This window comes from Pseudomonas sp. Tul2A7, assembly GCF_054790505.1.
In genome coordinates this window covers 2768371-3120000 of record NZ_CP186499.1, presented here as the reverse complement: position 1 = coordinate 3120000, position 351630 = coordinate 2768371, and the positions used below count along the sequence as shown (strand labels likewise).

Genomic DNA, 351630 nt, shown 5'->3' with positions numbered 1-351630 from the left:
ACAATCCGAGAAAGCCCAACGCCCCCACTATTATGTAAGGGCGCTTGCGCAACTCGACCGCCAGCTGCGACCAATCGAAACCCAGAATAAACGCCATATAGCTGCACAGATGCAAAACCACATAGGCAAAACACCAAAGCCCCAACTGCCGGCGAACAGCAATCCACCCTGCCCAACCGGTTACTTTCTGCATAGGCGTCATGCTCAGGGTAATCAGCAACAACACCAACGTGCCCAGCCCCAAGCGATCGACCAACACCTTGCCGGGATCAGGCCCGAGTAAATCCTCAAGCGCTTGATACAACCACAGCATCGGCCAGATAGCCGCCGCAATGAATACGCCTATACGCCATAACGGAAATCGCATCAGTAGTTCTTCCGCAGATCGAGCCCTGTGTATAAAGAAGCGACTTCATCCGAGTAGCCGTTGAACATCTGCGTATCCCGCACATTTGGCTTGAACAGACTGTTTGGCAAGCGCCGCTCCCGCGCCTGGGTCCAGCGTGGGTGATCAACCGTCGGGTTCACATTCGCATAGAAGCCGTATTCATCTGCCGCGATACTCTGCCAGGTCGTCTTCGGCTGCTCGCTGACCAGGCTGATACGGACGATGGATTTAACGCTTTTGAAACCATACTTCCACGGCACCACCAAGCGTAGAGGCGCGCCGTTCTGATTCGGCAGCTCACGGCCATACATGCCCACCGCCAAAATCGCTAACGGATTCATCGCCTCATCCAGTCGCAAGCCTTCTACATAAGGCCAGTCGATCAAGGCAAAACCGGAGCGTTGACCGGGCATACTCTTGGGATCTTGCAGGGTCTCAAAGCGGATATATTTGGCATTGGATGTCGGTTCGACCTGCTTGAGCAGCGCCGAGATAGGAAAGCCGATCCACGGAATGACCATCGACCACGCCTCGACACAGCGCAAGCGATAGATGCGCTCCTCCAACTGGTACGGTTTCATGAAGTCTTCCAGCGCATAGCGCCCTGGCTTACCCACCTCCCCGTCTACCACCACACTCCACGGTTCGGTTTTCAGCGAGCCAGCATTCGCCGCCGGGTCACCCTTGTCGGTTCCGAACTCATAGAAGTTGTTGTAATGGGTGGCATCTTTATAAGGCGTGATCGCCTCATCCTTAACGTTGACCGCCCCCCATTGAGTAGAGGACAGCTTCTCGCTAAACCAGGCAGGTGCTTTGCCCGGTTCGACATCGGCATACCGCGCCGCATCGTCGGCATTGGCCCAGCGCGGCAGGCTGCTGACGGCGATACCGGCAGCAGTGGCCCCCAACAATTGGCGGCGAGAGAGATAAATGGCTTCAGGTGTGACATCCGACTCATGGCAGTCGGATGCTTTGGGGACTTTGATCAACATGGCAACTCCGCAGCTTTGGAGGACTGATGCACCCATAGACTGCGGAGTATGCGGGAAATTACATCACTCGGCTTTTTTGTGCCGACGAAGATGCAACAGGTACTGCACCGGGCCGGAAGCCGCGTAAGCGAGGAACACCAACAGCAGAATGCGCGGTGGATCGCTGAACACCACGGCGAACACCAGCACCACAGCAAGGATCGCCACGAACGGAACGCGACCCTTCAGGTCCAGCTCCTTAAAGCTGTTGTACTTGATATTACTGACCATCAGCATGCCGGCCGCCGCGACCATCAGCGCGACCAGGAACGACATCTTCGAACCCTGAATGCCGTAATCGCTGAACGCCCAGACAATCCCCGCAACCACACCGGCCGCTGCCGGGCTGGCCAGACCGATGAAATAGCGTTTGTCAGCCGTACCCACCTGAGTATTGAAGCGCGCCAGACGCAACGCCGCGCCCGCTACATAGATGAAGGCGACCATCCATCCAACCTTGCCCATGTCACCCAGCGCCCAACCAAAGGCAAGCAACGCCGGCGCAACACCGAACGCGACCATGTCCGACAGCGAGTCATACTCGGCACCGAAGGCACTTTGCGTATTGGTCATGCGCGCCACGCGACCGTCGAGGCCGTCGAGCACCATGGCGACGAATATCGCGATCGCGGCGAACGCGAAATACTTGCTCGCATTCGCCGAGTCGCCAGCGCTTAGAGCAGCCTGCGCGCTCATCGAGTTGATGATGGAATAAAACCCTGCGAACAGGTTCGCAGTGGTGAACAGATTCGGCAGCAGATAGATACCACGATGCCGGACTTTACGACCTTCTGCGTCGTGCCCTTCTTCGATGTGTTCATCGATGGGCAGCAGGCTTTCGGCGTCAGAAGCCTTGTTCGGCTCTTCGGGACGTTCGCTCATGGACATTACCTTGCAACGGTTTGAAGAAAATTCGACAGATGCTTGAGGACGACAGTTCGGCCACAAACGCTGCAGCTTTATACCAGAACCACCGCCTCAAACGAAAAAACGCGGCCGAGGCCGCGTTTTTCGTACAAGGAACGACGACTTAGTTTTTGGCTTTGTCGACGATCTTGTTGGCACCGATCCACGGCATCATGGAGCGCAGTTGCTCGCCGATGACTTCGATACCGTGAGCGGCGTTGTTACGACGCTTGGCGGTCATCGAAGGGTAGCCGGTTGCGCCTTCGCTGATGAACATTTTGGCGTATTCGCCGTCCTGAATACGTTTCAGGGCGTTGCGCATGGCCTGACGGGATTCGGCGTTGATCACTTCCGGGCCAGTCACATACTCGCCGTACTCAGCGTTGTTGGAGATCGAGTAGTTCATGTTGGCGATACCGCCTTCGTACATGAGGTCAACGATCAGTTTCAGTTCGTGCAGGCACTCGAAGTAGGCCATTTCCGGCGCGTAGCCAGCTTCAACCAGGGTTTCGAAACCGGCTTTTACCAGTTCAACGGTACCGCCGCACAGTACGGCTTGTTCGCCGAACAGGTCGGTTTCGGTCTCGTCCTTGAAGGTGGTTTCGATGATGCCGGTACGACCGCCACCCACGCCAGCAGCGTAGGACAGTGCAACGTTTTTGGCGTTGCCCGAGGCGTCCTGGTAGATCGCGATCAGGTCAGGAATACCGCCGCCTTTCACGAACTCGGAACGTACGGTGTGACCCGGAGCTTTCGGCGCGATCATGATCACGTCGAGGTCGGCACGCGGAACAACCTGGTTGTAGTGGATCGCGAAGCCGTGGGAGAAGGCCAGGGTGGCGCCTTTCTTGATGTTCGGCTCGATTTCGTTTTTGTACAGGGAAGACTGGAACTCGTCCGGGGTCAGGATCATGACCAGGTCGGCAGCCGCAACAGCGGAAGCAACGTCGGTCACTTTCAGGCCGTGAGCTTCAGCTTTGGCAACGGTGGCCGAACCTTTACGCAGACCAACGGTAACGTCGACACCGGAATCTTTCAGGTTGCACGCTTGGGCGTGGCCCTGGGAACCGTAACCGATGATGGCAACTTTCTTGCCCTGGATGATCGACAGGTCGCAGTCTTTATCGTAGAAAACTTTCATGAATTTCCCCTTTATATCCAGGCCTTTCAGGCCATTCGCTAATTTGGTTTAGATGCTGAGTACTTTGTCGCCGCGGGCAATGCCGGTCACGCCGCTACGGACGGTTTCCAGAATCGATGCGGTGCCGATGGACTGAATGAAGCTGTCGAGCTTGTCGCTGGTACCGGTCAGTTGAACGGTATACACGCTGGCACTGACATCGACGATCTGTCCACGGTAAATATCGGTGGTGCGTTTGATCTCGGCGCGCTGGGCGCCAGTGGCCTTGACCTTGACCAGCATCAGTTCGCGCTCGATGTGAGCGCTTTCCGACAGGTCCACCAGCTTGACCACTTCGATCAGCTTGTTCAGGTTTTTGGTGATCTGCTCGATGACTTCATCGTGACCAACGGTGGTCAGCGTCAGACGCGACAAAGTCGGGTCTTCGGTCGGGGCCACGGTCAGGCTTTCGATGTTGTAGTTGCGCTGCGAGAACAGGCCGACTACGCGAGACAAAGCGCCGGGTTCGTTTTCCAGAAGCAAGGAAATAATGTGCCGCATGATTAAGTACGCTCCGTCTTGCTCAGCCACATATCGCGCATCGAGCCGTCTTTGATCTGCATCGGATAGACGTGCTCGCTGGTGTCGACCGAAATATCGATCACGACCAGGCGATCCTTCATGGCGAACGCTTCTGCCATCTTCGACTTCAAATCCTTCGATTCGGTGATGCGTACGCCAACGTGGCCGTAGGCTTCAGCCAATTTGACGAAGTCAGGCAGCGATTCCATGTAGGAGTGCGAGTGACGGCTGCCGTAGCTCATGTCCTGCCACTGACGAACCATCCCCAGAACACCGTTGTTCAGGATGACGATTTTCACTGGCAAGCCATACTGCAGGCAGGTCGACAGTTCCTGGATGTTCATCTGGATACTGCCTTCACCAGTGACGCAGGCAACATCGTCATCCGGGAAGCTCAACTTGATGCCCATGGCCGCCGGGAAACCGAAGCCCATGGTGCCCAGACCGCCGGAGTTGATCCAGCGATTCGGTTTGTTGAACGTGTAGTACTGCGCAGCGAACATCTGATGCTGGCCCACGTCGGAAGTGATGAAGGCATCGCCCTTGGTCACTTCGCAGAGGGTTTCGATCACGGTCTGCGGCTTGATCATGCTGCCGTCGCCCTTTTCGTAAGGGAACAGGCCGCGATCACCGCGCCACTCATCAACCTGCTTCCACCAACTGGCCACGGACTCCTTGTTCGGGGTCTCGCCGATTTCCTTGAGGATCGCGACCATTTCGGTCAGGACGCTCTCGACCGGACCAACGATTGGCACGTCGGCCTTGATGGTCTTGGAAATCGAAGCCGGGTCGATGTCGATGTGGATGATCTTGGCGTTCGGGCAGAACTTCGCCGCGCCGTTGATCACGCGATCGTCGAAACGCGCGCCGACCGCGAGGATCACGTCAGCATGGTGCATCGCCAGGTTGGCGGTGTAGCTGCCGTGCATGCCGAGCATGCCGATGAACTGACGATCAGTCCCCGGGAAACCGCCCAGGCCCATCAACGTGTTGGTCACAGGCAAGTTGAGCATTTTCGCAAGTTCAGTCAGCGGTGCGGAACCGTTGCCGAGGATGACGCCGCCACCGGAGTACATGACCGGACGCTTGGCTGCCAGGAGCATTTCTGCTGCCTTGCGGATTTGCCCGGAGTGACCGCGAACGGCCGGGCTGTAGGAACGCAGCTTGGCTTTCTTCGGGAAGATGTATTCGAACTTCTCGGCCGGGTTGGTCATGTCTTTCGGGATATCGACCACGACCGGGCCCGGACGACCGGATTGCGCCAGGTAGAAGGCCTTCTTCATGACTTCCGGGATTTCCGAAGCGTGCTTGATCATGAAGCTGTGCTTCACGATCGGCCGGGAGATACCGATCATGTCGGTTTCCTGGAACGCGTCGGTACCGACCATGGTGCTTGGCACCTGACCGGAAATGATCACCATTGGAATCGAGTCCATATAGGCGGTCGCGATGCCGGTGATGGCGTTTGTGGCGCCAGGACCGGACGTCACCAATACCACACCGGCTTTACCGGTGGCACGGGCATAACCGTCAGCCATATGGGTTGCCGCTTGTTCGTGACGAACCAGGATGTGAGTCACTTCCGGTTCTTTGAACAGGGCATCGTAAACATGCAGGAGAGCACCACCCGGGTACCCGTAGATATATTTGACGCCTTCGTCACGCAAAAAGCGGACGAGCATCTCACCGCCAGATAAAAGCTCCACGTTGTTCACCTCTAAAACGCCAGAATACCGTCCACAAAAAGGGGCGGGTCTTAATAGGTTTACTTCTCGGCAGAGCATGAGCGACGGTGGTCGCCGACTACGTCAGCACTGACTGAGCAAGTATTGGGATCGTCCCAAGTGTTGCGGGCCTTTCCCACCCAGCGCGAGGTAACGCGTTGCGGGTGTAACAGGTCGGCGCGGATGTGCGCCTCATGATCTACCGAGTGGGTCTGCTTCTGGCAGTCCCTCTACAGCGGACTTTGGATTCTTCTGTTTCGCCCTCTCCAAGTCAAGTCGTCTGTGTGGTTAATTGTGGGTAAGCACATGAGAACGCAAGAAAAAACCTGAAAACCGCTACTCTGTTAGTGTCAATTGCGCATTTTTGCCAAGGAATCAGCATGCGAACGCTCCTCCTCACTCTGCTGATCGGCCTCAGCCCATGGTGCATGGCCGCTCAAATCTACAAATGGGTCGATGCCCAAGGTGTCACGCACTTCGATGCGCAGCCGCCACCGGGCCAGCCGTCGACAACCTTGCAGACGCCGTCCTCGCCCCCGGCGAAACCTGCGGTAATGCCGGGCAGTGGCGCGCTCGGTGATCAGAAGGCTATCGACGACAAGGTGAAGAAGCAGGTTGCGGATCAACAGGCGCAGCTCAAACAGTTTTGCGAACAGGCACGGACGAACCTGGCGCAGTTGCAGAACAATCCGCGATTGAGGGAAGAGGTCGAGGGACAGTTGCGAAGGCTGGATGATGCGCAGCGGCAGGAGCGCATCGTCGAGGCTCAGAAACAGATAGCCGAGAATTGCCAATAGGCATCTGCAGGACTGTAGGAGCTGTCGAGTGAAACGAGGCTGCGCTCTTTTGACTTTAAAGATCAAAAGATCGCAGCCTTCGGCAGCTCCTACACAGAATCGGTACTAGCGCGAGGCAGTGATCAGCAGATCAAACTCTTTGAGCAGCACCTGAAGCTGACGATCCTTGCCGCCCACGTTGCGCTGGGCAAAGACCATTTCAGCCATTTCCTGAATACCCGAGGCATTCGGCAACGGCAGATCCTGTTCGAGGATCATTTTCATGCGTGGCAGGAAGATCCATTGCAGCCATTGCTCGAAGTCGAGCGTATCGACTGAAAACGGCTCGACACTGCTCAGGGCTTCGGCCGACGGCTGCACCTCATCCCACCAGCCTTGGGTGCGCAGTTCACGCTCGATCAGCAACAACTGATCGGCGATCTTCGGGAAACGAGCATCCATCACAGCGAAACCTTGGCCTTCTGCCGGGCCTGAGCGGCGCCGGCGGAATCGCCTTGTTTCTCACGGGACTGGGCAATAATTTCCCACAAGCTGGCCTGCAGATCCGGACGACCGTTGGCCATGGTCAGTGCACGACGGGCGAACTGCTCGGCTTGCGGCGCATCGCCTTGAGCCATGCGCACCTGCGCCAGGCGATAAAGCACTTGCGGCTCACGCGGCGCCACACGCTGGGCGCGCTCCAGACTCGACGATGCGCCGTTGAGGTCGCCACCGGCCTGCTGCTGTTGAGCCGTCGTCAGCAAGGCAAGCACCGGACCGTCCAGTTGCTCATCCGCCGACAAGCCACCGCTGCTGCTGGCCGAAGGAATTCCGCTCGGTGTCGAAGGCATGTTGTAAGTGCCCGAATTAATCGGCGCCGATTCAACTGCTGAAGGGTTGTACGGCCCCGGCGTGATGCCACCGGACGCCGGACCCGGCACGATTGGCGAGGAGCTGATCGGCGCAGAAGTCGTCGCGCCGCCACCCGGTACCATCACCACCACGCCAGTATCACCTTGCGGGATCGCCTGAGTCTGGCCCTGCGCAGGACGCTTGACCGTCGTTTGACGGAAACCGCCATTGGCCGAAATACGCTCGCTGTTGGACACCGCAGTACCGGAATCAACCACCGGGATCGAACCACGCTGTACGGTAGAGCAGCCGCTGAGCAAAGCCACGGCGGTCACTGCTGGAATCAACCACTTGTTCACTTGAAATCCTCTTTGCTTAATTCATCCAGCCCTTGACCCAATCCATCACCGACTCGCCGGAAGCAGGCGTTTCGCTTGCACAGGCAGCGCCGGGTGGCGGTTCGCTGCCGCGAATATACGGCATCTGCACCGCCCCTGGGCAGTTGGCATCGGAGCCTTGCCCGGTACGCGAATCGACCCACGCCTGCACGACGTTATCCGGCTGCGGCATGTCCAGCGGCAGCGGATCGGCCTTGCGCATGAAACTGGTCCAGACCTGCAACGCACCGGTGGCACCGGTGAACGGCGTCTTGCCGTTGTCATCGCGACCCAGCCAGACCACCGCCAGCAAATCCTGACTGAAACCGGCGAACCAGCTGTCACGGGAATCGTTACTGGTACCGGTCTTGCCCGCCAGCGTCAGAGTCTTGGGCAGCACGTTATAAACCGAGCTGCCGGTACCTTCACGCATCACGCGCTGCATGGCGTTCTGGATCAGATAGATGGACGCCGGATCGAAACGCTGTTCGATCTGGAAAGGATAACGCTTGAGCGGTTCGCCCTCAGCGGTCAGCACGCTGCGAATGCCACGCATCGGCGTGTTGAAACCACCGTTGGCCAGCGTCTGGTACATGGTCGCTACTTCAATCGGCGTCATCCCACCGGCACCGAGCAGCATCGACGGGAATGCAGGGAATTCACGCGTCACCCCCAGACGACCCAAGGTCTTGAGCACATTCGGCACACCGACTTCCAGACCCAGTCGCGAGGTCGACAGGTTGTAGGAATGCGCCAGACCTTGATAGAGGAACACGGTACCGTGGGAGCGGCGATCATAATTCTGCGGTTTCCACACCTGACCGTTCGCGCCTTTGACCGACAACGGATCGTCGGACAGCCAACTGGTCAGTGTGTACTGGCTCGGCTTTTCCAGCGCAGTCAAATAAACCGCAGGCTTGATCAACGAACCGATCGGCCGCACCGCATCCAGCGCACGGTTGAAACCGGCATAACTGGCCTGACGGCTGCCGATCATGGCCTGGACTTCGCCGGTTTCCGGATTGGTCACGACCATCGCCGCTTCCACATCATCGGAGCCTTTGCGCCCGGACAGACGTTTAAAGGTGTCGTTGACCGAGGCCTCGGCCTTCATCTGCAGAATCGGATCGAAACTGGTGAAGATGCGCAAGCCTTCTTCGGTCAAGTCTTCGTCGCGGTAGTCTTCACGCAACTGGCGTTTGACCAGATCGATAAAGCCCGGGAACGAGCTGTCGGCCAGTTTGCCGCGCGTGGTCACACCCAATGGCATTTTCTTCGCTGCTTCGACCTGTTCGGCCGTCGCCACGCCTTGCTGCTCAAGCACGTCGAGCACCAGATTACGCCGCTCCAGCGCACGCTCCGGGTTGCGACGCGGGTTGTAGTAGGACGGGCCTTTGACCATACCGACCAGCATCGCCACCTGGTGCAGTTTCAGCTCGGACAACGGCTGACCGAAGAAGAACTGACTGGCCAGACCAAAACCGTGGACCGCACGCTGACCGTCCTGTCCGACAAAGACTTCGTTGAGGTAGGCCTCAAGGATTTCCTTCTTGTCGTAATGCAGTTCCAGCAACATCGCCATCATCGCTTCGGTGAGCTTGCGGGTCAGGCTGCGTTCATTGGTCAGGTAGAAGTTTTTCACCAACTGCTGGGTCAGCGTACTGCCGCCCTGCGTCATCTTGCCGCCCGAGGTGTTGACCCAGACAGCGCGGGCAATCGACTTCGGCGACACGCCCCAGTGGCTATAAAAGTCGCGGTCTTCAACAGCGATCAGGGTTTCGAGCAGATACGGCGGCACCTGATCGAGCTTGATCAGAATGCGGTCTTCGAGATTTTTCGGATAAATGCCGCCAATCATCAGCGGTTCAAGACGCACCACAGACAATTTCGAACCGTTGGTCGCCGACAGCTCGGCCACATAATCGCCGGAGAAACGCACGCGCACCGGCTGCGGTTTCTCCAGGCCTTCATAGAACTGGAAGCCGCGGGTATTCAGATCGACCGTATTGCCGCTGACGGCTGCGGCGCCGGGGCCATTGCTCACGGCTTCGCGGCGATAGCCAAGGGCGTCGAGTTCGGTGAGGAAATCGTCCTTGCTGAGCTTTTGTCCGACGAACAGCTCGAGCGGCCGCGCGTAAACCTTGGCCGGGATGGTCCAGCGCTTGCCGGAGAACTTCTCCTGCACCACGGCATCGAGGTAAACGGCGAAGCCGGCCAGCACCACAAGGCCGACCAGACTGAGTTTAATGGCCCAGCTCAACCATGGGCTAAGGCCCTTGGAGGGTGGTTTTTTCTTGGTACGGGGAGATCGAGTTCGAGTCATGGCGGCGGATTATACGCACTTTATTCATACTCAACAGGAGCGCTCCGAGGTTTGCGTCAGGCTGGCGAGCGGCCATAATGGCGACCTCGAATTTCCCCCAGTCTCTGAAGGATCGCCCGTGAGCCAGTCACTGATCGCTGCCCTGCAAAACCCGGCCCTCTACCCGCACCCCGTTGAAGGGTTCCAGGTCATCGAAACCCATATCTCGTGGGTGATCCTCACCGGTCCCTTCGCTTATAAAGTGAAAAAACCGGTCAACTTCGGCTTTCTCGACTTCACCGGTCTCGACTCGCGCGCACATTTCTGCGCTGAAGAGCTGCGTCTGAACCAGCGTCTGACCGACGATTTGTACCTGGAAGTGTTGCCAGTGACCGGTAGCGTCGAAGCACCGCAACTGGGCGGCGACGGCCCGGCCATTGAATATGTGCTGAAAATGCGCCAGTTTCCGCAGACCGGTTTGCTCAGCACCCTGCAAGCCAACGGCGAGCTGACCACCCAGCACATCGACGAGATGGCGCAGCAGATCGCTCACTTTCACCTCACCGCGCCAAAAGTCCCTGCCGAACACGATGCCGGCACCCCGGACAGTGTGATGGCGCCGGTCTCGCAAAACTTCGAGCAGATCCTGCCGTTCCTCAGCGACAAAAACGATCTGCTGCAACTCGAGGCACTGAAAGCCTGGGCCGAAAGCAGCTTCGAGCGTCTCAAGCCACTGTTCGCGCAACGCAAGACCGAGGGTTTCACCCGTGAATGCCACGGTGATATCCACTTGGGCAACGCCACGGTCATCGACGGCAAAGTGGTGATCTTCGACTGCATCGAGTTCAACGAACCGTTCCGCTTCACCGACGTCTGGGCCGATACCGGTTTCCTCGCGATGGACCTGGAAGACCGTGGCCTGAAATCCCTGGCCCGCCGCTTCATCAGCCAATACCTGGAACTGACCGGCGACTATCAGGGCCTGGAAGTGCTGAACTTCTATAAAGCCTACCGCGCACTGGTGCGCGCCAAGGTTGCGCTGTTCAGCATGCCGGCGGACGCGACGCCGGTGCAGCGCGCCACCACCCTGCGCCAGTACCGCAACTACGCCAACCTGGCCGAAAGCTACAGCACCATTCCATCGCGCTTCATGGCGATCACCCATGGTGTTTCCGCTGTCGGCAAGAGCCACGTGGCCATGCGCCTGGTCGAAGCGCTGGGCGCGATTCGTCTGCGTTCGGACGTAGAACGCAAGCGTCTGTTCGGTGAGCAGACTGTTGCCAATGATGTGCAGGCCGGCATTTACAGCGCCGACGCCAGCGCCGCCACTTATGCGCGTCTGCATGAGATCGCGGAAGTAATCCTGCATGCCGGGTTCCCGGTGGTGATCGATGCCACTTATCTCAAGCGTGAACAGCGCGACAACGCGGCGAAGATCGCCGAAGCCACCGGCACGCCGTTCCTGATCCTCGACTGCAACGCGCCGCAAGCGGTGATCGAGAGCTGGTTGGCGATCCGTCAGGCCGACCAGAAGGATCCGTCCGACGCCACCCTGGCCGTGATCGAAGCGCAGCAGGCCAATCGCGAAGCGCTGACGCCGGAAGAAATCCTGCGCAGCAAACGCGTACAGACCAATGAGTCCGGCACCCTGGACACCGTGGTCGCGCAGATCCGTCAGCGCTTGCCGGGCCTGTAAGAAACTATTTCGGCCGTGAAGCCCTCGCTTGCTTCACGGCCGCCAAATAGTGGCACTATACTGGCGTCATAAAACCAACGGTGATATGACATGAGCCAGCCGAAACTTCTCGACACCCCGCTATATGCCTTGCTGCACAAAGACGACATCACAGGCTTCAACAAGGAGCGTCCACAGGACGGCCCGATCGATATGGTCGGTGGCGATTTTCGTGGCCTCGATCTGCGTGAACTGAATGCCGATGGCGTGGATTTCCGGGACGCGTATTTCCGTTCTGCCGATTTGCGCGGCATCGATTTCCGTAACGCATCGCTGGAAGGTGCAAGCCTGGCTCACGCGCAAATTTCCGGGGCGTACTTCCCACCGGAGCTGAGTGCCGACGAGATTCTGATGTCGATGAATTTCGGTACGCGGTTGCGTTATCGCACTCGCTGATATAACCATCTCGCGCCTGCCCCTGTAGGAGTGAGCCTGCTCGCGATAGCGGTTTAACATTCAACACATGTGTGCCTGGCAGTCCGCTATCGCGAGCAGGCTCACTCCTACATTGATATGTGTGTTTCCCCTCCTTTCTGCGTTCGCAGCCCCTTTCTTAGAAGCGTTTGCGTTGAATCCGACCAAACAACCACGCTTTTCCTACTGATGGCTACACTCCTGAGAAGCTCGCCCACGCACCATTCGGCCGTCGCAAGGAGGCTTGATGAATGATGAACTGCAACACCTGAAAAATCTTGGCAAGACGTCGGCGCAGTGGCTGCATGCCGTGGGCATCCACAGCGCCTCGGACTTGCGTCGCCTGGGCGCGGTGGACGCCTACCGGGCCGTGCGTACCCGCGGGTTTCGCGCATCGAAGGTGTTGTTGTATGCGATCGAAGGCGCGCTGATGGATGTGCACTGGAACGACATCCCCGCCGAACGCAAGGACGCCCTGAACAAACAGCTTGAAGCCATCTCCTCGCGCCACAAGAATTGAACGGGCATAGACCGTTATGTATTTACTGGGGGAACAATCGGCTCACGTCGATGCCTTGATCAACCGTTTGCAGAGCTTGCCCGCGCTGTGGCTGCGCGATCTGTTGCCTTGCGGGCCGGTTCTGCAACTTGAAGCGACGGACGATCTGATGACGCAGTTACCCGCCGATCAGTTGTTTCTGCTCAATGACGGTGTGATCAATGGCTGCATCGGAACCCGGCCACTGTTTTATTGGCAGGAGGGCGATGTGATCGGCCTTCAGCAGGGAGACGACTGGGCGGATTGCCGCTTATGCAGTGAGGGCACGTTACGTTTGACGCCCTATCGACGTCCGGAAGTCTTCCAGCATTTATTTGCTGACTCTCGTCGGGCAGAACAGTTTCTCGAGTATCTGCTGGGGCAAATGGCGATCCTTGCCCATGCTGTCGCGGAACTGAAGCCGCGAGAGTTTCGCAGTACCAACGGTTTTAAACGGGTTGAGGCGGGGGAAACACTGATCAACCAGGGTGACGCTGCTGACCATGTGTTTGTGATCATCGATGGGCATGCCGAGGCGTTTGTGGACGGACTTAAGGTGGGAGACGTGGCCAAGGACGAGATTTTCGGGGCCATGGCCGTGTTTACCGGCGAGCTGCGCAATGCCACGGTCATTGCCCGGGAGCCAAGTACGGTGATGCTGATTCCCGGTGAGCAATTCTTGAGCATGACCCGCACCAATCCAAAGATTGCACACAGCCTGATCGAGAGCATGGCGCGACGAATCGGCCAACTGAACAAGCAAGTCACCCAATTGAGCGCAAACAAAAGCTAAGGCCAAGCCCTTTGTTTTCGGGCCATTGCGGCCATTTCCAAGTCTAATTCAAAGAAATGAGAAAACAGTTGTTGACGCCGTAATGAGAATCGCTATGATTATCACAACTGGTCGCGAGATCAGTCGATATTCTGAAAAGCCCTTGGTTCGGACTCTCAGATTATCTCCTCATCAGGCTAATCACGGTTATTTGACCCGGTTTTTACCGGGTCTTTTTTTGCCTGTGGAAAAGTCATTTGCCCAACTGTTTGCGCATCTGCTCGCAGTAATCCTGTTTTGGCGTGACGGACGTGTACCAAACGTAATCGGCCATTGTTGCGGTCACTTCGGCGCCCTGCTCTGCCAGCATCAGCACTGTCGGTGACTCAGTGGCGCCCAAATCCACAACATGCAGCGGCACGCCAACATCCTTGCGCGCATGCCACGCACCGGCCAGCAACAGAGCAGGTTTCGGTGCAGCTAACAAGCGTTCGGCCATCCGCCGATCACGCTGTTGCTGAACGGCGAGCATCGCCGGCATCTGTGATTCAGGCAGCAGGCCACAATGGGAGTCGCTGATCTGTTCTAGCAAAACAGCTTTCACGGATGCTGTATTGCTGCGCTCCCCGTTAAGCACGGGCGGATCGCGATAGAAGGTGCGGATTTCAGCGCTATCCAGATTCGCCGCCAGCAGTGGATACGGCTGAGTCAGCGCGAAGCGGACAATGGGTCCATAAAGATTCCACTCCCAGCCGTCCTCCCAGGCCAATGCGGCAGGGAAGTCCGCGGGCGGCGTTGCGGCCTGGCGCACTTGATCAACGCGAGGCTGCTGATCCGGCGTGAGCATTTCCAGTAGCAGACTGCCCTGCGGCCGCTGTTCACCGAGCGAGCGCAACAGCCACAACTGCGCGGCGTGATGATCGGCGTTGTCATGCTGTTCACCGATAATCAGCCGTTCAGACTCGACAAGACGCGTCAGCAACTGCTGTGCCGTCAGCACCTGACCGCTGCGCATGTCGCGAATCTCGCCACTGATCGGCGGTGGCGCCGCAACATGCTGACACCCCGCAAGTAACACCACCGCCAACAGCCACGACCCACGCATGACACCACCTCAATGATCCAGTCAGCGGGCGATGATCAACGGATGCCCGCGCTCCGGGTGCGGCTGCACCAGCACTTCGAGACCGAACACAGCCTGGAGCGTGTCCGGACGCAAAACCTGCTGCGGTGTATCCAACACCACCGGCCGCCCGCCTTCCAGCAGCAGAATGCGATCACAATAACGCGCCGCCAGATTCAGATCATGCAGGATCACCAACACCGCCGCGCCACGATCGGCAAACTCGCGCACAGCCTGCAGCGTGGTGTGTTGATGCAGCGGATCAAGCATCGACGTCGGTTCATCCAGCAGCAACGTTTGCCCGGCCTGTCCCGGCCAGAGTTGCGCCAACACCCGCGCCAGGTGCACGCGCTGACGCTCGCCACCGGACAGCGCCAGATAACTGCGCCCGCTCAAGTGTCCGGCATCCGCCGCCGCCAAAGCCGCCGCGATGATTTCGTCGTCACGCACCCGACCGCTTTGATAAGGCAAGCGGCCCATGCCGACCACTTCTTCAACGCGAAAGGCGAAATCCAGGGTCGACACTTGTGGCAACACCGCCAATCGTTGCGCACGCTGCGGGCCAGTCCATTGACTCAATGCCTGCCCGTCGAGCGAAACCTCGCCCGCACTCGCCGCCAACTCACCGCACAAGGCGCCCAGCAAGGTACTTTTGCCAGCGCCGTTCGGCCCAAGCACAGCGAGCACTTCACCCGGTTCAAGTTGCAGCGTTACATCGCTGAGCACTGCCTTGCGCCCACGCTGGATGTGCAAATTTTGCGCACGCAACATCAGGCGCGTCCTCGCAGCAGCAGATAAAGGAAGAACGGCGCACCGATAAACGCGGTAACAATACCGATCGGCAACTCCGCCGGCGCCAGTGCCAACCGCGCGACCAGATCAGCCAGTAATAACAGACTCGCCCCGGCCAGCACCGATGCCGGCAGCAGCACTTTGTGATCCGGCCCCGCCAGCAACCGCACCAGATGCGGCACCACCAGCCCGACAAAACCGATCATGCCCGCGGCTGCCACCGCTGCGCCAACACCCAGCGCCGTGCAGAACACCAGTTCACGCTTGAGCCGCTCGACATCAATGCCCAAATGCCCAGCCTCGGATTCCCCGAGCAGCAAGGCATTCAGCGCTTTGGCGCGACGTGGCAACCACAACGCCACGCCGGCGCTGATGATCAGCAATGGCCACAGCCGCGAGTAACTGGCGCCGTTGAGACTGCCGAGGTTCCAGAACGTCAGCGTGCGCAGGGTCGCGTCATCCGCCAGATAAGTGAACAGGCCGACCGCCGAACCGGCCAGTGCGGTCAGGGCAATACCAGCAAGCAACATGGTCGCCACATTGGTCTGACCGTTACGGCGACCGAGGCGATAAACCAGCGCCGTCACCCCGAGGCCGCCGAGAAACGCGCAGAGTGACAGCAGATACGGCCCGAACCACTCCGGCAAGCCACCAAAAAACGAGCCACCGACAATCGCAATCGCCGCACCCAGCGCTGCACCGCTGGAAACCCCCACCAGTCCTGGATCCGCCAGCGGATTACGGAACAAACCCTGCATCGCCACACCGGACAGCGCCAGCACACCGCCAACCGCCAACCCGAGCAAGGTTCGCGGCAGACGAATCTGCCCGAGGATCAGCTCAGCCTGCTCCAGACCGTCCGGCGCCAGCGGCACGCCGAGCATGCGCAACGCTGCGCGCAACGTATCGAACAGCGGCAGGCTCACCGGCCCCAGCGCCAGTGACAGCCAGATCGCCAACAGACATAGAAGCGTCAGGCCAATGAACAAACCACGGGGTTTTACCAATGTGGTCATTGGCCGCTCTTGGCCGGGTAGAAACCGTCGGAGAGGGTTTTCAGCGCTGCCGGCAAGCGTGGCCCAAGACCACCAACCAACAGGGTCGGGTCCAGTTCCAGCACTCGGCCGGCCTTGGCCGCGCGACTTGAATTGAGAATCGGGTTTTCCTTGAACAGCGCCGCTTTCGCCGCGTCTCCGGTCAATGCACGGTCGGCGAATACCAACACTTCAGGATCGAGGCTGGCGAGGGATTCCACGGAAAACGGTTTGTAACCGGTATGCGTCGCCAGGTTATGCCCGCCCGCCTGTTGCAGCAGCCAGTCGGCAGCGGTGTCCTTGCCGGCGATCAATGGTTTGCCACCGGCATGCCCGAGCAACAACAGAACGCCCGGCGCTTTTTGTTTGGACTGCGCATCTGCAACCCGCACGTTCTGCGCATCGAGTTGCTGTTGATAACTTTGCAGTAGCTGCTTTGCCCGGGCTTCTGTGCCGAGCAACTGGCCCAGATGGGTGACGTTTTTCTCCAGTGTCGGCAGATCCGGCTGAGCCGAGAACAACTCCACCTGAACCTTGGCGGCCTTGACCTGTGACAGCACCGGCGGCGGGCCCATTTCTTCGGTACCGATAAGAATGTCCGGGCGCAGACTGAGAATGCCCTCAGCGGAAAGGCTGCGCTGATAACCAATGCTCGGCAGCGCCTTCAACGACTCCGGATGCTGGCTGGTGGTATCAACGCCGACCAGCTTCGACTCGCCGCCCAACGCACTGACCCATTCCGACAGCGCACCGCCGGCGCTGACCCAACGTTGCGGCAAATCGGCCGCTGCAGACTGATAGCTGACGAACAGTCCGGCACACAGCACAACAACGCGAGTACTCAGGCGCATACACAGCTTCCTTGAAAGACGTTTTTCCCGGGCATCCGGATGACAGGCCAAGTATCCTCGCCCCTGCCAGCCGCCCTGCGGACGAAGGCCGCCATTTGATAATTGTTTGCATTTAAACGTCAAGCTCGGACATATCCGGACACGAGCGGACATTAGAGGATAGCCATGAAGTTTCTCTGCACGGGCACTGAACTCGCCGAAGCGGCCAGCCGTGGCTTTGAAGTCAACGGGAACAAGCTGTTCGCCGTGCGCCGCAATGGGCAAGCGTACGTTTATCTCAATCGCTGCCCGCACCGGGGCGTTGGTCTTGAATGGCATCCCGACCAATTTCTCGACCCAAGCAACAGCCTGATCCAGTGCGCCACCCACGGCGCACTGTTTCTGATCGAGGACGGTGAATGCGTCGCCGGGCCTTGCGCCGGGCAATCACTCAGCGCCATTGCGTGCCGGGAAGACGCGCAAGGCTTGTGGATCGATGTTTAACCGTTGAGCAGCACGTCGAGACGCCGGTCGATGACCATCTCTTCATGGTTCAAGCGAACGCCGTAAGCCAGCACTTCAACACCACACGCCACCGCTTCACGCAGCGCCTCGGCGTAGGCCGAGTCGATCTCCTCGGCCGGTCTCACCGCTTCAATTCCGCTCAGATTGACGCAATACAACTGCACCGCCCGGATCCCGTCCCGCGCCAGATGTGCCAACTCCCGCAGATGCTTGGCACCACGCTGAGTCACGGCATCGGGAAACGCTGCCACCGCTGTGCCGTCGAAGCCCAGGGTGACGCTTTTCACTTCCACATACGCCGGGCCGCTTGGGTATTCGAGGCGAAAATCGATGCGGCTTTTTTCCTGCCCGTAGGCCACTTCGCGCTTCAACGCGGTAAAGCCGTTCAACTCAGTGATAACGCCAGCCTGCAACGCCTCCTCAACCAAACCGTTGGCCCGGGCGGTATTCACGCAAAACAAGCGGCCCTGCGGGGTTTCACCGATTTCCCAAGTGCCCGGTAATTTGCGTTTCGGGTCATTGGAGCGGCTGAACCAGACCTGTCCGCCCTCGACCTGGCAATTGAGCATCGAACCGGTGTTCGGGCAGTGAATGGTCAGCAACTCGCCGCCAACGGTTTCGATATCGGCGAGAAAACGCTTGTAACGACGGATCAGTCGCGCCTCTTCCAGAGGGGGATAAAAGCGCATCAGCCTTGCCAACTCTTCAAGCCACGGGCGATTCGCTCCACCGCTTCCTGTAAGCGAGGGAGGTTTTGCGTGTAGGCAAAACGCACATGGTGACTGGCCTGATAACGACCGAAGTCCAGACCCGGCGTGAAGGCAACGTGCTCGGTTTCGAGGAAATGTCGGCAGAACGCGAAGGCATCGCCGCCGAACTGGCTGATATCAGCGTACAAATAGAACGCGCCCTCAGGCTCCACGGCGATGTTGAAACCCAATTCGCGTAACGCCGGCAAAAGGAAATCACGACGACGGCCAAATTCGGCACGGCGCTCTTCAAGAATCAAGAGGGTGTCCGGCTCGAAGCAGGCCAACGCCGCGTACTGCGCCATGCTTGGCGCGCTGATGTAGAGGTTCTGCGCCAGCTTCTCCAACTCGCTGACCGCCGCATCCGGTGCCACCAGCCAACCCAGGCGCCACCCGGTCATGCCGAAATACTTGGAGAAACTGTTCAACACAAAAGCGTTGTCATCGACTTCCAGAACGCTGGCGGCATCGGTGCCGTAGGTCAGACCGTGATAGATCTCATCCACCACCAGATGCCCATGTTTCGCCTTGATGGCTGTGGATAACCCGGCCAGCTCATCGCGAGTCAGGATCGTGCCGGTCGGGTTGGCTGGCGAAGCGACCAGTGCGCCGACGCTGTCGTGATCCCAATGCCGCTCGACCAGATCAGGAGTCAGTTGATAACGCACGTCCGGACCCACCGGCACCAGCTGCGCCGCGCCTTCCACCAAACGCAGGAAGTGCCGGTTGCACGGGTAACCCGGATCCGCCAACAACCAGTGTTTACCCGGATCGACCAGCAACGCACTGGCCAGCAACAGCGCACCGGAACCGCCCGGCGTGATCAAAATCCGTCGCGGATCAATGTTCAAGCCATAACGCGATTGATAAAACCCGGAAATTGCCTCGCGCAGTTCCGCAATCCCACGGGCAGCGGTGTAACGGGTCTTGCCCGCCGTCAGCGCCGCCTGCCCGGCACGAATGATCGGTTCAGCGGTAGTGAAGTCTGGCTCGCCGATCTCCAGATGGATCACGTCGTGGCCTTCAGCCTGCAATTCATTGGCCCGCGCCAGCAGCGCCATCACATGGAACGGTTCGATCGCACGACTGCGCGCACTGTAGGGCTGAGCCATTGGTTTTCCTTCGGCAGGGAAAAAGAGACGATTCTACCTATCTGCCGGAACGAGCGAGAACCCGCAGCGGTCACAGCCTCAAGAACGCTGGACTGTAACGATATGAGCGTACGCTCCAGGATTGACTAAAATCAGTGATTGAACAGGTCTTCAACACCACCAGACACGGCTTGCCAAACATTTGCAAGCGCCACCCGCCGGGGCCTCGACATCCGGGAGTAGCGCAGGCCGATTTGATCTGGTAAGTTCGCCCGCTTGCAGCCGCAGGGCCGGCAGGTGTCGGTGATGGAGCAATCCTGCGCAATGGATTACAAGAGTAGAGGCGGTCCATTTCATGCCCACCCAAGCAAAGCAACAGCAGCAAACGACGATCAGCGGTTTCGAACCTTACGTTCCGAAAGCCGGTGAAGAGTACATGGGCGCTCCGATGCGCGCGCACTTCACCAAGATCCTGAACAAGTGGAAACAGGACTTGATGCAGGAAGTCGACCGTACTGTTGATCATATGAAGGACGAAGCGGCCAACTTCCCTGACCCGGCCGATCGTGCCAGTCAGGAAGAAGAATTCGCCCTCGAGCTGCGCGCCCGCGACCGCGAGCGCAAGTTGATCAAGAAGATCGACAAGACGCTGGAGCTGATTCAGGACGAAGAATACGGCTGGTGCGAGTCCTGCGGCATCGAGATCGGCGTCAAGCGCCTCGAAGCCCGTCCTACTGCGGATCTGTGCATCGACTGCAAGACCCTGGCGGAAATCAAGGAAAAGCAGGTCGGCAAGTAATTCCGACCTGAACGAAAAACGGAGCGTGTGAACGCTCCGTTTTTGTTTCTGACGTTTGCCTTTTGCCTTTTGTAGGAGTGAGCCTGCTCGCGATAGCGGTGGGTCAGTCAATATCGGTGTTGAATGTCACACCGTTATCGCGAGCAGGCTCACTCCTACAAGTTGACCTGCATATAGCCTGAAAAGTAGTTTCGTTTCCATGACTGCCAACACACCCCCCGCCTACATCGGTCGCTTCGCCCCAACCCCGAGTGGCCACCTGCACTTCGGTTCGCTGGTCGCTGCCCTCGCCTCCTACCTCGACGCCCGTTCGGTCGGCGGTCGCTGGCTGGTGCGCATGGAAGATCTCGACCCGCCCCGCGAAGAGCCTGGCGCACAAGCGGCGATCCTCAAGGCGCTGGAAAGTTACGGCTTCGAATGGGACGGCGACATGGTGCGGCAGAGCGATCGGCACGCTGCTTACGCCGAAGTGCTCGACAGCCTGTTCAATCACGGTCTGGCCTATGCCTGCACTTGCTCGCGCAAACAACTGGAGCCGTATAACGGGATTTATCCTGGCCTGTGCCGCAATGCCGGCCACGATCAACAGGACGCGGCGATCCGCCTGCGCGTACCCGAACTGGAATATCACTTCATCGACCGCGTACAGGGCGAATACCGCCAGCATCTGGGTCGCGACGTCGGTGACTTCGTGATCCGTCGCCGCGACGGTCTCTACGCCTACCAATTGGCCGTGGTGCTCGACGATGCCTGGCAAGGCATCACCGACATCGTCCGCGGTGCCGACCTGCTCGACTCGACGCCACGTCAGTTGTACCTGCAAGAACTGCTCGGCCTGCGCCAACCGCGTTACCTGCACCTGCCGCTGATTACCCAACCGGATGGCAACAAGCTCGGCAAGTCCTACCGTTCGCCGCCTCTTGAAGCGGATCAAGCCACGCCATTGTTACTGCGAGCCCTGCGCGCCTTGGGGCAAAACCCCGGCGCCGAACTGGCCCACGCTTCGCCGCAAGAATTACTCAGGTGGGGCAGCGCGCACTGGGATGCCACACAGATCCCGCGCACACTGACTCTGCCCGAGGCGCAACTGCTGTGACGGCACTTGCAGTCGCGCGCCCATCCGTTACCATCGCCGCACGTTTTCGGGCACGCGCATAAAAAAGAGAGGCCGGGATGTACATCTATCGCTTGGTCCTGCTTTTAGTCGTGGGGATCTACCTGTTTTCCCCCGCCATCATGGATTGGTGGATCGACGCTACGGGCGCCTGGTATCGCCCCTATCTGCTCTGGCTGATCCTGATTGTCGTAACCTTCATCCTGCAGAGCCAAAAAGATGCCGATGAGCTTTAGCCTGACCCAGATGATCCTGGTCAGCGCCGCGTACCTGGCGGTGCTGTTCGGCGTTGCCTGGATCAGCGAACGGGGCATGATCCCGCGCGCGATCATTCGCCACCCGCTGACCTACACACTGTCGCTGGGTGTTTACGCCAGTGCCTGGGCGTTTTACGGCACGGTGGGTCTGGCCTATCAGTATGGCTACGGCTTTCTTTCCAGTTATCTCGGCGTGTCTGGCGCGTTTCTGCTGGCGCCGGTGTTGCTGTATCCGATTCTGAAAATCACCCGCACCTACCAACTGTCATCCCTGGCAGACTTGTTTGCGTTCCGCTTTCGCAGCACCTGGGCCGGCGCGCTGACCACGATTTTCATGCTGATCGGTGTGCTGCCGTTGCTGGCGCTGCAGATTCAAGCGGTGGCCGACTCCATCGGCATCCTCACCGGCGAACCGATTCAGAGCCGCGTGGCGCTGGCGTTCTGCGCACTGATCATCCTGTTTACGATCTTCTTTGGTTCCCGCCATATCGCCACCCGCGAAAAACATGAAGGGCTGGTGTTCGCGATTGCCTTTGAGTCGGTGATCAAACTCATTGCCCTTGGCGGCGTCGGCCTGTATGCGCTGTACGGCGTGTTCGACGGCCCGCAACAGCTGGAACTGTGGCTGCTGCAAAACCAGACCGCCCTCGCGGCGTTGCATACGCCCTTGCAGGAAGGCCCGTGGCGCACGCTGCTGCTGGTGTTCTTCGCCTCGGCGATCGTGATGCCGCACATGTATCACATGACCTTTACTGAAAACCTCAACCCCCGTTCATTGGTGAGTGCGAGCTGGGGCCTGCCGTTGTTTCTGCTGTTGATGAGCCTGGCGGTACCGTTGATCCTGTGGGCAGGCCTGAAGCTCGGCGCCACCACCGACCCGGAATATTTCACCCTGGGCATCGGCATTGCAGCCAACAGCAAACCGCTGGCATTGCTTGCCTACGTCGGAGGACTGTCGGCGGCCAGCGGTCTGATCATCGTCACCACGCTCGCCCTTTCGGGCATGGCGTTGAACCACTTGGTGCTGCCGCTTTATCAACCACCGGCTGAAGGCAACATCTATCGCTGGTTGAAATGGACCCGCCGGGCGCTGATCGTCGCGATCATCATGGCCGGGTTTTGCTTCTATCTGATGCTCGGTGCCGGACAGGATCTGGCCAACCTCGGCATTGTTGCCTTTGTCGCGACGCTGCAATTCCTGCCGGGTGTGCTCTCGGTGCTGTACTGGCCGACCGCTAACCGGCGCGGCTTTATTGCCGGTTTGCTGGCGGGAATCCTGGTCTGGGTGGTGACCATGCTGCTGCCGTTGGTCGGCAATCTGCAGGGTTTCTACATCCCGTTGCTGAACATGATTTATGTGCTCGACGACACCAGTTGGCACATGGCGGCCATCGCCTCGCTGGCGGCCAACGTCTTGATGTTCACCCTGATCTCGCTGTTCACCAATGCCAGCCCCGAAGAAGCCAGTGCCGCTGAAGCCTGTGCTGTGGATAACGTGCGTCGTCCGCAACGCCGCGAATTGCACGCCGCCTCGCCGCAGGAATTCGCCACGCAACTGGCGAAACCGTTGGGTGCCAAGGCTGCGCAGAAGGAAGTCGAGCAAGCGCTGCGTGACCTCTATCTGCCATTCGACGAACGCCGCCCGTATGCCCTGCGCCGTTTGCGCGATCGCATCGAAGCCAACCTCTCCGGTCTGATGGGGCCGAGCGTGGCGCAGGACATGGTCGAAACCTTCCTGCCCTACAAGGCCGGCGGCGAAAACTACGTCACCGAAGACATCCACTTCATCGAAAGCCGCCTCGAGGATTACCACTCGCGCCTCACAGGTCTGGCTGCCGAACTCGATGCCCTGCGCCGTTACCACCGCCAGACCTTGCAGGAACTGCCGATGGGCGTCTGCTCGCTGGCCAAGGATCAAGAGATCCTGATGTGGAACAAGGCCATGGAAGAACTCACCGGGATCGCCGCGCAGCGTGTGGTCGGTTCGCGCCTGAGTACCATCGGCGAGCCGTGGAAAGGTCTGCTGCAAGGTTTCATCGATCTGCCGGACGAGCATTTGCACAAACAGCATCTGGCCCTCGACGGCCAGACGCGCTGGCTGAACCTGCACAAAGCGGCGATCGATGAGCCGTTGGCACCGGGTAACAGTGGCTTGGTTCTGCTGGTCGAAGATCTGACCGAAACGCAGATGCTCGAAGACAAACTGGTGCACTCCGAACGTCTGGCGAGCATTGGTCGCCTTGCCGCCGGTGTAGCCCACGAAATCGGCAACCCGATCACCGGCATCGCTTGTCTTGCGCAGAACCTGCGCGAAGAACGCGAAGACGACGGCGAACTGACGGAAATCAGCGGGCAGATTCTCGAACAGACCAAACGCGTCTCGCGCATCGTCCAGTCGCTGATGAGCTTCGCCCACGCCGGCAGCCATCAGCACAGTGACGAGCCCGTCTGTCTGGCTGAAGTCGCGCAGGATGCAATTGGCCTGCTGGCCCTGAACCGACGCAATTTCGAAGTGCAGTTCTACAACCTGTGCGATCCCGATCACTGGGTCGAAGGCGACCCGCAGCGGCTTGCCCAAGTCTTGATCAATCTGCTCTCCAACGCCCGCGACGCCTCGCCGCCGCACAGTGCGGTACGGGTCAAGAGCGAAGCCGGCGAACACACGGTCGATCTGATCGTCGAAGACGAAGGCAGCGGTATTCCGAAGAACATCATGGATAGATTGTTCGAACCCTTCTTCACCACCAAGGATCCTGGCGAAGGCACCGGTCTGGGCCTTGCACTGGTCTATTCCATCGTTGAAGAGCATTATGGACAAATCACCATCGACAGCCCGGCTGATGTACAAAGCCAACGCGGCACCCGTATCCGGGTGACCTTACCGCGTCATGTCGAAGCGACGTCCGCTGTGAACTGAGACCGTCGAGAGTATCGAATCAATGCCGCACATTTTGATCGTCGAAGACGAAACAATTATCCGCTCCGCCTTGCGCCGCCTGCTGGAACGCAACCAGTACCAGGTCAGCGAAGCCGGTTCAGTGCAGGAAGCACAAGAACGCTTCACCATTCCTACGTTCGATCTGATCGTCAGCGATCTGCGTTTGCCGGGCGCTCCGGGCACCGAGCTGATCAAGCTCGGCCAGGGCACGCCGGTGCTGATCATGACCAGTTACGCCAGCCTGCGCTCGGCGGTCGACTCGATGAAGATGGGCGCGGTGGACTACATCGCCAAGCCTTTCGACCACGATGAAATGCTTCAGGCTGTCGCGCGGATCCTGCGTGATCGCCAATCGGCACCGGCGGCCGGCGAAGCGGTTGCCAGCAAACCGACCAATGGCAGCGGCAAATCTGCCGTCGACAACAGCAATGGCGAGATTGGCATCATCGGTTCCTGCCCACCGATGCAGGATCTGTACAGCAAGATCCGCAAAGTCGCGCCAACCGATTCCAATGTGTTGATCCAGGGCGAGTCTGGCACCGGTAAAGAACTGGTGGCCCGCGCCCTGCACAACCTGTCGAAACGCGCCAAGGCGCCGATGATCTCGGTGAACTGCGCAGCCATTCCGGAAAGCCTGATCGAGTCCGAACTGTTCGGCCACGAGAAAGGCGCGTTCACTGGCGCCAGCGCCGGGCGTGCCGGTCTGGTTGAAGCGGCGGACGGCGGCACGTTGTTCCTCGACGAAATCGGCGAATTGCCGCTGGAAGCTCAGGCGCGCCTGCTGCGTGTGTTGCAGGAAGGTGAAATTCGCCGTGTTGGTTCCGTGCAGTCACAGAAAGTTGATGTGCGCCTGATCGCGGCCACTCACCGGGACCTGAAGAGCCTGGCGAAAATCGGCCAGTTCCGTGAAGACCTTTATTACCGCCTGCACGTGATCGCCCTGAAACTGCCGGCCCTGCGCGAGCGCGGTGCCGACGTCAACGAAATCGCCACGGCTTTCCTCGCTCGCCAGAGCGCACGCATCAACCGTACCGACCTGAAATTTGCCGCGGATGCCGAACAGGCGATCCGGCATTACTCCTGGCCGGGTAACGTGCGAGAGCTGGAGAACGCAGTCGAGCGCGCGGTGATTCTGAGCGAAAGCCCGGAAATCTCTGCCGACCTGCTGGGCATCGACATTGAACTCAGCGATCTGGAAGACGACGAGTTCATCGGTCTGCCGCCACAAACGCCGGGTAACGCCAGCAACAGCAGCCATGAGCCAACCGAAGACCTGTCGCTGGAAGATTACTTCCAGCACTTCGTCCTCGAGCATCAGGACCACATGACTGAGACCGAACTGGCGCGCAAATTGGGCGTCAGCCGTAAATGTCTGTGGGAACGCCGTCAGCGTCTGGGCATCCCACGGCGCAAGACCGGGGTCGCCAGCGAGAGCTGAACGTTACCTGTCGAGTGTGCAGGTAACGCTTGAAGAGGTGAAAAAACTGTTACCTCAGTCGATTCACGTAACAGAAGCCGGGGTTATCGGTAACGAAACCCCGGCTTTTTTTCGCCCCGACAAAACGGCTATATCGACCTAACCCCTTGTTTTATTGGGTTTCGCAAAAGTTGGCACGGCCCCTGCTACATGTTTGGTACAAGAACAATAACAAGCAATGCACAAGACAATAAAAATAAGACGAATCGACTCACGCACAATAAAAACAAGACGGCGAGAGGCGCAGCTAACTGATTCTTTTGGAGAGGCGTTGTATTTGGGGCTTGCCCCACGACCAGGCCGAGAACAACAAAAACTGTCCTAAGACAGAGCCTGTACTGGTTGGATCGAGAGATCACTGCAATTCAGCGACCAAAGCAATCCGTTTGCTCTTGGCTCCCGATTGGGAGGGTCACGAAGGAAACACTTCGTGGCGAGGGCACTCAACAAAAACAAAAAGCCCGAATCAATAATAAAAAGAGCACGCAACTACTTCTTGGGGAGCTTCGGCTCCCCTTGTAGTTTCTCCCCGCTACAAAATCCCCCGTTTTTATCGCGCGCGATGCCTGTAGCCTGCGGCTTGCAGCTCAAATCGGCCGTGTCCTACACCATCCCTCGACTAAATGCTAGAATCTGCGCCCATCATGCGGTCATTCTTTGGTATGGCCGAACATTCCTTCAAACAGTGCATCCCATGCTGAAGAAGTTGTTCCAGTCATTCCGAACTCCCGTGCGTCGTACGCAACACATCCGCAGCACCCCTGAAGTGCTCAACAGCGGCCAACACTCGCTGCAGAAAACGCAGTTCAGCCGCTATGCGGTGAATATCGTCGAACGCCTGCAAGGTGCCGGTTACCAGGCTTATCTGGTCGGCGGTTGCGTGCGTGACATGCTGTTGGGCATCACGCCCAAGGATTTCGACGTCGCCACCAGCGCCACGCCCGAGCAAGTCCGTGCCGAATTCCGCAATGCGCGGATCATCGGTCGCCGCTTCAAACTGGTGCACATTCATTTCGGTCGCGAAATCATTGAAGTCGCGACCTTCCGCGCCAATCACCCGATCAACGAAGACGACGAAGACAGCAACCAGTCTTCGCGTAACGAGAGCGGGCGGATTCTGCGCGATAACGTTTACGGCACCCTGGAAGAAGACGCGCAACGCCGCGACTTCACCATCAACGCCCTGTATTACGATCCGGTCAGCGAGCGCATCCTCGATTACGCCAACGGTGTACACGACATTCGCAATCACCTGATCCGCCTGATCGGCGATCCGAAGCAGCGTTATCAGGAAGACCCGGTGCGCATGCTGCGCGCCGTGCGTTTCGCCGCCAAGCTCAACTTCGGCATCGAGAAGCACACCGTGCAGCCGATCCGCGAACTGGCGCCGATGCTGCGCGAGATCCCGTCGGCACGCCTGTTCGAAGAAGTGCTGAAACTGTTCCTCTCGGGCCACGGCGCGATCACTTTCGAAATGCTGGTCGACCTGCAACTGTTCGCCCCGCTGTTCCCGGCCAGTGCCGACGCGCTGGAACACAACCCGGAATACACCCACACGCTGATCAGCGAAGCGCTGACCAACACCGACCTGCGCATCAAGCAGAACAAACCGGTAACCCCGGCGTTCCTGTTTGCCGCGCTGCTGTGGCCTGCCCTGCCGGCTCGCGTGCTGCGCCTGCAAGAGCGCGGCATGCCGCCGATCCCGGCAATGCAGGAAGGCGCCCACGAACTGATCGCCGAACAGTGCCAGCGCATCGCGATTCCGAAACGTTTCACCATGCCGATCCGCGAGATCTGGGACATGCAGGAGCGTCTGCCACGCCGCAGCGGCAAACGTGCCGACCTGTTGCTGGATAATCCGCGATTCCGTGCCGGTTACGACTTCCTGTTACTGCGTGAAAGCGCTGGCGAGGAAACGGATGGCCTGGGCGAATGGTGGACAGACTATCAGGACGCCAACGACAGTGAACGTCGCGACATGATCCGCGACCTCAGCGGTAAAGGTGATGACGCCAGCGGTGCTCCGCGCAAACGTCGCCGCAGCAGCGGTTCCAAGCGAAAACGCGCCGGCGCACCGAGCGCTTCGACAGGCGAGTAAAGGCATGGAACGCATCTACATCGGCATGGGCAGCAACCTCGCTGACCCGGCCGAACAATTGCGCAGCGCCGTCGAGGCGCTGGGGCAATTGCCGCAGACCACACTCGCCGGCGTTTCTGCTTTCTATCAAAGCGACTCGTTGCTGCCGGGCCAACCGCGTTACACCAACGCGGTCGCGGCGCTCGACAGCTCGCTCGCCCCACTGGAACTGCTCGATGCATTGCAAGCCATCGAGAATGACCAAGGTCGCGAACGCCTCGAACGCTGGGGCCCACGTACGCTGGATCTGGATATTCTGCTGTTCGGTGATCGCCTGATCGACGAGCCGCGCCTGAAAGTCCCGCATTACCAGATTCAGGAACGCGCGTTCGTGCTCTATCCCCTCGCCGAACTGGCCCCGCAAGATTTGCACCTTGCCGACGGCCGCAGCCTGTCCGATCTGCTCGCCGCCTGCCCGTTCGTCGGCTTGGAACGCCTCCCGACAGATTGATTGCAATCCCCAGTGGGAGCGAGCCTGCTCGCGAAAGCGATGTTTCCTTCAACACTGCGTTGACTGATTCGCCGCCTTCGCGAGCAGGCTCGCTCCCACATTGGTTTATTGCGTACGCTGGATTTTGTCGGACAAAAACCCTTCGAATCAGCCCCGCCGCGCCGCTGAATCGCATCAGTAACGCCGGTAACACTCCCCTCGTAACAACGCGGTAACACACGCAATTGACTTCCTGTTGGCTCATCACGACTATAGGCGTCCCGCTGCCGCCAACACGGCACATACGGGCGCAATCCAGGCCTTATAAGCACGACAAAAGAGCGTGCGCCTGAGTAGATGAAGAATCACGCGCGTTACTCGCAGTAGTTTCCAGAGCGCCTGAACGAGGATTTTTTACATGCCAGCCATCACCCTGACCACGCTCCAGAGCCTCAAGCAGAAAGGTGAAAAGATCACCATGCTGACCTGCTATGACGCGACCTTCGCTCACGCCTGTAATGAGGCCGGTGTCGAAGTGCTGCTGGTGGGCGACTCCCTCGGCATGGTCCTGCAAGGTCACGACAGCACGTTGCCGGTGACCACCGCAGAAATGGCCTACCACACCGCTTGCGTCAAACGCGGCAACAGCGATGCCCTGATCCTCGCCGACCTGCCGTTCATGGCCAATGCCACCCTTGAACAAACCATGACTAACAGCGCCATGCTGATGCAGGCCGGTGCGCACATGGTCAAGGTCGAAGGTCAGCTGTGGCTCGCCGAGTCGATCCGTCTGCTCGCCGAACGCGGTGTACCGGTGTGCGCGCACATGGGCCTGACCCCGCAAGCGGTGAACATTCTCGGCGGCTATAAAGTGCAGGGGCGCAACGAGAACCAGGCGCGGCAGATGCGTGCTGATGCGATCTCGCTGGAACAGGCCGGTGCGGCGATGCTGCTGCTCGAATGCGTGCCGAGCGAACTGGCCGCCGAAATCAGCCAGGCGGTGAAGATCCCGGTGATCGGCATCGGCGCCGGTAACGCCACCGACGGTCAGGTATTGGTGCTGCACGACATGCTCGGCCTGTCGATCACTGGCCGCGTGCCGAAGTTCGTGAAGAACTTCATGCAGGGTCAGGACAGCATCCAATCCGCGCTGAAGGCTTACGTCAACGAAGTCAAAGCCACCACGTTCCCTGGCATCGAACACGGATTTTCTGCATGAACACCGTCAAAACCGTACGCGAACTGCGCGCCGCCGTAGCCCGCGCCCGCAGCGAAGGCAAGCGCATCGGCTTCGTGCCGACCATGGGCAACCTCCACAGCGGTCACGTCGCACTGATCACCAAAGCCACACAGCGGGTCGATTTCGTGGTCGCGAGCATTTTCGTCAACCCGCTGCAATTCGGCGCCGGTGAAGACCTCGACAAATACCCGCGCACCCTCGCGGCCGATCAGGAAAAACTCCTTGAAGCCGGTTGCTCCCTGCTGTTCGCGCCGACTGTCGAGGAAATGTACCCCGACGGCATGGCCGGGCAGACTCGGGTCAGCGTGCCGCAATTGTCCGAAGGCCTGTGCGGCGCCAGCCGTCCGGGGCACTTTGAAGGCGTGGCGACCGTGGTCAGCAAGCTGTTCAACATGGTCCAGCCGGATCTGGCGATTTTCGGCCAGAAGGATTATCAGCAACTGGCCGTGATCCGTGCCCTGGTGCATGACCTGAACATGCCGATCCAGATCATCGGCGAGCCGACCGTACGCGCCGCCGATGGCCTGGCGTTATCGTCGCGCAACGGTTTCCTCAGCGAAGAACAACGCGCGGTGGCTCCGGTCGTTTATCGCTCGCTGAGCAACATTGCCGAGTCGATCAAGCAGGGTGAACGCGACTTCCCGGCGCTGATCAGTGCCCAGTTGCAGCAGCTGGAAGCAGCGGGGCTACGTCCGGACTATCTGGAAATCCGCCATGCGCTGACCCTGCGTCCGGCGACGGCTGAAGACCGTGATCTGGTGATTCTGGTGGCGGCGTTCCTCGGCACTACGCGGTTGATCGACAACCTGCACCTGAATCTCGACACCCCGGCTTAAAAACACCGCATCGCCCCCTGTAGGAGTGAGCCTGCTCGCGATGGCGGGGTGTCAGTCAGCATTAGTGTTGAATGACACACCGCCATCGCGAGCAGGCTCACTCCTACAGTGTTTTTCAGCGTCATGAAGATTGCATTCCAGCTGTATTGCCGCCTTAAAAGCCTTCGGGCACACTGCCCGCCGTTCGATTCCAACCCGGGAAAACACTCATGCACGCGATCATGCTCAAGGCCAAACTGCACCGCGCCGAAGTCACTCATGCGGTGCTCGATTACGAAGGTTCGTGCGCCATCGATGGCGAGTGGCTGGACTTGTCCGGCATCCGTGAATACGAGCAGATCCAGATTTACAACGTCGACAACGGCGAGCGTTTCACCACCTACGCGATTCGTGGTGAAGAAGGCTCGCGGATGATCTCCGTCAACGGCGCCGCTGCGCACAAGGCCAAGGTCGGCGACCGCGTGATCATTTGTGCCTACGCCCATTACAGCGAAGCCGAGCTGGTCAATTTCAAGCCGCGCATGCTCTACATGGCGCCCGGCAACGAGCTGAGCCACACCAGCAACGCCATCCCGGTTCAGCTCGCCTGATCGCGAAATCGCCCCGCTCCCCCTCCGTTTGTCGGCCAGTTCCCGGTCTGGATGTTAAAAAAGTACAGGGATCTGGTCAGACAAAGTCAAGACAGAACGCAGCGCGAGGTTTACTGTATTCGCCCTGTGTCCAGAAATCGTGTCGACGCAGATGATCCCATGCCCAAACAGGGCGTGCCGGGTCTGTTCAGTGTTCAAAAGGCCGTTCAAGTAAAAAGGAAAACCGCAGCGATGGCGTATTACCTCACTCCTCAAGACGTTACCGCTCTGCCCGCCTGGCAAGCGTTGAAAGATCACCGCCAAGCCATGCAGGATTTCAGCATGCGCGAAGCCTTCAACGCCGATCCGCAGCGCTTCAACCAGTTCACCCTCAGTAGCTGCGGACTGTTTCTCGATTATTCGAAGAATTTGATCAACGCCCAGACCCGCAACCTGCTGGTCGGTCTGGCCAATGAAGTCGATCTCAAGGGCGCCATCAAAGCGCTGTTTGAAGGCGAAATCGTCAACACCTCCGAAGGTCGCCCGGCGTTGCATACCGCGCTGCGCCGTCCGGTGGGCGACAAGCTGTCGGTCAATGGCGTCAATGTGATGCCGGAAGTCCACAAGGTCCTGAACCAGATCACCGACCTGGTTGGCCGCATTCACGACGGTCTGTGGCGTGGCTACACCGAGAAGCCGATCACCGACGTGGTCAACATCGGCATCGGTGGCTCGTTCCTCGGCCCTGAGCTGGTCTCCGAAGCCCTGCTGTCGTACGCGCAGAAAGGCGTGCGTTGCCATTATCTGGCGAACATCGACGGCAGCGAATTCCACGAGCTGACGCAGAAACTGCGCGCCGAGACCACGCTGTTCATCGTTTCGTCGAAGTCGTTCAACACCCTCGAAACCCTGAAGAATGCCCAGGCTGCTCGTGCCTGGTACCTGGCGCAGGGCGGTTCGGAAGCCGAGCTGTATCGTCACTTCATCGCCGTATCGAGCAACAACGCAGCGGCCGTGGCGTTTGGTATCCGCGAAGAAAACATCTTCCCGATGTGGGACTGGGTCGGCGGTCGTTATTCGCTGTGGTCGGCCATCGGTTTGCCGATTGCTTTGGCCATCGGCATGTCCAACTTCAAGGAGCTGCTGTCCGGTGCCTACACCATGGATCAGCATTTCCAGACTGCGCCGTTCGAACAGAACATGCCGGTGCTGCTGGCCCTGCTCGGTGTGTGGTACGGCAACTTCTGGGGCGCGCAAAGCCACGCGATCCTGCCGTACGACCACTACCTGCGCAACATCACCAAGCACTTGCAACAACTGGACATGGAATCCAACGGCAAGAGCGTGCGCCAGGACGGCACGCCGGTGTCGACCGATACCGGTCCGGTGATCTGGGGCGGCGTCGGCTGCAACGGTCAGCACGCTTACCACCAGTTGCTGCATCAAGGTTCGCAGTTGATCCCGGCCGATTTCATCGTGCCGATCGTCAGCTTCAACCCGGTTTCCGACCACCATCAGTGGCTGTACGCCAACTGCCTGTCGCAGAGCCAGGCGCTGATGCTCGGCAAGACCTTGCCGGAAGCCGAGCAGGAACTGCGCGACAAGGGCATGAGCGAAGAAGAAGTGCACAAACTGGCGCCGCACAAGGTGATCCCGGGCAACCGTCCGAGCAACACCATTGTGGTTGAACGCATCAGCCCGCGTCGTCTTGGCGCGCTGGTGGCAATGTATGAACATAAAGTGTTCGTACAAAGCGTGGTCTGGGGCATCAACGCCTTTGACCAATGGGGCGTGGAGCTGGGCAAGGAACTGGGCAAAGGCGTTTACAACCGTCTGGTCGGCAGCGATGAAACCACCGCTGACGATCCTTCCACTCAGGGCCTGATCAACTACTTCCGCGGTCGTCACCGCGGTTGATCAGTCGCTTGATAGAGAGCCCCTGAAGTTCAGGGGCTTTTTTTTTGTCTGGCGTTTGGCGTGGATTTCGCGGTGACAGCCAAATCGCTTCCCCCTCACCCCAGCCCTCTCCCCCAAGGGGTAGAGGGGGAAAGGGAGCCGATTTTCACGCTTTTCAATACTTGAGTTCGACTCCGGAATTTCAAGACGATGTATCAAGCCCAAACACCTCGGTCAGTCCCCTCTCCCTTTGGGAGAGGGTTAGGGTGAGGGGCGGCCTTGATCCCTTGCCCCCATCGGCGCATCTTTATTCCTGTCGCACCACAAGAATAAGGAACCGTCATGTTCGATATCAGCACGTTCCCCAAAGCCGATGCCGTCCGCCGGGCTGCGCAATTGAGTCAGGATGACTACCGGCGCCTGTACCGCGAATCCATTGAACACCCCACAACCTTCTGGGCCGAACAGGCCACGCGCTTCCTCGACTGGAGCACGCCGTGGCAGACCGTTCAGCGCTATGACCTGAAAACCGGTGAAGCTGCCTGGTTTGCCGGGGGCAGACTGAACGTCAGTTACAACTGCATCGACCGCCACCTGGCAAAACGCGGCGAGCAGACCGCCCTGCTCTGGGAAGGCGACGACCCGGCCGAATCGGCACAAATCACTTACAAAAAACTCCATCACCACGTCTGCCGCTTGGCCAACGTGCTGAAAAGCCGTGGCGTGAAGAAAGGCGACCGGGTGTGCATCTACATGCCGATGATCCCCGAAGCCGCGTACGCCATGCTCGCCTGTTCGCGGATCGGTGCGATCCATTCGGTGGTGTTCGGCGGTTTCTCCCCTGATTCCCTGCGTGACCGCATTCTCGATGCCGATTGCCGCACGGTGATCACGGCGGATGAAGGCGTGCGCGGCGGCAAGTTCGTTCCGCTGAAACAGAATGTCGACAAAGCCCTGCAAAGTTGCCCGGACGTCAGCACCGTCGTGGTGGTCGAACGCAGCCAAGGCAACGTCGATTGGGTCGAGGGTCGTGATCTCTGGTATCACCAGGCCGTGCGCGATGTCAGCGACGATTGCCCACCGGAACCGATGGACGCCGAAGATCCGCTGTTCATCCTCTACACCTCCGGCAGCACCGGCAAACCCAAAGGCGTGCTGCACACCACCGGCGGTTACCTGCTGCAAGCGGCGATGACCTTCAAATACGTTCTCGACTACCGTGACGGCGAGGTGTTCTGGTGCACCGCCGACGTCGGCTGGGTCACCGGCCACAGCTACATCGTCTACGGCCCATTGGCCAATGGCGCAACCACGCTGATGTTCGAAGGCGTGCCGAGCTACCCGAGCAGTTCACGCTTCTGGCAGGTGATTGATAAACACAAGGTCAACATCTTCTACACAGCACCGACCGCCCTGCGCGCGTTGATGCGCGAAGGTGCCGAACCGTTGAAGGAAACCTCGCGCGCCAGCCTCAGATTACTCGGCAGCGTCGGTGAGCCGATCAACCCGGAAGCGTGGGAATGGTATTTCAACGTCGTAGGAGAACAGCGCTGCCCTATCGTCGACACCTGGTGGCAGACCGAAACCGGCGGCATCATGCTCAGCCCGCTGGTCAGCGCACAGCGGATCAAACCGGGCTGCGCCACCCAGCCGATGTTCGGCGTGCAACCGGTGTTGCTTGATGAGCAAGGCAAGGAAATCAAAGGCGCCGGCAGCGGCGTGCTGGCGATCAAATCGAGCTGGCCGGCACAGATCCGCAGCGTCTACGGCGACCCGCAACGCATGGTCGACACCTATTTCAAACCCTACCCCGGTTACTACTTCACCGGCGACGGCGCGCGCCGCGACGAGGATGGCGACTACTGGATCACCGGGCGCATCGACGACGTGATCAACGTCTCCGGTCACCGCATCGGCACGGCTGAAGTGGAAAGCGCGCTGGTGCTGCACGACAGCATCGCCGAAGCCGCCGTGGTCGGTTACCCCCACGACGTCAAAGGTCAGGGCATCTACGCCTTCGTCACGCCCATGAACGGCACCGAACCGAATGATGAACTGAAGAAAGAACTGCTCGCCCATGTCAGCAAGGAAATCGGCAGCTTCGCCAAACCGGACTTGATCCAGTGGGCGCCGGCCTTGCCGAAAACCCGTTCAGGCAAGATCATGCGGCGCATCCTGCGCAAGATCGCCTGCAACGAACTCGACAGCCTCGGCGACACCTCGACCCTGGCTGACCCGAGCGTGGTGCAAGGCCTGATCGACAAGCGCCTCAATCAGTAACACCCCGGGCGCGGTCAACCGGCCGCGCCCGCCCTTTCGCACTGAGTGGTCATGGAATTCATCCGCAGTCGTATTGAAAACCAGCTCATGAGCCTGACCGGGCTGTCCCTCGGCCAACTCGATCTGGAAAACCCCAAGGGCGACCCCGGCCTGTTCGGCCCCGACTCGATCAGTTGGCAGGTGCACGGCGACTTCAGCAGCATGTTGATCGGCGGCATCAGCGCGTTGTTGCTGCAAGCCTTGCATCCGCTGGCATTGGCCGGGGTTTGGGATCATTCGAATTTTCGTGAAGACATGCTCGGACGCTTGCGGCGCACCAGTCAGTTTGTTTCCGGCACCACATTCGGCTCGCGAAAGGACGCCGACTGGCTGATCGAGAAAGTGCGCATCATTCACCTGCAAGTGGTCGGTACCGCGCCGGATGGCCGCCCTTACGCGGCCAGCGATGCGGATTTGCTGACGTGGGTGCATGTGGCGGAAGTGAGTAACTTTCTCGCGGCGCATTTGCGTTATCGCAACCCGCAGTTGTCGGGGGCGGATCAGGATTGTTATTACGCGGAAATCGCCGTGATTGCCGAACGCCTCGGTGCGCGGAATGTGCCGAAATCGCGGCAAGCGGTAGCCGATTATCTGCAACGCATGCGCCCGCAGTTGCTGTGCGACGAGCGCAGCCGAGAAGTGTTGCGCCTATTGCTGGCCGCACCGGCGCCCAGTGTTCTGGCCCGGCCGTTTGGCGATCTGATGATGAAGGCCGGTATTGATCTGCTGCCGGACTGGGCCAGCGATATGCTCGATGTCCGCCAGAGTTCGCTGCAACGCCAGTTGATTCGCGCCAGCGTCAGACGCAGCGCACCGATGCTGCGCTGGGCGATGCGCAATGGTTCGGTGCAACGGGCCAAACGCCGGATGGGTTTGCTGACCTAAAAGCTTCGCGAGCAGGCTCGCTCCCACAGGAGATTTGATTTGCAGCACATATCCCATGTGGGAGCGAGCCTGCTCGCGAAGGCAGCACCTCGGTTACCCGCCAAACTGCTAAACTCCCGCGCCCCCATTCTCACCAGCAAGGCGCCCGCATGTCTTCCTTGAATCAGGCGCTGCGCGCCGCCCTCGATCAACGCCAGGATTTGCTGGCCGAGCTGCACCGCCAGGGCACCGATTGCTATCGGCTGTTCCACGGCAGCCAGGAAGGCGCCGGCGGTCTGACTATCGACCGTTATGGCCCGCAACTGCTGGTGCAAAGCTTCCACCAGACGCTGGAGCGGGACGACCTGCTGCAACTGCACGCCATGGTTAATCAGAGCCTGGGGCTGGAAACCTTGCTGGTCTACAACGACCGCTCCCGTGGCAACTCGCGCATTGACCGCGAAGACAGCGTCTATAAGGCTGACGAGGCGGCGCTGGCCGATCTGGTTGGCCACGAATGGGGTCTGAACTACCGTGTGCGCGGGCGTCATGCCGGGCAGGATCCGCTGCTGTTCCTCGACCTGCGCAACACCCGTGGCTGGGTCAAGGATCACGCCAAGGGCAAATCCGTGCTCAACCTGTTTGCCTACACCTGCGGCGTCGGCCTCAGTGCGGCCGCCGGTGGCGCGCGTGAGGTGTGTAACTTGGATTTCGCTGAAGGCAATCTGGCGGTCGGCCGTGAAAACGGTCTGCTCAACCCGCAATTGCCGCAGATGCAGTTCATCCAGTCCGATTACTTTCCGGCAATCCGGCAACTCGCCGGTCTGCCGATCAGTCAGCGCCGTGGACAGAAACTGCCGAGCTACCAGCGCCTCGATCAGCGCCAATATGATCTGGTCCTGCTCGACCCGCCCGCGTGGGCCAAGAGCGCATTCGGCACCGTCGACCTGCTGCGCGACTATCAGAGCCTGCTCAAACCGGCCCTGCTGACCACCGCCGACAACGGCGTGCTGATCTGCTGCAACAACCTGGCGAAAGTCAGCATGGACGACTGGCGCGAGCAGGTGCTGCGCTGCGCCGAGAAGGCCGGGCGACCGGTGCGTGAGTGGAGCGTGATGACCCCGGGCGCCGACTTTCCGTCCATGGACCAGCAACCGCCGCTGAAAACCCTGATCCTGCAGCTCTGAGCTGCCCGCGCAGCTGACAACTGTCCAATGTGGGAGCGAGCCTGCTCGCGAAAGCGATGTATCAGCCAACAGATAGAGTGGCTGATAGAACGCCTTCGCGAGCAGGCTCGCTCCCACATGGAAAGCGTTCCTACAGAAGAATCTGAACAATCCTGCTCCATGCGAGGTACTTCGGAACCAGAATCGCGTGCCATACTCCAAGGCACTCCGATTCAGACAGATGAAGCCGCACATGCCCAAAGGATTGATTCGCGCGATTGGCGCCTTGTTGACTGCTCTGGCCCTCTACAGCCTGCTGGGGTTTCTGATTTTGCCGGGCATCGCCCTGCGTGTGGCCAATCAACAACTGGCCAATTACGCAACGGTGCCTGCGCATATCCAGCGTATCGAGCTCAATCCGTTCAGCCTTGAAGTCACCCTGTGGGGACTGGTCATCGGCGAGCCGGGCAAGGAACAGGTCGGCTTCGATCGCCTGTACGCCGACCTGCAAATCGACAGCCTGTGGACCAAAGCCCTGCATCTGGCCAACATCGAGCTGGACAAGCCGAAAACCGAAATCCTTTTCGCCAAAGACGGCAAACTCAACCTGCTCGGCCTGTTCAATGTGCCGGCCAGCGAGCCGACACCAGCCGACCCGGACGCCAAACCGTTCCCGCTGCGCATCGACAACATCAAACTGGCCGGCGGCGTCGTGCACTTTGAAGACGTGCGTCCGAGCGAGCCCATCGAATTTCTCTACGACGACCTCAGCTTCGAACTGAAAAACCTCAGCACCCTGCCCGAAGACAGTGCCGACATGACCCTGGTCGCCATCGGCCCGGCCGGTGGGCGGATCGACTGGAGTGGCAATTTCAGCCTGATCCCGTTCACTTCCGAAGGCACCCTGAAAGTCACCGACGGCAAGATGAAAGCGTTCTGGCCCTACGTGCGTGATTCGGTGCCGCTGGTGCTGGAAGACGGTGTAATCAGCCTCAGCAGCGAATACAAACTCAATCTGTCGAAAGAAACCGAGCTGCAACTGAACAACGTTGCGGTGAGCATCGCGCCGTTCGCCATCAAGGCTCCGGATGGGCGACCACTGGCGAAACTCGAACGCCTGGACGTCAGCGAAACCTCGGTGGATCTGGCCAAACAACAAGTCGTGGTCGGCAAGATCCGCAGCAACAAACTGGAAACCTGGGCCGCCCTCGAAGCCGACGGGCAACTGGACTGGCAGAAACTGTTCGCCAGCCAACCGTCGAAACCCGCCGCCAAAGCCGCTGCGGAACCTGCCAGCACGCCAGCCGCTGCTGATTCGCCGAAGCCAGAATCCACTGCGCCGAGCAAACCATGGCAAGTGCTGCTCAAAGACGTGCAATTGCGTAACTACACCGTGCATGTGGCCGACCGTTCGGCAACCCCTGCGGTGGCACTGGATATCACCCCGCTAAACGTCGACCTGCAAGACTTCGACAGCCTCAACGGTTCGCCCTTCAAGCTCAAACTCGACAGCGGCGTGGGCAAGCAAGGCAAGATCATGGCAGACGGCACGGTCAATCTCGCCCCGGTCAACGCCCAGCTCAACGTGAAAACCCAGGACATCGACCTGCGGGTTGCGCAGTCCTACATCAACCCGTTCATTCGTCTGGAACTGCGCAGCGGCATGCTCGGCAGTGATCTGAAGGTCAATCTCAAGAGCACCGAACCACTGGCACTCAGCGTCACCGGTCGCGCACAGATCGATCAACTGCACACCCTCGACACCTTGAAAACCCGCGACTTCCTCAAATGGCAGCAAGTGGTGGTCGAAGGCCTGAACTATCAGCACGGCGACAGTCTGTCGATCGACAAGGTCAACCTGTTCCAGCCTTATGTGCGGTTCATGATCAACGACGATCGCACCACCAACATCGACGACCTGCTGATCCCGCAACCGGCCGACAGCGGCGCAAAAACCACGGCAGCCAAACCGGCCAGCAACGAGAAACCGTTGGGTATTCACATCGGTGGCATCGCGATCAATGACGGCTCGGCCAACTTCGCCGACTTCAGCCTGACGCCCAACTTCGCCACCGCCGTGCAGCAACTCAACGGCCAGATCGGCACCATCGACAGCCGTCAGGCGAAACCGGCCAGCGTCGACATCAAAGGCAAGGTCGATCGCTACGCACCGGTGACCATCAAGGGCGCGGTCAATCCCTTCGACCCGATGGCCAGCCTCGACATCGCCACCAGTTTCAAACGCGTCGAGCTGACGACACTGACGCCCTACTCCGGCAAATTCGCCGGTTACCGTATCCGCAAGGGCAGGCTCAACCTCGACCTGCATTACCTGATCACCAAGGGCCAGCTCAAAGCCGAAAACAAAGTGGTGGTCGAGCAATTGCAGCTCGGCGAAAAAGTCGACAGCCCGGATGCCGTGAGCCTGCCGCTGAAACTGGCGATTGCCCTGCTCAAGGACGTCGACGGCAAGATCTCCATCGAGTTGCCGGTGACCGGCGACTTGAACAACCCGCAATTCAGCGTGATGCCGATTGTCTGGCAGACCCTGCGCAACCTGATCGTCAAAACCGCCGCCGCGCCATTCAAGATGATTGGCGGCCTGATCAGTGGTGGCAGCTCGCAAGACCTTGGCACCGTGTCGTTTGCTCCGGGTTCCAGCGAGTTGAGCAAGGATGCCGAAGCGGCGCTGATCAAACTGTCTCAGGCGCTGAAGGAGCGTCCGGCACTGCGTCTGGAGATCGAAGGCACTGCCGCCAAAAGCAGTGACGGCCCGTTGCTCGCCGAGCAGCGTCTGGAACGTGAATACCAGTACAACTACTACAAGATGCTCCAGCGTCGTGGCGATAAAGTCCCGGCTCAGGCGTCGCTGCTGCAAGTGCCCGACAGCGAGAAAGGTCCACTGCTCGAGGGCATTTACCGCACCCGTCTGAAAACCCAGCCTCCGGCGGAATGGAAGGATCTGGGCAAGGAAGAACGCACAGCGAAGATGCGCGAAGGCGTGATCCAGTTCTGGAGTGGCAGCGATGTGCTGTTGCGTCAGTTGGGTCAGGACCGGGCCAGCAGCATCAAGGATTATCTGGTCGATAAAGGCCAACTGGCAGACGACCGTGTGTACTTCATCGACGCCAATCTCGGTGAAGCCGAGAGCGATGGCCGCGTGGTGACGCAAATGCACCTGGATGCCGAATGATGAAACTGCAGTGGCTGGCATTGATCGCAATGACGTTCGCAGCCAATCACGCCTCGGCGTCCGATACGCTGCGCTGCGGCAGTCAGTTGATCAGCCTTGGCGACCGTTCCAGCGAAGTCCTGCAAAAGTGCGGTGAGCCGGTCAGCCGTGATCTGCTCGGCTACAAGCGCAGCGCCAATCGTCGCGAAGAGTTTCAGGTCGAGGAATGGACTTACGGTCCGAGCAACGGCATGTACCAATACCTGCGCTTTGAAGGCAATCGCCTGCGGCAGATCAACAGCAAACGCGGTAACTGACTCAACACCAACCCCCTTGTAGGAGTGAGCCTGCTCGCGATGGCGTTAGGTCAGTCGACACATCAATCGACTGATACACCGCTATCGCGAGCAGGCTCACTCCTACAGTTGTTTTGTTGCGTCTCTGAAATAGAACAGGCCCCGACACAAGTGGCGGGGCCTGTAATGGTCACATCCGTGTGACCGTTCGCATGAACTCTAAAGTTGCGGCAGACGTATTGCTCGGCCCGTCTGTCGCGTCTTCTCCCGGTCCAGGCGAGAAGTCATGCCTTACTCGGCTTTCAGGCCGTCAGCGGAGACCGCTTTGACGCCTTTGATTTTCTTGGCGATCGCTACAGCAACGTCTTTCTGCGATTCAGTTACAGCAGTAGTCGACGACAGCGATACAACGCCTTTGTTGGTTTCTACTTTGATGTCAGTACCAGGAATGCCTTTTTCGGTAACCAGGTCAGCTTTGACTTTGGTGGTGATCCAAGTATCGGAAGTATCTTGTTTCATCTCGGTGACTTCACCGGCAGCCAGAGTCATTGGAGCCTGGGTAGCCTGAGTGGATTGTGCGAATGCACCGGAAGCCATGGTCAGGGTCAGCGCGGTAGCAGCAGCGGCAGTGATAGCGAACTTCTTCATACGAGTAACTCCTGTTTTTCTGGAAAGTCTGCTGGTTGTCTTGTCAGCAGGGTTACCAAGGTAGTTGCGAACGCTGTGCCAACTTTTGAAAATCAATATTTTCTTTATAAATCAACAACTTATGAATTACCGAAATTTTCGAAATCATGCAATTTGCATGACCTTCGAATTATCGACATGCAAGTTACGGTTTTTTGGAAAGTTCCTAAGACGCTGAAATTATTGAAGCTTTTGTGAACGGCTGCGCAATGAAAAATGCCCCGCACTGCGGGGCATTCTGTTCAGCACACATTCAACTTATGTACCGCTGGCGGTGCAGCCTTTTGGCGAATAGTCCGGCGCCACAGTGGTGCCGCAAGTCCAGACGCCAGCACCGGTGCCCGATGAACGGGTCAAGGTGATGGTTTTGTCCAGAACAGGGCCAGGAGCGTTCTTGATTGTGCAGACAATGGTGCCGGCCCCGGTCGAAGCGGTGCCCGATGCGGTCACGGCGCAATTTGACGTTGTGACGGTGGCACTACCGGCCACCAGTGTCAGCGTCGGATCGGTACCTTGGTTGATGGTGTCTTCGAACGGCACTTTCATCGCACTGATCTCCGCCAGCCCCGCCGTTACCTTCGACCGCGCCTGATACTTGGAATACTGCGGCAAGGCGATGGTCGCCAGAATCCCGATGATCGCCACCACGATCAGCAGTTCGATCAGAGTAAAACCTTGTTGTTTTTTCATAGACACGCTCCATGCATGAGTCGAAATCTCATGATCTGCAAGGGAAGCAGCATAGGCCATGCCAACGCCTCCAAGCCCCGCCCGTTGGGCGCGAACCCTCTACAACGCCATTTCCTACAGCCCGTAACCGCACTATCTGACACTTTTTGTCACCTGCACCCGCCGTGTTTGGCGCTGTCACTTGACTAGGCTATAAGTCATGAACTGCAAGCGTGCGGAATCCCCATGAATGACATCGCTCTGAGCGGTCTGGCCAAGCAACTGGTACAGGCCGAGTTGCTGACAGAAAAAAGTGCCCATCAAGCCTGGCAACAGGCTCAGCGCAATCGCCTGTCGCTGGTCAGCTATCTGGTGCAGAACAAACTGGTCAAGAGCTGGCAGGTAGCCGAGATCGCCAGCGAGCATTTCGGCATGGCGTTCGTTGATCTAAATTGCCTCGACAAGGAAACCCAGCCCAAAGGCCTGGTCAGCGAAAAACTGGTGCGTCAGCATCACGCTCTGCCTCTGTGGCGGCGAGGTAACAAGCTATTCGTAGGCATTTCCGACCCGAGCAATCATCAAGCAATCAACGACATCCAGTTCAGTACGGGGCTGAGCACCGAAGCCATTCTGGTCGAGGACGACAAGCTCACCGATGCCATCGAAAAATTTTTCGACACCCACACCAGTGGCCTGGAAGACATGGCCGATGTCGATCTCGACGGCCTCGATGTCGAATCCATCGACGACAGCAAGCAAGACACGATTGGCGGACTCGACGCCGACGATGCGCCGGTGGTGCGTTTTGTTCACAAGATGTTGCTCGATGCGATCAAAAGCGGTTCTTCCGATTTGCACTTCGAGCCCTACGAGAAGAACTACCGGGTACGAGTGCGCACCGACGGCATGCTGCGCGAGGTGGCCAAACCGCCGATTCAACTGGCCGGGCGGATCGCCGCACGTTTGAAAGTCATGGCCAGTCTCGATATTTCGGAGCGGCGCAAGCCGCAGGACGGGCGGATCAAGATGCGCCTGTCGAAGAGCAAGTCGATCGATTTCCGGGTCAACACCCTGCCGACGCTGTGGGGGGAAAAAGTGGTGATCCGGATCCTCGATCCGTCCAGCGCACAGATCGGCATCGACGCGCTTGGTTACGAACCCGCGCAGAAAGAACTGTACATGGCCGCGCTCAAGCAGCCCCAAGGCATGATTCTGGTCACTGGCCCCACCGGCTCGGGGAAAACCGTGTCGCTGTACACCGGCCTGAATATCCTCAATACCGTCGACATCAATATCTCCACCGCCGAGGACCCGGTGGAGATCAATATGGAAGGCATCAACCAGGTCAACGTCAACCCCAAACAGGGCCTCGATTTTGCCCAAGCGCTGCGCTCGTTTCTGCGCCAGGACCCGGACGTGATCATGGTTGGCGAGATCCGCGATCTGGAAACCGCCGAGATCGCGATCAAGGCTGCGCAGACCGGCCACCTGGTGCTCTCGACCCTGCACACCAACAGCGCTGCGGAAACCCTGACCCGTCTGCACAACATGGGCATCCCCGGCTTCAACATCGCCACCTCGGTCAGCCTGATCATCGCTCAGCGCCTGGCGCGAAAACTGTGCAGCCACTGCAAGAGGCCCATCGAGATCCCACGCGAAACCTTGATCAAGGAAGGTTTCCCCGAGGAACGCATCGGCCATTTCACGATCTACGAGCCGGTCGGTTGCGATCACTGCAACGGCGGTTACAAGGGACGCGTGGGGATTTATGAAGTGGTGAAAAACACACCGGAGTTGCAACGCTTGATCATGGCCGAAGGCAACTCGCTGGAAATCGACATCCAAATGCGCCGCGACGGCTTCGACGATCTGCGCACATCTGGGTTGCACAAGGCCATGCAAGGCATCACCAGCCTTGAAGAAATCAATCGGGTCACCAAGGACTGAACATGGCGGTCAAGGCAGCGAAAATCAGTATCTACGCCTGGGAAGGTACGGACAGGAAAGGCAGCAAAGTCACCGGTGAGCTGAGCGGACAAAACCCGGCGCTGATCAAGGCACAACTGCGTAAACAGGGGATCAATCCCGGCAAGGTGCGCAAAAAATCCGCGTCGTTGTTGAGTTTCGGCAAACGCATCAAGGCCCAGGACATCGCGCTGTTCACCCGGCAGATGGCGACCATGATGAAGGCCGGTGTACCGCTGCTGCAGTCGTTCGACATCATCGGCGAAGGCTTTGAAAACCCGGCCATGCGCAAGCTGGTCGACGAGGTAAAACAGGAAGTCGCCGCCGGTAACAGCTTTGCCAACGCCCTGCGCAAAAAGCCGCAGTACTTCGACGAGTTGTATTGCAACCTTGTCGATGCTGGTGAGCAGTCCGGCGCCCTTGATACCTTGCTGGAACGTGTTGCGACGTATAAGGAAAAGAGCGAGGCCCTCAAGGCCAAAATCAAGAAAGCCATGACCTATCCCGCCGCCGTGGTGCTGGTGGCGGCAGTGGTGACCGGGATCCTGCTGGTAAAAGTGGTGCCGCAGTTTCAGTCGGTGTTCTCGGGTTTCGGCGCCGAATTACCGGCCTTCACCCTGATGGTGATCAGCCTTTCGGAGTTCATGCAGCAATGGTGGTGGGCGATTCTCGGCGCGCTGGTCGCGGCGATTTTCGGCACCCGCCATGCGTTGAAAACCTCTCAGGCGTTACGTGATCGCAAGGACACCTGGCTGTTGAAGCTGCCATTGGTGGGCACGCTGATGTACAAGTCAGCGGTCGCCCGTTTCGCCCGAACCCTTTCCACTACATTTGCTGCTGGTGTGCCATTGGTGGAAGCGCTCGACTCGGTGGCCGGCGCCACCGGCAACGTGGTGTTCAAGCGCGCCGTGCTGCGGATTCGTCAGGATGTCTCCACCGGCATGCAGCTTAACTTTTCGATGCGCAGCACCGGAGTCTTTCCCAACATGGCCGTGCAGATGACCGCTATCGGCGAGGAATCGGGTGCGCTGGATGAAATGCTCGACAAGGTTGCAGGCTTTTACGAGGAAGAAGTGGATAACATGGTCGACAACCTCACCAGCCTTATGGAGCCATTCATCATGGTGGTGCTGGGGGTGATCGTCGGCGGTCTGGTCGTAGCCATGTACCTGCCGATTTTCCAACTCGGCTCAGCGATCTGACATGCCTATCGACGAACTGTTTGCCCTGTATCCGCTGGCCTTTGTCTTCACCGCCCTGCTGCTCGGTCTGGTGGTCGGCAGCTTTCTCAACGTGCTGATCTGGCGTCTGCCGAAAATGCTCGAACGTGACTGGCGCCAGCAGGCCCACGACGTGCTCGGTTTGCCCGGCGAGACGCCTCAGCCCACCTACAATTTGATGCTGCCGCACTCCGAATGCCCACATTGCGCCCATCGGATCCGCCCGTGGGAAAACATTCCCCTGCTCAGTTATCTGTGGCTGCGCGGGCGCTGTTCGGCGTGCGCAGCGCCGATCAGCAAACGTTATCCGCTGACCGAACTGGCCTGTGGGTTGCTCTCGGCCTTCATCGCCTGGCACTTCGGTTTCGGTTGGCCGGCGTGCCTGCTGATCGTCCTCACCTGGGGTTTGCTGGCGATGAGTCTGATCGACACCGAACATCAACTGCTGCCCGATGTGCTGGTGCTGCCGCTGCTGTGGCTGGGGTTGATCGTCAACAGCTTCGGCCTGTTCGTGCCGTTGCACGATGCGCTGTGGGGCGCAGTGGCCGGTTACATGGCGTTGTGGTCGGTGTTCTGGCTGTTCAAACTGCTGACCGGCAAGGACGGCATCGGTCACGGGGATTTCAAGTTGCTGGCGCTGCTCGGCGCGTGGGGCGGCTGGCAGATTCTACCGCTGACCATCCTTCTGTCATCGCTGGTGGGCGCCATTATCGGGGTGGTTTTACTGCGCTTGCGCAATGAGAAAACATCCACGCCGATCCCCTTCGGCCCCTGGCTGGCAATTGCCGGCTGGATTGCCTTGCTCTGGGGTGGTCAAATAACCGACTTCTATTGGCAGTTTGTCGGTTTGAAATGAATACCCCTGTGGAAAAACCCTGGATTCTCGGCCTCACCGGCGGCATCGGCAGCGGCAAAAGCGCGGCGGCCCAGCACTTCATTGATCTGGGTATCCACGTGGTGGATGCCGATCACGCGGCGCGCTGGGTGGTTGAGCCGGGCCGTCCCGCCCTGGCAAAGATTGCCGAGCACTTCGGCCCCGGCGTATTGCAGGCCGATGGCACACTGGACCGCGCCGCCCTGCGCAAACTGATCTTCGAAGTACCGGAGCAACGCCGCTGGCTCGAAGCCCTGCTGCATCCGTTGATCGCCGAGGAAATCGCTCATCATCTGGCGCTGGCAAAATCGCCTTACGCGATTCTGGTTTCGCCGCTGTTGATCGAATCCGGGCAATACGCGATGACCCAGCGCATCCTGGTGATCGACGCCCCGCAACAATTGCAGATCGAACGCACCTTGCAGCGTGACCAGACCAGCGAACAGCAGGTTCAAGCGATCCTCAAGGCTCAGTCGAGCCGCGAAGACCGTGTGAGCCGTGCCGACGACGTGGTGGTCAATGACCGCGACCTCGCCTGGTTGCACAGCGAAGTCGAGCGTCTGCATCACTTTTACCTGACTTTATCCGGAGGCCAAGCATGAGCCAGATCCCCACCGTTGAATGCCCGACCTGCGGCGCCCCCGTGGAATTCACCCCCGAAAACAAGTTTCGGCCGTTCTGTTCCGATCGCTGCAAACTGATCGACCTCGGCGCCTGGGCGTCGGAAGAACACAAGATTCCGGTCGCTCCGGATGCCGAGGACGAACTGTTTTCCGGCGATTTCGATCCGCGCCACTGATCCCGATCAGGGCCGCATAAAGCCGTAGTCCTGATCGTCGTCGAGGTTTTCCGCGAGAAAGCGCAACTCGTCGGCCAGGTCTTCGGCGTTGCGCACAGCCTTGCTCTGCTGCACCACCGCACTGAGCAAGGCACGCAAACTCAACCCCGGGTCAAAGCCCACCTCCTGCGCCATGTCCAGACTCTGCCGGGTCTCCTGTCTTGCCCACTCGTAAACGCTCATGCCGCTGCTCCTGAAGGGATTTGCGCGAGCATGAAATTTCCCGCGCGTGGCGGGTTTGATGTGGATCAAGACTTCGGGTCGTCGTCCTTCCACGGCGCCGAGAGGTAGCGCGTGCGGTTGAAGGTTTCCAGCCATTCCGGGCTGAATACCACCAGCGCACTGATGATCATGCCGTTGATGAACGCTTCGGGGAAAATGATCAGCCACACGTAACCGATAAAGTCTTCCAGCCATTCCGGCATGGCGAATAGGCCGTCGTACCACAGCAGCGTCAGACTGAGGATCAGGCACAACAAGGCCGACAACGCGGCGGCAAAGAATCCGGAACAGAAAATGTACACAAACGGATTGCGCGGTTGAGCACGCTCGACGAGGATTGCCACGCACTCGGTGACCAGCACCGGCAGCAAAATGAACAAAGCACCATTGACCCCCATCGCCGCGAGATCCTGACGCCCGAGCAGCACCAGGCCGATTTGCGCCACCAGCCCGCCGACGATCGCCAGCGGCCAGTCCAGCAACAGCGTTACCGCCGTCATGCCGAGGAAGTGATACGACACGCCCGTGTCGAAATCCCTGCGCATCAACCACAACAGAAACAACGCAAACACGGTGCCGAACAGCAGATGCTGACGCCGGCTGTCGCTGAACAACTCGACCCACGGCGCCCGTACGATCGCCCAGAGCAGCACCGGCAGATAAATCAGCCAGCCCAGCAGCAGACTTTCATTTGCCAGCACCTCGACGCCGATCATGGGCGCGCCTTCTCCAGTGCCTCGCGCAGTTCGCTCGCGTTGGCGTACTCACGTTGCGAGAGCAATCGACCGTCCTTCAATTGCAACCACAACACCTGGCCTTCTGCGCCGGGATAGCGCGACGCGACCCGGCCTTCTCGATCAAGCATGACCCGGTAGTGGTAGTCGCGCATGGCCGGTACGGCAAACATTCTGGCAATCAGCGCTGGCATGCGCTGGATATCGGCAACGAATACCGCGTGGCGCGCCTCCAGATAGCCCTTGGGCTGATCCTTCAACGCTTCTTTGATCAGCTTGGCGCCGTCCATATCGCGCGCCACCAGCAACGTGGTGGTGCTGTTGTCGAGGGTGAAGGGCTGCTCGTACTGGTCGAGCAACGTCCAGGGAGCCAGACGCTCGCCGGGTTCGAGTGCATGGGCAAACAGCGGAAGAACAGCAAACAGCAGCAGCCAGCGAAATTTCACGATGAGTCCTCACGGTTTGGCGTAAATAGTCGATTGCCATGAGTCTACACCGCCCTTCTCCACTGCCCACTGATGCACTTTGCCGCGTAACGCTTTCTGCTTGTCGCATTTGAACGCTAAGCTTGGGCCTATGGATGACTCAGATTATTTACGCCTGCTGACCATCGCGGCCGAGCAAGCCAACGCCTTTCTGTCCAATGCCCGCAAATGGGAGCGTGAGCGTTGGGTCTGCCAACGCCTGCTGCAAGGCTTGAATATTCCCTACCGCGCCGACGAATTCGCGCCGGCCGGCGAACCGCCGGATGTGCTGTTTCGCGACGCCAATTTCGAGGTGTTCTTCGTGCTCGACGAGGGGCGCCGACTCAACGACGAATGGCGCGATGAACTGCAGCGACGACGCAGCGCCTTCTCTCTCAGCCAACTGGTGCGCCGTGAGGCCAAGCCCAAGCGCATTCCGGCCAATGAATTCCTGCTGCGACTGGCACCGACCTTGCGCAAGAAGGCGCACAACTACAAGGAACGCGGTATGGATCTGGGCGAATTGGATATCATCGCCTTCGCCAGTCTTAAACGTGAGGTGCTGGATCTGAACAGCCATTTCCCCCCGCCCACTGAATATCTGCGCCAAGGCTGGCGCTCGCTGTCCCTCGTCGGCCCGACCTTCGCCCGTGTGCTGTTCGCTCACCCGGACGCACCGGACTTCCTGCGTAGCAACCTCGGTCGCAGCATTGTTTTTGATGTGGGAATCAGCCTGTGACGCCGCTGCAGCAATTGATTGCCGATGTGCCACAGACTGGGTGTGTGCGCTGGATCGGCGTGCGTCCGGAATCCCGTGGGCCGATGATCGAACTCGATGCCGTGGAAGCTCGACTTGAAGCTGGACTGACCGGCGATCACGCCCGCCCCGGTGTGCGCAACGCACGGCAGGTGACCCTGATCCAGTGGGAACACCTCGCGGTAATCAGCGCATTGATGGGCCGACCGCACGATCAACCAGTCAGGCCTGAAGATCTGCGGCGCAATCTCGTTATCAGCGGTATCAATTTGTTTAGCCTCAAGGGTCGGCGCTTTCGCATCGGTCAGGCAATATTCGAAACCACGGGCTGGTGTCAGCCCTGCGCACGGCTGCAGAACAACCTCGGCCCGGGCACCTTTCAAGCGGTGCGCGGGCATGGCGGAATTACCGCGCGGGTGTTACAAAGCGGGATCATTCGCCTCGAAGACCGTGTAAGCGTCGAGCCGGTTCCGGACAGCGGCTATGCTGCGTTCAACCCCGGATAAAAACCGCTGTAGCTTCTGCCCATTCAGCAACGTCTACCTGACGAGGCAAATATGACCAGCCGCCTGAACCCCGAAGACCAGAAACATGTCGAAGAGTACCTGCAACTGTCCCAACACCGAGTCGAGCGCCGGCCTTTCCGGCCGTGGATGCTCCTCGTGCTGGTGCTGGCAGTGACCATTGGTCTGGGCCTGTTGAGCCGATTTATCAGTTACCTGACGCTATGAGCAGCCTCGCGCTCGCTTGGGTAACCGCACCGATTTCCTTTAAAAACCTTGCGAGTTATCCCCATGTCCCATCGTATTGTTATTGTCGGCGGCGGCGCCGGCGGTCTGGAGTTGGCTACCCGTCTGGGTAAGACTCTGGGCAAGCGCGGCACGGCCAGTGTGATGCTGGTCGACGCCAACCTGACGCACATCTGGAAACCGCTGTTGCACGAAGTGGCTGCCGGATCGCTGAACTCCTCCGAAGACGAACTCAACTATGTTGCCCAGGCAAAATGGAACCACTTCGAGTTCCAGCTAGGGCGCATGAGCGGGCTCGATCGTGCGCAGAAGAAAATTCAACTGGCGGCGACCTACGACGAAAACGGCGTAGAACTGGTGCCTGCACGTGAAGTGCAATACGACTCGCTGGTAATCAGCGTCGGCAGCACCACCAACGATTTTGGCACTCAGGGCGCGGCGCAGCACTGCCTGTTCCTCGACACCCGCAAGCAAGCCGAGCGCTTCCATCAGCAATTGCTGAATCACTATCTGCGTGCACATGCCGGGCAAACCGATGTGGTCGAGCAGATCAGCGTGGCCATCGTCGGTGCCGGTGCGACCGGTGTCGAGCTTGCGGCAGAGCTGCATAACGCTGCGCATGAGTTGGCCGCTTATGGTCTGGACCGGATCAAACCGGAAAACATGCACATCACCCTGATCGAAGCCGGGCCACGGGTGTTGCCTGCCCTGCCGGAGCGCATCAGCGGGCCGGTGCACAAGACCCTGGAAAAACTCGGGGTCAATGTGATGACCAACGCTTCGGTCAGCGAAGTGACCGCCGACAGCCTGATCACCGCCGACGGCAACGAGATCAAGGCCAGCCTGAAAGTCTGGGCGGCGGGCATTCGCGCACCGGGTTTCCTCAAGGACATCGACGGCCTGGAAACCAACCGCATCAATCAGCTGCAAGTGTTGCCGACCCTGCAAACCACCCGTGACGAGAACATCTTCGCCTTTGGCGATTGCGCCGCGTGCCCGCAACCGGGCACCGATCGCAACGTGCCGCCCCGGGCGCAAGCCGCGCACCAACAGGCCTCGCTGCTGGCCAAGTCGCTGAAATTGCGCATCGAAGGCAAGGCCCTGCCGGAGTACAAGTACACCGACTACGGCTCGCTGATCTCGCTGTCGCGTTTTTCGGCTGTGGGTAACTTGATGGGCAACCTGACCGGCAGCGTGATGCTCGAAGGCTGGCTGGCGCGGATGTTTTACGTGTCGCTGTATCGCATGCACCAGATGGCGCTGTATGGGCCGTTCCGCACGGCGATGCTGATGCTGGGCAGCAAGATCGGCCGTGGCACTGAACCGCGTCTGAAACTGCACTAAAAAACCTTGTAGGAGTGAGCCTGCTCGCGATAGCGGTGTGTCAAACGACAACGATGCTGTCTGATACACCGCTATCGCGAGCAGGCTCACTCCTACATTTGATTTGTGATTCTGTCTCGTAATGTATCTGCGTCCGTAATATCTAACCTTCGCTTACAAACTCCCCGCCTGGCGACACAGTCGCGATACACCGCCACCGCCTAATGGCCACACCCGAGCAACACCTGCTCAGGCTTGCGTCTTTAACGTGTGGTTGCGTTTTGCAGCCCAGGAGAATCCAAATGTCCCGTACTTCGACCCTCGGTAAAAAATCCATTGGCCTGATCGGCGCCGCACTGGCTGGCGGTCTGATGTTGTCCGGTTCGGTGTTTGCCGCTCAACCACTGGCGCAGGGGTACATGGTCGCCTCGGCGGAAACCTCGGTGAAAGCGCCGGAAGGCAAATGCGGTGAAGGCAAATGTGGCGATGCTTCGATGGCCAAGACTGACAGCGATGGTGACGGCAAGGTCTCCCGCGCTGAATTCCTCAAAGTCGCGCCAAAGTCCGACTTCGACAAGATCGACACCAACCATGATGGTTTCATCGACGAGCAGGAGGCCTACAACAACGTGAAGGCCAACTTTGAAGCCAATGGCAAGAAGATGCCGAAAGGCCTGTTCGAACACCTGAAAGACCAAGACGGCGCCTGATCAGCGGAAAAAACCAAGCCGCGCTTCTCCTGAGAGAAACGCGGCTTTTTCATGTCTGCCGTTTTACAACTGGAAGCGCCGCACCATGCCCTGCAAGGCGTTGGCCAGTTGCGACAACTCATGGCTGGAGGCACTGGTCTGGTTAGCGCCAGCGGCAGAACGTACTGACAAATCACGGATATTCACCAGGTTGCGATCAACTTCCCGCGCGACTTGCGCTTGTTCTTCCGCAGCGCTGGCAATGACCAGATTGCGCTCATGGATCTCATGCACCGACGCGGTAATGGTTTGCAGCGCCTCACCGGCACGCTCAGCCAACGCCAGCGTGGTCGTCGCCCGCGCCGTGCTGGCCTGCATCGAATCCAGCGCCAGGCTCGAACCGCTGCGCATGCCCTGGACCATCTGCTCGATCTCCTGCGTCGATTGCTGCGTGCGATAAGCCAGCGCCCGCACTTCATCAGCGACTACGGCAAAGCCTCGGCCGCTCTCACCGGCCCGCGCCGCTTCAATCGCCGCGTTGAGCGCCAGCAGGTTGGTCTGCTCGGCAATCGCCCGAATCACGTCCAGCACTTTGCCGATGTCCTGCGACTGGTTGGCCAGTGATTGCACCAACTCACCGGTCTGTTGCACATCGCTGGCCAGAGCATTGATGGCCGTGGCGGTCTCACTGACCCGCACCTGGCCCAGATGCGCCGACTCGCTGGATTGACGGGTCGCGTCAGACGTCGACACCGCATTGCGTGCGACCTCTTCCACTGCGGCCGTCATCTGATTAACAGCCGTCGCAGCCTGTTCGATTTCGTTGTTCTGTTGTTGCAAACCCTGTGTGCTGTCGAGTGTCACTGCATTGAGTTCATCAGCAGCGGTCGCCAGTTGCGTGGCCGAACCGCTGATGCCTTTCAGCGTCTCACGCAGGTTCTGCTGCATGGTCGCCAGAGCCTTGAGCAAGCGACTGACTTCATCGTTGCCATGGGTTTCGATTGGCCGGGTCAGATCGCCCTGCGCGACACTTTCTGCGGCGCTCACGGCACTGCTCAGCGGACGAACGATACTGCGCGTGAGCATCATCGCCAGTGCCACCGTGGCCAGCGCGGCCAAAGCAATGAACAAGCTGACGATCGTGCGCGAGTTTTCGTAGTGAGCAGCGGACTTCTGACTTTCAGCCGCGACCTGTTTGGCAAACAGGTCCGCCAGGTCGTTGAGTTGCTTTCCGGAGCCATCGACGACGGTTTTCATGTCGACCAGCAACAATTTGGTCAGCTCATCACGCTTGCCTTGCTCGGCGAGGGCGAAGGATTGGGCGATGCCACTGCGATACGCGGCGAAGGTCTTTTTGAACTGGTCGTATAGCTGCTGGCCTTCCGGGGTGTTGACCAGTTTGTCGTAAGCGGCGATTTTCTCGCTCAGTTCCTTGTCGCGGGTGTCCATCTGGCTGCGGTAGGTGGCGATATTGTTCGTGTCCTGATCCAGCGCCATGCGCAACGAGATGGTGCGGATACGCAGCATGATCTCGCGAATCTCGTCGCCGCCACGAATGCTCGGCAGCCACTGATTTTCCACCGCGACTTCACTGTCGCGAATGCTCGACATCTGCCCCAGCGCAAAAACGCCGAGCAAGGCCACCAACACCGCGATCAGGGCGAACCCCAGAGCCGCCCGGGGAGCAATATTCAACTGACGAAGCAACATGACGAACGCCCTTATTCTTGTATTGGCCAGATTCAAGGGGCGAAGCCATGGCAGTCCCCTCGTGTTAGCGGGCTATCGGCAGGTTGTATGATGACTTGAAGGGGAAATGAGTTTTTGTCGGACAAAAAAAATCCCCGTATCTTTCGATACGAGGATTTTTAATATGGTCGGGGTAAGGGGATTCGAACTCCTGACATCCTGCTCCCAAAGCAGGCGCGCTACCGGACTGCGCTATACCCCGGTAAAAAAAAGGCGACCTTTCAAAGATCGCCTTCTTCGATCAGCGCTTTTGGCCTCTGATCTTAAGATTCGATCCCAGCGTTAACTGGTTTCAAAAATGGTGGGTCGTGTGGGATTCGAACCTACGACCAATTGGTTAAAAGCCAACTGCTCTACCAACTGAGCTAACGACCCAAAAATGGTCGGGGTAAGGGGATTCGAACTCCTGACATCCTGCTCCCAAAGCAGGCGCGCTACCGGACTGCGCTATACCCCGGTTTGAAATTGGCTCCGTGACCAGGACTCGAACCTGGGACCCAATGATTAACAGTCATTTGCTCTACCGACTGAGCTATCACGGAACTACATATTTCAATTTACAACGGTGAAACTTACTGCATCTAGTCACTCGTTCGCATCGCTGCGTTCGTGTGTCTGAGGCGCGCTATTCTACAACCTAGAACACCTCTGTCAACCCCCTAAATTGCTTTCAAGTTAATGATTTGCAACTTATTTCAGATTTCAACTCAGTGAGCTGAGACCGTCTTGGCGACTGACTGCGGGGCGCACTTTACAAGCCTTTTCCTTTGAGTTCAACAGCCTAACGAAAAAAAAGGCCCCACAATGTGGGGCCCTCCTTTTTTCATTGGCGTTTGGACTCAGTTGAAAACGATTTCGTCGTTCTCGACCTTGCCGGTCGCCGTTTCGCCTGGCATGAAGTGACCCGAGAGGATTAGCTGTGCCAACGGGTTTTCGATCCAGCGCTGAATCGCCCGTTTCAAAGGACGTGCGCCATACACCGGGTCGTAACCCACCGCGATCAGCTTGTCCATCGCTTCCGGGCTGAGCTCCAGCTTCAGCTCGCGCTCGGCCAGACGGCTGCGCAGACGGCCCAACTGGATCTCGGTAATGCCCGCGATCTGATCCCGCGCCAAAGGCTCGAAGATCACCACCTCGTCGACCCGGTTGATGAACTCCGGACGGAAGTGCGACGTCAGCGCATCCATGACTGCAGCACGCTGAGCCTCGCGATCACCGACCAGCTCCTGAATCTGCACAGAGCCGAGGTTCGAGGTCATGACGATCACGGTATTGCGGAAGTCCACCGTGCGGCCATGGCTGTCGGTCAGGCGACCATCCTCAAGCACTTGCAGCAAGATGTTGAACACATCCGGGTGCGCCTTCTCGACTTCGTCCAGCAGGATCACCGAATAAGGCTTGCGACGCACGGCCTCGGTCAGGTAACCGCCTTCTTCGTAACCGACGTATCCCGGTGGCGCACCGATCAAGCGAGCCACGGAATGTTTCTCCATGAACTCGGACATGTCGATCCGCACCATCGCCTCTTCCGTATCAAAGAGGAATTCAGCCAGCGCCTTGCACAGCTCGGTTTTACCGACACCGGTCGGGCCGAGGAACATGAACGAGCCGCTCGGACGATTCGGATCGGACAACCCGGCACGTGAACGTCGTACCGCATTGGCCACGGCGACCACGGCTTCTTCCTGACCAATCACCCGTTTGTGCAACAGGCTTTCCATTTTCATCAGCTTGTCGCGCTCGCCTTCGAGCATTTTCGACACCGGAATGCCGGTCCACTTCGACACAACTTCGGCAATCTCTTCCTCAGTCACCTTGCTGCGCAGCAACTGGTTCTCGCTCTTGCCGTGCTGATCGACCATTTGCAGGCTGCGTTCCAGATCAGGGATTACCCCATACTGCAATTCAGCCATACGGTTGAGGTCGCCTTTACGGCGTGCCGCTTCCAGTTCCTGGCGCGACTGCTCGATCTTCTGCTGAATCTGCGCAGAACCCTGCACCTCGGCTTTTTCCGAGTTCCAGATTTCTTCCAGATCGGAATACTCGCGTTCCAGTCGGACGATTTCTTCCTGGAGTTTCTCCAGACGTTTCATCGCCGCTTCGTCGCTTTCCTTCTTCAGCGCCTGAGATTCTACCTTCAACTGAATCAGGCGACGCTCCAGACGATCGAGCACTTCCGGCTTGGAGTCGATTTCCATGCGGATGCGGCTAGCCGCCTCGTCGATCAGGTCGATGGCCTTGTCCGGCAGCTGCCGGTCAGTGATGTAGCGATGGCTGAGCTTGGCCGCGGCGATGATCGCGCCGTCGGTGATCGCCACCTTGTGGTGAACCTCGTAACGCTCCTTGAGGCCGCGCAGGATGGCGATGGTGTCTTCTTCGCTCGGCTCATCCACCAGCACTTTCTGGAAGCGTCGCTCGAGCGCCGCGTCCTTCTCTATATATTGGCGGTACTCGTTCAGCGTGGTCGCGCCGACGCAATGCAACTCGCCGCGCGCCAGTGCTGGCTTGAGCATGTTGCCGGCGTCCATCGAGCCTTCGCCTTTACCGGCGCCGACCATGGTGTGCAGTTCGTCGATGAACAGAATGATCTGCCCTTCCTGCTTCGACAGTTCGTTGAGCAGCGATTTCAGGCGTTCTTCGAACTCACCGCGATACTTGGCACCGGCAATCAGCGCGCCCATGTCCAGCGAGAGCAAACGCTTGCCTTTAAGGCCGTCTGGCACTTCGCCGTTGATGATGCGTTGGGCCAGACCTTCGGCAATCGCGGTTTTACCCACGCCAGGTTCGCCGATCAGCACCGGGTTGTTCTTGGTGCGGCGTTGCAGAACCTGAATGGTGCGACGGATTTCGTCGTCACGACCGATCACCGGATCAAGCTTGCCGTCTTCGGCGCGCTTGGTCAGGTCGACGGTGTATTTATCCAACGCCTGCCGCGACTCCTCGTGATTGGCGTCGTTTACCGCTTCGCCGCCACGCAGGTTGTTGATCGCGTTTTCCAGGGCTTTCTTGCTCACGCCCTGACCGAGCAGCAACTTGCCGAGCTTGCTGTTCTCGTCCATCGCCGCAAGTAGCACCAATTCGCTGGAAATGAACTGGTCGCCCTTCTGCTGGGCCAGACGGTCAGCCTGATTGAGCAGGCGCGCCAGATCCTGCGACATGTTGACGTCACCGGTCGGGTTCTGGATTTTCGGTAATTGATCGAGCTCTTTGGTCAGCTCTTTGCGCAAGCTGTTGACGTCGAAGCCCACCTGCATCAGCAGAGGTTTGATAGAACCACCCTGCTGTTCAAGCATGGCTTGCATCAAGTGCGCCGGCTCAATCGCCGGATGATCGTGGCCGACAGCCAACGACTGGGCGTCGGACAAGGCCAACTGTAATTTGCTGGTTAAACGGTCTATTCGCATAAGTCACCTTCCTTTTGAGCAGGCCGGACCTAAAAACCATCCTGAATAAAGAAACCTGCCAGATACCACTGTAGATGCGGTCGATTCTGGGAGATTCAAGCGTCAGAGGGTTGATTCAGGTCAGGCAAGTCTAGCGGGTGAGCCAGATAAGGGAGGCAAAGCGACCGGTGCGTGACGCACGGCGATAAGAGAAGAAGCGTGGATCGGTCACGGTGCAGAAACCGCCGCCATAAACATCGGTAACACCACGTTCAGCCAGACGCAGGCGCGCCAGCTTATAAATGTCAGCCATGAACTTGCCGGCGTTGTCGCTCGGCACGAAGGCTTCTGCCGCTGCGGGCAATTGATTGATGAAGACTTCCCGCACTTCCGGGCCGACTTCAAAGGCTTGCGGGCCAATGGCCGGACCGAGCCAGACCAGCACCTCTCCCGCCGGAACATCGAGACTGTCGAGCGTCGCTTCCAGCACGCCCGCCGCCAGACCACGCCAACCGGCATGGGCCGCTGCCACACGCGTGCCGGCACGATCGCAGAACAATGCCGGCAGACAATCCGCCGTCATCGCCGTGCAGGCAATTCCGGGGGTTGTCGTCCAACTGGCATCTGCAGTCGCGACAATGCCCGGATCAGCATGAGCCACGGCAATCCCGTGCACTTGCTGCAACCAGGCAGGCTGTATAGAGAAGTGTTCAGTCAGGCGCCGACGGTTTTCGGCAACGGCCTCTGGACGATCATCGACATGATCGCCCAGATTGAGGCTATCGAACGGCGCCTCGCTGACGCCACCCTCGCGACTGGTGACGCAGGCTTTGACGCTGGCCGGCGCAGGCCAGTCCGGCGTCAGCCAGTTCATCCGACGAATGCCTCGCGATCCTGCTTGAGCAGGGTCAGCAGCCAGACGAAATCTTCCGGCAGCGGCGATTCCCAGCTCATGCGTTCACCGGTCGTCGGATGATCCAGCTCAAGGAAGCGCGCGTGCAGGGCCTGGCGCGGGAAGTGCTTGAGCGATTCAACCATCGTCGGGTTCGCGGCTGGCGGAATGCGGAAACGGCCGCCATACGCCGGATCGCCGACCAACGGGAAGTTGATGTGCGACATGTGTACGCGAATCTGGTGAGTACGACCGGTTTCCAGCTTCACCCGTACGTGGGTGTGCGAGCGGAAGCGCTCCAGCACGCGGTAGTGGCTGACGGCAGGCTTGCCGCCTTCCATCACCGCCATGCGCTGACGCTGCTGGCCGTGACGACCGATCGGGGCGTTGATCTTGCCCCCGGCGGTCACGACACCGATCACGATGCACTCATAGATGCGGCTGACACTGCGACTCTGCAACTGAGTAACCAGTTTGGTCTGCGCCTGAATGGTCTTGGCCACCACCATCAGACCGGTGGTGTCCTTGTCCAGACGATGCACGATGCCGGCACGCGGGACATTGATGATGTCCGGCACGTGGTGCAGCAAGGCGTTAAGCAAGGTGCCATCGGCGTGACCGGCAGCCGGGTGCACCACCAGGCCCGCAGGCTTGTTGATCACCAGAATGTCGTCGTCTTCATAGACGATGTCGAGCTCGATGTCCTGGGCGATCCATTCGCCCTGGGCTTCCTGCTCGGCAGTCAACTCAAGGATGGCACCGCCATGCACGATGTCGCGAGGGCGGATGACCGCCCCGTCCACAGTCAGGCGACCCTCTTTGATCCAGGCGGAAAGGCGCGAGCGAGAGTGCTCAGCGAAGAGTTGGGCAGCGACTTGATCGAGGCGTTGGCCGCCCAATTCGGACGGCACCTCTGCGCGAAGTTCAATTTTATCGGACATGCTCTGACTGTGCGTCGGCACAGCTTTTGGTTTCGGCTGCGCGCTTGTGGTTAAATACGGCGTCTTTTGCCCCGAGGCTTTTCAACGGGGCGCTCATCATAACAGGACGGCCCCGCCCAAGACAGCGGCCGTCATAGGGACGCAAGCCGCCATGCAAGTGAAACACCTGCTGCTGATCGCCATCCTCGCATTGACCGCTGCTTGCTCATCGAAGGAAGTCGTAGACGAAAACCTCAGCGAAGCCGAGCTGTATCAGCAGGCTCAGACTGACCTGGGCAACAACAGCTACACCAGCGCCACAGCCAAGCTGAAGGCTCTGGAGTCGCGTTATCCGTTCGGTCGCTACGCCGATCAGGCACAGCTGGAGCTGATCTACGCCAACTATAAGAACGCCGAGCCGGAAGCTGCAAAATCCGCTGCCGAGCGTTTCATTCGTTTGCATCCGCAGCACCCCAACGTGGATTACGCGTACTACCTGAAAGGTCTGACTTCTTTCGACCAGGACGTCGGCCTGCTGGCGCGCTTCCTGCCGCTGGACATGACCAAGCGTGACCCGGGCGCCGCGCGCGACTCGTACAACGAGTTCGCCCAGCTGACCAGCCGCTACCCGAACAGCCGCTACGCGCCGGACGCCAAGCAGCGCATGATCTACCTGCGCAATCTGCTGGCGGCCTACGAAATCCACGTGGCCGACTACTACCTGACCCGTCAGGCTTATGTAGCCGCTGCCAACCGTGGCCGTTATGTAGTGGAAAACTTCCAGGAAACCCCATCGGTCGGCGACGGCCTGGCGGTGATGACTGAGGCTTACCAGCGTCTGCACCTGGACGAACTGGCCAACACCAGCCTGGAAACCCTGAAGCTCAACTACCCGAACCACCCGAGCCTGCAGGACGGTCAGTTCGTGCCACGGGTTGCCGAAGCCGACAACCGCTCGTTCCTGAGCAAGGCGACTCTGGGTCTGATCGAGTCGCGTCCACCGCTGCCGCCGGGCGAAACCCGCGCCAACCAGGACGTGCAGAAGCAGTTCCAGGACGCGAAAGACGCGATCCCGAACGAGCTCAAGCCTAAAGACGAAAACGGCGACGTGATCGAAGAGCCAGAGCCTGAGTCGAGCAACACCGACCGCTCGTGGTTCAGCTACATGACTTTCGGCGTGTTCGACTGATCACACTGACGGTACAGAAAAGGGAGATCTGCGGATCTCCCTTTTTCATGCCCGCGCTTTATTAGGCTGTGCGCTTGTCAGGTCCTTGGCTAAACTGCCGGATCATCAGTCAAAAAGCCGCTCATCATGCTTCGTTTATTGTTCTGGATCGTCGTGATTTTCGCCGCGATATGGTTGTGGCGTAAATTCAAGGCGCCTGCCGCGTCCAATCAATCCAATCGCGCCCCTCGCGAACAGGACGCGCCACCGATGGTGCGCTGCGCCCATTGCGGCGTGCATCTACCGCGCGACCGCGCGCTAAGCGTGCAACAACAGTGGTATTGCAGCCAGGCTCACCTTGAGCAAGGCCCGGGTGCCAGTGATCGCTGAGGCCACCAGCGCCGACAGCAAACAGGCGCAGCGCCTGCTGCGCCTTTATCATCTTTACCGTTTAAGCGTCGGCATCACCCTGGTGCTGCTGATCTCCAGCAACATGGACAACCGCCTGCTGACGTCAGCCAACGACGAATTGCTGCGCGGTGGCAGCTGGCTGTATCTGATCCTCAACATTCTGTTGGTGGTGTTCCTTGAGAACACCCGACGGCCAGCGCAACTGTTCAGTCTGGCCCTCGTTGATGTCCTGCTTTTATGCGCTTTGTTCTTTGCGGCGGGCGGCGTCGGCAGCGCGCTGGGCAATTTGCTGATTGTCTCGGTGGCGATCAGCAACACCCTGCTACGGCGGCGCATCGGGCTGTTGATCGCCGCCATCGGTGCGCTGGGCATCGTCGGTTCGAGTTTCCTGCTGAGTTTCAACCATCCGCTGAATGCCAATGAATACCTGCAAGCCGGCACCCTCGGTGCGCTGTGTTTTGCCGCGTCGTTGCTGGTGCAGGGGTTGATCCGCCGCCTCGAAGTCAGCGAAACCCTTGCCGAGCAGCGTGCCAGTGAAGTGGTCGGCCTCGAAGCCCTCAACGCGCTGATCCTGCAACGCATGCGCACCGGTATTCTGGTGCTCGATGAGGAGCGGCGGGTGCAATTGGCCAACCACAGCGCGCAATCCCTGCTCGCGCAATCTCATCTTCAGGGGCATCTGATCGATGACTATTCGACGGCGCTGGTCGATCGCCTGCAACTGTGGATGAACAACCCGACCTTGCGCCCGCAGAGCCTGAAAATCCCCGGCAATGGCCTGGAGCTGCAACCGAGTTTCATTGCCCTTGAACAGAGCCCCAACCAGCAAACCCTGGTGTTTCTCGAAGACCTGGCGCAAATCGCCCAGCAAGCGCAGCAACTGAAACTTGCCGCACTCGGCCGCTTGACCGCCGGCATCGCCCACGAGATCCGCAATCCGCTCGGTGCCATCAGTCACGCCGCGCAGCTATTGGCTGAATCCGAGGAACTCGATAGCGCCGATCGGCGTCTGACGCAGATTATTCAAGATCACTCCCAGCGCATGAACCGAGTCATCGAAAACGTCCTGCAACTGTCCCGCCGCCAGCAGAGCGCGCCACAACGGCTGGATCTCAAGCCGTGGCTGGAAAACTTCGTCGCCGAAAGCCGTGAACAAGCCAGCGAGCGCCAGCAGATTCATCTGCGGATCAATTCAGGGGACTTCACCACGCTGATGGACCCCAATCAGCTCACGCAGATTCTCGACAATCTGTTACGCAATGGCTGGCGCCACAGCGCCATGCTGCATGATCAAGCCGAAGTCTGGCTGGCCCTGTTTAGTGATCCCGACAGCCAATTGGCGGTCCTCGAAGTGCAGGACAACGGCCCCGGCGTACCACCCGATGAACAGACACATCTGTTCGAACCGTTCTTCACCACCAGCAGCCAGGGCACCGGCCTTGGGCTTTATCTGTCCCGTGAGCTGTGCGAAAGCAACCAAGCGCGCCTAGACTTTCAATCACGCCAAGGCGGCGGCTGCTTTCGCATCACCTTTGCTCACGGACGGAAACAAAGTTGAATACGAGCCCACGGCAAAAAATCCTCATCGTCGACGACGAACCGGATATCCGCGAACTCCTGGAAATCACCCTGGGACGGATGAAACTCGACACCTACAGCGCGCGCAATCTGGCTGAAGCGCAGGCACTGCTGAACCGCGAGAGCTTCGACCTGTGCCTGACAGACATGCGCTTGCCCGACGGTACGGGGCTGGAGCTGGTGCAGAATATTCAGCAACGTTATCCACAACTGCCGGTGGCGATGATTACGGCCTATGGCAGCCTGGAAACGGCAATCAACGCCTTGAAAGCCGGTGCCTTCGACTTCCTCACCAAACCGGTGGACCTTACCCGCTTGCGCGAACTGGTCGGCACGGCCCTGCGCATGCCTGCGGCGGGAGGCAGCTTTACCTCCATAGATCGACGCTTGCTCGGCGATTCACCGCCGATGCGCAATCTGCGCAAGCAAATCGACAAACTCGCTCGCAGTCAGGCGCCGGTGTACATCAGTGGCGAATCGGGCAGTGGCAAGGAACTGGTTGCGCGCCTGATTCATGAACAGGGGCCACGCGCCGGCCAGCCGTTCGTGCCGGTGAACTGTGGAGCAATCCCCTCGGAACTGATGGAAAGCGAGTTTTTCGGCCATCGCAAAGGCAGTTTCACTGGCGCGGTCGAAGACAAGCCCGGGTTGTTTCAGGCCGCCAATGGCGGCACGTTGTTTCTTGATGAAGTGGCGGACTTGCCGTTGTCGATGCAAGTAAAACTGCTGCGGGCGATTCAGGAAAAAGCCGTGCGCAGTGTCGGCGGTCAGCAGGAAAGCGTGGTCGATGTGCGGATTCTTTGCGCCACCCACAAGGATCTCGATGCCGAAGTCGCGGCCGAGCGTTTTCGTCAGGACCTGTATTACCGCTTGAACGTGATCGAATTGCGCGTGCCGCCCTTGCGCGAGCGCCGTGATGACATTGAAGTGCTTGCGGCCAACATGCTCAAGCGCCTGGCCAAGGATACCGGCCAACCGGCAGCACGCTTGCATCCGCAGGCGTTGGAAGCGCTGAAGAATTACCGGTTTCCGGGGAATGTGCGGGAGTTGGAGAACGTTCTCGAACGGGCGCACACCTTGTGTGAAAACCGCACGATCGAGGCGCAGGATTTGCGTCTGAGTGAAGGAAACTGCGCAGCGGATGGCGGGATTGCCGATCTGACCCAGATCGACAATCTGGAAGATTATCTGGAGAACGTCGAGCGGAAGCTGATCTTGCAGGCGCTGGAAGAAACACGCTGGAATCGTACGGCGGCGGCGCAGCGGTTGAGTCTTTCGTTTCGGTCAATGCGCTATCGGCTGAAGAAACTCGGTCTGGATTGAGGGCCCCTTCGCGAGCAGGCTCGCTCCAACATTGGATTTTGTGATCGACAAAGATCAACTGTGGGAGCGAGCCCGCTCGCGAAAGCGGTCTGCCAGGCTACAGAGAAATATCAGACTAAATGCGGCCTTCCGGCGCATACGGCGTCGGATCAATAATCGGCGCCCTTCCCAGCATCACATCAGCAAACAACTGACACGACGCCGGCGCCAGCACCAGCCCATTGCGGTAGTGCCCGCAGTTCAACCACAACCCGGCAACCCCCGGCACCCGGCCAATGTAGGGAATCCCCTCCGGCGAGCCCGGACGCAACCCCGCCCAGTGCCCGACTACCTCGGCATCCGCCAGCGCCGGTAACAACTCCACCGCCGAAGCCTTGAGACTTTCCAGTGCAACGTCGGTCGGGGTCTTGTCGTAGCCTTCGTGCTCCAGCGTGCTGCCGATCAGGATATGCCCGTCGCGACGCGGAATCGCGTAACGGCCCTTGGCCAATACCATGCTAGGCAGGAAATCCGCCGCACACTTGTAGAGAATCATCTGGCCTTTGACTGGCTCGACCGGCAGCGCCAGGTCCAGCGTCTTGAGCAGATCACCGCTCCACGCCCCAGCAGTCAGCACGACCTGATCACCGTTGATCACACCCTTCGACGTCTCGACGCCAACAACCTGCTCACCCTCGCGGACAAACCCGCTGACTTCGCATTGTTCGTGAATGGTCACGTTCGGCAGTGCCTGCAACGCCGCTTTCAGTGACTTGACCAAGCGCGGATTGCGCACGTTGGCGACATCCGCCATGTAGATCGCCCGGGAGAAACCACCACCGAGCACTGGCACCGCATCATGCGCCGCCGAGATATCCACAGCCCGCAACGGGCGATTTTCCCGCTTGGCCCAGGCCAGCGCTTCGGCTTCATCGTCCAGATCCAGCCAGTACAGGCCGGTGGTGTGCACTTCAGGATCAACGCCAGTGTCGGCAAACAAACGCTCGCCGAGCTGTGGATAAAAATCCTGCGACCAATGCGCCAGCGCGGTAACCGCCGGGCTATAGCGCCACGGATACAGCGGCGAAACGATACCGCCGCCCGCCCAGGACGATTCCTGGCCGAGGCTCGAACGATCGAGCAGCACCACACTACGCACTTCGGAGGCGAGGTTGTAGGCGTTCAACAGGCCAATCACCCCGCCACCGACAATCACCACTTGCTGTTGCCTGGTCATGTTTGATCCAACCGTAAAAAAGACAGTGGGCGCAAAAGGCACCCGAAAGAAAGCGCCTCAGCGGCCCCAGCAATCCTTGGTGGTCAGCCCGGTGGTCGCGTTGTTCATGCTGCGAACACCGGTGTTGCTCAGGGTGAAATCCCCGCACTTGTCGGTGGCCATGGAGGTACCCGTTTTGCGGGTAGCGGTCAGCAGGAAGGTCTGGTCAGCGATGGTCGGGGTTAGGGTGTAGAAATCATTGCCCGTGCTGAGTCCGGAGATACCGGTGTAGACATTGTTCTTGGTGTAGAAGCGTTCGAGGCTCTGCGCCTGCTCCGAGAGCAGCGACACCACTTCGGCGCGGCGGCCCTTTTTCAGGTACTCGGTATAGCTCGGTGCGGCGATGGTGATGACGATCCCGATGATCGCAATCACGATCATGATTTCGATCAGGGTGAAGCCTCGGTTGAATCTGCGCATGCCTCAAACTCTCACTTACTGTATTTGTCGCCACATGATACGACGGCTGCCACCGCCGCCCTTTTCCACCAGGGTGGTGATGTTACCGCTGGAATCGTTAACAATTTTGCGTGTTGCGCCGTTGACGATGGCGTTCAGGGTCGGAATGCCACCGGTAAATATCACACCACTGGAAATCGTGTCGCTGCTGTCAACCACTCCATCCCCGTTGGTATCGAACACCGCATAGTTGAGCATCTTACCGCTGAACGCATCGAGTTCGGCCACTTTGCCGGTTCCGAAACTGGAACAGGGATCGGTGGTATCGACGCTGGCGGTGGTGAAGACGATTCGCCCAAGCACCAGACTGGCCTGATTGATCACGCGCTCACCGATCAGCGCGTTGTTATACACCAAGGGCAGGTACCAGCCCTTCTCTCCCGGATAGGTCGTGTCGTTCTGGGTAGTTGTCACAAACTGCCCGGTATTGCCGGAGAACACGCCAGTCACCGCCTGCGCCTGCAAACTGCCAACAGTGATGTTTCCGGAGCCGCCATCGGCATCCCACACCGAATAGAACGCCTGCAAATCCTTGTTGGTTTTGTCAGCCGTCTCGTTGAATTTACCGGTACCGACGAAAATCTGTTTGCCGCCAAGCGCGTTGTCCGCCAGTAGCGGTTGCGCGGTGATCGGTTGAGTCGCCCCGCCCGCCGTGGTGAATAACGGCTTGCCGGAAAACGCTAAACCCCAACTGTCCGTCGAGGTCGCGCTCAAGTCGAACTTCCATAAGCGCCCTTTCAAATCACCGCCATAAGCGGCCTGCACGACGTTCTGTGAGTTGACCTTGAGTTTCACCGAGGACAAACCATTAGTGGTTTCGGTACTGTCGATGACGATTTTCTTGATCAGCGACCCATCACGTACGTCCAGCACATACAACGCCGCCACGCCGGAGTTGCTGCCGTAGCCATTGGCAATGAAAGCAGCCCAGCGACCATCGGCCAAGCGTGCCACTTCCGGGCGTGCGTAGGCGTAACCCAGATCATTGAAAGCGTTGGCGGTGCTTGCAGTCGCCGGCGCACTGACTTCCCACAATGCGCGCAAAACGTTACCCGCCGAAGCGTCAAACAGTTGCAGCGCGTAGAACGTCTTGCCTCCGGCACCGGTTCCGCCGATGGCCAGGGTTTTCCATGCGCTATTGAGCTGGGCGTCATACACCCCGACCTGGCCGTCGACCAGAAACTTGTGGCTGACGCCGTTGAAGTAGTTCGGATCGGCAATCAGCCGCAGCGACGGTAATACGCTGGAAGGCATATAAGCGTAACGACGGCTGCCGTTGCCCGAGTTGATGACGTTGACGAAACCGTCGTTGGCGTTCACCACCAGACTGGCATTCATGTTTGCCGCTTTGGTGGTCAGGTAAGCGGTGTACGTGGTGTCGCCCGACAGATCGGAGGCTGTCTTGTCCGTCGGTGAGGCCAGCACCAACGGCGAGTTGATGATGTCGCCGAGCAACACGCTACGCACTTTGAGCCCGGTCTTGTTGGTGCCTTTGCTCCACTCCACCAGATCACTACCGGTAATACCGGTGGGCAGGCCATGGCTGAGTGTCGTCTGCTGGGGCGCGGAAAAATTACCATAGGCCAGCGCAACCGCGGCGTTGCTTGTAGTGTTCCACGACTGATAGGTCGGTGCGATCGCACTCGGTACGATAGTGGTGTCAGTGGTCCAGAGCACCGCAGAGGTATTCACCGCTCCGGATGCATTGAAGCCGAAGGACTTGATCGTGCCGCGCCAGTCCTTGGGGTCGTAACTGGTCTGAAAGTAACTGGAGCCGCTCGCCAGTGTGGTGCCGCTGGTGACACCACTACCGCCGGAACCGGCCTTTGAAGTGATATCACTCAACGCCGACGACAACGCGGCGTTGAGCCCGGTGCTGTCAGTCGCCTGGTAATACCTGCCCTGCCCGTAACTGGCCGCGTCCGACAGCATGTCGTTGTCGGCGGTGAAGCCCACGGTATAGGTGTTCATATTCTGCTTGGGAAAATCCACCGCGTTCCAACTCTTGCCCGCCGCGTCGGTACCGGTCGAGCGCATGTCGATATCGAAGGCGAACTTGGCGATATCATCCAGATACAACGTATCCCCTTCTTTGTCGCCATAGAGGTTGTTGCCGTCATTGCTGACACCGTCCCAGTTCGGTAACCGGCTGCCGCCCAATGGGTCGTTGCTCGGAAAGGTACGGTCGAAGGTCGGCAAGCCATCGGTTATCACCACGCCATAATTTTTCTGGCAGCGGTACTGGATCGGACTGGTATAGGTCGCGGGCGCGCTGTTGTAGTACGGCGCCATGCCGCGCATATAGCGGGTGATTTCATAGTAGGTTTCTGCCAACGGCGTGTTGGCCACGGCACTCAAACCATTGATCGATGAGATCAGCGCGTTGTAGTTGGTGTCTGCCTGCGCCTGCGTGACGCTCCCGGACACCGGCGCCAAGTCGCTGATCGAGCGGGCGATATAACCGCCATTACCAGAGTCGTTGTTGGTGACCGGGTTGAAAGTCGACAGGCCAATACGCAAAGTGCGATTGCTGGTGACCAGCGCCGTCGACACGTTACGCGCGACGTTGATTCGGTAGTCGTTGGGAATCGCCCCAGTGGTGAAATCGCGTGTGCCATTGTTGATGGCCAGACTGACGACGTAGGAAATGTAGTCGCCTGTATATCGCGTGTTGCCGCCACCCACAGGGTCTGGCAGTTTCAGACACAGTGGCGCGACACTGTTGTTGTAAAACGCGTACGCGCCACCCGAACACCCGGAGGTCGGAAGGCTTGATAAAAACACAGGATCGCCAGTGATCGTTGGCGCGTTCAGAGGGGTGCATAACCCGAGAAACGCATTGCACTGCCGCGCCGGTGTGCGATCAACCGTCGGATCGAATCCGGACGCATAAATGATGCTGTTCATACTCCCCGAATCGTCGATCAGCAGCATGACGTTGGGGGGCACCGCCGCCGCACTCAACAGCGGTGAATCGGAAGGCGTGAACGCATAGGCCGGCGCAGCGAGGTAAACACTCAACAGCATGCCGATCACCAGCGATGTGCAGCGCTCAATACTTCGCATAAACACTCTCCACCACGCTACGCGAAGTACCGGCGATGCCGACCGCTGTAACCCGATACAACGTCGCCGAGGTATTGCTCGGTACGTTCACCGCCGTGAGCGTGGTGCCGATATTCTGCACACCATAGAAACCATTGCCGGCGGCGATCCAGGTCACCCCGGAGGTCGAGTTGAACCCCGCCGCGCTGACCACTGATGACTCCGCTGGCGGCGCGCATTGCGTGAGACCGCTGCACACGGCCAGCGAATAACTGTCCAGTTGCACCGCACTTTCGCCAATCCGCAACGCCGCCTCGGCAGTCTGGAACGATTGATTGCGCAGACTCACGCTGCCGGCCATTTTTTCCTGCAGGTTGGCGCTCTGCATCGACGACAAACCAATCAGGGTCAACAACAGCAGGAAGACCAGACTGACCAGCAACACCATGCCGTGCTGAGTCTGACGGGTGTGAAGAGAAATCCTCATCAGCGCGCCCTCACTGCAAGCGGTTGCGCAAAGCGGCAACCACGTTGAAGGTTTGACTGCGCACCCGATTGTTCGGATCGTTGAGGGTCAGGCTCAGGCGCACACTGCGGATGCGCGCCGGATCACTGGGGTTGGCGCTATAAGTCGAAGCGGCCACATCTGTCGCGGAACTGGCCAGACCGAACATCACAGTGAACGCACTGACGTTGTTCACCAGCACCTGCTGCGTCGGTGTGCCGCTGCCGGTGCCCATGAGAATCTGATTGTTGCTGAAACTGTAGATCAGACGCCGGATCGGAAACGCGATCTGTCCACTCGCCGCAGATCGCAAGCCGGTATACGCCGTTGCACTGTTACGGCAGTCGGAGAGCACCGTCCAGGTCGGCGTGCCCCCGCCGCTGCCGATATCGGCGGTGACCAGCGTCAGTTTCAGGTTGGCATTGTCCCAACTGATCGGCATGACCTGCGCAGCGTTGAAGTCGCCCGCGGAGCTCGAATCGAGGATGGTGCCCAGACAACCGAACATCCCGACCATGCGAATTTCCTGAATCATCTTGCTCAATACGAACCGCGCGTCTTCCTGCATCGCGGCGGCGCTGTTCTGGCTGACATAAGTATTTTTCGCCGCGATGAAAATCTGCACCACGCCCAGCACCACAATCAGCCCCAGTGCCAGGGCGACGAGCATCTCGATCAGACCAAAACCACGCTGACCACGCCTCATGGTGTAGCCACCGGATCGACGGCGGCGCGGCTGGTCAGGACAAAACTGCGTTGAGCACTGGCGCTGTTGGCGGCTCGCGCATCGCTCCAGTTGATGGTAATCGTGTAAACCCGCTGATTGAGGGTGATGCTGCCTGTCGCGGTCGGGCCGCCGAAGTTGACGATGTTGGTGGTGAAATCGTAGAGATCCTGGTCGCGCGCAACGCTGAGATTGGCCGAAGTCGGCGGCGTGACGGTGTAGTCGGCGCCAGAGTTGGCGCGGATGCGGTCCATCATGTCGTAGGCGATGAAACTGGCCTGGCTGGTCATCCGCGAGCTGTCGGTGTACTTCAGCGCATTCAGTTGCACCGCTGCCGCGCCCAGCAGCCCGACCGTCAGAATCAGCAACGCGACCAGTACTTCGATCAGCGTCATGCCCTGCTGTACATATTGACTCCCTGCCCTCATCCGCAACTTCCACCCAATTGAATTCGTCCGTTCAAACACACGTTCAGCGTCCTGCTTTGCGTTCCCAACGTGTAACTGATGGTCACCGCCGTCGACGGCGCTGCCAGACCACCGAGGTTGTTGAAATCCAGTGCGGTCACTCCTGAGGGTAGCGTCAGAGTGGCGCCGCTGCTCATCGCGGGAACAACCCGCAACACATTGGCCGGATTGCCAGTACTGTCGTAGACCGATAACTCACCGGTCCAGACGCTGCCGCCAGCGGTTGGACGCAGGCGCAGGGTGGTGCCACGGTCGATCGCTTCGAGCCTGGCGAAATTGATCGCTCGCTGCAGGTCGCCTATCTCGGTATCGGCCTTGCTGCCCTGTATCGAACGAGTGAACGCCGGCACCGCCAGGGTGATCAGGATCACGGAGATCGCGATCGCGACCAACAACTCGATCAGCGTGAAACCTTTTGTACGAAGATCCATCAATGCCCTCCGTTGCCGTCGGCTATACCTGCTTCTACAAGCTAGAACATTCAACCGGCCCGCGTCGGTTGATTTGCCCTGCCCGGCGCACGGAGCGCGCCGTTCATCACATTCCACGGAGGGAGTTTTCATGCCGCAACAGGGTTTCAGCCTGATCGAACTGCTTATGGGACTGGCAATTGGCGCAATTGTTCTGCTGCTGGTCAGTCCGGCATTTGCCACGCTCAGGGAATCGAACCAACGTGATCAAGCCGCGCAGTCGCTGCTCGACGGTATTCGCAACGCGCGAACACTGGCCATCACGCGCAATCAGAGCGTGGTGATTCATGGCATCAACGGCGACTGGAGTCAGGGCTGGCGGATCATTCTGGATATCAGCGGCCAGGGGCCGAAGGACAGCAGCAATCCGCTGCTGCAAGAAAGTGTGAGTGACACGCAGGTGCCGATTGTCGGTAATTGGTCGGTGAGTCGTTACGTACGTTTCAGCAGTCTGGGGCAACCGCTGATGCCCGGGCGGGCGTTTCAGGCAGGGACATTACATGTCTGCTCGGCTCGCGAGCCGGTCAGCCAGCGTCAGATAGTGCTGGCGGCGACCGGACGCGTGCGCCTGAGCAGCGAAGAAGCTGAGCAGGCGCTGTGTCAAAAAGCCAAACGTATCAGATCGAACGCACGCGCAGCTCTTTAGGCATCGAGAACGTGATGTTCTCTTCGCGCCCGGCCAATTCATCGGCACCGGTCGCGCCCCAGGCCTGCAATTGCTGAATCACGCCACGCACAAGCACTTCCGGCGCGGACGCCCCGGCGGTGATGCCGATTCGCTCGACACCATCGAACCAGCTCTTTTGCAGGTCTTCGGCACCGTCGATCAGGTAGGCCGGTGTGGCCATGCGCTCGGCGAGCTCACGCAGACGGTTGGAGTTGGAGCTGTTCGGGCTGCCAACCACCAGCACCACGTCGCATTCGTCGGCCAGTTGCTTGACCGCGTCCTGACGGTTTTGCGTGGCGTAGCAGATATCGTCCTTGCGCGGACCACCGATGGCCGGGAAGCGCGTGCGCAAGGCATCGATGACGCGACTGGTGTCGTCCATCGACAGCGTCGTCTGAGTAACGAAAGCCAGTTTTTCCGGATTGTGCACCTGCAACTCGGCAACGTCTTTCTCGTCTTCGACGAGGTAAATCGCGCCGCCATTGCTGCCGTCGTACTGACCCATGGTGCCTTCGACTTCCGGGTGACCGGCGTGACCGATCAGGATGCACTCGCGACCGTCGCGGCTGTATTTCGCCACTTCGATGTGCACCTTCGTCACCAGTGGGCAAGTGGCGTCGAACACTTTCAGGCCACGGCCGGCGGCTTCGGTACGCACGGCTTGGGAAACACCGTGGGCACTGAAGATCACGATGACGTCGTCCGGCACCTGATCCAGCTCTTCGACGAAGATCGCTCCGCGGCTGCGCAGGTCTTCAACGACGAACTTGTTGTGCACCACTTCATGGCGCACATAGATCGGCGGCCCGAAGACTTCCAGGGCGCGGTTGACGATTTCGATCGCCCGGTCCACGCCGGCGCAGAAGCCACGGGGGTTGGCGAGTTTGATTTGCATGCTGTGCCTCGTGTCTTGCGCGCGAAAACAATGAAAAACCACTGTAGGAGTGAGCCTGCTCGCGATCGCGGAGTGTCAGTCAACATAAATGCTGAATGTCAGGCACTCATCGCGAGCAGGCTCGCTCCCACATTTTTACAGCGCTTTGACGGAAATGATTTCCACGTCAAAGGTCAGCGTCTTGCCCGACAGCGGGTGGTTGAAGTCGATGGTCACTTGCGTGTCGTCGAACTCTTTCACCACACCCGGCAGCTCAGTATTGGCCGCATCGTTGAAGATCACCAGCAAACCCGGCGACAACTCCATGTCGACGAACTGCGAACGCGGGATGATCTGCACGTTCTGCGGGTTCGGCTGGCCGAAAGCGTTTTCCGGCTCGACGGTCAGCGTGCGCTTGTCGCCGGCCTTGAAGCCGAACAGCGCCGCTTCGAAACCCGGCAGCAAATTGCCGTCGCCAACCTTGAAGGTCGCCGGGGCTTTGTCGAACGTACTGTCGACGGTGTCGCCGTTCTCCAGGCGCAATGCAAAGTGCAAAGTGACTTCCGTGTTCTGGCCGATGCGTTGCTCAGCCAATACCTGTTCAGTCATGAACGGCTTCTCCGGTTTTTTTACTTTTGAACATATCCAGTGCCAGCATCACCGCGCCAACGGTAATAGCGCTGTCGGCGAAGTTGAACGCCGGGAAGTACCAGCGGTTCTGCCAGTGCACCAGAATGAAGTCGATTACATGGCCCAGGGCAATGCGGTCATACAGATTGCCCAGTGCACCGCCCAGCACTAGTGCCAGAGCGACAGCCAGCCAGGTGTCATTGCGGCCCAGGCGCTTGAGCCAGACCACCAGCACCGCACTGACCACAATCGCGATCAGGGCAAACAGCCAACGCTGCCAGCCGGAGCTGTCCGCAAGGAAGCTGAACGCAGCGCCGGTGTTGTACGCCAGGGTCCAACTGAAGTAATCGGGAATGATCACGATCTGCTGGAACATTTCGAGCTTGCCTTCGAAGTAGAACTTGCTGGCCTGGTCAATGACCAGAACCAGCAAACTCAACCAGAGCCAGCTCAACCGTCCGAAACGGCCAACGGCATTAGGCATAGTGACGAACCTCGCCAGCGCCGCTGATGTTGTCGACGCAACGACCGCAGATTTCCGGATGCTCCGGGTTCACGCCGACGTCTTCGCGGCAGTGCCAGCAACGGGCGCACTTCGGGAAGGCCGATTTGACAATCTTCAGCTTCAGGCCGCTGACTTCAGTCACTACCGCGTCGGCCGGAGCCTGAACGAACGGCGCAACGCTGGCAGTCGAAGTGATCAGGACAAAGCGCAGTTCGTTGCTCAGCTTGGCCAGATCGGCGCTCAGCGCGTCTTCGGCGTACAGCGTCACTTCGGCTTGCAGGTTGCCACCGACGGCTTTCGCCGCACGCTGGATTTCCATCTCTTTGTTGACCGCTACTTTGACCGCCATTACGCGCTCCCAGTAGTCGCGACCCAGTTCAACGTCGGCCGGCAGTTCGGTCAGACCTTCGTACCAGGTGTTGAGCATCACCGACTCGTTACGCTCACCCGGCAGGTATTCCCACAACTCGTCAGCAGTGAAGGCGAGGATCGGTGCGATCCAGCGCACCAGCGCTTCGGAGATGTGGAACAGCGCGGTTTGCGCCGAACGGCGGGCCTTGCTGTTGGCGCCAGTGGTGTACTGACGATCCTTGATGATGTCGAGGTAGAAACCACCCAGCTCCTGCACGCAGAAGTTGTGGATCTTCGAGTAGACGTTCCAGAAACGGTATTCGCCGTAGTGCTCTTGCAGCTCGCGTTGCAGCAGCAAGGTGCGGTCGACCGCCCAACGATCCAGTGCAAGCATTTCTTCGGCCGGCAGGATGTCGGTGGCCGGATTGAAACCGCTCAGGTTCGAAAGCAGGAAACGCGCGGTGTTACGGATACGACGATAGGCGTCCGCACTGCGTTGCAGAATCTGATCGGAAACGGCCATTTCACCCGAGTAGTCGGTCGAAGCGACCCACAGACGCATGATGTCGGCGCCCAGGGTGTCGTTGACCTTCTGCGGCGCGATCACGTTGCCCAGAGACTTGGACATCTTGCGCCCGGCTTCGTCGACGGTAAAACCGTGAGTCAGCAGTTCGCGGTACGGCGCGTGGTTGTCGATGGCGCAACCGGTCAGCAACGACGAGTGGAACCAGCCACGGTGTTGGTCGGAACCTTCCAGGTACAAGTCGGCACGCGGGCCGCTCTCGTGACCCATCGGGTGCGAACCGCGCAGGACGTGCCAGTGCGTGGTACCCGAGTCGAACCAGACGTCGAGGGTATCGCTGATCTTGTCGTACAGCGGCGCTTCGTCGCCGAGCAGTTCGGCAGCGTCCATCTTGAACCAGGCTTCGATGCCTTCGACTTCAACGCGCTTGGCGACTTCTTCCATCAGCTCGACGGTGCGAGGGTGCAGCTCGCCGCTTTCCTTGTTGAGGAAGAACGGGATCGGCACGCCCCAGTTGCGCTGACGCGAGATGCACCAGTCTGGACGGTTGGCGATCATCGAGTGCAGGCGCGCCTGGCCCCAGGCCGGAACGAACTTGGTGTCTTCGATGGCTTTGAGCGAGCGCACACGCAGGGTGTCGCCGCTGGTTGGCTCTTTGTCCATGCCGATGAACCACTGCGCGGTGGCGCGGTAGATCAGCGGGGTCTTGTGGCGCCAGCAGTGCATGTAGCTGTGTTCGATGACGGTGGTGTGCAACAGCGCACCGACTTCGGTCAGCTTGTCGACGATGGCCGGATTGGCCTTCCAGATGAACTGGCCGCCGAAGAATTCCAGCGACGGCACGTACACGCCGTTGCTCTGCACCGGGTTGAGGATGTCGTCGTTGACCATGCCGTACTTCTTGCAGGTCACGAAGTCGTCCACGCCGTAGGCCGGGGCGGAGTGAACCACGCCGGTACCAGCGCCCAGTTCGACGTAGTCAGCCAGGTACACCGGCGACAGACGGTCATAGAACGGGTGACGGAAGTTGATCAGTTCCAGTTGTTTACCGGTGCTGGTCGCAATGACCGAGCCTTCAACGCCATAGCGCGCCAGGCAGGCTTCGACCAGCTCTTCAGCCAGCACCAGCAGCTTGTCGCCGACATCAACCAGTGCGTAGTTGAATTCCGGGTGAACGTTCAGCGCCTGGTTGGCCGGGATGGTCCACGGGGTGGTGGTCCAGATCACGATCGACGCTGGTTTGCCCAGCGACGGCAGACCGAACGCAGCAGCCAGTTTAGCTTCATCAGCGATCGGGAAGGCGACGTCGATGGTCGAGGACTTTTTGGTCTCGTACTCGACTTCCGCTTCAGCCAGGGCCGAACCGCAGTCGAAGCACCAGTTCACAGGCTTGAGGCCCTTGAACACGAAACCGCCCTTGACGATTTCAGCGAGGGCGCGGATTTCACCGGCCTCGTTCTTGAAATCCATGGTTTTGTACGGGTTGGCCCAATCGCCCAGCACGCCGAGACGGATGAATTCGGACTTCTGCCCTTCGATCTGCTCGGTGGCGTAGGCACGGCAAAGTTCGCGGGTCTTGTCCGCGCCCAGATTTTTGCCGTGGGTCACTTCAACCTTGTGCTCGATCGGCAGGCCGTGGCAGTCCCAACCCGGAACGTACGGCGCGTCGAAGCCCGACAGGGTCTTCGAGCGGATGATCATGTCCTTGAGAATCTTGTTCAGTGCGTGACCGATGTGGATCGTGCCGTTGGCATACGGAGGACCGTCGTGCAGAACGAACTTCGGACGATCCTTGCCAATCTCGCGCAACTTTCCGTACAGGCCAATACTGTCCCAGCGCTGCAGGATCTGCGGTTCGCGCTGTGGCAGGCCGGCCTTCATTGGGAAGGCGGTGTCCGGAAGGTTTAGCGTGGCTTTATAGTCGGTCATTTAAGGCTCTTCATTAGCGATGGGCGCTAGGTGCGGCTAGTGCACGGGCGGTGGCGACATCCGCATTGATCGCCGTTTTCAATGCCTCCAGAGAGGCGAAGCGCTGCTCTTCACGCAGCTTTTGGTGGAAAACCACCGTCAAACGCCGGTCATACAGATCGCCGGCAAAATCTAGAAGATGGACTTCAAGGTGGGCCTTGCCATCACCTTGTACCGTGGGCCGTACGCCGATATTGGCGACGCCGGGCCAGGTCTTGCCGTCGATATCGACATCCACCAGGTACACCCCGGTGAACGGCACGCGACGACGCTTGAGTTGAATGTTGGCAGTGGGCGTACCCAGTTGCCGGGCCAGTTTCTGCCCGTGCAGCACGCGACCGGCAATCCGGTACGGGCGACCGAGCAAACGTTCGGCCAAGGCAAAATCGGCAGCGGCCAACGCGTTGCGCACCTGCGTGCTGCTGACGCGAATGCCGTCCAGCTCGACGGTTTGCGCCGCTTCGACGGTAAAACCGTGCATCTGCCCGGCCTGCAGCAGGAAATCGAAATCGCCGAGGCGGTCGCAACCGAAACGGAAATCGTCACCGACTTCCAAATGCTGCACGCCAAGACCATCGACCAGGATGGTATCGACGAACTCACTGGCGCTGAGTTTGCTCAGACGCTGGTTGAAGGCCAGGCACAACACCCGGTCGACGCCTTCGGCAGCCAGCAATTGCAGCTTGTCGCGCAAGCGGGCCAGACGTGCCGGCGCGGTCTCGGGGGCAAAGAATTCCCGTGGCTGCGGCTCGAAAATCACCACGCAGCTGGGTACGCCCAACTCGAGCGCACGCTCACGCAGTCGGGCCAGGATAGCCTGGTGACCACGGTGAACACCGTCAAAGTTGCCAATAGTGGCGACGCAGCCCCGATGCTGGGGGCGCAAGTTGTGGAGGCCTCGAACCAGCTGCATAACGCGCTTCTTGCTCATAAAGTGGTCGATTATAACCACACCCGACGGCCGACGACAGGCAACACCGTAACGCAAAGTGAACGAGCCGACAAAACTGCCGGCCCGCGCCTGTTTATAAGGGGTAAAACCTTAGCTCAAGGCCTTGCGATTGAAATCGCGCAGACGGAAACCGAGCAGCAGCAACATACCGAAATACGCCACTACGCCGGCAGCCACCAAAGCGCCAAGACGCAGGAAGCGCTCAAGCATGTGACCTTGATCCCACGCCGGCATGAAATGCATGCCAAGCAGCAACACTGCCGACATCACCGCCACCGCGATAACCAGTTTGAAACCGAACTTGGCCCAACCCGGCTGCGGCTGATACATCTGCTGTTTGCGCAATTGATAGAACAGCAATCCGGCGTTGAGACAGGCACCGGCACTGATCGCCAGGGCCAGCCCCGCGTGCGCCAACGGGCCAATCAGCACCAGGTTGAACAGTTGAGTGACGATCAGGGTGAAAATTGCGATTTTCACCGGGGTACGGATGTTCTGTTGCGCATAAAAGCCCGGCGCCAACACTTTGATCACGATAATCCCGAGCAAACCGACAGAGTAAGCAATCAATGCGCGCTGAGTCATTTCGGCGTCGAAGCCACTGAACTGACCGTACTGGAATAACGAAACAGTCAGCGGCTCGGCGAGAATCCCCAGCGCCAGCGCACACGGCAGCACCAGTACAAAGCACAGACGCAGGCCCCAATCGAGAATCCGCGAATACTCATGACGATCTTTGCTCGCGTAAGTTTTCGCCAGCGTCGGCAGCAGAATCGTGCCCAATGCCACGCCGAGCACACCGGATGGCAACTCCATCAGGCGGTCGGCGTAATACATCCACGACACCGAGCCTGCGACCAGAAACGAGGCGAAGATGGTGTTGATGATCAGCGAAATCTGGCTGACCGAGACACCGAGAATCGCCGGCAGCATCTGCTTCATCACGCGCCAGACACCGCTATCGCGCAGGTTCAGGCGCGGCAGCACCAGCATGCCGATCTTTTTCAGGTGCGGCAGTTGATAGAGCAACTGCGCCAGGCCGCCGACCAATACCGCCCAGCCCAGCGCCATCACCGGTGGATCGAAGTACGGTGTGAGGAACAGCGAAAACACGATCATGCTGACGTTGAGCAGAGTCGGCACGAAGGCCGGCACCGAGAAACGGTTCCAGGTATTGAGAATCGCGCCCGCCAGTGAGGACAGGGAGATCAGCAATATATAGGGGAAGGTCACCCGCAACAGATCGGAGGTGAGCTGGAATTTTTCCGGCGTATCGGTAAAGCCCGGAGCCGTTGCCCAGATCACCCAGGGTGCGGCGATCATGCCCAACGCCGTCACTACCGCCAACACCAGCGTCAGCAGACCCGACACATAGGCAATAAAGGTTCGGGTCGCCTCTTCACCCTGCTGACTTTTGTATTCGGCAAGAATCGGTACGAAAGCTTGAGAGAAAGCTCCTTCGGCGAAGATCCTGCGCAGCAGATTGGGCAATTTGAAGGCGATAAAGAAGGCGTCCGTCGCCATCCCGGCGCCGAATGTACGAGCAATCAGCGTGTCACGAACAAAGCCCAGAATCCGGGAAAGCATCGTGATAGAGCTGACGGCGGCCAACGATTTGAGCAGATTCATTGAGGGAATTTGTGCCTGTCGATAAACAGCAGGCGAACAAAGCGCCTACTTGTGCGATACTCCGCGCCGCAGCAGCACAGAGCCAAAGCTCGCGAGTTTACAGGTCAAGCGCCGGAAATAAATATCCCGCCTCTTTATACCTACCACTTAGCGGAACGTTTCAAGTGCCCTTGACAAGACTTCTCTTCATCGGCATGATTCGCGGCCTATTTTGTTTGCTATTTCCTAAAAAGTCTTTCGAGGAGCTCGACGGTGGCCAACTCACCTTCCGCCAAAAAACGTGCAAAACAGGCTGAGAAGCGTCGCAGCCACAACGCCAGCCTGCGTTCCATGGTTCGCACCTACATCAAGAATGTAGTTAAAGCCATCGACGCAAAAGACGCTGAAAAAGCTCAAGCTGCATACGTTCTGGCTGTGCCAGTTATCGACCGTATGGCCGATAAAGGCATCATCCACAAGAACAAGGCTGCTCGTCATAAGAGCCGCCTGAATGGCCACGTCAAAGCGCTGAAAGAAGCTGCTTAATCGACGTAGTCATTAAAAAAACCGACCTTAGGGTCGGTTTTTTTATGCCTGAAATTTGGTGAATCCAGCGCAAAAAAATGTAGGAGTGAGCCTGCTCGCGATGGAGTTGTATCAGTCGATGCATATATTGACTGATACAACGCCATCGCGAGCAGGCTCACTCCTACAGTTGGATTTGCGGTGTTATTGCTGGACGGGCACCCACGGCAGGATCGGGATGGCGGTCACGGCATTCTGCGGACTGCCTTCGATCAAGCGATCGCTGTAGACCAGGTACACCAGCGTATTACGCTTCTTGTCGAGGAAACGCACCACCTGCATGGTCTTGAACACCAGCGAAGTGCGCTCCTTGAACACCTCGTCGCCATCCTTCAGATCACCCTTGAACTTGATCGGACCCACCTGACGACAGGCGATCGACGCTTCGGCGCGATCTTCAGCCAGACCCAAACCGCCTTTTACGCCGCCAGTCTTGGCGCGCGACAGGTAGCAAGTCACACCCTCGACTTTCGGATCATCGAAAGCCTCGACCACAATACGGTCGTTAGGGCCGACAAACTTGAACACCGTCGACACTTGACCGATTTCCTCGGCCGAGGCGAGCAATGGCAGCGCCATCAGCAAGCCCAACAATCCTTTTGCTAAACGCATCGAGTTTTCCTTAGACCAGAATCAGGTTGTCACGGTGAACCAGTTCAGGTTCCGCCATGTATCCGAGCAAACCGACAATCGCATCCGACGACTGACCGATGATCTTTTGTGCTTCCAGCGCGCTGTAGTTGGCCAGCCCCCGGGCAATCTCACGACCGTCAGGCGCCACGCAGACGACCATCTCGCCGCGACGGAAACTGCCCTGCACCAACTTCACACCTACCGGCAGCAGGCTTTTGTTGCCCTTGGACAACGCCGACACCGCCCCCTCGTCCAGCACCAGCGTGCCGCGAGTCTGCAGATGCCCGGCCAGCCATTGCTTGCGCGCCGCGAGCATGCCGCGCTCAGGCGACAGCAACGTACCGATACGCTCACCCGCCTTCAGGCGATCCAGCACGCGCTCAAGACGCCCACCAACGATAATAGTGTGCGCACCGGAACGCGCAGCCAGTCGCGCCGCTCGCAACTTGGTCTGCATACCGCCACGCCCCAGCGCCCCACCCGTGCCGCCCGCCACCGCATCGAGACTCGGATCATCGGCGCGCGCTTCGTAAATCAGCTGCGCGTCGGGATTGTTGCGCGGATCAGCGTCGAACATGCCATCGCGATCAGTGAGGATCACCAGCAGATCGGCCTCGACCAGGTTAGCCACCAGCGCCGCCAACGTGTCGTTGTCGCCGAAACGGATTTCGTCGGTGACCACGGTGTCGTTTTCGTTGATGACCGGGATGACTTTCAGCTCGACCAGTGCGCGCAGTGTGCTGCGGGCATTCAGGTAGCGCTTGCGGTCGGACAGGTCGTCGTGAGTCAGGAGAATCTGTGCAGTGTGCCGACCATGCTCGGCGAAGCTCGACTCCCACGCCTGCACCAGACCCATCTGACCAATTGCCGCAGCCGCCTGGAGCTCGTGCATCGCACTGGGTCGTGCGGTCCAGCCCAAACGACTCATGCCGGCCGCCACCGCCCCGGAGGACACCAGCACCAACTCGACGCCAGCCTCATGCAAGGCCACCATCTGCTCGACCCAGACACTCATTGCCGCGCGATCCAGCCCCTTGCCATCAGCTGTCAGCAAAGCGCTGCCGATCTTCACGACCCAACGCTGCGCACCTGTCACCTTGCTCCGCATCATCTTCAACCTTAGCTTGAGGGCAACGCGACCCAGCGCCGCCCATGACGTTATTTGTGACTTGCGATTTCCAGATACTAAAACGCCGCTCGATTGAGCGGCGCTTAAGTTTACTGCAACGAATCAGTCACGCACGTAAATGATTTCCGGACCGTCTTCGTCATCCACATCTTCTTCGTCCCAATCATCGTCGCCGATGTCATGGACCGACTTCACGCCGCTGCGACGCAGGGCACGCTTGTCATCCAGCGCCTGCAGTTGCGCACGAGCTTCGTCTTCGATGCGCTGATCGAGATCGGCCAACTCTTCCTTGTAAGCCGGGTCATTGGCCAGGCGATCGGCGCGGTCTTCCATGTAACGCATGATGTCGTGGCACAGACGCTCGGTACCGATCTTGGCGATCGCCGAGATCACATAGACCGGACCCGTCCACTCGAGGCGATCAACGATTTCCTTGACGCGCTCATCGTGCTCTTCTTCAAGGATCTGGTCGCACTTGTTCAGCACCAGCCAGCGATCACGCTCAGCCAGGGACGGGCTGAACTTGATCAGCTCGTTGACGATCACTTCAGCGGCATCCGGTGCACTGCTGTCATCCAGCGGCGCCATGTCGACGAGGTGCAGCAGCAAACGCGTGCGCGCCAAGTGCTTGAGGAAGCGAATGCCCAGGCCAGCACCGTCGGAAGCACCTTCGATCAGACCCGGAATGTCAGCAATGACGAAGCTCTTCCAGCGATCGACGCTGACCACACCGAGGTTCGGCACCAGCGTGGTGAACGGGTAATCGGCAACTTTCGGCTTGGCGGCCGATACCGAACGGATAAAAGTACTTTTACCGGCATTCGGCAAGCCCAGCAGACCGACGTCAGCCAGTACTTTCATTTCCAGTTTCAGATCACGCTGCTCACCCGGCTTACCCGGAGTGGTCTGACGCGGCGCACGGTTGGTACTGGATTTGAAACGGGTGTTGCCCAGACCGTGCCAGCCGCCCTGTACTACCATCAGCTTCTGGCCAGCCTTGGTCAGGTCGCCGATGACTTCCTGGGTAGCGGAGTCGATCACCGTGGTGCCAACCGGCACGCGCAGGATCAGGTCTTCGCCTTTTTTACCGGTGCAGTCGGTGCTGCCGCCGTTGGAGCCACGCTCGGCATCGAAGTGCCGGGTGTAACGGTAGTCGACCAGGGTGTTGAGGTTTTCGTCAGCCATCATGTAGATGGAACCGCCGTCACCGCCATCACCGCCGTTCGGGCCACCGTTTTCGATGAATTTTTCCCGACGGAAACTCATGGCGCCATTGCCGCCGTCACCAGCCTTTACGCGAATCGATACTTCATCAACAAACTTCATAACCAACGCCTCTCGCCATACGGACGAGCCGAAAAACAATCAAGACATAAGACTCTTGCAAAAATGAGCGCAGCGACCCCAAAACACGACATGTATCGCACGCCGACAGCCCATACAAACAGTTTTGCAAGAGACTCACCCCACAAACGAAAAAGCCCCGTCGCGAGACAGGGCTTTTCCAGCGATCGCGCAATTAAGCTGCGACAACGCTCACGTAACGGCGGTTGAACGCGCCTTTTACTTCAAACTTGATCACGCCTTCGATTTTCGCGAAGAGGGTGTGATCCTTACCCATGCCAACGCCGTAGCCAGCGTGGAATTGGGTGCCGCGCTGACGCACGATGATGTTGCCCGGAATGATTTTCTGGCCGCCATACATCTTAACGCCAAGGCGTTTGGCTTCTGAGTCGCGACCGTTACGGGTACTACCACCAGCTTTTTTGTGTGCCATGAGTCAATTCTCCTAGTGAGGAATTAGGCTGAAATTAAGCCTGAATACCGGTGATTTTGATCTCGGTGTACCACTGGCGGTGGCCCATACGCTTCATGTGGTGCTTACGACGACGGAACTTGATGATGCGGACTTTATCGTGACGACCTTGGGAGATCACTTCAGCCACAACGGTAGCGCCAGCAACAACTGGAGCGCCGATATTCACGTCGTCGCCATTGGCAACCAACAGAACGCGATCAAAGGTAACGGATTCGCCGGTGGCGATTTCCAGTTTTTCGATCTTCAGGTATTCACCTGGGGCGACTTTGTACTGCTTGCCGCCAGTAACGATTACTGCATAAGACATGGTATTTCTCCGATAATCCTGCTCACCCAGCTCTTTATAAGAAGAGGTATTGGCTGGCATGGCTGCATTAGGCTGGAAGGCCTGTTGCAATTGCGTAAGGCAGGTGCTGCCCAGGAAGTTCAGGGTGCGCGATTGTACGCAAGCTGCGAGAGTCACGCAAGAGGCCGTCCATCGCGCCTTGACAGGTCCGGATGGGGGTCCTAGCATGCCGCGCAACCCTTCTGGAGCGACTCTCGCTGATGCAACCCCAAGCTTTCTACCGCGCGGTGGCGGACGATTTTAGCGCCGTCGACGGCATCATCAAGAAGCAGCTGACTTCCCGAGTACCGCTGGTATCGAAAATCGGCGATTACATCACCTCGGCCGGCGGCAAACGTCTGCGTCCTTTATTAGTGTTGCTGTGTGGCAAGGCCCTGGGTCGCGAAGGCGACGACATGCGTCTGCTGGCCGCCACCATCGAATTCCTGCACACCGCCACCCTGCTGCATGACGACGTGGTCGACATGTCCGGCATGCGCCGTGGCCGCTCGACCGCCAACGCCATGTGGGGCAACGCCCCGAGCGTGCTGGTCGGCGACTTCCTGTACTCGCGTTCGTTCGAAATGATGGTCGAACTGGGCTCCATGCCAGTGATGAAGATCCTCTCCCAGGCCACGCGCATCATCGCCGAAGGCGAAGTGCTGCAACTGTCCAAAGTGCGCGACGCCAGCACCACCGAAGAAACCTACATGGAAGTCATCCGCGGCAAGACCGCGATGCTCTTTGAAGCTTCGACCCACAGCGCGGCTGCATTGGCCGGCGCTACCGCCGAGCAGAGCGAAGCCCTGCGTACTTTCGGCGATCACCTGGGTGTGGCGTTCCAACTGGTCGACGATCTGCTCGACTACAAGGGCGACGCCGAGACCCTGGGCAAGAACGTCGGTGACGATCTGGCTGAAGGCAAACCGACCCTGCCGCTGATCTACACCATGCGCGAAGGCACGCCGGAACAGGCTGCCCTGGTGCGTCAGGCGATCCAGAAAGGCGGGATCGAAGACCTGGAAAGCATCCGCATTGCTGTGGAAGCTTCCGGTTCGCTGGAGTACACCGCACAACTGGCCCGTGATTACGTGGCCCGTGCGATCAAGTGCCTTGAGGCGCTGCCGGCCAGTGAATACCGCGATGCGCTGGTGGAACTGAGCGAGTTTGCGGTCGCCCGTACGCACTGATTCTGCCAGCCTCAGCAAAAGCCGCAGCCTTCCTTCGAAGCCTGCGGCTTTTTGTTGCCTGCCCTCTTGCGATTAAAACCCTATACAATGTGCGACTTTTAGCGATCCACATCCCAAGGAGCCTTAGTGAGCACGTTGCCACCCTGCCCGAAATGCAATTCCGAATACACCTACGAAGACGGTACCCAACTGGTGTGCCCGGAGTGCGCCCACGAGTGGTCCGCCAGCGGCGAAGCCGAAGTGGCGTCCGATGATGCAGTGAAGAAAGATTCGGTCGGCAACGTCCTGCAGGACGGCGACACCATCACCGTGATCAAGGATCTGAAGGTCAAGGGCACCTCGCTGGTGGTCAAGGTCGGCACCAAGGTCAAGAACATCCGTCTGTGCGACGGCGACCACGACATCGACTGCAAGATCGACGGTATCGGCCCAATGAAACTCAAATCCGAGTTCGTCAGAAAGGTCTGATTCCGCTGTCATCCATCCCGCGCCGGGCGTGGGATGGAGCTTCGCCCTCCCCGCTCCACCCAGCAAAACCGCGCAATAGCCAAACGCCAGCCGTTTTGACCTTACGCAATCTTTACCCGGAAAATTTCACAATCCGCCAATAGACGCTTGCTATTTGATGAATAAGAATTATTCTCATTGAAACCCTTCAAGGAGATGAGAACCATGACTTATTTGATCGACGCCTGGCTGGACCGCCCACATCCTTACCTCAGAATTCTCCATCGGGAAACCGGCGAGGTCTGTGCGGTACTTGAAGAAGAAGCCCTGCATGAGCTGCAGGATCAAGGGGATCTGGACGTCAGCAGCCTGAATTCCAGCGAACCATTGGTGCTCAAGGAACTGGTGCGCAATCTGTTCCTGTTCTGCTATGCCCGGGCCTTGCGCCCGACCAGTGAACTGCATCACAAGATAGAACTATGAGCATCACCCAAAAAACTGTGGGAGCCAGCCTGCTGGCGATGGTATCAACGCGGTCCTGAAGGAAAACCCGGTCGATCCATCGCCAGCAGGCTGGCTCCCACATTAGCCCGCCATCAAGGCAGGCCCGGTCTTACAGAACGTCCAGCAGCTCGACGTCGAATACCAGAACGCTGTGCGGCGGGATGCTGCCAACGCCTTGAGCGCCGTAAGCCAGTTCGCTCGGCACGTACAGACGCCATTTGCTGCCGGCATTCATCAGTTGCAGGGCTTCGGTCCAGCCGGCAATCACGCCGCCAACCGGGAATTCTGCAGGCTGGCCACGCTCGTAGGAGCTGTCAAACACGGTGCCGTCGATCAGGGTGCCATGGTAGTGAGTACGCACGTCGTCTTCACGGGTCGGCTTGGCGCCTTCGCCCTGAGTCAGCACTTCGAATTGCAGGCCGGAAGCCAGGGTGGTGATGCCGTCACGCTTGGCGTTTTCAGCCAGGAAGGCCAGGCCTTCGCCAGCAGCGGCTTCAGCTTTGGCAGCGGCTTCGGCTTGCATGATCTCGCGGATCACCTTGAAGCTGGCGGACATTTCTTCCTGGCCAACACGGCTTTCCTTACCGGCGAACGCGTCGGTCAGGCCTGCCAGGATCGCGTCCAGGCTAACGCCCGGTGGCGGGTTGTCGCGCAACTGGTCACCCAGCTGACGGCCGATGCCGTAGCTGACGCGGGTTTCGTCGGTGGACAGATTTACTTCGGACATGACACTGCTCCGCTGTGCGGACGGCCACAAGACTTGCCGTGCGTGCACAGCGCGTCCCGGCGCGCCCGGAACCAAAAGGGCGAGCAGACTAGCACAGATGTTCCGGCGATGGCGCGCAACGCCTACAGGGCAGAACGCCAGGCAAGCGGCACCTTCAGGCTTTCCTCGCCACTGGCACCCAGGCCACACATTTCATCGTGCACCGAGGTGTGTACAAGGTTGAAGGGCAACACCGGAAAGGCATGCAGCAAATCCCGCGCATGCTCAACCGAACGTAGCGTCAGCATATTGCCTTTGAGATCACTCAACGGATATGCCGCCCCGTGCATCCGCGCTTCGAGCAGATAAATCCCGCCTTCCATGGAGATAAGGTTCAACTCATCAACCTTCCTGGCGATGGCAAACGCATTCAACTCTTGCAGGTTCATGAACGCACCTCACAACGTGGCGAGTCAGGACCTCTACAGGGATAAGCCTGCGCACACCAAAGCACAAGCCACAAACGACACCGCCCGTCTGTTTCGCAACAGACGGGCGGTGTTTTTGCAGCGATCAACGCTTGATCAGTGCTTGGTGACCTTGTCCAGGTAACCCATGGCGAACGCCGAAACGACGAAGGTCATGTGGATGATCACGTACCACATCAAGTGCTCGGGATCGACGTTCTTGGCGTCCATGAAGATGCGCAGCAAGTGGATCGAAGAAATTGCCACGATCGAAGCGGCGACTTTCATCTTCAACGACGAAGAGTCCATGGTGCCGAGCCAACTGAGCTTTTCCTTGCCTTCATCGATGTTCAGTTCAGAGACGAAGTTCTCGTAGCCGGAAATCATCACCATCACCAACAGGCCACCGACCAGTGCCATGTCGATCAGCGACAGCAGCACCAGAATCAATTCCGATTCAGCCATTGAGAAGACGTTGGGCAGGATGTGGAAAACTTCCTGGAAAAATTTCAGTGCCAGCGCCAGCAGTCCGAGGGACAGCCCGATATAGATCGGCGCCAGCAGCCAGCGCGAGGCGTACATTGCATTTTCGATAAAGCGTTCCATTGAATCTCACACAGGGGGCTGGAAATGGCGGCGAGTATAACAGCCCGCTATGACAGCCAGAAACCGCCGAAAAATCCGCCACCTGCGTGTGTGGGTGATTTTTTTTCTGCTAGTGTCCAAACCATTGACAGCCCAGTGACTGTAGACAGGACGCGTGGAAATGGATGTGCGATTACCAATAACGACCGCCCTAATATGCCTTGCTGTGTTGCTCAGCGGCTGCTCGCCCGGCGACGAGAAGCACGTCGCCAGCCTTGAAGAAAAGACCGCAACGTTCGAACAGGCGCTGGACGCCATCACCGATTCGAAACTCAAGGACGCCATCACCGAACTCGGCGGCTCACTGCTGCTGCTCGAACGCGCGCAACTCAAACTCAGCGACAATCCACCGCGCACCGAATACGGTGAAGACGCCCTTGCCGTGCTCAAGCACTACCCTGCCCCGCAGACCCTGGTCGACACCTTTATCAATGGCCTGTTCGTGCTGCACAAGGACGCCAGCTCCGATTACCTCACCGATCTGCAACCCGTGTTCCCGTTCAACCTGAACATTCCCGGCGGCTTCCTGTTCCCCCATGGCGTGGAATGGCAGTCGGTAACGTTGAGCAACAAACGCGTGATCGCCTATCAGCCGGAATGGTCGGAAACCGATCCGGGCATTCAGCTCAGCCCCTCCAGCTCCAACGTCACCAACCCCGATGACCTGACCGTGACTTACCCGTTCATCGACGGACTGGATGTGGACAAGAAGTCCCTGCCGCAACCGGTCAGCCTGCAAGGCCAGATCGAAGTCATCGCGCCGCGCCGCTTGTACAGCTTCGACCTGACGCAAAAGGACGTCGGCCAGACCCGCAGTAATGACAATCTCAGCGTCAAATTGCTGAAACTTGAAAGCAACTACGCCGAAGTCGAATTCAGCAACACCTTGCCACTGGCTGCGGAAGTAGCAGAAGCCCAGCTCAATCCGCTGATCGTCCAGGCCCGCGATAAAACTGGGCAGTATCTGGTACGCGCCGGTTCGATCAACGAAAGTCCGGAGCAAGTGGCCTTCTACCAGAAACAACTGGCGTACCTGCAACAGCAAAAGAGCTGGAGCGATACGCTGGAAAAGCAGCTCACGCAAGAGCAGCAGGCATTCGAGGAGAAACATCCACGTCGCTACAACAAGGTCTATTTCAACGGCCCGATCGATACCCTGGAAGTCAGCGTGCTGGATTTTTCCTCGGCAACCGTGACCCGCAAATCGCTGGACCTGCCGATTCGCACGTTCAATCAGCACACCACGGAGAAAACCATTCAGCCGCTGGATCCGTCGGTGACGGTTTACGACGATCTGGCAGTGAATTGGCTCAAGGGTGCGAGCCTGACCGAAGAACAACTGAAGGCCGGCATTCGCATCCATCAATCCGTGGAAGAACCGAGCGCCGCGCGCATCGAGTTCTCCCATCGCCGCACGTTCAACGATGAATTGCTGGGCGATGACTTCAGTCCGGGCGTCAGTCCGGTCACGTTCTTTACCGAAAAGCGCGGTGGCAAGCTCGATGAACCGATCGAACTGCCGCCCGAGGCGTACCAGGTCGATCCGCTGCGCGCGACGATCACTTACGACCTGAACCTGTTCCCGGAAACCCCGGCGATTGCCGTCGGCTCAATGCCGCTGTTTCTCGCCACAGTTGCCAAACAGGCATACGACGCCAAATCCTTGCCCAAAGGCCTGGAGATCAAGAACAACCAATTGGTGGTGGATCTGAAACTGTTCCCGCCCAACGAATGGCGATTCTTCGTCAAAGACGACAGTGGCAACTACCTCAAGCAGATCCTCTCGGTCAGCCACGATGCGAGCGCAGAAGGCCCGGCGTTGTTTGGCGTGCATTACTTTTATGGCCGCCCGACCCACGTGGAAACCTATCAGCGAACTGACCTTGCCACCGTGCAATACGGCTTTGAGGTCAAACTCGACAAGGCGCAGGTGCCTGAGACTGCGCCTTGAAGAGCCAGATCAAAAGATCGCAGCCCGCGACAGCCCCTACAGGCGTAGATCCTAATTCAGGCTGCGGCCACGGCCACCGTTGATCTGCCGCAACTGGGCTTGCAGGTGCAGGCTCCAGATCTGCGGATCGTCGGCCAGTTCGTAGCCATGCAAGGTCAGGCTTTCAACGATCGTGTCGAGTATCGATTCGGCGGCGACCGGCCCATGAAACGGGCCTTGGGCCTTGATGGCGGAAGGTTGCTCGCCGGCCATACCGGCCGCGAAAAGCAGCGTCCACATGCCGTTATCGCCGGCCAACGGCTTGATGGCGCATTCGATTCGGGTCACCAGACCCAGGCACTGACGGGTGAGACAGAGGTTGCGCGACATGGCGGCGACCCTCGGTGAAGCCGGTATTCAGCCCCCACGGGAGGACTGGCTCGATCCAGTGATACTGTCGATATCCTTGAGCTGAGAATAGAAGAAAAGTCCGCTGCGCAAGCAAGATAGAACCAGAAGGCGCCGAATGGTCATTGTGTGAATATTGACGTCAGAGTTGTGGCGAATTTTCGATGAATTCACACCAAACAAATGTGGGAGCGAGCCTGCTCGCGAATGCGGAGTGTCAGGCAACTTATTCGTCGTCTGATACAGCGCTTTCGCGAGCAGGCTCGCTCCCACAGTTTTTGACCGCGTTTAGGCTCAGGCCGGTTTTGCTTCCGCCAATGCTTCTTGTGCCAACTCCTTCTCGGCCTCTTTAAGGTCTTCTTCGCTGATCATCTCGGCGATGTCGCGCAAGCGCTCCACCACCCGTGCGTTGATGCTGCCTTCAGGGAATTCGCCATCGGCATTCGGCTCACCGGCCGGTTCGCCCACCAGCAGGCTCAATGCCTCGTCGGCCTGACGCACCGCGTACACGTGGAACTGCCCGGCACGCACCGCCGCCAGTACTTTCTCATCGAGCATCAGCGTGGCGACGTTGGCCTGCGGAATGATCGCGCCCTGCTCGCCGGTCAAGCCGCGTGCTTCGCAGAGGCGGAAGAAGCCTTCGATCTTCTCGTTGACTCCGCCCACCGCCTGCACTTCACCGAACTGGTTGATCGAACCGGTGATCGCGAAGCACTGCTTGAGCGGGGTTTTCGACAGCGCCGAAATCAGCGTGCACGCCTCGCCCAACGACGCACTGTCGCCATCAACGTAACCGTAGGATTGCTCCAGTGCGATGCTCGCGGAAATCGCCAGCGGGAATTCCTGAGCGTAACGGCTGCCCAGATACCCGGTGAGGATCATCACGCCTTTGGAGTGGATCGGCTGCCCAAGGTTGACCTCACGCTCGATGTCGACGATGCCGCTGCCACCCGGATAAACCGTGGCGGAAATACGCGCCGGCACACCAAACGCCGAGTCGCCGACTTCGAGCACGGTCAGACCGTTGCACTTGCCGACTGCAGCACCATCGGTGTCGATCAGGATGATCCCGGCGAGCATGTCGTCGAGAATCCGCGCCGACACACGCCCGGTGCGCGTGGCTTTGGCTTTCAGCGCACGTTCTATATGCCCGGCATCGGTCATCTCATCGCCGGCCAGATGACGAATGAAATCCGCCTCGCTGACCAGTTGGAACAGATCGCCGATTCGCGCCGACAAACGCCCCTGATGCTCGGCCAGCCGTGCGCTGTAAGTCGCCAGACGCGCCACCGCATCGGCGGTCAGCGGTGCCATGCCTTCTTCCGAAGTCCGGGTTTTCAACAGTTGGGCGAATTGCTCCAGGCTCTCGTCGACCATCGGGATGTCTTCGTCGAAATCAACGAGAACGCGAAACATCTCCTGGAAGTCCGGATCGAGGTCTTGCAGCGTGTAGTACAGCGATCGCGCACCGATGATGATGACTTTGACCTGCAACGGAATGTGCTGCGGGTTGAGGGTCACGGTGGCGAAACGGCCCATCTCGCCCAGCGGTGATTCCATTTTCAGTTTGCGCGATTGCAGGGCGCGTTTCAGCGCATCCCACACGAACGGCTCGCTGAGCATTTTTTCCGCTTCAAGAATCAGGAAACCGCCGTTGGCGCGGTGCAAGGCACCCGGACGCAACTGGCGATAGGTGGTGTAAAGCGCGCCCTGATCGGTGGTGTATTCGATGCGGCCGAAGAGGTTTTCGTAAGTCGGGTGCGGCTCGAACACCACCGGCGCACCGCCACTCACAGGATGGCCGACCACTAGACTCGGCGCGTATTGCTCTTCCAGCAGCTTGCGTGCAACGGCGTCGGTCTTGCTGTCGTCGACCAGTTGCTCGACCACGGTTTTCAGCAGGTAAACCTGCATCGCTTGCAGGTAACCGCAGACCGCAGCGTTCTCGGCGTACTTCTCCGACAACGGCGACAACAATGGCTGCAAGGCCAAGGTGATGGTTTCTTCGTTGAGCGCACGCAGTTGATTGTTCGACTCACGTTTCCATTGCGGCAGGCTGGCGAGTTCTTCGTTCAAGCGCTCTTCGAGGCCGGAAATGTCATCGTGGAATCGCTCACGATCGGCTTCCGGCAACTGAGCGAATTCCGCTTCATCCAGCGCTTTACCGTCGAGCATCGGCGTGAAGGCAATGTTGCTGGCGTCGCGATACAGGGCGACGTCTTTTTCCAGGGCCAGACGCTCGATGATGTCGAGGGCCTTGTCGTAGCGCTGGTTGAAGGCGCGGTCGATGGCGCTTTTCTTTTGCTGGTAGGACGGGTGCTCGAAGACTGCCGGAAATGTCGCCAGCAGGTTGTCGATCAAACCGTTGATGTCGCCGATAAAGGCGCTGGCCGTGCCCGAAGGCAATTCCAGTGCGCGGGGTTCGCGCGGCTCATCGAAGTTGTTGACGTAGACCCAGTCCGCCGGGGTCTGCAGGCGTTTGCCTTCGGCTTTCAGGTAGCGTTTGACGAACGAGAAACGACCAGTGCCGGGCTCGCCCATGACGAAAACGTTGTAACCGGGGCGTGGCATCGCCACACCGAACTGCAAGGCTTCGACCGCGCGTTCCTGGCCGAGCACACCGCGAAAGGGCTCCAGATCATTGGTGGTAGTGAAGCTGAACTGTTCAGCGGAAAACGGACGGGTCAGCGCTTCGGGCGCGAGACGCAAGCTGGCAGCAACAGGATCAGGCATCGGGCTTCCTTAACAATCAGGCGGGGCAGATAGCGGCATTCTGGCGCTGCCCGTGCCCCACTGGCAAGGCGCGCCACACGACAAAGCATAGACAACTGCCTGCCCCTGCCCCGGCACCCGTGAAATCGGGGTTATCGCCAAATCTTTTGTAAAAACTCACGGAACCCCAGGAACGTGCCTAAACTCCAAACTGCGCGGCTGGAACTAATACTGGCCCACTGGCACCGTCAGGCGCCAGAACCCTGTCCATTGGTATGCACACAAAGAGAAAAAAGCTATGAAACGGATTCTTCTCGGTACTCTCTTCACCGCTGTATCCATCAACGCAATGGCGCAAGCTCCAGGCGGCCCGGATTGCGGTTGGGGCAACATGCTGTTCGAAGGTCAGCGTGGCACCCCGGCTCACTTCCTCGCTTCCACCACCAACGGCACGTCCGGTAACGCCACCTTCGGGATGACGTCCGGCACCAACGGCTGCTCGACCAACGCTTCGCTGACCTACGGCGGCAAATCCTGGTTTGCCATGAATGGCATGATGAACGAGCTGTCCGAAGACATGGCTAAAGGCAACGGCGAAGCGCTGACGACTTATGCCGTGGTACTGGGCGTGGCGCCGGAAGACCGTGCGCACTTCGCAGCTGTGACTCACGAGCACTTCCAGCAGATCTTCAGCAAGGCTGACGTGACCGCTGAAGACGTGCATACCAACACCCTGGCCGTACTGAAATCGGATCCTCGTCTGGCCAAGTACGCAACTCAGGCTTAAGCTCGACCTCGCCCGCTTCCTTCGGGAAGCGGGTTTTATTTTTTCGGCCCGTCCCTCCTTGGGTCTTTATTTCTTTCCTGTTCAAGTTGCCGACTATGCTCAAACGCCTTGCCTGGCTGGCGCTCTGTGTCTGCGCCCCGCTGTCCGCCGCGCCAACCATCGACCCTCAACGTTTGCAGCAACTGGCCAACGACCGCTTCTGGATTTCCCTCGGCCATTACGAAACCGCCAAGCTTGGCGGCTGGCGCAGCTATGTCAGCGACAAGAAGTTCTTTCTGGCGCCCGATGGCAATGAACATCCCGATCATGAACTGGCAGCCACCGTGCAAGCGCTGTACGCCCCGGCCAGTCTTGGCGAGCAACATGCGCAATGTGTTTATCCGGCGCGCACCCGCTGGCTGAAAGCGCAACTCAATCTCAGCGATCTGCCGACACCGGCATGCGCCGAGTACAAGAAATGGTTCAAGGACGTCTCGCCGCACAGCGCGGTGATGATCTTCCCGGCGGCCTATCTGAATAGCCCGTCATCGATGTTCGGCCACACCCTGCTGCGTATCGATCAGGCCGACGTGCAGGCCGACAAAACGTCGCTGCTCAGTTACGCGATCAACTTCGGCGCCTACATCGAAGGTTCGGACAACAGCATTCTTTACGCCTGGAAAGGCTTGATGGGCGGTTATCCCGGCCTGTTCGCGCTGGTGCCGTATCAGGAAAAACTCTCCGAATACCGCAGCCTGGAAAACCGCGACCTGTGGGAATACCGACTCAATCTGACCCAGGAAGAAACCGCGCGTATGGTCGAGCATGTGTGGGAGTTGAAGCAGATTCAGTTCGACTATTTCTTCTTCGATGAAAACTGCTCGTACCGTTTGCTGGAGTTGCTGCAAGTCGCCCGGCCGAGTCTGCGCCTGACCGAACAATTTCCGCTGACCGCCATTCCCACCGACACCGTCAAAGCGGTGAAAGAAGCCGGGCTGGTGGAAAGCATCGAATATCGTCCGTCCCGTGAACGCGAATTGCTTAGCCGCGCCGAGCCATTGAACAGTGACGAACAGCAATGGGTGCTGAACGTCAGCGCCGATCAGCAGCGGTTGCAGGATCCGGCGTTCAAAGCCCTGCCACGCGCCCGTCAGGCGCTGATCATCGACGCGGCGTATCGCCTCGAGCGCTACCGCGCCAACGGTCAGGAGCGTGATCCGCAACGGGCGCAGCGCAGTTTCGAACTGCTGCGGGCGATCAACAAGAACCCCGCGCCTGAGCTGGACATCCCGCAACCGGGCTTACCGGAAGACGGCCATGAATCACGCACCTGGCAGGCCGGCCTCGGCACTCGCGGAGATCGTGCGTTCGGCGAGTATGGCTTGCGCATGGCCTATCACGATCTCAACGACAACGCCGAAAGCTTCCCGCTCGGCGCGCAAATCGAGATCCTGCAGATGAAGTTGCGTCAGTACGAAGGCAATCACTGGCAGTTCCAGCAACTGGATCTGGCGACGATTCGCTCACTGACACCGCGCAATGAGCTGCTGCAGCCGCTGTCGTGGCAGGTCACCGGTGGTCTTGAGCGCGTACCGGGCAAGCATGATGACGAAACGCTGGTCAGCCATGTGAATGGTGGTGGTGGCGGCACGTGGGCGCTGGGCGATGATGTGCTGGGTTTTGCCCTCGGCACCGTGCGCGTTGAGCACAACAATGATTTCGCCGAGTTCGTGTCCCCGGCGGGTGGTTTCAATACCGGCGTGTTGTGGAAAAATCCGCTGGGCAACCTGAGCCTGGAAGCCAAGGGCGATTACTTCTTCAATGGCGAAGTGCGCCGCAGCCTGAGTTTGAATCAGCAGTGGGAGTTGTCGCGCAACCTCGGTTTGCGCTTGAGTGCGCAGCGTGAGTTCAGCCACCTTGCGACCCCGGAAACAGAGGTCATGCTCGAAGTGAAGTGGTATCACTACTGAGCTGAAGCCCGACAAATTCCCCCTGTGGGAGCGAGCCTGCTCGCGAAAGCGGTGGGTCAGTCAGCATCTTTGTTGAATGACCGATTGCATTCGCGAGCAGGCTCGCTCCCACATTGGTCTTGTGGTGTTAATGGATTTTTCACGGGGCTTCGACAGCCGTGTCATGAATCCCCTTCTAGACTTTCCCCATAAGCCGGACAACCGGCGCGGGAGAGTGCGATGTGGCGGTGTGCGGGTTTGCTGGGTGTTGTGTTGTTGCTGGGCGGTTGCCAGACCACCCATGAAGACTTGATCGCCAAGGGTTATCCACCGGCCTTCGCCGACGGCTTCGATGACGGTTGCATCAGCGGTCGTCAGGCGGCCGGTTCGATCAGCGGCGAGTTTCGCAAGAACGTGCCGCGCTACCTCAAAGACAAGCAATACGCCGAAGGCTGGACCGACGGCTTCCGCCAGTGTCAGGCAATGCTGGAAAACAAGGATCGCGAGCAGTACCGCAACGAACACTGGGACGAACGCGAGCGCGCCTGGCAGCAGCAGAAAGATCAGGACGCCGGGCGGGCCTATCGCTCGCAATAGGTCGCTCCCAGACATCCAGTGAAACCAAATGCCTGCGAGCATGGCCCAAACCTCATACGAGGAGGACACCATGAGTCGCGCATTCGTCAACGAAGACAACGCCGCCGCGCAGGCCGATCAGCCGGTCGAACGGCAGGTCAGCGAGCAGCCCAATTACGTCACCGCGCAAGGGCTGGCGCAGTTGCAGGAAAAAGTCGCCGAACTGCAAACCCTGCATGCCGAACAATCAGCCAGAGGTGAGCAGGCCGACAAACAACGGCTGGCGGATCTGCAACGGGATTTGCGTTATTTCAATCAGCGCCTGAGCAGCGCACAAGTGGCGGTTGCCGCTACGTCCAGGGACAAAGTACAGATCGGCAGTTGGGTGACCTACGCCGATGAGCACGACACCGAACGCCGCGTGCAACTGGTCGGCGAGGATCAGGCCGATGCCAGCAAAGGCCTGATCAATTGGGGTTCACCGCTGGGCCGGGCGCTGCTTGGCGCCCGACTCAACGACGAGGTGCTGTGGCAGCGCCCCGCCGGCGATCAAGTGATCGAAGTGATCCGCATCGAACCGGCTTAAACCACGCCTTGCGCCAACATCGCGTCGGCGACTTTGACGAAGCCGGCGATGTTCGCGCCTTTGACGTAGTTGATCCGCCCGTTCTCTTCGCCGTAATGCACGCACGCGTGGTGGATCGACTGCATGATCGCGTGCAGCTTGCTGTCGACCTCGCCCGCCGTCCACAGCAGACGCATGGCGTTCTGCGACATCTCCAGACCACTCACCGCCACGCCGCCGGCGTTGGATGCTTTGCCCGGGGCGAAGAGAATGCCGGCCTCGATAAAGATATCCACAGCCTCCAGTGTGGTCGGCATGTTCGCGCCTTCGGCCACGCACACGCAGCCATTGCGCAGCAGCGTGCGTGCAGCCTCAGCGTCGAGTTCGTTTTGCGTGGCGCACGGCAGCGCGATGTCGCATGGCAGCGACCACGGCAGTTGACCGGCGCGGAATTCCAGACCGAACGCTGCCGCCAGTTCACTGATGCGTCCGCGCTTGACGTTCTTCAACTCCAGCAGCGCCGACCACTGCTCTTCGCTCAGGCCAGCCTCGCAATACAGCGTGCCTTCGGAGTCGGACAGCGAAATCACCTTGCCGCCCAGATCCATGACCTTGCGCGCCGCGTATTGCGCCACGTTGCCGGAACCGGAGATCGCCACGCGTTTGCCTTCGACGGTCTGCTCGCGGCGCTTGAGCATTTCTTCAGCGAAATACACGCAGCCAAAACCGGTGGCTTCCGGACGAATCAGGCTGCCGCCGTAGGTCATGCCCTTGCCAGTGAGGACGCTGGTGAACTGGTTGCTCAAACGCTTGTACTGGCCGAACAGGAAGCCGATCTCACGCGCACCGACGCCGATATCACCGGCCGGTACGTCTACGTCGGCGCCGATGTGACGATACAACTCGCTCATGAACGCCTGGCAGAAACGCATGACCTCGGCGTCGCTCTTGCCCTTCGGATCAAAGTCGGAACCGCCCTTGCCGCCGCCCATGGGCAACGAGGTCAGGGAGTTCTTGAAGGTCTGTTCGAAGGCGAGGAATTTCAGCACGCCCAGGTTCACCGAAGGATGGAAGCGCAAGCCACCCTTGTACGGGCCGATGGCGCTGTTCATCTGGATGCGGAAACCGCGATTGACCTGGACTTTGCCCTGGTCGTCGACCCACGACACGCGGAACACCACGGCGCGCTCCGGTTCGCAGATGCGCTCCAGAATTCCCGAGGTCAGGTAGTGCGGATTGGCTTCGAGAAAAGGCCACAGACTGCGCAGGACTTCTTCGACGGCCTGGTGGAATTCGGGTTGATCCGGGTCGCGTTTTTTCAGACGAGCGAGGAAGGATTCGACGGATTCGATCATGGGAAAAGTCTCGGCAAATTTATTGTCGTTGGAGGAGATTGGGCCGGACTGTAACAAACGAAATGCGCACAGGAACAGAGCAAAATGTCGCAGTTATGAAATTAAATGGTGCACAGGATATAAATCCGAAGGTTTTTTGAGCTTGTTTTGCACCTGAATGGGGAGTCTGGGTTCAAGAAATGCACCACCAGTTATACAGCTATCGCGAGCAGGCTCACTCCTACAGGGGAACGCATTTCAAAGGTGGGAGCGAGCCTGCTCGCGAAGGGGTCATATCGGCACTCCCGAAAAACCGGGCAAAAAAAAACGGAGCCCGAAGGCTCCGCTTTTTCATGCAACCAACCCGAATCAGGCCAGTTTCTTGTGACGTACCCGGTGTGGCTGGGCAGCCGCTTCGCCGAGACGCTTCTTGCGATCGGCTTCGTACTCGGTGTAGTTGCCTTCGAAGAAAATCGCTTGCGAGTCGTCTTCGTACGCCAGGATGTGTGTCGCCACACGGTCAAGGAACCACCGATCGTGAGAGATCACAATGGCGGCGCCCGGGAAGTCCAGCAGGGCTTCTTCCAGGGAACGCAGGGTTTCAACGTCGAGGTCGTTGGACGGTTCGTCGAGCAGCAGGACGTTGCCGCCCTCCTTCAGGGTCAGCGCCAGGTGCAGACGACCGCGCTCACCACCGGACAGATCCTTGACGAACTTCTGCTGATCGCCGCCCTTGAAGTTGAAGCGACCGACGTAAGTACGCGATGGAATCTCGTAGTTGCCGATGCGGATCTGATCGGAGCCGTCGGAGATTTGCTGGAACACAGTCTTGCTGCCATCCAGGTCGTCGCGGCTCTGATCGACGCAGGCCAGTTGCACGGTTTCGCCGACTTCGATGCTGCCCGAATCCGGTGTTTCCTTGCCCATCAGCATGCGGAACAGGGTCGATTTACCAGCACCGTTACCGCCGATCACGCCAACAATGGCGCCCTTCGGCATCGCGAACGACAGGTTGTCGATCAGCACGCGATCGCCGTAGCCCTTGGTGACGTTCTTGAATTCGATGACCTTGTCGCCCAGGCGCGGACCGGCCGGGATGTAGATCTCGTTGGTTTCGCTGCGCTTCTGGAATTCCTGCGATTGCATTTCTTCGAAGCGTTGCAGACGTGCCTTGGATTTCGACTGGCGGGCTTTCGCGCCTTTGCGCACCCACTCCAGTTCTTCTTTCATGGCTTTTTCATGCGCCGACTGCTGCTTGGATTCCGCAGCCAGACGATCGGACTTGGCTTCGAGCCAACCCGAGTAGTTGCCTTCGTACGGAATGCCCGCGCCGCGGTCGAGTTCGAGAATCCAGCCAGCGACGTTGTCGAGGAAGTAACGGTCGTGCGTAATCGCTACCACGGTGCCCGGGAAGTCGTGCAGGAAGTGCTCCAGCCACGCCACCGAATCGGCGTCCAAGTGGTTGGTCGGTTCGTCGAGCAGCAGCATGTCCGGTGCGGACAGCAGCAGACGGCACAGGGCCACACGACGTTTTTCACCACCGGACAGGTGTTCTACTTTCGCATCCCACGCCGGCAGACGCAGCGCATCGGCGGCGACTTCCAGTTGGCGCTCAAGGTTGTGACCATCGCTGGCCTGCAGGATCGCTTCGAGCTTGGCCTGTTCGGCGGCGAGCTTGTCGAAGTCGGCATCCGGATCGGCGTAAGCGGCGTAAACCTCGTCCAGACGCGCTTGCGCATCCTTGATCACGCTGACCGCTTCCTCAACCACTTCACGCACGGTCTTGGTCGGATCAAGTTGTGGCTCTTGTGGCAGATAACCGATGTTCAGGTCCGGCATCGGACGGGCTTCGCCCTCGAACTCGGTGTCGACGCCGGCCATGATTTTCAGCAGCGTGGACTTACCCGAACCGTTGAGGCCGAGTACGCCGATCTTGGCGCCGGGGAAGAAGGACAGCGAAATGTTTTTGAGAATTTCCCGCTTCGGCGGAACAACTTTGCCCAGCCGATGCATGGTGAAGACGTATTGAGCCATGGAGAACCTTGGGTCAGTGACAGATGAATGATTGCAGCGCAGGCGAAGCCCGGCCAGACCATGCGCGTCGTTCACTTGATGGTTATCAATGCGTGCGCGCTGAAAAAGTCTGAGTCTAGGAGCTGGAACGCTCCCGCGTAACCGGCAAAGCTACCTGAATGATGAAAGGCAGTCCAGCCGCGCGGGGCTGGCACTTCGCCACGACTCAAGGCATGCTAGCCGCCCTTTGGGCGTCCGGCTTATAGTGCACGTCGCGCCAGTCCAGCCAAACCGCAGGATTCCAGCTTGTCCAATGTCACTCCGCCAGCCTCTGTGAGCAGCACCCCACCGGCGCCCGGCTCGTCCCTGCGCGGTACATTAAAGGGTGCGCTGGCGACACTCGTGCTTTTGTTGCTCGCGTTGCTGTTTTGGCAACTGCTCGACCAATTGCGCGAAACCCAGAAAAACCAGCGTCAGTACACAATCGATTACACCGCCGACCTCGCTTCACAGGTCAGCCTGAACATGGCGCTGAACGCGCAAATCGCCCTCAATCTGCTACCGATCGTCGAACAACCGCAATCACCCGACGAACAGCAGGCGCTGCTGCGCAAGCTCCAGCAATCGCTGCCCGATCTGCGTAGCCTGGCGTTGCTCACCCCTTCCGGCAAAATCATCAGCGACAGTGCCGACAACAGCCACGACGCCGATTACCTGAGCGAACTGGTGCGCCGCAGCCGTGCACAGGCGCATTACTTCAGCAACGCCGACGACGGTTCGGTGGTGCATCTGTTACTACATCAGGCCAGCGGCAGCACGCGCGGTTATTGGGCGTTACGCCTGACCCCGACGTTCTTCGACTCGCTGACCAAACAGGGCGAAACCGGTATCCGCCCGTTGTGGCTGGTGGAAAACCGCATCAACCATCAGATCATCAGCCGCGACGAAGCGCAGCCTTCGGCCAGGCCCGGCGTGCTGAGCCCGGACGACCTGGCCAACACCGTGCTGACCGTGCCACTGAGCAGCAGCGACTGGCAGTTGCGTGGCCTGTTCGACCGCCAGCGTGTGCTGGAAGAATTGCTCCCGGCGTTTATCGGCAAATGCCTGTTGGGTCTGGCGTTCTCGATGCTGCCGGTGATTGCGCTGTTGAACATGCGCCGCCGCCAGCGCCAGTTGCACGAAGGTCGTCGACGCTATCAGGACATTTTCGAAGGCACCGGCGTGGCCCTCTGCGTGCTTGATCTGTCCGGTTTGAAGCAGGTCTTCGACAAGGCGCAGATCCAGACCAGCGACCAGCTCAAGGCCTGGCTCGACCAACCGCAGCAACGCCAGCAACTGCTGCAGGAACTGCGCGTCACCGAGGTCAACCAGGTCGCGTTGCAACTGCTCAACGTCAACTCTTGCGAGCACGCCTGGCAATTGCTGATCGACGGCCATCCGCACCGCCAGTGCGCGATTGGCAATCAAGTCCTCGATGCCGTGCTGCAGCAACAAAAGCAGCTGGAACTGGAAATCAAACTGCCGGACATCAATGGCCGCGATCAACACCTGTGGATGGTGTTGCGCCTGCCGACCGAGCAGCACGACTACAAAGCGGTGATCCTCAGCATCAACGACATCACCAGTCGCAAGCTGATCGAACTGTCGCTGCTCGAACGCGAAGGCTTCTGGTCGGACGTAGTGCGCACCGTGCCGGATCATCTGTATGTGCAGGACGTGATCAGCCAGCGGATGATTTTCAGCAACCACCACCTCGGCCAGACCCTCGGCTACAACCGCACAGAACTGCACCAGATGGGCGAGTATTTCTGGGAGATCCTGCTGCACCCGGAAGACGCCGACTACTACCATCGTTCGCGGCAGATGCAGCGTCACGCCGGTTACAGTCAGTTGTTGCAATGCCAGTTGCGCTTCCGCCATCGCGACGGCAAGTGGCGGCGTTTCGACATTCGCGAACAGGCCCTGGCCCGCGACAAACACGATCAGGTCACGCGGATCATCGGCGTGGCCAAGGACATCACCGAACAGATCGAAGCCAGTGAATCGCTGCGTGACAGCGAGCAGCGCTATCGCATGCTCGCCGAAAGCATCAGCGACGTGATTTTCTCCACCGACAGCAAGCTCTCGCTGAACTACGTCAGCCCGTCGGTGCAAGCCGTGCTGGGTTACGACGCCGAGTGGATTTTCCAGAACGGCTGGCAATCGACCATCGCCAACCCGCAGCAACTGAGCGGCATCTACACGCTGATGGATCGGGTCAGCAAGGCGCTGGACAAACCCGAGCAACTGGCGGTGTTGCGCAATCAGGTGCAGACGCAAATGTTCCTGTTCGACTGCCTGCGCGCCGATGGCCGCAAGATCCCGATCGAGCTGCGTCTGGTGCTGGTATGGGACGAACATGGCGCGTTCGAAGGCGTGCTCGGCGTCGGTCGCGACATCAGTCAGCAGCGCCGCGCCGAAAAAGACCTGCGCATGGCCGCCACGGTTTTCGAGCACTCGACCTCGGCGATCCTGATCACCGACCCGGCCGGCTATATCGTCCAGGCCAACGAAGCCTTCAGCCGCGTCAGCGGTTACGCCGTGAGCGAAGTGCTCGACCAGTTGCCGAACATGCTCACCGTCGATGAGCAGCAGGACGCGCATCTGCGCTACGTGCTCAAACAATTGCATCAGCACAGCACCTGGGAAGGCGAAGTCTGGCTCAAGCGCCGTAACGGCGAGCATTACCCGGCGTGGGTCGGCATCACCGCGGTGCTCGACGACGAAGGCGATCTGGCCAGTTACGTGTGCTTCTTCAGCGACATCAGCGAGCGCAAGGCCAGCGAGCAGCGGATTCATCGCCTTGCCTACTACGACGCCCTGACCCATCTGCCGAACCGCACGCTGTTCCAGGATCGCCTGCACACCGCACTGCAATCGGCCGAGCGGCAGAAGTCGTGGGTGGTGCTGATGTTCCTCGACCTCGACCGTTTCAAACCGATCAACGACTCCCTCGGCCACGCCGCCGGCGACCGTATGTTGAAAGACATGGCCACGCGCCTGCTGGCCTGCGTCGACGATGACGACACCGTGGCGCGCATGGGCGGCGACGAATTCACGCTGCTGCTGCAACATCGCTCCAGCCGCGAAATGGCGCTGAACCGGGCGATTCATGTCGCCGAACAGATCCTCGGCAGCCTGGTCCGACCGTTCGTGCTTGAAGGCCGCGAGTTCTTCGTCACTGCCAGTATCGGCATCGCCCTCAGTCCACAGGACGGCAACGAACTCAGCCAGTTGATGAAGAACGCCGACACCGCGATGTACCACGCCAAGGAGCGCGGCAAGAACAACTTCCAGTTCTATCAGGCCGACATGAACGCCAGTGCGCTGGAACGTCTGGAACTGGAAAGCGATTTGCGCCATGCCTTGGAGCAAAACGAATTCGTCCTGTATTACCAACCGCAATTCAGCGGCGACGGCAAACGCCTGACCGGCGCTGAAGCGCTGCTGCGCTGGCGTCATCCACGCCGTGGACTGGTGCCGCCGGGGGATTTCATTCCGGTGCTGGAAGAGCTTGGTCTGGTGGTGGACGTTGGCGACTGGGTGATCAGCGAGGCGTGCCGCCAGTTGAAGACCTGGCACCAGAATCGCGTGCGCGTGCCGAAGGTCTCAGTGAACATTTCCGCGCGGCAGTTCTCCGACGGCCAGCTCGGCACGCGGATCGCGACGATCCTGCGCGAAACCGGCCTGCCGCCGGCGTGCCTGGAGCTGGAACTGACCGAAAGTATCCTGATGCGCGAAGTCAGCGAAGCGATGCAGATTCTCGCCGGGCTGAAAAACCTCGGTCTGAGCATCGCGGTAGACGACTTCGGCACCGGTTACTCATCGCTCAACTACCTCAAGCAATTCCCGATCGATGTACTGAAAATCGACCGCACGTTTGTCGATGGTTTGCCGTCGGGTGAGCAGGACGCGCAGATCGCCCGGGCGATCATCGCCATGGCGCACAGCCTGAATCTGGCGGTGATCGCCGAGGGTGTGGAAACCCATGAGCAGCTGGACTTCTTGCGCGAACATGGCTGCGATGAGGTTCAGGGCTATCTGTTCGGGCGGCCGATGCCGGCGGGGCGATTTGAGGCGCAGTTCAGTAATGATGCGCTGTTCATGTTCGACTGAAGTCCTGCGGCGCGGCATTCGCGAGCAGGCTCGCTCCCACAAGGGATTGATGCCGGTCAGAAAATCGCAAGAGCACCCGGTTACTGTGGGAGCGAGCCTGCTCGCGAAGAGGCCTTCAAAAGCACCGCACATCTGTCATGAACGCCACTTGTCTGCGACATGATGTCGTTTCATATGCCATCCAAAACCCATTGGGTTAGAATGCCCCCCTTTTCTGCCCCCGATCCTTGAGGACCGCCATGTTCAGCCGTGATTTGACTATTGCCAAGTACGACGCCGACCTTTTTGCCGCCATGGAGCAAGAAGCTCAGCGCCAGGAAGAACACATTGAGCTGATCGCTTCGGAAAACTACACCAGCCCAGCGGTGATGGAAGCTCAAGGCTCGGTCCTGACCAACAAGTACGCTGAAGGTTACCCAGGCAAGCGTTACTACGGTGGTTGCGAGTACGTCGACATCGTTGAGCAACTGGCCATCTACCGCGCCAAAGAGCTGTTCGGCGCCGATTACGCCAACGTTCAGCCGCACGCCGGTTCGCAAGCCAACGCCGCCGTTTACCTGGCCCTGCTGCAAGGTGGCGACACCATTCTGGGCATGAGCCTGGCCCACGGTGGTCACCTGACCCACGGCGCCAGCGTTTCCTCCTCCGGCAAGCTGTACAACGCCGTGCAGTACGGCATCGATGCCAACGGCTTGATCGACTACGACGAAGTCGAGCGTCTGGCGGTTGAGCACAAGCCGAAAATGATCGTCGCCGGTTTCTCTGCCTACTCGCAGATTCTTGACTTCCCGCGTTTCCGCGCCATCGCCGACAAAGTCGGTGCTTACCTGTTCGTCGACATGGCTCACGTGGCCGGTCTGGTTGCCGCTGGTGTCTACCCGAACCCGGTGCCTTTCGCTGACGTCGTGACCACCACCACGCACAAGACCCTGCGCGGTCCACGTGGCGGCCTGATCCTGGCGCGCGCCAACGCCGACATCGAGAAGAAGCTGAACTCTGCGGTATTCCCGGGTGCCCAGGGTGGCCCGCTGGAGCACGTGATCGCCGCTAAAGCGATCTGCTTCAAGGAAGCGCTGCAGCCTGAGTTCAAGGCCTACCAGGAACAAGTGGTGCTGAACGCCCAGGCCATGGCCGAAGTGTTCATCGAGCGCGGTTTCGACGTGGTTTCGGGCGGTACCAAGAACCACCTGTTCCTGCTGTCGCTGATCAAGCAGGACATCTCCGGTAAAGACGCCGACGCCGCTCTGGGCAAAGCGTTCATCACCGTGAACAAGAACTCCGTGCCAAACGATCCACGCTCGCCGTTCGTCACTTCCGGCCTGCGCTTCGGTACTCCGGCTGTGACCACTCGCGGCTTCAAGCAAGCCGAGTGCAAAGAGCTGGCCGGCTGGATCTGCGACATCCTGGCTGACCTGAACAACGAAGCGGTGATTGACGCCGTTCGTGAGAAAGTCAAAGCCATCTGCAAGAAACTGCCGGTATACGGCGCTTAATTGCGACGTTAAGTCCGCAGCATGAAAAACCGGCCAAGTGATTGGCCGGTTTTTTTTCGCCTGTGATTCCCCTGTAGGAGCTGCCGAAGGCTGCGATCTTTTGATCTGGATCTTAAAAACAAGATCAAAAGATCGCAGCCTTCGGCAGCTCCTACACGTGGCCATGGCCACTGGTCAGACCGGTCATGCCAATTTTGCTGTTTTCACTTGTCATCCCGAAAAAACCGAGCGTAGACTGCACCCGCACTGGACATACCGGTAAGACCACAATAATTAAGTCCTGAATCTGATGCGTTCAAGCGCACGGCAGCCAGGACACCGACCAGGATTCCTCCCATGCTCAGATGGTGCTCGCGTTCAATCTTCCTCCAAGTGGTTCTCGGACTGGTGCTCGGCATCGTCTGCGGGCTGACCCTTCCTGAATACTCGGCCCAGCTCAAACCGCTCGGCGACGGCTTCATCAAACTGATCAAGATGCTCATCGGCCTGATCGTGTTCTGCGTGGTGGTCAGCGGCATCAGCGGCGCGGGCGATCTGAAGAAGGTCGGGCGCATCGGCCTCAAGTCGGTGATCTACTTCGAAGTGTTGACCACCATCGCGCTGGTGATCGGTCTGGTGTTCGCCTTCAGCACCGGCATCGGCAGCGGCGCGAATATTCATTTAGAGCAGCTGTCGACCGCCGACATGGGCGATCTCGCCGAACGCGGCCAGCACATGCACACCACCACGCAGTTCCTCATGGACCTGATCCCGACTTCGGTGATCGGCGCCTTTGCCGACAACAACATCCTGCAGGTGCTGCTGTTCTCGGTACTGTTCGGCAGCGCGTTGAATCTGGTGGGTGAGGCGGCTTCCGGGATCTCGCGACTGATCAACGAACTGAGCCATGTGATCTTCCGCATCATGGGCATGATCGTGCGTCTGGCACCGATCGGCGTGTTCGGCGCCATCGCTTTCACCACCAGCAAATATGGCCTGGATTCCCTGCAGCATCTGGGCAGTCTGGTCGGTTTGTTCTACCTGACCTGCATCGCTTTCGTCAGCGTGATTCTCGGTCTGGTGATGCGTGCCTCCGGCCTGCGCATGTGGCCACTGCTCAAGTACCTGCGCGAAGAACTGCTGATCGTCATGGGCACCGCCTCGTCCGACGCCGTGTTGCCACAGATCATGCGCAAACTCGAACACCTCGGCATCGGCAGCTCGACCGTAGGGCTGGTGATTCCCACCGGCTACTCGTTCAACCTCGACGGTTTCTCGATCTACCTGACCCTGGCCATCGTCTTCATCGCCAATGCCACCGGCACGCCGCTGGCGATGACTGATTTGCTGACGATTCTGCTGGTGTCGCTGATTACCTCGAAAGGCGCCCACGGTATTCCCGGGTCGGCACTGGTGATTCTGGCGGCCACACTGACAGCGATTCCGGCAATCCCGGTGGTCGGTCTGGTGCTGGTGCTGGCGGTGGACTGGTTCATGGGCATCGGCCGGGCACTCACCAATCTGATCGGCAACTGCGTCGCTACTGTCGCCATTGCCCGTTGGGAAAAAGACATCGACGTACAACGCGCCAACAAAGTACTCAGCGGTCAGCAGGGCTACACCTTTCAGCCGCGTAAAACAGCAACTCCGGCGCACCAGCAGGAGTTCTGATTTCAACCCTATCGGCGCTGCCGCAAGTGGCGATCTTTTGATCCCGGTTTGCGGCGCCCCTTTAGGCACATGGAGCAAGACAAGTGATTACCACATCAACCGTCGTCAACTCAGTCGTAGAAAAACTGCGCGCCGCATTGGCCCGTGGCCAGTGGCGCTCCGGCGAGATGCTGCCGGGCCAGCGTGAACTGGCCGAGCAACTGGGCATCAGCCGCCCGAGCCTGCGTGAAGCGGTGATCGTTCTGGAAACCCTCGGCCTCGTCCGTTCGATGCCGGGCAAAGGCGTGGTCGTGCTCGACGCGCAAATCGGCGACAGCCAGAGCCACGACAGTGCGGTGGCCGGCGCCAGCCTCGAAGACGTGCTGCAACTGCGTTACACCCTCGAGCCGTTTATCGTCGGCCTGGTCGCGCAGTCGATCAGCAGCAAGGAAGTCGGCCAGTTGCGCCTGACTTTGATGGACATGCGCGAAGCCCTTGAAGCCGGCGACAGTGAGGCCGGGGTCAACGCCTACATCGCCTTCCACGAAGAGCTGTTCACCCTGACCTCGAATCCGATTTTCCAGAGCGTGGTGCAGCAGACCAGCAATGCCCTCAAGCAAAGCGCCGAGGTGTTGCGCAATTCGCCGGAGCATCTGGCCGAGCGGCTGGAAGAAAACGAGGCCGTGGTGCGCGCGATCCGCAGCAAGAACAGCGCACAGGCCAGCGCCGAAATGCGTCGGCACATTTTGCGCGAAGGCCAGCGGATGGGGATTGAGTTGAATATTCCGGAAGACAACCTGAGTCGCTGATTTCTATTGGAGACAGGCTATGAACAGTTTCGCTTCACCCTCGCACGCCCAGCCGACCACCGTGCCCCTGCCCTTTTCCCGGCTGCGGGCGCCGGTGGAGGATCTTTATCCGCGACTGTTGGATGCGATTCTCGAACAGCGCATCAATCCAGAAAGCCGCTTCACCGAAGACAGCTTGAAAGAGATGTTCTGCGCCAGCCGCGCCGATGTGCGCCGGGTGCTGACGCAGTTGTCGCTTGAGCAGGTCATTGTGCTGCGCGCCAATCATCGGCCGCGTGTCGCTGCATCTGATCGGGAGCAGACGCGGCAGGCTCTGCATGCGCGGCGACTGGCCGAAAACACGTTGGTGCGTCTGGCCTGCCAACGTCCGCAGGCGGAAGGGTTGAAACGCTTGCGTGGGCTGATCGAACGCGAACGTCAGGCGGTCGAGCAGGATCGGCGGGGTGCGGCGATTCGTTTATCCGGGGAGTTTCATCTGACGTTGGCACAGATGGCGGGGAATGCACCGTTGGCGCATTTTCTCGGCACTCTGGTGCCGTTGACGTCACTGGCGATTGCGCGAAGTGAGGGTCAAACGCACAGCTGTTGCGCATGGCAGGAGCATTTGGCGCTGGTTGAAGCGGTGGAAAATCGGGATGCTTACAAGGCCGGGATGCTGATGAATCAGCATCTGGATCATCTTGAGCAGACGCTGTTGGGTTCAGACCTTGAGCATTGTGCTGTCGGTTAGATCGCCTTCGCGAGCAGGCTCGCTCCCACAGTGAATTGCATTCTTCCTGACACAACGCGGTCCACTGTGGGAGCGAGCCTGCTCGCGAAGAGGCCATCACTGACAACCAAGATCCATCAGGCAGAAGCCACTCTGGCAAACCCCGCCCGAATCTTCTCTTCCGGCAACTCATCAGCAATAAACACAATCACACTCTCCCGCGCCTCACCCTCGGCCCACTCCGTGTCCCAGTCGAAACCATAAAGCTTCAACACGCCCTGAAACACCAAGCGCCGATCCTCACCGGCAATGTTCAGCACACCCTTGTACCGCAGCAATTGCTTGCCGTGTTCTTCCAGCAGTTCATTCATGAACTCGCTGAGCTGATCGATATCCAGCGGCTGATCGGTGCGCAGCACCAGACTGGAAATACGATCAATCGACGGTGCCTTGCTGACCGGGCGCAAGCTCAATCCGCCGCCAAGATCGGCGTTGAGGTTGAAGCCGCGCACATCCAGCAGCTCTGCCAGATCAATGTTGCCGTGCTCAACCACGCGGATCGGCGCGCGACGGTTGATCCGCGTCAGACGTTCGCTCAGCGCGGTGAACGTGGCTTCGTCGACCAGATCGGTCTTGCTCACCAGCAAGCGGTCAGCGAAACCGATCTGTGCCTGGGCGATGGTCTGGCTCAGATGTACTTCAGCGTGAGCGGCATCGACCAGGGTGATGATGCCGTCGAGCAGGTAACGCTCGCGCAGTTCTTCGTCGATGAAGAAGGTCTGTGCCACCGGAGCAGGGTCGGCCAGACCCGTGCACTCGATGACCAGACGATCAAAGGCGATTTCGCCGCTGTCGAGACGCTCAAGCAGCAAGTACAGCGCCTTGGTCAGGTCGGTGTGAATGGTGCAGCAGACGCAGCCGTTGGCCAGGGTCATGACTTGCACCGGCTCATCACCCAGCAACTGAGTGTCGATGCCGGCGTCGCTGAATTCGTTTTCGATCACGGCGATTTTCAGGCCGTGCTCGGCCTTCAGAATATGCCGCAGCAAAGTGGTCTTGCCGGCGCCGAGGAAACCGCTGAGTACCGTTACAGGTATGGGAGAAGACAAAACTGATCCCCTTCACAAAATGAATGAACAACACAAAAACAACTGTGGGAGCGAGCCTGCTCGCGAAGGGGTCGTGTCAGTCGACATCATTGCTCGATGACACACCGCTTTCGCGAGCAGGCTCGCTCCCACAGGGGATTACCTCAACCTCGTGCTGTCATCTCAACAGCACTTCGGCCCACCCTTGCCACCGTAACGGGCTTCCTGACGTTCGCGGAAGAACATCTCGTAGCTCATCACCGGTTTGTCCGGGTGCTTGGTTTGCATATGCTCGACGTAGGTGTCGTAGTCGGGCATGCCGACCATCAGGCGCGCGGCCTGACCGAGGTATTTACCGAGGCGACTCAGGTCATTGAACATGCTGCAATCCTCTGGTTACGCATCCGGCAGAGCCTGGAATGGCGATTCTTTATCCGTACGCTCTTTTTTGCCCCAGGCGGCGATGCCGACCTTGAGCGCATAGAACAGGATACTGAAGACCACGAACAGGAACAGCGCGGTAAGCGTTGCGTTGGTGTAAGCGTTGAAGATCACGTGCTGCATCTGCTCGACGCTTTTTGCCGGGGCCAGCACCTGACCATTGGCCAGCGCATCGCTGTACTTCTTGGCCAGCGACAGGAAGCCGATCGCCGGGTTGGCATCGAACAGTTTGATGAAACCGGCAGTCGTGGTGCAGATCAACAGCCAAGTGGCTGGCAGCAGGGTGACCCAGATGTAGCGCTGGCGCTTCATCTTGATCAGGACCACGGTGCCGAGCATCAGCGCGATACCGGCCAGCATCTGGTTAGAGATACCGAACAGTGGCCACAGGGTGTTGATGCCGCCCAGCGGATCGATCACGCCCTGGTACAGCAACCAGCCCCACATCGCCACACAACCGGCGGTGGCGATCAGGTTGGCGGTCCACGATTCGGTGCGTTTCAGCGCCGGAACGAAGGAGCCGAGCAGGTCCTGCAGCATGAAGCGCCCGGCACGGGTGCCAGCGTCCACAGCCGTCAGAATGAACAGCGCTTCGAACAGGATCGCGAAGTGGTACCAGAACGCCATGGTGTTTTCACCCGGCAGGACACTGTGCAGGATCTGCGCGATACCGACCGCCAGGGTCGGCGCACCACCGGCACGGGCCAGGATGGTGGTTTCACCAATGTCATGCGCCACGGCTTGCAGCGCTTCCGGCGTGATCGCGAAGCCCCAACTGCTGACCACTTGCGCTACCGATGCGACATCACTGCCGACCACGGCAGCCGGGCTGTTCATGGCGAAGTACACGCCTGGCTCGATCACCGACGCGGCAACCATGGCCATGATCGCCACGAACGACTCCATCAGCATGCCGCCGTAACCGATGTAACGGGCGTTGGTTTCGTTATCCAGCAGCTTCGGCGTGGTGCCCGAAGAAATCAGTGCGTGGAAACCCGATACCGCACCGCAGGCGATGGTGATGAACAGGAACGGGAACAGGCCGCCCTTCCACACCGGGCCAGTGCCGTCGACGAATTGGGTCAGCGCCGGCATTTTCAGCTCAGGCATGGTGATCAGAATACCGATCGCCAGGGCGACGATGGTGCCGATCTTGAGGAACGTCGACAGGTAGTCACGCGGTGCCAGAATCAGCCACACCGGCAGCGATGCAGCGACGAAACCGTAACCGACCAGCATCCAGGTAATCTGCACGCCGGTGAAGGTGAACGCCTTGGCCCACACCGGATCAGCAGCAATCTGCCCGCCGAGCCAGATCGAACCGAGCAGCAGCAATACGCCGACCACGGAGATCTCGCCGATGCGGCCCGGGCGGATGTAGCGCATGTAAATGCCCATGAACATCGCGATCGGGATGGTTGCCATCACGGTGAAGATGCCCCACGGGCTCTCGGCCAACGCTTTAACCACGATCAGCGCCAGCACCGCGAGGATGATGATCATGATCAGAAAGCAGCCGAACAGGGCGATGGTGCCGGGCACGCGGCCCATTTCTTCACGCACCATGTCGCCCAGGGAACGGCCGTTGCGCCGGGTCGACATGAACAGCACCATGAAGTCCTGCACCGCGCCCGCCAGCACCACACCGGCAATCAGCCAGAGCGTGCCGGGCAAGTAGCCCATCTGCGCGGCCAATACCGGGCCGACCAGAGGCCCCGCGCCAGCGATGGCAGCGAAGTGGTGACCGAAAAGAATGTGTTTGTTGGTCGGCACATAGTCCAGACCGTCGTTGTTGAGCACGGCGGGGGTGGCCCGACGTGGATCAAGTTGCATCACGTTGTTGGCGATGAACAGACTGTAGTAACGGTACGCAACCAGATAAATGGCCACAGCGGCGACCACAATCCACAAGGCGTTGATCGCCTCGCCGCGGCGCAATGCCACTACGCCCAGGGCGCACGCTCCTACGATTGCCAGCACTAGCCAGGGTAAGTGGCGTAGCAGGCTATTATTATTTTTCATTTTATTATTCCAGCCAGGGTGGACAAGAAAGACAGCCACCCCGAGTTTAGCGCTTACGGCGCCAAAGGCCATACCCCGACGTTGGTCTAGACGCTTTAGCGATTGGCTGGCGCCCGCATTCGCGGTCTATAGTCAGCGAACCTTCATGAGGATTGCGCCATGAGCGAGCACCCCACCAATCGACGTCGTTTCAAACGTATTGCGTTCGATGCCAGTACCGAGCTGAGTCAGGGCGAGTACATCTGGCCGGTCAAGCTGATCGACCTGTCGCTCAAAGGATTGCTGATCGAAAGGCCGGAGCCTTGGCTTGGGGATAGGGAGCAGGATTTTTTCGTCGATATTCATCTGAGCGATGACGTGGATATCGAGATGGATGTGCAACTGGCCCATGAAGAAAAAGGCCAGCTGGGTTTTGTCTGCCGACATATCAGCCTGGAATCGATCCAGCGCTTGCGGCGCTTGATCGAGCTGAACCTGGCTGACGAGGCCGAACTGGAGCGCGAGTTGGGCGCCCTGATCGAAATCTAGAATCCACCACAGATCCAATGTAGGAGTGAGCCTGCTCGCGATAGCGATTTGTCATTCAACATTTGCGTTGACTGGTTCACCGCTATCGCGAGCAGGCTCACTCCTACAGGGGTCGGTGGTTTATTCGAAAAGCGCGTCAAGGGCCTGTTCGAGGCGGGTCACGGCAATGATCTGCAAGCCCGGAGGCGATTCCTTCGGTGCATTGCCCTTCGGCACGATCGCCCGTTTGAAGCCATGCTTGGCCGCTTCCTTCAAACGCTCCTGCCCGCTCGGCACCGGGCGCACTTCGCCGGACAGACCCACTTCACCAAACACCAGCAGATCATGCGGCAACGGCCGATTGCGCAGGCTCGACATCACCGCCGCCATCAGCGCCAGATCCGATGCCGTCTCCAGCACCTTCACCCCACCGACCACATTAAGAAACACATCCTGGTCGTGCGTCGGAATCCCGCCATGGCGATGCAAAACCGCCAGCAACATCGCCAAACGGTTCTGATCCAGCCCCAACGTCACCCGGCGCGGATTGGCCAGATGACTGTCATCGACCAGCGCCTGCACTTCCACCAGCATCGGCCGCGTGCCTTCCCACGTCGCCATGACCACACTGCCCGGGACTTCTTCCTGCGCGCGAGTGAGAAAAATCGCCGACGGGTTGGAGACTTCTTTCAAACCCTTGTCAGTCATGCCAAACACGCCGAGTTCGTTAACGGCGCCGAAACGGTTTTTCACCGCACGCAGCAAACGCAAACGCCCATCGGACTCGCCTTCGAAATACAGCACGGTGTCGACCATGTGCTCGAGAACGCGAGGCCCCGCCAGCGCGCCTTCCTTGGTGACATGGCCGACGAGGAAAATCGCCGTACCACTTTGCTTGGCGTAACGCACCAGCAACGCCGCACTCTCGCGCACTTGCGATACGCCGCCAGGTGCCGATTGCAGCTGTTCGGTGAAGATCGTCTGGATCGAGTCGATCACCATCACCTTGGGCTTTTCCTGACGGGCCGTGGCAATGATGGTTTCGATGCAGGTTTCGGTCATCACCCGCAGTTGATCCTGGGGCAAGCCGAGGCGCCGGGCGCGCATGGCCACTTGCTGCTGGGATTCTTCGCCAGTGACATAAAGGGCCGGCATGCTCTTGGCGAGATTGCACAGGGTCTGCAACAGGATCGTCGATTTGCCGATGCCAGGATCACCGCCGATCAACACCACCGAACCATCGACCAGACCGCCGCCCAAAACCCGATCCAGTTCACCGGACGCGGTGGAGAAACGCGGAATCTCTTCGATGCTGACTTCGGCCAGCGTCTTGATCTGCGCCTGCTGCCCGGCCCAACCGGTGCGGCCGGTCGGCGCGGTGGCACCACCGCTCTCGATCATGGTTTCAGTCAGGGTGTTCCAGGCGCCGCACTCGCCGCACTGGCCCGCCCACTTGGGAAAGGTTGCGCCGCACTCAGTGCAGCCGTACATGCGCTTGGCCTTGGCCATCTGGATCCCCCGGCAAAAACCGCGATGATAACGCAGCCACCGCTCAGCGCGGCGCGGCGGTGCGGATTTCGCCGTTGGCCAGACGCGCGGCGCTATTGCCCAACGGGTCTTCGGCATTGAGGTCGGCGCCCTTGGCCTTGAGCCCATCGAGCAATTCCAGGCGCTTGAACAATCCGGCGTACATGGCCGCCGTCTGCCCGGCGCCGTTACGCTGATCGGGGCTGCAATCGGTGGCCATCAAACGGCGGGCGATCTGTATTTCACCTTTGAAAATCGCCCCCATCAGCGCGGTGTTGCCACGTTGATCTTGCGCACAGGCATCGGCGCCGGCCGCGAGTAACCGCTCCACCGCCGGCGCTTGACCGTGATAAGCCGCGAGAATCAGCGCGGTGTAGCCTTTGCTGTCGCGGGTATCGAGGGAATAGCCGGACTCGATGAAGGTGTCGAGCATCGGCACGTCACCGCGCCGGGCGGCATCGAAATAGTAATCCTGCAGCTGTGCCTTGATCGCCTCAGGGCTTTGCCCGGCCTGCGCTGTAAAGGACAGACAGGCGAGTAACAGTAAGAGATAGGGACGCATAAACACTCTCCTTGGGCAGAACGGGGCCTGAATCAGGCCCCGCGCTGCACGGCGTCGAGATCAGTCGGCCAGTTTGGCCGCCAACGTCTTGACCCGGCTCAGGTCACCCTTGGCCACTTTGGTCACACCGGTCCCGTATTCCGGGTCGGCCTTATAAAGGAAGGACAGGATGATGTGCTTGCTCTCCTCATCGGTGGTCGCCAGCGAGCCGCCGAAGCTGTCGATCAGGTCCTTGCGCTCCTGCTGGCTGAACGAGCGATACAGATCACCGGCCTGCTTGAAGTTCTGCTCACGCTGGATCTTCGCCTGCTGCGTGCTGCCCGACAGCGCCGACTGGCTATAACGCGCACCTGGCGTCTCGTCTCGGGGTTGCAGTCGGCTCGGCTGATAGTTCACGCCGCTGTTGCTGGCGCCGAAGTTCATCGCGCCATCCTGATTGCCATTATTCACGGCAACTTTTGGCGCATTGATCGGCAATTGCAGCGCATTGGCACCCAGGCGATACATTTGCGTATCGGCATAAGAGAACACTCGACCTTGCAATAAACGGTCTTCGGAAGGCTCAATACCCGGAACAATATTCGCTGGCGCCATGGCCACTTGTTCGGTTTCCTGGAAGACATTAGCCGGATTACGGTTCAACACCATTTGTCCAACTTTCCGTTCTGGAATACCCGGCCAGATCTTCGTTGCGTCCAATGGATCAAAATCAAACTTGGACAAATCTTGTGGCTTCAGCACTTGAATGTACAAGTCCCATTTCGGGAAGTTACCTTTATTAATGTTGCTCACCAGATCATTGGTCATATGACTGTAATCTTGACCCTGAACGTTAGCGACTTGCTTTGGCGTCAGATTATTTATGCCCTGCAAGCTCTTCCAGTGAAACTTTACATAGTTAACTTCGCCCTTGGCGTTGATCAACTTGTAGGCATGTACGCCGTTACCGTCCATTTCTCGATAACTGGCGGGAGTTCCCGAATTCGAATACAACTCGGTCAGCGTGCGAGTGGCCTCCGGTACATGGGAGAAGAAGTCGAAGCGACGCGAATCGTCATCGAGGTTAGTCCGTGGATCGGGTTTGAAGGCGTGCACCATGTCGGGAAACTTGATCGCGTCACGGATGAAAAAGGTCGGAAAATTGTTACCGACGAGGTCCCAGTTGCCATCGGCCGTGTAGAACTTGGTGGCGAAACCCCGTGGGTCACGCAGGGTTTCCGGCGAGTGATTGCCGTGCACCACCGCAGAGAAGCGCACAAATACCGGCGTGCTCTGGCCGGCGGCGAACACCTTGGCCTTGCTCAGGTCGCTAAGATCGTTGGTCACGGTGAAGGTGCCATGGGCGCCGGTACCGCGAGCGTGAACCACGCGCTCGGGAATGCGTTCACGGTCAAAACGCTGCAACTTCTGAATCAGTTGCACATCCTGCAGCAGCACCGGGCCGTTGACGCCGGCAGTCTGCGAGTTCTGATTGTCGCCCACTGCGGCACCGTTATCGCGAGTCAGCGGCGCGGCGTTAACGGAGAAGGTCAGCAAGCTGGCGGTGAGTACACCGAAGGTACGGCGACGGGGAAAAGCCCCCAGTCCAAGTGCGGAGTTCATATCAGGATCCTCTGGTTGTTTTGGGGCGCATCCAGATGCGCCAAGCCAAGGCTAGAGGCCTGCGACGTCGAACATAAATAGAAAGAACGTAACGCCATGATTGATAAAATTGGCTTTCTGATCAGCGAGTTACCGGATATAACGCGCGCGATTGATGGCACTTTGCAAACTAATCGTCGATTAATGTGTCGATAAAAACGGGCATTGTAAGAAGGTGTTTCGCGCAGGACGCGTTTTGCTGATTTACACTGCGTACACCAAACTCATCTGTAACAAGGAAATAACCTATGGGCGTGATAAGTGAGTTCAAGGCCTTCGCGGTCAAAGGCAATGTGGTCGACATGGCCGTCGGTATCATCATCGGTGCGGCCTTCGGCAAGATCGTTTCATCGTTTGTCGGCGACGTGATCATGCCGCCAATCGGCCTGCTGATCGGCGGGGTGGACTTCAGTGACCTGGCCATTACGCTAAAGGCCGCAGTGGGAGACAGCCCGGCGGTGGTATTGGCTTACGGCAAGTTCCTGCAGACTGTGCTCGACTTCATCATCGTTGCCTTCGCCATTTTCATGGGTGTCAAAGCCATCAACCGTCTGAAACGCGAAGAAGCCGTGGCCCCTAGCCTGCCACCGGTTCCGACCAAGGAAGAGGAATTGCTGGGCGAGATCCGCGATTTGCTCAAGGCACAAAATACACAGCCCTGAACCTTCGGCACAAAACACAACGGCGCCTGCGAGGCGCCGTTTGTTTACCAGTAGTTTTCCACCGCCACCTGGCCAGGTCGACGGGTCAGGCTGAGGCTCATGTGCCGTTTTTTCAGCAAGGCGCGAGTGTCGTCAATCATCTGTGGATTGCCACACAGCATGACTCGGGAGTGTTCGGCCGAAAGCTCCACGCCTGCGGCGCGCTCAAGCTCGCCGTTTTCGATCAGCGTGGTAATCCGCCCAGCCAGCGCGCCAGGATGTGACTCTCGCGTGACGGTCGGGATGAATTGCAGTTTGTGGATGTGCTCCGCCAGATAATCGCGCTGTGCCAGACCCGCAATCAATGACTGGTACGCCAGTTCGCGCGCCTCCCGGACGCTATACACCAGAATGATCCGTGCGAATCTTTCCCAGACTTCAAAGTCCTGCAGAATCGACAGGAACGGGGCCACTCCCGTACCGGTGGACAACAGCCACAAATCCCGGCCATCGACGAAACGATCCAGGGTCAGATAGCCAAACGCCTGCCGATCCACCAGCAGCGTATCTCCGACTTCAAGTCGACTCAGTTCACTGGTGAATTCGCCACCGGGCACCACAATGGAAAAGAATTCCAGGTGCTCATCGAACGGTGAGGACACCATGGAGTAGGCACGCCAAACTGTACTGCCATCAGCCTTGACCACACCGAGGCGGGCGAACTGACCGGCCCGAAAACGAAATCCCGGGTCACGGGTGGTTCGCAAGGTGAACAGGCTGGGCGTCAAGGGTTTCACGTCAAGCAAGGTCTGGCAGGTGAAATTCTCTACGCTGGCTGTCATGGGACACTCCATTCAACGATTGCCACCAGTTTCGCGCAAAGCCGCGCTCTTAAACACCACTGATTCGTAATGATATTGCGCGCATTCAACTACCTCTCAAGAATTGTACAAGTCTTGTCAAACGTCACTTGCCAATAAAAACTGTCAAAGATGACAAGTCACATATAACACCACGTACTTAAGAACACGTTATGCAGTTGCCCTCTCCCTTTAAGAGCAAAAAAATCAAAACGCAAAGTAGGAAACGTCCTACACTCGTTTGCGTGCTAATCCCGTTGGATCCAAAAGCACCCCAGACATTGCACGGAGCACTTTTAATGGAAACGTGGAAGGAGTCACAGTTAAAACAACTGACTTTCGCCAAAGGTATTGATACTGCCTACCCGATACTGCTGAGATTTGCCGAAAACCTGGGATTTAATTTCTTCGCAATATCAGTCACTTCACCACAGCAAGTAACAAAGACGAACGCTCTGCAAATCAATAACTACCCCACCCAATGGAATGACCAATATGAGCAATTGCACTACTCTGAAGTTGACCCGGTAATAGCACACTGCAATCACTCAATGATGCCGGTGATCTGGAATGAAGCGCTGTTTTCCAACGCTCCGCAACTTTGGCAGGGCTTGCAAGAACAAGGTCTGCAACATGGCTGGTCACAATCTTTCCATCATGAAGCAAGCGGCTTTTGCAGCATTCTCAGCCTGGCGCGCAAGCATTGCCCGATCAGCCCACTCGAGTTGTATGAGCATTTCGGCTACATCTTTTATGCGGCCAGTCATTTGAGCGAATTATTCGCCCGCACGCTCCCCATGGCAGCCAAGACCCGACAGCCGCATCTCTCCCCCCGAGAGCTGGAGATTCTGCAGTTATCCGCCGGGGGCAAGACCGCTTACGAAATCTCGAAGATTCTTAGCCTGAGCGAACGCACCGTGAACTACCACGTACAAAACGTGATCGAGAAGCTCAACGTCTGCAACAAGATTTCTGCCGTCATTGCGGCAGCCAGAGCTGGCATCATCTAGATGCGAGGCCTTGTAAAGGATTAAAACTTGCGGGTATTCCCGACGAAAAAAACGTAACATTTACGCCCTTCCTGAGTGATGGCGCAGTCTTCCTCGCGTTGCAGTGCACTCGGTCGGGTTCCGCCGCAAGCTCCCGCTGGCTGCGGGACACCCCTCGATTACCCTGAGTCCCCGCCCCATGCCTTTGCTCGATACACCCTTCGCCCAACTCGACCTGATCCGCCAGCCCGAACAGCAGAACGAGCCGTTGCAAGCGTTCGATGCCGCCGATGAATACCTGCTCAACCATCTGGCAGCGCAGCAGCCGACAGCCGACACGCGGGTATTGGTGCTCAACGACAGTTTCGGTGCGCTGGCGGCGAGCCTGCTGGGCAAGGTTGCCGTCACCAGCAGCGGCGATTCGTTTCTGGGCTTTCAGGGACTGGAAAAGAACCTGCTGCGCAACGGCCAGGCATTTGATGCGATTCGCGGTGTCCCGGCCAGTGAGCCATTGGTCGGACCGTTCGACCGGGTACTGATCCGCGTACCGAAAACCCTCGCGCTGCTGGAAGAACAACTGATCCGCTTGCAAGGGCAGCTCGCGCCCGGCGCCGAAGTGATCGCAGCGGCCATGGTCAAACACCTGCCACGCGCTGCCGGTGATCTGCTTGAACGCTACATCGGTCCGGTACAAGCCTCTCTGGCGATGAAAAAGGCTCGGCTGTTGATCGCCACACCTGAAGCAAAAGCTCCGGCTGTCTCGCCCTACCCTTCGCGGTATCGCCTCGACGAGCCGTCGATCGAATTGCTTAACCACGCCAACGTGTTCTGCCGCGAAGGCCTGGACATCGGCACACGCGCCTTCCTCCCGCATCTGCCGAAAAACCTGGGCAGTGCCCGAGTCGCCGATCTGGGCTGTGGCAATGGCGTGCTGGCGATCGCGAGCGCTCTGCAAAACCCTGATGCGCAGTACACGCTGGTCGACGAATCGTTCATGGCCGTGCAATCGGCTGCCGAGAACTGGCGCGCAGCGCTGGGTGAACGCGAGGTGATCGTGCGTGCAGGCGACGGTCTGGCCGGACAGGAAGCACAATCGCTGGACGTGGTGCTGTGCAATCCGCCGTTCCATCAGCAGCAAGTGGTCGGTGACTTTCTGGCTTGGCGCATGTTCCAGCAGGCGCGCGAAGCGCTGGTGGTGGGTGGCGCGCTGTACATCGTCGGCAACCGTCATTTGGGTTACCACAGCAAACTGGCGCGGCTGTTCCGCGGCGTCGAGCAAGTGGCCGCCACGCCGAAATTCGTGATCCTCAAGGCCCGCAAGTAACCTTCAGACAAAAAAAACCCTCCGTGAGGAGGGTTGCAAAGCCGTACCCGAAGGCGCCGGGACGGGGATGATTCAGTGCGTGGTCAAGCCTGCCGCGTTCATGAACATACGCATCAGGCTGGCGGCGATAAACAGCACGCCGACGCTACCGACCCAGATCAGGGCCAACCAGCCGAGCCGCTGCCACAGCGGTTTTTTTTCGGCCTCTTCAATGTCGTGCAGGGAATGTTTGCCGGGCATTGTTTCGATCCTCATCAGTCAGATCGATGGCGCCCTTGCCGACGCCATCGCGAGCAGGCTCGCTGCCACTGGGTTTCGCTTAGTGATAACCGTCTTCATGGGTGACCTTGCCGCGGAACACGTAGTAGCTCCAGAAGGTGTAACCCAGGATGAACGGAATGATGAACAGCGTGCCCACCAGCATGAAGCCCTGACTTTGCGGCGGTGCGGCGGCGTCCCAGATCGAGATCGACGGCGGCACGATGTTCGGCCACAGGCTGATGCCCAGACCACTGTAGCCTAGGAAGATCAGCACTAGAGTCAGCAGGAACGGCATATAGTTGGCGTTGCGCGCCACGGCGCGGATCAGACCGTACATCGTCACCAGCACCAGAATCGGTACCGGCATGAACCAGAACAGGTTCGGCATGCTGAACCAGCGGGTGGCAATATCCGGATGAGCCAGCGGTGTCCAGATACTGACAATACCGATCACGGCCAGCAGTACGAAAGCCAATGGCCGTGCCAGGTCATGCATCTGTTCCTGGAGTTTGCCTTCGGTTTTCATGATCAGCCAGGTGCAGCCGAGCAAGGCATAGGCCACCACCAGCGCAGCGCCGCAGAACATTGTGAACGGCGTCAGCCAGTCCAGTGAACCGCCAGCGAACTGCCGATTGACCACCGGCAAGCCATCGATGAACGCACCCAGCGCCACGCCCTGGAAGAATGTCGCCGCCACCGAGCCGCCGATGAACGCCTTGTCCCACAGATGACGCTTGTCGTCCTTGGCCTTGAAGCGGAACTCGAAGGCCACACCACGGAAGATCAAACCGATCAACATAAAGATCAGCGGCAGATACAGCGCTGACAACACCACCGAATAGGCCAGCGGGAACGCGCCAAACAACGCCGCGCCGCCCAGTACCAACCAGGTTTCGTTGCCGTCCCAGACCGGGGCGACGGTGTTCATCATCACATCACGGTCAACTTTGCCGGGGATGAACGGGAAGAGAATCCCGATCCCCAGATCGAAGCCGTCCATGACCACGTACATCATGATGCCGAAGATGATGATCACGGCCCAGATCAGCGGAAGATCAATACCCATGAGTCAAATCTCCTTGGTCACGCGAATGTCGTCGTCGCCGTGATCGGCATCGGCCGAGTCGTCGGCAGCGGACAACGGACGGGCCGGTGTGCGTTTCTTGCCTGGACCACCGTCCGGCGTTTCCGCGCCCTCGCTGATCTTCGGCCCCTTGCGCACCAGGCGCATCATGTAGCCGAGACCTGCGCCGAACAGGGCGAAATACACCACCACAAACATGATCAGGGTGATGCTCATCTGCATGAAGCTGTGGTTGGAAGACGCATCCGCCGTGCGCATCAGCCCGTAGACCACCCACGGCTGACGACCGATTTCCGTAGTGAACCAACCGGCGAGAATCGCAATCAGACCGGACGGCCCCATCCACAACGCCAGATACAGGAACGGCCGTGAGGTGTAGAGCGTGTCGCGTTTGCGCAGCCACAGGCTCCACAATCCGGTGAAGATCATCAGGAAACCAAGGCCAACCATGATCCGGAACGACCAGAACACGATGGTCGAATTCGGCCGGTCTTCCGGCGGAAACTCCTTGAGCGCCGGCACCTGTTTGTCCAGCGAGTGGGTCAGGATCAGGCTGCCGAGGTAAGGGATCTCCACGGCGAACTTGGTTTTCTCTTCTTTCATGTCCGGCCAGCCGAACAGGATCAGCGGCGTCGCTTCATCACCGTGGTTTTCCCAGTGACCTTCGATCGCAGCGATTTTTGCCGGTTGGTGCCTGAGCGTATTCAGACCATGGAAGTCGCCGATGACCGCCTGGATCGGCGCGACAATCAGCGCCATCCACATCGCCATCGACAGCATGGTGCGGATCGCCGGATTGTCCTTGCCGCGCAGCAAGTGCCAGGCCGCCGAGGAGCCGACGAAGAACGCCGTGGCGACGAACGCCGCCGTCGCCATGTGCATCAGGCGATACGGGAACGAGGGGTTGAAGATGATCGCCAGCCAGTCGGTGGGGATGACTTGCCCGTTAACAATCTCGAAGCCCTGTGGGGTTTGCATCCAGCTGTTGGAAGCGAGAATCCAGAAGGTCGAAATCAGCGTACCGATCGCCACCATGACCGTGGAAAAGAAGTGCAGCCCGCGCCCGACCTTGTTCCAGCCAAACAGCATCACCCCAAGGAAACCGGCCTCGAGGAAGAATGCCGTGAGCACTTCATAGGTCAGCAACGGCCCGGTGACGGCGCCGGCGAAGTCCGAGAAGCGGCTCCAGTTGGTGCCGAACTGGTAGGCCATGACCAACCCCGAGACCACGCCCATACCGAAGTTGACGGCGAAGATCTTCGACCAGAAATGGTAGAGGTCACGGTAGGTGTCGTTACGGGTTTTCAGCCACAGGCCTTCGAGTACCGCGAGGTAACTCGCCAGGCCAATGGTGATAGCCGGGAACAGGATGTGGAACGAGATGGTGAACGCGAACTGAATTCGGGCGAGATCTAGTGCCTCTAAACCGAACATATGGCTTCCTCTGTCAGGTAATACCGGCTGCGGACCCGGAGGCCTGCACCCACTGCCCCCACGGATATGGAGTGCGGCGAATTCTGATTCGTTCTTTTTAAACAACCATCGCAACGCAGGGAGTCTGGCCAACTGGCCACCGGATCAATTCCTTTTGGGTCTTGATCTGGATCAAGCAACGTTGAAAGAGTAGTCCCATTTTTGCCGATGAACTGCGTGGTCGTTTGCCGCGTGACAAGTTGCCTCATTGCAGCCGCGATGCTCTGCCAGACATTTCCTGCGCCAAGCTTGCGGAAATCGATGTCTGGCTAACTAATTTTTTTGTCATAGCCACTTCCTGTTACAGACTGGTGATAACCTCGGCATTCCCCTCGAGCCAGACCTGCCTTCAGATGCCCAGCCAAGAGCCCCTGCTGTTACGTCATCACCGCCCGTTTCTCGCTTTCTGGTTCGCGCGGATCTTTACCGCCAGCGGATTTCAGATGCTCACCGTGGCCATCGGCTGGAACCTCTACCAACTGACCGGCAACGTCCTCGATCTGGGTCTGGTCGGGCTGGTCGAATTCGCCCCGCGCGTGCTGTTCATGCTGCACACCGGGCACGTCGCCGATCGCTATGACCGGCGTAGAGTCGCCGCAATCTGTCAGTCGTTGCAGGCTCTGATCGCGCTGGCATTGGCCATCGGCAGCGCCACCGATCACGTGACCCGCGAGATGATCTTCATCCTCGCCTTCCTGCTCGGCGCGGCGCGCTCGTTCGAGATGCCGACCACCCAGGCACTGCTGCCGAGCATCGTGCCCAGCGCGCTATTCCCTCGGGCAGTGGCAGCTGCCCAATCGGCGCAGCAGTCGGCAACGATCGTCGCCCCGGCGCTGGGCGGTTTGCTATATGCGTTCGGCAGCGTCTGGGTTTATGGCCCGACGGTGCTGCTCTATGTGATCGCCTGCACCCTGATGCTCAACCTGCCCGCGCGGCAAACGCCGTTGAACAAAGGCAAAGCCACGCTGGATTCATTGCTGGCGGGGATTCGCTTCATTCGCAGCCGCCCGGACATTCTCGGAGCGATTTCGCTGGATCTGTTTGCGGTGTTGCTTGGTGGCGCCACGGCGCTGCTGCCGGTATTTGCCAAAGACATTCTGCTGACCGGGCCGTGGGGCCTCGGCCTGCTGCGTTCGGCGCCGGCAGTCGGCGCACTGGGCATGTCGCTGTTCCTCGCGCGGTTTGCCGTGGAGCGCAATGTCGGCCGGGTGATGTTCACCGCGGTCGGGGTGTTTGGCGTCGCGACCATTGCCTTCGGCCTGTCGACCTCGTTCTGGTTCTCCCTGGCGGTGCTGGTGGTACTCGGCGCGGCGGACATGATCAGCATGGTCATCCGCGCGTCTTTCGTGCAGTTGGAAACCCCGGACGAAATGCGCGGCCGGGTCAGCGCGGTGAACGGGCTGTTTATCGGTGCCTCGAACCAGTTGGGCGAATTCGAATCCGGTGTCACCGCCCACTGGTTCGGCACCGTGCCGGCGGTGGTGATGGGCGGGATCGGCACGCTGGTGGTGACGGGGACGTGGATCAAGTTGTTTCCGACATTGGCTAACCGCGATCGCATGCATGTGCCGGTGGAAGAAGTGAGGGTCTGACAACCTCCAAAGCACAAGAAAACTGAAAATGTGCGGTACATAGTTACCGCACCGAGTGTAATGTATCGCCTTACACTCGAGCTCATGATCAAATCCTTTCAGCACAAAGGCCTTCGCGGCTTCTATGAAACAGGTTCGACTCGCGGGATTCGTGCCGACCACGCAAAACGGCTGTCGCGCATGCTGCAGTTCATGGATCGCGCTACGATTCCCGCAGACTTGGATCTTCCGGGCTGGCGCCTGCATCCATTGAAAGGTGAGCTGACGGAGTACTGGTCGCTGAGCGTTTCGGGCAACTGGCGAGTGATCTTTCGTTTTGTCGGTTCGGACATCGAACTGGTCGACTATCTGGACTACCAAGAGGCAGATTCATGCCCATGCACAACCCGCCACACCCCGGTGAAACACTGCTGATGGATGTTTTGCCCGAGCTTGGCATCATCGTGACCGAATTGGCCCGACACTTGGGCTTCGCACGCCCGCATCTTTCACGTGTATTACACGGACATGCGCCAATCAGCCCGGATCTGGCTGTGCGTCTTGAGCGTGCCGGCATTGGCAAGGCGCGTGTGTGGCTAGGCGTACAAACCGACTACGATCTGTGGCAAGCGGAGCATCGGGAGCAACCGGTTATCGAACTGATCGCTGTCCACGCCTGACACCTCCGCGATTACAACTCCCCCGCCACTTTCCCCCGCAAGGTCTTGCCGCCGAGTTGCTCGACCAGCGTCAAGGCAAACTCCAGCGCAGCGCTGGAGCCTTGCGCGGTGATGCAATTACCGTCGACCAGCACCGATTGATCAACAAACGTACAGCCCGAGAGTTGATGACTGGCGCTGGGCAAACAGGTCATGCGTCGTTGACGCAGCACGCCGAAGGTTTGCAGGGCGACGGCCGGGGATTCGGCGATGGCGGCAAACAGGCGTCCGGCGCTGGATTGATCCTTGAGCAACTGTTGCAGAGGTTGGTGCGCGGCCAGGTGTTGTGAACCGACAGCGCCGCCGGGCAGGACGATCAGGTCAAAGGTTTGCGCCAGCACATCGACCAGCATGCCGTCGGCGGTCAGGCGTGTGCCACGCGCGCAGGTCAGCATGCGTCGGCCTTCAATACTGGCCGCCACCACTTCGATACCGGCGCGGCGCAGCACGTCGATCAGAGTCACGCTTTGCAGATCATCGATGCCCTCGGCGAGGGTAATCAGGGCTCTAAAGGTCATGGGCGTTATCCGCTGGGTGATACTTGAAGCGTAGTCAGCTTCACCCGGATCGCGCTGCAACAGCCGTTACTTGATGTAAAGCTGGGTCGACATCGTGTTGCGTGGCGCGTTGATCGAGGTGTTGCTGAAGGTGAAGGTGCCTTCCTGCTTGCCCGCCAGATCGAAGGTATAAAGAGAACCGACGGTTTTGTTGCCGGGAGTGCATTCGGTCAGGTTGCCGTTATCAAAGGCACACACCGGGGCACGTGTGCCGTTCACTTCAAAACCGTCCAGTGCGACCTGAGGCTGGCTCTTGCCATAGCCGACTTCGAGCACGTAAACCTTGATGTTCGGTCCGCTGTGATTGCATTGAGTCTGCGTCTGCCCATCGCCGATGTCTTCAAGACCACAGGCTGGCGATTGCACCTTGATCACTTTCACTTGCGTCAACGGTGGCGCCGATGCCGCCCAGGCTGTCGACATCCCGGCCATCAGTACGGCAATCAAACCCAAAACCTTCATCCAGCACTTGCTCATGCGCTTCCCGCCCCGAAAAAATCAGCGCGCAGTATGGCGCAGTTGGCATCAACGCAAAACTTCGCCGACGATCGACACCGACAACCGCCATATTCCTCACGCTGCTGGTATGATGCGCGGCTTTTTCCGGCCCACCACAATTTTCCAGGCGCTTGCGACGGTCTGTGCTTTGCTGTTGAGGTCGATACATTCACGGCGCCACGCGCGCCACGGGGAGCAGACATGCTGGAAAGGCTGTTTCAACTCAAGGCACACAACACCAACGTGCGCACCGAGATTCTTGCGGGCATCACGACGTTCCTGGCCATGGCCTACATTCTGTTCGTCAACCCGAGCATTCTCGGCGAGACCGGCATGGACAAGGGCGCGGTGTTCGTCGCCACCTGTCTGGCAGCCGCCATCGGCTCGACGGTGATGGGCCTGATCGCCAACTACCCGATCGCCCTCGCACCGGGCATGGGTCTGAACGCCTTCTTCACCTACACCGTGGTCCTGCACATGGGCCACACGTGGCAAGTGGCGCTGGGCGCGGTGTTCATTTCGGCGGTGCTGTTTTTCCTGCTGTCGATCTTCCGTATCCGTGAATGGATCATCAACAGTATCCCGCTGCCGCTGCGCTCGGCGATTGCTGCCGGTATCGGCCTGTTCCTCGCGCTGATCGCCCTGCACAACGCCGGCATCGTCGTCAGCAATCCGGCGACCATGGTCGGCCTCGGTGACCTGAAACAACCTGCGCCGATTCTTGCCACCCTCGGTTTCGCCCTGATCGTCGCCCTCGAAGCGCTGAAAGTGCGCGGTGCGGTGCTGATCGGCATTCTGGCCGTGACTATCGTGTCCATCGCCATGGGCTTCACCCCATTCGGCGGCGTCACCTCGATGCCACCATCGCTGGCCCCGACCTTCCTGCAACTGGACATCAAAGGCGCACTGGACATCGGTCTGGTCAGCGTGATCTTCGCCTTCCTGTTCGTCGACCTGTTCGACAACTCCGGCACCCTGATCGGCGTCGCCAAGCGCGCCGGCCTGATGGGCAAGGACGGTCACATGCCGAAAATGGGTCGCGCGCTGATCGCCGACAGCAGCGCGGCCATGGCCGGTTCGTTGCTGGGCACTTCGACCACCACCAGTTACATCGAATCGGCTGCCGGCGTCAGTGCTGGCGGGCGTACCGGTCTGACGGCCATTGTCGTGGCGATTCTGTTCCTGCTGGCGTTGTTCTTCTCGCCACTGGCGGCCAGCGTTCCGGCCTTCGCCACCGCGCCAGCACTGCTGTTTGTCGCCGTGTTGATGACTTCAGGCCTGGCGGAAATAGACTGGGACGACATCACCGTCGCCGCACCGGTTGTGGTCACCACGTTGGCCATGCCATTCACTTACTCGATCGCCAACGGCATCGCGTTCGGCTTCATCTCCTGGACCGCGATCAAGCTGCTGTCGGGCCGTGCACGTGAGCTGAACCCGGCGCTGGTGATTCTGTCGATTCTGTTCGTGATCAAGTTGGGTTGGTTCAACGCATGACTTTCGATTCCCAGGCTTACGCCGAGCAACTTCAAGCCAAGGTCACGCGCTTGCGTGATCTGCTGGCGCCGTTCGATGCCCCCGAGCCGACCGTGTTCGACTCGCCATTGCAGAACTTCCGTCTGCGCGCCGAATTCCGCCTGTGGCGCGAAGGCGGCGAGCGGCATTACGCGATGTTCTCCCAGGACGACAAACGCACGCCGATCCTCATCGAAGAATTCCCGATTGCCAGCCTGCGCATCAATCAGTTGATGCCGCAGTTGAAGGCGGCGTGGCAGGCCAGTTCGGCGCTGAGCCACAAGCTGTTTCAGGTGGAGTTTCTGACCACCCTGTCCGGCGATGCGATGATCACCCTTTGCTATCACCGTCCGCTGGACGAACACTGGCACGCGGCAGCCACCAAGCTATCGGCGGATCTCGGCGTCAGCATCATCGGTCGCTCGAAAGGTAAACGCGAAGTGCTTGGCCTCGATTACGTGGTCGAGAAACTTGAAGTCGGCGGTCGCACTTTCAGCTATCGCCAGCCGGAAGGCGCGTTCACTCAGCCTAACGGCACGGTGAACCGGAAGATGCTCAACTGGGCGTACGAGGCATTGGGCGATCGCACGGACGATCTGCTGGAGCTGTACTGCGGCAACGGCAACTTCACCCTGCCGCTCGCCACGCGCGTGCGCAAAGTCCTGGCCACCGAAATCAGCAAGACCTCGGTCAACGCTGCATTGAGCAACCTCAGCGAAAACGCTGTGGACAACGTCACTCTGGTGCGTTTGTCCGCCGAAGAACTGACCGAAGCGCTCAACGAAGTGCGCCCTTTCCGTCGCCTGCAAGGCATCGACCTGAAGAGCTACGAGTTCGGCAGCGTCTTCGTCGACCCGCCGCGCGCCGGCATGGACCCGGACACCTGCGAGCTGACCCGCCGCTTCGACAATATCCTGTACATCTCCTGCAACCCGGAAACCCTGGCGGCGAACATCGCCCAGTTGCACGACACGCACCGTATTACCAAATGCGCGTTGTTCGACCAGTTCCCGTGGACGCATCACATGGAATCGGGTGTGTTGCTGACCCGGCGTTGATTACGGGACAGCAGATACGAAAAAGCCGTCGTGATTGACGGCTTTTTTGTGGGCGCTCATTTGTTTGTGCGATCACCGAACATAAAACACCAAGGCCATTTTTGTTCAATTGACCCATGTAACCATCTAGTACATTTTATCTCCACAGGCTGAAATCCTCGGCCAAAGCCAAAAACAATAAGTGGAGTTACCCCTCATGCCCCCTATCGTTCTGGTGCTCAACGGCCCGAACCTGAACCTGCTCGGCACTCGCGAGCCGGCGACTTACGGCCACGAAACCCTGGCGGACATCTCGGCGTTGTGCGGTCGCGCCGGCGAAGAACTCGGCCTGGCCGTGGAGTTTCGCCAGACCAACCACGAAGGCGAACTGCTCGACTGGATTCACGCGGCCCGTGGCCGTTGCGCCGGGATCGTGATCAATCCGGCGGCTTGGACACATACCTCCGTAGCAATTCGCGATGCACTGGTTGCCAGTGAATTGCCGGTGATCGAAGTGCACCTGTCCAACGTGCACGCCCGCGAGCCGTTTCGTCATCACTCGTTCGTCTCGGCGATTGCCACGGCGGTAATGGCCGGGTTTGGCAGTCATGGCTATCGCCTGGCACTGGAACATTTCAGCCAGCGGCTGAAGGGGTAAACCGCATGTCTCGCTCTAATGTAATACTCGCCGGGCTGATCGGCGCCGGCATTCAGGCTTCGCGCACGCCGGCACTGCATGAGCACGAAGGTGATGCCCAGGGTCTGCGTTATCTGTATCGACTGATCGATCTCGATCAACTGAAAATGGACAGCACCGCCCTCTCCGACCTGCTGCTGGCGGCCGAGCGGATGAACTACACCGGGCTGAACATCACCTTCCCGTGCAAGCAGGCAATCATCCCGCTGCTCGATGAGTTGTCGCCGGAAGCCAAAGGCATCGGCGCGGTGAATACCGTGGTGCTGAAGGACGGCAAACGTGTCGGTCACAACACTGACTGCCTTGGATTCGCCGAGGGTTTTCGTCGGGGTCTGAAAGACGCCGCCCGCGAGCGCGTAGTCCAGATGGGCGCCGGTGGCGCCGGTGCGGCAGTGGCCCACGCATTATTGAGCGAAGGCGTACAGCAACTGACTATTTTCGATGTCGACAGTGAGCGCGCCGAGAGCCTGGCGAATAATCTCAATCAACATTTTGGCGTTGGTCGTGCGGTGGCCGGCCGGGATCTGCCGAGTACGCTGAATCAGGCCGACGGCTTGGTCAATACCACGCCGATGGGCATGGCCAAACTGCCGGGCATGCCGGTGCCGGTCGAGCTGCTGCGCAAGGAATTGTGGGTGGCCGAGATTGTGTATTTCCCGCTGGAAACCGAACTGCTGCGCAATGCCCGCGCGCTGGGTTGCCGGACGCTGGACGGCGGCAATATGGCGGTGTTTCAGGCGGTGAAGGCGTTTGAATTGTTCAGCGGCGTGGTGCCGGATGCGCAGCGGATGCTCGCGCATTTTCAAAGCATGAATAGTTAACACTGTAGGAGTGAGCCTGCTCGCGATGGCGTCCTGTCAGCCAACACATTAGTTGCCTGACACACCGCCATCGCGAGCAGGCTCACTCCTACAGGGGTTCTGTGTCAGGCTTGCAGATAACGCAACACCGACTCGCAAATCATCTCGCGATGACGTTGCTTGACGCTTTCATCCGGCAGATCGATCTGAAAAATCTCGCCAAATGTGTGCCGGTTCGACACGCGATAGAAGCAGAACGAACTGATCAGCAAATGCACATCCAGCGCGTCCAGCCCAGTGCGGAATACACCCTCTTCAGCGCCGCGACGCAGAATCTCACCGAGCGAATCGAGGATGGTGTTGTTCATCGCCTTGATTGCATCGGAACGCTTTACGTATTCAGCGTTGTGGATATTTTCAATGCTGACGATGCGCACGAAATCGACGTTGCGGTCGTGGTGATCGAAGGTGAACTCGACCAATCGGCGAATCGCTTCCACTGGCGCCAGCTCGGCCAGGTGCAAACGGTTTTCGGTGCTGCGGATATCACCGTAAAGCTTCTCCAGCACCTCGACGTACAACTGCTCCTTACTGCCGAAGTAGTAATAGATCATGCGTTTGGAGGTGTGGATACGCTCGGCAATTGCGTCGACGCGAGCGCCGGACAAGCCTTGCTGGACGAACTCGACGATCGCCTCCTGCAGGATGTTCTCGCGGGTCTTTTCCGGGTTGTTCTTGCGACTCTTGCGCGGCTCTACAGCGGAAACTTCAGAAGCTGCGGAAAGTTCTGTATTCATCGTCATTGCGGGCTCACGGCCATCACTGCACAGGCGGCGATTATGGGCCGCACAGCACAGTGAAGGAAGCTGCGGGACCTGTGTTTAATCCCGCGTTTACGAATTTCCTACAACTTCGCCTGGCGCACTGCACCACTGCGTGATTTGGCCATGGCCGCCAGACGCACCGCGACGTTAGCCGCGCCGTAACCGGCATAGCCGTTTTTGCGCTGAATGATCTCGAAGAAGAAACGCCCTTCGAACGGCTCGGTGTAGACGTGGAACAGCTCGCCACCCTGCGCATCACGGTCGTACAAGACGTTGTAATACGCCAGTTCGCTGAGGAATTCGTCGTCGAAATCGAAGCGCGCAGCAAGGTCGTCGTAATAGTTCAGCGGGATATCCAGCAATGGCACGCCGGCTTCTTTGGCGCGGCTGACTTCGGCGAAGATGTCGTCACAATCGAAGGCGATGTGGTGCACACCGGAGCCGCGATAACTCGACAGCGCGTGGGAGATGGCGGTGTTGCGGTTCTCGGAGATGTTCAGCGGCAAACGGATCGAACTGTCGCGGCTACGCAAGGCGCGGCTCTTCACCAGACCATACGGATCAGGCAGCACCACTTCATCGTCCGCCTCGAAATCCAGCAGACTCTTATAGAACAGCACCCAACTGTCGAGGCTGTCGGCCGGCAACGCCATGGCCATGTGATCGATACGCTTGAGACCGCCACGGGCCGGCGCGTCGGCCAGCAAATTGAAATCGGTGCCGTAGACATCAGCCTGTTCATCCACCAGATAAATCAGGCTGCCGTCCGGCGCGCGCACTGCCGCCAGTTCCAGTTCATTGGGGCCGACCAGTCCGCGATAGGGCTGACCTTTGTAGGCGACGGCGCGTGCCAGTGCACTGGCGCTGTCCTTGACCCGCACAGCGGTGGCGCACAGCGACGGGCCGTGAGCCTCGAAAAAGCTGTGAGCAAACGAATACGGTTCAGAGTTGAGGATCAGATTGATGTCGCCCTGACGCAGCAGACTCACGCTCTTGGAGCGGTGCTGCCCGGCCTTGACGAAACCGAGGCGTTCCAGCCAGTTCGACAGCTTGGCGCCGAGGCTTTCATCGACGGCAAACTCAAGAAACTCGATGCCGTTGTACTCGCTGGCCTTCGGCGTTTCGAAGAGAATTTCGCGGTTGGCCACAGGTTTGGTTTCCTGCTCAAGACGCTGACGGGTCTTCTCTTCCAGATACAGCAGCGAGCGCAAACCGTCGGCGGCATTGGCCCGTGGCGGTGCGGCGCGGAAGCCGTCGTTGAAGATTTCCAGCGACAGCGGTCCGGTGTAACCGCTTTGAATGATCGGCGCGAGGAACCCCGGCAAATCGAATTCGCCCTGCCCCGGGAAACAGCGGAAGTGCCGGCTCCACTCCAACACGTCCATCTGCAGGATCGGTGCATCAGCCATTTGTACGAAGAAGATCTTCTCGCCCGGAATGTCGGCGATAGCGCTAGGATCGCCCTTCAACGACAAGGTGTGAAAGCTGTCGAGCAAGACGCCGAGGCTCGGGTGATCGGCTTGGCGCACGATGTCCCAGACCTGTTGATAAGTGTTGACGTGACGGCCCCAGGCGAGCGCTTCGTAACCAATGCGCAAGCCGCGCGCGCCAGCGTGCTCGGCCAACAGGCGCAGATCATCGACTAGAATTTGCTGATCGCCGACGCTGTCGGCCGAGGCGTTACTGCAGACCAATACCAGGTCGGTACCCAGTTCCTGCATCAGGTCGAACTTGCGCTCGGCCCGCTCGAGATTGCGCGCGAGGCGATCGCGGCGGCAGCCTTCGAAATCGCGGAACGGCTGAAACAGGGTGATGGCGATGCCGAGATCGGCGCACATCTGTTTAATTTCCCGCGGACTGCCGTCGTAGTACAGGAGGTCGTTTTCGAAAATCTCCACCCCGTCGAACCCGGCGGCGGCAATGGCTTCGAGTTTTTCCGGCAGGGTGCCGCTCAAGGAAACGGTGGCAATGGAACGCTGCATGTTTCAACTCCCGGACTGCGCCGCTTTATCTTTACTGTAGGAGCCGCCGAAGGCTGCGATCGTTTGATCTTTATTCGTGAAAACAGAACCAAAAGATCGCAGCCTGCGGCAGCTCCTACATGGGATGGTTTTTATAGTAGGGAAATTATTGGCTGCATCGATCGCGGCAGCAATTTAAAGTGTACTACCCGGTTAGTTTTGCGTGCGATTATCGAACACAATGGCGGTTTGGCGAATTGACGATTTTTCGTCCACTGCCCAACATCGACTGCACATTGAGTCCGGATCTGAACCGCCGGTCGCAGCGTGCAAGTAAAAAGCACACCAAATAACAAATCCAAAAACGGGTGGAACACATGATTCCTTCACAGACTTCCCGCATGGCTCCGGCCATGAGCACTGCCACGGGTGGCATCGGCGACAAGATCCGCGGCGCCATGGCTGTCGGCAAGACCCGTTGGGGCATGCTGGCGCTGGTGTTTTTCGCCACTACCCTGAACTACATCGACCGCGCCGCCCTCGGCGTCATGCAGCCAATCCTCGCCAAGGAAATGAGCTGGACGGCGATGGATTACGCCAACATCAACTTCTGGTTTCAGGTCGGCTACGCGATCGGTTTCGTCCTGCAAGGACGCTTGATCGACCGGGTCGGCGTCAAACGCGTGTTCTTCTGCGCCGTGCTGCTGTGGAGCCTGGCCACTGGTGCCCACGGTCTGGCGACGTCGGCCGTTGGCTTTATGGTCTGCCGATTTATTCTCGGTCTGACTGAAGCGGCGAACTACCCGGCCTGCGTGAAAACCACACGCCTGTGGTTCCCGGCCGGCGAACGTGCAGTCGCCACCGGCATCTTCAACGCCGGCACCAACGTCGGCGCGATGTTCACGCCGATGCTGCTGCCGCTGGTCCTGCATGTCTGGGGCTGGCAAGCGGCGTTCCTGTGCATGGCGGCACTGGGCGGTATCTGGTTGCTGTTCTGGGGCTTGAAATACTTCAACCCGGAAGATCATCCGAGCGTTAAACAATCCGAACTGGACTACATCCAGCAAGAAGTCGAACCGGAACAGGCCCGCGTACCGTTCTCGAAAATCCTGCGCATGCGCGGTACCTGGGCCTTCGCCCTCGCCTACTCGCTGACCGCGCCGGTGTTCTGGTTCTACCTGTACTGGCTGCCGCCGTTCCTCAATCAGCAATACAACCTGGGCATCAACGTCACCCAGATGGGTATTCCGCTGATCATCATCTACGTCACGGCCGACTTCGGCAGCGTCGGTGGCGGCATTCTGTCTTCGTTCCTGATCGGTCGCGGGATGAACTCGATCAAGGCGCGGCTACTGTCGATGTTCCTGTTTGCCTGCTGCATCATCGGCGTGGTCATGGCGGCTGGCTCTGCCAATCTGTGGGTGGCGGTGGCTGCGATTTCTCTGGCGATCGGCGCGCACCAGGCGTGGACGGCGAACATCTGGAGCCTGGTGATGGACTACACGCCCAAGCACATGATGAGCACGGTGTTCGGTTTCGGCGGCATGTGCGCAGCGATTGGCGGGATGTTCATGACCCAGATCGTCGGCCACATCCTCACCGTGACCAACAACAACTACACCGTGTTGTTCACGCTGATTCCGGCGATGTATTTCATTGCGCTGACGTGGATGTACTTCATGGCACCGCGCAAGATTCCTACCGTTACCGAATAATCTGCCTACACAACGCGACCTGTAGGAGTGAGCCTGCTCGCGATAGCGGTGTATCAGTCGATGAAGATGGTGACTGATAAAAAGCCATCGCGAGCAGGCTCACTCCTACAAGGGAAGATCGGTTTCTTCAACGACGGCTCTGCTGCCACGCCGCCGCCAGCCCGCTGCAACAGATCACCGCAATGCCGATCACCGTCAACAAACTCGGCGTGTGATTGAACAGCAGCCAACCCAACAACCCCGCAAACACGATCTGGCAATAACCGAACGGCGCCAGCAGTGCCGGCGCGGCATGGCGGAACGCCTGGGTCAGAAACAAATGCGCGGTCATCCCGCAACTGCCCAGCGCCAGCATCAACCCGGCATGGGTCAAGGTCGGCACCTGCCAGAAGAACGGCACCAGCGCACTCATCACCAGCGTGTTGCACAGCCCGGCGAAGAAGTTGCTGGTAGTCGGGCTGTCGACTTCGGCGAGCTTGCGGGTCAGCAACTGATAGAAGCAGAAAAACAGCGCCGAGCAGAACGGCAGCAACACCGCCGGGGTGAACAACTCCCCGCCTGGGTGAACGATGATCAGCACGCCGATAAAGCCGCAGATCACCGCGATCCACTGACCTCGGGTCACTCGTTCCTTGAGCAGCGGCACCGACAATGCGGTCACCAACACTGGCGCAAGAAAGTTGACCGCCGTGGCTTCCGCCAATGGGATATACAGCAGCGCCGTGGTGAAAAACAGGCTGGTACCGAGTAGACAAAGTGCCCGCGTCAGCTGCCATAACGGCTTCTTCGTGCGCAAAACGCGCAACCCGGATTGCGGCAGAAAAATCCCCGCCATCAGCAGTGTGTGCACCAGATAGCGCGCCCACACCACCATCACGATCGGATAGAAACCGGACAGGTATTTCGACAGCGCGTCGTGACTGGAGAACAGGAAAGTTGCCACGACAATCAGCAAGATCCCCTTGAAGGGTTGGTTGACACCGGAGAGCGGGGTGCTGACGGTCATTGGGTTTCCTTGTGTTGCCAAAAAGATCAAAACCTTCGCAGGAAAGTCGCGCCGCCACAGGAACAACACGGTCCCTGTGGCAGCGGGCTTGCCCGCGATAGGTGCGCAGCACCGCTTAAAGCCGCGCCAATAATTCCCGGGTTCTATCGATCGCCATCTGCGCTCGCTGCAATCCGCTCACGCCCTGCTCCAGCAGTTTTACCGTGGGAATTTCCAGACTCAGTGGAATATTAGTCGGCAGCGCTCGCAGCAACCCGAGCAGATCGCAATCACCCTCGCCGGGAAACCGCCGGTCGTTGCGCGCCTGACGCAAGATCTCGGCCATGTCTGACGGCCTCGGCCCCGCGACATCACATAATTGCGCATAACGCAGGCGCGACGCCGGCACTTCAGCCAGATCCTCCAGGCGTGACGCCGAACGATCAAAGTGGAACGCATCCACCAGCACCGCAGCGTTCTCCCGATCAGCGTTCTCGACAATTCGCAGTGCTTGTTCGAGGTTGCGCGCATCGGTCCAGGGCATGAACTCCAGATGCGGATGCAACCCATAATGCGCCGCCAGATCGCAAAGGGCCGCGAAGTGATCGGTAAGCCGCTGCTCGTCAGGATCGTTACCGGCGACGAGTAATTCCGTGGCGCCGAATTCCGCGCCGACCGTAAGAAGTTTCTCAAAATCGGCGACGACGGTTTGTGGCTTCAGACGCAGGATTTCCACGTCGAGCACACGGATGCCGGTATCGCGCAGGCGCTGCAACGTCTGACGCCGCAAATCACCGTCGGCGACCAACGGAAAGTGATATTCCTCAGGAGTCGCTGGCTCCAGACGTAGGCCGACATGGCTGTAACCGGCATGCGCAGCCACTTCGACCATTTGCGGTGGCGACAACTCCAGCACGGTGAGGCTGGCCAGGGACAGGATTCGTTCACTCATGTTCAAGCCTCGATCAGTGCAGGGGTGCAGGCTCGACCGGTGGCGGCGGCCTCGCGTATGGCTTCGACCAGCGCAAGGGTGCGGGCGGCATCGGCCGCACTCACCAGCGGTTCGACTTCACGCCGTGCCACGCGTACGAAATGCTGTAACTGCAAGCGCAAAGCGTCGTCACCGCTGTAGGACTCTTCGACCATCAACAAGGGTTCATGCCAACCGGCGTCGACCTGATCGGCGGCGTAATGCCAGCGCTTGAGCTGCGGGATGCTCAAGGCGCCAGCAGTCCCCGCCAGCAGATAGCACGGCTGATCGGCCTGACGCGGATACACCGGGTTTTCGCCGGAATCCAGCTCCCAACTCCACGGCGCGGCGACCGCGTCGGAACCGCTCAATGTGCCCAGTGTGCCGCCCTCGAATTGCAGCAACACCGCCGCGCTGTCTTCATTGGCAAAACCGCGCACTGAGTTGTCGGTGATCGCTTGTACCGAGCGCACTTCGCCGCACAGATGCCGTAGCAGGTCGAGGTCGTGAATCAGATTGGTCAGCAACATCCCGGCGCCCGGTTCGCGGCGCCATGGGATTTCGAAATAGCTGTCGGGTTTGCGCAACTGGAACAGTGCGGTCACCGTGGTCAGACGCCCGAGCGCCCCGCTCTGCACCAGTTCATGGGCGCGTACGATCAGCGGATTGTGACGCCGATGATGGCCGACCAGCACCGGCACGCCGCTGCTTTTGACCGCCGCGACTAGCTCGCGCGCTTCATCCAGGTGCACCCCGACTGGCTTCTCCAAAAGCACCGGCACACCCGCCGCCAGACAATCGAGCGCGGTGCTGACGTGTTGATTATTCGGATTGGCGACGATGACCGCGTCTGGCCGGATGAGCTCAAGCATCTGACGATGATCGGCGAAATGCCTGACACCCCATTCAGCCGCCAAGGCTGCGGCTTGCGGTCCGGGATCAGCCACGGCGCACAGCGCTGCTTCGTTGAGGGTTTGCAGATGCCGATAATGCTGCTGGCCCATGTTACCGGCGCCGATCAGGGCGATTCGAAGGGGCGAATTCAAGGTGCGGTCCTTTTGTGATTGTTGTTGGAATATCACTCCAGCAACAATTTAGAACCGAGTTCCACAATCAAACACCCATCCATCCCAAAAACGTGCGAACACCGCACAACTTCGTAAACAACAAAAATCCCCTGTAGGAGTGAGCCTGCTCGCGATAGCGGTGTGTCAGCCAACATTGATCCCAGCTGATACACCGCTATCGCGAGCAGGCTCACTCCTACAAGGGAACTGCGTGAATTCGGATTAGATAAACAATTCGGAAGCCAGACTCGCCGCCGACATTTCTTCGGCAAACTTCAGTAACAACGGCGCCAGCTCATGCAACCGCGCCCCCGGCATCCGCGCACTGGGCCCGGCGATACTCAGTACACCAATCACCCGACCATCCGTTGGATGCCTCACCACTGCCGCAATCGCCGAAGTCCCCACTGCCGAACTTTCTTCAACGCAGGCATAACCCTGCTCACGAGCCAGACGCAGCCGTTCCAGCAATTCGATATTTGAACGCGGCGCATTCGGCCCGATCCCCACCGGCACCTCCGCCGCCTGCCGCTCGACCAGTGACAACGCCTCGGCATCACTCATGCACGCCAGCCACGCATGCCCGGAGGCGGTGTAGAACAGCGGCGCATCACGGCCCATGTCCGGGTCATAACGCAGACCGGTACGCGCGCCCTGTGCCTTGGCGATCCAGGTCTGGCGCTCGCCATCGATCACGCCCAAACGCACCAGTTCGCCGGTTTCCTGAGCCAGTCGATCAAGCACCGGCTGGACGATATCGGCACCGCTGCTCGACAAATACTGAAAGCCCATCGCGACCAGTTTGGTCGACAAGTGATAACGCAAGGTTTCCGCATTCTGTCGTACGTAGCCCAAGCGGATCAGCTCGGCGAGCAAGCGGTGCGTCGCGCTTTTGGGGATATCCAATTGCTCGGCCAACGTCTGCATCGGCAGCCCGCGCGGATCACTGGTGAGGCTTTCCAGCACACTGAAAACCCGTTCGATTTGACTGCCAGCCATGGGAACATCCAAAGGAAATTTTGCCGATTCTAGAAGAGATCAGCGGCAAAGCAAAATCTGGAACCGGTTGTTCGATAACCGCCCGCTTTGTTGAATCAACGCTTGTCGAGCCGCTCCAGCACTGGTTATTTTCTGGAATCAAATTCCAAAAATAATTTATCGCTGGAGTGTTGTTTGATGCCTGCCGAACTCCCTGATATCGACTGCGACGTGTTGGTCGTCGGATCCGGCGCTGCCGGATTGTCGGCCGCCGTGACTGCCGCGTGGCATGGCTTGAAAGTCATCGTCGTCGAAAAGGATCCGGTGTTCGGTGGCGCCACGGCCTGGTCCGGGGGCTGGGCGTGGGTGCCGTGCAATCCGCTAGCGCGTCGAGCCGGGATCGTCGAAGACATCGAACAACCGCGCACCTATTTGCGCCATGAACTGGGCGAGCACTTCGACCCGGCGATGATCGACGCTTTCCTTGAAGCGGGGCCGCGCATGGTCGCGTTTTTCGAGCAGCACACCGCGCTGCAATTTGCCGATGGCAATACCATTGCCGACATTCATGGCGATACGCCGGGGGCCGGCACTGGCGGCCGTTCGGTCATCGCTGCGCCCTATGACGGACGCAAAGTCGGACGCCTGCTCAAGCGTCTTCGTACCACCATGCGCGAAACGTCCTTCATGGGCATGCCGATCATGGCCGGGGCGGATCTGTCGGCGTTCCTCAATCTGACGCGCTCGTTCAAGGCGGCATGGCACGTAACCCGACGTTTCACTCGGCACCTGTTCGACCTCGCCGTGCATGGCCGGGCGATGCAACTGGTCAACGGCGTCGCGCTGGTGGCAAGACTGGCGAAGTCCGCCGAAGACCTTGGCGTTCTGCTCTGGGAATCAGCGCCTGCGACGGAACTGCTGCGTGATGGCTCGCGCGTCTGCGGCGCGGTGGTCAACACCCGCAAGGGCCTGATCCGCATTCACGCACGCAAAGCCGTGGTGCTCGCCGCCGGAGGTTTCGCCAATGACATCGAGCGACGCAAAGCCTTATTCCCACGGACACCGACCGGCCACGAACATTGGGCGCTGCCACCGCTGGCCGTCAACGGCGATGGCTTGCGCCTGGGCGAAAGCGTCGGAGCACGGGTCAATACCGATGTGGCTTCACCCGTGGCGTGGGCACCGGTGTCGCAAGTGCCACATTCCGACGGTAGCACCGGCCATTTCCCACACATCATCGAGCGCGGCAAACCCGGGATCATCGGCGTGCTGCGCAACGGCCAGCGTTTCGTCAACGAAGCCAACGGTTATTACGACTACGTCAGCGCCATGGTCGCTGCTGCGCCGGAAGGTGAAGAAGTCGCCTCATGGCTGATCTGCACGCGCGCCTTTCAACGGCGTTATGGACTGGGCATATCGCGGCCATTTCCGCTGCCAGTGTCAGATTTTATCCGCAGCGGCTATCTGAAAACCGGCAACACCGTTGAAGAATTAGCCACTGCATGCGGCATTGACCCGGGCGGTTTGCGCCAGACCCTCGACGACTACAACCGCCACGCACGCCATGGCGAAGACCCGCAGTTCGGGCGCGGCTCAACTCCCTACAACCGTAAACAGGGTGATCCGGCGAACCTTCCCAACCCCTGCGTTGCCCCAATAGACACCGGCCCGTTCTACGCCGTAAAAGTCCAGCCGGGCTGCTTCGGTACGTTTGCCGGCCTCAAGGTCAACCCACACGCGCAAGTGCTGGATGCCAACGAACAACCCATCGCCGGCCTCTACGCAGCGGGTGGCGACATGGCCAGCATCATGGGTGGGCACTACCCGGCGGGCGGCATCAACCTCGGCCCGGCCCTGACTTTCGGTTACATCGCCGCCCGGCATATTGCCGGCATGACTGCTTTCGAACAGGAGATCGACCATGCAGCACATCGTTAACGCCCAAGGTTTGAACATGCCGAAACTCGGCCTCGGCACCTGGCCGATGCTCGGCGACGAATGCACCCGCGCCGTGGAGCAAGCGCTGGAATTGGGATATCGACACATTGACACGGCAGCGGCCTACAACAACGAAGACGCGGTCGGACAAGCGCTGGCGAATACGCCGACACCGCGCGAACAGATTCATGTCACCAGCAAAGTCTGGTGGGATCAGCTGCAACCCGACGCGATGCGCCACTCCATGGACCGCAGCCTTACCGCTTTGCGCAGCGACTACATCGATCTGTTCATGATCCACTGGCCAAGCACCGACTGGGATTTGCCAAGCACCCTCGCCACGCTGGCCTCGTTCAAGGAGCAGGGCCTGGCGCGCAACATCGGCGTGGCGAATTTTCCACTACCGTTGTTACGCAAAGTCATCGAGGAATATGGGATTGGTCTGTCAGCGATTCAGGTCGAGTACCACGTCCTGCTCGGCCAGAACGCCCTGCTCGACTACGCCCGTCAACACGACATGGCACTGACGGCCTACACCCCACTGGCGCGCAACAAGGTCTCGGACATCCCGCAGATTCAACAGATCGCCAACAAGCACGGTGTGTTGCCGACCCAGATAGCGTTGAAATGGTTGCTCGATCAGCCGAATGTTGCGGCCATTCCCAAGGCCAGCAGCCGAGCCAATCAACTGGCCAACCTCGCATCTCTGCAGGTCGAACTCGACGATGAAGACCGCGCATTGATCGCCGCGCTGTCGAAGCGCGAACGTCAGGTCAGTCCGGATTTCGCCCCGGAGTGGGATGCGTTTGATCGCTGATTGATAATCCAGCGATAGAAATCCTGCGTGCGATTGAATTTGCCGCGCGCCAGACCGTCAATAACAGGCCCGACCTCGTCAGCACGAAGCCGGGCCTGTTTGCGTGTGGCCAATAGACGGACGACCGGACTGGCGCCACACTCACACAGCAGCAACACTCATCACCACCCGATACACACAGAGGATTCCCACATGCTATGGAAAAAAGGCCGACGCAGTGACAACGTCGTCGATGCCCGTGGTGATGATGCCGGCGGTGGCGGCGGCATGCGCTTCGGTGGCGGCAAAGGCCTGAGCCTCGGGGCCATCCTGCTGATCGTCGGTATCGGCTGGATCACCGGGCAGGACCCAATGCAGATCCTCGGTCAACTCGCCGGGCAATCCACACAACAATCGGCACCGACCTCGCAAACCCGCCAGGCACCGCCGGCCAACGATGAACAGGCCGAATTCGTCCGCTCGATCCTTGGTGACACCGAAGACACCTGGGGCACGATTTTCCAGCAGGCCGGCCGGCAATATAAAGATCCAACCCTGGTGTTATTCAGCAATCGGGTCAATTCCGCCTGCGGTCTGGCGACCTCGGCAACCGGCCCGTTCTATTGCCCGGCGGACCAGAAGGTCTATTTGGACATGGCGTTCTTCCAGGAAATGTCGCAACGCTTCAAGGCTGCCGGCGAATTCGCCCAAGCCTACGTGATCGCTCACGAAGTCGGACACCATGTGCAGACGCTTCTTGGCGTCTCGGCGAAAATTCAGACAGCCCGCCAGCAAGGTCGGCAGATGGAAGGCGATGGCGGCTTGCTGGTGCGTCAGGAATTGCAGGCCGACTGCCTCGCTGGCGTCTGGGCCTACAGCGCACAGAAGCGCTTGAATTGGCTGGAACCGGGCGACATCGAAGAAGCCTTGAACGCGGCCAACGCCATCGGTGATGATCGCTTGCAACAACAAGGTCAGGGCCGTGTGGTGCCGGACTCGTTTACCCACGGTACGTCGGCGCAAAGGGTGCGCTGGTTCAAAACCGGATTCGCGCAGGGCCAGGTCGGCCAGTGCGACACCTTCGCGGCGAAAAACCTGTAAATGCATAAATGGCTTTTGGCGTTACTGATGGTTGGCAGCACTGCGCACGCCGCCGGTGTCGATGCGATCAGCCCCGGTCGTTTGCAACTCAAAGCCGGGGAAATGGCGGTGGGCATTGGCCCCGCGCCGGAGAAAATCGAGCGTGTGCTGATCGTCATTCATGGCCGGTTGCGCAACGCCGAAACCTACCGAAAAAGCGCCGAAAATGCGGCCGAGCTTGCGGGACAAACCGCGCACACCCTGGTGATCGCCCCGCAGTTTCTCAATGAAAGCGATGTCGCCCTGTACTCGTTACCCGCAACCGTCCTGCGCTGGCGGGGCAACGAGTGGATGGGCGGCGAGTTATCCACAGGGCCGAATCCGTTGAGTTCCTATGCCGCACTCGATGAAATCATCGGACGGATCAGCGACCGCAAACAGTTTCCGGACGTGAAGCAGATTGTGATCTTCGGCCACTCCGGCGGCGGCCAGGTGGTGCAGCGCTATGCCCTGCTGGCCAAGGATCAGCCGGCGCTGAAAGCCAACGGCATCCGCTTGCGTTATGTGGTGGCGAATCCGTCGTCGTATGCCTATTTCAATGAACAACGGCCGGTGGCGTTCGATCACGCCAAGTGCGCGGGTTTCAACCGCTGGAAGTACGGTCTGTCAGACATGCCGGTCTATGCCGGTGGGCAAACGCCGTTGCAACTCGAGAGCAGTTACATCAAACGCGAGGTGATTTATCTGCTCGGGCAGCAGGACGTCGATCCCAAGCATCCGGCGCTGGACAAGGGTTGTGAAGCCGAGGCGCAAGGTGCGTATCGCCTGGAGCGAGGCAAGTTGTACTTCGGGTATTTGCTGCGTAGGCATCCGGAAGGGGTGAATCAGCGATTGGTTGAAGTGCCCGGGGTTGGGCATAACGGTGATGGGATGCTGACGTCGCCGGAGGGGCAGAAGGCGTTGTTCGAATAGCTTTGTGCTGAATGATCTGACGCCATCGCGAGCAGGCTCACTCCTACAGGGGAACGCATTCCAATTGTAGGAGTGAGCCTGCTCGCGATGAGGCCAGCTCAGGCACCCAAGATTTCAGGCCAGCAGCATCCGCCGCAACTCGACACAATCCTTCGCATGCCAATCGGTCAACTCCGGCCACGGGTTATCCGGCAAATTCACCAATACCGTGCGCGCCCCCGCCGCACGCCCGCAATCCAGATCAAAGCGGTAATCACCGACCATGACCATCGCGCTGGCCGGCACGTCCCAAGCGTCTGCCAGTTTCAGCAACCCACCCGGGTGCGGTTTCGGTGGCGCTTCATCGCGACCCAAAACATCCTCCACCGCAAAACAGTCAGCCAAACCAATCGCTTCCAGCGTCACGTGCGCCAGTTCCCGCGCATTGCGGGTCAGAATGCCGAGGCGATAACCACGCGCATGCAGATCACGCACCAGTTCCACCGCGCCGGTGGCCGGGGTCGAACCCAGTGCCAGATCCCTTTCGTGTTCCAGCAGCCAAGCGTGTTTCGCAGCCGCCTCATCCGCCGGCAATGCCGCAAGATGGGTGAGGATGTCGTCCTCCGGCGGAATTGCCAGCGCCACGCGAATCGCCGCGAAATCATGCACGGCGACGGTCAGCGTGCCGTCCATGTCGAACACCCAGTGCTTCACCTCTTTCAGGCTCATGCCCAATCCTTGCGATGGCGGATCAGGCCTTCCTGCGTCACCGACGCGACCAGTTGGCCGGCGCGGTTGTACACGCTGCCACGGGAGAAACCACGGGAATTACCGGCCCACGGACTGTCCATCGCGTAGAGCAACCAGTCATCGGCACGCAGATCGTTGTGGAACCACAGCGCGTGATCGAGGCTGGCGACCTGCATGTCTTTCTGCCAGACCGATTTGCCGTGAGGCAGCATCGAAGTGGTCAGCAGGCCGAAGTCCGAGGCGTAGGCCAACAGGTATTTGTGCAGCGCCGGGATGTCGGCCAGTGCGCCATCGGCACGGAACCACACGTATTTCACCGGATCCGCCGGTTGCGGGTTGTACGGGTCTTTTTCGGTGACCGGGCGCACTTCGATCGGTTTCGGGCACAGCAGTTTTTCACGCATGTGCTCGGGAATCAGTTGCGCGCGTTGCTGGAACAGCTCCAGCTCCGACGGCAAGTTTTCCGGGCCGACCACCACCGGCATCTGGCTCTGGTGCTCGAAGCCTGCCTCGTCGTATTGAAACGAAGCGCTGCAGGTGAAAATCGGATGGCCCTTCTGGATCGCCGTGACCCGACGCGTGCTGAAGCTGCCGCCATCGCGCACGCGATCAACCGAGTAGACCACCGGCAACTTGGCATCGCCCGGACGCAGGAAATAACCGTGCATCGAATGCACATGGCGCGCCTCTTCAACGGTCTGACTGGCCGCCGACAGCGACTGACCGAGCACCTGACCACCGAACAACTGACGGAAACCCAGATCCTGGCTACGGCCACGGAACAGGTTTTCTTCGATCGGTTCCAGGGTCAGCAGGTCGACCAGATCTTCCAACACTTGGCTCATTCAGACTCTCCTCACACAAAGCTATGCCGCGCAGTCTTGGCTGCGGCGGCCGATTCAGATTCTGGCGCGGGCCAATGATATGGCGGCCATTGTAAACGTCCGTGTCGGCTTATCCATGCAAGGTTTGCAGCCATTGTTCCCGAGTGATGCGGTACAGCACATGCCGGCGTAACGGATGATCGACGGCCAGTTTCGGGTGATCGAAATCATCGTCCGGGGCGTGATGCATGCCGATCGCCTGCATGACTTTCTCCGAAGGCAGATTGGATTGCGCGGTGAAGGAGACAATTTCCTTCAGCGCCAACCGATCAAAGCCACAGCGCAGAGCGGTCCACGCTGCTTCGCTGGCATAGCCCAGGCCCCAATGTTCCTTGGCCAGGCGCCAGCCGATTTCCACCGCGGGGGTGAACGGCGCATCGAAACCGACCACGCCGAGTCCGGTGAAACCGATGAATTCACCGCTGTCCTTGCGCTCCAGCGCCCACAAGCCGAAACCGTGCTCGGCAAAATGCCCGCGCACGCGGCCGATCATCGACGCGCTCTCCAGGCGGCTCAACGGTGCCGGAAAATAGCGCATCACCTGAGGATCGGCGCACATCGCGGCAAATGCCGGCAAATCCTCGTCCTGCCACTGACGCATCAGCAAGCGCGCGCTTTCAAGTTCCAGTATCGGCTCCATCGTGCCCCTCCGTTTCCATGCCGCAAGTCTACATCGCTGGTAGGATCCTTCACTCTTTCCTACGTTCCTACATGAAACCGCCATGCCATTGCCGCTGATCTACCACGAAGACTACAGCCCCGAGTTTCCGGCGGATCACCGCTTCCCGATGGACAAGTTTCGCCTGCTGCGCGATCACCTGGTCGACAGCGGTCTGACCCGCGATGCCGACCTGCTCCGCCCGGAGATCTGCCCTAACGACATCCTCGCCCTGGCCCATGACCGTGCGTATATCGAACGCTACATGAGCGGCGAGTTGTCCCGCGAAGACGAGCGGCGTCTCGGCCTGCCATGGAACGAAGCCTTGGCGCGGCGTACGGTACGCGCGGTCGGCGGTTCGATTCTGGCGGCGGAAAAAGCCCTGGAACATGGCTTGGCCTGCCACTTGGCCGGCGGCACTCATCACGCGCATTACGATTACCCGGCCGGTTTTTGCATCTTCAATGACCTGGCGATCATCAGCCATTACTTGCTGCAGAGCGGCCGGGTCAATCGCGTGCTGATCTTCGATTGCGACGTGCATCAGGGCGACGGCACCGCGCGAATCCTGCATGACACGCCGGAGGCGATTACCGTTTCCCTGCACTGCGAGAAGAATTTTCCTGCACGCAAAGCCGAAAGTGACTGGGATATTCCGCTGCCCAAAGGCATGGGCGATGCTGATTACCTGAAAGTGGTCGATGACACGCTCAACTATCTGCTGCCGCTGTATCAACCGGATCTGGTGCTGTATGACGCCGGCGTTGATGTACACAAGGACGATGCCCTCGGTTATCTACAGCTCACCGACGAGGGCGTCGCCGCCCGCGATGAAAGCGTGATGCGCCATTGCCTGGGCCGCGACATTCCGGTGGTCGGTGTGATTGGCGGCGGTTACAGCAAGGATCGCCATGCCCTCGCCCGCCGCCACGGCATCCTGCATCACAGCGCGCAACGGGTCTGGCAGTCACACGGTTGTCATTGAGTTGTGCTGCGTTACCCACAATGGCTGTGGAACTGCCTGTGGATAACCTGAGTGAAAGGGACTACAGGCCATACCGATCATGACCTGCAGCGCACTGATCATTTTTCAACCAGCATTTCAAGCCAACCCGAATCCCTTGTAGGAGTGAGCCTGCTCGCGATAGCGTCAGCACCTTCAACATTAACTTGGCTGATACACCGCTATCGCGAGCAGGCTCACTCCTACAAAAGATCTCGGCTGTTAGAATGCGCGCCTTATCCCGCCATACCGCAGCGCACGCCATGACCCAGAACTCCGCCTCCTCCCCCGCTCACGTCGCCATCATCGGCGGTGGCCCCGCCGGCCTGATGGCCGCCGAAGTGCTGAGCCAGGCCGGAATCCGCGTCGATCTGTACGACGGCATGCCCTCGGTGGGCCGCAAGTTCCTGCTCGCCGGTGTCGGCGGCATGAACATCACCCACTCCGAAGCCTACCCGGCGTTCCTCTCGCGCTATGCCGAGCGCGCACCGCAGATCGCGCCATTGCTGCGCGGCTTCGACGCCGATGCGTTGTGCCAATGGATTCATGATCTTGGAATCGAGACCTTTGTCGGCAGCTCCGGCCGCGTATTCCCCACCGACATGAAAGCCGCCCCCCTGCTGCGCGCCTGGCTCAAACGCCTGCGCGACAGCGGCGTAGTTATCCACACCCGCCATCGCTGGCTCGGTTGGGACGAACACGGTGCGCTGCGCATCGACAGCCCGGAAGGTGAAATCACCGTCAAGCCCGACGCCACCCTGCTCGCCCTCGGCGGCGGCAGTTGGGCGCGCCTCGGTTCCGACGGTGCGTGGATGTTGCCGCTGGAGCAACGCGGTGTAGGACTGGCGCCGTTGCAGCCGAGTAATTGCGGCTTCGAAGTGCAGGCCTGGAGTGAATTGATGGTCAGCAAATTCGCCGGCGCGCCGCTGAAAAATATCGCCATCGGTTTGAACGACGATATTCCGCGCTTGGGTGAATGCGTGATCACCGCGACCGGGATTGAAGGCAGTTTGATCTACGCGCTGTCGGCGCCGATTCGTGAGGCGATCAATCAGCATGGCGCGGCGGTTATTCACATTGATCTGTTGCCCGGCCGGCCTGTGGATAAATTGCAGGCGGCGTTGAGCAAGCCACGCGGTTCGCGGTCGATGGCCAAGCATCTGCACAGTCAGGTCGGGATTGATGGAGTGAAAGCAGCGTTGTTGCGTGAGTTGACTGATGCGGCGACGTTTGCTGATCCGGCGCTGTTGGCGCGAGCGATCAAAGCGTTGCCGCTGACGTTGGTGAAAACGCGGCCATTGGACGAGGCGATCAGCAGTGCCGGGGGCGTGACGTTCGAGGCGATGGATGAGCGCTTGATGCTCAAGGCGTTGCCGGGGGTGTTCTGCGCAGGCGAGATGCTCGATTGGGAAGCACCGACGGGCGGGTATTTGCTGACGGGATGTTTCGCCAGCGGCAGGGCGGCGGGGTTGGGGGTCGTGCAGTGGCTCAAGTCCGAGGCGTCTGCCTGAACCCTCACCCCTGCCCTCTCCCAGAGGGAGAGGGGGCCGACCAAGGTGTCTGACGTCCAACATCGACCTGAAACACCGAGTCGATTATGTATTCAACCCTGCAAGATCAGGTCGGCGTATCTCGAATATCCAACTCGGTCAATCCCCTCTCCCTCGGGGAGAGGGTTAGGGTGAGGGGCTTTTGACCTTAAGGCTTGCGCTTGCGCGGCCCAGTATTGAACACCGGCACTTTACGCACAGGTTTGATCGAAGGCTCCGGCGCCTGCGTCTCGCCACTATCAACCCACTTGCCCAGATTGCGCTTGCCACCACCGCCCGACGCTTTCGGCTTCTTCGGTTTCTTCGGCTTCTTGATCACCTGACCGCTGGCATCGGTATCCGGCACGCGGTGCTCAGGCTCAAAATCCGGCTCGTTCTGACGCTTCAAAGTCTGCCGCGTCAGCATCTCGATCGCCGACAACATGTTCACTTCATCCGCGCAGACCAGCGATATCGCCTCACCGGTTGCACCAGCACGGCCCGTACGGCCAATACGGTGAATGTAATCCTCAGCCACGATCGGCAGATCGAAGTTGATCACCAGCGGCAGATCTTCGATGTCCAGACCTCGCGCAGCAACGTCGGTGGCCACGAGAATCTGCACTTCACTGAGCTTGAAACGATCCAGCGCGCGCTGACGGGTGGCCTGCGGTTTGTCGCCGTGGATACCGTCGGCATTCACACCCAGGCCCTGAAGTTTTTCCACCAGCGCATCGACACCGTTGCGGGTCTTGGCGAACACCAGCACCTGCTTCCACTTGTTCTTGCGCATCAAATGCACGAACAGTTCGGCCTTGCGCTTCTTGTCTACTGTGACGATCCACTGCTTAACGGTGTTGGCCGCGACGTTACGCGGGCTGACTTCAATGCTCAGCGGATCGTTGAGCATCTGCCCGGCCAGCAGGCGGATGTCATCGGAGAAGGTCGCGGAGAACAGCAGGGTCTGGCGCTTTTTCGGCAGCATGCGGTAAATGTTCGCCAGTTCTTCGGAGAAGCCCAGGTCGAGCATACGATCGGCTTCATCCAGCACTAGAGTCTGCAACTGATCGAGCTTCAGCGCGTTCTGGCGGAACAGGTCGATCAGGCGACCTGGCGTGGCGACCAGCACATCGACGCCGCCGCGCAGCTTCATCATCTGCGGATTGATGCTGACACCGCCATAAACCGCATAAGTGCGCAGCGGCAGGTTTTCGGCGTACTGGCGCACAGACTCATGAACCTGCTCGGCCAGCTCGCGGGTAGGCACCAGAATCAGCGCACGCGCCGAGTTGGCAGCGACTTTCGGCCCTTCCATGGCCAACAACTGCAGCAGTGGCAAGGCGAAACCGGCGGTTTTGCCGGTGCCGGTCTGGGCCGCTGCCATCAAGTCACGACCGGCCAGCACGGCCGGAATGGCTTGCGCCTGAACCGGCGTCGGGGTCTGGTAGCCGAGCGTCTCGAGGGAGCGCAGCAAGGGTTCGATCAGGCCAAGGGTGGCGAAAGTCATGGGAGTACCGTAGAAAAAAATGACGCGGGCATGCAATGCCGCGCAGTTTACCCTAATTCGTACGCTGTTCTTCGCGAACGGCTGTCGGCGCTACGATCGGCGGCTGTGCCGGACGGCGCCACTGCGGCAGTCCGATCAACACCACGGCGCTGATGATCACCAGCATCGCCAGCGCTTCCTCGATCCCGATGGTCTCGCCAACAAATACAATCCCCAGCAACACCGCGACCGCCGGGTTGACGTAGGCATAACTGGTCGCCGCCGCTGGACGCACGTGCTTGAGCAAATACATATAAGAGTTGAAGGCGATGATCGAGCCGAAAAAGATCAGGTACGCCAGCGCCAGCCAGCCCTCAACCGGAGGAATCGCTTGCAAATGCTCGCCACTGACGGCGCTGCCGATCAGCAGCACCACACCGCCGACCAACATCTCCACCGCACTGGCCATCGCGCCCTGCGGCAACGGCAAATGCCTGCTCCACACCGAACCGAACGCCCAGGTCGCCGCCGCGAAAATCAACAGCGCCGCGCCCATCGGACTTGATTGCAGGTTGGAGCCCATATTGAGCATGGCGATGCCGATAATCCCCAGCGCCACCCCGGCCCACTCCAGACGGGTATTACGCGCGCCCCAGAAATAACCGCACAGCAAAGTGAACAACGGCACCGTCGCCACCGCCAATGCCGCAACGCCCGAAGCCACGCCAGTGTGTTCAGCCACACTCACCGCGCCGTTACCGAAACTGAGCAGCAAAATCCCGATGATCCCCGCCGCTTTCCATTGCGCCCAGGTCGGTGCCGGCGCCCCGCGCCAGCGCAGGAAGGCGTACATCAACGTACCCGCGATCACAAAGCGCACACCGCCAAGCATCAGCGGTGGCCAGTATTCGACGCCGATGCGGATCACCAGATAGGTCGACCCCCAAATCACGTACAGCGCAAAAAACGCGGCGATCAGCGGCAAGGAAAAACGGCGATCAGCGGCAAGGAAAAACGGCGCAAGGCAGGCATGGGCAACTCGAAAGTCTGGCTCAGGGGATGGATTATTCTAGAAAGGCTGACGAGCAAAAATAAGTTACAAAACCTGTTTATAGCGCCGGTACACTTTGGAAATCACGGAGATCGCTGGAATAAACCACGATTTCGAAAGTCTGGCATTTTCAGGAGTCCGGCCTTGGACAAATACGACCGCATGCTGCTCAGCGCCCTGCTCGAAAATGGCCGCGCGTCCTACGCCGACCTCGCGCGCAAAGTGAACCTCTCCGCCCCGGCCGTCGCCGAGCGCGTAGCCAAGCTAGAGGCATCCGGGGTAATTACCGGGTATGAGGCGAAAATCGACCTGTCGAAAATCGGCCTGCCGATCCAGTGCATGATCGAATTGCGCCTGCACCAGAACGGCAGCCAGAAGGTCTACGACGAACTGGTGAAAATCCCGCAACTGACCGAGTGTTTTCGAGTGACAGGCGATCCGTGCGTGATGATGAAGGCCGCAGTGGGATCGATGACGGAGCTGGAGGAGTTGATCAATCGGGTCGCGAAGTTTGGTTTCAGCAAGACCTCGATTGTGCTGTCGAGCGCCATCGAAAAGCGTGTGCCGCTTGGCCACATCGAAAGCAACGGCAAATAGTTCGGATCACCACAAATCCAATGTAGGAGTGAGCCTGCTCGCGATAGCGGAGTATCAGTCGATACAAAGGCTGACTGACACACCGTCATCGCGAGCAGGCTCACTCCTACAGGGGTTGTGTGCCGGATTCGGGATCAGCGGTAACGCAGCAAGTGCTCGCTGACTTTCGCAGCAGGGACTTTCTGCAGTTTGCACAGCAGGTCATGCGATAGCTCGCTGACGCCGTGCTTGTGCCGCAACTCATCAGCCAGATGCGCCATCAGATTCGCCGCCATCTCGGCATCGGCCATCGCCCTGTGCGCCTGGCCGGTATGCGGCAAACACGCGAAAGTGGTGAGCGTGCCCAGCTTGTGATTCGGCGCGGCGGGCATCAGTCGGCGAGCCAAGAGTAGAGAGCAGGCAAAGTTCTGCAACCGCGTGCGCTTGATCCGCCCCAGTTCAAAGTCCCAGAACTTCTGGTCGAACGAGGCGTTGTGCGCCACCAGCGGTGTGCAGCCGACAAACTCGTTGACCTCGTTCATCACCTGTTCAGCCGGCGGCGCGGTACGCAGCATGGCGTTGCTGATGCCGGTCAGTTGTTCGATGAACGCGGGGACGCGCACGCCGGCGTTCATCAGGCTCTGGTAACGCTCGACGATGCGGCCGTTTTCCAGCATGACCACGGCGATTTCCGTGGCGCGGCAGCTGCTGTTCGGCGACAGGCCGGTGGTTTCAAAGTCGATGACTGCAATGCGTTCCAAACCGGGTTCAACTCCGTACAAATCAATTCTTCAGCTTAATTTTTTAACAGCAGCGCGCCTTCGATCGGCACGTAACGGCTGGCGGCGCGGATCAGCGAGTTGGCGGTCAGGCCGGGCACACCGTAGGCGACGGCTTGAACGCCGTGCTTGCTGATGATGCGTTCGAGCAGCATGTCGAAATCGCCATCACCGGAGGCCAGGACAATTTCGTCGACGTGGTCGGCGGCGTCCATGATGTCGAGGGTGATGCCCACGTCCCAGTCGCCCTTGGCCGAGCCGTCGCTGCGCTGGATGTAGGGTTTGAGTTTCACGGTGAAACCGAGGTTGCGCAGGATCTGCTGGAACTGCTGCTGCTTGCTGTCGCCACGGTCGATCGCGTAGGCGTAGGCCTCGACGATCTGCCCGTCCTTGCTGATGTCGGCCCACAATGCGGCGTAGTTGAAGTGACAACCATAAGCCTGACGCACGGTGTAGTAGAGGTTCTGCACGTCGGCGAACACTGCGATTTTTTTCACCGGAGTTCCTGTGGGCGCGCAAGCGCACGAAGCGGGATCAGGCGCAGGGCCCGAAAAAGGCGCTCAGTATGCCAGTCCGAAGGAGGGTTCCGCGAATAATCGGCCCGGAGCCCTCAGGGGCTCCGGACGAATGGTGAATCAGACGAAGGAATCGTCGTCATCGAAGAACGAGGAGTTGTCGTTGCCGTAGTCGGTGTCGGTGAAGCCGCCCTGGTCGTTGCCAGAGAAGCCATTGTCCGCCACACGCTGATCATCGCCCCAGCCGCTGCTGCTCTGGTCGGCAACCTGCGCCGGCTCTTCCTTGATCACTTCAACGATTTCTTCCGGCTGCTGGTTGTGATGGAACAGGCTGCTGATGCCCTGCGCCAGCATCACGCCACCGGCCACACCGGCCGCAGTTTTCAAGGCGCCGCCAAGGAAGCTGCTGCCCGCCGCCGGAGCCGCTTGCTGAGCGTAATTAGATGGTGGTGCACCGAAGTTCTGTTGTGGCGCGGGTGCGCCGAAACTCTGCTGCGGGGCCGGTTCACGCCAGCCGCCCGTGGACGCCGGGGCCGCACTCTGGGTCGGCGCCGGACGCGGGCTGCCACCAAAAATGCTCGACAGGAAACCGCCACCACCGCTCGGCGCGGGTGCGGCACTCTGGGTCTTGGCCGATTGCAGTTCGGCCTGCAACTGCTGGACTTGCCGGGTCAGTTGCTTGTTCTGCTCATCGAGGCTCTTGAGCGCAGCCTCTTGCACCAGAATCGCCTGGGTCATGAAATAACCTGCCGCTGGCTGGCGGGTCAGGTGTTCCTTGATCCGCGCCTCAGCCTGGGCGTCGCGCGGGGCTGCCTCCGTTTCGGCCTGTTGCAGCCGGGAAAACAGTCCATCGATCAGGGTTTGCTCTTCGCTGTTCATGGCGACCTCGTAGATTGCCGGGGATAACATTGCCCTCGTCCACGTTTGCCGAGGTGCTCTCATGTAATGGAGACGGTGACAAAACGTTTCAATGACCTTTACCGAATGTTTACGTTTGTGTCGCGCCAGCCATCATCGGTTAAAGTGAGCCACTGTTTTCGACCTGCGATACCGACTGATGAATGCCCTCGAAGTACTGCGTGACTCTCTGTATTTTTTCAAACGCCATTTGGGCAGCATCGTGCGGTTGTGCCTGCCGTTGGTGATTTTCGAAGCGTTCCTGCAACAAGTTGTCGATCACGCCAGCGGACCGGAAAACATCTCGGCGATCAGTATCGTCGTCGGTCTGCTGGTGTATCCGCTGTACACCGCGGCGCTGATCCTGTTCCTCGATGCGCGCAGCCGTGGCGAGGCGCCGCGCAACCGTGATCTGCTGGCGATGGCTGCCACTCTGTGGCCACGCTTCGCCCTGCTCACGGCGCTGAACACCTTGCTGATTCTGTTGGGCCTGTCGCTGTATTTCCTGCCGGGCCTGATGTTGATGGTGATGCTCGCGTTCGGCGAATACCTGCTGGTGCTGCGCGGCATGGGCCCCTTGCAGGCGATGAAGGAAAGCCTGCGCCTGACACGTGGGCATTTCTGGCGGATTCTGCTGTGCATTCTCTGTGTGATGACGCCACTGTGGTTGCTCAAAGGTGCGACGTTGGCGGTGTACCCCGAACCGCAAAACCCGGTGATCGCGATACTGATCGACAGCGCTCACAGCTTCCTGCAACTGTTCACCAGCGTAGTGTTGTTCCGCCTGTTCATGCTGATCAGCGAATTGCCTGACAAACGTGACAGAGCGGTCTGACAGCTCTGCGCTTGGGCTTCGAGACGGCCGTCAGGTATGCTCGGGGGCACTTTCTGTAACGCTATAAGCCGAGCCATGACCCGTCTACTGCGCTACACCCTGTTGCTTGTTGTGCTGGCCGTCGTGTTGATCGGCGCGCTGATGTTCAGCCTGACCTGGCGCCCCGATGCCCGCGAAACCCTGCCGGTCAGTTGCACGGGAAAGCCACCGACGCTGGTGCCGGGGCAGGCGCTGAAGGTCATGACCTGGAACGTGCAGTACCTGGCCGGCAAACGTTACGTGTTCTGGAATGATCTGGCCCAGGGCAACGATGAAGCGCCGACCCTGGAAGACATGGCCTTCAGCCTCGATGAAGTGACGCGGGTGATCCGCGACGAGCAGCCAGATGTGGTGCTGTTACAGGAACTCGATGACGGCGCCAAGGCAAGTGACTACCAGGACCAGCTGAAGTTACTGCAGGAACGCGTTGCCGACCTGTATCCGTGCAGCGCCAGCGCGTTTGACTGGAAGGCCGAGTTCGTCCCCGATGCTCATGTTTTCGGCAGTGTCGGGCGACAACTGGCGACCCTGAGCCGCTACCGCATCGAACACGCCGAGCGCCTGCAATTGCCGGTCGCCTCAGCCAACTTCATCAGCCGCCAGTTCCAGCCAAAAGATGCGCTGCTCGCGACCAAACTGCCCCTGAGCGATGGCGGGCAACTGACCGTTTTCAATACCCATCTGGAGCGTGCCAGGCAACCCGACGACACCTTGCAGGCGCAAGTGAGCGCCGTGGCCAAAGTGCTCGACAAGTACGAAAGTCAGGGCCTGCCGTGGTTGATCGGTGGCGATTTCAATCTGCTGCCGCTGGGTCAATATCGTCGCTTGCCTGCCGAGCAACGCACGCCATACTCCGCCGACAGCGAACTGCACCTGCTGTGGGACAAGTACCCGATGATCCCGACCAACAACGAAGCTGGCGGCATCGACCGTTCCCGATGGCTGACCCACTACCCTAACGACCCAGGCCTGAACGGCCCGGATCGCACGGTCGACTATCTGTTCTACAGCCCGAAGATCAAACGGGTCGAGGCGGTGGTGCGGCAGGACGATACCTTGCGCATCTCTGATCATTTACCGGTGATCGCCCGCTTCCTGCTCCCCGCCGCCCCATAATCGAGATAATCCCGTGTAGGAGCAGCCTTCGGCAGCTCCTACGGGAGCACGTTTCAGTGGGCTTTCTCCTGATTGCGTGCAAAACAACCGACAGCAAAAGCCGACGACTGAATGCATCTCCCACCCTCAGGATGTCTGGGCAGACCTCTGCTCGATTTCAATGCCGATAAGCGGACGCTTCATGGCCATCGACACCCACGCGCCGACGGCTGCGATGACGCAGGCGGCAAATCCCAGCAGGAAGGACAGAAAGCTGAGTTCTTGCGCGACGGCCAGAAGTCCGAGCACCGCAGCGGTGGCTTCGGCGGCCCCCCACACACAGGTCTGCACCGCCATCGCGACAGAGCTGCGCCCGCGCCATATCTTCACGGCTTGGGCCTGATACAACGGGCCACAAATCATCTCGCCAATCACGATGAACACCACGACCAGAAACAGAACCGCCTGAGCTTGCGAGGAAATGGTCAACAGCAGGCAACCCGCGCCGATCAACAGGTTTGAGACAATCACCCGCGACAAACGCGACACCCGCTGAAAAAGCGCAGTTACGTAAACCTGGCTGAAAATGATGATGCCGCTGGCGACCAGAAACAGGATGCCCACCAGCTCACTGGAAAAGCGTTCGGTCGCGTAGGTAGGAAACACGTAATAAAACTGCGCATAACCCATCATCGTCAAAAAGTTGATGGCCATGAAGGCAACAACCTTGGGCGAAGCCTCGGGCAGTCCGGCCAAGGAGGCATTACCCGCTGGCTGCAATCCCACTGACCGGGCCACATGAGGAATCAGCGTGGTGGACGCGGTTGCCATCACGCCTAACAGTAATGGCAAGGCAACAAACCAGTAACCCGCGCCGGCCAGAATCAACGACGCAACAAAGGGCGCAACGCCAGCGCCAGCGTTGGCAGCGACATTTTCGTAGGACAGAACACGTTCATGCTCGGCCTCACCAAAGTACTGAACGATGTAGGAAATCTGGGAAATCGTAGCAATCGAATTCGCGACTCCGAACACTACCACCAGTGCGATCCACAGCAGTGTGTGGGTGATCCCCAGCGCTGCCGTCAGCAACATGCAGCACGCGGCGACCGCCACACAGAACAACGCAAGGGCAATTTCCCGCCGTCGGTCAACCTTGTCCAGCATCCCTTGAAAGGCCAATGCGCCAATGCGGTTTGAAACAATGGCGAAGCCGACGACGACGCCGGCAGCACTGGTGCTCAAGCCCACGGTCGAGTTTAGCCAGATGGCCATGAACGGGTAAAAACAGCTCCAGGCTGCAGACGAAAGAAACCGCACGAAATAGATCATTGGAATACCGGGCTTCTAGGGCCGCGATCAGTCAGAACGCGCACTTGAGCGATCTCGTCCACGACCACGTCGGCGTAGCCGGTCAGCATGCCGATCCATGCGTAGTCGGACGTACCGATCGGTACGATCAGGCTGCCGACATTGGCGATTGGCGTATGAATGGACGCCAGCGGCGGTATCTCCCAGTCTTGCACGACGGCCTCATGGTCCAGGCAATACCAGTAACTCAAGGTCTGTCGACACTGTTCGACAGGTGAGTAGTGAAGCGTGCCTTCCAGCAACCCCAACGGCAGCAACGCAACCTGTTGCAGCACGGTCGCCGGCGCCAGGTCGTAGGCCAAGGCAATTTGCTCGACGATACTTGCGCCGCCCAGACGTCCCATGTTGGCGTCGATCAGATAAGCCGTGGCTGGGGTGGCGATAAATTCGCAATGAAAGAAACCGTTATCGAATTCCGAGCGCTTGATCAGGTCGCGCACGGCCGTCTCCATTTTCGAACGAACGGAGGAAGCGATTACCCCATTGGCTGGAAACCGGTTGGCAACTTCAGTGAAACCGACACGATCACGTTTGGACACGCCCAGGAACGTCACCTGCCCGTTCTGTGCAAACCCTTCCATGCTGACGAGATCGCCCACGCAATGCGCCTGAACAATCCAGGTGATGTTTTCAGGATGATCGATTCCACTCTGCAGAATCGCTGACCTGATCACTTCGGCCGGATCGGTATCCGCCGCGATAGTCAGCAGCATCGTGGCCACCGCACCTGAACCAACCGAGGGTTTCAGCACCACGTCGTTGCCCACACCCGGCGTCAACCAAGGAATGTCGAGGGTTGCATCGGCCAGCGAAACGCAGGACTCGGCCGGAACATGTTCAGGTACCAAACGCCCGACGAATTCCTTGGACGACAATTTGGCAAATACCGCTGGCGGCGCATTGAAACCAAACTCTTCGGCAATCGCCGATACCACGGGAAACAGTTCATCAAAGAAGGTTGTAATGCTGTGAATCCGACCTGCCAATTCTGCATGAGTCTTCAAGTAGGAAGACAAGGCGTCTGCATCACTGAATCCTGGAATGCAGGTGACGCCCTCGAATACAGCTTTGGCCGTGCCGTGAAAACCCGATGGGTCAACGGACAGAATCGGCTCGAAACCCACGCTGCGGATCGCATCGCAAACGTACTTGATGGAAACCTTGTTGATTCCAACGATCAAAATATGGCGCATCTTTCATGTCCGTCCGTAAAAATGAAAAAAAGATGCTTATTGAGCATCGACAGTGCGTGGGTGATACATCTTGCCGGGGTTGAGGATGTTCGCTGGGTCCAGTGCCGCTTTGATCGCCCGCATGCAGTCGAGCGCCGCGCCGTGCTGGGCCGACATCCATTTCACTTTGCCCTCGCCGACGCCATGCTCACCGCTCACGGTTCCGCCGAACGACAATGCCCGACTCGACAAACGACTGAGGAAGGCTTGAATCGACACGCTTTCGTCTTCACCTTCCTGAAGCATGATCAACAGGTGAAAGTTGCCGTCGCCGACGTGGCCGATCAACGGCGCATCCAGCCCGGAAGCGGCGATGTCTGCCACGGTAGCGCTGATGCAGGCACTCAGGGATGACAGCGGGACACAGACATCCGTGGCCAGCCCCTTGCGCCCTTTGTAATACGCATGAAATGCCCACCAGGCGTCATGCCGGGCCTTCCACAGGGCCGTGCGCTCTTCGAGCCGATGGGAAATTTTCAGTTGGCCGCCAAACTCATGCGCGCAGTCGATAAAGCCTTCAACGCTACTGGCGACGGTTGAGGTGTCACCGTGGAACTCAAGAAACAGATGGGGATTTTCCGGCAAATTCAACGAAGGAGAGTAAGCGTTGCAGGCGCGAACGGCAGTGACATCCAACAGTTCGATGCGTGCGACCGAGAGGCCTTGGCCGAGTGCACTGGCCACCGTTTGCACCGCATCATCGACGGAGGCAAACGAGCAGACGCCAGCGACAATCGCTTCCGGCACCGGATGCAATCTGACGTCCAGCTCGCTGAACAGTCCAAGGGTTCCTTCCGAACCCACGGCAATCGCCAGCAGATCCAGGCCCATGGCGGATTTGGGCGCTCTTGAGCCGATTTGCGCCACCGTTCCGTCAGCCATTACCCAGCGTGCCGCTTTGACATTGGCAGCCATCGTCCCATAGCGCACGGAGTTGGTCCCTGAGGCGCGTGTCGCAGCCATTCCGCCCATCGAAGCATTGGCACCAGGATCGACTGAAAAAAACAGCCCCGTTTCGCGCAAGTGACTGTTCAATTGTTCGCGGGTGACACCCGGCTGAACCGTGGCGGTCATATCGGTCGTATTGATGCCGACAATTGCGTTCATCTCGGAACAGTCGATACAGACGCCGCCCTGCGGCGCGTTGATTTGCCCCTCGAGGGATGAGCGCGCTCCCGCGGCAATGACTGCCACGCCGTATTCGTGGCAGAGCGACACAACCTCAACGATTTCCTGCTCGTTTCGAACCGTGACGACGGCATCGGGCGGGCTCAACTGGACGCCGGGAGGCGCCTGGCAGAATTGTTGCCGGATGCTGTGTTCAAGCCGTACGCGCTCGCCAAACAACTGACACAGTTTTTCGATTACCTGCGTATTCATTACTCTCGTCCCTGTTTTAACTGATCACTGTCCGATTTGTTTTTATCGGTCGCATTGCTGCACCATCCCGCGCACTCCTTTGAGCAGTCGACTGACGCAGTTCATCCCACAGGGAGGACGGTGAATACCGTCCTCTCCATAATTACTCTTTATCTTCTTTCGCTGTTCGGGCAGCACGCCCGTCGTATTCGGGACGGCCCGAAACAATCAGGCCGAAGAAGTAAGGCTGAGCACCTGAATCCTCAAGTTGAGTACCTGATTTGTTATGCACTTCAATCAAGGAAAACAGATCGACGAGACGATCCTGAATCTGCTCTATTTCCGCGTCTTTCAGGGTCACCATCGAGCTGTATTTGAAAGAACCTGAAACATCAAAGTATTCACTTTTTTCAGGTTTGAGCAGTGATCGTTCCACCTCATGGCGCAGGAACATATCCTTCAACTTCAATGCGTCAACAGACCTTGGCATCCTCAGCGTGGGCGCATGACGGACAAACGGCTCTTGGGGGGCGTCGCGCTCCTTGGAGACAAGATTCAGAAAAGCTTCGGTCCGTTGATCATAAGCAAGGCCAAGTTGCTGGCAAACCAGCTGCATTTCCGCAACGCCAGCGCTGTCCACCATATAGAGGTAGGTCATCAATGGCAGCAGTTCGAAGTTCTCTTCGAATGCCTTGATCACCTCTTCGGTAATAATGAACTCCCGCTCGTAGCGGCTCAGGCTCAATGCCCGACGCAATATCTTCGAATCATGCTCTCTGAGTTCGATTCTCGAAGAAAGATCGGTGACCTCGACACCCTTGCCAAATAACATTTCATGCACATCGCCCGGCAACAGATCTCTGAAGTAGTGCCAGTAATAATCAAAGCTGGCTTTACTGTCGACATCGATACCCAAGTGATCATGCAACTCTACGGCGGCATCGATGCTCAGGTATTTTCTTCCTGCCTCTACGTCGCGGTAGTAATTAGCCGAGAAAGGAATATTGACATCTTCGAGAAACGTCGAAATCTTCAGATGCCCGGCATCGATCCGCAGCTGCATCAAAAACGCACCAAACGCTCGTTTATTCTCCAAGCGCTTGAGCCTCTGCCGACAGCGTGATAATCACCCGGGTCGTGTTTTTCTTGATTTTCATACTGGAAGTTACCAAGCCTATTTCCTGCGTATTACGCACATGAACTCCCCCACAGGGAATTGACCAGTTTTCGCATTGCCACCAACGAAATCCATGTCCCTTGCTCGTATCCGCTTCCGTACGAATCTCATGACTTGCAGAGCAAAACGCGTTCAGGGCAGCGGTTGCCTGCCTCAAACTGTTTTCATCGAACTCTTCGATAAACTCGTATTGATTTTCCCCCCCGGCGTCACTCAACGGCGAACGTACAGGGTGTGGAATCGAGCGCCCCAGCGTTTCTTCAAGCATGCAGTGGATCAAATGCATGGCTGAATGAATCCGCATCTGATGATATCGCAATGACCAATCAAGGGATGCAGTCGCCTTCTGGCCAACTGCATGGGCGCTCAACAAGGCAAACGCTTCATCGTTGATATTCAGGTAATGCCGGATCTGATCGTCGCGCTTCTTCGTCGCGACGATTTCGAGTTCCGGCAAAGCGAAGCCTGCCTCCGTGACCGGAATGCTCAACACTCCTCGATCCCCGAGCTGACCGCCTCCTTGCGGGTAAAAGACCGTCTGGCCAAGGAGCGCAAAAGGCAGGCCCATGTCGTCGCGCTCAAGCAGATCGACTCTACAATCCAGCTGCTTCAGATACGGGTTTTCGTGAAACAAAGGCAGTGTTTCGCTCATTCTTACCTCGAGTCAGGTCTCTTTCATGGGTGTTGCAAACTGATGCGAAGCGCTTGGGATTTCCAAGCCGCCCCAATTCTGTCGAGAACTGTCGGTGTGCAGCTGTTTTCGAAGCACATCACACAATCCAGTCATTTGCATGTCGCTGCCAATCGAGATCCTGAGGCAGTGACCAAGGCCATAATCGGTCAACGGCGCAGTCAGGAAACCTTCACTTGCCAGGCAGGCATGCAACGCCTGGCACTCCTGCGTGTTTTCGAACTCGACAAATACAAAGTTGACGTACTGGCTTCTAGCCGCAATGCCACAGGCATTGAACAGACGGACGATCTTTTGCCCCCACGCGACGCAATGTGCCGCCGTTTTTTCCAGATGCTCGGTGTCCCACAGCGCGTACTCTCCAGCGCGGGCGGAAAACGCGCTGACGTTGTAGGGCGCACGACGCGCTTGCAGCACTGCAATCAGATCAGCACTGGCATAGGCCCATCCCAGCCGTAAACCCGCGAGCCCATAGGCCTTGGAAAACGTTCGCAGGCATATAGCGTTGTTGCGAATATTGACGACCTGCACACCTGGCGAGTTTTCCCGGTCCGGGGCGAACTCTGCATACGCTTCGTCGATGATGACCGTCGTACTTTCCGGGATGGTGGCAACCAGCCTCAGCAGCTCAGCCGGCGGCAGATAGTCCCCCAGCGGATTGGATGGGTTCACCAGCACCACGACGTCCGGTTTTTTTTGCAGGGCCGTACTCAGCGCAGTTTCGTAACCTTCACCCGCAACCGGAACCATCTCACTGTAGTCAGCGCCCAGTAGTTCGGCCCTGATTTTGTACATTTTGAAACTGTGCTGCTGAGCCACGAGGCGGCTGCCAGGTTTCAACAGACTGCGCAGTGCAATATCGATCAGTTCGTCAGACCCCGCCCCTGGCATCACTCGCGCAGGATCAACATTCCATCGCTCACCGATGGCCGTGCGAAGCGACTTGTACGTCACCTCCGGGTACTCGCTCAGAAGCGCAGGCATCGATGTGCACAGATGCAGCGCCAGTGCCGATGCACCCAGCGGATTTTCGTTGGCATGCAAGCGAGCATCAGGCATCTCGGCGGGCACCGTAGCCTGCCCGGCCGAGACAGGGTTATCACTCGGCGAACTCATCGGCCATGCCCCCCGAGAACCTGCGCTACGAGACTTTCCAGATACCCGGTCAGAGCGATATCACGATCGAGATAAGGGATCAGCTCGCGCACCTGTGCATGCCACGCACGTCCGCGCGGACTCAGCTTGGCGCTACCGCGAATGTCTGCTGCCTGAGCTGCACAAATCAGTTCGAAGGCGATGACATAGCGCGTGTTCTGCAGCACTTCAGCCACACGACGCGCGGCAATAAGGCCGAAGGAAACCACGTCCTGAAAGTCAGCCGTGGTGGTCAGCGTCTGGATCGAAACCGGTGTGGCCAGCGAACGGTTTTCTGCAGTCAGGGAAGCCGACATGAATTGGCCGCCCATGAGGCCAAAACGCAGACCGCCATTTTCTGCACAGAGGAAAGACGGCAGACCGTTGCTGTTGGCTTTCGTCAGGAAACGATCTATTCGACGGTCGGCAAGGTTACACATCGTGATCATCGAAATCGTCAGATAATCCATGGCCGAAGCGATGTACTGCCCATGGAAATGCCCATTGTGGAACACCTCGCCATTCTCCGGCGTGACCAGCGGATTATCGTTGGACGAGTTCAGTTCATTGGCCACTATCCGCTCGACGAACTCGATGGTTTCCAGTACCGGCCCCAGAATCTGCGGCGTGCAGCGAATCGAGTAGGCATCCTCGATGGGCATGGCTTCCTGGCGAACTGCGTCGGTGCGCAATGCACTCAGCTGCGATGAGAGCTCAATGTCATCGATCGCCAGTTCCGAACCTTGCAGATCGTCCCAGATGGTCTCGGCGATTTTCTGCTGGCCCAGATGCGGTTTCAACTTGTGGACGTCAGGGTGAAATGGACGTACTCGGGCCTGCAGTGACTCGAAAGAGAACGCCGAGATCGAGATGTATTGCTCAAGAAGCTGACGCGCCTCGACCACGTTCATCGCCGCGACAGCGACCATGCAGGACGTGCCATTGATCAGCGCCAGTCCTTCCTTGTAGCTCAAGTGCAACGGTTTCAGCTGCAATTGTTCAAGCGCCTGCGCCGCCGGAACGCGCACGCCATGAAGGTAAGCGTAGCCGTCACCGGTCAACATCCGCGCAACAGCCGCCAACGGTCCCAGATCACCGCTGGTGCCCAGGGAACCTTTGCTGGGAATCTCAGGAATCAGCCCGGCGTTGTAAATGGCAATGTATCGATCAAAGTTCTCCAGCGAGATCGCCGAGTTACCACGGGACAAAGAAACAATTCGCGCGAACATCGTGGCGCGGGCGACGCTGTCGGGGAAGCGCTCACCAACGTTCGTCGATACACCTTGAATAAGGTTGGATTGCAGCTCATGGGCTTTCTCGAGCGGCACAAGGTGATCCACGAACCCGCCCATGCCGGTGTTGACGCCGTAAATGACCGCCCCTTGCGCAACCAGATTTTCCAGCGCCTCTCTCGAGGCCTGGACGCGCTGTCGCGTGGCTTGCGAAGCGACCACGGTTTTCCCCGGTTGGGCAAACGCGATCAGGTCCTTGAGGCATACGTCGACTCCGGGAGTCAGCACAAACGTGCTATCGGAGGCGAAATTCCTTTCCTGAATTGTCATTTTTTCATCCTTGAACGGCGTATGACTGGTCACCGGCCCAATTGCCGATGATCACGTTGATGGTTCGGTTACCCGAGAATGCACGTCGTCCGTGCGCATACTGCAAATTATCGAGCAGAAGGATGTCGCCCTCGCCCAAATCGATATCCTGTTCCAGCCCGCGCACGGCGTGGAAAAGCGCCAAGGTCAGATCTTCCGGGAGCGGTTCACCGTCACCGAAGCACATGGCCTCCAGCAGTAGCGGGTTTTCGCGTTGCGCCGTCATCAATTCACGGGCGTCCTGCTCCCGACCGTCGATAAGCGCCCACTCGATCATGGCTGCCGCCCCCCAGAAATGCGCTTGATTGCTCCAGATATTTGCGCTGGTCAGGGGATGTGCACGCATCGGGGAAATACAGTCCTGCCAGAGGATCAGGTCCGCGCCATTCCACTCGAAGTCCCATCCCCGGGCGCGGCAATGCATCTCGGCTTCAACCTGACGGTGGGTCGAGAAAGTTTCCTGCCAACTCTTTTTCACGCCGGGCTTGAGACCGACCCGGTCTTCACTGGGTAACGTTCTACGTAATTTCAGGCCGCGCTCCGTCAGTCGTTGCAACATTGCCGGATCCACCAGACGTTCGAGTTTGCGCATGTCACCGATGACAGACTCGCCGCCCTTTCCAGCAGGCTCAACGCATACGAATGCGATGATCTCGGGAGGGCTTTTTACGTAGGCCATTTCCTGGTGAAGGATGACGGACCAGTCTGGCGGTGTGCGGGTCGCTTCCATCACCTTGCCCTGAATAGTCGAGCGCGGTGAGCTTCCACCTACGTAATCACGGGTTTCAAAGCCAAGTGCAGCAATGGCTGCCTCAAACACGCCGGGATCCCTGCACTGCCTGGCGGAGCGAATGAGCACCGCGCCGTCATCGAGCAACCGCGCACGAATGTCATCCGCGGCCTGCGAAAAAAAGTGCTTCGGATCAGCGTGTCCGCTGGTGACGAAATCAAATGGTGCTGTTGAATTGCTGCCCTTCACCTTCTCACTCCTTACGTCCCTGTAATCGTCGGCATGTCCTTCTGCGGTGCATTTGATATCACTCCCTATTTACAAATTCAACAGATAGAAATATGTTTCTTCCAATAGATTTAATTCGCTCTTGCCCGCAACCACACTGGTTCAAGGCCGCGAAAAAAAGCCAACCGATTGATATTCATGAGAAATAATTTCAAGGACGAGATGCACGAATGATCACGGAAAAAGAAGTCCTTCAGCGCGCACAGCGGCTTCATCACTGCGGCGCATTCAACCGCGAAAGCCTCCCGGCAAGTTTTCTCAGCAAAATTCAGGCGAGCCCATTCCAATGAGCGGACCCGAAGCGCGCTCAGGCGTACTGAAACGCGGCCTGAAAAATCGACATATCCAATTGATCGCGCTGGGTGGCGCTGTGGGAACCGGGCTGTTTCTGGGTTCGGCGGGCGCACTCAAGTCTGCTGGTCCGTCAATGATCCTCGGTTACGCGATTTGCGGTTTCGTCGCTTTCCTGATCATGCGGCAGTTGGGCGAAATGATCGTTGAAGAACCCGTCGCAGGCTCGTTCAGCCACTTCGCCCATAAGTATTGGGGCGGATTCGCCGGATTTCTGTCGGGATGGAATTGCTGGATGCTGTACACCCTGGTGGGCATGTCCGAACTGACTGCCGTCGGCAAATATGTGCATTACTGGTGGCCCGATATTCCGACCTGGGTGTCGGCCGCAGTCTTTTTTGTACTGATCAATGCCCTCAACCTGATCAACGTGAAAATATTCGGTGAGGCCGAATTCTGGTTCGCCATCATCAAGGTCCTGGCAGTGATCGGCATGATCGCCATGGGCAGCTATCTGCTGGTCAGCGGCCACGGTGGCCCGCAAGCGAAGGTCAGCAACCTGTGGGAACACGGCGGATTTTTCCCACATGGACTCGGCGGACTGGCGATGTCCATGGCGGTCATCATGCTGTCCTTCGGTGGTCTGGAAATGCTCGGTTTCACCGCGGCCGAAGCCGATAAACCGCAGACCGTGATTCCCAAAGCGATCAACCAGGTGATTTATCGCATTCTGATTTTCTACGTCGGCGTACTTGTCGTGCTGCTGTCGCTGATGCCGTGGGACAGTCTGGTCATCTCACTCAATGCAGCTGGAGACACCTACAGCGCCAGTCCTTTCGTTATGGTGTCGTCGATGCTCGACAGCGCCACCGCGGCGCACATTCTCAATTTTGTAGTGCTGACCGCTGCGCTGTCGGTCTATAACAGCGGTACTTATTGCAACAGCCGCCTATTACTGTGCCTGGCCGAGCAAGGTGATGCTCCGCAAAGCCTGACCAGGATCGACCGGCGTGGCGTCCCCGTACGCTCGATTCTTGCGTCTGCCGCTGTGACCCTGTTTGCCGTGCTGATGAACTACGTAATCCCGCAATATGCGCTGGAGCTGCTGCTGTCACTGGTGGTTGCGACGCTGGTGATCAATTGGGTGATGATCAGCCTTTCCCACTTCAAGTTTCGCCAACATCTGAACAGGGCCGGGCGCAAGCCATTATTCAAAGCACTCTGGTACCCCTACGGTAACTATGTGTGCCTTGCATTCCTGGCCTTCATCCTCGGCGTCATGCTGCTCGACCCCGTCATTCGCATCGCGGTGTACGCGATTCCCCTGTGGATCGGATTGATGTGGTTTTGTCATGGCATCAAGCATCGACGCACTGCTGCGCAGGGCCTCTACGGGGAAACCTGAACCACTGAGCGCCCCCACCGATCAAGTCGCGCCGGTAGCTCTACTTGCGCGGCTTGATCCGCGCAGTCGCCTCGGCCACCAACGGATCATCCGGCCAATAATGCTTCGGATAGCGCCCCTTCAAATCCTTCTTCACCTCGGCATAGGTGCTGCGCCAGAAGTTGGCCAGATCCTGCGTCACCTGCACCGGCCGCCGCGCAGGCGATAGCAGATGCAATTTGACCACCTGCCGCCCGCCGGCAATTCGCGGCGTATCCGCCAGCCCGAACAATTCCTGCAAACGCACTGCAAGAATCGGTGGAAACTCGCTGTAGTCCAAACGAATCGATGAGCCCGACGGCACGCTCAAATGATGCGGCGCCAGCTCATCGAGCCTCTGCGGCAACGGCCACGGCAGCAGGTTACGCACGATGCTCGACAGATCCAGGTTGGCAAAATGGCTGAGCCGCGAGACCTTGCCCAGATAAGGCATCAGCCAGTCTTCAAGGGTGTCCAGCAACGTCGCGTCACTGACATCCGGCCACTGATTGTCATCCTGATGGTTCAACTCCAACTGCCGCAACAACGCCACCCGCGCCTGCCACTGACGCAGTTCCGGCGTCCATGGCAGCAGCTCCAGACCTTTGCGCCGCACCAGATTGACCAGCGCCTGACTGCGCGCATTTTCATCGAGACCGGTCAGTGGCTCGCGGCTGAGAATCAGCTCGCCGACCTTGCGCTGACGCTCGGCGCGCAGCACGCCTTCGCGCTCGTCCCAGTCAAGTTGATCGACGTTGCGCACCTGTTCGGCCAACACCGAATCGAACAGCGCCGGGTCGAAATCCGCCGCCAGATAAATCCGTTCTTCGCGCTGGCCCTGACAGCTGCCGAGATCGGCGATGACGATCCACGGTTCTTTCATCAGGCTGTCAGCTTCGGCGAACAGCGCCGCACGACCGTTGGCCAGCCGATATTCGGCACCGCCAGCACGCCGCTGTTGCGCGACGCGATCCGGATAGGCCAGCGCCAGCAAGGCACCGAGCCAGCGCGGATGATCGGGATCGCTTACCGGCTCACTCGCTTTGCCGCGCAGGTAACCGCGATATTGCCGCGCCAATTGCTTAGCGCGCTGCACCCCGCCCTGCGCACCACGGGCGGCACGTTCCTCGCCGGACAGCAGCACCAGCCGACTGTGCAGATCGGCCCCGGCGCCACGCAAGATATCCCGCTCGCCGAGCAACGCGGCGACGTCGCAGGCCATGTCGGCCAAACCCAACGCCTGTCCGCGCAACAGCAAATGGCCGATGCGCGGATGCGCCGGCAATTCAGCCATGGCCTGACCATGAGTGGTCAGCGCCTCACCTTCCAGCGCACCCAGCCGTTGCAGCAAATCCTGCGCCTGGGCATAAGCAGCCGCTGGCGGAACATCGAGCCAGACCAGTTCGCCCGGCGTCACACCCCAGCGTCCCAGTTGCAGCGCGAGGCTGGCGAGATCCGCCGAAAGAATTTCCGCACTGCCATAAGCAGCGAGTTGTTCGTGCTGATCCTGCGACCACAAGCGATAACAAACACCCGGCTCCAGTCGCCCGGCGCGGCCCGCACGCTGGGTGGCGCTGGCCTTGGAAATCCGCTGGGTATCGAGGCGCGTCATCCCGCTGCCGGGATCGAAACGCGGCACCCGCGCCAGCCCGGCATCAATGACTACGCGCACGCCGTTGATGGTCAGACTGGTCTCGGCGATGTTGGTCGCCAGCACCACTTTACGCTGCCCAGCCGGGGCCGGATCGATCGCCGCGCGTTGCGCATTGAGGTCGAGTTCACCGTGCAAAGGGCAGAGCAACACATCGCCGCGCTCTCCAATGGCGTCTGCCAATTGTTGATGCACACGACGGATTTCCGCCTGCCCCGGCAGAAACACCAACAGGCTGCCGCTTTCATCGTGCAGCGCTTCGAGCACGGTTTGCGTGACACGTTGGTCGATGTATTCACCGGGCTGAAACGGCCGGCCCCAGCGCATCGTCACCGGGTACATGCGGCCTTCGCTGCGCAGGATCGGCGCATCATCCAGCAACCCGGCCAGACGTTCACCTTCGAGCGTGGCCGACATCAACAAAATCTTCAGCGGCTGTTCAGCTCGGAACAGCTCGCGACCGTTCAAACTGAGCGCCAGCGCCAGATCGGCGTCGAGGCTGCGTTCGTGAAATTCGTCGAAGATCAGCAAGCCCACGCCTTCCAGCGCCGGGTCATCCTGCAAGCGACGAGTGAGAATGCCTTCGGTGACCACTTCGATGCGTGTATTGGGGCCGACCTTGCTGTCGAGGCGAATGCGATAACCGACGGTTTCACCGACCTTCTCGCCCAGCTCGCTGGCCAGACGTTCCGCCGCCGCACGCGCGGCGAGACGGCGCGGTTCAAGCATCAGAATGGTCTGCCCGGCCAGCCACGCTTCATTGAGCAAAGCCAAGGGCACGCGGGTGGTTTTACCGGCGCCGGGCGGTGCTTCGAGCACGGCTTCGTGGCGCGTCGCCAAGGCTTCACGCAGGGCGGGTAAAACTTCATCGATTGGCAAAGAAATCATGCTGGCTCCCCAGGGCGTGCCCACAGTAAATTGCGAGTCGCGTTAAAGCTGTGAGCGTGCCAGGCAAGGCGCGGGACGCAGGTAAGGGTCGTTTCCTTGCCAAGTCCCGCAACGCAGCATGGCGCGCTCACAGCTTTAGCCCGGAGGGCCGAACCCCGATAGGATTCGTTGGCCTTCACGCGGTGTCGATCTGGAGAAAACAACTTCAATCCTCAACGTATTTCGGTAGGGGTGAGACGAGGCCGCAATTTACTGTGGGCACGCCCTGCCAGCGGCGAGTATAACGGCGAACTGCAAGGCGTTCGTCAGGGTCTTAACTTCACACGACTACGCTTCGTTCTTAGATGAATCAGGAGATTTCCCCATGCGCTTACCTTTTCGCCTGATCGGCGGTGTACTGGTCGCCACCCTGCTCACGCAAATCACCGCGTGCGGTTCGATTTTCTACCCGGACCGACGCGGTCAGATCGACGGCAAGATCGACCCAGCCATTGCCGTACTCGACGCCGTGGGCCTGCTGTTCTACATCATTCCCGGGCTGATCGCGTTTGCCGTCGACTTCGCCACCGGTGCGATCTATTTCGAACCGGGCCACACCGCGCAGATCGACCCGGCCAAGCTCAAGCAAGCCATCGGCCCGGACGGTCAGGTCGATAATCACAAGTTGCAGGCTATTCTCGAAAGCGAGTTGGGCCGAGACTTTCCTCTCGACGATCCGCGCCTGATTCAACACAAGGGCAGCACTCAACAATTGGCGATGTTCGGCCTGCAACCCGCCGCTTAAAAAGGAAGTTAAATGACCTCCAGCCCCGAACACGCCCGCCTGCTAAGGCTGGCGACCCGCGCCTCGGTGGCGGTCGCGTGCACGCTGATCGTCGCCAAAGCCATCGCCTGGTGGCTGAGCGGTTCGGTGAGCATGCTTGCCGGCCTCACTGACTCGGCGCTGGATGGCGTCACTTCGCTGCTCAATCTGCTGGCGGTGCATTACGCGCTGCGCCCGGCCGATGACGATCACCGTTATGGTCACGGCAAGGCGGAATCGCTGGCGGGCATGGCGCAGGCGCTGTTCATTGGCGGCAGTGCGGTGTTGATTGCGTTTCAGGCCTACGAACGCATCCAGCACCCGGAACCGCTTGGCGCGCCGTGGATCAGCATTGGCGTGATCATTTTCTCATTGCTGCTGACGGTGGCCTTGCTGGTGCTGCAGCATCGAGTGATCAAGCAGACCGGCTCCAACGCCGTGCGTGCCGACTCACTGCATTACCGATCCGATCTGTTACTCAACGGCAGTATTCTGGTGGCGCTGATGTTGGCCGGGTTCGGCTGGCATCAACTGGATGCCTGGTTCGGACTTGGCATTGCCGCCTACATTCTGTGGAGTGCGATCCAGATCGCCCGGGAAAGTTTTTCGGTGCTGATGGATGAAGAACTACCGACGGATGTCAGTCAACACATGCTCGAACTGGCCTGCAGTGTGCCGGGGGTGTTGGGCGCGCATGACTTGCGCACGCGAATCTCCGGCAACCACTGGTTCGTGCAGTTGCACCTGGAATTACCGGGGGAATTGACCTTGTCAGTGGCGCACGGCATCAGCGACCAAGCCGCCGATGCCATTCACAAAGCCTACCCGCGAGCCGAAGTGCTGGTGCACGCCGATCCGCAGGAAGTGGTCAAGTCAGAGCGGGCGCAAACCCGGCTTCAGTAACTGACCTGATAACCGCGACTGCTCAGGCAATTGCCCTGAGCCTGACGGTAGGCCTGAACCACCTCGGGCGCTGGCTGATAGGTCGCGGTGCGCGGATCGAAACCGCTTTGCTGCACGGCGTACTGATAGCACTGGTAACCGTCTTGCTGCACCTGCTCCGGCGACTGGCCGTTGGCCGGGTATGCCTCGACGTCATAACCTTGGGATTGCGGTTGCGGTTGCTGCTGCACCGGCGGTTCGACCACGATGTAATCCTGCGTCGCTTCCTGATAGGCATAGTAGGAACCAGCGGCAAGGAACAGCAGCGAACCACCGATCCACACTTCACGGGCGTAATCCGGCAAATACTGGATGCGGATCCCGCGCGGCGGTTGCACAACGATGTAGCGCGGGCCTTGCGGGCGATACCAGTAACCGCCGGAAAAGAAGTAATCCTGCCCGCGATACGGCACGCGGTAATCGCGATCCGGGAAGCGGTCGATCACATGTCCCGGCCGATATTGCGGGCCTGGACCCCAACCGTTGCCGTGACCGTCAGGACGACCCGGCCAGCGATTGTCGTTGGGCCGATTGTTGGTCTGCCAATGCTGGTTGTTGTAGCCGTTCTGCGGACGCTCATCGCGGTAGTAACCCTGACGCGGCTCTTGAGTCTGGCGCACGGCGTCGGGCCGTGGCTGGATCGGCAGGCTGTTGGCCGGCAGTTGCGGCGGCGGTGGTGGCTGGCGCACCGGATTGGGGTTGTAGGCCGGGCGATTCTGGTCGCGGTTCTGCCACTGGCCATTGTTGTTGCCGTTGTGTTCGAACTGGCGGCTGTTGTCGCCACGAATGATCTCGTTGTTCTGCGGACGCGGTTGATTCTGTTGCGGCTGATTCTGCGATGGATTGTTCTGCGGGCGCGGCTGATTGTTGCCGCCACGGCCCTGATTGTTGCCCTGATGATCCTGGCCGTGGCCTCCGCCATCCGGGCCGCGATTCTGTGGCTCATCGGCAAGCGCTTGCACACTGACACTCACACACAGCAAACCAACACCAGCCAGACGCCAGATGCGCGAATTCATGCTTTTTCTCACTGCGGGGCCTGCAAATGTAAGAGGACTTGTCACTAAGACCGGGAATACACACACCGGGTTCTGCAACAGGTTATCAGTCGCGCAACTTATTTATTGAGCGCCCGACATGAAATCGCAGGCAAGAAAAAAGGGAGACCCGTCGGCCTCCCTTCTAGAGAACTTCGTCCTGGCTCGACGCTTTTGACGTCGGCTCACCTCACGCCGTCTTCTGGACAGTGTGCAGCTCGGGGGCCGGCACAACCCCGGTGGGGGTGGCGGCCGCGGCAGGCCGGATAGGGCGGGCCGCGTGGACTGTGTTACCGAGCAGTGATTCTGGTGATAAGAATAGGCCTGGGGCGGCGACAGAGGATTGCGAAGATTGCTGAAATAAACACCACTTGCGCAATTTTTAACCCTGGATAGATAATCTGCCGCAATAGTTACAACCAAGGACAGATTGATGAGCAAACTCGACCGTTACGACCTGAGTATTTTGGCGGAATTGCAGCGCGACGCCCGCATCTCCAACCAGGAATTGGCCGAGCGCATCGGTCTGTCGCCCTCCCCTTGCTCGCGCCGGGTCAAGCAACTCGAAGACGACGGGTATATTTCGCGTCAGGTGGCGTTGCTTGATCGCAAGATGCTTGGGTTGAGCCTGACGGCGTATGTGTTGATCGGCATGGACCGGCATACACCGGAGCGTTTCGAGAATTTCGAAGCGGCGATTCGGACGTTGCCGCAGGTGCTGGAGTGCAGTCTGGTGACGGGCGTGGATGCGGATTACCAGTTGAAAGTGGTGGTGCCGGATATGGATCACTATCAGAAGCTGTTGCTGGGGCACCTTACCCGGATTGAAGGGGTGACCAGCGTGCGGTCGAGTTTTGTGCTGAATCAGGTGTTGAACAGCACCGAACTGCCGCTGACTCATTTGCGTAGCTGATCAAGGGCACCCTCACCCCAGCCCTCTCCCAGAGGGAGAGGGGGCCGACCGTGAGATGCTGAAAAAGTACGCCGACCTGAGCGTTCTGCTGTGAATCCATAATCGACTCGATTTTTCAGGTCGATGTATGACGCCAGACACCTCGGTCAGTCCCCTCTCCCTCCGGGAGAGGGTTAGGGTGAGGGCAACAGTTCCGGATCAGACCCAGATCAATGCCACCCCACACACCTTGGCGTATACTCGCCGCGCCCTTTTAGCCCCATGCGCGCCGGAGAAACCCAATGGATCCAGCATTATTAGAAGAGTGGATGATGACCGGTCTGGTCAGCATCCTGATCATTTTCATGGGTTTCATCGTCTGGGATCTGGCGAAGAAGTCCAAGGCCGGGCGCTTTGGCTCGTTCATTCTGTTCTTCGTGCTGGGCCTGGGCGTGGCCGCGTTCATCATCAAGAGTGTGGTGATCGGCCTGATCGAATCCGGCGCTTTATAAGCGCGCCGGCACTTCTTTCCACTGGCCCTGATCGAGCCCTTCGATCGTCCAGTCACCAATCCTGACCCGCACCAGCCGCAACGTCGGTAACCCGACCGCCGCCGTCATGCGTCGCACCTGACGGTTGCGCCCTTCGCGGATCACCAGTTCCAGCCATGACGTCGGTATGGTCGCGCGAAAGCGTACCGGCGGATTGCGCGGCCACAGCTCAGGCTCATCCAGTTGCCGCGCCTCGGCAGGCAAAGTCATGCCGTCATTCAGCTCAACGCCGTCACGCAAGCGCTGCAACTGCTCGGCCGTCGGCACGCCTTCGACCTGCACCCAATAGGTCTTCGCCAGTTTGTGTTTCGGGTCGGCGATGCGCGCCTGCAACTGCCCGTCGTTGGTCAGCAGCAACAAACCTTCGCTGTCACGATCGAGGCGTCCGGCCGGATAAATGCCGGGCACATCAATGTAATCCTTGAGCGTCGCCCGCCCTTCGCCGTCGCTGAATTGCGTCAGCACATCGAAGGGTTTGTTGAACAGGATCAGTTTCGGCTCGGCCGGTGGTGCCTTGGCAACACGGCGCGGGGAAGCAGACTGAGGCTTCGCGCCAGGACGGCGGGAAGGTGGACGTGGAGGACGGGACATGGCGAAAAGAACATCTAACGGTCAGGGCTGCCAATGCTAGTAGCCTGACCGTTAAATGACCATCAACAAATCAGCGGAACGGCGGTTCGTCGAAGCTGCGCAGCTTGCGCGAGTGCAAAGAGTTGAGTTCCGTGCGCAGCAGGTCCACCGCTTCAATGCCGATCTTCAAGTGCTGGCTGACCGCGCGTTCATAGAAAGCGTTGGCCGAACCCGGCAGCTTGATTTCACTGTGCAGCGGTTTGTCCGAAACGCAGAGCAACGTGCCGTAAGGCACCCGCAGGCGATAACCCTGGGCGGCAATCGTGCCGCTTTCCATGTCCACCGCGACAGCACGGGACAGGTTGATCAACGGCCGTTCCTGCGCCCAACGCAACTCCCAGTTACGGTCGTCGTAGGTCAGCACGGTGCCGGTGCGCAGGCGTTTTTTCAGGTCATCGCCCTTCTCGCCGGTGACATTCGCCGCTGCTTGTTGCAGCGCCATTTGCACTTCGGCCAGCGCCGGGATCGGAATGTTCGGCGGCACTACGCGGTCGAGAATGCCGTCGCGACGCATATAAGCGTGAGCCAGCACATAGTCGCCGATGGTCTGCGACTGCCGCAGGCCACCGCAGTGACCGATCATCAGCCAGCAATGCGGACGTAGCACCGCCAAGTGGTCGGTGATGTTCTTGGCATTGGACGGGCCGACGCCGATATTCACCAAGGTCACGCCGTGGCCATCGCTGGCGATCAGGTGATAGGCCGGCATCTGGTAACGGTGCCAGACCACACCGGCAGCAATCGCCGACGCCTCGCCGTGATCCATGCCTTTCTCGATGATCACGTTACCCGGCAACACCATGCGCACGAAACGCGGGTCGCTGCGCAGTTGCTCCAGACCATGGACGATGAATTGGTCGACGTAGCGGTGATAGTTGGTCAGCAGAATCCACGGCTGCACATGGCGCCAGTCGCTGCCGGTGTAATGCACCAGACGCCGCAGCGAGAAGTCCACACGCGCGGCGTCGAACAGCGCCAGCGGCAGCGGATCGGTGTTTTCCCAGTCGTAGAGACCGTCGGCAATGCCATCGGTGGCCGCGGACAGGTCGGTACTCGGAAACACCCGCGCCAGCACGGCAGCGGTGACGCCGGAACCGGCCAGTTCATCGCCCTGCTCGACCACGTACGGATACGGAATGTTCTGCTGGCTGACGCCGACTTCCACGGTCACGGTGAAGTCGTGCATCAACGGCACAAGTTGTTCGAGCAGGTATTTGCGAAACGCCGCCGGATGGGTAACGGTGACGCTGTACGTGCCCGGCAGTTGCACCTTGGCGTAAGCGCGAGTGGTCTGCGGGACTTCGCCCTGGCAGTGATAGGTCAGACGCAGTTCGGGATAACGAAACAGAGCACGCTGCGCAGCGTCGGGTTCGACGCGATCCTTGAGGTAACGCTTGAGCGCCGAGTTCAGCGCAGTGGTGGCCCGCTCATGTAGCTCGGCCAGACGGTCCACGGCTTGTTCGGCGGTTTGAACGACAATAAACGCTTCGGTCACGATCAGCTTCCTGTGTTCTGACTTGCAGGGGTTCATCTTGCCTGCATCGTGGCGTCACGGGAACAGTGGCATGTTGGCAACCGCACAATATGTCAGGCATACCCGATCCCTGTAGGAGTGAGCCTGCTCGCGATAGCGGTCTACCTGTCGACATTTGCATTGACTGATACACCGCTATCGCGAGCAGGCTCACTCCTACAAGGGATTTGTGGTGGGTCAGAGAATCTGTGGCGTTGAGCGGGCGACGATGGCTTCGATGTCGAGACCGCGTGGCAAAGCGCCGTAGACGCGGCCGCCAGCGCTCAGGCGGCTGGCAATGAAGGCGTCGCTGACGGCTGAGTTTCCGGCCTCCAACAGGAGCCTGGCCTGCAAACCGAGGGCGATGTCCTCAGTCAGTTGCCGCGCCCGATACTGAATGTCGCCGGTATCCTTGAACTGCGCCTGCAATTGCTGAATATGCGCGGCCAGTCGCTTGTCGCCATGGCCATCGCCCAACTCGCTGAACAACACATCCAGCACACCCGGCTCTTTCGACAAGGCTCGCAGCACGTCGAGGCACTGCACGTTCCCCGAACCTTCCCACGTCGAGTTCACCGGTGCCTCGCGGTACAGGCGCGGCAGAATACTGTCCTCGACATACCCGGCGCCGCCCATGCATTCCGCTGCTTCGTTGATCATCCCCGGCGCGCGTTTGCAGATCCAGTACTTGCCCACCGCCGTCACCAGTCGCGCGAATTGCGCTTCGTGGCGATCATCCAGATGATCCAGCGCCTTGCCCATGCGCAAACTCAGGGCGAGCGCGGCTTCGCTTTCCAGGGCCAGATCGGCCAGCACGTTTTGCATCAATGGCTGTTCGCTGAGCAGTTTGCCGCCGACCTTGCGATGCGCGCAGTGATGGCTGGCCTGGGTCAGCGCCTGACGCATCAGTGAACTGGAACCGACCATGCAATCGAATCGGGTCATCGCCACCATCTCGATGATGGTCGGCACGCCGCGCCCTTCCTCACCGACCATCCACGCCAGCGCGCCACGAAACTCGACTTCACTGGAGGCGTTGGACTGGTTGCCGAGTTTGTTTTTCAGGCGCTGGATATAGAACTGATTGCGCGTGTCGTCCGGGCGATGGCGTGGCAGCAGGAAGCAGCTCAAACCCTTGTCGGTCTGCGCCAGCGTCAGGAAGGCATCGCACATCGGCGCCGAGCAGAACCACTTGTGCCCGACCAGTTCATAGGCCTGCCCCGGACCACTGGCGCCGACCGGGTAAGCCTTGGTGGTGTTGGCGCGCACGTCGGTGCCGCCCTGTTTCTCGGTCATGGCCATGCCGATGGTCACGCCGGCCTTGTGCGCCATGCCGACGTTGCGCGGATCGTATTCGGTGGCGAGGACTTTCGGCAGCCATTGCTCAGCGATGTTCGGCTGCAAGCGCAGGGCCGGCACGCTGGCGAAGGTCATGGTCAACGGGCAACCGCTGCCCGCTTCGGCCTGGCTGTGCAGATAAGTCATCGAGGCGCGGGCGACATGGGCGCCGTCCTGTGGATGTGCCCACGGCAATGACGTCAGTCCGTGTTCGATCGCCGTGCGCATCAGCTCGTGATAAGCCGGGTGAAACTCCACCAGATCGATGCGATGGCCGTAGCGATCGTGGCTGGCGAACACCGGTTTGTTCTGGTTGGCAAGGAAGCCGGCTTCCATCAACGGCCCACCGGCGAGCGCACCGTAGGCATCGATCCGCGACTCGGCCCAACCGGCGCCGAATCTGCGCGACCATTCCTGTAACGGCAGGTCGATGCGGTACAGGTTGGTGCCGTCCAGCGACGGTGGCTGGTTGGTGACTTGGTGGGTTTCGGCGAACTGATGCAGGTTCATGACGGGGCTCCTTGAATCAACCGGAGCGGTCAGTTAAGCACCGCCCCCAAGCCGATCAAAGTGTCATAAACGCCGAATTGGCGGCGCTTTTACCCTATCAACAGCACAACAGCCGACGCTCCAGTGCGGATTGCAATTCCTCGAATTTCACCGGTTTGTTCAGGTAATCGACCGCTGCTCCCGTGGCGCAAAACTCTCGGTCGGCGGTCAATGCGAGCATGAACACCGGCAGATTGGCGCAGCCCGGCAACGCATGAATCTGGCAGCACAACGATGCACCATCGTGAGCGGGCAGTTGGCAATCGATCAGCACCGCATCGAAGGCCTCACGCTGTAAACAATCCAATGCCGTCGCGCCATTATCGGCAGTGCGCACGCGGAAACCGAGCTTGAGCAACATGCCGCGCATCACCAATTGGTTGACGCTGTTGTCGTCCACCAGCAACACCGTGCAGTCCTGCGGTGCACGCAAGCAATCGCGCGAAGGCAGCGGGTTTGACGCAGGCTCAACCACCGGTAGTTCAAACTCGACGTCCAATTGGAAGCGACTGCCACGCCCGGGCTCCGAGCGATGTGTGAGCTTGCCACCAAGCAACTCGACCAACTGTCGGCAAATCGCCAGACCAACGCCCAGGCCGCCGTATTCGCGGGTCATCGAACCGTCGAGCTGGAAGAAGCGCTGATACATCGTCGCCTCGCCCAGGTCGGTAAAACCGATGCCGGTGTCGATCACCGCAAACGACAACGCCAGACGATTGCCCGTCGACGGTTTGCCGGTTACCCGCAATGCCAGCCCACCCACGCGGGTGAACTTGATCGCGTTATCCAGAAGACACTCCAGACATTGCGCGAGCTTGGCGCTGTCGCCGTGCAGGCGATCCGGCAGGGTTGGCAGCACATCGACCTTGAAGTCCAGCGACTTGCTCGCTGCATTGCCGTCGAACTGCACGCGCAACGCTTCAACTACTGCGCGCAGACTGAAGCTGCCCGGCGAGGCCTTGAGTTTTCCGGCCTGCAACTCGGTGAGGGTGAGAATGCCGTTGACCATGCGCATCATGTCGCGGGCAGATCCTGCGGCGGTTTGCTGATATTGCTCCAGCTCCGGATCCAGCTCGACGGTCTGCATCAGCTCCAGCGAACCGATCACACCGTTCATTGGCGTGCGCAGTTCGTGGGTCAAGGTCGCCAAAAACTCATCTTTGAGCTTGTTGCTGTGCGCCAGTTGCTGGTTGAGCACTTCGAGTTTCTGCCCGGCGTCGTACAGCGTCTGCGCCTGTTGCTCGCGCATCGCGTTGATGCGGTCCGCCAGTGCCAGCGACAGCAGCGCCACCTCGATCGCCGAGCCGATCTGGCTGGCATACATCGTCAGGAACACGTTCGGCAGCAAGCCGAGCACCATCAGCGTGTTAACGATGCCGCCGAGCAGGAACGCCGACCAGGCGATGATGAAATAACGCGCCACGCGCAAGCCGCGCCACCAGGCCAGAATCCCGGCGGCGAAAATCACCACAGTGAAGGTCAGCGCCAGTATCGTCGCCAAGCGCAGCGACAACGCGTAACTGGTCATCAGCGACAAACCAACCACCAGCGCGCCGAACGCGATCAGTGCAATCAGCAAGCGATCAAGCCAGCGGCTATGGTTTTTGGTCTGCAGGAAACTGCGGGCGAACTGACTGCCGAACAGCCCCGCACAGCCGATGAAAAATGGCGTGGCTGCGTTGGCCCACCAAGGATTATCCGGCCAGAAGTACTCGACGGCAGCGCCATTCACCGACAACTGATAAAGGCCGAACGAGGCGATATAGAAGATGTAGTAGAGATAGCTGGTGTCGCGCACGCTGAGGTAGATGAACAGGTTGTAAACCACCATCCCCAGCAGCACACCGTAAATGATGCCCAGCACATACAGGCGCACCGGTTGGTCTTCGAGATACGCGGTGCTCGACCACAACGTCACCGGTGCCTGGATCGAGCCTTCGCTCGCCAGTCGCAAGTACACGGTTTGCTGTTGGTCCGGTTTGAATGAAAGGCCGAACAAATAATTGTTCTGGCGGATCTCGCGGCTGGCGAACGGCAAGGCATCACCGGTTTGCCGGACGAGGCGGTAGTCGCCATTGGCATCGGGCATGTACAGGTCGAGATGATCGAGCGGTGGATACGCCAGTTCCAGCAGCCAGGTACGCTGGGCAGCGGGATTGCTCGGACGGTAATGCAGGTCGATCTTCAGCCAGTACGCCGAGCGTGAATAACCGGCATTTAGCGTGGCTTTATCGTGAAGTTTGAAATTGCCGGCGGCAGCCTGCGCGCGAACATCGGCAATGCTCGCCTGACCACTCGGGTCTTCGAACACTTGCAGCGACCGGCCCAGAGGAAGGCTCTGGGTGAATTCGTCGAATTCGACGGCGCTCGCCATAAGGGGCAAGCAGAACAGCAACATCAGCAAATAGCGCATTGAAGCCCCAGCGTGGCTCGTCCGGTTGTGTCAGGAAGCCCCCCATTCCCTTTGAGTAGACGTAAAACCGGTATTACCTGTTATTGGTTTGGATCCAGACTAGCATAGCCGTTGATGGCCATTGAGCACCATCGAAACTTTTCCTACAAAGGCTCTAGAACGGGCGTTCCAGAGCAAAGCATCGAGATAGAGCTGTTGGGTTGGTCAGGTTGTGACAGTACGGTCGGATTCTCTTGCCAGGTTATCGGCCAGGCACAAAGGCACTGAACCCGAAAATCAGCTTTGGTGGTAAGCTCGCGCACCATGAATATCTACAGCTCCCGCCCCGTTGTCCTCTGTCTCTCCGGCCACGACCCAAGTGGTGGCGCCGGCTTGCAGGCAGATATCGAAGCCCTGCTCGCGCAGGGTTGCCATGCGGCTCCGGCCGTCACCGCCCTGACCGTGCAAGACACCGTCAACGTCACTGACTTCCGCGTCCTCGACCGTGAGTGGGTGTTGGCCCAGGCCAATGCCGTGCTCAACGACTCCGAAGTCGCTGCGGTCAAACTGGGCATGCTCGGTTCGCTGGAAATGGTCGACACCGTTGTCGAACTGCTTTCCGCGCACCCGCACTTGCCGGTGGTCTGCGACCCGGTGCTGCGCGCCGGTGGCGGCGGTCGCTTGGGCAAGGACGAGGTCGGCTATGCGATGCGCGAGCGTCTGCTGCCGCTGTCGATCATTGCCACCCCGAACCTTCCTGAAGCGCGCATCCTCGCCGAACTGCCCGAAGGCACCGCGGACGAGTGCGCTGAAAAACTCCTGCCGTTCGTCAAAAACCTGCTGATCACTGGCGGCCACGGCGACGAAACTGAAATCCACAACCGCGTGTACAGCCGCGAAGGTCTGCGTGAAACCTTTATCTGCCAGCGTCTGCCGGGCAGCTATCACGGTTCCGGCTGTACCTTGGCCAGCGCCCTCGCCGGCCGACTGGCACAAGGCGAACACCTGGCCAGCGCCGTACGCAGTGCTCTGGATTACACCTGGCGCACCCTGCGCGATGCCGAACAGCTGGGCAAAGGCCAGTTCGTCCCGCGTCGCCTGCCGCTGGATTTCTGCTCGTAACGTCGTGAGGTCTGCCCGATGAAACTACGTGGCCTGTATGCCATTACCGACAGCCAATTGCTGGCGGGCAAGTTTCTGTCTTATGTGGAGGCGGCGCTGGAAGGCGGCGTCACCCTGCTGCAATACCGCGACAAGAGCAGCGACGAGGCCCGCCGTCTGCGTGAGGCCGAAGCGCTGCGTGATCTGTGCGAGCGCTACAAGACGCAGTTGATCATCAACGATGATGCCGAACTGGCCGCGCGCCTCAACGTCGGCGTGCACCTCGGCCAGACCGACGGCCCACTGTCGCCGACCCGCGCCCTGCTCGGTTCAAAAGCGATCATCGGTTCGACCTGCCACGCGCAAATCGCGCTGGCCGAACAAGCCGCCAAAGAAGGCGCGAGCTACGTCGCCTTCGGCCGCTTCTTCAATTCCAATACCAAACCCGGCGCGCCGACCTGCAGCCTCGACCTGCTGGACGAAGCCAAGCGCACGTTGCACCTGCCAATCTGCGCGATTGGCGGCATCACCCTCGACAACGCCGCGCCGCTGGTGGCCCATGGCGTCGACCTGCTGGCCGTGGTTCACGGTCTGTTTGGTGCCGAGAGCACCGCCGAAGTGACCCGCCGCGCCCGCGCGTTCAATGAATTACTGAAAGTCTGATTTGAGAGCCCGATCATGTCTCGTTCCGAAACCCTGTTTGCCAATGCCCAGAAACACATCCCCGGTGGCGTGAACTCGCCCGTTCGTGCGTTCAAGAGCGTTGGCGGCACGCCGTTGTTCTTCAAGCACGCTGAAGGCGCTTACGTTACCGACGAAGACGATAAGCGTTATGTCGATTACGTCGGCTCGTGGGGCCCGATGATCCTCGGCCACAGCCACCCGGACGTTCTGGACGCGGTGCGCAATCAGTTGCAACACGGTTTGTCGTACGGCGCGCCGACCGCGATGGAAACCGAGATGGCCGATCTGGTCTGCTCGCTGGTGCCGTCGATGGACATGGTGCGCATGGTCAGCTCCGGCACCGAAGCAACCATGAGCGCGATCCGTCTGGCCCGTGGTTACACCGGCCGCGACAGCATCATCAAGTTCGAAGGCTGCTACCACGGTCACTCCGATAGCCTGCTGGTCAAGGCCGGTTCCGGCGCCCTGACCCAAGGCGTACCGAGCTCGGCCGGCGTGCCGGCGGCATTCGCCAAACACACCCTGACCCTGCCGTTCAACGACATTGATGCTGTGGAAAAGATGCTCGCTGAAGTTGGCGAGGAAGTGGCCTGCATCATTGTTGAGCCAGTGGCCGGCAACATGAACTGCGTGCCGCCAGCGCCAGGTTTCCTCGAAGGCTTGCGTTCGCTGTGCGACAAGCATGGCGTGGTACTGATTTTCGACGAAGTGATGACCGGTTTCCGCGTTGCCCTCGGCGGTGCTCAGGCGTACTACGGGGTCAATCCTGACCTGACCACATTCGGCAAGATCATCGGTGGCGGCATGCCGGTGGGCTGCTTCGGCGGCAAGCGTGAAATCATGGAGCGCATCGCGCCGTTGGGTCCGGTGTATCAGGCCGGCACGTTGTCGGGTAACCCGCTGGCCATGGCCGCTGGTTTGACCACGCTGCGTTTGATCAGCCGTCCAGGCTTCCACGCTGAGCTGACCGACTACACCACGCGTTTGCTCGACGGTCTGCAACAACGCGCCGATGCCGCGGGTATTCCATTCGTGACCACTCAGGCCGGCGGCATGTTCGGTCTGTACTTCAGCGGCGCCGACGACATCGTCACCTTTGAAGACGTGATGGCCAGCGACGCGGCCCTGTTCGGGCGCTTCTTCCACCTGATGCTGGAAGGTGGCGTGTACCTGGCACCGAGCGCGTTCGAAGCCGGTTTTACCTCGATCGCTCATGGTGAAGCCGAGTTGCAACTGACGCTGGACGCTGCCGAGCGTGCCTTCGCTGCACTGAAATAATTGTCGTACCGCTGACGTTGGCTATCGCCAGCGTCAGCATTCACCTACATCCGCGCTGTTTTTCCGATGCCCCTGCTAAAAATCTCCCCTAAAGTGGGCGATATATTCCCCACGCAGCAGAAAAACGAGTAAAGACTTTGTAAGGTTGGCCCTGCTTATTTCATAATGCGCGCTTATTGGATCCCTCGATGGGTCCGCGTGCCCTTCAGAGGTAAGTCGATTCCCATGAACCGCACCGGCCGCACCCTTGCCTTGGGCTGCCTGTTGCTCCTTCAGCCCCTGCTCGCGCATGCACAAGCAGGCGGCAACTCGTTGTTGATCCCGGCGATGGGTCGTTGCACCCTCAATACTCAGCCGCAAGACGTCACGCAGGCACTGGCCGCCTGCCAGAAAGCGGCGGACGAAGGGGATGCGCAAGCGCAATACGAGTTGGGTGAGTTCTACTACGACGGCAAGAATGCGCCGCGCGACCTCAATCAAGCCCTGAGCTATTTCGAAAAAGCCTCGTTGCAAGGCCACGCTCAGGCGCAATTCAAACTTGGCACCATGTTCTTCCACGGTGAAGGCGTGCAGGCCAACAACATTCAGGCGTATATCGTGCTGAAGATGGCCGCGGTCAACGGCGCTGAAGATGCGCTGGATACGGCTGACGAAGTTTCCGAAAAAATGTCCCGCGAAGACCTCGAAACCGCCACCCAGGTGCTCGGGCAAATTTTCCGTAAATATCTGATGGAACTGCAGAGTGCCGATGGGCGTACGCCGTTCTCGCCCCTTCCCTGACCGCCGATAGTTCCCACGCTCTGTGTGGGAACGATCAAAAATCCAGATCCGGTTTTACTTTTCAGGCATCGGCATCGGAAACGGCATCACATTGCCGACCGCGCCCCGGGCTTCGCTGATTTTCGGGGTGCCCAGACGCTCCACCTCGTCGATACGCACAATCGAATGCATCGGCACAAAGCTGCGCACCACGCCTTCGAACTGCGCCTTGAGCTTTTCTTCGCTCGGGTCGACGACCACTTGCGTGCGCTCGCCAAAGACGAACTCTTCCACTTCCAGAAAGCCCCACAGATCACTTTGATAGATCTGCTTGGCGTACATTTCGAACACCTGGCCCTGGTTGAGGAAAATCACCTTATAGATTGGAGCTTCGCGTTTGGTCATGGCGGGGGGATAACATCGGGGATAAAAATGAGGGCGCAAACTATAGCATAGCCACCGGACGCGCAGCGGTAGGAACCTGAGGGCTTGTTCCCTATAATGCGCGGTTCTTTGAATCACGTGATGACCCTAATCCATGGCCAAGAAGCTTTACATCGAAACCCACGGTTGCCAGATGAACGAGTACGACAGCTCGCGCATGGTCGATCTGCTGGGTGAACATCAGGCCCTGGAAGTCACCGCCCGTGCGGAAGACGCCGACGTGATTCTGCTCAACACCTGCTCGATCCGTGAGCGCGCCCAGGATCGCGTGTATTCGCAGCTCGGCCGCTGGCGCGAACTGAAACTGGCCAACCCGGAGATGGTAATCGCCGTTGGCGGTTGCGTGGCCAGCCAGGAAGGCGCGGCGATTCGCGATCGCGCGCCGTACGTCGACGTCGTTTTCGGCCCGCAAACCCTGCACCGCCTGCCGGAGATGATCGACGCCGCGCGCATCACCAAGCTGCCGCAAGTCGACGTGTCGTTCCCGGAAATCGAAAAATTCGACCATTTGCCCGAGCCGCGCATCGATGGCCCGAGCGCCTATGTGTCGGTGATGGAAGGCTGCAGCAAGTACTGCACGTTCTGCGTGGTGCCTTACACCCGTGGCGAAGAAGTCAGCCGGCCATTCGACGACGTGATCGCCGAAGTCATTCACCTCGCCGAAAACGGCGTGCGTGAAGTGACCTTGCTGGGGCAGAACGTCAATGGCTATCGCGGTACGACCCATGACGGTCGACTCGCCGATCTCGCCGAGCTGATCCGCGTTGTCGCCGCGATCGATGGCATCGACCGTATCCGCTACACCACGTCGCATCCACTGGAATTCTCCGACAGCCTGATCCAGGCCCACGCCGACGTGCCGGAGCTGGTCAAGCACCTGCATTTGCCGGTGCAATCGGGTTCCGACCGGATTCTGGCGGCAATGAAGCGCAACCACACGGCGCTTGAGTACAAATCCAAGCTGCGCAAACTGCGTGCGGCGGTACCGGGGATCTGCATCAGTTCGGACTTCATCGTCGGTTTCCCGGGTGAAACCGAGAAAGACTTCGAACAGACCATGAAGCTGATTGCCGACGTCGGTTTCGACTTCTCTTATTCCTTCGTCTATAGCCAGCGCCCGGGCACCCCGGCTGCCGATCTGGCCGACGACACCCCGGAAGAGTTGAAGAAGGAACGCCTGAACGCGCTGCAACATCGCCTGAACCAGCAAGGCTTCGAGATCAGCCGACAAATGGTCGGTTCGGTCCAGCGCATTCTGGTGACGGATTATTCGAAGAAAGACCCGGGCGAACTGCAAGGGCGCACCGAGAATAATCGTATCGTCAACTTCCGCTGCGACAATCCAACCCTGATCGGCCAGTTCGCCGACGTGCACATCGATGCGGCGCAACCGCACTCGCTGCGTGGTTCGCTGATCCAATAATCAACACAGGGCACTGTGGGAGCGAGCCTGCTCGCGAAGGCGGCGACACATTCAACAACAATGTGTCTGACACACCGCTTTCGCGAGCAGGCTCGCTCCCACAGGAACAGCGATGATTTAAGAGCTTTCGCACCCACGCCTCTGGCGTTATCCTTGATTTCATCTTAATTGCCCCAGGGCGGCTAAATACGACCTTGAACGCACCCATAGAACCACATCGTTTTATCCTCGAGCCCTTTGAGGCTCGCCGCTTCGCCAATCTGTGCGGGCAATTCGACGAGCATTTACGCTTGATCGAACAGCGCCTGACGATCGAGATCCGCAACCGCGGAAACCAGTTCGAGCTGATCGGCGACCCCAAACACACCACGTCTGCGGAAAATCTGATTCGTCGCCTGTACCGGGAAACCAAAGGTTCAGAGCTGTCGCCAGATACGGTGCACCTGTTCCTGCAGGAATCGGCCGTCGTCGAACTGGATAACCACGCCCCCGCCGAAGCCTCCGTCGCCCTGCGCACCAAGAAAGGCATGATTCGCCCGCGCGGCTTGAATCAGCTGCGCTACGTGAAGGAAATCCTCGGCAACGACATCAACTTCGGCATCGGCCCGGCCGGTACCGGCAAGACCTATCTGGCCGTCGCTTGCGCTGTCGATGCCCTGGAGCGTGAGCAGATCCGGCGCATCCTGCTGGTGCGTCCGGCGGTTGAAGCGGGTGAAAAACTCGGCTTCCTGCCCGGCGACCTGTCGCAGAAGATCGACCCGTACCTGCGCCCGCTCTACGACGCGCTCTACGAGATGCTCGGTTTTGAATACGTGGCCAAGCTGATCGAACGTCAGGTGATCGAAGTTGCGCCACTGGCCTACATGCGCGGTCGCACGCTGAACAACAGCTTCATCATTCTCGACGAAAGCCAGAACACCACCGTCGAACAGATGAAGATGTTCCTCACGCGGATCGGTTTCGGCTCTACAGCAGTCATCACCGGTGACATCACCCAGGTCGACCTGCCGCGCGGTACCAAGTCCGGCCTGCATCATGTGATCGAAGTGCTCAAAGACGTACCGGGTATCAGCTTCACCCACTTCCAGCCTAAAGACGTCGTGCGCCATCCTTTGGTCCAGCGGATCGTCGAAGCCTACGAGCGCTTCGAAAACCGTGACGAAGTACCCAAGGACACCTCGCGAAATGCTTGAGCTAGACCTGCAAATCGCGACTGAAGCGAGCGCGCCGAGTGAAGCCGATTTCCGCCTGTGGTGCGAACTGGCCCTGCGCCAGCGCACCGCCGACTCGGAAATGACCATTCGTCTGGTCGACGAGGAAGAAGGCCGCGAACTTAATCACACCTGGCGCCACAAGGATTACGCGACCAACGTCCTGTCGTTCCCGGCCGAAGTACCCGACGAGTTTCTCGACATCCCATTGCTCGGTGATCTGGTGATCTGCGTGGCGGTGGTTGAGCGCGAAGCTGCCGAACAAGGCAAGGAACTAAAGGCCCACTGGGCACATCTGGTCATTCACGGCTGCTTGCATCTGCTCGGTTACGACCATATAGATGACGAAGAAGCCGAGGAAATGGAAGCACTGGAACGCGAGTTGCTTGCTGAACTGGGCTATCCCGATCCGTACGCGGACGACGAACCCGAAACATCCCCTATCGTTACAACAAAGGATTCAGAGTAATCGCTATGAGCGAAGATCGATCGAGCAACGGGCAGAAGTCATGGCTGGGTAAACTGACCCAGGCTTTTGCCCACGAGCCGAAGAACCGTCAGGAGCTCCTCGAGCTGCTGCGTGATGCACATCAGAACAAACTGCTGGACAGCGAAGCGCTGGCCATCGTCGAAGGCGCCATTCAGGTGGCTGACCTGCAAGTACGCGACATCATGGTGCCGCGCTCGCAGATGATCAGCATCAAGGCGACCCAGACACCCCGTGAGTTCCTCCCGGCCGTGGTCGACTCGGCCCACTCGCGCTATCCGGTCATCGGCGAAAGCCATGACGACGTGATGGGCGTGCTGCTGGCCAAGGATCTGCTGCCGCTGATCCTCAAGGAGAACGGCGACAGCTTCAACATCAAGGATCTGCTGCGCCCGGCCACCTTCGTGCCGGAGTCCAAGCGCCTGAATGTGTTGCTGCGTGAATTCCGCGCCAACCACAACCACATGGCCATCGTCATCGACGAATACGGTGGTGTGGCGGGTCTGGTAACGATTGAAGACGTGCTGGAACAGATCGTCGGCGACATCGAAGACGAGCACGACGTCGAAGAAGACAGCTACATCAAGCCGCTGCCCAGTGGCGACTTCCTGATCAAGGCGCTGACGCCGATCGAGAACTTCAACGAGTTCTTCGACAGCGAATTCTCCGACGATGAGTTCGACACCGTCGGCGGCTTGGTGATGAGCGCGTTCGGCCACTTGCCAAAACGCAACGAAATCACTGAAATCGGCGCCTATCGTTTCCGCATCCTGAACGCCGACAGCCGTCGGATTCATTTGCTGCGACTCACGCCAATCGCCCGGTAAAAAATCTAAGGACTGAAATGCGCTGGACAACCCGCCCCGGCTGGCCCGGTAACCTGCTGGCCGTGGCGGCCGGTGCAATCACCACCTTCGCTCTGGCACCGTTCAACATCTGGCCGCTGGCTTTGCTGGCGGTCGGCCTGTTCTATGCCGGTTTGCGTGAACTGAACCCGCGTCAGGCGCTGGGCCGTGGCTGGTGTTTCGGTTTCGGCCTGTTCGGCGCCGGCACAAGCTGGATCTATTACAGCATTCACCACTTCGGTGGCGCTTCGGTGCTGCTGGCCGGGTTCCTGATGCTGCTGTTTACCGCCGCGATTGCCTGGTTCTTCGCCCTGCCGGCCTGGATTTGGGCGCGCTGGTTGCGCCGCAATGAAGCGCCGCTGGCCGATGCTTTGGCGTTTGCCGCGCTGTGGGTCGCTCAGGAAATGTTTCGCGGCTGGTTTCTCACCGGTTTCCCGTGGCTGTACTCAGGTTACAGCCAACTCGATGGCCCGCTGGCCGGGCTCGCGCCGGTCGGCGGCATGTGGCTGGTGTCGTTCACTCTGGCGCTGACCGCGGCGCTGGTCTACAACGCTCCACGGTTGCTGCAGACCGGGCGCAAAGGTTTTGCGGTGGCGGGTTTGGTACTGCTGATCGGGCCATGGGCAGCGGGCATTGCGCTCAAGGGCCATGCCTGGACCAGTCCGTCGGGCGCGCCACTGAGCGTTGCTGCAATTCAGGGCAACGTCGCGCAGAGCATGAAATGGGATCCGGCCGAACTCAACGCGCAACTGGCCCTGTACCGCGATCTGAGTTTTCGCTCAAAACCAGTGGATCTGCTGATCTGGCCGGAAACCGCCGTGCCGGTATTGAAAGAGTCCGTCGAGGGCTACCTGAGCATGATGGGCAGCTTCGCCGCCGAGCGTAAATCAGCGCTGATCACCGGCGTGCCGATTCGCGAAATGGTCCGTCATGAAAGACGCTTCTTCAACGGTATCACCGTGGTGGGCGAAGGCGACGGTACTTACCTCAAGCAAAAACTGGTGCCATTCGGTGAATACGTACCACTGCAGGACATCCTGCGTGGTTTGATCGCATTCTTCGACCTGCCGATGTCCGACTTTGCCCGCGGCCCAGCCGATCAGGCGCTGTTGCAGGCCAAGGGTTATCAGGTTGCGCCGTTCATCTGCTATGAAGTGGTGTACCCGGACTTCGCCGCAGGCCTGTCGGCACGCAGCGATCTGTTGCTGACGATCAGCAACGACACCTGGTTCGGCACCTCGATCGGCCCGCTGCAACATTTGCAAATGGCGCAGATGCGTGCGCTGGAAGCGGGCCGCTGGATGATACGCGCGACCAACAACGGTGTGACCGGGTTGATCAACCCGTTCGGGCAGATCACCGAGCAGATTCCGCAGTTCGAACAGGGCATTCTGTATGGCGAAGTGGTGCCAATGCATAACCTGACGCCGTACCTGCAATACCGCTCGTGGCCGCTGATGATTGTTTGCGTGCTGCTGTTTGGCTGGGCACTGATGGCCAGCCGGATGTCGAAAACCCTTTAAAGCAAAAGATCGCAGCCTGCGGCAGCTCCTACAGGGAAAACGCAAATCCCAATGTAGGAGCTGCCGCAGGCTGCGATCTTTTGATCTTCAGCGGTAAAACAACGAATACCCCACCTGCCCCACCGCCTCATTCAGCAACTGCCCGCTCTGCCAGATCGACTTGAACTCCGGCAACCAGCCACCAAACGGCCGCGCATTATCAGTGCCCAGAAAGCCTACAGGCGCCGGCACCACTTCAAACCCTGCCTGCTGAAAACTCCACACCGAGCGCGGCATGTGCCAGGCCTGAGTGACGACAACCACGCGCTTGATCCCCTGCGGCAACAAGATATCAGCCGTGAACCTAGCGTTTTCCCACGTCGTACGGCTTTCACCTTCCTGCCAACGCACTGTCACGCCAAAATCGTCGCGCAATGAGTCCGCCATCAACTTCGCCTCAGTCGGCGGCGTACCGTAATGCAGGCCTCCCGTGGTCAGAATCGGCAAGCCGGAAGCTTTGGCCAGCCGCGCCGCATATCGCTGACGCTCAAGACCCACGCCGGTCGGTTGATCCTCGCCCCAGGCCAGATCGCCACGTTCACGCCCGGAACCCAGCACCACAATGGCATCAGCCCGTTGCGCGAGCGTTGCCCACTCTTCCCGGGCCAGCGCAGGCTCACGCTCCAGCGCCTTGGCACCCCATTGCACCACCACCGGCAAGCTCATCAGCCAGAATCCGCCAAAGCCAATGGCAAAACACAACCCGGCCAATCGCGGCCGCGAACGGCGCAGCCACCACGCGACCAGCAACAGCAGCAAAAGAATGCCGGGCGGCAAAAGAAGTTGTTTGATGAAATAACGAATGGGCATCGGGCATCTCCAAAGATGCCCGAAGCCTAAGAGTGTTAATAATGCGTTACAACCGATAGGTGGGATCCTGTTGAAAAAGATCCGGTTCTTGACCTGCCATGCGCTTACTTGGCCTGCAAAGCCCGTACCTTGACGGTATCTCTGCCGGGCGCCTTGTCCTTGAGCCAGATGACCTTGGCCGAATGTGCTGCATCGAGCTGCTTCACTGCCTGCGACAAGCATCCATGCGTTTCACGTTCACTACGATCCAGATAGGCCTTGACCAGTTTGAACTCGGCGGGGCTCAAGCCACGCAATTCCAGTTCCAGGGGGCGCTCGTCGCGCAGCCGGTCAGCGGTTTTGGCAGCATCCAGGGCCATGCCCAGACGGTTCATCAACCGCTCGTACAACTCAGGTTTCGTGACGTTTTTCTGCCGTTGCTCCACCATCCCTCACCTCATTGAAGATAAGACTCACTCCCCAGTTAGAGCTTAGCTTCGCTGCACAAACCGGCTGCACGCCGCGACCAACGGCCCTCGTCATGGATTCGCCGTACCAAACAGCTGTAATCAGGGTTTCCCTAGGCCAAGCGCGGTCATGTATGCTACGGCGCTTCCTGTAATTCCACTTCCAGCTCGTCCGGGCCATCCCGAATGCCGCGTTGAAGAGGATTAGGCCACCCCTATCCAGTACAAAAGTAGCCATGCACGAACAATATCAGCCCCGTGAAATCGAAGCCGCCGCCCAGTCGTTCTGGGACGAGCAAAAGTCCTTTGAAGTCAGTGAACAGCCAGGCAAGGAGACTTACTACTGCCTGTCGATGTTCCCTTACCCCAGCGGCAAGCTACACATGGGGCACGTGCGCAACTACACCATCGGCGACGTGATCTCCCGTTATCAGCGCATGCAAGGCAAGAATGTTCTGCAACCGATGGGGTGGGACGCTTTCGGCATGCCGGCAGAAAACGCCGCGATGAAGAACAACGTCGCGCCGGCCAAGTGGACCTACGAAAACATCGCCTACATGAAAACCCAGCTGCGCAGCCTGGGTCTGGCGGTCGACTGGTCGCGCGAAGTCACCACCTGCAAGCCTGATTACTACCGCTGGGAACAATGGCTGTTCACTCGCCTGTTCGAAAAAGGTGTGATCTACCGCAAAAACGGCACCGTGAACTGGGACCCGATCGACCAGACCGTTCTGGCCAACGAACAGGTGATCGACGGTCGCGGCTGGCGTTCCGGCGCGCTGATCGAAAAGCGCGAAATCCCGATGTACTATTTCAAGATCACCGCTTATGCGGATGAGCTGCTGGAGAGCCTCGACGAGCTGACCGGCTGGCCTGAACAGGTCAAGACCATGCAGCGCAACTGGATCGGCAAATCCCGCGGCATGGAAGTACAGTTCCCGTACAACGTCGACTCGATCGGCGAAGCCGGCACTCTGAAAGTCTTCACCACCCGTCCGGACACCCTGATGGGCGCGACCTATGTCGCCGTGGCTGCCGAGCACCCACTGGCCACCCTCGCCGCAAAAAACAATACCGAGCTGCAAGCGTTCATCGCTGAATGCAAGGGCGGCAGCGTCGCCGAAGCCGACGTTGCTACCCAAGAGAAAAAAGGCCTGCCGACCGGCCTGTTCGTCGAGCACCCGCTGACCGGTGAAAAACTGCCGGTGTGGGTCGCCAACTATGTGCTGATGCACTACGGCGATGGCGCTGTGATGGCGGTACCGGCGCACGACGAGCGCGATTTCGAATTCGCCCACAAGTACAACCTGCCGGTCAAATCGGTGGTGCGTACCAGCTCCGGCGATACCAATCCGGCCCCGTGGCAAGACGCCTACGGCGAGCACGGCACGCTGATCAACTCCGGCGAGTTCGACGGTCTCGACTTCGCGGGCGCGTTCGACGCCATGGAAGTCGCCCTGATCAAGAAAGAACTGGGCGCCTCGCGCACCCAGTTCCGCCTGCGCGACTGGGGCATCAGCCGTCAGCGCTACTGGGGCTGCCCGATCCCGATCATCCATTGCGATACTTGCGGTGACGTGCCGGTGCCGGAAGATCAATTGCCTGTCGTCCTGCCGGAAGACGTGGTGCCGGACGGCGCCGGTTCGCCGCTGGCGCGCATGCCTGAGTTTTACGAGTGCGCTTGCCCGAAATGCGGCCAGCCTGCCAAGCGTGAAACCGACACCATGGACACTTTCGTCGAGTCGTCGTGGTATTACGCCCGTTACGCCTCGCCGCACTTTGAAGGTGGCCTGGTCGAGAAATCCGCGGCTGACCACTGGCTGCCGGTCGATCAGTACATCGGCGGTATCGAACACGCGATTCTTCACCTGCTCTATGCGCGCTTCTTCCACAAGCTGATGCGCGACGAAGGCCTGGTGAGCTCCAACGAGCCATTCAAGAACCTGCTGACCCAAGGCATGGTAATCGCCGAGACTTACTACCGTCGCGAAGCCAATGGTGCTTACACCTGGTTCAACCCGGCGGACGTAGAACTTGAGCGTGACAGCAAAGCCAAGGTCATCAGCGCCAAGCTGAAATCCGACGGCCTGCCGGTGGAAATCGGTGGCACCGAGAAGATGGCCAAGTCGAAGAACAATGGCGTTGACCCACAGTCGATGATCGATCAGTTCGGCGCCGATACTTGCCGCCTGTTCATGATGTTTGCCTCACCGCCAGACATGAGCGCCGAATGGTCGGACTCCGGCGTTGAAGGCTCGCACCGTTTCCTCAAGCGCGTCTGGCGTCTGGCGCAAGCCCATGTTAGCCAGGGTCTGCCGGGGAAACTCGACATCGCCAGCCTGAACGACGAGCAGAAAGCCGTTCGCCGTTCGATCCACGTGGCCATCAAGCAAGCCAGCCACGACGTCGGCCAGAACCACAAATTCAACACCGCCATCGCTCAGGTGATGACGCTGATGAACGTGCTGGAAAAGGCCGCACAAGGCACCGAACAGGATCGCGCACTGGTTCACGAAGGCCTGGAAGCCGTGACCTTGCTGCTCGCGCCAATCACGCCGCACATCAGCCACGAGCTGTGGAATCAACTGGGTCACAGCGATCCGGTGATCGACGCTGGCTGGCCTGTGGTCGACGAATCCGCGCTTGTACAAGACAGCCTGACCCTGGTCATCCAGGTCAACGGCAAACTGCGCGGGCAGATCGAGATGCCGGCGACCGCAACACGTGAAGAAGTCGAAGCGGCTGCTCGCATCAACGAGAACGTGCTGCGCTTTGTCGACGGCCTGACTATTCGTAAAGTGATCGTTGTGCCGGGGAAACTGGTCAACATCGTTGCCAGCTAATTGGATCGGGCGTCAGGTTCGCCTGGCGCCAAGTAAAACCTTTCGGGCCGTACAGTCGGCCCACGTGGTTTCAAGGGGAGCAACACAATGATCAAACGCAATCTGCTGGTGATGGGCCTCGCCGTCCTTCTGAGCGCCTGTGGTTTCCAGCTGCGCGGTACTGGCACCACCGAACTGGCGATCAAGGAGCTCGACGTGAGCGCTCGTAACGCCTACGGCGAGACGGTCACTCAACTGCGTCGGGTGCTTGAGTCCAGCGGCGTCAAGGTTTACAGCGGTGCACCGTACAAGCTGTTCCTGGCTGACGAGCAGGAAAACCAGCGCATCCTCAGCTACGCCGGTGCAGGTCGTACGGGCGAGTATCAGGTCACTACCGTCCTGAGCTACGACATCCGTGGCGACAAAAACCTTTCGCTGCTGAGCGACAAGCTTGAAGTGCAGAAAGTGTTTATCCACGACGGTAACAACCTCGTCGGCTCCGACCAGGAAGCCAACGACGCCCGTCGCGATATCCGTCGCGAGCTGGTTCAGCGCATGATGCTGCGCCTGCAACAGCTGACCCCAGGTCAACTGGAGCAACTGCAGCAAGCTGCCAACAACCGCGCCAAGGCTGAAGCTGACGCGCTCGAAGCGGCGCAAAAGGCTGAAGCGGAAACACCGCGCCAGTCGCCGCTCGAAATCCCGCAGCAGTAAGACGTTCGGGGCGCTCACGCGCCCCGTTCGACCTTTCTTATGAAGCTCGCTCCCGCCCAACTCGGCAAACATCTGCAAGGCGCCCTTGCGCCGGTCTACATCATCAGTGGCGATGACCCGCTGCTGTGCCAGGAAGCCGCCGACGCCATCCGCAGTGCTGCGCGTCAGCAAGGTTTCGACGAGCGCCAGGTGTTCGCTGCCGATGCCAGTTTCGATTGGGGTACGTTGTTGCAGGCCGGCGCCAGCATGTCGCTGTTCGCACAAAAACGCCTTTTGGAACTGCGCCTGCCTTCGGGCAAACCGGGTGACAAAGGTGCCGCGGCGCTTATCGAATACTGCTCGCGTCCCGCTGAAGACACGGTGCTGCTGGTCAGCCTGCCCAAGCTCGATGGCAGTGCGCAGAAGACCAAGTGGGGCAAGGCCCTGGTTGAAGGCCAGCAGACCCAGTTCATACAGATCTGGCCGGTCGATGCCAATCAACTGCCGAGCTGGATTCGTCAGCGTCTGTCGCAGGCCGGGTTATCGGCCAGCCAGGACGCCGTCGAATTGATTGCCGCACGCGTCGAGGGCAACCTGCTCGCCGCCGCGCAGGAAATCGAAAAGCTCAAGCTGATGGCCGAAAGTGGGCAGATCACCGTCGAAACCGTGCAGGCCGCCGTCGCGGACAGTGCGCGATTCGACGTGTTTGGCCTGACCGATGCCGTGCTCAACGGCGAACCGGCTCACGCCTTGCGCATGCTCGAAGGGCTGCGCGGCGAAGGTGTCGAACCGCCAGTGATTCTCTGGGCACTGGCGCGAGAGCTGCGGTTGCTGGCCAACATCTCGCTGCAATACAGCCAGGGTACACCGCTGGACAAGTGCTTCAGCCAAGCCAAACCGCCGGTCTGGGACAAGCGCAAGCCGCTGATGAGCAAAGCCCTGCAACGCTACTCGGCGCAACGCTGGGCGCAGTTGTTGCTCGAAGCACAGCGGATCGATGCGCAGATCAAAGGCCAAGCCGCCGGTTCGCCGTGGATGAGCCTGAGCCGCTTGGCGTTGTTGATGTCCGGCCAGCGTCTGACACTCCCCGCCGAATAACCTGTTCTACCGCATAACGGCCATTCGCGAGCAGGCTCGCTCCCACATTGAAATGCATTCCAAATGTGGGAGCGAGCCTGCTCGCGAAAGCGTCAGAACATTCCTACACAACAGGCACTGGACAGATGCCCAACATCGGCAGATTATTTCCCCCGCAAAACCCACTCACTCGAGAGAACCCTCATGAGCAAAAAGCCATCGAAACATGGCCCGAACAAGGCCAAATCCATCGTCGCCCAGCCCCTGTTCCGCAGTCGCCAGGAACGACCAACCAAGGGTAAAGGCAGCTACCGCCGCGAAGCCTTCCAGTCTGACAGCTGGGAGGCTTCTTACTTTCTGGTTGCTTGAAGCGCAGTACCCCCAGGTCATGTTAAGGTCTGCACCTGATTCGTATCCCCTGGACCTGTGCATGCCCTTTAGTCTTTCCCATCGTTGGCCTGTCCGCCAATTGATCGCTGCCTCCAGTTTCATTCTGCTTGTCGCTTGTGCGGAAAAACCGACCGCCGCCGATGCGCAACCCCTTCAAGCCGCCCCTGTTGCCACGGCCCCAGCGATCATCCCGCCGGTAGTGCCGTCCGCCGACCCTCTCGATCTTCAGCCGACTCAGACCTTTGCCGAATGGCAGGCAGGTTTCCGCAAGGACGCGCTGGCCGCCGGGATTCGTCCAGAGCTGTTTGATCGCGCCTTTGCCAATGTCAGTTTCGACGCCAGCGTGATTCGTGCCGACCGCAGTCAGCCGGAATTCTCCCGCCCGGTGTGGGAATACCTCGACGGCGCGCTGTCGCCGCTGCGCGTGCGCAAGGGCCAGGCGCTGATCAGCCAGTACGCCGATATTCTACAAAGCATCGAGCAGCGTTATGGCGTCGACCGTCAGGCGCTGGTGTCGGTGTGGGGCATGGAAAGCAACTTTGGCCAGTTCCAGGGCAGCAAGTCGGTGATCAACTCGCTGGCTACCCTCGCTTACGAAGGGCGCCGTCCGGGCTTTGCTCATGCGCAATTGATCGCTGCTTTGCAGATCCTGCAGCAGGGCGATATCACGCCGGAGAAAATGCTTGGCTCGTGGGCCGGCGCCATGGGCCAGACCCAATTCATTCCGACCACCTACAACACTCACGCCGTGGACTTCGACGGTGACGGTCGCCGCGATATCTGGGGCAGCCCTGCCGATGCACTGGCCTCGACCGCGCATTACCTGCAAAGCTCCGGCTGGCAACGTGGTCAACCGTGGGGTTTTGAAGTGCAATTGCCGAGCAGTTTCAATTACACGCTGGCTGATGGTGCTATTCGCAAAAGCGTTGCCGAATGGCGTCAACTGGGTGTGATGCTGCCGAACGGCACTCAGGTCCCGGCAGGTTCAGAACAACTGTCCGCCGCCCTGCTGCTGCCCGCCGGCTATCGCGGGCCGGCGTTCCTGATCCTCGACAACTTCCGGGCGATCCTCAAGTACAACAACTCTTCGTCGTATGCCTTGGCGGTGAGCTTGCTGTCCGAGCGTTTCAGTGGCGGTGGCTTGATCAACGGCAGCTGGCCGAAAGATGACCTGCCGCTGAGCCGTACCGAGCGTATGGAATTGCAAACCCTGCTGAGCGCGCGCAATTACGATGCCGGCACAGCGGACGGGATCATCGGCGCCAATACGCGCAAAGCGATTCGCAGTGCCCAGCAGTCGCTTGGCTGGCCGGCGGACGGGTATCCGACGCACAAGCTGCTGGAAAGCCTGCGCAACCAATAAAGTAAAAATCAAAAGATCGCAGCCTTCGGCAGCTCCTACAGGGCAAATATCAATCCCCTGTAGGAGCTGCTGAAGGCTGCGATCTTTTTGCTTCACCCACAAACTATCGGGTGACGACATCCTGCTCCAGCATCAACTCCTGCTTCCCGGCATCCAGCCGCACCAGCGCCCCCATTGGCAACGTCAGGTTCGGATCGCAGTGCCCGCTACGCCACCCCGACAAAACCGGAATCCGCAACGGCTCGAAAGTTTGCTTGAGCAAGCGGTTCAGTGCCGCGACATCCACACCTGCTATGTCCCCGACCAGCACGCCACGCAGTTTGGCTAATTTGCCGGCCAAGCGCATCTGCGTCAGCAATCGGTCGATGCGATACAGCGGCTCGTTGATGTCTTCGATGAGCAGAATCACCCCTGCGACATCAATCTCGTAAGGCGTGCCCAGCGTTGCGGCGATCATCGCCAGATTACCGCCGAGCAAGCGCCCATGGGCGATACCAGGCTCGACAGTGGTCAATGGATAAGCCACCGGATGGCTAAACACACTCCCTGCCTTCAATTGCCCGCGCAGCATGGCGAAGAACGAGGTGACCGTCGGCGGCTCCTTGTCACCCAGCAGGTCAGCATTGAGCAGCGGCCCGTGAAAGGTCACGAACCCGGCATAACGACTGATGGCCAGGTGCAGTGCGGTGATATCGCTGTAGCCGACGAAAGGCTTGGCGTGGCGGCTCAGCAAATCGTAGTCGATGCGGTCGAGCAAGCGCGGCGTACCGTAGCCGCCGCGCAGGCAAATGATGGCATCAACCTCGGGATCAGCGAACGCTGCGTGCAGATCGCGCAGGCGCACATCGTCACTGCCGGCCAGATAGCCGTCCTTCTCGTAGACGCCGGGAAACACTTTCAAGCCATAGCCGCGGGCGCGCATCCATTGCAGCGCCTTATCTGTGTCCAGAGCACCGGGGCCGGCAGGTGCAATGACGCCGATCAGTCCTTCTGAGGGCAACGCGGGCACGGCTCTGTGCGGACAAAGTGTGTGGGTCGGTCGAACGGTCATCCTTGGATCTCCCTGTGAGTCATGCACACACAGTAGTCAGGAACGGCGGCAAACAGAAGAGGGTCGGCCACGCCGCAGGTTGCAGGAAAAATCAGCATCGAATGTAAGACGGGCAAAAAAATGCCCGCCGGGTGTTAAAACCTCGGCGGGCATTTTTTCATTCAGCGCCGGATCAGGAACCCAGCAGCTCAGCCTTGACCAGCTTCGCTTGCTCATCGGCGTGATACGAAGAACGCACCAGCGGGCCCGACGCGACGTTCTTGAAGCCCATCTTGTAACCTTCCTCGGCGAACCAGGCGAAGGTGTCCGGGTGCACAAAACGCTGCACCGGCAAGTGACTGCGCGACGGTTGCAGATACTGGCCAAGGGTCAGCATGTCGATGTCATGTTCGCGCATGCGCTTCATCACTTCGATGACCTCTTCATCGGTCTCACCCAGACCCAGCATCAGGCCGGATTTGGTCGGAATGTGCGGCATCATCTGCTTAAAGCGTTGCAACAGAGTCAGCGACCACTGGTAATCCGAACCCGGACGCGCAGCCTTGTACAGGCGCGGCACGGTTTCCAGGTTGTGGTTGAACACATCCGGCGGCTCGGCGGCGGTGATTTCCAGCGCGACGTCCATGCGGCCACGGTAGTCCGGAACAAGAGTCTCGAGCTGCACGTTCGGCGACAGTTTGCGGATTTCGCGGATGCAATCGGCAAAATGCTGGGCACCGCCGTCACGCAGGTCGTCGCGGTCAACCGAAGTGATCACCACGTACTTGAGCTTGAGGTCGGCGATGGCGATGGCCAGGCTTTCCGGCTCGTTGACGTCCAGTGGCTTCGGACGACCGTGGCCAACGTCGCAGAACGGGCAGCGACGGGTGCAGATGTCACCCATGATCATGAAGGTCGCGGTGCCGCCGGAGAAGCACTCGCCCAGGTTCGGGCAGGAGGCTTCTTCGCAAACGCTGTGCAGCTTGTGTTTGCGCAGCAGGCTCTTGATGCGGTCGACTTCCGGCGAAACCGGGATGCGCACGCGAATCCAGTCAGGTTTCTTCGGCAGTTCGGTGGTCGGAATGATCTTTACCGGGATGCGTGCAACCTTCTCGGCGCCGCGCAGCTTGACGCCGGCTTCTACCTTGGGACGCGGGGCCGGGCGCTCGGTCACGTCGAGCGTCGGGATCATGGTTTGCACTGCATCAGTAGTCATATCAGTCGATTCCGCCCGTCAGGGTCGTCTGCTCAGCATAGTCGAGGTGTTTGACGAGCTGCGCGCGCAGCCGGGCACTTACCTCGGCAAATTCAATCGATCCTGCGTGGTCGCTCAGCTGGGTCATCGCCAGCCCGGCATAGCCGCAGGGATTAATCCGTCGAAACGGTTCCAGGTTCATATCCACGTTCAGGGCCAGGCCATGAAAGGAACAACCGTGGCGAATCCGCAAACCCAGAGAAGCGATTTTCGCTCCATTGACGTACACACCGGGAGCGTCTGGCTTGGCCGCCGCGGTCACGCCGTAGCTGGCCAGCAGTTCGATCAGGCAAAGCTCCATGCGGCTGACCAGATCACGTACGCCGAAACCCAGCTTGCGCACATCCAGTAACAGGTAAGCCACCAATTGGCCGGGGCCATGATAAGTCACCTGGCCGCCACGATCGACCTGCACCACCGGGATGTCTCCCGGCAGCAGCAAGTGTTCGGCCTTGCCAGCCTGGCCCTGAGTGAACACCGGCGGGTGTTCGACGAGCCAGATTTCGTCGGCGGCATTGCTGCCGCGTTCATTGGTGAAACGTTGCATGGCATGCCAGACCGGCTCGTAAGCCAACTGGCCAAGTTCGCGAAAGCCCAGCGTGCCCGGCATCACAACACCATGTGTACGAAACCGGTCGCCCGCAGTTCGCTGTTGATGTTGTACAGCTGATCCTGATCGGTCGCGACGATGTGCAACTGAATCGTGGTGTATTTGCCGTTGCTGCTCGAACGTTCGTCGACACGCTCATCGTTGATCTCCGCGAATTTCTTCACGATCTCGATGATCTTGTCTTTGTGACCTACACCCGTATCGCTGATTACCTTAATCGGATAATCAGTCTGGGGAAATTCGATCTTTGGCGCCTTTACTTCGGTATCGGTCATGGCGTAACGGCCTCTTGAGCGCAAGCCGTGATAACGCGCATGGCCCCGCACCGGATCGGGGCGGGGCCATGCAGGTCAACACAAATCAGTTGAACAAGCCGTAGAAGAATAGACGGATGCTATCCCACATGCGGCGGAAGATACCACCCTCCTCGACGCCATCCAGAGCGATCAGGTCAGCGCTGTGCACGACCTTGTCTTCCAGTTTGACTTCGACTTTACCGATCACGTCGCCCTTGGCGATTGGCGCGGTCAGTTGCGGGTTCATGGTCATGCTGGCAGCGAGCTTTTTCAGCTGGCCTTTTGGCAGGGTCATGGTCAGGTCTTCAGCCAGGCCGGCCTTGACTTGATTGGTGGTGCCTTTCCACACCGGGGCCTGAGCCAGTTCGGTGCCCTTCTGATAGAAGGTCTGGGTTTCGAAGAAGCGGAAACCGTAGGTCAGCAGCTTCTGGGTTTCAGCGGCGCGAGCCACTTCGCTGTTGGTGCCGAACACCACGGCGATCAGGCGCTGGCCATCACGTACAGCCGAGGACACCATGCAGTAGCCGGCTTCATCGGTGTGACCGGTTTTCAGACCGTCAACGGTCTTGTCACGCCACAGCAGCAGGTTGCGGTTAGGTTGCTTGATGCCGTTCCAGAAGAACTCTTTCTGCGAGTAGATCGCGTAGTGAGCCGGGTCTTCGTGGATGATCGCACGCGCCAGGATCGCCATGTCGTGAGCCGACGAGTAGTGCTCAGGATTTGGCAGACCGGTCGGGTTCATGAAGTGGGTATTGGTCATGCCCAGATCGGTGACGGTCTTGTTCATCAGATCGGCGAACGCATCTTCGCTGCCGGCGATGTGCTCGGACAGCGCCACGCTGGCGTCGTTGCCGGACTGGATGATGATGCCGTGCAGCAGGTCGCTGACAGTCACCTGCGAGCCGACTTTGATGAACATCCGCGAACCGCCGGTACGCCAAGCGTTCTCGCTGACGGTCACCGGATCGTTTTCACCGATCTGGCCACGACGGATTTCCAAGGTCGCGATGTACGCGGTCATCAGCTTGGTCAGGCTGGCCGGTGGCAAACGCTGGTCACCGTTGTTTTCTACCAGCACGTTGCCGCTGGCGGCATCCATGAGTACGTAGGCTTTAGCGGCCAGTTGCGGTGGCGACGGCATCATCTCGGCCGCGAAGGCGGCTGGCGAGAGGAGCAGCGGGACTAGCAGACACAGGCGTTTGGCAAAGGTGGTGATGTTCATCCGTCTCTCGAAATCGCTAATGGAAACTGCCCTTGCGGACAAAATTTAATCAGATGACTTTCTAACGAGCCATCGCGTGTTCAGTTGCTCACTCCAGTCACCCTTGCCGGGCTTTTGTTCTTCGACGAGCCAACAACCTGGTTCACCCCCCGATACCGCAAGTGAACCGTCAATCAAGTTCTACGTATTACTCGGTGACCACGCTTGGCGAACCAAGATTGGCCAGGCGCACGCTGTTCTGCACCTGGGCGATTTCACCCGGCGAGCCGATCGGCCCCAGGCGTACCCGATGCAGAGTCTGCTGATTGCGCACGATCGAGCTGATGAACACCGGAGCGCTCACCATCCCGCTGAGCTTCGACCTCAGCAGTTCTGCAGCGTCCGGGTTGGCGAACGCGCCCACCTGCAGATACTGGCCAGACGCTGTTGCAGAAGCGTTTTTTTTTGCGCTCATCGGCACCGGGACGGTGTCAGAGGCGTGTTGTTGCGGTGGCGGCGTCCATTGTTCGACGGTGCCGGCCGATGCCGTGATCACCGGAGCGCTGTTCTGCGCGACTTGCGGCTCGTTGAGCATCAGCGGTGCCGGACGGCCCTTGGCAGCCCAATACTGCTGCGGATCGATGCCTTCAACCTTGACCCGCGCGGTGCCGGTTTCGGCGTAACCGAGTTTTTTCGCCGCCGCGTAGGACAAATCGATAATGCGGTCAGAGTAGAACGGCCCACGGTCATTGACCCGCAGGATCACCGTCCGGTTGTTGTCCAGGTTGGTCACCCGAACGTAACTTGGCAGTGGCAAGGTTTTGTGCGCGGCACTCATGCCGTACAGGTCGTAGACCTCGCCATTGGCGGTGTTCTGACCATGAAACTTGGTGCCGTACCAGGACGCCGTACCCGAAGCGACGTAGGTCTTGGACTCTTGCAACGGGAAGTAGGTCTTGCCCAGCACGGTATACGGGTTGGCCTTGTAGGGCCCGGTGTGCAGGGTCGGGGTGGCATCGGGGATGCGCGACACGTCGACGTCCCACCACGGCGCGCCATCTTTGTGTGCGCGGTTGATGTCCAGGCCCGGCTGCGCACGCACAGCGGTCGAAGAGGTTTTCTGTGTCGGCGCACGGCTGGTCGTACAACTGGCGACCAACACCGCCAACGCAGCGAAAGCCACCAGCTTCAGGGGTTTATTGTTAGGCAATGCCCGCATTACTTGACGCCCCGTGCTTGTACCAGCTGTTCAGACAGTTGATGTACGGCCATGGCGTACATCACGCTGCGGTTATAACGCGTGATCGCGTAAAAATTCTTCAGGCCCATCCAGTATTCGGGGCCATTGTCGCCTTCGAGGCGAAATGCAGTAACCGGCATATCATCGCGCAGCGCATCATGACTTGACCAGCCCAGCGCTCGCAACTCTGCGACGGTCTTTGTCGGCTCGATGCCGGTGGTCAGGCCTTCATCGACCTGCTCGCCACGCACATCGGCGCGGCTGACCACAGGTTCGCCGGCCACCCAGCCGTGACGCTTGAAGTAACTGGCGACGCTGCCGATCGCATCATCCGGGTTGTTCCAGATATTGATGTGGCCGTCACCGTCGAAATCCACCGCGTAAGCGCGGAAGCTGCTCGGCATGAACTGCGGCAAGCCCATGGCCCCGGCGTACGAGCCTTTCAGGGTCAGTGGGTCGACCTGTTCTTCACGCGCCAGCAGCAGGAACTCACGCAGTTCCTTGCGGAAAAATTCGGCACGGGGAGGATAGTCGAAACCGAGCGTGGACAATGCATCGATCACCCGGAAATTACCGGTATTACGTCCGAAAAAGGTTTCAACGCCGATAATCGACACGATGACTTGTGCCGGTACCCCGTATTCCTGCTCGGCACGGGCCAGGGTCGCCTCGTGTTGACGCCAGAAGTCCACACCACGAGCAATACGCGCGTCAGTGATGAACATCGGGCGATATTCTTTCCACTGCTTGACCCGTTCGGCGGGCTTGGAAATGGCGTCAAGAATCGACTGCTTGCGCTCTGCCTCGCGGAACACCCCCATCAGTTGTTCACCGGCGAAACCATAGTCGCGGGTCATTTCACCGACGAACTCGGCCACCTGCGGCGAGCCTTCGTATTCGCCGGCCAGCGCTTCCTGCACACTGCCCAGGAGGCCCATCAGGCCAACCAGCGGCGCGCATCGAGTCGCCCAGCCACGCATTACTTGCATTGAACTCTTCACCTTATTCAAACCTGCGCGATCCACTTGCGATGGGTATGGATCGACATCAAAACCCCAAACGCTGACAGCAGTGTCACCAGCGAAGTTCCTCCGTAGCTAATGAACGGCAACGGCACCCCTACGACCGGCAACAGGCCACTGACCATACCGATGTTGACGAAAACGTAAACAAAAAACGTCATGGTCAACGCCCCGGCGAGCAATTTGCCGAACAGCGTTTGTGCCTGCGCGGTAATCACCAGCCCTCGGCCGATCAACAGCAGGTAGATCAGCAACAGCGCGCAAATGCCCACCAGCCCGAACTCTTCGCCGAGTACGGCAATGATGAAGTCGGTGTGGCTTTCCGGCAGAAAGTCCAGGTGCGACTGAGTACCGAGCAGCCAGCCCTTGCCAAAAACACCGCCGGAACCGATCGCGGCTTTCGACTGAATGATGTTCCAGCCGGTGCCCAGCGGGTCACTTTCCGGGTCGAGGAAGGTCAGGATCCGCTGCTTCTGGTAGTCGTGCATGATGAAAAACCACATCGCCACCGACACCGGAATTGCGGCGGCCAGCACGCTGAGAATCCAGCGCCAGCGCAGCCCGCCCATGAACAAGACGAATGCGCCGCCCGCCAGGATCAGCAGCGAAGTGCCCAGATCGGGCTGGCGCACAATCAGCGCGAACGGCACGCCGATCAGCATCAGGCTGATGCCGACATGCTTGAGTTGTGGCGGTAACGTGCGCTTGGACAGGTACCAGGCGATGGTCGCCGGCATCAGAATCTTCATGAATTCCGAAGGCTGGAAGCGAATCACCCCTGGGATATTGATCCAGCGTGTCGCGCCCATGGCGTTGTGACCCATGATGTCCACCACCAGCAGCAACACCACGCCAATCACATAGCCGAGCGGCACCCAACGCGCCATGAAACGCGGCTCGAACTGGGCGATGATGATCATCGACACCAGACCGATACCGAATGAAGTAGCCTGTTTGGCCAGCAGATCCCAGCTTTTGCCACTGGCCGAATACAGCACGAACAGGCTGCCGGCGGCGAGGATCAGCAGCAGAATCAACAACGGGCCATCGATATGCAGTCTTTGCAGCAACGTCGCGCGGCGACGCATCACATCCTCACTGGAGAGCATGCGATCAAAGTTATTCATCACGGGCCGTAGCCTCCGCACTGATTGGGCTGGCGTATTCGGCCTTCAAACGTCCGTCCTGGTCGAGCAGCCAGGCATCCATGACCTGGCGCACCACCGGCGCCGCAACGCCGGAGCCGGACTCACCGTTCTCGACCATCACCGATACAACGATTTTCGGGTCATCGGCCGGGGCGAAACCGACGAACAAGGCATGGTCGCGGTGACGTTCCTGAACCTTGGAGCGGTCGTACTTCTCACCCTGCTTGATCGCCACGACCTGCGCGGTACCCGACTTGCCGGCAATGCGGTATTGCGCGCCGATGGCCGCTTTGCGCGCAGTACCACGCGCGCCGTGCATCACCTGCTGCATACCGTGGTTGACCTTGGTCCAGTCCGACGGATCACGCAGGACAATGTCCGGCATCGGATTCTCGTCAACCGGCTTCACCCCTTCGAGGGACTTGGCCAGGTGCGGACGATTCCAGATGCCTTTGTTGGCCACCAGCGCCGTCGCCTGGGCCAATTGCAGCGGCGTCGATTGCATATAGCCCTGGCCGATCCCGAGGATCAGGGTTTCGCCCGGGAACCACGCCTGTTTGCGCGTCGCCCGCTTCCACTCGCGCGATGGCATCAGGCCGGGGGATTCTTCGAACATGTCCAGCGAGACCTTCTGGCCGATGCCGAACTTGTTCATATAAGCCGACAACCGATCAATGCCGAGCTTGTGCGCCAGGTCGTAGAAGTAGGTGTCGTTGGAACGCATGATCGCGGTATCGAGATCGACGAAGCCGTCACCGGTGCGGTTCCAGTTACGGTATTTGTGATCGTAGTTGGGCAGCATGTAGTAGCCCGGGTCGAACACCCGGCTCGACGCCGTCACCACACCGGAATCAAGACCGGCAATCGCCACCGCCGGTTTGATCGTCGAACCCGGCGGATACAGACCGCGCAATACACGGTTGAACAACGGCCGGTCGATCGAATCACGCAACTCGGCATACGCCTTGAAGCTGATCCCGGTGACGAACAGGTTCGGATCGAAGCTCGGCTGACTGACCATCGCCAGCACTTCGCCGGTCTTCGGATCCAGCGCCACGACCGCGCCGCGACGTCCGCCCAATGCTGCCTCGGCGGCTTCCTGCAATTTGATGTCCAGGCTCAGCACAATGTCCTTGCCGGGAATCGGATCGGTGCGCTTGAGCACCCGCAACACACGGCCACGGGCGTTGGTCTCGACTTCTTCGTAACCGACCTGACCGTGCAATTCCGGCTCGTAGAAACGCTCGATGCCGGTTTTACCGATGTGGTGGGTGCCGCTGTAGTTGACCGGGTCGAGGCTCTTCAACTCTTTCTCGTTGATCCGCCCCATGTAGCCCACCGAGTGCGCAAAATGCGCGCCCTGCGGGTAGTGACGAACCAGTTGTGCAACCACCTCCACGCCGGGCAGGCGGAACTGGTTCACGGCGATGCGGGCGATCTGCTCTTCGCTCAGCTCGAACAGAATCGGCACCGGCTCGAACGGCCGGCGCCCTTGGCGCATGCGTTTTTCGAAAATCACCCGGTCCTCGGGCGTCAGCTCCAGCACTTCGACGATGACGTCAAGCACTTGCTGCCAGTCGCCGGAGCGCTCGCGGGTCATGCTCAGGCTGAAGCTTGGACGGTTGTCCGCTACCACCACACCGTTGCGGTCGAAAATCAACCCACGGGTCGGTGGAATCGGCTGCACGTGGACGCGGTTGTTTTCCGACAGTGTCGAGTGATACTCGTACTGGATCACCTGCAAGTAATACAGCCGCGCGATCAACACGCCGATCAACAGCATGATCGCAATGGCCCCGAACACGACGCGGCTACGCACCAGGCGTGCGTCCTTTTCGTGGTCCTTGATGCGGATCGGCTGAGACATGAGGGCTGGATTACTTGTGGTAAGGGTGACCGGACAGCACGGTCCAGGCACGATACAACTGTTCGCCGATCAGGATCCGCACCAGCGGGTGCGGCAACGTCAGCGGCGACAACGACCAGCGCTGATCGGCACGGGCGCAGACTTCCGGCGCCAGCCCTTCGGGGCCACCAACCATGAAATTGACCGTGCGCGAATCCAGCCGCCAACGGTCAAGTTCGACCGCAAGCTGCTCGGTGCTCCAGGGTTTGCCGTGGACTTCCAGCGTGACGATCTGCTCGTTCGGCCCGACCTTGGCCAGCATGGCTTCGCCTTCCTGGCGGATGAATCGGGCCACGTCGGCATTCTTGCCACGGGTATTGAGCGGTATTTCCACCAGTTCCAGCGCCAGCTCGGACGGAAGACGCTTGGCATATTCATGCCAGCCTTCTTCCACCCACTTGGGCATGCGTGAACCGACGGCGATCAGGCGCAGTCGCACAGCAATCCCTTACAGCTGGTCTTTGTTGAGCTTGGTGAAATGCTCGTGGGTGTTTTCCGGGCTGTGGTGCTTGGCGTCGGCCGCACGGCTTTGCTCGGCACCGGCCCACAGGCGCTCCAGATCGTAGAACTGACGCGCCGAGGCAGTCATCATGTGCACGATTACCAGGTCCAGGTCGAGCAGCACCCAGTCACTGTCGCCCTTGCCTTCTTCGCCCAGCGGCTTGGCGCCCTGCTTTTTGACTTCTTCGCGAACCTTGTCGAGCATCGCGTTGATCTGGCGGTTGGAGGTACCGGTGGCGATGATCATGTAGTCAGTGATGCTCTGCTTGTCGCGAACATCAATGATCTGGATGTCTTGCGCCTTGACGTCTTCCAGAGCGGCTACGGCAAGCTTGACCAGTTCGTCGCCCTTCAGCGGCTCATTGGTGTTGACCGGTTCTGGCAGCGGGGCGCTCTTGAATGTGCCTTTGCGCTTTACTTTGGTTTGGTCTTTGTCAGTCATATAAAACTCGTTTTGCTCGTATATTCGGCGGCTTGGCGACACGTGGATTCGTATCAGTGAAGCACGCCTTGTTCAGTTCGACGCACGGTACAGACCGTGCGCATCGATGTAGGCCAGGACCGCGTCGGGCACCAGGAAACGTACCGACTTACCGCTGGCCAGCAGTTGACGGATCTGGGTGGCGGAAACCGCGAGCGGTGTCTGCCAGACGAATGCAATCTGTCCGCTCGGCCCTTTCAGGGCCAGCGGGTCGCTCACCGAACGCGCTGCCAGCAGGTTGCGCAAGGCATCCGGCGGTTCGCTGTCGGCGTCCGGGCGCTGTAGCACCAGGATGTGGCAATGCTGGAGCAACTCTTCCCAGCGGTGCCAAGTGGGCAGGCCGCAAAATGCGTCCCAGCCCAAAAGCAGAAAAACCTGGGTCTCGGCGGGCATTTCAGCGCGCATCGACTCCAGGGTATCAATGGTCCAGGACGGCTTGTCCCGCTGCAATTCGCGGGCGTCCACCACCAGCGGCGGCATGCCGGCCACCGCACACTCGACCATCGCCAAGCGATCCTGCGCCGACACCTGCGGCGTACCGCGATGTGGCGGCCGCGCGTTCGGCATCAGGCGCAACTCGTCGAGCGCCAGCGCTTCGGCGACTTCCAGCCCACCGCGCAAATGGCCGATGTGTACCGGGTCGAACGTGCCGCCCAGTACGCCGATACGACGGGGGCGGGGCTCGCTGCCGGTTTGCGGCGCTGTCAGGTCGAGGTCGGTCAAGTCAGACCGGCGCCTGGCCGCGCAACTGGCCATCACCGACCACGACATACTTCTCGCACGTCAGTCCTTCGAGACCTACCGGGCCACGGGCGTGCAGCTTATCAGTAGAAATGCCGATCTCGGCACCCAAACCGTATTCAAATCCATCGGCGAAGCACGTCGGCGTGTTGATCATCACCGACGCCGAGTCGACTTCCGCCACAAACCGGCGGGTGTCGGCGAGGTTTTCGCTGACGATCGAGTCGGTGTGATGGGAGCCGTAATGGTTGATGTGTTCAATGGCCTGATCCAGACCGTCGACCACGCGGATCGACAGGATCGGCGCCAGATACTCGGTGTTCCAGTCGTCTTCGCTGGCGGCAACGGCGTCGATGATCGCCCGGGTGCGCTCGCAGCCACGCAGTTCGACGCCTTTTTCGCGGAACTGCGCCGCCATCGACGGCAGGAAATCCTTCGCAACAGTTTCGTCAACCAGCAAGGTCTCCATCGCACCGCAGATGCCGTAACGATAAGTCTTGGCATTGAAGGCGATGCGCTGGGCTTTGAGAAGATCGGCGTGGGCGCTGACGTAAACGTGGCAGATGCCGTCCAGATGCTTGATCACCGGCACCCGGGCATCGCGGCTGATGCGTTCGATCAGGCCACGGCCACCGCGCGGCACGATCACATCGACGTACTCAGGCATGGTAATCATCGCGCCAACGGCGGCACGGTCGGTGGTCTCAACCACTTGCACCACGGCAGCGGGCAGTTCGGCTTCGGCCAGCCCGCGCTGAATGCACGCGGCAATCGCCCGGTTGGAGTGAATCGCTTCGGAGCCACCGCGCAGGATGGTCGCGTTGCCGGACTTCAGGCACAGGCTGGCGGCATCGATGGTCACGTTGGGCCGGGATTCGTAGATGATCCCGATCACGCCCAGCGGCACGCGCATTTTGCCGACCTGAATCCCCGACGGACGGAAGCTCATGTCGCGGATCGCACCGACCGGGTCCGGCAGTGCCGCGACCTGACGCAAACCGACGATCATGCCGTCGATGCGCGCCGGGGTCAGCTCCAGACGCTCCAGCAGGGCCGGCTCCAGACCATTGGCGCGACCGGCGGCCAGGTCCTGTTCATTGGCTGCGGCAAGCTCGACGCGCGCAGCGTCCAGGGCATTGGCAGCGGCCTGCAAGGCGCGGTTTTTCTGCGCGGTGCTGGCACGGCCGATGACCCGGGAAGCTGCGCGGGCGGCGCGACCCAATCGGGTCATGTAGTCAAGAACGGACTCAGTCATGGTCTGCTGGGGTCTTGGCAAAGAGGAAAGCGGCAGATTATAGCTGTCGCGTCACGGGACTAACAGCGGTGACGGGCGGATGGTCGAAATGAACGTTGATTCGCCGGTGTTCAGGCTCAATTAAGCCGTGCGTTGTTATCATCTCGACCTCTTCAGCCTGGATAAACATTGCCCGCCATGTCCAACCTGACCGTTCGCAACCGCGCCGAACGCCTGCCGCTGGGGCTCCCGGACACGTTTTTCGACCGTGACGCGCAAGTGCTGGCCCGCGATCTGCTCGGCAAAGTCATCCGCCATCGGATCGGCGACCTGTGGCTCAGTGCGCGAATCATTGAAACCGAAGCGTATTACTGCGCAGAAAAAGGCAGTCACGCCTCCCTCGGCTACACAGAAAAACGTAAGGCTTTGTTTCTGGATGGCGGACACATCTATATGTATTACGCCCGCGGGGGTGACTCCCTGAACTTCAGCGCACAGGGGCCGGGCAATGCGGTACTGATCAAATCCGCCTATCCGTGGGTCGATGAAATCAGCGGCCCGGCGAGCCTGGCGCAGATGCTGCTGAACAACCCGGATGCTCAGGGCCGTCCGCGCCCGTCGCAGAAGCTCTGCGCCGGTCAGACCTTGCTGTGCAAAGCACTGGGTTTGAAAGTTCCGATGTGGGACGCCAAACGTTTCGATCACCAATTACTTCTGGTAGAAGACACCGGGCCTGCGCCGTCGCACATCATTCAAACCACACGCCTGGGCATTCCCCATGGCCGTGACGAGCACTTGATGTACCGCTTCGTCGACTCAGCTTATGCGCAATGGTGCACGCGGAACCCGCTTCGACGCGGCCAGGTCGAAGGCCGGGATTATTTCTTGCTGTAACCCCCAATGCAGGAGTTGCCGAAGGCTGCTCCTACACAGGGCTAATCAATGATTGGAGTTTTTCTGTATGGGCCCATGGCTCGATAGCGTGACCGGTTGGCTGGCGGCCAATCCACAGTGGCTGGCCGCGGCGGTATTCATTGTTGCCTTTGTCGAATGCCTGGCGATTGCGGGGCTGATCGTGCCTGGCACGGTGCTGTTGTTTGCCGTGGCCGCACTGGCTGGCAGCGGCGCGCTGTCGTTGAGTGAAACCCTGTTGCTGGGCTTCCTCGGCGGCATCCTTGGCGATTTGATCTCGTACTTTCTCGGTCGACATTTCCACCAGAACATCCGACGACTGCCGGGACTGCGCCATCACCCGGAATGGATGGCCGGCGCCGAAACCTATTTCCAGCGCTACGGGATCGCCAGCCTGTTGGTAGGACGCTTTATCGGCCCACTGCGCCCGATGCTGCCAATGGTCGCCGGGATGTGCGACATGCCCTTCCCGCGCTTCGCCGCCGTCAGCTTGTTGGCCGCCGCAGGCTGGAGCCTGGCCTATCTGTTGCCCGGTTGGGCCACCGGCGCGGCGTTTCGCTTGCCATTGCCGGAGGGTTTCTGGCTTGAGGCCGGGATCGTCGCTGCCAGCATCGCGGTCATGGTCGGCCTCAGCGCGAACAGCAGCCTGCGCCGTCACCGCCGGGCGACGCTGTGGATCAGCAGCATGAGCCTGTTGATTCTGCTCGGTCTGTTCATCGGCTATCCGTATTTGACAGCCCTCGACCAAGGCGTGATGACGCTGGTGCAGGAACATCGCCAACCGCTGCTGGATGAAATCGCCGTCACCTTTACCCTGATCGGCGAGTTCCGCAACATGCTGATGTTCAGCGTTCTGCTGACAGGTCTGCTGTTGCTGTGCCGCCAGTGGCGTCAGGCCATTTTTGCCGCAAGTACCCTGCTGTGCACGGCGCTGGCCAACACGGTGACCAAGCTGTTTTTCGCAAGGGTTCGTCCGGAAATACTAGCCGACCCGATTACCAGCTTCAGCATGCCCAGTGGCCATGCCTCGGGTTCGTTCGCACTATTCCTGACCCTGGGCGTCCTCGCTGGCCGCGGTCAACCACCCCGCATGCGCTTGACCTGGCTGCTGGTTGGCTGCATTCCGGCCCTGGCGATTGCCCTTTCACGGGTTTACCTGGGTGCGCACTGGCCGACCGATGTCCTCGCCGGCGCGATGCTGGCGGCATGTGTCTGCGCTGCAAGCCTGTGGCTGAACCAGCGCCAGGGCCCCCTCAATGCAATGCCTTTCAAAGTCTGGTGGCTGATTCTGCCGGCACTGGTGGCACTGTTCAGTTTCTTCGCGTTTCGCCACCTGCCCCACACACTATTGCGTTACGCGTACTGATTAAACCTGTTTGTCCCTTTCCCCTATCCGCCACTCTTTGAGGATTATTCCGACAAGAGTGGCGCGATCTCCCTACGCCCCCTTAATACCTTCCCGGTAAGTATTCCTCGCTTAATAACTCCAGCTACCTACATCACCCCGCCCTATAAAATTCAAGTTACATATTTAACCGCAGCATCGTAACAACGCGCCCACTGCCCGACAAAAAATCAATTACATTGAAACCGCCAGAACTTCAAAACCAAAAAATCAAATAACCACTGACAAACTTTCATATGCAACACACAAACATCACACGCACTCAATCAGCAACTTAAATACCCATGAACCCAATCAACTCCGAGTAATCCATGAGTCCAAAAACACCGCGCAAACCACCCACTGTATCGTCGCACCCCATCGAATCCATTACGCCGCCTGCGCGCCAGCCGGACTTCGCTTCTACACGTGCACACTGGCCTTTCGATTCCCGTCTTTCAACACACGCCACTCGCCCCCAGACGCCTGATCCGGCCATCGAATACCTCCCGCCAGCCACGTTGCACATCAGCGAAATGCCGACACGGAGCATTGACGGCCACGCGAACGAACACCCTGTGGACAAATACTGGCTTCACGCCCCTTTCCTGCGGGGAATGCAATCCGCCAACGATGAGGGCTGGCGTTTCATCGTCGGCCGCCGGTTTGTCGATGTCGAACACGACGGAGGCCTGCGCACCGCGCATGTCGATCTGGACGAAAAACTCAAAGTCTATCGGCTGAAACTGCTCAAAGACCGTCATGCACTTGGCCCGATCATCTACAAAAATGAAGGGCGGCCAACCTGGCGCCTGACCTCCGACGACATTGCCACCAACCGTGTCCGCCAGACCGCACAAACGGCAGGCGAGCCTGCTCCCAAGCGTCGCTCTGCATTCACGGACGAACAGATCGATCAGCCCTCTGCTGCCAAACAACCGCGCACGATGGAGGCGCCGACATTCATCGACCCGAACCGCTACAGGCCATCGGATCGTTCTCCGGATGCTCAGGGCTATTACGAACTTGAACCGAGACCGGGCTCAACGCGAACCGACTCACTGTTTGCATTCCGCGATCGATACGCCCGATGGATCCAGGTCGCCCCGCCCGTCAACGGGTTTGGCGCCCCCGCCACGCATTTGCAGCAATGGACCGATCATCAGATATGGCAGGCGTACGCCGTGGAAGGCCAGGACATCGCGCGATTCCGGATCGAGGCCCAGGCTTCGGGCGGCCCGCCACGCTGGGCCGAGCCACGAGACATGCCGAACGCGGTCGAGGCATTGCTGGGAAGCTCACTGCGCTGGCTGCATCCGTCCATGACCGCGACAGAACGCGAGACATTCCTGCAGTCATACAACTTGCTGCCAAGCCAGTTGACCCGCTTGCAGCAGCACCTCAAAAGCGAGCTGAAGTTGCCGGCGTGGGCAACGGCGCATAAACGTCTGACGCAAGACATCGGCAACCCGCATCGCCTCGACCAGCTGAGTCGGGATGCTATCAGCGAACTGCATTTGAAACGCCACCCGCGCCATGACTGGTACGACCCGGAACGCCTCTTGACCGTTGAGCTGCGCGAAGCGCTGTTGGCCAAACTGGGTTACCTGCGCAACCAGCACAACTGCCTTTATCGAACCGACGTGCCGGCGCTGTTTCGCGGGGATGAACGCACACCGTTCGAATTGGCGAATGACGACACTATGCTGTCCCGCTACGCACACAGTCCCGGAGCCTCCACGCATAAACCGATGAGCGCCACGTTCAGCCTCAAGGAAGGGCAGATGTATGCCAGCGCACCGGACCCGGAATACCTGCGATTCAACAGCCAGACCAACAAGTATCCCGGCAGAGCCGCAGACGATGCGTCCCCTGACAGCGATGCCGGTAACAGCAGCGACAGCAGCGCCTCTTCCGACTGGTCGGATGCCGCAAGCCCGGTCGCGATGGACCGTGAACGCAACTACGAACGGACCCGGGAGCGCCAGACACAAATGTTTATCTATGTACTGGACACCCGAGGCCTGGAAGTGGTCCCCCATGAAGTGAACTATCTGTTCAACTCGTCTGCCCTCGACGCTCCGACCACCCGGTTTCCCTCGGATGATCACGAAGGCCTGATTTCCGTGACCAAAAAAGGTCTGGACGCCAAGCGCGTCTGGTTGCTGGATTCAACCCTGAGCAAAGCGGCGAACGTTTACGACCTCCAGGAACAGGCCGGCGCAAACGCCGAACGCATCGAAGCGGCAACCCACGCAGGGCGTGCCAACCAAGATGAATACGATCGACTGATCGATGCCGCGCAAGCGGCGGGCAAACCGATACTCAAACTTTCCGGCAATAAAGACGAGTTCGGCGATGACATCACCTGGCCTGAATAAATGCACTTGAGCGCCGGTACTCGCAACAACTTCGCCTGATTAAAATCAGTTAAACGCTTTATTCAAACCGGTACGGAAACCGGGGCGGCACAACGCTTGTCATTAAAAGGATCAACTCGTGGCAAAACTTATAGAACCGGCAATCGAAATACCTCTTGGCCCCACTCTGCAGGTCACAGCAATAAGTCGTTCGGCCAATACTCATGCGCCTGCAGCCAACAATACTGAAGCCACTTCCACACTTTCAAACATAACAACAGACACACTCATTGAAGGCGATGGCGTAAAACACACACTCAAATCCCTCGATAAACATTTCGGCCCCCTGCGCATCGGTGAAGTCTGGGTGAGCCGTGTGGAACTCAAGGCCCTGGGCGCCACGGTCAACGGCCAGGTAATCAGTGCGGCGAACGCCAGCATAAAAACACCGGACCAGGCCTTTCTGAATGCACTCAACTTCAACTCGGCAACGGTCGAGACACGCGTCAGACACGCGGACATCGCCGACAGCGGGGTCGTGGCCACCCTCTTCTTTGAAATTGCCTGCAAACGTTCCAGCGACGCCTCGGCGCTGTTCGTCAGCGGCAGACCGCTGCCCGCCGGCAGCGGAATGGATCGCCTGAACCAACTGAGCCACGCTGCACAAACCCTGGACATTCATCGCGTCGACTCGTTTGAAAATGCACCGGGCTGGGTCAGCAAATCCAAAAGCTACCTGATGAGTGGTGCCGGTGTCGGCTTGCAGGCATTCGGGATTTACAGCGGCTACATGGCGATGATGGATGCCATCAAAAAAGGCGACACCCTGGAAGCCGTCTACCAGGGGAGTTCGATTGCTGCCGAATTCGGTTCTCTGATCATCGAACGCGGCCTGACCAAAACCGGCGAAGCGATGCTCAGAAACGGTTCGAGGGCGTTTGGGCGATTCCCGCTGACGTCGGCCGGCAAATACCTGAGTCGGGGTGCCGGCCTCTTTGCCAGCGCAATCACCCTGCCATTCGACATCAAGGATGCCGTGTCCTCGTTCAATGCGGCCGCGGCGACCAGCGGCAAGGAGGCACAGGATCACTACGTCGCCGGCGCTCTGAGTGTCGCCAGTGCGGGCATCAGCCTGGCCCTGGGCGCAGCGGCGCTGGCCGGTTTTGGCAGTGTCGCCGGCCCGTTGGGCCTGGCCGCAGCGGCCATCCTCATTCTCGGGTCGATGATTTACCAGGCCGCGCGAGTGGTCGACGATATTGATGATTACATCGAACTGAGCGCCCATGAACGCTTGCGCTCCGGCTGGTTCGCCTTCACCGGGCAGGAGCTGGATCAAGAAGTGCTGGACCGCTTCAAAATCTCCAAGGCATTCAGTGATTACACCCGGCAACGGGAGGTCTCGACCAAAGCCTTGCTGGAAGGTGCCTACAAGAACTTTGCCGAATATGTGGTCAACGGCAGCTTCAGTGTCGAACTGCAACCCTTGAAAATCTGGCGTCACCAATGGAATGAGCGCGCCGGAGAGCAAGCGTTCAAGCTCGACAGCGAAACAGTCATCATCGGCGGCGACGACATCATTGATGCCCGCAACGGCATACCGCCAAACCTCGCGGGTAGCGTCAAAGGCACGCCCGGCGATGACAAAGGCGTGTTCTGGCGCCTCGATGACGGCAACGACCAGGTCGTCGGGGTCAAGGACAAACCTAACTTCTTCAGCTATCGGGAGGGCACGAAGACCCTGACCGGGGGCAGCAAGGCCGATGAGTTTTACTTCGAAACCACCGACAAGTTGCTCAATCAGCAAGCAGCGCCATCCGGTATCAGCACGCTCGATGGCGGCGAAGGTTCCGACACCCTGGCCTTTGAAGGCCGCCGCCCCGTCACTGATACTCGCCACCTCGGTTACAACATCAATCTGCAGACCGGCAAGGTCGCCCTGCGCAGCCATGACCAGACCACGACTGCGATCGAGATCGCACACGTGCGCGCGATCGAAAACATCTCGACATTGCGCAATGGTGTCAGTCTGGTCACCGGGAGCAGCGAGGCCAATCGCATTTCGGCCAATGGCAATGATCACATCGCGGCCGGTGACGGTGACGATACCATTGCCATCCGCGGTGCCGATTGCCGTGTTGACGGAGGTCTCGGCCTGGATCGCTACTACATCGCGAACACCTCAGCCAGAACCACGATCATTGAAGACGGTGAGCAGTCGAGTGTCATCGAACTGGGCTGGCCCATCGAATGGATCCAGCGTTGGCAGATCGTCGGCACTTCACTGCTCGTCAGTTCATTGCGTGGCCGGGACGGTGAGGACCCCGAGCATGTCCTGACTATCGAAAACATCTACCAATGGGTCGACGGTCAACGTCACCTGAAAAATGGCCAATTGCTGTTCAAGACCCAGGACGGCTATGAACTGCTGCCTGCCCTGCCATCGCTGATGCAGGGGGCGCCGGCGCAGGATGTTGAAGTGGTCGTCAGCGTCATCGGCAAATCCGCTGCCACCGAGATCATCAATGGCGGCACGGTCACGCTCACGGAGCAGGGATCGAAGCGGCATTTTGTGGCACGCACCGAGCGCAGGGTCGAATTCGTTGCCGGGCCCGGCCTGCGCAAAACCTCCAGAGTCATCTATCTGGATTACAAGGATGCCGAGATGGTCGATGTGGTCGTCAATTACCATGTCGAGAAGCGCGCGGGCGTATCGCTCAACTCCCACCTGTACTACAGCAACATCAATATCTCGCTGTTGCTTCCAGAGAAAATAGTGACGCTCAAGGGCGTCGTCCAGACATCGACGTACGCCAATGGCTACAGCGGCCAAAACAGCCTGAAGGTCACGACTGCTCATCTGGCACAGGACATTGCCGTGGTAATGCAGGACGGCGTCTCTTACCGGCTGCAATTGCCTGACCTGCCCTATCTGTCGGACGCCATGGAACCGGGCAGCAAGATTCGCAAGGCCGCTGGCTGCCTGAAGCCAAGACATGGTGAATATCTGTTTTCCCGGCCAACGATTGCCCGCACCATCGCGCTGCCGGCCACACCCAACCGGGTCGATATAGAGGCCGCATCCCACAACGGCATCTATGTTCTCCAAGGCGCAAGTTCGTCCTACGACATCTACCTGACCAGCAACATGATCATTCGCCTGATGACTCCGGGAGCCCAAGCAAGAACGAGCAATGCCTCGACCTGGAATCTGTTCACCGCGCGGATGACCGAGGCGATCAGCCGCGATGACATCAAACTGGACGCCGAGCGCCTGTGGGTGGGGAGCGCCCTGATCGAGTTGCCGACCATAGAAGATGACATGCCGGTCGAGTCGGTGAGCGTAGTGACCCGCTCCGGCAACATCTATGAGGTCGCCTTGCTGTTTGAAGTGCTGCAACTTTACCTGATCAACGCACAGAGCTATTCGAGCGTCGATAGCCTGCTGGCCGACATTCGCCTGCACCGGCAACGCAATGAGCTGGCCGCCAGAATCATTGTCCAGCACCTTGGCGTGACGACGAAACTGGACGGCACGCTGTATTACAACTCGACAAAAGACTACTGGGGAATCGACAGCGACCCGGCCTTGCGGATCAAACCCGAAGACCTGGTCATAGCGCCGGCCAGCGCCTCTTGACCCTGACCGAAGCTGCTTGATGCCAAGCGCCCGATGTGATGTTCCTCGTCACATCGGAGCCTGACCATTATTGGGCCCGACAACGAGCGCCAGTGAATCTTGCCGAAGAAAGCCCGAACACTGCGGGCAGGTGGCAGGGGCCCATCGAAGTGTCACTATGCGAACAATTCGCCCTGCAACTCATCGAGCAACGCCTGGATTGCATCGAGTCGCTGTTGCGGATCATCGAGTTGTAGCAGGTCGATTTTGTCTTCTTCAGCGAAAGGCAACAGATAGGCCAATTGATTGGCCAAAGACTGCTGCCCCAGCGCTTCGATGCCCATGTTCAGCGCCTCGACCATCGGATGCTCCGCCAATGCCTTGAGCAGCGCCATCAGGTCGGCGTCTTCGTCCTGCAACGGTTGCTCGGGCTCCTCGTCCAGCCACTCGACATCGGCGATGATCAATTGATCACGCTGCACCTCGGTGCGTAACACGTTGAAACGTCGAGCGCCCTGCACCCGAATCCCCAGCAGACCATTGTCCTGCTGCTGGAAATCGGTGATGCGCGCCTCACATCCGACCAAGGCAAAACCTTCAGGGGCAGCGCCGACTTCATGGCCCTCAAGGATGCACACGACGCCAAAGCCGCCGCCCTGTTTCATGCAGCGGCCGATCATGTCCAGATAGCGCGCCTCGAATATCTGCAAATCGAGATTGCAACCGGGAAACAGCACCGTGTTCAGCGGGAAAAGCGGCAGACTCATAGACATTTCCTTACACCACCATCGACACCGCCAACGGCAGGAACACCGCCGTGGCCACGCCCATCAGACTCATCGCCAGCGCCGCAAAGGCACCGCACTCATCACTTTCCTGCATGGCCACTGCCGTGCCGACCGCGTGGGCGGTCATCCCAAGCGCCATGCCGCGCGCTTCCGGGCTGTGCACACCGAGGCGGTTCAACAGCGTCGGACCAAAAATCGCGCCAATCACCCCGGTGATCAATACGAACACAGCGGCCAGTGCCGCAACACCACCGATCTGCTCGGCGACCAGCATGGCAATCGGCGAGGTCACCGACTTCGGCGCCATGGTCATCAGGATCATGTGCTCGGCACCGAACCACCAGCCCAGCGCCACGCCCATGCCCGTGGCCACGACACCGCCTATCACCAGCGTAGTAAAAATCGGCCAGAACAATTGCCGAATACGCCGCAGGTTGAGATACAGCGGCACGGCCAGCGCCACCGTCGCCGGGCCGAGCAGAATGCTGAGAATTTCGGTGCTCTTGCGGTACTCGGCATAGGTCAGGCCGCAGCCGACCAGCACGCCGATCACCAACAGCATGGAGACCAGCACCGGTTGCAGAAAGATCCAGCGGGTCTTCTCGAACGCTGCCAGTACCAGTTGATAAGCGCCGAGGGTGATGCCGATACCGAACAGCGGATGATGAATCACCGAAGCCCAGGCGCCCTGCCAGTCGAAAAGCATCAGGATTCCTCCGACGCAGGCGCGTGTCGTTTGACCAAGCGCTGCATCAGCACCCCGGCGAAAGCCATCGACAGGATCAGCGACAGCACCAGCGCGCCGACAATCGCCCAGAAATCCGCGGCAATGTCGCTCGCATAAACCATCACGCCCACCGCCGGCGGCACCAACAACAACGGCAGATAACGCAGCAGGCTGCCGGCCGCGAGATTCAGCGGTTCGCCGACTTCACCGCGAATGATCAGAAAGACCAGCAACAGCAGCAGACCGATGATCGGCCCCGGCAGTACCGGCAACAGCAAATGATTGAGCGCCGTACCGAGCAATTGGAACAGCACCAGCATGGTCAGGCCACGTAGCAACATCCGACATCTCCGTCTTACTTTCCACTGTGCAAGTCGCCCGCATTATAAGCACGCCTGCGCTATGGACCGGCATTCGCCAAAAGCATGGTCGGTTGACCGGAGCAAATCGCCATGATGATCTACAGTGGTTCGCAGGGAGGTCAAATCCCCCCACCTGAAAAACTATAAAACCGATGAACCCAAGGAGAGTCTCAATGCCCTATGTTCCAGTTGCAGAGCTCAAAGATTATGTCGGCAAGGAACTCGGACGTTCCGAATGGCTCACCATCGATCAGGAACGCATCAACCTGTTCGCCGAAGCCACCGGGGATTATCAGTTCATTCACGTCGACCCGGTCAAAGCCGCGCAAACACCTTTCGGCAGCACCATTGCCCACGGTTTCCTGTCGTTGTCGCTGATCCCCAAACTGATGGAAGACATCCTGATCCTGCCGCAAGGCGTGAAGATGGTGGTCAATTATGGTCTGGACAGCGTGCGTTTCATTCAGCCAGTGAAGGTCAATTCCAAGGTTCGGCTGAAGGTCGATCTGGGTGAAGTCACCGAGAAAAAACCCGGGCAGTGGCTGCTCAAAGCCACCGCGACACTGGAGATAGAAGGCTCGGACAAACCGGCCTATATCGCCGAGCCACTGTCGCTCTGCTTCGTCTGATCGTTCCGGATGCGAAGCAGCGCACGCTGTTTCGCGTCAACACTGGTTTTACCGGCTGCATTAGGTCACATAGCTGCGGCATACTCGGTCGCCTAATTGCCCGGATCCCGCTATGCGCTCAATTGCACGTCTTGCACACCTTGCCTTGACCCTGATGCTCACCGCTTGCGGCGACGGCGAATCGCTGTTGCCGCCGGATGCGCGCCTGCCCGACGGCGGTCGCTATCGCGGTGAACTGGTCGATGGCTTGCTGCAAGGTCAGGGCCGCGTCGACTACCCCAACGGCAGTTGGTATGCCGGGCAGTTCGACAAAGGTCAGTGGCATGGGCAGGGCGAATGGCATGGCAGCAACGGCGAGGTCTATCGCGGACAGTTTCAGCAAGGCCTGTTCGACGGCCAAGGCAGCCTGACCACCAACGCCAGCAGTTACACCGGCGGCTTCAAACAGGGACGTCGCGAAGGCGAAGGCACCCTGAAAGAAAACGCCATGACCTACCGTGGCGAATTCAAGGCCGACCAATATTCCGGGCTCGGTCGTCTGGAAATGGACGACGGCAGCTCCTATCAAGGCCAGTTCGCCCACGGCAAACCCAACGGCGAAGGCCAGCGTGGCGACGCCAGCGGCAACTCGTTCACCGGGCATTTCGTCAACGGGCAGCTGGAAGGCAACGGCACCTTCAACAGCGCTGACGGCGATATCTACGTCGGCGGTTTCAAGAACAATCAATTGCACGGCAAAGGTCGCTACGAAAACGCTGACGGCGACGTCTGGCTCGGCCAGTTCAAGGAAGGCGCACTGACCGGCAAGGGCGAACTGATCGGCGCCGACGGCAGCCACTACATTGGCACGTTCAGTGACTGGCGCTTCAGCGGTCAAGGCCGCTTGAACCTGCCTGATGGCAGCTTCTATATCGGCGGCTTTGACAACGACAGTTACGCCGGACGCGGCACCCTGGTGCTGACCGATGGCAGCGTGATGAGCGGCACCTGGATCAACGGCCAGCGTGTGCGCGACGCCGACGGCAAGTTGCTGCCCGATACGCTCGAGCTCGGTTTGCTGGCTCAGGGCCGGTTGCTCGATGACGCATTGGCCGCCATCCCAGCGTCGACTCCAGCGGTCGAGCTGTACACCCTGACCCTCGGTGGCGACGGCAAGCAAAGCGTGTTCCTGCGCGAATCCGACTATGTCGCCAACATGCTCAACACGCGCTTCGGCGCCTATGGCCAGGTCCGTCTGGTCAACCACCGCGACCACCTCGGCGACCGGCCGATGGCCACCCGCGAGAACCTGCGCCGCGCCGCACAAACCCTCGCCGAACGCAGCGGCCCGGAAGACCTGCTGTTCATCTACCTGACCAGCCACGGTACCGCCGAGCATGAACTGGTGCTCGACCAGCCACGCATGGAGCTGGCCGACCTGCCCGCCGATGAACTCGCTGCCGTGCTGGCACCGCTGAAAAATCGCGACAAGATCATCGTGATTTCGTCGTGCTACTCCGGCGGTTTCATCCCGGCGCTGAAAGACGAACGCACGCTGATCATGACCGCCTCGCGCGCGGATCGGGTGTCCTTCGGCTGCTCGGAAGAAGCCAACTTCACCTATTTCGGCGACGCACTGTTCGCCCAAGCGCTGAACCAGACCGACGATCTGGAGCAAGCCTTCAAACTGGCCAAGGCCACCGTCGCCGAGCGTGAACTGGCGGACAATTTCGAAGCCTCGGAGCCGCAGATCTGGGCGCCGAAAACCGTGTTGTCGCACTGGCAACTGTTGCGCAAACAGCAAGCAAGAAAAGCTTTGCAAAGTGCTGCATTGAACGACGGAGCGATAAAGAGCAACTAAGCTGAACAGTATCAAGGGAGAGACACTATGTACTTGACGCCTCAGCACGTATTGCTTGCCGGAGCCACCGGTTTGACCGGTGAACATCTACTCGACCGTTTGCTCAACGAGCCAACGATTTCTCGCGTGCTCGCCCCTTCCCGTCGCCCCTTGGCCGAACATCCGCACCTGGAAAACCCCGTCGGCGACCCGCAGGTATTTCTGCCGCAGCTCAGTGGTCGTGTCGATATCGCCTATTGCTGCCTCGGTACCACGATCAAGCAGGCCGGCTCGGAAGCGGCGTTTCGCGCGGTGGATCTGGACATGGTCGTGGCGTTCGCCAAACGTGCGCGGGAGATGGGCGCGCGACATCTGATTGTCATCAGCGCGATTGGCGCCGATCCGAAATCGTCGGTTTTCTACAATCGGGTCAAAGGCGAAATGGAGCAGGCACTGCGTGCGCAGGACTGGCCGCAACTGACCATTTGCCGGCCTTCATTGTTGTTGGGTGAACGGACTGAACCGCGTCTGGCCGAGCAGCTCGCCGGACCGTTGTCGAAGCTGATTCCGGGTAAATACCGAGGCATCGAAGCTTGCCATTTGGCGCGGGCGATGTGGCGGTTGGCGCTGGAAGAGCAGGACGGGGTACGGGTGATCGAGTCGGATGATTTACGCAAGCTCGGCAAATAATCTTCCGCCGCATGATCGTTCCCACGCTCTGCGTGGGAACGATCTGTCTAACTACAATCCGCCCGTTGCCTGAAAACTCACGCCTATCACCGTGAGCAGTGACAACGGCAACAACAGCGTATCAAGCAAGGCACTCGCCGGCAGATCCACCCCCGGATAACTCGGCGCCTCAGCCCCGAACCGATCCATCGCGCAACACCCGCCATTCAATGCATACAAATCCAGCCGCGTCCCGGAGTACACCACCGGCGCACCCGGCTTGGCCGCACCCAGCGTGCGCGCTGTCGCACACCCGGTCAGCAACAACACCAGCCCAATCGCCAGCAGCTTATTCATCGCTGCTCAGATGGTGCTCACCCCAACGCGGCAACATGTCCTGGGGAATACCCAGCAAATTGAGAATCCGCGCCACGACGAAATCGATCAGGTCATCGATGGTCTGCGGCTGATGATAGAAACCCGGCGAGGCCGGCAGAATCGTCACGCCCATGTTCGACAGTTTGAGCATGTGCTCCAGATGAATGCTCGAATACGGCGCTTCACGCGGCACTAGAATCAACTGACGCCGCTCTTTCAATGTCACATCGGCGGCGCGTTCGATCAGGTTGTTGCAGGCGCCCGTGGCAATTGCCGATAGCGTGCCGGTGGAGCACGGCACCACGACCATCGCCGCCGGAGCGCCAGACCCCGAGGCCACCGGCGACATCCAGTCTTCCTTGCCGTACACGCGGATCTGCCCGGCGGCAGCCCCGGTGTATTCGGTCAGGAAGGCCTGCATCATCTGTGGCTTGGGCGGCAACGTCACATCGGTCTCGGTGGCCATCACCAGTTGTGCGGCCTTGGAGATCAGGAAGTGCACTTCGCGATCTTCACGCACCAGGCAATCAAGCAAGCGCAAGCCGTACTGAGCGCCGGAGGCACCGGTCATCGCCAGCGTGATGCGTTCGGGGCCATTGTTCATACCAGCGCCTCGGCGAGTTTGCCGTGCAGGCCGCCGAAGCCGCCGTTGCTCATGATCACCACGTGCGTGCCGGGCTGGGCCTGGCTCTTCACGCGTTCAATGATGCCCTCCAGCGAATCGCTGACAATCGACGGCACCGTGCACAACGCGGCGGTGCCGGCGAGGTCCCAGCCGAGGTTGGCCGGGGCGTACCAGATCACCTGATCGGCATCGACCACACTGTCCGGCAAACCGTCACGGTGCGCGCCAAGTTTCATCGAGTTGGAGCGCGGTTCGATGATGGCGATCAGCGGTGCGTCGCCGATGCGTTTGCGCAAACCGTCAAGGGTGGTGGCGATGGCAGTCGGGTGGTGGGCGAAGTCGTCGTAAATGGTAATGCCGCGGACTTCAGCGACTTTCTCCATGCGGCGTTTGACGTTCTTGAACGCGCTCAACCCGGCGATGCCCATCGACGGCACTACGCCAACATGGCGCGCAGCCGCCAAGGCAGCCAAAGCGTTGGCGACGTTGTGCTGACCGGTCAGCTCCCACTCGACGGTGCCTTGCGACACGCCTTCGAACATCACCTCAAACGCCGAACCGTCTTCGCTCAACAGTTTGACCTGCCACTGACCGCCGGCACCGGTGGTCTGCACTGGGGTCCAGCAGCCCATTTCGATCACCCGCTGCAACGCAGGCTCAGTAGTCGGATGGATGACCAAGCCTTCACTCGGGATGGTCCGCACCAAGTGATGGAATTGCCGCTCGATCGCCGGCAGATCCGGGAAGATGTCGGCGTGATCGAACTCAAGGTTATTGAGGATCGCGGTGCGCGGACGGTAGTGAACGAATTTCGAGCGCTTGTCGAAGAAGGCGCTGTCGTATTCGTCAGCCTCGATCACGAAGAACGGTGTACCGCCCAGACGCGCCGATACCGAGAAGTTCTGCGGCACACCACCGATCAGGAAACCCGGGCTCATGCCGGCATGTTCCAGTACCCAGGCGAGCATGCTGCTGGTGGTGGTTTTGCCGTGCGTGCCAGCCACCGCCAAGACCCAGCGACCTTGCAGCACATGGTCAGCCAGCCACTGCGGGCCGGACACGTACGGCAGGCCTTTGTTCAGCACATATTCCACCGCCGGGTTGCCGCGCGACATGGCGTTGCCGATCACCACCAGATCCGGTGCCGGATCGAGCTGCGCCGGGTCATAGCCCTGCGTCAGTTGAATGCCTTGGGCTTCCAGCTGTGTGCTCATCGGTGGATAGACGTTGGCGTCGGAGCCGGTCACGTGATGGCCCAGCTCTTTGGCCAACACCGCCATCGAGCCCATGAAAGTCCCGCAGATACCCAGAATATGAATGTGCATAGTCGACCTCGTAAACATGGCCGCAGGTTAGCGTAGGGAGGGGGAAATCGCACTCTTTAGGTGAGGGGCGGGACTGGTTGGGCTTGGCATTTGGACTCGCCTGTAGATTGCGGCCCCTCACCCCAGCCCTCTCCCGAGGGAGAGGGAGCCGATCTGTGCTGCTTTCTAATCCTGGGTTCGACTCGATAACTCAGGTCGGCGTAAGTCGCCAAAACACTTCGATCAGAAGCTGATCTCGGTTGCTTTCAAGTCCTGAGTTCGGCTCGATATTTCAGGTCGGCGCAGATCAGTAGAGCGACCCGGTCAGTCCCCTCTCCCCTTGGGAGAGGGCTAGGGTGAGGGCCTTCTAACTGACTCGCCGCTCAATCCCATGCTTACGCAGCTTTCTATAAAGGGTATTGCGGCTGACCCCAAGCTGCTCAGCCGTATGCGTCATATGCCACCGCGTCTGCTCCAAAGTTTTAAGCAGTGCAATTCGCTCGGCATCATCCAGTGGATGCTCCGAGCACTCGGCTCGCGGAAGGACTGGACGCCCCTGCCGAATCATCACCGGCAAATCCTCCACCCCGATCCGCCCGTCATCACACAACGCCGCCAGCGTGCGCAGGACATTGCGCAACTGCCGCACATTGCCCGGCCAATTGAACGCCAGCAAAGCCTGACGCGCCGGCTCGTCGATCAGGATCGCTTCACCGCCCGCCTCTTCGGCCAGCAGAAAATCCAGCAACTGCGATTTATCACTGCGTGCGCGCAACGCTGGCAACGCCACTTCCAGACCGTTGAGCCGGTAATACAAATCCTCGCGGAAGCTGCCATCGGCGACCCGCTCCAGCAGATTGCGGTGGGTGGCACTGATGATCCGCACGTTGACCGATTCCGGCTCGCCGCCAATCGGCACCACCTGCCGATCTTCCAGCACCCGCAACAGACGAGTCTGCAAGGCCAGCGGCATATCGCCGATTTCATCGAGGAACAACGTGCCGCCATCGGCCTGCTGCAACTTGCCGCGCATGCCGTCCTTGCGTGCGCCGGTGAAGCTGCCGCCGCGATAGCCGAACAGTTCGCTCTCAATCAGGCTTTCCGGAATCGCCGCGCAGTTGAGTGCAACGAAGGCTTTGGCGGAGCGTTGACTGGCCTGATGCACAGCCTTGGCGAAGGCCTCCTTGCCCGAGCCCGTTTCGCCATTGATCAACAACGGCACGTCCCGCTCGAATACGCGCAAGGCTTTGCGGAAGTCGGCCTGCAACGCCTCATCCCCGAGGCAGATGCCCGACAGGCGCGGTGCTTCAGCCACGACTGGCGCCGATACCATCGGTAAAGGCTTGCGCGATTCACCGCGCAGCACGGCAAACAAATGCCGGCCGTCACGGGTGCGCAGCGGCCAACTGGCACTGGCATTCGCACTGGCGCGGCCAAGCAATTCATCCAGCGAACAATCGAAAAACGCTTCCACCGGTTTACCCAGCAAGCCGCCACGAATATGCCCGAGCAAATTCAGCGCACTCTGGTTGACCGCACTGATCCGCCCTTCGCCGTCAAACGCCAGCAAGCCTTCGCTGAACAGCCCGACCGATTCGGCCTGCAGATGAAAGCGCAGCAACCATTGGTTATCGAAACAGCGCAGGAAGTAGCAACTCTCGATCATCTTCGCCGACAGATTGACCAGCGCCATGGTGTGGAACTGGCTTTGCCGCGAGACATCGTGGCGCGCCGAAGACACGTCGAGCACCGCGAGCAGTTCGCCGTGCGGGTCGAACACCGGGCTCGCCGAGCAGGTCAGGCCGGTGTGGCGACCGCGAAAGTGTTCGTCCTGATGAATCGTCAGCGCCTGGCGCTCGACCAGGCAGGTGCCGATGCCGTTGGTGCCTTCGCAGGCTTCGCTCCAGTCGGCACCGAGCCACAGGCCGGCGCGTTCGAAGATCTTGCGTTCGGCCGGCGCGGTGACGCAGTTGAGGATCACCCCGCGCGCGTCGGTCAGCAATACCGCGTGGCCGGCGCCGGAGAGTTGTTGATGCAGGCTGCTCATTTCATTGCCAGCGATCTGCAGGACTTGCTGTAGTCGTTCGCGGCTTTCGAGAACGCGCCCATGTTCGAGCACGGTCGGCGCCATGCTCAGCGCCGGGTCGAGGTGATAGTCCTCAAGACAGCGCAGCCACGAACGGGCAATCGACGGATCGGCACCGGGCCCGTGCAGGTGCGGTTTGCCCTGAGTAGCGGTGAGAACCTGCTGCGCATGGCGGCTCAAATGGTTGTCGTGCATTTCTTATTGTTCTCCCCGAGGCTCGACGGCCCAATGCTGAGGTGACGCCCAGCATCCTCCAGCCACCGACGCATTGCAATGCTGGCAAGACTGCCCGGTCATCAGCTGTGCCGAAAGCGGTACAAACTGTCACCCCACCTGTACCGAAACCGTCACAGACGCCATCCGCTCGTCCGACACAAACCACCCAAGCCCTTGATTTACCTGCCCTGCAAGGCAGTGGCCCGACCTTTGCTCTACGCTTATAGCAAGCGCACTTGCGCGTTTCTCAAATAAGTACAAAGCCAAGGAGAACATCATCATGCGTTACGCTCACCCCGGTACTGAAGGCGCCAAAGTCTCGTTCAAAGCCAAGTACGGTAACTACATCGGCGGCGAGTTCGTCGCGCCTGTCAAAGGTCAGTACTTCACCAACACCTCGCCAGTGAATGGCCAGCCGATTGCCGAATTCCCCCGCTCCACTGCCGAAGACATCGACAAGGCACTGGACGCCGCCCACGCTGCTGCCGACGCGTGGGGCGCGACCTCCGTACAGGCGCGCTCGCTGACCCTGCTGAAAATCGCCGATCGCATCGAAGCGAACCTCGAACTGCTGGCGATCACCGAAACCTGGGACAACGGCAAAGCCATCCGCGAAACCCTCAACGCCGACATCCCGCTGGCCGCCGACCATTTTCGCTACTTCGCCGGTTGCCTGCGCGCTCAGGAAGGCAGCGCTGCCGAAATCGACGGCAACACCGTGGCCTATCACATCCATGAACCGCTGGGCGTGGTCGGCCAGATCATCCCGTGGAACTTCCCGATCCTGATGGCCGCGTGGAAACTCGCACCGGCACTCGCCGCCGGTAACTGCGTGGTGCTCAAGCCTGCCGAGCAAACCCCGCTGGGCATTACCGTGTTGCTGGAACTGATCGGCGACCTGCTGCCACCGGGCGTGCTGAACATTGTCCAGGGTTATGGCAAGGAAGCCGGCGAAGCGCTGGCGACCAGCAAACGCATCGCCAAAATCGCTTTCACCGGCTCGACCCCGGTTGGCTCGCACATCATGAAATGCGCCGCCGAAAACATCATTCCGTCCACCGTGGAACTGGGTGGCAAATCGCCGAACATCTTCTTCGAAGACATCATGCAGGCCGAGCCGACCTTCATTGAGAAAGCCGCTGAAGGTCTGGTCCTGGCGTTCTTCAACCAGGGTGAAGTCTGCACCTGCCCTTCCCGCGCATTGGTGCAGGAATCGATCTACGACGAGTTCATGGCCGTCGTGATGAAGAAAGTCCTGCAAATCAAACGCGGCGATCCACTGGACACCGACACCATGGTCGGCGCCCAGGCGTCCGAGCAACAATTCGACAAAATCCTTTCGTACCTGGAAATCGCCAAGGGCGAAGGCGCCGAGCTGCTGACCGGCGGCAAGGTGGAAAAACTCGAGGGCAACCTGTCGACCGGTTATTACATCCAGCCGACCCTGCTCAAGGGCACCAACAAGATGCGCGTGTTCCAGGAAGAAATCTTCGGGCCGGTGGTGAGCATCACCACGTTCAAGGACGAAGCCGAAGCCTTGGCGATCGCCAACGACACCGAGTTCGGCCTCGGCGCCGGTCTGTGGACTCGCGACATCAACCGCGCCTATCGCATGGGCCGCGCGATCAAGGCCGGTCGCGTGTGGACCAACTGCTACCACCTGTACCCGGCGCATGCCGCGTTTGGCGGGTACAAGAAGTCCGGCGTTGGCCGTGAGACGCACAAGATGATGCTCGATCACTACCAGCAGACGAAAAACCTGCTGGTGAGCTACGACATCAATCCGTTGGGCTTCTTCTAAGCGGATGGGGGGCGAGGCAGTCATTTCTGCATCGCCCCTCAGATAGCTTTCGCGAGCAGGCTCGCTCCCATAGGGAACTGCGTGCACCTGCAATGTTCGACTCGACACAACTCCAATGTGGGAGCGAGCCTGCTCGCGAAAGCGGCGTGCCCTTCAACCCCAAGGTTCCTGACGGAACGATCGGGCCAATACAACAATAAGAAAGGTAAACCCTATGCCTAGCGAATCCCCGGCTGGCGCTCCGGCGACCGGCGCCTCCGTCGACTTTGAAAAAGTCGGATCGGATTACTTTCAACAACGCGAACTGAAAAAAGGTGCCGCCGGCTGGGTGCTGCTGGTGGGTCTGGGCGTTGCCTACGTGATTTCCGGTGACTATGCCGGCTGGAACTTCGGCCTCGCTCAGGGTGGCTGGGGCGGCATGTTCCTGGCGACGCTGCTGATGGCCACTATGTACCTGTGCATGTGCTTTTCTCTGGCCGAGTTGTCTTCGATGATCCCCACCGCCGGCGGTGGCTACGGTTTTGCCCGCAGTGCATTCGGGCCGTGGGGCGGGTTTCTCACCGGCACCGCGATTCTCATCGAATACGCCATTGCCCCTGCGGCTATCGCGGTGTTCATCGGTGCCTACTGCGAATCGCTGTTCGGCATCGGCGGCTGGATGATCTATCTGGCCTTCTACATCATTTTCATTGCCATCCACATTTTCGGGGTCGGCGAAGCGCTCAAGCTGATGTTTGTCATCACCGCCGTCGCCGCGCTGGCGCTGGGGGTGTTTCTGGTGGCGATGGTGCCGCACTTCGACGTCGCCAACCTGCTCGACATTCCGGTCACTGCCGCGGCGGGTGCCAGTCCGTTTCTGCCATTCGGCTATGTCGGCGTCTGGGCGGCGATTCCCTATGCGATCTGGTTCTTCCTTGCCGTCGAAGGCGTGCCGCTGGCCGCCGAGGAAACCAAGAACCCCAAGCGTGACCTGCCACGCGGCTTGATCGGCGCCATGTTGGTGCTGCTCATGTTTGCCCTGCTGATTCTGATCGTCGGTCCCGGCGGTGCGGGTGCCAACTCGCTGCTGACCTCCGGTAACCCGTTGGTCGAAGCGTTGAGCAAAGCCTATGGCGGCTCGACCTGGATGGGCAGTTTCGTCAACCTCGTGGGGCTGGCCGGACTGATCGCGAGTTTCTTCTCGATCATCTACGCGTACTCGCGGCAGATTTTCGCGCTGTCACGGGCCGGCTACCTGCCACGCAAACTGTCCGAAACCAATAAAAGCAAGGCACCGGTCCTGGCGCTGGTGATTCCCGGCATCATCGGTTTCGGCCTGTCGCTGACCGGCCAGGGCGACCTGCTGATTCTGGTGGCGGTGTTCGGCGCAACCATTTCCTACGTGCTGATGATGGCCGCGCACATCACCTTGCGGATTCGCCGCCCCAAAATGGACCGGCCGTACCGCACACCGGGCGGCATCTTCACCTCCGGCGTGGCCTTGGTGCTGGCGTGCATCGCCGTGGTCGCAGGCTTCCTGGTCGATCCACGGGTGGTAATCGGTGCCGCCGTCATCTATGGAGTGTTAATTGCTTACTTTGCGTTCTACAGTCGACATCACTTGGTAGCAGGCACGCCGGAAGAGGAATTCGCGGCGATCCAGAAGGCTGAGCAAGCCTTGCACTGAGTGCCGACAATCCCGGCGCAGGCTCGGTCTGCGCCGTCACGGAGAATTGTGTATGGCCAGTTTCGCTCACACGGTCGGCGCCCAGACCTATCGCTTCGACAGCCTCAAGGACGTCATGGCCAAGGCCAGCCCGGCGCGCTCCGGGGACTTTCTCGCCGGCGTCGCCGCGCTCAACGACGGCGAGCGGGTGGCTGCGCAAATGGCGCTGGCTGATATTCCGCTCACGCATTTCCTGCAGGAAGCGCTGATTCCTTACGAGTCCGATGAAGTCACCCGGCTGATCATCGACACCCACGACAAGCAAGCCTTCGCCGTGGTCAGCCACCTCACCGTCGGTGGTTTCCGCGACTGGCTGCTCAGCGACGCCGCCGATGAAACCAGCCTGCGCAACCTCGCCCCCGGCCTGACCCCGGAAATGGTCGCCGCCGTGTCGAAGATCATGCGCGTGCAGGATCTGGTGCTGGTGGCGCAAAAGATTCGCGTGGTAACCAAGTTTCGCGGCACCCTCGGCCTGCGCGGGCGTCTCTCCACGCGCCTGCAACCCAATCACCCGACCGACGAGCCTTCCGGCATCGCCGCGAGCATTCTCGACGGTCTGCTCTACGGCAACGGCGACGCGATGATCGGCATCAACCCGGCCACCGACAGCATCGCCTCGATCTGCGCGATGCTGGAAATGCTCGACGCGATCATCCAGCGCTACGACATCCCGACCCAGGCCTGCGTGCTGACCCACGTCACTACCTCCATCGAGGCGATCAATCGCGGCGTGCCGCTGGACCTGGTGTTCCAGTCGATTGCCGGCACCGAAGCGGCCAACGCCAGTTTCGGTATCAATCTGAACGTGTTGCAGGAAGGCTACGACGCCGGCCTGAGCCTGAACCGCGGCACTCTCGGGCAGAACCTGATGTATTTCGAAACGGGTCAGGGCAGCGCGCTGTCGGCCAATGCCCATCACGGTGTCGACCAACAGACGTGCGAGACGCGGGCCTACGCCGTGGCGCGACATTTCAAGCCGTTTCTGGTGAACACCGTCGTAGGATTTATCGGCCCGGAATACCTCTACAACGGCAAACAGATCATCCGCGCCGGCCTCGAAGACCATTTCTGCGGCAAGTTGCTCGGCGTGCCGATGGGTTGCGATATCTGCTACACCAACCACGCCGAGGCCGATCAGGACGACATGGACACCCTGCTGACCCTCTTGGGTGTGGCCGGGATCAACTTCATCATGGGCATCCCCGGCTCCGACGACATCATGCTCAATTACCAGACCACCTCGTTTCATGACGCGCTCTACGCCCGCCAGACTCTGGGGCTGAAACCGGCGCCGGAGTTCGAGCAATGGCTGGCCAACATGGGCATCTTCACCCAAGCGGACGGCAAGGTTCGCTTTGGCAACAACTTGCCGCCGGCCTTCCGCCAGGCATTGGCGCAACTGGGATGAGTCACATGGAAAAACCGCCTGTGGACCCGCAGAACCCGTGGCTGGAACTGCGCCGCCTGACCCCGGCGCGCATCGCTCTCGGCCGCACCGGCACCAGCCTGCCGACCAGCGCGCAACTGGATTTCCAGTTTGCCCACGCGCAAGCGCGCGATGCCGTGCACTTGCCGTTCGATCACGCCGGGCTCAGCGCGCAACTCGGTGAGCGCGGGCGCGAAAGCCTGCTGCTGCACAGTGCCGCCGTAGATCGAAACAGCTATCTGCAACGCCCGGATCTGGGCCGCAAGCTGAGCGATGAATCGGCGCAGGCCTTGCGTGATTACGCGGCGGCGCATCCCGGCGGTGTCGATCTGGCGATTGTCGTGGCCGATGGCCTTTCGGCGTTGGCGGTGCATCGGCATACGTTGCCGTTTCTCAATCGGCTGGAAGAGCAAATGAGCGCTGACGGCTGGTCGATGGCGCCCGTGCTTCTGGTGGAACAGGGACGCGTTGCCGTCGGTGATGAAATCGGCCAGTTGCTCGGCGCAAAAATGCTGGTAATGCTGATCGGCGAGCGCCCGGGCCTCAGTTCGCCGGACAGCCTCGGTTTATATTTCACCTACAATCCAAAAGTCGGACTGACCGATGCCTATCGCAATTGCATCTCCAATGTGCGGCTCGAAGGCTTGAGCTACGGCATGGCGGCGCACCGCTTGCTTTATCTGATGCGCGAAGCCTGTCGGCGGCAGTTGTCAGGGGTCAACCTGAAGGACGAAGCACAGGTTCAGACGCTGGAATCGGACGCCGGTGTAGATATGAAAGGCAATTTCCTACTCGATCCGCCCACAACCTGAACCGTTTCCGCATTGCGTTTCTGCGCCGGTTTCAGGCAGGATCGATGCACGGCCGCCAGGGTTTCCCATCGCCGTCAGAGCAGTTGAAGACAGCCACTTGAAGACGAGACCTATCATGCGGATTATTCAAGCGACCCTCGAACATCTGGATTTGCTGACCCCATTGTTCGTCAAATATCGCGAGTTCTACGGTTCCCTGCCTTACCCGGATTCCTCCCGCGCGTTCCTCGAAAAACGCCTGCGCCGCAAGGAATCGGTGATCTATCTGGCCCTGGCCGATGATGACGACAAGAAGCTGATGGGCTTTTGTCAGCTCTATCCGAGCTTCTCCTCGTTGTCGCTCAAACGCGTGTGGATCCTCAACGACATCTATGTCGCTGAAGACGCCCGCCGCCAACTGGTCGCCGACAACCTGATCCGTACCGCGAAGAAAATGGCCAAGGAAACCCAGGCCGTGCGCATGCGCGTTTCCACCAGCAGCAATAACGAAGTGGCGCAGAAAACCTACGAATCCATCGGGTTCAAGGAAGACACCGAGTTCAAGAACTACGTGCTGCCGATCAGCGAAGAGCTCTGACTGCAAGTGCAAGGTGTGATGAGGGAGTCCGCTCCCTCAGGCCCCCGAATGCTTCCTGACAATTGTTCACACCTCGACATCCCTCGCTACAAAACCAACGCGCGTTTCATCCTTCAGACCGTATAATCCCGTTCTTTCCGGCTTGTAAGAAAAACTACACCCCGCTGTAGGCTTACACGAAGTCATCCGCACAGGCCTGCCGAGTCGGGCCGCCATACAGGTGCCTCCATGGATTTCAACCCGCTCGACCTTATCCTGCATCTCGACGTTTACCTCGATTTGCTGGTGAACAACTATGGGCCATGGATCTACGCCATCCTGTTTCTGGTGATTTTCTGTGAAACCGGCCTGGTCGTGATGCCTTTCCTGCCGGGTGATTCACTGTTGTTCATCGCCGGTGCAGTTGCCGCTGGCGGCGGCATGGATCCGGTGCTGTTGGGCGGACTGCTGATGCTCGCGGCCATCCTGGGCGACAGCACCAACTACGTGATCGGACGAACGGCCGGAGAAAAACTGTTCAGCAACCCGAACTCGAAAATCTTCCGTCGCGATTACCTGCAAAAAACCCAGGATTTCTATGACAAACACGGCGGCAAGACCGTAACGCTGGCGCGCTTCCTGCCGATCATCCGTACCTTCGCGCCGTTCGTCGCCGGTGTGGCGAAGATGCCATACCCGCGCTTCTTCGGTTTCAGCGTGCTGGGCACCATCCTCTGGGTCGGCGGTCTGGTCACGCTGGGCTACTTCTTCGGCAACGTACCGTTCATCAAGAAAAACCTGTCGTTGCTGGTGGTGGCAATCATTCTGTTGTCGCTGGTGCCGATGATACTCGGCGTGGTTCGCAGCCGTTTCGGCGGCACCAAAGCCCAATCGCATTAAGCCGATGTGGTCGCTGAGCGCCTGGCGTCGCCGGCGCATTCTGGCGAAGCACCCGATTGCCGACGACATGTGGCAACGGGTGCGCCATCACCTGAGCTTCCTTGACGGTATCAGTGCAGCCGAAGACCAGTGGCTGCGCGAAGCCTGCGTGCTGTTCCTCGACGACAAACACTTGAGCGCCCTGCCCGGCGTCGAACTGCATCAGGAACAACGCCTGTTGCTCGCCGCCCAGGCGCAATTGCCGCTGATGCACCTCGGCGATCTGAATTGGTATCAGGGTTTCCACGAGATCGTGCTCTACCCCGATGACTTTCTCAGCCCGCAACGTCATCGCGACGCCAGCGGTGTCGAGCATGAGTGGGACGGCGAACACAGCGGCGAAGCCTGGCAGCAGGGGCCGATCATCCTCGCCTGGCCCGGCGTGATGGCCAGTGGTGGCTGGGAAGGCTATAACCTGGTGATCCACGAACTGGCGCATAAACTCGACATGCTTAACGGCGACGCCAACGGCCTGCCGCCGCTGCACACCGACATGCGCGTCAGCGACTGGGCCGAGGTGATGCAACACGCCTACGACGACCTCAACCGCCAGCTCGACCATGACCCGGACGCCGAAACCGCCATCGATCCCTACGCCGCCGAGAACCCGGCGGAGTTCTTTGCGGTCACCAGCGAGTATTTCTTCAGCGCCCCGGATCTGCTGCATGAGGCTTATCCACAGGTGTATGCGCAGTTACAGCTTTTCTACCGTCAGGATCCGTTGAGCCGGTTGCGGCAACTTCAGGCCTCAGACCCGGTCTATCAGGCGCACGACTAAGGTCTGCACGACTTTCGGTACATGGCGTCGACGGCAGAATATGCCTATAATCGCCGCCACTTTTTGGTCAATCCGGCCAAGTGTTTTTGGTCAACTACGGGGGCAACGCCCAATGAGCTACAGCAAGATTCCGGCTGGCAAAGACCTGCCGAACGACATCTACGTCGCGATCGAGATCCCGGCCAACCACGCGCCGATCAAATACGAAATCGACAAAGACAGCGATTGCCTGTTCGTTGACCGTTTCATGGCCACCCCAATGTTCTACCCGGCCAACTACGGTTACATCCCGAACACCCTGGCTGACGACGGTGATCCCCTCGACGTGCTGGTTGTGACCCCTTACCCGGTTGCTCCAGGCTCGGTGATCCGCGCGCGTCCAGTCGGCATCCTGAACATGACCGACGACGGCGGCGGCGATGCCAAAGTCATCGCAGTGCCACACGACAAGCTGTCCCAGCTGTACGTCGATGTGAAGGAATACACCGACCTGCCGCCACTGCTGATCCAGCAGATCGAGCACTTCTTCGCGAACTACAAAGATCTCGAAAAAGGCAAATGGGTCAAGATCGAAGGCTGGGCCGGTGCTGACGCCGCCCGCGAAGCGATCACCAAGTCGGTTGCCGCCTACAAAGGCTAAGCACCTGCGCTACGCGTGATGCTTGAAGAAAACCCCGGTTGATCCGGGGTTTTTTGTGCTCGGGGAAAAGCCGCCTTAAACATAGTGTTTATGACGGACTACAGAAAAGTTTTATCTTGTGTAATTTCCCACAAGAACGTCTTACATCCCGTCGCAAAATTCAGTCCGTTTTTGAACGCCCGGTTTATTCAAACCGCTCTGGCACGGCCGTAGACTCCGTGTTTATGAGAAAGAACACTAGCGGTCCAAGATTCAAGGCACTCCTGGAAGCAGCGAACATCTCCACGACGGGTTTCGCAAAGTTCTGGGGCACGGAAGCCCAAAATGTCCACAACTGGTACACCCGGGGCGTCCCGGCGTATCGCATGGAAGAAGTCTCACGCCTGCTGTCCGTCAACAGCGAATGGCTGAAAACCGGCGAAGGCATAAAAGAAGCGCCGAGCCTGAATCAGCCTGCCAGCAATGGCGACAGCTTTGATGCCCACGACCCCCAAGGCGCCTATCGATTCATCCATCCCAACGACATCGAACTGGTCTTCTTCAAAGAAACACCACTGAGCAACGGCTCCGACAAAACCCACGTCATTCAGGATCAGGATCTGTCCATCCGGCTGCTGCGCGCGCCCCTTGATCAACTGGAAATCCGCCCCGCCGATGCTATCTGTGCACACATGATCGGCAACAGCATGGCCGAACGCATCGAAGACGGCTCCATCGTCGCCATCGATCGCGGCCTGACTCAAGTGGTGGACGGCGAGATCTATGCCATCGAACACGACGGCATGCTGCGCATCAAATACCTGCACCGTATGCCTGGCAACGGCCTGCGCCTGCGCAGCCACAACAGCGCCGAATACCCGGACGAAGTCTTCCGCCCGGCGCAGATCGAGGAGCAACGCATACATATATTGGGCTGGGTATTCTGGTGGTCGACAGTGAGCAAGCGGCGGCCGGTGGTGCCGTTTCTTTGATCTTACGGCCTGCAAAGCTCCCTGTAGGAGTGAGCCTGCTCGCGATGAGGCCCTGATAATCGGTACAAATCCCGGATTTCTGACGCACAAGTCGCTCTAAACCGCACTCCAGACTGGGAATCCACAGCAAAACTCAGTATCCTGCGCCCCACATTTGCGCATCGACCCGCCCTGCGGCCCAGACAGCGCCCGACGCGGCAGACCAACGTCTGACCAAGTCCCACAGCCGGACGCAGATCCGGATGTACGTTTTGAAGGCTGGCAAGGCTTACCAAAAATAGGCCAAGCCAGTCCCCGAGAAGCCGGCCACAAGCCGGCTTTTTAATGCCTGAAAGAAACCTAACCTACCGTCAGAAACGTCAATTCGCGCTTGTCGAATATGAAAGCCTCTTGCTACCGTAACGACAAACGTCATTACAGGTACCCCATCATGGCCTCCATCAATATTCGCATCGACGATGAGCTGAAACAGCGCTCCTTCGCCGAGCTCGAAAAGCTCGGCATAACTCCGTCAGAGCTTCTGCGCCAAACACTTCAATACGTCGCCGAGCGGGGCAAGCTGCCGTTCAAAGCGGCATTAATCAGCGAGGAAGATGAAGCCCTCATCGCCGTAGTCACCGAACGTCTCGCCGCTCCTCAGCGAGTCAAGGTAAGTCTGGATGACCTATAAACCTTGAATTTGATCGTCGGGCGTTAAAGGAGTGGAACAAACTGGGCGATACGGTTCGCCAACAGTTCAAGAAGAAGCTAGTTGAGATAATGAAAAACCCTCGAATAGAAGCCAATCGACTTCGCGAGCTGCCGGACTGCTACAAAGTGAAGTTGAAAAGCGCTGGCTTTCGATTGATCTATCAGGTGCTTGATCAGGAGATCGTGGTGTTCGTAGTCGCTATCGGGAAGAGAGAGCGAGAGGCTGCTTACGAGGTTGCGCAAGACCGACTGTCACCCCAAAGTTGAATCAACTCAATGATTGAGACTCTCTGAAATAGGTCAGCAACCCGCTGACCTGTTCTTTTGTTCAGAACACGTTGCCCCTCACGGATAACTGAACGCCTTAACCAACGTCAACTCCCCCGCCGTCCGCATCGGGATCAGAAAAGTCTCCATCTTCTCGCTCGGCGTGCCCTCTTCAGTAATCACCGTCACCTGCGCGGTGGTCAGTGCCTGTACCGCTTCATCGCCGCCCTCGTCATCCCCGCGATAGCCACCGCCGTAGTAATTCACATACACCAGATACTGGCCCTTGATCGGCGCCGGCATGGCGAAGATTTCCGGGCCATAGCCGGTGGTGACGTCGACGTCGAGGGCGGCGCCGTTGGCGGCGCTGCGGTTGCCGTACCAGATGTGCGCGCCGTCGGGGGTGACGAGGTGCAGGTCGAGGTCGGTGCCGTCGCTGTCCCATGCCAGCAGTACGCGCAGCTTGGCCGGGGTGGCGCCGCCGCTGGTGTTGAGGAATTGCGTGCGGTGGCGTTGCTGCCCGTCGGGGCTGCGTACTTCGACGCTGTTGCTGCCATTGGGGAAGGAGAAGGGGCGATCGAAGCGGCCGCTGTCATCGATTTTCAGCGGCATGCTCACGCCGTTGACGATCAGGCGGCCGGGTTGGTTGTCCTTCCGCGCTGCATTGATTTCGCCGCTGATGCGGGCGGTGTTGGCCTGGCCGACCGGGGTGTTGACCGACGAAGCCGGGTAGTTGACGGTCTGGCGGAAGCTTTCGCCCTCGCCTTCGGGAGCGCCACTGCGCCAGCCGCCGACCGGGGTGTCGAGTTTGACGCTGTCAGCGGCCATCGCCGGCGAGAGCGCACTCAAGGTGCAGAGCAGCAGCAAGACCTGGGGATAACGGAGTGTCATGGTCTATTCCAGCAAAAGATGACGGGCGAGCCCTTCGATGTAGGTTTCATCCTGGCCGTTGGGGTGTGCTTCAAAAGCCAGGTGCAGATATTCGTGGGTCAGGTCGAGGCGATCCTGCAGGGTCAGCACGCCGCGCACGTAGATGCGTTGGCGTTCGCGGTCGACGAAGGGCCTGCCGAAGGCCAGTTTGCACACAGCGAATGTGCTGACTTCGTTGTAGCCGGTTTCGCTTTCCAGCTTCGGACGCCAGCCGCGTCGCTGTTTTTGCAGCCAGTCTTGTGCGGCGGGCAGCGCTTCGCAGGAAGCGACCGGATTGTCCCAACGGCTAAGGCTGGCGCGCGGATAGGCGTGCAGCAGAATCGCGTCGTAACGCTGACCGGCATTGGCTTGCGCGACGGCTTGTTGCCAGGCGAGTTTGTCCGGGCCGGGTTGATCGGAGTGATAGGTGACGGTGCTGCCGGCCAACACCAGATCCGCCGTCCACGCCGCGATGTTGCGTGACTCGGCCGAGGCTGGACGTGGGGCGACGCGTTGGCGATTGCTGCTGTCGTCGATGTTCAGGCAATCGCCGTTGCGCGTGGCGTTTTGCAGCAGATAGGTGCGGATCGCCACGGCCAGCGCTTTGGCCGCCTCGGCGGGTTCTGGTTTGGCTTCGCGCTCCAGCACGCGGGCGACGTACTCTTCGCGATCAAGCCTTGCGACGAGTTTATCGTTGAGCAGAAACAGTTCGCCGTCACTGTGGATATCCAGCGCGTTGCCGTTGGCGAACTCGACGCGATGGTCGCCCTGCAACGGGCCGGAAGTGACCACCCGCTCGCCAGTCAAAACCCGGGTTACCGGATAGCGCGAGAACAACCCGACTTCAACACAACGCCCCGCGTCTGCCGGCCATGCCGCTGGCAACACCGTCGCCAGTGCCTGACCGTAATGCCGCAAAACCATCTGACTGGTGCCGCGTCCACCTGCCCATACCGGCGCACCATCGGCCGTCCAACCGGCAAACCCACCCTGTCGCGATTGCGGGTCCTGATCGCCGAGCCAGCTCCAGGTTTTCACCCGCAAGCGCCCGCCCAGTTCACCAACGACATTGCCGTCCGCCGCGTTCAGCACCACGTCGAGTAGCACTCGACGCGCCTGATCCTGCGCCGGTAGCGAGGCCAGAACCTTCAGCAACTCAACCACGGAAACCCGTTGAGCCGGTTGCACTAACGGCAAATCCAGCAACCACGACGGTGCCTGTCGCGCCTGCCAATACATCCGCCAATCGGCAGCAGAAATGCCCAACCGTGCTGGCTCAAAATACAACCCGCAAGATTTCACCAACGCCTGATCACGCTCGATCCTGCCGCCCGCCGAGCAGCAATAAACCTCTTCCTTCGACTGTCCGCGACATTCATACGCAGGCTCACGCGCGCCGGTATCCACCAGCCACGCGTAAACAAACAGCTTCCACAGACTCCCCAGCGGCGCATCCAGCGACAACGGCAACGGTTCACGGGCGATCAGTTGTGTCTGACTCAACGACAACAACTCGCCCTTGTACGCCACGCGCAGCGGCTCGTCCTGCGCCGTTGCCAGCACAGGGATCACACACATCAGCAGCCACAGCAGCGGCCGGCTCATGTCAGTTGACCGTGACCTGACCGAGAGCAGCTTTCGCTTCCTGGGCCTGATGCTGCGGCGCGTAGACCTGCTTGAAACGCACCGACGGCAAGTTGAACTGGCCCTTCTGCGAGAAACGCACCAGATGACGCAGGCGCAATTCGCCGCTCAACGCATCGACCGGCACGGCGTAGGCCAACTGGCCCGGTTCGAAACGCGCCTTCTCCAGCGCGGTCGGTTCGGTGCCGTCCTTGCCCTGCAACTTGATGCCCCACGTGGTGCGTTCGACATCGGCACCCGGTGGCAGCGGCACCTCGAGCATGCCGTAGCGCAGTGGTTTCGGCGCTTTGCTGGTGAGGATCACTTCGTCCAGATACAGGCTGTCGCTGGACAGCGGCTTGGTACCCACCGGCTCCAGCTTGAAGGTGAAGGCTTCATCGCCCGGCACCAGTCGCGACAGGCGACGGGTGATGGTCACGGCCATCGGATCGACTGGCGGTTGCTGGGTCTGGAAGCTCAACGCCGCACGCAGCGGACGCTCTTGCGTGCCCGACACGGTCAGCACGCTCGGCACTGGCGCCGCGCCTTGCCACGTCCAGTACATCTCGCCGCTGGCACCGTAGTTTTTCTTCCAGCCTTCACCCGGCGTCAAGGCGATGGTCGGCGAAGCCTGGGCGATGCTGCGTTGCAACCAGGTCAGTGCCAGCGCACGTTCGAGGGTCGATTGCTGCGGCAACAGCCGTTGCAGCAACGCTTGCGCACGTGCCTGATCGAACGGTTGCAGCGACAGGTTCAACGCTTCGGAAAATGGCTGCGAGCTGACCGACAGACGCTGTTGTGCAGCGCCCACCTGACGATTGAACGCGTCAGGGAGAGCAACCTTCGACTGCATGGCCAACGAAGCGGTCAAGACCCGCGCTGCCGCCAGACCGAGCGCCGAATCCGGATCACTCATCACCAGACTGTCTTCACCATCGTCCATCAGGGTTTCGGCGTTGCCTTCACCGGCCTTGGCCAGATCCTCCATCAGACCGCTGAGCAAGGTGTTCACCGGCAAATGCATCTGCTTGGCAAACGACAGAATCAGCGCCCGTTGCAGCAATGGCGTGTTCGGCGCTTGCTTGGCGTACACCTCCAGCACTCGCTGCCAGTGCTCCGGCGGCAAGGTCAGTTCCAGCACCTGGCTGGCGTTAAAGTCAGCGTAATAGGCGTAGGCAGTAAGGAACGCATCCGGCTCACCGTCGTAACCCCACCAGGTGAAACTCGCCGATGGCCCGGCCATTTGCACCAGACGCAGACGGCTGTTCTGCATGATCAGACGCAAGCGATCACGGATCTGCGGATTCGACGCGAGCGACGGATAAGCAATGCTCAGCGGCAGCAAACGACTGGCGGTCTGCTCGACACCACCGTACGGATAACTCAGCAGATCATCGAGGGCAGAACGGAACAGCGCTTGCGGACTGTCATCCAGACGCAGGCGAATATCCGTGGCATCCGCCGGCAGACTCAGCGCAGTGTCGCCGCTGGCGACATCCAGACTTTGCGTCTGCGTCACTTGCCAGCCATCACCGGTCGCACTCAGGCGCACGGCGAGCGAGTCGGCGGTTTTGCCATCCAGCACCAACTCCGCCGTCCACTCGCCGGAAGCCAGGGCGAACGCTGGCAGCGGCAGATAATTGATGCCGTTGTTCAGAGTCACCGGCAGGCGTTGTTCGGCGCCCGCGTAGTGCGTGACGAGTTCAGCCTTGACCGGTTTCTCGGCCTGACTGAACGCGAACACACCGAGTTGCGGCTGATCGCCCTTGCGGAATTTGCTCGGCCCGCTCCACTTCAGGTACAGCGGTTTTTCCGAACGGACGAACTGCTTTTTCTGCCCGACCTGACCGTCATCGGCGATGGCGCGGGCGGTAATGCGCCAGCGGGTCAGCGAGTCCGGCATCTTGAAAGTGAAGCGGGTTTTGCCGTCGGCACCGGTCAACAACTCCGGTTGCCACGCAGCGGTGTCGACGTCTTCACGACGCGGACGCTCCAGCACTTTTACCCCGCGCTCGCTGCGGTTGGCCTTGCCCGGCGCGCCGGGGCTACCCGGCAACGCGACGTCGTAACTGATGAACGACAGGCTGGCGCTGGTGCGCACGTTGTTGCGACGCGGGTGATAGAAGAACTGGTCGATGGTCGGCGCAACTTCTGGTTGCAGCGCGTAGACCATTTCGTCGACGACGCTGACGGTCAGATGCGCCGGTACTGCTTTGCCGGCGAACTGCGTGGTCAGGTCAACCGTGACCGTGTCGCCCGGCAGATACACCGCTTTGTCGGTGCTGATCGCCACGTCGATTTGCGGCGCGATCACTTTGATCCCGGCGTTCTGGAAGCTGTACTGACCGCCCTTGGTGTAGAGCACGGAGAAGGTCAGGTTTGGCGCAAAGTTGTCCTTCACCGGGATACGCGCGCGGTATTGGGTATCGCTGAGTTTTTCCAGTTTCAGCCAGTCGCCGCCCTTGGCCAGCAGCGCAGTGGCTTCGACCTTGTCGCGTTCCAGCGAAAGCAATGCATCGCTGACCGGTTCCGGGAACGTGATCAGTGCCAGCGCTTCATCACCGGCCTTGTACTCAGGCTTGTCGAGGACGATTTCCACGGTGCCCGGCACTGCTTTGACACCGTCGCCAGTGACCGAATGCCCAGTGGCACCGAGCACGCGGCCGTGTTGATCTTTCAAGATCAGGTTGTAGGTGCCCGGACGTTCGAAAGCGAGACTGAAGCCCTTGTCCGTCGCCGCGAGTTTGCCTTCACTGGTGCTCTGGTCTTCCAGACGCACCCAGCCATACGTGCTCGGCGTCACCGCTTTGCTTTGTTCGCTGCCGCCCTCGTTGGCGTAGCTGAACGCAACCTTGTCGCCGACCGCGCTGAAGCGTTGCGGTGCGCTCAAGCGGAAACTCGCCGCGCCACGATCGATGAAGATTTCCTTGGTGGTCTTGACTCGATACGCCGCGCCATCGCTGGCAAACACGGTGAGCATGTAGCGGCTCGGTTTGTCGGCGGCTGGCAGGTCAAGGGTCGCGTTGCCCTTGCCGTCGGTGGTCAGTTCGGTACTGGTCAGCTCCACCGGGAATTGCCCGAGGTATTGCAGCTCGTTATCGACCATCGACAGTTGCTGGGCACGCAGGCTCAGGGTCAGTTTGGCGTTGGCCACCGGTTTGCCGTCCGGGTAGAGCAGCACCAGACTGCCCTTCACCGGTTCGCCGGTGCGGTAGTCCTGCTTGGCCAGGTTCAGCGAGATCTCGAAGTGCGGCTTGATGTATTCGGCCACACGGAAGGCGCTGCTGTAAGCCTGATCCTTGTAGTTGAAGCGAATCTCGTAACCACCGGCCACGGCGTTGTCCGGCAACTGGAAACGACCCTGAGTACCGGCCTTCGAATCGAGTTTCAAATCGAGATGCTGCAACTCGGTACCGGTGGCATCGAGCACGCTGACCGTGACATCTGCAGCGCCCGGCAACACCGAGTCCCGCGCATTCTTGAACTCGCGGCCGACGATCTTCAGCGAGACCCAATCACCCGGGCGATACAGCGGCCGATCGGTGAAGGCATAGAGTTTGGTGTCGTAGATTTCGCTGTCGTAATAGAAGTTTTCCGAGACGAATACACCGCCCTCTTCGTCCTCGCCGATGACAAACGAACGCTCAGGGCTAACGTGTTTCAGACGCAGCAAACCATCGGCATCAGTGGCGCCACTGCTCATCACGCCGAGGCCATCCGTCCACAGCACGTTTACCTTCGGTACCGAACTGCCTTCGTGTTTGCGCGCGGCCCAGACCAGCAATTCGTCGCCGGCAATCTTGCTCACTGCGACGGTGTTGGAAACGAAAACCATGGTGGTCGCGCGGTATTTACCGATCAGCGCTTCGACCAAGTACAGACCCGGTTTCAAATTGCCCAACGGGATATAAACGTTGCCCGGCGCGACGCTGACGAAATCGCTCGAAGAGCCCGCGAGATTGACCCCGGCCGGCGGCTGAATCGGCTTGGCCTGCCACAACGGATAACGGAACTGGCTGACCACCGGCAGACCCGGAATCAGCGCGAATTGCGGCTGCGCGTCGTACGGAGTAGGCGCGGCGATGGCGTTGCCCATCTTCAGTTCCGGCACTTCCTCGGTGACCTGTTTGCGCGACTCATAAGAGAACGCGCGTTGCATCACTCGACGGGATTTTCGATACCAGTTGTCCCACAGGTACGCGAGGGTGTTGGACAAGCCTTCGCCCTTGAACTGGCCGTCGCTGACCACGCGATGCAGGTTCTTCTGGCGCTTGAGGAAGTCCAGCGGCTTGTCGATGCGGTACACGCGAATGTCGGCGCCGCCGTACGGTTCCATGCGGAAGCGACGGTAATCACGGCCCGGCGCTTCGAGGCGCACCATCGCCTGCTCGTCCGCCGCAAAACTGCTGTCGGCCAGCAGGAAGAAGCTTTCACCGGACACCGGCGTGTAGCCGCTCGGCTCGACCGAATCTTCGGCGCTGACGGTAGCCACTGGCAGCAACAGCGCCAGCAGCAAAGGAATTCGGGAGCAGAGTCGCAACATGCGGGCACCGGTCATTGGGAGAGAAAGTTCAGTCGATAGACGCCGATGAAGTTGGGGTTGGCTGCGTCGGGTATCCATCGGGTGTCCTTCCATGTCATGAGTTGCTGCAGGCTTGCCGAACGCATGCCGTTGTCAGTCGGGGTGGTAGTGCCGGTGTGATAGGCGATGTAGCGGCCCATCCAGATCATCAGGTGCTGGTCGTCGCCCTGATCGAAAAACATCAAGTCACCGGGCCGCGCCTGCGACACGTCGCGGCTGACCAGATGGCTGTTGAACTGAATCAGTTTGATCGCGTTGACATACGGTCCGACCTTGCCGCCGCCCTGCTGCCACTGCTGGGCAAACTTGCGTTGCTCATCGCTGAGCGACAGTTCCGGCGGCAGATAACGATTGGACAGGCCATTGCTGCGCAGCCATTTGTCGTCGTGGACTTTCAGCGCTTCGTTGGCGGCGAAGCGCACCAGCCCGGCACAGTCCTGTTGATACCAGCGCGGGCTCGGGCCTTGGCTGAGTTGCTCTTGGGCAATGCGCACGAACCAGGCGCGAAACACCTGGGACTGCGCCGGATCGAGTACGGGTGCTTCAACGGCACGGGCGCCCGCACTGAGCAACAGCGCGAGCAGACCGAGGCTGCGGATCAGTGTCGTCACAGCGCTTTCCATTCCAGCGGCAACCATTGCCAGTGGCCGTCCGGCTCGCTGCCTTCCGGCAGCGTCAGGGCATATTTGCCATAGCCGCCAAGGGTGCGCAGTTTCGGGATCAGATAGGTTTGCGCGGCGTTGTAAAACACCGGCTCCATGTCCTGCGGCAGGCTGTCGAGGGTTTCCTGCTGCATCAGTTGCGCCATCGAATCCGGGCCGAAGTAGATCGGCATCAGCACATCTTTGGGCAGCACATCGGCCATCGGCGGGAAGCGTTTGTCGAGGGTGCCGAGGGCCTTGTCGACCAATTTGTCGTCGAGGGAAAACAGCAGCGTCGAGCCGTGACGGGCGAGGCTGACTTTCATGAACGCCTTGCCGCTGATTGCGTCCGGGTTCTCGGCAGTCTTCGCCGCATACGGGCCGAAGTTGGAGCTGACCTGACGCTGCCAGACATGGTTCTGGCCCTCTTGTTTCTCGACCACGGGGAAGACGTTTTCTTCGACGTTGGCTTCGAATGCGCCGACCATCGAACCGAACAGTTTGCCGAGGTCGCCATCGAGTTTACTGCTGTCTTCATCTTTCAGACTGGCCACCAGCAACGGCGTGTACAACCGCGAATCGGCGTACCAGCACAGGCCCGCCGCGCCGGCCACGTGTTCGGTGAGGGTTTGCGCCACGGCGTCTTCGGCGCCGAGTTTTACCAGCAGTGGTTTTTGCGGTTCGGCGGCGACCGGCAAGGTTACGCAGGCACTGGCGCCGAGCGGCATGGCTTGCCAGACCGGTTTGAAATCGAAGTCGGGCTGGTTTTCCAGCTTGTTCATGGCCAGGTAGCTGTGCCAGCCCTTGTCGTCCATGTCGAAACGCAGCCCGGCGAAGTTCGGGATGAAACGCTGATACCCCATGGCCAGGACACTGGAGTTCACCGACAGGCGCTGTTTGGTTTCCGGAGTTTTCGCCGGCAGGCCGAAGGCTTCAGGGAACAGTTTTTCGCCATTGAGCAGCGCCGCCAGCGCTTGTGGCGAGACGTGACCGGACTCTTCAGACACGCCGCTTTCCGGGTCGTAGTACTTGGCCGGATTGGACAGCACCACCAGCTTGTCCCCGTGGGAGGCAAACAACAGGGCTTTGCTGGCGTTATAAGTCAGTTGGTACAGCGGCACGCTATCGCCGCCGACCTTGAGTTCGCCCATCTGGCTGAGCTGAGTGTCATCCAGCGCGACTTTCGCCAGCGGCTCGAGCAGCTTCGCCAGCCCGCCGCGATCCATCACCAACAGGAAATCCTTCAAGCGACCATCCGCGCCACGCCACAGCGCGACATCGGCCGGTTGATCGAAAAGCTGTTCGATCAAGCTGTCCTGCAACTTCAGATCATGCTCGTAGATGATCCGGCGCAGACTGCCGATCAAGCCGAGGCGATCAGCATGAGTCTCGTAATAGAAGACGAAATCCTCGGTGAGCGTGGCCTTGAGGAACGGCACCGTCAGCAGGTCCTTGGGCAACTGGCTCAGCGAACGGGTCTCCAGCAACGCATCCGGGCGGCTGAGGCCAAGCTTGTCACCGGCCAACTCCGCTGGCGGCGCCTTGGGCTTGAGCAGCAGCCAGCCAAAACCACCCGCCACACCGGCCACCAGGCACAACCCGGCCAGCAACAAGGGCCAGCGCCGCGAAGGTTTGGCCACGGGCGTGTCGGCGGCCGGAGTAACAGTGTTATCGCTCATCTTCTCGCTCATTTCCCAAAGTTCAGGATTTCATCCGTGGCGGAATGCTTACTTAATAGTTGAAAGTCTTGACCAGCAGCAGATCACCGATCGCCCGCAGGGGCACGATGAAGGTCTCGCGTTTTTCATCGACGGTGTTTTCGTTGAGCACCAGCGTGATTTGCGAGGTGATCACCTCGCTCTGGTTGCTGGTCTCCTCGAAGTTATAGCCGCCGTTGCCGAAGTTGCCCCAATAGTTGACGTAAACCAGATAGGTGCCGTGCAGCGGCGCGGTCATGGTGAACATCTCCGGGCCGGGGCCATCGACACCATCCGGATCGAGACCGCCGCCATTGCTCAGCGCCGGACGCGCCCAGAACGCATGCTGACCGTCGGGCGTGACAATGTGCAGATCGAGCTCGGCTTTCGGATCGTCCCAGCCCAAGACAAGACGAATACGCGCCGGCGTGCGCAAGTTATTTGCTTCATAAAATTGCACGCGCTTGAGCGACTGGCCTTCGGCGCTGATCACTTCGACACTGTTGGAGCCGGCGCCGAACGCGTACGGCCGGGCAAAACGGCCCTGGTCGTCGGTGTACAGATTCAGTGGATTGCCATTCACCGCGAGGCTGTGCGGCGGGCGCATGTGGCCGATGGCTTTGAGCTGGCCCTGGATCATCGTGCGATTGCGCTGAATGCCGCGATCGATCGGCGGCGTCGGGTAGGCGACTTGCGGGTTTTCGCTGCGGTCGAGCAAGCCGTGATAGCGCCAGCCACCGACCGGCTCCGACAACTCGGCCGTCGGCGCCGCCAGCAGCGCTGGCGCGCAGGCCAGGCCGATCAGCAGCCAAAGAAATGAACGCATGTAATGCCTCCTGCCATGCCTGAACGAAACCTTGCACCCGATCCTCGGTACTTCACAGCGGTGAAAACTGCGTTTCGTCTGAAAGACCCGTGACTATGGGGTCGTAGAAGGCGCGAAGATTAGCCATTTGGCGGTTTTTTAACAATCGGATACATGTGCTTTTGCTGTAGGAATCACGCCAATCCGGTGGACGGTGAGCCGAATAGCCGTCATATTCGGCTCATAAAATGAGCCGAATAGCTTTTCTATTCGGCTCACGGACTCAAGGCAGGCAACGAATGGCAAATCACTGGATCTGGCAGCAGCCCGATTGGCCCGACTTCAACTGGCAGGCAGAACGCCTGACGCCGTTGTTGCGCGAGTGTGTACAGGCACAAGGTCAGTTGATGGGGATGGCCGGTTCAGTAGGTAACTCTTTGGGGGCTCAGACCGAGCTGGACGCGCTTTTGCAGAATATCGTGACGTCTTCGGCCATCGAAGGTGAGCAACTGAATGTTGGCTCCGTACGGTCGTCCTTGGCGCGACGGTTGGGCCTGGAGTTGATCGACGGCGATAACGTCAGCCAACGCAGTGAGGGTCTGGCGCAGCTTATGCTTGATGCCACCCGTCGATTTGCCGAACCGTTGACGCTGGAACGCTTGCTGGAATGGCACCAATGGCTGTTTCCCGATCAAGAGGCTGACCTTACTGCGCGCTCAATGCATGTGGGTGCGCTGCGGGGAGACGAGCCAATGCAGGTGGTATCGGGTCGCATTGATCGTCCAACGGTTCATTTCGAGGCGCCACCTCGCCAAGGTCTTGAGCAGCAGCTCGACCAATTTCTCCAATGGTTCGAGGCCAGCCAGCATCAGACAGCACTGGACCCGATGCTTCGTGCGGGCATCGCCCATTTCTGGTTCGTCACCTTGCATCCGTTCGACGATGGCAACGGCCGTCTGACCCGCACCATCACTGATCTGGCGCTGGCACAGGGCGAAGCGCAAGCCATCCGTTTCTACGCCATGTCGGCGAGCATTCTGGATGATCGGTCCGGCTACTATCGGATTCTGGAATCGAGTCAAAAAGCCACACTGGACATCACTGAATGGCTCACATGGTTCCTGCAAACCTTGCTACGCAGTCTGCAACAAGCCATCACCCGCATTGAAAGCGTGCTGGGCAAGACGCGTTTCTGGCAGGCACACCGCGAGTCCGAACTTTCGGCGGAGCAGGTCAAAGTGCTCAATCGTCTGCTCGACGGCGGCGAGCGGGGCTTTGAGCACGGCATCAGTGCCGGGCAATATCAAGCGGTGGCGAAAGTGTCGAAGGCCACAGCAACCCGACACCTTGCGGAGTTGCTGGAGAAAGGTTGCCTGCAACGCTTGCCGGGAGGTGGCCGTAGCACGCGCTACCAGATCAATTATCCGGACAGAGCAGCACGTTAAACCCAACCGCCACAGAGTCATGTTTGCCCTTGAGAGCCGCCCCGCTCATTTGCCCATAACCCCCCTATCTGCTAGTGTCGCGCCGGTTTAACGTCAACCGGAAATCGCCGCCATGGCCCGCAAAAAAGCTGCACTGGATTTCGAACAGTCCCTCGCCGACCTGCAAACATTGGTCGAGCGTCTGGAGAACGGTGAATTGTCGCTGGAAGACTCGCTGACCGCTTTCGAGCAGGGCATCGGTCTGACCCGTGACTGCCAGGCAGCGCTGGCGCAGGCCGAGCAGAAGGTGCAAGTGCTGCTGGAGCGCGATGGCGAACTCGCCGAGGAACCCTTCGACGCGGAACAGCCAGAATGATCGCGGCGTACACGGCGACCAGTCAGACCCGGGTTAACGCAGCGCTGGAAACCCTGTTCAACGCACCGTTGCCGGAGCTGGCGCGGCTTTACGAAGCCATGCGCTACAGCGTGATGAACGGCGGCAAACGCGTACGCCCACTGCTGGCCTACGCCGCGTGCGAAGCGCTCGGTGGCAAGGCTGAACAGGCCAACGGCGCGGCTTGCGCAGTCGAGCTGATCCACGCTTATTCGCTGGTTCACGATGATTTGCCGGCGATGGACGACGACGATCTGCGTCGCGGCCAGCCGACCACTCACAAGAAATTCGATGAAGCCTGCGCGATTCTCGCCGGTGATGGCTTGCAAAGTCTGGCTTTCAGTGCCCTGCTCGACCCGCGTCTGAGCGACTGCAGCAGCGACATCCGCCTGCAAATGGTCACCGCGCTGGCTAACGCCGCCGGCCCGGCAGGCATGGTCGGCGGTCAAGCCATCGACCTCGGCTCGGTCGGCCTCAAACTCGATCAGAAAGCCCTCGAACAGATGCACCGGCACAAGACCGGCGCGCTGATCGAAGTCAGCGTCAAACTCGGTGCTCTGGCCAGCGGCCGTGCCGAGCCGGATGAACTCCGCGCCCTGCAGACTTATGCACAGGCCATCGGCCTGGCCTTTCAGGTGCAGGACGACATTCTCGACGTCGAAAGCGATACCGAAACCCTCGGTAAACGCCAAGGCGCCGACATCGCCCGCGACAAACCGACCTACCCGGCGCTGCTCGGTCTCGACGCTGCCAAGGCTTATGCGCTGGAACTGCGCGATCAGGCATTGCACGCCCTGCGACCGTTTGACGCGGCCGCCGAGCCGTTGCGCGAGCTGGCCCGGTATATCGTCGAGCGGCGCAACTGACGGCGTATCCGCCAAAAAAGACCAACGCGTGGGCAGGGGGCGATGCATCAGGTAAACTGCCGCATCTTTTATACCTATAACGATTCGCCTGATGCCCACGACGTTTCATGAGATTCCCCGCAAGCGCCCGACCACGCCCCTGCTCGACCGCGCGAATACGCCGGACGGCCTGCGCCGGTTAGGCGAAGCCGAGCTGGAAACCCTGGCCGATGAGTTGCGCCTGGAATTGCTCTACACGGTCGGTCAGACCGGTGGGCATTTCGGTGCCGGCCTGGGCGTGATCGAGCTGACCATCGCGTTGCATTACGTCTTCGACACGCCGGACGACCGTCTGCTGTGGGACGTCGGGCATCAGGCGTATCCGCACAAGATCCTCACCGGTCGCCGCGAGCGCATGGGCACCCTGCGCCAGAAGGACGGCATCGCCGCTTTCCCGCGTCGCTCCGAGAGCGAGTACGACACCTTTGGCGTCGGCCACTCCAGCACCTCGATCAGCGCAGCGCTGGGCATGGCCATTGCCGCCCGCCTGCAAGACAGTGATCGCAAGGCGATTGCGGTGATCGGCGACGGCGCGCTGACCGCCGGTATGGCCTTCGAGGCGCTGAACCATGCGCCGGAAGTGAACGCCAACATGCTGGTGATCCTCAACGACAACGACATGTCGATCTCGCGCAATGTCGGCGGTCTGTCGAATTATCTGGCGAAGATCCTCTCCAGCCGCACCTACGCGAGCATGCGTGAGGGCAGCAAGAAAGTCCTGTCGCGTCTGCCCGGTGCCTGGGAAATCGCCCGTCGTACCGAAGAATACGCCAAAGGCATGCTGGTCCCCGGCACCCTGTTCGAAGAGCTGGGCTGGAACTACATCGGCCCGATCGACGGCCACGACCTGCCAACCCTGATCGCCACGCTGCGCAACATGCGTGATCTGAAAGGCCCGCAGTTCCTGCACATCGTCACCAAGAAAGGCAAAGGCTTCGCCCCGGCGGAAGTCGACCCGATCGGTTACCACGCCATCACCAAACTCGAACCACTGGACGCTCCGGCCGCCGCGCCGAAAAAGGCCAGCGGGCCGAAATACTCGGCGGTGTTCGGCGAGTGGCTGTGCGACATGGCGGCAGCTGATCCACGTCTGGTCGGAATTACCCCGGCGATGAAGGAAGGCTCGGATCTGGTGGCGTTCAGCGAACGCTTCCCGCTGCGCTACTTCGACGTGGCGATTGCCGAGCAACACGCAGTGACGTTCGCTGCCGGTATGGCCTGCGAAGGCGCGAAACCGGTGGTGGCAATCTATTCGACGTTCCTGCAGCGTGGTTACGACCAACTGGTGCATGACGTCGCGGTGCAGAACCTCGATGTGCTGTTCGCCATCGACCGTGCAGGTTTAGTTGGCGAAGACGGACCGACCCACGCTGGCAGCTTCGATCTGTCGTACCTGCGTTGCATCCCGGGCATGGTCATCATGACCCCGAGCGATGAAAACGAGCTGCGCAAAATGCTCACCACCGGCCACCTCTACAACGGCCCGGCGGCGGTGCGTTACCCGCGCGGCAATGGGCCGAATGCGACCATCGAGAAAGACCTCGAGCCGATCGAAATCGGCAAGGGCATCGTCCGTCGTCAGGGCAGCAAAGTCGCCGTGCTGGTATTTGGTGTGCAACTGACCGAAGCGCTGAAAGTTGCCGAGAAGCTGGATGCCACAGTGGTCGACATGCGTTTCGTCAAACCGCTCGACGAAGAGCTGGTGCGCGAGATTGCCGACAGCCACGAACTGCTGGTGACCATCGAAGAGAACGCGATCATGGGCGGCGCCGGTGGCGCGGTCAGCGAGTTCCTCGCGCGGGAGAACATCCTCAAATCGATGCTGCATCTGGGCTTGCCGGATGTCTACGTCGAGCACGCCAAGCCTGCGCAAATGCTCGCCGAGTGCGGACTGGATGAGGCCGGGATCGAAGCGTCGATTCGTGAGCGTCTGGCCTTACTCGACAAGTAAACGCAATACCCTTGTGGGAGCGAGCCTGCTCGCGAATGCGGACTGTCAGTCAAATCAGGGCTGACTGATACACCGCATTCGCGAGCAGGCTCGCTCCCACATTTGATTTGTGTACACCTGAAACACCAGTGGACTGTCCATGAAACTCTCGCACCTCGCCCTGCCCTTCTTCCTGCTGCCGACCACCAGCACTCTCGCCGACACCTTCGAGCGTGATCAGGCACTGAAACTGCCGGACACGCTGATCTCAGCCAACCGTCAGGTCGAAGCCCGCAACGACAGCAGCGCCGCCAACACGGTATTTACCCGTGAAGACATCGACCGCCTGCAACCGAGCGATGTGCCGGACCTGCTGCGGCGCGTTCCCGGTATGCAAGTGGCGCAGGCCGGCGGGCGCGGCAGTCTGCCGGGGATCTACATTCGCGGCACGCAGTCAGCGCAGAGTCTGGTGCTGGTCGATGGCCAGCGCATCGGCAGTTCGACCTCTGGTGACAGCAACCTGCAGCACCTGAACATCGAGCAGATCGAACGGGTGGAAGTGCTGCGCGGTTCGCGTTCGGTGATTTACGGCAGCGATGCGATTGGCGGGGTGATTCAGATCTTCACCCGGCGCGGCACTGAGCAGGGTTTGCAGCCACGCCTGCACGTCGGCTTCGGCAGCAACCAGACCTGGGAGCGCAGCCTCGGCCTGTCTGGTGGCGATTACAAGACTCGCTTCAATCTCGGCGCCAGTCTCGATGAAACCGCCGGGATTGACCGTACCCATGAGTCGTACCCGAGCGATGGCGATCACGATGCCTACCGCAACAAGTCGGTCAGTCTGAGCGTCAGCCATGCGCTGACCGATGACATCGAAGTCGGCGCCAACCTGCTGGATAACCACGGGAAAAGTGAATTCGACAGCCCGTTTGGCCGTTATGACTACGTCACGGATACGTCCTACCAGCAGCAGCCCTACAGTGATTTCAATGTCAGCAGCGTCAGCAGCTACGTCGATGCCCGGGTCAACGACATCTGGAAAACCCGCGTCGAATTCGGCCATACCGAGAACCGCGAGAAGACCCTCGACAAGCTCAGCGACGAGCGCACGGTGTTCAACACCTACCGCGATTCGGTGAACTGGCAAAACGACTTGACCCTGAATACGCGCAACAGCCTGATCCTCGGCGGCGACTGGTACGAAGACCGGGTCAACAGCAGCACCGCGTTCGATGAAGACAGTCGCTGGAATCGCGCCGCATTCATCCAGCATCGTTATCAGGCTGACAGCTTCTCCACGGAGCTGGGGCTGCGCCATGACGATAACCAGCAATTCGGTAGCCAGAACACTTGGAGCGGCACGTTCACTTTGCCGCTGAACCCGGACAACGATCTGTTGCTGAGCTACAGCGAAGGCTTCCGCGCGCCGACCTTCAACGACCTGTACTACCCGGACTTCAGCAACCCGGATCTGAAACCGGAAACCTCGAAAAGCTATGAGCTGCAATGGCGCAGCCAGTTGAGCGACAGCAGCCGCCTGGAAGCGTCGATTTATCGCACCGACCTGCAAGACGCGATCATCTTCGGCAGCAATTCACGCCCGGAGAACGTCGCTTCGGCGCGGATCAACGGCTTTGAAGCGGCGTTGAAGCAGGAACTGTTCGGCTGGCAGAGCAACCTTGGCGTGGCGATCATTGATCCGCGCGACCGTGATAGCGGGCACACTTTGGCGCGACGTGCTCGGCGCACGTTGAGCTGGGATCTGGATCGACAGTTTGACCAGGTTAGCCTCGGTGCCAGTTGGCAGGCGGTCAGCAGCAGTTATGACGATAAGGACAATACGCAGGCGCTGGGCGGCTATGCGCTGTTCGGCTTGCGCAGCAGTTGGGCACTGAATCGCGAGATCAAGCTGGATCTGAAGGTGGATAACCTTTTCGACAAGGGTTACAGCCGCGCGAATTACAGCTATGACGGCAGCCAGTATGGCTATCGCGAGGAAGGTCGGGTGTGGATGTTCGGCGTCACCTGGACGCCAGAGCTTTGATCTGAGCTTTGCAGTGCTTTGGCTGCCCTCTTCGCGAGCAGGCTCGCTCCCACAGTAGATTGAGCACAACCACACATTTTGTGCTCGCCAGAGAACCAATGTGGGAGCGAGCCTGCTCGCGAAGAAGTCACACCGGTTTCAGCGGTCAGGCGCGATTAATTGACAGAGCTTGGCGGTGGCGCTGATCATCTGGCCGCTTGGGCGTTCGAGTCCTTTGTCGGTGACCAGCAGTAATTGCTGCTGTTTTACAGCCGCCACTTGCGGCCAGGCCTTCCACGCATCAAGTTGCGCCTGATCACCCGCCAGAATCACCTCAGGATCGCGCTGCAACACCGCCTCAATACTCACCTGCGGCGCCGGCAGACTCAAATCAGCGAACAAATTACTCGCCCCGCACACCTCCAGCGCATCACTGATGATTTGCCCGCCACCGACGGTGTACAGCGGCTTGTCCCACACCTGATAAAACACCCGCAACGGCACGTCACGGCGATAACGCTGGCGCAGCTCCGCGAGTTGTTGGCGCAACGCCGCCGCCCGTTTCACCCCACGCTCAGGTCGCCCCAATTGCGCGGCAATGGCTTCAATCTGGGTGGTGAGTTGTTCTAAAGAATGCGGTTCGGCGACGAAGGTCGGGATGCCCAAGCGCTTGAGCTGATCACGCTGCGCAGGGCCGACACTGCCGGGCCACAGCAACAATAAATCAGGCTGGAGGCTCAGCAATTGTTCCATGTCGAGTTGGCCATAGCGGCCGACAGAGGGGGCGTTGGCAATTTCAGCAGGACGCTCCCCGGCATCCAGCACACCGACCAACAGATCAGCCGAACCCAACTCAACGACAATTTCAGAAAGCGACGGGGCCAGGCTGACCACGCGCAGTTGCGCCAGCACAGGGCCATTGACGGCCAGCAGCAGAAGCGCCAGCCACAAACGGCGCATCAGCCGAGTTGACGCGGGATACGGTAGAGGTAGAACAGCACCGCTGTGGACAGCGCCAGCAGCATCAACGGTACAGCTTCGAGACCGACGAAAACCGCCAGTGCACCAATCCACGCCGGCAAGGCTGCCGCGAGAAAAGCCGCACGACGACGCGCAGCGAGGGCAATCCACGCGGCCGGTTCATCGGGGGTATCAAGAGCTTTTTGTGTGGCGATCAGCGCATGTTTATAACGGCCAAAAAACTTCAGGCTGACAAACATCGATGCCACGCCGGCAATAAAGAACGGCATCGCCAGTACTGGCAGAATCCCTTCGCCCTGACCAAACAGCGCGTTGAGCACGAACAACGGCACCAGCGCCAGCGCGAGGTATTTCCACCAATCGACCGACAATCGGCGCCGCACCTGACCGCGGGTCACGCCCGGTCGACCTCGCCCTGATGCTCGTTGCCCATCATGTGGTCAAGCTTGCTCGCCTTGGTTGCCAGGTAGAGTTTGTTGTGCGGATTGTGGCCGGTGTGCAACGGCACGCGCTCGGCGACGGTGATGCCCATGTCGGTCAAGGCTTTGACCTTGCGCGGGTTATTGGTCATCAGACGCAGGGACTTCACGCCCAGATGCTCGAGCATCGGCAGGCACATGGCGTAGTCGCGCTGGTCGGCGGCAAAGCCCAGACGCTCGTTGGCTTCCACGGTGTCAGCGCCGCCGTCCTGCAGTTCGTAAGCGCGGATCTTGTTCAGCAGACCAATGCCGCGACCTTCCTGACGCAGGTAGAGCAACACGCCACGGCCTTCACGGGCGATGGCTTTCAGTGCGCCTTCCAGTTGCGAGCCGCAGTCGCAGCGCTGGCTGAACAAGGCGTCGCCGGTCAGGCATTCGGAGTGCAAACGGCCGAGAACCGGGGCACCGTCGGCAATTTCACCCAGGCTCAGCACGACATGCTCGCGGCCGGTGGCTTCATCGAGAAAACCGTGCATGGTGAATTGCGCAAAAGGCGTTGGCAGCTTGGAAGCGGCGACAAAGACGACAGGCACCGGTGTGCTCCTGATCTAAAGAGTCTGAAAATTCGCAGGCCGGCATTGTAACAGCAGGTTCCTGCAGACGCTTAGGCTGAATTATCGGGCATAACGATCAAAAAGTTTGATAACAACTGAGTTGCCTCGATCCCCTGTGGGAGCGAGCCTGCTCGCGAAGGCGTCGTGTCCATCGCCCCAATGCTGGCTGAACCACCGCTTTCGCGAGCAGGCTCGCTCCCACAGGGGTAAGTGATCAGTTCGAGTTGAACGGATACGGCTGCTTCCACTTCTCGAAGATCGGTTTCAACTCGCCGCTCTTTACCAACTGCTCCATGCGCTGGTCATACAGCGCCATCAGCGCTCGCGCCTGTGGCGTGTCGGCAAACCCGAGAAACAACGGCAGCTCGATCAGATGTGAATAGCGATACAGCGCCGGATCTGCTGCGGTTTTGACCACGGCCTCGATCTCGGTCAGCGCATCGATGTAGTAATCCGCCCGCCCCTGCTTGAGCATCGACAAAATGCCGGTACGCCGTTGGATCTGATTGTAACGCTTGATATTCGGCAGGTAGTTTTCGTAGCGATAACCACGCACCCAAGCCAACCGATACTTGCCCAGCGTCGCCTCGGTGGGCGATGGATTGCTCGCCAGCCCCAATGCATAGATGTGGTCGGAATCGAAGTTCCAGTGCGGATACAAGACCTGCTCGGCCTCGTCGCGGTAGGAGCCAACCAGCGCGTCGACTTCCTTTAACTGCACCAGCCCGACCGAACGGGTGTAAGGCACGCTGCGGATATCGAGCTTGACCCCGACCGGTTCGAACACCTTGCGCAACACGTCCCAACCGAGGCCATGGCCATCGGCGGCGGTGTAGTCTTCCCAGTCTTCGCTGGCCAGATGGATGACCGTCGGCGTCAGCGCAGCTTCCTGCGCACCGGCCACGGTACTCAGCAAAGCCAAAACCATTAACGCCAACCAGCGTCGAGCCATCCCTAGTCCCTCACTTGACCCTGATATCCCTTGGAATCAGACGAAAACCCATACCAGACCCTGCATCGCCAGCCAGGCGAACACACCGGCCAGTACGTCGTCGAGCATGATCCCTACACCACCGTGGACATGCCGGTCGATCCAGCGAATCGGCCATGGCTTGAGAATGTCGAAGAAGCGGAACACCAGAAAACCCGCGAGCAGCCAGTACCAGCCCTCCGGCACCAGCCACAGGGTGATCCACATACCGACCATTTCGTCCCAGACGATGCCTTCGTGGTCGTGTACCCGCAGATCGTCGGCGACTTTGCCGCACAGCCAGAAGCCGAACAGCATGGTGATCCCGAGCATCAGCCAGTAACCCCAGTCGGGCAGCATCTGCCACAACGGAATAAAGGGTAGCGCAACTAACGAACCCCACGTGCCCGGGGCTTTCGGCAGGGTGCCGGAGCCAAAGCCGAACGCGAGGAAATGCCAGGGATTGCGCCAGACCGACGGCGGAACGAATTCGGCCGGAACCTGTTTCGGGTGATCTGTCACGGTGTCTCCTGAAAATGTTGATAGCCCCGGATTTGCGGGGTGATGTCGTGCCCTTCGCGATCCAGCAGAATCACGCCCTGACCTTCTGCCACACGACCGATCACATGGATCGACCAGCCGTTGGCCAGCAGCGGCGGCAGCTCGACGGACGGCAGGGTGAACGCCAGCACGTAATCATCGCCACCGCTCAGCGCTGCACGCTCGGCGCCACGCTGACCGAGAAACGCCACTAATGCATCCGACAGCGGTACGCGCTCGCGTTCAATCTCAAGCTGCACCTTCGATGCCAGGGCGATGTGGCCACAGTCGGCGAGCAGGCCATCGGAGATATCCAGCGCCGCCGTGGCTTTGCCACGCAGGGCCTGGCCGAGGGCAAGTTGCGGTTGTGGCGACCAGTAATGATCGAGCAGCGGTTGGGCGACCTCTGGCTCGGCGTCACGTTGCCCCAGCACCAGCGGCAAGGCACCGGCAGCATTGCCCAGTTCACCACCGACACAGAGCAAGTCGCCCGGTTGCGCGCCACTGCGAGTCAATGCCTGACCCGTAGGCACACGACCAAACACAGTCACCGTCAGACTCAACGGCCCACGCGTGGTATCGCCGCCGACCAGCGCAACGCCGCAGCTCTGCGCCATGCGGTTCAAACCGTGGGCATAGGCTTGCAGCCAATCGGCGGTCACCGTCGGTACAGTCAGGGCAAGGGTAAAGGCAACGGGCGTGGCGCCCATGGCGGCCAGATCGCTGACCGCGACGGCCAGCGAGCGCTGACCGAGCAGAAACGGATCGCAGGGGTCGGCAAAATGCACACCGGCCACCAGCGTATCGGTGGAGATCGCCAACTGTTCCCCGGGGGGAACAGCGAGCAAGGCGCAGTCGTCGCCGATCCCCAGAGCAACGCCTTCGCCGCCCTGCGCACAGGGCGCGGCGGCGAAGAAATTGCGGATCAGCTCAAACTCGCCCATTGAAGTATCAAGCGCGTTTCAGCGCTTGAACGCCTTCACTTCAGCTTCACGCAGGCGCGGGGCCAGCTTGTCGAGCACGCCGTTGACGAACTTGTGGCCGTCGGTCGAACCGAAGACTTTCGCCAGCTCGATACCTTCGTTGATCACCACGCGGTACGGCACGTCGACGCGCTTGAGCAGTTCCCAGGTCGACAGGCGCAGAACGGCCAGTTCAACCGGGTCCAGCTCTTCGATCGCCAGATCCAGGCAAGGCGTCAGGGCGGTGTCGATTTCGGTCTTGAACTGCGGAACCCCGTGGAGGATTTCGCGGAAGTAAGCACCGTCGACATCGGTGAAATCGTTATCAACGCGAAACTGCGCTTCGATCTCGTTCAGCGATTGCTTGGCCATGTGCCACTGGTACAGCGCTTGAGTCGCGAGCTGACGGGCTTCGCGACGCTTGACGCTTTTCGAGGGCTTGCCGGCATCCGCAGGTTTTGGATCGCGCGGGTTGAAACGATCGCTTTCGTCGCTAATCACTTGGCCTCCAACTGTGCCAGCAGGCTGACCATTTCCAGAGCGGACAGGGCAGCTTCGGCACCTTTGTTACCGGCCTTGGTGCCGGAACGTTCGATGGCTTGCTCGATGGAATCAACGGTCAGGACGCCGAAAGCAACCGGAACGCCGAACTCCATGGAGACCTGGGCCAGACCCTTGGTGCACTCGCCTGCCACGTATTCGAAGTGCGGAGTACCGCCACGAATGACCGCGCCGAGGGCGATGATGGCTGCGAATTCACCTTTCTGGGCGACTTTCTGCGCAACCAGCGGGATTTCGAAGGCGCCAGGTGCGCGGATGATGGTGATGTCGCTTTCGCTCACGCCGTGGCGAACCAGGGCATCAACTGCACCGCTGACCAGGCTTTCAACCACGAAGCTGTTGAAACGGCCCACTACCAAAGCGTAGCGGCCTTTAGGGGCGATGAAGGTACCTTCGATGGTCTTCAGGGTCATTCGTCAGTTCTCTTAAAGAGCCGGGACGCGTCTGCTACGCGTCCCTCAGTGATTTATTTGCCGCGAATCGGAGTCCGTAAACAACCGGTCATTATTCGGAGGGCACGTATTCTACAACTTCCAGATCGAAACCGGATATCGCATTAAATTTCATTGGCGCAGACATCAAGCGCATTTTGCGTACGCCGAGGTCACGCAGGATCTGCGAACCGGCACCGACAATGCTGTAGGTGGTCGGTTTTTTCGGCGTGGCCTGATCACCGGTTTCGCGGATGTGCGCCAGCAGCACGTCGCCATCGAGCGGGTGACCGAGCAACAGCACCACACCGCTGCCCGCCTCGGCAACCGCCGCCATGGCGGCGCGCAGGCTCCAGCGGCCCGGTTGCTTGACCATCAGCAGGTCGCGCAGCGGGTCCATGTTGTGCACGCGAACCAGGGTTGGTTCTTCGGCGCAAACAGTGCCCAACGTGAGGGCCATGTGCACGTCGCCTTCCACCGAATCACGATAGGTCACAAGGTTGAATTGGCCCAGTTCGCTGTCCAGTGGCTGCTCGGCAATCCGCTGAACGGTACGTTCGTGGATCATCCGGTAGTGAATCAGGTCGGCGATGGTGCCGATCTTGATGTTGTGTTCAGCGGCGAACGCTTCCAGTTCAGCGCGACGGGACATGGTGCCGTCGTCGTTCATCACTTCGCAGATCACGCCACTTGGCTCGAAACCGGCCATGCGCGCGAGGTCGCAAGCGGCTTCGGTGTGGCCAGCACGAGCGAGGGTGCCGCCGGCCTGCGCCATCAGCGGGAAGATGTGGCCCGGGCTGACGATGTCCTCAGCCTTGGCGTCTTTAGCGGCCGCCGCTTGCACGGTGCGCGCACGGTCAGCGGCAGAAATGCCGGTGGTCACGCCTTCGGCGGCTTCGATCGAGACGGTGAACTTGGTGCCGAAACCGGACCCGTTGCGCGGCGCCATCAGTGGCAGCTTCAACAGTTCGCAGCGCTCGCGGCTCATCGGCATGCAGATCAGGCCGCGGGCGTGCTTGGCCATGAAGTTGATGTGTTCGGCCTGGCAGCATTCGGCGGCCATGATCAGGTCGCCTTCGTTCTCGCGGTCTTCGTCATCCATGAGGATGACCATCTTGCCTTGGCGGATGTCTTCAACCAGTTCTTCGATGCTATTGAGCGCCACAAGGCACCCCCTTCAGTCAGGATTTGAGGTAGCCGTTGGCGGCTAGAAAGCTTTCAGTAATACCGCCAGCACTTGGCTCTGCAGCCTTGTCACCGAGGAGCAGACGCTCCAGATAACGCGCCAGCAAATCGACCTCCAGATTCACCCGGCGACCTGGCTTGTAGGACGCCATGATGGTTTCGCTCAGGGTGTGCGGAATGATCGTCAGCATGAATTCGGCGCCATCGACGGCGTTCACGGTCAGGCTGGTGCCGTCGACGGTGATCGAGCCTTTATGGGCGATGTACTTGGCCAGTTCTTTCGGCGCGCGGATACGAAATTCCACGGCGCGGGCATTGTCACTGCGCGAGACGATTTCGCCGACGCCGTCGACGTGACCGCTGACCAGATGGCCGCCGAGACGGGTGGTCGGGGTCAGGGCTTTTTCCAGATTGACCGGGCTGCCGCTTTTCAGGTCGTTCATGGCGGTGCAGTCGAGGGTTTCGCGGCTGACGTCGGCGGCGAAGCCGTCGCCCGGCAGCTCAACGGCAGTCAGGCAGACGCCGTTGACCGCGATGCTGTCGCCGAGTTTGACGTCGCTCAGGTCGAGCTTGCCGGTGGCGACGTGGACCCGCACATCACCGCCCTTTGGGGTCAGTGCGCGGATACTGCCGATGGATTCGATGATGCCGGTAAACATGGGGTTCTCCTTGAGAACTAAGCCAGCGTAATAACGATGGCCGGGAATTATACGCTCGGCGAAAGGACAGGGATGGCAGTGACTCGCCAGTCATCGCCCACCGCGCGAATTTCGGTGATTTTCAGCTCGGGAGCGTCCTTCATATAAGCCAGCGGCCAGTCCAGCAGCGGACGCGCCGTGGAACCGAGGAACTTGCCGGCGATGAAGATCACGAACTCGTCGACCAGACCAAGCTGAGCAAAAGCGCCGGCCAGACGCGGGCCGGCTTCAACCAGCACCTCATTGACGCCACGGTTGGCCAGTTCAATCAGCAACTGATGCAGATCGACCTGACCGTCATCACCCGGCACGATCAGGCACTCGGGGCCGTGAGCGTATTGCTCTTCGATCGCGACACAGGTGGCGACCAACGCCGGGCCGGCCTTGAAGAACGGCGCATCCAGCGGCACCCGCAGGCGGCCATCGATCAGCACGCGCAGCGGCGGGCGACTCATGGCCAGCGCGGTTTGCTCACTGTCCAGACCGAGTTCGTCAGCACGAACAGTCAAGCGCGCCCCGTCGGCCAGAACGGTGTCGGCGCCGGTCAGCACTACGGCGGCCTGAGCGCGCAAACGCTGAACCGCCGAACGCGCAGCGGGGCCGGTGATCCATTGGCTCTCGCCGCTTTCCATCGCTGTGCGACCATCGAGGCTCATCGCCAACTTGACCCGCACGAACGGCAAGCCGTGTTCCATGCGTTTCAGAAAACCTTGGTTGAGCTTGCGCGCTTCGGCTTCGAGTACACCGCTTTCGGTGGCGATGCCGGCATCGGCCAGGCGCTGCAAACCACGTCCGGCGACCTGCGGATTGGGATCACGCATCGCTGCCACCACTCGAGCGACACCGGCATTCACCAGCGCATCGGCGCACGGCGGCGTACGGCCATGATGGCTGCACGGTTCGAGGGTCACATAAGCAGTGGCGCCCCGGGCCAGTTCACCGGCGGCGCGCAGGGCATGGACTTCGGCGTGCGGTTCGCCGGCACGTTCATGCCAGCCTTCGCCGACAATCTGCCCGTCACGCACCACCACGCAGCCAACCCGAGGATTGGGATGGGTGGTGTAGTGACCTTTGCGCGCCAGTTCCAGCGCACGCGCCATGAAGTGGGCGTCGAGGATGGCCTGCTCGGCGGCGGTCATTGTTTCACCGGTTCGCGGGCGAGGCGGTCGATCTCTTCGCGGAATTCGTTGAGGTCCTGGAAGCGCTTGTACACCGAGGCGAAACGGATGTAGGCGACTTCATCAAGCTTTTGCAACTCGGCCATCACCAGTTCGCCGACCACGAGGGATTTGACCTCGCGCTCGCCGGTGGCGCGCAGCTTGTGCTTGATGTGAACCAGAGAGGATTCGAGGCGCTCGACGCTCACCGGACGCTTCTCCAGCGCGCGTTGCATGCCGGCGCGGAGTTTTTCTTCGTCGAACGGTTGGCGGCTGCCGTCGGTTTTGATCAGGCGCGGCAACACCAGTTCGGCCGTCTCGAACGTCGTGAAACGCTCGCCGCAGGCCAGGCATTCACGCCGGCGGCGCACCTGTTCGCCCTCGGCGACCAGACGCGAGTCGATGACCTTGGTGTCGTTGGCACCGCAGAAGGGACAGTGCATGGTGGCTGGCAACAAAAAAAGGGAGGGCCATGGTAGCGCATCCCGGTGGCAAGACAAGCCATAGGCTTTGCGGTATACAGAACGGCATGATCGTTTGATCCATGGATTTCATTTTGCCGGAGCATCCAATGCCGTTACGTCCGCTCGTTTTGCTCAGTCTTTTCAGCCTGCTGGTGGCCTGTGGCAGCGATGCACCCAAGCCCCAGCCGCCAACGCCAGGCCCGGCGCCGCAGCAAGCGCAGAAAAAAGCCAAAGAGGCTGCCGACCTTGGGCCGCTGCCGGCCTATCAACGGGAATTGAGCGGTACCCTGCAAGGCGTGCCGGCCGGTGCCGAAGTCGAACTGGCGTTGCTGGTGATCGACGTGAAGGATCGGCCGCAACAATTGCTCGCCAGTTCCAGCCTGATCGGCAACAACCAGATCCTGCCGTTCCGCCTGCGCTTCAACCCGGACGCCTTCCCCGTCGGTGCGCGGGTTGAGTTGCGCGGTCGCGCCAGTCAGTCCGGCCAGTTGATCCTGCATCTGCCGTCGCAGACCATCAGCCAGCCGACCACCCAGGCGCTGGGTCAGTTGCAATTTGTCAAAGCACCATGACGGCACCGCTCGACCTGCAACGGGCGTTGGGTGAATTGCTCGGCGACGCCAGACTCAAGATCTGTGCGTTGCCGGACACTGATTTACAGCTATGGCTGATCGATGGCGACAACATGGATCGCCAATTCAGCCAGGAAGAAATTCAGCGAATTCTGCACGAGCCACCGTATTGGGGTTTCTGCTGGGCCAGCGGTCTGGCGGTGGCGCGGTACCTGGCCGAGTGCCCGGAGTGGGTGCGCGGAAAACGCGTGCTGGATTTCGGCGCGGGTTCCGGGATTGCCGGGATTGCGGCGGTGAAAGCCGGGGCGCTTGAAGTCGTGGCGTGCGATCTCGATCCGCTGGCGATTTCCGCGTGCCGGGCGAATGCCACGCTGAATGGCGTAGAGATGAATTACTCGACGGATTTCTTTGCCGAGGCGGATCGGTTTGATCTGATTTTGGTGGCGGATGTGTTGTATGACCGGGCCAATCTGCCGTTGCTCGATGCGTTTTTAAGCCGTGGGCGTGAGGCGCTGGTGGCGGATTCGCGGGTTCGGGATTTTCGGCATCCGTTGTATCAGCGCATCGAGATGCTTGAAGCGATGACCTTGCCGGATCTGGCTGAGCCGGAAGAATTCAGACATGTCAGCCTGTACCACGCGCGGCGCTAGCTAAAAGCTTCGTCGGAACGCCGCCCGGAGCAGGCTCGCTCCCACAGGGGAATGCATTCCAGGGTGGGAGCGAGCCTGCTCGCGAAGGCGTCCGCCCACAACACACCTCTCAAAAGCTGACCGCTTCCGGCCACACCCCAGCAAGCCGTATAGTTGCCCCATCCACGCTTTGACGAGATCCCCCATGAGTCAGCAAACGCCATACATCTTCGACGCCACGACGGCCGATTTCGACCAGTCGGTGATCGAGGCTTCCTTCAACAAACCGGTGCTGGTGGATTTCTGGGCCGAATGGTGTGCGCCGTGCAAAGCGCTGATGCCGATGCTGCAAGGCATTGCCGAGAGCTATCAGGGCGAATTGCTGCTGGCCAAGGTCAACTGCGACATCGAGCAGGACATCGTCGCCCGCTTCGGCATTCGCAGCCTGCCGACCGTGGTGCTGTTCAAGGACGGTCAGCCGGTCGACGGCTTTGCCGGTGCACAACCGGAATCCGCCGTGCGCGCCCTGCTTGAGCCGCATGTGCAAATGCCGCCACCGGCCGCCGCCGATCCGTTCGAACAGGCTCAGGCGTTGTTCGATGACGGCCGTTACGCCGATGCCGAGGCAGCGCTGGTGGTGATGCTCAACGAAGACAATACCAACGCCAAGGCCCTGATTCTTTATGCACGCTGCCTGACCGAGCGCGGCGAACTGGATGAAGCGCAAACCGTGCTCGACGCGGTCAAAAGCGACGAACACAAAGCCGCGCTGGCCGGGGCCAAGGCGCAGATCAAATTCCTTGGCCTGGCGCGTGACCTACCGGATGCCGCTGACCTGAAAGCGCGTCTGGCGAAAAATCCGCAGGACGATGAAGCGGTGTATCAACTGGCGATTCAGCAACTGGCGCGCCAGCAATACGAAGCGGCGCTGGATGCACTACTGAAGCTGTTCATCCGCAACCGCAGCTACAGCGAAGGCCTGCCGCACAAGACCTTGCTGCAGGTGTTCGAGCTGCTGGGCAACGATCATCCGCTGGTGACGGTGTACCGCCGCAAGATGTTTGCGGCGCTGTACTAAGCCCTCATTCGATCCAGCTGTAGAGCGGCGTATCCCCGCCGCTCACCACTTTCACGTCCGAACTGTGGCGCAGGCGCACCAACAAGCGTTTGCCCGCCCCCGCGCTGCCGGTCAGGCCTTCCAGTTGATCAAGCAGATCCGGCCCACTGAGCTGCCCCGCCTTGCGCAACAGATCCTTGGCCACCTGCCATAACGCATCGTCCTGATTCAGCGGTTTCGCCACCGGGGCTGATGCGACTGGCTCAGATTGAGCGACCGGCGCCTGCCCATTCAGCGCTGAACCGAGCTTCGCCCAATCGCCGTCATCCAGTTCCACCGTCAAATCCACCGGCACATCGCCGACGGTTCCGCGTATCCGCAACATTGAGTTCGCTCCCGCACATTTCTGACCTGCATGCTCCCACGGGACTTGTGCAACGCCAAGCGCACGGGCAAACTCTGCGCACTTTCGTTATAAGATTACATAACAAACTCTTCACTTTACTTCCCGGAGACCGCCATGCGTCGTCTGCTGCTCGCTTTGCCGTTTGCCCTGTTGCCGCTGGCCATCGCCCATGCTGCCGATGAGCATGACCACGATCACGACCATGAACACGGCAGCCTCGGCGCGCATGAGCATGGCGTGGGTCGCCTGAACGCGGCGCTGGATGGCCAGACCCTGGAGCTGGAGCTGGAAAGCCCGGCGATGAACCTCGTCGGTTTCGAACACGTCGCCACCAGCGATGCCGACAAGGCCAAGGTCGCCGCTGCCCGAGCGCAACTGGAAAAACCCTTGGCCCTGTTCAGCCTGCCCGCTGCTGCCGGGTGCAAAGTGCTCAGCCAGGAACTGGAAAGCCCGTTGTTCGGCGACAAGCCGGATGCCGATGACCATGACGCCGATGAAGCGGACAAGGACGGTCACGAGCATCACCATGACCACAGCGAAATCCACGCGCATTATCAATTCAGCTGCGCCACTCCGGGCGCGCTGAAGACTCTGGATCTGGCGAACGTCTTCAATACCTTCCCGGCGACGCAGAAAATTCAGGTACAACTGATCAGCGCCAGCGGCCAGCAAGGTACCGAAGTGACGGCCAAGGCTGCAGCCCTGAAATTCTGAAATCTGTGAAGATCCCTTGTAGGAGTGAGCCTGCTCGCGATAGCAGACTGTCAGTTGATTCAGTGCTGACTGGTACACCGCTATCGCGAGCAGGCTCACTCCTACAAAGGGGCCACTCAACTCCATATCCGGTTTCAAATGACCCAAGCACTCATCGAACTGTCCGACCTGGGCTTCAACTGGCCCGGCCACCCGCCATTGCTGGACATCCCGGCGTTTCGTCTGGAAGCCGGCGAAACCCTGTTCCTCAAAGGCCCCAGCGGCAGCGGCAAGACCACCCTGCTCGGCCTGCTCGGCGGCGTGCAGAAACCCGGTCGCGGCAGCATTCGCCTGCTCGGCCAGGAACTCACCGAACTCTCTGCCGGCGCTCGCGATACGTTTCGCGTCGATCACACCGGCTACATCTTCCAGCAGTTCAACTTGCTGCCGTTTCTCTCGGTCCGCGAGAACGTTGAGCTGCCGTGCCACTTTTCCAAATTGCGCGCACAGCGGGCGAAACAGCGCCACGGCAGTGTCGTTCAAGCCGCCGCCACCCTCCTCGCCCACTTGGGCTTGAAGGACGAAAGCATCCTCAGCCGTCGCGCCGATTCGCTGTCGATCGGCCAACAACAGCGCGTCGCTGCAGCCCGTGCCTTGATCGGTCAGCCTGAGCTGGTGATCGCCGACGAACCGACTTCGGCCCTCGACTACGACGCTCGGGAAAACTTCATTCGCCTGCTGTTCGCCGAATGCCGCGAAGCCGGATCGAGTCTGCTGTTCGTCAGCCACGACCAGAGCCTGGCGCCGCTGTTCGACCGTCATCTGTCCCTGGCCGAACTCAATCGCGCCGCCACGTCTGTCGAGGTCTGAGATGTATCTGTTTCGTCTGGCCATGGCCAGCCTGGCCAACCGCCGCTTTACCGCCCTGCTCACTGCCTTCGCCATTGCCCTGTCGGTGTGCCTGCTGCTCGCCGTCGAGCGGGTACGCACCGAAGCCAAAGCCAGTTTCGCCAGCACCATCAGCGGCACCGACCTGATCGTCGGCGCCCGCTCCGGCTCGGTAAACCTGTTGCTGTACTCGGTGTTCCGCATCGGCAACGCCACCAATAACATCCGTTGGGACAGCTTCGAACACTTCGCCAGCAACCCGAAAGTGAAGTGGGCAATCCCGATGTCCCTCGGCGACTCCCATCGCGGCTATCGCGTAATGGGTACCACTGAAGCCTATTTCGAGCATTACCAGTACGGTCGCCAACAACACCTGGCACTGGCCGATGGTCGCGCGTTTGCAACCGATCCGTTTGAAGTGGTGCTGGGTGCCGAGGTCGCGGATGCGCTGCATTACAAGCTCGGTGACAAACTGGTGCTGGCCCACGGCGTGGCCGCGATCAGTCTGGTCAAGCACGACGACAAGCCGTTCACCGTGGTCGGCATTCTCAAGCGCACCGGCACGCCGGTCGATCGCACGTTGCACATCAGCCTCGGCGGCATGGAGGCGATTCATATCGACTGGCACAACGGCGTGCCGGCGCGAGGTAACGGCCGGATCACGGCGGATCAGGCGCGCAACATGGATCTGACGCCGCAAGCAATCACCGCGTTTATGCTCGGTCTCAACAGCAAGATTTCCACCTTTGCATTGCAACGCGAGATCAATGAGTTTCGTGGTGAGCCGATGTTGGCGATCCTCCCGGGCGTGGCCTTGCAAGAGTTGTGGAGCCTGATGAGCACTGCTGAAAAAGCGCTGTTCGTAGTCTCGCTGTTCGTGGTGCTGACCGGGTTGATCGGTATGCTCACGGCGATTCTCACCAGCCTTAACGAGCGGCGCCGCGAGATGGCGATTCTGCGTTCGGTCGGCGCGCGACCGTGGCATATCGCGAGCCTGTTGGTGCTCGAAGCTTTTGCACTGGCGCTGACAGGCGTCATCGCAGGGTTAGCGTTGCTGTACATCGGCATCGCCGCCGCGCAGGGTTATGTGCAGGCCAATTACGGTTTGTATCTGCCGCTGGCGTGGCCGAGCGAGTATGAATGGACGCTGCTCGGTGGCATTCTGGCCGCCGCGCTGCTGATGGGCAGCGTGCCGGCCTGGCGCGCTTATCGCCAATCGTTGGCCGATGGCCTGTCGATCCGTTTATGAGGATGTTCACCATGCCCCGCGCCTTACTTGCGCTGCTATTGCTGGTCGCCCTGCCCGTGTGGGCAGCGGCGCCGAAAGACCTGACGTGGTCGGAAATGATTCCGCCGGACGCCGCGCCGGAGGTGCCGAACATGACGCCGCTGCATGACCTGTCGAAGATGGGCGATGCGCTGTCTGCCGAATCCGCGCCAGCGGCGAAACAGGACATGCCGAATGCGCCGGTGGTGAAGGCTCTCGACGGTCAGAATATTCGCTTGCCGGGCTACATCGTGCCGCTGGAAGTCAACGAAGAAGGACGCACCACGGACTTTTTGCTGGTGCCGTATTTCGGCGCGTGCATCCATGTGCCGCCACCGCCGTCGAACCAGATCGTGCATGTGAAAAGCGAGTTGGGCGTGAAGCTCGATGAGCTGTATCAGCCTTACTGGGTCGAGGGGCCGTTGCAGGTCAAGGCGTCGAGCAGCGAACTGGCGGATGCCGGGTATCAGATGGATGCGGACAAGATTTATGTGTATGAGCTGCCGGAGTGAATCCGGCAGTTTTGTGTTGATTGATCCATCGTCTTCGCGAGCAGGCTCGCTCCCACAGGTGATCACATTCCAGGGTGGGAGCGAGCCTGCTCGCGAATAGGCCCTCAAAGGTTCCACAGAAACCCGCCCCTTCACTGTTTCATTGAGCTGAGTCAAAAGACCGTATCAGTTGGCTTCGTACCATAGGACATCAGAAACTTTTAACGTCCTTTCGGAGCCCCCATGAACAAGTCCTTGCTCAGCGCTTCGCTGTTTGCCCTCGCGCTCGCAGCCCCGCTCGCCCATGCCCACGAAGCCGGTGACATCCTCATCCGCGCCGGTGCGATCACCGTCAACCCGAAGGCCGACAGCTCCAGCGTCAAGGTCGATCAGGGTCCGTTGAGCGGCGCTAATCTGGGCGGCAAGGCGACCATGAGCAGCGACACCCAACTGGGTCTCAACTTCGCCTACATGCTGACCGATCACGTCGGCCTCGAACTGCTCGCGGCCACGCCGTTCGAGCATGACGTCAAGCTCAAGGGCACTGCCCTGCCAGCGGCCAATGGCAAGCTCGGCACCCTGAAACACTTGCCGCCGACCCTCAGCGTTGTCTACTACCCACTGGATTCGAAATCGGCCTTCCAACCGTACGTTGGCGGCGGCATCAACTACACCTGGATCTACGACGAACACGTCGGCAGCGAAGCCAGCGCCAACGGCTTCAGCAACTTCAAGGCGAAAAACTCCTGGGGTCTGGCCTGGCAGATTGGTGCTGACTACATGCTGACCGACAACATCATGCTCAACGCCCAAGTGCGTTACATCGACATCGACACCCGCGCCACCGTCGAGAACAACGCGGTTGCGCCGGGCACTCGTGCACGGGTGAATGTCGATGTGGATCCGTTCATCTACATGGTCGGTTTGGGCTATAAGTTCTAAGTCGATTGACCGAACGTTCACGTGGTGGTGAATGAGGCTTGGGGCGAGCAGGCATAGAACTGACGGCGACCGTACGCAGTTGATCGGGGGATAACATCCCCTCGCCACAGGAGTAGCGACATATTCCGGCCGTGAAAAAGGCGCCTGTCATAGGGCGCCTTTTTCATGTCTGCTGGAAAGCTGTGGCGTGAGCTGGATTCCCCCCTCACCCCAGCCCTCTCCCTCAGGGAGAGGGGGAAAGGGAGCCGATTTGTGTGCTTTTCAAATCCGAGTTCGACTCGATATTTCAGGTCGGTGTATCTCATCCAACACCTCGGTCAGTCCCCTATCCCCGGGAGAGGGAGCCGATTTGGGTGCCTTTCAAAACTTGAGTTCGACTCGGTATTTCACGTCGGTGTAACTCGAAAGAACACCTCGGTCAGTCCCCTCTCCCTCTGGGAGAGGGTTAGGGTGAGGGGGCTTTTCAGGAGCGACCGAGTAGTCGCGCCAAACCCACGCTCATCGGCGTCTGCTGTGGCAGCTTGAAGCGCTCCAGCAATCGAGCGTTGTTCGCCCGCGAATGGCGGATATCACCAGAGCGCGCCGGGCCATAGCTGATCGGCGGCAATTCACCGACCACCGCTTGCAGTGCTTCAAGCATCTGCTTGAGGCTCATTGCCTGATTCCAGCCGACGTTCACCGGGCCGACTTCGACCTCAGGCTTTTCGATCCCCTGAACCAGCAGATCGACCAGATCTTCCACATAGAGGAAATCACGCGTCTGCTCACCATCGCCGAACACGGTAATCGGCAAGCCTTTCTGCGCGCGCTCGCTGAAGATGCTGATCACCCCGGAGTACGGCGAGGACGGATCCTGACGCGGGCCGAAGATGTTGAAGAAGCGGAAAATCACCGGCTCCAGACCATGCTGGCGGCGATAGAAATCGAAATACTGTTCGCCCGCCAGTTTGTCCGAGGCGTAAGGCGTCAGCGGCGCCTTGGGCGTGTCTTCATCTATCGACTCGCCCTCGCCGTTGTTGCCGTACACCGCCGCACTGGAGGCATACAGCACCCGTTTGACCCCGGCCAGACGCATGGCTTCGCAGACGTTCAGCGTGCCGATGAAATTGCTCTGGTGAGTTTTCACCGGATCATCCACCGAGGCCTGCACCGAAGCCACGGCCGCCAGGTGAGCGACCGCACTGCAGCCGTGCATGGCCTTGGCCACCAGCGCCGCATCGGCAACATCACCGACAATCAGCTCAAGCTTTGGATTATCCAGCGGCAGGTTGCTGCGCTTGCCGGTCGACAAGTCGTCGAGGATGCGCACCGAATGTCCCTTGGCGAGCAACGCATCGGTCAGGTGCGAGCCAATGAAGCCAGCGCCGCCGGTGATTAAAACAGTCCCTTCAGCCATGACGGTAGAACCTATCCAGTAAGCCCGGGAGTGCGGCACGCCAGGCGCGCGGTTTGATCCCGAAAGTGTGCAGAATTTTCTTGCAGGCCAGCACCGCGTGTTGCGGCTCTTCGGCAGCGTCCGGCCGCGCGGCGTGAGCCTGGGCGGTCGGCGCTTCGATGGCCAGGGCGTGCAGGCTGCGCGCTTCGGTCAGAATCGCCTGACCCAGCGCCAGCGGCGTGGTCGCCTCGTGGCCGGCGTAGTGGTAAGTGCCCCACAGTGGCGCTGCGCAGTCCAGTTGCTTGAGCACCGAAATGATCACTCGCGCGGCATCGTCGACCGGCGTCGGGTTGCCACGGCGGTCATCCGCCAACAGCAATTCGTCCGGTTGCTCGGCACGTGCGAGGAAACGCCCGAGCGTGCCATCGGGGCTGTCATCGAGCAGCCAGCCGAAACGTAGCAGGACATGTTGCGGGCAAGTGGCGCGAACGCTTTGTTCGATCCGCCACAACGCCTGACCGCGCAGCCCCAGCGGCACCGGCTCGTCTTTTTCGCTATACGCCGTGGCGCGCGAACCATCGAACACCCGATAACTGGAGGGCTGCACGAGGACGATGTTGTGGTGCTGGCACAATTCGGCCAGACGCTCGATCGCACGTTCCTGCCCGGCCATGCGGCTTTCGCTGACGGTTTCGGCCTGGAACCAGTCGAAATAGTAGGCGAGGTTGATCAATGCATCGGGACGGGTGTCGTCGAGCAATTGGGTCAGGCTCGCGGCATCCCAGCCGTTTTCGGGCGGGCGGGGGGCGAGGAAACCGATGTCTTCCTCTGCACCGAGGCGAATCAGCGCCTGCCCAAGGGCATTTCCGCCGCCCAGTAACATAAGGCGCATTCGCATAGAGTCAGCAGGCCCAGTCTGATTGGAACGATGGCTTTAGCGACGGATCTCGTGGAACCGTCGTCGATAATTGCCGGAATCGTTGCATTTTGCGGGTTTAGTGCGCAACCGTCATCCGTAAAGTGTACATCCCGGATATTTGTAGCGCTTCGACTGGCGCCATCGCGAGCAGGCTCACTCCTACAATTGAAATGCATTCCCCTGTAGGAGTGAGCCTGCTCGCGATGAGGCCCGAACGGTACTTGCATCTTCCCCCCTGCGCCCGCATAACTTGAGCCATGAATCTGCCCATCCCCACGGACGCGGCCCTGGCAGGCTTTCACCCCGCCGTCAGCGCCTGGTTCAGCAAGACTTTCCCGACGGTCACCGCCGCCCAGGCCCGTGCATGGCCGTTGATCCACCAGCGCCGCTCGACCCTGATCGCCGCGCCCACCGGCTCCGGCAAAACCCTCACCGCATTTCTCGCCGTGCTCGACGACCTCGTCCACCGTGGCCTGGAAAATCCCGACGGCCTGCCCGATGAAACGCTTGTGGTCTATGTCTCGCCACTGAAGGCGCTGTCCAACGACATCCGCATCAACCTGCAAAACCCGCTGGCCGGAATCACCGAGCAACTGCGGCAGATGAACCTGCCCGAGCTGCAAATCACCACCGCCGTGCGCACCGGTGACACCCCACAGAAAGAGCGCGCCGCCATGCGCAAATCGGCGCCGCACATTCTGGTGACCACTCCTGAATCGCTCTACGTACTGCTCGGCTCGGAATCGGGACGGAAAATGCTCGGCACCACGCGCACGGTAATCATCGATGAAATCCACGCGATGGCCGCCGGCAAACGCGGCAGTCATCTGGCCCTGAGCCTTGAGCGACTACAGGCGTTATGCAGCGAACCGCTGACCCGCATCGGCCTGTCGGCCACGCAGAAACCGGTGGAAGCGGTGGCGCAATTTCTCGTCGGCCATGAGCGCCCCTGCGAAATCATCGACATTGGCCACGCGCGGCCACGGGACCTGGGCATCGAAGTGCCGCCAGTGCCGTTGTCGGCAGTCATGGCCAACGATGTCTGGGAACTGGTCTACGACCGCCTCGCGGAACTTGCCCGCGCGCACCGCACCACGCTGATTTTCGTCAACACACGGCGCCTCGCCGAGCGCCTGAGCCGACACCTCAGCGAACGCCTCGGCAAGCACGCAGTGGCGGCGCACCACGGCAGTCTGGCCAAGGAGTTTCGCCTCGACGCCGAACAACGCCTCAAACGTGGTGAACTGCAAGTGCTGATTGCCACCGCGTCGCTGGAATTGGGCATCGATATCGGCGAAGTCGATCTGGTCTGCCAGATTGCTTCGCCGCGCTCCATCGCCGGGTTTCTGCAACGCGTCGGCCGCTCCGGACACCAGGTCGGCGGCACACCCAAGGGTCGATTGTTCGCCACCACCCGCGACGACCTGATCGAATGCACCGCCTTGCTCGACTGCGTGCGCCGTGGCGAACTCGACACCCTGCACATCCCCGAAGCACCGCTGGATGTACTCGCCCAGCAAATCATCGCCGAGGTCAGTTGTCAGGAATGGTCGGAGGACGCCTTACTCACGATGTTCCGCCGAGCCTCGCCCTATCGCCATCTCGACGAAAAGCACTATCAGGCCCTGCTGAGCATGCTCGCCGAAGGTTACAACGGTCGCCAAGGCATCCGCAGCGCCTACCTGCACCGCGACGCCGTCAGCCGCACCTTGCGTGGCCGCCGTGGCGCGAAACTCGCTGCCGTGACCAGCGGCGGCACCATTCCCGACAACGCCGATTACAGCGTCATGCTCGAGCCGCAAGGCCTGAACATCGGCAGCGTTAACGAAGACTTCGCGGTGGAAAGCATTGCTGGCGATGTGTTCCAGCTCGGCAATACGTCGTATCGGATCCTGCGTGTGGAAACTGGCAAGGTGCGGGTCGAGGATGCCCACGGCCAGCCGCCGACCATTCCCTTCTGGCTTGGCGAAGCGCCGGGACGCAGTGATGAATTGTCGTTCGCCGTGGCACGTCTGCAAGCGCAGCTCGACGAACTGCTCGGCGCCAGCCCCGGCGATCTGCAACCGGCGCTCGACTGGCTGACGCACACCCTCGGTCTCAACCCTGCTAGCGCCGAGCAACTGGTCGAATACCTCGCCCGCGCCCGGCAGACCCTCGGCGCCCTGCCCTCGCAGGACACGCTGCTGATGGAGCGGTTCTTTGACGAGTCCGGCGGCACGCAATTGATCATCCATTCGCCGTTCGGCAGCCGCATCAACCGCGCCTGGGGCCTGGCCCTGCGCAAGCGTTTCTGTCGCACCTTCAATTTCGAATTGCAGGCTGCTGCCAGTGAAGACGCGATCGTGCTGTCGCTGTCCACCAGCCACAGCTTTGAACTCGACGAGATCTGGCGCTACCTGCACAGCAACAGCGCCGAGCACATTTTGATCCAAGCGGTACTCGATGCGCCGCTGTTCGGCGTGCGCTGGCGCTGGAACGCCGGGGTAGCGCTGGCGTTGCCGCGCTTCACCGGTGGGCGCAAAGTCGCACCGCAATTGCAGCGGATGAAAAGTGAAGACCTGATCGCCAGCGTGTTTCCCGATCAGATTGCCTGCCTGGAAAACCTCGCCGGCGAAAGGGAAATTCCCGAGCACCCGCTGATCGAGCAAACTCTCGACGATTGCCTCCACGAGGCGATGGACAGCGAAGGCTGGCTCAATCTGCTGCGGCGCATGGAGCGTGGCGAGGTGCGTTTGATCAGTCGCGATCTGCCGGCGCCCTCGCCGCTCGCCGCAGAAATTCTCAGTGCGCGGCCGTACACCTTTCTTGACGATGCACCGCTCGAGGAACGTCGCACTCAGGCAGTGATCAACCGGCGCTGGAGCGATCCGCAATCGACCGACGACCTCGGTGCGCTGGACGCGGACGCTATTAACGCCGTGCGCGAAGAAGCCTGGCCGACACCGAACGCTGTGGATGAAATGCATGAGGCGCTGATGAGCCTGGCGTGTATCAGCGAGGCAGAAGTGCAAGCGAACGAAGGCTGGCGAGAGTGGCTGGAAACCCTGTCCAGCAGCGGTCGCGCCTGCCGTTTGCAGATCGACTCCGAGCATGGCTTGTGGCTGGCCCGCGAACGCCTGACCTGTCTGCAAGCGCTTTATCCACAGGCCAAATTGCAAGACGAACTGGAGGCGTTACCGGGGTTCGATGAAGCCTGGACGTTCGACGAGGCCTTGGTCGAAGTGCTCCGCGCGCGACTCGGTGCGTTCGGCCCACTGCCATTGCCCGCCGTCGCCGAACCGCTCGCATTGCCGGCCGCGCAAGTCCATCAGACCCTCGCCCAACTGGAGCGCGAAGGTTATGTGCTGCGTGGTCAATTCACGCCGAAACTCAATGTCGAGGAATGGTGCGAACGGCATCTGCTCGCGCGTATTCATCGCTACACGGTCAAGCGCCTGCGCCGGGAAATCGAACCGGTGGCGTTGCAGGATTTCATGCGGTTTCTGTTCGACTGGCAGCATCTGTCGCCCTCGACGCGCGGCCAGGGCAGCACCGTGTTGCCGGCGATTGTCGGCCAGTTTGAAGGCTACGCGGCGGCGGCTTCGGCGTGGGACAGCGACCTCCTCCCGGCGCGGCTCAAGGACTACTCACCGAGCTGGCTGGATGAGCTGTGCCGCAACGGCAAACTGGTGTGGACGCGCCTCAGTGCCCGGCAAAAAGTCAGTGGCACGGCATTACGCAGCACGCCGATTGTGTTGCTACCGCGCAGTCAGGTCGGATTGTGGAGTGCGTTGGCTGAACAGACCTCAGTGAGCGAACTCTCGCCGAAAACCCGGAAGGTATTTGAAGCCTTGAGTCAGCACGGCGCGCTGTTTTTCGATGAGCTGATTCATGAAGCGCACCTGCTGCGCACCGAGCTGGAAATCGCCTTGCAGGAACTGGTCGGCGCCGGTCTGGTGAATGCCGACAGCTTCGCAGGCCTGCGCGCATTGATCACCCCGGCAAGCAAGCGCCAGCAGCGCAGCAGTCGGCGCGGGCGCGGCGCTTTTATCGGTGGAATGGATGACGCCGGGCGCTGGGCCTTGCTGCGGCGCGGGGCGGCTGTGGATAACAGCGAAACCCTGGAGCACGTCGCGATGACGTTGCTGCGGCGCTATGGCGTGGTGTTCTGGCGCTTGCTGGAGCGCGAGGCGGACTGGTTGCCGAGTTGGCGCGAATTGCTGCGCACGTTTCATCGGCTGGAAGCGCGTGGAGAGATTCGTGGCGGGCGGTTTGTCAGTGGTTTGGCGGGGGAACAGTTTGCCTTGCCCGAGGCGATTGCGTTGTTGCGCGAAGTACGACGGCGGCCGCATGACGGCAGTCTGGTGGCGGTGTGCGGGGTGGATCCGCTGAACCTGGCCGGGACGTTGTTGCCGGGGGTGAAAGTGCCGGCGCTGGTGAATAATCGGCTGGTGTATCGGGATGGTTTGCCGGCGGCGGCGGAGATTGCCGGCAAGCAACAGTTCTGGCTGGAGCTGGATCAGATCGGCATGGAGCAGGTGCGCGGCAAATTGATCCGGCATTGAGGGTGTTTGGACTGAAGTCATCGCGAGCAGGCTCACTCCTACAGGGGAACGCATTCCAAAATGTAGGAGTGAGCCTGCTCGCGATGGCGTCGGTAATCCCACCTCAAAACCCGGCAGTCAAGTCCGCGATTCCTGTGGCACCTCGCTCGCCACGACCTCACCCTCCTGCTGCCGCTTCGGCAACAAAACCTGCTGTGGATAAGTCTGCGCGAAATGCACCACAGGACTGTTATCCACAAGCTTCTTCAAGCGCTGATTGAACGCCCGACTCACCGCATACTGCCCCCCCGACACCGTGCGGAACTGCGCCGTCAGCACCACGCCATTCAAATCCATCCTGTCGACGCCGAACACATCCAGCGGCCCTTGGAGGTTGTACTTGAGAAACGGGTCTTCGCGGATCGAATCACCGGTCTCGCGGATCAGCTCGATGGCTTTATCCACGTCCGTGTCGTAGGTGAACTGCACCGAGAAAAACGCAAAGGCAAACTGCCGCGATTGATTGGTCACTGCCTTGATCTGGCCGAACGGCACCGAATGCACAAAGCCCTTGCCGTCGCGCAGACGCAGGGTACGAATAGTCAGTCCTTCGACCGTACCGGCATGGCCCGAGTCAAGCACCACCCAATCGCCAATCGACAGGGTGTCTTCAATGATGATGAACAACCCGGTGATCACGTCCTGCACCAATTGCTGTGAACCGAAACCGATGGCCAGACCGACCACCCCGGCACCGGCCAGCAGTGGCGCAACGTTGATCCCCAGATTGGCCATGGTGGTGATTGCGCAGATCACCACGAGGATGATTTTGATCGCGTTGCGCAGCAGCGGCAGGATGGTTTTCACCCGCGTACTCGGCTGCCGCGCCGCGCGCTTGCTGAGCGGCGGTTTCAGCGCTTCTTGAATCGCCGTGTCGAGCACCACCCACAACAACCACGTGACCAGGAAGATCAGGCCGATGCTGCTTAACGCGTTGCTGATGGCTCTTCCGACCGTGCTGCTCTGGGCAAAATCGAGCAGCGACACGCCCCAGATCCGCCCGAGGATATCGATAAAGGCAATGGCGATGACGATCCGCAGCAAGGCGTGCAACAGACTGAGAAAGCGTTCCTTGTAAGCGCTGCTGCGCTGGATCGCTTCGGCTTTTCGCGACTTGAACAAGTGCTGCAGGATCGTGCTGAGAAACACCGTGCCGATCAGCAACACCGTGGTGAACAGCGCGCAGCGCAGGGCCTTTTGATTGTCCTCGCCAATACCGATCAGGTTGACCGCCGAGACCAGCACCATCAGCACGATCGGCCAGTACCACAGCCCGGAAAAGATCCGCAGCGACTCCTGCAACGAAGGTTGTTTCAGCCGTTGGCTCAGCGAACGATTGCGGATCAGATGCGCTACCGGGCGGCGCAGGCGAATCACCAGCAAGCCGAAAATGATCGAGGCGATCAGGCCGGTGAATACCGCGACGCTGCTGGTGATATTGCCGCCCAGTTGGCGGGCGATCTGCGGGCTGGTCAGCGCATCGCTGAGGGCGGCGAGAAAGCCGATCAGGAACAGCGGGCGCGGGCAATAATCACGAATGATCCGCGCCGCCGGGCGTTTGTGGCCGACGTTGAACATCACCACCACACACAACAACATCGAGGTAGAAAAGATGCCGCTACTGGTGGCGTAGGCCAGACACAGCGCCAGCGCGCGGCCTACCGAGGCTTGCAGGAAATGGCTGACGTAGAGGGTCAGCGGCAGGCAGATCAGCGCTGGCACGGTGTACGGCAGCAAGTAACCAATCAGATCCTGACTGCGCTGATGGGTGCGCAACCAGCGACCCTCGCGCAGGCGTTTGGTCAACAGGCTGCCGAGCACGGTGAGCAGCGCGAAACTGCCGAGCCAAGTGCCGGACAACGAGAGGAAATCCCCAGCGACGCTCCAGCCCGAGCGATTCGACGGCTGGTTGACCAGTTTGTCGACTTCATCGGCGGCGCGATCGGCGCGCAGGCGCCAGGCATCGACCAGGTGTTCGTTGAGATCGAGTTTGTCCTGGACGTCGTCGATGCTCGAACTGATCGCGCCGAGCAGACCGCCTTGCACAATCGGTTCAGGTTTGGCCGCTTCTTCAGCGGCAGCCGGGACACCCGGCAATGCGGCGGCGTCGATTTCACTGGCGCCGAGAAACAGCAGTGCTCCCAGCAGAATGGCGATCCTGAACTTGACCAAAACTCCGATCTCCCTTGGCTGAACCTGTAAGGAACTGATCGGTAATTGCACAGCAAGTTCAAGAGCCCCCTCACCCTAGCCCTCTCCCAGAGGGAGAGGGCACTGACCGAGTTGCCTGATCTGGCTGCACCGATCTGAAAGTCCACAGTCGAACTCAGGCCTTCAAAACCGCGAAGGCAAGTTCAAGAGCACCCTCACCCCAGCCCTCCCGAAACGTCGGACCGCCCATAGGGAGAGGGAGCCGACCGAGTTGCCTGATCTTGTTACACCGACCTGAGAGTCCGGAGTCGAACTCGAATCCTGAGAACCCTGAAGATCAGCTCCCTTCCCCCTCGCCCCCTCTGGGGGAGAGGGTTGGGGTGAGGGGGAGCGCTTTTGATCTTCGCCTTCGACGTGACCGTCCGTAACGCCATCGAAACTTTCCCGAACCGCCAGCAGTCATCAAAAGATACCGGCAACACGAGGGCTTTCAACGGGAGGGTGGCATGGCAACGATTCACATCGGTATTTCCGGCTGGCGCTACGAACCGTGGCGCGGGGACTTCTACCCCAAGGGACTGGCGCAGAAACGCGAATTGCAGTTCGCTTCGCGGGCGGTCAACAGCATCGAAATCAATGGATCGTTCTACGCCCTGCAACGGCCGGAGCGCTATGCGCAGTGGTACGCCGAAACGCCCGACGACTTCGTCTTCAGCGTCAAGGCGCCGCGCTTCATCACCCACATCCGCCGCTTGCGCGAGATTGAAAAGCCTCTGGCCAATTTCTTCGCCTCCGGGGTGCTGGAACTCAAGGAAAAACTCGGTCCGATCCTTTGGCAATTTCCGCCGAACTTCAAATTCGAGCCTGAGCGCTTTGAACACTTCCTCTCGTTATTGCCCCACGATACCGAAGCCGCCGCCACCCTCGCCCATCAACACGACGCTCACCTGCACGGCCACGCCAGCATGAAAGCCTGGCGCAAAAAGCCGCTGCGCCATGCCGTGGAAATCCGCAACGAGAGCTTCATCGACCCCGAGTTCGTGCGCTTGTTGAAACGCCACAATACCGCGCTGGTGATCGCCGACACTGCGGACAAATGGCCGTACCGCGAAGATCTCACCAGCGACTTTGTCTACCTGCGCCTGCACGGTGCCGAAGAACTCTACGCCAGCGGCTACACCGCGCCAGCCCTCAAGCGCTGGGCCGAACGCATCGACGCCTGGCACCACGGCGAGCAACCCAAAGACGCGCACCTGATCGCCCCACGCTTGAAGCCACGCGCACGCAAATCCCGCGAAGTGTTCTGCTATTTCGACAACGACATCAAAGTCCGCGCGCCGTACGACGCCCGTGATCTGCTGCATCGTTTCGAATTGGATAAAGACCTCGCCACCACCCCCGGCGAACCCGCTGGCGAAGGAGTGTTGGCATGAGTATTCCAGAACCGGTCGGCTTCACCGATGAAGGCTCGGTCGTTGCGCCGTCCGTGCGCACATTTACCGTGCTGACGGTCAACACCCACAAGGGATTTACCGCCCTCAACCGGCGCTTCATTCTTCCGGAATTGCGCGAAGCGGTGCGCAGCGTCGCGGCCGACGTGGTGTTCCTGCAGGAAGTCCATGGCACCCACGAACATCATCCCAAGCGCTACAGCAACTGGCCGACGATGCCGCAGTACGAATTCCTCGCCGACAGCCTCTGGCCGCAGTTCGCCTATGGGCGCAATGCGGTGTACCCGGAGGGCGACCACGGCAATGCGTTGCTGTCGAAATTCCAGATCATCCGTCACGACAACCTCGACGTGTCGATCAACGGCCACGAGAACCGCGGCCTGCTGCATTGCGTGCTGCGTCTGCCGGGTGACGGCACCGAAGTGCATGCGATCTGCGTGCACCTGGGCCTGCGCGAAAGTCATCGCAATGCCCAGCTGGATTTGCTCATGCAACGCTTGGCGGAGTTGCCCGACGACGCACCAGTGATCGTCGCGGGCGATTTCAATGACTGGCGCCAGCGCGCCGATGCGCAGCTCAAACCCTGCGGCCTGCGCGAAGTGTTCGCCGAGCACCAGGGCAAACCGGCGCGTAGTTTTCCGGCGCGCCTGCCAACGCTGCGCCTTGATCGTATTTACGTGCGCAACCTCAAGGCCAGCCAGCCGAAAGTTCTGGCGAACCGGCCTTGGTCGCACCTTTCCGACCACGTTCCTTTATCGGTAGAGATCGAACTATGAGCAGCGCGCCGCTGGAGAAATCCGCCGTGGAACCGGTCGCCATCACCCCGCCGATACGCGAGCCCGGCCAGGTTGATGTCGAGTATCGCTGGCAGGGCAACAATCGGGTCGAGTTGCTGGAGAACGGCGAGGAGTATTTCCCGCGAGTGTTCGAAGCGATGCGCGCGGCGAAGAGTGAAATCCTTCTCGAGACCTTTATCGTTTTCGAAGACAAGGTCGGCGCCGAGTTACAGGAGATTCTGATCGACGCTGCCCGGCGTGGTGTGCGCACCACGGTCAGCCTCGACGGCTTTGGTTGCGGCGAGTTGACCACCGGTTATCTGACCGCGCTGAGCGATGCCGGCGTGCATCTGCAAATCTTCGATCCGGCACCGAAACACCTGGGCATTCGCACCAACTGGTTCCGCCGTTTGCATCGCAAGATCGTGGTGGTCGATGGCCTGATCGCGTTTATTGGCGGGATCAACTTTTCCGGCGATCACCTCGCTGATTTCGGCCCTGAAGCGAAGCAGGATTATTCGGTGCAGGTCCAAGGGCCGGCAGTCGCCGACATCCATCATTTCGCCCTGCTGCAAAGTGGTCGGCCGGGCCGTGCGCGGTTCTGGTGGCAACGTCGGCGCCAGCGTCGCGCGGAGATGGCTTTCGATGACCACGATGGTCAGGTGCGCCTGGTGTTCCGCGACAACGATCAACACAGCACCGACATCGAAGACATTTATTTACAGGCGCTGCGCCGCGCCAAACGCCGGGTGGTGATCGCCAACGCCTACTTCTTCCCCGGTTATCGTTTGCTGCGGGAAATCCGTAATGCAGCTCGGCGCGGGGTCGAGGTGCGGCTGATTCTGCAAGGCCAGCCGGACATGCTGGTGGCCAAACTCGCCGCGCGCATGACCTACGATTATTTGCTCAAGGCTGGCGTACAGATTCACGAATATTGTCAGCGCCCGCTGCACGGCAAAGTGGCGCTGGTTGACGACGAATGGAGCACCGTCGGTTCAAGCAATCTCGACCCGCTGAGCCTGTCGCTTAACCTCGAAGCCAACGTGCTGATCCGCGACCGCGCGTTCAATCAGCATCTGTTCGAACGCCTCGAAGACCTCAGTCAAAACCATTGCAAAGCCATGGACCCCAGCAAGTCGCCGCGTGGCCGCATCTGGCACATGACCGTAGGTTTTCTGGTGTTCCACTTCCTGCGGCATTTCCCGGCGATGGCCGGTTGGCTGCCGGCGCACAAACCAAGACTCAAGCCGTTTCGAGGTGACCGCTCATGAGCCATTCCGAGGTGCATTCCGCCCAGCATTCGGCGCCAGCAACGCACTCGAAATGGAGCCGCTGGAAACGCCCGTTGACCTTGCTGTTTTTCCTCGCGCTGATCGTGTTGCTGACGATGTTCGCCACGCGCATCGAATGGGCCGAAGTGCTGGAAACCCTCGCCGACTTCAAGGTACGCACGCTGATCATTGCCGCCGGACTGACCTTGCTGAGTTTTCTCACCTACGCCAGTTTCGACCTGATCGGCCGCACTTACATTCGTCAGGACCTGACCTGGAAACAGATTCTGCCGGTGGGGATCATCAGCTATGCGTTCAACCTGAATCTGAGCGCGTGGGTGGGTGGCATCGCCATGCGCTACCGGCTGTATTCGCGCCTTGGGGTGAGCAAAGGCAACATCGCCAAGATCCTCGGTTTGAGCCTGGCGACCAACTGGTTCGGCTACATGACCATCGCCGGCGTAGTGTTCAGCAGTGGATTGGTGACAATGCCGCCGGGCTGGAAAATCAGCAGCAGTGCGCTGCAAGGCATCGGCGTGTTGTTGCTGCTGATCAGCGCCGGCTATCTGGCCGCGTGTCAGTTTTCCAAACGTCGCGAGTGGTCGATTCGCGGCGTGGAAATCAACCTGCCGTCGTTGCGCATGGCAGTCCTGCAATTGCTGCTGGGCGCGTTGAACTGGTCACTGATGGCGGCGGTGATTTTCACCTTGTTGCCGAGCAAACTGGATTATCCGCTGGTGCTGGGGGTGTTGTTGATCAGTGCGATTGCCGGGGTCATCACGCATATTCCGGCGGGGCTTGGCGTGCTGGAAGCGGTGTTCGTGGCGTTGCTGCAACACGAGGCTTCACGTGGCAGTCTGGTGGCGGGACTGTTGGCGTATCGGGCGATTTATTTTCTGTTGCCGTTGTTGATTACGGTGGTGATGTATCTGGTGGTGGAGGCCAAGGCCAAGGCGCTGCGAATAGAGAAGAAACCTTCCTGAGAGGCGTGCTGAGGCTGATGCCCTCTTCGCGAGCAGGCTCGCTCCCACAGGTTGAATGCATTCCAAATGTGGGAGCGAGCCTGCTCGCGAAGGCGTCCGAAAGAACACTAGAAGATCATGCTGATTGAATAATGCTCAACCGCTCGCCCACGACCATCTCGGTAATCCAGTCCACCAGAATCGAGGTGTACGCCTGCTGCGACACCGGCTCGCTCAACGCATGGTCGGCGCCGTCGATAATCCGGTGCGTCAGTGAATGGGTCTGCTGGCACGCCGCGCGGTAACTCATGATCGCCGCGTGGGGCACATAGTCATCGGTTTCCGATTCCACCAGCAACACATCGCCGGTGAATTGCGAACAGGCATGCAATGCCCGATTGGTGTCGGCGCGCACCAGCGTGCTGCGGTAATCACGCAAATCAGCCTTGTCCAGTTCACGCTTGGGCGTGTGCCATTGCTCGTCGCGATACAGCGCCGGCACGCGCAACGCCAGCCAGCGCACCGGGCGCAGCGAGGTGAGGATCGCCGCCAGGTAACCGCCATAACTGGTGCCGACCACGGCAATCGCCGAGGTGTCGAGCGCCGGATGCGCGAGCAAGCGGTCATACGCCGCGAGCAAATCACGCAGATTGTCTTCGCGCGTTACACGGGTCAGCGGGATCCCGGTACCGCCGGTATGTCCGCGCAAGTCGAACGTCAGGCACACACACCCGAGACCGGCGATGCCTTTGGCGCGCTCAAGGTCGCGCTCCTGGCTACCGCCCCAACCATGCACAAACAACACCCCCGGCACTTTCGATTTGGGACTGAGAAAGGTCCCGCTCATCTGTTCATCATCAATGTCGATTTGAATGCTTTCGCTTCTAGCCGTCATAGGATTTGACCGTTACGTATTTAAGGAGAAATTCACTGTTCTCGGCCGGGCCGCGATACACCTCGATGGCGTCCGCTGGCAGCGGCTGATCGATGTAGGTTTCCACCGAAGACACGCGGATCGCGCGCATTCCCGGATCGTTGACGAAGCTTTGCAGCGCTGCCACTTCGGCGCTACTGGCACCGCCCATGCGCCAAGACTGTTCGAGTACACCGCTGCGGGTTTTGCCGTTGCTGTCCAGGCCCTGAGCAATGTCGTAATTGCGCCGCGAGGCGTAGAAGCGTGGATAAGCTTCATCGGCGGCAGCGTCGAAAACCTGCGCCTGCTCAATGGCCAGACGCACATCGTCGGGCAGGTCCAGCTTCAGCAGTTCTTCATACCCACCCTGCACCACCAGCAAATTCGAGCCGCCGTAGACCTCTTCGCCGTGGGCGTCCTTGGTCAAGTATTGATCACCGCAGTAGCTCAACACTTTGTCGCCGATGAATGACTGGCCGACGCTGTGGGTGACGACATCGCTCAAGTCCTGTTCCAGCACCACCCCCTCGCTGAACTGCTTTGCAATATCGGGGCGGGCCAGGATTTCGTCGAACGCGTCGAGACTCTTGATCACTTCCTGCCCGCGACCGGCGCAGGCGTGAACCGGCTTCAAGCGGATCGGGCCGTTGTACAGCAAGTGCTCGGCAGCGGGCCGCGCGTCTTCCAGCGCAAAAACGCTTAGGCCATCGAGGACCACGTTACGCACGCGCTCGGAAAATAACGGCGACCAGCCTTGCGGCGCCTGAGCCAGATGACTGCGCAAACCGTGGCTGATCGCTTTGGTGCAGATGAAATCGTGCTCGACAAAGCCACCCCACAAATCGTCAGGGCCTGTGATACCGAGTTGATGAGCGCTGGCCGTGCCGACAATGGTTTGCGTCGGTAGCAGATACAGGTCACGGCCGCGGTGTTTGTCCGGGTCGTAACTGCCGCCGAACTTGCATCCGAGAATCTGCGCCAGCCATCGCGCCAGGGCCTTGTTGGTCTGTACTTCATGTTGCGGTGCGTCGGCGCGCACCGAGTGGGCAACAACGATTTTCCTGCGGGGTGTCGGGGTCATGCGTCCCCCTTCCATCGGTTCGATGACTGTAGCGATGAGAGGTGCAGAGATCAGGCCAACGGCCGCTCTACGAAAATTCTAGAGAAATCAGAAACTTGCCGAAAACGTACTGGCACCACGCCTGTTTCAATCTGCACGAACGCGTGCAAAACCCCGGCAAATTGCACGATCCCTAACCTTGTGCGGTCTCTTGTAGGAGTGAGCCTGCTCGCGATAGGGGTGGGTCAGTCACCTCACGGTTTTCTGACAGATTGCTATCGCGAGCAGGCTCACTCCTACATTAGATGTTCGTTGCTTTCGGGATCGGGCTCACCCCAAACCGCGCCCGATAATCACTCGGCGCCAGCCCGGTGATCTTCCTGAAAATCGCACGAAACGCGCCCGGATCCTGATAGCCCACCGTCCACGCAATGTGATCAATCGTGCCATTGCTGAACTCGAGCATTTCCCGCGCCTTGCCCACCCGCAGATGCTGGCAGTACTCGGTCGGTTTCAACCCGCTCGCCGCACGAAACCGGCGCAGAAATGTGCGTTCCTCCAGCCCCGCCCGCTCCGCCATCGCAGTCAAGGAAACATCCGTCGCGCCGGTGCTTTGCAGCCAGTGCTGAACCTTGAGAATCGCCGCATCGCCATGCCCGAGAATCGGCGCGAAATTACTGCCGCACTCACTGGCGCTGTCACTGTGCTCTATCACCAGAAATCGCGCGGTGCCGGTGGCAATGCTCGGCCCGAGCAACCTGTCGACCAGACGTAATCCCAGTTCCGACCACGCCATCAATCCAGCCGTGGTGATCAGGTCGCCGTCGTCGACAATCGGCGTATCAGCCTTGAGCTTGATCTTCGGGTAACGCTCGGCGAAGGCCTTGGCCGAGGTCCAGTGGGTGGTGGCGCTGCGGCCGTCGAGCAGACCGCTTTCAGCCAACAGCAGCGAGCCTACGCAAACCCCGCCCAGCGTCGCCCCGTTGGCATGTTGATCGCGTAACCACTGCATCAGGCTGGCCGGTGCTTGCGCCGCCGAGAACCCGCCGATCGATGGCGGAATCAGCACCGCCAGCAAAGCGCTGTCGTCACCCGCATGACTGGCGTAAGTGCGCGTTGGCGGCTGATCACCTTCGACCTGCCAGTGACTGACCCGCAGCACAGGCAACTGCGCGGCCTGATGCTCGGCGGCAATCCGGTTGGCCACCGCAAACAGATCGGTCAAACCGTGCACCGCCGCCATTTGCGCGCCCGGATAGATCAGCACGCCCAATTCAGCGACGGCGGCCCTTTCTGCGCCCATTGTCAGTTTTCCCCTGTCTATTGTCGGTGCGGCCAATCCTCGAATCGCTGGCCAGGGCCAATACTGAAGCCACTTCCAGCCAACACATCGAGGACACACCCATGGCCAAGCAAGCGCTCATCGTAGTCGATATCCAGAACGACTACTTCCCCCAAGGCAAGTGGCCGCTGGCCGGGGCCGACGCCGCTGCCGACAACGCCGCCCGGCTGATCGCCGCGTTCCGCGAGGCCGGCGATTCGGTGGTACACATTCGCCACGAATTCACCTCAGCGGACGCGCCGTTTTTCACACCGGGTTCGGACGGCGCCAAACTGCATCCGAAAGTGCTCAACCGTGCGGATGAACCGGTGGTGCTCAAACACTTCGTCAACTCGTTCCGCGAAACCGAACTGCAGGCCATCCTCGACGAACAAGGCATCAAGGAACTGGTGGTGGTCGGCAGCATGAGCCACATGTGCGTTGACGGCATTACCCGTGCGGCGGCGGATCTGGGTTATGCCGTCACGGTGATTCACGATGCCTGCGCCAGCCGCGATCTTGAGTTCAATGGTCTTACGGTGCCGGCGGCCCACGTCCACGCCGCGTTCATGTCGGCGCTGGGTTTCGCCTACGCCAGCGTGGTGTCCACTGACCAGTTCCTCACCACCCAGCGCTAAGCAACATTCTGCAAAAACACCAGGCCCGCCTTGTCGCGGGCCTTTTTTTGTCTGTCATAAAAATCTCACGCGTGAGCCATTGATGGCACTTTGAATTGGTTGTAGTGTGGCTCACGCGTGAGATGCCCATAACCGAGCCATTGCCATGAAAAGCCGTTCCCCCACCGCGAAATCAGAAAGCCCCAAGGGAGAGCGTGCGAAAGCGTCCACGAAAAAACCGTCGAGCTTCTATATGAAGCAGATGCGCGCGGGCCTGGCCGCTGCCGGTTATGTGAAACACGAAACTTGGGTGCTTCCCGAAAACCGAAGCTTGCTCAAGCAAATGGAGCAACAGCTACGCCAACCGATTCTGGCTGGCTCTTTCATGTCGGAGAATTACATGAGCGCAGGCAACAACTGGACCATCGATAGCCTCTTCAACGCCCTCAAGGCCCTGGACGAGGTGGCTTCGCAAGAGATCACGCTGTCGCTGATCCAGAGCTCCGAACCCAGCATCAAGCTGGAAATGAACGAATTCGGCGGTCTGCCGATTCATATCGCCCTGGCCGGCCAGCAGATCATCGTCGACACCGTGCTGGTGGACATCGATTCGATCTCGGACGTAGCGGCCTTCAACGACGCCGTGTTGCGCAGCCGGGAAATGTTCCCGCTATCGTCGATCGGTATCGAGTCGATGCCCAACGGGCAGACCGTTTACAACATGTTTGGCGCCCTCAGCGCCGACTCGAGCCTGACCAACGTCGTCACCGAGGTGAAAACCCTGGTCGACAACGTGCAGCGCGCGAGTGAAGCCTTCGAACACTTCTTCAAGTAATCAACAGGGAATATCCAATGACTCAGTCCATCTGGAGCAAGTTGTTCACCGCACTGCGCGGCGGCGCCAATGAAGTCGGCGAAGCGATCGCTGACCAACAGGCCCTGCGCATCCTCGATCAGGAAATCCGCGATGCCGACAGCGCGCTGTCGAACGCTCGTCGCGAACTGGTCACCATCATGGCCAAACACAAACTGGCTGCCGACCGCGTGAGCGAGTACGACGCCAAGATCAAGGATCTGGAAGCCAAGGCCGTCTCGGCGCTGAACGCCGGCCGTGAAGACCTGGCACTGGAAGTGGCCGAAGCGATTTCGACCCTGACCAACGAGCTGGATGTTGAGAAAAAGCAGAGCGACGAGTTCGGCACTTACGCCGAAAACATGCGCAAAGACATCAGCAAAGCCGAGTCGCGGATCAAGAGCCTGCGCCAGCAAGTGGACATGGCCAAGGCCCGTGAAAGCGTGCAGAAAGCCCAGGTCAGCGCCTCCATCGCCAGCGGCGGTGCCAATGGCAAACTGGAAACTGCAGTGGGTACGTTGAACCGCCTGCAAGCCAAGCAGCAGCAACGTGCGGCTGAACTCAGCGCTGCGGACGAGCTGGCTGATGCCTCGACCGGCAACGACCTGGAACGCAAACTGCGCGACGCCGGCATCACGCCGAACGAAGGCAGCGCCAATGCGATTCTTGAGCGCCTGAAGCAAAAGTCCGCTCAGTAAGCATTTGCACAAAACCTGTGGGAGCGAGCCTGCTCGCGAAGACGGAATATCAGTCGGCATATGAGTCAGCTGACATGACGCTTTCGCGAGCAGGCTCGCTCCCACGTGGTTTGTGGCGTGTTGTTGATCGCGCAGCCCGGTACACTAGCCACGCTTTTTCGCCGACGAACACCTCCACCCGCTTCAAGGAACGTACCCATGGGATGGTTTAAAGACTTGCTGGGCACCAGCAACTGGCAGACCGCTGCGCCAACACCGACCGTGGCCAGTGGCCCACTTGGTATGGCTCAGGGCAAGGCCGTCAGGTTCGATACAACCCTGGCGCTGCTGCTCGATGGCTCGACCACGGTGCGCGTGCCCTTCGATCAGGCGATCTGGAGCCACGGCTGGGTCGACCTCGGCCAGTCCAACAAACTGCACCGCTATTACATGAACGACGAGGATTTCTGGCTACAGATTCACGTTACCGGTGAAGATCAGATCGAATCGGTCACCCTGTTCAATTACCTCAGTTACGTGACCGTCAACAGTGACGCCGAACTGCAGCGCCTCGCCGGCCCCGACAGCCAGATCGGCCTGCCCGCCTACAGCCACGACGGTGTCGAATACACCCGCGAGTGGGGCACCGAACGAGGCCAGACCGAACTCGTACCGATGACCGAGCAAGTGGTCAATCCGGACGAGAGCTACACCATCGAACATCACTCAATGCTTTATGCGCGCGAGACCGGCCTGACCGATCGCCGCGAATTGCTGCTGTTCTCCGTCGAACAGGACGAAGAAGGCACCGTCAGCCTGAGCACCTCGCTGGGCATTTCGCTGTACACGACAGATCTGAGCACCATTTAAAAAAGGAAGTTTTTCATGCTGGAAATGCTGGCCGTTTCGCTGAACAAAACCGCGCTGGTCGGTTTCGTCGTCTACCTCATCGGCGCCGTTCTGCTGTTCATGCTGTTTCAATTCGTCTACACGCGCATCACGCCGCACAAGGAATTCGAGCTGATCCGCTCCGGCAACATCGCCGCCGCCATCGCCCTGTCCGGCGCGATCATCGGCTTCGCGATTCCGGCCAGTAACGTGATCGCGTTTTCGGTCAACGTCCTCGACTTTGTACTGTGGGCAGTGATTGCCGCCGTCGTGCAACTGCTCGCGTTCCTCGCCACAGGCCTGGTGCTCAAAGGCACTTCGCAGCGTATCGCCAACGGTGAAATCGCTTCCGGCATCTATGTCGCGGCGGTCGCGATCAGCGTCGGCATGCTCAACGCCGCGTGCATGACACCGTCCAACTGATCGGCAGGAAGCCTTAGATGAAACGCAGCAAATACGTTCAGTTGTCCCTTGCCGCTTCGGTGGCCATGGCCATTTCCGGCCAGGCGACAGCCGCAGATCAACCACGCAGTTTCCAGAATGTGGAACAGTGCGTCGACGCCGAAGTGGCCGCCGATGTCTGCTCCAACGCCTACGTCGCCGCCCTGACCGAACACCGGCGCATCGCCCCGGCGTACGACAACAAGGCCAAATGCGATGCGGACTTTGCCGCTGACTGGTGCCAGAAAAATTCCGACGGCCGCTTTGTGCCGAAACTCGGCGGCTTCAAACTGCCGCAGGAAGGTGAGCCGGCGCAGAACCTCGACGCCATCGCTGATGCGCAGATGCCCGCCGGTAATGCAACGGCGCAGAATGTGCAAAGCACTTCGCACGTCTCCAGCGGCGGTGGCGGAAATGGCTGGCTGACCGGCTGGCTGATCGGCAACGCGATGAGCAACAACGCCGAACGCACGGTTTACCGCGATCGCGAAACCCGCCAGCCGTACAACACCTCGACGCAGTACCGCAGAGCCGAAACCACGACGCGCAGCCAACCTGATTACGAGAGCAGCAAAAGCAAACCGGTCAACGTGGCGTCTTCGACCTCACGCGGCGGCTTCGGCAGCCAGTCCAGCGCGCGCAGCGGTTGGGGTGGTTGGGGCAGCAGTTCCGGTCGTTCGAGCAGCTGACCATGAAGAAGATTCTCTGCGCCGAGCGCCCCGACTGGAAGCAGACTGCCGAAAGCCTCGGCTTCATGTTCCACACCATCGATGACGAGCCGTACTGGGACGAAAGCGCGTACTACCAGTTCACGCTCGCGCAGATCGAAAACGATCTCGAGGACCCGACCACTGAACTGCACGAGATGTGCATGGACCTGGTCGACCGCGTGGTGCACAGCGAAGAACTGCTGGATCGCCTGAGCATCCCGCCGGCGTACTACGACATGATCCGCACCTCCTGGCGGGAAGGTCATCCGCATCTGTACGGGCGCATGGACTTTTCCTACAGCGGCAACGGCCCGGCAAAGCTGCTGGAGCTCAACTACGACACCCCGACCAGTCTTTACGAAGCGGCGGCGTTCCAGTGGGGCTGGCTGGAACAATGCATCGAGCGCGGCACGCTGCCGCGTCATGCTGACCAGTTCAACAGCATCGACACCCAGCTGCATAAGGCCTTCGCCGAATTACAGCTGAAGCGGCCGTTCTACTTCGCCTCGATGAAAGACTCGGTCGAGGACAAGGGCACCACGGATTACCTGCGGCTGATCGCCGAGAAGGTCGGCATCGAATCGCGGCACATCGATATCGAAGACATCGGTTTGACGGCGGAAGGGCGTTTCGTCGACCTGGAAGATCGCTGGATCCCGCACCTGTTCAAGCTGCATGCCTGGGAGTTCATCTTCCACGAGCCGTTCGGGGCGGCAATTGCCGAGAGCGATACGCAGTTTTTCGAACCGGCGTGGAAGGCGATCCTGTCGAACAAGGGCGCGCTGCCGTTGCTGTGGGAGTTGCACACAGGGCATCCGAACCTGCTGGCGGCACATCTCGATCCGGATCCGGCCAGCGCCGTGCCCAAGGGTTGGGTGCGCAAACCGTATTTCTCCCGGGAAGGCGCCAACATCGAACTGCAAACGGCGGAAGGTCTAATCGTCAAAGAGGACGGGCCGTACACCGATGCGCCGTTCATCCTGCAGGAGTTCGCGCCATTGCCGAAGTTTGGCGACAGCTACACGCTGATCGGTTCGTGGGTGATCGGTGATCAGGCGGCGGGAATTGGCATGCGTGAAGACAACAGCCTGATCACTAAAGACTCCAGCCGCTTCTTGCCCCACCTGATCCTCGACTGAAACACAAATCTTCTGTAGGAGCTGCGGCACGCTGCGATCTTTTGATCTTGTTTTTTAAGATCAAAAGATCGCAGCCTCGTTTCACTCGACAGCTCCTACAGAGGATCGGCGTTATCTCTGATTCTTCAACACAAAAAAAGGCCCGTCGTTTAAGCGACGGGCCTTTTTATTTGCAGCGGTTACAGCAACAAATCAGAACGGAATATCGTCATCAAAGCTGTCGAAATCCGGAGCCGGTTGCGGTGCGGCCTGCTGTGGAGCCGGGGCCGAACGCTGCTGTGGAGCCGACTGCTGCGGACGCGGCGCCTGCTGGCGTGGGGCCGGAGCGGACTGCTGATAATTGTTGCCACCGCCTTGTTGGTCGCCCTGTTGTGGACGGCCGCCGAGCAGTTGCATGGTGCCTTGCATGTCGACCACGATTTCGGTGGTGTAACGCTTGATACCGTCTTTTTCCCACTCACGGGTCTGCAGCTTGCCTTCGATGTAAACCTGCGAACCCTTGCGCAGGTATTCGCCGGCGATTTCGGCAACCTTGCCGAACATCGAAACACGGTGCCACTCGGTCTTCTCGACCTTCTGACCGGTTTGCTTGTCGGTCCACTGTTCGCTGGTGGCCAGACTCAGGTTGGTCACGGCATTACCGTTAGGCAGGTAGCGAACTTCGGGATCCTGGCCGCAAGTGCCGACCAATATGACTTTGTTAACCCCACGGGCCATAACGTTCTCCTAGGCTTCGCAAGCAGCCCCGGCCGGGTTGTTCACCAGGCGTTCGAGGGTGTCGCGATCCACTAATTCTTTGTCCAGTTTGATGTAAACAGCCGCTTCGTCAGCAACTATCACTGCATCGGTTACCCCTACGAGGGCCTTGAGGCGCTCGACCAGACCCGCTTCGCGGATCGCCTCGGGCGACAACGGCAAGCGCAGGCTCGTCACGTAGGGAGGTTCACGCATGGTAACAGCAAAGGCCAACCAAAGTGCAGCCAGCCCGGCACATCCAAGGAACACAACCGACAGACCGCCATGCTGAAACAGCCAGCCGCCGAGTATCCCGCCGAGTGCCGAACCGAGGAACTGGCTGGTGGAATACACGCCCATCGCCGTGCCCTTCCCGCCCGCCGGTGAAACCTTGCTGATCAGCGACGGCAATGAAGCCTCCAGCAGATTGAACGCGGTGAAGAACACCACCGTACCGATCACCAGAGCCCGCAGGCTGTCGCCGAACTGCCAGAAGAATAGCTCAGTCAGCATCAGCGTCATGACGGCGCCGAGCAAAACTCGTTTCATTTTGCGTTTCTTCTCGCCATAGATGATGAAGGGGATCATGGCGAAGAACGAAATCAGCAGCGCGGTGAGATAGACCCACCAGTGCTGCTCCTTGGGCAAACCGGCTTTTTCCACCAGTGCCAGGGGTAACGCAACGAAGCTGGACATCAACATGGCATGTAACACAAAGATGCCCAGATCGAGTCGCAACAGGTCAGGATGCTTGAGCGTCGGCATCAAGGCCTGACGCGCCACGCCGGACTCGCGATGCGTCAGCGGTCCAGTGGACTTGGGCACCATGAACATCACGATCACGATCCCCACCAGCGCCATGCCGCCGGTGGCGAGAAACAATCCAGAGAGCCCGAAAGCACGGGTCAACAGTGGCCCGACCACCATGGCCACAGCGAACGACAGACCGATGGTCATGCCGATCATGGCCATCGCCTTGGTGCGATGCTGTTCGCGGGTCAGGTCGGAAAGCAGCGCCATGACCGCAGCGGAAATCGCCCCGGCGCCCTGCAGGATCCGCCCGGCGATCACGCCCCAGATCGAATCGGCCTGAGACGCCAGCACACTGCCGAGGGCGAAGACGATCAGCCCGAGGTAAATCACCGGACGGCGGCCAATGCGGTCCGAAATGACGCCGAACGGAATCTGAAAAATTGCCTGGGTCAGGCCGTACGCGCCGATAGCCAGCCCGATCAGGGCTGGGGTCGCGCCTGCCAGATCCATGCCGTAGGTCGCCAGTACCGGCAACACCATGAACATGCCAAGCATGCGGAAGGCGAACACCAGGGCCAGACCGCTCGCCGCGCGGGTCTCGCTGCCACTCATGCGTTCGCTGTGGGGATCGTGCATGGAAAAACCTCGTGTGAACCGGCGGCGATTCTACCAGTCCCATCGGAAGACGGGGTAGATCGCGACGCTTTGACGCGTATAGATGAAACTCTCTTCATCCAGGGCAAAAAACCCTTCGTTTGATAGTGTGCATCCATCCAGTATTTGCCCGTATACTCCTACGTTTTCGACGCCCGCCGAGCGAGGCCACTTTGGACAAGATCCTGATACGTGGGGCCCGTACCCACAACCTGAAGAACATCGACCTGACCCTGCCACGGGACAAGCTGATCGTCATCACCGGCCTGTCCGGATCCGGCAAGTCGTCCCTGGCCTTCGATACCTTGTACGCCGAAGGCCAGCGCCGCTATGTCGAATCGCTGTCGGCTTACGCCCGCCAGTTCCTGTCGATGATGGAAAAACCCGACGTCGACACCATCGAAGGCCTGTCGCCAGCGATCTCCATCGAACAGAAGTCGACTTCGCACAACCCGCGCTCCACGGTCGGCACAATTACCGAAATCTACGATTACCTGCGCCTGCTTTATGCACGCGTCGGCACGCCGCGCTGTCCGGATCACGACATTCCACTGGAAGCGCAGACCGTCAGCCAGATGGTCGATCTGGTCCTGGCGCAGCCGGAAGGCAGCAAACTGATGTTGCTGGCCCCGGTGATTCGCGAACGCAAGGGTGAACATCTTTCGGTCTTCGAAGAACTGCGCGCCCAAGGTTTCGTCCGGGCGCGAGTCAACGGGCGGATCTGCGAGCTCGACGAACTGCCGAAACTGGATAAACAGAAGAAGCACTCGATCGATGTAATCGTCGACCGTTTCAAGGTACGCGCCGATCTGCAGCAACGTCTGGCCGAATCCTTCGAGACCGCATTGAAACTGGCAGATGGTATCGCCCTGGTCGCGCCGATGGACGACGAGCCCGGCGAAGAGATGATCTTCTCCGCGCGCTTCGCCTGTCCGATTTGCGGCCACGCAATCAGCGAGCTGGAACCCAAGCTGTTTTCCTTCAACAACCCGGCCGGCGCATGCCCGACGTGCGATGGTCTGGGTGTGAAGCAGTTCTTCGACATCAAGCGACTGGTCAACGGTGAACTGACCTTGGCCGAGGGCGCAATACGTGGCTGGGACAGGCGTAACGTCTATTACTTCCAGATGCTCGGCTCATTGGCCTCGCACTACGGTTTCAGCCTCGAAGTACCGTTCAACGAACTGCCGGCCGATCAGCAGAAATTCATCCTGCATGGCAGCGGCTCGCAGAACGTCGACTTCAAATACCTGAACGACCGTGGCGATATCGTCAAACGCTCGCACCCGTTCGAAGGCATCGTGCCCAATCTGGAGCGTCGCTACCGCGAGACCGAGTCGGCCAGCGTGCGCGAAGAGTTGGCGAAGTTCCTCAGCACCCAGTCCTGCCCGGACTGCCGTGGCACGCGCCTGCGTCGCGAAGCGCGCCACGTGTGGGTTGGCGAGAAGACATTGCCGGCAGTGACCAATCTGCCGATCGGCGATGCTTGCGAATACTTCGGCCAACTGAAGATGACCGGCCGCCGTGGCGAGATCGCGGACAAGATTCTCAAGGAAATCCGTGAGCGTCTGCAGTTCCTCGTCAACGTCGGTCTCGATTATCTGTCACTGGATCGCAGCGCTGACACCCTTTCCGGTGGTGAAGCACAACGTATTCGTCTGGCCAGCCAGATCGGCGCCGGCCTGGTGGGTGTTTTGTACATCCTCGACGAACCGTCCATTGGCTTGCACCAGCGTGACAATGATCGACTGCTCGGCACGCTTAAGCACCTGCGCGACATCGGTAACACGGTAATCGTGGTCGAGCACGACGAAGATGCGATTCGCTTGGCTGACTATGTCGTCGATATCGGCCCGGGCGCTGGCGTACACGGTGGGCAGATCGTTGCCGAAGGTACGCCGGCTGAAGTCATGGCGCATCCGGATTCCCTGACCGGTAAATACCTGTCAGGCCGAGTGAAGATCGAAGTGCCGGCCAAGCGCACACCGCGCAATAAAAAGCTGACCCTGTCGCTCAAGGGTGCGCGCGGCAACAACTTGCGCAACGTCGACCTGGAAATCCCGATTGGCTTGCTGACGTGCGTCACCGGTGTATCCGGGTCTGGCAAATCGACGCTGATCAACAACACACTGTTCCCGCTGAGCGCCACGGCACTCAATGGCGCGACCACGCTGGAGGCCGCTGCACACGACAGCATCAAAGGCCTGGAACATCTCGACAAAGTCGTCGACATCGACCAGAGCCCTATCGGCCGTACACCGCGCTCCAACCCGGCGACGTATACCGGGTTGTTCACACCGATCCGCGAGCTGTTCGCCGGCGTGCCCGAGTCTCGCTCTCGCGGCTACGGCCCGGGGCGTTTCTCGTTCAACGTCAAGGGCGGTCGTTGCGAAGCCTGTCAGGGCGATGGCCTGATCAAGGTTGAGATGCACTTCCTGCCGGACATCTACGTGCCGTGCGATGTGTGCAAGAGCAAGCGCTACAACCGCGAAACCCTTGAAATCAAATACAAGGGCAAGAGCATCCACGAAACCCTCGAGATGACCATCGAGGAAGCCCGGGTGTTCTTCGATGCGGTGCCAGCCCTAGCGCGCAAGCTGCAAACACTGATGGATGTCGGTCTGTCGTACATCAAGCTCGGGCAGTCGGCAACGACGCTTTCTGGTGGTGAGGCGCAGCGGGTCAAGTTGTCTCGCGAGCTATCCAAGCGCGATACCGGCAAGACGCTGTACATCCTCGATGAACCGACCACCGGTTTGCACTTCGCGGATATTCAGCAGTTGCTCGATGTGTTGCATCGACTGCGCGACCACGGCAACACCGTGGTGGTGATCGAGCACAACCTCGATGTGATCAAAACTGCCGACTGGCTGGTAGATCTCGGACCGGAGGGTGGCTCCAAAGGTGGGCAGATCATTGCCACCGGCACGCCGGAGCAGGTGGCCGAGATGAAGCAATCTCACACTGGCCATTACCTCAAGCCATTGCTGATTCGCGATCGGGCTTAAACGCCAGACACGAAAAAGCCCCTGTCACTTCAACAGTGACAGGGGCTTTTTTGTATCTATTGCAATCAGGAAGCGTGGGATTGCAGGTAGTTTTCGAGACCAATCAACTTGATCAGGCCCAACTGCTTTTCCAGCCAGTAGGTGTGATCTTCTTCTGTATCGTTAAGCTGAACCCGCAGGATCTCGCGGCTGACGTAGTCTTTATGCTGCTCGCACAGCTCGATGCCTTTGCACAGTGCAGCGCGAACTTTGTATTCGAGGCGCAGATCAGCTTCGAGCATTTCCGGCACAGTGGTGCCGACATCCAGATCATCCGGACGCATGCGCGGCGTGCCTTCGAGCATCAGAATCCGGCGCATCAACGCGTCAGCGTGGCCAGCTTCTTCTTCCATCTCATGGTTGATTCGCTCGTAGAGCTTGGTGAACCCCCAGTCCTCATACATCCGCGAATGAACGAAATATTGATCACGCGCGGCCAGTTCGCCGGTCAGCAACGTGTTGAGGTAATCGATTACGTCTGGGTGGCCTTGCATCGCCCTACATCTCCCTACTTGAAAGTCTGTAGTTTGAACCAACCTGACTGGAAGGTCACCCGCTTCACGCAATAAAAGCGAAGATATTCTGAGAAAAGCAGCCTAAATAACGCAAAAACCGCCCAAATGAGGGCGGTTCTGCTTCTCGTTTAGACTTCGTTAAGCTGTACGTTGAGCAGCTTTGCGATTGCTTCTCCATACGCCGTGTCGGCTTTGTAGAAATGCTGCAACTGACGATCGACCACATCACTGGAAACACCCGACATGGCGCCGGCGATATTGCTGACCAGCAATGCTCTCTGCTCGTCGCTCATCAGGCGGAACAGCGCACCGGCGTGGCTGTAGTAATCGGTGTCTTCGCGGTGATCGTAGCGATCGGCAGCACCGCTCAAGGCCAGTGCAGGTTCTGCGTAACGCGGAGCTTGTTTCGGCGCTTCGGTGTAGCTGTTCGGTTCGTAGTTAGGTGCTGCACCACCGTTGCTGCCGAACGCCATCGAGCCGTCGCGCTGGTAAGTGTTTACCGGGCTGCGTGGCGCGTTTACCGGCAGTTGCTGGTGATTGGTACCCACGCGGTAGCGGTGAGCGTCAGCGTACGCAAATACGCGGCCCTGTAACATACGATCTGGCGACAGACCAACACCTGGCACCATATTGCTTGGGCCGAATGCCGCTTGCTCGACTTCTGCGAAATAGTTCTGCGGGTTGCGGTTCAGCTCCAACTCACCCACCTCGATCAACGGGAACTCTTTCTGCGACCAGGTTTTGGTGACATCGAAAGGATTCTCGTAATGCGCAGCAGCCTGAGCCTCCGTCATGACCTGGATGCACACGCGCCATTTCGGGAATTCACCGCGCTCGATCGCTTCGAACAGATCACGCTGGGCGTAATCCGGATCGGTGCCAGCCAACCGTGCAGCATCGGCCGGAGCCAGATTCTTGATGCCTTGTTTGGTCTTGTAGTGCCATTTCACCCAGTGACGCTCACCTTTTGCGCTGATCAGGCTGTAGGTGTGGCTGCCGAAGCCGTGCATGTGACGGTAGCCATCAGGAATGCCACGATCGGAGAACAGAATGGTGACTTGGTGCAGCGCCTCAGGCGAATGCGACCAGAAGTCCCACATCATCTGCGCGCTTTTCAGGTTGCTTTGCGGCAGGCGCTTTTGGGTGTGGATGAAATCAGGGAATTTCAACGGATCGCGAATGAAGAACACTGGCGTGTTGTTGCCAACGATGTCCCAGTTACCTTCTTCGGTGTAGAACTTCAGCGCGAAACCACGAGGGTCTCGCTCGGTATCCGCCGAACCGCGCTCGCCACCGACAGTGGAGAATCGCAAAAATGTCGGGGTCTGCTTGCCGACAGATTCGAACAGCTTGGCGCTGGTGTACTCGGTTATGTCACGAGTCACGGTAAACGTGCCGTAAGCACCCGAGCCTTTGGCATGTACGCGGCGCTCAGGAATGTTTTCCCGATTGAAGTGGGCGAGCTTCTCGATCAGATGAAAGTCGTCGAGCAGCAGCGGGCCACGTGGGCCGGCGGAGCGAGAATTCTGGTTATCAGCGACAGGTGCGCCACTGGCGGTCGTAAGCGTTTTGATCTGGCTCATACGGTCTTCTTCCTCTGTCAGTCTTGAAGCTGCCGGCTAATCGGCTTGCTGGAAAGTATCGATCATCCATGTGACGCATACAAATTCATTAACTTGCAGACATCGATAGATAATTACTAATTATGTTTCCCAGCACATAGTGACAACAGAGACATGTCGGAAGCTTGTATGAACCGCGCATTTTCTTGCAGGCACAAAAAACCGGGCACTAGGCCCGGTTCTTTGTTTCAGACTGACGTCTTACTCGGCGGATACAGCTTCGCCAGCAGTAGCACGATCAACCAACTCGACGTACGCCATAGGCGCGTTGTCGCCAGCGCGGAAACCGCACTTGAGGATGCGCAGGTAGCCACCCTCACGGGTAGCGTAACGCTTGCCCAGATCGTTGAAGAGCTTACCAACGATAGCTTTCGAACGAGTACGGTCGAAAGCCAGACGGCGGTTAGCCAGGCTGTCTGTCTTGGCCAGAGTGATCAGCGGCTCAGCAACGCGACGCAGTTCTTTGGCTTTTGGCAGAGTAGTTTTGATCAGCTCGTGCTCGAACAGCGACACCGCCATGTTTTGGAACATGGCCTTGCGGTGCGAGCTGGTGCGGCTCAGGTGACGACCACTTTTACGATGACGCATGGTTCATTCCTTACCAAACACTACGTTCGGTGATTACGACGATCAGGCAGTCGCCTTGTCGTCCTTCTTAAGACTTGCAGGCGGCCAGTTGTCGAGGCGCATGCCGAGGGACAGACCGCGGGAGGCCAGAACGTCCTTGATTTCAGTCAAGGATTTCTTGCCCAGGTTCGGAGTCTTCAACAGCTCTACTTCGGTACGCTGAATCAGGTCGCCGATGTAGTAGATGTTTTCCGCCTTAAGGCAGTTAGCCGAACGTACAGTCAGTTCCAGATCGTCAACCGGGCGAAGCAGGATCGGATCGATCTCGTCTTCCTGCTCGACAACCACTGGCTCACTGTCACCTTTGAGGTCGACGAACGCAGCCAACTGCTGTTGCAGGATGGTTGCAGCGCGGCGGATAGCCTCTTCAGGATCCAGAGTACCGTTGGTTTCCAGATCAATAACCAGCTTGTCCAGGTTGGTACGCTGCTCGACACGGGCGTTTTCCACCACGTATGCGATACGGCGAACCGGGCTGAACGAAGAGTCAAGCTGCAAGCGACCGATGCTGCGGCTTTCGTCTTCATCGCTCTGACGCGAGTCGGCTGGTTCATAACCACGACCACGAGCTACGGTGAGCTTCATGTTCAGGGCGCCGTTAGACGCCAGGTTAGCGATTACGTGATCGGGATTAACGATCTCGACATCATGATCCAGCTGAATATCGGCAGCGGTAACCACCCCCGAACCCTTCTTCGACAAGGTCAGCGTAACTTCGTCACGACCGTGCAGCTTGATGGCCAGACCTTTAAGGTTCAACAGGATTTCAATTACGTCTTCCTGTACACCTTCGATGGCGCTGTACTCGTGGAGCACACCGTCAATCTCGGCCTCGACTACTGCGCAGCCGGGCATTGAGGACAACAGGATGCGTCGCAGCGCGTTGCCCAGGGTGTGGCCAAAACCACGCTCGAGAGGCTCGAGAGTGATCTTGGCGCGGGTTGGACTGACAACCTGCACATCAATATGGCGGGGTGTCAGGAACTCATTTACCGAAATCTGCATGGATGCACCTATTTTCTAGCCCTTACTTGGAGTAGAGCTCGACAATCAGGCTTTCGTTGATGTCGGCGGACAGATCACTGCGAGCAGGAACGTTCTTGAAAACGCCCGACTTCTTCTCAGTGTCTACTTCTACCCATTCTACGCGGCCACGTTGGGCACACAGATCGAGAGCTTGGACAATGCGAAGTTGGTTTTTTGCTTTCTCGCGAACTGCAACCACGTCACCAGCACGAACCTGATACGACGGAACGTTTACGGTCTGACCGTTAACGCTGATCGACTTGTGCGATACCAGCTGACGGGATTCGGCACGAGTCGAACCAAAGCCCATACGGTATACAACGTTGTCCAGACGGCATTCGAGCAGTTGCAGCAGGTTTTCACCGGTTGCACCTTTCTTGCCAGCAGCTTCTTTGTAGTAGCCGCTGAACTGACGCTCGAGAACGCCGTAGATACGACGGACCTTCTGCTTTTCACGCAGTTGGGTGCCGTAATCGGACTGGCGACCGCGGCGTTGGCCGTGGATACCAGGTGCTGCTTCAATGTTGCACTTCGATTCGATCGCGCGCACGCCGCTCTTCAGGAAGAGATCGGTGCCTTCGCGACGAGCGAGTTTGCATTTTGGACCAATGTAACGAGCCATTCTTTACAATCTCCTGGATTACACGCGGCGCTTCTTCGGCGGACGGCACCCGTTGTGCGGGATTGGCGTCACGTCGGTGATGCTGGCGATCTTATAGCCACAGCCGTTCAATGCACGGACAGCAGACTCACGACCTGGACCTGGACCTTTGACGTTAACGTCGAGGTTTTTCAGGCCATATTCCAGCGCAGCTTGACCAGCACGTTCAGCAGCTACTTGAGCAGCAAACGGGGTGGACTTGCGGGAACCGCGGAAACCCGAACCACCGGAGGTAGCCCAAGAAAGCGCGTTACCTTGACGGTCGGTGATGGTCACGATGGTGTTGTTAAAAGAAGCATGGATGTGGGCGATGCCATCAACCACTGTCTTTTTAACTTTTTTACGAGGACGAGCAGCAGGTTTTGCCATGATTAATTTCCTGTCGATTCGCGTGGGCGATTACTTGCGGATCGGCTTACGCGGACCTTTACGGGTACGCGCGTTAGTCTTGGTACGCTGACCGCGCACTGGAAGACCACGACGATGACGCAGACCACGGTAGCAACCGAGGTCCATCAAACGCTTGATTTTCATGTTGATTTCGCGACGCAGGTCACCTTCAGTGGTGAACTTCGCCACTTCGCCACGCAACTGCTCAATCTGCTCGTCGCTCAGATCTTTGATCTTTGCGGCTGGGTTTACCCCAGTCTCTGCGCAAATTTTCTGCGCAGTAGTGCGACCAACACCATAGATGTAGGTCAGCGAGATAACAGTATGCTTGTTATCTGGAATGTTAACGCCTGCAATACGGGCCATTCAGTGGGACTCCAATTGACAGCTACCTACGCCCCGGAAGCCAAGAAATAGGGCGCGAGATAATATCGCTGTAATAACAAATAATCAACCCGGTAGCGCACTAGCTACCGGGCTTGAAGCACAATCACACTCAGCCTTGGCGCTGTTTGTGACGCGGTTCCGCGCTGCAAATTACTCGAACAACACCTTCGCGGCGAATAATCTTGCAGTTACGGCACAGCTTTTTCACCGATGCACGAACTTTCATCACCAACTCCTCGAACCTTATGGGTACTCAGCGCAACATGCCGCTGCCGTAACCCTTCAGGTTGGCTTTCTTCATCAGGGATTCGTACTGGTGCGAAACGAGGTGCGATTGTACTTGGGACATGAAGTCCATCACAACCACGACCACGATCAGCAACGAGGTCCCGCCAAGGTAGAACGGAACGTTTGCTGCAACCACCAGGAACTGGGGCAACAGGCACACGGCCGTCATGTAAAGAGCACCGAACATGGTCAAGCGAGTCAGAACGCCATCAATATAGCGCGCAGACTGCTCACCTGGACGGATGCCCGGAATAAAGGCACCGGACTTCTTCAGGTTTTCCGCTACGTCTTTCGGATTGAACATCAACGCCGTATAGAAGAAGCAGAAGAAAATAATCCCTGCACTAAACAGCAGAATATTCAACGGCTGACCAGGAGCGATCGACTGCGAGATGTCCTGCAACCAGCCCATACCTTCAGACTGACCGAACCAGGCACCCAACGAAGCCGGGAACAGCAAAATGCTGCTCGCGAAAATAGCCGGAATAACACCGGCCATGTTCACCTTAAGCGGCAAGTGGCTTGTCTGTGCAGCAAAAACCTTGCGGCCCTGCTGACGCTTGGCGTAGTGAACAGCAATACGACGCTGACCACGCTCAATGAACACCACGAAACCGATAATCGCTACTGCCAGCAAACCGATGGCAACCAAGGCGAAGATGTTGATATCACCCTGACGCGCAGACTCGAAAGACTGCCCGATTGCTCTCGGAAGACCGGCGACGATACCCGAAAAAATCAACATCGAGATACCGTTGCCTACACCACGCTCAGTAATCTGCTCACCCAGCCACATCATGAACATCGCACCAGCCACAAAAGTGGATACCGCGACGAAATGGAAGCCAAAGTCACCAGTGAACGCAACACCCTGCCCCGCCAGACCAATGGACATGCCAATAGCCTGAACGAGAGCGAGGATGACGGTGCCGTAGCGGGTGTACTGGCTGATCTTGCGACGGCCAGCTTCACCTTCCTTCTTCAACTGCTCCAGCTGCGGGCTGACGGCTGTCATCAGTTGCATGATGATCGATGCCGAAATGTACGGCATGATCCCCAGTGCAAAGATGCTCATCCGTTCCAGCGCGCCGCCGGAGAACATGTTGAACAAGCTAAGAATGGTCCCCTCATTCTGTCGAAACAGGTCTGCGAGTCGGTCCGGGTTGATACCTGGAACCGGGATGTGTGCGCCTATTCGGTAGACGATAATCGCCAGGAACAGAAAACGCAGACGAGCCCAGAGTTCAGACATACCGCCTTTGCCGAGCGCAGAGAGAGCACCTTGCTTAGCCATTTATTCCTCGAACTTGCCGCCAGCTGCTTCGATAGCCGCACGCGCACCTTTGGTGGCGCCGATTCCCTTGCCGATAGTGACAGCGCGAGTCACTTCACCGGACAGCATGATTTTCACACGCTGTACGTTGACGTTGATCACGTTGGCATCTTTCAGGGACTGCACGGTGACGATGTCGCCTTCCACTTTAGCCAGTTCGGACAGACGCACTTCTGCGCGGTCCATGGCTTTCAGGGAAACGAAACCGAACTTCGGCAGGCGACGATGCAGCGGCTGTTGACCGCCTTCAAAGCCTGGAGCAATGGTGCCACCGGAGCGGGAGGTCTGACCTTTGTGACCACGGCCACCAGTCTTACCCAAACCGCTACCGATACCACGGCCCGGACGATGCTTTTCGCGACGGGAACCCGGCGCTGGACTCAGATCATTGAGTTTCATCGATTAACCCTCGACACGCAGCATGTAGTAAGCCTTGTTGATCATCCCGCGATTCTCGGGAGTATCCTGGACTTCTACAGTGTGACCGATGCGACGCAGACCCAGACCCTTAACGCACAGTTTGTGGTTAGGGATGCGGCCGGTCATGCTTTTGATCAGCGTTACTTTAACGGTAGCCATGATCAGAAGATCTCCTTGACGCTTTTGCCACGCTTGGCGGCAATGGATTCAGGAGACTGCATAGCTTTCAAACCTTTGAAAGTGGCGTGAACCACGTTTACCGGGTTAGTCGAGCCGTAGCACTTGGCCAGAACGTTCTGAACGCCAGCAACTTCGAGGACAGCACGCATAGCGCCGCCAGCGATGATACCGGTACCTTCAGAAGCAGGCTGCATGTACACCTTCGAAGCGCCGTGAGCGGACTTCATTGCGTACTGCAGAGTGGTGCCGTTCAGATCAACTTGGATCATGTTGCGGCGAGCAGCTTCCATTGCCTTCTGGATCGCAGCAGGCACTTCACGCGACTTGCCACGGCCGAAGCCAACACGCCCTTTACCATCACCAACCACGGTCAACGCGGTAAAAGTGAAGATACGGCCGCCTTTAACGGTTTTGGCTACGCGGTTAACTTGAACCAGCTTCTCAATGTAGCCTTCGTCGCGCTTTTGGTCGTTATTTGACATAACTTAGAACTCCAGCCCAGCTTCACGAGCAGCATCAGCCAGCGCTTTAACGCGGCCGTGGTACTTGAAGCCAGAGCGGTCGAAAGCCACTTGCGAGACGCCAGCGGCCTTAGCACGCGTAGCGACCAGCTGGCCAACCTTTGTGGCCGCGTCGATGTTGCCAGTGGCGCCATCACGCAGTTCTTTATCCAAAGTCGAGGCGCTTGCCAGGACTTTGTTGCCGTCGGCCGAGATGACCTGGGCGTAGATGTGCTGCGACGAGCGGAACACGCAGAGACGCACGACTTCGAGTTCGTGCATTTTCAGGCGTGCTTTGCGAGCGCGACGCAGTCGAGTAACTTTTTTGTCGGTCATTTGCTATGCCCTACTTCTTCTTGGCTTCTTTACGACGGACGACTTCGTCCGCGTAGCGCACACCTTTGCCTTTGTACGGCTCTGGTGGACGGAAGTCGCGGATCTCAGCAGCCACTTGACCTACCAGCTGCTTGTCGATGCCCTTGATCAGGATATCGGTCTGGCTAGGAGTCTCAGCGGTGATGCCTTCCGGCAGTTCGTAATCCACTGGGTGCGAGAAGCCAAGGGCCAGGTTCAGAACCGTGCCTTTTGCTTGCGCCTTGTAACCAACACCGACCAGCTGGAGCTTGCGCTCGAAGCCTTGGCTTACGCCTTGGACCATGTTGTTTACCAACGCACGCGTGGTACCGGCCATTGCGCGAGTTTGTTGATCGCCATTGCGAGCAGCGAAACGCAGCTCACCAGCTTCTTCAACGATCTCAACGGACGAATGGATGTTCAGTTCAAGAGTACCCTTGGCACCCTTCACCGAAAGCTGTTGGCCTGCGAATTTTACTTCGACACCGGCTGGCAGCTTAACGGGGTTCTTAGCGACGCGAGACATGCTTATCCCCCCTTAGAACACAGTGCAAAGAACTTCGCCGCCGACACCGGCAGCGCGCGCAGCACGATCCGTCATCACACCTTTGTTGGTGGAGACGATAGACACGCCAAGACCGCCACGAACTTTCGGCAGATCTTCAACGGACTTGTACTGACGCAGGCCTGGACGACTAACGCGCTTCACTTCTTCGATAACCGGACGGCCTTCGAAGTACTTCAGCTCGATGGACAACGACGGCTTAGCGTCGGTGGTGATCTGAAAATCCGCGATGTAACCTTCGTCCTTCAGGACTTTTGCTACAGCCGCCTTCAACGTGGAAGATGGCATGCTTACGACAGACTTTTCAGCCATCTGGGCATTACGGATTCGAGTTAGCATGTCCGCTAACGGGTCCTGCATACTCATGGGCTAGACGCTCCTAATACAGAAAAATTAGCCTTGCGGCTACTACTTGTCGCCGAGAACTTCCGGGCATGAAAAACACGGGCTCAGGCGAGCCGGTCATTCTAGACACACCCCAGAAATGAATCAAGCCCCAAAAGGGGCTTGATTCAGATTCAAGGCCACCGATGGTCAGGTTCTTGCGAACCCGAACATCGAGACTTTGACAGCAATTACCAGCTGGCTTTAACCAGACCTGGTACGTCACCACGCATTGCAGCTTCACGCAGCTTGTTACGGCCAAGGCCGAACTTGCGGTAAACGCCGTGCGGACGACCAGTCAGGCGGCAACGGTTACGCATGCGCGAAGCGCTTGCGTCACGTGGTTGCTTCTGCAGAGCTACGGTAGCTTCCCAACGTGCTTCTGGACTTGCGTTCAGATCAACGATGATAGCTTTCAGCGCTGCACGCTTGGTGGCGTACTTGGCAACGGTGAGCTGACGCTTCAGCTCACGGTTTTTCATGCTCTTCTTGGCCATTTTCCTACTCCAATCAGTTGCGGAACGGGAATTTGAAAGCACGCAGCAGAGCGCGGCCTTCATCATCGTTCTTGGCAGTGGTGGTCAGGGTAATGTCCAGACCGCGGAGAGCATCGATCTTGTCGTAGTCGATTTCCGGGAAAATGATCTGCTCTTTCACGCCCATGCTGTAGTTACCACGACCATCGAAGGACTTGGCATTCAGGCCGCGGAAGTCGCGAACCCGAGGCAGGGAGATCGAAAGCAGACGATCCAGGAACTCATACATACGCTCACGGCGCAGAGTCACCTTGACGCCGATCGGCCATCCTTCACGGACTTTAAAGCCAGCGATGGATTTACGAGCGTAGGTCACAACGACTTTTTGGCCGGTGATCTTTTCCAGGTCAGCAACAGCATGCTCGATGACTTTTTTGTCACCAACAGCTTCGCCCAGACCCATGTTCAGGGTGATTTTTGTAACGCGTGGAACTTCCATCACGTTCGAAAGCTTAAGTTCTTCCTTAAGCTTCGGTGCGATTTCCTTCCAGTAAATCTCTTTTAGTCGTGCCATGGTCTTCTACCTAGCAGTGTTCAAGCATCAACCGCTTTTTGGGTCGACTTGAAGACACGAATTTTCTTGCCGTCTTCTACTTTGAAACCAACGCGGTCAGCCTTGTTGGTTTCGCCGTTGAAAATGGCGACGTTAGAAGCGTCCAGTGGAGCTTCTTTTTCGACGATACCGCCTTGCACGCCCGACATCGGGTTAGGCTTGGTATGACGCTTGACCAGGTTCAGACCGCTGATAACCAGACGGTTATTAGCAAGAACCTTGAGCACCTTACCGCGCTTACCTTTGTCTTTGCCGGCGATCACGATGATCTCGTCGTCACGACGAATCTTTTGCATGTCGGATCTCCTTACAGCACTTCTGGGGCGAGCGAGACGATCTTCATGAACTTCTCAGTACGAAGTTCACGGGTCACTGGCCCAAAGATACGGGTGCCGATCGGCTCTTGCTTGTTGTTCAGAAGAACAGCAGCGTTGCCATCAAAGCGGATAATGGAGCCATCAGCACGACGTACGCCGTGACGAGTGCGGACTACAACAGCAGTCATCACTTGGCCTTTTTTCACTTTACCGCGAGGAATTGCTTCCTTCACGGTAACTTTGATGATGTCACCGATACCAGCGTAACGACGATGGGAGCCACCCAGCACCTTGATGCACATAACACGGCGAGCGCCGCTGTTATCGGCCACATCGAGCATGGATTGAGTCTGAATCATATAATTTCTCCGACCCCTAGTCCTTAGACTTCCACAGCGCGTTCGAGAACATCAACCAGCGCCCAAGACTTGGTCTTGGCCATAGGACGAGTTTCACGAATAGTGACTTTGTCGCCGATGTGGCACTGGTTGGTTTCGTCGTGCGCGTGCAGCTTAGTCGAACGCTTAACGTATTTACCGTAGATCGGGTGCTTTACGCGACGCTCGATCAATACGGTGATGGTTTTGTCCATCTTGTCGCTGACAACACGGCCAGTCAGCGTACGGACAGTTTTTTCGGCTTCAGCCATGATCACTTACCTGCCTGCTGGTTGAGCACAGTCTTCACGCGAGCGATGTCACGCTTAACTTGCGAGAGCAGATGAGACTGCCCCAACTGGCCAGTTGCTTTCTGCATACGCAGATTGAACTGGTCGCGCAGCAAGCCGAGCAGTTGCTCGTTCAGCTGCTGTGCGGATTTTTCACGAAGTTCATTCGCTTTCATCACATCACCGTCCGTTTAACAAAGGCGGTGGCGAGCGGCAGCTTTGCAGCAGCCAGGGCAAAAGCCTCACGCGCCAGCTCTTCAGAAACACCCTCGATTTCATACAGGACTTTGCCTGGCTGAATCTGGGCAACCCAGTACTCCACACTACCCTTACCTTTACCCATACGAACTTCGAGGGGCTTTTTGGAAATAGGCTTGTCCGGGAATACACGGATCCAGATCTTGCCGCCACGTTTAACGTGACGGGTCAGAGCACGACGCGCTGACTCGATCTGACGAGCGGTGAGACGACCACGAGCTACAGACTTCAGCGCGAACTCGCCGAAGCTGACTTTGCTACCGCGCTGAGCCAGACCACGGTTGTGGCCTGTCATCTGCTTGCGGAACTTCGTACGCTTAGGTTGCAACATTTGGCGTACCCCTTACTTAGCAGCTTTTTTACGAGGCGCTGGTGCTTGTGGTTTCAGCTCTTCTTGGCGACCACCAATTACTTCGCCTTTGAAGATCCAAACCTTTACACCGATCACACCGTAAGTGGTGTGAGCTTCGTAGTTGGCATAGTCGATGTCGGCACGCAGGGTGTGCAATGGCACACGACCTTCGCGATACCATTCAGTACGTGCGATTTCAGCACCGCCGAGACGACCGCTCACTTGGATTTTGATGCCCTTGGCACCAATGCGCATTGCGTTCTGAACTGCGCGCTTCATAGCGCGACGGAACATTACACGACGCTCCAGCTGCTGAGCTACGCTCTGCGCAACCAGCATACCGTCGAGCTCCGGCTTGCGGATCTCTTCGATATTGATGTGCACAGGCACACCCATTTGCTTGGTCAGGTCCTGACGCAGTTTCTCAACATCTTCACCTTTCTTCCCGATAACGATACCTGGACGAGCGGTGTGGATGGTGATACGTGCAGTTTGGGCCGGACGATGGATATCGATACGGCTTACGGACGCGCTTTTTAGTTTGTCTTGGAGATACTCACGCACTTTCAGATCTGCGAACAAGTAGTCCGCATAAGTCCGACCGTCTGCGTACCAGACGGAGGTGTGCTCCTTGACGATTCCCAGGCGAATGCCAATGGGATGTACTTTCTGACCCATCTCTTCGACTCCGTTACTTGTCAGCAACCTTGACAGTGATATGGCAAGACCGCTTGACGATGCGATCAGCACGGCCTTTGGCACGTGGCATGATGCGCTTCAGCGAACGCCCTTCGTTGACGAAAACAGTGCTGACCTTCAGGTCATCAACGTCTGCGCCTTCGTTATGCTCGGCGTTGGCTACGGCCGACTCCAGCACTTTCTTCATGATCTCGGCGGCTTTCTTACTGCTGAAAGCCAACAAGTTGAGCGCTTCGCCCACCTTCTTCCCGCGGATCTGGTCGGCGACCAAGCGGGCTTTCTGGGCGGAGATTCGAGCGCCCGACAACTTAGCGGCTACTTCCATTTCCTAACCCCTTAACGCTTGGCTTTCTTGTCAGCCACGTGCCCGCGATAGTTGCGGGTACCGGCGAACTCGCCCAGTTTGTGGCCGACCATGTCTTCGTTAACGAGAACTGGGACGTGCTGACGACCGTTGTGTACTGCGATGGTCAGACCGACCATTTGTGGCAGGATCATCGAACGACGCGACCAAGTCTTAATTGGTTTGCGATCGTTCTTTTCCGCCGCCACTTCGATCTTCTTCAGTAGGTGAAGATCAATAAAAGGACCTTTTTTCAGAGAACGTGGCACTGTCGTATCCCTCTATTTACTTGCGACGACGGACGATCATTTTGTCGGTACGCTTATTACCACGAGTCTTCGCGCCCTTAGTCGGGAAGCCCCATGGCGATACCGGATGACGACCACCAGAGGTACGACCTTCACCACCACCATGTGGGTGGTCAACCGGGTTCATGGCAACACCACGAACGGTTGGGCGAACGCCACGCCAGCGCTTGGCACCAGCTTTACCCAGCGAACGCAGGCTGTGCTCGGAGTTCGAGACTTCGCCCAGGGTCGCACGGCATTCAGCCAGGACTTTACGCATTTCACCGGAACGCAGACGCAGGGTAACGTAAACGCCTTCACGAGCGATCAGCTGAGCCGAAGCACCAGCAGAACGAGCGATCTGTGCGCCTTTACCTGGCTTCAGTTCGATGCCGTGTACGGTAGAACCGACTGGAATGTTGCGCAGTTGCAGAGCGTTACCTGGCTTGATTGGAGCCAGAGCGCCTGCGATCAGCTGGTCGCCAGCACTCACGCCTTTAGGGGCGATGATGTAGCGGCGCTCGCCGTCTGCGTAGCAGAGCAGTGCGATGTGAGCAGTACGGTTTGGATCGTATTCGATACGCTCGACAGTGGCGACGATGCCATCTTTGTCGTTGCGACGGAAATCGACCATACGATAATGCTGCTTATGACCACCACCGATGTGACGCGTGGTAATACGGCCATTGTTGTTACGACCACCAGTCTTCGATTTTTTCTCGAGCAGCGGTGCGTGAGGAGCGCCTTTATGCAGCTCCTGGTTGACCACCTTGACCACAAAACGGCGGCCAGGGGAAGTCGGTTTGCATTTAACGATTGCCATGATGCACCCCTTCCTTACTCAGCACTGCTGCTGAAATCGAGATCTTGGCCTGGCTGAAGGGAGATAACTGCCTTCTTCCAGTCATTACGCTTGCCCAGACCGCGAGCAGTGCGCTTGCTCTTACCCAGAACATTCAGGGTAGTGACGCGCTCTACTTTCACGCTGAACAGGCTTTCGACGGCCTTCTTGATTTCCAGCTTGGTTGCGTCAGTAGCAACCTTGAAAACGAACTGGCCTTTCTTGTCTGCCAGAACCGTAGCCTTCTCGGAAACGTGCGGGCCAAGCAGAACTTTAAATACGCGTTCCTGGTTCATCCCAGCAGCTCCTCGAATTTCTTCACGGCCGACACGGTGATCAACACCTTGTCGTATGCGATCAGACTAACTGGATCGGAACCTTGGACGTCACGTACATCTACGTGCGGCAGGTTACGAGCAGCCAGGTACAGGTTCTGATCAACAGCGTCCGACACGATCAAAACGTCGGTCAGGCTCATGTTGTTCAGCTTGCCCAGCAGATCTTTGGTTTTCGGAGTTTCAACAGCGAAATCCTGAACCACGACCAGACGATCAGTACGCACCAGCTCAGCAAGGATGGAACGCATTGCTGCGCGATACATCTTCTTGTTCAGCTTCTGGGAGTGATCCTGTGGACGTGCTGCAAAAGTGGTACCGCCGCCACGCCAGATTGGGCTACGGATAGTACCGGCACGAGCACGGCCAGTACCTTTCTGACGCCATGGGCGCTTACCGCCACCACGAACGTCGGAACGGGTCTTCTGCTGCTTGGTACCTTGACGGCCGCCAGCCATGTAGGCCACGACTGCTTGGTGAACCAGCGTCTCGTTGAATTCGCCGCCAAATGTCAGTTCGGAAACTTCGATCGCTTGAGCGTCATTTACATTTAATTGCATGTCAGCTTCCCCTTAACCGCGAGCCTTGGCTGCTGGACGTACAACCAGGTTGCCGCCAGTAGCGCCAGGAACAGCACCCTTGACCAACAACAGATTGCGTTCAGCGTCCACGCGCACTACTTCCAGGGACTGCACGGTCACGCGCTCAGCGCCCATATGACCGGACATTTTTTTGCCCTTGAATACACGACCAGGAGTCTGGCACTGGCCGATAGAGCCTGGGACGCGGTGGGATACGGAGTTACCGTGGGTGTTATCTTGCCCGCGGAAATTCCAACGCTTGATCGTACCCTGGAAGCCTTTACCCTTGGACTGACCGGTTACATCAACCAGTTGACCAGCGGCGAAGATTTCAGCGTTGATCAGATCGCCAGCCTGGTACTCGCCTTCTTCAAGACGGAATTCCATGGTAGTGCGACCAGCGGCAACGTTCGCTTTAGCGAAGTGGCCAGCCTGAGCTGCTGTTACACGCGAAGCACGACGCTCGCCGACAGTGACTTGCACTGCACGATAGCCATCGGTCTCTTCAGTTTTGAACTGGGTGACGCGATTCGGTTCGATCTCAATGACCGTGACCGGAATGGAGACACCTTCTTCGGTGAAAATACGGGTCATACCGCATTTACGACCGACTACACCAATAGTCATGTTGTAAACCTCATGAGTGTACGGGGCTTTCACCCGCTATGGCCGCCCATTTCAGAGCGTTACACGACTAAGACCGAGTCTTAGCCGAGGCTGATCTGCACTTCCACACCGGCCGCAAGATCAAGCTTCATAAGAGCATCAACGGTTTTATCCGTTGGCTGGACGATGTCCAGAACGCGCTTATGAGTGCGGATTTCGTACTGGTCGCGCGCGTCTTTGTTGACGTGCGGAGAAACCAGAACGGTGAACCGCTCTTTACGGGTAGGCAGTGGAATTGGACCACGCACTTGAGCACCAGTACGTTTCGCGGTTTCCACGATTTCCTGGGTTGATTGGTCGATCAGGCGATGGTCGAAAGCCTTCAACCTGATACGGATTTGCTGATTTTGCATTGGATTTCAGACTCCGGCTGCTATTCCCACCGAGCGCAATACGCCCGTTAAAAGGAGGCGCAATTCTATAGACGCCCCAGATAGGTGTCAACCCAATAAAAAAGCCCCCGCTGAGCGGGGGCTTTTTCAAGTCAACAAGCAAACTCTATAAAAGAGATTACTCGATGATTTTGGCTACGACGCCAGCGCCGACGGTACGACCGCCTTCACGGATAGCGAAACGCAGACCGTCTTCCATCGCGATGGTTTTGATCAGGGTAACAGTCATCTGAATGTTGTCACCTGGCATTACCATTTCAACGCCTTCTGGCAGCTCGCAGTTACCAGTCACGTCAGTAGTACGGAAGTAGAACTGTGGACGGTAGCCTTTGAAGAACGGAGTGTGACGACCGCCTTCTTCCTTGCTCAGAACATAAACTTCTGCAGTGAACTTGGTGTGCGGCTTAACCGAACCCGGCTTAACCAGAACCTGACCACGCTCAACGTCGTCACGCTTGGTACCACGCAGCAGAACGCCGCAGTTCTCGCCAGCACGACCTTCGTCGAGCAGCTTGCGGAACATTTCAACACCGGTGCAAGTAGTAACGGTGGTGTCACGCAGACCAACGATTTCCAGCGGATCCTGAACGCGAACGATACCGCGCTCGATACGACCAGTCACAACAGTACCGCGACCCGAGATCGAGAATACGTCTTCGATTGGCATCAGGAATGGCTTGTCGATCATACGAACTGGTTCTGGGATGTAGCTGTCCAGAGTTTCAACCAGCTTCTTGACGGCAGTGGTGCCCATCTCGTTGTCGTCTTTGCCTTCCAGAGCCATACGAGCCGAACCGATGATGATCGGAGTGTCGTCGCCCGGGAAGTCATAGGTGGACAGCAGGTCGCGAACTTCCATCTCAACCAGTTCCAGCAGCTCTGCGTCGTCTACCAGGTCAGCCTTGTTCAGGAAAACCACGATGTACGGAACGCCTACCTGACGGGACAGCAGGATGTGCTCACGGGTTTGCGGCATCGGACCATCAGCGGCCGAGCAAACCAGGATAGCGCCGTCCATTTGAGCAGCACCGGTGATCATGTTCTTCACATAGTCAGCGTGACCTGGGCAGTCAACGTGAGCGTAGTGACGGATCAGCGAGTTGTACTCAACGTGCGCGGTGTTGATGGTGATACCGCGAGCTTTTTCTTCTGGAGCGCTGTCGATCTTGTCGAATTCAACTACGGCCGAACCGAAAACTTCGGAGCAGACGCGAGTCAGAGCAGCGGTCAGAGTGGTTTTACCGTGGTCAACGTGACCGATAGTGCCAACGTTGACGTGCGGTAGGGAACGATCAAATTTTTCTTTAGCCACGACAATTAACTCCTAGCCTAAAGGGGCTGAATCAGCCTTGTTTTTTGGTTACGGATTCGACGATGTGCGACGGAGCCGTATCGTATTTTTTGAATTCCATAGAGTAGCTTGCGCGACCCTGGGACATGGAACGAACGTCGGTCGCATAACCGAACATCTCACCCAGTGGAACTTCGGCACGGATAACCTTGCCGGACACTGTGTCTTCCATACCCTGGATCATGCCGCGACGACGGTTAAGGTCGCCCATCACATCACCCATATAGTCTTCAGGCGTAACAACCTCTACAGCCATGATCGGCTCAAGCAACTCACCACCGCCCTTCTGGGCCAGTTGCTTGGTCGCCATGGAGGCAGCCACTTTAAACGCCATCTCGTTGGAGTCGACGTCGTGGTAAGAACCATCGAACACGGTAGCCTTCAGGCCGATCAGCGGATAGCCGGCAACAACGCCGTTCTTCATCTGCTCTTCGATACCCTTCTGGATAGCCGGGATGTATTCCTTAGGAACCACACCACCTACAACTTCGTTCACGAATTGCAGACCTTCCTGACCTTCGTCAGCAGGAGCAAAACGGATCCAGCAGTGACCGAACTGGCCACGACCGCCGGATTGACGAACGAACTTGCCTTCGATTTCACAGTTCTTCGTGATGCGCTCACGATACGAAACCTGAGGCTTGCCGATGTTGGCTTCGACGTTGAACTCACGGCGCATCCGGTCAACCAGGATGTCCAGGTGCAGCTCGCCCATGCCGGAGATGATCGTCTGACCAGTCTCTTCATCAGTTTTAACGCGGAAAGACGGGTCTTCCTGAGCAAGCTTGCCCAGAGCGATACCCATTTTTTCCTGGTCATCCTTGGTCTTAGGCTCTACGGCAACCGAAATAACCGGCTCCGGGAAGTCCATGCGAACCAGGATGATTGGCTTGTCAGCGTTGCAGAGGGTTTCACCAGTGGTGACGTCCTTCATGCCGATCAGGGCCGCGATGTCACCAGCGCGTACTTCCTTGATCTCTTCGCGGGCGTTTGCGTGCATTTGCACCATACGACCCACACGCTCTTTCTTGCCTTTAACCGAGTTGATCACGCCGTCGCCGGAGTTCAACACGCCCGAGTAAACACGGACGAAGGTCAAGGTACCCACGAATGGGTCGGTAGCGATCTTGAACGCCAGAGCCGAGAACGGCTCCGCATCGTCTGCATGACGCTCCAGCTCGATTTCCTCGTTATCAGGGTCAGTACCCTTGATCGCAGGAATGTCGGTCGGTGCAGGCAGGAAGTCGATAACGGCGTCGAGAACCAGGGGAACGCCCTTGTTCTTGAACGAAGAACCGCAAACAGCCAGAACGATTTCGCCGGCGATAGTACGCTGACGCAAAGCAGCTTTGATCTCTTCGATCGACAGCTCTTCGCCTTCCAGGTACTTGTTCATCAGCTCTTCGTTGGCTTCAGCAGCAGCTTCAACCATGTTGTTGCGCCACTCTTCAGCCAGCTCTTGGAGCTCGGCAGGAATGTCCTTGCGAACAGGGACCATACCCTTGTCAGAGTCGTTCCAGTAGACAGCTTGCATGTTGATCAGATCGATCTGACCCTGGAAGTTGTCTTCGGAACCGATGGCCAACTGGATCGGCACCGGAGTGTGACCCAGACGCTGCTTGATCTGACCGATCACGCGCAGGAAGTTGGCACCAGCACGGTCCATCTTGTTTACGTAAACAAGACGTGGAACACCGTATTTGTTGGCTTGACGCCATACGGTTTCCGACTGAGGCTCAACACCCGAAGTACCGCAGAACACAACGACAGCGCCGTCGAGTACGCGCAGGGAACGCTCAACTTCAATAGTGAAGTCAACGTGGCCCGGGGTATCGATTACGTTGAAGCGGTGCTCGTCCTTGTACTGCTTCTCGGAACCTTTCCAGAAAGCGGTGATGGCAGCAGAAGTAATGGTAATACCACGCTCCTGCTCCTGCACCATCCAGTCTGTGGTCGCGGCGCCATCATGCACCTCGCCCATTTTGTGACTTTTGCCGGTGTAAAAAAGGACGCGCTCGGTGGTGGTGGTTTTACCAGCATCCACGTGAGCGACGATACCGATGTTACGGTAGCGGCTAATCGGAGTAGTACGAGCCATAAAGCCCTCGCAAAATTAGTGAAGCTAAAATTAGAAGCGGTAGTGCGAGAAAGCTTTGTTGGCTTCAGCCATACGGTGCACGTCTTCACGCTTCTTAACAGCAGCACCTTTACCTTCAGCAGCATCCAGCAGTTCGCCAGCCAAACGCAGAGCCATAGACTTCTCGCCACGCTTACGGGCGAAGTCTACCAACCAGCGCATTGCCAGAGCGTTACGACGGGAAGGACGAACCTCGACCGGAACCTGGTAAGTAGCACCACCAACGCGGCGCGACTTCACTTCGACCAGCGGAGCGATGGCGTCGAGTGCTTTTTCGAAGAGTTCCAGGGGATCGGTGCCAGCCTTACGGGTCGCAACGGTTTCCAGGGCACCATAAACGATACGCTCGGCAACGGCTTTCTTGCCGCTTTCCATAACGTGGTTCATGAATTTGGCGAGGATCTGGCTTCCGTATTTCGGATCGTCCAGAATCTCACGCTTTGCTGCTACGCGACGTCTTGGCATGATAAGCCCTCAAGCGGTCTTCAGGTTAGCTCGGGACAGATCCAATGGATGCGTGCCCGACCTTACTCTTATCGACTCAATAAAATGAAAATCTGCAAAGCGGCCGATTACTTCGGACGCTTGGTACCGTACTTCGAACGACCCTGGTTACGGCCTTTAACGCCGGAAGTATCCAAGGAGCCGCGAACGGTGTGGTAACGAACACCTGGCAAGTCTTTTACACGACCGCCGCGGATCAGTACCACGCTGTGCTCTTGCAGGTTGTGGCCTTCACCGCCGATGTACGAGGAAACCTCGAAACCGTTGGTCAGACGCACACGGCATACTTTACGCAGTGCCGAGTTAGGTTTTTTCGGCGTGGTGGTATACACACGGGTGCATACGCCACGACGTTGCGGGCAGTTCTGCAGCGCAGGTACGTCGGATTTCTCGACGATACGCTTACGCGGCTGACGTACCAGCTGGTTGATAGTTGCCATCTACTAGCTCCACTGTTGTCTTGCGACGCTATTGTCTTGCAAGAAAAGCAAAATGGCAGGAACGAATTCCCGCCAAATTTAGGGGATCAAGAGTCTAAAGAGGATCTTGCCCCCAGTCAAGGCAAGGCCCCGACCTCCCCGCCCGTCGAACCTTGACAATATGTCTCGATTCGACGAACGGAGCGATCAGGGCCTCAGCTCATTTACCGCAGAACTCAGTTACCGCTCGAGTTCAGCGCTTCGGTCAGTGCAGCTTCCACTTCACTGGCGCTTACGCGCAACGGCTTGTCAGCATCACGGCGACGCTTGCGCTCGCTGTGATAGGCCAGACCGGTACCGGCCGGGATCAGACGACCCACGACTACGTTTTCTTTCAAGCCGCGCAGGTAATCGCGCTTGCCGGTGACTGCCGCTTCGGTCAGTACGCGGGTGGTTTCCTGGAAGGAAGCCGCCGAGATGAACGATTCGGTGGACAACGACGCCTTGGTGATACCCAGCAGAACGCGAGTGTATTTGGAGACGAATTTGTCTTCGCCGCCCAAACGCTCGTTCTCTACCAGTACGTGAGTCAGTTCCATCTGGTCGCCCTTGATGAAACTCGAATCGCCGGATTCAGCGATTTCAACTTTACGCAGCATCTGACGCAGGATGGTCTCGATGTGCTTATCGTTGATCTTCACGCCTTGCAGACGGTAAACGTCCTGGATCTCGTTAACGATGTACTTGGCCAGCGCGCTCACACCCAGCAGACGCAGGATGTCGTGCGGATCGCTTGGGCCGTCGGAGATAACTTCGCCGCGGTTTACCTGTTCGCCTTCGAACACGTTCAGGTGACGCCACTTCGGAATCAGCTCTTCGTACGGATCGGAACCGTCGTTCGGGGTAATAACCAGACGGCGCTTGCCTTTGGTCTCTTTACCGAACGCGATGGTGCCGCTGACTTCAGCCAGAATCGACGCTTCTTTCGGACGACGGGCTTCGAACAAGTCGGCAACACGCGGCAGACCACCGGTGATGTCGCGGGTCTTCGAAGTTTCTTGCGGGATACGCGCGATAACATCACCGATCGCGATCTTCGCACCGTCCGCCACACCGACCAGGGCGTTGGCTGGCAGGAAGTACTGAGCGATAACGTCAGTGCCTGGCAGCAACAGATCCTTGCCGTTGTCGTCGACCATCTTCACTGCTGGACGGATTTCTTTGCCCGCAGCTGGACGATCTTTCGCGTCAAGTACTTCAATGTTGGTCATACCGGTCAATTCGTCAGTCTGACGCTTGATCGTGATGCCTTCTTCCATGCCCACGTAGGTCACGGTACCTTTCATTTCGGTAACGATTGGGTGAGTGTGCGGATCCCACTTGGCCACGATTGCGCCAGCGTCGACCTTGTCACCCTCTTTAACCGAAATCACAGCACCGTACGGCAGCTTGTAACGCTCGCGCTCACGACCGAAGTCATCAGCGATGGCCAGCTCACCGGAACGCGACACAGCAACCAGGTGACCATCCACTCGCTCAACGTGCTTCAGGTTGTGCAGACGGACGGTACCGCCATTCTTCACCTGAACGCTATCGGCTGCGGAAGTACGGCTTGCCGCACCACCGATGTGGAACGTACGCATGGTCAGCTGGGTACCCGGCTCACCGATGGACTGGGCAGCGATAACGCCGACCGCTTCACCGATGTTCACCTGATGACCACGAGCCAGATCACGGCCGTAGCACTTGGCGCAAATGCCATAGCGGGTTTCGCAGCTGATCGGCGAACGCACGATCACTTCGTCGATGCTGTTCAGCTCGATGAATTCAACCCACTTCTCGTCTACCAGAGTACCGGCCGGAACGATGACGTCCTCGGTACCTGGCTTGAATACGTCACGGGCAATAACACGACCCAATACGCGCTCACCCAACGGCTCTACAACGTCACCGCCTTCAATGTGCGGAGTCATCAGCAGACCGTGTTCGGTGCCGCAATCGATCTCGGTTACAACCAGATCCTGCGCCACGTCTACCAGACGACGAGTCAGGTAACCGGAGTTCGCAGTTTTCAACGCGGTATCCGCCAGACCTTTACGAGCACCGTGAGTCGAGATGAAGTACTGAAGTACGCTCAAACCTTCACGGAAGTTCGCAGTAATCGGCGTTTCGATGATGGAACCGTCCGGCTTGGCCATCAGACCACGCATACCGGCCAGCTGACGAATCTGTGCTGCGGAACCCCGCGCACCCGAGTCGGCCATCATGTACATCGAGTTGAAAGACTCTTGATCGACTTCAACGCCATGACGGTCGATAACCTTCTCTTTCGAGAGGTTGGCCATCATTGCCTTGGAAACTTCGTCGTTCGCTTTCGACCAAAGGTCGATCACTTTGTTGTACTTCTCGCCCTGGGTTACCAGGCCGGAGGCGTACTGGCTCTCGATCTCTTTCACTTCGTCGGTGGCTGCACCGATGATGCGGGCTTTCTCGTCCGGGATAACGAAGTCGTTAACACCGATGGAAACGCCGGAGATGGTCGAGTAAGCGAAACCGGTGTACATCAACTGGTCAGCGAAGATCACGGTCTCTTTCAAACCAACCACGCGGTAGCACTGGTTGATCAGCTTGGAGATCGCCTTTTTCTTCATCGGCAGGTTGACGACGTCGTACGACAGACCTTTTGGCACAACCTGGAACAGCAGCGCACGGCCGACGGTGGTGTCGACGATACGGGTACCGCTCACGCTGTTGCCGTCACGGTCGTTGACGGTTTCGTTGATACGAACCTTAACCTTGGCGTGCAGTGCGGCTTCGCCGGCACGGAACACACGGTCAACTTCCTGCAGATCCGCGAACACACGACCTTCGCCTTTGGCGTTGATCGCTTCACGAGTCATGTAGTACAGACCCAATACAACGTCCTGCGACGGAACGATGATTGGCTCACCGTTGGCTGGCGACAGAATGTTGTTGGTCGACATCATCAACGCACGCGCTTCCAACTGGGCTTCCAGTGTCAGCGGTACGTGCACGGCCATTTGGTCGCCGTCGAAGTCGGCGTTGTACGCGGCGCAGACCAGAGGGTGCAGCTGGATAGCCTTACCTTCGATCAGTACCGGTTCAAACGCCTGGATACCCAGACGGTGAAGGGTCGGTGCACGGTTGAGAAGAACCGGGTGTTCGCGAATCACTTCAGCGAGAACGTCCCAAACCTCTGGCAGTTCGCGCTCGACCATTTTCTTGGCCGCTTTGATGGTGGTCGCAAGACCACGCATTTCGAGCTTGCCGAAAATGAACGGTTTGAACAGCTCGAGAGCCATCTTCTTCGGCAGACCGCACTGATGCAGACGCAGGGTCGGGCCTACGGTAATTACCGAACGACCGGAGTAGTCAACACGCTTACCGAGCAAGTTCTGACGGAAACGACCTTGCTTACCCTTGATCATGTCAGCCAGGGATTTCAGAGGACGCTTGTTCGAACCGGTGATAGCGCGGCCACGACGACCGTTGTCGAGCAGAGCATCGACAGCTTCCTGCAACATACGCTTTTCGTTGCGCACGATGATGTCCGGAGCGGACAGATCCAGCAGGCGCTTCAAACGGTTGTTACGGTTGATCACTCGACGATACAGATCGTTGAGGTCGGAAGTCGCGAAACGACCACCATCCAGCGGGACCAGTGGACGCAGATCTGGCGGCAGAACCGGCAGAACGGTCAGCACCATCCACTCTGGCAGGTTGCCGGAACCCTGGAAGGCTTCCATCAACTTCAGACGCTTGGACAGCTTCTTGATCTTGGTTTCAGAGTTGGTTTGCGGAATTTCTTCACGCAGACGGCCAATCTCGTGTTCCAGGTCGATAGCGTGCAGCAGTTCACGGACAGCTTCAGCACCCATGCGGGCGTCGAAATCGTCACCGAACTCTTCCAGCGCTTCGAAGTACTGCTCGTCGTTCAGCAGCTGACCTTTTTCAAGGGTGGTCATGCCTGGATCGATAACGACATAGCTCTCGAAGTAGAGAACGCGTTCGATATCACGCAGAGTCATGTCCATCAGCAAGCCGATACGGGACGGCAGCGATTTCAGGAACCAGATGTGGGCGACCGGCGAAGCCAGTTCGATGTGCGCCATGCGCTCACGACGAACCTTGGCCAGTGCAACTTCAACGCCGCACTTCTCGCAGATCACACCACGGTGCTTCAAGCGCTTGTACTTACCGCACAGGCACTCGTAATCCTTTACCGGGCCAAAGATCTTGGCGCAGAACAGGCCGTCACGCTCAGGTTTGAACGTACGGTAGTTGATGGTTTCCGGCTTTTTAACTTCACCGAACGACCATGAGCGGATCATCTCAGGCGAGGCCAATCCGATACGGATGGCGTCGAACTCTTCGACTTGACCCTGGTTTTTCAGCAAATTCAGTAGGTCTTTCAAGGCCTTTCCTCCTGGCGGAGCAGAGAGCGGGCAATCCTGCCCCGCTCTCGATTCGCGTCACGTGTTATTCGGTTTCCAGATCGATATCGATGCCGAGGGAACGAATTTCCTTGATCAACACGTTGAAGGACTCGGGCATGCCCGGCTCCATACGGTGATCGCCATCCACGATGTTCTTGTACATCTTGGTACGGCCGTTCACATCGTCCGACTTCACTGTGAGCATTTCTTGCAGAGTGTAAGCAGCACCGTATGCTTCCAGTGCCCAGACCTCCATCTCCCCGAAACGCTGACCACCGAACTGCGCCTTACCACCCAGCGGCTGCTGGGTAACCAGGCTGTACGAACCGGTAGAACGCGCGTGCATCTTGTCGTCTACCAAGTGGTTCAGCTTCAGCATGTACATGTAGCCAACGGTAACTGGACGCTCGAACTTGTTGCCGGTACGGCCGTCAGTCAGCTGCATCTGGCCGCTTTCCGGCAGGTCTGCCAGTTTCAGCATGGCCTTGATTTCGCTTTCCTTGGCGCCGTCGAACACTGGAGTGGCCATTGGAACGCCGCCACGCAGGTTCTTCGCCAGATCCAGGATTTCCTGATCGGAGAAGCTGTCCAGATCTTCGTTACGACCGCCGATCTGGTTGTAGATCTCGTCCAGGAAGGTACGCAGTTCAGCGACTTTACGCTGCTCTTCGACCATCCGGTTGATCTTCTCGCCCAGACCTTTGGCCGCGAGGCCCAGGTGGGTTTCAAGGATCTGACCAACGTTCATACGCGAAGGTACGCCCAGCGGGTTGAGGACGACGTCGACCGGGGTGCCATTGGCATCGTGCGGCATGTCTTCAACCGGCATGATCACGGAGACCACACCTTTGTTACCGTGACGACCGGCCATCTTGTCGCCCGGCTGGATACGACGACGGATTGCCAGGTAAACCTTGACGATTTTCAGCACGCCTGGAGCCAGGTCATCGCCTTGCTGCAGTTTGCGCTTCTTGTCTTCGAACTTGTCGTCCAGCAGACGGCGGCGATCAACGATGTAGGCCTGAGCCTTCTCGAGCTGCTCGTTCAGAGCATCTTCAGCCATGCGCAGTTTGAACCACTGACCATGCTCAAGACCGTCGAGAACTTCGTCGGTGATGTCCTGACCTTTCTTCAGACCTGCGCCGCCTTCAGCCTTGTGCCCTACCAGAGCGGAACGCAGACGTTCGAAAGTCGCGCCTTCAACGATACGGAACTCTTCGTTCAGATCCTTGCGGATCTCGTCCAGCTGGGACTTCTCGATCGACAGAGCACGAGCATCACGCTCAACGCCGTCGCGGGTGAAGACCTGTACGTCAATGACAGTACCTTTGGTACCGGTAGGTACGCGCAGGGAAGTGTCTTTAACGTCGCTGGCTTTTTCACCGAAGATTGCACGCAGCAGTTTTTCTTCCGGAGTCAGCTGGGTCTCGCCTTTCGGAGTGACTTTACCCACCAGGATGTCGCCTGCGCCAACTTCAGCACCTACGTAAACGATACCGGCTTCGTCCAGTTTGTTCAGTGCAGCCTCACCCACGTTAGGGATGTCTGCAGTGATTTCCTCAGGCCCAAGCTTGGTGTCACGGGCCACACAGGTCAGTTCCTGAATGTGGATCGTGGTGAAACGGTCTTCCTGAACCACACGCTCGGACAGGCAGATGGAGTCTTCGAAGTTGAAGCCGTTCCATGCCATGAACGCGATGCGCATGTTCTGACCGAGCGCCAGTTCACCCATGTCGGTGGACGGGCCGTCGGCCATGATGTCGCTGCGCTGAACGCGATCACCCTTGCTCACCAGCGGACGCTGGTTGATGCAGGTGTTCTGGTTCGAGCGGGTGTATTTGGTCAGGTTGTAGATGTCGACACCAGCTTCGCCGGTTTCAACTTCGTCATCAGCAACACGAACCACGATACGGCTGGCGTCGACGGAATCGATCACGCCGCCACGACGAGCCACGACGCAAACGCCGGAGTCACGGGCTACGTTACGCTCCATGCCGGTACCTACCAGCGGCTTGTCAGCACGCAGGGTTGGTACAGCTTGACGCTGCATGTTCGAACCCATCAACGCACGGTTGGCGTCGTCGTGCTCGAGGAACGGAATCAGCGACGCTGCGACCGAAACTACCTGCTTCGGCGAAACGTCCATCAAGGTGACTTCTTCAGGCGCCTTAACGGTGAATTCGTTCAGGTGACGTACGGCTACCAGTTCGTCGATCAGGACTTTCTGGTCGTTCATGGTCGCCGAAGCCTGCGCGATCACGTGATCGGCTTCTTCAATAGCGGACAGGAACACGATCTCGTCGGTGACCACACCCTCTTTCACCACGCGGTACGGGCTTTCCAGGAAGCCGTACTGGTTGGTGCGAGCGTAAGCAGCCAGGGAGTTGATCAGACCGATGTTCGGACCTTCCGGCGTTTCAATCGGGCATACGCGACCGTAGTGAGTCGGGTGTACGTCACGGACTTCAAAGCCTGCACGCTCACGAGTCAGACCGCCAGGGCCGAGTGCAGAGACACGACGCTTGTGGGTGATCTCGGACAGTGGGTTGTTCTGGTCCATGAACTGCGAGAGCTGGCTGGAACCGAAGAACTCTTTCACCGCCGCAGCCACTGGCTTGGCGTTGATCAGGTCTTGGGGCATCAGGCCTTCGCTTTCAGCCATCGACAGACGCTCTTTGACCGCACGCTCAACACGCACCAGGCCAACGCGGAACTGGTTCTCGGCCATTTCGCCTACGCAGCGAACACGACGGTTACCCAGGTGGTCGATGTCATCGACGATGCCTTTACCGTTACGGATGTCGACCAGAGTCTTCAATACCGCGACGATGTCTTCCTTGCACAGCACGCCCGAACCTTCGATCTCGGTACGACCGATACGACGGTTGAACTTCATCCGGCCGACCGCAGACAGATCATAGCGCTCAGGGCTGAAGAACAGGTTGTTGAACAGGGTTTCGGCAGCGTCTTTGGTTGGCGGCTCGCCTGGACGCATCATGCGATAGATCTCGACCAGCGCTTCCAATTGGTTGCTGGTGGAGTCGATCTTCAGAGTGTCGGAGACGAACGGACCGCAGTCGATATCGTTGGTGTACAGAGTTTCGATGCGAACAACACCAGCCTTGGCAATTTTTGCCAGGACTTCAGTGTTCAACTCGGTGTTGCACTCTGCCAGGATTTCGCCGGTAGCCGGGTGCACGATGACCTTGGCGGTAGTACGGCCCAGGACGTAGTCCAGAGGTACTTCCAGAGTCTTGATGCCGGCTTTTTCGATCTGGTTGATGTGGCGCGCAGTAATACGGCGGCCCGCCTCAACGATGACCTTGCCCTTCTCGTCCTGGATATCCAGAACCGCAATTTCACCACGCAGACGCGAAGCAATCAGTTCCAGACTGAGGGTCTCGCCGCTCAGTTTGAAAACGTTGGTGGTGTAGAACGCGTCCAGCACTTCTTCAGTGGTATAGCCGAGCGCGCGCAGCAGTACCGATGCCGGCAGCTTGCGACGACGGTCGATACGCACGAACACGCAGTCTTTCGGGTCGAACTCGAAGTCCAGCCACGAACCGCGGTAAGGAATGATGCGCGCGGAGTACAGCAGTTTGCCGGAGCTATGCGTCTTGCCGCGGTCGTGGTCGAAGAACACGCCCGGGGAACGGTGCAGCTGGGAAACGATTACACGCTCGGTACCGTTGATTACGAAGGTACCGTTCTCAGTCATCAGGGGAATTTCACCCATGTAGACTTCTTGCTCTTTGATGTCCTTGATCGCTTTGTTCGACGATTCTTTGTCGAAAATGATCAGGCGCACTTTTACCCGCAAAGGTACGGCGAAAGTCACACCGCGCAATACGCATTCTTTGACATCAAATGCCGGTTCGCCCAGGCGATAACCGACGTACTCCAGCGCAGCATTGCCGGAGTAGCTGATGATCGGGAAAACGGATTTGAAGGCCGCATGCAGGCCCACGTCGCGGAACTGATCTTTAGTCGCTCCCGCTTGCAAGAATTCACGATACGAATCCAGCTGGATGGCCAGGAGGTAAGGCACATCCATGACGTCCGGCAACTTGCTAAAGTCCTTGCGGATACGTTTTTTCTCAGTATATGAGTAAGCCATCAGCGTTCCCCAGCTTGGTCACCTGCTTGTTTGGCCCCTCCCGACGGGAGCAGCCAGAAAATCGTGCAAACCCCATGGTTTGCTCCACCGCATCGGGTGGTTACAGCGCCTCTATCAGCACCGACCCAGTCGGCTGCCAATAACGGAAAAAGGCCGGTGGCAAGAGCCACCAGCCATCAGCCTGTCGCTTGACGCTCGGGCTGGAGGAGCAAAGTCGATGCTTATTTCAGCTCGACTTTAGCGCCTGCTTCTTCCAGCTTCTTCTTGGCGTCTTCAGCAGCTTCTTTCGAAACGCCTTCAGCTACAACCTGAGGAGCGCCGTCTACTTTCTCTTTGGCTTCTTTCAGGCCCAGACCGGTCAGTTCACGAACTGCCTTGATCACGTTAACCTTCTTCTCGCCAGCTTCCAGCAGAACAACGTTGAACTCGGTTTGCTCTTCAACAACAGCGGCAGCAGCAGCTGGACCAGCCGAAGCAGCAGCAGCGGTAACACCGAAGGTTTCTTCCATCGCTTTGATCAGCTCAACGATTTCCACTACGGATTTCTGGCCGATTGCTTCGATGATTTGTTCGTTAGTCAGAGACATGACTCAATTCCTGAATTGGGGGACGGCCTACGCGACCATCGAAATAAACAAAAAACGCGAGAAGTTGACGAGCCTTAGGCTGCAGCAGCTTCTTTCTGGTCGCGAATTGCCGCCAGAGTACGAGCCAATTTGCTGGTAGCGCCTTGAATCACGCTCATCAGCTGAGAAATTGCTTCGTCACGGGTCGGCAGAGTTGCCAGTACGTCGATCTGATTAGCTGCGAGGAACTTGCCCTCGAACGCAGCTGCCTTGATCTCGAACTTGTCCTGACCCTTGGCAAACTCTTTGAAGATACGGGCAGCAGCGCCCGGATGTTCGTTGGAGAATGCGATCAGGGTCGGGCCGGTGAACACGTCGTTGAGGACACTGTATTGAGTGTCAGCAACAGCGCGCTTGAGCAGGGTGTTACGTACAACACGTACGTAAACGCCAGCTTCACGAGCCTCTTTACGGAGTCCGGTCATTGCGCCTACTGTTACGCCACGTGCATCAACCACGACAGCGGACAGAGCGACTTTGGCAGCCTCGTTGACTTCAGCGACGATGGCCTTCTTGTCTTCGAGATTAATTGCCACGGGTTTAACTCCTGCTTGTTACCGTTTCATTCGATCGGAACCGAATGTCGTTTTGGTGTCTGATTCGGTAAGGAACCGGGAGCACCATCTGCGTAGGCTTATGGTTTAAGACTTGCGTCGCCTACGGTCTTGGATAGCCCCCGCCAGGCAGGGACCCCAATCTTTCAATTGGCGCGAACCATCGCACCAACCTTTGTCTTACGCGTCCAGCGAGCTCTGGTCGATGACCAGACCTGGGCCCATAGTGGTGCTCAGGGTAACGCGCTTGACGTAGATACCTTTCGAAGAAGCTGGCTTGATACGCTTCAGATCAGCGATCAGGGCTTCAACGTTTTCCTTCAGCTTGACGGCGTCGAAGCCCATCTTGCCAACGGAAGTGTGGATGATGCCGTTTTTGTCGGTGCGATAACGAACCTGACCAGCTTTAGCGTTTTTAACCGCGGTAGCTACGTCTGGAGTTACGGTACCAACCTTAGGGTTAGGCATCAGACCACGTGGACCGAGGATCTGACCCAACTGACCTACAACGCGCATGGCATCCGGGGATGCGATCACTACGTCATAGTTCAGGTCGCCGCCTTTCATTTCGGCAGCCAGGTCGTCCATACCTACACGGTCAGCGCCGGCAGCCAAAGCGGCCTCAGCAGCTGGACCCTGGGTGAACACAGCAACGCGAACGGTCTTGCCAGTGCCGTGTGGCAGCACAGTAGCGCTACGAACAACCTGGTCGGATTTACGCGGGTCTACACCCAGGTTTACAGCAACGTCGAACGACTCGCTGAACTTGACAGTCGACAGCTCAGCCAGCAGAGCAGCAGCGTCTACAATGTTGTAGGCCTTGCCTGCTTCGATTTTGCCGGCGATAGCCTTTTGACGCTTGGTCAGCTTAGCCATTACACACCCTCCACGTTAAGGCCCATGCTACGAGCAGAACCGGCGATAGTACGCACGGCTGCATCCATATCAGCTGCAGTCAGATCCGCGTTTTTGGTTTTCGCGATTTCTTCCAGCTGAGCACGGGTAACGGTGCCAACCTTAACGGTGTTCGGACGAGCGGAACCGCTGGTCAGACCGGCCGCCTTCTTCAGCAGAACCGAAGCAGGGGTGGATTTGGTTTCGAAAGTGAAGCTACGGTCGCTGTAGACAGTGATGATCACTGGAGTCGGCAGACCAGCTTCAAGACCCTGAGTACGGGCGTTGAAAGCCTTGCAGAATTCCATGATGTTCACGCCGTGCTGACCCAGAGCAGGACCAACCGGTGGACTTGGGTTAGCCTGAGCGGCCTTCACTTGCAGCTTGATGTAAGCGGTAATCTTCTTGGCCATGAGGCACTCCAATTACGGGTTCGAACGCCTCGAAAGGCTCCCCGGTTACTTGCGCGTATATCCCAGTGACGACAAAACCCCACAGCCTATGGCTGCGGGGTTGGGATGCTTGTTCAATTAGACCTTTTCGACCTGACTGAACTCCAACTCTACCGGGGTAGAGCGACCGAAAATGAGCACCGCCACTTGGATCCGGCTCTTTTCGTAGTTAACTTCTTCAACAACGCCATTGAAATCAGCGAATGGACCGTCGTTGACTCGCACCGTTTCACCCGGCTCGAAGAGAGTCTTCGGCTTAGGCTTGTCGCTACCATCAGCAACACGACGCAGAATTGCTTCCGCCTCTTTATCGGTGATTGGTGCAGGCTTATCGGCTGTACCGCCAATGAAACCCATCACCCGAGGAGTATCCTTGACCAAGTGCCAAGTACCCTCATTCATATCCATCTGAACCAGAACATAGCCTGGAAAGAACTTGCGTTCGCTTTTGCGCTTCTGGCCATTACGCATTTCAACCACTTCTTCAGTGGGAACCAGAATCTCGCCGAAGCCATCTTCCATGCCAGCCAGCTTCACGCGCTCGACCAGCGAGCGCATCACATGCTTCTCGTAACCCGAGTAAGCATGCACAACATACCAACGCTTAGCCACGGGACACCCTTAGCCGACAATCAAGGAAACAAGCCAGCCGAGCAGGGAATCAAGCCCCCACAACAGCAACGCCATAACCAGAACAACAGCCACCACAATCAGGGTGGTCTGCGTGGTTTCTTGGCGAGTTGGCCACACGACTTTACGAATCTCGGTGCGAGCTTCCTTAACCAGTACAAAGAAAGACTTGCCCTTCGCAGTCTGCAGGCCTACAAAGGCAGCTACAGCAGCAATGACAAGCAAAGCGAGTACACGGTACAGGATCGGCGAAGCAGAGTAATACTGATTGCCAACAACGCCAACAACCACCAAAGCGACAACTACAAGCCACTTGAGCAGATCGAAGCGAGAGCCTTGAGCTTCAGCTTTAGGAGTCATCTATGAAGATCCTGTGAAAAGAAAGCCAGACACACCGAGTGAATCTGGCAGGTCAGGAGGGAATCGAACCCCCAACCTACGGTTTTGGAGACCGTCGCTCTGCCAATTGAGCTACTGACCTAAAACAAAATCAGGCCGACCATTATGCCGGCCCGAAAAATACATTACAACCACTTACTCGATGATTTTAGCTACGACGCCAGCGCCGACGGTACGACCGCCTTCACGGATAGCGAAACGCAGACCGTCTTCCATCGCGATGGTTTTGATCAGGGTAACAGTCATCTGAATGTTGTCACCTGGCATTACCATTTCAACGCCTTCTGGCAGCTCGCAGTTACCAGTCACGTCAGTAGTACGGAAGTAGAACTGTGGACGGTAGCCTTTGAAGAACGGAGTGTGACGACCGCCTTCTTCCTTGCTCAGAACGTAAACTTCTGCAGTGAACTTGGTGTGCGGCTTAACCGAACCCGGCTTAACCAGAACCTGACCACGCTCAACGTCGTCACGCTTGGTACCACGCAGCAGAACGCCGCAGTTCTCGCCAGCACGACCTTCGTCGAGCAGCTTGCGGAACATTTCAACACCGGTGCAAGTAGTAACGGTGGTGTCACGCAGACCAACGATTTCCAGCGGATCCTGAACGCGAACGATACCGCGCTCGATACGACCAGTCACAACAGTACCGCGACCCGAGATCGAGAATACGTCTTCGATTGGCATCAGGAATGGCTTGTCGATCATACGAACTGGTTCTGGGATGTAGCTGTCCAGAGTTTCAACCAGCTTCTTGACGGCAGTGGTGCCCATCTCGTTGTCGTCTTTGCCTTCCAGAGCCATACGAGCCGAACCGATGATGATCGGAGTGTCGTCGCCTGGGAAGTCATAGGTGGACAGCAGGTCGCGAACTTCCATCTCAACCAGTTCCAGCAGCTCTGCGTCGTCTACCAGGTCAGCCTTGTTCAGGAAAACCACGATGTACGGAACGCCTACCTGACGGGACAGCAGGATGTGCTCACGGGTTTGCGGCATCGGACCATCAGCGGCCGAGCAAACCAGGATAGCGCCGTCCATTTGAGCAGCACCGGTGATCATGTTCTTCACATAGTCAGCGTGACCTGGGCAGTCAACGTGAGCGTAGTGACGGATCAGCGAGTTGTACTCAACGTGCGCGGTATTGATGGTGATACCGCGAGCTTTTTCTTCTGGAGCGCTGTCGATCTTGTCGAATTCAACTACGGCCGAACCGAAAACTTCGGAGCAGACGCGAGTCAGAGCAGCGGTCAGAGTGGTTTTACCGTGGTCAACGTGACCAATGGTCCCAACGTTGACGTGGGGCAGGGAACGATCAAATTTTTCCTTAGCCATCGATATCACCCTCAACAGAAGAAATTAGACAAACAATATCAACCATTAAAACAAAGGCAGATATTTTCATATCTGCCTTGTTATATGGAGCTCTTGAGCGGATTTGAACCGCTGACCTCACCCTTACCAAGGGTGTGCTCTACCAACTGAGCTACAAGAGCAAAACACTTTGCAAAACCTGCAAACTTGGAGCGGGTAGCGGGAATCGAACCCGCATCATCAGCTTGGAAGGCTGAGGTTCTACCACTAAACTATACCCGCGGAGCCTGCAGCTCACGCTTAAATCTGGTGGAGGGAGAAGGATTCGAACCTTCGAAGTCGTAGACGTCAGATTTACAGTCTGATCCCTTTGGCCGCTCGGGAACCCCTCCTAATCAGGCCGGCATTCTATACCATGCCAAACCCTTGTCAAGCATTTTCTCATTTAAAAACCTGAGGTTAGCTGCATTGACATCGCTTCACTTTGAATTCCTTTTTAGGTCTTCGCTGTGGAGCGGGCGCCATTCTATGCAAACTATTCAGTAGGTGCAACCCCCTCACATAGCATTATTTTATGTTTTAACTCATTGAATTCGTTGGAAAGGTTTTGCAACTGTACATCCCCCAGCAAACGCTGGCCCTGAGGCGAAACAGACAACCAATAACCAGCCCCAGATACATCCCTCGTCGAAGATTTTACATCAACCCCCATTTCAGCCAGACGCTGCTGGAGCGCTGGAATCGATTCCTGCCGAGAAAAACCGCCAAGGAAAAGACACTGTTGCCGACGCCCCGCCTGCCCCTCCCGAACCTCACCCGTCGTTTCGCTGAGCAAGCGAATGTCTTGCTGGGAACCTCGATACAAACTAAGAGGCGTTACATCCTTCGCCCGCAAGGGCGCCTCCTGCTGATGCCAGACATAATAGAAAACATTAAGAACAAGAAGCAGGAGAAACAACCAACGCATACAAACCTCAGGAAAAAGGACACGCCATAGCCAACCCCACAAACACCAGATCAGGAACGACTCGAGCCTCGGGCGAGACCCCCGCAACCAATTCAGCATCCCCGCCAGTGATAAAGACTGTGAAGTCCTCACCCCAGTAGGAGCGCGCCAGTTCCAACTGTGTCAATACGAAACCCCGCAACATCAATAAACACCCTCGCTCCACCGCCTCAACGGTGGACCGCCCAGGCGCACTACCGGACAGCGCACGCTCAGCAGCAAGATCTCCATAGCGAATATTACGAGTATGCGTACGTAGCTGATTTCGCATCAAAGGCATTCCGGGGCAAATAAAACCGCCGAGATGCTCACCATCCGCAGCAATAAAATCTGCAGTTACCGCCGTACCGAAATCAAGCACCAGGCAAGCACCACCAGATGCGAGATGAAACCCGCCAAGCATGGCCAGCCATCGATCCAGCCCTAGACGCTCGTAGTTTTCATAACCATTTTTGACACCGGACATTTCACGAGCAGGTTTCGCGCACACCACCGAAATACCGAACTCGCGCTCGATAGCATCGATCAAGGCATCAGTCTCCTCAACAGTCCTGACACTGACCACGCGACATTTACGAAGCACAAGCCCATCGAGTGCTCTCAAACTGTCAAGCAACGCGAGATCAGAGTCGACAACCCCCTCAGAAAAAAGAGCGTCGAGCGAAGCCCTCAGCACTCGCCACTTAATAAAGCTGTTCCCACAGTCGAGCTCAAGAATCATCACGCAACCTCAGGCTGAGCTCACCACCACTAAAGACTTTTTCCACGCCATCCACCTTTAGCCGCAGCGCACCCTGACCATCGATTCCGAGCACAACACCATCTAACTGACTGGAGCCCGCAATCAATGACACAGCACGACCTTGCCACAGATGATTCGCCTCCCATTCCGCCTGGAGTGCCGAAAAACCGACCATCTGATGGCGCTGGATGTAATCATTTAACTGCTTACCAAGCTCAGTCACCAAGGCATTGCGATCAGTGCTTCTACCTGACTCAAGCCGAATCGACGTCCATTGCTGATCAACATCATCGGCCTCCTGCATATTCACGTTGACGCCTATTCCCAGCACTACATGGCAAACGTCTGCCGGATCTCCAACGAGCTCAAGGAGAATGCCGGCAATTTTCTTGTTACCCACCAAGACATCGTTAGGCCACTTCAATCCCGCACCCGGTACCCCAAAATTTCTCAGAGCCTGCAAGACAGCCAAACCCACAACAAGACTCAAACCCTCGAGCTGGCGCATTCCGCCATCTATGCGAAGGACAAGGCTGTAATAGAGATTTTCTGCAAAGGGACTCACCCATTTACGACCTCGTCGCCCACGCCCAGAGACTTGCCGCTCCGCGAGCACTAAAAAGGGCGCCAAACTACCTTGGCCAACCGCGCGCAAGGCTTCAGCATTTGTCGAGTCGACCGAATCCAGAACAGTAACCGGCCAACCGGGCGCCATTGCCGACAATGTCCGAGAATCGAGCAACGTCAATGGCGCAGCCAGTTGATAACCCCGCCCTCGAACTTTATGGATGGACAAGCCAAGCTCCACCTCAAGATGCTGAAGCTGCTTCCACACCGCACTTCGACTTATTCCCAGGGCGGCCCCCAGATCCTGACCAGAATGGAATCGACCATCTTTCAGGAGGTTCAACAACGTCAACATGCAGGTCTCGTCCTCACAATGAGGCCCGAATGATAGCCATGACCCGGGCTGTTGCATAGAAATCAAGCAGATGCTTTTCCTGCGGGCAAAACAAAACCCCAACTGCTTTCGCAATTGGGGTTTCGGAATTTAATCTTGACGATGACCTACTCTCACATGGGGAAACCCCACACTACCATCGGCGATGCATCGTTTCACTGCTGAGTTCGGGATGGGATCAGGTGGTTCCAACGCTCTATGGTCGTCAAGAAATTCGGGTACCGAATCGTGGCCAAGTGGCCTCGCTTCAGCAAATTGGGTATGTGACAGCTTTCGGTGTTTTGTGCTGCTTTTTTAAGTGCAGTCGAACTTTCGGTTCGTTTCGTCTTCACACACCGCAATCTGGTCCCTTTTCAGGTCAGCAAATTGCTTGGGTGTTATATGGTCAAGCCTCACGGGCAATTAGTATTGGTTAGCTCAACGCCTCACAGCGCTTACACACCCAACCTATCAACGTCGTAGTCTTCGACGGCCCTTCAGGGAACTCAAGGTTCCAGTGAGATCTCATCTTGAGGCAAGTTTCCCGCTTAGATGCTTTCAGCGGTTATCTTTCCCGAACATAGCTACCCGGCAATGCCACTGGCGTGACAACCGGAACACCAGAGGTTCGTCCACTCCGGTCCTCTCGTACTAGGAGCAGCCCCTCTCAAATCTCAAACGTCCACGGCAGATAGGGACCGAACTGTCTCACGACGTTCTAAACCCAGCTCGCGTACCACTTTAAATGGCGAACAGCCATACCCTTGGGACCGGCTTCAGCCCCAGGATGTGATGAGCCGACATCGAGGTGCCAAACACCGCCGTCGATATGAACTCTTGGGCGGTATCAGCCTGTTATCCCCGGAGTACCTTTTATCCGTTGAGCGATGGCCCTTCCATACAGAACCACCGGATCACTAAGACCTACTTTCGTACCTGCTCGACGTGTCTGTCTCGCAGTCAAGCGCGCTTTTGCCTTTATACTCTACGACCGATTTCCGACCGGTCTGAGCGCACCTTCGTACTCCTCCGTTACTCTTTAGGAGGAGACCGCCCCAGTCAAACTACCCACCATACACTGTCCTCGATCCGGATAACGGACCTGAGTTAGAACCTCAAAGTTGCCAGGGTGGTATTTCAAGGATGGCTCCACGCGAACTGGCGTCCACGCTTCAAAGCCTCCCACCTATCCTACACAAGCAAATTCAAAGTCCAGTGCAAAGCTATAGTAAAGGTTCACGGGGTCTTTCCGTCTAGCCGCGGATACACTGCATCTTCACAGCGATTTCAATTTCACTGAGTCTCGGGTGGAGACAGCGCCGCCATCGTTACGCCATTCGTGCAGGTCGGAACTTACCCGACAAGGAATTTCGCTACCTTAGGACCGTTATAGTTACGGCCGCCGTTTACCGGGGCTTCGATCAAGAGCTTCGCGTTAGCTAACCCCATCAATTAACCTTCCGGCACCGGGCAGGCGTCACACCCTATACGTCCACTTTCGTGTTTGCAGAGTGCTGTGTTTTTAATAAACAGTCGCAGCGGCCTGGTATCTTCGACCGGCATGAGCTTACGGAGCAAGTCCTTCACCCTCACCGGCGCACCTTCTCCCGAAGTTACGGTGCCATTTTGCCTAGTTCCTTCACCCGAGTTCTCTCAAGCGCCTTGGTATTCTCTACCCAACCACCTGTGTCGGTTTGGGGTACGGTTCCTGGTTACCTGAAGCTTAGAAGCTTTTCTTGGAAGCATGGCATCAACCACTTCGTCACCCAAAGGGTAACTCGTCATCAGCTCTCGGCCTTAAGATCCCGGATTTACCTAAGATCTCAGCCTACCACCTTAAACTTGGACAACCAACGCCAAGCTGGCCTAGCCTTCTCCGTCCCTCCATCGCAATAACCAGAAGTACAGGAATATTAACCTGTTTTCCATCGACTACGCTTTTCAGCCTCGCCTTAGGGACCGACTAACCCTGCGTCGATTAACGTTGCGCAGGAAACCTTGGTCTTTCGGCGTGGGTGTTTTTCACACCCATTGTCGTTACTCATGTCAGCATTCGCACTTCTGATACCTCCAGCAAGCTTCTCAACTCACCTTCACAGGCTTACAGAACGCTCCTCTACCGCATCACCCGAAGGTGATACCCGTAGCTTCGGTGTATGGTTTGAGCCCCGTTACATCTTCCGCGCAGGCCGACTCGACTAGTGAGCTATTACGCTTTCTTTAAAGGGTGGCTGCTTCTAAGCCAACCTCCTAGCTGTCTAAGCCTTCCCACATCGTTTCCCACTTAACCATAACTTTGGGACCTTAGCTGACGGTCTGGGTTGTTTCCCTTTTCACGACGGACGTTAGCACCCGCCGTGTGTCTCCCATGCTCGGCACTTGTAGGTATTCGGAGTTTGCATCGGTTTGGTAAGTCGGGATGACCCCCTAGCCGAAACAGTGCTCTACCCCCTACAGTGATACATGAGGCGCTACCTAAATAGCTTTCGAGGAGAACCAGCTATCTCCGAGCTTGATTAGCCTTTCACTCCGATCCACAGGTCATCCGCTAACTTTTCAACGGTAGTCGGTTCGGTCCTCCAGTTAGTGTTACCCAACCTTCAACCTGCCCATGGATAGATCGCCCGGTTTCGGGTCTATTCCCAGCGACTAGACGCCCTATTAAGACTCGCTTTCGCTACGCCTCCCCTATTCGGTTAAGCTCGCCACTGAAAATAAGTCGCTGACCCATTATACAAAAGGTACGCAGTCACAGAACAAAGTCTGCTCCCACTGCTTGTACGCATACGGTTTCAGGATCTATTTCACTCCCCTCTCCGGGGTTCTTTTCGCCTTTCCCTCACGGTACTAGTTCACTATCGGTCAGTCAGTAGTATTTAGCCTTGGAGGATGGTCCCCCCATATTCAGACAAAGTTTCTCGTGCTCCGTCCTACTCGATTTCATGACCAAGAGATTTTCGCGTACAGGGCTATCACCCACTATGGCCGCACTTTCCAGAGCGTTCCGCTAATCTCAAAGCCACTTAAGGGCTAGTCCCCGTTCGCTCGCCACTACTAAGGGAATCTCGGTTGATTTCTTTTCCTCAGGGTACTTAGATGTTTCAGTTCCCCTGGTTCGCCTCTTGCACCTATGTATTCAGTACAAGATAACCATCTTATGATGGCTGGGTTCCCCCATTCAGACATCTCCGGATCAAAGTCTGTTTGCCGACTCCCCGAAGCTTTTCGCAGGCTACCACGTCTTTCATCGCCTCTGACTGCCAAGGCATCCACCGTATGCGCTTCTTCACTTGACCATATAACCCCAAGCAATCTGGTTATACTGTGAAGACGACATTCGCCGAAAATTCGAATTTCTCAACTAAGAGAACTCACAAATTTTACCTTAGCCTGATCCGTTACCAGTGAAAGTAACGTTCAGTCTATCTTTCTATCACATACCCAAATTTTTAAAGAACGAACTAGTCAAAGACTAGAAATCAACATTCACCATCGTCACGATGGAATGCTCATTTCTAAGCTTTCAAACTTCAGAAGCAGTAGTGGTGGAGCCAAGCGGGATCGAACCGCTGACCTCCTGCGTGCAAGGCAGGCGCTCTCCCAGCTGAGCTATGGCCCCGTATGTCTACAGGTATTTCCCACACAAAATTGGTGGGTCTGGGCAGATTCGAACTGCCGACCTCACCCTTATCAGGGGTGCGCTCTAACCAACTGAGCTACAGACCCAATTTCGGGCTGCTTCTTTCGTCTTCTTCAATGAATCAAGCAATTCGTGTGGGAACTTATGGAGCAGCTGATGTCGTCGATTAAGGAGGTGATCCAGCCGCAGGTTCCCCTACGGCTACCTTGTTACGACTTCACCCCAGTCATGAATCACACCGTGGTAACCGTCCTCCCGAAGGTTAGACTAGCTACTTCTGGTGCAACCCACTCCCATGGTGTGACGGGCGGTGTGTACAAGGCCCGGGAACGTATTCACCGTGACATTCTGATTCACGATTACTAGCGATTCCGACTTCACGCAGTCGAGTTGCAGACTGCGATCCGGACTACGATCGGTTTTATGGGATTAGCTCCACCTCGCGGCTTGGCAACCCTTTGTACCGACCATTGTAGCACGTGTGTAGCCCAGGCCGTAAGGGCCATGATGACTTGACGTCATCCCCACCTTCCTCCGGTTTGTCACCGGCAGTCTCCTTAGAGTGCCCACCATTACGTGCTGGTAACTAAGGACAAGGGTTGCGCTCGTTACGGGACTTAACCCAACATCTCACGACACGAGCTGACGACAGCCATGCAGCACCTGTCTCAATGTTCCCGAAGGCACCAATCCATCTCTGGAAAGTTCATTGGATGTCAAGGCCTGGTAAGGTTCTTCGCGTTGCTTCGAATTAAACCACATGCTCCACCGCTTGTGCGGGCCCCCGTCAATTCATTTGAGTTTTAACCTTGCGGCCGTACTCCCCAGGCGGTCAACTTAATGCGTTAGCTGCGCCACTAAGAGCTCAAGGCTCCCAACGGCTAGTTGACATCGTTTACGGCGTGGACTACCAGGGTATCTAATCCTGTTTGCTCCCCACGCTTTCGCACCTCAGTGTCAGTATCAGTCCAGGTGGTCGCCTTCGCCACTGGTGTTCCTTCCTATATCTACGCATTTCACCGCTACACAGGAAATTCCACCACCCTCTACCATACTCTAGCTTGTCAGTTTTGAATGCAGTTCCCAGGTTGAGCCCGGGGATTTCACATCCAACTTAACAAACCACCTACGCGCGCTTTACGCCCAGTAATTCCGATTAACGCTTGCACCCTCTGTATTACCGCGGCTGCTGGCACAGAGTTAGCCGGTGCTTATTCTGTCGGTAACGTCAAAACAGCAACGTATTAAGTTACTGCCCTTCCTCCCAACTTAAAGTGCTTTACAATCCGAAGACCTTCTTCACACACGCGGCATGGCTGGATCAGGCTTTCGCCCATTGTCCAATATTCCCCACTGCTGCCTCCCGTAGGAGTCTGGACCGTGTCTCAGTTCCAGTGTGACTGATCATCCTCTCAGACCAGTTACGGATCGTCGCCTTGGTGAGCCATTACCTCACCAACTAGCTAATCCGACCTAGGCTCATCTGATAGCGCAAGGCCCGAAGGTCCCCTGCTTTCTCCCGTAGGACGTATGCGGTATTAGCGTTCCTTTCGAAACGTTGTCCCCCACTACCAGGCAGATTCCTAGGCATTACTCACCCGTCCGCCGCTGAATTCAGGAGCAAGCTCCCGTCATCCGCTCGACTTGCATGTGTTAGGCCTGCCGCCAGCGTTCAATCTGAGCCATGATCAAACTCTTCAGTTCAAACATCTTTGGGTTTTTAAGAAACCCTAAACTTGGCTCAGCAATCGTTGGTTACATCTTTGATTTCTCGCGGAGTAACTTGTGATGCTGATAATCTTTTTGACTATCAGTCTGACTCCACAAGCACCCACACGAATTGCTTGATTCAGTTGTTAAAGAGCGGTTGGTTAAGATCTTTCGTCTCAACCGAGGCGCGCATTCTACAGCAGCCTCATTTGCTGTCAAGTGATTATTTTCAGAAATTTTCGAAGAATTCTTCAACAACTTCAACCACTTGCGCTTCCGATCTCTCGTCAGCGGGAGGCGAATTCTACAGCGTTACACGCTGCTGTCAACACCTCTTTTTCAACTTCCTTTTGGCTTCGATGAACTGAAGCAACCTGCTGCAGAAACCTACATAACTCATTGAATCTCAAGGAGTTTTCCGTTTCGACTGCGCCGGAAGTGGGGCGAATTATAGACATCTGAAATTCGCCGTCAACCCTTATTTTCAGCTTTACTCGGATTTGAGCGTAATACGCGCAAATGCCTTCTTGCCCGCCTGGCAAACGTGGGTCGCGCCCAGTACATATATATAGGAGCGATCAACCACCTCACCATCCACGCGCACACCGCCTGACGCCAACAAGTCGCGCGCCGCTGCAGAGTTCTTCACCAGACCGGCTTTGTTAAGGACAGCTGCGATCGGCATGTCTTCAGCAGAGACCAACTCGATCTCCGGCAGATCATCCGGCAGCTCGCCATCCTTCATGCGATTACCCGCTGCACGATGAGCATTGGCCGCAGCCTCCTCACCATGGAAACGTGCGACGATCTCTTCCGCCAGTTTGATTTTGACGTCACGCGGATTGGCACCGGCTTCTACATCAGCACGCAGCGCATTGATCTCATCCATCGAGCGGAAGCTGAGCAGCTCAAAGTAACGCCACATCAACGCATCCGGAATCGAAACCAGCTTGCTGTACATGACACCCGGCGCTTCCTGAATACCCACGTAGTTGCCCAACGACTTGGACATCTTCTTCACGCCATCCAGACCTTCGAGCAGCGGCATGGTCAGAATGCACTGAGCCTCTTGACCATAACCACGCTGCAGCTCACGCCCCATCAGCAAGTTGAACTTCTGATCGGTACCACCCAGCTCGACATCCGCGCGCAGAGCGACCGAGTCATAACCCTGCACCAGCGGATAGAGGAACTCGTGAATAGCGATCGGTTGATTGGTGGTGTAACGCTTGTCGAAGTCATCACGCTCAAGCATGCGCGCGACGGTGTACTGCGAAGTCAGGCGAATAAAGTCCGCCGGCCCCATCTTGTCCATCCAGGTGGAGTTGAACGCGACTTCGGTTTTCGCCGGATCGAGAATCTTGAACACCTGAGTCTTGTAGGTCTCGGCGTTTTCCAGGACTTGTTCACGAGTTAGCGGAGGACGCGTTGCACTCTTGCCGCTCGGATCACCGATCATCCCGGTGAAGTCACCTATAAGGAAGATCACCTGATGCCCCAGCTCCTGGAACTGGCGCAGCTTATTAATAAGCACCGTGTGCCCCAAGTGCAGATCCGGCGCGGTCGGATCGAAACCAGCCTTGATACGCAGCGGTTGGCCGCGTTTGAGCTTCTCGACCAGCTCGGACTCGACCAACAGTTCTTCCGCACCACGTTTAATCAGCGCTAGCTGCTCTTCAACCGACTTCATAACAGACCCGCAAGGCTCAGATTCAAAGGGAACCAACCATACAAGATCGCGCACCAATTACAAGTTTTGCCCGGCGCACGGACACCAATCCACAGACGCGATGTCTGTAGACTTGCTTCAGAGATGATTTGGTTATATTTTATACAGTTATTTCATCTTCATCATGTCATTCATCTTTTCCAATTCATCATTTTTCAAAGTCAAAATTACCTATGACCACTGAACCGTCTAAAGCGCCGCCGCTTTACCCGAAGACCCACCTGCTTGCTGCAAGTGGGATCGCCGCCCTTCTTAGCTTGGCTCTACTGGTATTCCCTTCCAGTGATGTTGAAGCCAAAAAGACGACCCTGAGTCTTGAACTGGAAAGTCCTGCTGAACAACTGACACAAGATCAAGACGCTGCTGATGCGGCTCAAGCCACAAATGCGCCAGTAGCTTCGCCATTTGCTCAAATCGAAAACAGCGAAGAAAACGCCCCGCAAACCGCAGAAGCAGCACCGGCACCAGCCGCTGAAAAGCCAAAAGCGCCTGGTCATCGTGAAGTCATCGTTGCCAAGGGCGATACACTATCGACCTTGTTCGAAAAGGTCGGCCTGCCTGCCGCCTCCGTTCATGAAGTCCTGGCCAGCGATAAACAGGCCAAGCAGTTCAGCCAGCTTAAGCACGGCCAGAAACTCGAGTTCGAATTGAATCCTGAAGGCCAACTGACCAGTTTGCACAGCAAGGTCAGCGACGTCGAAACCATTACCCTGACCAAGAATGACAAGGGTTATGCCTTCAACCGGGTTACCGCAAAGCCGACTGTCCGCACTGCTTACGTCCATGGCGTCATCAATAGCTCGCTTTCGCAATCCGCAGCCCGTGCCGGCCTGTCCCACAGCCTGACCATGGATATGGCCAGCGTCTTTGGCTACGACGTCGACTTCGCTCAGGACATCCGTCAGGGCGACGAATTCGATGTGATCTACGAGCAGAAAGTGGTCAACGGCAAAGCGGTCGGTAATGGTCCGATCCTGTCTGCCCGCTTCACCAACCGCGGCAAGACCTACACCGCCGTGCGTTACACCAATAAACAAGGCAACAGCAGCTACTACACCGCTGATGGCAACAGCATGCGCAAGGCTTTCATCCGCACACCGGTGGACTTCGCCCGCATCAGTTCGAAGTTCTCCATGGGCCGCAAGCACCCGATCCTCAACAAGATCCGCGCCCACAAAGGCGTTGATTACGCTGCGCCGCGCGGTACACCAATCAAGGCTGCCGGTGACGGTAAAGTGCTGCTCGCCGGGCGTCGTGGTGGCTACGGCAACACCGTGATCATCCAGCACGGCAATACCTACCGCACGCTGTACGGCCACATGCAAGGGTTCGCCAAAGGCGTGAAGACTGGCGGTACCGTGAAACAGGGCCAGGTCATCGGCTACATCGGCACCACCGGCCTGTCCACCGGCCCGCACTTGCACTATGAATTCCAGGTCAACGGCGTTCACGTCGATCCTCTGGGCCAGAAGCTGCCAATGGCTGATCCGATTGCCAAAGCCGAACGCGCTCGCTTCCTTGCACAGAGCCAACCGCTGATGGCGCGTATGGATCAAGAGAAGGCCACCATGCTGGCTTCGAGCAAGCGCTAAGCCATGGCTCTTTATATCGGCGTGATGTCCGGAACCAGTCTCGACGGTCTGGACATTGCCCTGATCGAACAGTCCTCGGCGATCAAGCTGATCGCTACGCACTACATTCCAATGCCCGAATCCCTGCGCGCCGAGCTGCTTGGCTTGTGCGCCAGCGGTCCTGACGAAATCGCCCGCTCGGCGATTGCTCAACAGAACTGGGTGAAGCTCGCTGCGCAGGGCATTCATACCCTCCTCGATCAGCAGCAACTCAAACCCCAAGACATTCGCGCGATTGGCAGCCACGGCCAGACTATCCGTCACGAACCGGCGCGCGGCTTCACTGTGCAGATCGGCAACCCTGCCCTGCTGACCGAACTCACAGCCATAACCGTAGTCAGCGACTTCCGCAGCCGCGATGTCGCAGCCGGAGGCCAAGGTGCTCCGCTGGTTCCCGCGTTCCATGAAGCTTTGTTCGAAGAGCGTACCGGCAATCAGGCCGTCTTGAATGTCGGCGGTTTCAGCAATCTCAGCCTGATTGAGCCGACCAAGCCTGTAGCCGGTTTCGACTGTGGCCCTGGGAATGTGCTGATGGACGCCTGGATTCAGCAGCAACGTGGCGAAAACTACGATCGCAATGGCGACTGGGCAGCCAGCGGTAAAGTGGAGCCAACATTACTCGAAGCGCTCCTCCGCGATCCGTTCTTCGTCACCAAAGGACCAAAAAGCACCGGCCGCGAAGTGTTCAACCTGCCATGGCTGGAACAACACCTTTCACACCTGCCAACCTTTGCCGCTGAGAATGTGCAGGCCACGCTGCTTGAACTGACCGCATTGACCGTCATCGAGTCGCTGCAAAGCGCTCAATCCGACACTCAGGAATTGTTGGTCTGCGGCGGCGGCGCACACAACGCCACACTGATGGAGCGTCTGGCAGACCTGCTGCCAAACGCAACGGTCGCCAGCACCGCCACTCACGGCGTTGACCCGGACTGGGTCGAGGCCATGGCCTTTGCCTGGCTGGCCCATTGCTGCCTCGAAGGCATCGCTGCCAACCGTCCAAGCGTCACCGGCGCCCGCGGCTTGCGGGTATTGGGCGCGATCTACCCCGCTTAAACATCACGCACAGCAAAACGCCGCAGAACCATAAGGCTCTGCGGCGTTTTGTTATCTGAAGCGCAGTGCGATCAGATCGAGAACGAAGACCCGCAACCACATGTAGTGGTGGCGTTCGGGTTCTTGATCACGAAACGCGAACCTTCCAGACCTTCCTGGTAGTCCACCTCAGCACCGGCCAGGTACTGGAAGCTCATCGGATCCACCACCAGACTCACGCCTTCGCGCTCGACGATAGTGTCGTCCTCGGCCACATCTTCATCGAAGGTGAAACCGTACTGAAACCCTGAACAACCGCCGCCCGTAACGAATACGCGCAGCTTCAAGCGATCATTCCCCTCTTCATCGACCAGGCTCTTCACCTTGTGCGCGGCACCGTGGGTGAATTGCAAAGCCGTGGGGGTGAAGGATTCGACGCTCATGCTGACTATCTCCCGGCGTTACGCCGCCATAATGCGTGATGACGCGCATTATCCGCTTCTCCTAGAAAATCGGTCAACTATTGTTACGGTATATCAATAAACCCGATCAACTGTTCAGAATGCAAAAAGGCCCGTTTGACGGGCCTTTTTGCTGTGCGGCTTAAAGTGTTACGGCAGCATACCGGCATGGGACAATCCGAAGCGCTCGTCCAGACCGAACAGGATGTTCATGTTCTGCACCGCTTGGCCCGACGCGCCTTTGACCAGATTGTCGATCACCGACAACACCACCACCAGATCGCCATCCTGCGGACGGTGAACAGCGATACGGCAAACGTTGGCACCGCGCACGCTACGGGTTTCCGGATGGCTACCGGCCGGCATCACGTCGACGAACGGTTCGTTGGCATAACGCTTTTCAAACAGCGCCTGCAGATCTACCGAGCGATCGACCACAGTGGCGTAGAGCGTGGAGTGAATGCCACGGATCATCGGGGTCAGATGCGGAACAAAGGTCAGACCGACATCCTTGCCCGCTGCGCGACGCAGACCCTGGCGAATTTCCGGCAAGTGACGGTGACCTTTCACCGCATAGGCCTTCATGCTTTCCGAAGTCTCGGAGTACAGGGAGCCTACAGCCGCACCGCGACCAGCACCGCTGACGCCGGATTTGCAGTCGGCAATCAGACGCGAAGCATCCGCCAGACCGGCTTCAAGCAGCGGCAGGAAACCCAGTTGCGTCGCGGTCGGATAGCAACCCGGCACCGCGATCAGGCGAGCCTTTTTGATCTGCTCGCGATTGACTTCCGGCAGACCGTAAACCGCCTCGTCCAACAGCTCAGGCGCGCCGTGTGGCTGACCGTACCACTTGGCCCACTCTTCAGCGTCTTGCAGGCGGAAGTCGGCCGACAGGTCGATGACCTTGGTGCCCGCTGCCAGTAATTCGCCCGCCAGCGCGTGAGCGACACCGTGCGGTGTGGCGAAGAACACCACGTCACAAGCGCCAAGGGTCTTGATGTCCGGCACGCTGAAGGCCAGGCCGTCGTAGTGACCGCGCAGGTTCGGGTACATGTCAGCCACGGCCAGACCGGCCTCGGATCGGGAAGTGATGACAACCACTTCTGCCTGCGGATGCTGCGCCAACAGACGCAGCAGTTCGACACCGGTGTAACCCGTGCCGCCGACGATACCGACCTTGACCATAACCTGCCCTCAAAGAACCCACTGGAAAGCCGTCGATAATAGGGGCCGCGGGGCCCTGCGACAACCGTCAAGGTGACGTGCGGACGCTCAAGCCTCTACTATCCGGCTTACCGTGAACCTGGAATAACTAAAAATGCTCTATCTATGGATCAAAGCTTTTCATATTGTCAGCGTCGTTTGCTGGTTTGCCGGGCTGTTCTACTTGCCGCGTCTGTTCGTGTATCACGCGCAAAGCGAAGACACGATCAGCAAAGAGCGCTTCAGTGTCATGGAGCGCAAGCTGTATCGCGGCATCATGGGCCCGGCGATGATTGCGACGCTGATCTTCGGCGGCTGGCTGATCTATCTCAACCCGAGCCTCTTCAGCATGGGTGGCTGGATTCACGCCAAGTTGACACTGGTCGTCTTGCTGATCGGCTACCACCACATGTGCGGCGCGCAGGTAAAACGTTTTGCCCGTGGCGAAAATACCCGCAGCCATGTCTTTTATCGCTGGTTCAATGAAGTGCCGGTTCTGATATTGCTGGCTATCGTAATTCTGGTCGTGGTCAAGCCGTTCTAACTTCAACAAGTACAGATCCTTGGGGTGTTCATAATGTCGCTGCCCGCACTACTCGAACAACGTCTGCGTCTGCCTGTGGTGGCCGCGCCGATGTTTCTGATTTCCAACCCGGAACTCGTCCTCGCCTGCTGCCGCAATGGCGTGGTCGGCAGCTTCCCAGCGCTGAACCAACGCGAAAGCAGCGGGTTCAAAGCCTGGCTGGAACAGATCGAAGCGGGCCTGGCGACACTGGACAACCCGGCGCCGTACGCGGTGAACCTGATCGTGCACAACAGCAACCCGCGCTTGCAGGCGGATCTGAACATCTGCGTCGAGCACAAAGTGCCAATCGTCATCACCAGCCTCGGCGCGGTGAAGGAGTTGGTCGACGCGGTACACAGCTATGGCGGTCTGGTGTTCCATGACGTCACCACTCGCCGACATGCCGAGAAAGCGGCCGAGGCCGGTGTCGACGGTTTGATCGCCGTGGCGGCCGGTGCCGGGGGCCATGCCGGCACCTGGAGTCCGTTTGCGCTGATTGCCGAGATCCGCCAGTTCTTCGATAAAACCCTGCTGCTTGCAGGATGTCTTAACCACGGTCATGAGATTCTCGCCGCACAGCTGCTCGGCGCGGATTTGGCCTACTTCGGTACGCGATTTATCGGCACCACCGAAAGTCATGCGCCTGACGCCTACAAGGAGATGCTGCTGACAGCCAAGGCTGCGGACATCATCCATACTCCAGCGGTCTCGGGAGTGCCGGCGAGTTTTATGCGTCAGAGCCTGGAGGCGGCCGGTTTCGATATGGCGGCTCTGCAAGGCAAGGGCGAGGTCAATTTCGGTGACAAGCTCAAGCCGATCAGCGATGAAGCCAAAGCCTGGAAAACCGTGTGGTCGGCCGGTCAAGGCGTAGGGCAGATCGACGACCTGCCGAGCGTGGATCAATTGATCGCACGGCTGGACGCCGAGTATCGCCAGGCACAGGAACGCGCAGCCCAGCTACCGCAACGCTGGCCACGCTAAGAAAAATCAGGCCAGCCCCAATGGACTGGCCTTACACTGCTGACCTTTCAATCCATTCGCGACAAGGATGCCTCGGCCATGAGCGAACCCCGTTACAAGATCGTCTTCGACGGCGCTCTACAGCCCGGTGTCGATATCACCACGGCCAAACTCAATCTGGCGGATCTGTTCAAAAGCGATGTGGCCGCGATCGAACGCCTGTTCAGTGGCCGCACCGTCGCACTCAAGCGTGATTTGTCCCACAGTGATGCGCAGGTCTATCTGCAAGCGCTGAGCAAAACCGGGATCGACGCACGCATTGAAGCTGAAACGGCAATCGAGCTGAACCTGGCAGATGTCCATGAGCACACCGCCGTTGTGGCCGAACCGGACTCGCCGTATGCACCGCCTCGCGCAAGCGTTGGCGAAAGCCAGGCTGAGTTCGCCACACTCAAGCCGTTCAGCGTCGAAGGGCGAATCGGACGCTTGCGCTTTCTGGCGTGGACGATGGTCCTGAGCCTGGTGACCCTGCCCATTGTCGGCGTGTTCGCCCTGCTGGCTCTGGGGCTGGTCAGCGGCGATTCCACCACTGGCCTGATCATCGGCGGAATCTTCGCCTTTTTCCTGTTTGTCGCATTCCTGATTGTCAGCATTCTGTTCAGCGTCCAGCGTCTGCACGATATCGGCTGGTCAGGCTGGCTCTGGCTGCTGAACCTGGTGCCATTCGTGGGCAGTTTCTTCCCGCTGGTGATCATGGTCGTACCGGGCAACACCGGCACCAACCGCTATGGCCCTCCCCCTCCGCCAAACAGCACCGCAGTGAAAGTGCTGTGCTCCCTGTGGATCGTGTTCTTTGCGCTGATCTTTGTCGGTGGAATGCTGGGCGGGATCTCGGCCATCCAACAGGAATATGAAAGCAATCTGGAAAGCAGCTACGAAAGTGGCTCGGTGACCACTGATGAAGTCGAAGTAGAGGTCGAAGCGCCAGCGGATTCCGCCGACGAGGCAGCCGAAGCGGCGCAGGCCCCTGTAGACTCTGCGAAAGAATGAACAGCGCTCCCCGCCGTGACACCCGCGTCGCCGGCGCGGAGCTGTTGCGATGGAGAATTGCATGACCCGTTACGCACTGATCACCGGCGCCTCCAGCGGCATCGGCCTGGCGATGGCCGAAGCACTGGCCCGGCGTGGCCGCAGCCTGATTCTGGTGGCCCGACAGCGTGATCAGCTGGAAAGCATTGCGATCGAGTTGACCCAGCGTTTTGGCGTCGAGGTACTGTTCCGCGCCTGCGATCTGGGCGAGCCATTGCGTCTGTCCGGCTTCCTGCTGGAACTGGAAGAAGGTGACCGGCAGATCGACTTGCTGGTCAATTGCGCCGGTATCGGCACTTGCGGCCCGTTTCTCGCGCAAGACTGGATGACCGAGCAGGATCTGATCGAAGTGAACATCCTCGCCCTCACCCGCTTGTGTCACGCCATTGGCAACAGCATGGCGTTGCAGGGTGGCGGGCAGATTCTTAACGTTGCCTCGGTGGCCGCGTTCAATCCCGGCCCATGGATGAGCACTTACTACGCCAGCAAGGCCTATGTGCTGCACTTCTCCGAAGCCTTGCGGGTTGAACTCAAACAAAGTGCGGTGAAGGTTTCGGTGCTCTGCCCCGGCCCGACCCGTACGGCATTTTTCCGCACGGCACAGCTCAACAGCGACAAACTCAAAGACAGCAAATTGCTGATGAGCCCCGAGGAGGTTGCGCTGTACACCGTGCGCGCCCTCGACAAGAACCGCGCGATCATCATTCCGGGAAGACGCAATCGATGGTTCGCCTTCCTGCCGCGACTGGGTTCGCGCTGGCTCAATCGCACCATTGTCGGCATGGTCAACAAGGCTTACTGCCCGCGCTGAAATGCCCTACAGGTAAAACACTGGGCGGGATAAGCCGCCCTGCGTACACTCAGACCAGCCCAAACAACGGAGAAAACAGCAGTGGATACTCTGTTCACCAAGATCATCAACCGGGAGATTCCGGCCAAGATCATTTACGAGGACGACCAGGTTCTGGCGTTCCACGACATCGCCCCTCAGGCACCGGTGCATTTTCTGGTGATCCCGAAGAAACCGGTGCGCACCCTCAACGACCTGACCGAAGACGACAAGGCTTTGGCCGGGCATATCCTGTTCACTGCGCAGCGTCTGGCACTGGAACTGGGCTGCGAGGAAGGTTTCCGCGTGGTGATGAACTGCAATGAAAAGGGTGGGCAAACCGTCTACCACATTCATATGCACGTACTCGGTCAGCGGCAGATGAACTGGCCGCCGGGCTAAGGCACGCCCCATCCCCCTGTGGGAGCGAGCCTGCTCGCGAAGACGTCAGCACATTCAATGTATCAGTGCCTGACACTCCGCCTTCGCGAGCAGGCTCGCTCCCACAAAAAATCATGACCGCGCGGCAAATGACCCAGCGCAAACCTTCCCCCGGCCGATTCGGTTAAACTGGCCGCCGAGATTCTTCCCGGAGGTCAGCATGACTACCCAACGTCACTACTCGCCGATTGACCGTCTTCTGCTGCAAGCCGATGCCGCGATGCGTACCCTGCTGCCGTTCAGTGGCCAGCCGTACCGTCCATCGCCGGCGATTTTGCAACCGGACACGCAAATGAGCGACGAAGACACCCGCCACGTCGCCGGCCTGATGCGCATCAACCATACCGGTGAAGTCTGCGCCCAGGCGCTGTATCAGGGACAGGCGCTGACCGCCAAGCTGCCTCAGGTGCGCGAGGCCATGGAGCACGCCGCCGAAGAGGAGATTGATCATCTGGTGTGGTGCGAACAACGCATTCATCAGTTGGGCAGCCATACCAGCGTGCTCAATCCGCTGTTTTACGGCATGTCGTTCGGGATTGGCGCGGTGGCCGGGTTGATCAGCGACAAGGTCAGCCTCGGTTTTGTTGCGGCGACCGAACATCAGGTGTGCAAGCACTTGAATGAACACCTGGAGCAATTGCCGGCAGAGGACGAGAAGTCCCGGGCGATTCTCGAGCAGATGCGTATTGATGAAGAACATCATGCCGAAAGTGCTTTGGAGGCTGGAGGTTTCCGTTTTCCGGCGCCGGTGAAGTTCGGGATGAGTATTCTGGCCAAAGTGATGACCAAGAGTACTTATCGGATTTGAGAACGGTATTGCTGCAAAGGGCCCCTTCGCGAGCAGGCTCGCTCCCACAGGTGGGGCGGTAGAATTGAAAAAGGCGACCGAAAGGTCGCCTTTTTTGTGCCCGGTGAATCTTAGGTCGGCATGTTGCGCGCGTAGAAGATTTCGAGCATTTCGTGTTTCACCCGGTCAGTCACCTGAGCGCGTTGCTCGGAGGACAGGTTGCTGGTGGCGTCGCCGAACAGGTAGTTATCCAGTTCGAAGTTCTTCAGCAGCATTTTGGTGTGGAACAGGTTTTCCTGGTACACGTTCACGTC

At 59.0% G+C, this 351630-nt stretch carries 332 protein-coding genes, 10 tRNA genes and 3 rRNA genes (2 of these 345 cut by a window edge); 143 read left to right on the top strand and 202 right to left on the bottom strand.

Going from position 1 to position 351630, the window contains the following annotated elements:
• From msrQ to ACOYXJ_RS14085, 6 genes are all read right to left on the bottom strand, one after another.
• Positions 1-367, bottom strand: the 5' portion of a protein-coding gene (gene msrQ, locus ACOYXJ_RS14110) for a protein-methionine-sulfoxide reductase heme-binding subunit MsrQ (RefSeq protein ID WP_150794060.1). Its footprint begins 257 nt before the window's first position; 367 of the gene's 624 nt are visible here — the first part of the coding sequence; the start codon lies at positions 365-367; the stop codon falls past the left edge of the window.
• Entirely contained in the window at positions 367-1380 is a 1014-nt protein-coding gene (msrP, locus tag ACOYXJ_RS14105) for a protein-methionine-sulfoxide reductase catalytic subunit MsrP (RefSeq protein ID WP_460370010.1), read from the bottom strand. The genes msrQ and msrP overlap by 1 nt, the downstream gene beginning before the upstream one ends.
• Positions 1381-1443: 63 nt before the next feature.
• Positions 1444-2301 carry a CDP-diacylglycerol--serine O-phosphatidyltransferase gene (gene pssA / locus ACOYXJ_RS14100; RefSeq protein WP_016983477.1) on the bottom strand — a complete coding sequence of 286 codons (858 nt, stop codon included), beginning with the start codon at positions 2299-2301 and terminating at the stop codon, positions 1444-1446.
• 148 nt (positions 2302-2449) lie between these two features.
• A complete protein-coding gene (gene ilvC / locus ACOYXJ_RS14095; RefSeq protein ID WP_007909969.1) occupies positions 2450-3466 on the bottom strand; it encodes a ketol-acid reductoisomerase in 1017 nt (338 codons plus the stop codon).
• A 48-nt stretch (positions 3467-3514) separates the two neighbouring features.
• Positions 3515-4006 (bottom strand): acetolactate synthase small subunit, encoded by a 492-nt coding sequence (gene ilvN, locus ACOYXJ_RS14090; protein WP_003176102.1) that lies wholly within the window; start codon positions 4004-4006, stop codon positions 3515-3517.
• Between the two features lie 2 nt (positions 4007-4008).
• Entirely contained in the window at positions 4009-5733 is a 1725-nt protein-coding gene (locus ACOYXJ_RS14085) for an acetolactate synthase 3 large subunit (RefSeq protein ID WP_034153917.1), read from the bottom strand.
• A 398-nt stretch (positions 5734-6131) separates the two neighbouring features.
• Here ACOYXJ_RS14085 and ACOYXJ_RS14080 point away from each other — a divergent pair, with 398 nt between their 5' ends.
• Positions 6132-6548, top strand: a complete 417-nt coding sequence (locus ACOYXJ_RS14080; protein ID WP_460370006.1) for a DUF4124 domain-containing protein — start codon at positions 6132-6134, stop codon at positions 6546-6548.
• A gap of 105 nt (positions 6549-6653) precedes the next feature.
• Here the strand turns inward: ACOYXJ_RS14080 and ACOYXJ_RS14075 are convergent, their stop codons facing one another.
• The 3 genes from ACOYXJ_RS14075 to mrcB are packed head-to-tail and all read right to left on the bottom strand — an operon-like array spanning position 6654 to position 10079.
• Positions 6654-6989: a YqcC family protein gene (locus ACOYXJ_RS14075; RefSeq protein WP_137216727.1), complete on the bottom strand. Its 336-nt coding sequence runs from the start codon at positions 6987-6989 to the stop codon at positions 6654-6656.
• The gene (locus ACOYXJ_RS14070; RefSeq protein ID WP_460370003.1) at positions 6989-7738 is read right to left on the bottom strand and encodes a tetratricopeptide repeat protein; all 750 of its coding nucleotides are present in this window, start codon (positions 7736-7738) and stop codon (positions 6989-6991) included. Before ACOYXJ_RS14070 ends, ACOYXJ_RS14075 begins: the two co-directional genes overlap by 1 nt.
• 16 nt (positions 7739-7754) lie before the next feature.
• Positions 7755-10079 (bottom strand): penicillin-binding protein 1B, encoded by a 2325-nt coding sequence (gene mrcB, locus ACOYXJ_RS14065; protein WP_150794056.1) that lies wholly within the window; start codon positions 10077-10079, stop codon positions 7755-7757.
• Between the two features lie 118 nt (positions 10080-10197).
• Here mrcB and ACOYXJ_RS14060 point away from each other — a divergent pair, with 118 nt between their 5' ends.
• The 4 genes from ACOYXJ_RS14060 to ACOYXJ_RS14045 all read left to right on the top strand — a co-directional run bounded on the left by ACOYXJ_RS14060 (position 10198) and on the right by ACOYXJ_RS14045 (position 13538).
• Positions 10198-11754 carry a bifunctional aminoglycoside phosphotransferase/ATP-binding protein gene (locus ACOYXJ_RS14060; protein WP_460370001.1) on the top strand — a complete coding sequence of 519 codons (1557 nt, stop codon included), beginning with the start codon at positions 10198-10200 and terminating at the stop codon, positions 11752-11754.
• A 90-nt stretch (positions 11755-11844) separates the two neighbouring features.
• Positions 11845-12189, top strand: a complete 345-nt coding sequence (locus ACOYXJ_RS14055; protein ID WP_007909940.1) for a pentapeptide repeat-containing protein — start codon at positions 11845-11847, stop codon at positions 12187-12189.
• A gap of 265 nt (positions 12190-12454) precedes the next feature.
• The gene (locus ACOYXJ_RS14050; protein WP_003228231.1) at positions 12455-12727 is read left to right on the top strand and encodes a TfoX/Sxy family protein; all 273 of its coding nucleotides are present in this window, start codon (positions 12455-12457) and stop codon (positions 12725-12727) included.
• Positions 12728-12743: 16 nt separating this feature from the next.
• Positions 12744-13538, top strand: a complete 795-nt coding sequence (locus ACOYXJ_RS14045; protein ID WP_150794054.1) for a Crp/Fnr family transcriptional regulator — start codon at positions 12744-12746, stop codon at positions 13536-13538.
• Between the two features lie 232 nt (positions 13539-13770).
• Here the strand turns inward: ACOYXJ_RS14045 and ACOYXJ_RS14040 are convergent, their stop codons facing one another.
• The 4 genes from ACOYXJ_RS14040 to ACOYXJ_RS14025 are packed head-to-tail and all read right to left on the bottom strand — an operon-like array spanning position 13771 to position 17317.
• Entirely contained in the window at positions 13771-14622 is an 852-nt protein-coding gene (locus ACOYXJ_RS14040; RefSeq protein ID WP_460369998.1) for a ChaN family lipoprotein, read from the bottom strand.
• A gap of 21 nt (positions 14623-14643) precedes the next feature.
• Complete coding sequence (locus ACOYXJ_RS14035) at positions 14644-15411, bottom strand: heme ABC transporter ATP-binding protein (protein WP_460380902.1); 768 nt, start codon at positions 15409-15411, stop codon at positions 14644-14646.
• The gene (locus tag ACOYXJ_RS14030; RefSeq protein WP_191622656.1) at positions 15411-16394 is read right to left on the bottom strand and encodes a FecCD family ABC transporter permease; all 984 of its coding nucleotides are present in this window, start codon (positions 16392-16394) and stop codon (positions 15411-15413) included. The genes ACOYXJ_RS14035 and ACOYXJ_RS14030 overlap by 1 nt, the downstream gene beginning before the upstream one ends.
• A 50-nt stretch (positions 16395-16444) precedes the next feature.
• The gene (locus ACOYXJ_RS14025) at positions 16445-17317 is read right to left on the bottom strand and encodes a heme/hemin ABC transporter substrate-binding protein (protein WP_460369996.1); all 873 of its coding nucleotides are present in this window, start codon (positions 17315-17317) and stop codon (positions 16445-16447) included.
• Positions 17318-17482: 165 nt separating this feature from the next.
• Between ACOYXJ_RS14025 and ACOYXJ_RS14020 the strand changes: the two genes are divergently transcribed.
• On the top strand, positions 17483-17800 hold the full coding sequence (locus ACOYXJ_RS14020; protein ID WP_150794049.1) for a Rieske (2Fe-2S) protein: 318 nt from the start codon (positions 17483-17485) through the stop codon (positions 17798-17800).
• On the opposite strand, the gene sfsA is transcribed toward ACOYXJ_RS14020, so the two are convergent.
• Together sfsA and ACOYXJ_RS14010 are read right to left on the bottom strand one after the other, a co-directional pair.
• On the bottom strand, positions 17797-18510 hold the full coding sequence (sfsA, locus tag ACOYXJ_RS14015; protein ID WP_150794048.1) for a DNA/RNA nuclease SfsA: 714 nt from the start codon (positions 18508-18510) through the stop codon (positions 17797-17799). The two genes, ACOYXJ_RS14020 and sfsA, sit on opposite strands and share 4 nt — an antisense overlap.
• Positions 18510-19682 carry a pyridoxal phosphate-dependent aminotransferase gene (locus tag ACOYXJ_RS14010; protein WP_150794047.1) on the bottom strand — a complete coding sequence of 391 codons (1173 nt, stop codon included), beginning with the start codon at positions 19680-19682 and terminating at the stop codon, positions 18510-18512. The genes sfsA and ACOYXJ_RS14010 overlap by 1 nt, the downstream gene beginning before the upstream one ends.
• 334 nt (positions 19683-20016) lie before the next feature.
• Here ACOYXJ_RS14010 and dksA point away from each other — a divergent pair, with 334 nt between their 5' ends.
• The 16 genes from dksA to ACOYXJ_RS13930 all read left to right on the top strand — a co-directional run bounded on the left by dksA (position 20017) and on the right by ACOYXJ_RS13930 (position 41192).
• Entirely contained in the window at positions 20017-20460 is a 444-nt protein-coding gene (gene dksA, locus ACOYXJ_RS14005; protein ID WP_064118688.1) for an RNA polymerase-binding protein DksA, read from the top strand.
• 199 nt (positions 20461-20659) lie between these two features.
• Positions 20660-21556: a tRNA glutamyl-Q(34) synthetase GluQRS gene (gluQRS, locus tag ACOYXJ_RS14000; protein WP_460369993.1), complete on the top strand. Its 897-nt coding sequence runs from the start codon at positions 20660-20662 to the stop codon at positions 21554-21556.
• Positions 21557-21633: 77 nt separating this feature from the next.
• Positions 21634-21810 (top strand): hypothetical protein, encoded by a 177-nt coding sequence (locus tag ACOYXJ_RS13995; protein WP_003176118.1) that lies wholly within the window; start codon positions 21634-21636, stop codon positions 21808-21810.
• A complete protein-coding gene (locus tag ACOYXJ_RS13990) occupies positions 21794-24748 on the top strand; it encodes a sensor histidine kinase (protein ID WP_176470109.1) in 2955 nt (984 codons plus the stop codon). The genes ACOYXJ_RS13995 and ACOYXJ_RS13990 overlap by 17 nt, the downstream gene beginning before the upstream one ends.
• A gap of 22 nt (positions 24749-24770) precedes the next feature.
• Positions 24771-26207, top strand: coding sequence for a sigma-54-dependent transcriptional regulator (locus ACOYXJ_RS13985; RefSeq protein ID WP_460369991.1), 1437 nt, complete (start codon positions 24771-24773; stop codon positions 26205-26207).
• Positions 26208-26940: 733 nt separating this feature from the next.
• Entirely contained in the window at positions 26941-28344 is a 1404-nt protein-coding gene (locus ACOYXJ_RS13980; RefSeq protein WP_016983493.1) for a polynucleotide adenylyltransferase PcnB, read from the top strand.
• Between the two features lie 4 nt (positions 28345-28348).
• Complete coding sequence (gene folK, locus ACOYXJ_RS13975; protein ID WP_460369989.1) at positions 28349-28834, top strand: 2-amino-4-hydroxy-6-hydroxymethyldihydropteridine diphosphokinase; 486 nt, start codon at positions 28349-28351, stop codon at positions 28832-28834.
• Positions 28835-29231: 397 nt separating this feature from the next.
• Positions 29232-30032, top strand: a complete 801-nt coding sequence (panB, locus tag ACOYXJ_RS13970; protein WP_116029781.1) for a 3-methyl-2-oxobutanoate hydroxymethyltransferase — start codon at positions 29232-29234, stop codon at positions 30030-30032.
• Positions 30029-30889, top strand: coding sequence for a pantoate--beta-alanine ligase (panC, locus tag ACOYXJ_RS13965; protein WP_150794044.1), 861 nt, complete (start codon positions 30029-30031; stop codon positions 30887-30889). Before panB ends, panC begins: the two co-directional genes overlap by 4 nt.
• 209 nt (positions 30890-31098) lie before the next feature.
• A complete protein-coding gene (gene panD, locus ACOYXJ_RS13960) occupies positions 31099-31479 on the top strand; it encodes an aspartate 1-decarboxylase (protein ID WP_003205654.1) in 381 nt (126 codons plus the stop codon).
• Between the two features lie 231 nt (positions 31480-31710).
• Positions 31711-33375 carry a glucose-6-phosphate isomerase gene (gene pgi / locus ACOYXJ_RS13955; RefSeq protein ID WP_102900508.1) on the top strand — a complete coding sequence of 555 codons (1665 nt, stop codon included), beginning with the start codon at positions 31711-31713 and terminating at the stop codon, positions 33373-33375.
• Between the two features lie 321 nt (positions 33376-33696).
• Positions 33697-35634, top strand: coding sequence for an acetate--CoA ligase (acs, locus tag ACOYXJ_RS13950; RefSeq protein ID WP_460369986.1), 1938 nt, complete (start codon positions 33697-33699; stop codon positions 35632-35634).
• A gap of 51 nt (positions 35635-35685) precedes the next feature.
• Complete coding sequence (locus tag ACOYXJ_RS13945; RefSeq protein WP_460369984.1) at positions 35686-36558, top strand: oxygenase MpaB family protein; 873 nt, start codon at positions 35686-35688, stop codon at positions 36556-36558.
• 149 nt (positions 36559-36707) lie between these two features.
• Entirely contained in the window at positions 36708-37724 is a 1017-nt protein-coding gene (locus ACOYXJ_RS13940) for a class I SAM-dependent rRNA methyltransferase (RefSeq protein WP_150730465.1), read from the top strand.
• Between the two features lie 220 nt (positions 37725-37944).
• A complete protein-coding gene (locus ACOYXJ_RS13935) occupies positions 37945-40896 on the top strand; it encodes a DUF748 domain-containing protein (RefSeq protein ID WP_460369981.1) in 2952 nt (983 codons plus the stop codon).
• Entirely contained in the window at positions 40896-41192 is a 297-nt protein-coding gene (locus ACOYXJ_RS13930; protein ID WP_460373134.1) for a DUF2845 domain-containing protein, read from the top strand. The genes ACOYXJ_RS13935 and ACOYXJ_RS13930 overlap by 1 nt, the downstream gene beginning before the upstream one ends.
• A 270-nt stretch (positions 41193-41462) precedes the next feature.
• On the opposite strand, the gene ACOYXJ_RS13925 is transcribed toward ACOYXJ_RS13930, so the two are convergent.
• Positions 41463-41819 carry a BON domain-containing protein gene (locus tag ACOYXJ_RS13925; RefSeq protein ID WP_095121779.1) on the bottom strand — a complete coding sequence of 119 codons (357 nt, stop codon included), beginning with the start codon at positions 41817-41819 and terminating at the stop codon, positions 41463-41465.
• A 297-nt stretch (positions 41820-42116) separates the two neighbouring features.
• Positions 42117-42548 (bottom strand): pilin, encoded by a 432-nt coding sequence (locus ACOYXJ_RS13920; RefSeq protein ID WP_007909907.1) that lies wholly within the window; start codon positions 42546-42548, stop codon positions 42117-42119.
• Positions 42549-42773: 225 nt separating this feature from the next.
• Here ACOYXJ_RS13920 and pilB point away from each other — a divergent pair, with 225 nt between their 5' ends.
• The 5 genes from pilB to yacG are packed head-to-tail and all read left to right on the top strand — an operon-like array spanning position 42774 to position 47385.
• On the top strand, positions 42774-44474 hold the full coding sequence (gene pilB, locus ACOYXJ_RS13915) for a type IV-A pilus assembly ATPase PilB (RefSeq protein ID WP_460369978.1): 1701 nt from the start codon (positions 42774-42776) through the stop codon (positions 44472-44474).
• A 2-nt stretch (positions 44475-44476) separates the two neighbouring features.
• Entirely contained in the window at positions 44477-45694 is a 1218-nt protein-coding gene (locus tag ACOYXJ_RS13910; protein ID WP_102900514.1) for a type II secretion system F family protein, read from the top strand.
• Position 45695: 1 nt separating this feature from the next.
• Entirely contained in the window at positions 45696-46568 is an 873-nt protein-coding gene (locus tag ACOYXJ_RS13905; RefSeq protein ID WP_150794038.1) for a prepilin peptidase, read from the top strand.
• Positions 46565-47188: a dephospho-CoA kinase gene (coaE, locus tag ACOYXJ_RS13900; protein ID WP_095121774.1), complete on the top strand. Its 624-nt coding sequence runs from the start codon at positions 46565-46567 to the stop codon at positions 47186-47188. Before ACOYXJ_RS13905 ends, coaE begins: the two co-directional genes overlap by 4 nt.
• Complete coding sequence (gene yacG, locus ACOYXJ_RS13895; protein ID WP_007959585.1) at positions 47185-47385, top strand: DNA gyrase inhibitor YacG; 201 nt, start codon at positions 47185-47187, stop codon at positions 47383-47385. Before coaE ends, yacG begins: the two co-directional genes overlap by 4 nt.
• Before the next feature lie 6 nt (positions 47386-47391).
• Here yacG and ACOYXJ_RS13890 read toward each other — a convergent pair whose 3' ends face one another.
• From ACOYXJ_RS13890 to ACOYXJ_RS13880, 3 genes are all read right to left on the bottom strand, one after another.
• Entirely contained in the window at positions 47392-47607 is a 216-nt protein-coding gene (locus ACOYXJ_RS13890) for a hypothetical protein (protein WP_007909901.1), read from the bottom strand.
• A 65-nt stretch (positions 47608-47672) separates the two neighbouring features.
• Positions 47673-48362, bottom strand: coding sequence for an energy-coupling factor ABC transporter permease (locus tag ACOYXJ_RS13885; RefSeq protein ID WP_150794037.1), 690 nt, complete (start codon positions 48360-48362; stop codon positions 47673-47675).
• Positions 48359-48826 (bottom strand): FAD/FMN-containing dehydrogenase, encoded by a 468-nt coding sequence (locus tag ACOYXJ_RS13880; protein WP_460369974.1) that lies wholly within the window; start codon positions 48824-48826, stop codon positions 48359-48361. The genes ACOYXJ_RS13885 and ACOYXJ_RS13880 overlap by 4 nt, the downstream gene beginning before the upstream one ends.
• A gap of 130 nt (positions 48827-48956) precedes the next feature.
• On the opposite strand from ACOYXJ_RS13880, the gene ACOYXJ_RS13875 reads away from it, so the two are divergent.
• From ACOYXJ_RS13875 to ACOYXJ_RS13855, 5 genes are all read left to right on the top strand, one after another.
• Positions 48957-49583: a DUF1780 domain-containing protein gene (locus tag ACOYXJ_RS13875; protein WP_007909887.1), complete on the top strand. Its 627-nt coding sequence runs from the start codon at positions 48957-48959 to the stop codon at positions 49581-49583.
• Entirely contained in the window at positions 49580-50107 is a 528-nt protein-coding gene (locus ACOYXJ_RS13870; RefSeq protein ID WP_095121770.1) for an MOSC domain-containing protein, read from the top strand. The genes ACOYXJ_RS13875 and ACOYXJ_RS13870 overlap by 4 nt, the downstream gene beginning before the upstream one ends.
• A 51-nt stretch (positions 50108-50158) precedes the next feature.
• Positions 50159-50332 (top strand): DUF3094 domain-containing protein, encoded by a 174-nt coding sequence (locus ACOYXJ_RS13865; protein WP_007909875.1) that lies wholly within the window; start codon positions 50159-50161, stop codon positions 50330-50332.
• Positions 50333-50395: 63 nt separating this feature from the next.
• On the top strand, positions 50396-51694 hold the full coding sequence (locus ACOYXJ_RS13860; RefSeq protein WP_150794034.1) for an NAD(P)/FAD-dependent oxidoreductase: 1299 nt from the start codon (positions 50396-50398) through the stop codon (positions 51692-51694).
• A gap of 281 nt (positions 51695-51975) precedes the next feature.
• A complete protein-coding gene (locus ACOYXJ_RS13855) occupies positions 51976-52383 on the top strand; it encodes an HvfA family oxazolone/thioamide-modified RiPP metallophore (protein ID WP_016986236.1) in 408 nt (135 codons plus the stop codon).
• 63 nt (positions 52384-52446) lie between these two features.
• Here ACOYXJ_RS13855 and ACOYXJ_RS13850 read toward each other — a convergent pair whose 3' ends face one another.
• From ACOYXJ_RS13850 to rluD, 8 genes are all read right to left on the bottom strand, one after another.
• On the bottom strand, positions 52447-54072 hold the full coding sequence (locus tag ACOYXJ_RS13850) for a methyl-accepting chemotaxis protein (protein WP_460369970.1): 1626 nt from the start codon (positions 54070-54072) through the stop codon (positions 52447-52449).
• Between the two features lie 164 nt (positions 54073-54236).
• Positions 54237-54313, bottom strand: a tRNA-Pro gene (locus ACOYXJ_RS13845).
• Between the two features lie 97 nt (positions 54314-54410).
• Positions 54411-54486: transfer RNA gene (locus ACOYXJ_RS13840), tRNA-Lys, on the bottom strand.
• Between the two features lie 5 nt (positions 54487-54491).
• Positions 54492-54568, bottom strand: a tRNA-Pro gene (locus ACOYXJ_RS13835).
• Positions 54569-54577: 9 nt separating this feature from the next.
• A tRNA-Asn gene (locus ACOYXJ_RS13830) sits at positions 54578-54653 on the bottom strand.
• A gap of 297 nt (positions 54654-54950) precedes the next feature.
• Positions 54951-57515: an ATP-dependent chaperone ClpB gene (gene clpB / locus ACOYXJ_RS13825; protein ID WP_460369968.1), complete on the bottom strand. Its 2565-nt coding sequence runs from the start codon at positions 57513-57515 to the stop codon at positions 54951-54953.
• Positions 57516-57645: 130 nt separating this feature from the next.
• Positions 57646-58368 (bottom strand): peptidoglycan editing factor PgeF, encoded by a 723-nt coding sequence (gene pgeF / locus ACOYXJ_RS13820; RefSeq protein ID WP_460369966.1) that lies wholly within the window; start codon positions 58366-58368, stop codon positions 57646-57648.
• Positions 58365-59327 (bottom strand): 23S rRNA pseudouridine(1911/1915/1917) synthase RluD, encoded by a 963-nt coding sequence (gene rluD / locus ACOYXJ_RS13815; RefSeq protein WP_016986220.1) that lies wholly within the window; start codon positions 59325-59327, stop codon positions 58365-58367. Before rluD ends, pgeF begins: the two co-directional genes overlap by 4 nt.
• Positions 59328-59478: 151 nt before the next feature.
• Between rluD and ACOYXJ_RS13810 the strand changes: the two genes are divergently transcribed.
• The 4 genes from ACOYXJ_RS13810 to ACOYXJ_RS13795 all read left to right on the top strand — a co-directional run bounded on the left by ACOYXJ_RS13810 (position 59479) and on the right by ACOYXJ_RS13795 (position 63786).
• Positions 59479-60495, top strand: coding sequence for an outer membrane protein assembly factor BamD (locus tag ACOYXJ_RS13810; protein WP_460369964.1), 1017 nt, complete (start codon positions 59479-59481; stop codon positions 60493-60495).
• A 126-nt stretch (positions 60496-60621) separates the two neighbouring features.
• Positions 60622-60864 (top strand): PP0621 family protein, encoded by a 243-nt coding sequence (locus ACOYXJ_RS13805; protein ID WP_038361669.1) that lies wholly within the window; start codon positions 60622-60624, stop codon positions 60862-60864.
• Positions 60854-62443, top strand: coding sequence for an ATP-binding protein (locus ACOYXJ_RS13800; RefSeq protein ID WP_150794064.1), 1590 nt, complete (start codon positions 60854-60856; stop codon positions 62441-62443). The genes ACOYXJ_RS13805 and ACOYXJ_RS13800 overlap by 11 nt, the downstream gene beginning before the upstream one ends.
• Entirely contained in the window at positions 62440-63786 is a 1347-nt protein-coding gene (locus tag ACOYXJ_RS13795) for a sigma-54-dependent transcriptional regulator (protein WP_460369962.1), read from the top strand. Before ACOYXJ_RS13800 ends, ACOYXJ_RS13795 begins: the two co-directional genes overlap by 4 nt.
• Positions 63787-63901: 115 nt before the next feature.
• Here the strand turns inward: ACOYXJ_RS13795 and thiO are convergent, their stop codons facing one another.
• From thiO to ACOYXJ_RS13760, 7 genes are read right to left on the bottom strand one after another with little or no spacing between them, the layout of a single operon-like run.
• Positions 63902-65002 (bottom strand): glycine oxidase ThiO, encoded by a 1101-nt coding sequence (thiO, locus tag ACOYXJ_RS13790; RefSeq protein ID WP_460369960.1) that lies wholly within the window; start codon positions 65000-65002, stop codon positions 63902-63904.
• A gap of 57 nt (positions 65003-65059) precedes the next feature.
• On the bottom strand, positions 65060-65461 hold the full coding sequence (locus tag ACOYXJ_RS13785; protein ID WP_460369958.1) for a type IV pilin protein: 402 nt from the start codon (positions 65459-65461) through the stop codon (positions 65060-65062).
• Between the two features lie 15 nt (positions 65462-65476).
• Positions 65477-68566 carry a pilus assembly protein gene (locus ACOYXJ_RS13780; RefSeq protein WP_460369956.1) on the bottom strand — a complete coding sequence of 1030 codons (3090 nt, stop codon included), beginning with the start codon at positions 68564-68566 and terminating at the stop codon, positions 65477-65479.
• The gene (locus tag ACOYXJ_RS13775; RefSeq protein WP_460369954.1) at positions 68553-69032 is read right to left on the bottom strand and encodes a pilus assembly PilX family protein; all 480 of its coding nucleotides are present in this window, start codon (positions 69030-69032) and stop codon (positions 68553-68555) included. Before ACOYXJ_RS13775 ends, ACOYXJ_RS13780 begins: the two co-directional genes overlap by 14 nt.
• Positions 69033-69042: 10 nt before the next feature.
• Positions 69043-69756, bottom strand: a complete 714-nt coding sequence (locus tag ACOYXJ_RS13770; RefSeq protein ID WP_150794026.1) for a PilW family protein — start codon at positions 69754-69756, stop codon at positions 69043-69045.
• Positions 69753-70202: a type IV pilus modification protein PilV gene (gene pilV, locus ACOYXJ_RS13765; RefSeq protein ID WP_095121753.1), complete on the bottom strand. Its 450-nt coding sequence runs from the start codon at positions 70200-70202 to the stop codon at positions 69753-69755. Before pilV ends, ACOYXJ_RS13770 begins: the two co-directional genes overlap by 4 nt.
• The gene (locus tag ACOYXJ_RS13760; RefSeq protein WP_460369952.1) at positions 70199-70672 is read right to left on the bottom strand and encodes a GspH/FimT family pseudopilin; all 474 of its coding nucleotides are present in this window, start codon (positions 70670-70672) and stop codon (positions 70199-70201) included. The genes pilV and ACOYXJ_RS13760 overlap by 4 nt, the downstream gene beginning before the upstream one ends.
• Before the next feature lie 130 nt (positions 70673-70802).
• On the opposite strand from ACOYXJ_RS13760, the gene ACOYXJ_RS13755 reads away from it, so the two are divergent.
• Positions 70803-71357, top strand: coding sequence for a GspH/FimT family pseudopilin (locus ACOYXJ_RS13755; RefSeq protein WP_150794024.1), 555 nt, complete (start codon positions 70803-70805; stop codon positions 71355-71357).
• Here the strand turns inward: ACOYXJ_RS13755 and ispH are convergent.
• From ispH to murJ, 6 genes are all read right to left on the bottom strand, one after another.
• Entirely contained in the window at positions 71329-72273 is a 945-nt protein-coding gene (gene ispH / locus ACOYXJ_RS13750; RefSeq protein WP_034153853.1) for a 4-hydroxy-3-methylbut-2-enyl diphosphate reductase, read from the bottom strand. The two genes, ACOYXJ_RS13755 and ispH, sit on opposite strands and share 29 nt — an antisense overlap.
• Before the next feature lie 135 nt (positions 72274-72408).
• Complete coding sequence (fkpB, locus tag ACOYXJ_RS13745) at positions 72409-72846, bottom strand: FKBP-type peptidyl-prolyl cis-trans isomerase (protein WP_174244532.1); 438 nt, start codon at positions 72844-72846, stop codon at positions 72409-72411.
• A gap of 7 nt (positions 72847-72853) precedes the next feature.
• Entirely contained in the window at positions 72854-73366 is a 513-nt protein-coding gene (gene lspA / locus ACOYXJ_RS13740; protein ID WP_007963824.1) for a signal peptidase II, read from the bottom strand.
• Entirely contained in the window at positions 73359-76190 is a 2832-nt protein-coding gene (ileS, locus tag ACOYXJ_RS13735; RefSeq protein ID WP_460369949.1) for an isoleucine--tRNA ligase, read from the bottom strand. The genes lspA and ileS overlap by 8 nt, the downstream gene beginning before the upstream one ends.
• Before the next feature lie 13 nt (positions 76191-76203).
• Positions 76204-77142, bottom strand: a complete 939-nt coding sequence (ribF, locus tag ACOYXJ_RS13730) for a bifunctional riboflavin kinase/FAD synthetase (RefSeq protein ID WP_008078544.1) — start codon at positions 77140-77142, stop codon at positions 76204-76206.
• Between the two features lie 129 nt (positions 77143-77271).
• Positions 77272-78810, bottom strand: coding sequence for a murein biosynthesis integral membrane protein MurJ (gene murJ / locus ACOYXJ_RS13725; protein WP_460369946.1), 1539 nt, complete (start codon positions 78808-78810; stop codon positions 77272-77274).
• 252 nt (positions 78811-79062) lie between these two features.
• Between murJ and rpsT the strand changes: the two genes are divergently transcribed.
• Positions 79063-79335: a 30S ribosomal protein S20 gene (rpsT, locus tag ACOYXJ_RS13720; RefSeq protein WP_003228351.1), complete on the top strand. Its 273-nt coding sequence runs from the start codon at positions 79063-79065 to the stop codon at positions 79333-79335.
• A 183-nt stretch (positions 79336-79518) separates the two neighbouring features.
• Here rpsT and ACOYXJ_RS13715 read toward each other — a convergent pair whose 3' ends face one another.
• The 5 genes from ACOYXJ_RS13715 to rplU all read right to left on the bottom strand — a co-directional run bounded on the left by ACOYXJ_RS13715 (position 79519) and on the right by rplU (position 83262).
• Complete coding sequence (locus ACOYXJ_RS13715) at positions 79519-79986, bottom strand: CreA family protein (protein WP_102900531.1); 468 nt, start codon at positions 79984-79986, stop codon at positions 79519-79521.
• A 10-nt stretch (positions 79987-79996) separates the two neighbouring features.
• Positions 79997-81115, bottom strand: coding sequence for a glutamate 5-kinase (proB, locus tag ACOYXJ_RS13710; protein ID WP_026000682.1), 1119 nt, complete (start codon positions 81113-81115; stop codon positions 79997-79999).
• Between the two features lie 123 nt (positions 81116-81238).
• On the bottom strand, positions 81239-82462 hold the full coding sequence (cgtA, locus tag ACOYXJ_RS13705) for an Obg family GTPase CgtA (RefSeq protein ID WP_016986202.1): 1224 nt from the start codon (positions 82460-82462) through the stop codon (positions 81239-81241).
• Positions 82463-82655: 193 nt separating this feature from the next.
• Entirely contained in the window at positions 82656-82913 is a 258-nt protein-coding gene (gene rpmA / locus ACOYXJ_RS13700) for a 50S ribosomal protein L27 (protein ID WP_003176049.1), read from the bottom strand.
• 34 nt (positions 82914-82947) lie between these two features.
• Entirely contained in the window at positions 82948-83262 is a 315-nt protein-coding gene (gene rplU, locus ACOYXJ_RS13695) for a 50S ribosomal protein L21 (protein WP_003176051.1), read from the bottom strand.
• Positions 83263-83501: 239 nt separating this feature from the next.
• On the opposite strand from rplU, the gene ACOYXJ_RS13690 reads away from it, so the two are divergent.
• From ACOYXJ_RS13690 to ACOYXJ_RS13680, 3 genes are all read left to right on the top strand, one after another.
• The gene (locus tag ACOYXJ_RS13690; protein ID WP_007909817.1) at positions 83502-84470 is read left to right on the top strand and encodes a polyprenyl synthetase family protein; all 969 of its coding nucleotides are present in this window, start codon (positions 83502-83504) and stop codon (positions 84468-84470) included.
• A 126-nt stretch (positions 84471-84596) separates the two neighbouring features.
• Positions 84597-84938, top strand: a complete 342-nt coding sequence (locus ACOYXJ_RS13685) for a zinc ribbon domain-containing protein YjdM (protein ID WP_016986200.1) — start codon at positions 84597-84599, stop codon at positions 84936-84938.
• Between the two features lie 204 nt (positions 84939-85142).
• Complete coding sequence (locus ACOYXJ_RS13680) at positions 85143-85400, top strand: PA4570 family protein (RefSeq protein WP_034153845.1); 258 nt, start codon at positions 85143-85145, stop codon at positions 85398-85400.
• Positions 85401-85530: 130 nt separating this feature from the next.
• Here ACOYXJ_RS13680 and ACOYXJ_RS13675 read toward each other — a convergent pair whose 3' ends face one another.
• From ACOYXJ_RS13675 to ACOYXJ_RS13665, 3 genes are all read right to left on the bottom strand, one after another.
• Positions 85531-86148: an FKBP-type peptidyl-prolyl cis-trans isomerase gene (locus ACOYXJ_RS13675; RefSeq protein ID WP_150794020.1), complete on the bottom strand. Its 618-nt coding sequence runs from the start codon at positions 86146-86148 to the stop codon at positions 85531-85533.
• A 122-nt stretch (positions 86149-86270) separates the two neighbouring features.
• Complete coding sequence (locus ACOYXJ_RS13670; protein WP_008078563.1) at positions 86271-86576, bottom strand: DUF6482 family protein; 306 nt, start codon at positions 86574-86576, stop codon at positions 86271-86273.
• 135 nt (positions 86577-86711) lie between these two features.
• Positions 86712-87200, bottom strand: coding sequence for a TIGR00645 family protein (locus tag ACOYXJ_RS13665; RefSeq protein ID WP_007909801.1), 489 nt, complete (start codon positions 87198-87200; stop codon positions 86712-86714).
• A 160-nt stretch (positions 87201-87360) separates the two neighbouring features.
• On the opposite strand from ACOYXJ_RS13665, the gene ACOYXJ_RS13660 reads away from it, so the two are divergent.
• The gene (locus tag ACOYXJ_RS13660) at positions 87361-89190 is read left to right on the top strand and encodes a hypothetical protein (RefSeq protein WP_460369941.1); all 1830 of its coding nucleotides are present in this window, start codon (positions 87361-87363) and stop codon (positions 89188-89190) included.
• A 51-nt stretch (positions 89191-89241) separates the two neighbouring features.
• Here ACOYXJ_RS13660 and ACOYXJ_RS13655 read toward each other — a convergent pair whose 3' ends face one another.
• Together ACOYXJ_RS13655 and ACOYXJ_RS13650 are read right to left on the bottom strand one after the other, a co-directional pair.
• A complete protein-coding gene (locus tag ACOYXJ_RS13655) occupies positions 89242-89559 on the bottom strand; it encodes a PA4575 family protein (RefSeq protein WP_095121723.1) in 318 nt (105 codons plus the stop codon).
• A gap of 312 nt (positions 89560-89871) precedes the next feature.
• Positions 89872-92310: a Lon protease family protein gene (locus tag ACOYXJ_RS13650; RefSeq protein ID WP_150794018.1), complete on the bottom strand. Its 2439-nt coding sequence runs from the start codon at positions 92308-92310 to the stop codon at positions 89872-89874.
• Positions 92311-92587: 277 nt separating this feature from the next.
• Between ACOYXJ_RS13650 and ACOYXJ_RS13645 the strand changes: the two genes are divergently transcribed.
• From ACOYXJ_RS13645 to ACOYXJ_RS13630, 4 genes are all read left to right on the top strand, one after another.
• On the top strand, positions 92588-93076 hold the full coding sequence (locus tag ACOYXJ_RS13645) for a DUF3015 domain-containing protein (RefSeq protein ID WP_007909797.1): 489 nt from the start codon (positions 92588-92590) through the stop codon (positions 93074-93076).
• A 95-nt stretch (positions 93077-93171) separates the two neighbouring features.
• Positions 93172-95025: an Lnb N-terminal periplasmic domain-containing protein gene (locus ACOYXJ_RS13640; protein WP_460369938.1), complete on the top strand. Its 1854-nt coding sequence runs from the start codon at positions 93172-93174 to the stop codon at positions 95023-95025.
• Positions 95026-95244: 219 nt separating this feature from the next.
• Positions 95245-95601: a hypothetical protein gene (locus tag ACOYXJ_RS13635; RefSeq protein ID WP_038361731.1), complete on the top strand. Its 357-nt coding sequence runs from the start codon at positions 95245-95247 to the stop codon at positions 95599-95601.
• A gap of 70 nt (positions 95602-95671) precedes the next feature.
• The gene (locus ACOYXJ_RS13630) at positions 95672-96166 is read left to right on the top strand and encodes a GreA/GreB family elongation factor (RefSeq protein ID WP_123593206.1); all 495 of its coding nucleotides are present in this window, start codon (positions 95672-95674) and stop codon (positions 96164-96166) included.
• On the opposite strand, the gene gdhA is transcribed toward ACOYXJ_RS13630, so the two are convergent.
• Together gdhA and ettA are read right to left on the bottom strand one after the other, a co-directional pair.
• The gene (gene gdhA / locus ACOYXJ_RS13625) at positions 96163-97500 is read right to left on the bottom strand and encodes an NADP-specific glutamate dehydrogenase (RefSeq protein WP_150706878.1); all 1338 of its coding nucleotides are present in this window, start codon (positions 97498-97500) and stop codon (positions 96163-96165) included. The two genes, ACOYXJ_RS13630 and gdhA, sit on opposite strands and share 4 nt — an antisense overlap.
• 348 nt (positions 97501-97848) lie before the next feature.
• On the bottom strand, positions 97849-99513 hold the full coding sequence (gene ettA / locus ACOYXJ_RS13620; RefSeq protein WP_016986192.1) for an energy-dependent translational throttle protein EttA: 1665 nt from the start codon (positions 99511-99513) through the stop codon (positions 97849-97851).
• Positions 99514-99798: 285 nt separating this feature from the next.
• On the opposite strand from ettA, the gene morA reads away from it, so the two are divergent.
• The 5 genes from morA (at position 99799) to ACOYXJ_RS13595 (ending at position 108308) form a co-directional block, all read left to right on the top strand.
• A complete protein-coding gene (morA, locus tag ACOYXJ_RS13615) occupies positions 99799-103647 on the top strand; it encodes a cyclic di-GMP receptor MorA (RefSeq protein ID WP_460369934.1) in 3849 nt (1282 codons plus the stop codon).
• Positions 103648-103886: 239 nt separating this feature from the next.
• Entirely contained in the window at positions 103887-105140 is a 1254-nt protein-coding gene (glyA, locus tag ACOYXJ_RS13610) for a serine hydroxymethyltransferase (RefSeq protein ID WP_460369932.1), read from the top strand.
• A gap of 336 nt (positions 105141-105476) precedes the next feature.
• Positions 105477-106790: a C4-dicarboxylate transporter DctA gene (locus tag ACOYXJ_RS13605; protein ID WP_095121707.1), complete on the top strand. Its 1314-nt coding sequence runs from the start codon at positions 105477-105479 to the stop codon at positions 106788-106790.
• 83 nt (positions 106791-106873) lie between these two features.
• Positions 106874-107578 carry a FadR/GntR family transcriptional regulator gene (locus ACOYXJ_RS13600; protein WP_460369930.1) on the top strand — a complete coding sequence of 235 codons (705 nt, stop codon included), beginning with the start codon at positions 106874-106876 and terminating at the stop codon, positions 107576-107578.
• Positions 107579-107597: 19 nt separating this feature from the next.
• A complete protein-coding gene (locus ACOYXJ_RS13595; RefSeq protein ID WP_460369928.1) occupies positions 107598-108308 on the top strand; it encodes a GntR family transcriptional regulator in 711 nt (236 codons plus the stop codon).
• Positions 108309-108424: 116 nt separating this feature from the next.
• On the opposite strand, the gene yjiA is transcribed toward ACOYXJ_RS13595, so the two are convergent.
• From yjiA to ACOYXJ_RS13580, 3 genes are all read right to left on the bottom strand, one after another.
• Entirely contained in the window at positions 108425-109396 is a 972-nt protein-coding gene (gene yjiA / locus ACOYXJ_RS13590) for a GTPase (protein WP_460369926.1), read from the bottom strand.
• 162 nt (positions 109397-109558) lie between these two features.
• Complete coding sequence (locus ACOYXJ_RS13585; protein ID WP_003228401.1) at positions 109559-109756, bottom strand: YbdD/YjiX family protein; 198 nt, start codon at positions 109754-109756, stop codon at positions 109559-109561.
• A 15-nt stretch (positions 109757-109771) separates the two neighbouring features.
• Positions 109772-111838, bottom strand: a complete 2067-nt coding sequence (locus ACOYXJ_RS13580) for a carbon starvation CstA family protein (protein WP_095121699.1) — start codon at positions 111836-111838, stop codon at positions 109772-109774.
• Positions 111839-111997: 159 nt separating this feature from the next.
• Between ACOYXJ_RS13580 and ACOYXJ_RS13575 the strand changes: the two genes are divergently transcribed.
• Positions 111998-112366: a PilZ domain-containing protein gene (locus ACOYXJ_RS13575; protein ID WP_460369922.1), complete on the top strand. Its 369-nt coding sequence runs from the start codon at positions 111998-112000 to the stop codon at positions 112364-112366.
• A gap of 120 nt (positions 112367-112486) precedes the next feature.
• Here ACOYXJ_RS13575 and radA read toward each other — a convergent pair whose 3' ends face one another.
• Genes radA through katB form a run of 3 tightly spaced genes read right to left on the bottom strand, consistent with a single transcriptional unit; the run spans position 112487 to position 116036 of the window.
• Complete coding sequence (radA, locus tag ACOYXJ_RS13570; RefSeq protein ID WP_007909773.1) at positions 112487-113854, bottom strand: DNA repair protein RadA; 1368 nt, start codon at positions 113852-113854, stop codon at positions 112487-112489.
• A gap of 43 nt (positions 113855-113897) precedes the next feature.
• Positions 113898-114434: an ankyrin repeat domain-containing protein gene (locus tag ACOYXJ_RS13565; RefSeq protein ID WP_460369920.1), complete on the bottom strand. Its 537-nt coding sequence runs from the start codon at positions 114432-114434 to the stop codon at positions 113898-113900.
• A 60-nt stretch (positions 114435-114494) separates the two neighbouring features.
• Positions 114495-116036: a catalase KatB gene (gene katB / locus ACOYXJ_RS13560; RefSeq protein ID WP_460369918.1), complete on the bottom strand. Its 1542-nt coding sequence runs from the start codon at positions 116034-116036 to the stop codon at positions 114495-114497.
• A 287-nt stretch (positions 116037-116323) separates the two neighbouring features.
• On the opposite strand from katB, the gene mscL reads away from it, so the two are divergent.
• On the top strand, positions 116324-116737 hold the full coding sequence (gene mscL / locus ACOYXJ_RS13555; protein WP_102899944.1) for a large-conductance mechanosensitive channel protein MscL: 414 nt from the start codon (positions 116324-116326) through the stop codon (positions 116735-116737).
• A 44-nt stretch (positions 116738-116781) separates the two neighbouring features.
• Here mscL and ACOYXJ_RS13550 read toward each other — a convergent pair whose 3' ends face one another.
• Positions 116782-117558 (bottom strand): ferredoxin--NADP reductase, encoded by a 777-nt coding sequence (locus ACOYXJ_RS13550; protein ID WP_095121689.1) that lies wholly within the window; start codon positions 117556-117558, stop codon positions 116782-116784.
• Positions 117559-117875: 317 nt separating this feature from the next.
• On the opposite strand from ACOYXJ_RS13550, the gene ACOYXJ_RS13545 reads away from it, so the two are divergent.
• A complete protein-coding gene (locus ACOYXJ_RS13545) occupies positions 117876-118586 on the top strand; it encodes an autoinducer binding domain-containing protein (RefSeq protein WP_150794010.1) in 711 nt (236 codons plus the stop codon).
• A gap of 178 nt (positions 118587-118764) precedes the next feature.
• Complete coding sequence (locus ACOYXJ_RS13540; RefSeq protein WP_460369915.1) at positions 118765-119889, top strand: methyltransferase; 1125 nt, start codon at positions 118765-118767, stop codon at positions 119887-119889.
• A gap of 72 nt (positions 119890-119961) precedes the next feature.
• Here the strand turns inward: ACOYXJ_RS13540 and ACOYXJ_RS13535 are convergent, their stop codons facing one another.
• The 3 genes from ACOYXJ_RS13535 to ACOYXJ_RS13525 all read right to left on the bottom strand — a co-directional run bounded on the left by ACOYXJ_RS13535 (position 119962) and on the right by ACOYXJ_RS13525 (position 122668).
• Positions 119962-120129, bottom strand: coding sequence for a DUF2474 domain-containing protein (locus ACOYXJ_RS13535; protein ID WP_007909751.1), 168 nt, complete (start codon positions 120127-120129; stop codon positions 119962-119964).
• 79 nt (positions 120130-120208) lie between these two features.
• Positions 120209-121216, bottom strand: a complete 1008-nt coding sequence (gene cydB, locus ACOYXJ_RS13530) for a cytochrome d ubiquinol oxidase subunit II (protein WP_007909749.1) — start codon at positions 121214-121216, stop codon at positions 120209-120211.
• Positions 121217-121219: 3 nt separating this feature from the next.
• The gene (locus ACOYXJ_RS13525; protein ID WP_460369913.1) at positions 121220-122668 is read right to left on the bottom strand and encodes a cytochrome ubiquinol oxidase subunit I; all 1449 of its coding nucleotides are present in this window, start codon (positions 122666-122668) and stop codon (positions 121220-121222) included.
• A gap of 392 nt (positions 122669-123060) precedes the next feature.
• Here ACOYXJ_RS13525 and ACOYXJ_RS13520 point away from each other — a divergent pair, with 392 nt between their 5' ends.
• The 3 genes from ACOYXJ_RS13520 to ACOYXJ_RS13510 all read left to right on the top strand — a co-directional run bounded on the left by ACOYXJ_RS13520 (position 123061) and on the right by ACOYXJ_RS13510 (position 124958).
• The gene (locus ACOYXJ_RS13520; protein ID WP_460369911.1) at positions 123061-124299 is read left to right on the top strand and encodes an MFS transporter; all 1239 of its coding nucleotides are present in this window, start codon (positions 123061-123063) and stop codon (positions 124297-124299) included.
• Positions 124300-124383: 84 nt separating this feature from the next.
• Complete coding sequence (locus ACOYXJ_RS13515; protein WP_150751718.1) at positions 124384-124713, top strand: type II toxin-antitoxin system RelE/ParE family toxin; 330 nt, start codon at positions 124384-124386, stop codon at positions 124711-124713.
• Positions 124671-124958 carry a HigA family addiction module antitoxin gene (locus tag ACOYXJ_RS13510; protein ID WP_460369908.1) on the top strand — a complete coding sequence of 96 codons (288 nt, stop codon included), beginning with the start codon at positions 124671-124673 and terminating at the stop codon, positions 124956-124958. Before ACOYXJ_RS13515 ends, ACOYXJ_RS13510 begins: the two co-directional genes overlap by 43 nt.
• An 11-nt stretch (positions 124959-124969) precedes the next feature.
• Here ACOYXJ_RS13510 and ACOYXJ_RS13505 read toward each other — a convergent pair whose 3' ends face one another.
• Together ACOYXJ_RS13505 and ACOYXJ_RS13500 are read right to left on the bottom strand one after the other, a co-directional pair.
• Positions 124970-125515 carry a DJ-1 family glyoxalase III gene (locus ACOYXJ_RS13505; RefSeq protein ID WP_150794006.1) on the bottom strand — a complete coding sequence of 182 codons (546 nt, stop codon included), beginning with the start codon at positions 125513-125515 and terminating at the stop codon, positions 124970-124972.
• A gap of 66 nt (positions 125516-125581) precedes the next feature.
• Positions 125582-126031, bottom strand: a complete 450-nt coding sequence (locus tag ACOYXJ_RS13500) for a DUF4879 domain-containing protein (protein WP_150794005.1) — start codon at positions 126029-126031, stop codon at positions 125582-125584.
• Positions 126032-126253: 222 nt separating this feature from the next.
• Here ACOYXJ_RS13500 and ACOYXJ_RS13495 point away from each other — a divergent pair, with 222 nt between their 5' ends.
• The 4 genes from ACOYXJ_RS13495 to ACOYXJ_RS13480 all read left to right on the top strand — a co-directional run bounded on the left by ACOYXJ_RS13495 (position 126254) and on the right by ACOYXJ_RS13480 (position 130122).
• Positions 126254-127549, top strand: coding sequence for an NCS2 family permease (locus ACOYXJ_RS13495; protein WP_460369905.1), 1296 nt, complete (start codon positions 126254-126256; stop codon positions 127547-127549).
• Positions 127546-128625 (top strand): tRNA (uridine(54)-C5)-methyltransferase TrmA, encoded by a 1080-nt coding sequence (trmA, locus tag ACOYXJ_RS13490; RefSeq protein ID WP_460369903.1) that lies wholly within the window; start codon positions 127546-127548, stop codon positions 128623-128625. The genes ACOYXJ_RS13495 and trmA overlap by 4 nt, the downstream gene beginning before the upstream one ends.
• Before the next feature lie 196 nt (positions 128626-128821).
• A complete protein-coding gene (gene aroQ / locus ACOYXJ_RS13485) occupies positions 128822-129262 on the top strand; it encodes a type II 3-dehydroquinate dehydratase (RefSeq protein WP_122607869.1) in 441 nt (146 codons plus the stop codon).
• A 5-nt stretch (positions 129263-129267) separates the two neighbouring features.
• On the top strand, positions 129268-130122 hold the full coding sequence (locus tag ACOYXJ_RS13480) for a shikimate dehydrogenase (protein ID WP_460369901.1): 855 nt from the start codon (positions 129268-129270) through the stop codon (positions 130120-130122).
• A 104-nt stretch (positions 130123-130226) separates the two neighbouring features.
• Here the strand turns inward: ACOYXJ_RS13480 and ACOYXJ_RS13475 are convergent, their stop codons facing one another.
• Both ACOYXJ_RS13475 and quiC read right to left on the bottom strand, forming a co-directional pair.
• The gene (locus ACOYXJ_RS13475) at positions 130227-130904 is read right to left on the bottom strand and encodes a TetR family transcriptional regulator (protein WP_095121665.1); all 678 of its coding nucleotides are present in this window, start codon (positions 130902-130904) and stop codon (positions 130227-130229) included.
• Positions 130905-131005: 101 nt separating this feature from the next.
• Positions 131006-132907, bottom strand: coding sequence for a 3-dehydroshikimate dehydratase QuiC (gene quiC, locus ACOYXJ_RS13470; RefSeq protein WP_460369899.1), 1902 nt, complete (start codon positions 132905-132907; stop codon positions 131006-131008).
• Positions 132908-133263: 356 nt separating this feature from the next.
• Here quiC and ACOYXJ_RS13465 point away from each other — a divergent pair, with 356 nt between their 5' ends.
• Positions 133264-134601 carry an MFS transporter gene (locus tag ACOYXJ_RS13465; protein ID WP_122599766.1) on the top strand — a complete coding sequence of 446 codons (1338 nt, stop codon included), beginning with the start codon at positions 133264-133266 and terminating at the stop codon, positions 134599-134601.
• 127 nt (positions 134602-134728) lie between these two features.
• Here the strand turns inward: ACOYXJ_RS13465 and ACOYXJ_RS13460 are convergent, their stop codons facing one another.
• From ACOYXJ_RS13460 to ACOYXJ_RS13445, 4 genes are all read right to left on the bottom strand, one after another.
• Positions 134729-135607, bottom strand: coding sequence for a DMT family transporter (locus ACOYXJ_RS13460; protein ID WP_038361795.1), 879 nt, complete (start codon positions 135605-135607; stop codon positions 134729-134731).
• Positions 135608-135722: 115 nt separating this feature from the next.
• Entirely contained in the window at positions 135723-136538 is an 816-nt protein-coding gene (locus tag ACOYXJ_RS13455) for a sugar phosphate isomerase/epimerase family protein (protein WP_460369896.1), read from the bottom strand.
• Between the two features lie 2 nt (positions 136539-136540).
• Complete coding sequence (locus ACOYXJ_RS13450) at positions 136541-137602, bottom strand: Gfo/Idh/MocA family protein (RefSeq protein WP_460369894.1); 1062 nt, start codon at positions 137600-137602, stop codon at positions 136541-136543.
• A 243-nt stretch (positions 137603-137845) separates the two neighbouring features.
• Positions 137846-138622 (bottom strand): IclR family transcriptional regulator, encoded by a 777-nt coding sequence (locus ACOYXJ_RS13445; protein WP_460369892.1) that lies wholly within the window; start codon positions 138620-138622, stop codon positions 137846-137848.
• 177 nt (positions 138623-138799) lie between these two features.
• On the opposite strand from ACOYXJ_RS13445, the gene ACOYXJ_RS13440 reads away from it, so the two are divergent.
• The 4 genes from ACOYXJ_RS13440 to ACOYXJ_RS13425 all read left to right on the top strand — a co-directional run bounded on the left by ACOYXJ_RS13440 (position 138800) and on the right by ACOYXJ_RS13425 (position 143387).
• Positions 138800-140539, top strand: coding sequence for an FAD-dependent oxidoreductase (locus ACOYXJ_RS13440; protein ID WP_460369890.1), 1740 nt, complete (start codon positions 138800-138802; stop codon positions 140537-140539).
• Positions 140523-141356 carry an aldo/keto reductase gene (locus ACOYXJ_RS13435; RefSeq protein WP_460369888.1) on the top strand — a complete coding sequence of 278 codons (834 nt, stop codon included), beginning with the start codon at positions 140523-140525 and terminating at the stop codon, positions 141354-141356. Before ACOYXJ_RS13440 ends, ACOYXJ_RS13435 begins: the two co-directional genes overlap by 17 nt.
• A gap of 192 nt (positions 141357-141548) precedes the next feature.
• The gene (gene ypfJ, locus ACOYXJ_RS13430; RefSeq protein WP_460369886.1) at positions 141549-142436 is read left to right on the top strand and encodes a KPN_02809 family neutral zinc metallopeptidase; all 888 of its coding nucleotides are present in this window, start codon (positions 141549-141551) and stop codon (positions 142434-142436) included.
• Positions 142437-143387 carry an alpha/beta fold hydrolase gene (locus ACOYXJ_RS13425; protein WP_460369884.1) on the top strand — a complete coding sequence of 317 codons (951 nt, stop codon included), beginning with the start codon at positions 142437-142439 and terminating at the stop codon, positions 143385-143387.
• Between the two features lie 114 nt (positions 143388-143501).
• Here ACOYXJ_RS13425 and ACOYXJ_RS13420 read toward each other — a convergent pair whose 3' ends face one another.
• The 3 genes from ACOYXJ_RS13420 to ACOYXJ_RS13410 all read right to left on the bottom strand — a co-directional run bounded on the left by ACOYXJ_RS13420 (position 143502) and on the right by ACOYXJ_RS13410 (position 145640).
• Entirely contained in the window at positions 143502-144095 is a 594-nt protein-coding gene (locus ACOYXJ_RS13420; protein WP_150793995.1) for an HAD family hydrolase, read from the bottom strand.
• Positions 144092-144961 (bottom strand): acyl-CoA thioesterase II, encoded by an 870-nt coding sequence (gene tesB / locus ACOYXJ_RS13415; protein ID WP_008082985.1) that lies wholly within the window; start codon positions 144959-144961, stop codon positions 144092-144094. The genes ACOYXJ_RS13420 and tesB overlap by 4 nt, the downstream gene beginning before the upstream one ends.
• A gap of 109 nt (positions 144962-145070) precedes the next feature.
• The gene (locus ACOYXJ_RS13410; RefSeq protein WP_038361818.1) at positions 145071-145640 is read right to left on the bottom strand and encodes a GNAT family N-acetyltransferase; all 570 of its coding nucleotides are present in this window, start codon (positions 145638-145640) and stop codon (positions 145071-145073) included.
• Positions 145641-145722: 82 nt separating this feature from the next.
• Here ACOYXJ_RS13410 and ACOYXJ_RS13405 point away from each other — a divergent pair, with 82 nt between their 5' ends.
• Positions 145723-146643 carry a histone deacetylase family protein gene (locus ACOYXJ_RS13405; RefSeq protein ID WP_460369881.1) on the top strand — a complete coding sequence of 307 codons (921 nt, stop codon included), beginning with the start codon at positions 145723-145725 and terminating at the stop codon, positions 146641-146643.
• 281 nt (positions 146644-146924) lie between these two features.
• The gene (locus tag ACOYXJ_RS13400) at positions 146925-148172 is read left to right on the top strand and encodes a TIGR03862 family flavoprotein (protein ID WP_460369879.1); all 1248 of its coding nucleotides are present in this window, start codon (positions 146925-146927) and stop codon (positions 148170-148172) included.
• Between the two features lie 187 nt (positions 148173-148359).
• Here ACOYXJ_RS13400 and ACOYXJ_RS13395 read toward each other — a convergent pair whose 3' ends face one another.
• The gene (locus ACOYXJ_RS13395; protein ID WP_038361826.1) at positions 148360-149697 is read right to left on the bottom strand and encodes a DEAD/DEAH box helicase; all 1338 of its coding nucleotides are present in this window, start codon (positions 149695-149697) and stop codon (positions 148360-148362) included.
• A 52-nt stretch (positions 149698-149749) separates the two neighbouring features.
• A complete protein-coding gene (gene yedA, locus ACOYXJ_RS13390) occupies positions 149750-150661 on the bottom strand; it encodes a drug/metabolite exporter YedA (protein WP_460380898.1) in 912 nt (303 codons plus the stop codon).
• Positions 150662-150871: 210 nt separating this feature from the next.
• Here yedA and ACOYXJ_RS13385 point away from each other — a divergent pair, with 210 nt between their 5' ends.
• Positions 150872-151324: an Lrp/AsnC family transcriptional regulator gene (locus tag ACOYXJ_RS13385; RefSeq protein WP_038361832.1), complete on the top strand. Its 453-nt coding sequence runs from the start codon at positions 150872-150874 to the stop codon at positions 151322-151324.
• A 134-nt stretch (positions 151325-151458) separates the two neighbouring features.
• On the opposite strand, the gene ACOYXJ_RS13380 is transcribed toward ACOYXJ_RS13385, so the two are convergent.
• The 3 genes from ACOYXJ_RS13380 to ACOYXJ_RS13370 all read right to left on the bottom strand — a co-directional run bounded on the left by ACOYXJ_RS13380 (position 151459) and on the right by ACOYXJ_RS13370 (position 153476).
• The gene (locus ACOYXJ_RS13380; RefSeq protein ID WP_460369876.1) at positions 151459-152064 is read right to left on the bottom strand and encodes a 3'-5' exonuclease; all 606 of its coding nucleotides are present in this window, start codon (positions 152062-152064) and stop codon (positions 151459-151461) included.
• A 35-nt stretch (positions 152065-152099) separates the two neighbouring features.
• Positions 152100-152579 carry a LabA-like NYN domain-containing protein gene (locus tag ACOYXJ_RS13375; RefSeq protein ID WP_007949802.1) on the bottom strand — a complete coding sequence of 160 codons (480 nt, stop codon included), beginning with the start codon at positions 152577-152579 and terminating at the stop codon, positions 152100-152102.
• A gap of 138 nt (positions 152580-152717) precedes the next feature.
• Positions 152718-153476, bottom strand: coding sequence for a DUF2076 domain-containing protein (locus ACOYXJ_RS13370; RefSeq protein ID WP_457463453.1), 759 nt, complete (start codon positions 153474-153476; stop codon positions 152718-152720).
• A gap of 178 nt (positions 153477-153654) precedes the next feature.
• Here ACOYXJ_RS13370 and ACOYXJ_RS13365 point away from each other — a divergent pair, with 178 nt between their 5' ends.
• Complete coding sequence (locus ACOYXJ_RS13365; RefSeq protein WP_127929880.1) at positions 153655-154329, top strand: YciC family protein; 675 nt, start codon at positions 153655-153657, stop codon at positions 154327-154329.
• A 75-nt stretch (positions 154330-154404) separates the two neighbouring features.
• Positions 154405-155484, top strand: coding sequence for an endonuclease/exonuclease/phosphatase family protein (locus ACOYXJ_RS13360; RefSeq protein ID WP_460369873.1), 1080 nt, complete (start codon positions 154405-154407; stop codon positions 155482-155484).
• 126 nt (positions 155485-155610) lie between these two features.
• Here the strand turns inward: ACOYXJ_RS13360 and ACOYXJ_RS13355 are convergent, their stop codons facing one another.
• From ACOYXJ_RS13355 to ACOYXJ_RS13320, 8 genes are all read right to left on the bottom strand, one after another.
• A complete protein-coding gene (locus ACOYXJ_RS13355; protein ID WP_460369871.1) occupies positions 155611-156795 on the bottom strand; it encodes an MFS transporter in 1185 nt (394 codons plus the stop codon).
• Complete coding sequence (locus ACOYXJ_RS13350) at positions 156792-158027, bottom strand: ATP-grasp domain-containing protein (RefSeq protein WP_150793985.1); 1236 nt, start codon at positions 158025-158027, stop codon at positions 156792-156794. The genes ACOYXJ_RS13355 and ACOYXJ_RS13350 overlap by 4 nt, the downstream gene beginning before the upstream one ends.
• 36 nt (positions 158028-158063) lie before the next feature.
• The gene (locus ACOYXJ_RS13345; protein ID WP_150793984.1) at positions 158064-159446 is read right to left on the bottom strand and encodes an FAD-binding oxidoreductase; all 1383 of its coding nucleotides are present in this window, start codon (positions 159444-159446) and stop codon (positions 158064-158066) included.
• Between the two features lie 142 nt (positions 159447-159588).
• On the bottom strand, positions 159589-160521 hold the full coding sequence (locus tag ACOYXJ_RS13340) for a hypothetical protein (RefSeq protein ID WP_095121626.1): 933 nt from the start codon (positions 160519-160521) through the stop codon (positions 159589-159591).
• Complete coding sequence (locus tag ACOYXJ_RS13335; protein WP_095121624.1) at positions 160511-161254, bottom strand: alanyl-tRNA editing protein; 744 nt, start codon at positions 161252-161254, stop codon at positions 160511-160513. The genes ACOYXJ_RS13340 and ACOYXJ_RS13335 overlap by 11 nt, the downstream gene beginning before the upstream one ends.
• Positions 161255-161266: 12 nt before the next feature.
• Positions 161267-162409 carry a pyridoxal phosphate-dependent aminotransferase gene (locus ACOYXJ_RS13330; RefSeq protein ID WP_460369868.1) on the bottom strand — a complete coding sequence of 381 codons (1143 nt, stop codon included), beginning with the start codon at positions 162407-162409 and terminating at the stop codon, positions 161267-161269.
• Positions 162406-163989: a phenylalanine aminomutase (D-beta-phenylalanine forming) gene (locus ACOYXJ_RS13325; RefSeq protein ID WP_110720303.1), complete on the bottom strand. Its 1584-nt coding sequence runs from the start codon at positions 163987-163989 to the stop codon at positions 162406-162408. Before ACOYXJ_RS13325 ends, ACOYXJ_RS13330 begins: the two co-directional genes overlap by 4 nt.
• 4 nt (positions 163990-163993) lie before the next feature.
• Complete coding sequence (locus tag ACOYXJ_RS13320; protein WP_223026644.1) at positions 163994-165007, bottom strand: TauD/TfdA family dioxygenase; 1014 nt, start codon at positions 165005-165007, stop codon at positions 163994-163996.
• A 325-nt stretch (positions 165008-165332) separates the two neighbouring features.
• Here ACOYXJ_RS13320 and ACOYXJ_RS13315 point away from each other — a divergent pair, with 325 nt between their 5' ends.
• The gene (locus ACOYXJ_RS13315; protein ID WP_095121615.1) at positions 165333-166742 is read left to right on the top strand and encodes an amino acid permease; all 1410 of its coding nucleotides are present in this window, start codon (positions 165333-165335) and stop codon (positions 166740-166742) included.
• A gap of 40 nt (positions 166743-166782) precedes the next feature.
• On the opposite strand, the gene hrpB is transcribed toward ACOYXJ_RS13315, so the two are convergent.
• The gene (gene hrpB / locus ACOYXJ_RS13310; RefSeq protein WP_460369864.1) at positions 166783-169299 is read right to left on the bottom strand and encodes an ATP-dependent helicase HrpB; all 2517 of its coding nucleotides are present in this window, start codon (positions 169297-169299) and stop codon (positions 166783-166785) included.
• A gap of 364 nt (positions 169300-169663) precedes the next feature.
• Here hrpB and ACOYXJ_RS13305 point away from each other — a divergent pair, with 364 nt between their 5' ends.
• The gene (locus ACOYXJ_RS13305; RefSeq protein ID WP_016986146.1) at positions 169664-170083 is read left to right on the top strand and encodes a hypothetical protein; all 420 of its coding nucleotides are present in this window, start codon (positions 169664-169666) and stop codon (positions 170081-170083) included.
• Between the two features lie 12 nt (positions 170084-170095).
• Complete coding sequence (locus ACOYXJ_RS13300) at positions 170096-171004, top strand: cation diffusion facilitator family transporter (RefSeq protein WP_150793978.1); 909 nt, start codon at positions 170096-170098, stop codon at positions 171002-171004.
• Here the strand turns inward: ACOYXJ_RS13300 and ACOYXJ_RS13295 are convergent.
• Positions 170998-172062, bottom strand: coding sequence for a DUF6515 family protein (locus ACOYXJ_RS13295; protein ID WP_460369861.1), 1065 nt, complete (start codon positions 172060-172062; stop codon positions 170998-171000). The two genes, ACOYXJ_RS13300 and ACOYXJ_RS13295, sit on opposite strands and share 7 nt — an antisense overlap.
• A gap of 451 nt (positions 172063-172513) precedes the next feature.
• Between ACOYXJ_RS13295 and ACOYXJ_RS13290 the strand changes: the two genes are divergently transcribed.
• Both ACOYXJ_RS13290 and ACOYXJ_RS13285 read left to right on the top strand, forming a co-directional pair.
• Positions 172514-172993, top strand: a complete 480-nt coding sequence (locus tag ACOYXJ_RS13290) for an Lrp/AsnC family transcriptional regulator (RefSeq protein ID WP_007909658.1) — start codon at positions 172514-172516, stop codon at positions 172991-172993.
• A gap of 281 nt (positions 172994-173274) precedes the next feature.
• Entirely contained in the window at positions 173275-173484 is a 210-nt protein-coding gene (locus ACOYXJ_RS13285) for a DUF2788 domain-containing protein (RefSeq protein ID WP_007909655.1), read from the top strand.
• Here ACOYXJ_RS13285 and ACOYXJ_RS13280 read toward each other — a convergent pair.
• The 4 genes from ACOYXJ_RS13280 to ACOYXJ_RS13265 all read right to left on the bottom strand — a co-directional run bounded on the left by ACOYXJ_RS13280 (position 173479) and on the right by ACOYXJ_RS13265 (position 179966).
• A complete protein-coding gene (locus ACOYXJ_RS13280) occupies positions 173479-174114 on the bottom strand; it encodes a pseudouridine synthase (protein ID WP_034153785.1) in 636 nt (211 codons plus the stop codon). The two genes, ACOYXJ_RS13285 and ACOYXJ_RS13280, sit on opposite strands and share 6 nt — an antisense overlap.
• A 70-nt stretch (positions 174115-174184) precedes the next feature.
• Positions 174185-175684 carry an AMP nucleosidase gene (amn, locus tag ACOYXJ_RS13275; RefSeq protein WP_460369858.1) on the bottom strand — a complete coding sequence of 500 codons (1500 nt, stop codon included), beginning with the start codon at positions 175682-175684 and terminating at the stop codon, positions 174185-174187.
• 180 nt (positions 175685-175864) lie between these two features.
• On the bottom strand, positions 175865-177514 hold the full coding sequence (locus ACOYXJ_RS13270) for an acyl-CoA dehydrogenase family protein (protein ID WP_460369856.1): 1650 nt from the start codon (positions 177512-177514) through the stop codon (positions 175865-175867).
• 97 nt (positions 177515-177611) lie between these two features.
• Positions 177612-179966, bottom strand: coding sequence for a hybrid sensor histidine kinase/response regulator (locus ACOYXJ_RS13265; protein ID WP_460369853.1), 2355 nt, complete (start codon positions 179964-179966; stop codon positions 177612-177614).
• A gap of 303 nt (positions 179967-180269) precedes the next feature.
• On the opposite strand from ACOYXJ_RS13265, the gene ACOYXJ_RS13260 reads away from it, so the two are divergent.
• The 4 genes from ACOYXJ_RS13260 (at position 180270) to ACOYXJ_RS13245 (ending at position 183788) form a co-directional block, all read left to right on the top strand.
• On the top strand, positions 180270-181067 hold the full coding sequence (locus tag ACOYXJ_RS13260; RefSeq protein WP_460369851.1) for a hydroxymethylpyrimidine/phosphomethylpyrimidine kinase: 798 nt from the start codon (positions 180270-180272) through the stop codon (positions 181065-181067).
• 18 nt (positions 181068-181085) lie between these two features.
• Positions 181086-181709 carry a thiamine phosphate synthase gene (thiE, locus tag ACOYXJ_RS13255; RefSeq protein WP_150706837.1) on the top strand — a complete coding sequence of 208 codons (624 nt, stop codon included), beginning with the start codon at positions 181086-181088 and terminating at the stop codon, positions 181707-181709.
• A 15-nt stretch (positions 181710-181724) separates the two neighbouring features.
• Positions 181725-183008, top strand: a complete 1284-nt coding sequence (gene hemL / locus ACOYXJ_RS13250) for a glutamate-1-semialdehyde 2,1-aminomutase (RefSeq protein WP_127929896.1) — start codon at positions 181725-181727, stop codon at positions 183006-183008.
• Positions 183009-183233: 225 nt separating this feature from the next.
• On the top strand, positions 183234-183788 hold the full coding sequence (locus ACOYXJ_RS13245; RefSeq protein ID WP_003228518.1) for a tetratricopeptide repeat protein: 555 nt from the start codon (positions 183234-183236) through the stop codon (positions 183786-183788).
• Between the two features lie 54 nt (positions 183789-183842).
• On the opposite strand, the gene ACOYXJ_RS13240 is transcribed toward ACOYXJ_RS13245, so the two are convergent.
• Positions 183843-184172 (bottom strand): DUF1820 family protein, encoded by a 330-nt coding sequence (locus tag ACOYXJ_RS13240; protein ID WP_003185742.1) that lies wholly within the window; start codon positions 184170-184172, stop codon positions 183843-183845.
• 133 nt (positions 184173-184305) lie between these two features.
• Here ACOYXJ_RS13240 and miaB point away from each other — a divergent pair, with 133 nt between their 5' ends.
• The 5 genes from miaB to lnt all read left to right on the top strand — a co-directional run bounded on the left by miaB (position 184306) and on the right by lnt (position 189700).
• Entirely contained in the window at positions 184306-185634 is a 1329-nt protein-coding gene (gene miaB / locus ACOYXJ_RS13235; RefSeq protein WP_095122051.1) for a tRNA (N6-isopentenyl adenosine(37)-C2)-methylthiotransferase MiaB, read from the top strand.
• A gap of 194 nt (positions 185635-185828) precedes the next feature.
• Positions 185829-186827 carry a PhoH family protein gene (locus ACOYXJ_RS13230; RefSeq protein ID WP_150793971.1) on the top strand — a complete coding sequence of 333 codons (999 nt, stop codon included), beginning with the start codon at positions 185829-185831 and terminating at the stop codon, positions 186825-186827.
• Entirely contained in the window at positions 186820-187314 is a 495-nt protein-coding gene (gene ybeY, locus ACOYXJ_RS13225) for an rRNA maturation RNase YbeY (protein WP_007909643.1), read from the top strand. The genes ACOYXJ_RS13230 and ybeY overlap by 8 nt, the downstream gene beginning before the upstream one ends.
• Positions 187315-187319: 5 nt before the next feature.
• Positions 187320-188159, top strand: coding sequence for an HlyC/CorC family transporter (locus ACOYXJ_RS13220; RefSeq protein ID WP_007909641.1), 840 nt, complete (start codon positions 187320-187322; stop codon positions 188157-188159).
• Positions 188160-188176: 17 nt separating this feature from the next.
• A complete protein-coding gene (lnt, locus tag ACOYXJ_RS13215; protein ID WP_460369847.1) occupies positions 188177-189700 on the top strand; it encodes an apolipoprotein N-acyltransferase in 1524 nt (507 codons plus the stop codon).
• 87 nt (positions 189701-189787) lie between these two features.
• Here lnt and ACOYXJ_RS13210 read toward each other — a convergent pair whose 3' ends face one another.
• Together ACOYXJ_RS13210 and ACOYXJ_RS13205 are read right to left on the bottom strand one after the other, a co-directional pair.
• Entirely contained in the window at positions 189788-190549 is a 762-nt protein-coding gene (locus tag ACOYXJ_RS13210; protein ID WP_460369845.1) for a YdcF family protein, read from the bottom strand.
• A 104-nt stretch (positions 190550-190653) separates the two neighbouring features.
• Positions 190654-190977 carry a hypothetical protein gene (locus tag ACOYXJ_RS13205; protein WP_016986130.1) on the bottom strand — a complete coding sequence of 108 codons (324 nt, stop codon included), beginning with the start codon at positions 190975-190977 and terminating at the stop codon, positions 190654-190656.
• A gap of 254 nt (positions 190978-191231) precedes the next feature.
• Between ACOYXJ_RS13205 and leuS the strand changes: the two genes are divergently transcribed.
• The 5 genes from leuS to ACOYXJ_RS13180 all read left to right on the top strand — a co-directional run bounded on the left by leuS (position 191232) and on the right by ACOYXJ_RS13180 (position 197340).
• Positions 191232-193838, top strand: a complete 2607-nt coding sequence (gene leuS, locus ACOYXJ_RS13200; RefSeq protein WP_095122061.1) for a leucine--tRNA ligase — start codon at positions 191232-191234, stop codon at positions 193836-193838.
• A gap of 87 nt (positions 193839-193925) precedes the next feature.
• Positions 193926-194531: an LPS-assembly lipoprotein LptE gene (locus tag ACOYXJ_RS13195; RefSeq protein ID WP_460369842.1), complete on the top strand. Its 606-nt coding sequence runs from the start codon at positions 193926-193928 to the stop codon at positions 194529-194531.
• A 39-nt stretch (positions 194532-194570) separates the two neighbouring features.
• Positions 194571-195608: a DNA polymerase III subunit delta gene (holA, locus tag ACOYXJ_RS13190; RefSeq protein WP_460369840.1), complete on the top strand. Its 1038-nt coding sequence runs from the start codon at positions 194571-194573 to the stop codon at positions 195606-195608.
• A gap of 183 nt (positions 195609-195791) precedes the next feature.
• Entirely contained in the window at positions 195792-195956 is a 165-nt protein-coding gene (gene arfA, locus ACOYXJ_RS13185) for an alternative ribosome rescue factor ArfA (protein ID WP_460369838.1), read from the top strand.
• A gap of 61 nt (positions 195957-196017) precedes the next feature.
• The gene (locus ACOYXJ_RS13180; protein ID WP_460369836.1) at positions 196018-197340 is read left to right on the top strand and encodes a lytic murein transglycosylase; all 1323 of its coding nucleotides are present in this window, start codon (positions 196018-196020) and stop codon (positions 197338-197340) included.
• Between the two features lie 103 nt (positions 197341-197443).
• Here ACOYXJ_RS13180 and ACOYXJ_RS13175 read toward each other — a convergent pair whose 3' ends face one another.
• The 13 genes from ACOYXJ_RS13175 to ACOYXJ_RS13115 all read right to left on the bottom strand — a co-directional run bounded on the left by ACOYXJ_RS13175 (position 197444) and on the right by ACOYXJ_RS13115 (position 210026).
• Positions 197444-198391, bottom strand: a complete 948-nt coding sequence (locus tag ACOYXJ_RS13175) for a S66 peptidase family protein (protein ID WP_460369834.1) — start codon at positions 198389-198391, stop codon at positions 197444-197446.
• A 172-nt stretch (positions 198392-198563) separates the two neighbouring features.
• The gene (lipA, locus tag ACOYXJ_RS13170) at positions 198564-199562 is read right to left on the bottom strand and encodes a lipoyl synthase (protein WP_161986515.1); all 999 of its coding nucleotides are present in this window, start codon (positions 199560-199562) and stop codon (positions 198564-198566) included.
• A 25-nt stretch (positions 199563-199587) separates the two neighbouring features.
• On the bottom strand, positions 199588-200235 hold the full coding sequence (gene lipB / locus ACOYXJ_RS13165; RefSeq protein ID WP_460369832.1) for a lipoyl(octanoyl) transferase LipB: 648 nt from the start codon (positions 200233-200235) through the stop codon (positions 199588-199590).
• Entirely contained in the window at positions 200235-200510 is a 276-nt protein-coding gene (locus tag ACOYXJ_RS13160) for a DUF493 domain-containing protein (RefSeq protein WP_095122074.1), read from the bottom strand. Before ACOYXJ_RS13160 ends, lipB begins: the two co-directional genes overlap by 1 nt.
• Positions 200511-200595: 85 nt before the next feature.
• On the bottom strand, positions 200596-201753 hold the full coding sequence (locus tag ACOYXJ_RS13155; protein WP_016986121.1) for a D-alanyl-D-alanine carboxypeptidase family protein: 1158 nt from the start codon (positions 201751-201753) through the stop codon (positions 200596-200598).
• A gap of 187 nt (positions 201754-201940) precedes the next feature.
• Positions 201941-202951: a septal ring lytic transglycosylase RlpA family protein gene (locus tag ACOYXJ_RS13150; RefSeq protein ID WP_095122076.1), complete on the bottom strand. Its 1011-nt coding sequence runs from the start codon at positions 202949-202951 to the stop codon at positions 201941-201943.
• Positions 202951-203961 carry a lytic murein transglycosylase B gene (gene mltB / locus ACOYXJ_RS13145; RefSeq protein ID WP_095122077.1) on the bottom strand — a complete coding sequence of 337 codons (1011 nt, stop codon included), beginning with the start codon at positions 203959-203961 and terminating at the stop codon, positions 202951-202953. The genes ACOYXJ_RS13150 and mltB overlap by 1 nt, the downstream gene beginning before the upstream one ends.
• Positions 203962-203978: 17 nt before the next feature.
• Positions 203979-205082, bottom strand: coding sequence for a rod shape-determining protein RodA (rodA, locus tag ACOYXJ_RS13140; RefSeq protein ID WP_049802149.1), 1104 nt, complete (start codon positions 205080-205082; stop codon positions 203979-203981).
• Between the two features lie 31 nt (positions 205083-205113).
• Positions 205114-207009 (bottom strand): penicillin-binding protein 2, encoded by a 1896-nt coding sequence (gene mrdA, locus ACOYXJ_RS13135; RefSeq protein WP_322844925.1) that lies wholly within the window; start codon positions 207007-207009, stop codon positions 205114-205116.
• Positions 207010-207019: 10 nt separating this feature from the next.
• Positions 207020-207487, bottom strand: a complete 468-nt coding sequence (gene rlmH, locus ACOYXJ_RS13130; protein ID WP_460369828.1) for a 23S rRNA (pseudouridine(1915)-N(3))-methyltransferase RlmH — start codon at positions 207485-207487, stop codon at positions 207020-207022.
• Positions 207488-207496: 9 nt separating this feature from the next.
• Positions 207497-207991: a ribosome silencing factor gene (gene rsfS, locus ACOYXJ_RS13125; protein ID WP_016986117.1), complete on the bottom strand. Its 495-nt coding sequence runs from the start codon at positions 207989-207991 to the stop codon at positions 207497-207499.
• 72 nt (positions 207992-208063) lie between these two features.
• Positions 208064-208786, bottom strand: a complete 723-nt coding sequence (gene nadD / locus ACOYXJ_RS13120) for a nicotinate-nucleotide adenylyltransferase (protein WP_110720319.1) — start codon at positions 208784-208786, stop codon at positions 208064-208066.
• Positions 208755-210026, bottom strand: a complete 1272-nt coding sequence (locus tag ACOYXJ_RS13115; protein ID WP_460369826.1) for a glutamate-5-semialdehyde dehydrogenase — start codon at positions 210024-210026, stop codon at positions 208755-208757. The genes nadD and ACOYXJ_RS13115 overlap by 32 nt, the downstream gene beginning before the upstream one ends.
• A gap of 177 nt (positions 210027-210203) precedes the next feature.
• On the opposite strand from ACOYXJ_RS13115, the gene ACOYXJ_RS13110 reads away from it, so the two are divergent.
• The 4 genes from ACOYXJ_RS13110 to ACOYXJ_RS13095 all read left to right on the top strand — a co-directional run bounded on the left by ACOYXJ_RS13110 (position 210204) and on the right by ACOYXJ_RS13095 (position 218298).
• Positions 210204-210899, top strand: a complete 696-nt coding sequence (locus ACOYXJ_RS13110) for a DNA-3-methyladenine glycosylase (RefSeq protein WP_095122085.1) — start codon at positions 210204-210206, stop codon at positions 210897-210899.
• Positions 210900-210966: 67 nt separating this feature from the next.
• A complete protein-coding gene (locus tag ACOYXJ_RS13105; protein ID WP_460369824.1) occupies positions 210967-212283 on the top strand; it encodes a bifunctional DedA family/phosphatase PAP2 family protein in 1317 nt (438 codons plus the stop codon).
• A gap of 635 nt (positions 212284-212918) precedes the next feature.
• Positions 212919-214682, top strand: a complete 1764-nt coding sequence (locus ACOYXJ_RS13100) for a hypothetical protein (RefSeq protein ID WP_460369822.1) — start codon at positions 212919-212921, stop codon at positions 214680-214682.
• Positions 214683-215037: 355 nt separating this feature from the next.
• Positions 215038-218298 (top strand): calcium-binding protein, encoded by a 3261-nt coding sequence (locus tag ACOYXJ_RS13095; protein ID WP_460369820.1) that lies wholly within the window; start codon positions 215038-215040, stop codon positions 218296-218298.
• Between the two features lie 155 nt (positions 218299-218453).
• Here ACOYXJ_RS13095 and ACOYXJ_RS13090 read toward each other — a convergent pair whose 3' ends face one another.
• From ACOYXJ_RS13090 to ACOYXJ_RS13080, 3 genes are read right to left on the bottom strand one after another with little or no spacing between them, the layout of a single operon-like run.
• The gene (locus ACOYXJ_RS13090) at positions 218454-219044 is read right to left on the bottom strand and encodes an LON peptidase substrate-binding domain-containing protein (protein ID WP_016986109.1); all 591 of its coding nucleotides are present in this window, start codon (positions 219042-219044) and stop codon (positions 218454-218456) included.
• 10 nt (positions 219045-219054) lie between these two features.
• On the bottom strand, positions 219055-219771 hold the full coding sequence (locus ACOYXJ_RS13085; protein ID WP_034153757.1) for an LrgB family protein: 717 nt from the start codon (positions 219769-219771) through the stop codon (positions 219055-219057).
• On the bottom strand, positions 219771-220133 hold the full coding sequence (locus ACOYXJ_RS13080; RefSeq protein WP_102899886.1) for a CidA/LrgA family protein: 363 nt from the start codon (positions 220131-220133) through the stop codon (positions 219771-219773). Before ACOYXJ_RS13080 ends, ACOYXJ_RS13085 begins: the two co-directional genes overlap by 1 nt.
• A 194-nt stretch (positions 220134-220327) precedes the next feature.
• Here ACOYXJ_RS13080 and ACOYXJ_RS13075 point away from each other — a divergent pair, with 194 nt between their 5' ends.
• The 3 genes from ACOYXJ_RS13075 to ACOYXJ_RS13065 all read left to right on the top strand — a co-directional run bounded on the left by ACOYXJ_RS13075 (position 220328) and on the right by ACOYXJ_RS13065 (position 223292).
• Positions 220328-220783: a MaoC family dehydratase gene (locus ACOYXJ_RS13075; protein WP_007909575.1), complete on the top strand. Its 456-nt coding sequence runs from the start codon at positions 220328-220330 to the stop codon at positions 220781-220783.
• 112 nt (positions 220784-220895) lie between these two features.
• A complete protein-coding gene (locus ACOYXJ_RS13070; RefSeq protein ID WP_460369816.1) occupies positions 220896-222623 on the top strand; it encodes a C13 family peptidase in 1728 nt (575 codons plus the stop codon).
• A 27-nt stretch (positions 222624-222650) separates the two neighbouring features.
• On the top strand, positions 222651-223292 hold the full coding sequence (locus ACOYXJ_RS13065; RefSeq protein ID WP_134177796.1) for an oxidoreductase: 642 nt from the start codon (positions 222651-222653) through the stop codon (positions 223290-223292).
• 51 nt (positions 223293-223343) lie between these two features.
• On the opposite strand, the gene ACOYXJ_RS13060 is transcribed toward ACOYXJ_RS13065, so the two are convergent.
• From ACOYXJ_RS13060 to ACOYXJ_RS13045, 4 genes are all read right to left on the bottom strand, one after another.
• Entirely contained in the window at positions 223344-223628 is a 285-nt protein-coding gene (locus tag ACOYXJ_RS13060; protein WP_460369813.1) for a YceK/YidQ family lipoprotein, read from the bottom strand.
• Positions 223621-224253: a flavin prenyltransferase UbiX gene (ubiX, locus tag ACOYXJ_RS13055; RefSeq protein WP_095122104.1), complete on the bottom strand. Its 633-nt coding sequence runs from the start codon at positions 224251-224253 to the stop codon at positions 223621-223623. The genes ACOYXJ_RS13060 and ubiX overlap by 8 nt, the downstream gene beginning before the upstream one ends.
• Positions 224250-225599, bottom strand: coding sequence for a UDP-N-acetylmuramate:L-alanyl-gamma-D-glutamyl-meso-diaminopimelate ligase (mpl, locus tag ACOYXJ_RS13050; protein WP_095122106.1), 1350 nt, complete (start codon positions 225597-225599; stop codon positions 224250-224252). The genes ubiX and mpl overlap by 4 nt, the downstream gene beginning before the upstream one ends.
• A gap of 346 nt (positions 225600-225945) precedes the next feature.
• Positions 225946-227859, bottom strand: coding sequence for a sigma-54-dependent Fis family transcriptional regulator (locus tag ACOYXJ_RS13045; protein WP_150793959.1), 1914 nt, complete (start codon positions 227857-227859; stop codon positions 225946-225948).
• Positions 227860-228160: 301 nt separating this feature from the next.
• On the opposite strand from ACOYXJ_RS13045, the gene exaC reads away from it, so the two are divergent.
• From exaC to ACOYXJ_RS12990, 11 genes are all read left to right on the top strand, one after another.
• Positions 228161-229681 carry an acetaldehyde dehydrogenase ExaC gene (exaC, locus tag ACOYXJ_RS13040; protein ID WP_460369810.1) on the top strand — a complete coding sequence of 507 codons (1521 nt, stop codon included), beginning with the start codon at positions 228161-228163 and terminating at the stop codon, positions 229679-229681.
• Positions 229682-229895: 214 nt separating this feature from the next.
• Positions 229896-231347, top strand: a complete 1452-nt coding sequence (gene eat / locus ACOYXJ_RS13035) for an ethanolamine permease (RefSeq protein ID WP_007910884.1) — start codon at positions 229896-229898, stop codon at positions 231345-231347.
• A gap of 52 nt (positions 231348-231399) precedes the next feature.
• The gene (locus ACOYXJ_RS13030) at positions 231400-232794 is read left to right on the top strand and encodes an ethanolamine ammonia-lyase subunit EutB (RefSeq protein ID WP_038361972.1); all 1395 of its coding nucleotides are present in this window, start codon (positions 231400-231402) and stop codon (positions 232792-232794) included.
• On the top strand, positions 232791-233624 hold the full coding sequence (gene eutC / locus ACOYXJ_RS13025) for an ethanolamine ammonia-lyase subunit EutC (protein ID WP_460369808.1): 834 nt from the start codon (positions 232791-232793) through the stop codon (positions 233622-233624). The genes ACOYXJ_RS13030 and eutC overlap by 4 nt, the downstream gene beginning before the upstream one ends.
• Before the next feature lie 115 nt (positions 233625-233739).
• Positions 233740-234201, top strand: a complete 462-nt coding sequence (locus ACOYXJ_RS13020; protein ID WP_007910890.1) for a GNAT family N-acetyltransferase — start codon at positions 233740-233742, stop codon at positions 234199-234201.
• A 228-nt stretch (positions 234202-234429) separates the two neighbouring features.
• On the top strand, positions 234430-235080 hold the full coding sequence (locus ACOYXJ_RS13015) for a DedA family protein (RefSeq protein WP_460369805.1): 651 nt from the start codon (positions 234430-234432) through the stop codon (positions 235078-235080).
• A 4-nt stretch (positions 235081-235084) separates the two neighbouring features.
• A complete protein-coding gene (locus ACOYXJ_RS13010) occupies positions 235085-235897 on the top strand; it encodes a M90 family metallopeptidase (protein ID WP_460369803.1) in 813 nt (270 codons plus the stop codon).
• Positions 235898-236009: 112 nt separating this feature from the next.
• Positions 236010-236537, top strand: coding sequence for an inorganic diphosphatase (gene ppa / locus ACOYXJ_RS13005; RefSeq protein WP_003205933.1), 528 nt, complete (start codon positions 236010-236012; stop codon positions 236535-236537).
• A gap of 224 nt (positions 236538-236761) precedes the next feature.
• Positions 236762-237508, top strand: a complete 747-nt coding sequence (locus ACOYXJ_RS13000) for a S24 family peptidase (RefSeq protein WP_460369801.1) — start codon at positions 236762-236764, stop codon at positions 237506-237508.
• A 430-nt stretch (positions 237509-237938) separates the two neighbouring features.
• Positions 237939-238178 (top strand): type II toxin-antitoxin system RelB/DinJ family antitoxin, encoded by a 240-nt coding sequence (locus ACOYXJ_RS12995; protein ID WP_460369799.1) that lies wholly within the window; start codon positions 237939-237941, stop codon positions 238176-238178.
• Positions 238175-238465, top strand: coding sequence for a type II toxin-antitoxin system RelE family toxin (locus ACOYXJ_RS12990; protein WP_150794061.1), 291 nt, complete (start codon positions 238175-238177; stop codon positions 238463-238465). Before ACOYXJ_RS12995 ends, ACOYXJ_RS12990 begins: the two co-directional genes overlap by 4 nt.
• A 78-nt stretch (positions 238466-238543) precedes the next feature.
• Here ACOYXJ_RS12990 and ACOYXJ_RS12985 read toward each other — a convergent pair whose 3' ends face one another.
• The 6 genes from ACOYXJ_RS12985 to ACOYXJ_RS12960 are packed head-to-tail and all read right to left on the bottom strand — an operon-like array spanning position 238544 to position 248743.
• Entirely contained in the window at positions 238544-239356 is an 813-nt protein-coding gene (locus tag ACOYXJ_RS12985; RefSeq protein WP_460369797.1) for a YfaP family protein, read from the bottom strand.
• Positions 239357-239359: 3 nt separating this feature from the next.
• Positions 239360-240979 carry a DUF2300 domain-containing protein gene (locus ACOYXJ_RS12980; protein WP_460369795.1) on the bottom strand — a complete coding sequence of 540 codons (1620 nt, stop codon included), beginning with the start codon at positions 240977-240979 and terminating at the stop codon, positions 239360-239362.
• A gap of 1 nt (position 240980) precedes the next feature.
• A complete protein-coding gene (locus ACOYXJ_RS12975; RefSeq protein WP_460369793.1) occupies positions 240981-245555 on the bottom strand; it encodes an alpha-2-macroglobulin family protein in 4575 nt (1524 codons plus the stop codon).
• Complete coding sequence (locus tag ACOYXJ_RS12970) at positions 245552-246202, bottom strand: DUF1175 domain-containing protein (RefSeq protein ID WP_460369791.1); 651 nt, start codon at positions 246200-246202, stop codon at positions 245552-245554. The genes ACOYXJ_RS12975 and ACOYXJ_RS12970 overlap by 4 nt, the downstream gene beginning before the upstream one ends.
• Positions 246187-247899 (bottom strand): DUF2138 domain-containing protein, encoded by a 1713-nt coding sequence (locus tag ACOYXJ_RS12965; protein WP_460369789.1) that lies wholly within the window; start codon positions 247897-247899, stop codon positions 246187-246189. The genes ACOYXJ_RS12970 and ACOYXJ_RS12965 overlap by 16 nt, the downstream gene beginning before the upstream one ends.
• Positions 247900-247951: 52 nt before the next feature.
• Positions 247952-248743 (bottom strand): YfaP family protein, encoded by a 792-nt coding sequence (locus tag ACOYXJ_RS12960; protein ID WP_460369787.1) that lies wholly within the window; start codon positions 248741-248743, stop codon positions 247952-247954.
• A gap of 278 nt (positions 248744-249021) precedes the next feature.
• On the opposite strand from ACOYXJ_RS12960, the gene ACOYXJ_RS12955 reads away from it, so the two are divergent.
• The 5 genes from ACOYXJ_RS12955 to ACOYXJ_RS12935 all read left to right on the top strand — a co-directional run bounded on the left by ACOYXJ_RS12955 (position 249022) and on the right by ACOYXJ_RS12935 (position 255419).
• On the top strand, positions 249022-250167 hold the full coding sequence (locus ACOYXJ_RS12955; RefSeq protein WP_460369785.1) for a Fic family protein: 1146 nt from the start codon (positions 249022-249024) through the stop codon (positions 250165-250167).
• A 112-nt stretch (positions 250168-250279) separates the two neighbouring features.
• Complete coding sequence (locus tag ACOYXJ_RS12950) at positions 250280-250522, top strand: exodeoxyribonuclease VII small subunit (RefSeq protein ID WP_003228627.1); 243 nt, start codon at positions 250280-250282, stop codon at positions 250520-250522.
• Positions 250519-251406, top strand: coding sequence for a (2E,6E)-farnesyl diphosphate synthase (gene ispA, locus ACOYXJ_RS12945; protein ID WP_223027048.1), 888 nt, complete (start codon positions 250519-250521; stop codon positions 251404-251406). Before ACOYXJ_RS12950 ends, ispA begins: the two co-directional genes overlap by 4 nt.
• A gap of 91 nt (positions 251407-251497) precedes the next feature.
• Positions 251498-253396 carry a 1-deoxy-D-xylulose-5-phosphate synthase gene (dxs, locus tag ACOYXJ_RS12940; protein ID WP_460369782.1) on the top strand — a complete coding sequence of 633 codons (1899 nt, stop codon included), beginning with the start codon at positions 251498-251500 and terminating at the stop codon, positions 253394-253396.
• Between the two features lie 139 nt (positions 253397-253535).
• Positions 253536-255419: a TonB-dependent receptor domain-containing protein gene (locus ACOYXJ_RS12935; protein WP_460369780.1), complete on the top strand. Its 1884-nt coding sequence runs from the start codon at positions 253536-253538 to the stop codon at positions 255417-255419.
• Positions 255420-255557: 138 nt separating this feature from the next.
• Here the strand turns inward: ACOYXJ_RS12935 and ACOYXJ_RS12930 are convergent, their stop codons facing one another.
• The 12 genes from ACOYXJ_RS12930 to nrdR all read right to left on the bottom strand — a co-directional run bounded on the left by ACOYXJ_RS12930 (position 255558) and on the right by nrdR (position 264359).
• A complete protein-coding gene (locus ACOYXJ_RS12930; RefSeq protein ID WP_460369778.1) occupies positions 255558-256358 on the bottom strand; it encodes a cobalamin-binding protein in 801 nt (266 codons plus the stop codon).
• Positions 256358-256777 carry an MFS transporter gene (locus ACOYXJ_RS12925; RefSeq protein ID WP_122661425.1) on the bottom strand — a complete coding sequence of 140 codons (420 nt, stop codon included), beginning with the start codon at positions 256775-256777 and terminating at the stop codon, positions 256358-256360. Before ACOYXJ_RS12925 ends, ACOYXJ_RS12930 begins: the two co-directional genes overlap by 1 nt.
• The gene (gene ribA, locus ACOYXJ_RS12920) at positions 256774-257391 is read right to left on the bottom strand and encodes a GTP cyclohydrolase II (RefSeq protein ID WP_016984117.1); all 618 of its coding nucleotides are present in this window, start codon (positions 257389-257391) and stop codon (positions 256774-256776) included. The genes ACOYXJ_RS12925 and ribA overlap by 4 nt, the downstream gene beginning before the upstream one ends.
• Positions 257392-257626: 235 nt before the next feature.
• Complete coding sequence (locus ACOYXJ_RS12915; protein ID WP_460369776.1) at positions 257627-258364, bottom strand: substrate-binding periplasmic protein; 738 nt, start codon at positions 258362-258364, stop codon at positions 257627-257629.
• Positions 258365-258400: 36 nt separating this feature from the next.
• Complete coding sequence (locus ACOYXJ_RS12910; protein WP_460369774.1) at positions 258401-258904, bottom strand: phosphatidylglycerophosphatase A family protein; 504 nt, start codon at positions 258902-258904, stop codon at positions 258401-258403.
• Positions 258901-259866 carry a thiamine-phosphate kinase gene (gene thiL, locus ACOYXJ_RS12905; protein WP_150793942.1) on the bottom strand — a complete coding sequence of 322 codons (966 nt, stop codon included), beginning with the start codon at positions 259864-259866 and terminating at the stop codon, positions 258901-258903. Before thiL ends, ACOYXJ_RS12910 begins: the two co-directional genes overlap by 4 nt.
• Positions 259867-259884: 18 nt before the next feature.
• A complete protein-coding gene (gene nusB / locus ACOYXJ_RS12900; RefSeq protein WP_039761889.1) occupies positions 259885-260385 on the bottom strand; it encodes a transcription antitermination factor NusB in 501 nt (166 codons plus the stop codon).
• Positions 260382-260858, bottom strand: coding sequence for a 6,7-dimethyl-8-ribityllumazine synthase (gene ribH / locus ACOYXJ_RS12895; protein ID WP_003228649.1), 477 nt, complete (start codon positions 260856-260858; stop codon positions 260382-260384). Before ribH ends, nusB begins: the two co-directional genes overlap by 4 nt.
• Positions 260859-260949: 91 nt before the next feature.
• Complete coding sequence (gene ribBA / locus ACOYXJ_RS12890; protein WP_127929942.1) at positions 260950-262041, bottom strand: bifunctional 3,4-dihydroxy-2-butanone-4-phosphate synthase/GTP cyclohydrolase II; 1092 nt, start codon at positions 262039-262041, stop codon at positions 260950-260952.
• Positions 262042-262057: 16 nt separating this feature from the next.
• Positions 262058-262720 carry a riboflavin synthase gene (locus ACOYXJ_RS12885; protein WP_093434480.1) on the bottom strand — a complete coding sequence of 221 codons (663 nt, stop codon included), beginning with the start codon at positions 262718-262720 and terminating at the stop codon, positions 262058-262060.
• 47 nt (positions 262721-262767) lie between these two features.
• A complete protein-coding gene (ribD, locus tag ACOYXJ_RS12880; RefSeq protein ID WP_460369771.1) occupies positions 262768-263898 on the bottom strand; it encodes a bifunctional diaminohydroxyphosphoribosylaminopyrimidine deaminase/5-amino-6-(5-phosphoribosylamino)uracil reductase RibD in 1131 nt (376 codons plus the stop codon).
• Positions 263895-264359, bottom strand: coding sequence for a transcriptional regulator NrdR (nrdR, locus tag ACOYXJ_RS12875; RefSeq protein ID WP_176470114.1), 465 nt, complete (start codon positions 264357-264359; stop codon positions 263895-263897). Before nrdR ends, ribD begins: the two co-directional genes overlap by 4 nt.
• A gap of 128 nt (positions 264360-264487) precedes the next feature.
• Here nrdR and ACOYXJ_RS12870 point away from each other — a divergent pair, with 128 nt between their 5' ends.
• From ACOYXJ_RS12870 to trxA, 3 genes are all read left to right on the top strand, one after another.
• Positions 264488-264952, top strand: a complete 465-nt coding sequence (locus ACOYXJ_RS12870; protein WP_460369769.1) for a YbaY family lipoprotein — start codon at positions 264488-264490, stop codon at positions 264950-264952.
• Entirely contained in the window at positions 264949-265602 is a 654-nt protein-coding gene (locus tag ACOYXJ_RS12865; protein WP_460369767.1) for a class I SAM-dependent methyltransferase, read from the top strand. Before ACOYXJ_RS12870 ends, ACOYXJ_RS12865 begins: the two co-directional genes overlap by 4 nt.
• A gap of 184 nt (positions 265603-265786) precedes the next feature.
• Positions 265787-266659, top strand: a complete 873-nt coding sequence (trxA, locus tag ACOYXJ_RS12860) for a thioredoxin (protein ID WP_460369765.1) — start codon at positions 265787-265789, stop codon at positions 266657-266659.
• A 4-nt stretch (positions 266660-266663) separates the two neighbouring features.
• Here the strand turns inward: trxA and ACOYXJ_RS12855 are convergent, their stop codons facing one another.
• Positions 266664-267023 carry a hypothetical protein gene (locus ACOYXJ_RS12855; protein ID WP_460369763.1) on the bottom strand — a complete coding sequence of 120 codons (360 nt, stop codon included), beginning with the start codon at positions 267021-267023 and terminating at the stop codon, positions 266664-266666.
• A gap of 135 nt (positions 267024-267158) precedes the next feature.
• On the opposite strand from ACOYXJ_RS12855, the gene ACOYXJ_RS12850 reads away from it, so the two are divergent.
• The 5 genes from ACOYXJ_RS12850 to ACOYXJ_RS12830 all read left to right on the top strand — a co-directional run bounded on the left by ACOYXJ_RS12850 (position 267159) and on the right by ACOYXJ_RS12830 (position 271325).
• Positions 267159-267758: a DUF2796 domain-containing protein gene (locus ACOYXJ_RS12850; protein WP_460369761.1), complete on the top strand. Its 600-nt coding sequence runs from the start codon at positions 267159-267161 to the stop codon at positions 267756-267758.
• A 138-nt stretch (positions 267759-267896) separates the two neighbouring features.
• Positions 267897-268607: an ABC transporter ATP-binding protein gene (locus ACOYXJ_RS12845; protein ID WP_460369759.1), complete on the top strand. Its 711-nt coding sequence runs from the start codon at positions 267897-267899 to the stop codon at positions 268605-268607.
• Between the two features lies 1 nt (position 268608).
• The gene (locus tag ACOYXJ_RS12840; protein ID WP_150793934.1) at positions 268609-269874 is read left to right on the top strand and encodes an ABC transporter permease; all 1266 of its coding nucleotides are present in this window, start codon (positions 268609-268611) and stop codon (positions 269872-269874) included.
• An 11-nt stretch (positions 269875-269885) separates the two neighbouring features.
• On the top strand, positions 269886-270404 hold the full coding sequence (locus ACOYXJ_RS12835; RefSeq protein ID WP_102899949.1) for a DUF3299 domain-containing protein: 519 nt from the start codon (positions 269886-269888) through the stop codon (positions 270402-270404).
• Between the two features lie 222 nt (positions 270405-270626).
• On the top strand, positions 270627-271325 hold the full coding sequence (locus tag ACOYXJ_RS12830; protein WP_460369757.1) for an OmpW/AlkL family protein: 699 nt from the start codon (positions 270627-270629) through the stop codon (positions 271323-271325).
• Positions 271326-271788: 463 nt separating this feature from the next.
• On the opposite strand, the gene ACOYXJ_RS12825 is transcribed toward ACOYXJ_RS12830, so the two are convergent.
• Positions 271789-272721, bottom strand: coding sequence for an NAD-dependent epimerase/dehydratase family protein (locus ACOYXJ_RS12825; RefSeq protein ID WP_102901716.1), 933 nt, complete (start codon positions 272719-272721; stop codon positions 271789-271791).
• A complete protein-coding gene (locus tag ACOYXJ_RS12820; RefSeq protein WP_034155952.1) occupies positions 272714-273598 on the bottom strand; it encodes a sugar nucleotide-binding protein in 885 nt (294 codons plus the stop codon). Before ACOYXJ_RS12820 ends, ACOYXJ_RS12825 begins: the two co-directional genes overlap by 8 nt.
• 278 nt (positions 273599-273876) lie before the next feature.
• On the opposite strand from ACOYXJ_RS12820, the gene ACOYXJ_RS12815 reads away from it, so the two are divergent.
• A complete protein-coding gene (locus ACOYXJ_RS12815) occupies positions 273877-278163 on the top strand; it encodes a DEAD/DEAH box helicase (RefSeq protein WP_460369754.1) in 4287 nt (1428 codons plus the stop codon).
• A gap of 117 nt (positions 278164-278280) precedes the next feature.
• Here ACOYXJ_RS12815 and ACOYXJ_RS12810 read toward each other — a convergent pair whose 3' ends face one another.
• Entirely contained in the window at positions 278281-280374 is a 2094-nt protein-coding gene (locus ACOYXJ_RS12810; RefSeq protein WP_460369752.1) for a mechanosensitive ion channel family protein, read from the bottom strand.
• 485 nt (positions 280375-280859) lie between these two features.
• Between ACOYXJ_RS12810 and ACOYXJ_RS12805 the strand changes: the two genes are divergently transcribed.
• The 4 genes from ACOYXJ_RS12805 to ACOYXJ_RS12790 are packed head-to-tail and all read left to right on the top strand — an operon-like array spanning position 280860 to position 284834.
• Positions 280860-281786: a DUF72 domain-containing protein gene (locus tag ACOYXJ_RS12805; RefSeq protein WP_460369750.1), complete on the top strand. Its 927-nt coding sequence runs from the start codon at positions 280860-280862 to the stop codon at positions 281784-281786.
• A complete protein-coding gene (locus tag ACOYXJ_RS12800) occupies positions 281783-282580 on the top strand; it encodes an endonuclease/exonuclease/phosphatase family protein (RefSeq protein ID WP_102901721.1) in 798 nt (265 codons plus the stop codon). The genes ACOYXJ_RS12805 and ACOYXJ_RS12800 overlap by 4 nt, the downstream gene beginning before the upstream one ends.
• Positions 282577-283851 carry a cardiolipin synthase ClsB gene (clsB, locus tag ACOYXJ_RS12795; protein ID WP_460369747.1) on the top strand — a complete coding sequence of 425 codons (1275 nt, stop codon included), beginning with the start codon at positions 282577-282579 and terminating at the stop codon, positions 283849-283851. The genes ACOYXJ_RS12800 and clsB overlap by 4 nt, the downstream gene beginning before the upstream one ends.
• Positions 283848-284834, top strand: a complete 987-nt coding sequence (locus ACOYXJ_RS12790) for a lysylphosphatidylglycerol synthase domain-containing protein (RefSeq protein WP_460369745.1) — start codon at positions 283848-283850, stop codon at positions 284832-284834. The genes clsB and ACOYXJ_RS12790 overlap by 4 nt, the downstream gene beginning before the upstream one ends.
• Before the next feature lie 115 nt (positions 284835-284949).
• Here ACOYXJ_RS12790 and ACOYXJ_RS12785 read toward each other — a convergent pair whose 3' ends face one another.
• The 3 genes from ACOYXJ_RS12785 to ACOYXJ_RS12775 form a co-directional block, all read right to left on the bottom strand.
• Positions 284950-285708 (bottom strand): alpha/beta hydrolase family protein, encoded by a 759-nt coding sequence (locus ACOYXJ_RS12785; RefSeq protein WP_007917206.1) that lies wholly within the window; start codon positions 285706-285708, stop codon positions 284950-284952.
• Positions 285698-286807 (bottom strand): DUF3182 family protein, encoded by a 1110-nt coding sequence (locus ACOYXJ_RS12780; protein ID WP_460369743.1) that lies wholly within the window; start codon positions 286805-286807, stop codon positions 285698-285700. Before ACOYXJ_RS12780 ends, ACOYXJ_RS12785 begins: the two co-directional genes overlap by 11 nt.
• 280 nt (positions 286808-287087) lie before the next feature.
• A complete protein-coding gene (locus ACOYXJ_RS12775) occupies positions 287088-288089 on the bottom strand; it encodes a GlxA family transcriptional regulator (RefSeq protein WP_460369741.1) in 1002 nt (333 codons plus the stop codon).
• A 101-nt stretch (positions 288090-288190) separates the two neighbouring features.
• Between ACOYXJ_RS12775 and ACOYXJ_RS12770 the strand changes: the two genes are divergently transcribed.
• From ACOYXJ_RS12770 to ACOYXJ_RS12740, 7 genes are all read left to right on the top strand, one after another.
• On the top strand, positions 288191-288745 hold the full coding sequence (locus ACOYXJ_RS12770) for a cysteine hydrolase family protein (protein WP_150793922.1): 555 nt from the start codon (positions 288191-288193) through the stop codon (positions 288743-288745).
• A gap of 145 nt (positions 288746-288890) precedes the next feature.
• Positions 288891-289559, top strand: coding sequence for a YjfI family protein (locus tag ACOYXJ_RS12765; RefSeq protein WP_102901728.1), 669 nt, complete (start codon positions 288891-288893; stop codon positions 289557-289559).
• A 17-nt stretch (positions 289560-289576) separates the two neighbouring features.
• Positions 289577-290275, top strand: a complete 699-nt coding sequence (locus ACOYXJ_RS12760) for a PspA/IM30 family protein (RefSeq protein ID WP_038362095.1) — start codon at positions 289577-289579, stop codon at positions 290273-290275.
• A gap of 198 nt (positions 290276-290473) precedes the next feature.
• Positions 290474-291124: a DUF2491 family protein gene (locus ACOYXJ_RS12755; protein ID WP_102901729.1), complete on the top strand. Its 651-nt coding sequence runs from the start codon at positions 290474-290476 to the stop codon at positions 291122-291124.
• Between the two features lie 15 nt (positions 291125-291139).
• Positions 291140-291565, top strand: coding sequence for a DUF350 domain-containing protein (locus ACOYXJ_RS12750; protein ID WP_460369737.1), 426 nt, complete (start codon positions 291140-291142; stop codon positions 291563-291565).
• Positions 291566-291582: 17 nt separating this feature from the next.
• Positions 291583-292272, top strand: a complete 690-nt coding sequence (locus ACOYXJ_RS12745) for a DUF1190 domain-containing protein (RefSeq protein ID WP_460369735.1) — start codon at positions 291583-291585, stop codon at positions 292270-292272.
• 2 nt (positions 292273-292274) lie between these two features.
• Complete coding sequence (locus tag ACOYXJ_RS12740; RefSeq protein ID WP_460369733.1) at positions 292275-293432, top strand: glutathionylspermidine synthase family protein; 1158 nt, start codon at positions 292275-292277, stop codon at positions 293430-293432.
• Between the two features lie 192 nt (positions 293433-293624).
• Here the strand turns inward: ACOYXJ_RS12740 and ACOYXJ_RS12735 are convergent, their stop codons facing one another.
• Positions 293625-294149, bottom strand: a complete 525-nt coding sequence (locus ACOYXJ_RS12735) for a single-stranded DNA-binding protein (RefSeq protein WP_008081898.1) — start codon at positions 294147-294149, stop codon at positions 293625-293627.
• 9 nt (positions 294150-294158) lie between these two features.
• The gene (locus tag ACOYXJ_RS12730; RefSeq protein WP_102901732.1) at positions 294159-295556 is read right to left on the bottom strand and encodes an MFS transporter; all 1398 of its coding nucleotides are present in this window, start codon (positions 295554-295556) and stop codon (positions 294159-294161) included.
• Between the two features lie 191 nt (positions 295557-295747).
• Here ACOYXJ_RS12730 and uvrA point away from each other — a divergent pair, with 191 nt between their 5' ends.
• Complete coding sequence (gene uvrA / locus ACOYXJ_RS12725; protein WP_102901733.1) at positions 295748-298582, top strand: excinuclease ABC subunit UvrA; 2835 nt, start codon at positions 295748-295750, stop codon at positions 298580-298582.
• A 65-nt stretch (positions 298583-298647) separates the two neighbouring features.
• Here the strand turns inward: uvrA and bfr are convergent, their stop codons facing one another.
• The 56 genes from bfr to tyrS all read right to left on the bottom strand — a co-directional run bounded on the left by bfr (position 298648) and on the right by tyrS (position 342276).
• The gene (gene bfr, locus ACOYXJ_RS12720) at positions 298648-299115 is read right to left on the bottom strand and encodes a bacterioferritin (RefSeq protein ID WP_016983567.1); all 468 of its coding nucleotides are present in this window, start codon (positions 299113-299115) and stop codon (positions 298648-298650) included.
• A gap of 149 nt (positions 299116-299264) precedes the next feature.
• Positions 299265-300719, bottom strand: a complete 1455-nt coding sequence (locus ACOYXJ_RS12715) for a catalase (RefSeq protein ID WP_095122210.1) — start codon at positions 300717-300719, stop codon at positions 299265-299267.
• A 240-nt stretch (positions 300720-300959) separates the two neighbouring features.
• Entirely contained in the window at positions 300960-301346 is a 387-nt protein-coding gene (gene rplQ, locus ACOYXJ_RS12710; RefSeq protein WP_003176402.1) for a 50S ribosomal protein L17, read from the bottom strand.
• 42 nt (positions 301347-301388) lie between these two features.
• Positions 301389-302390, bottom strand: coding sequence for a DNA-directed RNA polymerase subunit alpha (locus ACOYXJ_RS12705; RefSeq protein ID WP_003186012.1), 1002 nt, complete (start codon positions 302388-302390; stop codon positions 301389-301391).
• A 22-nt stretch (positions 302391-302412) separates the two neighbouring features.
• Positions 302413-303033: a 30S ribosomal protein S4 gene (gene rpsD, locus ACOYXJ_RS12700; RefSeq protein ID WP_003176404.1), complete on the bottom strand. Its 621-nt coding sequence runs from the start codon at positions 303031-303033 to the stop codon at positions 302413-302415.
• Between the two features lie 18 nt (positions 303034-303051).
• Positions 303052-303441, bottom strand: a complete 390-nt coding sequence (rpsK, locus tag ACOYXJ_RS12695) for a 30S ribosomal protein S11 (RefSeq protein WP_002555466.1) — start codon at positions 303439-303441, stop codon at positions 303052-303054.
• 30 nt (positions 303442-303471) lie between these two features.
• Positions 303472-303828: a 30S ribosomal protein S13 gene (gene rpsM, locus ACOYXJ_RS12690; protein WP_009045849.1), complete on the bottom strand. Its 357-nt coding sequence runs from the start codon at positions 303826-303828 to the stop codon at positions 303472-303474.
• A 130-nt stretch (positions 303829-303958) separates the two neighbouring features.
• Entirely contained in the window at positions 303959-304075 is a 117-nt protein-coding gene (gene rpmJ / locus ACOYXJ_RS12685) for a 50S ribosomal protein L36 (RefSeq protein WP_002555468.1), read from the bottom strand.
• Between the two features lie 27 nt (positions 304076-304102).
• Positions 304103-305431, bottom strand: coding sequence for a preprotein translocase subunit SecY (gene secY / locus ACOYXJ_RS12680; protein ID WP_077574735.1), 1329 nt, complete (start codon positions 305429-305431; stop codon positions 304103-304105).
• The gene (gene rplO, locus ACOYXJ_RS12675) at positions 305432-305869 is read right to left on the bottom strand and encodes a 50S ribosomal protein L15 (protein WP_003228720.1); all 438 of its coding nucleotides are present in this window, start codon (positions 305867-305869) and stop codon (positions 305432-305434) included. It lies immediately after the preceding gene.
• 3 nt (positions 305870-305872) lie between these two features.
• On the bottom strand, positions 305873-306049 hold the full coding sequence (rpmD, locus tag ACOYXJ_RS12670) for a 50S ribosomal protein L30 (RefSeq protein WP_003176408.1): 177 nt from the start codon (positions 306047-306049) through the stop codon (positions 305873-305875).
• Between the two features lie 2 nt (positions 306050-306051).
• Positions 306052-306552 (bottom strand): 30S ribosomal protein S5, encoded by a 501-nt coding sequence (gene rpsE / locus ACOYXJ_RS12665; protein WP_003186035.1) that lies wholly within the window; start codon positions 306550-306552, stop codon positions 306052-306054.
• Between the two features lie 3 nt (positions 306553-306555).
• The gene (gene rplR, locus ACOYXJ_RS12660) at positions 306556-306906 is read right to left on the bottom strand and encodes a 50S ribosomal protein L18 (RefSeq protein WP_003186037.1); all 351 of its coding nucleotides are present in this window, start codon (positions 306904-306906) and stop codon (positions 306556-306558) included.
• Positions 306907-306916: 10 nt separating this feature from the next.
• A complete protein-coding gene (gene rplF, locus ACOYXJ_RS12655; RefSeq protein WP_003176412.1) occupies positions 306917-307450 on the bottom strand; it encodes a 50S ribosomal protein L6 in 534 nt (177 codons plus the stop codon).
• Positions 307451-307462: 12 nt separating this feature from the next.
• Positions 307463-307855 carry a 30S ribosomal protein S8 gene (gene rpsH / locus ACOYXJ_RS12650; protein WP_077574736.1) on the bottom strand — a complete coding sequence of 131 codons (393 nt, stop codon included), beginning with the start codon at positions 307853-307855 and terminating at the stop codon, positions 307463-307465.
• Positions 307856-308064: 209 nt separating this feature from the next.
• The gene (gene rpsN, locus ACOYXJ_RS12645) at positions 308065-308370 is read right to left on the bottom strand and encodes a 30S ribosomal protein S14 (protein WP_003228726.1); all 306 of its coding nucleotides are present in this window, start codon (positions 308368-308370) and stop codon (positions 308065-308067) included.
• Positions 308371-308383: 13 nt separating this feature from the next.
• The gene (gene rplE / locus ACOYXJ_RS12640) at positions 308384-308923 is read right to left on the bottom strand and encodes a 50S ribosomal protein L5 (RefSeq protein WP_003176415.1); all 540 of its coding nucleotides are present in this window, start codon (positions 308921-308923) and stop codon (positions 308384-308386) included.
• A gap of 20 nt (positions 308924-308943) precedes the next feature.
• Entirely contained in the window at positions 308944-309258 is a 315-nt protein-coding gene (gene rplX, locus ACOYXJ_RS12635) for a 50S ribosomal protein L24 (RefSeq protein WP_008081905.1), read from the bottom strand.
• 11 nt (positions 309259-309269) lie between these two features.
• Positions 309270-309638, bottom strand: a complete 369-nt coding sequence (gene rplN, locus ACOYXJ_RS12630) for a 50S ribosomal protein L14 (protein ID WP_002555479.1) — start codon at positions 309636-309638, stop codon at positions 309270-309272.
• Between the two features lie 23 nt (positions 309639-309661).
• On the bottom strand, positions 309662-309928 hold the full coding sequence (gene rpsQ / locus ACOYXJ_RS12625) for a 30S ribosomal protein S17 (protein ID WP_003194644.1): 267 nt from the start codon (positions 309926-309928) through the stop codon (positions 309662-309664).
• 2 nt (positions 309929-309930) lie between these two features.
• The gene (gene rpmC / locus ACOYXJ_RS12620; RefSeq protein WP_002555481.1) at positions 309931-310122 is read right to left on the bottom strand and encodes a 50S ribosomal protein L29; all 192 of its coding nucleotides are present in this window, start codon (positions 310120-310122) and stop codon (positions 309931-309933) included.
• On the bottom strand, positions 310122-310535 hold the full coding sequence (gene rplP, locus ACOYXJ_RS12615; protein WP_007896757.1) for a 50S ribosomal protein L16: 414 nt from the start codon (positions 310533-310535) through the stop codon (positions 310122-310124). Before rplP ends, rpmC begins: the two co-directional genes overlap by 1 nt.
• Positions 310536-310547: 12 nt before the next feature.
• Positions 310548-311234 carry a 30S ribosomal protein S3 gene (gene rpsC, locus ACOYXJ_RS12610; RefSeq protein WP_003176422.1) on the bottom strand — a complete coding sequence of 229 codons (687 nt, stop codon included), beginning with the start codon at positions 311232-311234 and terminating at the stop codon, positions 310548-310550.
• Positions 311235-311247: 13 nt separating this feature from the next.
• Positions 311248-311580, bottom strand: a complete 333-nt coding sequence (gene rplV / locus ACOYXJ_RS12605; protein ID WP_003103908.1) for a 50S ribosomal protein L22 — start codon at positions 311578-311580, stop codon at positions 311248-311250.
• A gap of 11 nt (positions 311581-311591) precedes the next feature.
• On the bottom strand, positions 311592-311867 hold the full coding sequence (rpsS, locus tag ACOYXJ_RS12600) for a 30S ribosomal protein S19 (RefSeq protein WP_011336172.1): 276 nt from the start codon (positions 311865-311867) through the stop codon (positions 311592-311594).
• A 16-nt stretch (positions 311868-311883) separates the two neighbouring features.
• A complete protein-coding gene (gene rplB / locus ACOYXJ_RS12595) occupies positions 311884-312708 on the bottom strand; it encodes a 50S ribosomal protein L2 (protein ID WP_003228734.1) in 825 nt (274 codons plus the stop codon).
• A 14-nt stretch (positions 312709-312722) separates the two neighbouring features.
• Positions 312723-313022, bottom strand: a complete 300-nt coding sequence (gene rplW, locus ACOYXJ_RS12590; protein ID WP_002555488.1) for a 50S ribosomal protein L23 — start codon at positions 313020-313022, stop codon at positions 312723-312725.
• On the bottom strand, positions 313019-313621 hold the full coding sequence (gene rplD, locus ACOYXJ_RS12585) for a 50S ribosomal protein L4 (protein ID WP_007918468.1): 603 nt from the start codon (positions 313619-313621) through the stop codon (positions 313019-313021). The genes rplW and rplD overlap by 4 nt, the downstream gene beginning before the upstream one ends.
• A gap of 12 nt (positions 313622-313633) precedes the next feature.
• Positions 313634-314269 (bottom strand): 50S ribosomal protein L3, encoded by a 636-nt coding sequence (gene rplC, locus ACOYXJ_RS12580; RefSeq protein WP_003228738.1) that lies wholly within the window; start codon positions 314267-314269, stop codon positions 313634-313636.
• A gap of 80 nt (positions 314270-314349) precedes the next feature.
• Positions 314350-314661, bottom strand: coding sequence for a 30S ribosomal protein S10 (rpsJ, locus tag ACOYXJ_RS12575; protein WP_003186070.1), 312 nt, complete (start codon positions 314659-314661; stop codon positions 314350-314352).
• Between the two features lie 157 nt (positions 314662-314818).
• Complete coding sequence (tuf, locus tag ACOYXJ_RS12570; RefSeq protein WP_095122212.1) at positions 314819-316012, bottom strand: elongation factor Tu; 1194 nt, start codon at positions 316010-316012, stop codon at positions 314819-314821.
• A gap of 31 nt (positions 316013-316043) precedes the next feature.
• Positions 316044-318149 carry an elongation factor G gene (fusA, locus tag ACOYXJ_RS12565; RefSeq protein WP_016984188.1) on the bottom strand — a complete coding sequence of 702 codons (2106 nt, stop codon included), beginning with the start codon at positions 318147-318149 and terminating at the stop codon, positions 316044-316046.
• A 30-nt stretch (positions 318150-318179) separates the two neighbouring features.
• Positions 318180-318653 (bottom strand): 30S ribosomal protein S7, encoded by a 474-nt coding sequence (rpsG, locus tag ACOYXJ_RS12560; RefSeq protein ID WP_007916467.1) that lies wholly within the window; start codon positions 318651-318653, stop codon positions 318180-318182.
• A 107-nt stretch (positions 318654-318760) separates the two neighbouring features.
• Positions 318761-319132 (bottom strand): 30S ribosomal protein S12, encoded by a 372-nt coding sequence (rpsL, locus tag ACOYXJ_RS12555; RefSeq protein WP_003186084.1) that lies wholly within the window; start codon positions 319130-319132, stop codon positions 318761-318763.
• Between the two features lie 215 nt (positions 319133-319347).
• Positions 319348-323547: a DNA-directed RNA polymerase subunit beta' gene (rpoC, locus tag ACOYXJ_RS12550; protein ID WP_034156498.1), complete on the bottom strand. Its 4200-nt coding sequence runs from the start codon at positions 323545-323547 to the stop codon at positions 319348-319350.
• 64 nt (positions 323548-323611) lie between these two features.
• A complete protein-coding gene (rpoB, locus tag ACOYXJ_RS12545) occupies positions 323612-327685 on the bottom strand; it encodes a DNA-directed RNA polymerase subunit beta (RefSeq protein ID WP_064121019.1) in 4074 nt (1357 codons plus the stop codon).
• 221 nt (positions 327686-327906) lie between these two features.
• Entirely contained in the window at positions 327907-328272 is a 366-nt protein-coding gene (gene rplL, locus ACOYXJ_RS12540) for a 50S ribosomal protein L7/L12 (protein WP_003228750.1), read from the bottom strand.
• Positions 328273-328346: 74 nt separating this feature from the next.
• Positions 328347-328847 (bottom strand): 50S ribosomal protein L10, encoded by a 501-nt coding sequence (gene rplJ / locus ACOYXJ_RS12535; protein WP_008081912.1) that lies wholly within the window; start codon positions 328845-328847, stop codon positions 328347-328349.
• A 198-nt stretch (positions 328848-329045) separates the two neighbouring features.
• A complete protein-coding gene (gene rplA, locus ACOYXJ_RS12530) occupies positions 329046-329741 on the bottom strand; it encodes a 50S ribosomal protein L1 (protein ID WP_007916481.1) in 696 nt (231 codons plus the stop codon).
• On the bottom strand, positions 329741-330172 hold the full coding sequence (rplK, locus tag ACOYXJ_RS12525) for a 50S ribosomal protein L11 (RefSeq protein WP_003228756.1): 432 nt from the start codon (positions 330170-330172) through the stop codon (positions 329741-329743). The genes rplA and rplK overlap by 1 nt, the downstream gene beginning before the upstream one ends.
• A 117-nt stretch (positions 330173-330289) precedes the next feature.
• Positions 330290-330823: a transcription termination/antitermination protein NusG gene (nusG, locus tag ACOYXJ_RS12520; RefSeq protein WP_007916492.1), complete on the bottom strand. Its 534-nt coding sequence runs from the start codon at positions 330821-330823 to the stop codon at positions 330290-330292.
• 9 nt (positions 330824-330832) lie between these two features.
• Positions 330833-331201: a preprotein translocase subunit SecE gene (gene secE / locus ACOYXJ_RS12515; RefSeq protein ID WP_007916493.1), complete on the bottom strand. Its 369-nt coding sequence runs from the start codon at positions 331199-331201 to the stop codon at positions 330833-330835.
• 45 nt (positions 331202-331246) lie between these two features.
• A tRNA-Trp gene (locus ACOYXJ_RS12510) sits at positions 331247-331322 on the bottom strand.
• Positions 331323-331375: 53 nt separating this feature from the next.
• On the bottom strand, positions 331376-332569 hold the full coding sequence (tuf, locus tag ACOYXJ_RS12505; protein WP_095122212.1) for an elongation factor Tu: 1194 nt from the start codon (positions 332567-332569) through the stop codon (positions 331376-331378).
• A gap of 85 nt (positions 332570-332654) precedes the next feature.
• A tRNA-Thr gene (locus ACOYXJ_RS12500) sits at positions 332655-332730 on the bottom strand.
• A gap of 26 nt (positions 332731-332756) precedes the next feature.
• A tRNA-Gly gene (locus ACOYXJ_RS12495) sits at positions 332757-332830 on the bottom strand.
• 25 nt (positions 332831-332855) lie between these two features.
• A tRNA-Tyr gene (locus tag ACOYXJ_RS12490) sits at positions 332856-332940 on the bottom strand.
• 143 nt (positions 332941-333083) lie between these two features.
• A complete protein-coding gene (locus tag ACOYXJ_RS12485) occupies positions 333084-333515 on the bottom strand; it encodes a hypothetical protein (RefSeq protein ID WP_150793914.1) in 432 nt (143 codons plus the stop codon).
• Positions 333516-333522: 7 nt separating this feature from the next.
• Entirely contained in the window at positions 333523-334275 is a 753-nt protein-coding gene (locus tag ACOYXJ_RS12480; RefSeq protein ID WP_460369720.1) for a pantothenate kinase, read from the bottom strand.
• Complete coding sequence (birA, locus tag ACOYXJ_RS12475) at positions 334265-335218, bottom strand: bifunctional biotin--[acetyl-CoA-carboxylase] ligase/biotin operon repressor BirA (protein ID WP_460369718.1); 954 nt, start codon at positions 335216-335218, stop codon at positions 334265-334267. The genes ACOYXJ_RS12480 and birA overlap by 11 nt, the downstream gene beginning before the upstream one ends.
• A 133-nt stretch (positions 335219-335351) precedes the next feature.
• Positions 335352-335467 (bottom strand): 5S ribosomal RNA (gene rrf / locus ACOYXJ_RS12470).
• Between the two features lie 171 nt (positions 335468-335638).
• Positions 335639-338532, bottom strand: a 23S ribosomal RNA gene (locus ACOYXJ_RS12465).
• Between the two features lie 247 nt (positions 338533-338779).
• Positions 338780-338855, bottom strand: a tRNA-Ala gene (locus ACOYXJ_RS12460).
• A 30-nt stretch (positions 338856-338885) separates the two neighbouring features.
• Positions 338886-338962: transfer RNA gene (locus tag ACOYXJ_RS12455), tRNA-Ile, on the bottom strand.
• An 81-nt stretch (positions 338963-339043) separates the two neighbouring features.
• Positions 339044-340580 (bottom strand): 16S ribosomal RNA (locus ACOYXJ_RS12450).
• The 16S, 23S and 5S rRNA genes sit together here with 2 tRNA genes alongside, the layout of an rRNA operon.
• Positions 340581-341076: 496 nt before the next feature.
• Positions 341077-342276: a tyrosine--tRNA ligase gene (gene tyrS, locus ACOYXJ_RS12445; RefSeq protein ID WP_460369716.1), complete on the bottom strand. Its 1200-nt coding sequence runs from the start codon at positions 342274-342276 to the stop codon at positions 341077-341079.
• Between the two features lie 212 nt (positions 342277-342488).
• Between tyrS and ACOYXJ_RS12440 the strand changes: the two genes are divergently transcribed.
• Both ACOYXJ_RS12440 and ACOYXJ_RS12435 read left to right on the top strand, forming a co-directional pair.
• On the top strand, positions 342489-343907 hold the full coding sequence (locus ACOYXJ_RS12440) for a peptidoglycan DD-metalloendopeptidase family protein (RefSeq protein ID WP_460369714.1): 1419 nt from the start codon (positions 342489-342491) through the stop codon (positions 343905-343907).
• Between the two features lie 3 nt (positions 343908-343910).
• Positions 343911-345002 carry an anhydro-N-acetylmuramic acid kinase gene (locus ACOYXJ_RS12435; RefSeq protein ID WP_460369712.1) on the top strand — a complete coding sequence of 364 codons (1092 nt, stop codon included), beginning with the start codon at positions 343911-343913 and terminating at the stop codon, positions 345000-345002.
• A 71-nt stretch (positions 345003-345073) separates the two neighbouring features.
• On the opposite strand, the gene erpA is transcribed toward ACOYXJ_RS12435, so the two are convergent.
• Positions 345074-345424: an iron-sulfur cluster insertion protein ErpA gene (gene erpA / locus ACOYXJ_RS12430; protein WP_008077999.1), complete on the bottom strand. Its 351-nt coding sequence runs from the start codon at positions 345422-345424 to the stop codon at positions 345074-345076.
• A 168-nt stretch (positions 345425-345592) separates the two neighbouring features.
• The gene (gene argC, locus ACOYXJ_RS12425; protein WP_016983465.1) at positions 345593-346627 is read right to left on the bottom strand and encodes an N-acetyl-gamma-glutamyl-phosphate reductase; all 1035 of its coding nucleotides are present in this window, start codon (positions 346625-346627) and stop codon (positions 345593-345595) included.
• Positions 346628-346760: 133 nt separating this feature from the next.
• Here argC and hemJ point away from each other — a divergent pair, with 133 nt between their 5' ends.
• The 6 genes from hemJ (at position 346761) to coq7 (ending at position 351337) form a co-directional block, all read left to right on the top strand.
• Positions 346761-347189 carry a protoporphyrinogen oxidase HemJ gene (hemJ, locus tag ACOYXJ_RS12420; protein WP_150793336.1) on the top strand — a complete coding sequence of 143 codons (429 nt, stop codon included), beginning with the start codon at positions 346761-346763 and terminating at the stop codon, positions 347187-347189.
• Between the two features lie 33 nt (positions 347190-347222).
• Positions 347223-348191, top strand: coding sequence for an NAD(P)H-dependent flavin oxidoreductase (locus ACOYXJ_RS12415; protein WP_095122656.1), 969 nt, complete (start codon positions 347223-347225; stop codon positions 348189-348191).
• 78 nt (positions 348192-348269) lie between these two features.
• Positions 348270-349220, top strand: a complete 951-nt coding sequence (locus ACOYXJ_RS12410) for a DUF805 domain-containing protein (protein WP_460369709.1) — start codon at positions 348270-348272, stop codon at positions 349218-349220.
• 61 nt (positions 349221-349281) lie between these two features.
• Complete coding sequence (locus ACOYXJ_RS12405; protein ID WP_034155108.1) at positions 349282-350070, top strand: SDR family NAD(P)-dependent oxidoreductase; 789 nt, start codon at positions 349282-349284, stop codon at positions 350068-350070.
• Positions 350071-350151: 81 nt separating this feature from the next.
• Positions 350152-350490, top strand: coding sequence for a histidine triad nucleotide-binding protein (locus tag ACOYXJ_RS12400; protein WP_003228789.1), 339 nt, complete (start codon positions 350152-350154; stop codon positions 350488-350490).
• 199 nt (positions 350491-350689) lie between these two features.
• Positions 350690-351337: a 2-polyprenyl-3-methyl-6-methoxy-1,4-benzoquinone monooxygenase gene (gene coq7 / locus ACOYXJ_RS12395; RefSeq protein ID WP_008077993.1), complete on the top strand. Its 648-nt coding sequence runs from the start codon at positions 350690-350692 to the stop codon at positions 351335-351337.
• A gap of 110 nt (positions 351338-351447) precedes the next feature.
• On the opposite strand, the gene speD is transcribed toward coq7, so the two are convergent.
• Positions 351448-351630, bottom strand: partial view of an adenosylmethionine decarboxylase gene (gene speD / locus ACOYXJ_RS12390; protein WP_034155105.1) — the 3' portion only. It continues 612 nt past the right edge of the window; 183 of the gene's 795 nt are visible here — the last part of the coding sequence; the start codon falls outside the window, past its right edge; its stop codon occupies positions 351448-351450.

What these genes read in the sequence shown, in the direction of transcription:
- msrP (WP_460370010.1), bottom strand. Translation starts at nt 1,380, where the DNA reads ATGTTGATCAAAGTCCCCAAAGCATCCGACTGCCATGAGTCGGATGTC.
- pssA (WP_016983477.1), bottom strand. Translation starts at nt 2,301, where the DNA reads ATGAGCGAACGTCCCGAAGAGCCGAACAAGGCTTCTGACGCCGAAAGC.
- ilvC (WP_007909969.1), bottom strand. Translation starts at nt 3,466, where the DNA reads ATGAAAGTTTTCTACGATAAAGACTGCGACCTGTCGATCATCCAGGGC.
- ilvN (WP_003176102.1), bottom strand. Translation starts at nt 4,006, where the DNA reads ATGCGGCACATTATTTCCTTGCTTCTGGAAAACGAACCCGGCGCTTTG.
- ACOYXJ_RS14080 (WP_460370006.1), top strand. Translation starts at nt 6,132, where the DNA reads ATGCGAACGCTCCTCCTCACTCTGCTGATCGGCCTCAGCCCATGGTGC.
- ACOYXJ_RS14075 (WP_137216727.1), bottom strand. Translation starts at nt 6,989, where the DNA reads ATGGATGCTCGTTTCCCGAAGATCGCCGATCAGTTGTTGCTGATCGAG.
- mrcB (WP_150794056.1), bottom strand. Translation starts at nt 10,079, where the DNA reads ATGACTCGAACTCGATCTCCCCGTACCAAGAAAAAACCACCCTCCAAG.
- ACOYXJ_RS14055 (WP_007909940.1), top strand. Translation starts at nt 11,845, where the DNA reads ATGAGCCAGCCGAAACTTCTCGACACCCCGCTATATGCCTTGCTGCAC.
- ACOYXJ_RS14050 (WP_003228231.1), top strand. Translation starts at nt 12,455, where the DNA reads ATGAATGATGAACTGCAACACCTGAAAAATCTTGGCAAGACGTCGGCG.
- ACOYXJ_RS14045 (WP_150794054.1), top strand. Translation starts at nt 12,744, where the DNA reads ATGTATTTACTGGGGGAACAATCGGCTCACGTCGATGCCTTGATCAAC.
- ACOYXJ_RS14040 (WP_460369998.1), bottom strand. Translation starts at nt 14,622, where the DNA reads ATGCGTGGGTCGTGGCTGTTGGCGGTGGTGTTACTTGCGGGGTGTCAG.
- ACOYXJ_RS14035 (WP_460380902.1), bottom strand. Translation starts at nt 15,411, where the DNA reads ATGTTGCGTGCGCAAAATTTGCACATCCAGCGTGGGCGCAAGGCAGTG.
- ACOYXJ_RS14025 (WP_460369996.1), bottom strand. Translation starts at nt 17,317, where the DNA reads ATGCGCCTGAGTACTCGCGTTGTTGTGCTGTGTGCCGGACTGTTCGTC.
- ACOYXJ_RS14020 (WP_150794049.1), top strand. Translation starts at nt 17,483, where the DNA reads ATGAAGTTTCTCTGCACGGGCACTGAACTCGCCGAAGCGGCCAGCCGT.
- sfsA (WP_150794048.1), bottom strand. Translation starts at nt 18,510, where the DNA reads ATGCGCTTTTATCCCCCTCTGGAAGAGGCGCGACTGATCCGTCGTTAC.
- ACOYXJ_RS14010 (WP_150794047.1), bottom strand. Translation starts at nt 19,682, where the DNA reads ATGGCTCAGCCCTACAGTGCGCGCAGTCGTGCGATCGAACCGTTCCAT.
- dksA (WP_064118688.1), top strand. Translation starts at nt 20,017, where the DNA reads ATGCCCACCCAAGCAAAGCAACAGCAGCAAACGACGATCAGCGGTTTC.
- gluQRS (WP_460369993.1), top strand. Translation starts at nt 20,660, where the DNA reads ATGACTGCCAACACACCCCCCGCCTACATCGGTCGCTTCGCCCCAACC.
- ACOYXJ_RS13995 (WP_003176118.1), top strand. Translation starts at nt 21,634, where the DNA reads ATGTACATCTATCGCTTGGTCCTGCTTTTAGTCGTGGGGATCTACCTG.
- ACOYXJ_RS13990 (WP_176470109.1), top strand. Translation starts at nt 21,794, where the DNA reads ATGCCGATGAGCTTTAGCCTGACCCAGATGATCCTGGTCAGCGCCGCG.
- ACOYXJ_RS13985 (WP_460369991.1), top strand. Translation starts at nt 24,771, where the DNA reads ATGCCGCACATTTTGATCGTCGAAGACGAAACAATTATCCGCTCCGCC.
- ACOYXJ_RS13980 (WP_016983493.1), top strand. Translation starts at nt 26,941, where the DNA reads ATGCTGAAGAAGTTGTTCCAGTCATTCCGAACTCCCGTGCGTCGTACG.
- folK (WP_460369989.1), top strand. Translation starts at nt 28,349, where the DNA reads ATGGAACGCATCTACATCGGCATGGGCAGCAACCTCGCTGACCCGGCC.
- panB (WP_116029781.1), top strand. Translation starts at nt 29,232, where the DNA reads ATGCCAGCCATCACCCTGACCACGCTCCAGAGCCTCAAGCAGAAAGGT.
- panC (WP_150794044.1), top strand. Translation starts at nt 30,029, where the DNA reads ATGAACACCGTCAAAACCGTACGCGAACTGCGCGCCGCCGTAGCCCGC.
- panD (WP_003205654.1), top strand. Translation starts at nt 31,099, where the DNA reads ATGCACGCGATCATGCTCAAGGCCAAACTGCACCGCGCCGAAGTCACT.
- pgi (WP_102900508.1), top strand. Translation starts at nt 31,711, where the DNA reads ATGGCGTATTACCTCACTCCTCAAGACGTTACCGCTCTGCCCGCCTGG.
- acs (WP_460369986.1), top strand. Translation starts at nt 33,697, where the DNA reads ATGTTCGATATCAGCACGTTCCCCAAAGCCGATGCCGTCCGCCGGGCT.
- ACOYXJ_RS13945 (WP_460369984.1), top strand. Translation starts at nt 35,686, where the DNA reads ATGGAATTCATCCGCAGTCGTATTGAAAACCAGCTCATGAGCCTGACC.
- ACOYXJ_RS13940 (WP_150730465.1), top strand. Translation starts at nt 36,708, where the DNA reads ATGTCTTCCTTGAATCAGGCGCTGCGCGCCGCCCTCGATCAACGCCAG.
- ACOYXJ_RS13935 (WP_460369981.1), top strand. Translation starts at nt 37,945, where the DNA reads ATGAAGCCGCACATGCCCAAAGGATTGATTCGCGCGATTGGCGCCTTG.
- ACOYXJ_RS13930 (WP_460373134.1), top strand. Translation starts at nt 40,896, where the DNA reads ATGAAACTGCAGTGGCTGGCATTGATCGCAATGACGTTCGCAGCCAAT.
- ACOYXJ_RS13925 (WP_095121779.1), bottom strand. Translation starts at nt 41,819, where the DNA reads ATGAAGAAGTTCGCTATCACTGCCGCTGCTGCTACCGCGCTGACCCTG.
- ACOYXJ_RS13920 (WP_007909907.1), bottom strand. Translation starts at nt 42,548, where the DNA reads ATGAAAAAACAACAAGGTTTTACTCTGATCGAACTGCTGATCGTGGTG.
- pilB (WP_460369978.1), top strand. Translation starts at nt 42,774, where the DNA reads ATGAATGACATCGCTCTGAGCGGTCTGGCCAAGCAACTGGTACAGGCC.
- ACOYXJ_RS13910 (WP_102900514.1), top strand. Translation starts at nt 44,477, where the DNA reads ATGGCGGTCAAGGCAGCGAAAATCAGTATCTACGCCTGGGAAGGTACG.
- ACOYXJ_RS13905 (WP_150794038.1), top strand. Translation starts at nt 45,696, where the DNA reads ATGCCTATCGACGAACTGTTTGCCCTGTATCCGCTGGCCTTTGTCTTC.
- coaE (WP_095121774.1), top strand. Translation starts at nt 46,565, where the DNA reads ATGAATACCCCTGTGGAAAAACCCTGGATTCTCGGCCTCACCGGCGGC.
- yacG (WP_007959585.1), top strand. Translation starts at nt 47,185, where the DNA reads ATGAGCCAGATCCCCACCGTTGAATGCCCGACCTGCGGCGCCCCCGTG.
- ACOYXJ_RS13890 (WP_007909901.1), bottom strand. Translation starts at nt 47,607, where the DNA reads ATGAGCGTTTACGAGTGGGCAAGACAGGAGACCCGGCAGAGTCTGGAC.
- ACOYXJ_RS13885 (WP_150794037.1), bottom strand. Translation starts at nt 48,362, where the DNA reads ATGATCGGCGTCGAGGTGCTGGCAAATGAAAGTCTGCTGCTGGGCTGG.
- ACOYXJ_RS13875 (WP_007909887.1), top strand. Translation starts at nt 48,957, where the DNA reads ATGGATGACTCAGATTATTTACGCCTGCTGACCATCGCGGCCGAGCAA.
- ACOYXJ_RS13865 (WP_007909875.1), top strand. Translation starts at nt 50,159, where the DNA reads ATGACCAGCCGCCTGAACCCCGAAGACCAGAAACATGTCGAAGAGTAC.
- ACOYXJ_RS13860 (WP_150794034.1), top strand. Translation starts at nt 50,396, where the DNA reads ATGTCCCATCGTATTGTTATTGTCGGCGGCGGCGCCGGCGGTCTGGAG.
- ACOYXJ_RS13855 (WP_016986236.1), top strand. Translation starts at nt 51,976, where the DNA reads ATGTCCCGTACTTCGACCCTCGGTAAAAAATCCATTGGCCTGATCGGC.
- ACOYXJ_RS13850 (WP_460369970.1), bottom strand. Translation starts at nt 54,072, where the DNA reads ATGTTGCTTCGTCAGTTGAATATTGCTCCCCGGGCGGCTCTGGGGTTC.
- clpB (WP_460369968.1), bottom strand. Translation starts at nt 57,515, where the DNA reads ATGCGAATAGACCGTTTAACCAGCAAATTACAGTTGGCCTTGTCCGAC.
- pgeF (WP_460369966.1), bottom strand. Translation starts at nt 58,368, where the DNA reads ATGAACTGGCTGACGCCGGACTGGCCTGCGCCGGCCAGCGTCAAAGCC.
- rluD (WP_016986220.1), bottom strand. Translation starts at nt 59,327, where the DNA reads ATGTCCGATAAAATTGAACTTCGCGCAGAGGTGCCGTCCGAATTGGGC.
- ACOYXJ_RS13810 (WP_460369964.1), top strand. Translation starts at nt 59,479, where the DNA reads ATGCAAGTGAAACACCTGCTGCTGATCGCCATCCTCGCATTGACCGCT.
- ACOYXJ_RS13805 (WP_038361669.1), top strand. Translation starts at nt 60,622, where the DNA reads ATGCTTCGTTTATTGTTCTGGATCGTCGTGATTTTCGCCGCGATATGG.
- thiO (WP_460369960.1), bottom strand. Translation starts at nt 65,002, where the DNA reads ATGACCAGGCAACAGCAAGTGGTGATTGTCGGTGGCGGGGTGATTGGC.
- ACOYXJ_RS13785 (WP_460369958.1), bottom strand. Translation starts at nt 65,461, where the DNA reads ATGCGCAGATTCAACCGAGGCTTCACCCTGATCGAAATCATGATCGTG.
- ACOYXJ_RS13780 (WP_460369956.1), bottom strand. Translation starts at nt 68,566, where the DNA reads ATGCGAAGTATTGAGCGCTGCACATCGCTGGTGATCGGCATGCTGTTG.
- ACOYXJ_RS13775 (WP_460369954.1), bottom strand. Translation starts at nt 69,032, where the DNA reads ATGAGGATTTCTCTTCACACCCGTCAGACTCAGCACGGCATGGTGTTG.
- ACOYXJ_RS13770 (WP_150794026.1), bottom strand. Translation starts at nt 69,756, where the DNA reads ATGAGGCGTGGTCAGCGTGGTTTTGGTCTGATCGAGATGCTCGTCGCC.
- pilV (WP_095121753.1), bottom strand. Translation starts at nt 70,202, where the DNA reads ATGAGGGCAGGGAGTCAATATGTACAGCAGGGCATGACGCTGATCGAA.
- ACOYXJ_RS13760 (WP_460369952.1), bottom strand. Translation starts at nt 70,672, where the DNA reads ATGGATCTTCGTACAAAAGGTTTCACGCTGATCGAGTTGTTGGTCGCG.
- ACOYXJ_RS13755 (WP_150794024.1), top strand. Translation starts at nt 70,803, where the DNA reads ATGCCGCAACAGGGTTTCAGCCTGATCGAACTGCTTATGGGACTGGCA.
- ispH (WP_034153853.1), bottom strand. Translation starts at nt 72,273, where the DNA reads ATGCAAATCAAACTCGCCAACCCCCGTGGCTTCTGCGCCGGCGTGGAC.
- lspA (WP_007963824.1), bottom strand. Translation starts at nt 73,366, where the DNA reads ATGCCTAATGCCGTTGGCCGTTTCGGACGGTTGAGCTGGCTCTGGTTG.
- ileS (WP_460369949.1), bottom strand. Translation starts at nt 76,190, where the DNA reads ATGACCGACTATAAAGCCACGCTAAACCTTCCGGACACCGCCTTCCCA.
- ribF (WP_008078544.1), bottom strand. Translation starts at nt 77,142, where the DNA reads ATGCAGCTGGTTCGAGGCCTCCACAACTTGCGCCCCCAGCATCGGGGC.
- murJ (WP_460369946.1), bottom strand. Translation starts at nt 78,810, where the DNA reads ATGAATCTGCTCAAATCGTTGGCCGCCGTCAGCTCTATCACGATGCTT.
- ACOYXJ_RS13715 (WP_102900531.1), bottom strand. Translation starts at nt 79,986, where the DNA reads ATGCGTTTAGCAAAAGGATTGTTGGGCTTGCTGATGGCGCTGCCATTG.
- proB (WP_026000682.1), bottom strand. Translation starts at nt 81,115, where the DNA reads ATGCGGAGCAAGGTGACAGGTGCGCAGCGTTGGGTCGTGAAGATCGGC.
- cgtA (WP_016986202.1), bottom strand. Translation starts at nt 82,462, where the DNA reads ATGAAGTTTGTTGATGAAGTATCGATTCGCGTAAAGGCTGGTGACGGC.
- rpmA (WP_003176049.1), bottom strand. Translation starts at nt 82,913, where the DNA reads ATGGCACACAAAAAAGCTGGTGGTAGTACCCGTAACGGTCGCGACTCA.
- rplU (WP_003176051.1), bottom strand. Translation starts at nt 83,262, where the DNA reads ATGTCTTATGCAGTAATCGTTACTGGCGGCAAGCAGTACAAAGTCGCC.
- ACOYXJ_RS13690 (WP_007909817.1), top strand. Translation starts at nt 83,502, where the DNA reads ATGCAACCCCAAGCTTTCTACCGCGCGGTGGCGGACGATTTTAGCGCC.
- ACOYXJ_RS13680 (WP_034153845.1), top strand. Translation starts at nt 85,143, where the DNA reads ATGACTTATTTGATCGACGCCTGGCTGGACCGCCCACATCCTTACCTC.
- ACOYXJ_RS13675 (WP_150794020.1), bottom strand. Translation starts at nt 86,148, where the DNA reads ATGTCCGAAGTAAATCTGTCCACCGACGAAACCCGCGTCAGCTACGGC.
- ACOYXJ_RS13670 (WP_008078563.1), bottom strand. Translation starts at nt 86,576, where the DNA reads ATGAACCTGCAAGAGTTGAATGCGTTTGCCATCGCCAGGAAGGTTGAT.
- ACOYXJ_RS13665 (WP_007909801.1), bottom strand. Translation starts at nt 87,200, where the DNA reads ATGGAACGCTTTATCGAAAATGCAATGTACGCCTCGCGCTGGCTGCTG.
- ACOYXJ_RS13660 (WP_460369941.1), top strand. Translation starts at nt 87,361, where the DNA reads ATGGATGTGCGATTACCAATAACGACCGCCCTAATATGCCTTGCTGTG.
- ACOYXJ_RS13655 (WP_095121723.1), bottom strand. Translation starts at nt 89,559, where the DNA reads ATGTCGCGCAACCTCTGTCTCACCCGTCAGTGCCTGGGTCTGGTGACC.
- ACOYXJ_RS13650 (WP_150794018.1), bottom strand. Translation starts at nt 92,310, where the DNA reads ATGCCTGATCCTGTTGCTGCCAGCTTGCGTCTCGCGCCCGAAGCGCTG.
- ACOYXJ_RS13645 (WP_007909797.1), top strand. Translation starts at nt 92,588, where the DNA reads ATGAAACGGATTCTTCTCGGTACTCTCTTCACCGCTGTATCCATCAAC.
- ACOYXJ_RS13640 (WP_460369938.1), top strand. Translation starts at nt 93,172, where the DNA reads ATGCTCAAACGCCTTGCCTGGCTGGCGCTCTGTGTCTGCGCCCCGCTG.
- ACOYXJ_RS13635 (WP_038361731.1), top strand. Translation starts at nt 95,245, where the DNA reads ATGTGGCGGTGTGCGGGTTTGCTGGGTGTTGTGTTGTTGCTGGGCGGT.
- ACOYXJ_RS13630 (WP_123593206.1), top strand. Translation starts at nt 95,672, where the DNA reads ATGAGTCGCGCATTCGTCAACGAAGACAACGCCGCCGCGCAGGCCGAT.
- gdhA (WP_150706878.1), bottom strand. Translation starts at nt 97,500, where the DNA reads ATGATCGAATCCGTCGAATCCTTCCTCGCTCGTCTGAAAAAACGCGAC.
- ettA (WP_016986192.1), bottom strand. Translation starts at nt 99,513, where the DNA reads ATGGCTCAATACGTCTTCACCATGCATCGGCTGGGCAAAGTTGTTCCG.
- glyA (WP_460369932.1), top strand. Translation starts at nt 103,887, where the DNA reads ATGTTCAGCCGTGATTTGACTATTGCCAAGTACGACGCCGACCTTTTT.
- ACOYXJ_RS13605 (WP_095121707.1), top strand. Translation starts at nt 105,477, where the DNA reads ATGCTCAGATGGTGCTCGCGTTCAATCTTCCTCCAAGTGGTTCTCGGA.
- ACOYXJ_RS13595 (WP_460369928.1), top strand. Translation starts at nt 107,598, where the DNA reads ATGAACAGTTTCGCTTCACCCTCGCACGCCCAGCCGACCACCGTGCCC.
- ACOYXJ_RS13585 (WP_003228401.1), bottom strand. Translation starts at nt 109,756, where the DNA reads ATGTTCAATGACCTGAGTCGCCTCGGTAAATACCTCGGTCAGGCCGCG.
- ACOYXJ_RS13580 (WP_095121699.1), bottom strand. Translation starts at nt 111,838, where the DNA reads ATGAAAAATAATAATAGCCTGCTACGCCACTTACCCTGGCTAGTGCTG.
- ACOYXJ_RS13575 (WP_460369922.1), top strand. Translation starts at nt 111,998, where the DNA reads ATGAGCGAGCACCCCACCAATCGACGTCGTTTCAAACGTATTGCGTTC.
- radA (WP_007909773.1), bottom strand. Translation starts at nt 113,854, where the DNA reads ATGGCCAAGGCCAAGCGCATGTACGGCTGCACTGAGTGCGGCGCAACC.
- ACOYXJ_RS13565 (WP_460369920.1), bottom strand. Translation starts at nt 114,434, where the DNA reads ATGCGTCCCTATCTCTTACTGTTACTCGCCTGTCTGTCCTTTACAGCG.
- katB (WP_460369918.1), bottom strand. Translation starts at nt 116,036, where the DNA reads ATGAACTCCGCACTTGGACTGGGGGCTTTTCCCCGTCGCCGTACCTTC.
- mscL (WP_102899944.1), top strand. Translation starts at nt 116,324, where the DNA reads ATGGGCGTGATAAGTGAGTTCAAGGCCTTCGCGGTCAAAGGCAATGTG.
- ACOYXJ_RS13550 (WP_095121689.1), bottom strand. Translation starts at nt 117,558, where the DNA reads ATGACAGCCAGCGTAGAGAATTTCACCTGCCAGACCTTGCTTGACGTG.
- ACOYXJ_RS13545 (WP_150794010.1), top strand. Translation starts at nt 117,876, where the DNA reads ATGGAAACGTGGAAGGAGTCACAGTTAAAACAACTGACTTTCGCCAAA.
- ACOYXJ_RS13540 (WP_460369915.1), top strand. Translation starts at nt 118,765, where the DNA reads ATGCCTTTGCTCGATACACCCTTCGCCCAACTCGACCTGATCCGCCAG.
- ACOYXJ_RS13535 (WP_007909751.1), bottom strand. Translation starts at nt 120,129, where the DNA reads ATGCCCGGCAAACATTCCCTGCACGACATTGAAGAGGCCGAAAAAAAA.
- cydB (WP_007909749.1), bottom strand. Translation starts at nt 121,216, where the DNA reads ATGGGTATTGATCTTCCGCTGATCTGGGCCGTGATCATCATCTTCGGC.
- ACOYXJ_RS13525 (WP_460369913.1), bottom strand. Translation starts at nt 122,668, where the DNA reads ATGTTCGGTTTAGAGGCACTAGATCTCGCCCGAATTCAGTTCGCGTTC.
- ACOYXJ_RS13520 (WP_460369911.1), top strand. Translation starts at nt 123,061, where the DNA reads ATGCCCAGCCAAGAGCCCCTGCTGTTACGTCATCACCGCCCGTTTCTC.
- ACOYXJ_RS13515 (WP_150751718.1), top strand. Translation starts at nt 124,384, where the DNA reads ATGATCAAATCCTTTCAGCACAAAGGCCTTCGCGGCTTCTATGAAACA.
- ACOYXJ_RS13510 (WP_460369908.1), top strand. Translation starts at nt 124,671, where the DNA reads ATGCCCATGCACAACCCGCCACACCCCGGTGAAACACTGCTGATGGAT.
- ACOYXJ_RS13505 (WP_150794006.1), bottom strand. Translation starts at nt 125,515, where the DNA reads ATGACCTTTAGAGCCCTGATTACCCTCGCCGAGGGCATCGATGATCTG.
- ACOYXJ_RS13500 (WP_150794005.1), bottom strand. Translation starts at nt 126,031, where the DNA reads ATGAGCAAGTGCTGGATGAAGGTTTTGGGTTTGATTGCCGTACTGATG.
- ACOYXJ_RS13495 (WP_460369905.1), top strand. Translation starts at nt 126,254, where the DNA reads ATGCTGGAAAGGCTGTTTCAACTCAAGGCACACAACACCAACGTGCGC.
- trmA (WP_460369903.1), top strand. Translation starts at nt 127,546, where the DNA reads ATGACTTTCGATTCCCAGGCTTACGCCGAGCAACTTCAAGCCAAGGTC.
- aroQ (WP_122607869.1), top strand. Translation starts at nt 128,822, where the DNA reads ATGCCCCCTATCGTTCTGGTGCTCAACGGCCCGAACCTGAACCTGCTC.
- ACOYXJ_RS13480 (WP_460369901.1), top strand. Translation starts at nt 129,268, where the DNA reads ATGTCTCGCTCTAATGTAATACTCGCCGGGCTGATCGGCGCCGGCATT.
- ACOYXJ_RS13475 (WP_095121665.1), bottom strand. Translation starts at nt 130,904, where the DNA reads ATGACGATGAATACAGAACTTTCCGCAGCTTCTGAAGTTTCCGCTGTA.
- quiC (WP_460369899.1), bottom strand. Translation starts at nt 132,907, where the DNA reads ATGCAGCGTTCCATTGCCACCGTTTCCTTGAGCGGCACCCTGCCGGAA.
- ACOYXJ_RS13465 (WP_122599766.1), top strand. Translation starts at nt 133,264, where the DNA reads ATGATTCCTTCACAGACTTCCCGCATGGCTCCGGCCATGAGCACTGCC.
- ACOYXJ_RS13460 (WP_038361795.1), bottom strand. Translation starts at nt 135,607, where the DNA reads ATGACCGTCAGCACCCCGCTCTCCGGTGTCAACCAACCCTTCAAGGGG.
- ACOYXJ_RS13455 (WP_460369896.1), bottom strand. Translation starts at nt 136,538, where the DNA reads ATGAGTGAACGAATCCTGTCCCTGGCCAGCCTCACCGTGCTGGAGTTG.
- ACOYXJ_RS13445 (WP_460369892.1), bottom strand. Translation starts at nt 138,622, where the DNA reads ATGGCTGGCAGTCAAATCGAACGGGTTTTCAGTGTGCTGGAAAGCCTC.
- ACOYXJ_RS13440 (WP_460369890.1), top strand. Translation starts at nt 138,800, where the DNA reads ATGCCTGCCGAACTCCCTGATATCGACTGCGACGTGTTGGTCGTCGGA.
- ACOYXJ_RS13435 (WP_460369888.1), top strand. Translation starts at nt 140,523, where the DNA reads ATGCAGCACATCGTTAACGCCCAAGGTTTGAACATGCCGAAACTCGGC.
- ypfJ (WP_460369886.1), top strand. Translation starts at nt 141,549, where the DNA reads ATGCTATGGAAAAAAGGCCGACGCAGTGACAACGTCGTCGATGCCCGT.
- ACOYXJ_RS13425 (WP_460369884.1), top strand. Translation starts at nt 142,437, where the DNA reads ATGCATAAATGGCTTTTGGCGTTACTGATGGTTGGCAGCACTGCGCAC.
- ACOYXJ_RS13420 (WP_150793995.1), bottom strand. Translation starts at nt 144,095, where the DNA reads ATGAGCCTGAAAGAGGTGAAGCACTGGGTGTTCGACATGGACGGCACG.
- tesB (WP_008082985.1), bottom strand. Translation starts at nt 144,961, where the DNA reads ATGAGCCAAGTGTTGGAAGATCTGGTCGACCTGCTGACCCTGGAACCG.
- ACOYXJ_RS13410 (WP_038361818.1), bottom strand. Translation starts at nt 145,640, where the DNA reads ATGGAGCCGATACTGGAACTTGAAAGCGCGCGCTTGCTGATGCGTCAG.
- ACOYXJ_RS13405 (WP_460369881.1), top strand. Translation starts at nt 145,723, where the DNA reads ATGCCATTGCCGCTGATCTACCACGAAGACTACAGCCCCGAGTTTCCG.
- ACOYXJ_RS13400 (WP_460369879.1), top strand. Translation starts at nt 146,925, where the DNA reads ATGACCCAGAACTCCGCCTCCTCCCCCGCTCACGTCGCCATCATCGGC.
- ACOYXJ_RS13395 (WP_038361826.1), bottom strand. Translation starts at nt 149,697, where the DNA reads ATGACTTTCGCCACCCTTGGCCTGATCGAACCCTTGCTGCGCTCCCTC.
- ACOYXJ_RS13370 (WP_457463453.1), bottom strand. Translation starts at nt 153,476, where the DNA reads ATGAACAGCGAAGAGCAAACCCTGATCGATGGACTGTTTTCCCGGCTG.
- ACOYXJ_RS13365 (WP_127929880.1), top strand. Translation starts at nt 153,655, where the DNA reads ATGAATGCCCTCGAAGTACTGCGTGACTCTCTGTATTTTTTCAAACGC.
- ACOYXJ_RS13360 (WP_460369873.1), top strand. Translation starts at nt 154,405, where the DNA reads ATGACCCGTCTACTGCGCTACACCCTGTTGCTTGTTGTGCTGGCCGTC.
- ACOYXJ_RS13355 (WP_460369871.1), bottom strand. Translation starts at nt 156,795, where the DNA reads ATGATCTATTTCGTGCGGTTTCTTTCGTCTGCAGCCTGGAGCTGTTTT.
- ACOYXJ_RS13350 (WP_150793985.1), bottom strand. Translation starts at nt 158,027, where the DNA reads ATGCGCCATATTTTGATCGTTGGAATCAACAAGGTTTCCATCAAGTAC.
- ACOYXJ_RS13345 (WP_150793984.1), bottom strand. Translation starts at nt 159,446, where the DNA reads ATGAATACGCAGGTAATCGAAAAACTGTGTCAGTTGTTTGGCGAGCGC.
- ACOYXJ_RS13335 (WP_095121624.1), bottom strand. Translation starts at nt 161,254, where the DNA reads ATGAGCGAAACACTGCCTTTGTTTCACGAAAACCCGTATCTGAAGCAG.
- ACOYXJ_RS13330 (WP_460369868.1), bottom strand. Translation starts at nt 162,409, where the DNA reads ATGAGTTCGCCGAGTGATAACCCTGTCTCGGCCGGGCAGGCTACGGTG.
- ACOYXJ_RS13325 (WP_110720303.1), bottom strand. Translation starts at nt 163,989, where the DNA reads ATGACAATTCAGGAAAGGAATTTCGCCTCCGATAGCACGTTTGTGCTG.
- ACOYXJ_RS13315 (WP_095121615.1), top strand. Translation starts at nt 165,333, where the DNA reads ATGAGCGGACCCGAAGCGCGCTCAGGCGTACTGAAACGCGGCCTGAAA.
- hrpB (WP_460369864.1), bottom strand. Translation starts at nt 169,299, where the DNA reads ATGATTTCTTTGCCAATCGATGAAGTTTTACCCGCCCTGCGTGAAGCC.
- ACOYXJ_RS13305 (WP_016986146.1), top strand. Translation starts at nt 169,664, where the DNA reads ATGCGCTTACCTTTTCGCCTGATCGGCGGTGTACTGGTCGCCACCCTG.
- ACOYXJ_RS13300 (WP_150793978.1), top strand. Translation starts at nt 170,096, where the DNA reads ATGACCTCCAGCCCCGAACACGCCCGCCTGCTAAGGCTGGCGACCCGC.
- ACOYXJ_RS13295 (WP_460369861.1), bottom strand. Translation starts at nt 172,062, where the DNA reads ATGAATTCGCGCATCTGGCGTCTGGCTGGTGTTGGTTTGCTGTGTGTG.
- ACOYXJ_RS13290 (WP_007909658.1), top strand. Translation starts at nt 172,514, where the DNA reads ATGAGCAAACTCGACCGTTACGACCTGAGTATTTTGGCGGAATTGCAG.
- ACOYXJ_RS13285 (WP_007909655.1), top strand. Translation starts at nt 173,275, where the DNA reads ATGGATCCAGCATTATTAGAAGAGTGGATGATGACCGGTCTGGTCAGC.
- ACOYXJ_RS13280 (WP_034153785.1), bottom strand. Translation starts at nt 174,114, where the DNA reads ATGTCCCGTCCTCCACGTCCACCTTCCCGCCGTCCTGGCGCGAAGCCT.
- amn (WP_460369858.1), bottom strand. Translation starts at nt 175,684, where the DNA reads ATGAACCCCTGCAAGTCAGAACACAGGAAGCTGATCGTGACCGAAGCG.
- ACOYXJ_RS13270 (WP_460369856.1), bottom strand. Translation starts at nt 177,514, where the DNA reads ATGAACCTGCATCAGTTCGCCGAAACCCACCAAGTCACCAACCAGCCA.
- ACOYXJ_RS13265 (WP_460369853.1), bottom strand. Translation starts at nt 179,966, where the DNA reads ATGCGCTATTTGCTGATGTTGCTGTTCTGCTTGCCCCTTATGGCGAGC.
- ACOYXJ_RS13260 (WP_460369851.1), top strand. Translation starts at nt 180,270, where the DNA reads ATGAATATCTACAGCTCCCGCCCCGTTGTCCTCTGTCTCTCCGGCCAC.
- thiE (WP_150706837.1), top strand. Translation starts at nt 181,086, where the DNA reads ATGAAACTACGTGGCCTGTATGCCATTACCGACAGCCAATTGCTGGCG.
- hemL (WP_127929896.1), top strand. Translation starts at nt 181,725, where the DNA reads ATGTCTCGTTCCGAAACCCTGTTTGCCAATGCCCAGAAACACATCCCC.
- ACOYXJ_RS13245 (WP_003228518.1), top strand. Translation starts at nt 183,234, where the DNA reads ATGAACCGCACCGGCCGCACCCTTGCCTTGGGCTGCCTGTTGCTCCTT.
- ACOYXJ_RS13240 (WP_003185742.1), bottom strand. Translation starts at nt 184,172, where the DNA reads ATGACCAAACGCGAAGCTCCAATCTATAAGGTGATTTTCCTCAACCAG.
- miaB (WP_095122051.1), top strand. Translation starts at nt 184,306, where the DNA reads ATGGCCAAGAAGCTTTACATCGAAACCCACGGTTGCCAGATGAACGAG.
- ybeY (WP_007909643.1), top strand. Translation starts at nt 186,820, where the DNA reads ATGCTTGAGCTAGACCTGCAAATCGCGACTGAAGCGAGCGCGCCGAGT.
- ACOYXJ_RS13220 (WP_007909641.1), top strand. Translation starts at nt 187,320, where the DNA reads ATGAGCGAAGATCGATCGAGCAACGGGCAGAAGTCATGGCTGGGTAAA.
- lnt (WP_460369847.1), top strand. Translation starts at nt 188,177, where the DNA reads ATGCGCTGGACAACCCGCCCCGGCTGGCCCGGTAACCTGCTGGCCGTG.
- ACOYXJ_RS13210 (WP_460369845.1), bottom strand. Translation starts at nt 190,549, where the DNA reads ATGCCCATTCGTTATTTCATCAAACAACTTCTTTTGCCGCCCGGCATT.
- ACOYXJ_RS13205 (WP_016986130.1), bottom strand. Translation starts at nt 190,977, where the DNA reads ATGGTGGAGCAACGGCAGAAAAACGTCACGAAACCTGAGTTGTACGAG.
- leuS (WP_095122061.1), top strand. Translation starts at nt 191,232, where the DNA reads ATGCACGAACAATATCAGCCCCGTGAAATCGAAGCCGCCGCCCAGTCG.
- ACOYXJ_RS13195 (WP_460369842.1), top strand. Translation starts at nt 193,926, where the DNA reads ATGATCAAACGCAATCTGCTGGTGATGGGCCTCGCCGTCCTTCTGAGC.
- holA (WP_460369840.1), top strand. Translation starts at nt 194,571, where the DNA reads ATGAAGCTCGCTCCCGCCCAACTCGGCAAACATCTGCAAGGCGCCCTT.
- arfA (WP_460369838.1), top strand. Translation starts at nt 195,792, where the DNA reads ATGAGCAAAAAGCCATCGAAACATGGCCCGAACAAGGCCAAATCCATC.
- ACOYXJ_RS13180 (WP_460369836.1), top strand. Translation starts at nt 196,018, where the DNA reads ATGCCCTTTAGTCTTTCCCATCGTTGGCCTGTCCGCCAATTGATCGCT.
- ACOYXJ_RS13175 (WP_460369834.1), bottom strand. Translation starts at nt 198,391, where the DNA reads ATGACCGTTCGACCGACCCACACACTTTGTCCGCACAGAGCCGTGCCC.
- lipA (WP_161986515.1), bottom strand. Translation starts at nt 199,562, where the DNA reads ATGATCCCGACGCTCGACGTGACCGAGCGCCCGGCCCCGCGTCCCAAG.
- lipB (WP_460369832.1), bottom strand. Translation starts at nt 200,235, where the DNA reads ATGCCGGGCACGCTGGGCTTTCGCGAACTTGGCCAGTTGGCTTACGAG.
- ACOYXJ_RS13160 (WP_095122074.1), bottom strand. Translation starts at nt 200,510, where the DNA reads ATGACCGATACCGAAGTAAAGGCGCCAAAGATCGAATTTCCCCAGACT.
- ACOYXJ_RS13155 (WP_016986121.1), bottom strand. Translation starts at nt 201,753, where the DNA reads ATGAACATCACCACCTTTGCCAAACGCCTGTGTCTGCTAGTCCCGCTG.
- ACOYXJ_RS13150 (WP_095122076.1), bottom strand. Translation starts at nt 202,951, where the DNA reads ATGCGGGCATTGCCTAACAATAAACCCCTGAAGCTGGTGGCTTTCGCT.
- mltB (WP_095122077.1), bottom strand. Translation starts at nt 203,961, where the DNA reads ATGCAAGTAATGCGTGGCTGGGCGACTCGATGCGCGCCGCTGGTTGGC.
- rodA (WP_049802149.1), bottom strand. Translation starts at nt 205,082, where the DNA reads ATGCGTCGCCGCGCGACGTTGCTGCAAAGACTGCATATCGATGGCCCG.
- mrdA (WP_322844925.1), bottom strand. Translation starts at nt 207,009, where the DNA reads ATGTCTCAGCCGATCCGCATCAAGGACCACGAAAAGGACGCACGCCTG.
- rsfS (WP_016986117.1), bottom strand. Translation starts at nt 207,991, where the DNA reads ATGACTGACAAAGACCAAACCAAAGTAAAGCGCAAAGGCACATTCAAG.
- nadD (WP_110720319.1), bottom strand. Translation starts at nt 208,786, where the DNA reads ATGGCCAGTTGCGCGGCCAGGCGCCGGTCTGACTTGACCGACCTCGAC.
- ACOYXJ_RS13115 (WP_460369826.1), bottom strand. Translation starts at nt 210,026, where the DNA reads ATGACTGAGTCCGTTCTTGACTACATGACCCGATTGGGTCGCGCCGCC.
- ACOYXJ_RS13110 (WP_095122085.1), top strand. Translation starts at nt 210,204, where the DNA reads ATGTCCAACCTGACCGTTCGCAACCGCGCCGAACGCCTGCCGCTGGGG.
- ACOYXJ_RS13105 (WP_460369824.1), top strand. Translation starts at nt 210,967, where the DNA reads ATGGGCCCATGGCTCGATAGCGTGACCGGTTGGCTGGCGGCCAATCCA.
- ACOYXJ_RS13100 (WP_460369822.1), top strand. Translation starts at nt 212,919, where the DNA reads ATGCAATCCGCCAACGATGAGGGCTGGCGTTTCATCGTCGGCCGCCGG.
- ACOYXJ_RS13090 (WP_016986109.1), bottom strand. Translation starts at nt 219,044, where the DNA reads ATGAGTCTGCCGCTTTTCCCGCTGAACACGGTGCTGTTTCCCGGTTGC.
- ACOYXJ_RS13085 (WP_034153757.1), bottom strand. Translation starts at nt 219,771, where the DNA reads ATGCTTTTCGACTGGCAGGGCGCCTGGGCTTCGGTGATTCATCATCCG.
- ACOYXJ_RS13080 (WP_102899886.1), bottom strand. Translation starts at nt 220,133, where the DNA reads ATGTTGCTACGTGGCCTGACCATGCTGGTGCTGTTCCAATTGCTCGGT.
- ACOYXJ_RS13075 (WP_007909575.1), top strand. Translation starts at nt 220,328, where the DNA reads ATGCCCTATGTTCCAGTTGCAGAGCTCAAAGATTATGTCGGCAAGGAA.
- ACOYXJ_RS13070 (WP_460369816.1), top strand. Translation starts at nt 220,896, where the DNA reads ATGCGCTCAATTGCACGTCTTGCACACCTTGCCTTGACCCTGATGCTC.
- ACOYXJ_RS13065 (WP_134177796.1), top strand. Translation starts at nt 222,651, where the DNA reads ATGTACTTGACGCCTCAGCACGTATTGCTTGCCGGAGCCACCGGTTTG.
- ACOYXJ_RS13060 (WP_460369813.1), bottom strand. Translation starts at nt 223,628, where the DNA reads ATGAATAAGCTGCTGGCGATTGGGCTGGTGTTGTTGCTGACCGGGTGT.
- ubiX (WP_095122104.1), bottom strand. Translation starts at nt 224,253, where the DNA reads ATGAACAATGGCCCCGAACGCATCACGCTGGCGATGACCGGTGCCTCC.
- mpl (WP_095122106.1), bottom strand. Translation starts at nt 225,599, where the DNA reads ATGCACATTCATATTCTGGGTATCTGCGGGACTTTCATGGGCTCGATG.
- ACOYXJ_RS13045 (WP_150793959.1), bottom strand. Translation starts at nt 227,859, where the DNA reads ATGCACGACAACCATTTGAGCCGCCATGCGCAGCAGGTTCTCACCGCT.
- exaC (WP_460369810.1), top strand. Translation starts at nt 228,161, where the DNA reads ATGCGTTACGCTCACCCCGGTACTGAAGGCGCCAAAGTCTCGTTCAAA.
- eat (WP_007910884.1), top strand. Translation starts at nt 229,896, where the DNA reads ATGCCTAGCGAATCCCCGGCTGGCGCTCCGGCGACCGGCGCCTCCGTC.
- ACOYXJ_RS13030 (WP_038361972.1), top strand. Translation starts at nt 231,400, where the DNA reads ATGGCCAGTTTCGCTCACACGGTCGGCGCCCAGACCTATCGCTTCGAC.
- eutC (WP_460369808.1), top strand. Translation starts at nt 232,791, where the DNA reads ATGAGTCACATGGAAAAACCGCCTGTGGACCCGCAGAACCCGTGGCTG.
- ACOYXJ_RS13020 (WP_007910890.1), top strand. Translation starts at nt 233,740, where the DNA reads ATGCGGATTATTCAAGCGACCCTCGAACATCTGGATTTGCTGACCCCA.
- ACOYXJ_RS13015 (WP_460369805.1), top strand. Translation starts at nt 234,430, where the DNA reads ATGGATTTCAACCCGCTCGACCTTATCCTGCATCTCGACGTTTACCTC.
- ACOYXJ_RS13010 (WP_460369803.1), top strand. Translation starts at nt 235,085, where the DNA reads ATGTGGTCGCTGAGCGCCTGGCGTCGCCGGCGCATTCTGGCGAAGCAC.
- ppa (WP_003205933.1), top strand. Translation starts at nt 236,010, where the DNA reads ATGAGCTACAGCAAGATTCCGGCTGGCAAAGACCTGCCGAACGACATC.
- ACOYXJ_RS13000 (WP_460369801.1), top strand. Translation starts at nt 236,762, where the DNA reads ATGAGAAAGAACACTAGCGGTCCAAGATTCAAGGCACTCCTGGAAGCA.
- ACOYXJ_RS12995 (WP_460369799.1), top strand. Translation starts at nt 237,939, where the DNA reads ATGGCCTCCATCAATATTCGCATCGACGATGAGCTGAAACAGCGCTCC.
- ACOYXJ_RS12985 (WP_460369797.1), bottom strand. Translation starts at nt 239,356, where the DNA reads ATGACACTCCGTTATCCCCAGGTCTTGCTGCTGCTCTGCACCTTGAGT.
- ACOYXJ_RS12980 (WP_460369795.1), bottom strand. Translation starts at nt 240,979, where the DNA reads ATGAGCCGGCCGCTGCTGTGGCTGCTGATGTGTGTGATCCCTGTGCTG.
- ACOYXJ_RS12975 (WP_460369793.1), bottom strand. Translation starts at nt 245,555, where the DNA reads ATGACCGGTGCCCGCATGTTGCGACTCTGCTCCCGAATTCCTTTGCTG.
- ACOYXJ_RS12970 (WP_460369791.1), bottom strand. Translation starts at nt 246,202, where the DNA reads ATGGAAAGCGCTGTGACGACACTGATCCGCAGCCTCGGTCTGCTCGCG.
- ACOYXJ_RS12965 (WP_460369789.1), bottom strand. Translation starts at nt 247,899, where the DNA reads ATGAGCGATAACACTGTTACTCCGGCCGCCGACACGCCCGTGGCCAAA.
- ACOYXJ_RS12960 (WP_460369787.1), bottom strand. Translation starts at nt 248,743, where the DNA reads ATGCGTTCATTTCTTTGGCTGCTGATCGGCCTGGCCTGCGCGCCAGCG.
- ACOYXJ_RS12955 (WP_460369785.1), top strand. Translation starts at nt 249,022, where the DNA reads ATGGCAAATCACTGGATCTGGCAGCAGCCCGATTGGCCCGACTTCAAC.
- ACOYXJ_RS12950 (WP_003228627.1), top strand. Translation starts at nt 250,280, where the DNA reads ATGGCCCGCAAAAAAGCTGCACTGGATTTCGAACAGTCCCTCGCCGAC.
- ispA (WP_223027048.1), top strand. Translation starts at nt 250,519, where the DNA reads ATGATCGCGGCGTACACGGCGACCAGTCAGACCCGGGTTAACGCAGCG.
- dxs (WP_460369782.1), top strand. Translation starts at nt 251,498, where the DNA reads ATGCCCACGACGTTTCATGAGATTCCCCGCAAGCGCCCGACCACGCCC.
- ACOYXJ_RS12935 (WP_460369780.1), top strand. Translation starts at nt 253,536, where the DNA reads ATGAAACTCTCGCACCTCGCCCTGCCCTTCTTCCTGCTGCCGACCACC.
- ACOYXJ_RS12930 (WP_460369778.1), bottom strand. Translation starts at nt 256,358, where the DNA reads ATGCGCCGTTTGTGGCTGGCGCTTCTGCTGCTGGCCGTCAATGGCCCT.
- ACOYXJ_RS12915 (WP_460369776.1), bottom strand. Translation starts at nt 258,364, where the DNA reads ATGGCTCGACGCTGGTTGGCGTTAATGGTTTTGGCTTTGCTGAGTACC.
- thiL (WP_150793942.1), bottom strand. Translation starts at nt 259,866, where the DNA reads ATGGGCGAGTTTGAGCTGATCCGCAATTTCTTCGCCGCCGCGCCCTGT.
- ribH (WP_003228649.1), bottom strand. Translation starts at nt 260,858, where the DNA reads ATGACCCTGAAGACCATCGAAGGTACCTTCATCGCCCCTAAAGGCCGC.
- ACOYXJ_RS12885 (WP_093434480.1), bottom strand. Translation starts at nt 262,720, where the DNA reads ATGTTTACCGGCATCATCGAATCCATCGGCAGTATCCGCGCACTGACC.
- ribD (WP_460369771.1), bottom strand. Translation starts at nt 263,898, where the DNA reads ATGACCGCCGCCGAGCAGGCCATCCTCGACGCCCACTTCATGGCGCGT.
- nrdR (WP_176470114.1), bottom strand. Translation starts at nt 264,359, where the DNA reads ATGCACTGTCCCTTCTGCGGTGCCAACGACACCAAGGTCATCGACTCG.
- ACOYXJ_RS12870 (WP_460369769.1), top strand. Translation starts at nt 264,488, where the DNA reads ATGCCGTTACGTCCGCTCGTTTTGCTCAGTCTTTTCAGCCTGCTGGTG.
- ACOYXJ_RS12865 (WP_460369767.1), top strand. Translation starts at nt 264,949, where the DNA reads ATGACGGCACCGCTCGACCTGCAACGGGCGTTGGGTGAATTGCTCGGC.
- trxA (WP_460369765.1), top strand. Translation starts at nt 265,787, where the DNA reads ATGAGTCAGCAAACGCCATACATCTTCGACGCCACGACGGCCGATTTC.
- ACOYXJ_RS12855 (WP_460369763.1), bottom strand. Translation starts at nt 267,023, where the DNA reads ATGTTGCGGATACGCGGAACCGTCGGCGATGTGCCGGTGGATTTGACG.
- ACOYXJ_RS12850 (WP_460369761.1), top strand. Translation starts at nt 267,159, where the DNA reads ATGCGTCGTCTGCTGCTCGCTTTGCCGTTTGCCCTGTTGCCGCTGGCC.
- ACOYXJ_RS12845 (WP_460369759.1), top strand. Translation starts at nt 267,897, where the DNA reads ATGACCCAAGCACTCATCGAACTGTCCGACCTGGGCTTCAACTGGCCC.
- ACOYXJ_RS12840 (WP_150793934.1), top strand. Translation starts at nt 268,609, where the DNA reads ATGTATCTGTTTCGTCTGGCCATGGCCAGCCTGGCCAACCGCCGCTTT.
- ACOYXJ_RS12835 (WP_102899949.1), top strand. Translation starts at nt 269,886, where the DNA reads ATGCCCCGCGCCTTACTTGCGCTGCTATTGCTGGTCGCCCTGCCCGTG.
- ACOYXJ_RS12830 (WP_460369757.1), top strand. Translation starts at nt 270,627, where the DNA reads ATGAACAAGTCCTTGCTCAGCGCTTCGCTGTTTGCCCTCGCGCTCGCA.
- ACOYXJ_RS12825 (WP_102901716.1), bottom strand. Translation starts at nt 272,721, where the DNA reads ATGGCTGAAGGGACTGTTTTAATCACCGGCGGCGCTGGCTTCATTGGC.
- ACOYXJ_RS12820 (WP_034155952.1), bottom strand. Translation starts at nt 273,598, where the DNA reads ATGCGAATGCGCCTTATGTTACTGGGCGGCGGAAATGCCCTTGGGCAG.
- ACOYXJ_RS12815 (WP_460369754.1), top strand. Translation starts at nt 273,877, where the DNA reads ATGAATCTGCCCATCCCCACGGACGCGGCCCTGGCAGGCTTTCACCCC.
- ACOYXJ_RS12805 (WP_460369750.1), top strand. Translation starts at nt 280,860, where the DNA reads ATGGCAACGATTCACATCGGTATTTCCGGCTGGCGCTACGAACCGTGG.
- ACOYXJ_RS12800 (WP_102901721.1), top strand. Translation starts at nt 281,783, where the DNA reads ATGAGTATTCCAGAACCGGTCGGCTTCACCGATGAAGGCTCGGTCGTT.
- clsB (WP_460369747.1), top strand. Translation starts at nt 282,577, where the DNA reads ATGAGCAGCGCGCCGCTGGAGAAATCCGCCGTGGAACCGGTCGCCATC.
- ACOYXJ_RS12790 (WP_460369745.1), top strand. Translation starts at nt 283,848, where the DNA reads ATGAGCCATTCCGAGGTGCATTCCGCCCAGCATTCGGCGCCAGCAACG.
- ACOYXJ_RS12785 (WP_007917206.1), bottom strand. Translation starts at nt 285,708, where the DNA reads ATGACGGCTAGAAGCGAAAGCATTCAAATCGACATTGATGATGAACAG.
- ACOYXJ_RS12780 (WP_460369743.1), bottom strand. Translation starts at nt 286,807, where the DNA reads ATGACCCCGACACCCCGCAGGAAAATCGTTGTTGCCCACTCGGTGCGC.
- ACOYXJ_RS12775 (WP_460369741.1), bottom strand. Translation starts at nt 288,089, where the DNA reads ATGGGCGCAGAAAGGGCCGCCGTCGCTGAATTGGGCGTGCTGATCTAT.
- ACOYXJ_RS12770 (WP_150793922.1), top strand. Translation starts at nt 288,191, where the DNA reads ATGGCCAAGCAAGCGCTCATCGTAGTCGATATCCAGAACGACTACTTC.
- ACOYXJ_RS12765 (WP_102901728.1), top strand. Translation starts at nt 288,891, where the DNA reads ATGAAAAGCCGTTCCCCCACCGCGAAATCAGAAAGCCCCAAGGGAGAG.
- ACOYXJ_RS12760 (WP_038362095.1), top strand. Translation starts at nt 289,577, where the DNA reads ATGACTCAGTCCATCTGGAGCAAGTTGTTCACCGCACTGCGCGGCGGC.
- ACOYXJ_RS12755 (WP_102901729.1), top strand. Translation starts at nt 290,474, where the DNA reads ATGGGATGGTTTAAAGACTTGCTGGGCACCAGCAACTGGCAGACCGCT.
- ACOYXJ_RS12750 (WP_460369737.1), top strand. Translation starts at nt 291,140, where the DNA reads ATGCTGGAAATGCTGGCCGTTTCGCTGAACAAAACCGCGCTGGTCGGT.
- ACOYXJ_RS12745 (WP_460369735.1), top strand. Translation starts at nt 291,583, where the DNA reads ATGAAACGCAGCAAATACGTTCAGTTGTCCCTTGCCGCTTCGGTGGCC.
- ACOYXJ_RS12740 (WP_460369733.1), top strand. Translation starts at nt 292,275, where the DNA reads ATGAAGAAGATTCTCTGCGCCGAGCGCCCCGACTGGAAGCAGACTGCC.
- ACOYXJ_RS12735 (WP_008081898.1), bottom strand. Translation starts at nt 294,149, where the DNA reads ATGGCCCGTGGGGTTAACAAAGTCATATTGGTCGGCACTTGCGGCCAG.
- ACOYXJ_RS12730 (WP_102901732.1), bottom strand. Translation starts at nt 295,556, where the DNA reads ATGCACGATCCCCACAGCGAACGCATGAGTGGCAGCGAGACCCGCGCG.
- bfr (WP_016983567.1), bottom strand. Translation starts at nt 299,115, where the DNA reads ATGCAAGGCCACCCAGACGTAATCGATTACCTCAACACGTTGCTGACC.
- ACOYXJ_RS12715 (WP_095122210.1), bottom strand. Translation starts at nt 300,719, where the DNA reads ATGAGCCAGATCAAAACGCTTACGACCGCCAGTGGCGCACCTGTCGCT.
- rplQ (WP_003176402.1), bottom strand. Translation starts at nt 301,346, where the DNA reads ATGCGTCATCGTAAAAGTGGTCGTCACCTGAGCCGCACCAGCTCGCAC.
- ACOYXJ_RS12705 (WP_003186012.1), bottom strand. Translation starts at nt 302,390, where the DNA reads ATGCAGATTTCGGTAAATGAGTTCCTGACACCCCGCCATATTGATGTG.
- rpsD (WP_003176404.1), bottom strand. Translation starts at nt 303,033, where the DNA reads ATGGCTCGTTACATTGGTCCAAAATGCAAACTCGCTCGTCGCGAAGGC.
- rpsK (WP_002555466.1), bottom strand. Translation starts at nt 303,441, where the DNA reads ATGGCAAAACCTGCTGCTCGTCCTCGTAAAAAAGTTAAAAAGACAGTG.
- rpsM (WP_009045849.1), bottom strand. Translation starts at nt 303,828, where the DNA reads ATGGCCCGTATTGCAGGCGTTAACATTCCAGATAACAAGCATACTGTT.
- rpmJ (WP_002555468.1), bottom strand. Translation starts at nt 304,075, where the DNA reads ATGAAAGTTCGTGCATCGGTGAAAAAGCTGTGCCGTAACTGCAAGATT.
- secY (WP_077574735.1), bottom strand. Translation starts at nt 305,431, where the DNA reads ATGGCTAAGCAAGGTGCTCTCTCTGCGCTCGGCAAAGGCGGTATGTCT.
- rplO (WP_003228720.1), bottom strand. Translation starts at nt 305,869, where the DNA reads ATGAAACTCAATGATCTGAGTCCAGCGCCGGGTTCCCGTCGCGAAAAG.
- rpmD (WP_003176408.1), bottom strand. Translation starts at nt 306,049, where the DNA reads ATGGCTACCGTTAAAGTAACGCTGATCAAAAGCATGACCGGCCGCATC.
- rpsE (WP_003186035.1), bottom strand. Translation starts at nt 306,552, where the DNA reads ATGTCAAATAACGACCAAAAGCGCGACGAAGGCTACATTGAGAAGCTG.
- rplR (WP_003186037.1), bottom strand. Translation starts at nt 306,906, where the DNA reads ATGACCGACAAAAAAGTTACTCGACTGCGTCGCGCTCGCAAAGCACGC.
- rplF (WP_003176412.1), bottom strand. Translation starts at nt 307,450, where the DNA reads ATGTCTCGCGTCGCTAAGAACCCCGTTAAGCTGCCAGCCGGTGTCGAA.
- rpsH (WP_077574736.1), bottom strand. Translation starts at nt 307,855, where the DNA reads ATGAGTATGCAGGACCCGTTAGCGGACATGCTAACTCGAATCCGTAAT.
- rpsN (WP_003228726.1), bottom strand. Translation starts at nt 308,370, where the DNA reads ATGGCCAAGAAGAGCATGAAAAACCGTGAGCTGAAGCGTCAGCTCACC.
- rplE (WP_003176415.1), bottom strand. Translation starts at nt 308,923, where the DNA reads ATGGCACGACTAAAAGAGATTTACTGGAAGGAAATCGCACCGAAGCTT.
- rplX (WP_008081905.1), bottom strand. Translation starts at nt 309,258, where the DNA reads ATGCAAAAGATTCGTCGTGACGACGAGATCATCGTGATCGCCGGCAAA.
- rplN (WP_002555479.1), bottom strand. Translation starts at nt 309,638, where the DNA reads ATGATTCAGACTCAATCCATGCTCGATGTGGCCGATAACAGCGGCGCT.
- rpsQ (WP_003194644.1), bottom strand. Translation starts at nt 309,928, where the DNA reads ATGGCTGAAGCCGAAAAAACTGTCCGTACGCTGACTGGCCGTGTTGTC.
- rpmC (WP_002555481.1), bottom strand. Translation starts at nt 310,122, where the DNA reads ATGAAAGCGAATGAACTTCGTGAAAAATCCGCACAGCAGCTGAACGAG.
- rplP (WP_007896757.1), bottom strand. Translation starts at nt 310,535, where the DNA reads ATGTTGCAACCTAAGCGTACGAAGTTCCGCAAGCAGATGACAGGCCAC.
- rpsC (WP_003176422.1), bottom strand. Translation starts at nt 311,234, where the DNA reads ATGGGTCAGAAAGTACATCCCATTGGCATTCGCCTGGGAATCGTCAAG.
- rplV (WP_003103908.1), bottom strand. Translation starts at nt 311,580, where the DNA reads ATGGAAGTAGCCGCTAAGTTGTCGGGCGCTCGAATCTCCGCCCAGAAA.
- rplB (WP_003228734.1), bottom strand. Translation starts at nt 312,708, where the DNA reads ATGGCAATCGTTAAATGCAAACCGACTTCCCCTGGCCGCCGTTTTGTG.
- rplW (WP_002555488.1), bottom strand. Translation starts at nt 313,022, where the DNA reads ATGAACCAGGAACGCGTATTTAAAGTTCTGCTTGGCCCGCACGTTTCC.
- rplD (WP_007918468.1), bottom strand. Translation starts at nt 313,621, where the DNA reads ATGCAATTAAATGTAAATGACGCTCAAGCGATCGAAGTTTCCGAACTG.
- rplC (WP_003228738.1), bottom strand. Translation starts at nt 314,269, where the DNA reads ATGACTATTGGTGTAGTCGGTCGTAAATGCGGTATGACCCGTATTTTC.
- rpsJ (WP_003186070.1), bottom strand. Translation starts at nt 314,661, where the DNA reads ATGCAAAATCAGCAAATCCGTATCAGGTTGAAGGCTTTCGACCATCGC.
- fusA (WP_016984188.1), bottom strand. Translation starts at nt 318,149, where the DNA reads ATGGCTCGTACTACTCCGATTAGCCGCTACCGTAACATCGGTATCGTC.
- rpsG (WP_007916467.1), bottom strand. Translation starts at nt 318,653, where the DNA reads ATGCCAAGACGTCGCGTAGCAGCAAAGCGTGAGATTCTGGACGATCCG.
- rpsL (WP_003186084.1), bottom strand. Translation starts at nt 319,132, where the DNA reads ATGGCAACTATCAACCAGCTGGTACGTCAGCCGCGTAAGCGTATCGTC.
- rpoB (WP_064121019.1), bottom strand. Translation starts at nt 327,685, where the DNA reads ATGGCTTACTCATATACTGAGAAAAAACGTATCCGCAAGGACTTTAGC.
- rplL (WP_003228750.1), bottom strand. Translation starts at nt 328,272, where the DNA reads ATGTCTCTGACTAACGAACAAATCATCGAAGCAATCGGCCAGAAATCC.
- rplA (WP_007916481.1), bottom strand. Translation starts at nt 329,741, where the DNA reads ATGGCTAAGCTGACCAAGCGTCAAAAGGCTATCGCCGGCAAAATCGAA.
- rplK (WP_003228756.1), bottom strand. Translation starts at nt 330,172, where the DNA reads ATGGCCAAGAAGATTACCGCTTACATCAAGCTGCAAGTGAAGGCCGCT.
- secE (WP_007916493.1), bottom strand. Translation starts at nt 331,201, where the DNA reads ATGACTCCTAAAGCTGAAGCTCAAGGCTCTCGCTTCGATCTGCTCAAG.
- tuf (WP_095122212.1), bottom strand. Translation starts at nt 332,569, where the DNA reads ATGGCTAAGGAAAAATTTGATCGTTCCCTGCCCCACGTCAACGTTGGG.
- ACOYXJ_RS12485 (WP_150793914.1), bottom strand. Translation starts at nt 333,515, where the DNA reads ATGCGTTGGTTGTTTCTCCTGCTTCTTGTTCTTAATGTTTTCTATTAT.
- ACOYXJ_RS12480 (WP_460369720.1), bottom strand. Translation starts at nt 334,275, where the DNA reads ATGATTCTTGAGCTCGACTGTGGGAACAGCTTTATTAAGTGGCGAGTG.
- birA (WP_460369718.1), bottom strand. Translation starts at nt 335,218, where the DNA reads ATGTTGACGTTGTTGAACCTCCTGAAAGATGGTCGATTCCATTCTGGT.
- tyrS (WP_460369716.1), bottom strand. Translation starts at nt 342,276, where the DNA reads ATGAAGTCGGTTGAAGAGCAGCTAGCGCTGATTAAACGTGGTGCGGAA.
- ACOYXJ_RS12440 (WP_460369714.1), top strand. Translation starts at nt 342,489, where the DNA reads ATGACCACTGAACCGTCTAAAGCGCCGCCGCTTTACCCGAAGACCCAC.
- ACOYXJ_RS12435 (WP_460369712.1), top strand. Translation starts at nt 343,911, where the DNA reads ATGGCTCTTTATATCGGCGTGATGTCCGGAACCAGTCTCGACGGTCTG.
- erpA (WP_008077999.1), bottom strand. Translation starts at nt 345,424, where the DNA reads ATGAGCGTCGAATCCTTCACCCCCACGGCTTTGCAATTCACCCACGGT.
- argC (WP_016983465.1), bottom strand. Translation starts at nt 346,627, where the DNA reads ATGGTCAAGGTCGGTATCGTCGGCGGCACGGGTTACACCGGTGTCGAA.
- hemJ (WP_150793336.1), top strand. Translation starts at nt 346,761, where the DNA reads ATGCTCTATCTATGGATCAAAGCTTTTCATATTGTCAGCGTCGTTTGC.
- ACOYXJ_RS12415 (WP_095122656.1), top strand. Translation starts at nt 347,223, where the DNA reads ATGTCGCTGCCCGCACTACTCGAACAACGTCTGCGTCTGCCTGTGGTG.
- ACOYXJ_RS12410 (WP_460369709.1), top strand. Translation starts at nt 348,270, where the DNA reads ATGAGCGAACCCCGTTACAAGATCGTCTTCGACGGCGCTCTACAGCCC.
- ACOYXJ_RS12405 (WP_034155108.1), top strand. Translation starts at nt 349,282, where the DNA reads ATGACCCGTTACGCACTGATCACCGGCGCCTCCAGCGGCATCGGCCTG.
- coq7 (WP_008077993.1), top strand. Translation starts at nt 350,690, where the DNA reads ATGACTACCCAACGTCACTACTCGCCGATTGACCGTCTTCTGCTGCAA.